The organism is Pseudofrankia inefficax (genome assembly GCF_000166135.1).
GTDB lineage: Bacteria > Actinomycetota > Actinomycetes > Frankiales > Frankiaceae > Pseudofrankia > Pseudofrankia inefficax.
On record NC_014666.1, the window covers coordinates 3,104,888 to 3,560,314 of the forward strand.

Here is a 455,427-nt window from a genome sequence, read left to right on the forward strand (position 1 = left end):
GGGTGACGGCCGCCGGCAGCGCCGCGGCCAGCCGCCGCCACTGCGCCAGGGGCAGCGCCCGCTGGTCGGCGGCGAGAACCTGCAGGCAGACGTGGTCCGCGCCGGCGGCCCGGTGCTCGGCCACCCGCCGCATGACCGCGTCCTCGTCGCCCCACGCGATCATCGCGTCGAACACGCGGTCGCTCACCGCCGCCACCTCGTCGGCCGGGAAACCGAGCCGCACCAGGCTGTTGGCGTAGTTGGGCAGCGACAGGTAGCCCCGCAGCCACGCTCCGCCGACCGCGTGCGCCTCGTCCTTGTCGGAGCAGAGGATCACGGCCTGCTCCGGCAGCACCAGGGGGCCGTCCCCGACCGCCTCACGGGCGATCCGGGTGTGTTCAGGGGTGACCAGGTAGGGGTGGACGCCCCGGGCCCGCCTCGCCGCGAGGTCGAGCATCTTCGGGCCGAGCGCCGCGAGAACCCGCCGGTCGGTGGGGACCGGCGGCTCGTCGGCGTCGAGTCCGTCGAGGAAGTCCGCCATCGCGGCGAGCGGCCGCCGGTAGCGGCCGGCCTCGACGGCCACCGCGTGGCTCACCCCGATGCCCAGCAGGAAACGGTCGCCGTATTGGGCGGACAGCCCGGCGTACCCGGCGGCCACCTCGGCCGGAACGTAGTTCCAGATGTTCAGCACGCCGGTCGCCACGACCACCCGGCTCGTCGCGGCGAGCAGGCGCTCGACGGCCTCGAACGACGGGCCGCCCATGTCGGGGATCCACAGCGCGCCGAAGCCCAGCTCCTCCAGCTCGGCCGCCGCCTCGGCCATCGCGGCCGGGTCGCCGTAGCGCAGCTGCTGGCTCCACACGCCCACACCAGAAAGATTCACGTCAGTCCCTGCCCGCGCCCGTGGCGCTCTTCGCGCGCGCGGTCCATCCGCCGCGCCGGTGGATCGCGACAGCGCCGCCGTCGACGACCAGGTCCGTCCCGGTGATGAACCTCGCCTGCTGGCCGAGCAGGAACGACACGGCGTCGGCGACGTCATCGGGTGTGCCGACCCGCTTCGCCGGTGCGCTGTCGACCTGCGCCCGCATCGCCGCGCCCCACGGCCCGGCGAGTTCCTGGCGGCCCATCGGCGTCGAGACGACGCCTGGGCTGACCGAGTTCACCCGGGCGTCGCGCCGGCCCCAGAGCTTCGCGGCCGCGCGGACCCGGATCAGGTTCCCGACCTTGGCCAGGCAGTAGGCCTGGGCCTGGTCCGTCACGAGGTCGGGGGCCAGGAACGGCAGGCGGGCCAGCTCGGCGGCGGGAGTCAGCGCCAGCGCCGCCTCCTGGTCGGGCGACAGCGTGGGCGCGAAGTGGCCGGCCGTGCTGGCGATGACGACCCCGGCGCCGCCGGGCGCCACGACGCCGGCGAACTCGTCCAGGAACAGCGCGACGCCGAGCAGGTCGACCCGCAGGATGTCGGCCGGCTTCGCCTGGACCGGCGAGAGCCCGGCGGTATGGGCCAGGTGCGTGACCGGCCCGAGGCCGCCCGCGGTGGCCGCGAGCGACGCCATGGAGTCCGGCTCGGCCACGTCCACCGCCTGGACGGCGACCTCGTGCCCCTCGGCCGCTAACGCGTCCCGCGCGGCTTTCAGCGTGCGTTCGTCCCGGTCGGCGAGCAGGAGCCCGCGCCCCGAGCCCAGCCGGCGCGCGATGGCCAGGCCCATCCCGCCCACCCCGATGATGACCGCCACGTCCCTGCTGACCATGTCGCCTCCGTCGTGCGGCCGAGCCCGGCCCTTGTCCGAGTGGGTCGTTCCTGCGTCTGGTCCCGACCGTGCCGGGGCCTCAGAAGACGATCGCCCCGCGCAGGATCCGGCCAGCCTCCAGATCGGCGTAGCCGTCGTTCACCTGGTCGAGGGTGTACGTCCTGGTCACCAGTTCGTCGATCTTGAGGATGCCGGCCTGGTAGAGGCCGAGCAGCTTCGGGATCGCGACGCGGGGGCTCTGCGAGCCGTACAGGCAGCCCCGGATCTGCTTGTTCGCCATCGCCAGCATGAACAGGTTGACGTCGGCCTGCGCCTGCTGGAAGGGCGCCACCGCGGTGACGACGCAGGTGCCGTCCTTCCCGGTCAGCCCGAGCGCCGGTTCCAGCAGCTCCGAGCGCATCACCGAGACCGCGCAGATGACCGACTCGCACATCGCGCCGTGGGTCAGCCGGCGGATCTCGTCGGCCGCCTCGTCGATGGACGCGAACGCGTGGGTGGCGCCGAGGCGCAGCGCCTGCTCCCGCTTGAACTCCACCGGGTCGACCGCGAAGATCCGCCGCGCGCCGGCGATTCGCGCGCCCTGCACGGCGCTGACCCCGATGCCGCCCAGGCCCAGGACGGCGACGCTGTCACCCGGCTTCACCTCGGCCCGGTTGACCGCCGAGCCGAACCCGGTCGCGACACCGCAGGACACCAGCGCGGCGACGGTCCACGGCACCGACGGGTCGACCTTCACGACCGACGTCTCGGCGAGCAGCTGGCGCTCGGCGAACGCGCCGAGCTGGGTGTACCGGGCCACCGGCGTGTCACCGATCCGGTGGGCGACCCGCCCGTCGGTCATCATGCCGAGGTCGAACAGCTTGCGGCCGTCGTCGCACAGGAACGCGCGGCCGCTGCGGCACAGCGCGCAGTTCCCGCAGGACGGCACGAACGACATCGCCACGTGGTCGCCCGGGCGGACCGAGGTGACGCCCGGCCCGACCTCGACGACCTCGCCGGCGCCCTCGTGGCCGCAGATCATCGGGTAGTGCGGCATCGGCATGTCACCGGTGCGGGCATGCTCGTCCGAGTGGCACAGGCCGCAGGCCCGCACGTCGATCAGGACCTCGCCCGCGCGGGGGGCGTCGATCTCGACCGTCTCGATCTTGAAGTCCTGGCCGGGGCCGTAGAGCAGTGCCGCCCGCGAACTCACCATCTGGGACCGACCTCTCGTCTTCCCGCGATCAGGGCGGGATGAACGCTAGGCCGATGTCGAGGTTGACGTCAAGTTCAGTGAGGTTGGGCTGGCCGGACGAGGGCGCGCACCACGTGCGTCTCGACGAAGGCGCGCTGCCGGCTCGGCGACCAGGTGGACCACGGCGGTGCCATGAGCAGCGAGCCGGCCGCGATCAGCCAGCGGGTCGTCTCCCGCAGGTCCAGGTCCGCGTACAGCTGGCCGTCGGCGAGCCAGCCGGTCAGCAGCGGGCCGAGGTGGCGGTGCACGGCGTCGACGATCGGCTCGGCCGTGAGCCCCGGCGACTCGCTGAACGGCCGGCTCCCGTCCGAGAAGATCGCCTCGCTGATGGCGTCGCCGTTGACCAGGCGCACGGACTTCAGGAACACGTCCGAGATGGACTGGGCGGCGTCGTCGGGCCGCGCCAGCGTGCTCAGCACGCCCGACATGGCGGAATCGACCCTGCTGAGCAGGACGGCGAGGATCAGGTCGTCGCGGGTCTTGAAGTACCGGTACACCGTCGAACGGGAGACGCCGGCCTCGGTGGCCACCTCCTCGACCCGGATGCGGCGGTCGCCACGGCGCAGCACGCACCGGACCGTCGCCGCGACGAGGCGGCGCCGCGCCTCCGTGTCGTCCAGCAGTGCGCTCTCGCTGCCCCACCAGCCGGCCGTGCGCTGCCCCCCGTCCTGCTCGCCCGCGGTCACAGCCATGGGGCAATGGTAAGGGCGGTCGATCGTCCACTTCGGGCCGTGAGCCCGCGGTGTGATGAGACGCTGACATCCAATCGACTCGACATGCGACATTGAGTAGGTTCTGTCTCGGACGGCGCCGCGGGCTGGCCGGCTGGCCGACGAGAGGAGCACCCGGATGCTTGGGACCAACGAGGTCTTCATCGGGGGGAAGTGGGTTCCGGCCTCCTCCGAGAGCTACCTCGACGTCCGGTCGCCCAGCACCGAGGAGGTGGTGGGACGGGTCCCGGACGCGGGAGCCGCCGACGTCGACGCCGCTGTCTCGGCGGCGCGCCTGGCATTCGACGAGGGCCCCTGGCCGCGACTGCCCCCGGCCGAGCGGGCCCGGACAATGGAGCTGTTCCTCGGTGAGCTGACCGCGCGGGCGGACGAGCTGGGTCGGACGATCACGCTGGAGAACGGCACGCCCGTCGCGGTCGTGCGCCCGGCGCAGGTCGACAACGGCCTGGACGTCGTGCGCTACTACGCCGAGTCCGCCGCGGCGCTGGAGCTGGAGTCACCGCGGGCCGGGCGCTACTCCCCGCTGATAGTCCGCCACGAGCCGGTCGGGACCGTCGCCGCGATCGTGCCGTGGAACGTCCCCTTCTTCCTGGGGATGATGAAGGTGGCGCCCGCGCTGGCCGCCGGCTGCACCGTCGTGCTCAAGTCCGCGCCGGAGACCCCGCTGCACGCGAACGTCGTCGCCGAGGCCGCCCTCGCCGCCGGCCTGCCGCCGGGCGTGCTGAACGTGCTCGCCGCCGGGCCGGCGTCGAGCGAGCTGCTCGTCACCCATCCGGGCATCGACAAGGTCGCCTTCACCGGGAGCACCGCCGTCGGCAAGCGCATCGCCGGCCTGGCGGGCGCCCAGCTCAAGCGGGTCACCCTGGAGCTCGGCGGCAAGTCGGCGGCGATCGTCCTGGACGACATCGACCTGGCGACGGCGATGGCCCGGCTCACCATGGTGAGCCTCTTCCTCAGCGGCCAGTTCTGCGTGGCGCAGTCGCGCGTCCTCGTCTCCCGCGAGCGCTACGACGAGGCGGTCGAGCTGTTCGCCGCCTCGGTGAGCGCGCTGCCGGTCGGCGACCCCGCCGACCGCGGCACCTTCCTCGGCCCGCTCATCTCGAAGAAGCAGCGCGACCGGGTGCTCGGCTACATCGAGATCGGGCGCGGCGAGGGCGCGACGGTCGTCACCGGCGGCGGCACGCCGGCCGGCCTCGACCGCGGCTGGTACGTCGAGCCGACCGTGTTCCGCGACGTCGACGCCGGCATGCGGATCGCGCAGGAGGAGATCTTCGGCCCGGTCGTCGCCTTCATCCCCTACGACGACGAGGCCGACGCCGTCGCGATCGCGAACGGCACGGACTTCGGCCTGCACGGCACCGTCTGGACCGGGGACGTCGAGCGCGGGCTGGAGATCGGGCGGCGCATTCGTACCGGCTCCTTCGGCGTCAACGGCCTCTCGCTGGACCCGGCCGCGCCCTTCGGCGGGATGAAGCAGTCGGGCCTCGGCCGGGAGCTGGGACCGGAGGGCCTGCACGCCTACCTCGACGCGAAGACCATGACGGTCCCCGCCGGGACGTCCCTGCCCGGTTCGCCGTGACCGCCGCCGCCCCGCGGGCGGGGACGGGCGGCGCCCACGGTGGTGGCCGCCGCACGGGGCGACGGCCACCACACAGGTCAGCGCCCCGGTCAGCGCCTGGCGGCCGGCTCCGCCCGGCCGAGCACCGCGTCGCGGCCGCCGAACCGGCGCTCGACCATCGACGAGTAGTCCGGCCCCCGGCGCAGGCCGAGCCCACCGTCGACGTTGATGACCTGGCCGGTGACCCGGCTGGCCCGCGACGACAGCAGGAAGCTGACGAGCTGGGCGATGTCGTCGACGTCGGAGGCACCGCCGAGCGGGGTGTTCTCGTCGTAGCTCTGGTAGACCGGCGTGCCGGGGGCGATGAAGCTGACGATCTCCGTCGACGTCAGCCCCGGGCGGACCGCGTTGAACCGGAGGCCCGCCTCGCCGTACTCGTCGGCCGCGTTGCGCACGAGCTCCTCGACGCCGGCCTTGGCCACAGGGTAGGCCCCGAAGTAGGGATGCGTCACGTCGCCCGCGATCGACGAGATGGCGACGAACGAGCCGGAACCGGACCGGGCGAACAGCGGCACCGCCGACTTCACCAGCAGCAGCGTGCCGATGATGTTCAGGGTCAGCACCCGCAGGTACTCCGTGACGTCCTGGGCGTGCATCGGCGCGAGCGCGCCGCCACCGCCCGCGTTCGCGACCACCCCGTCGAGCTGGCCGCGCCAGTCGGCGGCGAAGGCCACGACCCGCTGCACGTCCGGCTCACTGGTGACGTCGGCGACCTGGTACTGCACGGCCGCGCGACCGGCCTCCGCGTTGATCGCGTCAGCGGTGCTTCGCAGCGACGTTTCGGTACGGCCGCAGATGGTCACCCACGCGCCATCGCTCGCGAGCCTTCGCGCAATACCAGCGCCGATGCCCGTACCGCCGCCCGTGACAAGTACCGACAGGCCGTCGACTTCGCTCGTCATCTTCGCCATCTTCCTTCGGTCACGGCCACGGAATCGTGATTGTGGCGCCGCGATTGTTGACGTCCTGCCGCGTTCGACAGTACGCGCACGACGGTACTCGTCGGCCGGGGCTTCTCGCCACTATTCGAACCAGCCGACCGACCTGCGCCGGACAGCGGCTGGCCTCACCAAGTCGGGAGAGATATGTCATCGGTCCAGGACGTGACGGCGCGGGACTGGCCGGACGAGAACGACATCCTGCAGGGCTTCCGGCTCATTGACGACCGGCTGGTCGGCGATTCGGAATCGTTTGCCCTGCGCGCGCTGCGTGAACGCCTGGCCGGTGAGCTGTTCGGGGACGCCGAACGCGTCGAGCCGACGCTCGGATCGTCATTCAACCTCGTGACGCAGGCGGGTGACGCGACGACCACGACCGGTCGTGAGACCCTTCTCCAGGGATTTCGGCGTCAGGCCGCCGCGAAGGGCGGCGTCATGATGTGGATCCATTTCGAGGACCTCGTCGTGGAGGGCGATTCGATCGCCGGCCAGGGAACGCTGAACACGATGATGACCGGGTCCCTCGCCGCCCGGGCCGGCCGGTCGGACGTGGCGCCCGAGGACCTGTGCCTCACCACCGTGCCGGTCGCGTTCTTCATCCGGTCCGCCGCCGGCGTCATGACGTCCGAGGTGCTCTACATGAACGTCGAGGCGTCCTCGTCGTCGGTGCGCCGGAATGGCACCATGCCCGATCCGGCCCGCTTCCTGGCGCTCGTCGACCGCCGAGATTCCACCGTCTGACCGGGAGCCGAGAACATGAAGATCACAGAATCATGAAGATCGCGGAGTCGTCGGCGATCGTGACGGGCGGTGCCGGCGGGCTCGGCGCGGCGACGGTCCGCCACCTGGTCGGCCTCGGGGTCGGCGTCGCCGTGTTCGACCGGGACGAGGAGCGCACGACCGCGCTCGCGGCCGAGCTCGGGCCCACGGTGGCCGCGATACCCGGCGACGTCACCGACGACCGCGACGTCCAGACCGCGATCGACGCGGCCCAGGCCCTGGGAACCCTGGCGGTCGTGGTCAACGTCGCGGGCGGCGGCACCCGGCCGGCCCGCACCGTCGGGCGCGGCGGCGAGCCGCACGACATGGAGACGTTCGTCGCGACGATGGCGAAGAACGCCTTCGGCACCTTCAACGTGACCCGGCTGGCCGCCGCCGCGATGTCGGCGAACACTCCCGACGAGGACGGTCAGCGCGGGGTGGTGGTGAACACGGGGTCGCTCGCCGGGCTGGAGGGACAGGCCGGGCAGGTGGCGTACGCCGCGGCGAAGGCGGCCATCCTGGGCATGACGCTGCCGCTCGCCCGTGACCTCGCGCCGCTGGGAATCCGGGTGTGCGCGATCGCGCCGGGCACGATGGGCACAGAGCTGATGCTCAGCGCGTCCCAGCAGCTGAAGGACAAGCTGCTTTCCACCGTCGTCTTCCCGCACCGCATGGGCCACCCGGCGGAGTTCGCCCTGCTGGTCGAGATGATCGTAAGGAACTCCTATCTCAATGGGGAGAACATCCGCATCGACGGCGGGCAGCGATTCCCGGCGAAATAGCGCACAACTGGAGGCGACACACCGTGAGTGGAATCTCTGCCCAGTCGGACGAGCTGTACCGCGGGGCCTTTCTTCCCGACCTCCTCATCGCGGCGCTGCGGCGCGACCCCGGGAAGCCCGCCATTTACCTCGGTGACGGAGTCCTGACGGCCGCGGACCTCAGCGCGCAGATCAGTCGCTATGCGCAGGTATACGCGGCGAAGGGTGTCTCTCCGGGCAGTGGCGTCGCGACCCTGTCCAAGAACCGGCCCGAGGTCCTGTACTCGATGGGTGCCTACATGGTGACGGGCAGCCGCAACACCGCGCTGCACCCGCTCGGGTCACTCGACGACCACGCCTATGTTCTCGCGGATGCCCAGATCGAGACGCTCGTCTTTGACGAGTCCTTCGCGGAGCGGGCCGCCCTTCTCCAGGAGCGGGTATCGACCTTGAGGCGGCTTCTCTCCTTCGGCCCCTGCGACGTGGGTGAGGACCTCGTGGCGTTGGCGGCGGGTTTCGAGCCGAAACCGCTCGTCGGCCCCGACGTCCAGGCGGAGGACGTCGCGGCGGTCGCTTACACCGGTGGCACCACCGGGGAGCCAAAGGGCGTCATGACGGCGTACCGCGGCAGCGCCGCGATGACGCAGATCCTGCTCACGGAATGGCAGTGGCCCACCGATCTGCGTCATCTCGTCTGTACGCCGCTGAGCCATGCCGGCGCGTCGTTCATCGTTCCCGTGCTGCACCAGGGCGGCTCGGTCGTGGTCCTGCCCCGTTTCGAGGCCGGCGCGGTGCTGGAGGCCATCGAGGAACACCGCGTCACGTCGGTCTTCCTGGTGCCGTCGATGATCTACGCGATTCTCGACCACCCCAGGTTCGCCGAGACGGACCTGTCGAGCCTGGAGACCGTCTTCTACGGCGCCTCGGCCATGTCGCCGAGCCGGCTGCGCGAGGCGATCGAACGGATCGGCCCGGTCTTCTTCCAGTTCTACGGGCAGACCGAGGCGCCGCAGTCCGTGTTCGTGCTGCGCAAGGAGGAGCACGACCCGGACGACCTGGCCCGGCTGGCCTCGTGCGGGCGGCCGGTGCCGTGGGTCAAGGTCGCGTTGCTGGACGACGAGGGCCAGCGGGTCCCGCGGGGCGAACCGGGCGAGATCTGCGTGCGCGGCCCGCTGGTGATGAAGGGCTACTGGAACAAGCCGCAGCAGACTGCCGAGGCCTTCGCCGGCGGGTGGCTGCACACCGGCGACATCGCGCGCGAGGACGCCGACGGCTTCTACACGATCGTGGACCGCAAGAAGGACATGATCGTCAGCGGCGGCTTCAACGTCTTCCCCCGCGAGATCGAGGACGTGCTCTCGACCCATCCGGCGATCGCCGCCGCGGCCGTCATCGGCGTACCGGACGAGAAATGGGGCGAGGCCGTCAAGGCGGTCGTGGTCCTGCGGCCGGGCACGACCGTCGAGGCGGCGGAGCTCATGGCGCTGGTCAAGGAGCGCAAGGGCGCCCACCACGCGCCGAAGACCGTCGACGTGGTGGACGCGCTGCCGCTCACCGCGGTCGGCAAGCCCGACAAGAAGGCGCTGCGGGCGCGGTACTGGTCCCTCGCGGACCGCCAGGTCGGCTGACCCGGCGGCCGGCTCGCCGGGCGTCGTCCGGGCCTGGCGAGCCGGCCGGCTCCGGTCAGCTGGCCGCCGCCGCGAGCCGGTCGCGCACCTCGCGGTAGCGCTCCCGGCTGGCACGGACCGGCCCCGGATCGAGATCGTCCGCGACGCCCAGGTCCCGCAGCGCCGCCCGGGTGTAGTGCGGAATGGCGAGACCCATCTCGGCGAACCGCAGGTCGTCACTGGCGCCGGAGTCGAACATCATCGTCCCGACCAGCAGGATCACGCAGGTCTTGAAGGTCTGGAACGACCGGTACCAGTCCCGGTGGCGCACCGGGATGCCCGTCAGCCGCTCGTAGTAGGCGACGGCGTCCTCGAACGCCAGGGCGGCGGGCCGGCTGGTGAAGTGCACCGGGACGTTCCAGAACAGCTCCAGGTACCCGATGTCCGCGAGGGGGTCGCCGATCCCGGCCAGCTCCCAGTCGAAGACGCCCGTGACCTCGCCGCCCTCGAAGGCGAAGTTCCCGGGCTTCACGTCGCCGTGCACGAGGGTGATCCGCTCGGACGGGACCGGCCGGCGTTCGACCAGCGCCTCGTGCAGCCGCTCCAGCGCCGGGAGCCGGTCCTTCCGGACGCGGCGCAGCTCGGCCGACCAGTGCGCCAGCTGGTCGGCCAGATAGGTCCGTCCCTCGCCCTCGCCGGCCAGCCCGCGCTCTCCCGGGTCCACGGAATGGATGGCGGCGAGCTGCTCGATGATGCCCTGCGTCATCCGGTGGATGGTCGTCGGGCTCGCCTCCAGCTCGGCGGGGATGTGCTGCTCGTAGACCTGGCCGGGCACCTTGGCCATCACGTAGAACGGCCGGCCGAGCACGTCACCGGACTCGTCGAGCCACAGCACCGCCGGGCCCCGCACGGCGGTCGGCTCCAGCGCGCGCAGGATCGTGAACTGCCGGGCCATGTCGTACGGCTCCAGCAGCCCGGGGGAGGGCGGGCACAGCCGGAGCACGACGTCCCTGCGCCGTGCCGTGCCGCCCTCGGTCCAGGCCAGGGCCAGCGCGGTGATCTCGGCGGAATGCCCGAACGTGATGCGGTCCGCGTTCTCGATGCGCAGGCCCGACGCGGCCGGCATCCGTTCCGCCAACCAGCCGGTCAGCCGGTGCAGATCGTCGGTACCTCTCACCGGCCGGGCCCCACGGCGGCCGGCGCGAACCGGATCCGGATGGTGTCGTAGGCCCGGGTGAACGTCGCGGGCAGGATTCTGGGCTCGTCCGGGTCGACCAGCTCCCAGTCCGGGATCCGGCGCAGCAGCTCCTCGAACATGACGCGCAGCTCCAGCCGGGCCAGATGGGCGCCGAGGCAGACGTGCGTGCCGAAGCCGAAGGCGACATGGCGGGGCGCCGTCCTGGCCACGTCCAGCGTCTCCGGGTCGGTGAACACCCGCGGGTCGCGGTTCGCCGCCGGGTAGAGCAGCAGGAGCTGGTCGCCCTTCTTGATCTGCTGGCCCTGCAGCTCGTGGTCCTCGGTGGCCGTCCGGCGCATGTTCAGGACCGGCGAGACCCACCGGATGAACTCCTCGACCGCCTTGGACGTGAGGAGCTCGGGCTGCTCCTGGAGCACCCGCCGCTGCTCGGGATACACCGCGAGATCGCGGATCATCGTCCCGATGACCGTACGGGTCGTCTCCGCGCCGCCGTCGAGGACGAGCAGGGTCTCGTCGAGGACGCGCTTGGTGCTCCACCCGGGCCTGGTGGCCCACAGCGAGATGAGGTCGTCCCTGGGCTCGGCCCGGCGCTCCTTGATGATGCCGATCGTCGTCTCGATGAAGTCGGTGATGACCGGCCCGATCCCCGGGTGCGTCACGTGCGGCGGCCCGTCCGGCGAGGTCAGGCCGGACAGGAGCATGATCTGCTCGGACCAGTGCCGGACGCGCTGCCAGATCTCCCGCGGATAGCCGAGCAGGTCCCCGATCATGATCGCGGGCACCCGGGAGGCGATCGCCTCGATCGCCTCGCACTCGCCGAGGGCGACGACGTCGTCGAGGACCTCGGTGACCACCGCGCGCACGTGGTCCTCGTGCCGGCGCACCGCCCGCGGGGTGAACTGGGGCACGACCAGGTTGCGCTGGGCCTGATGCTCCGGGTCATCCATGTTGATCATGGACTCGTCATGGGTCAGGTCGATGTGCGGCCGCGACCCGTAGAACGACGAGTAGAGCGCCCCGTTCTTCTCCACGGCGACGACGTCGTGAAAACGCGAGATCACCCAGAGCTTCTGCCGGGCGTCCCAGAACACCGGAGCCTCGTCACGCAGCCAGCGGTACGCCTCCCACGGGTCCACGTAGAACTGCGGGTCGAGGACGTTGACCTGCGCCGCCGTCGTGGTGCTCATCAGAAGGCCACCTGGTGGTCGGACTCGGCGGTGAGGCCGAGCTCGGGCCACTCCCCGCTGATGATGCTCTCCATGATCCCGTAGCCCACGGCGTCACCCTCCCTGACTCGTACGGGGGTATCGCGCAGCTGCCCGAGCTGCGGCAGGTACTCGTCCGACCAGCAGTCCGCGATGTACTCGCCGTCCACGTACAGCGCGCCCTTCCACGTCCCGTGGATCTGGCCCTTCCACGGTCCGTACAGGCCGGTCTTGAGGAAGAAGCCGGACTCGCCCAGCGCCTCGAACTCGATGACCCGCTTCTCGCCCGACTCCATGACGAGCTGCAGCTCGCCGCCCTTCACGAACCGGGTCCGCGCGTCGTACTCGACCCGCGCGTCCGTCGTCCGGACCGGCAGCTGCCGGCCGTCCCCCTCGTTCAGGTAGGTCGACGCGTAGCCCCAGTTCGCGCCGGTGACGAAGACGGCCGACTCGTAGAACGACCCGTCCGGCCGGCCCAGGAACATGGGCGACCACTTCATGTGGCCCTTGATCGCGCCCTTGGGCCGGGCGCGGCCCTTGGCGAGATCGGGAGGCGGCGCCCCGACGCTCTGGCGGACACCCCAGGAATGGTCCCGGTAGCCGAACCACTCCCGCTGGCTGACCTCGTGCTTCTCACCCGCGACGGTGACGGTGCCGGACACCCAGCCGCCCTGGTGGTAGCGCACGACATTGACGTCGACGCGGCCGGTGTGCCGGTTGCGCACCAGGTTGCGGTCCTCGAAGAACGGCCTCGTCACCCCGGACAGCACGAGGTCGAACGAGACGGGCTGGACGTCGTTCTCCTCCAGCCGGAACCGCACCTGGTTCAACGGCTCGACGATCTCATAGCTGATCGGGCCGACGCCCATCAGCTCCGGGGCGCCGCGCAGCTCGCGGCTTCCCCGTACCGTCCACTGCTCACGGCCTCGGGAGACGCCGGCGAAGCCGTCGATGACGCCGCGGTTGTGGTACTTCCCGAGGCCGAAGTCGACCTGCAGGGAGCCGTCGGTGCTCGCGAGCGAGCCCCAGACCTTCTCGGTCCAGGCCAGATCGGATTCGGAGACGGTGGCGAACGTGTCCACGATCTGGTGGGTCATGGTCTCGTCCGCGCCGCGCAGTGCGCCGATGTCCTTGGGTGCCATCTGTCCTACCCCTCACGCACCGATGCAGGGCGACGATCCTGTCGTACGGCGAAACACTACTTCATGTTTGTCTCATCTCCCAGGCATGGCTGGGCGCACCCGCCAGGACGGTGGCGGGCGCGCCGGCGGCTACTCGACGGTGCGGGCCAGGATGCCGAGGGTGGCCCGCAGAGCGGCCTCGGGGATGACCGGGAAGATCCCCTTGCCGCGGTAGGTCTCCGGGATCTCGGACCAGTCGTAGTACGAGGTCACCCGGGTGCCGCCGTCGCTGGGCTCCAGCCGGTAGCCGTACAGGTGGCGCAGCGGCTCGCCCAGCAGCGCGCCGCCGATCGTCCACTCGATGAGGGCGTCCTGCTCGAACTTCGTGATGATCACCGTGACGTCGTACTTGCCCAGCGGATAGTCGTTGAGCGCCTCGCGGTCCATGTGCACGACGAACTCGTCGCCGACCGCGCTCACCGGCTCCCCGTCGGCAGACTGCAGCATGCCGGAACTGTCGATCTTCACGTGGCCCGCGGGGTCGCTCACCACCGCGAATACCGCCGACGGCGACGCCGCCACCTGCCGGGAGACCTCGAACCGCTCTGTTTCCGTCATGAAGGCCACCCTGCCATGGCGGCATATCGCACGCCACAAACGGACATCGCCCCAGCTCGCGGCCACCGCGCGGCCGGTCCGACGCGCGGTTCCGGCTGCCCCGCCCCGGGACGGTGGGTTGGGTGCCGGTCGTGTGGGGGAGCGGCGCACGAACTGTTTGCCCTGCGTCAGCCCGGCGGACGCGGGTCCGTTGCCGGGTCCTTTCCGGTCGTCCTTAGCGTCCGTGCGGCCTGGTGGTCCGGCCGGGCGGCTGACGAACGGTGGATGCGATGGGTGCGACACGCAGGCAGGTGCTGACCGCCGCGGGGCTGGGACTGCTCGGCGCTGGCCTCGCGCCGGGGCTCGACCAGGCGGCCTGGGCCGGGGCTCCGGCGAGTGGCGGTGCCCAGCCGAGCGGAGCCGTCGCCGGCCTCGGCCCGCTGGCCAAGGCCGGCCCGGAGCTGGCGCTGCCGCCGGGGTTCCGCTACACGTCGTTCGGCGCCGCCGGGACGCGGATGTCCGACGGCCTGGCCACGCCGATCGCGCACGACGGGCAGGCCCTGTTCGCCACCGGCCGGGACACCATCCGGATCCTGCGCAACCACGAGATCGACGCCGACATGCCTGGCGTGAAGCAGCGCAGCCTCGGCCCGCGGGCCGCGTACGACCGGGCGGCCCCGGCGGGGGTGACCTCGTCGTCGTACGACCTGGCGGCCGGCCGCCTGCGGGAGAGCTTCCTCGTGCTCAACGGGACGCTGGAGAACTGCAACGGCTCCCCGACGCCGTGGGGCAGCTGGCTGTCCTGCGAGGAGACGGTCGACGGGACCGGCGCCGGCTACGAGAAGCCGCACGGGTACGTCTTCGAGGTGCCCGCGAGCGCCCGAGGGCCGGTCGAGCCGGTTCCGCTGCGCGCGATGGGCCGGTTCGAGCACGAGTGCGCTCCGGTCGACCCGGCGACCGGGATCGTGTACCTGACCGAGGACAACGGCGACCCCGGCGACGGCCTGTACCGCTTCCTGCCGGACCGGCCGGGCCGGCTCGCCGCGGGCGGCCGGCTGCAGATGCTCGCCGTGCGCGGTGAGCCGACCTACGACACGGAGACCGGCCAGCGCGTCGGCGAGCGGCTGCCCGTCGGCTGGGTCGACATCGCCCACCCGGACCCGGCCGACGCCGAGACCTTCGCCGGCTCGGTGTACAGCCAGGGCCGGGCCCGCGGCGGCGCCCGGTTCCTCGGCCTGGAAGGCGCCGAGTGGGCGAACGGCTCACTGACGTTCGTCGCCTCGGAGGCCGGCGACGCCGGCGAGGGCCAGGTGTGGCGCTACCGGCCGACCGGACGCGACGGCGGCCTGCTGACCCTGCTGTACGAGTCGACCGACGGCAGGGTCCTCGACCAGCCGGACACGATCACGGTCGGCCCGCGCGGCGGCGTCCTGATGTGCGAGGACGGGGACGGCGAGGACGAGGACGGCGGTGACAACTACCTGCGGCTGCTCACCCCGGCCGGCCGGATCGTCGACCTGGCCAAGGTGATCGCTCCGCTCGACCTGCACTACTGGTCGCCGGACGACTTCCCCGCGCCCGGCCCGGTCGGGGCCAGCGAGCTCTCGGGTGTCCGGTTCACCGCCGACGGCCGTCACCTCGTCGTCAACGTGCAGTACCCGGGCCTGACCTGCGTCATCACCGGGCCCTGGCAGAGTCTGCCTAGCTGATCTCGGCGAGGCGCTGCTCGAGGTCGCGGACGGCGGGGACGGACGCGTGCCGGCGCAGCCGGACGCGGACGTCCTCGGCCCGGCGCGCGTTGCGCCGTGACCGGGTGGCCGCGAGCAGCGGCACCGCCTGGGTGGCGAGCGCGCAGCCGGCGTCGACGTCGCCCAGGTCGATCTGCACGCCCGCGCGGCGCAGCAGGTAGGTCGTGCGGTCGCGGGGCTTCTCGGTCGACTGGGCCGCCTGCGCCTGGCTGAGCCAGCCGTCGGCCGACAGCAGGTGCCCGAGGTCGATGTAGCAGCAGCCGACCTGGGCCTGGAACTCGGCGTCGTCGAAGTAGCCGGCCCAGTCCGGCTCGGGCGCGGTGGTCTGGTCGAACGCGGTCTCGGCGACGCCGATCTCGTGCAGGCAGGCGACCTGGTCGCCGAGCGCCGCGTGGGCCCGGGCCTTGCGAAGGTGCATCATCGCGCTGACCCGCCCGCCGGCGCCGTCCGCCGTGTGGACCGCCGCCTCGGCCAGCGCGATCGCCTCGACCGGCCGCGACACGTCCAGGCACTGCAGGGACAGGTTCTTCAGCACGTTCGCGCCGAGCAGGCGGTCGCCGGCGACGTGCGCCGCGTGCAGCGCGGCCAGCCAGTACCGCTGGGCCGCCGTCTGGTACCCGGCGTCGAAGGAGACCCAGCCGGCGAACCGGGCCAGCTCCGCGGCGACCAGGTGCAGCTCGCGACTGATCTGCTCGGTGTAGCGGCCGGCCGAGAGCAGCTCGGCCACCACACCGAGCTCCGCGTCGACGAGCCGGCGCACGCTCGCCCCGCCGAGTCGGTTGTCCATCACGCGCAGGCCGGGCAGGCTGTGCGCGATCCGCGTCACGATCTGCTCGTCGACCAGCCCGCCGTCCAGCGCGCCGGCGAGGTGGGCCGGCTCCAGGCCGAGCCACTGCTCGGCGAGCGCCGCGATCCCGGAGCTGCTGATGGTCAGGAAACCGCGGCGGTCGGCGACGGCGTCCTCGACGACGTCGGTCAGCGCGGTGAGGCTGCCGGCCTGGGTCCACGGGTAGTTGGTGCGGACGTTGTCCCCGGTGGGCAGCCAGGTGGGCCAGGGATGGGAGTCCAGCCGGTCGGTGGGCACGCCGAGCTCGGTCGCCAGCGCGAGCTGGGTCACCCGGTCAGGGACGACGCCACGGTGCTCCCATCGCCATACCTTCTGTCTTTCGGCGGCCATGTTGGCCTCGCCGAGGTCGCGGGCTCTCTTCGCGACGACTCGGGCGAGCTTCTGGTAGGACCAGCCCCGCTGGGCGCGGACGAACGTCAGTGGATGTGCGCAGGCCTGGGCGTTACCCGACATCGTTGACGATCCTCTCTGGTTGGGGGTACGGGTGCCTCATGGGTCTCGCTAATTCCAGCGAGTTGCGAGTGCGATGGGTGCACTGAACGCACGCCAAATCGGTGCTTTCCAGTGCGGAACGGTTGTCATTGCCGGCTGCCTCGGGAATGGAATGGGCTGAAAGAAGCGACAGGTGTGCGTGGCCTGGAACGGATGTCGGGCAGGTCCGTGGCATCGTGTCTTCATAAGATCCGAAACCTGGGAATCACCCGCGCGGAGTCGGCGGCCCCGGTGTTGGATTCAGCGGGATTCCGCGACCTGGGAAGGCTCTCCGCGGCTCGGTCCCGGCCGGCCGGGGAGAGCGTCAGGCGATGTCGGGAGGCAGCAGGAGGGACGCCACGGCACGGTGTGTCGAGGCGCAGGGGGTGTGCCGGGCGCGGCCGTCCTCCCAGCCGTGACCGCAGTCAGGGCAGCGGCGGGGGATGACGGTCAGGACGCGGGCCATATCGGAGGTGCGCCGGAGCCTGCGTGCGGTGATCGTCGCCCCGACGGCGGTCACGGTTGCCAGGACAAGGGCAGCCAGAGCGAGGGTGACGGCGGCCACCATGTATTGCCTCCTAAGACAGGGAAGGCGGGGGACTGGACTGCGTCCCCCCGCCTTCGCCCGGACCCGTCGCGCGCGCCGATTGCTTCGGCGGGCCTGATCACCACCTCGTTGTAGTGATCTGTCTGCGGACAGTACGCCCGTGCAGACGCCTTTGCATGCGCAATGCCACACCCGGCCCACTCGCCGCCCATGGGGATCCGGAAAGCAGGTGGGAGTTGGCTGACCAGTGGATTTCAAACTGATGCACAACTGGCAGGTAGGTGCTTCTGTCGATCGGCTTGATCTGCCTTTTCTCGCGCGGTTGCCATTCGATCTGTGCCCGACGTCACAGCCTGGCGGGGCGCGATCGATGAATGCGCGGCATCGATTCCTGCGCGGTAAACCTGATATGTCCCGAATTATCTCGGTGTCCCACGTCACAGCCGGGGCCGCCGCGGTGATCTACGACAGGCCATGAACCGCTGCCCCATCGACGTTTCGCGGGGCGTGGCCCAGGCCCGGCCGCGCCTGGGTGGCCGTCCCCTGGCGGGCTCGCGTGCCGGCGGCGTCGCTCAGCCCCGGGTGACGGTTCCCTGGGTGTCGGTGTACGTGGCCGAGCACTGCTTGTGGCCGGTGTCGGCCACATTCCAGATGCAGATGTGGACCGAGAGCTTGTAGTAGCCGAAATACAGGAAGCCGCCGGGGGCGGAGTTCTTCTCGGCGTAGTTCTCGGCGGTGAGCCTGACCGTCGAGTCGCCGAGGGTGTCGCTGGTCGTGATGACATCGGCGGCACAGGAGGCGGCACCGGCGGAAAGCGTTCCGTAGAGGATGTCGGAGAAGTCCAGCCAGCCGGCGCAGCCGGCGACGCTGACCGACGACCCGGCCTGATAGCTCGGGTCGGACCCGGGACCCGCGGGGCCGGCCTGGCCCGAGCTGGCGGTCGGTCGGATGGTGGGCGGCGCGGTCTGGGACGGGACGCTCGCGGGCCCCGCGCCAGCCGATGAGCTGACGGTCTGGGGTGTCACGGCCGACGTGGCGGTGCTCGGCGTGACAGCCGGTGTCGTGGCCGGCCCGGACGGCGGGGTCGCCGGGGCGGAGGTGGCCGTCGCCGTCGGAGGCCGCGCGCTGACCGAGACGTCGGTGGCGTTCTTCGCCGCCGCGTGGCTCCCGCCCGAGCGGATGCCGGCGTCGAGCAGGCCCACCGGCACGGCGACGGCGGCCACCACGAGGGCGCAGACGAAGGCCAGCCGCGCCAGCCTGCGCCGAGACCTGCCCGTCGCGTCCGGCGGCGCGCTCCCGTCGGCGACCTTCCCGGCGGCGACCTTGCCGTCGATGGAGGCGGGCGGCGGGTTTCCGCCGGCTGCCGGCGCGGCGCCAGCGGCGGCCGGGTCCTCATCGGCGGCCGGCCCGGCCGGGGCAACACCCGCACTGGCCACGGCGCCCGGACTGGCGACGGCTACGGCCGGCTCGGCCAGGGCGACAGCTGCGCCGGCTACCGCGACAGCCGGCGCGCGTTCGGCGGGAGCCAGCGCGGCTCCCAGGGCAGCCAGCTCGCCTCCGGCAAGTCCGGCCAGGGGCCGATCAGACTCGGTGGCTGTGGCTGTGGCGTCCGGGTCGGTGTCGGCCGGGTCGGCGGCGGCGCGGACGGCGTCGTCGACGTGCAGCGGGACCCCGGAACGGGCGGCCCAGCCGGCGCCGAAGGCCTGGGCGGCCGCTCCCGCGAGGTCCACCGCGAACGCCCGGGCGTCCTGGTGGCGCTCGGCGGGGTCCTTGGCCAGCGCGCGCCGCACGACGGCGGCCAGCCGCGGGTCCACCCCGGTCAGCGGCGCCGGCGTCACGGTCAGCTGCTGGTACAGCATCGCGTGCACGGGCTGCTTCGGGTCGAACATGGGGCGCCCGGCCAGCAGCCGGTAGAGCACGACGGCCAGGGCGTAGAGGTCGGTGCCGGGGCCGAGCCGCCCGCCCTGGATCTGCTCCGGCGCCATGTAGAGGGGAGTGCCGACCGTCCCGCTGGCGGTGGCCGCGGACCCCTCGAAGACCTTCGCGAGCCCGAAGTCGCTGACCTTCGGGGTTCCGTCCGTGCCGAACAGGATGTTGTCGGGCTTGATGTCCCGGTGCAGGACGCCCTCGCCGTGCGCGTGCTCCAGCGCCGCGGCGACCGCCAGCCCGACGGCGCAGGCCTGCTCGGGGCCGAGCTCGGCCAGCCGGTTGGTCAGCGTGCCCCCGGCCAGCAGCTCCATGACCACCAGGCAGAGGCCCTCGGCCTCGACGTAGTCGTGCACGCGGACCAGGTGCGGATGGTCCAGCCTGGCCAGCAGCCGGGCCTCGGAGATGAAGCCGGACGCGACGCCCGCGGAGCCGTCGGCGTCCATCACCTTGATCGCTACTGAGCGGCCCATCCGGCGGTGTTGGCCGCCCACCACCAGGCCGAACGCGCCGGCCCCGAGCCGGCCGGCGACCCGGTAGCCGGGCAGGGCCTTCTCCAGCCGCTCGCGATCGACGATCACCGAGCGCTCCGGCGGCCTCGCGGCTTGACCCACTGCCCCGTCATGGACACCGGAGTCTAGTCGCGAGGCCACATATCGCCGCAGAACGGCCACGCCGGGTGCAACCAGCGACCGGCCGGGTCAGGGCTCCATCTTCTGCAGGAAGGTCAGCAGGTCGTCCGCGTGCTCCTCCTCCTGCTCCAGAATCCCTTCGAACATCCGACGGGACGTCGGGTCCTTCTCGCCGAGCCACCCGATGATCTCGGTGTAGGAGGCGATCGCGATCCGCTCGGCGACCAGGTCCTCCCTGACCATCTCCAGGAGGCCGGGACTGGCGTCGTACTCGGCGTGCGAACGCATCGTCAACGTGTCGGGGTCGAAGTCCGGCGATCCACCCAGCTGCGTGATGCGGGCGGCGAGCAGGTCGGCGTGCGCCTGCTCCTCGGTCGCGTGCTGCGCGAACTCCGCCGCGACCTGGCCCGAGCCGAGGCCCTGCGCGGTGAAGAAATGCCGCTTGTAGCGCAGGACGCAGACCAGTTCGGTGGCGAGCGCCTCATTGCACACGTCGATGACCCGAGCCAGGTCGGCGCCGTACGCGTCCGTCACCGGACCGCGTTCGATCTGCTCGCGGGCCCGCGCCCGGAGGGTCTTCACATCCGTCAGGAAGTCCGTCATCGCTGCTCCTTCAGCCTGGGTCGTAGTCCCCTCCTGTCCACCGGCGGCGGGGCTCACACCATCGGCCGCTGAAACCTGGGCCACTCGCGGTTCACGTTCCCGGGGACGCGCTTTCACCGGTCAAGCGGGACAACTCTCCCGCCAGGGTTACTGGCGTGACCATGAGGTAACCGATCGTAGCGTCGTCCGGCTATAAAGAGGCGACCTCGCGATCATGGGAAACCGATGGCCCGTGACGGACACGACGGTCGCGAGGGAGGAGACCGGTGATTCGGCTCACCGACCGGGCGCGCGCGGCACTGCGCGACGGCGAGATGATCGTGTTCGACTGGGCCGCGCTCGGCGTCTGCTGCGGGTGTACCGGCCACCCGTGGCTGCGCACGGCCCCCCGCGCGGTCGCGCTGCGGTCGCGCCGCCTGCGCCCGGTGGCGGCGGATCCGGCCGGCAGCGTGCTGGCCCACCCGCGTGCCTACCCGGACCTGGTGGGCCGGGACGTCGTGGTCGACTGCCGGCACCGGTTCGGCTTCCGGCGCTTCAGCAGCGATCTGCCCCAGGGGCTCGACCTCACGGGTCGGCACGCGCGGCCCGTCTCCACCGCTGGCTCGGGCGGCCGGGTATGAGCGCGCCGCGCGAAGCGTTCGGTGCCGACCGCCCGTCCGGCGGCGGCACGGCCCAACGCCTGCGGTCGATCGCCGGCTGGGCCGCCGTGTCGGTGGCCGGCGCGATCGGCTGGGCCGTGCTCGCGCTCTCCCGGCACGAGTCGGTCTCCGCCGCCTGGATGCTGGTCGCGGGCCTCGGCTCGTTCGCGATCGCCTTCCGGTTCTACGCCCGGTTCCTCGCCACCAGGGTGCTGCGGGTGGATGACGGTCGGGCGACGCCGGCCGAGCGCCTCGACAACGGCGTCGACTACCAGCCGACCGACCGGCGGGTCCTGTTCGGGCACCACTTCGCCGCCATCGCCGGCGCCGGGCCGCTCGTCGGCCCCGTCCTCGCGGCGCAGATGGGCTACCTGCCCGGCACGATCTGGATCGTCGCCGGAGTGATCTTCGCGGGCGCGGTGCAGGACATGGTCACGCTGTTCTTCTCGATGCGGCGCGACGGTAAGAGCCTCGGCCAGCTGGCTCGCGACGAGATCGGCCCGGTCGGCGGCGCGGCGGCGCTGGTCGGCGTCTTCGCGATCATGATCATCCTGCTGGCGGTGCTCGCGCTCGTCGTGGTCGGGGCCCTCGCGCATTCCCCGTGGGGGACGTTCTCGATCGCGATGACGATCCCGATCGCGCTCTTCATGGGCGTCTACCTGCGGGTGCTGCGGCCGGGGCGGATCGCCGAGGCCACCGCGCTCGGCGTCGCGGCACTGCTCGCGGCGATCGTCGGTGGCCACTGGGTCCAGGAGTCCAGCCTCGCCGCCGCCTTCACGCTCAGCCCGAAGGCGCTGGTCGGCTGCCTGGTGGCGTACGGATTCGTCGCCTCGGTGCTGCCGGTGTGGGTGCTGCTCGCGCCCCGCGACTATCTGTCCACCTTCATGAAGGTGGGCACCATCGGATTGCTCGCCGTCGGGGTTCTCGTGGAGCTCCCGACGCTGCGCGCGGACGCGATCAGCCCCTTCGCCACCCGTGGCAACGGTCCGGTGTTCGCCGGCAGCCTGTTCCCGTTCCTTTTCATCACCATCGCGTGCGGGGCCCTGTCCGGGTTCCACGCGCTCGTCGCGTCCGGCACCACCCCGAAGCTGATCCAGAAGGAGTCGCAGATCCGGCTGGTCGGCTACGGCGCGATGCTGACCGAGTCCTTCGTCGCGTTGATGGCGCTGATCGCGGCGGCGGTGCTCAGCCCCGGTCTGTACTTCGCGATGAACGCGCCCGCCGGGGTCGTCGGCAGCACGGCGTCGTCGGCGTCGACCGCGGTCGCCCACCTGGGATTCAGCGTCACGCCGGACACGCTCGCCGCCGCGGCCCGGTCCGTCGGTGAATCGTCACTGGTCGCCCGCACCGGAGGCGCCCCGACGCTCGCCGTCGGCATGTCCCACATCCTTTCCGGTGCCTTCGGCAGCGGCGCGTTGAGCGCGTTCTGGTATCACTTCGCGATCATGTTCGAGGCGCTGTTCATTCTCACCACCATCGACGCCGGCACCCGCGTCGGCCGGTTCATGCTGCAGGACATGCTCGGAAACGTCTGGAAACCGATCGGGCGGGTGAGCTGGTGGCCGGGGGTCTGGCTGAGCAGCGCCCTGGTGGTCGGCGCCTGGGGCTATTTCCTCTGGGCCGGGGTGACCGACCCGCTCGGCGGCATCAACCAGCTTTTCCCGCTGTTCGGCCTGGCCAACCAGCTGCTCGCGGCCATCGCCCTGACGGTGGCGACCACCCTGTTCGTCAAGAGCGGGCGCGCGCGGTGGGCCTGGGTGACCGGGGTTCCGCTGGCCTGGGACGTCGCGGTCACCTTCACCGCCACCTGGCAGAAGGTGTTCTCCGAGGATCCCAAGCTCGGCTTCTTCGCGCAGCGGGACCGCTACGCCGGCGCGCTCGACGACGGGAAGCTGCTGGCGCCGGCCAAGAGCATCGGTGACATGCACAAGATCGTGCAGAACTCGACGGTGGACGGGGTCCTCGCGCTGACGTTCGGCCTGCTGGTCCTCGTCGTGCTCGCCGACGCGACCCGGGTCTGCCTGCGCGCGGTCCTCGCCCGGACACCGGCGCCGACCACGGAGACGGCCTACGTGGCCTCGCGGCTCGTCGTGCCCACCGGGCTCTTCGCGAGCGAGGCGGTCGCCCGGCCACGCGGGAGCCTGGACGACGCGACCGTTCCGCGGCAGCACGAGTCCGTCCTGCCACCGGTCCACTGACCCGGGCCAGGCGCTGACCCGGGCCTGGGGTCAGAAGGCGTGCCAGCCGTCCTCGCCGACACCGCCGGGGATGGGCGCGTCCGGCTGGTAGGGCGCCCGGGTGAAGACGAAGCTGCCGAGGTCCAGGTGGGTGCCGGCGGCGTCCGGCGCCCGCACCACCCGCAGCGTCTCGCCCGCGTAGTAGCCGTCCAGGCCGGTCCAGGTGCCGTCCACCTCGGCCCGGAACCGGGAGCCGCGGCCGGTCTGGCCGACCGGGGTGAGCTCCAGCCCCCGGTCGGCCAGCAGCCGCAGCAGATGCGGGGACGGGCCCCAGTACCAGGGCCCGGTGAGCGCCAGAAGCTCCGGGTCGGCCGTGGGCAGCGGGCGCCACGGCTCGGGAGGCCGCGGTTCGTGCTCGGCGACGATCTGCACCAGGTCGGCGGCGATGGACCCGACCGCCGGGCCAGAGGTCACGTTCGCCAGCACGACGGCGGCGACGTCCTCGCGTTCGCTCACCCACAGCGCGGCCAGGAATCCCGGCATCGAGCCGGTGTGCCCGAACAGGACCTGCCCGCCGTGGCGCCGCAGCTGCAGGCCGAGCCCGTACGCGGTGGCCCAGTCGTCGGTCTCGTCGGGCCCCGACGCGGGCCGGCGCATCTCGGTGATCGTGGCGCGGCCCAGGACGCCCTCGGCGCCGCCGGCGAGGAACGCCGCCCACCGGGCCAGGTCCGCGGCGGTCGACCAGAGCTGGCCCGCCGGCGCCATCACCCCGGTGTCCGTCAACGGCTCGGGCAGCATCACGTCCGCCCACGGATGCACCGCGAAGCCCCCGGCGTGCGGGGCCTGGGGCGACAGCGAGGTCCGGGTCATCCCGAGCGGGGCGAGCACGTCGTCGCGCAGCGCGTCGGCCCACGACGTCCCACGCAGCCGGCCGACCAGCGCGCCCAGCAGCGCGAACCCCGGGTTCGAGTAGTGGAAGCGGCGACCGGCCGGATGCCGCGTCGGCGGCTCGCCCAGCACGTCGGCCAGCCTCGGCCGCACGGTCCCGGGGGTGCGCTCCCACCAGGGCTCCGGCGTCTCCGCCGCGAGCCCGGAGGTGTGGCCCAGCAGTTGGGCGATCGTCAGCGGCCCGGCGGCGGTGCCGGGCAGGTGGCGCTCCAGCGGGTCGGCCAGGTCCAGCCGGCCCTCGTCCCGCAGGCGCATGACCTGCACGGCGACGAAGCTCTTCGTGATGGAACCGATCCGGTACTGGACGTCGGCGTCCGGGGCGTGGCCGTCGATCATGCTGCGGCCGCCGGACCAGACCAGCTGCCCGCCACGCACCACGGCACCCATCAGCGAGGGCGTGCGGCCGGCCGCCTGGCCGACGGCCAGCCGGTGGCGCAGCGCGCGCCTGGTGGCGACCAGCAGCTCCTCGGAAGGCAACGTCGTCCCCTCTCGCCCAGCCCTCTCACCCAGGGCTGTCCGTCCGACCGTACCGGGCACGTAGCCGGGGCACGCCATGGCGACCGCGTGGCCGAGGGGTAGGCCTCCCGGCGGCGGCCGGGCCGACGGCCCATGATCGCCGTCTTGGCCCTCGGATGGTCGTCGCCGAGCCTGTTTCATAGCCACCAGAGGGCGGAAACGGCGATCAAGATGATGGGCGGGCCGTCTACGGGCACCGGTGCGAGCGCCGGCGGCGCCGTCGGTCGCCCGCGGCGGACGCCCTTGATACGTTCTACATTATCCAATATGTCAGCCACGGCGTGCGGACAGAAGCCGACAGAAGGGGACCAGGATGGAATCCCGTAGGGACACCTTTCGTGGCGACGCGGAGCCGATCAAGATCGGCTGGCTTGGTTCGGCGCTCGACGGTCCCGGCGGCGGCTACGACAGGATCCACCGGATGGCCTTCGACGAGGCCATCGAGCAGGGTTTCCTGGACCGGCCGGTCGAGTTCGTCCTGCACGCCGAGAACGGGCTGCCCCGGGGCTCGGCCCGCAACGCCACGGACGGCTTCCGGTATCTCGTCGACCAGGGGTGCATCGGGGTCGCCGGCGCCTACAGCTCGGACAACGCGATCGCCGTGGCGCCGCTCGCGAACGAGCTGCAGGTCCCGTTGATCAGCTGGGCCGGCACCGAGCGGCTGGCGGGGGACTACTGCTTCCGGCTCGGCAACGGCGACTGCGGCGGGGACGCGGCCCTGTGCGCGGCCTGGCTCGCCCGCAACGGCCACAAGCGGGTGGCCGTCCTCAGCGAGGTCTCGCCCAACGGCGACGAGTACTTCCGCTACTTCCGCCAGGAGTGCCGGATCCAGGGCCTGAGCATCGTCGCGCTGGAGACCGTGGGGCAGAGCCCGACCCACCTCGCCGACAACCTCGCGAGCCTGCGGCAGTCCAACCCGGACGCGCTGTGCTACATGGGCTACGGCATGCTCGCGCTGCAGGGGCTGCTGCGCGCGGCGCTCGACGAGCTCGCCTGGGACCCGCCGCGGATCATGGGCACGGCGTTCATGTTCTACCTGATGGGCTTCGAGAAGTTCGAGGGCTGGGTCGGCATCGACCAGTTCGACCCGAGCAACGCGCTGGTCCACGGCTTCCACGACCGGTATGTGGCCCGCTACGGCGAGGCGCCGCCGCTGTGGCCGAACGCGATCCCGGTCCTGGCCTATGACACCGCCCGGGTGCTGGCCGCCGGCCTGTTCCGGGCGCCGACGCTGTCCGGCGTCGGTCTGAAGGAGGGCCTGGAGCGCATCCGCTTCATGCCCAGCACGACGGGCGGGCCGCGTACCCACATCGCGGGCTCGCCCCACGAGCACGGCATGTTCCGCGGCGACTGGCTGCTCTACGGCCGGGTCCGCAACGAGAAGCTGGAGTTCGAAGGCCTCTTCGAGCCGGGGAGCTGACGGGCGGGTCCCGCGCCACGCTCGTCCGCGCGCCGGGGGTCCACCGTTCGGTGGACGGCGCCGCCCACCTCGCGGTGGTTCCGCGCGGGTCCCGGGCGGCGAGATCATGGTGGCATGCCAGCGATTGAGATAGCCGCACTGCGCAAGGCCTACGGCGGGCGGCCCGTCGTGCGTGACCTCGACCTGACCGTCGAGGCCGGCGAGTGCTTCGCGCTGCTCGGCCCCAACGGGGCGGGCAAGACGACCACGGTCGAGATCCTGGAGGGCTTCCGCTCCCGCGACGGTGGCCGGGTCACCGTGCTCGGCCACGACCCCGCGGCGGCCACCAGGTCCTGGCGGGCCCGCACCGGCGTCGTCGCGCAGACCACCGGCGCGGCGCTCGACCTCACCGTCGCCGAGGCGGTCCGGCACTTCGCCGGATACCACGCCGCGCCGCGGCCGACGGACGAGCTGATCGACGCGGTCGGGCTCACCGAGCAGGCGGGCACCCGGATCGAGGCGCTCTCCGGCGGCCAGCGCCGCCGCCTCGACGTCGCGCTCGGCGTCCAGGGCCGCCCGGAGCTGCTGTTCCTCGACGAGCCCACCACCGGCCTGGACCCGCAGGGCCGCCGCCAGGTGTGGGAGCTGGTCGAGGCGCTGCGGGCCCAGGGCACGACGATCCTGCTCACGACGCACTACCTCGACGAGGCGGCCCAGCTCTGCGACCGGGTCGGCGTGATCACGCACGGGCAGCTGATCGAGACCGCGCCGACGGCCGAGTTCGGCGGCCGGCTGCGCGACAGCGCGACCGTGCGCTGGCGCGACGGCGGCCAGGTCCGTGAGGTCAGGACCCCGACGCCGACCGCGGTGGTCCGCGACCTGCTCGCGGCCACGCCGGACGGCGAGATCGAGGACCTCGAGATCCTCCGCCCGACCCTGGAGGAGATCTACCTGGCCCTGCTCGAAAAGGCCGACCGCGCCGCCGCCGGCCCCGTCTCCGACGATCCCGTCTCCGATGACCCCGTGTCCGGCGACCCTGCGCCGGACACGCGTTCCCTCCGCCGTGGGGCCGCCGCCGGCCCGTCCGACCTCGCCCAGCCGCGCGCGCCGCGCGCCGTCCTCCGGAGTGGATCATGAGCAGCGCCCAGACCGCCACCTCCACCCTGGCCGCGGCCGCCGCCCCGACCAGCCTGCCCGCGCCGCCCGGCGCGTGGCGGATCGCCCGGGCGCGGGCCGCGCTGGAGCTGCTGCTCTACGTGCGGGCCCGCGAGGCCCTGGTCTTCTCGTTCCTCTACCCGACCGTGATGCTGCTGATCTTCGGCTCCGTCCTCGGTGACCAGACGGTGCCGGGCGGCGTGACCTACGTCGACTACTTCACCGCCGGGATCGCGGCGACGGGCATCATCCTGAACACCTTCCAGCAGGTGGGGATCCGGATCGCGCACGAGCGCGAAGCCGGCGAGCTGGCCCGCCTCCAGGCACTCGGCACGCCGCCGATCTCCTACCTCGCCGGGAAGGGCATCCAGGTGCTGGTCACGACCTGCGCCCAGCTCGCGGTGCTGGTCGTGGTCGCGCGCCTCGTCTTCGACGTCCCGCTCCCCGCGGACACGGCCCACTGGCTGACGCTGGCGTGGGTGGCCGTCCTCGGCACCCTGGCCGGCACCGTGCTCGGCTTCGCGGTGTCGCTCGTGCCGCGGTCGGGGAAGAACGCCGACACGATCATCGCGCCGATGGCCCTCGTGCTGCAGTTCTTCTCCGGGGTCTTCTTCGTCTTCAGCGACCTGCCGGGCTGGATGCGGATCGTCGCCAGCGTCTTCCCGCTGAAGTGGCTGACCCAGGGGATGCGTTCGGTGTTCCTCCCGGAGGCCGCGGCACGCGCCGAGGTAGCCGGGAGCTGGGAGCACGGCCGCACCGCGCTGGTTCTCGGCGTGTGGGTCGTCGCCGGGCTCTACGTCTGCGCCCGCCGCTTCCGCTGGCGCCGCCCGGCCTGATCCCCGTCGGCCGGGGCTCGATCAGGATGTGACCACGACCGACACTGGTATCGAGGCGACTGGTACCGAGGCCATAGGTACCGAGGCCATTGGTACCGAGGCCATTGGTACCGAGGCCGGCGGCGAGGGGCGGGAGCCAACGTGACGAACCCGGGCGTGGCGGCGGGCCCCGAGGCCGGCCGGCGGGCCGAGCCACCGTCGGCCGAATTGCTGTCGGCCGAGCCGCGGCCGGCCGAGCCCGCCGTGACCGATCCACTGTCGGCCGAGCCGTGGGGTGCCCTGTCGGACCTGTCGGTGGAGGAAGGGATCGCCATCGGCGCGCGCCTCTGGCGCCGTATCGTGCTCGGGCTGCACCTCGCGTTCGTCGTCCTCGTCACGCTGGCCACGGTCACGGTGCTGACGGTGGACGAGCAGGCTGCCTGGGAACGCCCGGCGGGCCTCGCCTCGCTCGGCGCGATCACGGTGGCCTACGCCGTCGTGGCCCGGTTCGGGATGCCGGCCGCCGTGCGCACGCGCCGGCAGACCCGCGTGGTGACCGCGTACCTGGTCGTGCTGGTCCTCGGGATCGGCGTGCTGGCCCGGGTCGCGCCCGACGGGCTGTTCCTGCTGTTCATCGCGTACCCGCAGGTGTGGTCGCTCGAGGAGCGGCGGGCCCCAAGCGTGGTGTGGACGGTGCTGGTGTTCGTCGCCAGCCTGGCGGGGGTGCTGCTGCACCAGGAACAGGTACACCTCGGGCTCGTGGCCGCGATCGGCAACGAGCTGACCGGCGTCGCGTTCAGCCTGCTGATCGGCTTCTGGGTCCACCGGCTGTTCGACCGCAACCGGGACCAGGCGGGCCTGATCGCCGAGCTCGGGCGCACGAAGGCCGAGGTCGCCGCGCTGGAACGGGACCGCGGCGCCCAGGCCGAGCGGGAGCGGCTGGCCCGCGACGTCCACGACACGCTCGCGCAGGGGTACACCAGCATCCTCATGCTGGCCCGGACCGCGCTCGCCCAGCTGGGGACGGACCCGGCGGGCGCCCGCGAGCGCCTCCAGCTGGTCGAGGAGGTCGCCCAGGAGAACCTCGCACAGGCGCGCGCGCTGGTCGCGGCCCAGTCCCGGGTGGAGCTGGACGGCACCAGCCTGCGCGACGCGCTCACCCAGCTCGCCCGCCGCTTCACCCGGGAGACCGGCATCGACGTCGACGTGCGTGTCGCCGGCGAGCCCACCGACCCGCTCCCGGCTGGGCCGGTCCCGGCCGACCCCCTCCCGACCGGGCCGGGCGGGCCGGGGGCCGCGCCGCCCGGCGGGCTCGCCCTGCGGCCGGCGCAGGAGCTGGTGCTGCTGCGGGCCGCCCAGGAGGCGCTTACGAACGCCCGCCGGCACGCGTCCCCGAGCCGGGTGAGCCTCGTCCTGGCCCCCGGCGGCCCGGGGGAGGCGATCCTGCGGGTCGTCGACGACGGGGTCGGCTTCGCCGCCGGCACCGAGCCGGGAACGGGCCTGACCGGCCTGCGCCGCCGGGTCGAGGCGGCGGGCGGGGAGCTGCGGGTCACGTCGGCTCCGGGCACGGGCACCGAGGTCCTCGCCCGCCTGGTGAGCGAGCCGTGACCGCCAGCCGCCCGCGCCGGGGCCAGCCGGTCGCCGCGCCGGCCCCGGCCGAGACAGGAGCCGCGGCGCGGCCCGTGGCAGCGGCAGGCGAGCGGGCAGTGGCCGGTGCGCGGGCGGCGATCCAGGTGCTGGTGGTCGACGACCATCCGGTGGTGCGGTCGGGGCTGGTCGGCATGCTGGCCAGCCAGCCGGACCTGCGCGTCGTCGGGACGGCGGCCGACGGGTACGAGGCCGTCGCCAGAGCCGGCGAGCTACGGCCCGACGTCGTCCTGATGGACCTGCGGATGCCACGCCTCGACGGCGTCGCCGCGATCGAGCGGATCACCGCCGCGGGGCCGGACGTCGCCGTGCTCGTCCTGACCACCTACGACGGTGATGCCGACATCGTGCGGGCGGTCGCCGCCGGGGCCGCCGGCTACCTGCTCAAGGACGCCCCGCTGGAGACGCTGGCCGAGGCGGTCCGCGCGGTGGCGCGCGGCGAGACCGTGCTGGCCCCGCCGGTCGCCGCCCGGCTGGCGTCCCGGCTGCGCGCCCCCGACCCGGTCACGTTGACCCGCCGGGAGACCGAGGTGCTCGCCGCGGTCGCCCGTGGCCGCACCAACGCCGAGATCGGCCGGGAGCTGTTCATCGGCGAGGCCACCGTGAAGACCCACCTGCTGCGCGTCTTCGCCAAGCTCCAGGTCGACGACCGCACCCATGCCGTCACGGCCGCCCTCGAACGCGGCCTGCTGCCGCCGATCACCCCGGCCTGACCGCCGGCGCCGGGCCGGCGGTCAGCACCGCGGGGAGCGCGAGGACGGCTACTGGAGCGCCACCCCGCACCAGTACCCGTCGTGGTCGAGCGCGGCGGGGGGCTGCACGGGAGCGAACGTGTGGCCCGTCGCGTCGACGTTCATGAAGTTCTCGCACAGAATCGGCTGCTTGGGCTTCGTCAGGTCGATCGGCGGGATCATGCCGCTGGAGGTGAAGTTGGTGACCTTGCGCATCTTCTGGATGAAGGCCTGGCGGGTCGGGCAGACGCCGGCGAGCTGGATGCCCTGGATCATCTCGTCCGCGGCCACGTAGCCGGCGAGAGCGAGCTCGTCGGTCGGGTCCGTCAGTTCCGGGGCGTAGGTGGAGATCGCGTTCAGGTACGACTTCATCGCCGGCGAGTCCTGTGCGGCGACGCTCGACAGGATGGACATGCCGGCCATGTCGGCGCCCCGCTGGGCGAGCAGCCCCGGGCTGAATCCGGTGGCGTTCAGCGCCACCTTGATCCTGGCGCCGTTGGCCTTGGCCTGTGAGTAGATGTCGATGAACGGGTCGGACTGGGCGGCGCCGACGAGCGTGTCCGCGCCGGACTTCCGCAGCTGGTCGGCGACACGCGCCGGGTTGGTGACCCCGTTGGTGTAGGTGACGACGTCGACGATCTGAATCCCGCGGCTCTGCAGGCTCGGGACGAACTGCAACGCCAGGTTCTTCGACGCCGCGATGTTCGGGTCGACGACCACGAGCGCCTTCGTCCCGCCCTGTGCCTTGACGAAGTCGCCGAAGACCGAGGTGCCGCCGGTGTTGAACAGGTTGCCGGCGGAGAAGACGTTGGTGTAGTTGCTCCAGTTGGCGCTAGTGGCGGTTCCGGTGACCGGCACGTTCTGCTTCTGGAGCCAGTCGGCCGACTGGTCGAGAACAATCGACGTGGCGACGAGGCCGAAAACCTTCTGGTCGTCAATCATATTGTGCGCGACCTGTGAGAAGGTCTGGGCGTCGGACTGGTCGTCACCCCACACCAGGTCGATCCTGCGACCCTCGACGCCGCCGCGGTCGTTCTGCAGGCCGATGCGGGCCTCGACCCCGCTGCGGGACGCCTTGAACGCGGAGGCGATCTCGGCCGGGCCGCTGTCGGGATAGATCAGCCCAATCTTGACCGAGCTGCCGGTCACGCCCGGCTCGGCCGCGCACGAGTGGGCGCCGTTGGAGGCCGTGTTCGACGACGACTGGCAGGCGGTAATGGCAGCGGGTAACCCTACTATTACCGCCGCGATCGCCACGGTCGTGGCCCGCCCACGCGGGTGGCGAAGGATCATGGGGTTTCTTCTCCCATTCCAGGATCGGTCAGTCCAGGTTCGACCCATATTGCCAACACCCGGTACTTGCTGCGAGACAGGAGGCTAACGTGCCGACCGGGCGGACGTTCCGGGGGGAGCGGGCGGTGCTGGTCCGTGGTGTTCGGCCGCGACCGGCCGTTCACCGCCTATGTGACCGGGCCCACAGTGGTCCTGATCGTGCCGTTCATTTCGTCGCGCTCGCTGCCGAGGCCTGCGCGGCGGAATGGGTAACCCACAATGCCGTCCGCAAAGGGCCCCATTGCGGCGACCGGTTTCGCCGTGGCGGCCCGGCCCGTCGCCGTCGTGGCGCGGGTGGTCAGCCGTGGTCAGGGGTCAGGGTTCAGCGGGCCGGCCAGCCCGTGTAGCCCTCCGCGAGATAGGCCGAACCGGCCCGCGAGGACACGAGGCTGGTCAGCTCGCCCAGCTGGCGCTGCTCGTCGAACTCGCTCGCGCCGTCAGCCCGGTGCAGCATCGTGGTCAGCCAGTAGGAGAAGTGCTGGGCCCTCCAGACCCGTTCCAGCGCCCGCGCGGTGTAGCGCTCCAGCGCGGTGGCGTCGTTGCGGACCAGGGCCTGTTCGATGGTCTCGGCGAGCAGCCGGACGTCGGCGAGGGCCAGGTTCAGGCCCTTCGCGCCGGTGGGGGGCACGGTGTGGGCGGCGTCGCCGGCGAGCAGCAGCCGGCCGTGGCGCATCGGGGCCTGGACGAAGCTGCGGAACGGCAGCACGGTCCGTTCGAGGACCGGGCCCTCCTGGAGGCGGAACCCGTCCTGGCCGGCCAGCCGGCCCTGCAGCTCGGCCCAGATCCGGTCGTCGGACCAGTCGTCCGGGTTCTCGGCCGGGTCGCACTGGAAGTAGAGGCGCTGCACGGTGGCGGTGCGCTGGCTGACCAGGGCGAATCCCCGCGCGGCCCGGGTGTAGATCAGCTCCGGCGCGCTTCGGGGTGCCTGGACGAGGACGCCGAACCAGGCGAAGGGGTACTCGCGGAAGTACTGAGTGGCGGCGGTGACCAGGGCTCGGCAGCCGCTGCGGGAGCCGTCCGCGCCGACGACCAGCCGCGCGGCGATCTCGTGCCTCCGGCCGTCCGCGTCGGTGTACCGGACCCGGGGCGCGGTCAGGACGTCGGTGACCTCGGTGTCGCTGATGCCGTAGCGCAGGTCGCCACCGTCGGCGGTGCGGGCCCGGTGGAGGTCGACGAAGACGTCGGTCTGCGGGTAGAGCCAGCAGGCGCTGCCCGCCAGGGCCTCGAAGTCGATCCGGTGGCTGACCCCGCCGAACCGCAGGGCGATGCCCTCGTGGCGCTGTCCGTCGGTGAGCACCCGGTCGACCCCGGCGTCGACCAGGAGGCGCACGCTGTCGCGCTCCAGGATGCCGGCGCGGTGGGTGGTCTCGATCGTGCCGGCTGACCGGTTGTCGATCACGACGCTGTCGAGCCCGGCGAGGTGGAGCAGCCGGGAGAGCATCAGGCCGGCGGGCCCGCCGCCGACGATGGCGACCTGGGTGCGGGTGGTGCTGGCGACCGGGGTCATGACCGCTCCGTTCGGGTCGCGGGACGTCCTCGGCGCCGCGCGCCTCGGGCCGCCGTCGTCGTTGCCTGGTCGGTCGTCGTTGCCTGGTCGGTTGTCGTTGCCTGGTCGGTCGTCGTTACCTGGTCCGTCGTCGTTACCTGGTCCGTCGTCCTGGTCAGTCCGCCGGACTGGACACCGCCGGACCGGACAGGTGGGTGAGCAGGAGGTCCGCGACCCGCCGGGGCGCCTCGGCGGGGGCCAGGTGCGCGACGCCGTCGAGTACGGCGAGCCGCCCGTCCCGGACGCCGGCGGCGAGCCGCTTCAGGCTGGCCGGCGGCGTCACCGCGTCCCGGGCACCGGCGATCGCCAGCACGGGCGCGGCCACGCCCGCGAGCCGGTCGCGGACGTCGAAGCCGGCGAGCGCGTCGCAGGCCTGCGCGTAGCCCTCCCGGTCGACGTCGGCCAGGCCCCGGACCAGCTCGGCGGCGACGCCGGGCCGACGGTCCGCGAAGCCGGGGGCGAACCACCGCTCGGCCGCGCCACCGGCGAGGGCCGCGCAGCCGGACGCGCGCACGACCGCGGCCCGTTCGCGCCACGCGGGCGGCGTGCCGATCGTGGCCCCGGTGCACAGCAGGGCCGCCCGGCCGACCCGGCCCGGGGCGTCGAGCAGCAGCCGCAGGCCGACCGCACCGCCGAGCGAGACGCCCGCGTAGGCGAACCGGGCCGTGGCGTCGCCCCGGGCCGCGGCGATCCGCTCGACGTGGGCGAGCACCCCCGCGGCGAGCTCCCCGACCGTGAAGGGTGCCTGGACGGGCGTGCCGCCGTGGCCGGGCAGGTCCCAGCCGACGACGTCGAACGTGTCGCCGAGCAGGCCGGCCGCCGCCGACCACAGGGCCCTCGACGTGGTGCCCAGCGACGGCCCGACGACGAGCAGCGGCTGGTCCGGGCGCCCGGCGAGCCGTCCACCGGTGAGCGCGGGCACCGTCACCGGCCGGCCGCCAGGTAGGCGTCCGCGCGGGCGAGGGTGGCGGCGACGACGGTGTCCGCGACTCCGAGGTAGTCGTCCTCGGGCGTCTCGCCGCCGGGAAGGCCGGCGGAGGCGGCGAAGGCGGCCACCGACCCGCGCTCGGCGGTCAGGAGCGGCCAGGCGGCCCGGGCGGTGGCGCGCATGCGGGCGGTGTCGACCTCCAGACCGCGCAGGAGCTCGCTGGTGTGGCTGGCCGCGACGACGGCCCGGCGGGCCAGATCCCGCAGGGTGGGCCATTCGGTGTGCCAGGCGCCGTCGGGCCGCTCGTCCCCGGCCAGCGCGGCCGCGAGGTGCAGCGTCGAGGCCAGCGCCGGCGCGGTGAGGGCGGCCCGGCGGATCAGCACCGACAGCACCGGGTTGCGCTTGTGGGGCATGGTCGACGAGCCGCCGCGCCCGGGGACGGCCGGCTCCGCGAGCTCGCCGATCTCCGGGCGCGACAGCGTGGCCACGTCGGTGGCGATACGGCCCCAGGCGTCGGTCCCGGCCACCAGCGCGTCGCCGAGCGCGGTGAACGTCGTGCGGGTCGTGTGCCAGGGCCGCGCGGGCCGCAGGCCGAGCGCGGCCGTGGCGTCCGCGACGGCGCCGGACACGGCCGCGACGGGGTCGGCGTGACCGCGCCGGCGGGCCAGCTCGACCGCGGCCGACAGCGTCCCGGCCGCGCCGCCGAACTGCGCCGGCAGCGCCACCCGGTCGAGCGCCTCGGCCGCGTCGAGCACTCCCGTCAGCCAGCCGGCGGCCTTGAGCCCGAACGTCGTCGGCACGGCGTGCTGGGTGAGCGTCCGACCGGCGAGCAGCGTGCCGCGGTGGGTGTGAGCGAGCGCGGCGAGCGCGCCGACCTGGTCCCGCTGCTGCGCGCGAATCCGGTCGACGACGTCGCGCAGCAGCAGGACGAGACTGGTGTCGATCACGTCCTGGCTGGTCAGGCCGCGGTGCACCCAGGGCGCACCCGGGCCGACGGCGCGCTCCCGCCACAGCGCCACGAGCGCCGGCACCGGGTTGCCCGCGTCCTCGGCGGCGCGGGCGACGGCGGCCAGCTCCGCCGGCCCGACGAGGCCGGTCAGCTCGGCGCTGGCCGGGGCGACGCCCGCCCGGGCGAGCGCGTCCAGCCAGGCCTGTTCGACCCGGGCCATCGCCGTCAGCCAGGCCGCCCCGGTCACCAGCTCCCCGGCGCGCTCGTCGCCGGGCCAGAACAGGTCACTCATCCGCGCTCACCCTTCCCGGTAACGCAGGAAGACGGTCTCGTCCGGGCCCTGCAGCCGGAGGTCGAACACGAGCCCCCGCTCGTCGGGTGACGCGACCAGGGTCCTGCGCCGTTCGGCCGGCAGCGAGCGCAGCAGCGGGTCGGCGGCCAGCGCGGCGGCGTCGCCCGGCAGGTAGGCCCGAGTGAAGAGCCGGTCGAGCAGGCCCCGCGCGAACACGGTGACGGCGTAGAACGCGGCCCGGCCAGGCTCGGTCGGCCCCGGCACGAGCGTGCGGAACGAATAGTCCCCGTCCGGGCCGGTGGCCGATCGCCCGAAGCCGGTGAACGTCCGCCCGTCGCGGCACAGCGAGCCGGGCACCCGGGGGATCGTCCCGTCGGGGCGCGCCTGCCAGATCTCGACGAGCGCGTCCGGCACCGGGTCGCCCGCGCCGTCGAGCACCCTGCCGCGCAGGATCACCGCGCCTGGGCTGCCGGCCGGCACGAGGTCGCGGTCGCCGCCGTAGCGGAGGCTGTCATGGAAGAACGGCCCGACGGTCTGGCCCGGGGTCGCGATCAGGGTCATGCGGGAGGCTGTCATGCCGGCGGCTCGAACCAGGTCTGCCGGCCGCCGGTCAGGACGATGTCCCAGCGGTAGCCGGTGGCCCACTCGTGACTGGTCAGGTCATGGTCGTAGGCGGCGACCAGCCGGTCACGGGCCCGCTGGTCGGCGATCGACTGGAAGATCGGGTCGAGCGCGTGCAGCGGGTCTCCCGGGAAGTACAGCTGCGTGACGAGGCGCTGGGTGAACGCCGTGCCGAACACCGAGAAGTGGACGTGGGCCGGCCGCCACGCGTTGCGGTGGTTGCGCCACGGATAGGGCCCTGGCTTGATCGTCTGGAACCGGTACCGGCCGTCGTCGTCGGTCAGGCACCGCCCGGCGCCGGTGAAGTTCGGGTCGAGCGGGGCCGGATGCTGGTCTCGCTGGTGGACGTACCGGCCCGCCGCGTTGGCCTGCCAGATCTCCACCAGCTGCCCGCGGACCGGCCGGCCCGCGCCGTCGACGACGCGACCGGCCAGGACGACGCGCTCCCCGATCGGCTCGCCGGGGTGACCGGCCGTCAGGTCGGCCTCCAGCGGGTCGACCTCGCCGGCCCCGAAGCAGGGCGCCGATCGTTCGATCGTCTCGGGGTCGACGTCGCGCGGCTCGCGGGTGGGGTGGCGTGCCGCGGTACTCCGGTAGGGCGGATAGTCCAGCCGTGGCCGGGCCTCCCCGGCGCCGGCCGGCCGGTAGCCGGCCGCGAGGGCCGCGATCTCGGAGCTGATCACGGACTGCGGCTCCAGCTCGGGCGCCGGAAGCTCGGGCGCCGGGCCGGTGGCGGGGCTCATGCTGGGCAGCGTAGGAGCGCCCGGGGTGACCGCGACCGCGGGTGCTTCCGCTCAGTGGAAGAATCCCGGGCATGGCGGGCAACACCGGAACCCCGGGCGCGACCGTCACGGGCCGGATCATGGCGATCCTCGGGGCCTTCGACGACCACCACGCCCGGCTCGCGCTGACGGACCTCGCGCGGCGCGCGGGGCTGCCCGTGCCCACGGCCCATCGGCTGGTGGGGGAGCTGGTCCGGCACGGCGCCCTGGCTCGGTCCGGCGACGGCTACGTCGTCGGCCGGCGGCTGTGGGAGCTCGGGCTGCTCGCGCCGATCGAGTCGACCCTGCGGGAGACGGCGGCGCCGTTCCTGCACGACATCCACGCCGCCACCCGGGCCACGGTCCACCTGGCGGTGCGCGACGGCCGGGAGGCGCTGTACCTGGAACGGATGGCGGGCCGGGCCTCGGTGCCGGTCGTCAGCTCGGTCGGCTCGACGTTGCCCCTGCACGCCACCGGCGTCGGGAAGGTGCTGCTCGCGCACGCGCCCGAGGACGTCCGGCGCGCCGTTCTGGCCTCGCTCGCGCGGGTGACCCCGTACACGATCACCCAGCCGGGCCGGCTGAACGAGCAGCTGGGACAGATCCGGCGGGTCGGGTACGCCACGACGGTCGAGGAGATGTCGCTGGGCGCCTGTTCGGTCGCCACACCCGTCCATCGCCGCGGCCAGGTGGTCGCCGCGATCGGCGTCGTCGTGCCCACGCTGCGCCGGGACCGTGGCCGGCTCGCCGCCGCGCTGCAGGTCGCCGCGCAGGGGATCTCGCGCCAGCTCGCCGCGCTGCCTCCGGCCTGAGCCGGGCTCCCTGCCGCCCGGGCGGCAGCGCCCCCTACCGGCCGGGCAGCAGCGCGCGCCACATCTCGCGCAGGCTCGCCTGGACCTGGTCCACCTCGGCCGCGGTGAGCGCGCCGGTCATCCGCCGTTCCAGGTCCGCGACCGGCTCCGCGAACCGCGTGAGCAGGCGCCGGCCCGCCGCGGTGAGCTGGACCAGCGACTCCCGGCGGTTGCGCGGGTTGGTCTCGCGCCGGATGAGGCCGCGTTCCTCCAGCGTGCGCAGCATGTCCGCCATCGACTGCGGGGTGACGAACGAGTCGCGGGCGAGCCGAGCCGCCGAGACCGCGCCGGAGCGTTCCAGCACGGTCAGCGCGGTGTACTGCGGCGTGGTCACGCCGGACGCGCGCAGCACGTCGTCCAGACCGGCCCGGACGGCCAGCTCCAGGCGTTTCACCGTGTACAGCAGCGACGGGGGCGGGTGGTCCACGCGACCCCTCAACCCTCGGCCGGACCAGCGGCATTGACAGGGGACCTGACGATACTCGACACTTTCGATCATCAGGTTTCCTGTTGATTGGACGAGGCCACGTGTTCGACCCCGCCGCCCTGCCGCCCTCACTGAGGCTCGACCGTGCCGGGCAGGTCGCCGTCCTGAGCCTGAGCCGGGCCAGGAAGCGCAACGCCCTGGACGACGCCACCGTCCTCGGGCTGGGCGCGTTCTTCGCCGCGCCGCCCGGCTGGGCCCGCGCCGTCGTGCTGGCGGCGGACGGTGACCACTTCTCGGCCGGCCTCGACCTCGGTGAGCTGCGCGAACGCGACGCGGTCGCGGGCCTGCACCACTCCCGGATGTGGCACCGGGCCTTCGGGCAGATCGAGTCCTGCCCGGTGCCGGTGATCAGCGTGCTGAAGGGGGCGGTCGTCGGCGGCGGGCTGGAGCTCGCCTGCGCGACCCACCTGCGCGTCGCCGAGCGGTCGGCGTTCTTCGCGCTGCCCGAGGGGGAACGCGGCCTGTTCACCGGAGGTGGGGCGTCGGTGCGGGTCCCGCGCCTGATCGGCGTCGCCCGGATGACCGACCTCATGCTCACCGGGCGGGTGCTCGCCGCCGCCGAGGCCGAACGGTACGGCCTGGCCCAGTACCTGGTCGACGACGGGGCCGGCCTCGACACCGCGCTCGGCCTCGCGGCCCGGACGGCCGAGAACTCGCCCGTGACGACCTACGCGGTGCTGCACGCGCTGCCGCGGATCGCCCAGGCCGACCCCGAGGCCGGGCTGCTGCTGGAGTCGCTCATGGCGGCCGTCGCGCAGGACAGCGGCGAGGCCAAGCGCCGGATGCGCGCCTTCCTCGACGGCGCGGCCCCGAAGGTGGCCGACCCGCGGGAGGCAGGCCGATGACGGCGACAGCCGGTGGCCCTGAGCTGCTCTACCACCCAGGAGCGAAGGTCACCGACGGGGCCAGGGTCCAGGACTACCTCGGCTGGCTGGCGCGGGAGCGCGGCGTCTCGTTAGCCGGCTGGGCCGAGCTGCGAGCCTGGTCGGTCGAGTGCCTGGAGGACTTCTGGGAGTCGATCTGGCACTACTTCGGGGTCAGGGCACACGCCGGCTACGACCGGGTCCTCGCCGAGCGCGCGATGCCGGGCGCCCGGTGGTTCACCGGCGCCACCCTCAACTACGCCGAGCACTGCTTCGGCACGGCGGACCAGGCCGAGAGCCTGGCCGTGCTCGGCTACTCGCAGACGCGCCCACCGGTCGAGCTGACGTTCGCGGCGCTGCGCGAGCAGGTCCGCCGGGCCCGGGCCGGCCTGCGCCGGCTCGGCGTCGGGCCCGGCGACCGGGTCGTCGCCTACCTGCCGAACTGCCCGGAGACGCTGGTCGCCTTCCTCGCCGCCGCGAGCCTCGGCGCCGTCTGGGCCAGCTGCGCCCCCGAGTTCGGGGCGCCCAGCGTGGTTGACCGGTTCGCCCAGGTCGAGCCGAAGGTGCTGCTCGCCGTCGCCGGCTACACCTACGGCGACAAGGTCGTCGACCGGCGGGCCGAGGTCGCGGCGCTGCGGGCCGCGCTGCCGTCCGTCGAGCAGGTCGTCCATGTCCCGTACGGTCCGTTCGAGCTGGACGGCGCCGTCGCCTGGGCGTCGCTGCTCGCCCCGACCGACGAGCCGCTGGCGTTCGAGCCGGTGGCCTTCGACCACCCGCTCTACGTGCTGTTCTCCTCCGGCACGACCGGCCTGCCGAAGGCCATCGTCCACGGCCACGGCGGCATCCTGGTCGAGCACCTGAAATGCCTCGGCCTGCACTGGGACCTGCGGCCGGGCGACCGCCTGCTGTGGTTCACCACGACCGCCTGGATGATGTGGAACATCGGCGTCTCCAGCCTGGCCGTCGGCGCGTCGCTGGTGATGGTCGACGGCAACCCGCTGTATCCCGACCTGCGGGAGCAGTGGCGCCTGGTCGAGCGGACCGGCGCCACGCTCATGGGGGCGAGCCCCGGCTATCTCATGGCCTGCCGGCGCGAAGGCCTGCGGCCGGCCGCCGAGTTCGACCTGTCCCGGCTGCGCCAGCTCGGCGTCGCCGGCAGCCCGTTCCCGGCCGAGGGGTTCCGCTGGGTCCACGAGCAGCTGGGCGACCGGGTGCTGCTCAACGTCGGCAGCGGCGGCACCGACGTCTGTACCGGCCTGGTCCAGGCCGCGCCGCCGCAGCCGGTCTGGGCGGGCGAGATGTCCGGCGCGAGCCTGGGCGTGGCCGCGGCCGCGTTCGACCGGGACGGCCGCGTCGTCGTCGGGGAGCTCGGCGAGCTGGTCATCCTCGCGCCGATGCCCTCGATGCCGGTCGGGTTCTGGGGCGACGACGGGCGTCGGTACAGCGAGGCCTACTTCGCCGCGTTCCCGGGGGTCTTCCGGTTCGGCGACTGGATCCGGTTCTCCGCGGCCGGCACCTGCCTGATCACCGGCCGTTCGGACGCGACCCTCAACCGCGGCGGCGTGCGGCTGGGCACCGGAGAGTTCTACCGGGCGCTGCAGGACGTGGCCGAGGTGGGTGACAGCGTCGTGGTCCACCTGGAGGACGACGAGGGCGGGCCGGGGGAGCTCCTGCTGTTCGTCGTGCCGAGCGCGGGTCACCGGGTGGACGACGACCTGCGCGCCCGGCTGCGGGAGCGGATCCGTTCGACGCTGTCCCCGCGCCACGTTCCCGACGAGATCGTCGAGGTCGCCGCCGTGCCCTACAACCGCACCGGCAAGAAGCTGGAGATCCCGGTCAAGAGGATTCTGCTCGGCGCGTCCGTGGCCGCGGTCGCCTCGGCGGGGTCGCTGCTGGACCCGGCGTCCCTCGACGCGTTCGCCCGGTTCGCCGAGGCTCGTGGCGCCGACGACCGTCGGCCGAGGCTTTAATTCAGGTAGACAATTGTGCGGTTGATGGGTTCTTGGGAAGTCAGCGGACGCCGCGCGTGCCTCGCCGGGAAATCCGCCGCCGGCGCGGGCCCGAATCGACCGGGTCCGCGGGAGGGCCCAGGTCGTCCACCTCGTCGGGAACCGTCGAAATGACCAGCGGCGGCCCGTCGTCGGGGTGGCCCGGCCAGGAAAGGGCGCTGGTCGCGGTCGGCCGGGGCTGGTCGAAGGCGACCTGACCGTCCCGGTACAGAAGAACCATATCCACCATCACGGCGAAAAGGCCGCGCCCAAGCTCGAAGGCCAGGTCGCTCACCGTTCGCCGGCCGTTCACCCGCATCAGGATGCGCGCCCGGCCCTCATCGAGGGGCGGCGCCGCCGCGGTCGCGCGCGGATGGGCGCGCGCATGTACGCCCAGCTCGCGCCACCCGGCCGCGACTCCCAGCCGGCGCCGGGTCTCGCGAACCGCGCGGCCGACGTCCATCCCCGGATTGAGCGGAATGAGCGGGTCGGTGACGTCCGGGTCCGGGACGCAGGCGAAAACATCCTCCAGCGCCAGGGCGAACAGCGCGTCCAGCGCGGCCGTCTGGGTGACCACCTGTGCCGACGCGTCGCCGAGCAGGCCGCGCCCGACCAGCGCGCCCCGCAGCCCACCAGGCGGTATGGCCTCGGCGAGGGCGCCGGCCCAGTCCTGGCGCGCTATCCGCCCCGACCGCAGCAGGAGCGCCTCGACCCCCGGGGTGACCGGCGTCTCGGCGGCGACGAGCAGGCCCGAACTCAGGATGACCGTTCCCCCGACCCTCGCGCCTTCGGCCCGCAGCGTGCCGGAGAAACGTTCCTCGCCGAGTCTGGACAATACGTCGAGAAGAACATAACCATCCGCCGCGGTGCCAGCGCCCATCGCGTTCCACCCCCTCGTCCGTGACAGCGAACAAAGGGAAGGATATGGTGCGTTGCGGTCGAGTACTACCAGTCCCGTCGATCGTCCGGCAAATCACGTGGTAGATCGGTCGGGACAAAAGTCAACCCAGATAAAATGCCAAATTGTCCATTGGATCGGGGAAGGTTGTATGGACATCGAGACCGCGTTGAAGGAAGCGATGGCACTCGACGGAGCGCTCGGGGTCGCGCTCGTCGACTACGAGAGCGGAATGATGCTGGGCTCCGCCGGCGGTGGCCGGGCGCTCAACCTTGAGGTCGCGGCGGCGGGCAACACCGACGTGGTCCGCGCCAAGGCGAGGACGCTGGAGGCCCTCGGTATCCGCGAGGGGATCGAGGACATCCTCATCACCGTGGACCGGCAGTACCACATCATCCGCCTGCTCACCCGCGGCGGCAGCCGGCTGTTCCTCTACCTCGCGCTGGACCGGGCCCGGGCCAACCTCGCCCTGGCCCGCCACGGCCTGCGGAACATCGAACGCGAACTGAGCATGTGACGTCCCGGTGGCCGGCCAGGCCTCCGGTGTCCTTCCAGGTGCCTCGGGCGAACGACGCCGCCTGCTCGACCGCTGACCGGCGGTCGGCCAGGCGCGCCGGCTCCTGACCTACCCGAAGTCACTGACCTACCCGAAGGCGCTGACCTACCCGAAGGCGCTCACGTCGACGTGGCGTAGCCGGCCGGGGTCCGCGAACACGTCGATCTCCACGATCCGCCCGGCCCGGACCGTGAAGCCCAGTACCGCGACGACCGCCGCGCCCGGCGGCAGCACGACGATGCCGGGCCGGCCGTTGACCAGGGCCGCGCGCCCGTACGGGGACATCGGCGCGAACGTCGACGTCCGCTCGGCCACCGCCCGGGCGCCCCGGACCTCGCCGGACGCGCGGGGACCGGCGTCCGCGCGCAGCACGACGTCGGGGTCGAGCACCGCGAGCAGGCCCGCCAGGTCACCGTCGCGGGCCGCGGCCTGGAAGGCCTCGACCAGGCGGCGCTGCTGGGCCGGGTCGCCGCTCCCGTCCGGCTCCACTCCGCGCAGCCGGCGGCGGGCCCGGCTGGCCAGCTGGGTCGCCGCGGCCGTGGACCGTCCGACGACCGGGGCGATCTCGTCGAACGGCACCCCGAACAGGTCGTGCAGGACGAAGGCGAGCCGTTCGGCCGGGCTCAGCGTCTCCAGGACGACGAGCAGCGCGACGCCGACGGCGTCGGCGAGCAGGGCCTCCTGCTCCGGGTCGGCGCCGCCCACCGGAGCGACCACCGGCTCGGGCAGGTGGACCCCGGCCGGCTCCTCCCGGCGGGCCCGGCGCGCGCGCAGCTGGTCCAGACAGATCCGGGCGATGACGGTCGTCAGCCACCCCGGCAGGTTCACGACGTCCGCCCGGTCGGCGCGGCTCAGGCGCAGCCAGGTGTCCTGGACGGCGTCGTCGGCCTCGCTGAACGAGCCCAGCAGCCGGTAGGCGACCGCCCGCAGCCGCGGCCGCTGTGCCTCGAACACCTCGGTGAGCGTCTCGGTCATGGTGTGCCTCCCTGTTCCGTCATACCGAGTGACGAGCGGCGACTGGCCGACCTGACCGAACCGGGCCGGCCTGACGGCAAGGAGCACCCCCGATGAAGCTCACGATCTTCGCGGCGACCGGCGGCATCGGCCGGCTGCTGGTGGCACAGGCCCTGGACGCGGGCCACGAGGTGACCGCCGTGGCGCGGCGGCCGGAGGCGGTGGCGCCGTCGCCCGGCCGGGTCGTGGCCGCGGACCTGGCGACGGCCGACCCGGCGGCGCTCGTGCCGGCCGTCGCCGGCGCGGACGCCGTCCTGTCCGCGCTCGGCGGGCGCAGCCGGCGTGACACGGACGTCGCCACTCGCGGCACGGACGCGGTCGTCACGGCGATGCGGACCGCCGGCGTCCACCGGATCGTCGTGGTCAGCGCCGCCCCGATCGGCACGGTCGCCTCGCCCGCGCGGCCACACCCGCCGCGGCGCGACCCCGGTGACGGCCCACTCATGCGCTACGTGCTGGGCCCGGCGGTCAGGGCCGCGCTCGGCGGCCACTACGCGGACCTGGCCCGGATGGAGGACCTGCTGCGCGCGAGCACCCTCGACTGGACGATCGTGCGGCCACCGAGGCTCACCGACGGCCCGCTGACCGCCGCCTACCGCACGGCCTACGGCCGCAACCTGCGCCGTGGCGCCTCGGTCTCCCGGCCGGACGTGGCGCACTACATGCTGCGCTGCCTCGACGATCCGACCAGCGAGCGCCAGACCGTCGGGATCGCGCGGTAGGCCGGCTACCTGGCCGGCATCAGCAGCAGCACGGCGGCTCCGAGCCCGCAGAGCAGATAGCACTGGCCGACGAGCCCGGTGCTGCAGGAGCGCAGGGTCAGGCGGAGCTGGTCGCGGCGGGACGCGAAGCAGGCCGGGCGGGAGGCCCGCCGGCCGCCGAACACGAGCGGAACGCGCGCGCCGACCGGCACCGGCCTCAGCAGCGGAAGCCGGGTCCGGTGGGTCTGGCCGTCGTCCGTGACATAGCTGACGACCGCCCAGCACGGTGCGGCCACCGTCTGGACCAACCGCGAGGTGTGCACGCCCTCGACGACACCGACGCCCCGGACGCCCCGGTGCTGGCGACCGGCCCTGGACCACAGGTCGAGACCGGGCAGCAGCGCGAACAACGCGACGGCCGCCCACCAGACCGTCGCCGGGACGCCCTCGTGGTCGGTCAGCGCGGCCGCCGTCGCCATGAGGAGCACCGGCACGACGACGAGGATGACGAACACGCAGACCAGGCGCCGGTCCGCCCCCTGCCACCGGTCCGGCGCGTCGGCCGCGCGGACCGGGCGCCACCTGGCCCGGGAGTCCCTCGGGTCGTCGCTGGCGACGATGTCGGCGCCGGTCGAGGCCGCGTCCCCCCGCGGTGCCTGGTCCACCGTCGCCGCCTCCTCGGACCCTGGGCGCCGGGACGGCCGCCCGCGGCAGGGCCGCCCACTCTCCCAGGCGAATCAGCCGGCGGGCAACCGCTTGCCGGGCCTTCGCGCCTGGACCAGCTGAACGACATTGCCTTCCGGGTCGACGCAGTCACAGTGCAGCGCGTCGCGGAACTCCCAGGCCGTGGCGGCGGGGCTCACCTGGCCGCCGAGGGCGCCGGCGACCGGCCGGAGCGCCTCGATGTCGGCGACCTCGAAGGCGAGCTTGACCGGCGTGTTCGAGCGCCGGTCCGGCGGCGTGGCGGTGGGCACCGCGTCGCCCGACCGGACGAGGGTGAGCAGCCAGGCGTCGGATTCCAACCCGCGGTAACCGTCCGCGCCGTCGGCGGGGGTGAGCCCGAAGCAGCCTTCGTAAAAGGCGCGCATGCGTTCCAGGTCCCCGACGTAGATGACCGCTGCCGCCCGCATGAGCGAACCTTACCGGTCACGCCTGCGCTACCGTCGCCACGACGCAACGCCCTGCCAGAACGCGGATTCTTCTTGAGGGGCGCGCAGAGAGGGACCGACATGGCCGGCCTTCAGACCTTCCAACTCCCCGACTCGGTGGACGGCACCCCGCTCGACCTCCAGTTGGCCCAGGAACTGGTCCGCGCGTGGCGGACCGACGGAATCCTCCAGGTGGCGACCGACCCGGCGCAGAGCCGCAGGACACACGCGGCCCTGGAGTCGAGCAGGCGCTTCTTCAGCCAGCCCGCCGCGGTCAAGGCCAGCTGTATCAGCGATCTGACCTTCAGCGGATACATAGCCTCGGGAGAAGAGCGCACGGCGGGCGAGCCGGACTACTCCGAGATCTTCACCGTCTGCCCAGACGTACCGTTGGACGACCCCAGGGTCCGGGCGCAATGGCCCTGCCATGGCCCGGTTCCCTGGCCCGATGACGAGTACGAGCGCGCCATGACGGCCTTCATGGCGGGGCTGGGCGTCATCGGCGAGAAACTGCTGAGACTGGCGGCGCTGGGACTGGGCCTCGACCTCGACACATTGACGAGCCTGACGCGGGATGGCTGGCACCACCTGCGGGTGCTTCGCTTTCCGGCCCGGTCCGCGCGGACGAGCCGGGGAATCGGAGCTCACACCGACTACGGGCTCCTCGTGATCGCCGCGCAGGACGACGTCGGTGGCCTCTACATCCGCCCGCCGGTCGACGGCGAGCGGCGCACCAGGAACTGGCTGCCGACCGAAAGCATGGCCGGCAGGTACGAGGACGACGAGCCCTGGACGTTCGTGGAGCCGGTGCCCGGCGTCGTGACGGTCTTTCCCGGCGACATGCTCCAGCTCATCACCGACGGATTGCTGCTCTCCACCCCGCACAAGGTGCGGCTCAACACCCGCGCGCGATATGCCCTCGCGTACTTCCACGAGCCGCGCTTCCAGGCCCGTATCCGGTCGGTTTCCGGGGAAAATGACGGCGATTCCCTGCATTACGGAAGCCATTTCACCAGAATGTTCATGCGCTCCTACCCCGAGCGCGTCACGACCCGGCGGATCCTCGCCGAGGACCGGTTGTCGCGCCTCGTCCGGTAGGCACCACGTCGCGGAGCGGGACGACGTCGGCGCCTTCCGGGCTGCCTGGCGCGACACGCCGGGCCACGTAGGCGCGCCGTAGGGCACCAGCTTGCTGCCTATTGACAGATTTCGGGATGGTGGACCATCATGCGGGACCTTCAGGTTTCCTGCTGATCGGAGCCTGGTGCAGGCAACCATCCGTGTCCGCCGAGCGACCACCGAACAAACCTTTCGCCAGCCGGCCGGCATCGACCCAGCCGGTCCGCGCGGCGTTCCCGACGAGCCAGACACCGGCGCGCACCACAAAAGTCAGTCTCGTATTCAGCCGACGCCAACGGCAAAGGTGGAGAACATGTCGCACATTGGGAGACCGAACCGTCGACGGGCTGGAACCCGGCCATTCCGGTCCGCCACCGCCCGCCAGTTACCCACCCGCCCGGTCGGGTTACGCCTGGCCGGCGTCGCGGTCGTCGCCGCGAGCCTGGCCTTCGTCTCGGCCTGCGGCGGCTCCGGCGGCACGGGCGCGGCCCCCGCGCCGGCGAGCGGTTCCGCCGGCCAGGCCGACATCCTCGGACCGGTGGCCAAGGCCACGGGCGCGCCCATCACGATCGGCGTGATCACGGACGGCGCCAGCCCGGTCGCCGATCACACCAACGACAACAAGGTCGCCCAGGCCACCGCCAAGTGGCTCAACGACCGCAGGTCCGGCCTCGGCGGCCGGCCGCTCGACATCACGATCTGCGAGACCCTGGGCGACCCGGCCAAGGCGACCGACTGCGGCAACCAGATGGTCGAGAAGGGCGTCGCCGCCGTCGTCATCGGTACCTCCAGCGTCGTCGACAGCGCCTGGAAGCCCCTGAACGACGCCAAGATCCCCGTCATGATCTACGGGTCCGGTGACCCGAGCCTGCTGTCGAGCCCGACGACCTTCAGCCTCGGCAACCCGACCTTCCCGATCATCGACCTGCCGATCCAGGTCGCGAAGGACAAGGGCAACAAGAAGGTCGCCGCCATCGTGATCGACGTCCCGGCGGCCCTGCACTCCGCCCAGGACGTCGCGCCGCCGCTGTTCAAGAAGGCCGGCATCGGCTACGAGCTCGTCCGGGTGGCCCCGGGCACCGCCGACATGACGCCCCAGATGCAGAAGATCGCCTCGGACGGCTCCGACCAGGTCTTCATCATCGGCAACGACTCGTTCTGCATCAGCGCCATGAACGGCCTGAAGCAGGTGGGCTTCACCGGCACCATCAGCGCCATCTCCCAGTGCATCACCGACGCCACCCGCAAGGCGGTCTCCGCCAGCACCCTCAAGGGCATCGTCGTGAGCGCCACGGTGCCGATCGGCCCGGCCAGCCCGTCGATGGACCTGTTCACCAAGGTCGCCGAGACCTACGGCAGCGGCATCGACCTCAGCTACCAGGACGGCATGATCATGTTCTCGCTGGTGGCCGGCCTCCAGGCGGCGACCCAGGGCATCTCGGGTGACATCACCCCGGCGACCATCACCTCGACCATCAAGGCGATGAAGGAGACGGCGCTGCCCGGCGCGGCCGGGCTGAAGTTCCGCTGCAACGGCAAGGCCATCCCCGACCAGCCCGCCGTCTGCGTGCTCGGTGGCCTGACGACGACCCTGGACGACAAGGGCCAGCCCACCGCGTACAAGGTCCTCGGCAACACCCCGATCCCGGCCTGACCCCCGCCGGTGGGCCGAAGGGAAGGCGGACAGCCCGCCCTTCGGCCCACCCCGGCCCCGCCTTGATCGCTTTTTGGCCCTCTGGTGGCTGTGAACCAGGCCCGGCAACAACCACTGGAGGGCCGAAACGCCGATCATGGCGGCACCGGGCTACCTTGCCGGTGGCGGCCCCGGCTACTCAGTGCAGGAGATGATGTCCTCGAGCTCGTCGTCCGTCGGCGCGGCGGGCACGGCGGCCCCGGTCCGGTCGGACTCGCGCACCATGAACCCGTCCAGGATCGCCTCGACGTAGCGTCGCCAGAGGTCCGGCTGGGTGCGCGCGATGTGGCTGCTCAGGCCACCGGTGAGCATGAAGATCATCGGCAGGTCGGTGAGGGTGAAGTCGGCGCGCAGGCGGCCGGTGGACCGGGCCCGCTCGACGATCCGGGTGAGGACCGGCAGCAGCCGTTCCTTCGCGAGATCCCGGTGGCCCTCGGCGACCGAGAGCATGGCCTGCCACATGGCCCGGTCGGAGAACTGGTGCTCACAGGTGCGCAGCACCGCCGTGCGCAGTGCCTCGACGGGGTCGCCGATCTGCTCGGCGGCGAGCAGGATGTCGCGCGCGGCCTCGAACCGCTGCTCGATCAGCGCGCCCAGCAGCGCGTTCCGGTCGGCGAAGTGGCGGTAGACGGTGCCGACTCCCACGCCGGCCGCCTCGGCCAGCTCGTGGAAGGTGACGTCCAGGCCCCGGACGGCGATGAGCCGGTCGGCGGTGGCCAGGAGCAGCGCGCGGTTGCGGGCGACGTCCTTGCGCACGCGCGGGGCGGCGGTGCTGGACACCGCGGCTGTGGCGGGCATGGCTTCGGTTCCTCCGCGGCTCGTCGACGGTGGCGCGTCGGCCCGGCCCGGTAGCGGACCGGGCCCACGCGCCGGGGACGGACGTCGGTCAGGCGCCGAGCGCGATGACCTCCGCTTCATTCTCTCCGGCCTGCCGCACCCGCGACGGCAGAACGACGGCAGTGATCACGGCGCCCAGCATGAGGATGCCGGAGCTCCACCAGAAGGCCGTCGTGTAGCTGTGCAGGGTGGCGAGCACGGCGCGCTGCGGGCCGGGGGAGTGGGACTGGACGTAGCCGCTCATGGCCGAGGCGGCGATGGTGTTCAGCAGCGCGGTGCCGACCGACCCACCGACCTGCTGGGCGGTGTTGACCATCGCCGAGGCCACCCCGGCATCCTGCGGGGCGACGCCCGCGGTGGACAGGCTCATCGCCGAGGCGAAGACGAGGCCGAGGCCGACGCCGAAGACCATGGTGGCGGGAAGGACGTTCGCGGCGTAGGTCGAGCCGGCGTCGATGTGCGTGAGCATCCACAGGCCGACCCCGCCGATCGCCAGACCCGGGGCCATGATGAACCGCGGGCCGAACCGCGTGGTGAGCACGGTCGAGCCGATCTGCGAGGCGACCATCAGGGCGGCGGTCATCGGCAGGAAGGCGAGGCCCGACCGCACGGCGCTGAAGCCGAGGTTCTGCTGCAGGTAGTAGGTCAGGAACAGGAAGACCCCGAACATGCCGGCGCCGGACATCAGGATCGCCAGCAGCGACCCGCCGCGGTAGCGGTCGAGGATGACCCGCAGCGGCAGGACCGGGTGCGCCACCCGCTGCTGGACCAGGACGAACGCGACCAGCAGCACCCCGGCGGCGACCAGGAAACCGATCGTCACCGGGTCGGCCCAGCCACCGGTCTCGGCGTGCGAGAAACCGTAGACGACGGAGAACAGCCCGGCGGAGACGAGCACGATGCCCGGGAGGTCGAGCCGGGGACGTTCCTGCGCGGCCTGGTTGCGAAGCCACGCGACGCCGCCGGCGAACGCGAGCGCCGCGAAGATCAGGTTGACGTACATGCACCAGCGCCAGGACAGGTACTCGGTGAGCACGCCGCCGAGCAGCAGCCCGATGGCCGCGCCGCCGCCGGCGATCGCCCCGTAGATCCCGAACGCCTTCGAGCGCTCCTTGACGTCGGTGAACGTGGTCGTCAGCAGCGACAGCGCTGCCGGCGCGAGCAGCGCGCCGAACCCGCCCTGCACGGCGCGGGCGACGACGAGCATGCCGAAGCCGGTGGCCGCGCCGCCGAGCGCCGAGGCGATCGCGAACCCGACCAGGCCGATGAGGAACATCCGCTTGCGGCCGAACAGGTCGGCGAGGCGCCCGCCGAGCAGCAGCAGGCTACCGAACGCGAGGGCGTACCCCGTCACGATCCACTGCCGCTGGTCGTTGGTGAAGCCCAGCGCGCGCTGCGCCGACGGCAGCGCGATGTTCACCACCGTCGTGTCCAGCACGACCATCAGCTGCGCCAGGCCCAGCAGGCCCAGGATCCACCAGCGCATCCCGTGCATCCGGTCGGTCTCGCCGCCGGCCGGTGGAGCCGTGACGGCGGGCGAGGCCTGCGCGTCCTTCGTCTGTATGGCCATCCGCCATCTCCGTCCCGGTGAAAGTGGACATCATCGCTCCGTTTCCAGAACTCTATCCAGAAGCGGACGAGCTAAGTCCACTTCGACGGGTGAGCTTCCTTACGGGCCGAGCCTCGGTGATCTTGCTCGTAAGATGACGAAAGTGGCAATTCGTCGTGAAGGGGAGCAATGCGCCCCACGTCGCCGGGCCCTCACACCGGGCCCGGATCGGGGCTGGCGGCATGGGCGCGGTCTACCTGTCCTACACCCCGGGCGGGCGGCGAGTGGCGATCAAGGTCGCGCGGCCGGAGTTCGCCGACGACCCGGAGTTCCGCCGCCGGTTCACCGCCGAGGTGACGATCGCCCAGCGCGTGCGGGGCCTCTACACGGCACCCGTCATCGACTGCGATGGCACGCGGCCCGGCCCTGGCTCGCCACGGCCTACGTGCCGGCTCCCTCGCTGGCGGCGACGGTCGCCCGCCGGGGGGCGCTCGCGGCGGAGTCGGTCCTGCTCGTGATCGCGGGCGTCGCCGAGGCGCTGCAGGCGGTCCACGCCGCCGGAGTGATCCACCGCTCCGACCTCGCGAGACTCGCGCCGTGGAATGGTTCCGGAGCGCCGACGCCCGCCGAATGCGCACGGGTGCTGCGCACCCAGCGGGAGTCGTCGATCAGCAAACACACCGGCCTGCGGTTCTGCGTCGCCGGTTACGACACCGGCCACCTCGCGGCCGGCTATGTGCGGTCGTACAGCGGCGGAGTCAGCCAGATCCAGGTGACGTCTGGAGCGCCACCCTCGGCAGCTGAACGCCGCCGGGGGTGGCAGCAGCTCCCCTCAGGGGCGGGCGGGGTCCGTGGCGAGCAGCTGGTCGAGCTCGGCGAGGGCCTCGCGCAGCCGGTCGGCGAACGCGTGCATGCCGGCGGCCACCGGGCGCGGGGTGCTCAGGTAGATGTTCAGCCGGTCCGCCAGCAGCACGTAGGCGATGCCGATGCACTTCCCGCTGGTCGAGCCGAACCCGAAGTACTCGATGTTCTCCGACGGGGCGGAGCTGGTGCTCAGGTAGTCGTCGCGCATCACCAGCCAGCCCGGCGACTCGTACAGCGGAGACGCCGCCGGCACCCCGAGCTCGGCGCCGTGGCGGCGCTGGATGAAGGCGAGCTCCCACAGGTGCTGTTCGGGCGCGTCGCCGCGCTGGCAGTCGCCGGCCCGGCGGACGTGCGCCCCGGCCGCGGCGCGCAGCGCCTCGCGGCGGGTGGCCGGGTCCGCCGTCGGGTCGTTCATGGCCGCGACGAAGGCCAGCACCTCCGGCGTGACGACCCGCATCGCCTCCGTGCGCCCGTAGCGCCACTGGCGGGTGGCGATCGACTCGTAGGTCGCGCCGATCAGGCCCTTCGCCCGGTGGTGCGCGAGCTGGTAGGCCAGCTGCACCAGCGCGTCCGGTGAGATCCGCAGCGCCTTGGACCGGTCGGCGCCGTGCTCGGGGAAGGTCAGCGCCACCGACGCGGTGTCCGCGCCGAACTGGGTGAACGCCTGGGCCGCCGCCCGGATGTCGGCCCGCAGCGCCTCGTCCAGGACGAAGGTGACGGGCCGCACCGCCGGGCGGCCGTGCGCCCGGGCGCCGGAGCGGGCCGACAGCTCGGCGGCCGGCGCGGCGAGCAGCTCGTCGACGAAGCTCAGGATCGTGGTGCCGTCCAGCCCGCAGTGCTCGACGTTGATCCCGGCCTGGCCGTTCGGCAGGACGACGAACGAGACCGCCTTGTCGTACCAGCGGCCGGCGGCGCTGCCGTACAGCAGCTGGTCGCAGGTGGCGATCCGGTCCGGCGGGGTGACGTGGTCGAGGCAGACGCAGAACAGCGCCCGCTCGACGTCGTCGAGGGCGACCGCGTTCGCCGGGTCGAGGGCGAGCAGCGCCGCCCGGCTGCGGGCCCAGTCCGCGCGGGCCTTCGTGGTGAGGTGCCCGACGGCGGTGTCGTCCGGCGCGGGCGTCAGGTCGGCGGCGGCCAGCACGTCCACCAGGCCGGTGGCCAGCTCGGCGAGGGTGTGCGGGGTGCCGTCCGGGCCGAGCACCTCCAGCTGGAACATCTGCCCCCGGCGGAACACGAGGACGTGGCGGGCGTCCGACGGGCCCGGCCACGCGGCGCTGTAGGGCACCCGGACGGTGTCCTGCTCCAGGCCGGGGATCCGGGTGGTGGAGAACAGGAACCGGTTCTGCACCATCGACTGGGGCTGGCCGCGCCGCACCAGCGGCGGGATGCGCTCCGCGTCCAGCCGCAGCTTGTAGTCGAGCGCGGCGGCGATCAGGCCGGCGGCCCGCTCGACCTGCGGGCCGCCCGGCAGCGCCTCGGCCGTGGGCGCGGGCACGGCGTCGCGGAACAGGAAGAAGAAGTTGGCGTTCAGCGCGATCCGGTCGCGGCGGCCCAGGTAGCGGGCGGGCCAGAACTCGTCGAGCCAGCTGTGGACGCCCTCGCTCGCGTCGAACGCGGCGAGCTGCGCGTGCAGCGCGGGCCCCGGCCCGTCCGGCGCGAGGAACTCGGCGACGGCGGCCTCGGTCGCGGCCAGCTGCTCGGCGGTGAGCAGCGGGGCACACCAGTCCAGGAACCGGGCGCAGCTCTCCGCCAGGCCGGGCAGCGGGACGCGGGGCAGGCTGTCCTCGTTGTCGAAGGTGCCCGTGGCGGGCACCATCCCGCCCGTGGGCGCGGCGGTGGTGGCGGCCTCGCGGCCGGTCTGGACGGTCATCCTGGTCGTCTTCCTCATCGTGGTCGTGGCGGGATCGTGGTCGTGGCGGGCGGCCTGGGCGGGTCCCGACACTGGACGCGCGGCAGCCGACCGGCGCTCGGCTGGTCATGGCACGGGTGGACTCATCCTGGCGGTTGCCAGGCACCGCTGTGACGTATTCGCTGTGACGGATTCGCGCCGATCGGCTTCTCAGCGTGACTCGGGTGGGCGGGAGATGAACAACTGGGCGTAGAGCCAGCCGTCGGCCTCAAGCCCGCGCGGATCGACCCCGACCCCCGCCAGCGTCGCCAGCACCTGGTCCCGCTCCTGCGGCGAGGCGAACCGGCGCTGCTCGAACATCCGGTCGACGGCCACGGTCTGGTAGCCGAACCCGGCCAGCGTCTCGGCGATCGGGTCGAACGGGAACATGCGCAGCGTGAAGTGCGCCATCCACGGCAGGCCCGGACGGCCGCCCCCCGCCGTCTCCCCGGGCCCGGGGGCCGCGGACCCGCCGGTGGCGGCCGTGACGATCCGGGTCAGGGTCCGTCCGGTGACGTAGCCCAGGCAGCCGGTCGAGATGACCAGGTCCACGCCGGCGAGGCGGGCCCGCTCCGGCTCGGTCGGATCCCGGGACTCCAGGTCCGCGTGCAGCGCGTCGTCGAGGAACCCGGCGTCGAGGGCGTAGGACAGCGCGGGACCGGACGCGTCGAGCCCGACCACCTCGATGTCCGTCGCGCCATCGCGCGCCGTGGCCAGCGCCCGGTCGCGGGCCACCAGCGCCGCCCGGGTATTCGCGTCGACCGCCAGGCTGTCCTCTCCCGCGTAGCGGTCGTACAGGTCGTCCATGGCGACGTCGAACTTCAGCAGCGCCGCGTTGACGCCATAGGAGCAGCCGACGTCGAGCACGCGCAGCCGCTGGTCCGGGCGCGTTTCCTGGCATTCGTCGATGATTTTGGAGAAGTACGGTTTGGCCAGCTGGGGGAGCCGGTAGTCGAGCGTGCGCAGCGTGCGGAAGTACGCGCGCGGGTCGGGCTGGTTGTAGACGTGCTCCAGTGAAACCTTTCCGGTCGCGTCGAAATCCATGGTCGGTGCTCCTCTCGATCCGCCCGTCAACGGGCGGTCAGGGCGGGCATCGGTCCGGAATGCTCGGTCCGGAAATGGGCGGGCGGGAATGGGCGGGCGGGAATTCCCGCCGGCGGGGGATCTGCTCGCCGGTCAGTCGAGCAACGCGTCCACGCGAACGGGCTGTTCGGCCGCCCGCTCGTGCGCGGGAAGCACCCGGCCGAACAACTGCCTGGTCCTGGACAGGCTGCCGACGACGCCCGGCCGCGCGCTGTAGGCGAAGATCACGCTGTGTCGCTGCTCCGGGCCCGTCACCCGGCTGACCCGGTGCAGCGAGTACCGGCCGAGGAAGAGCTGGAGGTCGCCGGGCCGCAGCCGCAGCCGCCGGACGAACCGGTCGCCGTCGCCCGCGAGCACGGCCGCCACGTCCTCGACGTTCTCCTCGGCCGCGGACCGGATGCGCGGGCAGTACTCGAACACGCCGCCCCGTGCCTCCTGGGTCAGCAGGCTCACCGCGAACTCGTTGGTGTCGAAGTGCCAGGGGTGCTCCCGCCCGGGGGCGACCACGTTGACGCACAGGCCCGCCAGCGGGTCCGCCAGCTCGTGCACGGCGGGCAGCTCGAAACAGGCCGCCACGAAGCGCTGGAACGCGACGCTGGTGTAGAGCCGCTCGACGGGATGGTCGGCCGGGATGCGGTCCCGGGCGACGAACGCGTTGCCGCGCCGCATGCTGACCCGCCCCGGGTGCCCCGGCGGCAGCGGTGTCCCCGGCGCGATGTTGTACGCGTTGACGGTCTCGTCGCCGTAGTAGGCCAGCGGCGCGAGCCGCGCGCACTGGTCGCGCAGGCGTTCCAGCGCCGCGGGCCGGACGAATTCCGGAAGCACACAACAGCCGGACGCGGCCAGCTCGCGCCGGACACCCTCGATGAGTTTCCCCTGGTCGGCGCTCTCCTGGGGCGCGAACAAGGGGTAGGCCTCGGTGTTCACGACGGCCTCGACCGCCTGGGCCGTCGCGAGGTCGTCAGTGACGGTCTCGGGCCTGGTCACGGGAATCCCTCCATCGACCGTCCACGCCACGCGCCGTCCGGTAATTCGGGCGCCTTGAAGAACCCAGCACAGTTTTCCGGCAGGTATCCGCGCAACGTCCGGCAATGTGACCGGTAACACGATGGACATCTTTCGGCCGCTTACCGGTCCCGTTCCCGCTCGCGGCGGCAAACGAGCAGGTCGAAAGCACAGTCACGCGCGGGCGGGCGCGGCGACTGGCCGAGGGAAGGCGACCGGCCGAGGGAGGCGACCGGCCGGGCGAAGGCGACGGGCCGGGCGAAGGCGACCGGCCGGGCGAAACCGCGCCCGGCCGGGTCAGTCCCGGCCGGACAGGACGCAGAACTCGTTGCCGGACGGGTCGGCCAGCACGACCCAGGACTCCTCGCCGGTCTGGCCGACGTCGGCCCGGGTCGCGCCGAGCCCGATCAGGCGCTCCACCTCGGCCGCCTGCTCCTCGGGCGACGACGGCGACAGGTCCAGGTGCAGGCGGTTCTTGAGGGTCTTCGACTCGGGCACCGCGGTGAACAGCAGCTGGACCGAGCTGTCCGGGACCGCGACGGTCCAGTCGCCGTCGTCGTCCTGCTCGGGCTCCACGCCGAAGACGTCCGCCCAGAACCGGGCGAGCGGCACGGGCGCGACGGAGTCGACCACGAGCCATGTCCACCTGAGCGCCACGTCTGCCTCCCTCACCCGGACCTTGTGCCCGGAAATCCTCATGCCCGGAATCCTCTCGGCGGCCCGGACCAGGGCCCCAAGGTCAGGGCCCCATGGGCGCCGGTCAGGACCGGTCGTCGTCGCGGTCCCACTGCTCGTTGCGCTCGTCGAGGCGCTCCCGCCACGCGGCGGCGTCGGCCGCGCTCGCGTACGGGCCGAGCCGGCGGTGGCCGGGCATGTCCGGCGGGTTCTCCGGACGCTGGTGCTCCATGCACCACCACCAGCCGGACGGGTTCCAGGCCCGCCCGTCCGGCGCCTGGGATCGGGAGGCCTCGGACCGAGGCCGCCCACCCAGTCCAACGGCCGCGGCGGCGCGGCGCAGCAAGTTCGCCATGATCGGGTGCTTACCCCGGTCAGATCATGATCGATCCTCGCGGCGGGCATCGACCTCGGCCGGGCCGAGGCTGCGCCAGAGGAACTCGTAGGTCAGCGCCAGCTTGTGGGCGAGCTGCTCGTTGTCGGCGGCGCCGCCGTGGCCGCCCTCGATGTTCTCGTAGTAGCGGACGTCGTAGCCGAGCTCGGCCAGCCGCGCGACCATCTTGCGGGCGTGCCCGGGATGGACGCGGTCGTCCCGCGTCGACGTCGTGACCAGCGTCGGCGGGTAGGGCTGGCCCGGCCGGACGTTCTGGTAGGGCGAGTACTCGCGCAGGAACGCCCAGTCGGCCGGGTCGTCCGGGTCGCCGTACTCGGCCATCCACGAGGCTCCGGCCAGCAGTTCGTGGTAGCGGCGCATATCCAGCAGCGGCACCGAGCAGACGATCGCCCCGAACAGCCCCGGGTAGCGGGTCAGCATGACGCCCATCAGCAGCCCGCCGTTCGAGCCGCCCTCGATGCCGAGCTGGGCGGGCGTCGTCACCCCCCGCTCGACGAGGTCCCTGGCCACGGCGGCGAAGTCCTCGAAGACGCGCGGCCGGTTCTCCCGGACGGCCGACTGGTGCCAGTCCGGGCCGTACTCGCCGCCGCCGCGGATGTTCGCGACGACGTAGGTGCCGCCGCGCTCCAGCCAGCCGCGGCCGACGGTGCCGCTGTAGCCCGGGGTGAGTGAGACCTCGAAGCCGCCGTACCCGTGCAGCAGCGTCGGCCCGGGTTCTCCAGAGCCGACCACGAAGTAGGGGACACGGGTGCCGTCGTCGGACACCGCGAAATGCTGGCTGACGGTCAGGCCGTCGGCGGGGAAGAAGCCCGGCGCCTGCTTGACGATCTCGGGCCGCGCTCCGATGTCGCCGCGGTACAGCGTCGCCGGCTGGGTGTAGCCGCTGGCGTTGAGGTAGTACTCGTCGTCGACGTCGGAGCTCGTGTCGCAGATGGCCGCCGAGCCGGTGTCGGGGAGGTCCGCCAGCGGCGCCGAGGCCCAGCCGGCGGCGCCCGGCGTCAGCACGGTGAGCTGGCTGCGCACGTCCCGCAGCGTGGCGACGATCAGGTGGTCGCGGGTCCACGCGTGGTAGGCCAGCGAGGTGTGCGCGTCCGGCTCGAACAGGACGTCGAGCTCGCGCCGCCCGGCGAGGAAGGCGTCGAGGTCGGCGGCGAGCAGAGCGCCGGCCGGATGGACCCGCTCCCCGACGGCCCACGGCGACCGGGTGGTGATGAGCAGCCAGTCCCGGTGCACCGAGGTCTCCGCGTCGTCCGGGACGTCGAGGCGGACCAGCCCGGCCGGCGTGCGCAGGAACGTCTCGGTGCGGTAGAAGTCGACGTTCCGGTAGACGAAGTCGCGGGCGAAGCCCTCGGTCGGGTCGTGGTAGGCGCCGACCGAGACGTCGTCCGCCTCGCCCTCGAAGACGGTGACGGCGTCGTCGAGGGGCGTGCCGCGCCGCCATTCCCGGATGACCCGCGGGTAGCCGGAGGTGGTCAGCGAGCCGGGCCCGAAGTCGGTGCCGACGTAGATCCGGTCCGCGTCGATCCAGCTGGCCGAGCTCTTGGCCTCGGGCAGGACGAAGCCGTCGGTCACGAACGACTTCGTGACCAGGTCGAACTCCCGGACGACCGAGGCGTCCGCGCCACCGCGGGACAGCTCGACGAGGGCCAGCCGATGACCGGGCCGCAGCACCCGCGCGCCGTGCCAGACCCAGTTCTCGCCCTCGAGGTCGGCGAGCGCGTCGACGTCGAGCACGACCTCCCAGTCCGGGACGTCGTCGCGGTAGGACCCGGGCGAGGTGCGTCGCCACACGCCACGCGGCTGCGCCGCGTCGCGCCAGAAGTTGTAGAGGTACTCGTCCCTCCTGACCGGATAGGGAATCCGGTCGTCCGCGTCGAGGACCTCGCGCAGCCGCGCGCGCAGCTCGGCGAACCCGGCGGACGGGGTGAGCTCGGCGAACGTCTCGGCGTTGCGGTCTCGCACCCAGTCGAGCGCGGCCTCCCCGAGGACGTCCTCCAGCCAGCGGTATGGATCGTCCTGGGCCACTGGCCAATTCTGCCTGATCGCCCGGCATTTCCGACGTGTCCCGGAACGTTCACCCGCCCAGCAGCCTGGCGGCGAGCAGGCCCGCGCCGACCAGGGCCGAGCGGTCGCCGAGCGCGGAGCGCACCAGGGGCGGCGCGGGCCCCAACGTCACCCGGTCCGCGAGCGCGCCGCGCAGCGGCCGCAGCAGGAGGTCCCCGGCCAGGCTCAGGCCACCGCCGATCACCACCGCGGCCGGGTCCACGACGAGCTGGCAGATGGCCAGGGCCTCGGCGAGCGCGTCGACGGCGCGGGCCCACACGGCGGCCGCGTCGGCGTCGTCGGCGAGCCGGCCGGCGACGTCGGCGGCCGTGACCGTCCGGCCGGTCCGCGCCCGGTAGGCCAGGGCGATCCCGCGCGCCGACGCGACGGTCTCCAGACAGCCGACGGAGCCGCACGGGCACGCCAGGTCGGCGCCGGCGACGCGCAGGTGCCCGATCTCGGCCGCCCGCGCGTGCGCCCCGGTCAGCGGCACGCCGTCGAGGACGACGGCCCCGCCGACCCCGGTGCCGACGGCGAGGAAGGCGAAGCTGGCCGAGCCGCGGCCCGCGCCGAGCCGGGCCTCGGCGAGCGCCGCGGCCCGAAGGTCGTGGCCGAGCGCGACGGGGATCGCGAGCTCCCGCTCGACGATCGCGCGCAGCGGCACGTCCCGCCAGCCGATCCTGGCCGACCGGACCGCCAGGCCGGCGGCCTCGTCGACGAGGCCGAGCGCGGCGACGCCGATGGCCGCCGGCCGGGCGAGCCGCGCCTGCGCCAGCTCCACGACCTGGCGGGTGACCGCGAGCAGTGCCGCCACCACGGCGTCCGGTCCCGCGTCGGCCGGGGTCGGCTCCCGCACCTCGACGACCGGCCGCGCCGCGCCGTCGAACAGCGCGGTGTCATCGAACAGCGCCGCCTTGATCGTCGTTCCGCCGACGTCGACACCGACGAAGCAGGGGCCGCCGGGGCTCAGCGCGCCCACCGGGACCGCCGTCGCGGCGGTGGCACGGGTGCGCGCCGCTCGGGCTCCTGGGCGAGGCCGGGGACCATGCCCGCAGCGTCTCACGGGGCCTACCAGCGGTTTGGGCCGCTGAAATGACGCACAGTGTGGCCGCCCTCTCGCGCACCATTCATGATCGGGCGGACTCGATCGTCATTTGTGGCGTCTTGGGCGTCTTGTCGTTACTGTCTGATTCGTATTCGCCGCCGGTCCTGGGGAGGGGCCGGCCCGATCGCCTCGCGCGCTCGGGCGGGTGGTCGGCGCGCAGGTCAGATCGTCGCGACGGGTTCGCCCGGGCGCGACCGCACCTGGGCGGGGTCAGATGGGGCATTGGGAAGATTCGTCACGGGACGGGGAGAACTCCGCGGCCTTAGGCGGCGGCGCTCGCCACGGCGAGGCCGACACGGTCGAGATCCTGCGCGCCGAGGCTCCCACCGGACCGCGGTTCGACGCCGACCTGTACGACGTCGACCGCCCGGAGGTCCTGGACTACTGGGACGGCGAGGTCGAGGCCCGCGACGACGCGCTCGCGCCCCACCTGGCCAATGCCGCGGTCGTGATTCCCGCCGCGACCCGGTTCGGCGGCCGTCACGCCGACGCCTACCGTGACGACGACCCGGCGCACCGGCGGGCGATGCTCGTGTGGCGCTCGGCGGTCGCCACGAGCGCGGCGTTCGTGCTCGCGCTGATCATCGTCAGCGTGGTCACCACGGTCCACCACACCGGCGCCACGGCGGACGCCGGCGCTGCCCTGCCGGACAGCGTCGCCAGCTCGCCCGCCTCGGTCCCCGAGACCGCCCCGGCGGTGGCGCCCACCGACCAGCTGCCCGCGGGCGCGCTGCCGCCGGCCGCGGGGCCGACCCAGGCCGAGGTGTCGGCCCCACCCGCGGTCGCCGCGGCGGCCCCGGGCGGCGCGGGAACGGGCCCCGGCGGCGGCCCGGCCCCGGCCCAGACTCAGACCCAGACCAGACCGTCCGCGGGCCCGGTCAGCGCCGGGCCGACCGCCGCGCCGGCCGGGTCGGCGCCCCGCTGTGGCCCGGTCGCCACCGTGCTGTTCCTGTTCTGGACGCTGCTGGGCCTCGGTCCCTGCTGAGTCTCGGTCCCTGCTGAGTCGGTCCGCCGCCGCCGGCGGCGCCGCCGGCGCCGGCCCCGGCCGCTCAGGCGGTCGGCGGACCCGGGGCGGCCAGGGCGGCGTCGGCCGCGGCGGCGACCTGGGGGATCCGCCGGCCCGGCGTGCGGGTCAGGCCGGGAATCGAGCGGAAGTTCGCCTCGACCACCCCGTCGCCGACGAGGTACTCGACGTAGCCGATCTCGCCGAGGCCGCCGCGCCTCTCGTGTTCATCGGTGATCACGAACGCGGTCGACGGCGCCCAGACCTCGATGACCTGGCCGCGCCGTCGCTGGCGGTAGGTGTGCAGGTGGCCGGAGCCGACGGCGCGCAGCGCGACCGCGTCGAGCAGGGCCAGCAGCCGGTCCCGGGCCACCGGGTCGACGTCGAGCTGCTGCTCGGTCGGCTCGTCGAGCACCGGCCACAGCGGCTTGTGCAGGAACAGCAGGACCGGGGTGGCCGTGGGCAGCTCGGCGACGGTCCGTTCCAGCCAGGCCCACTGCCGCGCCTCGGCGGCGAGCCCGGAGCCGAGCAGCTCGCTGTTCACGCCGAGCAGGACGGCACCGACACCGTCCTCGCGCCAGTAGCTGGGCCCCCAGGTGGCCTCGAAGGCCGTGACCCGCTCGTCGGTCACCCGAAGGCCGGCCCAGGGGTGCTCGGCCGGCTCGCCGACGTCGTGGTTGCCCGGGACCGCGCGGAACGGGACGTCCAGCAGGCCGGCCAGCGACCGGGCGTACGCCCGGTCGTCGGCGTCGTCCGGGTGCATCACCTGGATGTCGCCGGTGATCACGACGACGTCCGGGCGCGCCACCTCGTTGAGGTACGCGATCAGGCACCGGAGGTTCGTCTCGGTCAGGCCGCCCCGGTGGGTCAGGTGCGTGTCCGAGATCTGCGCGATCTGCATGGGGCGAGATCTCCTCGTCGGCCGGCGTCCCTCGATTCACCGCAGGCGACGTGGCGGGCCGTGAACGTGGCCTCGACCCCGAGATGAATACTCGGCGAGCATCGGCGGAGCCGGTCAGGCCAGCAGCGCGAGAATCCTTTTCATGGCGTCGTCGCGGGCATCGCGATCGAAGGCGGGTGTGCCGGCCCAGAAGAACGCGTGTTGAACGCCCGGGTAGACGACGAGCTCGTGCTGGACCTCATTCGAGCGCAGGGCCGTGGAGATCCGCTCGAGCTGGTCGGCGTCGATCAGCGCGTCGTTCCCGCCGTACAGGCAGAGAACCTGGCCGCTGATTCCCGGGGTGAGCTCCAGGGTGGGCTCGGGACGGCTGAGCGGGATGTCGGTGGTCGGAAGCCAGCCGCCGTACAGTACGGCTGTCCGGGAGATGGGCAGGCTGGCCGCGGCCAGATAGGCGAGATGGCCCCCGGCGCTGAATCCCACCAGGGCGACCTCGCGAACCGCGTAACGGCTCGTCAGCGTCGTCATGGCTGCCCTTACGTCGGCGATCGCGCCGGCACGGCTCAGCTTGTGCAACAGAGCGAAACCCGCGCGCCGGCCGTCGTCGTCCCGGGCCAGGTACCGGCCCTGCTCGGCGTCCCGATGGTAGAACTCCGGCGCGATCACCAGATGACCGGCGGCGGCGATCTCGTCCACGATGGATCGGATATCCGGGTTCACCCCGAACAACTCATGCGCCACGATCACCCCGACCGGCGCTATCTCGCCGGCCGGGCGAGCGAGATAGCCGGCCATCGCGGTGCCATCCGGCACCGGAACCTCGATTCGCTCCCGAAGAATGTCCATGGAGCCCAGTCTGTGCATCGCACCGGGGGGTGACCACAGCATGTCTTTACTAGCATCGCCGTGACTATGCTCGCGGGCGTGGAGTCCAACGGAGACCCGGTCACGCTGGGTGAGCTCCTGCGGTCCCGGCGGGCCCGCCTCAGCCCCGCGGCCGTCGGGCTGCCGCCGGGAGAGCGGCGCCGTACACCCGGGCTGCGCCGCGAGGAGGTCGCCGCGCTGGCGAACCTGTCGCCGACCTACTACGCGTTCCTCGAACAGGGCCGCCAGGTAAGCCCCTCCGCGCAGGTGCTCGACGCCCTCGCGGCGGCGCTTCGGCTGAATCCGGCTGAGCGCCAGTACCTCGACGTTCTCGCGAACGGCCGGCCCGCGAGCGCGCAGCTGCGCCGCGAGACCGAGTGGCGGGCGCGGCCCCCGGCCGAGACGATCTCGCCCGACGTCGCGGACCTCGTCGAGCGCCTCGATCCCTATCCGACCTTCGTCAAGGGACGCTGCTGGGATGTCCTCGCGGCGAACCCGGCGGCACGTGAGCTTTTCACCGACTGGGAGACCCGGGCACCCGAGGACCGGAACCTGGTGCGGTGGATGTTCACCAGCGACGAGGCGACGCGGGTCTACCTCGACTGGGAGCAGGAGGCGCGCGCCATGCTCGGGCGCTTCCGGCTGGCCACCGCGGCCCACCTGAACGAGCCGAGCGTCGCGGCCCTCGTCGGCGAGCTCCAGCGCGACAGCGCGTACGTGCGGAAGTGGTGGCCGGAGCTCGACGTCGCCTCGATAGGCAATGGCGTGAAGAGGCTCCGCCATCCTCGCCTCGGCCCGCTGGAGTACGCGCACGTCGTGCTCCAGGTCGCCGACCGGCCGGAGCAGACACTGGTCACGTACACCGCGCGGCCTCCCGGGCTGACTGGCTGAAAGCGCCGGCGGATCGCCGCCCGCGCGTGTTCGTGCGCGAGGTAGACCGGACACGGATCACCGGGAGCCGGCGCATAGCATCGCTGGCATGCTCGACCCGGGTGCCCGCCTTCCGGCGTTCGCGTTGCCGGACCAGGACGGGACGCTGGTCTCCTCGACGTCGCTCGCGGGCCACTGGGCGCTGCTGTGGTGGTATCCCCGGGCCGGGTCGCCCGGCTGCACGATCGAGGGCCAGGAGCTTCGCGACCGCGCCGAGCAGTTCCGGGCGGCCGGCTGTCTCATCGTCGGCCTGTCGTTCGACACACCCGAGGAGAACCGGGCTTGGGCCGAGGAACAGGGCTTCGAGTTCCCGCTGCTGTCCGACGTCGACCACAGCGTGGGGCGCCTGTTCGGGGTCGAGCGGGCGCCGGACGACCAGTACGCCGCCTTCCCGTTGCGCGTCTCCTACCTGGTCGATCCCGCCGGCGTCGTGCGCCGGACCTACGCCGTCGCGGGCGTCCAGGACCACGCCGTCTCGGTGCTGTCCACCCTCACCGGGCTGCGCAGCCCGTGAGCGCCGCCCATGAGTGAGGACGCCGCGGCGACGGCCATCCCGGCCCCGGTCCCGGCCACCGGCCATCGCCCGTACCGGCCGCACCAGCCGGCCCGCCCGCTGCACACGACCTCCACCGGCGCGCCCGCCGACCCGGCGGCCGACGCCGCCGAGCTCGCCAGCCAGGTGGCCAAGGTCGCCCGGGGCGGCGCGCGGGCGGCCGTGCTCGGCATCAGCGACGGCCTCGTCACCAACATCTGCCTCATCCTGGGCCTGGCCGGCGCGCACGCCTCGCCCAGCGCGGTCCGCCTGGCGGGGTTCGCCAGCCTGCTCGCCGGCGCGCTGTCGATGGCCGCGGGGGAGTGGGTCTCCGTCCGCAGCCAGGCCGAGCTCTACGACGGCCTCCTGGCCCAGATCCGGCGGCTGGTCACGCACAACCCACGGCTGATGCTCGGCGAGCTGTCCTCGCGCCTGGAGGCCGCCGGGCTCGCCCGCGCGACCGCGCAGGCCGCGCCCTCGGAGCTCGCGCTCGACGAGGAGCGGTTCCTCGCCTTCACCGCCCAGATCGTGTTCGGCATCAGCCCCGCCGGGCTCGGCTCGCCGCTGACCGCCGCGACCACGTCGCTCGCCTACTTCGCCGCGGGAGCCCTCGTCCCGCTCGCGCCCTGGTGGTTCCTGCACGGCGTTCCCGCCGTCGTCGTGTCCATCGCGCTGACCGCGGCCGCGAGCGTCCTCGTCGGAGCCGTCGTCGCGCACTCCGGCGGCCGCCCGCTTCGCCGCGGGGCGCTGCGCCAGCTGGCGATCATCCTCGTGGCGGCGGCCGTCACCTACGGCATCGGGAAGCTGTTCGGCTCGACGGTCAGCTGACCGGCCGCCCCGAATCCACCCGTCGACCATCCAGAAGAGAAGACACGTCCATGAATCCAACGGTCGCGGTGGTGGGTCCCGGGGCGATCGGCACCACGGTCGCGGCGGCGCTGCACGAGGCCGGCCGCACCCCGCTGCTGTGTGGTCGCACCGGTCGTGAGCACCTGGAGCTGCGGGCCGCCGACGGCGTCGTCGTCGTGCCGGGACCCGTGCGGACCGATCCGGCGCGGACCGAGGAGGCGGTCGACCTCGTCTTCCTCGCGGTCAAGTCGACCCAGGTCGCCGCGGCGGCACCGTGGCTGGCGGCGTTGTGCCGGCCGGGGACGACCGTCTGCGTCCTGCAGAACGGCGTCGAGCAGGAGGCGACCGTCGCGCCCCACGTCCCCGGCTGCCCGGTCCTGCCCGCCGTCGTGTGGTTCCCGGCTGTGGCCCAGCCCGACGGTGCCGTGTGGCTGCGCGGCGCGGCCCGCCTGACCCTGCCGGACCTGCCCGCGGCCCAGGTGGTGCTCGCGGCGCTGGACGGCACACGGTGCTCGGTCGAGCTGGCCGTGGACTTCCCGTCCGTGGCGTGGCGCAAGCTGCTCCAGAACGCGGTCGCCGGGCTCATGGTGCTCAGCGGCCGCCGGTCCGGCATGTTCGGCCGCGAGGACGTCGCCCAGCTGTCCCTGGCCTACCTGCGGGAGTGCCTCGCGGTCGCCCGGGCCGAAGGCGCGGTCCTGGGCGACGAGGTGCCGCGGGAGATCCTCGAGAGTTTCCAGGCCAACCCGGCGGACCTGGGGACCTCCATCCTCGCCGACCGTGAGGCCGGCCGGCCGCTCGAATGGAACACCCGCAACGCCGTCATCGGGCGCCGCGGCCGGGCCCACGGCATCCCGACGCCGATCAGCGACGTGGTCGTGCCGCTGCTGGCGTCCGCGAGCGACGGGCCCGGCTGACCCGCGGACCGCCGACGCTCAGGCGTGGGCGGGTACCGGCAGGAACTCGTCCCGGTGCGCGGCGACGTAGGTCTCGACGGTCTGCGCCTGGGTGCCGGTGACCTGCTCGACCGTGTCGGTATGACGGTCGAAACGGTTCTCCCGGTGCATGCGCGCCAGCGTGACCAGGTGCTGGCCGACGTGCGCGGTCAGGCCGGCCGTGGGCAGAACGGACTCGGCCCACCAGCCGGGAGCCACGTCCACGTAGGGCACCGGCCGCCCGAGCGCCCGGGAGTACTCCGCGGCGATCGCCGTCAGGTCCTGGCTGACCGGACCGGTCAGCTCGTAGACGTGGCCCTCGTGGCGGTGCGGCTCGTCGAGCAGGGCCGCGACGACCCGGGCGACGTCGTGGGCGGCGACCGGCGAGGTGCGGCCCGAGCCGAGCGGAAGCGCGAGCGTCCCGTCCTGACGGATCGACGCGGCGGCCAGTCCTGTGAAGATCGGGTTCTCCAGGAACACCGTCGGGCGGACGTGCGCCACCGGCAGGCCGGACCAGTCGAGCACCTGTTCGGACAGCCAGTGCAGCCGCTGCTGGCTGGACTCGTCGACCCGCAGCGCGGTCATCCGGGACACCGTGAGCTGCGACATCGCGACCAGTCGGTCCAGACCGCCCAGGGCCCGGCAGACCGTGGCGACGGTCGTCGCCGCCTCCAGATACGTCGGCGAGACGCTCATGGCGAAGTACATCCGCCGGCAGCCGGTCAGCGCGCGGGCGAGGTCCTCCGGCCGGGTGAGGTCGCCGACGACGACCTCGGCGCCGAGGTCGCGCAGCGCCTGCGCCCGCTCGTCCTCCCGGTGGGTCATCGCCCGGACGGTGCTCGCCCGCCCGAGCAGCAGCTCCACCACCGTCCGGCCGACGCCACCGAGTCCGCCGGCCGCGCCCGTCACAAGGATCGGATCCGGGCCCGTCATCGTCGCCTCCCCCGCTCCCCGTCCCGCCTTCCGCGTGCCCGGCCCCACCCGGGTGAAACGGGGTCGCCCGTTGGCTACCCGGCGCCGACGCGCTGACGGGTGCCGTGGCCCTGCCTCGCCGCGATCGCGGGCCGGGCATTCGGGCCGTCGGGCCATCAGGTCAAATAGGCCGGTGTCCGAGGAAACGGTGGGGAAGCGTGTCTCCTGGGTCGAGCTGTACTTCGACCTGATCTTCGTGTTCGCCGTGGGCCAGACGACCCACATCATGGAGGTCGACCCACGCTGGAGCGGCTTCGGGCGCGCGCTCGGCCTGTTCGTCCCGCTGTGGTGGGCGTGGGTCGGTTTCGTCGTCCTCTACAACCGCCACGGCGAGGACCGCGCGGCCCAGCGGCTGTTCGTGCTGGCCGGCACGCTGCCGTGCGCGGTGGCCGCCGTCGAGACCCACGCGGCCGCGGGCGGGCACGGGACGGTGTTCGTGCTGGCCCTCGCCGGGGTGCGGCTCGTCCTCGCGCTGGCCTTCGCCCACACCGGCGGCCAGGCCCGATGGGTGGCCGGCGGGTACGGCCTTTCCACCGTGGCCTTCGCCGGGTCGGCGTTCGTGCCCGGTCCGGCGCGGATCACCCTGTGGGTCTTCGCCCTGCTCCAGGAGGCCGGTGTCCTGCTGCTGCGGGACGCCGGCCGGACGCGCCAACGAGCGGGCGAGCGCCCCCGCCGCGGCCGGGTCGAGGCGCTGCGGGCCATGCTCCGGCCGCCGGCCGACCCGGCCCGCCGGGTCGACGCCGCCCACCTGGCCGAGCGGTTCGGCCTCATGATGATCATCCTGTTGGGCGAGGTGGTGGTGGCCGTGGCCGGCTCGGCGGTCGACGCCGACGCCGGCCACGACGCGCGGTACTGGCTCGGGCTGCTGGCCGGCCTGGTGCTCGCGGCGGCCCTGTGGTGGATCTACTTCACCGCGTCCGCGCCGATCAACGAGTCCGTGCTGCGCGCGTCGGGCGGCAACCCGTCGCTGGCGTACGGCCTCTATGCCGGCGGTCACCTGAGCCCGGCCTTCGCCCTGCTCACGATGGCGGCCGGGGTGAGCCTGGTCCTGTCCGGCGAGGCGCCGACGGCCGCGGTCTGGTTCGTCACCGGCGGGCTCGCGGCCTACCTGCAGGGCACCCGGAGCCTGGTCACCAACCGGTCCCTGCGGGTCGGCCCGCCGCTGCGGGCGGCGGTCATCGCCGCGACGGTCTGCCTCGCCCTGCTGCGACCGCTGATCTCGACCACCGGCGTCGTGCTGGCCACCGCCGCCTGGGCGGTCGCCCTCGCCGGGTACGTCACCTGGCGCACGCCCGGCCGGCTCAGGGACGTCGCCGCCGACCCGCTCGCCTACTTCCGCTCGGCCGCCAGCTGAGCCGCCGGCGCGCTCGGCGGCGCCGTCAGCCGGCCGGCAGGGCGGTGTGCCAGCGTGGCCGGTGGTCCCGGCTCCACCCGTGGATCATCGCGGTGAGGGCCGGCGGGCGCAGCTCCAGGTCGGCCAGCTCGTCGAGCGCGACGGCGGTGAGGTGGAAGTCGGGCCGGTTGCTGATGATCTGGGCCCCCCACGGCAGCCGGGCGGCGAACACGGTGCTCAGCTCGTGCACCAGGACGCCGTCCGCGAGGTAGCTGTGCTCGGCGCAGCCGACGAGGTCGACCGCGTCGATGTCGAGCCCGGCCTCCTCGTCGGCCCGGCGCCGCAGCGCCGCCTCGACGGTCTCGCCGGGCCCGACCGGGCCCCCGGGCAGGAAGTACCAGGCCTGCCCGCGGCGACGGACGAGCAGGGCCCGGTCGCCGGTCAGGACGAGCAGCCGAGCGCTGATCTCGGTACGCGTGGGCGGGGGCAGGGGCATGAGGTCTCCAGAGTCAGGGTGATCCCCACCAGGATGCTCGGCGACCCGGCGCCCGGCGCGCAAGGTCTCGCCCGCGCGGCGCCGCGCCGACAGCACCGCGCGTGCCGCGCCGACAGCACCGCGCGTGCCGCCCCTACCGGGGCACCGCGGGGCCCGCGTCCGGCGGCCAGAGCGGGGCGGGCACCTCGAAGCCCAGCGGGCCGGTCCAGCTGTTGCGCGCCGCCACCTCGTGGACCGGGCGGCGGCCGGCGACACCCCAGCGCCCGGTCGGGTAGCCGAAGCTGACGCAGCAGGCGTTGATCCACCCCTCGTCGCGCGGAACCTCGAGGATCTCCAGCACCTCGTCCTTCGCGAAGACCCCGAGCACGCTGGTGAGCGAGCTCCCGATGCCCTCGGCCCTGGCGGCGAGCTGCGCGTTCCAGACGGCTGGGTAGATGGAGCCGCCCGTCGGGTCACGCTGCACGAACGCGAACAGGAACAGCGGCACCTCGGCGAAGTGGTCGGCCAGCCAGTCCGACGAGCGCTGGATCCGCAGCAGGGTGGCGCTGTCCTCGCTGTCGGGAGTGGCTCGGGCCGCGGCGAGGCGCTCGGCGTAGAAGGTCTCCCACAGGGTCGTCAGCGCCTTGCGGTAGAGCGGCGCCAGCCGGCCCTTGACCGCGGGGTCGTCGACGAGGAGGAACCGCCAGCCCTGCGTGTTGCCTCCGCTGGGCGCCCTGATGGCCGCGTCGAGGATGCGGGCCTGGGCGTCCGCCGGGATCGGGTCCGGCCGCACCCGGCGCATCGCCCGCGTCGTGTAAAGCGCCTCGTGCACTTCCATGTCGCTTCTCCGCTCTCTTCGAGGCCGCCACCAGCCTCCGACGTTCTTCCCGCCGGCGCCGGGGCAAGGCCGATCATCTCGGCTCGACGGCGGCCAGCCGGTCCGGGAACAGCTGCTGGGCGACCCGGCGGAAGCCGTCGCGCCAGCCGACCCGGCACGGGCCGGTGATGGAGGCTCGGCGGGTGTGGTCACCCACCGAGCCGACAGACGCGCCCGGGATCGGCTCGACCGCGACCTCGGCCGGGGCCCCGAGAAGCTCGCCGAAGTACGCCGCCCACTGCTGGACGCTCACCGCGTCGTCGCCGGCCCAGTTCACGATCGTCGCCGGCACGCTCGCGGCACCCAGCAGCGGTTCGACCTGCGCGCAGATGTCGTCGTCGTGGATCGGGCTGTACGGCATCGGGTCCCAGCGGGTCCGGACGGGCTCGCCGGCCGCGACCGCCGCCAGGTGCCAGATCGGGAGGCCGCCCTGGTCGCCGTAGGCGCAGCCCATCCGGGCGATCGTCACCGGCAGGCCGAACGACCGGGCGCAGTACCGGGCCACCGCCTCCTGGGCGATCTTGGACACCGAGTACGGGGCCGACGGCGGCGCCATCGAGTCCCCGAGCGGATCGCCCTCCGCGAAGGCGTGCCACGGGTCCGGATGCGGCTTGTACGTCGAGACCGTCGACATCACGAGCGCCGCCCGCGCCCGGCGGCAGTGCTCCAGCAGCCGGCCGGTCGCCTCGGCGTTCACCCGGATCGCCCGGTCGTAGTCGTCCGGGCTGAAGTCGGCCGCCAGGTGCAGCAGCACGGTGAAGTCGGTGGGCAGCGCGTCTAGCGGGCCGTCGGCGAGGTCCACGGCCCGGGTCGTCACGCCGAGCGCCTCGACCTTGGCGCGCGAGTCCGGGTCGCTGAACCGGGCGATGCCCCACACCTCGTTGTCAGCCGCCAGCGAGCGGGCCAGCCCGTACGCGATCCGGCCCGCCGGGCCCGTGATCAGGATCTTCTCGCCGGTCAGCACGGTAATCGCCCGTCGTGGCATCTCACGGACCGTGCAGCCTAGTTTGGGGCGCGGACGGCCGCCACCTCTTGAATATTTGATCCAAAAGGCCCCGGAGGTCCGGGCTCAGCCCGGCTCCGCCGGGAGGGCGGCCGGCTCGCCGCCGGTGACGAAGGCGTCGCGGGGGCGCTGCACGGCGGCGAGGGAGAGGATGTCGCGGCCGAACAGGGCCGCGGTGGCCCAGACCGCGAAGACCCGGACCTTGCGTTCCCAGGTGGGGATCGCCAGCACGTGGTAGCCGCGGTGCATGAGCCAGGCGGGCAGCCCGGTGATGACCAGGCGCCGGTACTGGAAGATACCCCGGCCGATGCCGAGGGTCGCGACGGTGCCCAGGCTGTGGTGGACGTACGCCTTCGGCTCCCGGCCGCGCAGCGTCGCGATGACGTTGCGGGCCAGCAGCTTCCCCTGCCGGTAGGCGTGCTGGGCGTTGGCGACCGTGTGCGCGCCCGCGACGGGGGAGGCGAGGTCGGGCACCGCGGCGTCGTCGCCGGCCGCCCACGCGTCGGGCACCGGGTCGCTCTCCGTGCCGACGCGCAGGTCCGGCCGGACGACGACCAGGCCGCGCTCGTCGACGGGCAGGTCGGTGTGCCTGCCGATGACGGGGTTCACCCCGTTGCCCGCCGTCCAGACGATCAGCTCGGCGTCGAACTCGTCTCCGGTGGAGAGCACGACGTGGCCGTCGACCGCGGACGTGACCTGGGTGTTCAGATGGACCCGCGCGCCCCGTCGTTCCAGCGAGCGCACCACCCACCGCCCCGGCCGGTCGGTGACCTCCGGCAGGATCCGGCCGAACGCCTCGACGAGGTGGAACCGCAGCTCGTCGCGGCGCAGCTCCGGGTAGCGCTTCAGCAGCGCCGTCGCCAGCGACAGCAGCTCACCGAAGGCCTCGACCCCGGAGAAACCGCCGCCCACGACGGCGACCGTCAGCAGGCGCTGGCGGCGGGGTCCCGGCGCGAGCGCGGCGGCCCGGTCGAACGCGGTGAGCAGCCGGTCCCGGATCGCGACGGCCTCCTCGACGTGCTTGAGGCCGATGGCCTGCTCCGCGATGCCCGGCACCGGGATCTTCCGGGTGACCGCGCCGGCGGTGACGACGATCAGGTCGTAGCCGAGGGCGCGGGTCTCGCCGTCGGGAAGCTGGACGGTGACCGACCGGTGGGCGTGGTCGACGGCGGTCACCGTCGCGGCGACGACGCGGGTGCGGCGCAGGTGGCGGCGCAGCGAGACGGCGGCGTGCCGCGCCTCGACCGAGCCGGCCATGACCTCGGGCAGGAACGGCTGGTAGGTCATGTAGGGGCGGGGGTCGACCAGGGTGACCTCGGCCTCGCCCGACCGCAGTTTCCGCTCCAGCCGCCAGGCGGCGTAGAAGCCGGCGTAGCCACCGCCGACGATGAGGATCTGGCGCACGGATGTCCTCTCCACTGGCCCGTCGGATCCACTGGCCCGTCGGTCCGGGCGGCGCCGCGGGTCCGCTCGCCGCGGCGCCGCGCGTCCCGGCGCGATGGTCGGGCTACCGCGACCGTAGCCAGTCGCGGTAGCGCGTGGTGGCCAGATGCGCGCCTTCGCCCGTCGTGAGGACGTCTCCCTTCACGGGGGCGAACAGCCCGGCCGTGTCGTCGGTGACGACCGTGCGGCCGTCGCCGGTCGCGGCCACGGTGATCCGGCCCAGCTCGTCGAGGGCGAAGACCTCGGGGCCGCCGAGGTCGCGGGTGCCCCGCAGCGGCGCGCCGGTGGCGACCTCGGCGACGGCGGCCGCGACCTCGGCGGCGGCGATCGGCTGGATCGGCGTGGCCGGGAGGCGCACCACGTCGCCGTCGGTCGTCAGGTCGAGCACCGTGGGGACGAACTCGTGGAACTGGGTGGCGCGCACGATCGAGTAGGGGACCGGCCCCGCCTTGATCAGGTCCTCCTGCAGCGTCTTGGCCCGGTAGTAGGGCAGGTCCGGCACCTGGTCGACGCCGACGATCGACAGGGCGACGACGTGGCTGGCGCCCGCCTTCGCCGCGGCAGCCAGCAGGTGCGTGACGGAGGAACGGAAGAACTCCAGCGACGCGTCGTCGAAGGTCGGCGAGTTGGTCACGTCCACGACCACCTCGGCGCCGTGGACGGCGTCGTCGAGCCCCGCGCCGGTCAGCAGGTCGACCCCGGTCGAGCGCGAGTGCGCGGCGACGTCGTGACCCGCCGCCGTGAGATCCCGCGCGACCTGTGCTCCGATGAGGCCGGTGCCGAGAACCGTGATCTTCATGCCTTACCCCTCCCAAACTCGGATGCATCGTGTCCGGGTCACGATACCCGGACACTTGTTGTCCGGGTCAAGGGTTTGTCGATACGCTGGCTTTGTGAGGTTGTCCGGCGGGGTCGAGACGGCGCTGCACTGCTGCGTCGTGCTGACCGCCGCGGCCGAGCCGGTGCCGGCGGCGCGCCTCGCCGAGCTGCACGGGGTCTCGGCGACCTACCTGGCCAAGCAGCTGCAGGCGCTGTCCCGGGCGCGGCTGGTCCAGTCGGTGCAGGGCAAGGCCGGCGGCTACGTGCTGACCCGCCCGCCGGAGGAGATCAAGGTTCTCGACGTCGTCGAGGCGGTCGACGGCGCGGCGCCGACGTTCGTGTGCACGGAGATCCGCCAGCGCGGCCCGCTGGCCGCGCCGCCGGAGGCCTGCGCCGCACCGTGCGCGATCAAGCGCACCATGATCGCGGCCGACCAGGCCTGGCGCGCCGTGCTGCGCGAGGTCTCGGTCGCCGACCTGGCGCGGATGGTCGGCCAGGGCTACGACACCGACGTGATGGGCTCGGTCGGCGCCTGGCTGGCGGCGGGCGCCTGACCCGAACCGGGTGGCGCTAGCTGACGATGTCCTTGCGCTGGAACCGCCACCAGGCGAGGGCGAAGAACGCGGCCGAGTAGACCAGGGCGACGCCGGTGCCGCGCATCATGTTGTCCCACTGGATGTCGGGTCCGAGGGCGTCGAGCCAGGCGTACTGGAAGTGGGTGGGCAGGAACCGGCGGTACGGGTCCAGCGCGGTGATCGAGTCGAGGATGGTCGACAGGACCATGACCATGGTCGCGCCGCCGACGGCGCCCAGCGGGGCGTCCGTGACCACCCCGAGCAGGAACGCGAGCGCCGCGACCAGCAGCGACTGCAGGCTCACGTAGGCCACGACGATCAGCAGCCTCGTCAGCCCTTCCCCGGTCGTGAAGGACCCGCCCGTGCCGGACTGCGCCCGCGCCCACCCGAAGAAGAGCCCACCGACGACCAGCGCCCAGCCGGGCAGCAGGACGTTCGTGCTGAGGCTCAGCGACAGGGCGACGATCAGCTTCTGCCGCAGTAGCCGCGGCCGGGGGACCGGGATCGCGAGCAGGTACCGCAGCGACGACCAGCTCGCCTCGCTGGCCACCGTGTCCCCGCAGAACAGGGCGACCAGCACGACGAGCAGGAACGAGGCCGAGGCGGACTCGGTGAACAGCGCGAAGTTGATCGCGCCCTTCGTCGCCAGGGTCACCAGCAGCTGCCCCTGGAAGTTGCCGCTGTCCTGCTGTGACGACGAGTCGGGCGAGCTGACCTGGAAGGCGAGCGCGATCGCCAGCGGCAGCAGCAGCAGGATGAGCCCGACGAAGAGGGTCCGCCGGCGCCGCAGCTGGCGGACGAACTCGACCCGGGCCCGCAGCGTGCGCTCGGGCCGGAAGCCGTTGTCGTGGGCCTCGGCGACGTCCATCAGCAGGTCGTGCGCGCCGCGCTGGGTCGGCGGCGGCCGAAAGCCGTCGAGCGCGTCCCTGGGTGGCAGCGAGTCCGTGGCTGGCGGCGCGTCCGTAGGTGGCGGCGCGTCCGTGGGTGGCACTGTCATTGATCCGCCCCGACCATCCTGAGGAACACTTCCTCCAACGAGCGCTGCGCCGGCGTGACCTGCGCGCTGACCCCCGCGGTGGCGAGGATCTGGCGCGCCTTCTCCGCGTCGTCGACGACGAGCCGCGGCGCCCCCGCGCCGACGATCTCCCGCACCGACCCGGCCGCGACCAGCTTCCCCTTGTGCATGACCACGACGTGGGTGCAGGTCTGTTCGACCTCGGCGAGCAGATGGCTGGAGATCACCACCGTGCGCCCCGTCGCGGCGTAGCGGCGCAGCACCTCGCGCATCTCGGCGATCTGCGGCGGGTCCAGGCCGTTGGTCGGCTCGTCGAGGACGAGCAGCTCGGGCAGCCCGAGCATGGCCTGCGCGATCGCCAGGCGCTGGCGCATGCCCTGGCTGTAGGTCTTGACCCGCCGTTCCACCGACGTGCCGAGCCCGGCGATCTCCAACGCTGCGTCGAACTGGGCGTCCCGCGCCGGCCGGCCGGTCGCGGCCCAGAACAGGCGCAGGTTGTCCCGCCCCGACAGGTGCGGCAGCAGGCCCGGGCCCTCGATGAACGGGCCGACCTTGGACAGCACCGGCGCGCCGGCCTCCACCCGCTCGCCGAACACGTGGACCGTGCCGGCCGTCGGCCTGATCAGCCCCATGAGGACGCGCAGCGCGGTGGTCTTCCCGGCCCCGTTCGGCCCCAGCAGCCCGACGACCTGGCCGCGCTCCACCCGGAAGCTCACCCCGTCGACCGCGCGGAACCCGTCGCCGTACTCCTTGACCAGGCCGTCGATCACGACCGGGACCGCCGCCAGCTCGTCCACCACGACGCGCCGCGCCCGGCGCCGCGCGCCCGACACGAGAACGCCGGCCAGCAGCAGCGCCATGGCCGCGACGCCGGCCAGCAGCCAGCCCCATGGCAGGCCGCCGGCCCGCGCGGTCCGCCCGTCGATCCCGGCGACCGTGAGGTCACCCTGCAGCGACGCGTTGTCCAGGGCGACGGTGTAGGCGCGGGGCGACGTCGGCAGCTGGTAGGCGGAGTCGGTGGTGCCGACGGTGACGACGAGGCGGTGGCCGGCCGGGACCGACGTGACGATGGCTGGCAGCGTCACGGTCACGGTCCGCGTGACGCCCGGTCGCAGCCCGGTGAGGTGGATCGGCGCCACCAGGCCGTTCGGCAGCCGCAGCCCCTCGTCCGGGTCCAGGTCGGCGAGCGACGCGAACAGGGTCGCGTCCGTCGCTCCCCGCGCGGCCACCTGGATGGTGATCGTCGAGGAGCCGGCGACGAGCATCGACCTGGGCAGTGGCGCGGACGCGAAGGCCGCCACCTGGCCGGGAATCGTGGCGAGGCCCGCCGACCCGGACAGCGGCGCCGTCGCCCCGCCGAGCGCGGTCACGGTCGACAGCAGCGCGCCCAGGCCCGGGACGGACGTGACGGCGGCCGGGCTGCCACCGGCGGGCGCGTAGACGGTCTGGGGCGGCCCCGCGACGGTGAGGTGGCTCGTCCGCCGGCTCGTCGTGGCGTCGTCGGCGCGCAGGGTGCGCGCGACGGCCTGCCCGGTGTCGGTCGAGATGGCGCTGCCGGGCACGGCGACCTCGAACGACGTGTCGGGCTGCCCGTGGCGCAGCAGGACCGGGCCGAACCAGTCCGCGACGTACCCGGCCAGCTCCTTGGCGGACGTCGTCCCGTCGTGGCCGCCGGAGCGCCAGATCTCCTTGACCGGTGTGCCGTGGGCGGCCAGGCCGCGGGCGTTCGCGTCGGCCTGGCCGAGCGGGAACAGCGAGTCCTGCTCGCCCTGGATCAGCACCGTCGGGGCGGTGATCCGGTCGAGCACGGTCGCGGGGCTGGACGCGCGCAGCAGCGAGAGCATCGCGCCGTCGCTCTGCCCGGTGGTGGCCGCGTGCTGGTAGGCGGCGCACAGGTCCGGCGCGAACCGGCCGCACGCGCCGGGCTGCTGGCCAGCCGCGGAGCTGAACAGCACGCCGGCCCACTGCTTCTTGAAGACGCCGGGGTCGGTGGCACCGGCGTTCGGGAACAGCGCGGTCGACAGGTCGTTCCAGGTGATGTCCGCGGCGACGGCGTCGACGCGCTTGTCCTGGGCGGCGGCCAGCAGCCCGAGCGCCCCGCCGTAGGACGAGCCGGCGACCCCGACCCGCGGGTCGCCGGGGGAGTCCTTGAGTACCTGGGGCAGCGTCGCCAGGTAGGTGACCAGCTTGCTAGCGTCGGCGACCTCGTAGGCCGGCGCGTCCAGGTGGACCAGCCCGCCCGACCGGCCGAAGCCCCGCGCGGTGTAGGCGAGGACGACGTACCCGTGGGTCGCCAGGGCGTGGGCCGCGGTGTCGAGGTCGTCCTTCGAGCCGCCGAACCCCTGGGCGAGCAGGATCGCCGGCGCCGGCGTCGAGCGCGGCAGGTAGAGCGTGGTGTCCAGCATCACCCGCCCGCCGTTCTCCGGGGTGCCGGTGACGAACCGGGACTGGGTGCGGATCGCGGCGTCGGGGCGGGACACGGCCACGGCGATCAGGGCGGCGAGCACGGCCAGGACCACCGCCGCGGCGATGGCGGCGGGCCGGCGCCGGCCCGTGAGGAACGCCCGCACCGCGGCCGGCCCGGATCCGGCGCGCCCCCGCCGTCGACCACCGATCGAGCCCACACGTGCCACCGAGAGGTCACTCCCTTCGCGCGATCGTGCGACTGGCTGTGTCGACCGTAACGGGCCGGGGCCTCCTGGCGTCCGTCGCGTCGGTGGGAAGCCTTCTGGGAGAGGCCCTTTGGGTCAGGCGCCGTCGAAGAGCCGGTGCAGGTGCTGGTCCAGGAGCGCGCGGGCCTGGTCGGGCGAGAGGTGGCCCAGCACGAGCGGGGCGCGCAGGCCCTCGACGAGGACCTGGGTCTCGTGCGCGGCCAGCTCGGGGTCGGTGCCGGGCGCGAGGCCGGCGGCGTCGTGCAGGGCGGTCAGCTGACGGCGGAAGAAGTCGAGTGCGCCCGCGTACCAGGTGTCGCGGACGATGGGCGCGAGAGCGGCGTCCTCGGCGGCCATCGCGAGGAACGCGAGGCCGCCGCGCGCCTCGACCCGGGTCTCGTCGTCGAGCGGGACCAGCTCGATCAGGACGGCGCGCAGCAGGTCGCGCGGCGTGGCCGGCGCGGGCAGCCGCGCCACCCGGGCCTGGAAACGCTCGGTCAGCCGGACGTTCACCTGCCCCAGCGTGAACGTCATCATCGCCTCCCTGCTGTGGAAGCAGCGCTGGACCGCGCCGACGGACACGCCGGCCTCGGCGGCGACCGCGCGGATGCTCGCCGCCGCGAGCCCGCGGCTGCCGACGAGGCGCATCACGGCCTCGGCGATGTCGCGCCGACGTGCCTCCTGGTCGACAGCTCTGGGCACACGCCCTCCTGACACGTAGGCGATACAAGCGTATCGACTCGCCGCGGGAACCGGGTTACGATACGATCGTATCGGTTCGGTCGATCGGAGGTCACCGGTGAGCGTCGCGTATGCCCACAACGGCTCGGTGGAGCTGGCGTACGAGCGGATCGGAGCGCCGGACGGTGAGCCGCTGCTGCTCGTGACCGGGCTCGGCGGCCAGCTGCTGGACTGGCCGGACGGGTTCTGCGCCGCGCTGGCCGCCGAGGGCTTCTCGGTGATCCGGTTCGACAACCGCGACTCGGGCCTGTCCACCCACTTCGACGACCGGGCGGCGCCGTCGCACTGGTCGTCGCTGGCCCGGGGCCGGTCGCGCCGGGCGCCGTACGAGGGCACCGCGTTCGCCGACGACGCGGTGGCCGTGATGGACGCGGCGGGCTGGCCGTCCGCGCACGTCGTCGGGATCTCGATGGGCGCGGCGATCGCCCAGCTGGCGGCGGTGCGCCACCCACGGCGGGTCCGCAGCATGAGCCTGATCGGCTGCCTGCCGCCGGTCGGCGTCCGCACGCTGTTCCACCTGCGCTACGGGGTGTTCGTCAGCATGGCCAGGAAACGCTTCCCCGAGACCCGGGAGGGCGCGGGGGAGCGGATGGTCGCGCTGGCGCGTGCCCTCGCCTCACCCGGGCATCCGTTCGACGAGGAGTGGGCGCGCGAGGTGGGGCTGCGCTGCCATGACCGCCGGCCGCACGACATGCGGGCGGAGCGCCGCCAGCTCGCCGCCGCCCGCGCGGCCCGCGGCTGGAAACCGGGCCGGATCAGCGTGCCGACGACCGTCCTCTACGGCGCGGACGACCCGATCATCCGCCCGGGCGGCGCCCGCGCCGTCGCCCGGGCCATCCCCGGCGCGCGGCTGCGGACCCACCCGGACATGGGCCACGAGATCCCCGAGAACCGGTGGCCCGACCTGGTCGCCGACATCGTGGCCACGACCGCCGAAGCCCCGGGCGTCGCCGCCGGCCTGGCGTGGGACCCGGTCACGTGACCCGGCCGGGTGTCTGCCCGGCCGGCGCGGCCACCGTCGTGGTGTTCCTCCTTTACCTGCTCGTCTACCTGCTCGTCCTGCTGGGAATGCTTCTGCTGGGCGGCTCGCTGTGGCCATCCCGGGCGGTGTCCTGGTGGCAGGCCGCTCTGGTCGGGGTGGGCGCGCTGCTGGGGTTCGCCGGTCCCGAGGGCCCGTCGGCGCGCGGTTCACCGTTCCGCTCGCCGTCGGGCTGGCTCTGGCCGCCCGCGGGCTCCCGCGGGCGGCGCACTGCTGAGGCCCGGACGAGCCGGTAGTCCCCGGCCGCGCGGCCCAGGACGACGGAGGCGCAGATGGGCACAGGAGCACACGGAGTCCTCAGTCAGGGAGGCCTGAGTGAGGCGACGGTCGTGGCCTACGAGGCCCGCCGGCTCACGATCGTCGCCTCACTCGGCTACGACGTGTTCGTGGCGCGGTTCGAGGCCGCCGTCCCCGTCCTCGAACTGGCCCGGTTCGAGGCTCTCGTGGACAGCGGCCGCGGTTGGGACGACGTGCTCGCGGCCGCCGACGAGAACGCGCCGCATGGCTTCATGCGGTTCTGGCAGGCCGACGTCACGGCGATGATGAGCCCGCTGGGCCTCCCCTGGCGGTGCGTCGAGTACCTGATGGGCAACCAGACCATCGCCGCGCGCATGTATCGCCACGACCCGGCCGTCATGCTGTACGCGCCGCTGCGCGTCACGATCCACACCGGGCTGGACGGCGCCGCCTGCTTCGGGATCGACCGGCCCGGCGCCCAGCTCGGGAGCTTCACCGACCCGCGGATCGCCTCGGTCGGCCTGGAGCTGGACCGGAAGGTGGCCCAGCTGCTCGACGCGATCGGCGTCCCGGCGCCGGGCGAGCTCACGGCCGATGACCTCCCGGCGTGACCCGTCCGGTGAGCCTCCCGAGCCCGACCCCGCCGCGCACGGTCGGAATCGTGCTGCACCCGCGGCGCGACTCCGCCGACGCCGTGGGTGCCATCCTCGACTGGGCCGCCGGCCGCGGCGTCCAGGTGCTGGGCGTCGACGAGGAGATCAGCCGGCTGCGGTGCGCCGCCCTGCCGGTGTCCGCCCCGGAGCTGGGCGCGCGCAGCGACCTGGTCGTGAGCCTTGGTGGCGACGGCACCATGCTGCGGGCGATGCGGCTGGCCGACGGCGGGCCGGCGCCCGTGCTCGGCGTCAACCTCGGCCGGCTGGGCTTCCTGCCCGAGGTCGACGTGCCCGACCTTCCCGCGGCCCTGCGCGCGATCGACCAGCGTCGGTACACGGCCGAGCCCCGCCTGGCGGTCGACGCCGAGCTGTGCGGCCGGACGGTCAGCGCGTTCAACGACGTCGCGGTCGTGCGGGTGCCCGGCCACGGCGGCAGCGCCGCGGTCTGCCTGCGCGTCGACGGCCGGCCGTTCGTCAGCTACGCCGCCGACGCGGTCGTCGTCGCCACCCCGACCGGATCGACGGCCTACAGCTTCTCCGCGGGCGGGCCGATCGTCAGCCCGTCGGTCGAGGCGCTTCTCGTCACCCCGGCGGCGCCGCACTCCGCGTTCAACCGCGGTCTCGTCCTGTCGGTCCGGGACGACCTGGCTCTCGAGGTCCTCCCGGCGAGTGGCCGGCTCGCCGTCGAGGTCGACGGCCACGTGTGCGGCTACGTGGAGCCCGGCGCGAGCATCAGCCTGCGGTCCCGGCCCGCCGCCGCGCACGTCGTGCGGCTCGGCCGGATGACCTTCTACGAACGCGCCCAGCGCAAGCTGCGGCTGATGGGCTCCGCCGAGGTCGAGGCGGCACCGTCCAGCGCCCCCGCCGGCCAGCCTGGCGAGCTGACCGGTCGGTCGGTCGTATCCGGTGGTGCGGAGGCGGCACCGCCCAGCGCCCCGGTCGGCCAGCCCGCCGAGTTGCCCGGTCGGTCGGTCAGGCCCGGTGGCGTCGACGCGCTGGGTGCTCGCGACCACCGGGTCTGACTCGCCCGGGTGAGCTGGACTCTGACCAATCGTTGTCCGCTTTCGGGCCTGTTCGGACCCGCTGTTGCTACTTTTCGAGAGTGACCGACCTGACCGAGGACGACGACCCGCGGGCCGCGAAGCTGCTGGACGCGCAGGCCAAGGCCGTCGAGCTGTTCGCCGCCGTCGAGCGGCGCGGTCTGCTCGCGCCCGGCGTGACCGAGGTACAGGCCAGCGACGCGATCCGCGACCTGGCAGCGCGGCTGTTCGGCGTGAGCCGGCACTGGCACAAGCGCATCGTGCGAGCCGGCCCGAACACGCTGCTCCCGTACGCCGAGAACCCGCCCGACCGCCCGATCGGCACCGACGACATCGTGTTCTGCGACCTCGGGCCGATCTTCGAGGAGTGGGAGGCCGACCTCGGGCGGACCTACGTCGTCGGCGACGACCCGGTCAAGAAGCGGCTGCTGGACGCGCTGCCCCAGGTCTGGAACGGTGGCCGGGAGTTCTTCGAGACCCACCCCGACGTCACGGGCGAGCAGCTGTTCGCCCAGCTCACCCTGCTCGCCGAGCAGGCGGGCTGGGAGTTCGGCGGCCCGATCGGCGGGCACCTGATCGGGCAGTTCCCGCACGACCGGATCCCGGGGAACAAGATCGAGCTGTATGTCACCCCCGGCTCCGACAAGCCGATGCGCCGCACGGACCAGGCCGGCCGCCCGTGCCACTGGATCCTCGAGGTCCACCTCGTCGACCGGGACCGCCAGATCGGTGGCTTCCACGAGGAGTTGCTGGACCTCGGCTAGGGGCTCGCCCCCGCTCGACGCTCGCCGCGGCCGGCCAGGCTGAGTCCGAGCCTGGCCGGCCGCGACCGGCCGGTCAGCCCGGAACCCGGGCCTCAGACGGTAGGGCTGGTCCCGCGCCGGGTAGCTTCGGGATTGATGTACGACGAACGGCGGGCCAGGACGGTGGCGGCCACGGTATGGCGAGCCGTCGCGGACGGTGGCGCACGCCCAGCCGGCGGATCGGGACCCGGCCGCTCGGCCGCCGCGAGCGCCCCCGGTGGCCTGGGCGTTGCCGATGGCGCGGGCGGCTCCGGCCCGATCGGGGCGGGAGCCGCCGGTCCGGGGCCAGCGGCGCACCGCGTGCTGCCGGACGGCTGCATGGACCTGATCTGGTCACGGGCCGGGCTCGGTGACATCGGCCAGATCATCGTCGCCGGTCCGGACACCGCCGCGACGGTGACGCTCTGGCGGCCGGGCGTGGTCCACCTCGGCCTGCGGTTCGACTCGGCGGTCGGCCCGGCACACATCGGTGTGCCGGCCAGCGAGGTCCGCGACCGCAGGGTGCCGCTCGCGGAGATCTGGGGCCGGGCCGAGGCGGCCCGCCTGGCCGAGCGGCTCGCCGCCGCCGACGCGTCGGCGGCCACGTTCGAGGCCGAGATCGTCCGCCGCGGCCGCCGCGACGGCCTGGCAGATCTGCTGGCGCCGTCGGCGCTCGCCAGCATCCGGGCAGGGGCACCGGTGGCCCAGGTCGCCAGGACCGCGGCGCTCAGCGAGCGCCAACTCCTGCGCCGCTGCCAGCTCGCCGTCGGCTACGGGCCTAAGACCCTCGCCCGGATCGTCCGCTTCCGCCGCGCCCTGGCGCTCGCCCGCGGTGGCACGCCCTTCGCCGCCGTGGCCGCCGAGGCCGGCTACGCGGACCAGGCTCACCTCGCCCGCGAGGTCCACTCCCTGGGCGGGGCGCCGCTCGGCGAGCTGATCGCTCCGACGGCCTGACGGCGCTGCCCGGGACATCGGGGCAGGCTCGCGAGCCGGCCCGGTGGCGGGTTCAGGCCTCGCGGAAGGCGAAGTACGCGGCGAGGCGGACGGGCTCGGTGAACCTGTGGTCCGAGGAGTGGCGGGTCAGCACCTCCGTCATCTCCTTCTCGAAGCTGGTGCGCCGGTCGCCCAGCAGGCGCCTGATCGGAACCGAAGTCGAGTACATGTAGCCGATGATCTGCTCGACAGTCCACTGCCGTTCGAACTCGTAGACAATCCGGTCGATGCGGCGGAACGCGGATCGCCTCAGGACGGTTTCCATGGATTCCGCTGGCGGCAGGAGGACGCCGTTGCCCGCGCGGCCCACGGTTCCGACGAACTTCTCCTGTATCGCCTCGACGGAGCGTTGCCAGTCGGTCTCGGGCCGGACCAGGCAGCTGTCATTGACGATGGCCAGTCCGCCCGCCGGAGCGACCATCTCGGCGAGTGACTCCAGGACCCGGTCCTGCCGCATCCAGTGGAACGACCGGCCCATCGTCACCAGCTGAAACACGCCGAGATCCGGGGCAAGGTCCTCCGCGTGTGCCTTTACCCATCGGACATTCTGGATGCCGGCCAGGTCCGTCTGTCGGGCCGCCTCCGCGAGCATGTCGGGTTCGGGGTCGACACCGATGACCTCGCCCACCTGGCCGGCGAGAGCGAGCGCCAGCGTGCCGGGCCCGCAACCAAGGTCTAGAAGCCGTCCCGCCCCTGAGAGGGAGAGTCGCTGGCCGATCTCGGCCAGGAACGCGGGCGGATAGCCTGGCCGGTGACGTGCGTAGTACTCGGCGGTTCCGGTGAACAGGTCGCCAGCCATCGCTCAGACCAATCAGATCGTCATGGTGCGCATGTAGGCGGAGGTGAGGCGGGGGGTGGGCCGCACGGTCCCGCTAGGTTGTGCGCGCCACCGCTCGCGCGGTGGGTCGTCAGGAACTCCGCCTCTCCGGTCCGGCTCGACGCGTCGGATCGATTGCACCACCGTGAGGACCAGCAAGACCGCCGTTCGCGGTAGCCCCGCCTCCAGGGTGGGCCGTTGTTGAGGCAGCCGGCCCGCGAAGGGCCTGTCAGGGCCGGCGCTGGGCGACCTTCCTGGGCGAAGCCTGCCGCGTCAAGCCCTACTCTGACTGGGCCCTGATGCTTGGCGAAGAGGCCAGACCTCAAGTGACCGCAGGGTAGGACGCTCTATCTAGAAAAGCGCGCTGGAGGCATTCGTCAGTTGAGAATTCCCGTGCGCGATGCGTGTTTACTGGATTGCTTCTTTAGTCTTCCTCGGCAAGTGATCTGACCGAGTTCCAGTGCAATCGGTGGATTGCGGGCGGCGCGGTTGTGGCCGGTTGCGCGTTTCCGGAAAGGCGCTATTGTGGGCGCATGTTCGATTCGCTGGACGGCCGTGATCCGCCGCCCGACAGTCCGTTGCCCGATGGCCAATTTCCCCGCAGCGGGCGTGCGGCTGATGCCCGATTCGCGGGGGCGCGGATAGGTGCTGAAGCGACGACCCGGCTTATCGGCGATGGCGTCGCCGATAGCCTGTCTACCGCCGGCCCGCCAACGTCTGACCGCGATCCCGCTGGTTCTCCGGTTGCCGGCGGTTTTTCGGTGCCCGCTGGCGAGGTGGTCGATGATCTTCTCGGGCGGTTGGGGTTGGTCGATGGGGTGTTCGATGAGGTGCTGGCTGGGCTGGGCTCGTGTGACGCGTCGGCGACGGTGGCGTTGGCGGGGCGGCTCGCGCGGTTGACGGCTCGGTTGGAGGGGGTGGCGATCCACGTCCAGGTGCAGCTGGCCCGTCAGCGCCCGGCGAACCCCGCTGTGGGGGACGGGGAGGGTGGTGACGCGTATTCGCCGTTCGTCGCCGATGAGTTGGCGGCGGCGCTGGGACAGTCGCCGCGCACGATGTCGGGCCGACTCGCGACGGCGTGGGAGATCGCCAACCGACTCCCCGCGGCGTTGGCCGACCTGACCGCGGGGATGCTTGATCACACCCGGCTGGCCGCGCTGCACCAGCTCACGACCTGCCTCACCGACGGGCAGCGCGCGGTCGTTGAGGCGGCGATGCTCGCTGGTAGCCGGTTGGCGTCCCCACCCCGGTGGCGTCGCAAGATCCACCGCCTCGTCGCCCGGCTCGACCCGGACGCCGCGGCGAAACGCCGCCGCCACGCCCACACCCAGCGCGGCATCGCCATCCAGTCCCTGCAGGACGGCACGGCCTGCCTGACCGCGATCCTCGCCGCCGAGGACGCCCAGGCGATCTACGACCGGATCAACCACATCGCCAGGACCGACGCCCACACCGACCTTCACACCGACGGAGGCGTCCGGCCGATCGACGCCCGCCGCGCCGACGTCCTGACCGCCCTGCTCCTGGGCAACCGCCGTGAGCACGTCAGCGTCGAGCTTCAGGTCATCGCCCCCGTCGGCACACTGGCCGGCCTGGACGACAACCCCGCCGAACTCGTCGGCTACGGCCCGATCCCCGCCGAGGTCGGCCGGGCACTGGCCGCCGACGCCCGCTGGCGACGCGTCCTGACCGACCCCGCGACCGGCACCGTCCTCGACCTCGGCCACCGCCGAACACCCACCCCAGCCCTCGCCCGCCTCGTCCGCCACCAACAAACCCGCTGCGTGTTCCCCGGCTGCGGCATGCCCGCCACCCACACCGACCTCGACCACACCACCGCCCACTCCCACGGCGGCCGCACCGCGCTGGACAATCTCGGGCTCCTCTGCAGACGGCATCACACCGCAAAACATCGCGGCGGTTGGAAGCTGCACCAACCACGGCCCGGCGTGTTCACCTGGACCGCCCCGACCGGCCGGACCTACACCACCGACACGACCACCAACCAGGAGGAAGCGAACAGTCAGACCGCCGCGTGCGCGACCGCCTGTGTCAATTCTCGACCGACTCCGCCCACCATCCCTAACCAGCGCGTTTCCTCGGGTACCCGATACCCATTCTGACTGCCAGCCAGAGGTGACGGGACAGGAAAGACGGTATCGGAGTGGTCCTGGGCTCCCTGGCATTCTTCGCGCAATCGTGGGTACATGATCGTTCAGAGAGAAGGTCGATCCGCTCAGCTGGGTCTGGTGGTTTGAGTGTTCTATTGGAGTTGAGATCTTCGGCTCTCGGACGATCGACCGGTGATGCCGTTGCTGTCGGCGAAGATGTTCGGCGCCTCGACATCCTTGCCCGCCGGGCCTGGTCGCGACAACGCAGGCACGGCTCGTCACGATCGATCCGCTGGCCTACCGGGGCGCTGCTCAGGGCCAAGGGCCAGCCTCAGGCGCCTGCGAGCGGGGCGTGCAGGTCGACGTGGTTGCCGTCGGGGTCGGCGACGGTGGCGTATCGCTGGCCCCAGAAGGCGTCCCACGGCGGACGTTCGCCGGTGTAGCCGGCGTCGGTCAGGTCGGCGTAGACCTTGTCGACCTCGGCCGGGTCGGCGCAGGCGAACGCGAGGGCGACCCGGGGCGAGCCGGTGCCCGCACGCCAGTCGGGGTCGAACGAGCGGATCGTCGCGTCGGTGTCGAAGGCGAGGCGTCCGTTCGGCGTCGTCACCTCGACGTGCGGCTCCGTGTCGGCCGCCGCCGGGATCTCCAGGCCGAGCCGGCGGTAGAACGCCAGGCCCCGCGCCATGTCGGACACCACGATTCCGGTCAGTGAGAACGTAGGCATGCGTAGACCGTAGGGGCACCGGTCCCGGGCTGGCTTGAACGAATCGGACGTCGCGCCGACGAGGTCCACGTGCGGGCGCCGTCCGCGAGCGGGATGGGCCGCGTCGTCCGCGAGGCCGATCGGCGACGTCGTCCCGCGGGGGGGGGATGGAATCCCGCCTTCGTGCCGACGTGGTGCGCCACCCGCGTGGTGGATGGGCGCGCGCCGTTCGGGTGGCGGTGAGCGGCACCACCCGATCGGCTCACTGGCGAACACCGCCAAGCGACGGTGGGCGGCACCGCCTGCGTGGTCGACGTGGTGCGCCGATCGCGTGGCCGACGCGCGGCACCGCCCGTCGGGCCGATTGGTGGCAACCGTTGGCGTGAGCGGTTCCCGGCCGCGGGGCCGCCGTCGGTACCATCCCCGCGTGCGTTACGGGATCTCTGTGCCGAATCTCGACGAGTTCGCGGATCCACGTCGGGTCGCCGAGCTGGCCCGCCGGGCCGAGGAAGCCGGATGGGACGGCTTCTTCGTCTGGGACCACGTGGTCTTCCCGTATGGGACACATGAGGTGGCCGACCCCTGGGTGGTGCTCACCGCGGTGGCTCTGGCCACCGAACGCATCAGGTTCGGCCCGCTGGTCACCGCCGTGGCCCGACGGCGGCCCGGCACTCTGGCCCGCCAGACGACGTCGCTGGACCGGCTCTCCAGCGGGCGGCTGGTGTTCGGTGCCGGGCTGGGGTTCACGCTGGCGGCGGAGTTCGGCACCTGGGGCGAGCCGGTGGCGCCCAAGGTCGTCGCGCGGCGGCTGGACGAGGGCCTGGAGGTGCTGGCCGGGCTGTGGTCCGGCCAGCGGGTGGACTTCCGCGGCGAGCAGATCACCGCCCTGGACGTGACGTTCCAGCCGACACCCGTGCAGCGGCCGCGGCCGCCGGTCTGGATCGGCTGCAACTGGCCGGCCCGCCGGCCGCTGCGGCGGGCAGCCCGGTGGGACGGCGTCGTGCCGATGGTGGTCGGCCCGGAGGACGGGTCCTGGAACCCGACCCCGGCCGTCGTCACCGAGATCGTCGCGGCGGTCCGGGAGCAGCGGACCAGCACCGGGGCCGGGATCGATTCCGGCCCCGGCATCGGCCCCGGCATCGGCCCCGACCACGGCCCCGGTCGCGGCCCCCGCGCCGGTTCCGGCATGGGCCCCGGCATTGATCCCAGCGCCGGCCCTGGGATCGTTCCCGGCACCGATCCCGGCACCGATCCCGGCCTCGACCCCAGCACCGATACCTTCGATGTGGTCATCACCGGCCGGACCAGGCCGGACCAGCCGGCCGAGGCACGCGAGACGGTCGAGTCGATCGGCGCGGCCGGGGCGACCTGGTGGCTGGAGGGGTTCCGGCCAGCGCCGGACGAGTACGCCGCGGCGCTACGACGGATCGAGGCCGGCCCGCTGCCCTGAGCCCCGGCCGGCCAGGCGCCCTGAACCCCGGCCAGCCGCCAGGCGCGGCGCCGGGACGCCGGGCTCCTCGAAGCGGACGGGGAGGCTGGCGAGGCCGCGTAGGACGAGGTTGCGGCGGTAGGCGAGGCGGTCGGTGAGCAGCGTCATCGTGAGGCCCCGCCGCAGCAGCTCCCGCAGCACGAGCTCCATCTCCAACCGGGCGAGCGGCGCGCCGAGGCAGTAGTGGATGCCGAGGCTGAAGGTGAGATGACGGCGCGCCGGCGACCGGCCCGCGTACCGGGTCACGTCGAACCGCTCCGGGTCCGGGAACGCCGCCGGGTCCCGGTTGGCCGAGCCGAAGAGCAGCGCGACCCCGTCACCGGCCTCGAACGTCCGCCCGGCGAGCTCGGTCCGCCGATGCGCGAGGCGGGTCGTCAGGTGCACCGGCGAGTCGTACCGCAGCATCTCCTCGACGGCCGGCACCACCAGCTCGGGGGACGAGCGCAGCAGGGCGTACTGGTCGGGGTGGCGGATCAGCGCCAGCAGCCCGTTGGCGACCAGGTTGACGCTCGTCTCGTGCCCGGCGACCAGCAGGGTGACACAGGTCGCGAGGACCTCGTCCTCGGTGAGGACGTCGCCTCGCTCCTCGACGGCGGCCAGCTCGCTGATCAGGTCGTCGGCCGGCTCGGCGCGCCGCCAGGCGATGAGGCCACGGAAGTAGGCGACGAACTCCCGCGCCGCCGCGGAACGCCCCTCCCGTTCCTCGGGCGTCAACAGTGGGTCGGGGTCGAAGCCGCGGGCGAGCGCCCGCGACCATCGCTGCAGGTCGGGGTGGTCGGCGGCGGGCGCGCCGATCAGCTCGGCGATCACCGTCAGCGGCAGCGGGTAGGCCAACGCGGTGATGGCGTCGGCCTCACCGGCGTCGCCAGTCTCGCCGGCCGCCAGGATCGCGTCGAACAGCTCCCGGACGAGCCGCTCGACGCGGGGGCGCAGCGCGGCCACCGTGCGCGGGGTGAACGCCTTGCTGACCAGCCCGCGCAGTCGGGTGTGGTCGGGCGGGTCCATCCAGAGGAACGACGCGGGCAGGTCCGTCGTGTCGACGCCGGGATGGAACAGCTGCGCCTCGTGCGCGTGGCTCCAGGTGTCGTCCTGCAGGATCGCGGCGCAGTCCTCGTAGCGGGTCACCAGGTGCACGCCCAGGGGAGTGGGGAACAGCGGCCGGGCCGCGCGAGCGACCGCGTAACGGGGATACGGATTGGGCCAGTGCTCGGAGTCGAACGCGTCGAAGACGACTTCGGGCGCGTAGGCGTGGGGCGCGTAGCCATGGGACGCGCCGCTCGGCTGGGCGATGGCGGGCTGGGCGATGGCTGGCCGGGTGGCCGCGGGCTGGGCGGCGGCTGGCCGGGCGATGGCCGGCTGGGTGGTGGCCGGCTGGGTGGTGGCGGCCTGCTCGGCGATGGCGGGCTGGGTGGCGGCTGGCTGGGCTGCGACGGCCGGGCCGGCCGCCGTTTCATGGGCGCTCATGGGTCTCCCTGGGAAGCCTGGTCCGGGCACCGGCGGGCGGTCAGTTCCGGAGGCGGACCGGAAGCGTGTCCAGCCCGTGGATGGCGACCGTGTCGCGCCAGACGGGCTCGCCGGCGAGCCGCAGCGCGGGGGAGCGGCGCAGCAGCGTGTCCACCGCCAGCTGCGTCTCCAGCCGGCCGAGGTGCGCGCCGAGGCAGTAGTGCAGGCCCTCGCTGAACGACAGGTGGCGGGGCGCGGGGCTGCGGCCGGCGAACCGGGTGATGTCGAGGCGCTCCGGGTCGGTGTACACGGCCGGGTCCCGGTTGGCGGCGGCGGTCAGGATGACGATGCCCTCGCCGCGGGCGAACGTGTGCCCGGCCACCTCGCGTTCGGCCAGCGCGACCCGGTGGGTGAACTGCACGGGCGGCTCGTAGCGGAGCAGCTCGTCGACGGCGGGCCCGGCCAGCTCGGGGTCGGCGAGCCAGAGCGCGATCTGGTCGGGGTTGCGCAGCAGCGCGACGACACCCTTGCCGATGACGTCGGAGACCGTCTCATACCCGCCGATCAGCAGCCCCGACGCGAGCCCGAGCGCCTCCCGGCCGGTCAGCTCACCGCGGTCCTCGGCCGCGGCCATCCCGGTCAGCATGTCCTCGCGAGGGTCCGCGCGCCGAAGCGCGAGGAGCCCGGCGAAGTACGCCTCGAACTCCAGCATCGCCTCGGACCGGCGGGCCAGGCACTCGGGCGACTGCAGGATGTCCGGGTCGGTGCCACGGACGATCTCCAGCGACCACTTCTGGACCTCGGGGTAGTCCGCGGGCGGGATGCCGAGCAGGTCGCCGATGATCGTCAGCGGCAGCGGCCGCGCGAACGCCTCCATCAGGTCGACCTCGCCGGCCTCGATCGCCGCGTCCAGCAGCGTGCCGACGAGGCCCTCGATCCGGCCGCGCAACCCCTCCGTGGTGCGCGGGACGAAGGCGCGTTTGACCAGCCCGCGAACCCGGGTGTGGGTCGGCGGGTCCATCCGCACCATCGAGCCCGGCACGTCGTCGGGCGCCACCCCCGGGCGGAACGGGTTGATGCCGTCCTCATAGCCGTGGCCCCACAGCGCGTCCGTGAAGACCGCTGAGCATTCCTCGTACCGGGTCGCCATGAGAATATCCGGCCTGATCGGGTACAGTGCGGCGAATTCACGGACGGCCGCGTACCGCGGATACGGATTCGACCGGTGCACGGGATGAAAAGCGTCGAAGACAACCTCTGGCGCAGTGGACACGTCCACGCCCCTCTCTCGGCACGGATGCCTTAGGGTAATTCCGTCAGAATGCCGCCGATGGCCGCCGTTCGGTCCGCCGGGCGGTCGGCGAGAAAAGGGGACGGCCGTGCCGGTCATCGACGCGTGGCTGCAGCACCCGACGCTGCGCCACGCCAACCATGAGATGTTCGAGCCCCTGCGCAGGTGGACCGGGCGCGAGGCGCCGATCGAGGCGCCGCCGGTCGAGGCGACGCTCGCCGAGCTGCGGGCGGCCGACGTGGAGATCGGGCTCACGACCGCCTGGTACGGGCCGCAGGGACCGCTGATCAGCAACGACGAGGTGGCCGGGTTCGTCGCCCAGTCCGGCGGACGCCTGCGCGGGGTGGCCGGCGTCGACCTCACCCGGCCGGTCGAGGCGGTGCGGGAGCTGCGCCGCGCCGTGCGGGAGCTCGGCTTCGTGGCGCTGCGGGTCCTGCCCTGGCTGTGGCAGCTCCCGCCGACCGACCGGCTCTACTACCCGCTGTACGCGGCCTGCGTCGACCTCGGCGTTCCCTTCTGCACCCAGGTCGGCCACACCGGCCCGCTGCGCCCGTCCGAGACCGGGCGGCCCATCCCGTACATCGACCAGGTCGCGCTCGACTTCCCCGAGCTGACCATCGTCTGCGGGCACATCGGCTACCCGTGGACCACCGAGATGATCGCCGTCGCCGACAAGCACGCCGGGGTCTACATCGACACCAGCGCCTACACCACCCGCCGCTACCCGGCGGAGCTGGTGGACTACCTGCGCGGTCGGGGGCGCCACAAGGTCCTCTTCGGCTCGAACTATCCGATGATCACGCCCGCCCGGGCGCTGGAGCACCTGGCGGATCTGGGGCTCGACGAGCAGGCCCGCGAGCTGTTCCTGGCCGGCAACGCCCGCCGCGTCTTCTCGCTGTGAGCACCCCGGTCCGGCGGGCGGCGCCCGTCCAGCGTGGGCGCTCCCGGACGATGGTTCCCGGCCGGACGGCGTTGACCGGCGCCTAGTACGGGAATTACCCGCGGATATTGTCCGCCGTTCACCTGGGAGATGGTTGCGGGTCAGGTCGCGCCGTTCTACCCCCATCGATTGGCGATGGATCCATCGATAGGCGCCGCCGCGGCTGGACGGCCACTATCCGGCGGCCATGATGAAGGGATGTCGGCGACGGCGTCCGAGATTCAGAGCCCGAGCACCGCGCCCGCGCATATCCAGCTGCCCGGGCGGGCGTTCTTACCCGTCGTGCTGGCCGGCACCGGAATGGTCGTGCTCGACATCTTCATCGTCAACGCGGCGATTCCCGCGATCGAGCGCGATTTCCACGCGGGGCCGAACAGCCTCGAGTGGCTGGTCACCGCGTACAACCTCGCGTTCGCGGCGGCGATGATCCTGGGAGGACGCCTCGGCGACTGCTTCGGGCGCCGCCGGGTGTTCGCCGCCGGGCTCGCGCTGTTCACCGGGATGTCGGTGCTGTGCGGCGTCGCCGACGGCACGGCGGCCCTGATCGCGGCCAGGGCCGGGCAGGGGCTGGCGGCGGCGGCGCTCGTGCCGCAGGTCTCGGCGATCCTCAACCTGGCCTATGACGGGCCCGCGCGGGCGCGCGCCTACACCTGCTACGCGCTGACCCTCGGCGGCGCGGCGGTCGCCGGCCAGATCGTCGGGGGTGGCCTGATCGCCGCGGACGTGGCCGGTCTCGGGTGGCGGGCCTGCTTCCTGGTGAACGTGCCGATCGGCGTCGCCGCGCTCGCCCTCACCCGCCGTCACGTGCCGGCCGGCCGGCCGACGGGCGTTCGGCCGCGGCTGGACCTGGTCGGGGCCGCGCTGGTGACCGCCGCGCTCGTCGCCGTCGTGCTGCCACTCGTCGAGGGGCCGGGCGCCGGCTGGCCCTGGTGGTCGTGGGGCTGCCTGGTCGTGGCGGCGGTGCTGTTCGCGGTCCTGGTCGCGGCGCAGCGGCGGATCGCGGCGCGCGGCGGCAGCCCGATCCTGCCGCCGGCCCTGTTCACCGGGCGGACCTTCGTCGTCGGCCTGGTCAACGTCGTCGTGTTCAACGCGTCCGTGGCCTCCTGGTTCTTCGTCCTGGCGCTGTACCTGCAGGACGGGCGGCACCTGAGCCCACTGCGCGCCGGGCTGGTGTTCAGCGCTCTCGGCGGTGGGTTCCTGGTGACGTCGCTGGCTGGCGGCCGGGTGGTCGCCCGGCTCGGGCGCCAGGGGCTCGCGCTCGGCTCCGGGCTGCGCGTCCTGGGCCTGCTGGCGCTGTGGGGGGTCGTCCGCGCGCACGGGACGGGCGGCGGCCTTCTCTGGGTCACGCTGCCCCTGGCGGTCGAGGGCGCGGGGCAGGGCCTCGTGACCGGCCCGCTGATCTCCCGGGTGCTGCTCGGCGTGCGGCCGGCGGTCGCCGGCGCCGGATCCGGCGTGTTGGCCTCCGCGCAGCAGGTGGGGAACTCGATCGGCGTCGCGGTGATCGGCGCGGTGTTCTTCGCGGCCCGGCACGCGGGCGGGTCGATCGCGGACGCGTTCGGCGCCGGTCTGCTCCTGCTCGCGGCGCTGAGCCTGGTCGTCGCGGCGCTGGTCCAACTGCTCCCGAATACACCGGCGCGGGGAGGATGACGCGGCTGGTCGTGAGACGAATACCACTGCGCGGGCAAGGCCGTCGCGTCAGGAAGCCAGCTTCTCTCCATGTCCGCTTCATCTGCGGTTGCACCGGCCTGCCTACAGTCGGGGCGGGAGGTGTGATGGAGACCAAGCTGGAACTCAGACACCTGGTGTATTTCCTGGCGGTCGCGGACGAGCGGCATTTCGGGCGGGCCGCCGCCAAGCTGTTCATCGGCCAACCCACGCTGAGTCAGCAGCTGCAGCGTCTCGAACGCCAGCTCGGCGTGGAACTGTTCGCCCGGACCTCGCACGACGTGCGGCTGACCCCGGCGGGGCACGCCTTTCGCGCCGAGGCCGAGCAGGTACTCGAACACGCGCGCCGCGCCGTGGAGACGGCTCGCGAGGCCGCCTCCGGCCGGGTCGGAAAGATCACGATTGGTTTCAACTTCGCCGCCGGCCAGCAGGTTCTGCGCCCGACCTTACGGCGCCTGTCCAGGGATTACCCGGGACTGTCGACCACTCTCTGGGAAGGCCTCAGCGGCCCCCAGCTCTCGGCCGTGTCCGAGGGCAGGATCGACGTGGCGCTCGTCTATTCCAGTCTCCCGCCCAAGCCCCTGCTGACCCGTCGGGTGTCGACCGCCTCGCTGTCCGCGATGGTGACCCGCCACCATCCCTGGGCCGGCCGGGAGGAGGTCGCCTTCCGCGAGCTCGCCGACCAGCCGATCGTGCTGCCCCGCCGGGAACGCAGCCCCGCCATGTACGACGCGGTGTTCGCCGCCGCGGAGCGGTGCGGGATCCCGCTGACGGTCGCGGCCGAGGTGGAGGACGCCGGGTCGACGGCGGTCATGGTGGAGGCGCTGCAGGCGGTCGCCTTCATCTCGGACGCGCGGCCGCGCCGGCCGACCGAGGACCTGGTCGCCATCAGAATCGTCAACCCGGTCCCGCGGGTCGGCGTCCGCGCGGTCTGGCGCCCGGACTCGCAGCCGGCCGTCGGCGCGTTCCTCACCAGCCTGGAGGCGGCGGCCCCGTTCCCGTCGCAGCTCGGGGAACGGACGGTCCGCGTCCCGGCCCAGGGCGGCGAGGTCGAGCGGGGCGCCGCCGGGCCTGGGGACGAGGACCGGGACGCGTAACGCCCGCGTATACCACCGGCGGGGCAGCGCCGCCCGACGCCGGTGTGACGCGCCGACGGACGAAAGGTAAACAAACCGAATTCGGATGTGCGATCGTCCCATCATGAAATCGCGATTGTAGACACGTACCCGCGCTGGGAGCATTTCCCCGGAGTCGACAGGCCAAGGTCGGCTGGCACCGGATCTAGAGAAATGTGAACAGTATGCGGTTAACCGTTTTGGGTTGTCGTCAGGGAATGCCCGCGGACGGCCAGGCCAGCTCTAGCTACATGGTCTCGACGGGGTCGGCCCGAGTTCTGCTCGACTGTGGTCCGGGGGCGGCCACGGCACTCAGCTCCATCGCGCACCCGAGTGATCTCGACGCCATAATAATCAGTCACCTGCACGCGGACCACTGCTATGACCTGCTGACCCTCGGCAAGACACTGCTGTCCGGCCGGCTCCGTGACCCGGAGCGTTTCCCGACCCTGCGGGACGCGGCACGGATGGAGTGGCCTCCGGTTCCTCTGTACGTCCCGAAGGGGGGCCGCGCGAGACTTGAAATCCTCGCCTCGGCCTTTCCTGTTCCGTCGTTCCCGATGTTGGATCGTTCGTTCGACGTCGCGTTCGAGCTTCATGAGTACGAGCCTGCGGACGTTTTCACCGTCGGTGACTGCAAGATGACCATGCACCAGACGAAGCACTCGCTGCCGAACTGCGGGACGCGTATCGAGAGCCCCGAAGGGTCGTTTGCCTTCACAGGGGACACGACGTACACCCCCGACCTCGTTCCGCTCGCCCAGGACGTCGACCTGTTCCTCACCGAGGCGACCCTCGAGGAGCCCGACACGACCTCGCACGGCCACCTCTGCGCGGCCGAGGCGGGCGAGGTCGCCGCCGCGGCCGACGTGGCGCAGCTCGTCCTGACCCATTTCATCACCGCCGACGAGACCTGGCTGAAGGCGCGCAAGGCCGACGCCGAGCGCTCCTACGGGGGCCCGGTGCACCTCGCCGCCCCCGGCCGATCCTTCGACATACGTCCCGCGGGAGGGACCCGTTGATGCACCGAGAGCGTCTGACTCGCCGTTTCGGGCGGGCACGGACCGCCACCGTCGCCCTGGTGGCCGCGTCCTCGCTGGCCGCCCTGGCCGCCTGTGGCGGCTCGACCACCGGCTCGACGACCGCGTCGTCCTCGACCGGCGCGGCGGCGACGAGCACGGCCGACCCGAAGGTCACGATCAGCTTCCTGTCCTACAACTACGGGACGCCGGACATCGGCGGCCAGGGCACCCAGGCCCTGATCGACGCGTTCGAGAAGGCGCACCCGAACATCACCATCAAGCCGCAGGGCGTCGCGGTCGCCGACGTGCTGACCCACCTGCAGACCGACACCGCGGCCGGCACGCCGCCGGACGTGGCCCAGATCGGCTGGAGCAAGATGGCGGCCGCCTACCAGCTGCTGCCGATCGTGCCGGTCCAGGACATCCCGACCAAGGCCGACTGGGACACCACGATGGCCGGGTTCTCGAAGAACCTGCTGTCCGCGGTGGCGGTGAACGGCAAGGTGAAGGCCGTCCCGTACACGATCTCGATCCCGGTCATCTTCTACAACGCTGACCTGTTCAAGAAGGCCGGTCTCGACCCCGAGAAGCCGCCGACGACGATCGACGAGCTCAAGACCGACGCGCTCGCCATCAAGAGCAAGGCGGGTGCCGAGGGCGCGTACTTCGCCGTCGTCGACTCGGGCAAGTCCGACTACCTGACCCAGTCCGTGATCGCCAGCAACGGCGGCCGGGAGATCGGCTCCGACGGCATGCCGGCCTTCGACTCGCCCGCCGCGGTGAGCGCCCTGGGCGCCATGCAGGACCTGACCACCTCCGGTGCGCAGCCGGCGATCACGGCCACCAGCGCCGTCGCCGCCTTCTCCGCCGGCAAGCTCGGCATGCTCGTCGGCAGCACCGCCGTCTCGGCCAGCCTGCTGAAGGCGTCGACCGGCAAGTTCGAGCTGCGCACGACCGGCTTCCCGAGCTTCGGGAGCAAGCCGGCGGCGCCGACCTACTCGGGCGCCGGCCTCGCCGTCCTGGCGAAGGACAAGACCCACCAGCAGGCCGCGTGGACGTTCATCAAGTTCCTGACCTCCGCCGAGGGTTTCACGATCATCACCTCGAAGATCGGCTACCTGCCGCTGCGGCCGGAGCTCGCGACCGACCCCAAGTACCTCCAGTCGTTCTTCGCCTCCAACAAGCTGCTGTCCCCGGCCCTGAAGCAGCTCGACAACGTCAGCCCCTACCAGTCGTTCGCCGGCAAGAACGCCAGCCAGGCCGTCGTCGCCCTGCAGGACGACGCGGTCGAGCCGATCGTGCTGCGCGGCGCCAACCCGGCGTCGACGCTGTCGTCGGTGGCCACCCAGGTGCGTGGCGTCCTGGGCCAGAAGTGACTGGGTCGGCAGTGACTCGGCGACTCGGCCAGAAGTGATCGGATGAGTTCTCCGTCTCTGACGGCGGCGGGGGAGCGTGGCGCGGGCCACGCTCCCCCGTTCGTCCGGCCGCGCGACCGCGCCCGCCCGTGGCTGTACCTGGCCCCGCTGATCGTCACGCTGCTCGTCTGGGTGTACGGGCCGCTGGTGTTCACCGGGGTCCTGAGCTTCATGAGCTGGAACCTGACCGCGCCCCATCCCTCCTGGCTGGGCACGGCGAACTACTCACGCCTGGCGCACGAGGCGAAGTTCCACCAGGCCGGCTGGAACACGCTGACCTACGCGCTGGAGATGCTGCCGTTCGCGACCGTCGTGCCGATGGCGCTGGCGATCGCCCTGTGGAAGCGGCCCGGCCGGGTCAGCAAGATCTACCGGACGCTGCTGTTCCTGCCGGTCGTGGTGGCGCCGGTGGCCACGGCCATCACCTGGCAGTTCCTGCTCGACCCGCTGTCCGGGCTGGTCAACGTCGTCGGCGGCTGGTTCGGGTTCGGCCCGCGCAACTGGCTCGGTGACCCGTCCAGCGCGCTCTACGTCATCGTGCTGATCACCGCCATGAAGGTCGTCGCGCTCAACGTGCTCCTGTTCGGCGCGGCGCTGGCGAACCTGGACCGCTCGGTGGTCGAGGCGGCGCGGCTCGACGGCGCGACCGAGTGGGAGATCACCCGGCACCTCGTGCTGCCGCACCTGCGGCGCACGGTCGTGCTGCTGGCGATGCTGTCGTTCGTCGTCGTCTGGCCGTGGATCTTCGCGAACGTCGCCGTGCTGACCCAGGGCGGCCCGGACGGCGCGACGGACAACCTCTACTACCGGCTGTTCACGTACGCCTTCACCTTCTTCGACGCGGGCACGGCCTCGGCCGCCGCCGTCGTCATCACCGGCGGGCTCGCCGTGGTGCTCGGGCTCGGGGCACTGGTCACCAGGCGGAGGCAGCATGCCATCGGTTAGTGCTGTGACTGTCACCCGGGACACGAAGCCGGCGCTGGCGCCTGCCTCGCTACGCTCGTCGGCCGCCCTGCGGGCCCGGCCGGTCGTCCGGGCCGTCGTTCATCACGGGTTCCTGCTGGTCGCGGTGGCCATCATGGTGCTGCCGGTGCTCTGGGCGCTGCTGGCGTCGTTCAAGACGCCGGGCGGGATCTTCGACCAGAACCCGCTGCCGCTGCCCCCGACCGTCGACAACTACCGGGTGGCGACCCAGGCCTTCCCGGTCTGGCGCCTGCTGCTCAACACCACGGTGATGGCGGCCGGGGTCACGCTGCTGCAGCTGCTGGTCGCCGTGCCCGCCGGGTACGCGCTGGTCCGGTTCCCGCCGCGGGCCCACCGGGTGCTGACCGCGCTCACCGCGGTGACGCTGCTGGTGCCGACCCAGTCGCTGGTCATCCCGCTGTTCCTGATGGTCTCGCACCTGGGCTGGCGCAACACCTTCCCGGGACTGATCCTCCCGCAGCTGTGCGGCACAGGCCTCGCGGTGATCCTGCTGCGCGACCACATCCGGGCGATCTCGCCGATGGTGCTGGGCGCGGCCGTCCTCGACGGCGCCCGGCCGGGGGAGGTGCTGCGGCTGGTGGCGCTGCCGATGCTGCGCCCGGCCCTGGGCGCGGTCTCGATCCTGCTGTTCATCAGCGCCTGGAACGAGTACCTGTGGCCGAGCCTGGCAGCCCCCGACGTCGACCACGCCACGATCCAGCCCGGCCTGGCGATCTTCCTGACCCAGGAGGGCCCGGAGTACGGGCCGCTGCTGGCCGGCTCGATGCTGGCGACGCTGCCGATCGTCGCCGTCTACTTCCTCGCCTCCCGCCGCGTCACCGACGCCTTCATGCATAGCGGACTGAGATGACGTACACAGCGACCACCAACCCGACTGGCAGCGCGGCTGAAAGCGTGCCTGACAGCCCGGATACGACCCAGGCTGACAGCGCGAGCGCCAGTCCGGCGCTGGCCCCCGTGCCCGACGGGATCACGCTGGCCGGGGTGGTGAAGCGCTACGGCGGCAGCCGGGCCGCGCTCGACGTGCCGCACCTCGGTATCCCGGCCGGCTCGTTCACGGTCGTGGTCGGGCCGTCCGGGTGCGGGAAGTCCACCGGGCTGCGGGTCATCGCCGGCCTGGAGACGGCCGACGCCGGTCGGGTGGTCATCGACGGCGCCGACGTCACGGGGCTGCCGGCCGGCGAGCGCGGCGTCGCGATGGTCTTCCAGGACTTCGCGCTGTACCCGCAGATGACCGTGGAGCGCAACATCTCGTTCGGCCTGCGGCTCGCCGCCCGGCACGACCGGCGCCACGGCCCGAGCCGCGACGAGATCGAGAGCCGGGTCGCCGAGGTCTGCGCCCGGCTCGGCCTGAGCGACCTGCGCCGCCGGCTGCCCCGGCAGCTGTCCGGCGGCGAGCGCCAGCGGGTCGGGCTGGCCCGGGCCATCGTGCGCCGCCCGGCCGTCCTGCTCCTGGACGAGCCGCTGTCCAGCCTCGACGCGCAGCTGCGCCAGCGGGCCCGCGCCGAGCTGGTCCGGCTGCACCGGGAGCTCGGCAACACGGTCGTGCTGGTCACCCACGACCAGCTCGAGGCGCTGTCGATGGGCACCAACCTCGTCGTCATGAACCGCGGCCGGGTGGTGCAGACGGGGCCGCCCGAGCAGGTCTACCGATATCCGGCGGACACCTTCGTCGCGACGTTCCTGGGCAGCCCCCCGATGAACCTGCACGCCGTGACTCCGAGTGACCCCGGGCCGGTACTGACCGGACCGGGGTTGGCCGCGAGGCTGCCTGAGGGGCCTCGGCCCGGGCCGGTGCTGCTGGGGTGGCGGCCGGCCGACGGGCTGGTCGAGCCGGCGGACGGGCTGACCGAGCCGGCGGACGGGCCGGCTGCCCCGGCTGATCATGGGGTCGTGCTGCGTGGTGTGGCGGACGTCGTCGAGTTCACCGGGGACGGCACCGTGGTGACCTGCGTGAGCCCTGGCGAGGACACCCCGTGGGCCGTGAGCCTCCCCGGCCGTGACCGGGTGCCCGCGGTCGGGGACCCGGTGCGGGTCCGCGTCCCGGCCGAGCGGGTGCACCTGTTCGACCCGGACAGCGGGCGGCGGCTGGACGAGCGGACCGCCGGGGCCGTCGAGCACTGAACCGCGGCCCGGGCGCCCCACCGGGGTGCCCGGGCCGCGAACATTCGCGCGCCAGAATTCGACCGGCTGGTTGCGTGATAGAAAACATTTGGTTGCCCCGCGGTGCCCGCCATCGACCGTCCGTATGCGCTGGAGCCCGCCGGTCTTCTTTTACCTCATCGTTACTTTTACCCGGCGGCGGCCGGGTGGCGTTGGTATGGCGATAGATCGATTGTATCGATCCGGCCGGCCTTGACTGCGCACCGGGCCGCGACAGAAACTCGACACAGGCCAGCGGATATCGGCCAGCACACGGATATCAACCAGCACCGGACAGCACTCCGTCACCCGGACAGCGTCACGCCACGCGTAAACCACGCCGTGACCAGTCGATCTCCGGCGGAATTTCGCCGACGCCGACCCCCATTTTCTGTCCGCCGCCCAGAGTCAGCCGGTCCGTTGTCAAAGCGACCGGAATCGGGCCCGCGTCAACGGTGTGAACCGTCCCCGAACAATGCGCTCGCGAAATGGATGACGAGCGGCCCGCGCATGAACGCCTGGCCTCAGCCGAACCCGCGCCACCGGCTGATCCGCACGAGAGGAAGCGCACGTGGAGCCCACCACAACGCAGACGATCGCGACGCCGACCGAGACCCCCGCCGCGACCGGCTCGCTCTCCGTCGAGGAGGCGATCCTGGCCTCGTTCGTCCCCGAGTCCCGGCACAACCCGTACCCCGCCTACGACGTGCTCCGGGAGACCGGCCCGTTCGTTCCCGGCCCGTTCAACCTGCAGATCGTCACGCGGTACGCCGAGGCCGACGCCGTCCTGCAGGACCACGCGTGGAGCCACGCCGCGGAGCCCGAGTTCCTGCACCCGGACAGCGACGGCTCGGACCTGCCCGCGTCCTTCCTCTGGATGGAGCCGCCGGACCACACCCGGCTGCGTCGCCTGGTGAGCAAGGCCTTCACGGCCCGCGGCCTGGAGAACATGCGCGGCCAGGTCGAGAAGGTCGCCGCCGAGGTCGTCGGCAACGCGATCGAGAAGGGCGAGATCGACGTCGTCGAGGACCTCGCCTACCCGCTGCCGCTCGCGATGATCGCCGAGCTGATCGGCGTGCCCCCGGAGGACCTGCCGTTCGTGCGGGCCAACTCCGCCGGCGTCGCCCGCGGCCTGGACCCCGACACCCTGCTGACCGCCGAGGAGCTGAAGGCCCGGGCCGACGGCGCGCAGAACTTCCGCGACTACTTCGAGAAGATGGTCGCCGAGCGGCGCGCCCGGCCGAAGGACGACCTCATCACCGCCCTGGCCCAGGTCGAGGCCGGCGGCGACCGGCTGACCACCGGCGAGATGATCGCCACGCTCACCGTGCTGCTGATCGCCGGCCACGAGACCACCGTGAACCTGCTGGCCAACGGCGTGCTGTCGCTGACGCGTAACCCCGACCAGTTCGAGGTGCTGCGCGACAATCCCGACCTCGCGCTGCCCGCCGTCGACGAGCTGATGCGTTATGACGGCCCGTCGCACGCGACCACCCGCAAGGCCGTCCAGGACATCGAGATCTCCGGCCACAGCTTCAAGGAAGGCACCGGCGTTCTCATCCTGCTCGCCGCCGCCAACCGCGACCCGCGCGCGTTCCCGAACCCGAACAAGCTCGACCTCACCCGTTACGCCCAGTCGACGGCCGTGCCTCGGCATCTCGGTTTTGGTGTCGGACATCACTACTGCATCGGCGCGCCGCTGGTTCGGCTGGAAATGGAATGCATGTTGCGGGAGCTGGCTCGCCGCGCCCCGGTCATGACGCTGCTGGCCGACCCGCCGCCCTATCGGCCGAACATCGTCGTGCGCGGCATCGCGGAACTGCCCGTGCGATTCGAGATCTAGGCACCTCAGGATCTGAGCACCGACCCGACAACGAGATCGGAGCGAAGGCTCGATGGTGAACGATGCCGTGGTCGAGAATGTCGTCGAGTTCGACGCCTTCGACCTCGAACACCGGGCCAACCCGTATCCCCGGTACCGGGTGCTGCGGGAGACGGCGCCGTTCTGCCCGGTCCGCCTCGGCGCGGCCCGGGTGACGGTGGCGACCACCTACGCGGGCTGCGCCGCGGTGCTGCAGGGCTCCGAGTGGGGCCGGGGCTACGCCGACGGGCTGAACCCGTTCCGGCCCGGCGTCGCCCCCGGCGAGGTTCCCGGCGGCTCGTTCCTCGGGATGGACCCGCCCGACCACACCCGGCTGCGGGCGCTGGTCAGCCGGGCCTTCACCCCACGGGCGAGCCTCGCCGAGACCCCGTTCGTCCGCCTGGTCGTCGACCGCCTCGTCGCGGCGGCGGTCGACGACGGCGGCCTGGACGTCGTCGCGGGCCTGGCCAGGCCGCTGTCGGTCGCCGTCATGTGCCGGCTGCTCGGCGTCCCGGTCGCCGACGCGCCGTCCTTCCTGGGCTGGATTCAGGGGATCGCCCGCGGCACCGACCCCGACTACCTGCTCTCCCCGGCGGACATCGTGGTCCGCACGGCCTGCGCCAGGGACCTCGGCCGGTACCTGTTCGAGCTGGTCACCGTCCGGCGCGTCGCCCCGCGAGACGACCTGGTCAGCCGGCTGGTCGCGATCCAGCGGGACCAGGACGTGCTGACCGAGGTGGAGATCGTCGAGCTCTGCGCGCTGCTGCTGGCGGCGGGGCTCGACACGACGGCGAACCTGGTCACGAACGGGGTGCTGGCGCTGCTGCGCCACCCCGACCAGCTGGAGCTGCTGCGCGAGCGGCCCGAGCTGATGCCCGCCGCCGTCGACGAGATGCTCCGCTACGACCCGCCGTCCCAGTTCGTCACCCGGGTGGCGCTGGCCGACACGACCGTCGGCGGGCAGAGCTTCCGCCGCGGCGACGGTGTGGTCGTGCTGAGCGCCGCCGGGCACCGCGACCCGGCCGCGTTCCCGGACCCGGACCGGTTCGACGTCACCCGGTACGCGGCGTCCCCGCCCGCGCGCCGCCACCTCGGCTTCGCGCTCGGGCTGCACTACTGCCTCGGTGCGCCGCTCGCCCGGATCCAGGCCGAGGCCGCGATCGGGACGCTGCTGAGCCGCGCTGGCGAGCTGCGGCTCGCGACCGAGGACGTCGAGTACCGGCCGAACGCGGCCCTGCGCGGGCCGGCGTCCCTGTTGGTGAACATCAAGGGAGACAGCGATGCTCACCGGTAGCGCCGGCAACCTCACCGACGCCCTGGCGGCGGTCGTCGCCGCCGATCCCACCTGCCCGGTGTCCTTTCCCTCCACCGGCCGGGACCTCACCGTCCGCGAGCTCGCCACGCTCTCCCAGGCCGTGGCCGGCGCGCTGGCCGGGCGCGGGGTCGAGGGCGGTGAGCGGCTCGGGGTGCTCAGCCGCAACAGCCCGGACTTCCTCGTCGCGCTGTTCGCCGCCGTGCGGGTGGGCGCCGCCGCCTGCCCGCTGCCGCTGCCGACCTCGGCCCGCGACCTGTCCGGCTACGCCAGCCGGCTGTCCGGGATCGTCGCGGCCGCCGGCATCCGGCGCATCCTCGTCGACGACAAGCTCGGCGGGGTCGCCAGTCGGCTCGCGGGGGTGCTCGCCGGGGTGGAGCTGATCCCGCTGGGCAGTCTCACCGCCGAGGGCAGCGGCGCCGCCGGCGCGCCGCGGCTGCCCGACGTCGAACCGGACGAGCTCGCGGTCGTCCAGTTCACCTCGGGCAGCACGGCGGCGCCGAAGGGGGTGCGGCTGACCCACCGCAACGTCCTCGCCGGGCTCGCCGCGATCGCCGAGGGCATCGACATCCGCCCGGGCGAGGACCACGGCGCCCTGTGGCTGCCGATGTTCCACGACATGGGCCTGTTCGGGACCCTGGCCGGCATGTTCGCCGGGATCCCGATGACGGTCTGGAACCCCGGCGCGTTCGTGAAGGACCCGGCCCGCTGGCTGCGCGAGTTCGCCGCCCGCGGCGGGACGATCTCGCCGGCCCCGAGCTTCGGGTACGAGACGCTGGTCGAGGCCGTGCCGCGCGACGAGGTCCCCAAGCTCGACCTCAGCCGCTGGCGGGTCGCGCTGAACGGGGCCGAGCCGATCCCGATGGCCGGCATCGAGAGCTTCCTGGAGCACTTCGCGCCGGCCGGCCTCGCGCCGACGGTGATGCTGCCGGTCTACGGGATGGCCGAGGCGACGCTCGCGGTCACCTTCCCGCCGCTGGGCCGGGTCCCGACCGCGCTGTGGGTGGACCGGGACCGGCTGGCCTCGGACGGCCGGGCGGTCTTTGTCGCGGCGGACGACCAGCGGGCTCGGGGGCTGCCCGCGCTCGGTGGTCCGGTCCGCGGGGTCCGGGTCCGGGTGGTCGGCGCGGATGGGCGGCCGGTCGCGGACCGCGAGATCGGCGAGGTCGAGATCGCCGGCGAGCCGGTCACCGCCGGCTACCTCACCGCGCCGGGTGCGCCCCCCGCGCCCGTGCCCGACGCCGACGGCTGGCTCGGCACCGGCGACCTCGGGTTCCAGCACGAGGGGGAGCTGTACGTGACCGGCCGGCGCAAGGAAATGATCATCGTGCGCGGCGTGAACTTCTACCCGGAGGACGCCGAGAGCGTGATCCGGGACGCGCCCGGCCTGCACCGGCGGCGCTGCGTCGCGTTCGCCGACACCGGCGACGGCGGCGGCGAGCTGATCACCATCGTCGGCGAGAGCGCGCTGGAGGACCCGGCCGACCGGGCCCGGCTCGCCGCCGACCTGCGGGCCGCCGTGTCGGGCGCGCTCGGCCTGCCGGACGTGGCCGTGCACCTCGTCGGCCCCGACGACCTGCCCCGCACCTCCAGCGGGAAGTTCCAGCGGCTCGCCGCCCGGGAGCTGACCCGGGAGGCGGCCCGCCTGGACGCCTGAGCCCCACCCGAGTCCCAGCCCGAACGCTGAAGGAGACCCAGGATGCACAGCTTCGACGTCTTCCACCACTACGAACGCAAGCACTGGCGCCTGGCGGACGTCCCGTGGCACGAGGTGCGCAAGGACCTCGTCCGGCCCGAGTACGTCACGATGGCCAAGAGCGCCGTCATGGGCGAGGCGAACTCGATCGCCGCGCAGCACGGCTTCCTCAACGAGTTCGACGACTACGACTTCTCGGCGTTCGTGGCGATCTGGGGCTACGAGGAGCTCCAGCACCACTTCGCGTTCCGGACCTGGCTGAACGCGGTCGGCGCCGAGGTCAAGCCCGCGGCGGTCGAGGCGATGCGCGAGCCGTACGACCCCGGCAGCACCCCGTGCGCCACGCTGGCGACGAACATCATCTCCGAGCTGACCGTGAACCACATCTACCGCGCGGTCGCGGCCTGGGTCGAGGAGCCGGTGCTGCGCGGGATCATGAGCAGCGCCAGCATCGACGAGGCCGGGCACGCCAGGGAGTTCCTGCACTTCGCGCGCAAGCGGCTGGAGGCGCACCCGGAGGAGCTCCCGTCGGTGCTGGAGACGCTGCACGTCTACACCGGCGAGCAGCGGATCAAGCACCCGGTCGGGGTGTTCAAGAGCGAGCTGGTCGCCCTGAAGGACCACGAGACGATCGACACCGCGTTCGAGATGTTCCTGGAGCAGGTCGCCACCACCGGCGAGCTGGAGAAGCTCCAGGACAACATCCGCCGCGCGTTCGCCTCGCTGACCGGGATGGACGTCAGCTCCAACGCCCGGGTCCGCCGGCGGCTCGCGGAAGCCCTCGCCGCATGACGGTCGAGGACCAGGTCACCCACGAGCACAGCACCCACGAGCACCTGACCCACGAGCACGCCGGCCATGACCGCGCCGGCGCCGGTCACGCCTCGGCGGATCACATCGAGCTGCCCTGGTACGTCCTGCCGGACTACCGGTGCTTCGGCTGCTCGCCGCACAACCCGAGCGGGGTCCAGCTGCGGTTCACCCACCACGGCGACGGGCTGCGGACCGTCTTCCGGCTGGGGCGGGCGCACGAGTCCTACCCCGGCGTGGTCCACGGCGGGCTGCTCGGCGTGATCGCCGACGAGATCATGGGCAACCTGATCGTCCTGCGGACCGGCCAGATCCCGTTCACCACCGGCATGCGGGTGCGCTACGTCCTGCCGGTGATCGTCGGCGGCGGCTACGAGTGCGTCGCGACGGTCCGGGCCGGCAAGGGACCGCTGCTCCATACCGAGGCGGAGATCCGCGAGGAGGGTGGCGACCTGGTCGCCACGGCCACGGCCAGCTACCAGACCGTCTCGCTCGACGAGGCCCGCGGCCGCATCTCGCTGGACGCCCCGGAGGTCGAGCGCCTGCGCCAGGCGCTGTCGGCCGCCGTCGCGGCCGCCACCACCAGCCACCCAGCCAGCCCCCACCCAGCCAGCACCAGCGTTCTCGCGGAGGAATCCCATGTCAGTGTCGACTGACGAGCTCATCACCGAGATCACCGGCATCGTGGCCGAGGAGCTCGGCGTCTCCACCGAGGCCGTCTCGCCGGACGCCGACCTGCGCGCCGTCGAGGGCGCCGACTCGGTCAAGGTCCTGCGGGTCATCGCCCGCATCGAGCGCGCCCACGACGTCGAGCTCGAGGACGAGGAGGTCTTCGGCGCGTCGACGGTCCGCGAGGTCGCCGAGGTCCTGCAGCGCGCGCTCGCGGAGACGGCCGCCGTATGACCGCCGTGACGGACCTGACCACAGGCACAGCCGCTGCCGCCGAGACCGCGCAGACCAACCAGCACTATGACCTCGACCCGCGGATCTTCGGGCTGTTCCTCGACCCGATGCGCAAGTACTCCTCGGGCTACTACCGCAAGCCCGACCTGACGCTGGCCGAGTCCCAGGTCGAGAAGCTGCACTTCGTGGCCGACCGCCTCGGCCTGCGCCAGGGCGACCGGCTGCTCGACGTGGGCTGCGGCTGGGGCTCGCTGATCCTGTTCATGGCCGAGCACTACAAGGCGCGGGTCGTCGGGATCAGCCCGGCGGGCAACCAGCACGCCTATATCGCGGGGCGGGCGGCTGAGCTGGGTGTCGCGGACCGGGTCCAGACGGTCCAGGGCCATTTCGAGCAGGCCGACCTGCCCGACGGCCCGTTCGACGCGGTGACGATGCTCGGCTCGATCGTGCACATGCCCGACCTCGTGCACGTGATGCGCCGGGCCCGCTCGATGCTGCGCAGGGGCGGCCGCTACTACGTCTCGGAGAGCTGCTTCCGCAACGCGGCCACCCGCGAGACGTTCGACCGCACGGTCGGGCTCGAGTTCGTCCGCAACTCGATCTTCGGCTGGGGCGACATGCGCCCGCTCTCGGACCTGGTTCGCGCGGCCGAGGACGCCGGGTTCTCCATCGTCAGCGTCGACGATCTGACCGACGACTACCGCCTCACGATCGACGAGTGGATCCGCAACGTCGACGCCAACGCGGACGCCATCGAGGAGATCTCCCCGGGGATGTCGGCGACGCTGCGCCGTTACCTGGAGGTCGCCAACGCCGGCTGGGGCTACACGACCAAGCACTACGCGCTCGTCTGCCAGAAGTCCCGGTAGGCCCGGGCCGTTCACCGGGCCCGCGGCCGAGGCGTCACCGCACCCGCGGGTCGCCGACAGGCCAGGCCCACCGCCGCTCCGGGAGGACGGACATGAGTTTGGACAGCAACCGCAGGGCCGCGGCGGAGCCGGTGGGCCAGGCCGCCGGGCCGCTGCTGCCCCCCGCCGACGTCGCCGACGCCGTCGGCACCTTCATGCGCTCGTCGCCGATCGAGCGGCGCTGGGACGTCGAGTCGGCCTTCGCCTGGGAGCGGGCCGACGCCGGCAGGCTCACCGAGGGCCAGCGCTCGGCGGTCCAGTTCATCACCTACATCGAGGACCACCTGCCGGGTTACTTCGGCCTCTACGCCCGGCGGTTCCCGCTCGACGAGTCGGTCGACGTCGACACCTTCACGCACAACCGCGAGCTGTACCACTTCACGGTCCGCTGGGCCGAGGAGGAGGACGTGCACGCCCGGGCGCTGTTCGCCTACCAGGTGGCGTCCGGCCTGTCCGAGCCGGCGAAGCTGCGGGCCGAGCTCGCCGTCGAGGGGCGCAAGCCCTTCACCTCGCCGCTGGAGCACGGCGTGTCCCTGTTCGCCTACGCGCTCGTCCAGGAGAAGGCGACCCAGATCTACTACCAGCAGCTGCGCGCCGTCGTCGGCGACCCCGTGCTGGTGGAGGTGCTCAACCGCCTCAGCCGCGACGAGGCCCGCCACTTCACCTTCTTCGCGGACCTGGTGGAGCGCACGCTGCGCCGGTACGGCGACCAGGTGGTCGACCCGATCCGGGACGTGATCGCCGGCTTCCGGATGCCGCTGGCGGACACGCTGCGCGGCTACTGGAGGTGGGCGCTGAAGATCGCCGACGCGGCGCACTACGACCACACGGACGCCTACGAGCACCTCATCCGGGTGGTGAACCGCGCGGTCGACGCCCGCACCGACCGGGTCGACGAGCTGACCCGGTTCGTCGCGGCGTGCCGCACGCCCTTGGCGAGCCAGGCCTAGCCGGATGGGGGAGCAGATGCGTGCGCAGGCCGGTCAGCCGGGTGTGCTCAAGGGACAGCCGGGTGTGCTCAGGAACAAGGTCGCCGTGATCACCGGTGCCACCAGCGGCATCGGGGCCGCGACGGCGGCGGTGTTCCTCGCCGAGGGTGCCAGCGTCGTCATCGGGGGGCGGCGCAAGGATGTGGGCGAGGCGCTCGCCGCCGAGCTCGGGCCGCGGGCCCGGTTCACCGCGGCCGACGTCCGGGTCGAGGCCGACGTCGAGGCGCTGATGGCCACGGCGGTCGACGAGTTCGGCGGCCTGGACGTGCTGGTCAACAACGCCGGGGTCGGCGTGGCGAAGCCGCTGCCGCTCCCGGAGGCGGACTACGCGGCGTTCCTCGACACGCTGGCCGTCCACGCGGGCGGGATGTTCCTCGGCATCAAGCACGCGGCCCGGATCATGGTCCCGCGCGGGTCGGGCAGCATCATCAACATGTCCAGCATCGGCGGGCACCGCGCGGGCTGGTCGGACATCAGCTACTCGACGGCCAAGGCCGGGGTGCACCAGCTGACCCGCTCGGCCGCGGTCGAGCTGGGGCTGCGCGGGATCCGGGTGAACAGCATCTCGCCCGGCCCGATCCCGACCGGGATCTTCGCCAAGAACGCCGGCGTCGACGCCGACCGGGCCGACCGGACGGCCGCGGCGCTGGAGCCGCTGTTCGTCGAGGCGCTGGCCAGCCACCAGTCGCTGCGGCGGGCGGGCCGGGTCGAGGACGTGGCCGCGGCGGCGCTGTGGCTCGCGTCCGACGCCTCGTCGTTCGTCACCGGCCAGGACCTCGGCGTCGACGGCGGCATCGCGGCCGGCCGGCCGATCTCGGTCGCGGTGACCGAGCGCCGCCTGCTGGCCGAGGCCTTCTCGTCCCTGCCGGACTGAGCTCGCACCCGGACCGGGGCGGCCACGCCCCCGGCGGCCCCGGTCCGGGCACGAGCACCGGACCGCTGACGGACTCGAGGAGCGCATCCCGTGACCACGATCGGAACGGTCGAGGAACTCCACGCCACCGCCCGCGAAATCACCGGGCTGTCCGACTTCGGCCCTTCGGACTACCTGGAGGGACTCAAGGTCGTCCTCGCCGCCTACGAGCGGGAGGCCGGCCTGACGCCGGACGGCGCCCGCCTGATCCGGGACGAGCTGTGCGGGATCCTGGTCGCCCGCCTGTTCAGCGAGGCCGGCTGGCGCCAGTACCCGGACTACGCCCAGAACCCGGTCGAGCGCCCGGTCTTCATCATCGGCCTGCCGCGCACGGGCACGACCACGCTGCACCGGCTGCTGACCGCCGACCCGGCCAACCAGGGCCTCGAACTGTGGCTCACCTACGCTCCCCAGCCCCGGCCCCCGCGCTCGACCTGGCCCGACAACCCGGTCTTCCGGGCGGTCGAGCAGGGCGTCGACGGCTTCTTCGCGCGGCAGCCCGACTACCGGGGGATTCACGACCGCACGGCCGACGGGGTCGAGGAGTGCTGGCTGCTGACCCGCCAGTCGATGCTCTCGGCGTACTTCGAGTTCACCGGCTACGTCCCGAGCTACTCCGACTGGCTGGCCGGCCAGGACTGGACCGAGGCGTACCTGCGGCACCGGCGCAACCTCCAGCTGATCGGGCTGCGTGACCCCGGCCGTCGGTGGGTGCTCAAGTCCTCCAGCCACCTGCCCTGCCTGGACGCGCTGGTCGCGGCCTACCCCGATGCGATGATCATCCAGACCCATCGCCGGCCCGCCGGCGCGGTGCTCGGATCGGCGTGCAGCATGGCGAGCAGGCTCGCCGGCGGCACGTCGTCGACCTTCCAGGGCGCCGCGATCGGCCCCGTCCTGCTCGACCTCGCCGAGCGCACGCTCGCGCGGTTCGCCGCCGACCGGGCCAGGCACGACCCCGCCAGGTTCCACGACGTCGAGTTCGCGGAGTTCACGGCCGACCCGCTGGCGGTCGTCGCCGGCATCTACCGCCACCTCGGCTGGGAGCTTCCCGACGACGTCCGCCCCGCGATGGCCGCCGTCCTGGCCCAGGACGCCAGCCTGCGTTCGCACCGCTACGACCTCGCCGACTTCGGCGTCAGCGCCCAGGAGGCCGACGCCCGGCTCGGAGCCCTGCTCTGACCAGGCACGACGCAGACCAGGCGCGACCTCTGACCAGGGACGACGTCTGACCAGGCACGACGGACGAGATGAGGAACGATCGTGACCACCAGGTCCGCGGATCCGGCCCTTGACCGCTGGGGATTCTCCGCATGGCTGGACGCCACCCGCCGCAGCGGTGACTTCGTGATGCCACCCGAGCTCGACGACGTGAACGACGCGGTCATCAGCGTCGACGGCCGCAAGATGATCAACTTTGCCGGCATCGGCATCCTGGGCTGGCAGCACGACCCGGAGGTGCGCAGGGTCTTCGCCGAGACGGCGGCGACGTACGGCCTGGTCGTCGGCGGCTCCCGGCTGGTCCAGGGGGTGTCCCGGCCGCACCTGGAGCTGGAGCGGCTGGTCGCCGAGATCAGCGGCAAGGAGAAGGCGCTGACCTTCGCCACCGGGCTGCTGGCCAACGTCGGCTTCGTCAACGCGATGAGCGCCGCCTTCTCGTTCGACGACCGGGTCGGCGTGGACAACGCGGACGCCGTGCTCGTGCTCGACCGGCGCAGCCACTGGAGCGTCTGGAAGGGCACCGAGGGCTTCGAGCGGGGGCGCAACCTGTTCGCCTTCCGCCACAACGACCCCGCCCATCTCAGGGAGCTGCTGGAGCAGCTGCGCGGCCGGCCGGTGATCGTGGGGTTCGAGACCGTGTACTCCGCGGACGGCTCGATCGCGCCGATCGGCGCGATCCTCGACCTGTGCGACGAGTTCGGCGCGGTCAGCTTCGCCGACGACGCCAACGGCTTCATGGTCTACGGCAACGGCGGCCACCGGTTCGCCGCCGAGTACGAGGCGCTGCGCCGGGTGACCTTCCTGATGGTCTCGTTCGGCAAGGGCGTCGGGCTCAGCGGCGGCGCCCTGGCCGGACCGGCCGACGCGATCGACGCCTTCCACTACCTGTCGGGCACGTCGATGTTCACCACCAACATCCAGCCGCCGACCGCCGGCGCCATCGTGCACGTGCTGCGCAGGATGCGCCAGGACCCGTCGGTGATGGAGCGCTACCTCGACCGGGTCGACGGGCTGCGTGCGCGGCTGCTCGAGATCGGCTGCGCCATCAACCCCACCCCGACCTACGTCACCTCGATCGCGATCGGCTCCCGGGACGTCGGGCTGCGGGTCCGCCAGGAGTTCCTGGACCGCGGATACCTGGTCCCGATGTTCGGCTACCCCGCGGTGAAGAAGGACGCGGCGGTGATCCGGCTGCTGATGAACGACCGGATCGCCGACAAGGACCTGAACGGCTTCGTCGACACCCTGGCCGAGCTCAGGCACCGGTACGAGTTCTGAGACCGGCCCGCTCGACCGCGACGCACGGAGGCTGACGATGGCCCCACTGTCCGGTGGCCCTGGGCTCGGCAGCCCTGGACCCAGCGGCCCTGAACCCAGCGGCCCTGGACCCAGCAGTCCTGGACCCGGCAGCGCTGGACCCGGTGACCCTGGACCCGGCGCCCCGGGGCTCGATGCGCGGAGCCGGCGCCGGGTCGCCGAGCTGTACGCGACCGACCAGCAGGTCCGCGACGCCAGGCCGCTCGCGGCGGTCACGGAGGCGCTCCGGGCGCCGGGGCTGTCGCTGGGACGCATCCTGGCGATCATCATGGCGGGCTACGCGGACCGGCCCGCGCTCGGCGAGCGCGCGCGGGAGCTGGTCGTCGACTCCGAGACCGGGGTGAGGACGCTTCGCCTGCTGCCGAGGTTCGACACGATCAGCTACCGCGAGCTGTGGTCCCGCGCCGGCGCCATCGCCGCCGAGTGGCTGCACCATCCAGGCGCCCCGCTGGGTGTCGGCGATCTTGTCGGCGTCCTCGGTTTCACCGGCGCCGACTACACCACGATCGAGCTGGCCTGCGTCCGCGGCGGGGCCGTCTCGGTGCCGTTGCAGTCCGGCGCGGCGGCGAGCCAGCTCGTGTCGATTCTGGCCGAGACCCAGCCGCGGATCCTCGCCGTCACGGTGGACCTGCTGGCGACCGCCGTCGAGGGCGCGCTGGCCAGCCCGTCGGTGCGCAGGCTGGTGGTCTTCGACGACCACGCCGAGGCCGACGCGCACCGGCAGGCGTGCGACGCCGCCCGCCGCCGCCTGGCCGACGCCGCCCGCCCGACCGAGTCCGGCCACCCGGCCGTGCTGGACTCGCTGGCCACCCTGGTGGCGCGGGGCGCGCGCCTGCCGGCGCCGCCGGTGCCGGAGGCCGCGCCGGACGACGCGCGGCTCGCCACCGTGATCTACACCTCCGGCAGCACGGGCACGCCGAAGGGCGCGATGTACCCCAACGGCCTGGTCAAGCTGGCCTGGCGGGCCGGGTTCTGGCCCAGGTCGGACGACCTGCCGGTCATCTCCTACAACTGCCTGCCGATGAGCCACGTGTCGGCGCGGGCCACGCTGGCCGGGACGCTGGCCGCCGGGGGGACCAGCCACTTCGCGGCGGCGAGCGACCTGTCGACGCTGTTCGAGGACATCGCGCTGGTCCGGCCGACGGCGCTGCGCCTGGTGCCCCGCCTCTGCGACCTGCTGTTCCAGCGCCACCGCGGCGAGCTGGACCGGCGGTCGGCCGGCGCGGGCGACCAGGCGGCCGTCGACGCGGAGGTGAAGAAGGAGCTGCGCGAGGACCTTCTCGGCGGCCGCCTGGCCTGGATCGGATCGGGGTCCGCCCCGTTGTCCGCCGAGATGGCCGCCTTCATCGAGTCGTGCACCCAGCTCCCGGCGCACGACGGCTACGGCTCGACCGAGACCGGGCGCGTGCTCGTCGACGGGAGGGTGTCCCGGCCCCCGGTGCGGGACTACCGGCTCGACGACGTCCCCGAGCTGGGCTACTCCCGCGCCGACTCGCCGTACCCCCGCGGCGAGCTGCTGGTCAGGACCGCGGCCCTCATCCCCGGGTACTACCGGCGCCCCGAGCTCACCGCGCGGCTCGTCGACGCCGACGGCTACTACCGGACCGGCGACATCATGGCCGAGATCGGACCGGACGAGCTGGCCTTCGTCGAGCGTCGCGCCCACGTGCTGAAACTGGCCCAGGGCGAGTTCGTCGCCGTCGCCCGGCTGGAGGCGCTGTTCGCCACCAGCCCGCTCGTCCACCAGGTCTTCGTCCACGGCGACAGCGAGCGTGCCTACCTGCTCGCGGTGGCGGTGCCCACGGCGGCGGCCCTCGACCGGGCCGGGGAGGACGGCCCGGCGCTCAGGTCGCTGATCCTTGAGTCCCTGCGGCGCACCGCGCGCGACGCCGGCCTGAGCCCGCATGAGATCCCCCGCGACGTCCTGATCGAGACCGAGCCGTTCAGCGTGGAGAACGGCCTGCTCTCGGGCGTCCGCAAGCCCCTGCGGCCCAGCCTCGAGCGCCGCTACGGCGAGGGTCTGGAGCGGCTGTACGCCGAGCTCACCGAACGGGAGGCCGACGAGCTGGGCGCGCTGCGCCGCGCGGGCCGCGACCAGCCGGTCCTCGACGCCGTGACGCGGGCGGCCCAGGCGCTGCTCGGGCGCGTGAACGGCGAGGCGCACCCCGAGGCGCACTTCCTCGACCTCGGCGGCGACTCGCTGTCCGCGCTGTCGTTCGCCACGCTGCTCGCCGAGATCTTCGCGGTCGACGTGCCGGTGGGCGTCATCACCAGCCCGGCCCACGACCTTCGGAAGGTGGCGAGCCACCTCGAAACGGCGCTGCGGTCAGGGCCGAGCGGGCCGACGTTCGCGACGGTGCACGGCGCCGACGCCACGCGGGTCAGGGCCACCGACCTCGCCCTGGACAGGTTCCTCGACGACCGGACGCTCGGCGCGCCGGCGCGGTCGAGCGGCCCGGCCCGCGTCGTGCTGCTGACCGGCGCCACCGGCTACCTCGGCCGCTTCCTGTGCCTGGAATGGCTGGAGCGGCTGGCGCCGACGGGCGGCCTGCTGATCTGCGTCGTGCGAGCCGCCGACCCCGGCGCCGCGCGTGCCCGGCTCGCCGGGGCGTTCGACTCGGGCGATCCCGACCTGGTCGCCCGGTTCCAGCGGCTGGCCGCCCGGCACCTGGAGGTCGTCGCGGGCGACGTCAGCGAACCCGGCCTCGGCCTGGACGAGGCGACCTGGCGGCGCCTGGCCGAGACCGTCGACCTCATCGTCCACTCGGCCGCCCTGGTCAACCACCTGCTGCCCTACGAGCAGCTGTTCGGCCCCAACGTCGTCGCCACGGCCGGGCTGATCCGCCTGGCGCTCACCGCGCGGACCAAGCGGTTCACCTACGTGTCCACCATCGGCGTGGTCGCCGCCCAGTCCGCCGCCCGCGCCGAGGACGCCGACATCCGCCTCGCGAGCCCCGTCCGCGCGCTCGACGGGCGATACGCCAGTGGCTACACGGCGAGCAAATGGGCCGGGGAGGTCCTGCTCAGGGCGGCGCACGAACGGTACGGCCTGCCGGTGGCCGTCCTGCGGCCGGACCTGATCCTCGCCCACAGCCGCTACGCGGGCCAGCTGAACCTCTCCGACGTCGTCACCAGGCTGCTGTTCAGCCTCGCCGCCACGGGCCTCGCGCCGCGGACCTTCGAGGCCGCCGACGCGGGCCGGGCGCGGGCGCGGGTCGGCGGCCTGCCGGTCGACGTCACAGCGGCCGCCGTCGCCACGCTGGGCGCGTGGCCGGACCAGGGCTACCAGACCTTCAACGTGCTCCAGCCGTCCGGCGACGGACCGTCCCTCGACACGCTCGTCGACGGGCTCGTCGAGGCCGGCTGCCGCCTGACGCGGATCGAGGACTACGCCCAGTGGCTGGCGCGGTTCGCGACCGCGGTGCGCGCGCTGCCCGAGCGGCGCCGGCGGTATTCGCTGCTTCCCCTGCTCACCGCGTTCGGGCAGCCCGGCGACCCCGTCGGACGCCTCGGATTCCCGACCGACCATTTCGCGACCGGCCCTGTCCCCGCCGACCGCTTCCTCGCCGCCGCGAGCAGGGCCGGGCTTGGCGCCGCGGTGGCCACACCCGGAATCTCGGCCGCGCTGCTGCGGAAGTACGTCAGCGACCTGCGCGGGCTGGACCTGCTCTGAGCCGGGCTGGACCTGCTCTGAGCAGGCTCTGGACCTGATCCGAGCGGGCTGGCGCGGGCGGACCGGCGGATCCCGGCGGGATTCTCAGGTCCCGGCGGCATTGTCAGGCGGCGGTCAGCAGGCAGGTGCAGCTGCCGTGCGCGACGAGCTTTCCGTCGGCGGCGGTGACGGTCGCCTCGGCGGTCGCCGTGCGGCGCCCGACGTGGACGGGCCGCGCCTCGCACGTCAGGATGTCCGCGGTCAGGCCGACCGGGCGGACGAAGTTCACCTTGAGTTCCAGGGTCGTGTAAAAGGTGTCGGCCGGCAGCCTCGTGTAGACGGCGCTGCCCATCGCGGTGTCCATCAGGGTGGCGATCACTCCGCCGTGCACGATGAACATGGCGTTCGCCGCCGCCGGCGAGGGCTGAAGGGTCCAGACGGAAAGACCGACCTCCAGGTCTTTCAGATGGATGCCGAGCGAGTGGCCGACGCCGATCTGGTCGGCCAGGCCCTGGTCCAGCAGAACCCGCAGGTCGGCGATCCGCTGGGCCACCTCCGGGGTCGGCTGGGCGCCGCCGCCGTCGCGGGCGGCCCCGTCGCGCTGGCGGATGACAGCCGGGACGCCGTTCTTCGCCGCGATGCCGTCCTGGTCCACGGGATCACCCTTTCTGTCGCTATTCCGCCACGATATCGGCCATTCGGCGGGAGGTTCAAGAAGCGCGCAATATGCCGAGGCTCAGGCGAACGGCTGGCGAACGGTCGGCTGCCGGCGGATTAAAGCCTGGCGCGGCTGGCGAATGTCGCGCCGAAATACCCCAGATGACGGGGTGCCGCCGTGACCGAAGTCGCTTTCTGGCTCCTTTTCTGGCAATCGGTCCATGGCGGATTGGCTGTTGCGCGCCGGGACCGCGATGGCCTCGGGCGGCCGGGCGAAAGGCTGTGACGCGGGTCACAGAGGGGTCGTTTCACGGTTCGGTGGGGCCGTCTCGTCCTCGGGGTGAGCGGCGCCCAGACGGGGCGCCACCCACCGAGGAGGACCTCATGACAGTGCGGAAGAACCCGGCCGCGAGCGGCGGAGGAACCCGGATCCTGGTCCTGGGCGGCGGCTACACCGGCCTGATGACGGCGGTCCGGGTGGCCAGGCGGACCCGGCGCCAGGGCGGCCAGGTGACCCTGCTGAACCCGTCGGACCGGTTCGTCGAGCGCCTGCGGCTGCACCAGCTCGCCACCGGCCAGGAGCTCGCCGACCTGCGCATCCCACGGCTGCTCGCCGGCACCGGCGTCACGTTCGTGCGGGGCGCGGCCGTCCGGATCGACCGGGCGGCCCACACCGTCGACGTCGAGGGCCCGGACGGGCCCGGTCAGCTCGGGTACGACCTCCTCGTCTACGCGCTCGGGAGCGCGGCCGACCTCGGCTCGGTGCCCGGCGCGGCCGACCACGCGTACACCCTCAACGGCCCGGCAGCGGCGGGCCGGCTGGCGGACCGGCTGGCCGAGCTCGCGCTGCCCGGCGAGGACGTGACTGTCGGCGCTGAGACGCCAGCCGGCGCTGAGACGCCACCCGGCCAGGCCACGTCAGCGGGGCGGGTCGCGATCGTCGGGGCCGGGCTCACCGGGATCGAGATGGCCGCCGAGATCGCCGAGACGTTTCCCGCCCTGCGGGTCGTCCTGCTCAGCCGGGACCAGCCGGGGCTCATGATGGGCGCCGCGGCCCGCGCCTATCTGTACCGGGCGCTCGACCGGCTCGGGATCGAGGTGCGCGCCGGCGTCGACGTCACGAAGGTGCTGCCGGGCGCGGTCGAGGTCGACGGCGACCTGGCGCCGATGGCGGCGGACGCCGTCGTGTGGACCACCGGCTTCCGCGCGCCGGCGCTGGCCGCCGAGGCCGGCCTCGCGGTGGACGGCCACGGCAGGGTCGTCGTCGACCAGGCGCTGCGGTCCGAGACGGACCCGGCGGTCTACGTGATCGGCGACGCCGCCGCGGTACGCCAGCCCTGGGGGACCCTGCACGGCAGCTGCCAGAGCGGGCTGCCGACCGCCGCGCACGCCGCCGACAGCATCGGGCGCCAGCTGCGCGGCCGGGCTCCGAGGCCGTTCCGGTTCGGCTACATCCACCAGCCGGTGAGCCTCGGGCGCCGCGACGCCGTCATCCAGTTCACCCACGGCGACGACAGCCCGCGGCGCTGGTACCTGAAGGGCCGGGCGGCCGTGACCTACAAGGAGCTGGTCAGCGGCAGCCCGCCCTGGACCTACCGGCTGTCGCGGTGGTTCAGCGCGCCGATGGCGATGCTGGCGCCGGGCACCGGGCCGCGCTGGGCCCGCCGTGGCCGGTGAGTGGAACCGGCGTGGGGCCGGCGCGCCGCCGTCGGCCTCCCGGGTACTCGGCTCTCGGATACCCGGCCTCCGGGCACTCGGGCCCCGGGCACTCGGGCCTAGCCCAGCGCGGTCAGCTTCTCGGGGTTGCTGACCAGGTGGACGGTCCGCACCAGGCCGTCCACCAGGTGCAGGGTGATCGCCACCACCGCGGTCGGGCCGGACCGGATCACGATGCCGGGGCCCGCGTTGAGCGTGACGAGCTCGACGCTCGGCTCCGGCGGCATCCGGCCCGCGAAGGTGGCCAGTGCCCGGGCCACCAGCTCGGCGCCGTGGATCGCCTTGCGCGGCGCCGGCGCGAGGCCACCGCCGTCGCTGACCAGCTCCACGTCGGGCGCGAGCACCGCCATCAGCGCGCCCAGGTCGCCCCCGGCGGCCGCGGCCAGGAACCGTTCGGTCGCGGCCGTGCGGGTGGCCAGGTCGGTGTCGTAGCGGGTGCGCCGGGCCTCGACGTGCGCGCGGGCGTGCCGGGCGGTCTGGCGGGCGGTCGCCTCGGTCCGCCCGACGATCTCGGCGATCTCGCCGTACGGGTAGCCGAACGCCTCCCGCAGCACGAACACCGCCCGCTCGATCGGGGACAGCGTCTCCAGCACGAGCAGCAGCGCGGTCGAGACCGAGTCCGCCAGGGCCACGTCCTCGGCCACGTCAGGGCTGGTGAGCATCGGCTCGGGCAGCCAGGGCCCGACGTAGGACTCATGGCGCGCCTGCGCGCTGCGCAGCCGGTCGATCGCCAGCCGGGTCGTCGTGCGCACCAGGTACGCCTCGGGGTCCGCGACCTGCCCGACGTCGGCCAGGCTCCAGCGCAGCCAGGCGTCCTGTACCACGTCCTCGGCGTCGCCGGTCCGCCCGAGCACCCGGTAGGCGACGGCCAGCAGCCGGCCGCGATGGCGCTCGAACTCCCGGACCGTGTCCGTCCCGGCCGTGCCGGCGATGTCCGCCCCGGCCGTGCCGGCGATGTCCGCGGCCTCGACCCCGTCGGCCATCGCGCCTCCTCGCCCGGTCAAGCTGCCACCACGATTCTCCGCCAGCATCCCCGCACAAGCCACGCCCAGCGCGTCCGAGTGGGCAGCCCGACCTCGGTCCTACGTCGTGGTTGCCGCATTGGTGGGTTCACGACCACCTCGTGGGACCGGTTTGGCGAGAGCGGGCACCCGGGATTTCTCCTCGCGAGGTGGGAATCGCGGGACTACATTTCCTGTGCTGGTCCGTGGGCTAAGGGGGCTCGTCGTGCGCGCGCGGTGGACGGTGGACAGCGGGGCGCCGCAGCTCTACCTCGGGTCGGGTTTCGCCGGTGTCGGCGCGTTCCAGCTGCTGGACGGCCTGCGCGGGGGAGAGGCCAGCACCGGCTGGCTGGGCTCCGCGGCCGGCGCACTCCTCTTTGGAGTCTTTCTTGTCGTCGACGGTTTGCCGCGCGCGTGGCGACGACGGCGATTCGAGACGGTCGCCACGGCACTGGTCGCGGGGAGGGTCGTGACGGCGCCTGGCCGGGTGGTGCTGAGCACGGTACTGGACCGGGTGATGGCGGGCGTGGGTTACGGTGCCGTGCTCGCCGGCGGCGCCTACCTCCTGCACGCCTTCTCGTTGTTCCCGGACCTCTGTGTAGCGGCGATCCCGGTGTTGCAGTACCTGACCTCCGGGGATCGGGTCGCGGAGCTGGCCCGCACCGCCGACCTCGCCGACGAGTAGACCCCTGGCGACTGGCGCGCGCCGGGGGCGCGTCGCGCGCCAGCCCGGTGGGTGGATACTTGCGCGGCGTCTCGTCGGCCAGTGCGCGGGGGCGGCGTGGCCGCGGGGCGGCGTGTCTCGGCGAAGCGGGGAGCCCCAGATGTTCATCGTGTCCACGGCGATTCTGCTCGCCGTGTATCTCGGCAGCCAGGTGTTACATGAAGCCGGCCACGCCCTCGCGGCACTGCTGGTCGGCTACCGGGTCCGTGGCTTCGTCCTCTTCGGGTCATCGGCGGAATTCGCCCGGCCCGGTCGGTTCATCAGGTTCGGCCGGAGTTTCGGTCGGGCAGCCACTATGGTCACCCCGCGCCGCGGCCGGATCCGCGGCTGGCGGGGGATCGTCGTCTACAGCGGCGGGGTGTTCGTGAACCTGGTGCTCGCGGTGCTCAGCGCGCCGCTGAGCGTAAGCGGGCTGCGGTGCATCTTTCGGTCTGGCTCCAGCAACGGTCCATGTGTGGCAAGCAGCCCGATGCTTCCGTCTCATCTGGAAGAGATCCTGCCGTCGCACCCGGCGCTCTGGCTTGCCGTCCAGATCCTCTTCTTCGTCAATCTGGTCGCGGTTTTCACGAATCTCGTGCCGCGGGTCATGCCCGGCAGCGTCTCCGACGGGAAGCACATCCTCGATCTGCTTCGCAACCCGTCCAACACCGAATGGGTCGTGATGGCCAAGGGTTCTGTCGTCATCGACCGTCCGCGTTCGGAGGTGTGGGATTTCCTGTACGAGCCCAGCAACGTGACGCAGTACGACGACACCATCGTGACCGCCTACCGGAAGCCCGGCTCCCCGCTGGGTGTCGGTGAGATCCACGTCAACCACCGTCGACCCGTGCCGCCGGCGACGGAAGGCCGGGTCGACGAGACGGAGATCTACGAGTTCGATCCGCCCTCGCTTTTCGTCTTCGGAGCGGCCGGGACCGGGGTGATCAGGACCGAGTTGCGGCTGCACGCGGTCGAACCGGGTGTCACCCGGCTCAGCCAGGTTGCCTGGTTTGGCAAATATCCGGCCCAGTCACCCCGCTACGAGGCTCGGGTGCTCGCCGCCCTCGAGGCGAGGCGGCCTCCGATCGCGGAGGAGCTGACCCGCAACCTCGAGGCAATCGGGCGCACGCTGACCACCGCTGGCTCCGGCCCCGAGGACGCCGTGATCGGGGCCTAGCCAGGCGGAGCCGTCCGGGCGGCCCGCTCCACGAGTGAGCTGGGCGGGGCCGGTCGGCGGGCGAGCCGGCCCGCGAGGAGTCTGGCGCCGACGGATGGGACGGCGGCCCCGACCGCGCCGACCAGGCCGAGCAGGGCGAAGGGCACGAGCCTCGACGCGAGCGACGCGTGGCCGTCGTAGCCGGCGATCATGAAGGTCACCGCCAGGGCGAAGCCGAAGAGGCCACCGGTCACGGCGGCCGAACGCCGTCCGCGCGCTGCCAGGCCGAGGGCCGCGGCTAGGAGCCCCCACGGGATGAGGATCAGGCCGGAGCCGACGAGAACGAGGCGGGCGCCCGCGAAGCCGGCGGCGACGCCGAGCGGCACTGCTACCGGTGGAATCCACGATCTGCGCATGTGTTCCCTTCCCCTGGGTCGCGACTACACCTAGACTATCTAGGTATGGGAGTTGATCGCGCCAAGGGGCATCTCGACACCTTGATCCTTTCCGTGCTCAGCGCGGGACCGGGCCACGGGTACGAGGTGATCGCGCAGTTGCGCAGGCGCAGCGACGGAGCGTTCGACATGCCGGAGGGCACGGTCTACCCGTCGCTGCACCGGCTGGAGAAGCAGGGCCTGCTGGAGAGCGACTGGGACACGCATGACGGCCGCCGCCGCCGGATCTACCGGCTGACGGCCCAGGGCGCGGCCGCGCTCGCCGCCGCCACCACCGAATGGCGGCGGTTCTCCGCCAGCGTCAACGCCGTACTGGGAGTCGCCGGATGACGATCGAGGAGTACCTGGACGAGCTGCTGGCCCGGTCGACCGGCCCCGCGGGCGAGGTCCGGCGCCTGCTGGTCGAGACCGAGGCGCACCTGCGCGACGCGGCCGACGCGGAGGTCGCGGCGGGACTCGACCCCGCCGCGGCACAGCAGCGGGCCATCGAGCGGTTCGGCAGCCCGCGCGCGGTGGCCAGGGCGGCACACCGCGCCCGCCGGCCCTTCGTGGTCGTGGCGCTGGCGGTCGCCGGCGTCCGGATGGCGGCGGTCGGCCTGGTCGCGGTCGGCCTGTCGGCCCTGCTGGCCCGGCTGCTCGCCGTGTTCGCCGGCACGGCGTTCGTCTACGGGCTGCCGGCCGGGGCGGCCGTGCCGGCGGGGAGCTGCGCGCACTGGCTGGTCGCGCAGCCCGCGGCCACGAGCTGCGCGCGGGCCGCGAGCCTCGAGAACGCCGACGACACGCTGCTGTTCCGCGTCGGCGGCGCGGTCCTCGGCCTGCTGGTGCTCGCCGTCGCGTGGGCGCTGCTGCGCCGCCGGCCGCGGGCGGCGACGCCGGACTACGTCCCCGCGATGGGCCTGACCCTCTTCGGCGTCGCCGGAGTGGTACTTCTGCTGGGGGCCTACTGGAACTTCTACGTCCCCGGCCTGTGGGGACGGGGCCTGTGGCTCGTCGCGGGCGCGGCCGCTCTCGCCGTGGCCGCCGGCTACGGCACGGCCCTCGCCCACCGGCTGCGCCCGGTCTGAGGCGCCCGGGTCCGAGGCGCCTGGATCTGAGGCGCCTGGATCTGAGGCGCCCGGGTCTGAGGCGCCCGGCCTGAGGTGCCGGCCCGCGTGTAACCACGGCCCCTATCTGAGGGGTGGCGGCGTCAGCGGGGACGATCGGTTTCGGACGGTGGTAGGTGGCAGCGGGTGGATGGGGTGCGCGGCGACGATCTCCGGACTCGGCGCGGCCGGCCGGGAACGGGCCGGCCGCGCCGGAGCCGGCCGCGGGCGTGTCGGACGACCGCGGGCCGGGTGGCGGTGACCGGTCGGGCGGGCGCGGGCCGGACGGCGGCCAGCCGCCCGACCGTCGTGGGGCCGGGACCGGGCCACACCTGCGGGTCGTGCCCGACGCCGGGTACGCGGGCTGGGACGAGATCTACCGCGACAACGTCGAACGGGTGTACCGGATCATGTTCGCGAAGGTCGGCAACCGCGCGGACGCCGAGGACCTCACGGCCGAGGTGTTCATGACGGCGCTGCGCCCGCTGCGGGTGTCGGCGAGCGTCGGCGAGGTCCGGGCGTACCTGCTCGCCACCGCGCGCACCGTGCTGGCCGGCTACTGGCGTCGCACCCTCGGGCTGCCGGTCACGACGCTGGACGAGGAACGGGTCGAGACGGCGTTCGCCGACCGGGACGACGACGCGGAGGCGATCGCCCGGGCGGAGGCGATCCTGCGCGCGTTGCCGCCGCGCCACGAGCGCATCCTGCGGCTGCGGTTCCTGCAGGCGTGCTCGGTACGGGACGCCGCCACCGAGCTCGGCGTCACGGTGTCGAACGCGAAGGTCCTGCAGCACCGGGCGTTGCGCCAGGCGGCCGAGGTGGCCAGGAGGATGGCGCTGTGAGGGGGCCGCGAGGCCGGGGCGGCCCGTGGCGCTTCGTCGACGATCTGATCCACCAGCGGCGGCCGAGGCCGTTCCGGGCCCGGCCGGGGGACGAAGAGCAGGTCCGGATGGGCATCCTGCTGGGGTCGGCCCGGCCCGGCGCCGGCGCCGTGCGGCCCGAGTTCGTCGAGCAGCTGCACCGACGGCTCGCGGCCGCCGGACTGGAGACGGGAGCCGCGACGGCCGGCCCCGGCGCCGAGGCCCAGGGCACGGCCGAGGCCCAGAGCACCGCCGAGGCCGCGGCCGGAGCGCGGGCTGGCGGGTCCGGCGGTCCCTTCCGGCCCGAGGGCCCTGCGCGGTCGACCCGCCGCAGGGTCGTCCAGGTCACCTCGCTCGCGGCCGGCTCCGCCGCGGTGGGTGCCGGCCTGGACCGGGTGCTGGCCGGCCGGCCAGGCGGGCCGGCGGCCACGGCGGATGAGGCGCCGCCGGTCGACCAGACGGCGGTGCTGACGCCGAACAGCGGGGTCTGGCGGACCGTCGCGACCAGCCGGGACCTGCCGGTGGGCGGGGTCCACCCGTTCGACGCCGGCACGGTCAGCGGCTTCGTGGAGCGCGGCGCCGACGGGCGGGTCCGCGGCGTCACCGGCACCTGTACCCATCAGGGCTGCCGGCTCGTGCTGGACCCGGCGGTCGCGCGGCTGAACTGCCCGTGCCACCGGACCGTCTTCGCGGTGACGGGTGAGGTGGTGCGCTCCCAGCTGCGGCCACAGCCCCGGCGCCTGCCGGAGCTGCGGGTCCGCGAGATCGACGGGCTCGTGCAGGTCTTCGTCCCGCCGAACTCGGTCTGAGCCGCCCGCTTTCCCGGAATACGCCAGGACATTCTTCGCCGCCGCCCGCCGTGTAACCCCGGCCGCTATCTAGAAGCGGACGCAAATGTGCGGGCCCGGCGTCTACGGGCCCCCGACACAAGGCCCCTGACAATGGGCCGGACGGGTCACGGCAATGCGAATTCCTATCGGGCGGGGACGGGCCGGACGGCTCGTCGCGGTGGTGGCGTTGGCGGCTGGGCTGCCGATGCTGGCCGCGTGCGGCGGCTCCTCGGGACCCGCGGCGCAGGCCGGTGCCAGCGTGTCCGCTCCGCCGGCGGCGACCAGCGCCGCAGGTGGGGGCGGTGACACGCCCAGCGCGACGATGCCGGGCATGACGATGCCGGGTATGACGATGCCGGCCGGAGCCGCCGGCAGCTCGGCGGCCGGCCCGGCGACGGCGACCAGCAAGGTCACCATCCAGAACTTCGCCTTCTCGCCGGAGGCGGTGACGGTAAAGGTCGGCACGACCGTGACCTGGACGAACACCGATTCCGACGCGCACACGGTCACAGCCAAGGACGGCAGCTTCCATTCACCGACCATGGACACCGGAGCGACCTACCAGTACACCTTCACTAAGCCGGGAACCTACCCGTACCTGTGTTCCATCCACCCGTTCATGCTCGCCACGGTGGTGGTGACGCCATGAGGCGCGAACGCACCGGCGGGACGCACGACGAGCCGGGGGTGCCCGGCGCCGGGGCGGGCATGACCCGCCGGCAGCTGGCCCGCCACGGCGCCTGGTTCGGGGCCGCGGTGGCCCTGACCGTCGCCGGCGGTGAGGTGATCAGCCAGGTCTCGGACGGCCGCGCCACCGGCCAGGCGGCCGCGGCCGACCAGGCGACGCTGCGCTTCGTCCAGGTCAGCGACAGCCACATCGGCTTCCACGGGACCGCCAACCCCGACGTCACCGGCTCGTTCGCCCGGGCCATCGCCCAGGTCAACGCGCTGCCCGACCGGCCGGACTTCGTCATGCACACCGGCGACCTCACCCACCTGTCCACGCCGGCCCAGTTCGACCAGGTCAGCCAGATGATGCGGGGCCTGCGGGCCGGCGCAGTGCACACCGTGCCGGGTGAGCACGACTCCGTCGACGACGGCGGGCGGGCCTACCGGGCGGCCTTCGGCGCCGGCTCCCGCGGCGACGGCTGGTACAGCTTCGACGTCAAGGGCGTCCATGTCCTCGCCCTGGTGAACACCCTGAGCCTGGAGAAGCTCGGCCACCTGGGCGCCGACCAGCTCGCCTTCATCCGCCAGGACGTGGCCGGCCTGTCCAGTGACACCCCGATCCTGGTCTTCAGCCACATCCCGCTGTTCGCGATGTACCCGACCTGGGGCTGGGGCACCGACGACGCCGTGCAGGCCCTGAGCTACCTGCGCCGGTTCTCCTCGGTGACCTGCCTCAACGGCCACGTCCACCAGCTGTTCAGCCGGACGGAGGGCAACGTGGTCTTCCGCAGCGCGACGACCACCGCCTACCCGCTGCCCAAGCCCGGCGACGGCCCGGCACCGACGCCCCAGACGCTGCCGGCCGGCCAGCTGGGGGCGGCCCTGGGGATCCGCGAGGTCAGCTACCTGCCCCGGGACCCGCGGCCGGCGATCACCGATCTGGAGCTGGCGTGACGCCCGGGGCCGCCCGCGGCTGGGCCGTTCGCGCCGTCGACGTGGCGGCGGCGGGGCTGCTGGTGGTCAGCGGCTACGTCCACCTCGACCTCTACCGGCACGGCTACCGGTCGATCCACGATGTCGGCGTCGCGTTCGCGGTGCAGGCGGCGGGCTCGTTCGCGGTCGCCGCGCTCCTGCTGGTCAGCCTTGCCGTGGCGGGGTCGCCCGTGTTGCGGCTCGGCGCCGCCGCGCTGGCGGCCGGCGCGCTGGTCGGGTTCGTGCTGTCCCGCACGGTCGGGGTGTTCGGGTTCGAGGAGCGCGGGCTGCAACCGTCCCCGCAGGCGCTGGTCAGCGTGCTCGCCGAGGGCGCGCTCCTGGTCCTGCTGGCCGGCCTGGCGTTGGCCTGGGTCAGACAGTCGGGTGGTCGCCGGTCTCGCTGAACTCGCGGGAGCGGCGTTCGGACTCGGCGTCGCCGCCGAACAGCCGGGCGTCGTCGCCGTCGCGCTGGCTCGCGGGACGACGGCCGGCGCCGGCCTGGCCGGGGACATGGCCGGCGCCGGCGGCCGGCCGGTCGCCGTTGGCGGGGCGGCTCGGGTCGTCGCCCATGGGCCAGGGGCCGGACCGGGCCGGCTTGGTGAGCAGGTCCGGGTAGGGCGCCTCGATCCGGGTCCGCGGCAGGGCCGTCGGACTGTGCTCCCGCAGCCAGCGCACCAGCGCCTCGCGGACCAGGCAGCGCAGGTCGAACACCGTCGGTCCGTCCTTCCCGCTGACCAGGACGCGGACCCGCACGTAGCCGGCGACCGCGTCGGTCACCTGCAGGACCGCGACCCGCCCGTCCCACAGGTCGGTGTCGGCCAGGATCGCGTGCAGTTCGGTGCGCAGGTCCTCGGTCGGCACCGACCAGTCGAGGTCGAGCTCGACGGCGCCGAGGACGGCGGACTCCTTGCGGGTCCAGTTCTGGAACGGGGTCGTCGTGAAGTACGTCGAGGGCAGGATCATCCGGCGGTCGTCCCAGATGTGGACGACGACGTAGGTGAGGGTGATCTCCTCGATGCGGCCCCACTCCTCCTCGACGACCACGACGTCGTCGACCCGGATCGCGTCGGTGAACGCGAGCTGCAGGCCGGCGAAGACGTTCGCCAGCGAGGTCTGCGCGGCGAGACCGGCGACGATGCCCACCACGCCGGCCGAGGCGAAGATGCTCGCCCCGGCGACGCGCACGCTCGGGAACGTCATCAGCATCGCCGCGACCGCGATGAGCGTGACGACCGCGGTGGTGATCCGGCGCAGCAGGGTGATCTGGGTGCGGACCCGGCGGGCGTGCCGGTTGTCGGCGATGTCGGTCCGGTAGCGGGCGAGCGCGAGGTCCTCCAGCACGAACGCGGCGACGGTCGCGAGCCAGGCGAAGCCCGCGATCAGCGCGAGCCCCAGGACGCGGATGAGCGCCGGGGTCCACTCCTGGCTCGGCGCCGCGTTCGCCGCGACGAGCAGGCCGAGCAGCACGGCGGTGATCCGCAGCGGCCGCCGGCCGCGCCGGGACACGTCCGCGGCGATCTGGGAGCGGTGCTCGGCCCGCCGCACGAGCCGGTCGGTCACAGAGGCCAGCAGGAAGCCGGCGGCCCCGGCCGTGGCGAGGACGACGAGCACCACCGGCGTCGAGTCGGCCGCGGGCAGGGACATGGCGGAAGAGCTGGGCACGAGTAGGGCTCCAGGGGTCGGGTGGCGGCCAGCATGGCGAGATCTACCCACGTGGGGGACCCCTCACCACTGCCCCCTTTGCTCCAGGTCAACAGGTGACGGCCTTCACAGGGAGCTGGCCCGGGTTCGGCCGGCCCGCGCAACCACTTCTGGTAGTCGACCAATCTCTTTCTGTATCGAATGATGGGCGCCACACACTCGTTTGTTTGAGCCGCGCGCTCGGTGGGGTAAAGCTCCCGATACACGACGGGTGATCGTCGAAAATGCTCTCCACACCAGGAGGAAATCGTGCTCTGGACTATCGTCGCCTGGATCGTGCTCGGTCTCATCGCCGGCGCCGTCGCGCGTGTTCTCGTGCCCGGACGTGACCCGATGAGCATTCCTGCCACCATTGTTCTCGGTGTCGTCGGCTCGTTCATCGGCGGATTCCTGGGTTACGTTCTCTTCGGTAAGGACCTCGGCGAGGGCGCGTTCCAGCCCTCCGGCATCATCGGGTCCATCATCGGCGCGATCGTCGCCCTGCTGATCTACCGGGCCGCCAGCCGGCGCCGCGTCCTGCGGTAACGGCGCACTGAGGATCGCGGGCCTCTCGGGGCCCTGGAAATCGACCGGCGACCGGGCGGCTTTTGTATCGGTGGCCGCCGCGGTATCCCCCGGACACGGGCGGCCGGCGCACCTTCAAGGTGTGCCGGCCGCCCGTCGCTATGCCCTCGCCGAGACGCCGCTTCTCCCGCCCGACGGGTCCGTCACAGGTCCGGGACGCCGCCCGCGGCGCCCGCGGAGGCGGGCCGGTAGCCGAGAATTCTGGCCCGCTCCTTCCGGTACCACTTGACGTCCTGGGCGAGGCCCGACCGTTCGAGCGTCCAGATCAGCCATTTCGTCGGATCAGGGCGCAGGCCCGAACCGTGGACGACGCACCCCGGGATCACGTGGTGCAGCCAGTGCCACCCCTCGCCCATGGTGGGCAGCACGGTCAGGGCGAAGTTGCGCGCCAGCCGGGCGCTGCGCACCGCCGACGGCTTCTCGCTGCCGCGGGTGCCCCAGACATGGCAGACCGAGTTGATCGACGCGGTGAAATGGAACAGCAGGAACACCCGTAGAAAGCCGGCGACGAGAAGCCCGTCGAGCTGCCAGCCGGTTGCCGCCCACGGAACCAGGAAGCTCAGCACGGCCGGCACCACGTAGTAGCGGCGCTGCAGCCCCACCAGCCGATCGACGTCGTCGCGCCGGTCGAAGGGGGCTGGAAGCTGCTGATGCACCAGCATCCAGCCCATGTGGGCGTGCCACAGCCCGCGCCAGAATCCGTCGTACTGGTTCGGGGTGTGCGGATCGAGATCCCGTACGTCGGTGTGTGCGTGATGGGCCAGGTGCGTTCTGCGCCAGCTTTCCAGCGTCCCCTCGATGGCCATCGCGCCGGTGAAGAGCAGGACGGCACGCAGGACCGGCGAGCAGCGGAAGCCCTCGTGCGTCAGGTAACGGTGGTATCCGACCGTGACGCCGAAACCGGTGACGACATAGCTGCCGACCGTCCAGGCCAGCACCGTCCCGCTGATGCCGTGATAAGCGATCCGGGCGACGGCGACGGCCGCCAACACGGTCAGCACGGTCAGCCAGACGACGTTCGTGGTGATGACGCCCGACCGCGGTGGCGCGTTCTCGCGCGACTCATCGGCGCACGGATTCATACTGCTCTCCTTCGGCACGCAGCTCCGCTACTTCATGCGCTACCGGGATCCAGAGCAGCCCGGCCAGCCTGCCACCCGCGAGGCTGGGCCGGAAGGGGAATCAAGGTGAAACCGATATGGCCGCTGGGTTCACCACGCCAGGACCTGAGGCCAGCGCCTCGTGTGTCAGGCCTCGTGTGTCAGGTCGTCCCGTGTGTCAGGTCGTCCCGTGCGTCAGGAGGACGACGGGTCGGTCTCGGCGAGCAGCCGCGTCACCTTCGCCTCGATCTCGGCCGGGTCGAGGCCGAGCGCGCGGCCGATGTGCTCGGTCCAGACCGCCGCGCGGACGTCCGCCTGGTAGTCCAGGTCGGACCGGACGTTCTGCCGGTGGGCGTCCCGGTTCTGCGAGATCAGCACGAAGGTCGACAGGAAGATGGCCTCCAGGCTCACCACCATCGTCAGCAGGCCGTAGGGGAACCGGTCGAAGACCAGGCCGCGGCCGAAGCAGCCCTCGTTCATCAGGATCCAGCCGGCGAACCAGACCGCGTGCACGTACACGAACGTCATCGAGCCGGCGAACTCGGTGATGACGTCGGAGAGCCGTTCCTGGCCGCTGCGGCCGAGCGCGACCAGGGCCCGCTCATTGAAGATCTTCGGCGGATGGTGCCTGGTGGCGTTCGGCGGGGAGCCGCTGTCCTGGCTCGGATGCTCCGGTGAGGTCGTCACGATCTCATGCTCCCAAAACCCCGCAACGGTGGGCGTTCGGTCCTGTTTCGCCGGCCGCCGCGCAAGACCACCAACGTTGCGGGAAAGGGGGAGCTGTGAACCCAGAGGCTCGCCGGTCTGATCCGCGCCGGCCGCGCGCCGTCAGCCGCCCTGGTGGTCGAGGGTGGCGAGGGCGGACCTGGCGACGCCGAGGATGCCGTCACGGGCGGCGGCCGGGTCGCGGGAGGCGAGGGTGACGGTCAGGTCGCCGACGCCGCCGTCGCGCAGCTCGACCGTCCAGACGGTCGCGTAGGTCAGGCCGTCGACGCTGGGCGCCGTGCCGTACTTCGCCGCGTCGCCCAGGCCGGGGACGTCGGTCGCGTCGGTCGCGCGGTACAGGCTGCCGGCGATCGAGCCGTCCAGCTCCTGCGCGGCGGTCTTGCCCGCGCCGGCCGGGCGGGAGTCGACCGTCAGCAGCCCGACGGGCAGGGCTCCGTCGGTGAAGGTGCAGGTCAGCAGGGCGCGGGTGGAACCGGGCGGCGCGACCTTGGCCCCGGTCAGGGAGACCGAGGCTCGGCCGGTGACCTGCTCGACGGTGGCTGCCTGGACGAGGTCACAGGCCGACGCCGGCAGCGCGAACGGCCCGGCGGGGCTGGCTGTCGAGGTCGTCGGCGCCGTCGGGCTCCCCGTACCGGAGTTCTCGGGGCCGGCACTGACCGCGTCGCATCCCGCGACGGCCAGCGTCACGCCCCACGCGACGATCGTCGCCCTCACCGCTCGTTTCATGCGCGCACCTGCCCCGGGTCGGCTGTCAGGCGAGCGATGACTCGCCCACTCCGCGCCGGTCTGCCCCCATTGACACCCATAACACCTGACACCCATAACACCGCGGACGCGGCGTCAGTCCGTCGACGCCAGTGGCCGCGGCACACGACCTTGCCTCGGGACCCGCGCACGGACGGCTGGCCGCCGGACGAGGTGGAAGGATCAGCGACGATGACCACGACCTTCGTACTCATCCCGGGCGCCGACGGCCGGGCCTGGACCTGGCAACGGCTGGTGCCGCGGCTGCGGGCGCTCGGCCACGCCGCCGTCGCCGTCGACTATCCGGCCGACCCGCGAGCCGGGCTGGCGGCCCACGCCGTCGCCGCCGTCGCCGCGTTGCGCGCCTCGGCGTCACCCGGCCCGGGCCGGGTGGTGGTGGTCGGGCTGTCGCTCGGTGGCTTCGTCGCGCCGCTGGTCTGCGAGCGGGTCCCGGTGGACCTGCTCGTCCTGCTCAACGCGATGGTGCCGGCGCCCGGTGAGTCGGTGGACGCGTGGTGGGGCGCCGTCGGCCACGGCGCGGCGCGGGCCACGGCCGCCGCCGAGGCGGGCCGGGTGGCGACCGGCGGCGACGCGTTCGACCTGCGGGACGAGTTCTTCCACGACGTCCCCGACGAGATCACCGACGAGGCACTGGCCGGCCCGCCGCCGGCCGGGCCGTCCGCGGTCATGTGCGCGCAGCCGTGGCCGCTGGCCGGCTGGCCCGACGTGCCGACCCGGTTCCTGCAGGGCAGCGACGACCGGTTCTTCCCGCCGTCGTTCCAGCGCCGGGTGGTGCGCGACCGGCTCGGCCCGGGCGTCGAGGTCGACGAGCTGCCGGGCGGCCACCTGCTGCCGCTCAGCCAGCCCGACCTGCTCGCCGGGCGCCTCGACGCCTATCTGCGCGCGTTGACACCCGCCGGCTGAGAACGCGGCGGTTCAGGAGCCGCCCGCTGGCGTCAGGAGCCGCCTGCGACCGAGCGCTGGACGACCTCGAACTCCAGCAGCGACGAGCCGGAGGCGACCGGGCGCGCGCGCTCCCCGGAGTGCGCCTCCATCGCCGGCCCGGTGAGCCACGCCTGGAACGACTCCTCGCTGTCCCAGTGCGTCACGACGAAGTACCGGTTGTCGCCCTTGACCGGCCGGAGCAGCTCGAACGAGACGAAGCCGGGCTGTCCGTCCACCGCGTGCAGGCGGTTGGCGAACCGCTTCTCCAGCTCGGGGCCGGCGCCCTCGGGAACCTCGATGGCATTGATCTTCACGACGGTCACGCCGTCCAGCGTATTGCCTACCCGGGTGCCGGCGGGTGGCCCACCGGCGGCACCCAGGCGTCGGGTGCGGGCGGGCGGGCGGGTCAGGCGGTCGGGGCGGTGGGTGGGTCAGGCGGTCGGGTGGTGGGCCGGTCGGGCGGTGGCGCGCCGAGCGGGTCGGCCCGCCACCGCTGGCCGTCCTAGCCGCCGATGCGCTGGGCCAGGGCGGGCAACAGCCGCCGGGCGTTCTCGCGGTTGATCTGGCGGCGGACGCCCGGGCTGAGCACCGGGTCGGTGTCGATCGCTCGCGCGTTCAGGCGCGCTCCGTCCGCGGTGGAGGCCGGGAAGTCCGAGCCGAACAACAGCTTCTCGGCTCCGACCGCGGCGAGCAGCGACGGGGTGGCGCCCGGCGAGATCGGCGCGGCCGAGTCATACCAGCACCGCCTGATGGCGCGGGTGGCCACGGCCTGGCTGACCCCGACCCCCAGGTAGGAGCCGAGCTGCAGGCGGCTGGCCAGCAGCGGGAAGAATCCGCCGCCGTGCGGAAGGATGAAGGAGATGTTGGGATAGCGGTCGAAAACCCCGGCCAGCAGCATCTTCACCGCCGCGCGTGTGGTGTCCGCCAGGAAGTCGACCAGGAAATCGGGGACGGGAGCGCCGGAGCATCCGGGCAGGTTGTACGGATGGGTGAACACCACCGCGTGCCGCCGGTCCAGCTCGGCGAGAATGGGGTCGAACGCCGGGTCGCCGAGATACTGGCCCCCCGCGTGCATGCTGAGGACGACGCCGTCGGCGTGCAACGTGTCCAGCGAGTACCCGATCTCGGTGAGGGCCACGTCGACGTTGGCCACCGGCGCGGCGGCGAAGAATCCGAAGCGGGTCGGATGGTCGCTGATCACCTGGCCGAGCGCGTCGTTTCCGACCCGGGTGCTCTCCGCGATCTGCGCCGGAGTGAGGCTGGTCAGGAACTCCGAGGGGGCCGGCCCGGACAGCACCGAGGCGGCCACCCCGGTCTCGTCCATGATCGCCAGAGAGCTCTCGGCGGTCCAGTTCGCCCAGGGCGGCCCGCCCACCGGGGGAAGCAGCCCGTGGTCGACCATCCACTGGTGCGCGGCCGGCGGGATGGCGTGGTGGTGTACGTCGATGCGGCCGTTCGCGTTGGCTGCGGGCGCGGGGCTGGGCGCGGCGGCGCTCGGGCTCGGGGCGGCGCTGGGAGTGGCGGCGGCGCTGGCCGTCGCCGCCGCGGAGGGCGCCAGGGCCGCCGCGCCCAGCGCGGCGGCGCCCCAGAGCAGGGAGCGCCGGTGGGGAGCAGGAGAATCCAGCCCCTGGAACGGTTGACTTTCGTCGAGGGTGTTCTCGTCGCGCACAAATACTCCTCTTCGAGTGCGGATCCGAGGCATTCACGTGCGGAGCGCCGTGGCGTTGCCTCGTGTTCGGACGAGCCGGGCTCTGGCGGGCAGGACGCCAGAGGGCAGACGGATGTTTGGCCATCAGCAAAACGCCGGCGACCGGGTCGGGCGGACCGTATCGACCCTTCGTGGGCCCCGCTGCCCGTTCGCCGCACGATGGCGGGGTCACGCCACTCATGGCGGACCCGCGCCGCCCGTCGATATGACGTCGACGGCCGAATCCCGGGTCGAGAAACGGTTTAGCGGCCGGTCGGTTTTCCCGGGGTGCACGGATAGCGCGGGCGGCGGGCGCCGGCGCCGGCCGCTCGTCCTGGCGAAAGGGGTGTGGTGCCCCCGTAGGGGCGGGTATGCCCTGCCCATGGCAGGTGGTACCCCGCTCCCCGCGGCCTCCGGCGCGCCCGGACCGCTCACCGTGGCTCTCGTCGACGACTACGACGTGGTGCTGGCCGGCGTCGCGCGCATCCTGACGCCCTACCAGGACCGCGTCCGCGTCGTCGAGATCGACACCAACCGGCCCGTCGCCCAGGACGTCGACATCGTGCTGTACGACTCGTTCGCCCAGCCGGAGGCCGGCGGCGAGGAGCTCGCGGACATCGTCGCGAACGAGCACACGGGCCGGGTCGTCATCTACACCTGGAACTTCCACGAGACGCTGGTCGAGAGCGCCCTGGCGCGGGGCGCGAGCGGCTACCTGTCGAAGACCCTGGCCGCCCGCGAACTCGTCGCGGCGCTGGAGGCCGTCCACGCGGGGGAGGTGGTGGTGAGCCCGCCGCCGCGCTCGCGCACCGTGGCCGGGCTGGACTGGCCGGGCCGCGGCGAGGGCCTCACCGAACGGGAGGCGGAGGTCCTCGCGCTGATCACGCAGGGGCGCAGCAACGCCGAGCTCGCCGAGATCACCTGCCTCAGCCCGAACACGGTGAAGTCGTACATCCGCACGCTGTATCGCAAGATCGGGGTCACCAGCCGGTCCCAGGCCGTGCTGTGGGGGGTGAACCACGGGTTCGCGCCCGACTTCCACCGCATCCAGTCCTGGCGCGTCAGGATGTGAACGCCACGGGCGCCCGGAGCACGCCCGAGAACCTTCGACGGGTGTGGGGCGTTGGACCTGACAGCGTCCGGTGACTGGAGATCCGCGGCCGGGCCGCGGAGCGACCTCGATACAGACCTCGATACAGAAAGAGAAGCACCATGCCGATCTGGGACCGTCTGCGCACCTCGACGCAGACCATGCAAGGCCAGCTCACGGCGAAGAAGAACGAGCTGAAGAGCGGTGCCTTCCGCGACGCCAGCATGGCCATCTGCGCGCTCGTCGCCGCGGCCGACGGCACCGTCGACCCGGCCGAGCGGCAGCGGGTCGCGGGGCTGATCGCCGCCAACGACGTCCTGGCGAACTTCCCGGCCGACGACCTGCAGCGCCGGTTCAACGACTACCTGGTCAAGCTGCAGCAGGACTTCGCGTTCGGCAAGGTCTCCGTCCTCCAGGACATCGGCAAGACGAAGAAGAAGCCGGCGGAGGCCCGCGCGGTCATCCAGATCGGCATCATCATCGGCGGCGCCGACGGCAACTTCGACAAGTCCGAGCAGGCCGTCGTCCGGGAGGCCTGCTTCGCCGTCGGCATCAGCCCGGACGAGTTCGACCTGTAGCCCGAGCGGGCCTCGCCCGGGCCGCGGGACACCGGTGAGCGACGACGTACGCCTGGCCGTCAGCCTCGGGCTGCTGCTGATCCTCGCCGTCGCCGCCCAGAGCTACGGCCGGCTGCGGCTGCGGGCGGCGGTGCTCACGGCCGCGCTGCGCGCCGTCGTGCAACTCGCCGCCGTCGGGCTGGTCATCCGGTCGGTCTTCGCCGCGCCGGCGGCCAGCTTCGCCGTCCTCGCCGTGATGGCGGCGGTCGCGACCCGGACCGCGGCGAGACGGCTGGCCGAGCTGCCCGGCGCCGGCAGGGCCGTGGTCATCGCGAGCCTGTCGGCGGCGGCGCTCACGCTGGGCGTCCTGTTCGCGGTGCCCGCCCTGCCGCGTTCCCCCCGCTACCTCGTGGCGCTCGGCGGGATCGTGCTGGGCGGGACGATGACCGCGTGCACGCTGGCCGGCCGTCGGCTCCTGGACGGCCTGCGCCGGCGCCGGGACGAGGTCGAGGCGTGGCTGGCGCTGGGCGCGACCCCGCGCCAGGCGGTCGCCGACATCGCCCGCACCGCGGCCAGCGAGGCGCTGCTGCCGGCGCTGGACCAGACCAGGACCGTCGGCCTGGTGACCCTGCCCGGCGCGTTCGTCGGCGCGCTGCTCGGCGGGGCGAGCCCGCTGGACGCCGCCCGGTTCCAGCTCGTCGTCCTCATCGCGCTGCTGGCCGCGGAGACCTACGCGGCGGTCGTGCTCGTCTGGCTGCTCGGCGCGCCCACCCAGCTGCCTGCCCTGGACTAGACGCGCCGGCTGGACCTGGCGGCCGCCGCATGCGCGGCGCCGGCCGGCGCCTGACTAGCTCAGGAGGGCTTCGGCCAGGCGGGCCTGCCAGGCGGCGGTCTCGCTGGCGGCGGCCTCGGCGGGCAGCCGCAGGCCCAGTACCACCTGGTCGGCACCGGCCGCGTGGAACTCGGCGACGCGGGCCACGATCGACTCCAGATCACCCCAGACCGTGATGCCGTCCACGAAGGCGTCGCGCAGCTCGGTGATGTCCGCGTCGGCGAAGCCCATCCGCGCGAAGTTGGCGCGATAGCCGGGAACCGTGGTGAAGAAGCCGGTCGAGGCGCGGGCGAGCTCCCGGGCCGCGCCCGGGTCCGCGAGGGGGATGACCGGCACCAGCACCGCCAGGGTCGGCCCGGCACCGAGCAGCGCGCGGGCGCCGGCGACGTAGTCCGGGGTCACCAGGTACGGGTAGGCGCCGGCCGCGCGGTCGCGGGCCAGGTTGAGCATCCGCGGGCCGAGCGCGGCGAGGATCCGCGCCGACGCGGGCACCACCGGGGCCTCGGTGTCCAGCGTGTCCAGGTAGGCGTTGAGCGCCGGGAACGGCTTCGGCCCGTGGGCGCCGCCGAGGCCGACGACGAACCGGCCGGGATGGTCCACCTCCAGCGCCGCGTAGGTCGCGGCGACCTCGGCGGCCGGCACCTGCAGGACCGGCACGATGCCGCTGGCCACCCGCAGGTCGGTGGTGGCGCGGACGATCCCGCTGATCTGGGCCAGGTTGTTGCCCTGGCCGCCGGGCAGCCAGAGCGTCTGGTAGCCCAGCTCCGCCAGTCTGGTGGCGGCGGCCGTCTGGGCGGCCGGTTCCGCCGTCGCGTCGAGGCCAAGGCCCGCGATACCGATCGGTCCCGCAATGGTCATGCCTTGCGGCAACAGGCCCGGCCGGCGCGCTGTTCCCAGCGCGCTGTTCCCGGCGCGTCGGCCTCGGGGCAGGCGCGCGGGCTCCCGCCGGCCTGTCGGCATGCCATTCCGGCTTCCGCCTCCAGGCTGGTGTTCGTCCCGTGGTCAGGGTCTGGCCAGCCGGACGGACTAGCCTGGGGCGATGATTACGGACGGGGCGGCGGCGGTGCTGGCGGCGTGCTGGCGGGACGAGTACTGCGTGCCCAACCCGGAGGTCTACCCGCACCTGTGGCTCTGGGACTCGTGCTTCCACGCCATCTCCTGGGCGGCGCTCGGCGACCGGCGAGCCTCGGTCGAGCTGGCGTCCTGCCTGGACGCGCAGCTGCCGAACGGCTTCGTGCCGCACATGCGCTACGCCTCGCCGTCCGAGGGCCGCGGCCCGCTGCCGGACCGCTCCTCGTTCACCCAGCCGCCGATCTACGCGCACGCCGCGCGGGTGCTGGCCGACCGCGGGCTGCCGGTCGCCGCCGACACGCTGGCCCGGATCGAACGGGCCCTCGACCATCTGTGGACCCACCGGATGGGCTCGGACGGCCTGCTCTACATCGTCCACCCGTGGGAGTCCGGGTCCGACGACTCACCCCGGTTCGACGACTGGGTCGGGCGCTCGACCTGGTCGCGCCTCGCGTTCACCATCGTCGACCACCAGCTGGTCGACTCGACCGAGTTCGACGAGCAGGGCGCGGCCCGCTGGTCGCGGGACTTCGTCGTCGCCCCGGCGGCCTTCAACGCGTTCGCCGCGCACGCCGCGGCGGAGCTCGCCGCGCTCACCGGGGACCCGGCCTGGCGGCGGCGCTCCGGCGAGCTGGCCGGCGCGATCGACGACGTGCTCTGGGACGCGGACCAGAACCACTGGGTGGACAAGCCGATCGTCGGTGGCGGACCGAGCGCGCTGATTCCGACGCTGGACGGGCTGACCCCGCTGCTGGTCACCGCGGACCCGGCGAAGGCGAGGGCGGCGCTGGTACTGGCCGCGGACCCGGCCGGCTACGCGGCCCCGTTCGGCCTGCGGTTCGTGCCGGCCGGCCACCCCCGCTACTCCCCGGAGCAGTACTGGCGCGGGCCGGCCTGGCCCCAGCTGAACTACATGCTGTACCAGGCGGCCCGCCGTTGGGAGGCCGCGCCACTCGCCGAGGCGATCGCCGACGCGAGCCGCCGCGCGGCCGTCGCCTCCGGCTTCGCCGAGTACTGGAACCCGGAGACCGGGGCTGGCCTCGGCGCCCGGCCGCAGGGCTGGGCGGCGCTGGCCGCCACCTACCCGCCGGTCCCGACCCAGGCCGCCCCGGTGGCCGCCAGCTGACGAGACGACCGTTGACCTCAAGCGCGCTTGAGGTCCTACGGTCGCGGCATGACTTTCACTGATGCCGAGCAGCGGTTCCTGGCCCGCCAGCCCCGCGGGCACCTGTCGACGATCGGCCCGGACGGCGTCCCGCAGGTGAAGCCGCTCGGCTTCACCGTCAACGCCGAGCTGGGGACGATCGACATCGCCGGGTTCGCGATGGCGAGCAGCGCCAAGTACCGCAACGTGCGGGCCAATCCGCTGGTGGCGTTCGTGGTCGACGAGGTGACCGAGCAGACCATGGAGGGCGCGCACTTCCTGGAGATCCGCGGCGTCGCCGAGACGGTGACGCGGCCGGCCGGCGACGGGCACCTCGCGCCCGAGATCATCCGGATCCATCCCCGCCGCGTCGTCGCCTACAACGTCGACCCCGACCGGCCGGGCCTGCACACCCGGGACGTCGCGGCCGAGGAGAGCGCGGCCGCGCGGGCCTGAACCCCACCCCGCCGGGGTCAGCGTAGCGGCATCACCCGCACGATCCGGACGGACGAGCCGGTGGCGCCCACGGCGGGGAAGGCGACGCTGCCGTCGGGGTAGTCTTTCGCCTCGACGTAGGTGTGGTCCGCCGCGGCGATGGTGAACGGGGCGCCCACCGCCGCGCCGGTGGTCGAGTCGTACACCTGGGCGGCGGTGGCGGACCCGGACCGCCAGGTCAGGAGCATCCGCGCGGGGCCGTAGGCGACCAGGTGCGAGTGCTCGGTCCTGTCGGCGGTGACGACCGTGTGGTCGGACGCGCCGGCGGCGAAGTGCTCCAGGCGGGCCTGGCCGCCGTTGCTCCAGGCGGTCCAGTAGCCCTGGGCGCCCGCGAGCACGAGGTCGCCACCGAACAGGGTCCCGTCACAGGCCCCGGAGGCCACGGTCTGCCCGGTGCCGGGGCGGGCGATGCGGCAGTTGTTGTCCGTGGCGCAGACCATGGCGAAGTGCCCGGTCCGGGAGTCCCAGGTGATGTGGGAGTCCCAGGCGTGGCTGCACCCCCAGGCGAAGCTGTCGTGCCCGGGGACCAGGGCGCCGGTGGTGGCGTTCACGACCTGCATCCGGTCGCCCTCGTGGATGTCGACGCAGCCGCCGTTGGCGACCGTGATCGCGGCCTCGAAGTAGGCGGCGTAGTTGGCGCCGTCGAAGGCCAGGGTGCCGTGGTGGTTGTACCACCAGACGAACAGGGCGCCGGGGTCGTAACCGCCCAGGCTGGCGCTGAGGTTGGTGACCTGCCGCTCCCAGACCTGCCGGCCCGCGTTGTCGAAGCGGACCATCCACATGGCCCTGGTCGGGCTGGACGTCCCGCCGCACAGGGTTCCGTTGCCCTGCGGGCCGGGGCGGGTCAGCAGGACCACCACCCCCTGCGCGTCGGCCCGGATGTCCTGCAGGTCGACCCCGGCCACGGTGGTGGTGGCGCCGACCAGGTGGTCGTCGCAGTCGAGCCTGCCGAGATGGACCTGGGAGTCCGGGCTCAGCCAGGCCAGCCACGAGCCCCCGCCAGGCGCAGCGGTGATCGCGGTCGGCAACGGGTCGGTGTCGCCCTGCGGCCCGAAGCTGACCACCTGGGAGCCCAGCGGGACGTCGGTGATCCGCGTCGTCGGCGCTGTGCCCGCGGCGCGCCCGCAGGCACCGGCCGCCGGCGCGGACGAGGTCGCGGTGCCCGGCGGTGTGGAGGTCACCGGCGCGGTGGCCGGCGCGGTGGCCGGCGTGGTGGCCCGCGGCGGTGTGGTGGCCGGCGGGAGCGACGGCGAGGCGGACGAGCGGACCGGCGGCGAGCTGGTGGGGGTGCCGACCGGGCCGGTACCGCCTCCGCCGGCGGGGAGGCCGCCGGGTGCACAGCCGGCGGCGGTGGCCACGGCGACCGCCAGCAGCGCCAGGGTGCGGGCGGTCCGTTTCAGCGTCACGGTCAGCTCCATCGGGTCGAGCCCCCCGATGGGACAGTCGTTCCGCGGCTGTGAATGGTTGCCGAATCACGGAGATTGCTCGGGTTTGGCAGATATTCGCGTTTTTCGGAGCCTTCAGGGCCCGCCCGAGTCCTACGCCGTGGTCGCCGGTCCGCCCAGTTCGGTGACCAGGGCGTAGGGCCGGGCGGACGGCCTCGTCGCGCTGTGCGGTGCGCCGCGGCCGGCCTGCGTGCGCCGCATTGGGTAGAACGACGTTCTCGTGTTTGAGATTCATGGAGTTCGCCTCCATGTAGAGCTTGACGTCCTCATTGAATGTTGCGAGCATGCGTCCACTCCCGGCGACGCGCGACGCCGGCAGCCCGCGAGGTGGCCCGGCTGGGCGCCCCGAACCCCGTGGCGAGCCCGCCAGCCGGTGCCCGCCGCTGCTTCCGCTGTTCCTTTTCACGACCGCCCGCGCGGCCCTTCTCCGGCCGCGCCGGGTCGGTTCCCCGACCGCCGTCTCCGGCCTGCTGACCGCGGGCCTGGCCATTCGTAGGCAAGCGAGGGCACGTGATGAACCTGAGGGTTACGAGAGTCTCGACGGACCGGCCGGCCCGGCGCACCCGCCACGGGCGCGCCCGGTTATCCGGCGCGGCCCGGTTATCCGGCGCGGCACCGTCGTTCAGCGCGGCACGGTTGTTCAGCGCGGCACCGTTGTTCGGCGCGGCACGGCTATCCGGGCTCACCCGGCGGTCGCGCGTCCCGCTCGTCGTGGTCCTCGCCGTGGGTGTGGGACTCGTCGCGGCCTGCGGCGGCAGCGGCGGGGGCACCGCCACGCCGGCCGCGTCCGCCGGCGCCGCGAGCGCCCTGCTCGGCCCGGTGGCGCGGGCCACGGGCACCCCCGTCAAGATCGGCATCATCACCGAGGGCAAGTCGGCGATCTCGGACATGTCCGCGCAGGACACCGTCGCCGACGCCACCGCCAAGTGGCTCAACGAACACCGCTCCGGGATCGCCGGCCACCCGATCGAGCTGGTGAAGTGCGACGCGCTCGGCGACCCGGGCAAGGCCGCCGACTGCGGCAATCGCCTCGTCGAGGCGAACGTCGCCGCCGCCGTGTTCGGCGAGACCGCCGTGATGGCCGCCGCCTGGAAGCCGCTGCACGACGCGCACGTCCCGGTGATGCTCTACGCCACCTCGGACGCCGGCCCGCTGCTCGACAAGGACTCGACGTTCGTGCTGTCCGACCCGACCGCCGGGACGATCGGCATGCCCATCTCCGTGGCCAAGTCGCTCGGCCTGAAGAAGCTCACCGCGATCGTCATCGACGTGCCCTCGGCGGTCGGGCTGGAGACGACCGTCGCGCCGGCGCAGGCCAAGGCCGCCGGCCTCGACTTCAACCTCGTCCGCATCCCGCCGGGCACCGCCGACATGACGCCGCAGCTGCAGCCGGTCGTCGCGGGCGACCCGGGCCTGGTCTTCGTGCTCGGGAACGACTCGTTCTGCATCAGCGCGTTCAACGGCCTGCGGTCGGCCGGGTTCACCGGCCACATCACCAGCATCGCGCAGTGCGTCACCGACGCCACCCGCAAGGCGGTGCCGGGCAGCCTGCTCAACGGCATGCAGATCAGCGCCAGCTCGCCGATCGGCCTGGACAACCCGTCCACCCGCCTCTACAAGGCCGTCGTCGCCACGTACTCCAAGGGCGTCGACACCAGCCAGCAGGGCGGCATGAGCATGTTCAGCGCGCTTGCCGGCTTCCAGACGTCGGTCGCGCGCCTCACCGGGGACATCACGCCGACCAGCGTCCTGTCGGCGATCAGGTCGATGCCGTCGACCGAACTGCCGGGCGCGGGCGGCCTGACCTTCCAGTGCGATGGCAAGGCCAGCACACTGGCGAGCTCCGTCTGCACCCGCGGCTCCCTGGTCGCGACCCTGGACGCCAAGGGCCAGCCGCGCAGCTACCAGGTCGTGGGCGCCTCGGCCGGCTGAGCCGGCGGGGCGCGCGAGGTCGGCGCCCTCGACGCCGGCCCGGCTCCGTCCGCGCGAGCAGCGCGGGCGGGCCGGGCCGGGCGGCGCGGGGGCGATTCTCGTGCCCCGGCGGCCGGCACGCGGGAACCTGGTGCCTGAACCGGAGCCTGCGCTGGATCTTGGAGGGACGTGCCGTGGAATCCGCCTTAGACACCGAGGCCAGCGACACCGCCACGAAGGCCGACACCGCCACGGAGGCCGACACCGAAGGCTTGGGCGGGCCCGACACCGGTCAGCCCGGCGCCGCCGCGGATGTCAGCCTCGGGCGCCGGATCCGGGAGCTGGCGGCGGAGGGCTCGGCCGATCCGGTGTACCGGCACATCGCGCTCGACGGCACCGAACCGGCGTTCAGCTGGCCGGAGCTGGACCGTCGGTCCAGCCAGCTCGCCGCCGCGCTGTCGGCCCGGGGCCTCGGCCACGGCGACCGGCTCGGCCTCGGGCTGCGTAACTCGCCGCGGTTCGTGTTCAGCGTGCTGGCGGCCTGGAAGCTCGGCGCGGTCCCCGTGCCGGTGCGCTGGGACGTGCCCGACTGGGAGCTCGACCGGCTGCGGGCCGTCATCGAGCCGCGGCTCTACCTGAGCCCGGCCGACCTCGACTGGATCGACGCGACCGCAGACGACGACCCGCCCGACCTGCCCGACGTCGTCGCCCCGCACGTGAACGGCATCTGCAGCAGCGGGTCGACCGGAACCCCGAAGATCATCGTCAGTGGCCGCCGCGGCGTCCACGACGAGCGCTTCGCCGGCCCGCTGATGGCGAACTGGCGGCCGGTGCCCCGGCCGCAGACGGTTCTCGTGCTCGCGCCGATGTACCACATCAACGCCTTCGCCACCCTGTTCAGCCTGCTGTCCGGCGACCGGCTCATCGTGATGGAGAAGTTCGACGCGGCCCGGGTCGCGGCCGTGATCGAGCGCCACCGCGTCACCACGTTCACCGCGACGCCCACGATGCTGCAGCGGATCGCGGATCTCCCGGGCGTCGAGCGGCGGGACTTCTCCAGCCTCGACTGGATCCTGCAGGGCGCGGCCCCGATGCCGCCGTCGCTGGTGCACCGCTGGGCCGGCCTGATCGGCGCGGACCGGATCGCCATGGCCTACGGGATGACGGAGGGCCTGGGCCTGACCGCCATCCGCGGCGACGAGTGGCTGACCCACGAGGGCAGCGTCGGGCGCGGCCTCGGCGGCACCGAGCTGCGCGTTCTCGACGTCGACGGCGCCGCGCGGCCCACCGGCGAGATCGGCGAGATCTTCCTGCGCTCCCCGGGCAACGACGGTTACCGCTATCTGGGCGACGCCCCGCGGCTGCGCACCACCGAGGACGGCTTCCAGACCGCCGGGGACATGGGCTACCTCGACGCCGACGGTTTCCTCTACCTCGTCGACCGCCGGGTGGACATGATTGTCACCGGCGGAGCCAACGTCTTTCCCGCCGAGGTCGAGAACGCGCTGATAGACCATCCCGGGATCGCCGACGTGGTCGTCGTCGGGCTGCGCGACCCCGAATGGGGCCGGCGGGTGCACGCCATCGTCGAGCCGGCCGACCCGGCCGACCCGCCGTCCGCGGCGGAGCTCATCGCCTACGCGAAGAACCGGCTCGCCCACTACAAGGCCCCGAAGACCGTCGAGTTCGTCGGCGCGATTCCGCGCAGCGAGGCGACAAAGGTCAACCGCGGCGCGCTCGTCGCCGCGCGGGGCGGCTGACGGAACGTCCCAGCGGCGAGGCGAAAAGGTCAACCGCGGCGCGCTCGTCGCGGCGCGGCCGACGCGACGTCGTCTCCGTCGCGATGTCCCATCCGTACACGGACAGGCCGCCCCGGCCGGATAGGCGGGGCGATCTGGCCGGACTGGTCGCCGTTTCGGCGGCGGCGAAAGGTAGCGTCAATGCCGTGTCCTGGGCCGAACGCGCCGCCGACCGATCGCCGTCGGTCCAGCGCTCCCGTCTTCGTACCATCCAGCAGGCGAAGCTGATCGTCCAGGCCGCCCGCCGGCTGGTGAACGAGAAGGGCGACCAGTTCACCACCCAGGAGCTCGCCCGCGAGGCCGGCGTCGCGCTGCAGACCTTCTACCGGCATTTCCCGGGCAAGGACCAGCTGATGGTCGCGGTCATCGAGGACCTGATCGCGGAGAGCGCCGAGGCCTACGCCGAGGCGGCCAAGGAGCTGCCCGACCCGGTCGCCCGGCTGCGCTACTACGTCCTCGCGATGCTCTCCGGCCTGGACGCGGCCAGGGGAGCCGGGGCCAGCTCGGGCGGCGCCGACGGCGCGGCCAACGAGGCCGGCCCGAGGTTCGTCACCGCGCAGCACTGGCGGCTGCACCAGCGTTTCCCCGAGGACATGGCGCACGCGATCCAGCCGATCACCGACCTGATCGCGACCGAGCTGCGCGCCGGCGAGGCGGCCGGCCTGCTGCACCCGACCGACGTCGACCGTGACGCCGCCCTGGTCACCAAGCTGCTCATGACCGTGTACCACCACCACGCCTTCGCCCCGTCCGAGCAGCCCATCGACGAGATCGCGGGCCATCTGTGGGCGTTCTGCCTGGCCGCCGTCGGGGGCGCCGCGCCGCCGCGCGAGCCGGCCGGGCCCGGCGCGTAGGAATTCCGCCCACGGCCGGCCGGCGCCGGCCGGCCGGGCCGGTTGGGTCAGCCGGCCTGGCCGGGCTGGAGCGGGAGCGTGACGAGCGACCGGATCGTGGTCGTGAAGGCCGGCTCGAAGCCGTCCGGCACCCGGTACTCGGGGATGCGCGCGTGCCACTCCCGCAGCGCGATGCGCAGCTCCAGGCGGGCCAGGTGCGAGCCCAGGCAGCGGTGCGGCCCCCGGCCGAAGGCGATGTGCCGGTTCGTCGCGCGGTCGAACCGGACGACGTCGGGCTCGGCGATCTCCTGCTCGTCGGTGTTCGCGGCGCCGAGCAGGCCCGTGACGACCATGCCCTTGCTGACCGGGCAGCCGGCGATCTCGGTGTCCTGGGTCGCGACGCGCGCCACCATCATCACCGGCGACTCCCAGCGCAGCAGCTCCTCGACGGCGTTCGGGATCAGGCCCGGGTCGTTCACCAGCGCGCGGCGCCGCTCGGGGTGCGTCGCGAGGTGCAGCATCATGCAGTCCAGCGAGGCCGAGACCGTGTCGAGGCCGGCGACGAAGAACAGGAAGCAGATGTCGACGATGTCCTCGTGGCTGAGGCGGGCGCCCTCGACCTCCGTCTCCAGGAACCGGCTGACGATGTCCTCGCCCGGATGGGCCCGCCGGTCGGCGATCACGGCGTCGAAGTACTCGTAGATCGAGTCGGAGGTCTTCGTCAGCAGGGCGATCGAGTCCTCGTGCCCGCGCGGCTGCCCGGTGATCGACTCGGGCCGGATGAACCCGTCCTTCATCGTCAGGAAGGTCGGCAGCTCGTCGAGCGGCAGGCCGAGCAGGGTGAGGAAGACCTGGGACGGGAACTGGGTCGAGAACCGCTGGACGAAGTCGACCTCGTCCTGCGCCGCGATCGTGTCGATGAGCCCGCGGGCGAGCTCGCTGATCGGCCCCTCCATCTCCTTCATCCGCTGCGGGGAGAAGAGCGGGTCGAGGATCTTGCGGTACTCGCGGTGCTTCGGCGGGTCGATCTGCAGCGGGATCAGCGGCCGCTTGGCGCCCGTCTCGGTCACGCCGACGCCCGAGGAGAAGACCTCGGGGTTCGTGAGCAGCGTCGCGATGTCGGCGTTGCGGGTGAGCAGCACCGCCCGGTCGCCCACCGCCACGGCGCCCCGGGCCCGCAGCGCCGGGAAGATCGCCTGCGGGGCCGCCAAGAACGCGGGGTTCTCCATCGGGTTGCCCGCCGCGGGCGCCGCACTCGAGGACGCGTTACCAACCGACACTGGAGCTCCCTGTCGCCGCCGGCCGAAGTAGTTGAACCGAGCCCAAATCTACGGCAACCCGGCGCTCGCGGCCAGACCGGGCGCGACCCTGCGGTGCCGGACCACGCCGTACGGGTGGCCGAGGCCCGGGCCGCGCATGGCCCGGCGACGGGGCGGGTAGGCCGGCCGCGCCAGGTAGCCGACGGTCCACGGAGGGATATCGTGCGCGGAGTCTCGAAGATCAAGTCGATCGCGCTCATCATGGGGGTCGGAGCTCCGCTGGCGGTGATTCCCGTGGCCGCCGCGCCGGCTGTCGCCGGAACGATCAACAATCCGTTGAAGGTGGCCGGTTCGGTCCGGTGCAAGCTTGGGTCGGCCGAGTCGCTGCTGATCACCGGCGGCGGGGAGTCGCACGGCACGACGGTGGGCCCCGGCGGCATGTTCTCGATCGTCTTCGGCAACCCGAATCTGCCCAGCACGGCGACCGCCCAGGTCAGGTGCGATATCGCGGGCCAGCGGACCTACCGTTCGACGAATTTCCTGCTGTATCGCCCGCAGGGCGGCCAGGTTCTCAACGTGAGCCTCGTCGCCTGAGAAATCCCGCGGGTCCGGTCGGCGGGAAATCCCGTGAAGGGAGATCCCGTGCACCGACCGGACCCGCGGAGCCTTACGTGTTCTCGCTTTTCCCGTCAGGCGGTTCTGGACGCGGTCTCGCCAGAAGGCGCCTGCTGGGCGACGAGGTTGCGCTCGACCTGGCGGAACTCGACGGCCAGCCCGAAGTCGCGGCGGTCCAAAGCGTCGTCCTTGGCCGCGCGGACCTGCTCGATCCGGGCGTCGAGGTTCCCCGCGATCCCGTCCAGCAGCGTCGGGCCCGGGTAGGGCAGCACGTCGAGGGCGACCAGGACCCGCCGGTGGGCCTCGTCCCGGTTGACCCGCAGCCGCTCGAACACCCGGAAGGCATGGCCGCCGTCCTCGCGCAGGAGGGCGAGCAGGATGTGCTCCGAGCCGACGCTCGTGTGGTCGATCGCCGCGGCCTCCCGGCGGGCGCGTTCCAGAATCCACTGGGCCCGCAGGCTGAGTGGCAGCGAGCGGGCCCGGCCGGCCCTGCCGCGCCCCCGCGCCATGCCCCGGCCGGAGCCGTGGCCGACGATCCGGACGATCTCGGTGTGGGCCCGGTCGTGCGTGACGCCCAGCGAGGCGAGCGCGGCGGCGCCGGACCCGATCCGCCGGTCCAGCGCCCCGAGCAGCAGGTGCTCGGTGGCGATCTCGTCGTGGCTCAGGCCGAGTGCCTCCCCCTGGGCCAGGACGAGCAGGCGTCGGGCATGGTCGTTGAGCAGGTCATGCATCGGTGCGCTCCCGGTGCGGTGTCCGACGCCCGATGGCGGCCGGTTCAGTTGTCCCTCTATTGTCCAAAACTGTGGACGTTCGCGCTCGCAATCTGGCCGAAACCCGGGCCGATCGCGGCAATGGCGTCCTCTCCGGTGTCCTACACCGTGTCCTTTTGCGGGGCGACAGGTGCCCGGCAACCTGGCCGTAGCGGTGGCTATCGGCTGCTCGGGGGCCGGTCGGTCTGATAGGCAGTGCTCGCGGACATCCACCACGGTGATCGCCGGCTCGTGGCGCGGGTCGGTGGGCGGAACGGAGCGGGCGTGGGCGTGCTGGCCGAGAAGGTCGCGATCATCAGCGGGGCCGCCCGTGGGCAGGGGCTCGCGGAGGCCGAGCGCTTCGTGGCCGAAGGCGCCCGCGTCGTGCTCGTCGACCGGCTGGCCGAGGCCGTCGAGGCTGCCGCCGGGCGGCTCGGGGACGCGGCCCGGTTCGTCGCCGGCGACGTCGCGGACGAGCGGGCCTGGACCGACGCCGTGGCGCTGGCGACCGACCAGTTCGGCGGCGTCGACATCCTCGTCAACAACGCCGGTGTCATGGTCAGCCGGTCGCTGGTCGACACCGACGAGGCGACCTTCCGCGACGTCCTCGACACGAACCTCGTCGGCGCCTACCTCGGCATCCGGGCGGTCGTGCCGGCGATGCGGGCCCGGGGTGGTGGCGCCATCGTCAACACCGCGTCGGCCGCGGGCCTCAAGGCGATCCCGATGGGCTCGGCCTACGTCGCGTCCAAGTTCGGCCTACGCGGCCTGTCCCGCGCGGCGGCGCTGGAGCTCGGCCGCCACCAGATCCGGGTCAACTGCGTCTGCCCGGGCCTGGTTCGCACCGAGATGGCGGCCGACCTGCTGCGCTACCACGAGAAGGAGGCGCTGGCGAACATCCCGCTGGGGATCGCCGCCGAGGCGACGGACGTCGCGGACCTCGTCCTGTTCCTGGTCAGCGACGCCGCTCGGGCGATCTCCGGGGGCGAGTACCTGATCGACGGCGCCTCGATCGCCTGACCGCGCCGCCCAGCCCAGCCCCTGGAGGACATTCCATGAGACCCGCCAGCGCGTGGAACACGTTGGACGTCTCCGTCGAGGGCCGGGTCGCCTGGGTGCGGTTCAACCGGCCCGAACGGCGCAACGGCGTGACGACGGAGATGGCCGTCGAGATGTACGGCGCCCTCACCGAGCTGGCGGGCCATGACGACGTCACGGTGCTGGTGCTGACCGGCGCCGGCGACACGTTCTGCCCCGGCGCCGATCTGCGCCCGGCCGAGGGCGCCTCCGCCGGCGCCCGGGCCCTGCCGGCGGCGGAGACGTACCACTCGGCCCGGCTGCTGCGCGAGCTGCCCGCCGTCACGATCGCGGCGGTCAACGGGGCCTGCGCGGGGGCGGGCTTCGCCTGGGCGGCGGCCTGCGACCTGCGGGTCGCCTCGGCGAGCGCCCGGTTCGCGACCGCGTTCGTCAACGTGGGCCTGCCCGGCGAGCTGGGCCTCGCCTGGACCCTGCCCCGGATCGTCGGCGCGAACCGGGCCCGGGAGCTGCTGTACCTCTCGCCGAAGCTCGACGCCGAGCAGGCCCGCGAGTACGGCTTCGTCAGCCGGGTCTGGTCGGCAGAGTCGTTCCAGGCGGAGCTCGGCGCCCTCGTCGACGCCCTGGCCGGCCGCCGGCCCGAGGCGCTGCGCGTCATGAAGCAGAGCCTGCTGGAGGGCGAGCACCTGACCCTGGGCGACTACCTGACCGTCGAGTCCGCCCGTTACCTGGCCATGCTCACCGGAGCGGGCGCCGGCGAGGTCGCCGGCCGTCTCGCCGACCAAGGCGCGGCCCTGCGCCCCGCGGGGGAGTAGCCACCGCTGCCCCCTCCGCGGCGGCCGCAAGGGCCGCCGGCAGGAGATCCACCTGCGCAGCGCGGAGATCCACCGCACCGCGGAGCGCGGAGATCATCCGCGCCGCGGAACGTGGAGATCCACCGCACCGAGACGCCACCCGCCGCCTCGCCTGCGCAGACGCCGATCATCCCGGCTGTCTGGCCAAACTGCTGCACCTTGATCAAGAACTGCGCGGGATTAAAAGGGACAAATTGGGGTGTCGAACGCCGCTTTGCCTGCGCAACGAGTGATCAAGGCGTCCCCCTGGGGTGCGAGACCTCCTTGATCACCGGATGCGCAGGGGAAAGTGGTGGGGGCCGGTTACCAGGTAGTGATCATGCCTCTGTCGACTCGGATGTCCGCGCCGGTCGCGTTCGCGGAGGAGTCGCTGGCCTACAGCAGGACGGCGGCGGTCTTTTCCGGCCAGGTGAACCGCGGGGGTGAGCATCGCCGGGGGGCACGGCCCAGGGCGGGTTTGGCCGGCACTGGCCGGGCGGGATTGGCCGGGACTGCCGGACGGTCCGTGCCTGGCCGTGGCTGACCCGGACGGCCGGACGGCCTGGCCTGACCGGGACTGGGATGTGCCGGCCGCCGTCAGCCGCCGGGGTAGCGGGCCGACCATTCGACGGTGACGCCGCCCCAGCGGTCGGCGACGTCGGCGCTGCCGGTGATCTCGCGGACCAGGTCGTCGGCGATCTCACGGACGACCTCGGCGCCCTCCAGCTCGGCGAGCCAGTCCTCGGGCAGCGCGTCGACGCCGACCGCGGCGCCGACGAGGTTGCCGCAGATGGCGCCGGTGGAGTCGCTGTCGCCGGAGTGGTTGACGGCGGCCAGCAGGGCGGCCGCCGGGTCGTCGGCGGCGACGACCGCGCAGAACACGGCTATCGCGAGCGCCTCCTCGGCGACCCAGCCCTCACCGAGGGCCTCCACCTGGCCGGCGATGGTCCTGGCGTCGATGCTCGTCCCGGTGGTCCCGGTGGTCCCGGTGGTCCCAGCGGTGATCTCGGCGGCGGCGCCGAGGGCGCGGCGCAGCGCCGTGGCCACCTCGGCGCCGGCCGGCTCGTCCTGCGCGTGGGCCAGGGCCGAGCGCGCGGCGTCCAGCACCGGGCTGCCGTCGATCACCAGTGCCATGATCCACGCGAGGGCTCCGGCGGCCAGGTAGCCGGACGGGTGCCCGTGGGTCAGCACCGCGCACTCGACGGCCAGCGCCCAGGAGTCCTCCGGGTCGCGGCGCAGCAGGCCGAACGGCGCCGAGCGCATCACCGTGCCGCAGCCCTTGCTGTCCGGGTTCGCCGGGTGCTCCAGCGTCCCCATCTTCGGCTGGGACAGGCCGGACAGGCAGGCGTTGCCCGGGGCGCGCCGGGCGTAGAGCACCGGCTGCGCGGCGAGCCAGCCGCTGACCTCCGCCGGCGGCTCGGTCATCCGCTGCGTGACCAGCCAGCGCTGGTAGGCCTGCCAGAGCACGGTCGGCGGATGGCAGATCCCCCGGGAGCGGCCCCGGACCGAGGCTCGGATCAGGCCCTCGGCGGTGAACAGCGTCATCTGGGTGTCGTCGGTGATCGGGGCGAGCACCCCGTACCCGCCGGTCATCCCGGTGACCCCGGCGGGCCCGAACCTGGCGCGGATCTCCTCCAGCGCGAGGAACTCGATCCCGGCGCCCAGCGCGTCTCCCAGCGCACCGCCCAGCAGGCAGCCCCGCACCCTGTCCCGGTAAGACAACACCGCGATTTCCCCTCCACCACCCGTGCCCGGCGACCGTTCCCGACGTCCACCCGGTGCTCATCGGGCCCGTCGTGGCAGACCGCAATGCCGTCAGCGACGGCGCCATGCGTGTGGACCGTCCCGCCGCGTGATCCAAGCCTAGGCAGCCTGCCCGCCAATCCCACGCCGCGTCGCCAGCAAGACCACACCGCGCGTCGCGAAAGGTCCCCTCCGGCCGTGGTGTCTGGGCTGGATGCCGGTTGGCGCGGGCCGCCCCGGGGGATTGCAGCTGGGTGGCCTCACGTCCGGGCTCGGGCGGGCATCGGAGCCGGTGAGGCGCCCAGCAGGTGGCCAGGAACGATGGCCCGACGCAGAGGCGGTGGCCAGATGGGATGGCGTGAGATCCTCGGCCTTCCGACGGACCGGCGTCCGGCCGGCCGGCGTGGCGACTCCGGCGGCGGCCCGCGGCGCGGGCCCGGGGACATGGGCGCTTCCGGCCACGGGACCGGCCGGGAGCGCGCCGGTGGCCCGGGGTTCCGGCCGGGTGACGTGGACGAGTCGCCGGACCTGGGTCCGACGAGCCACGGCGCACTCGACGAGCCCTCGGACCACGCCGAGCGCCCGGCCCGGTTCGCGGAGCCCGTCCAGACCGCCGCGCCGGCCGACGATTTCCAGAGGCCTGCCGGGCCGGTCCGTGCAACCGGGCCGGCTGACGGGTCTCGCGGGTCTGCGGGCGATCGGGGCTCCGCTGGCGGCGGCGAGCCGGCGCGGGGCCAGGTGCCAGCCAGGCCGGGTGACCCGTCGGCGGCCGAACGGCCGGGAGCCTCGTCCAGCGGTGGCCCGGCGAGTGGGCGTGAGCTGGCCTGGCGGTTCCCGCCGCAGCAGGTGGTGGCCTCCTACGACACCCACGGTCAGGCGGCCCGCGCCGTCGACCACCTGGCGGACCACCGGTTCCCGGTCGAACGGACCGCGATCGTCGGCCGCGGCCTGACGAGCGTCGAGTCGATCGGCCGGATGTCGTGGCGGGACTCGACGCTGCGCACCGTCGCCGGGTGGGCCGTCGCCGGGGCGGTGCTCGGCTGGCTCCTCGGCCTGCTCGACTGGGCCAGCCCACTGCGGGCGGCGTTCTCGCTGGCGCTGTGGGGCCTGCTGTTCGGCGGCGTTCTCGGCCTGTTCGGCGGCCTGCTCGTGCGTGCCTTCTACGGCGGCGGGCACCCGAGCCGGGTGACGCACAGCCAGACCTATCGGGCCGACAGCTACGACCTGCTGGTCGACACGGAGGTCGCCGAACGGGCCCGGAGCACGCTCGTCCTGGGCGGCTTCCCGGTGACCGGAGCGGTCCGCCAGGACGCGGCCGTCTCCGGCGGCCTGCGCGTCGGCGACCCGAGCGAGCCGGGTCGAGCCGGCGCGAGCCGCCGGTCCTGACCCGTCCCACCTGGTCGCTACCCGTCCCACCTGGTCGCCGCCGACCAGCCGCCGACCGTACCCGGCCTGACTGCCCTGACCGTCGGGCTCGTGGTACCCGACCTGTCGGTACAGGCCGTGCACGTCACCAAGCAGGCGATCCTCTGCGCGACCGACGCCGACGCGCGCAGCCGCCTGACCGGCACCTACATGATCTTCTGGGTCGGTCGGCGGTGCCGCGGGCTGGATCGCGTCAACCGCACCTATGCCTGCGCCGGCGCCGGCGCGGCGCGGTAATGATGACAGGAACTTTCCGTGGATCGCGTGAATATGCGATAAATCCGCACCCCGCTGCCGGTCACCACACGGGGAAGCTCGGGCCAAGTATGCTGTCTCCAGCTTTCCGCGGCTTTCATCAGGGGCGAAGCGGACAACTGTCCAGCATGATTCGGACAGACATCGCGACCGATCCTGGAAGGACGTTTATCATCATCGGTTCAAACCTGACGGAAACGACCGTCGGCGTGAGCGCACCGGGCCCCGCCGGTTGTTCGACAGGCAAGAGTCGGATATTCAGTAGCGCCACCGGTCGGGCGCGGGCGAGATCAGCCCTCGGCTGGATCGCGTTGATCGCGATCTGCTTTCTCCTCAGCGACCTGGGCGAGCATGTGGGAATCCCCGCCGCACAGCTCCTCGTGTCCATGCTCGTCGGCGCGGCGCTCGCGCTCGCGGGGGTCGTGCGTCGCCGCCTACCAGCCAGGGCGAACCGCGCTTCGCAGGTGGTCGTGGGCGTACTGATGGGCTCCTACCTGGCACCGTCGGCCCTGAGCGCGGCCACCGGGCGGGCGCTCCCGCTGATCGGGGTGACCCTGGCGTCCATCGCGATCTGCGTCGCGGTGGCCGGTGCACTCACCCGTCGCACCCGCGCGACAGGAGTGGACACCACCCTCGGGCTCATGCCGGGTGGCTCGGCCGCGATCGTCGCCTACGCGACCGAACTCGGCGCGGACTCCCGGTTCGTCGCGTTCGCACAGTATCTGCGGGTCGGCGTCGTCGCCGCGTCGACGCCCCTGATCGTCGCCGCCCTGGGCCGCAACCCGGGCTCCTCGCATTCCGGACGGTCCCTGTCGTTCAGCCACCTTGTCGCCTCCCCTCATCAGGTCGCGGGACTGGCGATGTTGACGGCGACTGGACTTCTCGGGGTCGGGTTGGCGAGACGGCTCAGGCTGCCCGCGCCGGCCCTCCTGGGACCGATGTTCCTCACCGCGGCGATCCTCTGGACGGACCTGACGGGCGGATTCAGCCCGGCCGGGTCGCTGCGCGACATCGCCTTCGTCCTGGTCGGGCTCGAGGTCGGCCTGCGCTTCGATCTCGCGTCCGTTCGCTACCTGGGACGCATGCTCGGCTACCTGCTTGGGGCCAGCGTCGCGGTCTGTCTCGCCTGCGCCGGCCTGGCATGGGCGCTGTCGGCGCTGGTCGGCATGTCCTTCACCGACTCCTACCTGGCCACCACCCCGGGCGGGATCAATGCCATCCTCGCGACGGCAGCCTCCGCCCACGCGGACCTGCCCGTCATCGCCGCGGTGCAGAGCGTCCGTCTGCTCCTGGTCATCGCCCTCACCGCCCCGATCATCCGGGCCGCCACCCGATGGCGTGCGTTCCGGTCCCAACGATCCGCCGCCCTCGGCTGACAAGGCCATCCCGGGGGTACGGCTCTCGCGGCGAACCCGACCGCTCGTCGACGTCCGCCAACGGCCCGCCCGGTTGGGCGCAGTTCCTGACCGGCGACCATGACGTAGGACCCGGTCGCCCTGCGTGCCCTCGGGCGGCGCGCCCACATCGTTGGTCGCTTGTTTTCTTCGCCGCTGCGGCGTTGCCGGGGAGACGTTCACGCTGCTGCCGTAGGTAGTTGTTCCGTGGGCATACCTACGCAGGCTCGCGGGCCGGGCCGCTGGAGGAGTCGCTTCAGGAGGACGGAGCCGGCGAGGACGGCGGGGTCGGCGTCGGACTCCTGGGAGCGCCATCGCGAGGAGCTGCCCTGGGGGCGGCCCGACCTTGAGCACCAGTGGCGTCTGCTGGACATGCCGGACGAGATGCTGCCGTGGTGCCACGAGGTCCGCGCGCTGCGCCGGGCCGACGCGCTGCTGCGCGCGGCGCACTTCCGCGGCGCAGACGGCGCCGACGGCGATCCGGTGGTCTTCGTCCCGGGCTGGTCGTCGACGCCCTACAGCTGGCGGCACGTGATCCCGGCGCTCGCGGCGACCAACCCGGTCTGGTACTTCGAGACCAGGGAGAAGGCGTCGTCGCGGCTGCGGCACGGCGACCGGCTCACGGTCGCGGACATGGCCGCCGACCTGCGCGACTTCGTCCGCCAGTCCGTGCCCGCCGGCCGCTACGGCATCGTCGCCGCGTCGGCCAGCGCGGTGTTGGTCCTGCAGACGTTCGCCGAGCTCGACCCGCCGCCGTCCTGGGTCGTGCTGGTGCAGCCGCACATCCACCTGCCCGTCCCGGCCGCGGTCCAGCTGCTGCGGCTGTGGCCGGCGCGGCGGCTGGAGATCTTCCGCCTGCTCATGCTGCCGGCGGCGCGGCGCGCGCACCAGCGCCGGGCCGGCGAGTCGCTGGGCGGCTTCTACAAGGTCCTGGGCAGCGCCGACATGGCGAAGCTGCGGCGCTCGCTGTTCACCTGGCGGGGCTACCCGGGCCTCGACCTGGACTCCCTGTCCGCCGTGACCTGCCCGAGCCTGGTGGTCGGCGTCTCCGGCGACCGGCTGCACTCGGACACGGCCGCCCGCCGGATCGCGCGCCGCCTGCCGGCCGGCGCCTACCTGGACGGCCCGACCTTCGCCTGGACGCACACCAGAACCATGGCCGAGACGATCCTGACCTGGGCCCGCACCGCGGTGGCCTGACTGGCCCGGGAGCTGACCCGCCTGGCGCTGGCCCCCGTCGGGAGCTGCCGTCAGGGCGTGTCGGCCGGTCCGTGGTCGGCGCCGGGGCTCTGGCCGTTGGGGGTGGTGAAGAGTGGTTCGTCGGTGATGTCGAAGTGGGCGTCGCGGAGTTGGAAGGCTTTCCTGGTGCCGTGTTGGGCGCGGGTCTTGACGAAGTTGAATTCGTCGTCTTCGAAGCGGAGGTTGGTGCCGTAGGCGTGGATGAGGTAGCTGGTGGTTTCTTCGCCTTGGTAGGCCTGGAGTTGTTCGACGAGGCGGAAGGCTTCTTTGGCGATGGTGATGCCGTCGGCGGGCATCTTCGCGGCTTTGCGGGCCCAGAAGTCGGCCCGCGCGCTCACCGCGTCGTCGGCGACGACCTCGGTGAACACGCCCAGCGCCGCCAGCTCGGCCGCCGGGATGATGTCGCCGGTGAGCAGCAGCCGGCGGGCCAGGACGGGGCCGAGCCGGTGGAAGAACATGTGCAGGGAGCCGAGCGCTGGGCCGAGGAAACGGGTCGCGGGCATGCCTACCCGGGTGCCTGAGCCGACGACCGCGATGTCGGCCATCAATGCCAGCTCGAAGCCGCCGCCGAGTGCGTAGCCGTTGACCTCGGCGACGGTGACCTTGGGGTAGCCGAGGAACTGGTGGTAGAAGTCGAAGGTCCGGCGGTCGACGGCGAGGCGGCGGCGTTGGCTGGGCCGCCGGGCCCGGCGGGCGTCGTCCGGCTTGGTGCCAGGTTGGGTTTTGGCGTCGTTGCCGTACCAGGCGTAGGCGTTGCCCATGTCGGCGCCGGTGGAGAAGACGCCGTCGCTGCCGCGCAGGATGACGACCTTGATGGTGTCGTCGTCGGCGAGGTCGTCGAGGTGGGTGGCGAGCTGGTCGCGCATCGCGGGGTCGTAGGCGTTGCGGCGGGCGGGGTTGTCGAGGGTGAGCCGGGCGATGCCGCGGGACTCGTCACGCTCCAGCAGCACGCGGCCCGTAGGCGCTGGATGTCCGCGGTCGTCGGCCATGGCTCGTCCCTCTCGCTGTGGCTGGGGCGCCGCGTCGCGCCTGGTCGGGCCGGCCCCGAGTCCGGGGGCGGCCGGGCGCCGTTCGGCGCCGGCGACCGGCGCCGGGTGGGCCGGAGTCATCGTATATCTCTAGATAATTTCGCGCTCAGGAGCTGGCGTCGGCCGGCGCGGGGATGACGGGGCGCGCCCCCGGTCCGAGGACGTGGCGGCCGTTGAGCAGCGGCAGGTCGAGGAAGGTGCGGATGCCCGCCGGGGCGGCGCAGACCGGGGCGATGGCGTGTACGGCGTGCATCGCGGTGCCGAGGCAGCCCTGGTCGTTCTCGTCCTCGCCGTGCACCGCGATCTTCGCCTCCAGCACCATCGACGGGCTGCCCTCGACGGTGACCTTCCAGCCCCGGCCGGTGGGCCAGTCGGGCGCCTGGCCCGACCCGACCCGGGTGATGTGCTCGACGGTCAGCGCCGGCCGGCCACCGATCACCGCGGTCGCCGAGAAGCGCTGCGCCGACACGGTCCCGGCCTCGATCCGACCGACCTTGATGTCGAACGCCTCGGCCGCGACGGCGACCTGACGGTCGTAGACGAAGTCGTCCACGGCCGCGCCGAGGCCGTCGGCGACGAGCATCAGCGGGGCGCGGAACGCCGAGCCGGCCAGCTCCGGGACCGACAGCGGCACCGGTGCGTCCGGGGCCTGGCCGAAGCCCATGATGTCGAACATCATCTCGACGCTGTCGTACGAGCTGTAGTCGAGCAGCTCCTGGACCAGCAGCGAGTCGATCCGCTCGAACAGCGTCGACATGGTCAGCGGCAGCACCTCGGCGGCCCAGCCGGGCTCGATCCCGGTCCCGTGGAACGACGTGCCGCCGGCCGCGCAGGCCGCCTCCAGCTGCTCGACGGCCGGCTGGCCGAGGCTCGCCGGGTAGATCAGCGCGGTCACGGCCGTCGAGATGACGTTCTTGCCGGACGCGAGCAGCCGGCAGATGTCGTCGAGCGCCCCGGCCGGGTCCAGCTCGCCCTGCGCGAGGTAGAGCACGCAGTCGGCGTCCAGCGCGACGACCTCGTCCTTGTCCCGGGTCGCCGCGACCCCGACCGGCCCGATGCCGGCGATCTCGCCGACGTCCCGGCCGGCCTTCGCCTCCGCGTAGACGAACGCCCCGACGAGCTCCAGGTCCGGATGGGCGGCGACGGCGCGCACCGCGTGCCTGCCGACGGTCCCGGTGGCCCACACGACTACGCGCAGCATGGCGTACCTCCGGCGTCACTGGCCGCGCCGTCTGCCCGGCTTGGCGTGTCCGTCAAAATATCTAGATGTAACGGGTGGCGCAACGGGCGTGGCGGCCCGCGCCCGCCGCGCCTGGGTCGCGGCGGGCGGGCGAGGTCACGCGGCGGCCCGCGGCGAGCCGAGCAGGTCGAGGCAGTTGTCACGCATGATCTTGCGGACGTCACCCTCGGAGAAGGCGCCGAGCTCCTTGCGGAAGTCCAGCGGCTGGGCGACGCCCTCGCCGTGCGGCCAGTCGGAGCCGAACAGGATCCGGTCGACGCCGATCAGCTCGGCCAGCGCCGAGAGGTCCTCCTCGAGGTACGGCGTGACCCACAGGTGGTTGCGCAGCGTGTCGAGCGGGTCCTCGGCGAACGCCCACGGCCGCTGGTTGGCCTGCTTGCGCAGCCGCTTGACCAGCAGCTCGATCCAGTCGGAGCCGTTCTCGATGCTCGCGACCCGCAGCGACGGATGACGCGTGAAGACGCCGTCGACGAGCAGCGACGCCACGGTGTCGTGGATGGCCCGGTCGGAGACCAGGACCCGGGTGAGGACGCTGATGTTGCCGTAGCCCTCGAACCGGGCGGTGCCGCCCCACGCGGTGGTCGACGCCTCGTAGCCCGAGTCGCCCAGGTGGAAGGCGACCGGCACCGAGGCCTCCGCGAGCCGAGCCCACACCGGGTCGTAGCGCTTGTCGCCGAGCGAGCGGGACGTGCCGTGCTCGGCCGGCACCGGAGCCGGGCGGACGTGCACCATCCGCGCCCCCTGCGCGAGCAGCCAGTCGACCTCGGCGACGGCGGCCACCGGGTCGGCGAGCGACAGCATCGGCACCCCGATCAGGCCGCGGTAGTCGAAGCCCCAGTCCTCGGCCAGCCAGCGGTTGAAGGCCGACAGGCTCGCCATCGTCGCGTCGATGTCGTCCTTGAGCCCCTGCTCGACGCCCACGCCCAGCGTCGGGAAGAGCAGCACCGAGTCCAGTCCCTGCGACGGAAGCAGGTCGGCACGCACCTCACGGTCGCGGTACTCGGGCCGCAGCGGCTCGACCTGCATCAGCGTCCGCGGGTCGACGCCCGCCGGGATCTGGCCGCGGAACAGCGGGTCCAGGCAGCCCGCGACCACGATCGGGTCGAAGGTCGGGTTCGGAATGAAGCGGTTCACCTCGCCGCCGACCAGCATCTTCACCCGGCGGCCCTGCTGGACCACCTGCACTCCGCGTTCGGTGAACTTCTTGGCCAGATGCCGGGTGAAGGCGTCCAGCGGCTCGTAGTAGTGGTTGTCGGCGTCGATGGAGCCGTAGTCGGCCATGAGATCCTCCTGCTGCCGGGCGGGCCGTGGGGCGGCCGGTGAGGTCAGGACGCGCGAGCGGCGCCGGAGGCGGCAGCCGTCGGCCGCGCCCGTCGGTCGGGCCGGCCCGGTGGACGACGCTACCCCATCGGTGCGGAGATATCTAGATATATTGCCCGAGCTGGGGGTGACCCGGCGACCGTGGCCGCGGGCGTCGCCTACCCGGCGTCGAAGGTGGCCGTCAATATGATCACGGTGGTCGCCGGCCCCACGGCCGGCTATTCGACGTCGCCGCCCGGTCCCGGTGTACCCAGGCCGGCTGGGCCGCCCACGGGGCGGCCGGCGGCGAACAATGATGGCCGACACATTTCGGCGGCGCCGCCGCGGTATTCCGGCGCGGCCTCATTTCGCGATATGGCGCGTGTTACTGTGCTCGTCGCGCCGCCGTCCAGCCGGTCGCCTTCCGGGAGCCTGGTGGCGGACCTGCGGCTCGGCCGCGACGAGCACCCGCGTAAGCGCGGCGCCGCGGTTCCGTAAGTCGTTTTCCCCCCAAAATGACTGATGGAACGGAACGGGTTGCTATGCCGATAGAGCTCCCGCGATGACGAACGTGGTCGCCAGCGTGGCGAATAGCGTCGTCGTCCTGACCTACCTGGCGATCTCGTTGACGATCGCGCGTGGGCTGTGGACCTCCGGCCAGTGGCGGACCAACAAGCTCGGCATGGCGACGTCGGCGATCTTCTTCACCTGCGCGCTCGGGCACGCGGCGCACGCGGTGGCCGCCATCGGGGCGCAGCTGCGCGGGCAGCCGGAGCACGACCATCTCGACGCGCCGGGGCTCGGCCCGGCGGGAGCGTTCTGGGACCTGGTCACCGCGGTCGTCGCCATCTGGTACTGGTCGCTGCGCAGCCGGTTCCCCGCCCTGGTCCGCGGCGCCGCGGTGTTCGAGGACCTGCGGCTGCGCCAGACCGCGGAGCGCCGGCTGCGGCTGTCCGAGCGCCGCTACCGCGGGATCGTCGAGACGACCAGCGAGGGCGTGGTGCTCATCGACGACGCCGGCCTCGTGGAGTACGCGAACGCGCAGTTCGCCGCGCTGGTCGGCTGCACCCCCCGGGAGGCCAGAGGGCGCGCCTTCACCGACCTGGTGGCGCCCCAGTACCGCGACCAGCTCGCCCAGGCGCTCGTCGGGGTCCGGGCACAGGGCACCCAGCGGCTGGAGGCCGAGCTGGTGCCCGGCGGCGCCCGCGCGGCGGACCGGTCCCCGGGCCAGCGGGTGCACGCGCAGATCGCGCTGACGGCCAGGGCCGAGTACGACGCGGCCTGGGCGGACGAGCCACCGCCCGGCGCCCACGCCGTCAGCGGCGGCGCGCTCGCGATGGTCGCGGACGTGACCGAGCGGCGCAACGCCGAGGCGCAGCTGCGCCAGTCGCAGCGCCTCGACGCGATCGGGCAGCTGGCCGGCGGCGTGGCCCACGACTTCAACAACCTGCTGACGGTGATCGACGGGTACGCGGCGATGCTGCTGGGCGAGGTCGAGGGACCGGCGCGCCGGGACGTCACAGCCATCCAGGAGGCGGCGGCGCGGGCGTCGGCGCTGACCCGCCAGTTGCTGGCGTTCGCGCGGACGCAGCCGGTCCGGCCGGAGCCGGTCGACGTGGACGAGCTGGTGACCGGCATCGAGGACATGCTGCGGCGGCTGATCCGGGAGGACATCCAGATCACCGTGCGGGCGGCGGCCCGGGCGACCGTGTGGGCCGACCGGGGCCAGCTGGAGCAGGTGCTGATGAACCTGGCCGTCAACAGCCGGGACGCGATGCCCGACGGCGGCCGGCTCACGATCAGCACCGCGCGCGCCCCGGCCGGGGGCGCCGACGGCGACCAGGTGACGATCACCGTCGCCGACACCGGCCACGGCATCCCCGAGGACATCCAGCCGATGATCTTCGAGCCGTTCTTCACGACGAAGGAGCCGGGGCAGGGGACCGGCCTCGGCCTGTCCACGGTCTACGGCATCGTGCGGCAGGCCGGCGGCGACGTCTCCGTCGACTCCACCCCGGACCTCGGCACCGAGATCCAGGTCCGGCTGCCGGCGACCGCGACCGCCGCGGCGCCGCGCCAGGCCGGCCGTCGGCTCGTCGCGGACCGGCTCGCCGGCGGCCGGGGCACGATCCTGCTCGTCGAGGACGACGCCGAGATCCGCCGGCTGTCCGAGCGGATCCTGCTCGCCGCGGGCTATGACGTGCTCACGGCCGCCGACGGGCGCAGCGCGCTCGACGTCGCGGCGTCCGCCCGCGCGCTCGACCTGCTGGTGACCGATGTGATCATGCCGCGGATGAACGGGCGCCAGCTCGCCGACTGGCTGCGCGCCAGCCGGCCCGACCTGCCGGTCCTGTACGTCTCGGCCTACCCGCGGGGCCTGGTCAGCTCGAACCGGCCGGCGGGGCCCGACGGCGCCTACCTGGAGAAGCCGTACACGCCGTCGCTGCTCACCGCGAAGGTCAGCCTGCTGCTCGCCGCCTCCCGGACCGCCGGGTCGCGGCCGGGGGGCGGGTCCCCGACGGGCACCCCCGTCGGGGGCTGACCCGCGTGGCCGGCCGGCCCGGAACGGACCGGCCGGCCACGGCGGGCTCAGTGCACCCGGCCCACGAAGGGCCTCAGTGCCCCCTGCCCACGAGGGGCCTCAGTGACCCTTGCCGGCCAGGGGCCTCAGTGACCCTTGCCGGCCAGGGCCGCCTGGTAGCGGCCGAGGGCCATGACCGGCCAGACCAGCCGGTATAGGTGGTAGTTGATGTAGAAGTAGCCGGCGAAGCCCGTCCCGGTGAAGTAGTCCTCGTCCCAGGTGCCCTCGGCCGTCTGGGTCTCGGCGAGCCAGGCGACGCCACGGGCCGCCGCCTCGCCCGTCACGCCGTCGCCGACCCGGCCGGCCGCGATGAGCGCGAGCAGCGCCCAGGCGGTCTGCGAGGCCGTCGAGACGCCGACACCCGCGGTCGACATCTCGTCGTAGGAGTAGCAGGACTCGCCCCAGCCGCCGTCCGGGTTCTGCTTGGCGACCAGCCAGTCCGCGGCCCGCTGGATCGCGGGGTGCGACGCGGGCAGGCCCGCGGCGCGCAGCGCCGGGACGACCCCGCCGGTGCCGTACAGGTGGTTGACCCCCCAGCGGCCGTACCAGGAGCCGTCGGCCTCCTGCGAGTGCAGCAGCCACTCGACGCCCCGCTTCGTGCGCGGGTCGTCGCCCAGGCCCAGCTCGCCGAGCAGCTCCACGACGTGCGCGGTGACGTCGGCCGACGGCGGGTCGGTGAGCATCCCGAAGTCCGCGAACGGGATCTTGTAGACGAGCTCGCCGGCGTTGTCGACGTCGAACGCGCCCCAGCCGCCGTCGGCGCACTGCATGCCGAAGACCCACTGCAGGCCGCGATAGGTGGCGGCGACGACCTTCTCGGGCCGCGGGTGGGCGACCCGCATGAGGGCGAGCATCACCTCGGCGGAGTCGTCGACGTCCGGGTAGGTGTCGTTGTCGAACTCGAACGACCAGCCGCCGGTCGGCACGTCCGGGATCGGCACCGACCAGTCACCGCGCCGCTCCCTGACCTCCTCGGCGAGCATCCAGTCGGCGGCCCTGACCAGGCTCGGGTCGTCGCGCGGGACGCCGGCGTCGGCGAGCGCGATCGTCGCCAGGCAGGTGTCCCAGACCGGGGACTGGCAGGCCTCCTGCATCCGGGCGCCGTCCGGCAGGGTCACGCTGTACTCGTCGAGGGAGCGCAGCGCGGCGGTCATCACCGGGTGGTCCATCGGGTAGCCGAGCACCCGCAGCGCCATGATCGAGTAGACGGTCGGCGGCTGGATGCCACCGAAGCAGCCGTCCGCCTCCTGGCGCACCACGATCCAGCGTTCCGCCAGGCCCAGCGCGAGGGAGCGCACCGGCCGGATCGGGTGCCGGTGGTAGACGTGCAGGAAGCGGTCGATCCCGCCGAACAGCAGGTTCCAGTTCACGTGGTCCAGGGCCGCCTGCCGCAGTGCGCGGCGGGTCCGGAAGCCCACCCGGGAGACCAGGCGCGCGGGCAGCGGCAGGCCGGGGCCGCCGCCGTCCTTGGCCCGGCCCATGACGTCGGGCGCCGCGGGCTGGCCCTTGCCCCTGCGGCCCTTGGCCGGGGCCGGCCTGGCGGGCCCGATGGCGAGGGCTGCCGGCTGCCGGAGGGTGTCGGTCCCGGGGGCCGGCTCGGTGAACATGTCGTCGATGGAGGAGTCGCGCCACGCGGTCGGCCCACCCGCGTGGCCCGCCTTCTTCTGCGCCTTCCGCTGCGCCGCGGCCTTCTTCTTGGTGGCCGGCGGGGGGAACAGCTCGGCGATCGGGAACGGCGGCGTCCCGGCCGGGCGGTGCGCCATCAGCACCATGATGGCCACGATGGTCTGCCGGCCCCAGGACGCGAACTTGTAGATCGACAGGGGCATCTTCGCCGGGACGAAGATCAGCTCCGGCGGCAGCACGGGAAGGTCCTCCCAGCGCCACCAGCCGAACAGCGCCAGCCAGATCCGGGTGAAGATCCGGGTCGCCGGCACGCCACCCCGGGCCCGGGCCCAGGCGGCCGCCGCGCGCATGTGCGGGTCCTGGGGGCTGTCGCCGACCATCCGCAGCGCGACGTAGGACTCCACGGTGGCGTTCAGGTCGCCCGGACCGGCGTGGTAGATCGGCCACGAGCCGTCGGCGTACTGCTTGGACCGGATGAAGCGCGCGGTGCGCTCGGCCTGCTCGGGGTTCCAGATGCCGAGCCAGTGGCGCAGCATCAGGTCCTCGGAGTCCATCGTCGTGTTGGTCTCGAGGTCGCCCTTCCACCAGCCGGCCTCGTCCTGCAGCGACTTCAGGTGGGCGACCGCCCGCGCGAGGGTGTCGTCGGAGGCCGGCGCCGGGCTCGGCGGGGCCTCGACCGCGACGGTGCGCGCGACGAGGTCGTCGGCGGCGCCGCGCGGCGCCGGGGCGAAGGCCGCTTTCGGAGTCCCGGCGGCGAGTGCCGTCTCGTCAGTGGTGGTCACGGGAATGCCCTTTCTCCGCGTGCGCGGCGTTGCGAACGGCGATGACGTGACATAGCGCGAAATAACGGGCGAGCAACGGCCGTCGAATACCACGGGCCGGGTCGGGACGGGGACCAGCCGGGCTGTCCGCGCTGGAACGGCGGGGCGGGACGACGGTCGCGGGGACGCGGCGCCGCGGGGACTGCCAGCCGCTGGGCTGACAGCGTGGAATCGGTCGGCGGCCACGGGCCCGGGGCGTGCGGGCCCCGGCCGGACCGGGCGGCTCAGCCGCCAGCGGGGAATGGTGGACCGGTGGGCTGGCCCGAGCGCGGTGCTGCGGGCGGCGGGCCCACCGTGCGGGCAGGTGCCGGGCTCGGTGCCGGGCCCGGCACGCCGGGAGGACTGTCGGCGGGGACAAGCTGGTCGACGCAGTACTCGACGATCGCGAGCATCTCGTCCAGATCGTGGTCGCCGCGGGCGAACCAGGCCCGGATGCCCACCTGCACCGCGGCGAGGAAGGCGGCGGCGGTCAGCTGCGGGCGCAGGTCGACGCCACCGGGCGTCGGCCCGCCGGGCGCCGGGAACCGGGGCCGGATGGCCGTGGCGAGCCGGTCGCCGAGGCGCATCATCCGGGCCAGCATCGCGGCGCTGACCGCGGGCGCCGCGTCCTGGCTCAACAGGTGCTCGACGTAGCCGCGGAACGCCGCCGGCCTGGGGGCCATGGCGACCCAGGCGTCGAGCGTGGCGGCGCGCAGCGCGGCGAGCGGTGGCTCGTCGCCCGGCCGGCGCCCGAGCGCGGCCAGCGCCAGCTCGCCGACCTCGTCGAGCGGGGCGAGCGCGACCTCCTCCTTCGTCGCGAAGTACCGGAAGAAGGTGCGCACCGACACGTCGGCGCCGGCGGCGATCGCCTCGATGGTGGTCGCGTCGTAGCCGTGCTCGGTGAACAGCGCGTGCGCCGTCTCGACGATCGTCTGCCGGGTGCGCAGCTTCTTGCGCTCCCGCAGCCCGCCGCCGGCGGCGTCGGACTCGTCGGTCGGGTCGCCGCCGTCGGGCGTGGTGGGACCGGGGTCGCCCGCGAGCTGGAGGCGCTCGGTCCCGCCGTGCCGGCCGAGCGGCCGCAGCACCGGCGCGCCGACCGCCGCGGTGGCGCTCAGGCCGGCCAGCAGGCGGCGCGCGGCCGTTCCCTTCGCCGTGCCGGTCGTCATGGTCCCTCCCCGGGCGCGGGCGGTCGGGCCGTCCACGCGATCCGAGGAGATCGTATGACAAGGAATGGCAGATGGCACTAGCTGCCACTTTTTTGACAGTCGTGGTGGGCCGGGCGAATCGGGCCACGACCTGTGGTAACACCCAGAGCCCGGGTGCGCCGGCCGGGCCGTCACGCGGGCGTGCCGATCCGGCATGTGCCTGCCGCGCAGGAGTCGGCCCCCTTCCGCGCCGGGGCGGAAGGGGGCCGCGAGGCATCGCCGGCTACTGAGGTGTGAGCTCGGTAACGCCGTCGGAGACCTTCTTCGAGACCTCGCCGCCCAACAGGTAGGCGTTGTTGCCCGTCGCCGCCGACGCGGCGTTCTCGACGCCCTCCGGCAGGTCGCCGGCGTCGCTGACGGTGTTGGTGGCCGGGTCGAACTTGTAGATCTTCGGCTGCGCCTGGCCGCCGGACTGCCCGCCGGCCAGGTAGGTGGTGCCGCCGATGGTGAAGGCCGACGCGTCCTTCAGGGCCGCCGGCAGCTTGCCGACCGTCTGGGTCTTGCCGGTGGCCGGGTCGAACTGCTGGATCGCGTCCGTCGGGCCGTCGGACGCCTCGCCGCCGAAGATGGTGACCTTCTGGTCGCTGCCGGTGCCGGTCGTGGCGACGGCCGGGTTGCGGACCGGCTTGTCGAGCTTGCCGGCGGTCTGGAAGGTCTTGCCGTCGTCGGTGGACCAGATGTCGCCCTGCGCGGACTTGCCATCGTCGCCGCCGACCAGGTACGTCTTGCCGTTCGCCGTGGTGGCGTTGAGGTTCTCCCGGGGGGCCGGCAGCTTGCCGACGTCCTGGCTGGTCCCGCCCGAGTAGGTCTGGACGGTGTCGGTCACGCCGCTGGTGTCGTCGGAGCCCTTGGTGTTGCCGCCGTAGACGGTCGCGGTGCCGTTGACGACCGAGCTCGCGGCGTTCGCGACCGGGGTGTGCAGGGTGCCCGCCGAGGTCGCCGTCTTCGCGATCGGGTCGATCGAGGTGACCTGGTTGGTGGCCTTGCCACCCGAGTCCTGACCGCCGAGGGCGAGCACCTTGCCGTTGTCGGCGACCGCCGTGGCGCCGGTCACGCCGCTCGGAAGCTTGTACGGCGCGGCGACGGCGGTCAGGTTCTTGCCGGCACCCGGGCTCGCGGACCCGGACGCGCTGCCCGTCGCGCTGGGCGAGCCGCTGCCCTCGGTGCCGGTCGCGGTCGAGCCCGGCGAAGCGGTGCCGCTCTCGGTCGCGAGTGTCGTCGTCGGGACGGTCGGGCCGGTCGTCAGGACCGTCTGGGCCGACGCGGGGGACTGGTCGCTGGAGCAGCCGGTCACCAGCGCGGCCGTCAGCAGGCAGCTGGCGGCGGCGGACGTCGCAAGGGCCGCCGGCCCGCGTCGGGGCCGCCGGGACGATGATCCATTGCGTCTGTTCACGTCCGCATACTCACTCAGCGTGACGACCGCGACGAGTCGACCATGGGATCGCCCGGCGTGGCGGCGTGACTCCGCGCCGCGAGGCGCCCGTACCCGGAGCGGCGTCCCCGGCCAGCCGCCCCGCGGCGTTGTCCACCGCGTTGACCAGCCGCGCGCGGGCCAGATGATCAACTGCCGCGTCCGGCAGGCGACACCGCTGGCGGCGGCGCCGTGAACCGGGACGATGATGGCGAAATCCCATTCGTTCGTGGGCGGTGTCGGCGCGAGCCCGCATCCTCGCCGCCCGGAGTGCTGTGGAGGCGCGGCCATGCGGCCATGGAGGCTGGCGGCACGGGCCGCCGTCGGGATGCTCGCCGGAGTGCTCGCGCTGGTCGTCGCCGGCTGCGGCCCGAACATCGAGAACGATCTGCCGCCCGCGACCGCCTCGCCGACCGGGACGCCCAGCCCAGGCCCCGTGACGCCGAGCGCGAGCCCGTCCTTACCGCCTGGTGACCGGGCCTACCTGGCGCAGCTGGCCGCCACCCTGCCCGGCCTGAGCGCCGACGACGACTGGAAGATCGAGCAGGCGAGCTGGACCTGCCTGGAGCTCGACGCGGGAATGACGCTGCGGGGCGCCGCGACCACGTCCGCGCTGGTGTCGGACGACAGGCTCACCGTCGCCTCGGCGACGACGCTGGCCCGCGCCGCGGTGCCCAACTACTGCCCGCGCCACACCGGCGAGCTGGCCTTCGACGGCGACGCCCCGCTCGACCGCACCCTCGACGCGAACGGCCAGGGCGCCTGCTTCTGGCTCGACTACGCCCAGGAGCTGTCCAGCGGCGGCAAGCGGGTCGGCGACATCGACCTCGCCTACGCGGTGTTCGCCGCGGGAGCGAGCGCCAAGAAGGCGTTGCCGCCGGACTTCCGGGACGCCTGGCTGGCCATGACCAGCGACATCAGCACCCCCCAGGGCATAGCCGACCGCGAGGCCCTCTGCGGGCAGCACGGCTGGCCGAGCGGGCTCGCCGGCACCGTCGGGGGCGGCGGCGGGAGCGGCGGCTCGGGCGGCGGGGGCACCGGCTCCACCGGCGGCGTCGGGCAGCCCGCCTGACGACGAGGCCCGCGCCCGGCCGGCCCGGGGGAACAGGGCCCAGGAAGGGGAGGTCCTCAGTCCAGCGGGGACGTCGAGAGGTCCTGCGACGTCGCCTGGAAGATCGGCGTCCCCACCGGGCCGCGCCGGCCGGTCGGCCCGGTGGCGATCGTCGCGTGGCCGGGGTCGAAGGTCGCGTACACCCGCGGCCAGCCGGCCGAGGTGAGCTCGATCAGCAGCCGCCGGGTCGCCGGCCGGTTCCACAGCGCCGCGATCCCGTCGCCGAGCTCGTCGAAGCTCTCACGCTGCCAGGTCGCCTCCAGCAGCACGGCGAACGACGAGTAGAGCATCGCCTGCCGGGTCTCGGCCGCGGCGATCTCGGGTGGCACGCCGTCATGGCCGCGGACGCCGCTGCTCGCCTCGGTCTGCTGGGCGTTGGCCGGGTCGAGCAGGGCGAGCCGGCGGGCCTCGTCGACGTAGGTCGGGACGGCGCCCAGCGACGTGCTCACCCAGCGGTAGCGCCCGATCGTCGCCCAGGTCAGCCCGCTGGTGAGGTCGTAGTCGGGCGACCGCGCCAGCCAGCCGCGGATCAGGTCCGCCCGGCGCGAGAACGAGCGGTTGAGGTTGTCGTGCTGGCTGTACTCGCGCAGCTGGCGGGTGACACCCAGGAGCTCGTGGAACAGGGCGGCATCCGTCGGCGCGGTCTCGGTGAGGTAGCGCAGCCGCCCCATCAGCGTCAGCAGCGTCTCGGCGTCGGCGCTGTCCGTCCCGCCGCGGCGGGCCTCCCGCCAGGCCTCGGTCACCCGGCGGTGCATCGCCTGGACGAGGCCGACGCTGGCGACCGGCGGCATGCCGGCCCGCAGCTCGCCGTCGCGGCGCCGCCAGGTGTCGAGGTCGATGCGGCCGTCGTACGCGGCGCGCTGCAGGCCGCCGATCTCGTCGAGCAGTGGGACGGGCCATCCGAACAAATAGGCCGGCGGGGCCTTGACGAGTTCGCGAATGTCGTCGTCCACGCGTCACAGGATGAACCTGACCTCCGGCAGGCGCGACGGGTGGTACCCGGCCGTAACAGCCTGCCAACACGAAGGTTCACCGCCGTCAGCGCGGCCCGGTCCTGATCCGGTTCGAGGCCGTTGCCGGCGACCGTTGGTGACGGTTGGTCGGGCCCCGCCGCAAGGCACATACATTCGTCGCGATAGCTGTTCCAGGAGGAGGTGGCGGGGCCGGCCGGCGCGGACCCGCGGCGGCCTCGACCTGACCTCGCGAAGGAGCTCACGTGCTTGCCCCCGCTCGCCGACCGCACTGTCCGATCAGCCCGCCATCGAGCCTTCCGCCTGGCCGCGGCGCCGGCGCGCCAGGACGGGCGGCATGACGCCGACCGTGGCCGCCCGGCCGCTCGACGGGCTGCGCGTCATCGAGTGCGCGAGCTTCGTCGCCGGGCCGACCGGTGGCATGACGCTCGCCCAGCTCGGCGCCGACGTCGTCCGGATCGACCCGGTCGGCGGCGGCAGCGACTACCGGCGCTGGCCGGTCGCCCCCACCGGTGAGAGCTACTACTGGCACTCGCTCAACAAGGGCAAGCGCTCGATCGCCGTCGACATGCGTTCGACCGAGGGCCGTGAGCTGATCACCGCCCTGATCGCCGCCCCGGGGGACGACCGCGGCATCCTCATCGACAACGTCGTCGGCCGCCGCTGGATGGCGAACGACGTCCTCACCTCGCGGCGGCCCGACCTGATCCACGTCCGGGTCCAGGGCTACCCGGACGGCAAGCCGGCCGTCGACTACACCGTGAACGCGGAGGTCGGCCTGCCGGGCATCACGGGCACCGAGGAGGGCGGCGCCCCGGTCAACCACGTGCTGCCCGCCTGGGACCTGGTGACCGGCCTGTCGGTGTCCACCGCCGTGCTCGCCGCGCTGCACGCCCGCGGCCGGACCGGCCGGGGCGCCTACATCGAGATGGCGCTGTCCGACGTGGCACTGGCCGGCGTCGCCAACATGGGCTGGCTGTCGGAGGCCGCCGCCAGCGGGCACGAGCGGCCCCGGCACGGCAACCACGTCTACGGCAGCTTCGGCGTCGACTTCGCGTGCCGCGACGGCCAGCGGGTCATGGTTGTCGCGCTGACCGAGGGCCAGTGGGCCGCGCTGTGCTCGGTCACCGGGACCGGCCCGGTCTTCGCCGCGCTGGAGACGGCGCTGGACGCCGACCTCACCCAGGAGGACGCGCGGTACCGGCTGCGCGAGACGATCGCCGCCGTGCTGCGGCCCTGGTTCGCCGCCCGCGACTCCAAGCAGGTCGCCGACGAGCTGGACGCGGCCCGGGTGCTGTGGGGCCGCTACCGGGGGATGACGGACGTCGTCGCCGCGCACGCCCGCGGGGTGCACCCGGTGCTCGCGCACGTCCTGGTCCCGGCCGACGACGCGCCGCGCCGCGAGGTCCCGTCGCAGGGCCTGCCGGCGATCACGGCCCGCTCCCCGCTGCGCTGGGACGGCGCGTACGGCCCGCCCGGCGAGGCGCCCCGCCTCGGCGCCGACACCGCCGCGGTCCTCTCCGAGGCCCTCGGCCTGTCCGACGCGGAGATCGGCCGACTGGCCGGCGCGGGTGTCATCGCCGCCACCGACGGTCCGGTCGCCTCTTCCGCTCCGTCCGCCTCGGCCACACCGTCTGCCCCGTCGGCTCCGGCCACTCCGTCCGGGCAGGCGACGCCGTGACGACCACCGAGGCCGAGGCTGTCGTCGCCGAGGGGCCGTACTTCGACGAGCTGACCGTGGGGCAGGTCTTCCGCTCCGCCCCGGGCCTGACGCTGACCGACGGGCTCGCCGACGCGCACCGCGCCATCGTCGGCGGGCGCCTCCCGCTGGCCCTCGACGCGGAGCTCGCCGCGCGGGTGACCGGCGCGGACCGGCCGGTCGCGGCGCCGAACGTCGTCTGGGACGTGGCGATCGGCCAGTCGACCGTGGTCACCCACCACGTGAAGGCCAACCTGTTCTACCGGGGGCTGGTGTTCCGCCGGGCCCCGCTGATCGGCGACACGCTGCGCACCGGCACCGAGGTCGTCGCGTTGCGGCAGAACAAGGCCCGGCCGGGCCGGCGGCCGACCGGCCTCGCCGTCCTGCGGATCACCACCGTCGACCAGCACGCCCGCCCGGTGCTCGACTTCTGGCGGTGCGCCATGCTGCCGCTGCGCGACCCGGACCGGGCCACCGGCCACGGCGACGACACCGACGCGGTCGGCGTGGCCCCGGCGCCGGCCCAGCTCGCCGCCGCGGTCGACGGCTGGGACCTGGCGCCTGTCGCCGACCTCGGAGCGGGACCCCGGTTCGCCGACCTGGCGGTCGGCCAGCGCTGGGTCGTCGGCGGCGGTGACGTCGTGTCCAGCGCCCCCGAGCTGGCCCGGCTGACGCTGAACGTCGCCCAGGTCCACCACGACGCGGCCGCGGCGGGCGGGCGGCGCCTCGTCTACGGCGGCCACACCATCGGGCTCGCGTTCGCCCAGGTGACCAGGGCCCTGCCGTCGCTGGTCACCGTCGCCGGCTGGGCGGGCTGCGATCACACCGGGCCCGTCCACGAGGGCGACACGCTGCGCGGCGAGATCACGGTCGAGCAGCTCTCGCCGCTGCCGGCCGGCGGTGGCCTCGCCCGGCTGCGCACGCTCGTGCGCGCCGACGCCGAGACACCCGGCGGACCGGCTCGCGACGTGCTCGACTGGCGCTTCTTCGCCGTCTTCCCCTGACCGGCGAGCCGCCGGCGGCCCTGGTCCGCCGCGTCAGCGGGTGGGGCCGGCCGTCTCGGTGAGGCCGGCGACGAGGCGGTGCAGGGCCGGCAGGGCTGCGCGGATGCGGCCCTGGTCGACGTCGGTGAGCCGGCCGAGGACGTCGACGACGGCGTCGTGCAGGCCGCGCTCGACGCCCTCGACCTCCTTGCGGGCCTCGTCGGACAGGTAGAGCCGGGCGATCCTGCGGTCGCGGGGGTCGCCGCGCCGCTCGACGAGACCGGCGCCGACGAGGTCGGTCAGCAGGGTGGACAGGTTGTGTGGGCGCATCGCGAGGGCCTCGGCGGCGACCCGCACCGAGATCCCCGGCTGGCTCGCCAGCAGCCGCAGCACCTGGATGTGACGCGGGCGCAGCTTCTCGAACGCCGCCGGGGTGGCCGCCGGCTGCTGGTCTCCGACGGCCTGCCACAGCAGCCGGGCGGCTTCGACGACCTCGTCGGCGAGGCGTTCGGTGCGCCCGCCGCGGGTGGAGACGACGGTGGCGAGGTCGTTCGCGAGCCGCTCCGGGAAGACCGCCGCCCCGGTCGCCTGGCGGCGGGTGCCCGGCGCCGTCGGCGCGGGCGCGGTCATCTCGCCGGCCCGGCCGGCTGGCTGCGGGCGATGGCTCTGATGGTGGCGACGGGCGGGGAGGTGGACCGCTCGCCCGGGAGAGGTTCCCTGAGGTGTCCGCACATCACACAGCCTGTTCTATCGGAGTTTCCTCCGCATTCGCCTGAGGTTTCCCGAACGTACCGGGAGTCAAGGCCCTCGCGCGCGGGGCGGACCGCGTGAGAAGGGTCTCCCGCCAGAGCTACTCTCGCTGGCGAGTAGCTTCCGGATTTGGCCCGCTAGATCCGGTTCGCGAGCGCTGGCCTGATTCGCGCCGGCCGCAGGGTGATGGACGCCGATGGCCTGCTTGCCGGCGGCGGGACGACGTCGGCTAATCTCAGGCGCCGTGACCAGGTACGGAACGCGCTCCGGCGCCTCGCTGCGTGAGTTCTCGGGCCCGCGCAGCCCAGCCAGCGCCGCCGCCGATGCCCCGGCGGTCCCTCTCACCAGCCCGGCTGTCGCCGCGTGAACTGGTTTCAGGGTGGTGCCCTCGGCCTGGTCCAGGGGCTGACCGAGTTCCTTCCCGTCTCCTCCAGCGCGCACCTGCGGATCGTGGCCGCGCTCGCCGGCTGGGACGACCCCGGCGCGGCGTTCACCGCCGTCAGCCAGATCGGCACCGAGACGGCGGTCCTGCTCTACTTCCGCAAGGACATCGCCCGGATCGTGGCGGCCTGGGCCCGGTCGTTGCGGGACCCGAAGATGCGCCAGACGTTGGACGCCCGGATGGGCTGGCTCATCATCATCGGGTCGATCCCGGTCTGCCTGCTCGGTGTGACGCTGAAGAACACCATCGAGGGGCCGTTCCGCGACCTTCGACTCATCGCGATGACGCTGATCGTGCTCGGCCTGATCCTCGGCGCCGCCGACCTCTACGCCTCCCAGGCTGGTCGGCGGGGCCGGCACGCCTTCCCGCGCCGCCGCAAGACGGTCGAGGATCTGACCGTCCGCGACGGGCTGATCTACGGCTTGTGCCAGTCGCTGGCGCTGGTCCCGGGGGTGTCCCGGTCGGGGGCGACCGTCAGCGGTGGCCTGTTCCTCGGCTACACCCGCGAGGCGGCCGCGCGGTACTCGTTCCTGCTCGCGATCCCGGCCGTGCTCGCCTCCGGCCTGTTCGAGCTGAAGGACGTCCCGGGCAGCAATGTCGCCTGGGGGCCCACGGTGCTCGCCACGGCGATCGCGTTCGTGGTCGGCTACTCGGCGATCGCCTGGTTCCTGCGTTACATCTCCACCAAGAGCTTCGCGCCGTTCGTCATCTACCGGGTCGCGCTCGGCATCCTGCTGCTGGTCCTGATCGCCAGCGGCCACCTCGACGCCCACGCCGCTGAGACACCACCGTCCTCGGCCGGCTAGCGCCGCGTCGCCGCCGACGGCCGGGTAGCTGTCGTCGCGTCTGCCAAGGTTCACCTCGTCCCAAGGCTGACAAGATCGCTGTTTTCGCCCTCGCAGGGCTGTAATCGCCCGCGGTTTGTAACCGCGTGAGGGCCGAAACAGCGATCAAGCCAGCGGGCGGACCCGGCCGGATACGTACCAGGTCGCGTCCTATTCGGAGAGGACGTCCTGGACGTTCGTCGCGGTGAGGGAGCGATGGAACCAGGTGTCGAGCTGGTCGAGCTCTCCACAGCCGAGGACCTTCTCGCGCAGCTCGTCCGGCACCTCGATGCCGCGGGCGGCGAGCACCGCCAGAAGCGCCTCCCGCTTGGCCTCGGCCTTGCCTTCGGCCTTGCCCGCCGCCATGCCTTCGGCCTTGCCTTCTCCAGGGCCGCCGCGTAGAACTTCCACACGGGCCACTTCTCTCGTAGCCAGCGGCGCTGTACCTCGACCACGATGGCGTAGAGCGGATTTCCGGTCCGGCTGAAGACCAGCGTGTTGTCCGCGTGGTAGGTCGTCGGCGGGTTCTTCGGGAACGCGGTCGGCCCACGGTGGGCGTCGTCGTGCTTCGGCAGGCCGATCTTGAAGATGCGGTCGAGCAGCTCAGCGAGCGTGCTCGGATGGTCCGCGAACCCCATGACCGGCGCCTCGTGCTCCAGGCTCGGCAAGACGCCTCCTGACTGTCGGCCCCCGGCTGCTGGCCCCACACCGTCAATGTCCGGAGAAATCCCTGACGTGATCTCAGATCGCACCCCGGGTGTCGGGTCCAGCACTGTCTGAGTCGACAGTGTACAGCAAGGCGATCAAAGCGGGCGAAGCGGTCAGGTGCATCTGCCGGCTCTCGGCCGAGCGGCGTCCCTGGCTGGCGCTCTGAGCGGCAGCGCTGGGTCGGGACCTCCTGGCGCCGCGTCAGGCCGTTGCGGTCAGGAGCGGTGGCGGCGCAGGTCGGGGAGTTTGCGCACCCAGGGACGGGCCCGGTCCGCCAGGTCGGCCAGGCGGGTGACGGTCGACCTCGGGTCCTGCGGCTGCTGAGCCTGAAGTGGGGGCTCGGGGGTTGCCCAGGGCGCCGGGGGCGTCAAAGGCGCCGGAGGTGAGGCTGGGGGCGGCGTTGGGGCTGGGGGTGGCGCTTGCCCTGCGGGCGGCGAAGGGGCCGGCCGCCGGCCGGCGCCGGGGGGCGCGAGCGGGAGGAGCGCGGCGGTGCCGATGGGGAGCTGCTGGGTCGCCTCGCCGTCCAGCTCGGCGGGCTCGGCGGTCGCGTCGGCCTCGGCGGCCACGTCCATGAGGCCGAGCAGCAGCTCGCGGGCCGGGGGACGGCGGGCGGGGTCCTTCGCGAACGCGCGGGCGACGACGGGGCGCAGCGCGGCGGGCAGGCCGGTCAGGTCGGGCGGGTCGTGCATCACCCGGCGCAGCAGCTCCATCAGGGACGGCTCGCCGAACGGGGGCCGGCCCGTGGCGGCGAAGGTGACGATGGCGCCCCAGGCGTGCACGTCGGTCGCGGTGGTCGCGGGCAGGTCGCGGGCCTGCTCGGGGGCCATGAAGACCGGCGTGCCGAGCCGGCCGACGGTGATGTTCGTGGCGTCGTCGAGCGGGCGGCAGATCCCGAAGTCGATCACCCGCCAGCCGGACCGCGAGAGCATGATGTTGCCGGGCTTCAGGTCCCGGTGGATGACGCCGGCCGCGTGGATGGCGGTCAGCGCCGAGGCGACCGAGACCGCGAGCCGCTCGAGCTCGGCTGGCGGCAGCGGCCCGCTCTGCTCGACGGCGGTGCCCAGGGTCGGGCCGTCGATGAACTCCGTCACCAGGTATGGCCGTGGCGCGGCGACGTCGACGTCGAGGACCTCGGCGGTGCAGAACCGGGCCACCCGCCGGGCCGCCCGCGCCTCCCGGCGGAACCGCTCCCGGAACGCCGGCAGCTGGGCCAGGTCCTCGTCGATCACCTTGACCGCGACCAGCGGCCCGGTCTCGGTGCGCCCGGGCCGGCTGGTGGCGTCCGGGTCGGTGTTCTCGGTGAGGCGGCGGGCGAGGTAGACCGAGCTCATCCCGCCTTTCCCGAGCAGCCCCAGCACCCGGTACGGGCCGATCCGGCGCGGGTCACCCGGCCCGAGGGGCATCACGTCCGGCAGCCCGACCACCCCGTCCCAGCGACGTGACGCCAGGCGTCGCCTCGCGCGCCGGCTCCTTGCACGGATCTTCCTCCCCGGAGGCTATCTCCCCGGTCCTCGGCGACGTAGGCCCGCCGGCCCCCGGACCGGTGACGGTTCTGCTCCTCGACCGGCCGATTGCGGCCAGCTTCTGGCCCCATTCGACGGCATGCTGGAGGCGTGCCGGACCCGGACCGCCCGCCTTCCGAGGAGACAGCCGTGCCTGACAAGCCCGTGGTGCCCAACGAGCCAGGCCGGCCCACCGAGCCGGGCCCGCCCAGGAAGCCGGTCGCGACCGAGAAGCGCGACGCCTTCGACGAGACCGGCGGTCCGGGCGAGGCGGACGACGCAACCGGTCACGCCGGGTCGCCGGGCACCTCGCCGAGCGCGCGGATGCTCCGGCTGCTGGCGCTGCTGCAGACCCACCGGTACTGGGCCGGGGCGGAGCTGGCCGACCGGCTGGCCGTGAGCGCCCGGACGCTGCGGCGCGACGTCGAGCGGCTGCGCGAGCTGGGCTACCCCGTGCGGGCCAGCCGGGGCGTGGCCGGCGGTTACCAGCTGAAGGCCGGCGCGGCCGTGCCGCCGCTGCTGCTGGACGACGACGAGGCAGTCGCGATCATCGTCGGGCTGCGCGCGGCGGTCACCGGCTCGGTGGCCGGGATCGAGGAGGCCTCGGTGCGGGCGCTGGCGAAGGTGATCCAGGTGATCCCGCGCCGGCTGCGGCACCGCGCCGACGCCCTCGGCGCCTACACGGTGCCGGTGGCGGTCGCCGGCCCGCCCGTCGACGCCGCGCTGCTGACGGCGCTGGCGCTCGCGGCGCGGGCCGACGAACAGGCGCGGTTCGACTACACCGACCGGGAGGGCAAGGCCAGCCGCCGCCGGGTCGAGCCGCACCGGCTGGTGTCGCTGGGCGGTCGCTGGTACCTCGTCGGATTCGACGTGGACCGGGACGACTGGCGGACGTTCCGGCTTGACCGGATCGCCGGGCCGCTGACGACCGGCCCGCGGTTTCGGCCCCGCGAGCTGCCGGGCGGCGACGCCGCCGCGTTCGTGCGCGCGGCCGTGCGGACCGGGCCGTCCCGGGAGAGCCACCAGGTCGAGGTGCTCGTCGACGCGCCGGTGGAGGCGGTCGCCCGGGTCGTCGGCCGCTGGGGGACCGCCGAGCCGGCTGGGGACCCGGGGCCGGCTGGGGACGTTGGGCCGGCCGGGGACGCGGGGTCGGGCCGGTGCCGGCTGCGGATGGCCGCCGACGACCTGGCCTGGCCCGCGCTCGTGCTCACCCGGGTCGGCGCGCCGTTCACGGTCGTCGGGCCGCCGGCCTTCGCCGAGCACGTCCGCGCCGTTGGGCGCCTGTTCGCCGCGGCGTCCCGGTCCGCGGCGTCGCTGTCCACGGCGTCGCTGTCCTCGGCGTCGCCGCCCACGGCGTCGCCGTCCACGGCCTCCCGGCCCTCGCCCGCCGAGGTCAGCGGCCCTGCGGGCGGTAGCAGGCCATGATCTGGGTGACCTGGGCCGGGTCGAGCGCCGAGGCCGGCAGCGGGCTCGGGGCGTCGCGGCTGGTCCGCAGGCCGTCGAGCATGATGGCCAGGAAGCGCCGCCAGGACTCGGGGGCCACGTCGCGGGTGAAGTCGGCGACGGCGGTCAGCATCAGCTGGACCAGCCCGAGGTCCGTGCCGGCGACGTCGGGCCGCAGCTGGCCGGCCCGCTGGGCCCGCTCGACCAGGGCGAAGAACAGCGGCCCGATCCGGTCCCGGTCGGCGGAGATCCGGGCCCGCCCGTGCGCCGTCGAGAAGACCAGCTCCTTGAGGCCGCGGTCGGCGACCTGGCGGGCGGTCGCCTGATCGAGGAAGGACACCAGCCCGCTCCACGGGTCCTCGTCGCGCAGGCATTCCTCGGCGAGCTCCACCAGCTTGCCGATCCGGTCCTCGAACAGGGCCTCGATCAGCAGCTCCTTGGTCGGGAACCGCCGGTAGAACGTGCCGATGCCCACCCCGGACCGCCGGGCGATCTCATCGGTCGTGACGTCGAGGCCCTGCTCGGCGAACGCCGCCGCCGCGCCCTCCAGAATTCGCCGGCGGTTACGTTCGGCGTCCCGCCGCAGCGGCCGGTGCGCCATGGCCGTCTGCTCCGTCACATCGCTGATCGTAGCCGCCGGCCTCGTCAGCCACCTTCGGTCGAGCGACCCGGCTAGGCGCGGACGGAGGCGTGCATCTCCCAGACCAGGATCTCGCTCGGCTCGGTCGCGGTGACGGTGTGGCCGCCGGTCGCGGTGAAGCGGACGGCGTCGCCCTGGCCCAGCGCGCCCGCGCCCTCCAGGGACACCGTGCCCTTCGGGACGAACAGGTGCAGGAACGGCGCGTCGGGCAGGGTCACGGACCGGCCCGGCTCCAGGCGGGCGGCGTGCAGGGCGGCGTACTTGTTCGAGATGCGGATGGCCGCCTGGTCGGCGTCCCGCTCCAGGCCGGACGCGACTGTCACCAGGCCGCCCGCGAGCAGCTCGCCGTCGATCTCCAGCTGCTCGTAGCCGGGCTCGACGCCGGCCGCGTCGGGGACGACCCACATCTGGACGAAGTGCACGGGCTCGGTGTGCTCGTCGGCGCCGGTCAGCCGCCAGGCGTCGTTCTTCTCGGAGTGCAGGATGCCGGTACCGGCGCTCATCCGCTGGGCCAGGCCCGGGTAGATGACGCCCGAGGTGCCGATCGAGTCCTGGTGGACGAGGGCGCCCGACAGCACCCAGGTGACGATCTCCATGTCCCGGTGCGGGTGCGTCTCGAAGCCGGTGCCCGGCGCGACGATGTCGTCGTTGTTGACCAGCAGCAGGCCGTGGTGGGTGTTGGCCGGGTCGTAGTGGTGCCCGAACGAGAACGAGTGCTTGGAGTCGAGCCAGCCGATCCGGGTCGCGGACCGGTCGTCCGCGCGCCGGATGTCGACGCTGGCCTCGCGGTTCGTGGTCGCAGCAGCCATGGTGGCTGTCCGTCCTCTCTGGTGCGGTGTTTCTGGTCCGGTGTTCATGTTCTGCCAGGTAGTTGCTGATGCAACTATCTAAACGGCCCCCTCGCCGCGGCATTCCCTGGTCGCCGCGGCCGCCTGCGGCGGCAGCCCGCGCGACGGCGGTCCGGGCGGCGGGCGCCGGCCACAAGATCGCGGTCTTGGCCTTCGAATGGTCGCTCCGGGGCGGGCGTTCAGGACCGTATGAGGGCCGAATCGGCGATCTTCGCGCTGTCGCCGATGGTGGCGGGCTGGTTGGGGGATGGCTGGGAACACTGTCGCCATGGTGAGGCAGACCGGGCGGGACAACGAGAGCGGACCCACCACTCGCGGCGCCGATGGCCAGGACACGGTCATCCGGATCGCTGTCGATGTCGACGGGATCGTGCAGGGGGTGGGTTTCCGCCCCTTTCGTCTACGCGCTGGCCAGCCGTGAGCATCTCGTCGGCGAGGTCGCCAACAGCCCCGCCGGCGTCCACATCGAGGCGTCTGGCAGCGCGGCGGCGCTCGACGCCTTTGTGATCGCGCTCCGCGACGAGGCACCACCGCTGGCCGTCGTCGAGGACGTCGTCGTCCGCCGCAGGCCCCCTCCCGATGGCCGGCGCGCCTCGGGCCCCGGTGGCGCGGACGGCGGCGGGACGCGCGCACCCCGGCCCGGTGCGCCCACGGCGGCCGGCTTCCGGATCACGGCGAGCGACCCGGCTGGCGAACGCAGCACCCTCGTGTCGGCGGACTGCGCCACCTGCGCGGACTGCCTCGCCGAGCTCGCCGACCCGGCCGATCGCCGGTACCGCTACCCGTTCATCAACTGCACGAACTGTGGCCCCCGGTTCACGATCATCCGGGACGTTCCCTACGACCGGCCGGCGACGACGATGGCCGGGTTCGCGATGTGCCCGGCCTGCGCGGCCGAGTACCACGACCCGGGCAACCGCCGCTTCCACGCCCAGCCGGTGTGCTGCCCCGAGTGCGGCCCGCGGCTGCGCCTGCTCGACCGAGCCGGCCGGCCGCTCGACGCGGACCCGATCGAGCGGTCCGCCGAGTTGCTGCGGGCGGGCGCCGTGCTCGCGATGAAGGGGCTCGGCGGCTACCACCTGGCCGTCGACGCGCGCTCCGACGCAGCGGCGGCCCGGCTGCGTGGCCGCAAGCACCGCGCGGACAAGCCGTTCGCCGTGATGGTCTCGGACGTGGCCGCCGCGCGGGAGCTGTGCGCCGTCGGGCCGGTGGCCGAACGGCTGCTCACCGGCCGGCGGCGACCGATCGTCCTGCTCGACCTGCTGCCCGGTGGCCCCGGCGTCGCCCGGTCGGTCGCGCCGGGCACCCGCCAGCTCGGCCTGATGACGCCGTACACGCCGGCGCACCACCTGCTGCTCGCCGCCTTCAGCGGGCCGCTCGTGCTGACCAGCGGGAACGTCTCCGACGAGCCGATCGTGTACCGCGACGACGAGGCCTTCGGTCGCCTGGGCCCGATCGCGGACTACTTCCTCGTCCACGACCGCCCCATCCACGTCCGCGCGGACGACTCGGTCGTCCGGGTTCTCCCGTCCTGGCCGGGCGAGCCGCGTCGGGAACGGCCCCCGGCGGGGGAGCCGTCCCGGCGGCCGACGAACAAGCCGGGCTCGCCCGCGGCGGGGGAACGGGAGCAACTGGTCCGCCGCGCCCGGGGGTATGCGCCGGAACCGCTCGCTATGGGCTGGGAGACGCCCCGCCCGGTCCTCGCCTGCGGAGCGGAGCTGAAGAGCACGTTCTGCCTGACGCGCGGCCGGTACGCGTTCGTCTCCCAGCACATCGGGGATCTGGAGAACTACGAGACCTTCCGCGCCTTCACCGCCGGCGTCGCCCACTACGAGCGGCTCTTCGACGTCCGACCCGAGGTCATCGCCCACGACCTGCATCCGGAGTACCTGTCGACGAAGTACGCGCTGGACCGCGCCGAGGACGACGGCCTGGGCGTGGTCGGGGTACAGCATCATCACGCGCATATCGCGTCCTGCCTCGCGGACAACCGGCATTCCGGCCCAGTGCTCGGTCTGGCCTTCGACGGTCTGGGATACGGCACCGACGGCACCCTGTGGGGCGGTGAGGTGCTGCTCGCCGACCTGACCCGCTTCACGCGACTCGCCCACCTGGACCCCGTCGCGATGCCCGGCGGCGCGGCGGCGATCCGGTCCCCGTGGCGCATGGCCGCGGCCTACCTGTCCGCGGCCGGGGTGGACACCGCCGGACTGGCCGTCCGCGAGCGCAACGCGGCCCACTGGGAATCCGTCGTCGCGATGGCCGACCGGGGCGTCGCCGCGCCGCTGACAAGCAGCGCCGGTCGGCTGTTCGACGCCGTGGCCGCGATCCTCGACGTGCGCGACACCGTGAACTACGAAGGCCAGGCGGCCATCGAGCTCGAGCAGCTCGCCGACCAGGCGGAACGGGAGTCCTACCCGCTACCGGGGATCGTTCGGCCGCCCCGACCTGCCGTGGATCCGGGGCGGATCCAGGGCACCGACCTGGTCGCCGCCGTCGTCGAGGACCTGCGTGCCGGCACGGACCGCGCCCGCGTCGCCGCCCGGTTTCACGCGACACTCGCCCGGACCATCGTCACCGTCTGTGAATGTCTCGCCGAACAGACCGGCGTCCGCGCGGCCGCCCTGTCCGGCGGCGTCTTCGCCAACCAGCGCCTGCTCAACGAGGTGGGTGCCGGGCTCCGCGCCGCCGGCCTGACAGTCCTGACGCACTCCCGCGTCCCGACCAACGACGGCGGCATCAGCCTTGGCCAGGCAGCGGTCGCCAGCGCCCAGCGCTGAGCAGGCTGGACGCCTCCTGCGAGGTGCCGGCACGGACCCTTCTGGTGCGCTACGTGCTGCTAAAGTCACCGCCAGTTCGAGGCGGATCCGGGGGGCCAGGTGGCGAAGGTCTTCGTGTCTCATCGGGGCGTCGACGCGGTCCCCGCCGAGCGGCTGGCCCGGGACCTCCAGGCCGCGGGCCACGAGGTCTGGCTGGACCTGTGGGAGATCGAGATCGGGGACTCGATCGTCGAGAAGATGAACGAGGGGCTCGCCGGAGCCCAGTACGTCGTGCTCTGCCTGTCGGCCGCCGGGGTGACCGCGCCCTGGATAACCCGGGAGTGGGCGCCGGCCGTGGCGCGGCAGCTGGAGAACAGCGGCACCCGGCTGCTGCCGGCCGTGCTGACCGGCCAGGAGGCGCCGGCGCTGCTCGCGGACATCAAGGCCGCCGATCTGACGGCCGACTGGCGGGCCGGTGTCGCCGCCCTGCTGCGGGCGATGGACCGGGCCCGGTGACCTGGACGGTCGTGCTCGCCACGGCGCCGGGCGAGGGAGCGCTGGCCGAGGCGGTCGCCGGGCCGCTGCGGGGTGCGGGCTACGCCGTCTGGCACGAGGGCGAGGTGCTGGTCGGCGAGAGCCTCGTGGAGGAGGCCGCCCGGGCACTCACGGCCGGCGGGCCGGTGGTGCTGTGCGGGACGGTCCGGGCGGTGGGTACCCGGTTCGCCCGCCGGCTGGTCCGCGCGGCCCAGGCGAGGAGCGACCGGGTCCGGGTCTTCCCACTGCTGATGGACTCCGAGGCGGACGTCGAGAGCCTCACGTTCGCCGAACGAGTCGCGGACTACTGGCGCGACCCGGCGGCCGCGATGGACGAGCTGCTCGCCGCGCTCGCCAGGCACTACCCCCAGGAGACGCCCCAGGAGGCGCGCCAGGACGGTGACGCCGACCTGTCGGCCGCGACGCGGGCGGCCTACCTGCGCGCGCTGGAGCGGCGCTACCGGCGTCTGGAGCTGGACGCGCTGACGCCCGAGGAGCAGGACGAGCACCTGCCGATCCTGCTGCGGAACGTCTTCGTGCCGCAGAACGTCCGGGCGGCCCCGCCGCCGCTGGAGCTGTCGAAGGAACTGGTCCGCCGGCTGGCCGAGGCCGGGGACATCCCGTCGCCGGAACTGCCGCACGGTTTCGACGCCGCGCGGCTCGCGCGTGCCTGGTCCGCCTACCGCGCCCTGCCGGCGGAGCCCGTCCTCGACGTCGTCCGCGCGCCGGAGTTCCGGCGGCTGGTCCTGCTGGGTGACCCGGGCAGTGGCAAGTCGACGTTGATCCGGTTCCTCGTCCTGGCGCTGAGCCGGGCGCCCAGCGGGGACACCCCGGCGCTGGCCGGCTGGGAGGGCTGGCTTCCGCTGGTGGTGGACCTGCGGGACTACGCGGACCAGCGCGAGGAGTGCCCGTCCTTCCTCGACTACTGGGACCGGCTCGCCGCCGCCGACGAGGGCCTCGGGCTGCGGCGCGCCGGCCTGGAGGCCTTCCTGCGGGACGACGGCCGGGCGCTCGTCCTCTTCGACGGGCTCGACGAGCTGTTCGACCCGAGAAGCCGGGAGGCGGTCGCCCGCCAGATCGCCGGGTTCGCCGCGCGCCATCCGAACAGCCGGGTGATCGTGACCTCCCGGATCGTCGGCTACCGGCGTTCCATCCTCGAGGGCGACGGATTCGCGCACTTCACGCTGCAGGACCTCGACCCTGCCCAGATCCAGGCCTTCGCCGGGCGCTGGTTCGACACCGCGGTGGGTGACCGCCCCGACGAGGCCCGGCTGCGGCTCGACCGGCTGAACCGCGCGATCGGCGACTCGGCGTCGATCCGGGAGCTGGCCGGCAACCCGCTGCTGCTCACGGTGCTCGTGATCATCGCCCGGCGCCGGGAGCTGCCCAGGGAACGCCGGAAGGTCTACGAGCACGCCGCGAACGTGCTGGTCGAACAGTGGGACCCCGGCCGGCACCTGCCGCCGGCCGCGTTGCCGGTGGACTACATCACCGCCGACGACCGCAGGGAGATGCTGCGCCGTGTAGCGCGCCGGCTGCAGACCGGCCGGCGCGGGCTCGCCGGCAACCACATCCGCGGCGCGGACCTCGTCGACGAGCTGGCCACCTACCTGGTGACCCGCTACCAGATCGACACGCCACGGGCCCACCAGTGCGCCGCGCTGATGGTGGACCAGTTCCGCTCGCGCAACTTCGTGCTCAGCCGGTTCGGAACCGACGTCTACGGCTTCGTGCACCGCGCCTTCCTCGAGTACTTCTGCGCGGACGACATCGTCCAGCGCTTCGAGAAGACCCGTGAGCTCGACGAGGTGCAGCTGCGGACCGAGGTCTTCGGCCGGCACTGGGACGACGACGCCTGGCGCGAGGTGCTCCTGCTCGTGATCGGCACCGTCGACGTGCGCGTCGCCGGGCCGATCGTCAGCTATCTGGCGGGGGACGTGAACCGGGCCTGGCAGCTGCGTTCGTCGCAGCTGCCCGCGCACCTCCTGTTCGCGGTGGACTGCCTGGCCGAGCTCGCGAACCCGGCGGCCGCCGTCGGCGCGGGAGCCGACGTCCTGAAGGCGATCATTCAGCTCGCCCGCATGACGCCGGTCGGCCTCGGGCGCGGCTCGTCGCTGTACCCGTTCCCGAACGGCCTGGTCGTCGCCCCGAGCGAAGGCGGGCTCGGGCCCGCGTGGCCGGGGCGTGAGGCGTACCGGTCCTGGTTCCTGTCGAGCGGGCGGTATGTCTCACGGCGCCTTGTCGCGGAGTTCGTGACCCGGACCGCGGCGATCCTCCTGTCCGACGACCCACGGATTCACTCGCTCATCCGCGCGCGGGCGTCGAAGCACCCGCTGGCGCGCCTGCGCGTGGCCGCGGTCGAGGCGATGGCGGCCGGCTGGCCGGACCGCCCCGACACGGCGGCGTTCGTGCGCCGGCGCGCCGTCGACGACCAGGACGACGAGGTCCGGCGGGCGGCGCTGGCGGCTGTCGCGGGCTGGCCCGACGACCCCGCCACCGGGCCTTTCCTGCGTGAGCGCGCCGTTCAGGACGAGGACAAGCGGGTCCGGGCCGCCGCGGTCGCGGCGCTCGGGGCCGCGCCCGGCGACCCCGCGACGCTGGAGTTCCTGCGCGACCGGGCCGTTCACGACGGCGCGGGTTCCGTGCGCGAGGCGGCGGTGCGCGCGGCCGCGGACGGGACGTGGGCGGCCGGCGGCGACGGTCTGGCGTGGCTGTGCGCGCTCAGCCGCTCGGACGGCGAGCCGGACGTGCGGCGGGCGGCCCTGGAGGGGATCGGGCGCCATGGGCGTGGCGTCGAGGACGCGCGTGTCGCACTGTGCCACAGCGCCGTCCAGGACGAGGACGACGGCGTCCGACAGACGGCGGTACGTGCCCTCGCCGAGGGCTTTCCTGACCATCCCGACACGTTGCCGCTGCTGTACGAGCGCGCGGTCGAGGACTCCGACACGTTCGTCCGAGGCGGCGCCGTGCACGCCCTCGCCACACACGGGCGCGACAGTCCGCGAGCCCGGGCCTTCCTGCTGGACCGGCTCGGCGCGGACCCGGACGGGTTCGTCAGGGTGATGGCTGTGTGGGCCATCGCCAGGGGCTGGCCCGACCATCCGGACACACGCCCGTGCCTGGTCACGCTCGTGCGCCAGGACGTCGACCCCTTCGTCCGGTCGGAGACGGTGAAGACGGTCGCGCGGAGTTGGACGGGCGATCCCGCCACCCTGGCCCTGGTGCGTGATCGGGCCGTCCACGACGACGACCCGGCCGCGCGGGCCGACTCGTTGGGCGTCCTCGCCGCGAGGTGGCCGGGCGTCTCCGGTCTCGCCGCACTGCTGCTGGACCGCGCGGCGCGCGACGAGGCCGCGGACGTCCGGGAGGCGGCGATCCGGGCGGTCACGGACGGCTGGTACGACGACCCAGCCACGCTGGCGCTCCTGCGCGACCGGGCCGTGCGGGACCCCCACTGGCAGGTCCGGCGGACGGCGCTGGAGGCGATCGTGACCGGCTGGCTCGACGACGCCGGCACGCTGGAACTCGTGCGTGATCGCGCTGCCCGCGACGACGGTCCCGAGGTGCGGGTGCGAGCGCTCCAGGCGATCGCCACGGACTGGCACACCCATCCGGAGACCCCGCCGCTGCTACGCGACCGGGCGGCCCGCGACCCCGACGGGCAGGTCCGGGCAGCGGCGGCGGAGGCGATCGCGGCCGGCTGGCCGGACGATGGCGAGGCCCACGGCCTCCACACCCCTGAGCCCTGAGCAAGCCCGTTTCAGCCGGAGCCCGCGCGGTTGGCGGCCGGAGCGTCAGGCGCGAGCTCGACGCCCAGCACCCGCAGCTGCTGGCCGTCCTGGACCATCAGGTCGGTGCCGCCGCAGCTCGGGCAGGTGGCGAGCGGGTCGGCGACGTCGACGGCATGTCCGCAGGTCCGGCAGGTCCCGTGGCCGGCCGGCTCGGTGACGTCGAGGCGGGCGCCCTCCAGGGGCGTCCCGGCGGCGGCGAGCTCGAAGCAGCCCCGCACGGACTCGGCCGTGTACCCGGACAGCCGCCCGATCTCCAGGCGGACCGCCGCGACCTTCGCTCCCGGCGGCGCCGCGCTGGCGAGCCGGTCGCTGACCCGTTCGACGATCTCCGTGGTCACACCCATCTCGTGCATCGACATGCCTCCTCGTCGGTGGGGCCGTCGCCGCGACGCGGCCGGTCGTCCTGGCCCCGGTTCAGGCGCCGGTCAGCAGATGCGGGGGAGTGGGTCGCCGACGAGCATGTCGACGATGCGGGTGCCGCCGAAGGCCGTGTTGAGCAGGACCAGGCCGGGCGGGTCGTCCACCACGCGGCCGATGACGGTCGCGCCGGCGCCCAGCGGGTCGGCCAGCAGGGCGGCCAGCGCGGCGTCGGCGGCCTCGGGAGCGACGACGGCGACGAGGCGGCCCTCGCAGGCGACGTAGAGCGGGTCGATCCCGAGCAGCTCCGCGGCGCCGCGGACGGCCTCGCGGACCGGCACGGCGTCCTCGTCGATGACGACTCCGACGCCGGCCGCCATCGCCAGCTCGTTCAGGACCGTCGCCACGCCGCCGCGGGTCGCGTCGCGCATGGCCCGGACCCCGCCGCCGTGCTCTGGGCCCGACGTGGCGGTCAGCAGCCGTTCGACCAGGCCGGACAGGGGCGCGGTGTCCGACCGCAGGTCCGCCTCCAGGTCGAGCTCGCCGCGGGCCAGCATGATCGTGATGCCGTGGTCGCCGATCGGGCCGGAGACCAGCACGACGTCGCCGGGGCGCGCGTGCGCCATCCCGAGGCGGTCGAGGCGGTCCGGCTCCGTGGGCCGGTGACCGGGCGGGGTGTAGCCGACGGGCCACGGGCCGACCGGGTCGTCGGCGGCGACCACTCCTTCCATCGGCGACTCGTCGTCGAGGGTGCTTCCGCCGGGGTGGAACAGGCCGAGGCCGGTCGTGTTGACGTAGCAGCCGTCGGCCCGGCCGCGGGGGACGACCTTGGTGTCGCCGGTGACCAGGGTGACGCCGGCCGTGCGCGCGGCCTCGGCCATCGCGGCGACGACCCGGCGCAGGTCGGCGACCGCGAAGCCCTCCTCCAGCACGAACCCGCAGGTCAGGTACAGCGGCTTGGCGCCGCAGACCGCCAGGTCGTTGACGGTGCCGTTGACGGCCAGGTCACCGATGCAGCCACCGGGGAAGAACAGCGGCGTCACGACGTAGGAGTCGGTGGTCAGGACGAGGCGTGCCCCGCCGGCGTCGACGTGGGCGCCGTCATCGAGCGCCTCCAGCGCCGGGTTGCGGAACGCCTCCAGGAACACGGCGTCGACGAGCGCGGCCGTCGCCTTCCCGCCGGCACCGTGCGCCATCGTGATGTGCTCGTCGCGCAGCTTCGGGCGCCGCCGCCGGGCCGTCTCGATCCGGTCCAGCACCCGGCGCTCCCGGGTCGCGTCGTCGACCTGCGTCGTCATGCCCCGGTCACCTCCAGGCCTGCGGCCGCGCGGACGCGGGCGCGGGTGAAGCGGCCGAAGTTGTAGTACGCGGCGCAGGCGCCCTCCGCGGAGACCATGCAGGTCCCGATCGGGGTCTCCGGGGTGCAGGCGGTGCCGAAGACCTTGCACTCCCAGGGCTTGATCACGCCCTTGAGGACCTCACCGCACTGGCAGGCCTTCGGGTCGGCGACCCGGATCCCCGGCACCTCGAAACGGCGCTCCGCGTCGAACGCGGCGTACTCGTCGCGCACCCGCATCGCCGAGGCCGGGATCGTCCCCAGGCCGCGCCACTCGAACGTCGGGCGGACCGTCATCACCTCGTCGATCGCGGCGATGGCCCGCGGGTTGCCGTACCAGGGGACGACCCGGGTGTACTGGTTCTCCACCTCGCACCGCCCGTCGGCCAGCTGGCGCAGCAGCAGGTGGATCGAGCGCAGGATGTCCAGCGGCTCGAAGCCCGACACGACGATCGGCCGGTGGTACTCCTCGGCGACGAACCGGTACGGCTCGCAGCCGATCACGCAGGAGACGTGGCCGGGGCCGATGAACCCGTCGAGGCGCTGGTCGGGGTCGTCGAGGATCGCCCTGATCGCCGGGTTCACCAGGACGTGGTTGCAGAACACCGAGAAGTTCTCGATCCCCTCGGCGGCGGCCCGCCGGACCGTCAGCGCTGTCGACGGGGCCGTCGTCTCGAAGCCGATCGCCATGAAGACGACCTGTCGGTCCGGGTTGGCCTTCGCGATCCGCAGCGAGTCCAGCGGCGAGTAGACCATCCGGATGTCGGTGCCCTCGGCGTTCGCGTCCAGGAACGAGCCGTGGCTGCCGGGGACCCGCATCAGGTCGCCGAACGTCGTCATGATCACGTCTGGCTGCCGGGCGATGTGCATCGCGTCGTCGACGCGGCCCATCGGGATCACGCACACCGGGCAGCCCGGGCCGTGGACCAGCGTCACCGTCTCCGGCAGGTAGTCCTCCAGACCATGCTTGTAGATCGTGTGTGTGTGGCCGCCGCATACCTCCATGACCCGGTACTGCCGGTCGGGCGCGACGCTGCCGGCGATCTCGCCCGCCAGTGCCCGCGCCGCGTCGGCGTCCCGGTACTCGTCCACGAACCGCACGGCCCGGCCCCCCTTCCTGGTCGCCCTGGCTTACGTTGTCCCGGCTGCCGTCGTCGTGCCGCGGCCAGCCGGCGCTCGTTGTCCAGGCGCTCGTCGTCTAGGCGATCGACGAGGCGCGCAGGGCGTCGAGCTCGTCGTCGTAGGCGCGTCCGATGCCCTCGAGGAACTCCATCGCGGCCGCGGCCTCCCGTTCGTCGATCTTCGAGAGCGCGAACCCGACGTGGATGAGGACCCAGTCGCCGGGGCATGGCGGGTCCTGCGCGAGCAGGCCGATGTTGACCGCCCGCCGGACCCCGCTGACCGCGACGGTCGCGATGTCCGGCCGGTCGGCCGACAGGCTGACGACCTCCCCGGGAATCCCGAGACACATGAGCGAACCCCCCTTTCACGTCACATCCGGCCACGTCACATCCGGCGCATCTCCAGGTAGCGGTGCAGGTCCGGGTACACGGACTTCGCGGTGACCGTGGCGCCGGCGGCCATCAGGCTCGCGACCAGCAGCTTGCGCATCACGTCGGGCTCCTTCCCTGCGCGGGCCGCCCCGGAGGCGCCTGCGCTCGTGGTCCGGTCTCGCCGGCGAGGACCGCGCGCACGAGGCGGGCCGCGGGCTCGACAGCGGCGACCACCGCCGGGCTCAGGCCCAGGCCCTCCTCGACCCGGGCCGGCACGCAGCCGACCAGCAGCACCCGCTCGGGCCCGCCACCGAGCAGCGCCAGCAGCCGCAGGACCGCGTCGGGCGTCATCGCGTGCCCGTCCCCGGGCGTGCTGGCGGGCGCGGTTTCGGTTTCGGTCTCGGCCTCCGAAGGCTCGGGGCCGTGGCCCGGGGTGGCGGTCCAGGCCGCCGCCGCCGGAGCGGGCAGCTCCAGCAGCCGTAGCTCCCCGGGCTGGGCCAGCTCGGGGCCCGCGCCGGACGGTCCGGTGGCGAGACCGTCCGGCGGGCCCACCGGCCAGGGCGGCACCGCGTCGATGAGCAGCAGCTCGTCGCAGCCGCCGGCCGCGTCGAACGCCAGGTGCGTCCCGGCGATCCCGTAGTCGGCCACGGTGACCCCGGTCGGCAGCGGCGGCCCGGCGGCGAGCCGGCCGGCGACCGCGACCCCGAAGCCATCGTCCCCGAGCAGCACGTTGCCCACACCGGCGACCAGGGTCCGTGTCCTGTCCGTGCGTGTCCTGTCCGTGCGGGTGCTGTCCGTGCGCGTCATGGCCGGGCCTCGCCATGCTCGGCGCCGCCCAGCGGGACGAGCTCGCCGGGGGCGAAGTAGCGGTACCGGCCGACGGCGGCGGCGAGGTCGGCGGCCGGGTCGTCGTCCAGCGTGACGGCGACGTGGGTCGCGCCGTCGAGGTCGCGCAGGACGGCGGCGACGGTGGCGACCCGGCCGGTGAGGAACATGTCCTGCGCGTCCGCCGACGTGGCGGCCGGGTTCAGCCGCACCTTGCTGCCCGCCGAGACCGCCACGCCGTCGATCAGGACCGGCTCGTCGGTGGCCGCGGCGCGGTCGTCGGCCCGCGGATCCCAGGACGGCAGGTCGGCGGCCCCGGCCGTCGGCTCGCCCGGCGTCCGCGGATCCGACCCCGGCCCGGCCGGGCGGACCTCACGGACGGCGCCGTGCAGGCGTTCGAGCAGCTCGGGCGCCAGGTGGTCGGCGCGGTCGAGCAGGTCTGCGGCGCGCGGGTCGGTCGAGCGGGCGAGGGCCTTCTCCTCGTCGGTCAGGGTCTGCGTTCGCAGCGTCAGCATCTCGTCGATCTCGGTGGCGTCGAAGAACGGCCCCACGCTCTCCTGGGCGACCCGCGGGTTGTCCGGCAGGATGATCGGCGCGGCCAGCACCGTGTCGGCGCAGCCCGTGCCCCCGCCCCCGCCGATGAGGACGGGCCAGGCCCGCTCGTTGCGGCAGTCCGCCGCGTAGGTGGCGGCCCACTCGGGCGGCTCGGTCAGCGACAGGAACCGCCAGCCCGGGGCGGAGAGGACCAGGTGCGCGGCGATCAGCGACCGGCCCAGCGCCGCGTCGCGGGCCGCCGCCCGGTCACCCCCCGGCTGCTCTGGCGAGGCCGGCGGGGGTGACCAGGATGAGACGTTGCGCAGCTCGGCGGTCAGCCGGGCCACCCGGTAGGGCCCGGGCAGCCAGCGGGCGGTCAGGCGCAGCTCGGCGTCGAGCCGGTGCCGGGCCCGGACGACCCGGCCCGTCGGCTCCCGCCCCGCCGCCGGCGGCGTGAAGACCCGTGGGCCGGCCGGGTCGGTATGGGCGTCGGCCGGCTCGACGTCCCGGCCGGCGGGCGCCGTCAGTGGGACGATCCAGGCCTCCGGTTCGGCGGGCGAGGCGGGCTCGGCGGGGGAGCGCCCCAGCAGGCCGGCGAGCGGGACGAGCGTGTCCTCCTCGCGGGGCGTCGCCTCCTGGTCGGCGCGCAGGTCACCGCGCGCCGTCGCGACCAGCTCCGCGGGGACGAAGGTGGCGCCCTGGCGGGCCCACACGGTCCGTTCGACGGCGTGCAGGAACCGGGTGCGCACGTGGACCGTGCCCAGCTCGGTCGCCCAGTGCGGCGAGCCCGGCTCACCGTGGCAGGCGAGGCCGGCTCCCGCGCTCGGCAGGTGCTCCAGCAGGCACTCGGTGCGGCACGTCGCGTGCTCGCCGTCGGCCGCCGCGACGGCCGGGGGCACCAGGACGCCGAACTGCCAGCGGACCTGGTTCTTCAGGGCGCCCGAGTGATACGGGTACAGCAGGTAGCCCTCGTAGAGCACCGCGTCCGCGACCTCGCGGGCGGCGTCGAAACCGGTGGGCGCGGTCATGAGGTGACCTCTCGGCGACTGCGGCCCTCTGCGTGGGCCGGGCTCGGATCCCCGGCACCGGCCGGGGCCGGGTCCGGGCCGGCACCGGCGAGCAGCGCGCTGATCGCGTCGTCCCAGGTCGGGATCGCGTGGGCGACCTTGTAGCGGGCGACGGCGTCGATGGTCTCGCGGCGCAGCCGGACCCAGGCCTCGCCGGGGAAGTAGGCGTCCATCAGCCGCTGCCAGACCGTGACCGGCAGCCGGTAGCTCGCCTCCAGGTGCCAGGGCACCGGCTCGACCTGCATCCGGTCGAGCGTCGCGCCGAAGACGGTGCCGCTGAACAGCAGCGACAGTGGGATCACCCCGGTCCGCAGGGCGTGGAAGTACTTGCCGGCCGCGACCTCCAGGTCGTAGCTGACCGGAATCCGCAGCTGGACCTCGGTGGAGCCGACGAACGACCCGACCAGCGCCGACACGGTCGCGAACGGGAACGCCCGCATCGTGCGGCCCCAGCGGGCCGGGTCGCCGAACAGGTAGCGCAGCAGCTCCCGCTCGTCGTCGCGGTAGCCGCGGGTCGCCGGCTCGATCCGGATCTGGCAGCGCAGCGCGATCGCCTGGACCGAGAAGCCGGTCGTCTCGGCGACCCGCAGCCGCGCCGCGAGCGTCGGGCTCGCCGCGTAGGGCTCCGGCTGGATGTCCAGGCAGTCGAACGCGAACTCGGCCACGTCAGCTCACCTCCTGCGGCACGCGGCCGTCCCGGGCCGTGTCGCCAGCCGCGACGGTCCGGCTGGCCGCGCCGGCGCGGCGGCGGGCCTCGGCCAGGAAGTCGGCGGTCGCGCCCGTCATCGCCGGGCCGCCGGCGAACCCGGTCCACGCGCGTCGGATCCGCCCGACCAGGGCGTAGCAGGCGTCCACCGGCAGGAGGAACGCCTCACAGCCGTCCGCCGGGCCGTCGTCCGGCCGGTAGAGCAGCACCGCCTCGACGTCGGGCGCGGGCGCGGGGAACCCGGGAGCGTCGGCGAGCGCGGCCCGCCAGGTCGCGGCGATCCGGTCGGGCGCCACGGTCGACTCGGTGGCGCCCGCCGGGCTCGGGTAGAACAGCGCGAGCCGCCCGGCGTGCGCGTCCTCGACGAGGAACGCGAGCTCGACCGGGATCTCCAACGCGGCCCAGCGCGGGCCGTCCAGCGGGAACCGCGCGTGGTAGGCCCGGCGGTCACCGACCGCGCGCAGCCGCCCGCCACCCGCGCCGGCCTGGGTGAACAGCAGCCGGCAGGCCTGGCAGGCGCACCGGATCGACCGGTCCACGACGTCGACGACGTGCCCGTGGCCTGTGCCGCCGGGCCCGGCGGCGCCAGCCTGCTCGGGCGGAAGGGCCTCGCCGCAGAACTCGCACCGGCCGCCGGCCGGACCGCCGTCGCCGGCTGGTTCGAGCAGCGCGCGCCGCAGCGACACCAGCCAGCGGTCGGGCTGGCCGGTCACCGCCCGGCTCCCGCCTGCGCGGCGGCCGGCGCGACGGTCAGCGGCAGCACCCGTCGCCCGTCCGGTTGCGGCGGCCCGGTCGAGGCATGGCCCTGGGTCTCCGGCGTGATCCCGTCGGGATGCAGGTCGTGCAGCGCGAGCAGGTCGCCGACGAGGTCGTCGTCGGCCAGGCGGCGCAGCGTCGCCGGGGGCACCAGCGCGGCCACCCGGCCGAGCCCGGCGCCGTAGAAGCGCATCAGCGTGCGCACCAGCTCGTGGGCGAGCGCGCGCAGCCGCGGGTCGGCGCAGGCGTCGACGTCGGCCAGCAGCGCGTCGAGGCGCGCGGCGGCCCGCTCGCCGGACTCGTCGGCTGGTTCCTCGGGGTCCTCAATGGCGGCCCGCACGGGACCGGCGGCCAGGTCGAACGCCATCGGCGACACCTCCTCGGGCCTGGCGCGGCTCACCCGGCCGGGGTGAACGCGTGCGGGGAGTGGGTGACGTCGACGGTGCGGCCGGCGCCGGTGTACATGTGGACGCCGCACGGCAGGCACGGGTCGAAGCTGCGGACCGCCCGCATGATGTCGATGCCCTTGAACCGCTCCGGTGGGTTCTCCTCGAAGATCGGGGTGCCCATCACGGCGTCCTCGTAGGGCCCGGCGGTGCCGTAGACGTCGCGCACGCTGCCGTTCCACGGGGTCGGCGGGTACGGGTGGTAGTTCGCGATCTTCCCGCCGCGGATGACCATGTGGTGCGACAGGACGCCGCGGACGGCCTCGGTGAAGCCGCAGCTGGCCGCCTCGTCGGGCACCTCGAACGGCTCCCAGGTCTTCGTGTTGCCGGCGCGCACCTCGGCGAGCGCCCGCTTGGCGAACGTCAGCGCCGCGGCCGCCGCGTAGGCCTGGAAGTAGGTCCTGGCCCGGTTGCGCTCCAGCGCGTTGCTCCAGCGCGGGATCGTCCACTCGAACGTGCGCTCGGGCTTCGTCGCCGTGCGCGGCAGGTTGATCAGCACGCTGTGGCCGGTGGCCCTGATGTGGTCGAGGTCGACGAGGCCCGACAGCGCCGTGCTCCACAGCCGGGCGATCGGGCCGCCGCCGGTGTCGAGCGGCAGGTGGTCGGTGCCGTCGAACCAGCGCGGCGACATCACCCAGGAGTAGCGCCTGTCGAAGTCCCGCTTCTCCGGCCGCGGAATGGTGTGCTGGTTCCACGGGTGCCTGCGGTCCACCGGGTTTCCCAGCGCGTCCTCGGTGACGAACATCGGCTGGTCTTCCCAGTCCTCGTAGAACGAGCTGCCGAGCAGGATGCGGATGCCGAGGTTGATGTCGACCAGGTTGTTGGTGAGCAGCTTCCCGTCGACGATGACGCCCGGGGTGACGAACATGCGCCGGCCCCAGTCGGCCATGTTCTCGTAGGTGAAGTCGCAGTGCGCGGGGTCGTTGAACGAGCCCCAGCAGCCGAGCAGCACCCGGCGGCGGCCGACCTCCTCGTAGCCCGGCATCGCCTGGTAGACGAAGTCGAAAAGGTCGTCGTGCATCGGCACGACCCGCTTGAGGAACTCGATGTAGCGCATCAGCCGGGACAGGTAGTCGGTGAACAGCTGCACGGACGCGACCGTCCCCACCCCGCCCGGGTACAGCGTCGACGGGTGGACGTGCCGGCCCTCCATCAGGCAGAACATCTCCCGGGTGGACCGGCTCTGCGCCAGCGCCTCCCGGTAGAACTCCCCGGAGATCGGGTTGAGGCCGCGCATGATGTCGCCGATCGTGCGGAAACCGTGCTCGGCCGCGTGCGGGCACTCGGTGGCGTTCGCGAGCGCCAGGACGCCGGGATTCGTCTCGGCGACCATCTTCTCGCAGTAGTCCACCCCGACCAGGTTCTCCTGGTAGATGTTGTGGTCGAACATGTACTCGGCGGCCTCGCCGAGGTTCACGATCCACTCGCCGAGCGGCGGCGGCCGGACCCCGTAGGCCATGTTCTGGCAGTAGCAGGAGCAGGTGGCGTGGTTGTCGCCGCAGATCCCGCAGATCCGGGACGTGATGAAATGCGCGTCGCGCGGGTCCTTGCCCTTCATGAAGATGCTGTAGCCGCGGAAGATCGACGACGTGCTGTGGCATTCCGCCACCCGCTTGGCCGCCCAGTCGATCTTCGTGTAGATGCCGAGGCTGCCGACGATCCGGGTGATCGGGTCGAAGTTCATCTCGATGAGGTTGCTCTGCTCGGCGCCGGTCTGCGGGCGCATCGCTGTCGTGGTCATCGCGCGCCCTCCCCGACGCGGCCGGCGGGCGTGCCGGCGCCTGTGCCGGCGGCTGTCGCGGCGGGGTCGCGGTAGCCGGTCAGCAGCTCGTCACCCGGCCGGCGCCACCTCGGCTCCCGGTCCGCGGTGTGCATGGTGATCTTGCGAAGGTTCAGGATGACCTTCCCGTAGACGGTGCTCAGGCCGCTGGAGACCTTCGCGCCCGGCGGGGTGTCCATGAACGGCATGAACCGGTCCGGGAAGCCGGGCATCGTGCAGGCGATGCAGATCCCGCCGACGTTCGGACAGCCACCCACCCCGTTCATCCAGCCGCGCTTGGGGACGTTGCACTTCACCACCGGCCCCCAGCAGCCAAGCTTGACCAGGCACTCGGGCTCGCCGTACGCGTGGGCGAACCGGCCCTCCTCGTAGAACCCGGCCCGGTCGCAGCCGTCGTGGACGGTCGTGCCGAACAGCCAGCGCGGCCGCAGCTGGTCGTCCAGCGGGATCATCGGCGCCTGCCCGGAGGCCTGGTAGAGCAGGTAGACGATCGTCTCGGACAGGTTGTCCGGCTGGATCGGGCAGCCCGGCACGCACACGATCGGGATGCCGGCCGACGACTTCCAGTCCCAGCCGAGGTAGTCGGGCACGCCCATCGCACCGGTCGGGTTGCCGGCCATCGCGTGGATGCCGCCGTAGGTCGCGCAGGTCCCGACGGCGAGCACCGCGAGCGCCTTGGGCGCGAGCCGGTCGAGCCACGCGTTGACGGTGATCGGCTGGCCCGTGGCCTGATCGGAGCCGAACCCGGTCCAGTAGCCGTCGCCGTTGATCCGCTCGTTCGGGATCGAGCCCTCGACGACCAGCACGAACGGGTCCAGTTCGCCGCGGTCGGCCTTGCGGAACCACTCGAGGAACGCGTCCGCGCCCTGTTCGGGGCCGGAGTCGAAGTCGATCAGCGGCCAGTGCACGGCGACCTTGGGCAGGCCGGGCAGCGCGCCCAGCGCGATCTCCTCGATGCTCGGCTGGGTCGCCGCCGTCAGCGCCACCGAGTCGCCGTCGCAGCTGAGCCCCGCGTTGATCCACAGCAGGTGGATTGGTGCCTGGTCCTCCCAGGCGGGGACTCGCTCGGGCGCTACCTGCTCGGCTGGCCGCTCCCGCGCGGCCGCCCCCACGCCCAGCTTTCCCAGTTGCTCGCCGTTGCCCGTCGGCGGCGCGCTCGCCGCGGCCGACGACGGGTCGGTCGTCGGGTCCAAGGTCGGTGTCGACACGCCTGCTCACCCCCACCTGCCGCGTGCGGGTGGTCGGCACCGTCTCGACGCGCCTCAGGCCGGCGGCCGTGCCAGCCTGGTCGAGGTTGTGATCTAGGGCCAGGAGTCGGCCGGTGGCCCGGGGAGGACGGCGATCGCCTCACCCGCGTGTACTAGGACCCAGTCCCCAGGCTGGGCCGCCACAAGCGCCATCCCGACCGTCAGCTCGCCATCGCCTGCGGCACAGCCGGATTCCAGCCGGACGACGGCCTCGTCGGCCGCGACCCGCAGGACCTGGCCCGCCAGCCCCTCGTCGGAGCAGGTCACGCAGTGCCCCGCCACCATTCGTGTCTGGTCCGTCATGTCCAGTAACGGTAGGGGGTTGGCGTCGGACCCACCACCGCGCTGCCCCCTTCGCCCTGGTCCGTGCGGTGGGGTCAGGGGTGGGGGGTGCCGTTCGGCGGGCGGACCAGCCTCCAGACGATCTCCATCAGCACCGCGGCCACGGCCGAGATCGCGAGGGCGGTCAGCGGGCCGCTGGTGCCGACCAGGGAGAGCTCGAAGAACGTCTGCAGGAACGGGACGACCAACACGAGCGCGAACAGGCCCGCCATGGCGGCGACCAGCAGGACGCGCCACCACGTGTACGGCCGGGCGATCATCGCGAGGGCCCACAGCGAGACGCAGAACAGCGTGAGCGTCGCCAGCGACGTCTCGGCGCGCAGGTTGTTGTCGTAGAAGACGTTGCGCGCCAGGAAGTAGACGAGCACGGTCGAGATCCCCGCCAGCGCGCCGGCCGGGACCGCGAAGCGCAGCACCCGGCCGACGAACCCGGGCCGGGCCCGGTCGTGGCTGGGCGCCAGCGCCAGGAAGAACGACGGGATGCCGATGGTCAGCGAGCTGATCAGGGTCAGGTGCCGCGGCAGGAACGGGTAGGGCACCTGGGCGGCGACCACCACGATCGCCAGCAGCACCGAGTAGACCGTCTTGGTCAGGAAGATGTTCGCGACCCGCTCGATGTTGCCGATCACCCGGCGGCCCTCGGCGACGACCGAGGGCAGCGCGGCGAAGCTGTTGTCCAGCAGGACGATCTGGGCGACGGCCCGGGTCGCCGGGCTGCCGGAGCCCATCGCGACACCGATGTCGGCGTCCTTGAGGGCGAGCACGTCGTTGACGCCGTCGCCGGTCATCGCGACCGTCTCGCCGCGGGCCTGCAGCGCCCCGACGATCTCCCGCTTCTGGTGCGGGGTCACCCTGCCGAAGATCGTGTGCGCCTCGAGCTGCTCGCCGAGCTCGGCGCGGTCCGCCGGCAGCGAGCGGGCGTCGACGGGGTCGTCGGCTCCGGACAGGCCCAGCTCGCGGGCGACCGCGCCGACCGACAGCGCGTTGTCCCCGGAGATGACCTTGGTGGCGATGCGCTGGTCGGCGAAGTAGCGCAGCGTGTCGGAGGCGTCGGCCCGCAGCCGCTGCGCGATCACGACGAGCGCGACCGGCTCGACCGCGCCGGCGAGGCCGCCGGCCGGAGCTGCCGGAGAACCGGTGCCGCCCCCGTTCGCGCTGCCGGGGGCGTCGTTCGCTCCGCCGTTCGCCGGGCCGGTCGCACTCGCGCTCGCACCCGCGCTCGCGGCCAGTGCGTCCGCCAGCGGGCGGTCTGAGCGGGCGAGCAGCAGCACGCGAAGGCCCCGCTCGCCGTACCCGTCGACCGCCGTGAGCGCCGGGTGGCCGGCGGCCAGCAGCACGTCCGGCGCGCCCAGCAGCCAGGTCGACTCGGCGCCGTCCGGCTCGATGAAGGCCGCGCCTGACCACTTGCGGGCCGACGAGAACGGCGCCGCGTCGACCGGTCGCCAGCCGTCCGGCGCCGGGTACGCGTCGATGATCGCCTGCAGGCTGGCGTTCGGGCGCCGGTCCGCCGCGCCGAGCGCCCCGAGCACCGCGGCCACCCTGCCGTCCGGCGTGGCCGGCTCGTCGTCGGTCGCCGGGCTCGTACCGGCCGCCGTGTCGTCGTCAGCGGCCCGGCCCAGCTCTCGGACCTCCAGGACGTCCATCGCCGGCTCGGTGAGGGTGCCGGTCTTGTCCAGGCAGACGACGCTGACCCGGGCCAGGCCCTCGATCGCCGGCAGCTCCTGGACCAGGCAGTTGCGCGCGCCGAGGCGCACCACCCCGGCCGCGAACGCCAGCGAGGTCAGCAGCACCAGACCCTCGGGCACCATGCTGACCAGCCCGGCGACCATCCGGCGGATCGCTTCCGGCAGGTCGTTCTGGTCGACCACCAGCTGGCTGATCACCAGCGCGATCCCGGCCGGGATGATCAGGTAGGTGACGATCCGCAGGATCTTGTTGACGCCGTTGCGCAGCTCGGAGTTGACCAGGGTGAACCGGGTCGCCTCCGCCGCGAGCCGGGCCGCGTAGGCGTCGGCGCCGACCTTTGTCGCGACGAACGCCCCGGAGCCGGCGACGACGAAGCTGCCGGACATGACCTCCTCGCCCGGCTGCTTGAGCACCGGGTCCGCCTCGCCGGTGAGCAGCGACTCGTCGACCTCCAGCCCGTCGGCCTCGGTGACCGTCCCGTCCACGACGATCTTCTCGCCGGGGCCGGTCTCGATGACGTCGTGCAGCACGATCTCGCCCGGGTGCACGGCCACGGCCACACCGTCCCGGCGCACGGTCGGCTCGGCCTCGCCGATGACGGCGAGCCGGTCCAGCGTCTGCTTGGCCCGCAACTCCTGGATGATGCCGATCACCGAGTTCGCCACGATCACCGCGCCGAACAGCCCGTCCTGGATCGGCCCGACCACGCAGATCAGCGCGAACAGCACCCCGATGATCAGGTTGATCCGGGTGAAGACGTTGGCCGCGAGGATCTCCCGGACCGTGCGGCTCGTCCGCGCCGGCACGTCGTTGACCTGGCCGGCCGCCACCCGGCTCGCCACCTCGGCCGCCGTCAGGCCCCGCGCGGGGTCCGCCGGCCAGCCGGGTCCACCGACGATCGTGAGGCTCACGCCGTCGCCGGCCTGGACGCTGGAGCGCTCGGGGCCGTCGGACGCCGTCGGGCCGGTGGACGGGTCAGGGTCGACCCGCTGCTCCATGTGTCCCCCTCGGGGCTCAGGCTTTCGCCGCGCGGTGCGGTCACGGTCCGTGACCCGTCCGCCTGCCCGCCGGCCGATCCGGGTGTTCTCCCGTGGCGGCCCGGGGAACCCGTCGTCACGCCGGCGCCGGTGCCGACGTCACCAACCGTATGCGAGCAGTTCGACCGTTTGGCAACGCGTGGCTGTCGGCTGCGCGCGGGATCACCATGCGAGCCCGTCTCGCGGCCTCGGTCGGCCCCGCCGGGAGGCACGATGGGTGCATGCACCCCGAGGCACCGGCGCTGACCTACCGCGTCAAGCCGTTCGGGCGCTCGGCGCCGCTGTCCCGGCCGCCGGACGTCGCGGTGGTCAGCGACCCGGCCGCCGGGGTCGCGGCGCTGCGCGCGGCCGCCGCCGGTGGCCGGGTGGCGGTCCTGACGGGCGCCGGGATCTCCACCGAGTCGGGCATCCCGGACTACCGGGGACCGAGCGGGGCCCCGCGGCGCAACCACACCCCGATGACCTACCAGCAGTTCACCGGAGACCCGGAGTTCCGCCGGCGCTACTGGGCCCGCAGTCACGCCGGCTGGCGGCACATCGCGGCCGCGCCGCCCAACGCCGGGCACCGCGCCGTCGCCGCGCTGGAACGGGCCGGGCTGCTCGCCGGGATCGTCACGCAGAACGTCGACGGCCTTCACCAGGCGGGCGGCGCGCGCGACGTCATCGAGCTGCACGGCAACCTCGCCAGGGTCCTGTGCTCCGACTGCGGCGACGTCAGCGCCCGCGCCGAGCTGGCCGCCCGGCTGGCGGCGGCGAACCCGACCTTCCGCGCGGACGTCGTCGACGCCGGTGTCTCGGGCGCGGAGGAGCCGGCCTCAGCCGGCGAGTCGGCGCCTGACGGCCGGGTCAACCCTGACGGCCGGGTCAACCCTGACGGCGGGGTCAATCCGGACGGCGACGCGGTGCTGGCCGAGGCGCAGATCAGCCGGTTCGTCATCGTCGGCTGCCGGCGTTGTGGTGGCCGGCTGGAGCCCGACGTCGTCTTCTTCGGCGCGACCGTGCCCCGTGGCCGGGTCGACGCGGCGATGGACGTCGTGGCGGGCTCCCGCCTGCTGCTCGTCCTCGGGTCCTCGCTGACCGTGATGTCGGGCTACCGGTTCGTGCTGCGCGCCGGGCAGCTCGGCGTCCCGGTCGCGATCGTCAACCAGGGCCCGACCCGGGCCGACGCCCGCGCCGGCCTGATCGTCGACGCGCCGCTCGGCGAGATCCTGCCGGCGCTGGCCGCCCACCTGGCCCCGCAAGCCTGACGGTCCCTAGCCCGCCCCCGCCCGGCGGCGCCGCCTCGGCCGGCCGGTGGCGCTCGGTCCGGCCGCCCGGCGGCGCTCTGCCAGGATGGGGGCCGTGGGCAGCCAGGAACCGGCGACGAAGCGGGCCGACGTGACCTTCCGCGCCGCGACCCTGGACGACATCCCGGAGCTGCTGGCCCTGGTGACGTCGGCTTACCGCGGCGAGTCGAGCCGGGCCGGGTGGACCACCGAGGCGGACCTGCTCGACGGCCAGCGCACCGACCCCGACGCGATCGCGGCCATCGTCACCGGCACGGACGGCCTCGTTCTGGTCGCCACGCGGCCCGGCGACGGCGCGACAGCCGGCCCCGCCGGGCCGACGGGCCGGATTCTCGCCTGCTGCCAGCTGGAACGGCACGGGACGGCCGGCTACTTCGGCATGTTCGCCGTGGTCCCCACGCTGCAGGCCGGCGGCCTGGGCTCGGCGGTGCTCGCCGAGGCCGAGCGGTACGCCCGGGAGGTGTGGGGCGCCGACCGGATGGAGATGCACGTCATCGCCCAGCGGGCCGACCTGATCGCCTGGTACGTCCGCCGCGGCTACCGGCCGACCGGGGACGCCAAGCCCTTCCCCTACGGCGACGAGCGTTTCGGCCTGCCCAGGCGGCCGGACCTCGCCTTCACCGTGCTGGCCAAGCCGCTGTAGCCCCAGGGGTGCGCGGACGGGCTACGATCTGTTTCTACGTGGCGTAGTAGGGCAGGGGCGGCATGGTCAGGATCCTTGCGATCGCGGTGGCGGTGGCGACGCTGCTGCTCGCCGCCTGGGTGTTCTTCCTCGCCTGGCGGAACCGGCCGATCGGGCGACGGGTGCTCTACGGCGTCGCCGTCGCGGAGGCGCTGCTGCTCGCGCAGGTGGTCGGGGCGATCGTCCTGGTCGCGCGCGGTGAGCACGCGGCCGAGCCGCTGACCTTCACGATGTACCTGATCGCGTCGACCGTGGCCTTGCCGGCCGGCACCTGGTGGGCGTTGGGGGAGCGGTCCCGGTCCGGAACCTCGGTGCTCGGGGTCGCGGCCGTGGTCGCGGCGGTGCTGGTGCAGCGCCTGCACCAGACCTGGTCGTGACACCCGCGGACGCCGGCGCGGCCCCGCGCGCCGAGCCGGCTGGGCCGTACACCGAGCCGGCTGGGCCGTACACCGAGCCGGCTGGGCCGGACATCGGGCTGGATGGACGTGACGACGAGCGGGCCGCCGGTGCGCGGGCCGGCGGAACCCCGGGAAGGACGAGCGCGATGACGACCGAGACGGCGCCGGCCGAGGCGACAGCCACGGCCGGGCCAGGCGATGCCGAGGCCCGGCCCACCGGGGACGCGCGGCTCGCCGACGACGCGGGGCCGGAGGGCGACGCGGGGCCGGCGGCCGTGGCCCAGCCCGTCGGCACGGCCGAGCCCGTCGGCGCGGCGCCTCGGGTCCGGGGACCTGGGCGGACGCTGGTCGCGGTCTACGCCGTGTTCGCGGTCGCGGCGACGTCGCGGGCGGTGGTGCAGATCATCACGAGGTTCCACGAGGCGCCGGTCGCCTACCTGCTGTCGGCGCTCGCGGGCGTGGTCTACATCCTGGCGACGGTCGGACTCAGCCGGCCGTCGGTGCTCGGCCGCCGGGTCGCCACGGGCGCCTGCGCGGCGGAGCTCACCGGCGTGCTCACCGTCGGCACGCTCAGCGTCGTCGACCGAGGCCTGTTCCCGGACGCGGCGGTCTGGTCCGGCTACGGTGAGGGCTACGTGTTCCTGCCGCTGGTCCTGCCGGTGCTGGGCCTGTGGTGGCTGCGCCGCTCGGCCACCGGGAGCGCCGCGCCGGACGCCTAGCGCCGCCTCCGACAACGTCCGCCCGCTCCGGCACCCGAACATGATCGCCGTTCTGGCCCTCGAATGGTCGCGAAAAGACCCGACTCACCCACTTCAGGGCCAAAACGGCGCTCACCCCACCGGGCCGACCGTCGCGGTCGCGGCACCGGTGGCCCCGCCGGCCGGACCGCATAGGCTCCTCGATCGGCGCCAGGACCGAGCGAACGAGCGAGGACTGAGAGGTCGCGATGCGGATCGTGGGGTTCAGGGACGGCAACCGGACGATCGTCGGCCCGCTGGTCGACGGGTCCGGTGGCGCGGCCGTGGTGCCGCTGGCGCCGGTCGAGGACTTCTACGCAGACCTGCCGGCCTGGCGGGCCCGGGCCGGGCAGGCGCTGGGCGACCGGACGGATGCCAGGCCGGTGGGCGCGCTGACGCTCGCGCCGCCGATCCCGCCGGCCGCGCGGGTGCTGTGCGTCGGGCTGAACTACCGGGCGCACGCCGCCGAGACCGGCCTCGAACCGCCCAGGTATCCGAACCTGTTCGGCCGGTGGACCGTGTCGCTCACGGTCGACGGCACCCCGGCGCCGGTGCCGGCGGGTGAGCGCGGGCTCGACTGGGAGGGTGAGCTCGGCGTGGTCGTCGGCGCGAACCTCGCCGACGTCGACGAGGTCGAGGCGCTGGCCGGGGTGTTCGGCTACGCCGCGTTCAACGACCTGTCCGCCCGGCGCTCCCAGGGCCGGTCCCCGCTGTGGACCGTCGGCAAGAACGCGGACTACTCGGGCCCGCTCGGCCCCGTCGTCACCGCCGACGAGGTCGGCGACCCGGCGGACGGCCTGCGGGTGCGGACCACGATCCGCACCCGCGCGGACGACGGCTCGACGGTCGAGGAGGTCGTCCAGGACGGCGACACCAGCGACATGATCTTCACGGTCGGCCAGGTGCTGGCCTACCTGAGCCGGACGCTCACGCTGCACCCCGGCGACCTGCTGGTGACCGGCACCCCGGCGGGGGTCGGCTACAGCCGCACGCCGCCGCGCTACCTGGTACCCGGCGACTGGGTGCGGGTCGACATCGACCGCGTGGGCAGCGTCGCCACCCCGATCGTCGACGCGGCCGGCCGCGGCTGACCGGTCGTGTCCCGGGCTCGTGGGCAGGTCACCGGCGGCGACGTTCGGTGACCAGGCGACGCTGGTCGGCCGCCGCGATCAGTCCGAGCATGGCGAGGCCGCCGATGAAGGCGGCGACCCCGACGTCGGACCCGATCCAGCCGGTCGCGCCGGAGCCGTCGGCCGGCCTGGTCGACGGGTCGAGCCTCGCGTCGGCCCCACCGGGTCCTGTCCCGGCCGTGCCCTCGGGGGCGGCTGCCGCCACGAGGGCAGCCCCGGTGCCGAGCGCGGCTCCACCGCCGCCGGCGTCGACCCCGCCCCGCGGCACCGGGGTCAGCCGGACACAGGCGGCCGGGTCCGTCGCCTCCTCGGGCAGGGCCGCGTCGAGGTCGCTGCGGGCGGCGCCGTCGTACCGACCGTCCTTGTTGTAGTCGACGCCGTGCAGTTCCAGCACGCCGTCGCCGGCCCGTAGCTCGTCGGCCACGTGCTGGCTGACGGTGACCGTCCGCTGGTAGCGGGCGTCGCCGACGGGGAACCGGTCCAGCGCCAGCTCGCTGGCCGGGCTGGTGTCACCGGAGGTGGTCAGCGCGACGGCCGCCGGCCCGTGATAGGGCAGCGCGTCGGTGGTGCGCAGGTGGCCGTCGACGCCTCGACCGGCCAGGCCGGCCGGTGGGCAGGCGAAGCGCCCGCCGATGTGCAGGTGGGCCGGGTGCGGAAGGCCGGGAGCGAGTCCGCGTGGCGTGATCGTGATGGCCAGCCGGGTACCGCGCAGCACGGCCCGGGCCGAGCCGGAGACGCCCGAGCCGTTCTGCGGGCCGAGCTCTCCGGTGAGCGTCACCTCTTCGACGGCCGCCGGGGTCGACGGCGTGGCGACGCGCGTCGTCGGGGTGCCGGCGGCCGGGCCCGAGGATGTGCCGGTCCGGGTGGCCGGGACGCGGGCCCCGGCGGCTGTGGCGGCCCCCGCGGTCGTCGCGGCCCCTCCGGCTGTCGCGGCCCCGGCTGCTGTGGCCGTGGTGGCCGTTGCCGTGGCGAGGCCGAGACCCAGCCCGAGGCCTGCCGCCAGGCCGACGCCGACGGTGCGGGTCGCTGTCGCCGGCCGCGAGCCGGCCCGTCGGCCACGGATGGGCGTCGGCGCGCGCATCGGTTCCCCTCTCCACTCCTGGTTCCGCGGCCGTATTCGCGTGGTCGCGGAAGGTAAGTAAGTAGCCGCATCGAACGGCTGGCGCCGGGGAGCGTCAACCGGGGGCCCGGTGCTCACCCCGGCGGGGTGGCGGGGCCCGGGCGGCGGACTGGCGCGTGCGGGAATGGGCAAAGCGGGGCTCCGCGCGAGGGCCGCCGGCGTCCAGCGGTGGCCGCGCCGCCAGCTCGGTGGCGAGGTGGCTCGGCGGTTCGGTGGCGCGGCCGTTCGCGTCGGGTGGCTTGGGCGACTGGGCGACTGGGCGACTGGGTGGCTGGGTGACCGGGTGGTCGGGCGGCTGGGTGGCTGGGTGGCTTGGGCGTCCCGCCCTGTTGTCCACGGTGTTGACGGCCCGGCGCTGGCACGGATGATCATTAGTGGTTCGGTGGCCTCGCGGCGGGGGAGGACATTGCAGCGGGCCGTGCACCGGCCGTCGGGCCACTGGCCTCAAAAGGCGGGCCCTTGTTCCCAAGAATGCTTGTCAAGCATCCGGAACGGCTGAAACCAGGAACCTGGAGACCGGTCTCCGGCCGAAGTCTTCAGAATTTTGGCCGGGTGAACATGGGCCGACATGTCGACCCGTCGGCGGGCCGGATTGCGCAGCGTTGACGGGTGTGTTGGGAAAATGGCCGCGGGGCTATTCGTTCCCTGATGTCCGGACGCTCCCTGATCCTTTTTTCGCTGAGCCACGCCGCGGGTTAGGCTGCGTCCCGCAGTCATTCCGAAGTCGTATTCCGCGCTGGTGGTCGAAGGTCTGTGGGGGAAGCCCGCACCGACCGGCGGGCATCGAGCGGATGAGGGGGATCGAATGAAGAAGTCGATGGGCCGCCGGGTCGCCGCTGTCGCCGTCACCGGAGCTATCGCCGTCGCGGTTGGCATCGGCCCGGCGGCAGCCGCGCAGGCCTGCGACTGGGGCTGGGGCGACAAGGGCGGCAAGGACAGCGGCTGGAACTGGGGTGACAAGCGCGGCAAGGACGGTTGGAACAAGGACGGTAAGGACGGCTGGGGTAAGGACGGTTGGGGCAAGGACGGTAAGGACGGCTGGGGCAAGGATGGCTGGGGCAAGGACGGTAAGGACGGCGGCTGGAACTGGTAGTCGACGCTTGACCTGAGGGGTTCGGCCCGTCCTCCAATCCAAAAAACGGGCCGGCCCGGACGGCTTAGGCCACCCCAACGGCCGGGGCGGCGCACCCATTTCAGGGCGCGCCGCCCTTTTGCGTGCCGGGCGCTCGTTTGCCGGGCCGACGGAAATCCGGCGGCTGCTCGCCGTGAACGGCTGATCGTCCTGAACGCCTATGCCGGCCTCGATGCGCCGGGCTCGGGAATTCACCCGGCGCCGGTCGTCCGGCGGGACTGGACGCGCGCCACACGGTCGGGGTGGCGGATTTCCGCCCGGAGGGTGCTCCGGTCTTGGCGCCCCGGTGCCACCCGGCATCTGGGTTCCTGAAGATTCACGTCGTCCCCGGTTCGCCTGGATCTCCCCTGACATTTCCGCCCGTTGACTCCCCGGCGGCCCCACCGCGGGCTCGGTGGCGACCGCGGGCTCGGTGGCGGGGCGGCGGGCACCACGGACGCGACCTGCGCCCGAAGCCGGGCTGGCCCGAACCGGTGATCGTCGACCTCCGCTCCGGGCCACAGTGCCCGCACGTCCGGTAGGTCCCGGACCGCGGCGGAACTACGCCCAGCCCGACCGCCACCTTCGTGCTGGTGATCCCCGTGTGGACCCTCCAGTGGTCGTGACCGGCACCGAATCGCGACCACGGGAGGGCCGAAACGGCGATCAGTGGTGGGGGCGAGCAGTGGTGGGTAGGCGACGCCCCGAGCGGCGGCGGCCGGCGGCGGCCGTCGGATGGACGGCCGGCGGTCGCGGCGGGCCTTGGCCGCTTCGCGCGTCGGCCTCCCCACCTGGCCGACGCCAGGCCCGCGGCGGCTTCGCGTGGCGGGGTGGCACCGGCCGCGCGGGGCGGGGCGGGGTCGCGTCGGCTTCGTGCGGCGGGTCGGCCTCGGCTTCGTGGGTCGGCCTCGGCTTCGCTCGGCCGGCACTGGCTTCGCTCGGCCGGCCCGCACAGGCCCTGCTCGGCGGGCCCGCGTCGGCCTCGCTCGGCGGGCCGGCGCCGGCTCCACTCGTGGGTCGGCGGCGGCTCCGTGTGGCGGTTTCGTGCGGCGGACCGGGGCGGGCGCGGCGTGGCCGTGCGGCTCGCGGAAGGGTCCCACTGTCCACCCCCTCCGGGCAATAACGTACCGCATCCAGTCAGATTCCCACCGTGGTGATCTGGCATACGATCCGGGCTGGATATCGATTGCCGAAAGGAAACCAAATAAGCTGGCTTGGAGGCTTCGGGCGAGCCTGTCCGGCCCGGCCGAATCGGAGGGAGAATGCGCCGCGTGGGCGCTGGAGATCTGTCTGACGACGAGTGCGGGGTACGGCTGCTGGGACCTGACGGGGTGATGCGGGAACATCCCCGTTTCGCCTCGCTGCTCAGCGCCGAGGACCTCCGGAGCTGCTATGGCGCGATGCTGCGCGCCCGTCATCTCGACGACCAGGCGACCGCCCTGCAACGGCAGGGGGAGCTCGCGCTGTGGATCCCGCTGCGGGGTCAGGAGGCGGCGCAGGTCGGCTCGGTGCGCGCCGCGCTGACCAGCGACTTCGTCTTCCCCAGCTACCGCGAGCACGCCGTGGCCTGGGACCGCGGACTGCCCGCGGTGGAGGTCCTGCGGCTGCTGCGGGGCAGCACCCACGGGGGCTGGAACCCGGCCGACCACAACCTGGCGAACTACGCGCTGGTGCTCGCCAGCCAGACGCTGCATGCCGTTGGTTATGCCCTCGGTCTTCAGCTTGATGCGCAGCGTGGCCACGCGGATGTGGCCACCGTCGTCCCGGAGGCTGCCGGAAATGCGATTGTCGGACGTCCGAGAATCTTGGGAGATGGTGCGCCGAATGCCGACGCGGAAGAACTCCTAGGACGTCCGACAATCGAGGGGGAAAGAAAGGCCTCGGGGAGTCCCGATGAATTGGTCGGACGTCCTACTAATATCCGTGAACGGGCAACCGTCGGACGTCCTACTAACGCGGAGCATGGTCCCGGCGCGGCCGTGCTCGTCTATCTCGGGGACGGCGCGATGAGCCAGGGCGACGCCAACGAGGCGTTCGTCTGGGCCGCCAGCTTCGCCGCCCCCGTGGTCTTCTTCTGCACCAACAACCAGTGGGCGATCTCGACACCGGCGTCCAGGCAGTCGCGGGTCCCGCTGGCCGACCGGGCGAACGGCTTCGGCTTCCCCGGCGTGCGGGTCGACGGCAACGACGTCGTCGCCGTGCACAGCGTCACCTCGTGGGCGCTGGAGCGGGCCCGCCGCGGCGACGGCCCGACCCTCATCGAGGCCTACACCTACCGGATGGGCCCGCACACCACGTCCGACGACCCGGCCCGTTACCGCCCGGCCGAGCAGGAGGCCGTCTGGCGCGCGCGCGACCCGATCGACCGGGTCGCCCGCCTGCTCGCGTCCGACCACGACGATGCCTGGTTCGCCGCCCAGCGCGCCGAGGCCGAGCAGGCCGCGGTCCGGCTGCGGGAGGCGGTCCTCGCGCTGCCGGAGCCGCGGCCGGACGCGTTCTTCGACGACGTCCTCGTTACCGAGACCGACGAGGCCCGCGCCGAGCGGGCCCGCTTCCGGGCCTACCAGGAGTCCTTTCAGGCATGAGCACGCGGACGCTGCCCTCCTCCGACCTTCCGGCCTCCGACCTTCCGGACTCGGCCCCGACGGCGCCCGCGCCGCGGCGGCCCGTGGTGCCGTCCCGGGGCGGCCCCGCCGATCCCATGACCCAGCCGCAGGACACCCAGCCGCAGGACGGCACCCAGGCCCGGGCGGGGAACCAGGCGGCGCAGGACGCCGAGCCGCGCAGCCTCCCGCTGGCCAGGGCGCTCGGCGCGGCGCTGCGGGACGCGATGGCGGCCGACGACCGGGTCGTCCTGCTCGGAGAGGACGTCGGCCGGCTCGGCGGCGTGTTCCGGATCACCGACGGCCTGCAGGACGCCTTCGGTGAGCACCGGGTGGTCGACACCCCGCTCGGCGAGGCCGGCATCGTCGGCGCCGCCGTCGGCCTGGCCATGCGCGGCTACCGGCCGGTCTGCGAGATCCAGTTCGACGGGTTCGTCTACCCGGCCTTCGACCAGATCGTCACCCAGCTCGCCCGCCTGCACCAGCGCTCCGGCGGCCACCTGCGGATGCCGGTGACCATCCGCATCCCATATGGCGGTGGGATCGGCGCCGTCGAGCACCACAGCGAGTCCCCGGAGGCGTACTTCGCGCACACCCCAGGGCTGCGGCTGTTGACGCCCTCGACCGCCGCGGACGGCTACCAGCTGTTGCGCGCGGCGGTCGCCTGCGACGACCCGGTGATCTTCTTCGAGCCCAAGCGGCGCTACTGGGAGCGAGGCCCGCTGGCCGCGGCCGAGGACCCGCCGCTGCCGCTGGACCGGGCCCGGGTCGCCCGCCCTGGCAGCGACGTCACGGTGATCGCCTACGGGCCGACGGTGCGCACCTGCCTGGACGCCGCGACCGCCGCCGAGGCCGACGGGCGCGCCGTCGAGGTCGTCGACCTGCGCTCGCTGGCGCCCGTCGACTGGCCGACGCTGACCGCCTCGGTACGCCGCACCGGCCGCGCCGTCGTCGTCCACGAGGCGACGGTCACCGGCGGGCTCGGCGCGGAGATCGCCGCCCGGCTCACCGAGGAGTGCTTCTACCACCTGGAGGCGCCGGTCGGCCGGGTCGGCGGCTACCACACCCCGTACCCGCCGGCCCGGCTGGAGAAGGACTACCTGCCGGACCTGGACCGGATCCTTGACGCCGTCGACCGGACGTTCTCCTACGGGACGACGTCATGACGGGGCGGGACTTCCTGCTGCCCGACCTGGGGGAGGGCCTCGCGGAGGCCGAGATCGTCCAGTGGCTGGTACGCCCCGGCGACCCGGTGGCGCTCAACCAGCCGCTCGTGGAGGTCGAGACCGCGAAGGCGGCCGTCGAGATCCCGTCGCCCTACGCCGGCGTGGTGGCGGCCCTGCACTGCGCGGAAGGTGAGCTCGTCCCCGTCGGGACGGCCCTGCTGACCGTCGCCGCCGAGTCGGTCGCCGACGCGGCGACCGGGGCCGAGGAGGCGCCGCCGGCCCCGGTCGTCGGCCGGGCCCCGGTCGAGCCGGCGCCCGGCGAGGTGCCGCGCCGCCGGCCCCGTCGGGCCGCCCACACGGGGCTCGTGGCCGCCGCGGCGGCAGCCCCGGTCCAGACCGCTGGCCCGGTCCTCGGGGCGGAGCGCCGCGCGCCGGTCGCCCGGGTCGCGCTCGCTCCCCAGCGCCCTGCGGCCCCGCTGGTTCCGGCGCCGAACGGTCTGCCGAGGGCCAAGGTGCTGGCCGCCCCGCCGGTGCGCAAGCTCGCCCGCGACCTCGGCGTCGACCTGGGTACGGTCCACCCGACCGGGCCGAACGGCACCATCGCCCGGGCCGACGTCACGGCGGCCGCCACACCGGTCCCGGACCCCGGGCCGCCGCGCCCGGCGCCGTCGGGCGTCCGGCCGGGCGAGCGCCTCCCGGTGCGCGGCGTCGCGCGCCAGATGGCGCTGGCGATGGAGCACAGCGCGTTCCAGGTGCCACAGGCCACGGTCCAGCGGACCGTCGACGTCACCGGCCTGCTGGACCTGCTCGCCCGCTGGCGGGCGGACCCGCCGGCCGGCCAGGTCACAGCCGGCCAGGCACCCGGCGGCGACCGGCCGGTCAGGATCACGTCGCTGGCCTTCATCAGCCGCGCCGTGGTCGCCGCGGTCGCGCGCCACCCGCTGGCGAACGCCCGCTGGCTGACGGCCGCCGACGGCTCCAACGAGATCGAGGTGTACCCGGCGGTCAACCTGGGCGTGGCGGTGGCCAGCGAGCGCGGGCTCGTCGTCCCGGTGATCCCCGCCGCCGACCGGCTCGGGCTGACCGCCCTGGCCGGCGAGCTGGCGAGCCTGGTCGAGGCCGCGCGCGCCGGGCGCACCCCACCGGCGCGGATGCGCGGCTCGACGATCACCGTGTCCAACGTCGGCGTCTTCGGGGTGGACTCGGCCGCCGGGCTGGTCCGCGAGGGCGAGGCGGCCCTGGTCGTGCTCGGCGCGATCCGGGACGCGGCCGCCGTCTGGCAGGGAGAGGTCCAGGTCCGCCGGGTGATGACGGTCTCCGTGTCCTTCGACCACCGGATCCTGCACGGCGAGGCCGCGTCGAGGTTCCTGGGCGAGATCGCCGCCGTGCTCGCCGACCCGGTCAGCCTGCTGCTGCACGGCTGAGCGCCGCCCGCCCGGCCCGGCCGACGGGGCGCCGGGCCGGCGCGGCCACCCGAAACGGTGATGAATCGCACGTCGGGACCACCGGCGGGCAACCTTCTCCCGCGTCGGGGCGTCGGACCTCCCGGCTGCGCGGGCGCAGACCCGTCCCTTGCTGGGCCGGGACGTGGATCCGGTATCGGGTGGGGAGTTCGGGACGCGGCCGCCGGGCGCGGCCGGGAGCGCGGTGGTGGGACCGGTCACGCCCAGGTGGGTTCGCAGTGGGTTGCCATGGTGAACCCGATGGATCTGCCCGGATTGGGCCCCCCTAGGATTTCCCCGGGCGACTTGTCCCGGGTCGCCCCGGCGGCGAGCTGCCCAGGGTCCGCCATCCGGGCCAGGGGCTGGCTGGATCGTCGGGCCGGTGCGCGGTCCCGGCCCGGCGCCCCCGGGTGGCCAGGCCCGCCGCGCCGCGCGCGGCCACGACATCCGAACAGACGGAGGACCACCCAGTGAGCGTGTTGCCGGACATCCTGCTCACCGTAGCGATCTCGCTGTCGGCGGGCGCTCTCGGCGCGCTGGCCATCCGGTTGTGGGAGCGCCCCGGCGGCGCGCCCATGTCGCGACCACGGCAGTCGACCCTGTTCAGCCTGGCCGCCGACGACGAGATCCTCATCGCCGTCGCCTCGCTCGCCCCGTCCGGGACGATCGCCCGTGACGACGTGCTCGCCGTCGCCGAGCTCGCCTCGATCATCTACAGCTCGGACGCCCGGCCACGGGTGACGCCCGGCGGGGCGGTGCAGGACAGCATCGGGCGGCGCACCGAGTTCTGCATCGGCGACCCGCGGTCCAACCCCCGGATGGCCGCGCACCTGTCCCGCTACCTGCCCGGCGTGACCTTCTCCCCGCCGTCTCCGCCCGCGCCGCCGTCGCCCGCCCGCAACTCCAACGCGCTCGCCGCCGTGGGCGCCGCGGCCGCGTCGTCGTCCGGCTCCGCCGCCGGATCGGCCGACAGCGACGGCGCGGGGTCCCCGGACGGCACCAGCGTGCAGTCGATCATCCCGCCCAGGCCGCCCCGGGAGAGCCGGGTGATCGCGGTCAGCCTGCCCGGCGGGCGCGAGGGCCGGCGGCTGCGCGGCGAGAAGGGCGACGGCGCCGACAAGGGAAACCGGGAGTTCGCCGGCCGCCCCGGCGAGCACGAGTTCGCGCTGCTGGCCCGGATCGCCGCCGGGCCCAACCGCCGGCCGCTGTTCATCCTCGCCGGGCAGACCGCGACCGCGAACCTCGCGGCGGCCTACTACCTGCGCAGCCGGGCCGAGGAGCTTGACCTCGAGTTCTCCAACAAGCCGTCGTTCTGCCTGATCCTGCGGGTGGAGGCCGCCACCGTCTACGGCCACGAGCTGGTCGAGCGCGAGGCCGACATCTCGGCCGCGGTCGTCCCGCCCTCCCACTAGGGCGATTCTCAGCGCCGTGTGCCGGCGCCAGGACTCCATGGCGTCCTGGCGCCGGCACGGCGGGCCAAGCGCCTAGCGCTGTCCCCACGAAGGTCAGCCCGGCGCGGTGATCGCCGTTTTCGCCCTCGGGTGGTCGTGAATCGGGCCCGGTCGCGACCGTTCTAGGGCCAAACTCGCGATCATGATCAAGCGCGGCGCGGGCCGACCTCGTCGGGAGCGGCGCTAGCGGGCGTCGGCGAGCTGCGCGGCCGCGCCGACCGCGGCGATGAGGGCCTCGCCGGTATAGGCGACGCCGCCGATGCCCCAGCCGCCGTCGGGGGCGTTGAGGATGTTGACCCAGGTGTCCTCGCGGTCGTGGCCCTCGACGGCGCAGGCGTCGACGATGTCGGTCGCCGCGGCGATGAACGCGGCGCGGCTCGCGGCGTCGGGCAGGCCGATGTTCGGCAGCTTGAGCTCCACCATCACGACCGGGCGGTTCACCCCGCCGGCGTAGACGGCCGACGGGTCCAGCACGTGGACGGTGCCGCCGACGATACGGGTGAAGAACGCGTTGCCGGTCGCGCCGCTGGCCGCGATCAGAGCCTCGGTGAGCGCCGGGAGGATCGTGCGCTCGCCGACCTCGGTCAGCTCGCCGCGCGGGGTGGTCACGGTGATGGGCATGGGTCCGTCCATTCGCTAGTACGTACGTCCTAGCGAGACCATGCAATAGGATGGCCGTACTAGTCAAGGCACCTGGAGGCACGCCGTGGCCGACACCCGAAGCCGCATGGTCGACGCGACGATCCACGCGTTGCAGCGCCGCGGGGTCGCCGGAATGTCGTTCACCGACGTGCTGCAGGACAGCGGCGCCGCCCGCGGCGCCATTTACCATCACTTCCCCGGAGGCAAGGCGCAGCTCGTCGCCGAGGCCGCCGCGCGCAACGGCGAGTACGTGCGCGCCAGCCTCGCGACCCTGCCGGCGGGCGACCCGCTCGTCGTGGTCGGGGCCTTCCTCGACGCCGTCCGGCCCGTGCTGGTCGCCTCGACGGCCGGGGGCGGCTGCGCGATCGCCGCGATCACGGTCACGGCCGGCGAGGAGGGCCGCGGCGACGCCGACCTCCAGCGCATCGCCGCCGCCATCTTCGCCTCGTGGGCCCAGATACTGGCCGAGCGCCTGGAACCGGCCGGCCTCCCGCCCGACGAGGCCCTCGGCCTGGCGACCACGCTGATCATGCTTCTCGAGGGCGCCCACGTCCTGTGCCGCGCCACCGGCACGCTCGAACCCTTCGAACAGGCCGCCCGCACCGCCATCGACCTCACCCGCGCCCGCTACCAGGCCACCCCGTCCTGACCGGCCGCTGGTCCTGGGGCCGGCGGTCGTATGATCGAGGCGGACGAGTCGGCCGGGCGGTCGCGTAGGGGCCGGCGCGAGCCGGTACCCGCCGAGGAAAGTCCGGACTCCGCACGGCAGGGTGGTGGGTAACGCCCACCCGGGGTGACCCGCGGGACAGTGCCACAGAGAACAGACCGCCGGTCCGAAGCCGCGAGGCGCCGGATCGGTAAGGGTGAAACGGTGCGGTAAGAGCGCACCAGCGCCCGGGGTGACCCGGGCGGCTCGGTAAACCCCACCCGGAGCAAGGTCAAAAGGCGTCCGGCCGCGAGGCCGGTCGCCGCGCGGGCGATCGAGGGCTGCCCGCCCGAGTCCGCGGGTAGACCGCACGAGGCCGTCGGCAACGGCGGCCCTAGAGAGATGACCGCCGCCGGTGGCCGCGAGGCCGCCGGGCACAGAATCCGGCTTACAGGCCGACTCGTCCCCCAAATGCCTGTGGCACAGGCACTTCTCGCCCGCAATCATGGCCCTGGGCCGTTTCTGGGCCGTTTTGTGTTGGATCATGGGGCCGTTTTGCATACAGTCCAGGCCTGGTCGGCAGGCTCGCGGTGACGGTACGTAGCTAGACCAGGGTGAGCCTCCTGTCCACGGATGCGGTCCGCTACCGGGGTGCACCTGATCGGCGTGGCGGCCTGCTGCGGCCACCTCCTGGCCCACGCCGCCGACCTCGACCGAGACGAAGCCCCTCGCGGACAGCACCCACACGATGCCTACCTCGCCGGCTCCTCGTGAGTCAGGACACGCTCGGGCGGTATATGGCCCGCGCAAGGTGCGATGACTTTCGCGGTCCTCGCGCGTCTCAACTGCGACAGGCTGTGCCAGGGCGTCCGTGGACGCGAGGGAAGGAACGCTCGATGGAGATCATAAATTTGGGTACGGCGGACGGGTTGCCGCCCGTGGACTGGGCCGCGACCGTCGCGAAGCTCGAGGCGGGGTCGACGCCCGGCCAGGACGCGATCAACTCTCGCACGACCTGGCTGTCCACCGTGAACGAGGACGGCAGCCCGCATGTGACCGCGGTCGGTGCCCTGTGGGTCGACGGTACGTTTTGGTTCCAGACGGGCGCGGGCACGCGGAAGGGGCGCAATGTCGAGCGCGATCCGCGGTGCTCGGTCGCCGTGTCGATCCACGGCGCGGACGTGGTCCTTGCGGGTGATGCGGTACGGGTGACCGAGCCGGGTGCTGTGGCGCGGATTGCGCGGGCATGGGCGGACCAGGGTTGGCCGGCCGAGCCCGACGAGAGCGGCTCGGGCATCACCGCCCCGTTCAACGCACCGGCGCAAGGGCCGCCGCCGTGGAACGTGTATCGCGTTGAGCCACGCTCGGCGATCGTGACCTTGACGGCGGAGCCTGGCGGCCTGGCTCGCGTTCGCTTCTGACGCAGGTCGGGAACCTTGGGCGACGAGAGCCTCGGGCCCGACGACCTCGTGACCACCCTCGAACCGCTCGCCAAACTGCTACTCGCCGACCAGGACTGGTAGACGGAAGTCCGCGGACGCGGTGACATGCGTCCTTGTCCTTGGGCTCGGTAGACGCGAAGGGTGTTGCGGGAACGGCCGGCGATGCCGCGTGCGGCGCGCGGATCCTCACTCTCGTCAAGCTCGGGGATTTGACGGACCGGAATCCGCGTTCTGGCACTGTACAGACGGCCAATCCTGGGGTCGCGCGCGCCGAACGTCAGAAGTCGGGGCGGGCCGGCATGCCCGACACTCCGGTAACGTGCGGGCGGACGGCGAGGATCTGGTGCAGCTGCGTGTGATTGCGTTCGAAACCGAGTCGCGAGCCGGCGAGATAGAGCGCCCATACTCGGGCGGTTCCCGGCCCGACCTCGGCCACCGCCTCGTCCCAGTGGGCGTCGAGGTTGGCGCACCAGGCAGCGAGGGTCCGGGCGTAGTGCTCGCGCAGATTCTCCTCGTGCCGCATTTCCAGGCCGGCTCGTTCCAACGCTGCTATCACGCGCCCTGGACCGAGCAGTTCCCCGTCGGGGAAGACGTATCGGTCCGTGAAACCGCGGCGAGCGAGCTTGGGGCTGTCCTCGTTCGGCCGGGTGATGCAGTGGTTGAGCAGGCGGGCGCCCGGGGAGAGTTTCGCCGTCAGGAACGCGGCATAGGCGTCGAGCTTCGCCTCGCCGATGTGCTCGGTGAGGCCGATGCTGCTGATCGCGTCGAACCCGGTCTCGGTGACGGAGCGGTAGTCCGCGTGACGTACCTCGACCAGCTTCGCGAGGCCCTGCTCCGCGATCTCCTTCTGTGCCCACTCGGCCTGCTGACGTGACAGGGTCACGCCGAGAGCGGTGACGCCGTAGTTCCTCGCCGCGTGCAGGACCAGGCCGCCCCACCCGCAGCCGACGTCGAGCAGCCGCATTCCTGGCTGTAGCGCCAGTTTCCGGCAGACGAGATCAATTTTCGCGGTCTGAGCTTCCTCCAGGCTGGTGGTCGGTGCGTCGAAAAGAGCGCAGGTGTAGACCATGGACGGGCCGAGCACCCATTCGTAGAACCGGTTGCTCACGTCGTAGTGGTGCTTGATGGCCAGCGCGTCGCGTCCGAGGCCATGCCGTAGCCCGGCGAGCCGGCGCCGGGCGCCCACCTCCTGGGGCGGGGGCTCCACCCAGCGCAGCGCGGCTGGGCCAAGGCTGGTCAGCAGCCTCCGCCGGTCGCTCCAGGACAGCGACCCGATGCGGTGCCCGGCGGCGAGGGCCACCATCGCGGTGTAGTGGTCCGGCGCCTCAAGATCCATCTCGCCCGACACGTAGGCACGCGCGAGGCCGAGCTCGCCGGGCGCGGACACCAGGTGGGCGACAGCCTTCGGGCTGTTCACGCGAATGTGCACCGTGGCGTCGTCGGGTCCCGCGGCCGAGCCGTCGTACGCGGTGAACCGGACCGGTGCCCGAACGGCGAGGGCCAGTGCGTCAGCGACCGGCTGCTTCACGTGCGCTCCCCGGCAGAGCCGCGACGGCGCCGACCCGTGCTGGTCACCGTCCCTCGACAGTCTTGGCGTAGAGGTCCAGCAGTCGCCCGTCCGGGTCGTAGGCCTTCTTCAACGCTGTGTACTCCGTTCCGCCATAGGTGGCCCAGAACTCCTCTTGGGAGTAATACGAGGTGCTGTACAACGACTTGCGGCCGCCGAGGTCCGCGACGAGGCGCTCGAGAAACCGGTTGTGCGCGTCGCGGGGTTCGCCGGGAGCGAGCGCGACCGACGACCAGATACCGACGTTCACGTACAGCTCGGCGGCGTCCATGCGGTACAGCGGCCAGACGGCCGCCGGTTCCCGCGCACGGAGCGGGCACAGCCATACCGGCGCTATCGGCACCTCCCGGGCGAGTACCTCGAGGAACTCGGTGAGACGTCCCACCGGTACCTCCACGTCCTGGATGACGTCCTCGCGGTCGGGCCTGCCACGCCGCAGATCGACGGCTCGTTTCACGCCATGGCGCTGCTCCCACATCATCAGCCGCCAGTAGACGTCCGAACGCAACCAGCGCCGCGGCACGAACCGACGCACCGCCGGCCGTTGCACCCCGAAGACCCGCGAACACCAGAACCAGTCGGCATCCCAGCGCCACAGGTAGTCCGCGACCGGGAGGACGTCCCGCCCCCGGCGCTGGATCGACCGGTAGTAGATCTCGTCCCTGACGTAGTCGGTGGTCTCGGCGGGTCCATCGTCGGTCCAGCGACCGAGCGTCAGATAACACTCCGTCGCCCCGAACCAGACCCCGTCGCAGAAGTCGACCGGCTCACCGTCGTAGGACCGCTCGGTGCATGCCGCGGCGGCCGCCTCCGCCCACCGGGCGGCGTCGGTGAAGCGTAGGTGTCGCAGCGCCACATACGGGCGGACCCGCTCGAGCTCGATCTTCACCCGCAGCGCGTAGCCAAGTGTGCCGAACGAGTTCGGAAACCCTCGCAGCAGGTCCGTGTGCTCACCCGACGGCGTCGCCACCACGAGTCGGCCGTCGCCAGTGATCACCTCCAGCTCGGTGACCGACTCGTGCACAAGCCCGTTGCGGAAACTCGTCGACTCGATCCCGAGGCCTGTCACGGCCCCACCGATCGTGATCGTCTTGAGCTGGGGCACCACCTGGGGCATGAGCCCATGCGGCAGCGTCGCGGCGACGAGGTCCTCGTACGTGGTCATACCCAGCACGTCGGCGGTCCGGCCAGGGGCGTCGACCTCCAGCACCCCGGAGAAGGCAGACACGTCCATCCCCGCGGCATCGTGTCGGGCGCGGGGCCGGAACAGGTTCGACGTCCGCTTCGCGAGCCGGACAGGGCTACCCGCCGGAATCGCGGCGTACTGCTCCACCAGGCGTTCCCGGTCCCGCTCGTACGCCGCTCGCCGCCCCGCTGTCGTCACCGAGCAGCCCCCTCTTCCCGACCCGTCTGCGCGGCCTCAGCACCGCCCAGCCAGTGCCGCGCGGCAGACCCTGTCTCACGTCATCTTGGCGGATAGCGACAGCGGGTTTGTGACCCTTCGGGATGCTAGACGAGCGCCACCTGCGGCGACTCTTAATCTGCCTGCCAGTCTCGTCACTGTCCGACCTGGTTGATCGTGTCGCCAGATCTCCCGCAGGCGGGAGTGCGCGGCGACCATGCCCGGCGATCAAGGACTGGCTTTCACCGGCCCCGCCACCAGGCCAGGCCCCGTAGCCCCGCCAGACCCGAATCCCATACGTAACCGGAGATCTTCGACCGCACCCAGCCAGCCGAACCCGCATGATCGCAAACTACGTATGGAAAAAAGCCGCAAACCAGGACAGGTTTCGTTGTCACCTGTATGGGGTGATTTTTAGGTCTTGGCCGCGGCCGGGCGCGGTGATCAGCTATCCGATGCCGATGTAGATGCCGACGTGGTGGATGGCCGCGAACGTGCCGTAGCAGACGAACTCGCCGATCTGGAGGGGCTGTCCGGTCGGGCCTCACACGTCGCTCGTCGACCACGTCATCGCGCGAGACGAGTGGATGTTCGCTGACACCGATGCCGCGATGTCAGTTCGCGACCGTTGATCAGGAATTCACAGCGGGTTCCGTCAACGAGAAACGATGCGGATGATCTCCGGTGTCGTTTCTTGGAGCGAGTCGGCGATGAAGCTCCGGGTGCGCAGCGTGTCGGGATGGTCGGCGCCGAGGACGCGGATCCGGTCGGCCAGAATGTCCCGCCAGTGCGACGCGTCGGCATGGCGTCCGGCGGCCTGGTAGGCCTCGGCGAGCAGGCTTCGGGACACCAGAGTCGTCGGGTGGTCGGTCGATGTGTCCGGCCGTCCTGAGTCTCCTGCCAGGGAGCTGCTGGATTGCAAGGTCGCCGGATCGTCAGGGCCGAGGAGTCGTTCCCGGTCCCGTCTCGAAGCTCGGTGTGGCCTCAACCGGGAGAGTGTCCGATGCGTGGTGTAACTGATCCGTGTCTATGGGTTGACTATCAGTTGGTGGCGGTCGGGGTCAGACGGCCCTCGAACGTGGTCGCCAGGGCGTTGAGAGCGGGCTTCCAGCGGATGACCCAGCGAGTTCTTCCCTTGCCCGTCGGGTCGAGGGAGCGGGTGACGAGGTAGAGGCATTTCAGGGCCGCGTCCTCGTGCGGGAAATGCCCGCGGGCGCGGACCGCGCGCCGGTAGCGTGCGTTCAGTGATTCGATGGCGTTGGTCGTGCAGATCACTTTCCGAATCTCGACGTCGTAGTCGAGGAACGGGATGAACTCCTCCCACGCACCCCGCCAGAGTTTCACGATCGCCGGGTAGCGTTTCCCCCATGCCTCGACGAACTCGTCGAACCGCAGGCCCGCGGCCTCGACGGTCGGCGCGGTGTAGACCGGCTTCAGATCCCGGGCGATCTTGTCTCGGTCCTGCCGGCCACAGTAGCGGAAAGAATTCCTGAGAAGGTGAATGACGCATGTCTGGATACGAGCGAGCGGCCACGCTCCGGTGATCGCTTCAGGGAGGCCTTTCAGGCCGTCGCACACGGCGATGCAGACGTCCTCGACGCCGCGGTTCTTGATCTCGGTGAAGACCTGCAGCCAGAAGCGGGCGCCCTCCCCGCCGTCGCCGGCCCACAGCCCCAGGACATCCCGCTCCCCGTGCACGGTCACACCGACGACCGCGTAGAACGGCCGGTTGACGACCTGCCCGTCACGCACCTTCACGACCAGCGCATCCACGAAGATCACCGGATAGACACGATCGAGTGGCCTCGCCCGCCATTCATTCATCTCACCCACGGCCGACTCGGTGATCCGCGAGACCGTGTCCTTCGACACCTGGGTGCCATACACCTCGGCGAAATGCGCGCCGATCTCTCCGGTCGTCAAACCCCGCGCCGACAACGGCAACACGATCTGACTGACACCCTCCAGCCTCCGCTGACCTTTCTTCACGATCACCGGGTCGAAACTACCATCGCGGTCACGCGGCACCTCGATCTCCACAGGCCCAATCTCGGTAAGGACCGTCTTCCCCCGCCTACCGTTCCGGGAATTCCCGCCGTTCCGGCCCTCCGGATCGTGCCTCTCATACCCCAGGTGCTCGGTCATCTCAGCGTCCAACGCGGTCTCCAACACCGACTTCGTCAGACCCGACAAAAGCCCGCCCGGCCCTACCAGGTCGATTCCCTCGGCCCGCGCCTTCTCCACAAGCTCCGCCGCCAGCTGCTGATGATCCATCCGAGTCCCCATGGGCTCGATCATCTCGGTCATGATCCATCCTCCCCGCCAGGCCACGCCCAGCGGAACGAGTCGGACCACTTACACCAGCGACCGGACACTCCCCGGGAAAGGTGTCGCTGAGCAAAGGGGGCACCTACACCGAGGGCGGGGAAGGGGTGGACGAGGGAAGCCTGGGGAACGCGCTCGGGAACATTTACGCCGAGCGGTATTACGAGCAGCAGAGAGAAAAGAACCAACCGAAGTCGACCCCGCACGGCGCCAGCACCGACGACCTGTGCATGACCAACGGCGAGTCCACCTGCTCGACGCCGCGCGGTGCGAGCACGGACGACCTATGCATGACGACGGGCGAGCCGTCCTGCCCGAAACAGAGCAGCGCGCCTCCGCAGCCCAGGCAGAAATCCTCACCGCGGAAGTCGACCGCGCCCGCACGGCAGCCAGCCCAGCAGACCTACCCCGACCCGAACGACGTCATCCACGGCACCCTGAACATCAACCCCGACTCGACGCACGGAGTCGGTAACAACGGCACGATCCCCAAGCCCACCGACGTCCCCCAGACCTACTCCAGCCCCCTCGACGCCAACCTCGGCCCCACCACCGACGAGACCGCCGGCCGGCAGTTCGAAGCCTCCGAATCCGACTGCGCCAACGCCGATCTCGAACACTGCATCGGCGACGACCCGGTCAACCCACCGACGGATGCGGGGGCGGGTGGCGAGGGTGGCAACCAGCCACCGAACAGCTCCGGTGGCGTCGCCGGCGATCCTGATGACCCAGATGTTACTGTTACCGCGTCCGATGATTCCTTTATGGTCGAGCATGCTGGGCCTCGACCCGTCATACACCGGGAGGGCCAGTATTGTCGGTGCGGATGCAATCCAGCGTGCGCTGTCACTTTGGGGGGAGCCGCTGGCCGGCGTCGAGGCGGATCGTCGAACCGTTGAGCATCGGGTTCTCGATGATGCCGACGGCCAGCAGGGCGTACTCGCCCGGCCGGCCCAGTCGCCTGGGGAACGCCGCGTCCTTCGTCAGCGCCTGCTGGTATTCCGCCGGCATGTCCACGGTCTGGCCGGTCCGGAACAGGCTCGGCGCGATGGCGTTCACGCGGATTCCGAGGCCGCCGAGATCCCGGGCCATCGAGAGGCTCATGGCGGCCACACCGCCTTTTGCCACGGAATACGCGACGTAGCCGACCTGACCCTCGAATGCGGCGATGGAAGCGGTATTGATAATCACGCCGCGCTCGCCGTCGCCGTTCGGCTTGTTCCTGCTCATGTGCCAGGCACAGAGGCGGGCCACATTGAACGTGCCGACGACGTTGAGGTCAATGACCTTCCGGAAGGCCGCGAGCGGCAGCGGGCCGTTCCTGCCCAACGTGCGGCCGAGAAGTGCGCCGCCGGCCGTGTTCACGACGACGTCGATCCCGTCCAGGGCAGCGACTGCCCCCTCAAGGACGGCCTCGGTCCCGTCGAAGTCAGTGACATCGCAGGCGTGAAAGGAGCCGCGGAGGCTGGCGGCGACCGTCGCCCCGTCGCTCGTGGCAAGGTCCAGAATCGCGATCCGGCCGCCGCGGGCGACGATGAGCTCCGCGGTCGCTCTGGCCATCCCGGACGCGCCGCCCACGACGACGGCCCGGAGCCCCCTCAGGTCCACGTCCTTGCTTCCTCTCTCATACGGGATCGCCTCCCGGGCCGGCGGGACGCTGCTTACCTCGCCGCGCGGGGCCTGGCCGCGGGTAGCTCGTCCGCCCGCGGCTGGAGGCCAGGCGCGCTGGTCACCCAGCGGCCGGCCGGCCGGGTCCTCGCGCATACGAGCCCGGCTGGCCGTAACCACGGTCGTTACCAGCGGACGGCGGCCCCGGTGTCCGCCAGCAGCGGGCGGGCATAGGAAAGGTCGCCGGCGTCCCAGGTGCCCTTCAGGAAGCCCTTGAACGCGCCGGAGTGCAGGAAGGACGCGTCGGCGGTGAACGCCCACTCGATCGTGCAGCGACGCAACGCGATCTTCCACACGCCTTCCCGGCGCTCCAACCGGTCGAGATAGCGGCCACCCATGCAGGCCAGGGTCTTGCCGTCACGGCCGACCATGGTGCCCATGACATAGCTCTCGGCGTGCGCGACGTCCCCTTCGATCTCACAGGTATGCGTCGTGATGTTGTGCAGATGATCCGCGAACACCATCGAGTGCTGCTCGTTCGCCCACGGACCATAGGCGGCCCCGATATTCGACACCGGGCCGTGCTCGTCGATCCCGTCTTCATGCAGCACACTCGTCATCAGCTCGACGTCATGCCGATCGTGCCCCCGCGACTGCTTGTTGACGCAGTCCAGAATGTCCTGGCGGTCCTTCAGGTAACGGACCTCGCGACGCAGTTCCTCAAGCTCACTGCCGGTACTCATCGTTCTCCCTGCATTCCTGGCTGGTCGTCAGATGGGCGGCGTCAGATACCAGCCGGGCCTGGGCCGCCGTGGACGTAGAGGGACTGGCCGGAGCAGTAGCTCGCGGCGTCGGAGGCGAAGAACAGGACGGCGTTGGCGATTTCGGCGGGTTCGCCGATCCGGCCGGAGCCGTTCGTCTGGGCGACGAGCGCCGGGTCGATGCCCTGGCGGGCGAGGTCGTCGGTCAGGCTCGCGGAGTTGGTCGCGCCGACGACGACGTTGTTCACCCGAAGCCCCTTGCGGGTCCAAGCTGCCGCCAGCGACGCCGTCAGGTTGTTCACCCCGGCCTTCGCCGCGCCGTAGGGCGCCGCCTGGGGCATACCCAGCAGGCTCGCCCCGGACGAGATGTTCACGATCGCGCCATGGCCCTGGGCCAGCATCGGTACAGAGGCGGCCCGCGAGAGGAACCACACCGAGTCGAGGTTGAGCGCCAGAACCTGGCGCCACTCCTCCTCGGTCCACTTCTTGATCGACTTGGTCTCGGCGCCGCCGGCGCAGTTGACCAGGATGTCGAGGCGGCCGAACTCCGCGAGCGTCGCATCGACGATGCGCTGGCACTCGGCTGGCTTCGTGACGTCGGCCGGCAGGGCCAGCGCCCGGCGGCCCAACGCCTCTACCTCCTTAGCTGTCGACTCCAACGGCTGTACCCGCCGCGCCGCGAGCACCACATCGGCGCCGTACTCGGCCAGCGCCAGCGCCGTGGCCTGCCCGATCCCGGTGCCACCACCAGTGATGACGGCGACCCGGCCGGCTACCGAAAACCTGTCACTCACAGAACCACTCCTCCATGCGAGACGATGACCGCTTCCCGTCCACTGAGGCCCGCTGAGAAGGCTCCGTGGGAAAGCGCTGGAAAGGGCGCAGAGCTTTAGCCCGCCCGCGGGCGCGGGACCCGGGCCATCGCCGGAAGCCTCGAGCAGCCCTGGTAGCGCGCTACGACTGGCGACCCGGCGGGCCGGGTCTCACGCGGGCTGCGGGTGTTTCGCCGCGTAGCGGCGGGCCCATTCGGCCCGGGGTACGACGGCCGTTTCGACGTCGGTGGCCTTCGCTCGCAGCGCGCCGACCGTCGCCTGCTCTCGGGGAATCACCGCGAACGGGTCCCAGCCGAAGAAGCGGCAGGCGTTCTGCCAGGTGATCTTGTCGATCTCGTTGTCGGGCACGCCGGCGCTGTTGAGCTCGGCGAGGACGAACTCGGGGGCGTCCGGCCAGATCGAGTCGGAGTGCGGGTAGTCGCACTCCCAGGCGATGGTGTCGATGCCGATCTCGTGGCGCCCCTTCAGCGCCGCCGGGTCGGTGACGTAGCAGGCCAGCGAGTGCTCCCGGAACACCTCGCTCGGCAGCCGTCCGCCGAAGTCGCGCCGCAGCCACTTCTGGTTGGTGTAGTGACGGTCGCAGCGGTCCAGGTAGAAGGGGATCCAGCCGATTCCCGCCTCCGAGAACGCGACCTTCAGGTCGGGGTAGGTACGGAACGCCGGCCCCCACAGCAGGTCCTGGGCGGCGAGCGCCGAGATCTGGGTCGCCAGGATGATCATGTTGTCGACCGGCGAGTCCGCCGCCAGCTTCAGGGCGCCGAAGCCGATCCCTATGTGCAGGCACATCACCAGGCCGGTCTCCGACAGCGCCTGGAACACCGGGCCCCAGAAGCCCAGGTCGTGGTAGCTCGGCAGCCCTTCGAGATGCGGCAGTTCGGGCATCGTGACCGCCTTGGCGCCCTTCGCCGCGACCCGGCGGATCTCGGCGACCATCAGCTTGGGGTCCCAGGTGGGAAGAAGGGCGAGCGGAAGGAACCGGCCGGGGTAGGTCCCCGCCCATTCGTCGACGTGCCAGTCGTTGTACGCCTGGACCATCACGACCGTGACGTCGTCCTTGACGTGGTTGAGATGGCCGGCGGAGAACCCGGCGAACGTCGGGAAGCACATCGACGCGAGGATCCCGTTGCGGTCCATGTCCCGCACCCGGTCATGAATGTCGTACGCACCCGGCCGCATCTCCGCGAAACCGGCCGGATCGAAACCCCACTCCTCCGCCGGCCACGACACCACGGCGTTCAGGCCGATGATGCCGGTCGCGCGGCCTCGGTAGACCCACTGCTCGACCCCGGCGTCGTCGGTGACGACCCGCGGCGCCTGGTCGGCCCACTTCGCAGGCACGTGGTTACGGAACATGTCCGGCGGCTCGACCACATGATCGTCGATGCTCACCAGGACCAGGTCGTCGATCTTCATGCTTCCTCCGGAGCTGGAGAGTCAGGGGCTGTGCGGGCGTGGACGAGTGGCCGCGAGGGCTTGGTGGAAGGTGCGGCATCGCCGGCACCGAGCAAACCGGCGGCCGGCGCGCGGCGGCTAGGCGACCACGCCGCGGACCTTCAGGTCCACGATCGCGTCCCAGCCGAGGCCGAGCTCGGCGAGGACCTCGTCGCCGTGCTCGTTGAACTCTGGTGCCCGGCTCGGGACGGCCGCCGAGCCGCCGAACCGCACCGGAGCGGCGACCAGTCTGAAGGGCGCTCCCGCGGCGGTCCTGCAGTCCTGGATGTAGCCGTTGGCGACCGCCTGTGGGTCGGCCGCGGCCTCGAGGGTGTCCTGGACGACGGACCACTGCCCGGCGAAGTCGGCGAGTCGCTCCCGCCACTCGGCGAGCGGCCGCGCGGCGAACACGGCCTTCAGTGCCTCGCCCGCCTCGACGCCGTTGGACATGAGCGCGGCGTGGTCGGCGAAGCGCACATCGGCGGCCAGGTCGGGCCGGTCGACGGCCGCGCACAGCAGCGGCCAGTAGTGGCCGGCCTGTAGGCAGCACAACGAGAGCCAGCGGCCGTCAGCGGTCTGGTACGTCGCGACCAGCGGGTTCGCCCGGGCCATCTCGATCGGCGGCGGTACCCAGGGCACGTTCAGCAGCAGCGAGAGCGCGAAGGCCTGGCCCATCGCCCACATCCCGGTGCCGAGCAGGGACACGTCGACCTCGGTGGCCTCGCCGGTCCGCTCGCGGTGGAACAGCGCCCCCATGATCCCGCCGGCGATCGTCATCCCGCCCAGCGAGTCGCCGAACCCTGGCGCCGGTGGCATCACCACCTGGCCGTACTCGGGCCGGGAGAGCCCGACGGCCGTGCCCGAACGCGCCCAGAACGCCAGCGCGTCGTACGAGCCGCGGTCCGCCTCCGGGCCCTCTTCGCCCTGGCCGGTCCCACTCGCATAGATGATGCGTGGGTTGTGGGCGCGGATGTCGGCCAGGTCGATCCGGAGCTTCCTGCGGACTCTCGGCAGCTTGTTGGTGAGGAAGACATCCGAGGTCTCGACCAGCCGATAGAGGATGTCCAGCCCCTCGTCGGTGGTCAGGTCGAGGCCTAGGCTGCGCTTCCCCCGGTTGGAGTGCTCGAGTAAGACGTGAACGTCGCCGGGGATGTCCACGACCCCGCTCGACGCGAGCCCTCGCATCGCGTCACCGCGTTCCACGTGCTCGATCTTGATGACCTCCGCGCCCCAGTCGGCCAGCAGGGCGCTCGCCGCGGGTACGAAGGTGTGCTCGGCCACCTCGAGGATGCGTACTCCCCGCATCACCGCTGTCATCGCCATCTCCAAGAGGGTTGCCACCGAGCCGGGGGGCGGGTTCCGCCACCTTGCCGCGATCGTTTTAGACAGTCGACCAACGACCGATTGGGCAAGTGTCTAACACCCTGCGCGTCCTGGGGTCAAGCAAGCCGGGACCGGCGCCGCGCGATCGGCCACACCCGTACTCGATCTTGTTGGATGGCCGGCCGACCGGTATGTTAGGCGAATGTCTAACCCACCGGTGATCCGCAGGTCAGGGGCGTGTCGGTAAGCCTCGAGGGGCCGGCCGACACCGCCGGCGGCACGACGGCCCCCGGCCGGTGGCGCCGCGGCCGGCCCGCGGCGTCGCGGGCCGGAGGATTCCAGGACGCGGACCGCACTGGTCGAGGCGGCCGAGCAACTCATGCTCGAAGAGGGCTACACCGCCGTCACGACCCGGCGGGTCGCGACCCGCGCCGAGACCCATCCCGGACTCATCCACGGGCCGTCGGCTTCAGCAACAGCCACGCGGAAATGACAGCCTTCCTGACGGCCGTGATCTACATGCGCCCGTCCGCACCAGGCCGCTGTCTGCGGCGCTGGCCGCGACCTTCACCGCGCCGGCCGAGCCGCGAGGCGTTCGGGCGGCCCGCCACCCACGACACCAGCGACCCGTGACCTTGTCAGACCTGGAGGACGAATGCGCATCGGACTGACCGGCGGCGCCTCGACGCCCGATAAGATCATCAATCAGGCGAAGAAGGCGGAGGCCGAGGGCTTCCACCATCTGTGGTTCGCCAGCGTCGTACAAGGCGACCCGCTGGTCTCCATGGCGCTCGCGGGCCGGGAGACCTCGACGATCGAGTTGGGCACGGCAGTGTTGCAGACCTACACCTCCCACCCGTTCCTCCTCGCGCAACGCGCCGCCTCCGTCACCGCCGCCATGGGCCGGCCCGGCTTCACCCTCGGCATCGGCCCGTCGCACGCGGGCCACATCCGCGACGAGTTCGGACTGTCCTACGACCGTCCGGGTCGAAACACCGAGGAATACGTCCGGCTCCTCACCAGCCTGCTGCGCGACGGCGGCGTGGACAGCACCGGCGAGGAGTGGAGTGCCCACATCCGTCCCGGAACCGTCCGGGCCACCGAGCCGGTACCCGTGCTGCTGGCCGCGCTCTCGCCTCGGCTGCTGCGGGTGGCGGGCGAGCACGCGGATGGCGCGGTGCTCTGGATGGCGCCGGCGAAGGCGATCGCCCAGCACGTCGAACCCCGCCTTACGGCGGCGGCGAAGGCAGCGGGGCGTCCGGCGCCCAGGATCGTCGCCGGCCTGCCGGTCGCGGTACACGACGACGAAACCGAGGCGCGAGCGGCGGTGAACGCGAATGCGGTGATGTACGCGAGCTCGCCCGCCTACCAACGCATCATGGCGATCGGTGGCGCGACTGGCCCCGGCGAAGCGGCGATCGTCGGCGACGAGGCGAAGGTCGAGCGGCAGTTGCAGGCGCTGCTGGACGCTGGCGCGACCGACATCTGGGCGCAGCCAGTTCCGTTGGGGGCCGACCCACGCGCCTCGCTGCGGCGTACCCGCGAGCTACTGGCCGGCCTCGCCGGATGAACGTCCTACGGGCGCGGACGGTCGGGTTCAACGGCGTCCTCGCCCTGCCCGGCCCCTGTCTGGAGCTCGCGCTGCGGTTACGCGAGGAGCTGTTCGACGGCTGGCCGCGCTGCACGCGGACATGATCGGCCGGCCCCACGGCGCTACGGCCTAGCGCGCCGCCGGGGCGGACCTCCTGACCGCATCCGCTACCTGCTCACCCTGGTACGGCTGGTCCGCCCGCCTACCCGGTCGACGAGGCTGTGTTGGACATTCGCCTAACCAAAGGACTGATCTCCACGAAAGGCTCAAACCCGAGGATCTCGACACTGGTGACAAGACTCCCGACGGTCGCGGTCGCATCGACCGCGGCCCGGTCCGAGACGCTGGCCGTCTCCTCCGCCGCGACGCTTGACCGCATCTCCATGCGTGCTGAACAATCGGTCAGCATGCGGCAAGTGGGGATGGTGCATCCCATTCCTGTGACCAATACCTCGGACGCACTCGACGGCAGGCGGCGCGCATGTCGGTGCACGGAAGGTGGGCAATGTTAGAAGTCGCGGGCGGTATCAAGGCCTTCGATGTCCGCGTGGAGGTCCCCGCCTCGCCGGTCGATGAGTCGGCCTGGGAGATCGCGGCTACCGTGTACGTCCCGGCGGGCGAACAATCCATCGCCGGCGCGCCCGTCCTCGTTCTCCTGCCCGGAGGCGGCTACGGGCGACGGTATTTCGACCTACCCGACAGCGGATACAGTCAGGCCGACCACCATGCCCGGCGCGGTACCGTCGTCGTCGCGCTCGATCACCTGGGATCCGGCGACAGCACCATCCCCGCCGCGGAAGTCACCACCCTTCCGGTGGTCGCCGCCGCGGATCACGCCGCGGTCACGACCGTTCTCGACCGGCTCCGGAAAGGGACTCTCGCTCCCGGCGAATTCCCCTCCATCAAGATCAAGGGCGTCGTCGCTGCCGGTCAGTCGATGGGCGGTCATATCGCCGTCGCCATGCAAGCCCGGTATCGCACCTTCGACGCCGTCGCTCTGATGGGAAGCAGCGTCATCAACACGACGATTCCGCGAAAGCAATCCACCGCTCCGCGGCTCGCCTCCGAGTGGACGCCACAGAACACTCAAGAGGTTGACGGTTTAGGCGACATCGACTGGCCGTGGGCATTCCATTGGGTGGAAGAACTGTCGCCACTCGCCGCAGACGACATCAAGGCTGGCATCCCCGTCAAGACCGAGACCCTCCCATGGTCGAGCGCTGCCGTACCCAGCCTCGCGGTGGCACTCCTCGAGCCGGGAGCTGTCGCCGCCGAGGTCGCCTCAATCGACGTGCCCGTCCTGCTCGCCGCAGGTGAGCGAGACGTCATCTACCCGCTACTCACCGAAGCTGCCGCGTTCACTGCGGCAAGAGACCTCGCGGTCTTCCGGCTCCGGCGGGCAGCGCACATGCACAACTTCGCACCCACCCGCCACCTGCTCTGGGAACGACTCGACGCCTTCATTGTCCACGCGGTTGGGCTCCGCGAAATGGCCAAGACCGTTCCAGCTTCGCTTTGACCAGCCCGCAGCGCCGTCGCGGACAGGCGGGGACGATGACCTCTCTTACCGTCGGCGAGGCGTCGATCGGGGTCGAGGGCAAGCGCTGACCGGTTGACTTAGTGCATTGTCGCGAAGCCCGAGCTTGGCCTGGACCTGGCTGAGCTCGGCGCACTCGACGAGACGTCTGTCGACGAGGATCGAGCGGGTGTCGAGGCCGTGGCGGTGGGCGGCCGTTTCTGCGTACCGCAGGAATGCGGAGTAGACCTCGGCGTAGCCGAGGGTGAGGGTCTCCCCGCCGACGCCCACGGGCCCGTCCTGCAGTTCCCTAGACCATAGAGATCTCGCGTCTCCGGCCGGTCAGCGTCGGCGCAGGATGACCAGGAACGCGACGACGGCCGCCGCGACCGCGAGCACGGGGGCGAGGCGTTTCAGGACGGGCGCGCCGGCGGCGCCGAGCAGGTCGACCGGCTCAGGCTCGGCCCCGTCGATGGTCCGTACCGCGCCCGGCGCCGTTGCCAGCACGGTTGGGCTGGCCGTGGAAGTGACTCCTCCTCTCGTGCCTTCAAGCATCTCGGTGACGGCGCCCGGCTCGGCCGGGGCTGGTGGGCGCGCCGCTGCCGAAGGCGCGGGCTGCTCGACTCGCGCGGCCGGCGCGGCGGGAATCTGGGCCTCGAAACGGGGCAGCTCTGCGTCACTCAGAATGCTCGACTCGAGTGACTCGACGAACTTGCCGATGAGGTTCGAGCTGACGTCGGCGATGACACCCCGGCCGAACTGGGCGACCTTGCCGGTGATGTGAAGGTCCGTCAGCACGGTCGCCCTGGTGCCGGTGCCGTCGGGGGACAGCGTCACCGTGACGGTCGCCGAGGCGTTGCCCTGGCCGCGGGTCTCGCGGCCGTCGGCCTTGAGTACCGCCTTGTGCGCGGTCTCGTCGAGGGACAGGAAGGTCGCGGTGCCCTTGTACTGCGCGACGACGGGGCCGACCTTCACCTTCACGGCGCCGCGATACTCGTCGCCGGCGACCTCCAACAGCTGGGCACCCGGCATGCAGGGGGCGATGCGTTCGAGATCGGTGAGGACCGCCCAGGTCGTCGCCGGGCTGGCCTCGACGCGGAACTCGTTGGTCAGCTCCATGGGGGCGTCCTTCTGCTAGGTGAGGCGAACCTGGTCGCGGCTGTCCCGCCAGGGCTTGGTGGCCCAGTAGAGGTCGTCGGGGTCCTCGATGAGTTCGAGGTAGACGCCGAGCTCGGTGTAGGTGTCGATGAAGGAGACCTTCACGGTGCCGAACCGCCCGGACATCGTCTCGGTGAAGCCGAAGTCCGCCGCCGCGGCGACGGACTCGGCGAGGTTCGTGACGAGGTAGCCGTAGTGGTGCGGCCCTGGCCCGCGTTCGGTGAGGAACTCGTGCTGGATGGTGGTGCCCGTGAGCGGCTGCATGAGCTCGACCTGCATGTTGCCCGTGCGGGCGTAGCCGAGGGCGAGCCCGCCGGCGACGCGTTCGCCGCGCAGGGTCCATTTCTGTTCCATGCGGAACTCGGCGAACTCGCCGCAGCCGAGCGTGTCCTGCATGGCCTTCTTGGCCGCGTCCAGGTCGGCCACCACCCACGCCGTCTGGAAGAAGCTGGGCCCGATGCGGCCCAACAGACCGCCGAGGTCCTTTGCCGCGCCAGGTGATTCTTGGCCCGCTGTCATCCCATGCTCCTTGCCGCGGCCTGGACCGCCTTGAGGATTCCCTGGTAGCCGGTGCAGCGGCAGAGGTTTCCGGACAGCCCGGCGCGAATCTCGTCGTCAGTCGGGTTGGGGTGCTCCCGCAGGAATGCCGTCACGGAGACGACGAATCCCGGCGTGCAGAAGCCGCACTGCAGACCGTGGTGGTCGCGGAACGCGGCCTGCACAGGCGAGAGGTCCTCGGTAGTCCCGAGTCCCTCGATGGTGGTGACCTCGCGCCCGTCGGCCTGCACGGCGAGCACGAGGCAGGCCCGGACCGCCTCGCCGTCGAGTAGCACCGTGCAGGCGCCGCACACGCCGTGCTCGCAGCCCAGATGGGTGCCGGTCAGCTGGAGGTGGTCCCGCAGGAAGTCCGCGAGCGTGACCCGCGGCTGCGCGCGCCCACGGCTCGGTCGGCCGTTGACACGCATCCGGAGGTCCACCTCGGCCATACCGGCGGCTTCCTCAGCGTCAGCCATCCGCGGGCCCCCGCAGTGCCTCCTCGGCCGCGCGTCTCCACGCGCGACTCACCATAGCCGCACCTACCCGCCGGCGGTAGGCCGCGGACCCGTGCAGGTCGACAGGCACGGAGTTGAGCGCCGCGACCGCTGTTCGCCCGACCTCGTCGGGATCGAGGTCGGAGAGCGTCTCTCCGACCACAGCACGCTCCGCCTCGACGCCTCGTTCAGGGGTCGAGCCGAGACCGATCAACCCGATGCCGCACCGTTGGATGCGGCCCGCGTCGGAGACCTGGATCGCCACTGTCGCTCCCGCGATCGCGAAGTCGCCGTGGCGACGGGCCAACTCCTCGATCGCGTAGCCGCATCGGCCGTCCCAGATCGGGAAGCTCACCGCGGTCAGCACCTCGTCCTCGGCCAGGTCGGTGGTCCAGGTGCCGGCGAAGAAGCCGGCCGCCGGGATGGTGCGGCTGCCCCGCCGCGAGCGCGCCTCGAACGTGGCGTCGAGCGTCAGCGCGACCGCCGGTGACTCGGCCGCCGGGTCGGCGTGGGCCAGCGCGCCGCCGATGGTGCCGCGGTTGCGGATCTGGAAATGGCCGATGAGTGGTGTGGCCCGAGCCAGCAGGGGTACGGCGTCCGCGACCTCGGTCGATCTCTCGATCGTTGCCTGCGTGGTGCCGGCGCCGATCCGCAGCGTGCCGTCGCGGCGTTCGATGCTGCGTAGCTCAGGGATACGACCGAGGTCGACGAGATGGTCGAAGATGGCCAAGCGCAGGGCAAGCATCGGCAGGAGGCTCTGTCCACCGGCGAGGACCTTCGCGGTGTCGCCGTGTTCGGCGAGTAACGCCAGGGCCTCCTCGACGCTTGCCGGCGCGTGGTGGGCGAACGGCGCCGCCTTCACCCGATGGTCCGGCCGCCGAGATCCCAGCCGGCGACCGCCGCGCCCTCGGCGGCCAGCCGACTGCTGCCGGCCGCGCCGATGCCACGGCCACCGCCGGTCACGATCGCGGTTCTGGGCTCGGCCCACGCCGGAAACGAACTCATGCTGAACGACCGTACAGAAGACGGGATGGGGCGGCAAGGGAACGGACGATCAGCCGGTGTCCGGTTTCCTGGCACGCTTAACGCCCGCTCAGCATGCTTGGTACGGTACCGCCGTCGAGGATGCGGAGGCCTGCGCGAGATGACCGGTTCCGTCCACACTGCCACCGCTGTGAGCGCCGCCGCCCGGTACGCCGGTGCCCGGGTCCGCCGAGTGGAGGATCCTCGGCTGCTGACCGGCCAGGGCACATTCGTCGATGACGTCGTGCGGCCGCGGATGGTGCACGCCTGCTTCGTGCGCAGCCCGTTCCCGAGGGCGCGCATTCTCGGCATCGACGCCTCCGCGGCGCTCGCGCTCGACGGCGTGCACGCGGTGTTCGTCGCCGCCGACCTGAACCCGGACGTCCATGAGGCGTGGTACGGGATTCTCGGCAAGAACGTTCCGGACACGCCGCGTCCGCCGCTCGCCGAGGATGAGGTCCGTTTCGTCGGTGACCCGGTGGCACTGGTGATCGCCGAGAACCGGTACGTCGCCGAGGACGCCGTCGACCTGGTCGAGGTGGACTACGACCCGCTGCCGGCCGTCGCCGACTACGCGGGCGCCCAGGAGACGGACGAGCTGGTCCACGAGGCGTATCCGAACAATCTGGCCGGCGGCTTCCGGGGCTCGCCGGTGGACGCGGTGGACGCGGCCTGCGCATCGGCGGCGCACGTCGTGGCGGAGACGTTCTTCCAGCAGGCGTACGCGCCGGTGCCGATGGAGACGCGCGGGATCGTCGTCGAATGGGCCGGTGGCGAGCTCACGATCTGGGTCGCCTCGCAGGCACCGCACGAGGTGCGGGCGTTCGCCGCCCGGCTGCTCGGCCTGCCGGAGAACCGGGTGCGTGCCATCATGCGCGACACCGGTGGCGGTTTCGGTCAGAAGGTCAACCCGATGCGCGAGGACATGTGCATCATGCTCGCCGCGCGCAAGGTCCCCGGGGCCATCAAATGGATCGAGGACCGCCGCGAGAACCTGATGGCCGCCAATCAGGCCCGCCACGCGCACGGCTACACCCGGTTCGCGTTCGACGAGGACGCCCGGATCGTCGCGGCGCAGATCGAGTACACCCAGGATGTCGGTGCCTACCCGACGCCGTGGCCGGTCGGGACGTCCGCGGCCGTCGGCATGCTGTTCCCCGGTCCCTACCGGATCCCGACCGCCACGTGGTCGACCTGGTCGGTCTTCTCGAACACCGTGGGGCTCTCCGCGTACCGGGGGCCGTGGCAGTTCGAGTCGGTCGCCCGTGAGGTGCTGCTGGACATCGCGGCGCGTCGCCTCGGTCTCGACCCGGCGGATCTACGCCGGCGAAACTTTCTCGCCAACGCGGACATGCCGTACCAGAACCCGGCGGGATTCCTCTACAACCATCTCTCGCCCCGGGAGGTCTTCGAGGCGGGGCTGGCGAAGCTCGACTACGACGCGTTCCGCCGCGAGCAGGCCGCGGCCCGGGAACAGGGCCGTTACCTCGGCGTGGGCACGGCGAGCTACGTGGAGCCGACCGCCTCGGCCATGGGCTTCTACGCGACCGAGGGCGCGACGATCCGGATCGAGCCGTCCGGGAAGGTCAACGTCTATCTCGCCGGTGGGTCGACGGGTAACAGCCTGGAGACGACCGCGGTCCAGCTCACCGCGGACGCGCTCGGGGTCGACCTCGCCGACGTCAACACGATCCAGGGCGACACGGCGGTCACCCCGTTCGGCGGCGGCACCGGTGGCAGCCGCAGTGGATCGATGATCGCCGGCGCCGTCCAGGAGACGGGCGCGCAGCTGCGTGAGCGCATCATCGCCATCGCCGCGCACCTGCTGGAGGCACCCGCCGAGAACATCGAGCTCGCGCGGGGGCGGGCGACCGTGCAGGGTGATCCGTCGCCAGGGCTGTCCGTCGCCGAGATCGCGGCGGTCGCGTACTTCGAGCCCGACAAGCTGCCGAAGGAGGTGCCGCCGGGGCTCGAGGCCAGCGGGCGGTACCAGGCGAAGGACATGATGCAGTGGGCCAACGCCACCCACGTGTGCACCTGCGAGGTCGACATCGTGACCGGCGTCGTCACCCTGCTGCGCTACATCGTCAGCGAGGACGTCGGCCCGATGATCAACCCGAACATCGTCGAGGGCCAGGTGGCCGGCGGGACGGTCCAGGGGATCGGCGGGGCCCTCTACGAGAACCTCGTCTACGACGCCGACGGTAACCCGCTGGCGACCACGTTCCTCGACTACCTGGTGCCGACCATGGCCGAGGTGCCGCTCATCGAGATCGTCCACCTGGAAACGCCCGGGTCGGGCCCGGGCGGCTACAAAGGCGCGGGGGAGGGCGGCGCGATCGGCGCCCCACCCGCGATCATCAACGCGGTCGCGGACGCGCTCGCACCCTTCGGCGTCACGATCACCCGGCTGCCCGTCACGCCGGCCTCGATCGTCGACCTTCTCGTGTCCGCTCGGGCGCAGTCCGCATAAGTCCGCCGGTTCAGAAGGCGAATCAGACCTGGCCGTTCGCGTGGTGCCGTGGACGACGGGCGGCCGCGCGACCACACCATCGCCAACACCGGCAACGAGATCGCCTATGACATTGCCACCCCGGTCGTCGCGGACAACCAGGCGTAACGCCATCGGCACAGCGCCGGGGGTCACAGAGACATCCAGGTGATCGCCTTCTGTTTGCGCGTACCCAGGTCAGTCTCGGTCCAACGGGCGCGACGAAAGGTTGAGGAAAGATGAGAGCGGTCGGTTGTCGTCCTCGGTGCGCAGTTCTCCGAGATCCGTCTCGATTTCCAGACGATGTTCGTCCGCGAGGCGCGGCTCGTGCCATCGCTCGGCTACTGCTCACACGAGGACGGCAGTGACCTGGCGGACGCGGCGGCGATGCTAGCCGTGGAACCGATGATCGCCGCGACGCTGATCACGCACCGGTTCCCGATCGAGGACGCCGCGGAGGCGTTACGCGTCGCGGGCGACAGATCGCTCGGTGTCATCCGGGTGGTTCTTGAGCCCTGACGGCCCCGCTCGAGGAAGGGCTCGACCAGAAGGAAGGTGCGCAGTGGACAGACCGCTCGAAGGAAAGGTCGCCGTCGTCACCGGTTCCGGGATGGGCGCGGCCAAGGGAATCGCGGTCGGCCTGGCGGCGAGGGCGCTCGGGTCGTTACCAACAATCGCAAGCCCGGTTCGGTCGGTCTGTCGTCGTGGGCGAACAGCGACGACACCGAGAGTCTGCTGACCGACGACGACAGGCGGCTGATCGAGTCGCTGAGTGGTGACGCCCGGACGACCGCGGACCAGATCGTGGCCGAAGGTGGTGAGGCGGTCCCGTTCTTCGGTGATCCGGGCGATGTGAACGTGGCCGGTGCGCTCGTCCAGACGGCGGTGGAGGCGTGGGGGAGGGTCGACATCCCGCAGACTCACGCGAAGCTCACCGGGACCTACAACACGATGCACCATGCCCTGCCGCTCATGAGGCGTCAGGGTTTTGGCCGGGTGCTGAACGCGTCCTCGGACGCCTGGGTCGGCCTGCCGATGCTCGCGGCCTACAGCGCCGCGAACGCCGGCGTGGTCGGCCTGACCAGGGCGGTTGCCCAGGAGGTGCGGGGGAGCGGCATCACCTGCAACGTGTTCTGTCCCCGGTCGATCTCCCGCAACCACGTCAACTGGCGGGCCTCGATGCGCCGGCAGTTGGCGAAGGGCGGCCCCGAGATGGAGGCCCTCCGGCACCGTCTCGAAAGAGAGGACAGGGACCACCAGGCGCCGGAGAACCTCGGCCCGTTTCTCGCGTATCTCGCCTCCGACGCGGCCGCCGGGATCAACGGCGAGGTCTTCTCGGTGACGGCGGGTGGCCGTGTCGCCCAGTACGACGGATTCACGATCGTCTCCGAGATCGAGAAACGCGAAGCGCCCTGGACCGTGGACGAGCTGGAAACGATAGTCCCGGAGGTGCTCCTGAAAGCCGCGGCCCGAGGTCGGCCCGAGACGGCAGAAGCGGCATCCACCGCCCGGTTGTCTGGCCGACTGATGCCGTCTTGCTCTTGGTAGACGCGACGTCGCCGTCGATCTGACGGGTATACGGCCGCCTAAGCAAAGATCCCTTGACGGCCGTCGACACATGTTGATCACATGTTTACATCCGTGTATCCCGGTGGTCGAGCGGGCCCAGGCCGGGCCACAACGGAATCAGCCACGTCAAGATCTTGCCGATCAACTCCTTGCCCTGCCTGGTCGACGGCGTGGACTTCCAGATGTCGACCCCGCGGACCTCGCGGGGACGGTGCGCCTCGTCGAGAAGACCGGCCGGCCGATTCACGCCGCACAGGCCGCCGTCCGTGACCACGACACGCTGAAGGCCGTCGTCGGCGAGGGCGTCGCTGAGTTCGGCTACCCCGCTGAGCACCGGCGTCTCCCACCTGCCAGGGGCGCGACACATGCGCAGACGCTTCGAGCCGTCCCACCGTGGACCGCTCCAAGATCTGGCACCTACAGGCGGCGATGCAGGCCGGCCCAAGCCCCATTGAACTCCCGACCTCCATCGTGAGAGCCCCGCCGTACCTCAGCAGCATCAGGTGTTCCTTGCCGGCGACGACGTTGCTGCAGCGACGCTGCGGGTGCAGGTGGTGATCGAGATTGAGGCCGTCGTCCGCGGTTCCACGCCCGTGCCCTCAGTTGCGGGGCAGGGGCGAGGTCGGGACCGCCGGGAGCACCTCCTTGACCCCCCGACCGCAGCATGTTAGACATTCGCCTAATCGGTCGGCGGGCGCACCACATGATCGCCAAAGCGGCGCGGCTTACGCCTCGATCGGCTCGCCAGAGGTGCTATCCCGATCATGGCTCTGGCTCGTCCGACGACAGCCCGACGGGATCGGGCATCGCTTTGCGGGACGGGAGTCGGCAGATGGGCAAGGCGGAGGGTCAGATTGTTCTCATCACCGGGGTCGCGTGGAGGCAGGCGGCAGGCTGGCGGTCGGTTGGTGGCGTGGGCGCCCCCATCATCGCGGCTGACACCTGCGCACCGATTGGCAACGGGCGCCATCCGTTGGCAACTCCCGTCGACCTCGCTTCGGTGGTCAAGGAGGTCTCAGGGCACGCGCTCGGTGCGTCGAGGCCGCAGCGGATGCGCGATGCGCGATGAGCTTCTAGTCCTTGCCCCGAAACAGGCTTGTGAATTTTCAAACGGGTGACCGGAGGGAATTTCGGTGAAGGGGCTAACTGGTAAGCGATTACTTGTGGCGGGTGGCGCTCGGGGCATCGGTGCCGCTACGGCGCGACAGCTCGCTCTCGAGGGTGCGCATGTCTATGTCGCTGACCTTGATGCCGATGGCGCGACCGCAGTCGCGCGTGAGATCCAGCTCGCCGGCGGGGCCGCAGAAAGTGGTCGCTATGACCTGTACGCCGAATATTCCATCGGCGACCTGATTTCCGACGTCGCGCGGATCCTGGGCGGCCTCGATGGTGTCGCGAATGTCGCGGCCGACACGTCAGCTGCCCTCCAGGGCCGTGACCTGGACCTGTTGCGGATGGATGTCGGTGTCTGGGAGGAGACCCTGCGTGCCAACCTGATCGGAACGGGCCTCGTCATCCGATATGCCCTGCCGCACCTCTTCGAGGCCGGTGGTGGAGTGATCGTCAACGTGACGTCCGATGGCTCACTCGCTGGAGAGAAGGTCCGCGTCGCCTATGGCGCGTCCAAGGCTGCGCTCAACTCCCTCACCCGGCACGTCGCACGCACCTACGGTGACCGGAATGTGCGCGCCAACGCGGTCAGCCCTGGCGCGATCATGTCCGAGACGGCGCTTGCGACTTTTGATGAGAAATGGCAGGCACTCCTGCTGGGGCTCATGCCTCTACGGCGCCCCGGGAACCCGCACGGCCAGCCAGCTGACATCGCGCAGGTCATCTCCTTTCTGATGTCGGACGACGCGAATTGGATCACCGGCCAGGTGTGGAGTGTCAACGGCGGCTCAATGATGCGCGAGTGAAGGTCGCCCCGGCTCGGGAGCGGTGTAAACGGGGGTGAAGGTCGGCGACCCGGCCGATGCTTGACTGCCCGTCGACGTTTGCGCCCATTCTGCCGGCGTCTTGCGTGAAATGTTGGCCACCACGTCGAGTCGCGCGGTCGCAAGCCCTACTGGCGCCACGTTCTCGGAGCCGAAAACTCACGACTGGAGTTTACCCGCAATGACTAGCGATCTTGAGGTAACCAGCTTAGGGGTGTCCACCGGAGACCTCGAAATGTCGGTGCTCTTCTATACTGAGGGCCTCGGTTTCGAACGTGTCGGAGCGGCGGAATTCGGTGACGTGTTCGCCGCGCTCTGCGAGGTTGAGCCTCCGATGCGGGCACGGTCACAGATAGTCGCAAAGGGCGCCGTTCGACTGCAGTTCCTGGAGTGGACCAAGCCCGGACCGTCTCCGCGCGCGCCGTTGCCCAGGAACGTCGTCGGTCTGACCCACTTGTCGTGCGCGGTGAGAGATCTGGGCACGATCGTCGCTCGGCTCGTCGCTCTGGGCGGCACGGTGCTCGAGGACACTCGCACTCGGATTCCTCTGGGCCGCGGCACCGTGGAAATTGTGTGTGTCGCCGATCCGAACGGGGTGCGGATCGAACTCGCCGAGTACCCGGAGCGGCCATGAAGGTCGGACTGAACATTGTCGGCGTGCGGCCCGAGGCGATCGTTGACTACGCGCAGGCCGCTGAGGAGCTTGGTTTCGAGTCACTCTGGTCAGGCGAGCACGTGGCCCTTCCGAAGCATGATGGCTGGTGGGCGTCGCATCCGGGAACCGCGATGTTCGGTGACAAGTTCACTGAGGAGATGGTCGGCTTTACACCCGACTCACCGTTTCTCGAGCCACTCGTTGCGCTCTCTCATCTCGCTGCTGTCACCAGCACGATCCGGCTCGGGGTCGGCGTGTATATGCTGGCGCTGCGCAACCCGGTGCACGCAGCACGGGCGATCGCGTCTGTCGATGTGCTGTCGGGAGGTCGCCTCGACCTCGCTGTGGGGCTCGGTTGGTGCGAACAGGAGTACACGAACACCGGCAGCGAGTGGCGGACCCGGGGACGCCGCACCGAGGAAGCGATCGCGTGCCTGCGGGTATTGTTCGAACAGGACACTCCTGAGCACCATGGCGAGTTCTACGATTTTGGGCCGATCGGTTTCGGTCCTAAGCCGGTACAACGCCCCCGCCTGCCGATCCACGTCGGAGGGCACAGCCGGGCGGCCGTCGAGCGCGCTGCTCGCGTCGCCGACGGATGGTACGGCAGTACTGACCTAACCCATGTCGATCTCGTCCGTGAGGCGGTCGAGGCGGCCGGACGTGGCGACGACCCGTTCGAATTCTCGATCATCACCATGGAAGGGCCTGTCGACGAGAAGCGTGCCGGCCAGTTCGCCGCCCGAGGGGTCGAGCGGGTCGTGGTCACGCCATGGCCCGCAGCGCATGCAGGCTCCGTCGGTATCGCGGGTCTGGCCGACGTCGAGCAATGTGCCGAGGCAGCCGGCCTCGGCAGCTCCTCCTAGGGCTGCCGTAAGCGGTGCTAGCGGTCGTGATCTTCCCGTCTGAGTGTTCCACCCGACGAACTCGGAGTGATAAATGCATTTCGGCCTGGACGCGAAAATCCTGGCGGTGCAGCCTCGCGACGCACCGATGAACCCGACCGACGAGGGGGTCGACCTGCATGTTCCGCGCGGCCTAAGCTGCCTTCTGCCCGCCCCGGGAGCCGACTCGTGAAGGCCGCTCGGGCAATCGGCGGTCGCGTCGTCCTCAGCGACGTCGACGAACCGCCAGGAGAGGGCGAGTTGCTCACCATGCAGGCAGTGGGCATATGCGCCAGCGACCTCGGCGCCATGGCTGCGGCAACGGGACGGATCCTGGGCCACGAACTCGTCGGCACACGGGTCGATGGCACGCGGGTGATCGTCGAGGCACTCTACGGTTGTGGGGAGTGCGAGTTCTGCAGTGACGGGCGAATCAACCTTTGTCCGACGACCCTGACGCGATCGCTCGGCGTCCGAATGGACGGCGGTATGGTCGAGCGGTTCCGGGTACCCGGTGCCAGACTGGTCGAGTTGCCCGACGGCCTGCACGCTGGGTCAGCGACGCTGGTGGAGCCGGCGGCGGTCTCGTGGCACGGAGCCCGGATCGCCGGCACGAATCCGAACACCCGGGTACTCGTGGTCGGCGCTGGATCGGTCGGGCTGTTGGCCGTGGCCGCGGCACAAGCCCAGGGAGCTCCCGAGGTGAGCGTAGCCGCCCGACACCCACACCAGAAGGCGATCGGCGAGCGGCTCGGGGCCACCGAGCCAACCGACACCTACGACATCGTCCTCGAGACGGCGGGCACAGCAAGTGCGCTTCAATACGGGGTACAACGGCTGAGGCCAGGCGGCACGCTGGCCATCCTCTCGGTGCACTATGGCAATCTCGACCTGCCGTACCCGTTCCTGATGGTCAAGGAAGCCCGGATCGTCGCATCACTGGGATACGGCTCGCACCCCGGCGGCCGTGAAATCCTGCAGGCTGCGGACATGCTTGTAGGCCGCCCGGAGATCGCCGAGGCCCTCGTGACGCATCGCTTCCCCTTGAAGGACGTCGAGGAAGCGTTCCGCGTCGCCGGCGACCGCCGGTCGGGCGCCATCAAGGTCGTCGTCGAACTTTGCTGAGCTCGACCCTGCCTGAGAGCGCCACCTCATCGAAGGATTCGGGTGCTGTCACGACCTGACAGCGCCACTCTCACAGAGTCTCTCGCGGTCATGTTGAAGCGGTCTGCCAGGCGGAGTCCTGCGAAGGCCGACGGGTAGTTTGCGTCATCGCGTCGAAGTTCCCCAAAGCCCGAACCAGGTCGACCGGACGTCCGCCCAAAATTATTCCATCTGAGTGATGGCCGAACAGTAGTCCCTGCCGATTTGGTCGTCCCGCCGAGGCGGATCGCCTACCTGGCGAAGGGGCACACCCGCAGCGTTTTCGGAAACAGGCGTCGTTCCGGGCGCGCGGTCCTTCATCTACTGGCCGTCGGCGTTGCCGGTCCTCGTCCCGATCGGTCGCGCGACTCCTCAATACCGTCCTACTCGCAAATAGACCCACGAAAGATCAGCGCTGAAGCGGAGAGAAAATGATTAGAGTGCGGAATCGTACGGATACTCGGAGAAGGTCACTGGCAGTTGGGGTTGCAACCGCTGTCATCGCAACCCTGACCATTGGCGGGTGCGGCACGTCATCTGGCAATCACAGTGGAACGGATTCCACCAGAACATACACAGTCGGAATCTTAACCGACGAGACCGGCCCGGCCGCATCGGGCAACAAGCTGAGCGTTGACGGTGTCAAGGCGGGTACCTTCTACGCCAGTCGTGAGGGCATCACGATCAAGTATGTGGTGGCCGACACGGCGACAAATCCAACCACAGCACTTACGGCCGCGCGGAAGCTGGTAACCCGGGACCACGTGTTCGCCGTGATCGCGAACTCGGCCATGACGTTCGCCGCGGCGCAGTATCTGACGGCGAACAACGTTCCGGTGATTGGTTACGCCGAGGACGGTCGTGAATGGTTCACCTCTCCGAACATGTTCTCGGTGACCGGACCGATGATTGACAAAGAGGTTACTACGACTATTGGAAGCTTCTTCAAGAAGGAGGGAGTGACCAGCCTCGCGTCGATCGGTTACTCGATCGCGCCTCAATCGCAGGCGTCGGCGCTCGCGTACGCCGAATCAGGACAGCTACAGGGAATCAAGGTCGGCTACCTCAACGCGCAGTTCCCGTTCGGCAGCACCGACGTCGGACCCGCGGTGCTGGCGATGAAGGCCGCCGGCGTCGACGGGTTCTATGCGAGCGTCGACCCGAACACCGCCTTCGCTTTCATCACCGCGCTGCAACAACAGGGCGTGCACATCAAGGCCGCGCTGCTACCCGTCGGGTACGGCGGCGACCTCATCCAGGCCGGTCCTGGGGCGCGGCAGGCCGCGCAGGGTGTCTACTTCCTGCTGGGCTACCAGCCGATCGAGATGCAGACAGCCGCCACCAAGGCGTTCGAAAGCGATCTGAAGGCCGCGGGCGTCAGCGGACTGCCGGGGCTCGCCCACTACAACGGGTACCTGGCTACGGGACTGTTCGTCCGGGCCGTCAAGGCGGCCGGAACAAACCCGACACCCGCGTCGCTCATCACCGCACTGAACAGCATCCATGACTGGAACGGCCTTGGCCTGTTCGGGGACCAGAAGTTCGACCTTGCACAGCACAAGATCACATCCGGGGAGTGCGTGTTCGTCAGCCAGCTCGAAGGCGACAAATTCGCTCCCGTCCGAGGCGCCCTCCCAATCTGCGGCCAGCTGACCGACAAGACGGTGAGCCTCAAGTCCTGAAAGACGGCTGCCAGCCCTCTTGCCACGCGATCGCGACCGGTCGCAACTCCAGCGCCGACGATGTCGATTGCCCGCCGCCGCACCTACGATCTTCTGCTTGATGCGCCTTCCAGAGATCGGGTGGCGTTCGAGGCCCTACCGAAGGGGAATATCATTCATGGCTATACGTGTCGCGCAGTGGACGACGGGGGAAGTGGGAAGGCCCGCAGTTCGTGCGGTGTTGGCGACCCCCGGTCTCGAGCTCGTGGGTTGCTTCGCCTGGAGTAAGGACAAGGTCGGAAAGGACGTCGGTGAGCTGTGCAAGCTGCCGCCGCTCGGGATCACGTCGACCGGCGACCTCGACGAGTTCATCGCACTGCGGCCCGACGTCGTGCTCTACATGCCGCTGGTCTGGAGTGTCGACGAAATGGTGCGGCTACTCGAGGCCGGGATCAACGTGATCTCGACGGCCAACTTCATCACCGGTCATTCCTACGGCGAGGAGGAGATGCGACGGCTGGACCAGGCAGCGAAGAACGGAGGCGTCTCGCTGTACGGTTCAGGTGTCAACCCGGGCCAGGCGAGCGCGGTGGGCCTTACTGTGGCGGCCGTGTGCCGGGAGGTAGAGCGGCTGTCCATCTTCGAAGCGGCCGACTGCACCCCCTACCCGTCCGCCGAGACGTGGCGCTCGGTGGGGTTCGGATCGCCTCCTGACACCCCTGGACTGGCCGAGACCGCACGTAAGCGCCAGCTCGTCTTCCAAGACGCCGTCGAAGTCACGGCCAAGGCACTCGGTGTCGAGCTGGACGACGTCCGATACGCGCCCGAATTCGGCGTCGCGACGAAGGACCTAGACCTCGGGTACATGCAGATCGCAAAGGGCATGGTGTGTGGGATCAAGGGAGTGTGGCAGGGGATCGTCAACGGTAAGCCGTTCGTGGAGCTGGGCCTGCTCTGGAGGCTCGGCGACGCCATGGAGCCAGACTGGCCGATCGCGGAGGGCTATGTCATCGAGGTGCGTGGAGTACCCAACGTCCGCGTACGTTACGAATTGGACCCCCCGGCCGTTGGCGATGACTTTAGCGCCAGCACCGCGAATCCGGCGGTCAACGCCATACCCGCGGTCGTCGCCGCGCATCCAGGACTCGTCACCATCGACGAGCTGCCCCTGATCACGGCACGATCGGTGTCCATCGCTTCCTGACGCCGAAACGCACGAAACCGCCGGCCATGCCGGCCACCTGCTGCCGGTCGTGCCGTCCTCACTAGTGAGGACGGCACGACCGGCCGGTAGTCGCTATCGCGAGGTTAGCCCGGCTCGGCCGGAAGAGGGTGCTCTGCCCGCTGAGCCTCGGCCCGCCGCAGCCGGTCCTCGATGTAGGCCCACATGTCCGCGTGGCTGGTAGTGCAGCCGACGGCGCTCTCCATGACCAGGAAGCGGCCGATACTGGCCATGAGCAGCGCTACCACGCTCGGCGGAACTCCACCGAGGTCGACCTGCTCATCCTCGACGAGCCTGGACAGCACGTCCCGCTCGGTCTCGTGGAACCGGGTGGAGTAGTTGGCGATCTCCGTACGTATGGCCTTGCGGTGGTTGGCGAGGGCCATGAACTCCACGAGCAACGCTGTGCCGCGGCTGTCGCTCGCGAGCTCCCACATCGCGCGTAGCGGCTCCGGGGAGTTCACCGCGCGCGACTGGCGCGCCAGGATCTGGTCGGCCCCGCGCCGGAACACCGCCAACAGCAGATTGTCCAGAGGGCCGAAGTAGTAGTACACGAGTCCGGGGTTGATCCCCGCGAGCGTGGCGACCCGACGGGTCGTCACGGCGGCATAGCCCTCCTCGAGCATGAGCTGCTCGGCCGCGTCGACCAGCATGGCCCGGGTCGCCGAGTCTTCCGGGCCACGTCGGTGCGAGCCGGCGGGGGCGCCGTCCGGAGGGGACTCGGGACGGTTGCCGGCCTCCACGTTGTCGCTATTCACCGCCGCGCCCTGGAGCTACGGGTCACCACAGTCTCGGCCATGTGCCCATCGTACCGCTGGTCAGCAAGGTGACAGCATTGCCTCCGGTCAGAGTGATTCGTCTACCGGTGGCAGATCGCCGGTCTGGTCGCGACAAAGATGTCGGCGACGCGGGGCCTCGAATCCGATCGACCGCCCACGATCCCGCCGACTACGGGCATACGCCATCCATGACCGATACGTGGAACAAGACTCAAGGATACCCGGCGGCGATAGTCCTTGTCTGACAATGAGGCCTGCAGCTCTAAGGTGGCGCGGCCGAAAACGCCAAGACTGTGGAAACGCCTTTGCCTCGGTTGCTACACCGATGAACCGACCGTAGGCGCGACTGGCAATTAGCCGGGTCGAGGGCTCGCGCGGATCTCGCTGCACAGCCTGATCGACACTCGCCCAGCAGGCGGTCTACTCCGAGGTGCGGCGGCGCGGTGGTTCGCGCCCGGATGGCGCGGGCGCGGTCTGTTACCGCGGTCGGTCTCGGGCGTTGTCGCCGGAATGGTTCTCGGCCGCTCCACCGGCTGCGGTCTCGCCTGGTGGAACCGCACCCGGTCGGGCCGTGCGAGGAGGGCCGGCTACAGGACCGCTCCTCCATTCGCCGCGATGATCTGGCCGGTGACGTAACCCGCCGCCTCCGAGCACAGGAAGGCGGCCGTGGCACCGATGTCGTCGGGTGTGCCGATCCGGCCGGCAGGGATCATCCGGGAGATAGTCTCGGTCCTCGGGATGTTCCGGTCGCTCTGAGCGCCACGCATTAGCGGGGTGTCCACCGCAAAAGGCGGAATCGTGTTCGCCGTGATGCCGCGGCCAGCGTACTCGAGCGCGACGGCCTTGGTCAGGCCGATCACGCCAGCCTTCGCGGCCGAGTAATGCCCCTGCCGAGCGGTGCCGGTCTGCCCGGCCGCGGACGAGATCGTCACGATACGACCCCAGCCGGCCGCGACCATGTCGGGTACGACCGATTGGATGCAGTGGAAGGTACCGGTCAGGTTGACCGCGAGATACCTCTCCCACAGTTCGAGGCTGATCTCCTCGAACGCCACGAACCCGGAGATCCCGGCGCTGGTGACGAGAATATCGACGGGCCCAAGCTCTGCGCGGACACGGTCCAGCGCGGCATCCACCGCCGCCCGATCCGAGACATCGGCCTCGGTGGACATCGCCTGGGCGCCCTCGGCCCGTAGGCGTTCTGCGACGTCTTTCGCGGCGGCACCGTCACGGTCGAGCACGGCTACCCGCCGTCCTGCTCGCGCCAGGTGGCCGCAGACGGCACTTCCTAGGCCCGACGCACCGCCGGTTACTAAGGCCACACGCGTCATGTTGCTCTGGTCCCTTCTCAGTCACGTCCGGCCAGCCGACATACCCGCGTAGACCGCAGACAGGCGATCCGGTGGCTGCTGTCGTCGCGCGGGGCCTGTGGTCCGTCGGACGCTCAAACGATCAATCGCCCTCCACGCCGTCAGGCGGATGGGCGCCAGCAGTGCCGCGATCGTGTCCGCGTTCCTCCGGATAACGCCGAGAATCAGCTGCCAGGAACGCTGCCGACGACCTCGTCAGGCGACTGGCCAATGTCGTTAGGCAGATGTCTAACATCAGGCTCGGGCTGCGGTCAAGCGGCGCGAGGTCTCGAGGTCGGCCGAGCACCGGCGGTGTCCATCAAGACGCGCGACCAGCCCAGACACATACTCGGCCACCCGCCGCGGCGGCTCGGCCCGCCCGAACCGCGCCCCGACTCGACCACACAGGCCTTCCAGTGCCGCCGGCCACGCGTCCACCACTACGGCGTCAATCATCCATATTGATCATCAACTGTGAGTTCGGCGACCCTGACCTGCGCGGTTAGACCGAGTTGGCGTAGGCGAACGGCGGCGAGCCGGCTAGTCCCGCCTGAAGGGCCGCGCTGGCGGCACTGCGGCGTCTGCCGCCGCGTTCCCCGGCGGCACCACGACCGGCTCCAGTTACACCGTCGGCGCCGAGACCGCCGTCGGTCGAGGAACAGAACCCGCGGGCCTGCTCGCCTCGACGACCGACGCCCGCGGGAAGGTCACGGCCTACCGCGGAACGAGCGCTTCTACAAGACGTTCCGCCCCGACCTGGAGAACCCGACCCGCGAGGACGCGGAGCTGGCGTTCCCGGTGCTGCAGGCGATGCCGATCCCCAGTCCCGACACGACTGATCGCTCCGCTTCCCGGTCCGCGGAGAAGGTCCACGTGGATGCTCTTCCGTCCAGCGCACACAGCTCGTCGGCGGTGAGCCGGGTGATCCCCTGGAAGTCGGACCGGGACACTCCGCCGGGTTCGTCGGGAATGTGACGGTCCAACCGATATGCCTGCGCCGTGTGTCACCGTGGCCGGGTGATCTATGCACGGAATGCCGGTGCGCGGTCGGTCGCCTCGGCCGTGTATGCCGCTGTCCTGGCCGTGGTGCTTACCGGTGCGGCGGCGTGCTCGCACGCCAGGCATCTCGTTCCCGCGGGGCCACGCCCGGCGGACATCGTGATCGACGCGGACGCCGCCCGGGTGCTGGAGTTTGGCTCCATCGGTGACTTCCACATGCTCGTCGGTGGGCAGGGCACTCCGGTCGACCCGGCGACCGCCCGGGTGGTCGGGCCGAAGTTCTCCGTCGACCTGGACGCGACGGCGGTAGTCACGTCCATCAACGATGCCGTGCTTTTCGAAAGCCTCGAAAACCAGCTCGCCCCGGACGACGTGAGCGGGCTGCTCCGTCATCCCCATCGGGTCACCGCCGGCTACGAGCTGCTGTTCGCCCACGTACCGGATGGCGGCCGGCTGCCGGAGCCGCTGCGCGGCTATCCCACGATCGCCTCCGACCCGGGCTGGCAGGTCCTGGTGGGCGGTCAGCGCCGGCCGCTCACCGAAGCGAGTGACACCTTCTCGCTCCAGCCGGGGTCCATCGTGGTCGTGAGCGTTCCCGTCGGCCTGGACGCCTACCTGCTCGCCGCCAACGACGACTGGACCGAGATGATCAGCCTGCGTACCGGTCGCGTCGTCCCCGCCTGACGGCTCCGGCCCCGAGGCCCGTGAGAAATCGCGACAGGGCCGCCGTCCGGACAAGACGGCCATGAACGGACCCACGGAACAGGGAAACGCCGTGACACATGGCTGTCGTCGCCGCGGCCATCAGCGGAGGCGGCAGCCAGCGCTCGTCGGCTCAGCTGGGTCTCCTGGGAGATCAGCTGGTCGCAACGTGCCGACCAATCATTGGCGCCGACTGAGCAGGGGAGCATGCCGCTCCCCGCAGGCGGCGAGGGCGCATCACTCACCGCCGCCACCGTCCCCACCGCCGTCGCCACCGTCGGCGTCGGCCGCCGCACCGTCATCCGCCGCGACGGCCGCGTCCGGAGGTTCAGCGGGCGCCTTCGGCTCGGACTCAGGCTCGGGTTGAGGTTGGGGCTGCGGCTGGTTCGACCGCTGTGCCGATCAGGGCGACCCGGGCGGAGCCGCGGGCGGTGGCGAGAACCCGGATCACGCGGTTCGGTCAGTGCCCGGCGGATGTCGCGGGCGAGGGCGAGTCGGGTCCCGGGATCGCGAGGGTCACGGCGACGCCGGCCCGTTCCGCGGTGTCGATGCAGGCCCGGAGTTCGCGGGCGAGAGGGGTCGGGACGTCGTCGCTCTCGGCGAACAGCCGGCGGATGCGGGCGGCCTCGACCGCGCGCGGCCCGGATCACCGGATCGGCTGGATCCGCTGAACGCCTGACGCCGTCAATGCCCATTTCAGCGCCCTCGCGGACCGGGCACAGCGCTTCACCAGTCCTGACGAGCTGGCAGGTTGACGTCTGGTCTGCCGGTGGATCATCAGCGGGCGAGTGGTCGCAGCAGCGCGAGGGCGGTGGTGAGGTCGGCGGGCCGTTCGATGGTGGGAGGCAGGTCCGGCCAGCCGGGGCCGGCGGCGGCGAGCAGGGGCTGGTGCCGGCCGAGCAGGCAGGCCTGGAGTTGATGGGGGTCGCCGGTCGCCTGCGTGTGTGACCAGATGAGGACGGCGGTGGGGCGGGTTCGGTGGATGGTGGCGGTGAGCGCCGTCGACGGGACTCTGGGGGCGAGCACGCGGCTGGTGGCGCCGTGTTCGGCCAGTGCGGCGGCGAGCGCTTCGAGGGGCAGGGTGTGCTGTTCCTCGGCGGCGCAGGCGAGCAACAGCCGAGGTTGCCGGGCGGGGTCGTCGGGCCGGGGTACCGCGGTGAGCGCTTCGGAGACGCAGCGGGAAAGCAGATGCTCGACCTCGATGAGCCGTCCGGTCGCGGCGTGGCGTTTCCCTAGGCCGACCAGCACGGGGCATAGGAGATCGTTCCAGGTGTCGGCGACTCCGTGGTCTCGTATCGCTGTGGTGATGAGGCCGCTGATCGTCGCGGTGTCGAGCCGCATCGCGGCTCGCGCGAGGCCGCGGGCGGCAGGGCCGGCGGCTGGGCCGACCGCGATCGTGTGGCCGCCGCCGTCGTGGCCGCCGCCGTTGCGGCTGCTGCCGTCGTGTCCGGCGCTGTCGTGTCCGGCGGTGGGTGGGGCGGCCGGGACGGGTGGGCGGGTGAGGACGGTGCGGGCCGCTTCGGCGGCGGGAAGGCCGCGGGCGGTGAGCTGGGCCATGAGGTCGAGCCGGGCGATGTCGGCCTCGGTGTAGCGGCGGTGTCGCCCGGGGGAGTGCTGGCTGGGTCCCAGGCCGTAGCGTTGATGCCAGGTTCGCAGGGTGGTGACGGCTATGCCGAGCCGGCGGGCGACGTCTCCCGCGCTGGCGCTGTCCGGCTCGTTCACTGGCCTTGTCTACCGCGGATGGGTGACAGAGCGGGGAATCGCCGCGGTGAGGCGAGGGTGACGGAGCCCGGCGGCGACCACCTGCGTGTCACGAGGATCGCTGGCTGGCCGCGGTGGCGAGGCGGCAGAGCGCCTCACGGGTCTGCGGGTCGAGTGGACCATCGTTGACCGCGGCGAATGCGTGGGCGACTCGTTCGGCGATCATCCGGTTGAGCTGGGTGACCGCGCCCGTCCGCGTGATCAGCGCGGCCAGGCGCGGCAGATCCTCCGGCGAGCGGCGAGCCAGCAGTGCGCGCAGTTCGGCGGCCTCAGTGCCGGTCGCGCTCGAGCGGGCGAGTTCGACGAGCACGGTCGATCTGCCGCGCAGGAGGTCCTCACCCACCGGTTTGCCGGTGACGTGCGGGTCGCCGTAGACGCCGAGCAGGTCGTCGCGCAGTTGGAATGCTTCGCCGACCGCCAGGCCGTAGCGGGTGTACACCCGCGCCAGCGTCCCGTCGCCGGTGGCGCCACCGAGCATGGCTCCATAGACGAGTGGCCTCACGACCGTGTAGCTGGCCGTCTTGAGCCGGGCGACGCGCAGGGCGTGCTCGACGGGTGACGGGTCGCGGGCGGCGTTGCCGAGCAGGTCCAGGAACTGCCCGGCGATCGCCTCCAGGCGCATCCGGTCATACCCCTCACGGGCGGTGAGCAGCGTCGCCGCCGGCAGCTCGGCGTTGCCGGCGAGCCGGTCGGCCCACACCATGCACAGGTCGCCGATGAGGATCGCGGCGTGGTGCCCGAACTCGTCCGGGTCTCCAGGCCAACCGAGGGCGACGTGGCGGGCGGCTACCGCTCGGTGCGCGGTCGGCAGGCCCCGCCGGGTGGCGGAGTCGTCCATGACGTCGTCGTGGACGAGCGCGCACGCGTGCAGCAGCTCCAGCGCGCCCAACGCGGGCAGCACCGGCGCCACCGGCCGGTCCGGTCCGGCGGCGCCGCGCCACCCCCAGAAGGCGAACACGGACCGCAGGCGCTTTCCGCCACCGAGGACCATCTGCCGAGCCACGGCGACCAGCACCTCGAGGCTGGGATCCAGATCCGTCAACGACGCGGCCTCCGCGTCCAGGAACGCCGTCAGCAGGCGATGAACAGCGTCGGCGACGTCCACGGAAGGCGACGACAGAGCGTCCGCCACCCTCGCGGTGACCCCCGCGCCAGCGTGCTCTACCACACCGGCAGCGTACCTCCGCGGTCAAGTTGCGTCGATTGGTGCGTCGAAATCTGGTCCCCGGGGCCGGGTCGCGGTCCTTGACGTCCACAGGCCGACCTGCCTAGAGTAAGCATTCTGCATTATATTTACTCTCGGCGGTGCCAACCTGCCCCTGGCGCCAGGGGGTACGTGACGAAATAGCGGCCTGGTAGGGGAGAAGGAACAACCGGTGCTAGGAACTGGCAGTAGCGGTCGGCGATTACGGATCCAGGTCGGGCTGAGTCTTTTCGCTGCCGTCGCGGTCGCGCTGGCCGCCTGCGGCGGATCGTCGGGAACAGTCAGTGGTAGGGCCAGCTCCAGTAATTCGCCGACCGTCACCCTCAAGATTGGCGTACTGGCCGACATCACCGGGCCGCTCTCCACGATCGGTAACGCCGCGCTCAACGGCATCAAGGCGGGTATCGAGGACGTAAAGTCGCAGGGTTACGACGTCCAATACACTCTTGCCGACACGAACTCGACGCCAGCGGGCGCTGTCATCGCCGCTCGGCGGCTGGTCGACCAGCAGCATGTCACCGCGGTTCTCACGGGTTCCGCGATGACCTTCGCCTCTGCTCCGTACCTGCAGCAGCACCAGATTCCCGTGATCGGGCCGGCGCTGGACGGGCCCCACTGGATCGATGACACCAACATGTTCCCGACCTACGGCTATCTCAAGCCGACCCAGGTGGCCACGACCATCGGGAAGCTGCTGAAGCAGCAGGGCGTGTCGAACGTCGCGAGCGTGGGTTACTCGCTGAAGTCCGCCGCTCAGGCCGCCAGCGGCTATGCCGCGTCGGCGGAGGTGGCCGGTCTGCGGGTCGGCTATCTCAACACGACCGTGCCCGTGGGTAGCACCGATGTCGGGCCGCTTGTCCTTGCCATGAGGAACGCGAAGATCGACGGATTCGTGGGGCCGCTGGCCTCCGCGACCGCGATCGCGGTGCTGACCGGGCTGCGGCAGCAGGGCGTCGAGGTCAAGTTCGCCGCCGTGCAGTCTGGCTACGGCAACGACCTTCTCAAGGCAGGCCCCGCCACAGCGCGTAACGCGACTGGAGCGTATTTCCTGACGTCCTACCAGCCAGTCGAGATGAACACGCCGGCTACCCAGCGCTTCCAGCGTGCGCTGCGCGCGGTCGGCGCGCCGGCGGAGCCGTCGGCCGCGACCTACGACGGGTTCACCGCGGTCGAGCTCCTCGTCCGCGGCGCGAAGGCGACCAGCGGCACCGCGACATCGAGTGGTCTGATCAAGACGCTCGGTTCGATCACCGACTGGGATGGGGCCGGTCTGTTCGGCAGCGTGCGGGTCGACTTCGCTGATCGGACCAGGACCAGTTCCGTCGGCGTGAACGACTGCCTGTTCGTCAGCAGGTGGGACGGCACGGCCTTCCAGCCCGTCACGGGCGCGACACCGGTCTGCGGTGCGGCCGTTCCAGGGAGGACCGTGTCATGACCGACGCGGCGGCAGTGGAAGCCTCCGGCGGCGCGAACCCGCTGATCGACGAGGTGACCGCGCAGCGCCCGGCCTCGCCGACCTATCGCGAGGGCGCGTCGATGTGGGTGTGGGACGACCGCGGTCGCTTCGCCTTCCCGCGGATCGGGGTCGAGGCGGTCGGAGCCACCTGGGAGACGTCCTTCACCTCCGCGTTGTGCATGGCTTTTCCAGGCGGTCGCCTGCTGCTGGTCAACGACGATTACCCCCCGCATCCGGCCGCCGACGACGTGGGCAGGCCGCGGATCTTCGGCGCGGGCCCGTTGCTGTTCGAATGCGTCGAGCCGTTCGCCCAGTGGCGCCTGCGTTTCGCTGGAAACGCGAAATCGACGGACGTGAGCCGGTTCCTCGATGGTGGGAAACACCGGCTCGGGCCCGGCGACGCCGTCGAGGTGCCGCTGGCCGTGGAGCTGACCGCGCGGTCCGTCGCCCCACCGTGGTTTCAGAACACCTACGAACCGTTGGGGCATCATGTCGCCGGAGAGCAGCGTTTCGAGCAGCTGTGCGCGGTCACGGGGACGGTCACGTTCGAGGGTGGCACGACCGAGTTCACGGGCGGTGCCCTGCGCATTCACCGGAAGGGCGGGAACCGCAACGGCTACGGTGAGTTTCATGGCCACCTGTGGGCGTCGACGAGTTTCCCGAGCGGGCGCGCGTTCGGCCTGATTCACTACCGCCCCGGCCCGGATGGCGCGGTGAAATACCACGAGGCCTGGGTCCGCGACGGCGGTGAACTGCTCCCGGCGCGCATTGTCGATACGCCCTGGCTGGCCGGTACCGTGCCCGCGGGAGAAGACGTGTCGTTCACCCTGCGGACGCGCCGCGGGGACATCCGGATCACGGCCCGGACCTTCGTCTCGTCCTTCCGGCCCCCTCGACCGATCGGTGACGGCACCACGTTCCCGCTGCTGCAGTCCGCGATCGCGAGTTTCCGCTGGGGCGACGAGGAGGCCTACGGGATGATCGAGCGCTCGGCGCGGCTCTAGCGCCGTGTCCGGCCAGGTCCGCCCGCTGGCTTGATCGCCGTTTCGGCCCTCGCCTGGTCACAAAATCGCCGCGGTCACGGCCATGCGAGGGCGAAAACGGCGATCTTGCTTGCCCCGGGACGAGGCGAACCCGGTCAGACGCGGCTCCGGCGCACCGCAGATCTTCGTGCGATGGATCGATCGGTGGCCGGCCGAGGCCAGGTCGGACGTCGGCAGGCGCCCAGGTCAGGGCGGCGTCATCGCGGGTACGGGTCGACAGGCGGCGGGACGATCGTCGGGGCACCCCTCGCGCGGTCCGGGCCGGGCGTCCGGCGACCGGCGCGTCAGCTGCCACGCCCACGCCGCCGGTCTGCGTCGTGGTCGCACTCCTTGGGCGCGAGCGCTGGAGATCCGCTCGGTGGCGCTGACCCGGGAAGCAAGATGTTAAGACATCAAGCTTAACTAGTGGTTATGCTGTGAGGCGTGAACGATGACGTCGGGGAGGTCGGGGAGTCCGCCACCCTGGTCTGCCGGGTCGAGGCCGCCGTGCCGAGCGCCATGGCGGTCCCCGGCGAGCATGTCTGCCGCATTCAGACGGAAGTCGGCGCCCATCGCGACCTTCCGTGGTCGGAGGTGCGATACCAGTGAACCCAGTGCAGGCCTTTGCGCAGGCCACTCCCCGGGCACTCGACGAGGAGACCATCGAGGCCGTCCGGCGTCGCGTCGGGATTCCCGTCCGGCGCTCCCGGCGCCCGCACAACGAGGTGTGCTCCAGCGACTCGTTCCGCCACTTCGCCCAGGGGTACGGCGACGACAACCCGCTGTACAGCGAGCCCGGGTATGCCGGCGGCTCGTCGTGGGGCTCGTCGATCGCTCCGCCGCTGTACCCGACCTCGGCCGGCATCCTGCGGCCGGTCGCGTGGTCGGCCGACGAGGAGGCGGAGATGGCGGGCGGCGACCCGCTGGCGGGGATAGGCCAGTACATGTGCGGCGAGCGCTGGGTCTTCGTCAGGCCGGTCCGGGCCGGCGACCTGCTGCTGCGCTCCCAGTGGCTCTTCTCGGCCGATCTGAAGACGAGCGTGTTCGGCGGCGGCACCGGAGCGCTGCTGTCCCATCGGATCGCCTGGGAGGACGACGCGGGGTCGCCGTACGCGTTCCGGTTCCTGGACTTCTGGCACGCGGACCGCGACGGGACGCGCAAGACGGCGAAGAGCCGCCAGATCGAGCGGGCGCCCTTCAGCGACGAGGACATCGAGCGCATCGACGCCTGCTACGAGGCGGAGACGGTGCGCGGATCGACCCCGCGGCTCATCGACGAGGTGCAGGTCGGCGACGAGCTCGGCCCGATCGTGAAGGGCCCGCTCACGGTGACCGATGTGATCGGCTGGCACGTCGGGACCGGGATGGGCGACTACGGGGTCGGCCCGTTGCGGATCGGCTACCGCAACCGTCGGCGCGTCCCGAAGTTCTACCTGAGGAACGAGCTCGGTGTCTGGGATGCCGCCCAGCGCTGCCACTGGGACCAGGGCTGGGCGGAGCGCCTGGGGCATCCGGCGCCCTACGACTACGGGATCATGCGGACCACCTGGATGGTCCACCTCCTGACCAACTGGATGGGCGACGACGCCTGGATCTGGACGCTGACCAGCTCGGTGCGCAAGTTCAACTACCTCGGCGACGTCCATTTCGTCTCCGGCACCGTGCGCGAGGTCGACCGGGCGGCCCGCACGGTGACCATCGACCTCGTCGGCGTGAACCAGCGCGGACAGACCACCTGTGACGGGCGGGCGGTCGTCATCCTCCCGCCTCCCGGCGGCGGATCGGCGGCACTGCCCGCGTTCCGACCGGAGGACGTGCCCGCGGCGACCGCGCCATGACCGGCGCGCAGGGGCCGGAGGCATCCTCGGCCGGTCCGGCGGGCTTCCTGGCGGGGCTCACGATCCTCGAGCTCGGCGACGGCATCGCCGGCTCGGCCGCGACCAGTCTGTTAGCGGGTCTCGGCGCCGAGGTGACCACCGTGATCGATCCGGCCAGCCCGCACCGCCAGGCCCGGCCCAGGACCTCGACCAACGCGGGCCCGGTGAGTCTCCTGCCGGTGATCCTCGACCGCGGCAAGCGGATCGTCCGCGGGAACGACCTCGACGTTGCCGGGATCAGGGCGCTGCTCGCTCGCGGCGGCGACAGCCGCGGGCCGTTCGACCTCGTCATCGTCGATCGCGTCGAGGGCGTGCGAGGCCCGCTGGCATCGCTGCGGGACATCCCGACGTACACGTCGTTCGTGGCGGGCGCCAACCGTGGCGCCTGGCTGTCGATCAGCGCGTTCGGCCTGTCCGGTGCGCGCCGTGACGACATCGCGACGGAGATCACGCTCGCGGCGGCCAGCGGCATGCTCGCGACCGTGCGGGACGCGAGCTGGGGCAACCCGCTCAAGCTGGCGGGCTACCAGTCGCTGCTCAACTGCGCCCAGGCGGCGGCGCTCGCGTCCTGCCACGCCGTCGACCTCGCCCGGGACGGCGAGCCGGCGCACCTCGACCTGTCGGCCGTGGAAGCCACCATCGCGATGGGGCCGACGCTCGAGATCGCGACGGTGCTGCTCAACACCGGTGGCCCCGCCGGGGCGAAGCGCTACGGCGCGCCCGCCAGCTTCTACCGCTGCCAGGACGGCCAGGTCCGTATCTCGGCCATGGAGGACCATCAGTGGCGCGGCGTGGTCGCCGCCATGGATTCACCCGACTGGGCCGAGCGCTTCGCCACGACCGCGGCGCGGATCGAGTACCCGGAGGAGATCGACCGGCGGATCGGCGAGTGGACCCGCACCCTCACCAAGACACGGGCCGAGACTCTGCTCCAGTCACACGGGGTGCCGGCGACGGCCATGTACTCGCCGGCCGAGACCCTGGAATCGCCCCAGCTTCGCCACCGGGGTTCCTTCGAGTCCGTGCGCCTTCCAGACGGGCAGGAGGCGACGGTCGTCGGTGCCCAGTACCGGCCGATCGAGGTGGAGCGGACGGGCGACGTCGCGGCCGAGGGGACTGGTCCTGTCACGGGGCGCCGCGGCCGGTCGCTACGCGGCCTGCACGTGGTCGAGGCGAGCCACGTGCTGGCGGCCCCGCTCGCCGGTGCCCTCCTGGGCGCGATGGGCGCGCAGGTCACGAAGCTGGAGGATCTGCGGCGCCTGGACATGTACCGCCGGCGCGGGCCGTACATCGACCAGGTCGCGGGGGGCGAGCGTTCCGCCTACTTCGCGCTGGTCAACCATTCCAAGCGCAGCGTGGCCTTCGACCTCGAGGAGTCCCGCGAGCGCCTCGACGCCCTGCTGGCGGGCGCGGACGTGGTCATCGAGAACCTCGGGGGCAGGCGGGCCACCGCGCTCGGCCTGGCGGCGGGCGAGCTGGTGAAGCGTCGTCCGGACGTTCTGGCGGTCAGTTCGTCCGGCTTCGGCCAGGACGGGCCGTCCGCCTCCTACCGCGCCTATGCCTACAACCTGCAGGCGTCCTGCTGCCTCGGGTACCTGACCCGCAACGAGCAGGGCGAGCAGGCCGAGATCGATCTGCCCTGGGCCGATCTGGTCAGCGGGTTCGCGCTGGCCACGATCGTGGCGGCCTGGGCCGTCGGGCCGCGGGGCAACGACGGCGCGGGCGTCGACTTCGCGATGGCGGACCTCATCGTCGCCCACTTCAACGAGTTCGTCGCCGCGGCCAGTCTCAGCGCCGACAGCGACGCGCACGTCGACCGTGCCAACGAGATGTTCCCGTACGCGCCGAACGGGGTGTACGCGACCGAGGACGGCTGGATCGCGCTCTCCGTCGCGGACGACCAGCAGTTCGCCCAGCTCGTCAAGATCCTCGGCAGCGAACCGCTCGGCAGTCCGGAGTTCGCCGACGCACACGCCCGGTTCGAGCGGCGACGCGTCCTCGACGCCCTCCTGGCGGACGCGGCGGCCACCTGGAACGCCGGGACCCTCGCGCGCGACCTGCGCACGGTGGGAGTCGCCGCCGAGCAGGTCGTCGGCCCTCGGCAGCTTCCCGAATCGGACGCGCTCGGGTCCAGGGATTTCTTCACGTCCGTCGAACACCCCGAGTGGGGCCGCCGGCGGCTGATCGGCATCCCGTGGCGCCCGTTCGGCCAGCCCGCGATCGCGCTGGGCGCCCCGCCATGCCTCGCGGCCGAGGCACCGGAATGCTGAGGGTCGATCTCGACGAGCTGCGAGCGGCGTTGACGCTGACGCAGGTCGGCGAGGACAGCTACCAGGCGGCGAACCTCCAACTGGGTGGCGCCATCGTGTTCGGCGGCCAGATTCTGGCGCAGTCCGCGGTAGCAGCCCTGATCGGCCAGGCGGGGAAGTCGGTCAAGACCATGCACACGGTGTTCGCTCGGCCGGGGGCGTCCGCCAAGCCCTTGGACGTCAGCATCGAGCGGGTCCAGGCGGGCCGAGCGTTCGCCAGCGGCACGGTGACCTTCAGCCAGGAGGACGCGGTATGCGCCCGGTCGATGGTGCTGCTGTCAGCTGACGAACCGGACCTGATCCGGCACGGTGACGAGTGCGCACCCGGCCCGCCACCGGCCCCGGGCGGCGACGAGGGCGGCGCCTGGCGGACGGTCGTCGCCGGTGGAGTGGATGTCCGCGACCCCGACCAGGTCGGGCCGCCGGATCTCGACGTGTGGTCGCGGTGGATCGGCGTTCCCGACGACCTCGGGACAAGCCAGGCACTCCTCGCGCTGTCGACCGAAGGCTTTCTGATCGGGACCGCGATGCGTCCGCACCAGGGGGTCGGGCAGTCACAGGCGCACCGGACCCTGTCGACCGGGGTGATCAGCCACACGATCACCTTTCACCGGCCGTGCGACGCGGATGCCTGGGTGCTGCTGCGCCAGCACAGCCCGTTCGCGGGCGGCGGCCGGGCGTACGGGCGCGGCGACATCTTCACCGCGGGCGGCCAGCTCGTCGGGTCGTTCGCCCAGGACAGCATGATCCGCCCGATGCGACCGGCGCGCTCCGGGCGCCTCTGACAGATCTGCGCGGTCTCTTGCGGAATCAAGTGAGGAGCTGATGTGGCAGCGCGCCAAGCAGTGATCGTCTCGACCGCGCGAACCGCGATCGGGACGGCGTACAAGGGCTCTCTGGTGGATGTCGACGCCCTTGAGCTGGGGACTCAGGCCGTCCGCGAGGCGGTGTCCCGCGCCGGGATCGAGCCGGGGGCCGTCGACGACGTCGTGCTGGGGGAGGGCCTCTACGGCGGTGGGGACATCGCCAGGTACGCGGCCATCGAGGCCGGTCTGACCAACGCCCCGGGTGTCGCGCAGAACCGGCACTGCGCGGCCAGCCTGGCGGCGGTGCAGATGGCGGCCGGGTCGATCCTCGCAGGCATGGACAAGGTCGTCGTCGCCGGCGGGACCAACTCGGCGTCGACCTCGCCACGGACCACCCGGCGCGTTCCCGGTACCGACGACTGGGAGGAGTGGAACTCACCGACCCACCAGCCGACTCCGTGGGCGCCGAACCGCGACATGTCGATCACCGTTGGCTGGAACGCGGCGCGCAGCGCGGGGATCTCCCGCGCAGACCTCGACGCCTGGGCGCTGCGTTCCCACCAGCGGGCCGTGGCCGGCATCGACGCGGGCAGCTTCGCCGACGAGATCTTCCCCGTCGAGGTGACCCGGCGCGACGGCACCACCTTCGCCTTCGCGACGGACGAGCATCCGCGCCGCGCCACCAGCGCCGAGAAGCTCGCCGCTCTCAAGCCGCTGCACCCGGAGATCGAGGGCTTCAGCATCACGGCGGGCAATGCGGCCGGCATCAACGACGGCGCGGCCGCGATGGTGATCGCCGACAGCGACTACGCGAGCAAGACGGCCCTTGAGCCGCTCGCGGTCATTCGTGCCTGGGCCTCGGCCGGGGTCGAGCCGGCCGACACAGGGCTCGCGCCGACCGAAGCGATTCCCAAGGTGCTCGCCCGCGCGGGCCTGACGATCGACGACATCGCGCTCTGGGAGATCAACGAGGCCTTCGCCTCCGTACCCATCGCCGCGTGCCGGCTCCTGGGCATCGACGAGAACCTCGTCAACGTCCTGGGCAGCGGCTGCAGCCTCGGCCACCCGGTCGCGATGACCGGTGCCCGCCAGATCATCACGCTCGTCCACGAGCTGCGTCGGCGCGGCGGCGGGATCGCCGTGTCCGCGATGTGCGCGGGGGGTGGCATGGCGTCGGCCGTCGTGCTGGAGGTACCTCGTGAGACCACGGAGCGCGGATGATTCCGAGCCTGACAGCCGACCAGGAACTGTTCGTCGACACGACGCGGAAGTTCCTGCGGGACAGCCTTCCCGGTGAGGTTCGCCGGACGTTGCACCAGCGCCCGCAGGGGTACGAACCGGCCTACTGGAAGACCGGAGCCGAGCTCGGCTGGACGTCGCTGCTGGTCTCGGAGGACCACGGTGGCGGCAGCGTCAGCGGCGACGGCCTGCGGGATCTGGCCCTGGTCGCGCACGAGTTCGGCCGCCACGCGGCGCCGGGGCCGTTGCTGGCCGCGAACATCGCCGCGCTGGCCCTGTCGCGAGCCGGCGGCGAGGCCGCCCTCGAGGCGCTGGACCGGGCGGGCACCGGGGAGGCGCTCATCGTCTGGTGCCCGGGTGAACCGGCCCCCGGCGACGGGCTTGGCCAGGTGGCGGCGCGCGCGGTCGCGTCGGGGACCGACTGGGTGCTGTCCGGGGCGAAGGGGCCCGTCGAGCACGGCGCGCAGGCCGATCAGTACGTCGTCCCCGCCCGCACCGACGAAGGCCTGATCCAACTGCTGGTGCCCGCCGACTCCGCGGGTGTCTCCGTCCGGCCGTTGCGGACGGTGGACGTGTCCCGACGTTTCGCGCGGGTCGGGTTCGACGGTGTCCGCGTGCCGGCCAGCCACGTGCTCGCCGGCCCGGCGTCAGGCGCGGCCGAGGCGGAGCGGCTGCTTCACACGGCACTCGCGATCCAGACGGCGGAGACGGTCGGCGCGATGGACCGGGCGTTCGAGATGACGGTCGCCTGGGCCGCGGACAGGTACTCGTTCGGCCGGCCGCTGGCCTCCTACCAGGCACTCAAACACCGGTTCGCCGACCTGAAGATGTGGCTGGAGGCGAGCCACGCGGTCGCCGACGCCGCCGTCGAGGCCGTGGGCGGCGGCGATCCCCGGGCCGGCGAGCTGGTCAGCGTCGCGAAGGCGTACATCGGGCAGTTCGGCCCCGAGCTCTGCCAGGACTGTGTGCAGCTGCACGGGGGAATCGGGCTGACCTTCGAGCACGACCTGCATCTGTACCTGCGCAGGGTCACCGTGAACAGCATGCTGCTCGGCACGGTCCGGGAACATCGGCTGCGACTGGCGTCCCTGCTCGGCGGCGTGGGAGAGGCGACGGCATGAGCGCGGACAGGACCGAGCCGGTCGAGGAGTTCCGGCTGCGCGCGCGGGACTGGCTGGCGCGGAACATGCCGCCGGCCGAGGCCGAGGGCTTCGCCGGACGTCGAGCGTCCCGCGGCGATGAGGAGCAGCTCGCGGAGGTCGCCGAGGAGCGACGCCTGCAGCGGCTGCTCTGGGACGGTGGGCTCGCGGGCATCTGTTTCCCGCGTGAGTACGGCGGCCTCGGGCTGACCCCCGCGCATGCCGCCGCGTTCAACGAGGAGATCGTCGGCTACCGCTACCCGCGCCGGCTCCAGGTGCCGACGACCACGCCGTGCGCCGCGGTCATCCTGGAGTTCGGTACCCACGAGCAGCGGCTCGCGCATCTCCCGGCGATCCTCAAGGGCGAGGAACTGTGGATGCAGTTCCTGTCCGAGCCCGGATCGGGGTCGGACGTCGCCGGGGCGCAGACGAGCGCGGTGCGCGACGGTGACGACTGGGTCCTCAACGGTTCGAAGATCTGGACCACGGGTGCCTGGTGGTCGGACTGGGGCCTGTGCCTGGCCCGCACCAACTGGGATGTTCCGAAGCATCGCGGGCTCACGGTCTTCATGCTGCCGATCCACCAGGCCGGCATCGAGATCTCCCGCATCGAGATGCTCGACGGCAGTCAGGAGTTCTGCCAGGAGTTCCTGACCGACGTCCGGGTGCCGGACAGCGCCCGCGTCGGCGAGGTCGACCAGGGCTGGACCGTCGTGACGCGCTGGCTGTTCCACGAGCGCAGCTTCACGTCGTCGCCGCTGACGATCCGCCCGGTGCGGGGCGCCGAGATGGCGCAGGGCGAGTCCGGTGCCAGTCTTCATCAGCTGGCGCGGCGGGCTGGCCGGCTCGGCGAACCGGGCGTCGCGGAACTGCTCGGTGAGGGGCATGCCCTCCGGGTCGCGATGGCCGAGCTCGACCGGCGGCTGCAGGCGACCATCGCGGGTGGGACGGCGTCGGATCAGCTCGCCTCGGTCGGGCGCCTCATGCACGGGGTGGTCGAGCCCCGGCTCCTGACGATCGCCTTCGAGCTCGCCGGCCCGCGTGCCGTGGCGTGGGACGACGAGGAGGAGCTGTTCGGCAACCGGGGCACCGGTTATCTGTTGCGCCAGATCTACAGCATCGGTGGGGGCACGACCGAAATGGCAAGAAACGTGGTCAGCGAGCGAGTCCTCGGAATGCCCCGAGAGCGCACGCTTGACCGGGACGTGCCGTTCCGCGACGTACGGCACTCGCCGTCTGCCCGCCAGCGGCCGGCCGGCTGAGCCGGGCCGCGTCGGGTTTTGGCGCGGAAGCGCGTTGCGGAGGCGAGGTGTAACCCGGATCGCGATATCCGCCTATATCGAGCGACATCGGCGTAAATTCTTGTCGTCGCCTTCCGTCCGTGACCAGATCTCATGGACTGTCTCTGAAATGCGCCGGGTACATTCAAAAGTATCCGTAGTCGCGGGACGGCTTCGCCGCAACGGGTTGATCGACATGGCTGCCCGAGACGCTCTCGCGGTGGAGGGGGCGCATGTTTGGCGTGGCCGGAACGTCGAGACCGGATGGCTGCGACCTGGACACGGTCGCCGCCTCCCCTCGGCGACTGCGGATCGCGGTCTGCTGTGCCGTGCCCCTCGTCGCGCTGGTGACGCTGGCCGCTGGGCTGTCCGGCGGGCGTGCGCAGACGTACGTCATCGGGACGAGCCAGACTGTCGCGCTGACGTTCACCGCGACCGTCGCGGCCTGGTTCGGCAGCCGGGCGCACGGCGCGGGACGCCGATGGCGCCTGTGCCTCGCCACGGGAGCCCTCATCACGGCGGTGTACAGCGGCCTCGTCTTCTACCGCATTGCCGCAGGCGCCGACATCGCCGCCTCCGGGCTCTCCGCGGGCATCATGTCCATGGTGGCCTCCGTCTTCTTCGTGGGCGCCCTGGTGACTCTTCCGACCGAGCGCTCGGATGCGATCTCCGCGCGGCTGTACGGCGTCGGTCGACCATCGCACCTGGTGCTGGTGCTCGACGGGCTGCTGATCTCGGGGTCCATCTTTCTGCTGCTCTGGTCGACGACGTTGCGGGCGGCGCTGTCCGCGCAGGGCTCGCACCGGGCTGAGGCCGCCAGCTCGATCCTGGAGACGGTCTGCGGTCTGGTCATGCTGTCGGTCGTGTTGATGATCGCCGAATTTCGACGCCCGGTTAACCACCGGGCACTGGCGTTGGCCTTCCTCGCCCTGATCGCGTATCAGGTCTCCGATGCCGCACTCATCTACCGCGCGCTCACCGGTGAGGTCGCCTACACGACGCTGGTTACCTTCACCACGATCACAGGATCGCTGCTGCTGGCTCTCGCGGTGTGCGTCCCGCCCGGCCCCAGCGCGGGTCGCGGGCGCTTCGGGCGGCGCGAGCGGGCCAGGATGTGGGCCCAGATCCTGCTGCCGTACGTGCCGTTGACCGCGGTGACGGTGTTGACGGCGGTGCGCGTCATCGAGCAGGACCCGTTCGGATTCATCGAGATAGGAGTCGGCGTCGGACTGGTGTTCCTCGTGACCGCTCGTCAGCTGGTCACGATCGTGCAGAACGTCCGGCTACTGACGGCTTTCGACGAGCGCGGGCGGCTGCTGCACCATCAGGCGAACCATGACGCACTGACGGGCTTGGCCAACCGGAAACTCTTCCTTGAGCGACTCGCGGTCGCCGGCCAGCGACACGGCGAACGGATGGCGTTGCTGTTCTGCGATCTCGACGGATTCAAGCGGGTGAACGATGTCTACGGTCACAAGGCAGGCGACGCGGTTCTGCGGGTGACCTCGGCCCGGCTGCTCGGCTGCATCCGCGAGCAGGACCTCGCGGCCCGGCTCGGTGGGGACGAGTTCGCGGTGCTGCTCGATGGCGCCGGCCGTGAGGAGGCTGGCCAGGCGGCCGGGCGGATCGTGGGCGCCATGCGCCGTCCCGTCCATGTCGAGTCGAGGGACTATCTCATCGGGATCAGCGTAGGAGCGGCGGTCGTGGACCCTGCCGGGCCGACCGACGTCGAGGCCTTGGTCCACCGGGCGGATGCCGCGATGTACAGGGCGAAGCGCGCGGGCAAGAGCTGCTTCGCCATCGCCGGCGCGGACGTCGCCTGCGCGATCCCGTCCTGACCGGACCCCGCCGTGGCCTCACCGGTCTGGCCAGCACGCGGCGCCGTGCCGCATGCTGATCGTCGTCGGCGCCAACCATCTTGACCGATCTCGCGCGAGCATCGTAAAGTAAGTCTCACGCCTTATAACGATGATTGGTGCGACCCGGCCGCGACGCGGCGTTCGTCGTCGTCGGGCCGCGGGTCTGACGGGCCGCAGGCCAGGCCCGCTCGCGGTCGGAGGCCCGGGCGGCTGTGGGAGGGATCGGGACAGGCATGAAGGCAGGCAGTCGTCTCCGCGCGTCGAACTCGGCGTGCGAGGTCGTTGTGGTCAGGGCCCCGGCGAGGGCGGAGGGCCTCCTGTGCGCCGGCGTGGAGATGGTGTCCGACGGCGTCGTGCCCGCCGGAGCTCCGGTGAGCGCCGGCCCGCGCATCGAGCTGGGAAAACGGTACGTCGACAGGTCCGCGGCGCTTGAGGTGCTGTGCACGAAGCCGGGCTTCGGCCCCCTGGTCTTCGGCGGCGAGGAGCTGACCTTGAAGTCGGCGAAGCCGCTCCCGGCGTCCGACTGACACGCAATTGAGCTTGTAAGCTTATTTTTTGCTCTGTCAGGCACTTCTGCCTGGACACATCGCTCGCTCGGCTCGAAGCCCGCCCGGCATTCGAAAGCCTTCATGCCGCTGGCTTCGGGCCGGCCGTCCGCGAGCGGATCGTCCGCGCGAACAGCGGCTTCATGCCGCGTGGATTCTCCGCCTTCCCGCTGATGGGGATTCCCGCGGCTCACGCGTGGCGGCCGTCACGTCATCGCGAGCCGCGGGACATCGAGCGACCTCACTCGACCGAGCCGCGTTTACGACTGTCGCGCTTAAATCGTAGCGTTCCCGTCACGCCGGGTGGAGGCCGTTGGGCGGTGCCTCGAGACCCGCGGTGAGGAAACGGACGAGGTCCTCGATCAGATCGGGCAGGGGACCGGGCAGCGAGCCTGCCTGCATGGCGCTCTGATACCTGGCCAGCGTGTGTACCGCGCTGGTCATCATGACCACCCAGCGTTCCTGGATGATGTCGTCGGGATAGTCGGGGAGCAGGCGGCGGAGCATCGCGGTGAAGGTGAAAGTCGTGCCGCCGACCGACAGGCCCTCAAAACCCACGTAGCCGCCGCGCTCAATGACATACCGCGACAGAAAGGCCAGGTAGTAGTTGTCTCGCTCCAAGTGGCAGGCGAACGAGCGGACGAACGCCTTGACCAGGTCGTAGACCCGCGGTGGGCGCCCGCCGGCCATCAGCTCCGCCAGGAGCTCGGCCCGCATATGCTCGCTGGCCTGGGCGCGGTAGGCCGTGATCTCGCGGAGCAGGTTCTCCCGGTCCTGGAAGTGATACTGGACGGCGACGTTGTTCTTCTGGCCGGCCGCGACGCCGATGTCGCGTAGCGCCACCGCCGAGATCCCGCGCTCGGCGAACAGCTGCTCCGCCGTCATCAAGATCCGCAGCCGGGTAGCGTCGCCCCGGGAGTTGGGCCGGTCACGACCAGTCGATCTTGGCGATTGCTCTGTCGGTCGCCTGCCGGATGTCACCGCCACGTTCTATAGAGTACCGATCGCCGATTGCGATGGTGAGTACCGCCCCTCACATCGCGCGTCCCGAACCGTTCCGGATTCGCGGGCGCGAGAAATCTACAGTCCCCCGACGCCAGGCGTCGGGGAGATGGATTGTGGCGTGGCGGGCTCGGGTCCTGGAGAGTTAGGCAGCCGTCGCGACTGTGTTGCCGAGTTAGTGGCGGAGCGCCTCGTCGTGGGCCTCGCGGGCTGGTCCGCGGGACGAGCTCAGCGGCCCCGCGCAATCCAGGCCTGCAGGTGGGGTGCCTCGGCGTCGATCGTGGTGTCCGGGCCGTGGCCGGTATGCACGGCGGTGCCGGGTGGCAGGGTGAGAAGCTTCTTCTCGATCGACGTGATGATGGTCGGGAAGTCGGAGAAGGACCGGCCGGTGGCGCCGGGGCCACCGGCGAAGAGCGTGTCGCCGCTGAACAGCACGCCCAGCTCGGCGCTGTGGAAGCAGCAGGCGCCGGGCGCGTGGCCGGGGGTGTGCAGAACCCGCAGGCTGGTCCCGGCGACGTCGAGCTGCTGGCCGTCCCGCAGCGGCCCGTCCGGCCGGCGGTCGGGGTGCGTCAGCTCCCAGACCGGCAGGTCGTCGGGATGCAGCAGTACCGGCGCCTGGGTGGCGGCGGCCAGCCGTGGCGCGACCCGGACGTGATCGTCGTGGGCGTGCGTGGCCAGGATCGCGACCACCTCGCGGCCGCCGACCAGGTCGAGGATGGCCTGGACGTCGTGAGGGGCGTCGATGATGACGACCTCGTGGTCGTCACCGAGAACCCAGACGTTGTTGTCGACCTGGAAGGTCTCGCCGTCGAGGGAGAACGTGCCAGAGGTGACCGTGCACTCGACGCGGGTGTGTGCGGGACGGCTCACAGGATGACCACGGATCGCAGGACGTCGCCCGCGTGCATCCTGCCGAAGGCGGCCTCGACGTCGTCGAGCGGGATCTGCTCGGAGACGAAGGCGTCGAGGTCGAGCCGCCCCTGCAGGTAGAGGTCGATGAGCAGCGGGAAGTCGCGGGACGGAAGGCAGTCGCCGTACCAGGACGACGTGAGCGCCCCGCCGCGGCCGAAGACGTCCAGCAGCGGCAGTTCCAGGGTCATCTCCGGGGTGGGGACGCCGACCAGGACGACGGTGCCGGCCAGGTCCCGGGCATAGAACGCCTGCCGGTAGGTCTCGGGACGCCCGACCGCGTCGATGACGACATCCGCGCCGAACCCGCCGGTGAGCTCCCGGATGGCCTCGACCGGATCGGTCTCCCCGGCGTTGACCGTGTGGGTGGCGCCGAGGCCTCGGGCCCACTCCAGCTTGCGGGGGTCGGTGTCGACCGCGATGATCCGCGCCGCGCCGGCGAGCCGGGCTCCGGCGACGGCGCCGTCCCCGACGCCGCCGCAGCCGATCACCGCCACGGAGTCGCCGCGGCCCACGTGCCCGGTGTTCACCGCGGCCCCGATGCCGGCCATCACGCCGCAGCCGAGCAGGCCGGCCACCGCGGGGCGCGCGGCCGGGTCGACCTTGGTGCACTGGCCCGCGTGCACCAGCGTCTTGTCGGCGAACGCGCCGATGCCCAGCGCGGGCGTCAGCGGGGTTCCGTCGGCCAGGGTCATCGCCTGGGCGGCGTTGTGGGTGTTGAAGCAGTACCAGGGCCGGCCGCGCAGACAGGCCCGGCAGGCACCGCACACAGCTCGCCAGTTCAGCACCACGAAGTCGCCGGGCGCCACGTCGGTGACGCCGGATCCGACCGACTCCACGACGCCGGCCGCCTCGTGCCCGAGCAGGAACGGGAAGTCGTCGGAGATGCCGCCCTCGCGGTAGTGGAGGTCCGTGTGGCAGACCCCGCAGGCCCGCACGCTGACCACCGCCTCACCCGGCCCCGGGTCCGGCACCAGCACGGACGTCACCTCGACGGGCGCGCCCTTTCCGCGCGCGACCACTCCGCGGACCTCCTGCACGTCTGTCCTCCTTCGGCTTCCCTCGACGATGGGCGCCACCGGCCGGCGCCTCAAGGCGCCGATTAAGGCGATGTCCGCAATAGTTGTCCAGCGACACCGCGCTGTCCACCCCGGCGCCCAGGTCGGTCCGCATCCCCTCGGGTGGGCCGCCGTCGGCATCCCGCGGTCGGTCGAGGCCTGCGCCGGGGCCTACGGCCCTCCTGCCAGGCCTGATACCGCAGGAGGAAGTCAGTGGTCGCCGCCGCGTCCGATCTTGAGGGCCAGCGAGGTCGACCTCGCTGGGCGGCGGGCCCCTGGGGCCTGCCTGCCCCACCGGGCCCCGGTAGCCGTCGCTTTTTGAGGCAAGATACTGAATACTGGTGACCTGGCGCTCGGATGGGCGAGGGGATGCCGCTCGGGCCTCGATGCCGAGGGGGTGGCTGTGCCGGCGTCGGTCGGTGGCGGCGGCCTGGGCCTTCCGGCATCTGATCGCCGTGCCGGGCCTGGCGCTGCCGGTCGGCGGCAGAGGTGGCTGGATAGTTAAGACATACGGATTAGTATGACCGTGGCTGGCCTGCCGACGACTCGTCGCAGATCGGTCGAAGGGCGGCTCATCCGGTCATGATCGAGTGGTCGACTGATCCATTTGGTGGATCTCAACGAATAATGCATCTAGCTCAAATATAGTAAGAGATGCAGGTCAGAGTGTTGACAGAATAGTCGATTTATGATACGAATGACTTATTGTGTAGAGGCTTGGGTGTGCCTCGGTTGGCGGTTTCGGAGATCACCCATTACCCGCACGTGGCAGGCAGGACGGAGACCCGATGGACTACAACGACTACATCCTGGTCAGCGTGGATGATCACATCGTTGAGCCGGCTGACATGTGGGATGGCAGGCTGCCGAAGAAGTACCAGGACAAGGCGCCGAAGTTCACGAACCGTGCCGACGGCGCGGCGATCTGGATGTACGAGGGTCACGAGGTCGAGACCTGGGCCGTGAACGCGGTCGTCGGCCGGCCGCAGCACGAGTGGGGCTTCGAGCCGCAGTCGCTCGACGAGATGCGTCCCGGTTGTTACGACGTTCACGCGCGCGTCAAGGACATGAGCGCGAACGGCGAGTGGGCGGCGATGAACTTCTCGACGTTCGTCCAGTTCCCGGGCACCCTGTTCGCCGTCTTCGCGCACCGCGACCCCGAGCAGGCGACGGAGATGATCCGGGCCTACAACGACTGGCACATCGAGAGCTGGTGCGCGGCCTACCCCGACCGCTTCATCCCGCTCGCGCTGACGCCGGTGCACGACCCGGACGCGATGGTCAAGGAGATCAAGCGGGTGGCGGACCTGGGCTGCCACACGGTCTCCTTCATGGGTGACCCGTATCCGTTCCCGTCGCTGTTCACCGATCACTGGGACAAGGTGTGGTCGGTCTGCCAGGACCTGGGCACCGTCGTCTCCATGCATCTGGGCGCCGGCGCGAGCGTGCACAACATGGTCGGCGAGGTCGAGGACGCGCCCCCGCTGCCCGCGCCCGACCCGCCCCGTCGTGGCCTCGGCAACGTGAGCATCTCGGTCGAGCGGGGCATGCCGGGCGCGGTCGCGGCCGACCTGCTCAACTCGCACCTGTTCGAGCGTTTCCCCCGGTTGAGGATCGCGCTGTCCGAAGGCGGGATCGGCTGGATTCCGTACTTCCTGGAGCAGGCCGACCACCGGTACACACACCACGGACCGTGGACCGGAATGTCGTTTGGTGGCCGGCTGCCGAGCGAGATCTTCAAGGAGCACGTGTTCGGTTGCTTCATCGAGGACCGGGCGGGGATGGAGGCGCGCTCCCTGCTGAACATCGACATGATCGGGTGGGAGAGCGACTACCCGCACTCCGACGGCATCTGGCCGGATGCTCCCGAGCGGCTGGTGCCGGTGTTCGCGGGTGTGCCCGACGACGTCGTCAACAAGGTGACCTACCAGAACGCCTGCAAGTTCTTCCAGTTCGACCCGTTCACGCGGCGCAGGCCCGAGCAGTGCACCGTGGGGGCCCTACGGGCCGAGGTCGCCGACTGGGACGTGACGATCCAGTCCGGGTTCACCCACCGGCAGTCCGACGCGCTGGTGGCCAAGTACATGCACAACCGGATCTCGTCGATGGCGACCGCCGAGTAACCACCGGCGCTCATGGCCGGCCGGGGCGCAGGTCCCCGCCGCCGACTCGTTCCGGGTTGGCGGCGGGCACCTCGGTCTGTCGAGGACCGACGCCGGCGCGGGCTCCAGTGAGACGGGCTTCGAAGCGGTTCGGGACCGAAGGGCGGCACGCGGAACGATGAGTGGGGACAAGGGCTTCCGGAACGACAAAGGCTTCCGGAACGACAAAGGCTTCCGGAACAAGGTGGCGATCGTCGGCGCGGCGACCGTGAAGTCCGTCCGTCACGCGGACAGCCCGGTGGGAAGCCTGGCTGTCCAGACCGCGGACCTGGCGATCAAGGACGCCGGGCTCACCCGTGGCGACATCGACGGCGTCGCCTGCGGCGTGAGCCTGCCGTCGTACGCGACCAAGGACAGGGTCACCAAACCGGGGTTCGACTTCGTCGACAGCGAGTTCCTCATCGAGCAGATGGATCTGGACCCCGTGTGGTCCCTGGACGACGGCTCGTTCCCCCCGGCGCTCGCGCACGCCGTGTTCGCTGTGGCCTCGGGGGCCGCGTCCTGCGTGCTGGTGAACCGGACGCTGCACAACCCGGTCGGTCGCTACAACACGATGCTGTCGCAGCAGGCCAGAGGCTGGGACCAGTTCACGGCTCCGTACGGATTCGTGGCCCCGTCGTCCGGTATCGCGATGCCGTTCATGGAGTACCAGCAGCGCTATGGCGCCACCCGCGAGCACATGGCGACCCTCGTCCTGCAGCAGCGCAAGAACGTCCAGCGCATTCCGGACGCCTACTGGCACGGCCGCGAGCTGACCTTTGACGACTACATGTCCAGCCGCATGATCAGCGAGCCGATGTGCCTGTACGACAACGACATCCCGGTCGACGGCGGCGGATCGTTCGTGGTGACGACGGCCGAGCGGGCGCGGGACCTGCCGCACAAGCCGGTCTACGTCACCTCCTGGGCGAAGATCCGCAATCCACCGACGTTCCTGCCGGGGACGCTGGGGCCGCTGGACGACTTCTACGACCGCGGGTTCGACCTGGCGGGCCGGCTGTGGGCCAACAGCGGCTGGCGAGCGTCGGACGTCGACGTCGTCCAGCTCTATGACGGGTTCACGCCGTTGGTGTGGTTCTGGCTGGAGGTCATGGGTTTCTGCCCGCAGGGGCAGGCGTGGAGCTTCATCCAGGACGGCCGGATCGACGCGGACGGGCCCTTCCCGCTCAACTCCGGCGGCGGCAACCAGGGCTGGGGCCGGGTCCACGGCGTACCGCACGTGCTGGAGTGCTACCTGCAGCTGTCCGGCCGCGCGGGTGAGCGTCAGTCGGCCCGGGCCGAGACCGCGCTGTCGACGTACGCGACGCCCGCGCACGCGATCGGCGAGGCGTTGCTGTACAGCGCGGATCCCACCTCGTAGCGGCCTCTGTCGCTTCTGCCCGCGGGTGAGAAGGAGTCGGACACGGATGACGGCCACCATTGCCGGCGGTCGCGGGGCGCCCGCCGGAGTCCGGACGAGGTGCTCGCGTTGAGGCTGCGGTTGGGGATTGGTCTTCCGCATTCCCGCGGCCTGCCAGCCGCGGTCGCGGCGGCGGTGGCCGCCGATCAGCTGGGCTACCACAGCGTCTGGGTGCCGGAGGCGTACGGCTCTGACGCGGTGACGGTGCTGGCCTACCTCGCGGCGCGGACCTCGACGATCGGCCTGGCGTCCGCCGTCCTGCAGATGCCGGCCCGGACGCCCGCGAACACGGCGATGACCGCGATGACGCTGGACGAGCTCTCGGGCGGCCGGGCGATCCTCGGCCTGGGCGTCTCCGGCCCACGCGTCGTCGAGGGCTGGCATGGCGTGCCCTACCGCAAGCCGCTCGCGATGACGCGTGAGTACGTCGAGATCGTCCGGCGGGCGATCCGGCGCACGGAACCGCTGACCTTCGACGGCGACCTGTTCCGGATCCCCGCCGACGAGCGATCCGAGCCGTTGATGTCGGCGATGCGCCCGCATCGACCCGAGGTACCGATCTATCTGGCCGCCAACGGGCCCCGCAACATCGGGCTCGCCGCCGAGATCGCGGACGGCTGGCTGCCGACGCTGTACGCGCCGGAGTACGACGAGACGGTGGCGCCGGCGGTCGAGTCCGGCCTGGCCCGGCGAGATCCGGCCCGGTCCGCGCTGATGGTCGCCTGCGGGGTGCCGACGTTCATCGGTCCCGATGTCCAGCGTTGCCGCGATCTCGCCCGGCCCTACCTCGCGCTCTACATCGGCGGCATGGGCTCCCGCGAGCAGAACTTCTACAAGGACGTCGTCACCCGGTACGGCTACGGCGAGGCGGCCGCGCGGATTCAGGACCTCTACCTGTCGGGACGGGCCGTGGACGCCGCCGCCGCGGTGCCTGACGACCTCGTCGACGTGCTCGCGCTGGTCGGACCAGCGGAGACCATCCGTGAGCGGCTGGCGATCTGGGACAGGTCCAGGGTGGACGTGCTGATCATCCGCAGCGTCGACGTGCGGGTGCTGGAGACGGTCCGGGAGCTGGCCGAACAGCTGTGACGGCGGGCGGGCCGAGTGACCGGTGGTCCCGCCAGAGCCGTTCTGGCTGACTCGGCAGGTGACGGAATCGCACCGGTCGCCCGGCCCGCGTGGCAGTGCTTCCTCCCCGGCGAGCGTGTGGCGGCCGTGGGGGAGCGAGGGTCGCGGTCCTAGCTGATGTACCGCGACCCGCCGTCGAGCATGATCGTCGCGCCCGTCACGAACTTCATGTCGTCGCCGACCAGAGCGGCGATGGCCGCGCCGATGTCGTCCTCGGTGTCGCCGATCCGGCGCAGCGGGATGGCGGCGATGGCCTGGTCCATGACGGCGCGGTTGGCCTCGACCATCTCGCGGAGCCGGTCGGTGAGCGCGGACGGCAGGACGACGTTGACCCGGATGTTGTCGGGTCCCCATTCGGTGGCGGCGGCCCTGGTCAGCCCGCGGATGGCCTCCTTGGTGATGCTGTAGGACGCGAATCCCGACATGCCCGCGATGGCCGTGGTGGAGCCGAAGTTGACGATCGAGCCGCCGCCGCGGGCCTTGAGATGCGGGTAGCAGGCCTGCATGCAGTGCAGCGTGCCGAGCAGGCCGCTGCGGAAGGGGATCGCGAGGTTCTCCTCGGTGACGTCCAGCACGGACTCGTTGAAGTCGAGCGTCACCTGCGCCTGAGCGTTGTTGACGAGGATGTCGATGCCACCGAACGCGTCGACGGCGGTGCTGACGGCCTTGTCGACGTCGGCGCGGGTGCCGACATCGCCGGGCACGATCTCGATCTCGGCCCCGGCGGCGCGCAACTCGTCGCCTAAGACGTCGAGCTTCGAGGGTGTACGCCCGGTGACGACCAGCTTGACGCCGCGCCGGGCGAGGACCCGGGCGATCGACAGGCCGACTCCCTGTCCGGCGCCGGTGACGATCGCGACCTTTCCCGTCAGGCTGCTGGGCGCCGCGTCGGTCATGAGTGCCTCCGTCTGATGTGTGACCCGGGTCTAGACTAGATAAGTCGTAAGCATTAGCTTTTCACGTGAGGTGGCTTGGATGCAGCCAATTCGGTGGCGGATTCCTCAAGATTGTCGCTTCCTGGGTTGAGCTGATCGGCTCAGATCATGGATGAGCCGGGTGGCGTGCCGCAGGCCGCGCCCGGTCGGTGTCGGTGGAAGGCAGGAGGCGGGCGACCATGCCGGACCAGGTAGCGATCGTCACTGGAGGAGCCGGGGACGTCGGGCGGGGTGTCTGTCGGGCGCTGTCGGCCGCCGGTGTCGCGGTGGCGGCGCTTGATCTCGACGTCTCGAAGGCGGACGGGGCTGAGCTGGCCCTGGAGTGCGACGTGACGGATCACCACGCGTGCGCCCAGGCGGTCGACGCGGTCGCCAGCAAGCTGGGTGGCGTGAGCACCCTGGTGAACATGGCGCAGGCGATGCTCGCGGGCACGCCCTTACTGGACCTCTCCGCGCGGGACATGCGGACCGAGTTCGAGTCAGGGCCCAACGCGACGCTGCGGATGATGCAGCTGTGCTATCCGCACCTGAAGGCTCGCGGCGGCGGCGCGATCATCAACTTCGCCTCGGGGGCGGGCACCTACGGCCTGCCGGGCCTGGGGGCCTACGCGGCGGCCAAGGAGGCGATCCGGGGCCTGACCAAGGTGGCGGCCATGGAATGGGGCCGCGACAACATCCGGGTCAACGCGATCTGCCCGGTGGCCACCAGCGATCACTCGGCGGACTGGGTCTCCCAGGCCGTCGCGGTCAGCCCGATGGGCCGGGTCGGGGATCCCGAGACCGACATCGGCGCGGTCGTGGTGTTCCTCGCCGGCCCCGGTGCCTTCATCAACGGGCGCACGCTTCAGGTGGACGGCGGGTCCGGCGCCTGGCGCTGATGCTGCGATTCCCGGAGACCACCAGGTCGACCGGAGGGCGAGCGCGGCCGGCGAGTGCCTTCACCGCTCAGCGCAGGTACTCGCCGCCGAACACGTCGAGGAACCCGAGGGTCGCCTCGGCGGAGCCGCGCGGCGTGGAGACGAACAGCGAGGTGACGCCGATCCTCTCCAGCTCCGCGATCGCCGCGTGATGGCGGTCGGCCTCGACGCCCGGGTCCGTCCCGAGGCTCGGGTCCGGATACATCCAGGCGATCTCGACCGGGCCGCGGCCCTGGGTGGCGGCCCGGTCCTGGACCTCGGTGATCAGCCGGGCGAGCATGGCGGCACCCGCGATCCCGGCGGTGCGGGCCGTCGTGCTCAGCTCCGGGCCACCGGGCATCGGCATCCAGCCCTGCGCGTGGTCGGCGGCCCGCAGGCGGCTGCGCCGCGCGTTCCCGCCGATCCAGATCGGGATCGGGTTCTGGGTGGGCCGCGGCCGCGCTATCACGTCGCGCGCGTCGAAATGCCGGCCGTGGAAGCTGAACGGCTCGCCCCGCCAGTGCAGCGGCAGGACCGCGAGCAGCTCGTCGAACAGTGCGTTGCGCTCGTCGAAGTCGACACCGAGCGCGTAGAACTCCGACTTCTGGTAGCCGGCGCCCAGGCCGAGCACGAAACGGCCGCCGGACAGCCTGTCCACGGTGGCCGCCGCCTTGGCCAGGAGGAACGGATTCCGGTAGGGACCGACAGAAAGGTGCGTGAGCAGCAGCAAGCGGGTGGTGGCCGCCGCCGCGAACCCGAGCGCCACGAACGGGTCCAGCGTCTGGTGGCCGCCACCCGCGAGCCACCGGGCCCCGGGAATCGGGTGCTCCGTGAACGACATGCCGTCGAAGCCCGCCCGCTCGGCCGCTCGGGCGACCTCGTCCACCGCGCCGGACTCCAACAGGTCGCCGTCGAGGCCGGCGGTCTCCGGATACGCGAAGAAGAACCTCATCCCGCCCCTCCCGAGTCGGTCGTGATCAGTGGATCTGGTTGCGCGCGGCGTTCGCCCGCGTCCGTCGTCACCACCCCGTCCGCGCCGAGAGCCGGCGCGGGAAGGCGCGCCGGATCGGTCGGGGTCCGGGAGAGCTGGAAGGGCAGGGCCAGCGCGTCGTAGGTCGGTCCGCCCGGAAGGTGCGCCAGTGTGGCGACGGATCCCCGCTCACGGACGAGCGGCGAGGCGAGCGCCTCGTCCAGGCCGGCGACCACCGTCAGGCAGCAGTCGTGGGCGGCGGCGAAGTCCGCCCACTCGGCCTTCGAACGTCCCTCGACAATCGCCAGCATCTCGCTGTGGGTGGCTGAACCGGGACCGTCATACCGATGATCGAGCAGATCGGGACGCCCGACCCCATGACACCAGGAGGCCCAGAACTTCTCCTCCAGCGCGCCGAGCGCGATCCAGCCGTCTCGGCACCGATAGACCTGGTAGCAGACCGCGCCGCCGCTCCACACCCCCGCGCCGCGAGGCGTCGCGGTTCCCGTCGCGAGGACCCCCGCCACCGTCATCGCCGCGAACGACAGCGCGCTGTGGGCGATCGAGACGTCGACATACTGGCCCCGCCCGGACCGGGCCCGCTCCTGCAGGGCGGCGAGAATCGCGACGGCGCCGAAGAGCCCCGAGGCGGAGTCGGCCACCTGCAGGGGCGGATGGTCGGGCCGCTCGCCCGGTCCGCCGGTGAACGACAGCAGGCCCATCGCCGCGAGGTAGTTCAGGTCGTGGCCAGCCGCCTGGGACAGCGGGCCGTGCTGTCCCCACCCGGAGATCGAGCAGACGACGATGCCCGGGTTCACCTCGGCCAGAGCCGTATAGCCGATGCCCAGTCGGTCGATCACGCCAGGCCGAAACGACTCGACGACCACGTCCGACTCCGCCACGAGCTGCAGGAATGTCCCGTGGTCGGCGGCCGACTTGAGGTCGAGCACGATCGAACGCTTGTTGCGGTTGAGCCCGCGGAAACTCGCCGACGACGTGGTCGGCTCCGCGTCGGGAAAATGCGGCGCTCGACCGCGTGCGTAGTCCCCGCCGGGAGGCGCCTCGACCTTGAGGACGTCGGCACCCAGGTCGGCGAGCACCAGCGTGCACAGCCCGCCGGGCAGCAGCCTGGTCAGGTCGAGGACGCGGATGCCGGACAGGGCCGAATCACTGCTCATGGCGTCCATCCGTTTCGGTGAGGCCGGCGCCGAGGTGGCGGCCGCCTACGAGCCGCGCGGGTCCCGCGGCCGGAGCCCGTCGAGGAGCAGGTCGACGTAGCGGTCCGCGATCTGCTCCGGCGGCAGCGGGCCGTCCGGCCGCAGCCACCGGGCGGCGGAGTTGAACGTGCCGAGAATGCCGCGCACATCGACGCCGTCGACGGGCCGCCACAAGCCGCGGGCGGCCCCTTCGTCGAGCACGTCGCGCCAGATCTGCTCGAACTCGTCGCGGGCGGCGATGACCTCTTTGCGGTGCTCGTCGGAGAGGAAACGCGCTTCGTGGATGGCGACCGACCAGCCGTCGCCGTGGGTCAGGTGATGGCGCAGCAGCGCCCGCGCCAGCGCGCGGAGCTTGGCGTCGGGCGGGCCGTCGTCGGCCACGACCGGCTCGGTGATCTCCGTCGCCTGCCGCAGCAGCGTCATGCTGATCTCGAACAGCAGGAGTTCCTTGCTGCCGATGTGGTGATACAGACCGCCGCGTTTGAGGCCCACCGCGTCCGAGATCTCCTGGATGCCGACGCCGTGGTAGCCCTTCTCGACGAAGAGCCTGGTCACCTCGTCGAGGATCCGCTGCCTGAGCGCGGCTCCGCTACGCGGCACGTCGGCCTCCTCTCACGTTCCGGACTGTTCCGGCCTCTGGCGCCCCGGGCGCCGCTGAGCTACCGTACCGCACCATACCGACCGATCGGTACGGTTCAGCGGCAGACTGGGTTAAGCGGCAGAGTGGAGGAACGTGGTGCGCGACGCGGTCATCGTCGAGGCGGTACGCAGCCCCCACGGCAAGCGCAACGGCACGCTCGCCGGAGTTCACCCGGTCGACCTGATGGCCGATGTGCTGTCCGCGCTGCTCACGCGGACGGGCCTGGAGCCCGAGATGGTCGACGACGTGGTCCTCGGCTGCGTGACGCAGCTCGGGGACCAGTCGAGCAATATCGCCCGGTTCGCGGTGCTGGCCGCGGGCTGGCCGGAGCGGATTCCCGGCGTCACGGTCAACCGCGCGTGCGGGTCGAGCCAGCAGGCGCTCGACTACGCCGCCTGCGCCGTGCTGGCGGGCCAGGCGGAGATCGTCGTGGCCGGCGGTGTCGAGACGATGAGCCGGGTCCCGCTGGGCGCGGCCCGCGAGATGGGCATGCCCTACGGCCCTCGCGTGCTCGAACGCTACGACGACTTCTCGTTCAACCAGGGCATCAGCGCGGAGATGATCGCGCAGCGGTGGGGATTCGACCGCCGGCAGCTCGACGAGTATTCGGTCGCCTCCCACGAGAAGGCCGCCGCTGCCACCGACGCCGGTGCCTTCACCGGCCAGATCGTCTCGATCGACGTCGGCGGTTCGCGGTTCGGCGTCGACGAAGGCATCCGGCGCAACACCTCCGTCGACGCCATGGCCAGTCTCAAGCCGTCCTTCAGCGCGGACGGCCGCATCCACGCGGGCAACTCCTCGCAGATCTCCGACGGCGCCGCGGCCCTGCTGGTGATGACCTCCGAGCGGGCGAAGGAACTCGGCCTGACCCCGATCGCGCGCTACCGCCATGGCGTCGCCGTCGGCGCCGACCCGACGCTGATGCTCACCGGGCCCATCCCCGCCACCCAGCGGCTGCTCCAGCGCGCCGGGATCGCGCTGTCCGAGGTCGGCGTCTACGAGGTCAACGAGGCGTTCGCGCCGGTGCCGCTGGCCTGGCTGCACGACCTCGACGCCGATCCGAAGCGGCTCAACCCGCTGGGCGGCGCGATCGCGCTGGGCCATCCGCTGGGCGCGTCCGGGGCGAGCCTGATGACGCGGATGGTCCACCACATGCGTGAGCACGGCATCCGCTACGGCCTGCAGACCATGTGCGAGGGCGGCGGCACCGCCAACGCGACGCTCGTCGAGCTGGTCGGATGAACCGGCGCGGCGCCACGACGGGAGGACCCCGGTGAACCGGACGATCTTTCGGCCCGAGCACGAGGCGTTCCGGGAGATGGTCCGGGCCTTCGTCGCGAAGGACGTCGTGCCGGTCTACCCGGAGTGGGAGGCGGCCGGCGTCCCGCCGAAGGAGGTGTTCCGCCGGCTGGGCGAGCTCGGGATCATGGGCATGAACATGCCCGAGGAGTGGGGTGGCGGCGGCCAGGGGGACTACGTCTACAACGTGGTGCTCCAGGAGGAGACCGCGCGGGCCGGGGTGACGATCGGTCCCCTGCGGACCCATCTCGACGTGATCCTTCCCTACTTCCGCCGGTACTGCGACGCGGCGCAGCGGGACCGCTGGTTCCCGGGGATCTCGTCCGGTGAGCTGATGACGGCGATCGCGCTGACCGAGCCGGACACCGGATCGGACCTCGCCGCGGTGCGCACCGCCGCGAGGCGCGAGGGCGACCACTATGTGCTGAACGGCGCGAAGACCTACATCACCGGGGGATCGCTCGCCGACCTCGTCATCGTGCTGTGCAGAACGTCGACCGACCCGGCCAACCGGCGCGACGGCCTCACGCTGCTCGTGGTCGAGGACGGCATGCCGGGGTTCGTGAAGGGCCGCAAGCTCGAGAAGATCGGGCTCAAGGCCCAGGACACCGTGGAACTGTCGTTCACCGACGTCGTGGTGCCGGTGGCCAACCGGCTCGGCGAGGCGGACCAGGCGTTCGGCTATCTCGGCGCCAACCTCCCGCAGGAGCGGCTCGCCATCGCGGTCGGCTCCGTCGCGCAGGCCAGGGCGGCGCTCGACCTGACGGTCGAGTACGTGATGAGCCGGCACATCTTCGGCCGGCCGGTCAGCGGCTTCCAGAACACGAAGTTCGAGCTGGCGGCCATGTCGACGGAGATCGAGGCCGGCCAGGCGTTCCTCGACCGCGGGATCGAACAGCTCGTCGCGGGCTCCCTCTCGCCCGCCGACGCCGCGCGGGTGAAGCTCTTCTGCACCGAACTGCAGGGCCGCGTGGTCGACCGCTGCCTCCAGCTGTTCGGCGGGTTCGGCTACATCACCGAGTCGCCCATCGCCCGGCTGTACGCGGACGCGCGGGTGACGCGGATCTACGGCGGTACCAGCGAGGTCATGAAATCCATCATCAGCAAATCCCTCGGTCTCTCCTGACACGAGCCGGCAGAAAAGCGAGCAGGTATGCGGATCGACGGCCTTTCGGCTCTGGTGACCGGCGGGGCCTCGGGCCTCGGGCTGGCCACGGCGAAACACCTGCTGGAGCGGGGCGCCTTCGTGACCCTCGTCGACCTGCCGACGAGTGATGGCGAGGCGGTGGCGAAGGATCTCGGCGCACGAGCGCGGTTCGCGCCGGCGGACGTCACCGCCGAGGAGGAGATCTCGGCGGCGATCGCGCTCGCGCAGGAGCCAGGGCCGCTTCGAGCACTGGTCCACTGCGCAGGGCGTGGCGGCGACCGCACCCGCATCCTCGACAAGGAGCACCGGCCCGGGGCGCTGGAGAGTTTCGAGCAGGTGATCAGGGTGAACCTGGTCGGAACCTACAACGTGCTGCGCCTGGCGGCCGCGGCCATGAGCCACAACGAGGTCGTCGACGGTGACCGCGGCGCCTGCGTCCTGACCGCGTCGGTCGCCGCGTTCGACGGGCAGATCGGCCAGACGTCGTACACGGCGTCGAAGGCCGCGGTCCACGGACTGACGCTCGTCGCGGCGCGTGACCTGGCGAGCTGGCAGATCCGGGTCAACACCATCGCGCCCGGCACCTTTGACACGCCGATGCTGGCCCGGCTGCGTGACGACATCCGCGACGGCCTCGCCGCGTCGGTCCCGCATCCCAAGCGGCTCGGGCTGCCGGCCGACTACGCCCACCTGGCGGTGAGCCTGCTCGAGAACTCCTACCTCAACGGCGAGACCGTGCGTCTCGACGGAGCGATCCGGATGGCGCCCCGGTGACCGTGCCAGCCGAACCCGAGGTCCGGGTCGAGCGCGCCGACCGGGTGCTGGTCATGACGATCAACCGGCCGGCCCAGAAGAACGCGATGACGCGGGCCGCCGGCGAGATCATCGCGGCCGCGCTCGACGAGCTGGACACGGACTCCTCGCTGTCGGTCGGCATCCTCACCGGCGCCGGCGGCACGTTCTGCGCCGGGATGGACCTCAAACGCTTCGCGGCCGGGGAGCTTCCGGCGGTGCCGGGCCGCGGGTTCGGCGGACTGACCGAACGCCCACCGGTGAAGCCGCTGATCGCGGCGGTGGAGGGCCACGCGGTGGCCGGCGGCTTCGAGCTGGTACTCGCCTGCGACCTCGTGGTCGCGGCGCGAGGCGCGCGCTTCGGGCTGCCGGAGGTCAAGCGCGGACTCGTTGCCCGTGGTGGCGGCCTCTTCCGGCTGCCCCGGCGCGTTCCGAAGGCACTGGCGGCCGAGCTCATCTTCACCGGCGACGTCCTCACGGCCGAACGAGCGGCCGCTCTCGGCCTGGTCAACCGGCTCGTCGACGACACGCGGGCCCTCCCGGAGGCCCTCGCGTTCGCCCGCCAGGTGGCGGCAGGCGCCCCGCTCGCCCTCGCCGCCTCCAAGCGGATCCTCGCCGAGTCGGCCGACTGGCCCGAGGGGGAGGCGTTCGCGCGGCAGGCGTCGATCACGGACCCGGTGTTCGCGTCCGAGGACGCCCGTGAGGGAGCGCTGGCCTTCGCCGAGAAGAGGGCCCCGGTGTGGCGGGGCCGTTGACGGCCCGGCGGCGGGAGCATTCGGCAGCGGCGGGGGCGTAGAGAAGGCAGGTCACCCATGTACGCACTGAGGTTCGACATGCGCGCGCCCGCGGGCTTCACGCCGGCGCCGGCGCTGTACCGCGCCGCGCTGGAGATGGCCGAATGGGCCGACAGCCACGGCGGCTTGGCCATCACTATCTGTGAGCACCATGCCTCGCCTGACGGCTACCTGCCCGCGCCGCTCCTGATGGCTGCCGCGGTGGCCGCGCGGACGAAGCGCATCCCGATCCGGGTGGGCGCCGTCATCGCCTCGCTGCGCCAACCGGTGCAGCTCGCGGAGGAGATGGCTGTCCTCGACATTCTGAGCGAGAGACGGGCCTCGTTCGTGTTGGCGCTCGGGTACCGGCAGGTCGAGTTCGACCTCTACGGCATCCCGTTCGCCGAGCGGGTCCGCCGGTTCGAGGCAGCCATCGAGACCATCCAGGCCGCGTTCCGGGGAGACGCGCTACCCGGGCTCGATCCGTCCGTGCGTGTGACGCCGGCCCCCGAGACCCCGGGAGGCCCGCTCGTCACCCTGGGCGGTAGTACCCCGGCGGCGGTCCGACGCGCGGCGCGTTACGGGCTGGGCATGATCACCGAGAAGCCGGGGCTGGAGGACGCCTACCGCGCCGCCTGCGCGGAGCGCGGCATCGAGCCCGGTCCGTTCTTCGAGGCGCCGCGGCACGCCGTGACGGTCGCCTTCGTCGACCGGGACCCGGACGCGGCGTGGGAACGTCTGGGCCCGCACCTGCTGCACGACGCCCAGACCTACGCCCGGTGGAACGCCGACGCCGGCAAGACCGGCCTCGACGCGATCATCGCGGCGGACGACGCCGACGGTCTCCGGAAGGCGGGGCATCCGTATCGCGTCTTCACCCCCGACGAGGCGGTCGAGCACATCCGAACGGTGGGCCCCCTCTCGCTGGCGCCGCTGTGCGGGGGAGCGCCGCCGGAGCTCGGCTGGTCGACGCTGCACGCGATCGTCGAGGACGTCGTGCCCCGAGTGCGAGCAGAGGCGACGGAGCCGGCATGAGAATCGACGGTGTGGCCGCGCTGGTGACCGGCGCGGCCTCGGCGGCCGAGCGGTCAGCTTCCGACGACTCCGGTGAACGGGCCTGACTCGGCTGTCTCCCGCGGCGGCGACGCGTGCTCCGCTGGCGCTGGCGTGCCCCTGCTGGTCCGCAGCGGAACCTCCTTGAGGAAGAGCGCGAGGAGCAGCGCGACCACACCCATCGGGACGACGGCCCAGAAGACGGGGTGCAGGGCGTCGTCGAAGGCATGGACGAAGTGCTCGTAGACCGACGGCGACGTCGCCCTGAGCCGTCCGAGCTGGGCCGGGGTCACATGCGCCGCGTCGATGCCCCGCGGGCTGTCGCCACCGCCGAGCGTCGCGCCGAGGCGGTGGGCGAAGATCCCGCCGAAGATGGCGACGCCGACGGCCCCGCCCATGGAACGGAAGAAGGCCATGCTGGCGGTCGCGGCCCCGATGTCGCCGTGGGGGACGGAGTTCTGGACCGTGAGGACGTACACCACGGTGGCGAGGCCGACTCCGGCCCCGAACAGCACCATGCCGATCGCGGTATGCCAGTAGGGCGCGTCGAGGCGGGTGCCGAAGAGCGCGACCGCGCCTGAGCCCGCGATGAGCAGCACGGCGCCGACGATGGGGTAGGAGCGGTAGCGGCCCGTGCGGGCCACCCGACGTCCAGCCCAGATCGTGCACACCAGCATGGTGGTCACGATGGGCGCCGTCTCGAATCCGGACAGCGTGGGCGATATCCGCTGCACGGTCTGCAGGAACAGCGGGATGAACGTGATCAGGCCGAGCATCGCCATCGTGATCGCCGCGGTGCCCAGAATGGAGATGTCGAAGACGCTGCTGCGGAACAGGCGCAGCGGAAGCACCGGCTCGGGCACTCGCGTCTCGACCGCCACGAAGGCGGCCGCGAGCACGACCGTCGCCGCCATGAGGCCGGCGACCACCGGTGAGGTCCAGGCGTACTGGCTGCCACCCCAGGTGAGCAGGAGGATGAGCGAGGCCGCCGCCGCGCCCAGCAGCGCGGTTCCCGCCCAGTCGACGCGTTGTCGTCTCCGCGGGGTGGAGGCCGGCAGGACGAGGGCGATGACGATGACGGTGAAGACGCCAACCGGCAGATTGATGTAGAAGACCCAGCGCCAGCTGAGCCGGTCGGTGAACAGACCGCCTACCAAGGGGCCGAGCACCGAGGCGAGCGCGTAGACGGACCCCATCAGCCCGCTGTAACGGCCCCGTTCCGCGGGCGGGATGATGTCGGCGACGATGGCCTGCGGGCCGACCGCGAGCCCACCCGCACCCAATCCCTGCAGGGCACGGAAAAGGATGAGTTCGGGCATGTTCTGGGCGGCGCCGCACAGCAGCGAGCCGACGATGAAAATCCCGATGGCCGCGTGGAACAGCGTCTTGCGGCCGTAGAGATCACCTAATTTCCCGTAGAGCGGCGCCGAAACCGTCGAGGCCAGAAGATAGGCGGTCACGATCCAGGACAGGTGGTTCAGCCCGCCCACGTCGCCGACGATCGTCGGGAGCGCGGTCGTGACGACGGTCTGGTCGAGTGAGGCCAGCAGAACGCTCAGCATCAGCCCAACGAAGATCAACCGAAGCTGGCGCGGGCTCACCGAGATCTGGCTGGGCGCGGTGGACACAGGTCTCAGCTCTCAGTTCAGGCGACGGCCGCAGACCAGGCTCGGCTTCAGCGGTACGAAGCTGCGGCCGTCGTCGGCCGTGCGCACGAAGTCGAAGCAGGTGTTGAGCTGGCCGAGGTTCGTCGTGAAGTCGACCGGGCCGGGCAGCAGCCCACCGCCGTCGTAGTCATGCACGGCGCGCAGGTTCTGGATGAACGCGGCGCGGGTCGGACAGGTCCCCGCCAGCTGGAGGCCGCGGATGAACATGTCCGCCGCCAGCCAGCCGTTGACCGCGCTCTGCTGGGCCGGCGGTTGGATCTGCGGCGAGTAACGGTTCATGGCGGCGAGGAAGGTCCGGTGCGCCGGGGTGTCCAGCTCGAACGGTACGAAGTCCACGAAGGTCGTCATCCCGGCGAGCAGCGGGCCCAGTCGGGCGAGCAGGATCGGGTCGTAGCTGCCGGGCGCGAGGACGACCTTCAGCGGAACATCGGCGGCCCGCAGCGCCGGAAGCAGCTTCGCCAGGATGTCCGGGGTCACGCCGCCGGTGATGGTGTCGACGTGGGCGTTCTTGATCTGCCCGACGAGCCGGGTGAAGTCGGTGATGGTGGGGGTCACCTGCGCGCGCAGGACGACCGTGACGCCGGCGGACTGGAGGCTGTCGGACATCTGCCTGCTGAAGATCGGAGCGGTCTCGCTGTACGCGGTGTCGACGAGCGCGGCGCGGGTCCCACCCTCGCGGTGGACGAAGTCGCCCCAGGTGCTGACCGACGGGCCGTCCGCCAGGTAGTAGGACGTGGCGAACATGTTCCGGTGCTGGCCCCAGGAGGGGTCGGCGCCCACGCCGGTGACCGGGATACCCGCGGTCGCCAGATAGTCGGCCGATCCGGCGCCGTCGACGGCGCCCTCCATGACACCGAACACCTTCTGTTGCTCGACGAGCCGGTGAGCCGCGGCGCCGTTGAGGTTGGGGTCGGAATCGTCGTCCTCGTAGGAATACGTGATTTGCCTGCCGTTCACGCCGCCCGTGTCGTTGGCCATTTCGAGGCGAGCATCGACACCCGCGCGGAAGGCCGGGAACGAGGTCGCGAAGGCTCCCGTCTCCGTCAGTAACAGACCGGCGTGGATCTGCCTGCCGGATATGCCGATGGTGGTGCAGGCGCCGGCGGAGGATGCCCCTGGATGACCACACGCGGTGAGTGGGCCCAGGAGAATTCCGATCGCCGCGGCCGAACTGGCGGTGCGCGCTAATCGATGTCTTGCGGTGCTGGTCATCGGTTCCAGTCCTGGTCAGGTGTGGTACTAGCTGCTGGTGGACTCCGGCTGCTCCCACGCGAACTGGACAGAATGGGCGAACATGCCGCCGTCGACCCGGATCTCCTGGCCCTGCAGATAGCGGGCGTCGTCGCTGAACAGATAGGCGACGAGGGAGCCGATCGAGTCGGCGTCGCCGAACTCGGGAGTCAGCACGTTGGCGCGGATGATCTTCTTGAAGTCCTCGCCCATTCTGGTGACGCGGTGGTGCATGATCAGGCCGGGCAGGATCGTGTTGGCCCGGATTCCCTGCTTGCCGAACTGGGTGGCCACCGTCCGCATCAGCTGGCCGACGCTGGCCTTGGTGATGCCGTAGGCCGTCTTGTTCGTGTCGGCATGCGTCGCGGCGGCCGAGGACGTCCCGACGATGGAGCCGCCACCTGTCTCGATCATCGCGGGAATCGCGTGCTTGCAGCACAACCAGGTGCCGACGACGTTGACCTGGAAGGCCTCCTCCAGGTCGGCGCGGGACAGCTCGGTCAGCAGGCCGTCCCGGGCGACGAGGTGGGTGGCCGCCGCGTTGGCGTGCAGGCCGTCCAGGCGCCCGAAGGCGTCGAGCGCCGCGCGCACCATGCCCTCGACCTGCGCCTCGTCACTGATGTCCACCTCGACGGCGATCGCTCGCTGGCCGGCCTGGGTGAGCTCCTCGGCCAGTGCGGACGGCTTCGCCTGGGGGATGTCCGCCACGACGACCGCGGCGCCCTCGCGCGCCAGCAACCGGCAGGTGCCGGTCCCGATGCCGCCCGCGCCGCCGGTGACGATCGCGACCTTCCCCTCTAACTTCCCCATCGACCTCTCCATCGTCCGTCGCCCGCCGTCCGTCGCCCGCTTCGGTCCGTGTGACGAGCGACGCTAGCGCCACGGTCATAACTTGTACATGATGACTTAACTTGTGGGGCGCCAGTGGGGCCTGCTGGTGGGGGGTGCGCGGCCAACCGGGGTGGCGGCCTGCTGCTCGCTGGCAAGCACGGTAAGGCGGCCGCGGCCAGACGAGGCCCGACTGCCGGTGAGGTTCCGCCGACTGAACTCAAGTCTATGTCCTTAACATGTGCGGGTGCGCGTGCCAGACTGCCGCCCGGGGCGGTGGTCGCGGCTGCCCGTCGTGTCCGTCGAGAGAGACGTCGAGGAGGGCCTGATGCCAGGGGACTTCATCAGCTACGAAACGCTCGAGGAAGGCCGCGTCGCGCGGATCATGCTCAACCGGCCCGAGGCTCGCAACGCCCAGAACCGCGGGCTGCTCGTCGAGCTGCACGAGGCGTTCCTGCGGGCCGAGGCCGACGACGAGGTCCGGGTGGTGATCCTCGGCGGCGTCGGGAAGATGTTCTCCTCCGGCCACGACATGGGTTCGCCGGTCGCCCGTCAGGAGCGTGCGCCGGGCCCGGGGCAGCACCCGACCCGGCGGATCAACGGTGGAACCCGCAAGGGCGCGGAGTCGCTGATGCTCCAGGAGTGGCACTACTTCTTCGAGAACACCCGCCGCTGGCGCAATCTTCGTAAGATCACGATCGCGCAGGTGCATGGCACGGTGTACGCGGCCGGGCTCATGCTGATGTGGGCGTGCGACCTGATCGTCGCGGCCGAGGGCACCGAGTTCGCCGACGTGGTCGGTACCCGCCTGGGCATGTGCGGCGTCGAGTACTTCGCCCACCCGTGGGAGTTCGGCCCGCGCCGGGCCAAGGAGCTGCTGCTCACCGGCGACTCGCTGTCCGTCGACGAGGCGCACCAGATCGGCATGGTCAGCAAGGTGTTCCCGGCCGACGAGCTCGGCGGGCGCACGCTGGCCTACGCGCGTCGCATCGCCGAGCGGCCGACCGTCACGTCGCTGCTGATCAAGGAGTCCGTCAACCAGTCCGTGGACAACATGGGCTTCTACAACGCGCTCAACGCCTGCTTCACCCTGCACGAGCTGAACCACTCCCACTGGGCCTGGGTCACGGAGGGGGAGTGGGCGGTCGGCACGCCCGAGCACGGCGTCCCGGCCTGGAAGGACGCGCCGCCCGTGCGTCCGCGGGAGAAGAACGCCTCCGGGGGCGAGCCGCCCCGGGCCGTCTGAAGATCGTTTCTTGACACCTAAAGGCGGGAAGCTTAATCTAAGCTAACAAGCTTACTTTAGAACGGGCGGCTCCCCCTGATTGACGTGGGGCGCGCGACTCACAGGAGGTCTACCGTGACCGTGCTCATCACAGGTGGTGGGCTGGTGGGCTGTCAGATAGCCCGGTTGGAGCAGGAGGCCGGACGCGCGCCCGTCATTTTCGACTTCTCGCCTCGGACCGAGGCTCTCGGGGAATTCGTCGATCTTGAGCGGTGCACTGTCGTGCGCGGTGACGTGACGAATCCGCTCGAGCTCGTGGCCACCGTGACGGGCTATGGCATTACCCGGATCATTCACACCGCCGCGTTCGGTGGACTGACCGCCGGCAGCAATACCGCTCCGCTCGCGAGCACGCTGGTCAACACGATGGGAACCGCGTATGTCCTCGAGGTCGCGCGAGTCCTCGGGCTGGAACGGGTCGTGCTGTGCAGCTCGTCCACCCTCTATATGAGCATGGAGGGCGGCGCGGACGAGGGCCGGTACGGCCTCGAGGAGGCCTATCCGCGCCCCAACAATGTGTACGCCGCGAACAAGCAGGCCGCGGAGGACCTCGGCAGGGCGTACCGGAAGACCTACGGCCTCGATGTCGTGGCCGTCCGGTTCGCGGCCGTCTTCGGGCCCTGGGGGCCGGGCGGCGGCGGTGGGGCCACGACGGCGATGGAGCGCTGGCTGCGTTCGTCGATGGCGGGTGAGCCGGCCGAGGTGAACATCTCCGGGGCCGACTGGATCTACTCGAAGGACGCCGCGCAGGGGACCTTCAAGGCCTGCTGGGCCGAGGGGCTCGAAGCCGAGCTGTTCAATCTCGGCATGGGCCAGCCGTACAGCGCCCGGGAGATCGCCGACGGGATCAACGCGGTCATCCCCGGTGAGTGCGCCAAGGAGTCGGCCAGGGCCATCGACCCGCGGCGGCCCGCGATGAACATCGAGCGTGCGCGCCAGCAGCTCGGCTACGAGGTCGAGTACCCCATGGCGGCCGCGGTCCGCGACTACCACGAGTGGATCACCCGGCGATAGGTGCCGCGGGCGGCCCTGACAGCGAATCCCTCCCTGGAGTGTGGACATGAGCGAGACCAGTGACCTCGCCGCGAAACTGACCGCGTTAGCCGCCACCGTCGCAGATCTGACGGCCCGGGTTCGGGAACTGGAGGACGATCGGGCGATCCGTGATCTCCTGGCCCACTACGGCTATACCGCCGACACCTGCAAGGACGAGGAATTCGTCGAGCTGTACACCGAGGACGGCCGTATCAAGGTCGCGGCCAGCGCGAAGGCCCGCGCCGCGTTCGGCTCCGGGGAATGGGTCCTCTACGAGACCAAGGACGGGGTCCGGGACTTCATCACCCACCCGAAGGGCCACCACAGCCCCGCGCTCTACGGCAAGTCCATGCATCTGCAGGGCAACAACCTGGTGACCGAGATCCAGGGCGACGAGGCGGTGGCCAGGGGCTACCAGGTCGCCATCGTCGCCGACGACCAGGGCACCCGTGTTCTGAGCGCCGGCAACAACCAGTGGCAGCTGCGCAAGGTCGACGGCCGCTGGCTCATCAGGGAACGGCGCGGCGCCTATCTGGGTGACGACCATTTCACCAGCAACCTCGACGCGCCGGCCGACGGCGACAGCTAGTCCGCGACCGGAACGCTGTTCTCCTGCCCCGGCGCCGCGAGTCGGCGGAACTGGAAGTAATCCCTCGAAACGGGCGGGGGCGACGATGAACGGACGGGAGCGCCCATGAACCTCGACGACCTTATCCTGGTGAGTGTTGACGATCATGTCATCGAGCCGCCCAATCTGTTCGAGGGCCGTCTGTCCGCGAAGTACCAGGACAAAGCGCCACGCCTGATCGAGCGCGCCGACGGGGCGATGGCGTGGGTGTACGAGGGGATCGAGATCCCCAACGTCGCGCTGAACGCGGTCGCGGGGCGTCCCCGTGAGGAGCTCGGCTTCGAGCCGGCGAGCCTGGCCCAGCTGCGGCCCGGCTGCTACGACGTGCACTCCCGGGTCAGGGACATGGACGCGAACGGCGTGCTGGGCTCGATGTCCTTCCCGTCCTTCGTCCGGTTCTGCGGGCAGCTGTTCATGAACACGCCGGACCGCGAGCAGGCCGCGGCGATGGTCCGGGCGTACAACGACTGGCACATCGACGACTGGGCCGGCTCGTATCCGGGGCGCTTCATCCCGCTGGCGCTGCCGATGCTGTGGGACGCCGAGGCGACGGCGGCCGAGGTCCGCCGGGTGGCGGCGAAGGGGTGCCACGCCCTCACGTTCTCCTCGAACCCCTTCGCGCTGGGTCTGCCGAGCATCCACACCGACTACTGGGACCCGGTCTGGAAGGCGTGCGTCGAGACCGGAACGGTGGTCTGCATGCACCTCGGCTCGTCGTCGCAGTCGCCCACGACGTCGCCGGACGCGCCGATCGAGGTGCTCTACTCGCTGTCGCCGATCAACCTGTTCGAGGCGGCCGCGGACGTGCTGTGGAGCCCGATGTTCCGGAAGTTCCCCGAGCTGCGGGTCGCCCTGTCGGAGGGGGGTACCGGCTGGGTGCCGTACTTCCTGGAGCGGGTCGACTACATCTACAACCACACCCGCCCCTGGACGAAGACCGACCTCGGCGGCCGGCTGCCCTCGGAGATCTTCAACGAGCACGTGATCTCGTGCTTCATCGACGACGCGGTCGGGATCGAGACCCGGGCGCACCTGAACATCGACAACGTCATGTGGGAGTGCGACTACCCCCATTCCGACACGACCTGGCCGCACTCGCCCGAGCTGGTGGACAAGCGGCTGGCCGGCGTGCCCGACGCGGACATCAACAAGATCACCCATCTGAACGCGATCCGCCATTTCCAGTACGACCCCTTCGCGCACATCCCGCGGGAGCTCGCGACGGTCGGCGCCCTGCGCAGGCGCGCCGAGGGCTGGGACATCAGCCCGAAGCCCGCCGCGCAGCGGGCCGCCGAGTCGGCGGGCACCTGGCGGTCGCTGCTCAGCCGCGGGTGACGAGAAGGAGCGAGGGAGCAGCGAGGGAGTTCGGTATGGCGGGTGTGCTGGACGGCGTGCGCGTCGTGGAAGTGTCGATGTGGGCAATGGTTCCCGCCGCGGGCGCGGTGCTCGCCGAGTGGGGCGCCGACGTCGTCAAGATCGAGAGCCCGGACGGCGACCCGGTGCGCGCCCTGGTGACGGCGGGAATCACGCCCGACGGGCCTCGCTACACCTGGGAGATGTGGAACCGGGGAAAGCGCGCCATGGCGCTCGACCTGCGGCATCCCGACGCCCAGCGCATCGTCCACCAGCTGGTGGCCGAAGCGGACGTCTTCCTGACCAGCATCCTGCCGGCACAGCGGTCCGGACTCGGCATCGACGTCGCGTCGATCCGCGCCGCCAACCCGGCGATCATCTACGCCGCCGGTACGGGCCAGGGCTCACGTGGCCCGGACGCCGACAAGGGCGGCTACGACGGGATCACCTTCTGGGCCCGCAGCGGAGCCGCGGCCGCGACGACGACGCCCGGGACGGACCCGGTGACCCTGCCGGCGGGCGCGTTCGGTGACGCGACCAGCGGGCTCGTGCTGGCCGGCGGCGTCGCGGCGGCGCTGGCGAAGAAGGCCCGCACGGGCGAGGGCTCCATCGTCGAGGGCTCGCTGCTCGCGACCGCGATGTGGGCGATGCAGATGTCGATCACCGGGGCGGCGGCGGCCGGTCTGGACGAGATGCCGCGGACGTCACGGAACCGTCCCTTCAACGTGCTGGTCAACTCGTATCCCACCGCGGACGGCCGCTGGGTCTCCCTGTGCATGCTGCAGGCCGACCGTTTCTGGCCCGGTTTCTGCGCCGCGATCGGCCGGGACGACCTGGCAGCCGACCCGCGGTTCGCCGACGCCAAGGCCCGGGCGGCGAACGCCGAGGCCTGCGTGGCGGAGCTGGACGCGACGTTCCTGGCCGAGCCGCTCGCGGTGTGGCGCGACCGGCTGGCGACGCAGGACGGCCAGTGGGACGTGCTGAACACCGTCTCCGAGGTGCTCCGGGACCCGCAGGTCCAGGCGAACCAGTTCGTGCACCGGGTGCGCTACGACGGCGGGCACGAGCTGTCCATCGTCGGCTCCCCGGTGCAGTTCGACGGGACCCCGCCGACGCTGCGCCCGGCGCCCGAGTTCGGGGCCGACACCGACGCGGTCCTGGAGTCGCTCGGGTGGGACACCGACGCCATTCTCGAAGCGAAGATCAAAGGGGCGGTCGTGTGAGCGAGGAATCCCGGCCCGTTCCCGAGCCCGACGAGGTCTCGCGTTTCTACTGGGAGGGCGCGAGCGCCGGCCGGCTGCTGTTACAGCGGTGCGCGGGGTGCGCGCGGTTCCAGTTCCCGCCGGACATCGTCTGCGTGCACTGCCAGTGCGAGGACCTGGCGCCGACGGCGGTCAGCGGACGTGGCTCGCTGTATTCCTACACGGTCGTCGAACGAGGCTTTCACCAGCGTTTCGTCGACCACCTGCCTTACGTCGTCGGCCTCGTCGAGCTTGCGGAACAGGCCGGTCTGCGGATTCTCACCAACGTCGTCGGCGCGGACCTCGCGAAGCTGGCGGTGGGCATGCCGGTCGAGGTGACGTTCGAGCGGCGGGGCGACGTGGCGTTGCCGCAGTTCCGTCCCGCCGGGGAGGGCGGATGAGCGCGCTGTCCCGCGACGTCGCCATCGTCGGCGTCGGGTACTCGCCGCTGAGCCGGGACGGCGTGCCTCTTCCCCGCCGGCTCGCCCATGCGGCGGTCAGCGAGGCGCTCGCGGACGCCGGGCTCACCGGAGCGGCCGTCGACGGCATCTTCGAGTACAAGTTCGGGCCGGAGTCGCCCGGAGCCCAGGATGTCGCCCGGATGATCGGCGCGCCGAACCTCACGGCGTTCGCCGACATCATGCCGACGAATCCGTCCGGCCTGGCCGGTCCGCTCGCCGGCGTGATGGCCGTGGCGTCGGGTGTGTGCGAGACGGTGCTGGCGTTCCGCTGCCTCACCCGGGCCGCCGGCCACACCGGTGGCGTCCGCACCGGCCCGGACCGGATCGGGGGCGCCGACCAGTTCCTCACGCCGTACGGCTATCTCGGCGGCATTCTGATGAACATGGCGCTGGTCAAGCAGCGCTGGATGGCGCAGTACGGCCGCGGCGAGGAGGATTTCGGCCGTATCGCGGTCAACGCCCGCCGCTGGTCGGCGCTCAACCCCCGCGCCGTGCTGCGTGACCCGATCTCGATGGACGACTACCTCGGGTCGCGGATGATCGCCGACCCGCTGCGGCTGCTCGACTGCGACTACCCGGTCAACGGGGCCGTCGCGACCGTCATCACCACCGCGGAGCGAGCCCGTGACCTGCGCCAACGGCCGGTGCTGATCGACTCGATGGCGTACGGCACCGGCCCCGAGGTGGACTGGATCTTCGGCGCGGACTACCTCTACGGCGGGACCATTCCGTGTGCGCGCCGCCTCTGGGAACGTTCCGCGTTCTGTCCGGCCGACATCGACGTGGCGCAGATCTACGACGGCTTCACCTCCGTCACGCTGCACTGGCTGGAGGCGCTCGGCTTCTGCGGTCTCGGTGAGTCCGGCGACTGGCTCGGGAACGGCGACCGGATCGGGCCCGGTGGCGAGCTGCCGATGAACACCGCGGGCGGGCAGCTGGCCGAGGGCCGGCTGCACGGCGTCAGCTTCCTGAACGAGGCGGTGCTTCAGCTGCGGGGGCAGTGCGACGCCCGGCAGGTGCCCGACGCCCGCGTCGCCCTCGTCGCCTCCGGCCTCTATCCGCAATGCGGCGCCATGGTGCTGACGGCCGAGTCGTGAGGAATCGCCGCACCGTCCGACGCCGTGCTGCCCAACACCGTCAGAGGAGACGTTCGTGAGCTGGGAATTCGAGACCGACGCCGAGTTTCAGGCAAAGCTCGACTGGATCGAGACCTTCGTCCGCGAGGAGGTCGAGCCGCTGGATGTGCTCCACCCGCGTGACGTCTACAAACGGCCGATGGACCCCGACGTCGCCAAGGTCGTGCGCTCGCTGCAGCAGCGGGTCCGTGACCAGGACCTGTGGGCCTGCCACCTCGGCCCCGACCTCGGCGGCCAGGGCTACGGGCAGCTGAAGCTCGCCCTGATGAACGAGATCCTCGGCCGGTCGCACTGGGCTGCGCTGGTCTTCGGGACGCAGGCGCCCGACACCGGGAACGCCGAGGTGCTCGCGCACTACGGCACCGCGGAGCAGAAGGAACGGTACCTGCGGCCGCTGCTGGACGGCGAGATCGTCTCCTGCTATTCGATGACCGAGCCGCAGGGTGGCTCGGACCCGGGCCAGTTCACCTGCGGCGCGGTGCGGGACGGCGACGACTGGGTCATCAACGGCTGGAAGTTCTTCTCCTCGCACGCGCGGTGGGCGGAGTTCCTGGTCGTCATGGTCCGCACCGATCCCGAGGCCAGCGTCCACAACGCCTTCTCGATGTTCCTGGTGCCGAGCGCGACGCCGGGTGTCCGGATCGAGCGGAACATCGGGCTGTACGGCGAGACCGAGGACGAGGGCGGTCACTCGCTCGTCCACTACGACAACGTGCGGGTGCCGGCGGAGAACCTCCTCGGCGAGCCGGGCCAGGGTTTCGCGGTGGCGCAGACCCGGCTGGGCGGCGGCCGGGTGCATCACGCCATGCGGGCGGTCGGCGTGTGCCAGCGGGCGCTGGACATGATGTGCGAGCGGGTCCTCAGCCGCACGACCCGCGGCAGCCTGCTCGCCGACAAGCAGTACGTCCAGGGGTACGTCGCCGACTCGTGGGCGGAGCTCGCGCAGTTCCGGCTGCTGGTCCTGCGGACCGCCTGGAAGATCGACCGCTACAACGACTACTCCCGGGTCCGGGAGGACATCGCGGCCGTCAAGATCCTGGCGCCGAGGCTGATCCAGGACATCGTCGGCCGGGCGATCCAGGTCCACGGGGCGCTGGGCATCACCACCGAGCTGGATCTCGTCAGGATGTTCCTGATCCAGTTCGTCACCGGCTTCTCGGACGGCCCCTCGGAGATCCACAAGGCCACCCTGAGCCGCCGGGTGCTCAAGCAGTACAAGCCGGCGCCTGGCCTGTGGCCGACCCAGCACATCCCGACCCGGCGGGCCGAGGCGGCGGCTCACTTCGCGGAGCGGCTCAAGGAAGTCGACGGCTGAGACCGGGCGTGGGCGAGAACGGGTCAACGTGCGCAGCCGCCTCGACCTGACCGGCCGGCCCACCCTGGTGGTCGGCGGTGGCGGAGCCGGGATCGGTTCCGCCGTCGCGGCCGCCGCGGCCGGCGCCGGCGCACCCGTCGCGGTGATCACGCACAACGCCGACCACGCCGAGGCGCTGCTCCGGCTGGTCAGGGCCGCTGGGGTCGCCGTCGCGGCGGCGGTGGCCGACGTCCTGGACGAGGGATCGCTGGTCGCCGCCATCGCCCGGCTCCAGGACGAGCTGGGCCCGATCAGGAACCTGGTCAACGTCGTGGGCGGCGCGGCGGGCGAGTACCACCGGCCCAGCGCGCAGCCGATCGACTCCTTCGACCGGGTGATGGAGCGCAACCTGCGGTACGTGCCGGTCTCCTGCCGGGAGGTCGGCGCGGCGCTGCTGGCCGCGGGGGAGACCGGCAGCATCGTCAACATCTCGTCCGGGGCCGCCCGCGGCGCCCCGCTGCTCGGCGCCTACGCGGCGGCGAAGGCCGGCCTGGAGGCGCTGACCCGGTCGATGGCGCTCGCCTGGGGCCCGCACGGCATCCGCGTCAACGCCGTCTCGCCCGGGACGACCCGTACCGGCGACCAGGAACGTGGCGAGGTCGCTCCTGGGATTCCGCTGCGCCGGCGTGGCGAGGCGAGCGAGGTCGCGGCCGCGGTGCTGTTTCTGCTCTCGGACCTTTCCAGCTACACCACTGGCCACATCCTCCCGGTGGACGGCGGCGCCGCGCTGGGTCATCCGGGCGGCGAGCAGCTGTCCGCCTTCGCCGGCCGCGACCGCCCCGCCGGACGGTAACGGCGCCGGTTCTCGGCGCGCCCCCACCGTTTTCAGGGCGCGCCGAGAAGAAGCGCGAAGCCTTAGCGGTACATTCCGGCACCGCCGTCGATGAACAGTGTGCGGCCGGTGATGAACGAACCGCTGGGCCCGGCGAGGAAGACGACCGTCCCGCCGACGTCGGTCTCCGGGTCGCCCAGCCGGCCGAGCGGGATCCGGTCGATCACGGTCGGCGGCCAGCGGTTCGGGTCACTCGTGGCGACCGGGCACAGCACGTTGACCCGGATGTTGTCCGGCCCCCACTCGACGGAGGCGTGCTTGGTGATGCCGCGGATGGCCTCCTTGGCGCCGGCGTACACGCCCTCGCCGCGCACACCGCCCTGGGTCCCGGACGCGGACGCGCAGTTGATGACCGCGCCGCCGCCGCGCGCCTTCATGTACGGGTGGCACAGCTGCATCATCCGCAGCGACGCCATCGGGCCCGACTCGAAGACCAGGCGCATCTCGGCGTCGGAGACCTCCAGCAGCGGCATCTTGTTCCAGCCCTGGGCGAGGTTGACCAGCGTGCTCACACCGCCGAAGTCGCGGACGACCTCCTCGACCGCGGCGGCGCAGGCGGCCGGGTCCATGACGTCGCAGCGCAGGGCGCGTTCCACCCCGTCCGCGCGGGACGGGTCGAGGTCGAGCGCGACCACCGTCGCCCCGGCCTTCGTGAGAGCCCGGCAGACTCCGCGCCCGAGGTCGCCTGCCCCACCCGTGACGATCGCGACGTCCGTGTCCATCTCCTGCGGCGCTCCTTCGTTCGACGGCGCGGCCACCGCGGTTTCCGTGCGGTAAGCCACGGCCTGGAAACCTCACAATTTAATGCAAATAGCTTATACTTCTGAGACGGTCGAAGGAAGTGGGGAAGCATGAACGCGATCGAGCAGCTGCTGGCCCGGGACCAGATCCGCCAGCTCGCGGAGCGCTACGCCCTCGCGGTCGACGGCAAGGACCTGGACTCCCTTGCCGCGCTCTTCGCCGACGACGTGAGCAACGGCCGCTACGGCCCGGGCCGCGCCGGAGTGCGGACCTTCTACGACAACCGCCTGCGGCTGTTCCACTGCTCGATGCACCTGGTCGGCAATCACGTGATCGATTTCGACGACGACGAGCACGCCCACGGCGTCGTGTACTGCCGGGCGCACCACCACGTCACCGAGCCCGAGCACTGGTTCGACCTGGCACTCGCGTACTGGGACACCTACGAGCGGTCCGGCGACGGCTGGGTGTTCCGCCGGCGGCGGGTGAAGTCGTGGTACCGGCAGGAGTTCGGGCATCCGGAGCACGGCACCGGGCGGGTGCTCGCCGCCGAGGGGCAGGCCGGCCCGATGCGGGGGAGCAGGATGCCGGAGGGCTGGCCCACCTTCGACGACTACTGGGCCCGGCCCCCGGCGCCGCTGCCCGGCGAGTGAGCGGCCCGCCGGCGCGGGTCACGTGCCGCGGACGAGCCCGAACGTCCCGCCGTCCGCGTAGGACGGAAGGTGCGCGAGCACCCCGCCGTCGGCGACCACGTCCGCGCCGGTCAGGAACGAGGCCGCGGGGGACGCCAGGAAGGCGACCAGATTGGCCGCGTCCGCGGGCAGCCCGACCCGGGGGACGAGCTGGTGGCGCAGCTTGTTCCGCCTCGCCTGCTCCGACATCGACGGGTACGGGATCGTGCCCAGGGTGACCGCGTTGCACCGCACGCCCGCCCGGCCGTACTGGGTCGCGAGGACGCGGGTGAGGCCGAGCAGCGCCGCCTTCGCGACCGGGTAGGCGCTCAGGTCGGGATCACCGGCGTGGGCGTGGATCGAGGCGACGTTGATGATCGAGCCACCGCCGCGCGCCACCAGGTGCGGGAGGCACCGCCGGGCGCAGAGCAGCGCGCCGCGCACGATCACGTCCTGCAGGGCGTCCCAGGTCGCGAGCGGCACGTCGAGAACCTGGGCGTCCGTCGCGATCAGCCGTGACGGCGCGGCGTTGTTGACGAGCACGTCGAGGCCGCCGAAGCGGTCGACGACCTGGTCGACGGCCTGGCCGACGGACTCCTCGGAGGCGACGTCGACCCGGACGGCGAGGCTGTCGAACCCCGCCGCGGCGAGTCTGCCGGCGTGCTCCCGCGCCCGGTCGACGTCGAGGTCGGCGACCGCGACCCTGGCCCCCTGCTCGGCCATGGTCGTGGTCATGGCCGAGCCGAGGTGCCCGGCGCCGCCCGTCACGACCGCGACGAGCCCGGCCAGTGGCTGGGACGTCACGTCAGATCACGACGAGCGGCTTGTGCACGTCGCCCCGTGGGAACAGGTCGCCGTCCGGCGGCGTGAGCAGAAGGTCGAGCGAGGGGCCGAAGCGGTCGGCGAGCGCCCGCAGGCGGTCGTGGTCGAAACCCCAGCGCGCGATCGCGTTGCCGCCCAGCAGCAGCCTCGCCTCGTCGGCGGGAACGCCCGCCGCGCCGAGGGTGGCGCGCAGGTACTCCGTCGTCCCGCCGGCGGCGAAGGTGCCCTCGTGGTGGGGATAGTCCATCCCCAGGCACATCGCGTCGAGCCCGATCTGGTGGCGCGCCTCGACCTCGGCCCGGGAGAAGATCGACGAACCGAGCCAGCACTGGCGCCGGAAGTACTCCGACGGCTCGCGGCGGACCACGTCGCGCACGGCCCGGCGCTGGTAGCTGCCCTGGTAGGAGTAGTCCATCGAGGCGAGGGCCGTGATGACCCAGGCCGAGCCCTGCTCGGTGAAGGCCACCCGCAGCCCCGGGTGCCGCTCCAGGATCCCGCTCCAGACGAGGTGGGTGAGCACCTCGTGGCAGCGGAAGACCATCTCCTTCGAGCACAGCGGCAGGGCGACGACGGGGTCGGGGATGCCCTGGTAGGCCGTGCGCGGTAACGAGGACGAGATCGCCACGTGCGAGTTCAGTGGCATCTCGAGCTCCTCGAGGAGGCTCCAGATCGGCTCGTGGCGCTCGTGGAAGATCGGCTGGTCCGCGCTGAACGTGGGCAGCAGCACCCCCCTGAGCCCCGACTCCCTCGCCCAGCGGATCTCGGCCAGCGCGGCCTCGACGTCGTCGAACGACACGACCGCCATGCCGAGGAAGCGGTCAGGGGCGGCGGAGCAGAAGTCGACCAGCCAGCGGTTGTGGGCCCGGTTGCCCGCGTCGATCTCCTCCCTCGTCCGGGCCGGCCACCGCGGTGCCTGCCGGCTGGCGCCCTGGCGCATGGTCTGGGACGGCGGGCCGAACGCCTCGAACGGCATCCCGAAGTCCGGGAACAGCACCTCGGCCACGATGCCCTCGCGCTCCAGCTCGGCCAGCCGGCGGACCGGGTCGGAGCAGCCCTCCAGCCGCCCCGGCTCGAAGACGTCGCGCACCCACTGCTCGACGACGTCGGGGTCCAGGCGGCCCCGCAGGTGCGCGGGATCCATCGGGGGTACGCCGTTGTCGTCGTAGAAGTCGCAGAAGGCGTCGAAGCGCTCGTGCAGCGCGGCGGTCAGGTACGGCCGGTACTGGCGCATCTTCGGCATGGCGTGGCCGTCGGACGAGACGACCAACGCACGCTCACTCGTGGTCACCATGAGTCACCCGCTTGATCGGAGACCGGTAATTAAGCCACTTTAATCAAGTTGCCTGGAGAGTGTCGAGCCTCGCTCCGCGATCACGGGCCGCTGCTGGGGCTGGCGAACGGGTCCGCTCGACACAAGAACTTGCGGACGTTGACTTAATTTGCAAGTATTGCCCGCATCGCCGCGTCGTCCCGACGCGCGTCGGTAGGGAGGGCCCGGGACAGTGCCGTTGATCCTTGAAGGAATCCGTGTTCTCGAAGTCGCGGAGTACGGCATGGTGCCGTCCGCGGGCGCCGTGCTCGGTGAGTGGGGCGCGGACGTCATCAAGATCGAGCATGCGCACCGGGGCGACCCGATCCGGGGCCTGTCGACCGCCGGCGTGGCGCCCGGTACCAACGGCTTCACCCCGATGCACGAGCCCGTCAACCGCAACAAGCGGTCCGTGGGTGTCGACATCGGCGTGCCCGAGGGCCGGGAGATCATCCTGGACCTCGCGCGGCAGGCGGACGTGTTCCTGACGAGCTTCCTGCCCTCGGCCCGAAGGAAGCTTGGCCTCGAGGTCGAGGACCTCCGGGCCGTGAACCCAAAGATCATTTACGGTCGGGGCAGCGCCCACGGCCAGCTCGGCGACGAGGCCGAGGCGGGTGGCTTCGACGGCCTGACCTACTGGCTGCGGTGCGGCATCGCCATGGGCACCATCCCGACCGGCTGCACGGACCTGACGATGCAGCCCGGGCCGGGCTTCGGCGACGTCCAGACCGGCATGACCCTCGCGGGCGGCATCGCCGGGGCGCTCTTTCACCGGGAGCGGACGGGGGAGGCTCTGGAGGTCGACACCTCGCTGCTGGCCCAGGGGTGCTGGGCGATGATGGGCTCCGTCGTGGCGGTCAACCTGGCCGGCCTCGACGAGATGCCGCGCGACCACCGTGACCGCAAGAACGCGCCGAACCCGCTGATGAACACCTACCGGACGAGCGACAACCGCTGGTTCATCCTCGGGATGCTGCAGCCGGACCGCTACTGGGCCGATCTCTGCCGGGCCATCGGCCACGAGGAGCTGATCGAGGACCCGCGGTTCGCCGACATCACGGTCCGCACCCAGCACAAGGACGCGTGCATCGAGACCCTGGACAAGATCTTCGGCTCGGCTCCGCTCGCCCATTGGGAGGAGCGGCTCGCGACACAGGGCGGCCCCTGGTCCTCGGCCCAGCGGGTCGGCGACCTGGGGCGGGACAAGCAGGCCTGGGCCAACGGCTACTTCCAGACCGTCGACTACGGCGACGGCCGGTCGATCACGCTCGGATCCGCGCCGGTGCAGTTCAACAAGGAGGCGGGAGTCCTCAGCCGCGCGCCCGAGCACGGCGAGAGCACCGAGGAGGTGCTGCTGGAACTCGGGCACAGCTGGGAGGACATCAGCCGCTTCCGGGAGGTCGGCGCCATCTGACCGAGGCGCCGGGCCGGCAACGCGAAGAGGTGGCACCCCGTCCGCGGGATGCCACCTCTTCTGCGTCAGCCAGCGGGTGTGAGGCGCCGCTACGCCGTCGGGTCGACGCTGTAGAGCAGCGCCGTGCCGATCGTGTGCGCCGGGTCGCCATACGTGGAGAGTCCGGTCTCGGTCCGCGCGAGCTGGCGCTCGCCCGCCCGTCGGGCCAGTTGGAGGTAGCACTCGAGGACCTGGGGCACGCCGTGCAGCCGTCCCCAGCCCGAGTTGCCGCCGCCGGAGTTGAGCGGGAACGGGCCGTCCGCGGCGATGCGGCCGTCCTGGACGAAGCTCCACGCCTCGCCCTGCGGGCAGAAACCGAGCACCTCCAGCCAGTACCAGGTCTCCATCGCGAACCCGTCGTACAGCTGGACGACGTCGACGTCCCGCGGGCTCCAGCCGCTGTTCGCCCACAGCCGCCGGGCGAGGTCGAAGCCGGGCTCGTAGTAGTCGTCGAGCGCGCCGAGCGTTCCGGGGACCATCCAGGCGCTTGGCCGCTGGCCTCGGATTCTTGCCCAGGACGTGATGTAGACCGGCTTGTGGGGGAGATCCCTGGCCCGTTCCTCGGTCGTCACGATGAAGGAGGCGCCGCCGTCGACCGGGATGTCGTTGTCGAACAGGCAGAGCGGTTCGCTGATCATCCGGCTGGCCATGTACTCGTCGAAGGTCAGCTCACGGCCGAACCAGTAGGCCTCGGGGATCCGGAGCGCGTTCTTGCGGTTCTGGAGCACCTGGGTGGCCATGTGCTCGCGGCGCGCGCCGTACCGTCGCTGGTATTCGAGGTAGGACATCGCCATTCCCGAGATCCAGCCGACGAAGCCGTAGGGGGCGGTCCACTGCTGGCGGCCGGTGGCCGCCGTTCCGGCGAAGTTGTGGTAACGGCCCGCGGGATTGTGCACGGTGCGGTTCACCAGGACGGTGCTCGCGGCCCCGGCGGCGACCGCCTGGACGGCGCGGGCGAGCGCCGGCGGGAAGGAGCCGTCGTCGCGGGACCAGACCGGCTCCAGTCCCATGGTCTCGGTCAGGAAGTCGCTGTTGACGAAGTCGTAGCCGGGCCGCAGCACGCGGGCGGCCCCGTCGGCCGGCAGGCTGGTGCCGCAGGAGATGCCGTCGATGTCGCTTCTGGTCAGGCCGGCGTCGGCGATGGCGGCGTCCGACATGCCGACGGCCATGCTCCCGATCGGGACGTCCGAGTGCCGGACGCTCCTGCTCACCCCGACGCCGACGATCGCGACCGCGTGGCGTCCCGCACTGTCAGCTGCCATCTCTGCGTCTCCTCGCATCATGCGTCCGCGACGACCGCGCGCGGCATCCGTCGCCGGCCTGGGTGAGCGGGACGTCGAACCGGCCACCGAGCTTTTCTCGACCGGCGGCCGCCCCGCGCTCGTGGTCATCGTCTCGGCGAACGGATCGGGCCGCGCTGGTCTGCCTCAGTGCCGCCCTGCCGGCGGAACGGGTATGGGCCCCGGGGCAGGCGGCGGCGGCCGGCCGGCGGGTGGCACGCACCACAGTTCCGCCACCCTAGCATGTAGTTAAGGTCTGTCGATTACACAATGACGGAGATCGTCGGGTACGTCCCCCCGGGCGAACGGCGGGTTGACGACCTTGCTGTCCCCGCCTCACCAGGCGCCGTTGAGGATCGGACCCGGTGGTGGGACGAGGTGGCCCGGGTGTGCAAGCGGGTCCGGTGAGGGGCGTGGTGTGCGGTGCGCGCCGTTTGTTCACCTTGACTCCCACATGCGGCGGCTCCTAGAATAAGCTCGCCGACTTAGACATGGCCCCTCCGGTTGGCCACGTTGTGGGCGACGCCCGCGAACCTCCACACCACAATCATGATGGGGAGATCAATGACCACGACCTCTACGGTGGCGCCCGCGGCCCAAGGCGTGCCTGAGCAGACTGGTCTCTTCGACGCCGACGGCCATGTGATGGAGGACGTCCCGGCCATCGTCTCCAAGCTCCCCGACAAATGGCGGGCCCCCCGTGAGCGGCTGCTGAAGAACGACCTCTCGCGCCTGCACGGCATGTCCATCTTCCCGCCGCTGGGCTACCTGTCGACCATCCCGACGCCCGGTCGGTCCGCGCTCGGCAGGGGGCCCAAGGAGACGGGGATCGACCCGGCCTCCTGGGAGTTCTTCCTGGGCGAGGTGGGGATCGAGCGCACGGTGCTCTATCCGACACTGGGCCTGACGGTGGGCCGGCTGCGTGACGCGGAGTACGCCGTGGCGATCACGAGGGCGTACAACGACTGGATGGCGGAGACGTACATCCAGCACCCGTCCGGCAAGTTCCAGGCCGCCGCGCTCCTGCCGCTACAGAAGCCCGACGAGGCCGTCAGGGAACTGCGGCGGGTGGTCGAGGACCTGGGTTTCCGCGCCGCCGTGCTGCCCGCTCACGGCCTGCACAACCACCTCGGCAGCGAGATGTTCTTCCCGGTCTACGAGGCGGCGCAGGACCTCGACGTCGGCCTTTCCGTGCACGGCGGCATTCACGACGGCTTCGGCTTCGACGACTTCAACGTCTTCGCGGCCGTCCACGCGCTGGGCTTCCCGTTCGGTCTGCTGATCTCGCTCGGCGGCATGCTGTTCAACAATGTCTTCGAGCGTTTCCCGGGGCTGCGCGTGGCCTTCCTCGAGGGTGGCGCGGCGTGGATTCTCATGGCCGCCGAGCGTTTCTCCGAGTCGTTCGGTGCCACCCCGTCGCTGAACAGCGAGGCGTTGCACCTGCCCGAGGGCACCTCGGTGCGTGACTACCTCAGCGAGCTCATGAAGTCCGACCGCATCGTGATCGGCTGCGAGGGCGGCGAGCACCACCTGGTGACCGCGATGGAGTACTTCGGCACCGCGCCGTTCATGTACTCCTCGGACTTCCCGCACGAGGTCAACGTGAAGTCCTGCCTGCACGAGCTCGAAGAACTCGACGAGCTCCCGGTCGACGCCGCGTCCCGGGCGCTGCTGAGAGGCGGTACGGCTCGCAAGTTCTACAAGCTGTGACCCTCGGATGGCATTGGGAGTAGCGCCATGTCTGTGACGACGTCCGAACAGCCCGCCACCCAGAGCCCGACGACGCCCCTGATCGTCGTGTCGGCCGACACGCACATCGGCCCTCGGCTCGAACAGGAGCTGCGCCCGTACTGCCCGGCGCCGCTGCTCGACGAGTTCGACGAGTTCGCCGGCGCGCTGGCCCGCAAGCGGGAGGCGTCGAACAACCAGCTCGGCTTCGGCGGCATGACGCGTGGCGCGGACTGGAAGGTGAGCCGCCGCAACCTCGAGACCGAGGGCCACTTCAACATCGAGGCGCGGCTGCGGGACCTCGACGACGACGGCGTCGCGGGCCAGGTCATCTTCCACGACAGCCAGAACGGCCAGCCGCTCCCGTTCGACCGCTCGTCGGTGTTCAACCGGGACGACATCGACTTCGACCGGCTGAAGGTCGGCCAGCACATCTACAACCAGTGGCTGGCCGACCAGGTCCGCGTGCAGCCCGAGCGCCACGTCGGGCTGGCCTACGTCCCGATGTGGGACATCGACGCCGCCGTCAAGGAACTGCGGTGGGCGTCGTCGGTCGGCCTGCGCGGGGTCAACTTCCCGTATCCGCGGCCGTGGATGAAGTCGTACAACTTCCCCGACTGGGAGCCGTTCTTCAGCGCGTGCGAGGAACTCGGCATGTCGCTGTGCCACCACGGCGGCGGCGCGCCGACGGCCACCGGCGGCCCGGGCATGATGTCGATCGTCAAGCTCGAGGTCTCCAACATGAGCCGGATCTCGCCGCTGTCCCACCTCGTCTTCGGCGGCGTGTTCGAGCGTCACCCGAACCTGCGCCTCGTCCTGACCGAGTCGGTCGGGCCGTGGTGGCCGGCGGTGATGAAGGAGCTCGACAGCGTCTACATCCACGACGTCGCCGAGTACCCGGACATGAAGGACCGGGTGAAGAAGCTGCCGAGCGAGTACGCCGCGCGGCAGGTCTTCGTCGGCGCCAGCTTCCTGGCCCGTTTCGAGGTCGAGGACGCGATGGCGAACGGCTACCTCGGCAACATCATCTGGGGCTCGGACTACCCGCACTTCGAGGGGACGTTCCAGCACGGGATCGTCTCGCCCGAGGGCGACACCGCGACGCGTTCCGCGATGCGGTTCACCTTCGCCGGCCTCCCGGAACACGAGGTGGCCCAGTGCCTGGGTGAGAACGCCGTCCGCGCCTATGGCCTCGACGGTGCGGCACTGCGCAAGGTCGCCGCCCGGATCGACGCCCCGACCTACGCGAAGCTCAGCGTGCCGCTGTCCACGCTGCCGGACGAGCACGACCGGGGGCATCACGCCTACCGGACCTACGGGTTCTGGGCCTGAGGTGACGCCGTCCCCGCACGTTGGACGCGAGATCTTAGGGACGGGCCGGCGACGATGACGACACCGGGACGGCGGCCGTCGGTCGGTGTCCATCCGACGGCCACCGACCTGTCGATGCCCGTGCTGGAGCTGGCCCGCGCGACCGAGGCGCGCGGGCTGGAGTCGATCTACTTCCCCGAGCACACCCATGTGCCGCTGGACAGCCTCGACATCACCGCCAACTGGCGGATGTCGGAGCGTTACCAGCGCTCGCTCGACCCGTTCGTCTGCTCGTCCTTCGTGGCGGCGACGACCTCACTCGAGGTGGGCTCGGCGATCTCCCTGGTCGCCCAGCACGACGCGATCGCGTTGGCGAAGGAGATCGCCACGATCGACCACCTCTGCGGCGGCCGGGTCGTGGTGGGTGTCGGGTTCGGCTACAACCGGCAGGAGGCGGCCAACCACGGGGTGTCGTTCGGCGACCGGGCCGCGGTGGTGGAGGAGACCGTGCGGCTCATGCGGTCGCTGTGGACCGAGGACGAGGCGTCGTTCGACGGCCGTTTCCGGCGCCTCACCCCGTCGTGGTCGTGGCCGAAGCCCGTCCGGCCCGGCGGACCGCCGGTTCTGCTCGGCGGCCGTGCCACGGAACGGACCTTCGAACGCGTCGCGAGCTGGGCCGACGGCTGGATTCCGATGGGCCAGACGCCGGCCCGCGATCCAGGGCTCGGCCCCCACCTCGACGGCCTGCGTGGCGCCTGGGACAAGGCGGGCCGCGCGGCCGAGCCGCAGGTGCTGTGTTTCTTCCCCCCCGGGTCGGCCGACGAGATGACCCGGGAGCTGGAGCTCGGCGCGCGGCTGGGCATCCAGCGGATGCAGGTGCTGCTGGAGGACCGCACCACCGACGAGGTGCTGCCCGTGCTGGATGACCTGGCGACGGCGGTCGGACGTCTCGGCTCGTGAGGCTCGAACAGGTGGCGGCGACCGGCCGCCGGAACGGATGGAGGCGGCCAGGTGCCGGTAGTTCCGATTGACGAGCAGGACCTTCAGCGGCGCGCGTCGGCCGCGGTCGCCGCCGCGGTGCCGGGCGGCGTGCTCGGCCCGCTCACCCGGCTGCAGGGCGGGACGTCGAGCATCACCTACTGGGCGGAGCTCTCGGTCGGATCCGCGCCGGCCTCGAAGGTCGTGGCCAAGGTGGCGCCGGCGGGCCTCGCCCCGACGAAGAACCGCGACGTCCTGCGCCAGGCGCGGCTGCAGCAGGCCCTGCGGGACACGGGCGTGCCGTGCCCCGCGGTGGTCGCCGAGCACGAGGGCACCCCACCGGAGATCCCGCCGTTCTACGTCATGAGCTTCGAGGACGGCGACTGCGTCGAGCCGAACTCGCTGCCCGAGGACGAGTCGTTGCCGCCCGGCGAGGTCCGCGCCCGCGAGCTGGACGCCGCCCGGGTCCTCGGCCTGCTGCACGCGCTCGACCCGGTCGCGGTGGGCCTGGGCGACGAGCCGACGGTCACGCCGGAACAGGAGCTGACCCGGTGGACCAGTTCCCTGGCCGCGTGCGACGAGGACTTCCGCCCGGGCTACGAGGAGGTGCGTGACCGGCTGGAGGCGGCGATCCCGGCCCGGAGCGAGTCCAGCCTGATCCACGGCGACTTCCGGCTCGGGAACACGCTGTCGAAGGGCACCGGGGTCGTGTCCGTCATCGACTGGGAGATCTGGGCCCGCTCGGACCCCAGGGTCGACCTGGCCTGGTTCCTGATGATGTGCAACCCGGACCCCGAGCTCGGGCGCCGGACCAGCGCCGGCATGCCGAGCGACAAGGAGCTGCTCGACGTCTACCAGGAGTCACGCGGCGCCACGGTCGAGCACATGCACTGGTTCGACGCCCTCGTCCGCTACAAGCAGGCGGCGATCTCGGCGCTGATCAACCGTAACGCCCGCCGGCGCGGCGCCCCGCCGCCGTTCACCGGAACCCCCGCCCTCCTGCGGTCGGCGAGCAAGCTGCTGAGCGGGTGACGGGCATGGACCTTCGTGGCAAGGTCGCGATCGTGACCGGCGCGAGTCGCGGCGTCGGGGCGGCACTCGCCGTGGCGCTCGCGCGGGAGGGCTGCTCGGTGGTCTGCGCGGCGCGATCGACGGCCGGAGCGCCGCAACGGACCCCGGGGACGCTCGACGACACGGTCGACCGGGCGAACGAGGCCGGGCGCGGCGCGGGCGCGGTGGCGGTCGCGGTGCCGACGAACCTGGCGGTCCAGGACGAGGTCGTCGCCATGGTCGCGACCACCGTCGAACGGTTCGGCGGCGTGGACATCCTGGTCAACAACGCTGCCATCACCTTCGCCGGTGACCTGAACCAGCCGCTGAACCGGCACGACCTGACCATGGAGATCAACTATCGGGCGCCGTACCTCGCGATCCGGGAGGCCCGGGTGTCGATGGCGGCGCGCGGCGGCGGCTCGATCATCAACGTCTCCTCGTTCGCGGCGCTCCAGCCGCTGCCGAACATGCTCGCCTACGGCACGTCGAAGATCGCCCTTGAGCACCTGACGATGGACGCGGCGCGCGAGCTCTACCCGCAGGGCATCGCGGTCAACTGCTTCCGGATCGACGTGCCGGTGGCCTCGGAGGGGTTCGTCGCGAACACCCCGGGCGCGGACCGGACCGGCTGGAAGGGCTCGGACGTGCCGGTCGAGGGCATGCTGTGGATGTTGCGGCAGCCGGTCGCCTACACGGGCCGGCGGGAGAGCATGTACCACCTGGGTCTGCGCGAGGGCCTCATGGGCATGGACGGCTATCAGCTGCCCAGCGGGACGGTGCCCCGGACGGAGCTGTTCGACGGGCTGTGGGAGTCCTCGGCGCCCCCGGTCGTGCGCGAGCCGGCCCAGGCGCACGGGTGACGGCTCGACGTCTCCGCTGACCTGCTGATCGGGAGGAATCGCGTGCGGCTGGGCCTGTACGTCGACATGAGGAACCCGCCGCGCTGGGAGCGGTCGTGGGACCGGCACTACGGCCGGTGGCTGGAGCGGCTGGAGGAGGCCGAGCGTCTCGGCGCGCCGTCGGTCTGGTTGACCGAGCATCACTTCTTCGATGACGGCTACCTGCCGCAGTGCTGGATCTACGCGGCGGCGATCGCGGCCCGCACCTCGCGGCTGCGGATCGGCTCGGCGGTGTCGTTGCTGCCGTTGCACAGCCCGCTGGAGTTCGCCGAGCAGATCGCGCTGGCGGACGTCATCAGCGGTGGCCGGATCGAGCCGGGCTTCGGCGTCGGCTACCGCAAGCCCGAGTACGTCGCGTTCGGCGGCGACTTCAAGCGGCGCTACCTGGAGTTCGAGGACCGGATCGGCGCGCTGCGGGCGCTGTGGGGCGAGGTCCCCGGCGCCGAGCGGACCGTCACCCCGGCGCCGATCCAGCGCCCGGTGCCGATGTGGGGCGGGTTCGGCGGCCCGCGCGGGGCCGGGCTCGCCGGCCGTCTCGGCCTCGGGCTGCAGTCGCTGGACCGGGCGCTGCTGGAGCCGTACCTGGCCGGGCTTCGCGCGGGTGGGCATGACGAGTCGTCCGCGCGGATGGGCCACACCGTGCAGTTCTTCCTGTCGGACGACCCGGAGAAGGCCTGGTCGCGGATCAGCGACCACGTGTCCTATCGCTGGCTGTCGTACAACCGCTACATGTACGAGGGCACCCGGCGGGAGGCGGCCCCGCCCGCCTACTTCGACCCGGACAGCATCCGGGACGAGGTGCTGATCGGGACGCCCGACCAGGTCGCCGCCGCGATCCGGGCCCGGGTCGCCGGGCTGCCGGTGACCGACGTCTTCTTCTGGGCCGACTTCCCCGGCCTGCCCGACGAGCTCATCGACCGCCACATCGAGCTCAGCCTCACCGAACTCGCGCCGCGTCTGGCCGCCGACGACGGCTCGTCTGCCTGACGCCCGGATAAGCCAGGCGGCCCCGCGCCAGCCGGTGGTGCGTGAGCTGCCCGACGCACCACCGGCTGGCGAGAAGGCCGGTATTCCGCTACCGCGGTTCGCTGTGGGTGGTGACGGCCTCGACGGTCGGAAGGCGGCTGTCGTCGGCCGAGGTCGGGACCAGCCGCCGGATGGCCTCCGGCATCGGGCCTACGGTGAAGACGCCTAGCCGCGAGCCGACGGCGACGGTCGCGAACGAGGCCTCGGCCGGGACGCGTGCCGGGAGGCGCAGGTCGTGGGTTCCGGCGGCCAGGGTGGCGTCGAAGACCAGCTCGGACGCGCTTGTCGGCTCGGGGGGTGTGAACGTGACGATCCACAGGGCCTCGACGACGACGCGCGTCGCCTCGCCGAGCGTCACCCGGATGGTTCGCGTGATGGCTTCGTAGCTGATCTCGTCGCCGTCCGGGGCGGGTGCCCGGGTGGCCGCCACGACCTGGGCGGCGATGACCCCGGCGACGCCGGCGAGGCCCTGGACGAAGGTCACCCCGGGGTTGCGCCGGGAGATCTCGTCGCGCAGCTGCTCCTTGCGGTCGGGGGGAACCATGCCGCCGAAGACCAGCACGTCGAGGTCAGTGACGTCGTAGTCGTCGAGGACGCGGCCGTACTGGTTGGTCGCGTCCGCGCGGTAGCCCCTGGCGTTCAGCATGGTGACGGCGGCCGTCAGCACGCCTGGGCTGCGCCCGACGATGAGGACCCGGGTGGACGTCGTGGTCATCGTGCGACCTCCGTGGTGGGCAGGGGGCTGGCCGCGAGCGGCGGGTGGCCGGCGTCGGTTTCGCCCGTGCCGTGGGCCGGGTCCTGCTCGCGGGTGTTCCTGGTCGCCAGCGCGAGGAGTGCCGCGGCCGCGGCGAAGGCCGCTCCGGTCGCCAGGGCGTGCCGCAGGCCGGAGGTGGTGGCCTCCGGGATCGGCGCGCCGGCCGAGCGCAGGTGGTGGGTGCGGGCCGCTCCGACGGCCGAGAAGATGGCGAGCCCGAGGGCGCCGCCGACCTGCTGGGAGGCGTTGAGCAGGGCGGCGGCGAGTCCCGCCCGGCTCGGGCCGACACCCGCGTTCGCGGCGGCGGTCACGCCGACGAACACCGCGCCGATGCCGAGGGCCGTGACGAGCAGGCCCGGCAGCACGTGCGCCAGGTAGCCGCCGTCGACCGGGATCCGGCTGAGCAGGAACAGCCCGCCGGCCGCCAGGAGGGAACCGGCGCAGATGACCGCCCGGCTGCCGACCCTGGCCAGCAGCTTGGAGCCGATGCCGGCCGAGACTCCGACGGCGAAGGTGAGCGGAAGGTAGGCCGCCCCGGCGACGATCGGCGAATAGCCGAGGACGTTCTGCATGTAGAGGGTCAGGAAGTAGAACATCGAGAGCATCCCCGCGAAGCCCACCAGCCCCGTCAGGTTCGCGGCGGCCAGGCCACGGACCCGGAAGATACCCAGCGGCAGGATCGGATCCCGCGCGGTCCGTTCGATCAGGATGAAGGCCGCCAGCAGGACTCCCGCGCCGCCCAGCTTCAGCCACGTGGCCGCGGCGCCCCAGCCGTGGTCGGGTGCCTCGACGAGGGCGTCGACCAGCAGCAGCACCGCGCCGGTGATGACCACGCTGCCGAACAGGTCGAACCGGCTGGCGCGGTCGGCCGGCAGGTCTCTCGGCAGCAGCCTGATGACGGCCGGGATCACGAACACGCAGGCGATCGGGTTGACGAACATGACCCACCGCCACCCGAGGCCCTCCGTGAGGACGCCACCGAGCAGGATTCCGGCCGCGGACGCGAGGCCCGCCACGGCGCCCCACACCCCGAGCGCGGACTCGCGGTCCCGGGTGGCCGTGAACGTGGTCGTCAGCGTCGAGAGCGCCGCGGGAAGCATCAGCGCCGCGCCGACCCCCTGGGCGAGGCGGGCGGCGATGAACACGCCCTCGTCCTGGGCGAAGCCGCCGGCCAGCGAGGAGAGTCCCACCAGCGCCGTGCCGGCGAGCAGGACGTTCCGGCGGCCGAGCAGGTCGGCGAGCCGGCCGCCGAGCAGCATGAAGCCGCCGTAGGTCAGCAGGTACGCCGACGGCACCCACTGGAGGCTCTGGGTCGAGAAGTGCAGCGAACGCAGGATGTGGGGGAGCGCCACGTTCGTGATGGAGGCGTCGACGAAGTCGAGGAACGCCACCGCGCACAGCAGAAGCAGGATGCGTCTGCCGTGCCAGCTGTCGAGCGAGGATGCGGCCGACACGCGACCTCCTATGTTGGTCGTGCCAATATTGGCAGCGCCAACATACATAATGTTGGTCGAACCAACAACTGGTAGCCTCGGCGCATGCCCGTGCACCATGAGCAGTCCGGTCGCATCCCGGACCGGGTCAGGGACCGCCCGACCTGGCTCATCAGCCGTGCCTTCGCGCGCTCGACGTCGCTGCTGTTCGCCGGCTTCGAGACGCACGGCGACGGGCTGCGCGGCTATCACTACCGGCTGCTCGCCGCCCTCGAACAGTGGGGGCCCGCGAGTCAGGCCGACCTCGGCCGCGACACCGGCATCGACCGCAGCGACGTCACCGGCGCGCTCACCGAACTTGAGGCCCGCGGCCTCGTCGAGCGCAGGCCCGACCCCGACCACGGGCGTCGAAAGATCGTCACGATTACCTCGCGGGGCCTCGAAGCCCTGAAACGGCTCGACGGCGTCCTCGACGGGATCCAGGAGGCGGTGCTCGCTCCCCTGACACCGGAGCAGCGCCGTCAGTTCCTTGATCTGATCTCTCGCCTCGGGGATGCGGCCGTGGGTGGCGAAGGCCGTCCCGAGGGCGGCAGCCAGGGCTGACGCGCGGATCCTGCTGCCGCCGTGCGGGCCCAGCTAAACCTCACCTGAACGGAGCATCCGTCAGGACAGGGCCGCGCGCATGGCGCCGTGACCGCGTGGCGGCGTCGCGATGATTGGCCTCAACGGGCAGGCTGAAAAATAAGTTGCATGACTCATTGTGAAGAGGCTGAAACGGGGTTCCGCCCGGCTGTAAGTGATTCGAGTATGTGGCCTGAGGCTTCTCAGCGCGTGGCGCCGCTCGCCCACCACTGCCGCATGGACGGTTCCAGGGCGCGGCTCACGAGTTCGGTCCGTTGCCGTCCGGGTGCGCCACAGTAGGCCCACATCATCGACCCGTCCGGGAACAGGCCGCTGACGTCGAGCGTCATTCCGCTGGCAGTCAGGGTGGCGACGTCGCCCACGACGTCGTCGGTCCAGTAGCCGACGTGGTGGACGCCGGAGTCGGCCGGCTCCCACAGGGTCCCGGGGATCGACTGGATGATCTCGATGCGCGGCTCTTCCACCGAGTACGTCATCCGCATCTGGACTGTCTGCTCGCCGGCCGGGGTGACGATCGGGTTGGCCACGTCGACCGGCTCGGCCCACCGGTAGCCGAACACCTTGCTGTACCAGGCGAGTGTCTCGTCGAAGTCGTCGACGATGATCCCGACGTGGTACTTGTCCTCGGGCTTCATTCGCTCTCCGTTCAGTGATCTGAGGTCGGGTCTGGCCTGGCTCGTCGAGGCAAGAACGCGGCCGATCGCAGGCACGCGCAGGACTCTCGTGTTAAGTTTCGCGCCTGAAACTAGTCGAGGTCGGCGGCAGCGTGAAGAGGTGACGTGGTGACCGAACTTCAGGATCTGGTGAACGCCGGGGAGAGCGCGCAGTCGGCGACCGACCTCGGAAACGGGATCTTCGGCTCGATCGGGGTGGCGAACGCCTACCGAGTCGTGACGCCCGACGGGGATGTACAGATCAACACCGGTCTCGCGACCGAGGCGCCGGAGATCAAGCGGCGGTTCGCCGAGATCAGCGACAATCCGCTGCGCGTCATCACCTTCACGCAGGGCCACCCGGATCATGTCGGTGGCTGGTCGCAGTTCACCGGTCCCGGGGTCGAGACGATCGCGCAGGCCAACCACCCGGACGTGCGGGAGTACTGGCGGACGCTGCGGCCGTTCTACAGCGCCCGCATCGCCCGGCTGTGGGGACGGTTCCGCACCGGCACCGCCGAGGACCGCGACGCGCGAGAGGCCGAGCTCACGACGGCGTTCGTCGACGAGCACTCCTTCACCCTGGGTGGGCGCAGGTTCGAGCTGTACGCCACGCCGGGTGGGGAGACCCTGGACGCGCTCGTCGTGTGGCTCCCGGCTGACCGGACGGTGTTCATCGGCAATCTGCTCGGGCCGATGTTCGGTCACCTGCCCAACCTCTACACGATCCGCGGCGACAAGATCCGAAGCGCGATGTCCTGCCTGCGCGGCATCGAACGCGTCCTCTCCCTGGAACCCGAGGTCCTGATCAACGGGCATCACAAGTTCGAGGGCGCCGAGAACATCCGCGGTGTCCTCCAGAAGGTCCACGACGCGGTTGCCCACCTGCGCGAACGCACGATCGAGGGCATGAACGCCGGGCAGAGCATGTGGACGCTGATGGACACGGTCACGCTGCCGCCCGCGCTCACCCTCCCGCAACTGCACGGCAAGGTGCCGTGGGTCGTGCGCGCGATCCACGAGGAGCACGTCGGCTGGTTCCGCTACGAGTCGACGACCGAGCTGTACTCGGTGCCGCCGTCCGCGGTCTGGGGGGACGTCGTCGAGTCGGCCGGGTCCGACGCACTCGCGGACCGAGCCCGTGCCCATGCCGATGCTGGGCGGCCGCTGGAGGCCCTGCACCTGACGGACATGGTGCTCTCGCATGAGCCGGCGCACCGGGCCGCGCTCACCGCCAGACGTGACGCGCTGGCCGCGCTGCTCGTGGCGAGCGGGCGGGAGAACTTCAGCGAGGTCAGCTGGCTCGAGGACGAGATCGCCGACGCCGAGCGACGGCTCGGCTGACAACTTGCCGGCCGTGCCCCGATGGAGAGGACGAAGATGAGCGCTGGTGTCGATGACGTCGTTGACGGTCTGGTCGGCCAGGCACGCGAGCGAACCGGACTGACCGACTTAGGTTCCGACTCCTGGCGTGACGGCCTGACCCGGCTCGTCACGTCGGTCGAGGCGTATCCGAACACCCAGGCCACCGGCCGGGCGCAGGTGTACGGGCAGTACGTCGACGCGCTCGCCGTTCGGCTGCGGGTGCTGGACTACCTGGCGGGCCATCCGGAGGTGATGTCGGAGCGGGTCGAGCGGCCGTTGGTGGTGCTCGGCCTGCCCCGGACCGGGACGACGATGGCCAGCCATCTGCTCGACCAGGACCCGGCGCGCCGCTCGCTGCTGAAGTGGCAGGCCGACGAACCTGTCCCGCCCGCGACCACGGAGAACCTGCGGACCGACCCGCGGTGCCTGGCCCGCAAGGCCACGCTCGCCGAGCGGCTGGCCGAACTCCGCGGCCTGGGTGCCGCGATCCCGCACTGGGACGATGCCGACGACCCGACCGAGGACTGTTTCCTGCAGGCCCACGACTTCAAGTCATTCCTGTGGGAATCGTCGATGCCGACCGCCGACTACTCCGACTGGTACCTCGGCGCCGACGTGACGAGCGCCTACGAGTACCAGCGATCCATTCTTCAGATTCTGCAGTCGACGGCCCCGGGGATCTGGGCGCTGAAGCTCCCCTCGCACGCCGTGCACATCGACACCCTGCTCGAGGTCTTTCCCGACGCGCGGATCGTCTGGGCCCATCGCGACCCGTTCCGTGCCACGGCCTCCTTCCTGAGCATCAACAAGCTTTCCCGGCCGCCGGTGGCGGGCCCGGACTTCGATCCGGCCAGCGTCACACCCTGGGTCCTGCGGCAGTTGGCAGCGCACGTCGAGCGGCCTCTGCTGGCCCGCGAACGGGTCGGAGCCGGCCGCTTCTTCGACCTGCATTACGACGCCGTGATGCGCGATCCGATCGGGCAGATGCGCGACCTCTACGACTGGGCGGGCGACACCTTGACCTCGGAGACCGAGGACGCCATGCGCAAGTGGCTGGTCGACCACCCGCAGAATCGCTTCGGCCCGCGGCCTTACTCACTGGACGACTTCGGGGTGACCCGGACAGATCTGGAACCGCTGTTCGACGAGTACATCTCCGCGGTCGACGTCGAGCTGGAAGACGTTTCTGCCTAGCCTGAGCGGATCGGGAACAGGAGGCCCCATGGGGCTGGAGTATCACCTCACCGGCCGGCGGATACTGGTCGCCGGTGCCTCCAGCGGCATCGGTTCCGAGGTTTGTCGAGCCGCGGTCGCGGCCGGCGCGTCGGTAGCCATGCTGGCCCGGCGCAAGGAGCTGCTCGACGCGCTCGCCGCCGAGCTGGGCGAGCGGTCCATCCCGGTGTGCGCCGACGTCACCGACCTCGACAGGCTCGAGGCGGGAGTCGCGGCCGCGGCGCGCGGGCTCGGCGGGCTGGACGGCGTGGTCGCGGTCGCCGGGCAGAACATCACCGGCTCGATCGCCGGCGGCACGCCCAAACTGTGGCGCCAGATCATGGACGTCAACCTGATCGGCCCGCTGGCCAGCGTCCGCTACGCCCTCGACCACCTCGACGACGCCGCCGAGCGCCGCGACGTCCTGGTCACCGGCTCGGCCGCCGCGCTGATGGCCGTGCCCGGGCTGGGCATCTACGGCGCCTCGAAACGAGGGCTGGAGGCAGCGGTCCAGACGTTGCGCCTGGAACTGGCACCCCGTGGGATCAACGTCAGCCTCGTTGTACCCGGAATGTTCGCGACGCCCGGCCTGGTCGGTGACAAGAACCACCGCGACGGCGACCGCCTCGACCTCGACATTCCGGTGTTCCTGCCCGGCACCGGCCCGGCGCAGGCGGCCATCCTCGCCCGGGCGATGGTCTACGCGATGAGCCTGCCCCCTGACGTCGCCCTCAACGAGATCATCGCCCGGCCCACCGGCAACGTACGGCCATGAGGAGTCACTCTTGGCGACGGTCGATGTCGTTCTCGGCAACCCGTCATGGGGGCGGACAGGAGACCTACAGAATGCTCGGGACGTCGACCGCACGTGTCCTGATCGAGGCGCCGTCATGACCGCTCAGAGGGATGGTATGGCGGCGAAGATGCTCTCCAGCAGTGCGCATCTGTCGCATTTGCGGCGTCTGGAGGCGGAGAGTATCCAGATCTTTCGGGAGGCTGTGGCGGAGTCTGAGCGGGCGGTGATGTTGTATTCGGTCGGTAAGGACAGTGCGGTGATGTTGCATCTGGCGGTGAAGGCGTTCTTTCCGTCGAAGCCGCCGTTTCCGTTGTTGCATGTGGACACGACGTGGAAGTTCCAGGCGATGTATGCCTTCCGGGACCGGCATGTCGCGAACCTGGGTCTGGATCTGTTGGTGCATCAGAATCCGGATGCGGTGCAGCGGGGGATCAATCCGTTTGATCACGGGTCGGCGATGCACACCGACATCTGGAAGACCGAGGGCCTGAAGCAGGCGTTGGACAAGTACGGGTTTGATGTGGCGTTCGGTGGGGCGCGTCGGGATGAGGAGAAGTCGCGGGCGAAGGAGCGGGTGTTCTCGATCCGGTCGGCGGCGCATCGGTGGGATCCGAAGGACCAGCGTCCGGAGCTGTGGCGGTTGTACAACGCGCGTAAGGCGCCGGGGCAGTCGATTCGGGTGTTCCCGTTGTCGAACTGGACCGAGCTGGATATCTGGCTCTACATCCACCGGGAGAACATCCCGATCGTCCCGTTGTACTTCGCGGCGCCGCGGCCGGTCGTGGAACGCGACGGCACGCTGATCATGGTCGATGACGAGCGGATGCCGCTGGCGGCGGGGGAGATCCCCGAGCAGCGCTCGATCCGGTTTAGGACGCTCGGCTGCTACCCGTTGACCGGGGCGGTCGAGTCCGAGGCGTCGACCCTGCTGGAGATCGTCCAGGAGATGTTGTTGACGACGTCGTCGGAGCGCCAGGGCCGGGTCATCGACCACGACTCGTCGGGGTCGATGGAGAAGAAGAAGCACGAGGGATACTTCTGATGGCGCATGCGACGGATGAGCTGCTCGCGACGGACGTCGAGGCGTATCTGCGCCGGCATGAGGACAAGTCGATGCTGCGGTTCATCACCTGCGGCAGCGTGGATGACGGCAAGTCGACGCTGATCGGCCGGTTGTTGTACGACGCGAAGCTGGTGTTCTCCGACCAGTTGGCCGCGTTGGAGTCGGACTCGAAGAAGGTCGGCACCCAGGGCGGCGAACTCGACTTCGCGCTGCTCGTCGACGGCCTCGCGGCCGAGCGGGAGCAGGGCATCACGATCGATGTGGCCTACCGGTTCTTCTCCACCGAGAAACGCAAGTTCATCGTCGCCGACACCCCCGGCCATGAGCAGTACACCCGCAACATGGTCACCGGCGCCTCCACCGCCGATCTCGCCGTCATCCTGATCGACGCCCGCAAGGGCGTCCTGACCCAGACCCGGCGCCACAGCTACCTCGTCTCGCTGCTCGGGATCCGCCACGTCGTGCTCGCGATCAACAAGCTCGACCTCGTCGACTACTCCCAGCAGACCTTCGACGAGATCGAGGCCGACTACCGGACGTTCGCCGCCCAGATCGGCCTCGAAGGTGACGCCATCCGCGCCATCCCGCTGTCGGCGCTGCGCGGCGACAACATCACCGAACTGTCCACGAGTACGCCGTGGTACACCGGACCCACGTTGGTCGGCTACCTGGAATCCGTCCAGATCGCCGACACCGCGGGCGACGGGCCGTTCCGGCTACCGGTCCAGTGGGTCAACCGGCCGAACCTGGACTTCCGCGGCTTCTGCGGCCAGGTCGCCGGCGGGATGATCCGCCCCGGGCAGAAGATCCGAGCGCTGCCGTCGGGCCAGGAGTCCGTCGTCACCCGGATCGTCACCGCCGACGGCGACCTCGAGGCGGCTTACGCGGGCCAGTCGGTCACCCTCACGCTGGCCGACGAGATCGACGTCTCCCGCGGCGACATCCTCGCCGCCGCCGACGCCCCGGCCGAGGTCGCCGACCAGTTCGCATGCCATTTGGTCTGGATGGGCGGCGAGCCGATGCTCCCGGGCCGGCCCTACCTGCTCAAACTCGGCACCCGCACCGTCAACGCGACCCTCGCCCCACCCAAATACAAGGTCAACGTCAACACGCTGGAACAGACCGCGGCGAAGACCCTGGAACTCAACGAGATCGGCGTCGCGAACCTCACCCTCGACCGGCCCGTCCCGTTCGACCCCTACACCGTCAACCGCGACACCGGCGGCTTCATCCTCATCGACAAATACACCCACGCCACCGTCGCCGCCGGCCTCCTACACTTCGCGCTCCGCCGGTCGCACAACATCCACTGGCAGGCCGTCGAAGTCAACAAAACCGCCCGCGCCGCCACCAAGGGCCAACGCCCCGCGGTCATCTGGTTCACCGGACTGTCCGGCGCCGGGAAATCCACCATCGCCAATTTGGTCGAGAAGAAGCTGCACGACGAGGGCTTCCACACCTACCTCCTCGACGGCGACAACGTCCGCCACGGCCTCAACAAAGATTTGGGCTTCACCGAAGCCGACCGCGTCGAGAACATCCGCCGCATCGCCGAAGTCGCCAAACTGATGGCCGACGCCGGCCTCATCGTCCTCACCAGCTTCATCTCCCCCTTCCGCGCCGAACGCCAACTCGCCCGCGACCTCCTCGACAACGGCGAATTCATCGAAGTCCACGTCGACACCCCCCTACACGTCGCCGAAGCCCGCGACCGCAAAGGCCTCTACGCCAAAGCCCGCCGCGGCGAACTAGCCAACTTCACCGGCATCGACTCCCCCTACGAAGCCCCCCACAACCCCGAAATCCACCTCGACGCCTCCGGCACCACCACCCCGGCAGCCTCGGCCGAAACGGTCGTCGCCTACCTCCGAGAGGCGGGCCTGCTCACTTCGGCGGCGGGTGAATGACCGCGCTCGACGATCACTCCGTCGACGCCGCCCCGCGAGGTCTGGGCCGTGCATGTCGCCCTCGCGGTCCACGGGCGGCCGTCGTCGGCGCGGTCGGGCTGCCCGCTAGCGGAAGCAGTGCGAGGCGAACCGCTCCAGGTACGGCGCGAACGCGTCGGTGACGCCCGCGGCGGTCAGGCCGTATTCCTCCAGCGAATAGCGGTGCGCCGGACGGGCGCCCTGACTGTTGGCCTCGGCCCACCGGCGCATGCTGAGGCGCACCTCGTCATCGAGCGTCAGCCCGGTGAACTCGTAGATCCGCTCGGCCGTCCCGACAGGATCGGATTCGATCTCGTGCTGCCCGACGTCGAGGAACCGCTCCGGCCCGATGGCCTCCCGCGCGGCCATCGCCTGCTGGACACCCACCGACCAGTGTTCGAGCAGCGAAGGGCCGAACGCGGCGTCGGGCGACCAGCTGGGAGTCCGCTGACGGCGGGCGGCGGCCACCGTGCTGCAGGTCGACGCGAGGGCGGCCACCGGATCGCGATGGGTGAAGACGAACCGCGCGTCCGGATAGTGCGCCGCGGCCTCTGGGAGCAGGAAGACATAGGCCGGCGTCTTGAGCAGCCAGCGGTGCGGCGGCCGGTGCGCGTGAAGAAGGCGCAGCACCCGCTCCTGGTACGGGAAGAGATCCGGATGCGCCGTGCCGCGCCACCAGGTGGCGTGCGAGGGCACAGGCAGCGTCAGCTCGGCGTGGTCGAAGGCCAGCGCGTGGATCGGCCAGTCCTCGGCCGGGCCGTCGACCGCCACGATGTGACGCGGGTTCGCCGCGGGCGGCACCCGGGGCCGGCGTGGGTCGTCGTGCTCCCGGCCGAGGACGGGCGGGGGCACCGGATTGTTGACCTCCCAGGGGCGCAGATAGCGGAACCCCGGATCATTGGCCAGCAGGAAATGCAGCGCGGTCGTGGCCGTGCGCGGCAGCCCGACGATCATCAGGGGACCGTCGATCGGATCGGCCGCCTCCCGCGCGTGTTCGGAGTACCACTCCTCGATGCGCATCCGGGTCACCAGCCGTTGGACCAGGAGCGCCTCGATCCTCTCGACGGCCTCGGGATCGTCACTCGCGTCGCGCTCGGTCGCGGAGACCAGATTGTCGAGCCCGCCGCGCCATCCACCGGGTCCGAGATCGGTGAGCCCGCAGGACTCGTGCGCCCGAGCGACAAGACTTTCGGCTGAGGAGACCACGAGGGAACTATAGAGAACTTAAGCTTCTTGACTCAAGACGGTGGCTCGGCGGGTGGATCGAGGATCCAGCCGCGGCGGCGGTAGTCGCGGACGCGCGGGTCGTCGTCGTCCCACCGGGTCTGGGTGGCCCGCGCGCTGGCGAAGATCTCCAGGACGGTCGCGCCCACCGGGCCCGGGGTTAGCGGGCCGTAGGCGACATCCGGCGCCACGACGACCAGCTGGCCCGCCGTCAGCGTGACGCCCTCGACGATGAGCGATCCCTCGAGGACGATCGACGCCGTCCAGTCGGCGTGCGCGTGCCAAAGCCGTGGTCCGCTGCCTGGTGCCATCCGGGCGTGGGTGAAGCGCGCGGCGTCGGGATCGGCGCGGTCGCCCAGGATGAGCGAGAACAGGGTCGCGATCACGTCGCCGGGCTGTCCCTGCGGGTGCCTGCCCTCGTTCCAGTCGACGATCCGCACCCCGGGCCGCTCGCGCAACGGGATGGTCTCGGGAGTGGCCGGTGTCCGGGTGGGTGTCTCGGTCACGCCGGCTTCCCCTCTCGCTCTGCTTGCCCGGAAGGCTCCGTGAAACTAAGGTAACGTACTCAAAGACGATAAGGCGCGTGGACGGGATATTGACAGTCGAAGTGAATGGTGATACCGACGCCGATCGCCGTTCGTCGAGTGTGACCGGGTCGGCTGGGCGATCGCCCGTAGCCGGATTGTGTCCGGCATGACCGGCCGGATCGCATACGTCACCCGCACGAGAGGGAGTCGAGCACGGATGACGACCACCAGCGAATACGGCCGCCCGATCCCGGTTCCGGACGAGTCGTCCGCCGGCTTCTGGGAGGCCGTCCGCCGGCACGAGCTGGCGTTCCAACGGTGCCAGCACTGCGGGCGGTTCGCGCATCTCCCGGTGGCCTTCTGCCGTGGCTGCCACAACCTCGACAACCCGTCCTTCGCGTTCGAGCGGGTGGGCGGCCGCGGTCACGTGGTCAACTGGACGGTGATCCACGACCACATGGTCGCCGGCTTCCAGGGGAGCGAGCCGTTGGTCCATGTGCTGGTCCGGCTGGACGAGCAGGAGGATCTGCTCTTCCCGGCGACCCTCATCGGGGACACCGAGAAGCTGGAGCTCCTCGCGCCGGTCGAGATCGTCTTCCGGGACGTCGCCGACGGGGTGACCCTCCCGTACTTCCAGCTGCTTTGAGTCACGCGCCGAGCACGCCGATGACGCCGAGCATGCCGATGACGCGGCCGCGCCCAGCGACCCTCCTGCACACGGCGGACGTGCACCTGGGCAACGGCGACGGCGGCCCGCAGGGCCGGGAGGCCCGCGCGTTCTCCCGCGCGGTCGACCTCGCGATCGAGCGCGACGTCGACGCGCTGTTGATCGTGGGAGACCTGTTCGACCACGGCCGGCTCCCGGAGGACCTGCTGGCCTGGACCGCGAAGGAGCTCAACCGCGCCGAGCGCCCGGTCGTCCTGCTGACCGGCAACCACGACAACCTGAACGACGCGTCCATCTACCACCGTTTCCGGGTCACCGAGCGGTGCCCGCACGTGCTCCTGCTCGACGACCCGCGGGGATCGGTCGTCGAGGTGCCGGGAACCGACGTCGTCGTCTGGGGCCGGGCGCTCGTCGAGCACGAGCCGCGCTACCGCCCGCTGGCCGGCGTTCCGGACAAGCCGGCCGGCCGGTGGGGGGTCGTGGCCGGTCACGGGCTGGTGCTGCGCCAAGACCGGCGCAGCCATCACTCCTCGCCCATCCTGCCGTCCGAGATCACCGCGATCGACTGGGACTACGTCGCGCTCGGCCATCACCATGCGCACGTGGTGTTCCGCGACCCACCGCGCCCCGCGCTCTACCCCGGCGCGACCGCCTACTCCCTGCGGGGGCGGGCGGGCGTCGTCGTCGTGAGCTTCGAGCCCGGGACGGGCGTCAGCTTCACCTGGGTCGCCCTCGGCGACGACTGATGTCCACCGGTGCCCGGTGCTCGGGAGCCCGTGGGCTCGGCACAAGGGCCTATCCCGCAGCCAGCTGCGGCCGCAACAGGGAGTCCAGATGCTTACGAGGGACAAGCTTTTCATCGATGGCCGGTGGGTCGCGCCGGCCACGACCGAGACGCTGAACGTCATCAACCCGGCTACGGAGGAGGTCTTCGGGTCGATCCCGGCGGCGGGCGCGGCGGACGTCGACCGCGCGGTCGCGGCGGCGCGCCAGGCGTTCGAGGGGCCGTGGCGCAGGCTCGACCCGACCGAGCGCGGGGCGATGCTGCTGCGCTTCCTGGACGAGCTGCGCAAGCGCTGGGACGACCTCGCCCCGATCTACACGGGCGAGGCGGGCTTCACGATCACCACGTCCCACAAGATCGAGGGCATCGTCAGCCAGCTGGTCAACTTCTACGTCGACCAGGCCGCGGTGTACCCGTGGATGGAGCGCCGTCCGTGCCATGACGTCGAGCAGGGACACCTCGACGTCATCGTCCAGCAGTACCCGGTCGGCGTGGTCGGGGCGATCGTGCCGTGGAACGGCCCGCAGCTCATCACGATGATGAAGCTGGCGCCCGCGCTGCTGGCCGGCTGCACGGCCGTCCTGAAGACGGCGCCCGAGGCCAGCCTCAACATGGCGTACTACGGCGACGCGTGGGAGGCGGCCGGCCTGCCCGCCGGCGTCCTGAACATCCTGACCGGCGGCGCGGCCACCGGGGCCCTGCTCGCCGAGCACCCCGGTGTCGACCGGGTGTCGTTCACCGGCAGCCCGTCGAACGGCCGTAGCGTCGCCCTCGCCTCGGCCAGGCAGTTGAAGGGCGTCACGCTCGAGCTCGGCGGCAAGTCGCCGGCGATCCTCCTCGACGACGCCGACATCGAGGCAGCGGCGTTGAACTGCGCCTACACCTTCCTTCCCGGCGCGGGGCAGCAGTGCATCGCCAACGCTCGGGTTCTCGCGCCGCGGGCCCGCTATGACGAGGTCGTCGACGCCTTCGCCGCGGTGTACGACAAGTTCCCCATCGGCGACCCGATGGACCCGAACACCCGGGTCGGGCCCGTCATCTCGGCCCACTCACGCGACCGGGTGCTCGGAATGATCGAGGCGGCCAAGGCCGAGGGCGCCAAGGTCGTCAAGGGTGGCGGCCGGCCCGCCGGCCTCGACCGCGGCTTCTACGTCGACAAGACACTGTTCCGCGACGTCGACAACTCGATGAGCATCGCGCAGAACGAGGTCTTCGGGCCGGTGTGCGTCATCATCCCGCACGACGGCGACGAGGACGCCCTCCGGCTCGCGAACGACTCGATGTACGGCCTCGGCGGCAGCGTCTGGTCTGCCGACCAGCAGCGCGCCTTCGACGTGGCCAAGGAGGTCCGCTCCGGCGCGCTCGGGATCAACGGCTTCACCCTCGACCCCGCCGGCCCACTCGGCGGCTTCCGCGACTCGGGAATCGGCTGCGAGCGCGGCGTCGAGGCCTTCCGCGACTTCCTGCAGCCGAAGGGCATCCTGGTTCCTCGCGACGGCTCGATCGTCATCTGAGACGCCTGTCGACGTCCTGCCGCACGGCAGGACGTCGACATGATCGCCGTTCTCGCCCTCAGGTGGTCGTGAATCGGGCCTGGTCGCAGCCGTTTGAGGGCCAAACTCGCGATCATTCCGGTCGGCTGGCCGGTGACGGACGCCCGCGGCGAGGTGCCGCCGCGGGCGCCGGTGAACGTCAGCCCTGGGCCGGCACTCCGGGCGGCGGGAGCAGGTCCTGGCGGGGGGCGTACTCGGGTGGGCGTCGCTCCTTGCGGGCGTGCAGGGCCTCCTTGGAGTCCGGATGGCCGCTCATCAGGGCGGTCAGGCGCTGCTCGTAGGTGTAGCCGCTCTTGATGTCCGCGTGCTCGATCGCGTTCAGGCCTCGCTTCGCGACCCGCATCGCCGTCGGGCTGTGCGCGGCGATCAGCCGGGCCTCGGCGTAGACCTCGTCGAGCAGCTGGTCGGGTGGAACGACGGCCTGGATCGCGCCGAGGCTGTAGAGCTCGGCCGCGGTCAGCGGCTTGCCGGTGAAGAAGGCCCGGCGGACCGTCGGCTGCGTGACCCAGCGCCCGAGGTGGCGCGCCCCGCCCATCACACCGACGGTGATCTCGGGGAGACCGATGACCGCGTCCGCCGCGGCGATGAGGTAGTCGCAGGAGGCGGCGAGCGCGAGCCCCGTGCCGACCGCCGTGCCGTGGATCGCGCCGATGACCGGGACCGGGCAGTCCTGGATGGCGAAGAACGCCTCGCGGACGTGCCACATCCGCTCGCTCGCGTTGTCGGGGGTCATCGTGGCGAACTCGCCGAGGTCGTTGCCGCCGCAGAAATGCGCGCCCCGCCCGGCGAGCACCATCACCCGGACGTCGTCGGCGAACGCGTCGGGATTCGCGAAGACTCGCTGGATCTCGTCGTAGAGCGCGATGTTCACCGCGTTGACCGGCGGTCGGTTCAGCCACACGGTCGCGACCGTGCCGTCGATCTCGACGTCGAGATACTGAAGATCCATGGTCCCTGGCTTTCTTGATCAGTGGCGTGAACGAGAACGGGTCGGATCAGGCCGTGACCTGGTCGGACAGAAGCCTCCGCGCCAGCGCGACCAGTGCGCGACGGTCGACCTTCTGGCTGACGAGCCATGGAACCTGCCCGTCGGTGATCGGCAGGATGTGCTGGGGGATCTTGTAACTCGACAGCCGGCCGCGCAGCCGCCCGCGCAACGACTCGCCCAGCGCCGCTCCGTCACGCGCGAGCCCGGACGGTTCGGCCGAGCCGAGGCGGTTCACGGGAGCGACGCCACCGGAAGGCACGACGAGGGCGATCACCCGTTCGCCTCGGATCTCGTCCGGGACGCCGACGACGAACGCGAGCTTCACCTCGTCGTCCGCCAGCAGCAGGCTCTCGACCTCGGCCGGCGCGACGTTGGAGCCGCCGGTCTTGATCAGGTCGTTCTGCCGGCCGGTGAAGAAGAACCAGCCGTCGCGGAAGTAGCCCCGGTCGCCGGTGTGGTACCAGCCGTCGGCGTCGAAGACGGTGGCCCGGTCCCGCTTGTGCAGGCCCAGCAGGAGGCTGTAGCCGCGGACGAGGACCTCGCCCTCCGCTCCCTCGGGAAGGTCGTGCCCGGTCTCCGGATCGACGATGCGGTGCTCGATGCCGGGGACGGGCCGTCCGAACGTGCCCCGGTACGCCTCGGGTGCGCCGGCGGCCTCCTCGGCGGCGGTCTTGAAGGTGTGCGGCCCGCAGGTCTCCGACATGCCGAGCGAGCCGATCGCCAGGCCGGGGTCGGGTGGGCGCCGGTCAGGCGCGACCGCCTCGTACAGGCCGGCGCGCAGTGCCCGCAGGTCGGTGCTGGGGAAGTCGGCATGCTCCAGCAGGGCCTTCGTGACGCCGGGCCAGGCCGCCACGTCGGTGACCCGCTCGTCGGCCAGCAGCCGCAGGGCGGTGCCGGCGTCGAACGTCTCCTGGGTGACGAAACAGGCGCCCCTGGTCAGGGCGCGCAGCAGGCCGAAGACGAAACCGCCGACCCAGCACAGCGGCATCGGCGTCCAGATCCGGCAGGTCTCGCCGATGCCCCCCAACGCGCCCAGGTTGAAGGCGTGCGTCAGGAGCGGGCCGTGACCGTGGACGACGCCTTTCGGCTCTCCGGTGGAGCCGGAGGTGTAGGTGACGAGCAGCGGGTCGGCCGGCGTCACGTCCTCGCCCATCGCGGTGACCACCGCGTCGAGTCCGCCGTCGACCCGCGGGGGCGCGGGCGTGACCGAAAGCCGGCTCGCCCAGACCGGCAGCGCCGACCCGGTCAGCGAGATCCGGCGCAACTGGGGGAGTGAACCGAGCAGGAGCGGCCCGCCGTACCGATAGGCGGCCAACTCCGGCGCCACCGCCTCCAGCCGGGCGACATAGTCGTGGTGCAGGAAGGCTGACACGCCAAGCAGCACCTGCAGATCGCTGTGCCGCAGGAACCGGGCCAGCTCGGTGGCCTGGTAGAAGGTGTTCACGGGCACGGTGACGGCACCGAGCCGCGCCGCGGCGGCCCAGGCGATCACCCAGTCGACGCCGTTCGGGAACAGCAGGCCGACCCGGCTGCCCTTGCCGATGCCCTGGGTGGCCAGTTCGGCGGCGAGCCGGGCCGAGCGGTCGTCGAGCTGGGCGAACGTCATCCGCTCGGTCGGGGTGACCACGCAGTCGCGCGGCCCCCACCGCTCGGCGGCGGTGCGCAGGAGCTCGGGCACGGTGGGCCGGAAGTCCGGCGAGGGTGGCAGGTCCACGGCAGTCGAGCGCCGGCTCAGTTGTGCGGGACCTGGTTGAACGGGATGTTCCGGTCGAGGCTCGGCTCGCGGGGAAGGCCGAGGACCTTCTCGCTGACGTTGTTGCGCAGGATTTCCGCCGAGCCGCCGGCGATGGGCGCGCTGCGGCTGGTCAGGTAGCCCTCGACCCACCCGCCGGCGCCGGCGTCGCCCGGTTCCCAGGTCACCGCCGCGGCGCCGCCGATGGCCAGCGCGGCCTCGGCGCCGCGCTGCGACAGGGCGTCGTTGCCCATCTTGAGCAGGCTGCCGTAGCCGTGGTCGAGCCGGCCGGTCTCGATGCCGTGCGAGACCCGGGCCGCGACGAGCTTCTGGACCTGGAGCATCACGTGCAGCCCGGTGACCGTGCGCCGCGCGCCGTCGTCACCCGCGAGGCCCCGGCTTCTCACCAGGGCCACCAGGTCGGAGACGTCCGCGCGGAAGTCGACCCGTTTGGCCCCGCCTCGCCCGACCCAGGCGTGCTCGATCTCCAACAGGCCCCGGATCACCCGCCAGCCCTGGTCCTGCTCGCCGACGAGGTTCGCGGCCGGCACCTCTACGTCGGTGAAGAACTCCTCGCAGAAGTGCTCCTCGCCGTTGATCTGGCGGATCGGGCGGATCTCCAGGCCCGGCGCCCGCAGATCGACGATCAGCAGCGAGATCCCGCGGTGCTTGGGCACGTCCCAGTTGGTGCGCACCGGGCACAGCGCGAAATCGGCGAAGTGCGCGCCGGTGCTCCACGTCTTCTGCCCGTTGACGAGGAACGTGTCGTCGCGCCGGTCGGCCCGCGTGAGCAGGCCGGCGAGGTCCGAGCCTCCGCCGGGCTCGGACAGCAGCTGCAGCCAGATCTCCTCGCCGGACAGGATCCGGCGCAGGTGGCGTTCCTTCTGCGCGTGCGTCCCATAGGCGGCCAGTGTCGCGCCCAGGATGTTGATCGAGACCCCGAAGAACCGGGTGGGGACGTCGTAGCCGGCCGCCTCCTGGAGGAACACCCGTTCGTGGTCCAACGTCAGGCCCTGGCCGCCGTGCTCGACGGGGAAGGTGAAGCCCGCGTACCCGGCCGCGTGAAGCAGGGCCTGAATCCGCTTCGCCTCCGCGACGCGCTCGGGGGACGGGTCGCCGACGAGGTCTGGATCGGCCCCTTCGACGCGGTTCAGGTTCGCGGCCAGCCATTCTCGGGCTCGGACGCGGTAATCGTGCAGCTGCGCCGGCTCGGTCCGGTCGGTCGTGCTGGCTGTGCTCATCGGCGCGCCTCCTCAGAATCCGACCGCGGTGGCCAACCGGTCCAAGTGGTAGTCCACACCCCCGAAGATCACGGCGTTGGTCTCGGTCCGGCGCAGGAACAGGTGCAGGTCGTGCTCCCAGGTGAAGCCGATCCCGCCGTGCATCTGCAGGCAGTCCCGCACGACCGCGGGGCACCGGTCTGCGACGTAGGCCTTGGCGAGGGACGCCGCCTCGGGGGCGCCCTGCTCGGACTGCGCCGCGGCGAGTGCCGCGCTCGTCGCGGCCTTGGCCGACTCCAGCCACAGCAGCATCTCCGCCAGCCGGTGCTTGAGCGCCTGGTAGGACCCGATCGGGCGGCCGAAGGCCTTGCGGTCCTTCACGTACTGAAGCGTCATCCCGTAGAGCCGATCGGTCGCTCCGACCGTCTCGGCGCACTGCAGCGCGAGGGTCAGCGCGAACTGCAGGTCCACCTGGGCGCCGGCCGCGCCTGGTTCACCGACCACGTGGGACGGCGGGACCTCGACGCCGTCGAAGCGGACCCGGCTGTAGCGACGGGTCAGATCGAGCCCTTCCAGCGGGGTCACCGTGACACCGGGCGTGTGCGCGTCGACGAGCAGCTGGGTCGCGCCCGCGCCGGCCGTCCGGACGGTCACCAGCAGGTGATCGACGGCGTCGGCGTCCTGCACCGGAGTCTTCACGCCGTCCAGCCGGAAGCCGGTGCCGGTCCGCGTCGCGCTCACCGTCGCGTCCTCGGCGCACCAGCGTTCGGCCGGCTCGCAGATCGCCCACGTCGCCGTCTCCTGCCCGGTCACGAGCAGGGGCAGGAGCTCCTTGGCGAGGTGCTCGGCCCCGGCGCGGGCCAGCGCGTAGGCGACGACGTTCGTGGGCAGCACCGGTCCGGACAGGAGCGCGCCGCCCAGCTCCTCGGCGACGATGCCGAGATCGCGGACACCCTCGCCCGACAGCGTGCCGCCACCCAGGTCCTCGGGCACCAGCATCGACGTCCAGCCGAGCTCGGCGCCGCCGGTCAGCAGGTCGCCGTCGACGCCGCGACCGATCCGCTCCCGGACGACGGGCATCGGCGCGCGTGCCGCGAGGAACTTCCGGGTCGTGGCCTGGAAGAGCCTCTGGTCGTCGGACAGGTCGAGGTCCACGTCGCGGTTCCCTCCCTCGCTTGGGTTCGCTGGAGTCTCTCACATAGTTAAGGCGTCACGCTCAATTTCTTCTATAGTGGTCCGGTGACCGAAGCGACGCCCGAGCCGTCCAGCCTGGCCGAGATCGCGCTGCTGCGGGTGCGCCGCAGCGACTCGGCTCCCTTCCTCATGACGATCGACGAACGCCAGCCCCACGAGGTGCGCGCCCGTTCGTACGGCGAGATCGCCGAGCGGGCGGCCGCGCTGGCCGGCGTCCTCGCGGCGGCGGGAGTCTCGCCGGGCGAGCGGGTCGGCTGCTATCTGTCTAATGCGCCCTGCTGGGTCGTCGGCGCGCTGGGAACCTGGTGGGCCGGCGGGGTGGTCGCCGCCGTCGGCACCCTCGTGCCGGGACCCGAGGCGGCCCGGCTGTTCGAGCTCGCGGGCGTCTCGACCGTCGTCGCGGTTGCCGGGGCACCCGAGTTGCCGGCGACGTTCAGGGTCGTCACGATCGACCAGGAGGGCGACGGCGTGGCCGCCCCGGCTCGTCCCGCCGGCGGTCCCGGACCCCTCGACTTCCGCCTGCCCGACCCGGACGAGCTGGGGGCGATCTTCTTCACCTCGGGGACGACGGGCGCGCCCAAGGGCATCACCTACACCCATGGCGACTTCGTGACGGGGGCGAAGCGGGTCGCCGGCGGCTACGCCCGCAAGGCGACCTACCGTCCGGACCCGGCGCCCGCGCACCTGGCGCCCGGAGTCGTGTTCAACCCGTTCGGGCACACGGCCGGATTCCTGCGGCTGGCGTTCCGGATGTGGATCGGCCGGCCCACGCTGCTGATCCCGAAGTTCACCGTGCCGGCCGTGCGGGCGTACTTCGCCCGGTTCAGCGCCGACTCGCTCCAGCTGACGCCGACCATGATCCACATGTTGGCGACGAGTGGCGAGCCGATCGAGCTGCGCGGGGTCCAGTACGTCACCTCGGGCACCGCCCCGCTCTCCGTCGCGACCCGCGACCGGTTCGAGCAGCGGTTCGGCGTGCCCGTGCTCGACGCCTACGGCATGACCGAGGTGGGCGTGGTGAGCCAGGAGCGGCTGGAGGACGTCCGCGCGGGCCTGCGGCGGCCGGGATCGGTGGGGCGCCCGGCGACCGGAGTGGACATCCGGATCCGGCCGCTCGACGACGAGGAAAGGCCCGCCGGAGAGGGCGAGATCCTCGTACGTACCAAGGACATGCCGGCCGAGTTCGTCGGCGGCGCGAAGGTCCCCGTCGACGCGGAGGGATGGTTCGCGACCGGCGACGTCGGGCGCCTGGAGGACGGTCTGCTCTACGTCACCGGCCGGGCCCAGGAGAAGATCATCGTGGGTGGCTTCAACGTCTACCCCGCCGAGGTCGAGGACGCCGCGCGCCGGTCGCCCCTCGTCACCGACCTCGTCGTCGTCGGCCTGCCCGACGACCGGCTGGGCGAGCGGCCGGTCGCCGGCGTCGTCTGGGCGGGGGCGCCCGACGAGGAGGCCCTGCTGCGGGAGCTGCGGACCGGGCTGGCGCACTACAAGGTCCCGCGCGGGACCTTCGCGCTCGACGCCGTGCCGCTGACGCCACGGGACAAGGTCGACCGCCGCCGGGCCAGGGAGCTGGCCCGCGCCGCGCTCGACCAGGTGACGGCGGACGGGGGCGTTGCGCGATGACCGACGAGCTCAACGTGGAGCGCCGTGGCCGCGTACTCGTGGTCACGCTGGACCGCCAGCAGCGGATGAACGCGCTGAGCCAGCGGATCCAGACGACGCTGCGCGAGACCTGGACGTCGCTGCGGACCGACCGGACCATTCGCGCCATCGTCATCACCGCCGCCGGCCGCCGGGCGTTCTGCACCGGCATGGACCTCCAGGACTTCGCCGAGCGCGGCGGCCCGCGCGAGATCAACCCGGACGTCCACGCGGAGCTGCGCCAGACGCCGCTGGAGTGCGACGTGTGGCTCCCGACGATCGTCGCCGTGAACGGCGTCTGCACGGGGGCGGGCTTCCACTTCGTCGCCGACGCCGACGTGGTGGTCGCCTCGACGGACGCCTGGTTCGTCGACACCCACGTCAGCGTCGGCCAGGTCACCGCGATCGAGCCGATCACGTTGCTGCCTCGGATCGGGCTGGGCAACGCGCTGCGTCTCGCCGTCCTCGGTCGCAAGGGCCGCCTCGACGCGGCCGAGGCGCTGCGGATCTCGCTCGTCGACGAGGTGGTCGAGCCGGACCGGCTGCTGGACCGGGCCCTCGAACTGGCCGACATCGCGGCGTCGGGATCCCCGGCCGCGATCGAGGCGTCGAAGCGCGCCATCCGGTCCGCCCTGGAGCGGCCGATGGCACAGGCCATGCAGTACGGGTGGGACCTGCTGATCGAGCATCGGGCCCATCCGGACTGCAACGAGGGCCCGCTGGCCTTCGTCGAGCGTCGGGAGGCGAGATGGCAGTGAGCGGGAGCATCGGCTCCGAGGACGTCGAGCGGGACGTGCAGGAGTTTCTCCGCGCACACCTGCCGGCGGAGTGGGTCGCGGCGATCGGCCGCGGCGACACCGGTGCGGTGGGTGCGTTCAGAGACCAGCTCGACCTCTCGGCGTGGTGGGTGAGCCTCGCCGACGCGGGGTACGTGACGCCGACCTGGCCGGCCGAGTACGGCGGCCTCGGCGCGAGCCGGGCGGTGGGCGGCGCGATCGGACGCGTGCTCAGCGGCTACCGGGTGCCGCGCTTCACCAACCCGGTCGGCGTCGACCTGGTCGGGCCGGCCCTGCTGCGGTGGGGCACGGACGGGCAGAAACGGCGGTTCCTGCGCCCCATCGCGCGGCACCAGGAGATCTGGTGCCAGCTGTTCTCCGAGCCCGGCGCGGGCTCGGACCTGGCGGGCCTGTCGACGAAGGCGGTCCGGGACGGCGACCGGTGGCTGGTCAGCGGCCAGAAGGTGTGGACGAGCCTCGCCCACCTGGCGTCCCACGGCCTGCTGCTGGCCAGGACGGATCCCGACGTGCCGAAGCACAAGGGGATCACCGCGTTCCTGCTGCCGATGGACCAGCCGGGCGTGACCGTCCGCCCGCTGCGCCACATGGCCGGTGACATCGAGTTCAACGAGGTCTTCCTGGACGACGTGCCGGTCGCGGACGAGCTGCGGCTGGGCGAGGTGGGCCAGGGCTGGCAGGTCGCCGTCTCGGTCCTGCTCAACGAGCGGCAGGCGACCTCGGGGTCCGGCGGAGCGCTGCCCGGGACCGTGACCGGGCGGTCCGTCGAGGCGCTGATCCGCCGGCACGCGCCCGTCGACGACGTCGGCCTGCGGGAGCGTCTCGTGCAGGCCTTCATCGAGGACAAGCTGCTCTCCCTGACCGGCCGCCGCGCCGCCGCCCGGCGCCGCGCCGGGGGTGGCGTCGGCCCGGAGGGGTCGGTCCTCAAGCTCCTCTACGGCGAGCACGCCCGGCGCCTGCAGGAGCTCGCGTGCGACCTGGAGGGCGCCGGCGGCCAGGCCTGGGTCGAGGGCGACCGGTGGCGCCAGAACACGGCCTGGTCGTTCCTGCGGGTGCAGTCCAAGACCATCGCGGGCGGCACGTCCGAGATCCAGCGCAACATCATCGGCGAACGCGTCCTGGGCCTGCCCAAGGAGCCGGACGTCGACCGAGACCTCCCCTGGTCCCAGGTCCGCCACTCCTGAGGGAGGACTTCTCGCGTAGGACGGCCTCGATCTGTGAGCGGGCCGGCAGCAGCCGTCAGAAGGTCAGATCGTCCCAGTAGATGGTCATCGGGATGGGGTTGGTGATCTCTGGCGCCCCGGTCTCCCTTTGTCCGTCGCCTCCATTGGTGACTGACCCGGCAGTCTGTCTGACCCATCAGGTATGGTCGCTCGTATGCCGACAAACGAACACGAGACGCCACTGGACCTGGTCCGTCTCGATCCGTCCCTGCCTGGCTGGGTGCAGGCCGCGGTGCTCGGCGACGCGACCCCGGCGTTCGACCATGCGGAGCTGTTCGACCCGAACATCCGCCCGAGCACCTACCAGGGCGACGCGCTGGTGGTGTTCCGCGACAAGAACAAACAGGCGGTCCACGCGATCGTCTTCGAGATCCAGCGTGACCGGTCGCTCGCCAAGCTCGCGTCATGGAAGCTCTACATCGGTCATTTGGAGGCGCGGTTCGGAGTCCAGGCCGCGCTGGTGGTGCTCGTGCCTGACCGGGCGACCGCCGATTGGTACGACAGGCAGATCGCGGCGCAGACCGGCAGCGGAGCGCTGCTGCGACCACGGTTCTTCATCCCCGCTGATGTGCCGCGCATCCTCGACGAGCGGGACGCCGCGGCCCATCCGGCACGCGCCCTGTTCGCCGACCTGTGCAACCTCGATGAGGATGATCTCAACTGTGATGTGGACGCCGAGGACGTTGATGAGATGTTCCCGGCCATGGTGGCGGCGCTCGGTCAGCTGGACCCGTCCACGTGGGCTTTCTACGATGATGAGATTCGGGGCCGGCTGCCGGCGGCAGCGCAGGCGCGTTGGGAGGCGTTCGTCATGACCACCGCTATGGGTCCGAGGTATCGAACCGAGCTCTACAACCAGATCGACGCCACGGCCGAGGCGCGTGGCCGGGCCGAGGGCCGCGCTGAGGGAAGGGCTGAGGGAAGGGCTCAGGCGGCGCGGCTGCTGCTGACGTTGCTGGAGAAACGCGGTGTGGCGGTACCGGCCGAGACCCGGCAACTGATCATGTCGTGTACCGACAGCGACCGGCTTGATCTCTGGTTCGACCGAGCCTTCACGGCGACGACCGCCGAGGACATTGTCCGGGCCGAGTAACAGAGCCCTGGCCGGCGCCCCCTCGCGGGTGGAGCCAAGGCTGGCCACCGGTCGACGTCGAGATCCTCACCTGTTCGGACGACTACTCCCGGTTCGCCCTACGCGTCACCGCACACCTGAAGATCACCGGGAAGATCCCGGGGTCTCGGTACAGCGGAAGACTGACAGCGCGGTCTGCACCAGTGACGAATGCGCCGGATCAGCCTGACCTGTGAGTGCCCTGGTTCGCTGTCGTGGTCATCGCAGCTTCCGACCCGTCCAGACTCCTGCCCGGTCTGGATCACGTCACCCTGCTGGAGCACGCCAACATCGACGTGCGCATTGTGAGCGACGATCGCTGCGCCCATGCGGGCTACGTCGCGTCGGCCGCGGCTGGGCTGTTGACGACGAGGGGCCGCAGGTAGGAGGTGTCGGTGCGGTCCTCGGAGATGACGTTGACCAGCGGCACCGCGCCGCCGAGATCCGGGTGGAAGACGGTCGTCTCGGCGCGCCACTCCGGCAGGCAGACCCTGCCCGCGATCGCCCAGCGCCCGTCCCGGCGCTCGAAGCGGTCGACGTAACGGCCGCCGTAGACCTTCAGCGGCTCGTCCGGGTCGCGTTCGGTGGCCACGAACAGGTAGTACGTCTCGACGTGCGCCTCGTCGCCGGCCAGCTCGATGTGGTGGTTCGTGACGTAGTGCTGGTGGCGGAACTGCTGGCGGTGGTACGCGAACGACCAGTCGAGGAACGCGTCGACCGGCCCGACGAAGCCGGCATGATCGTCGATCGCGTCGTCGTGGTACGCGGAGCGGGCCAGGTCACGGTCCAGCCGGTCCATCCCGCGGGCGTACCGGGCCAGGCAGTCGATGATGTCCGCCCGGTCGGCCAGGCGCAGGAGCCGCTGCTGGGTCGCGTCGTCCATGGGACCGCCATCCGGATCGGGGTGTGTGGCCGGCATGGGCCGCTACCTGCCGGTGACCAGGCCGTGGCGGTCGAAGGTCTCCAGGACCCCCTTCGTCCAGCCGAGGACGTTCTCGTTCTTGACCTTGTCGGCCAGGCCGGCCAGGTCGACCTTGTAGAGGCGGGCGGCGTTGCCCGCCACGATCTTGCGCTTGGCCTTCGCGGTGAGCTTGGGGTAGCCGTACCGCTCGCACATCGCGTCCGGGATCTGGAACTTCCGGAAGGCGTCCAGCACCGGCTGGGTCGGCCCGTACCAGATCGCGTCGGTGCCCCAGACGATGTTGTCCTCGCCGAGGTGAAGCAGGAGCTTGCCGAGGACGTGGGCTGCCTCGACCGGGCGGCTGACGAGGCAGAACCAGGTGGTCCCGAGCTCCGCGTACACATTGGCGCCCGGTCCGAGACCGGCGCCGCGGACGGACTCGATCAGCCGGTTGACGCCGATGTCGGCCGCCTCCGCGGTGAACGGGACCTCGCCGAGGCCGGGCTCGTAGCCCGAGTGGTAGACGACGAAGTTGATGTCCGGGAAGTCCCGCGCGGCCGGGCCGACGTCGCTCGGTGAGCCGGACGCCACCAGCCCGCTGACGCCCTTGTGGGCGCAGACGAGGTTGACGCCGGTCGCCCGGACCTGCTCCAGGAACGGCCGGCCGGTCTGGTCGTCGTCGAGCCGCCAGGCGAAGTCCTGGTCGTAGCCGACGTACTGGTCGCTCATCTGGCCGAGCGTGTAGACCTTCCAGCCCGACGGCCGGTAGGCGGCGGTCCAGTCGTGCATCCGGTCGATCTCGCCCATGTTGGGCCGCACGACGGTGTGGTTCAGCAGGCGGCCGGAGCCGGCCATCCGGTCGAACAGCTCGCGCATGCCGGCCATCTCGCGGTTGGTCAGCAGCATCTCGCCCTCGGTGGTGCCGGGGGTCGAGCTGATGACCGCGAGGGCGGTCTCGCTCTCCACGAACACGCAGCGCAGGTACTCCGCCATCGTGAAGGCGGTGACCCCCTCGAGCCCGGTCCACCAGTCGGGCCCCAGGTGCCGGTAGCTCCCGAGGACGTGGTCCTGGAAGGTACGCAGGCTCGGGCGGCTCGCGACCCAGTGCGTCTGCACGTCGATGACCGGGCCGTCGGAGACGAAGGCCTCCTCGGCCGCCGCGTCGTCCAGCGCCGCCTCCGCCGGGACCTCGTAGAAGGCGTCGCCCGCGGCCTCGTTCAGCGCCAGCAGTCCGGCGGCCGTTCCCCGGCGGCCGGCCCAGTAACGCTGGATCGGCGCCTGCGTGCGTTCGGCGGCGTCGGCACCTGTCTCGGCGGCCGTCGCGCTCGCGTGCAGCTGGGTCGCGGTCCGCGGGGGAGGGACGTACTCGTCCGTGCCCAGCGGCGTGAGGAACGCGGGTCCTAAGCTGTCCTCGCCTGTTGCCATGATCTCCGTCCTCCTGGGTCAGGGCGCGCGCTGGGGGATCAGGTCCCGGCGATCGAGATGCGGCGGCCGTCGCGGTTGTCGCCGAGGTAGGCGAAGGCGGGGTCGTCGGGGACCTCGTCCGGCCGCAGCGGCGTCGCGACCTCGTCCACGGTCGGGCCGACCCGGTCGGCGACGCCCTGCAGGAGGTCGAGGTCGGCGCCGTACAGCTCGGCGGCGTTCCCCGCGAGCAGCGTGCGGATCTCGTCCTCGGGCACGCCCGGCAGCAGCCCGCGCAGCACCTTGCGGGTGTGGGGGGCGGTGCCCTCGTGGTGCGGGAAGTCGGCGCCCCACATCAGCCGGTCCATGCCGATGTCGGCGCGCCGCTGGACGTCGCCGCCGATCAGCAGCGAGCTGACCCAGACGTTGCGGCGGCAGTACTCGCTCGGCAGCAGCTTCAGCCTGGAGATCGCCTCGCCGGCGAACATCTCGGGAATCGTGCCGGGCACCCGTGCGCCGCGGGCGAAGCCGTCGAGCACGGGCATCTGGTCGAGGACCCAGCTGCCGGTGCCCAGCTCGGTGAAGGTGAACCTCAGGTCGGGGAACCGGTCGAAGACACCCGAGAAGACGAGCTGGAACAGCGTGCGCTGCCCGAAGTAGAGGGTCTCGTAGACCCCGCAGGCGTGCGCCACGTCGACCGAGTCGCGCTCCTCGTCCGAGCCGACGATCGAGCCGTGCCGGCCGACCGGCATGCCCAGTTCCTGGCACAGCGCCCAGATCGGGTCGTACTTGGCGTAGTACAGGTTGTGCAGCTTCAGGTGGTGGTCGGAGGGCAGCAGCACGCCGCGCATCCCCGACTCCTTGGCCCACCGGATCTCGGCGAGGGCGTCATCGATGTCGTCGATGAGCAGCTGGGCGAGCCCGAACCGGCGGCCGGGGGCCTGGTCGCAGAAGTCCTTGAGCCACCGGTTGTGGGCCCGGATCCCGGCCCAGCGGCGCTCGTACTCGGCCTGGTTGCGCGGGCCAGGCGCGGCCAGCGCGCCGTTGGGGAAGAACGGCGGCACCGTGTTCGGGAAGATCACCTCGGCGGCGATCCCCTCGGTCTCCAGCGCTTCCAGGCGCTTGCCCGAATCCCAGTTGAGCGGCGACATGTACGACGACACGCCGGCCTTCCACTCCGACTCGGTGTCGATGTCACCCCAGAGATCGAAGTAGTTGTCGGCCCAGTGGTCGAACTCCTCGTGCCACCGCGGCTCCAGGTACTGCTTGTAGTCGCGGAGATCCGCGCCAGCATGGCAGTCCGTCGAGATGAGCACGTAGCGACGGCCAGTGGAGTGGCTCTGCATCTGGGACTCCAATGGGTGAAGTGACGGCGGCGTCGGGGCCTGCGAACGCCACGCGCCGGAGATAATACGCCTGGCTTAACGATGGAACAACGGCCCTTGGCGGCGCAAGCGACGCTCGCCGGTCGGCTGGTGCACGGTGTCAGGCGCTCGACGAGCGAGCGTAGTCGACGCCGGGGTCGGGTTGCCAGGGGCTGTTGCGTCGCGCCGGGCCGGCGTGGTGGACTGTATAAGCTCAGGAACTTAAATAAGGGGAAGCCGTGACGGATGGTTCAGTTGACTGCCCGATCAACGACGCCGACAACCACATGTACGAGACGCAGGACGCGTTCACCAGGCACCTGCCGGCGCGGTACTCGGGCCTGATCAAGTACGTGCAGGTGAACGGCCGGACGAAGATCGCGGTGAAGAACGCGATCTCCGACTACATCCCGAACCCGACGTTCGAGGTGGTCGCCCGGCCCGGCGCCCAGCAGGACTATTTCAAGAACGGCAACCCCGAGGGCCGGTCCCGCCGGGAGATCCTCGGCGAGCCGATGCGCGCGGTGGACGCCTACTTCGCCCCCGAGCCACGCCTGAAGCTGATGGACGAGCTGGGCATCAACCGGGCGATCATGTGGCCCACCCTGGCGAGCCTGCTGGAGGAGCGCCTGGCCGACGACCCGCGGGCGATGCACGCCGTCGTCCACGCGTTCAACGAGTGGATGTACGAGCAGTGGACCTTCAACTACCGGGACCGCATCTTCCCGACCCCGGTCATCACCCTGCCGATCGTCGAGAAGGCGATCGAGGAGCTTGAGCTCGTGGTCAGCCGGGGGGCCCGGATCGTGCTCATCCGGCCCGCTCCCGTGCCGGGTCTGGAGGGCACCCGCTCCTTCGCGCTGCCCGAGTTCGACCCGTTCTGGGCCAAGGTCGTGGAGGCGGACATCGCCGTCGGGATGCACGCCTCCGACGACGGGTCGACCCGTTACCTCAACGTGTGGGAGGGCGGCGGCGGCGGGGAGTTCCTGCCGTTCAAGTCGCAGAGCGCGTTCGAGGAGGTCTTCCGCCACCAGCACCGGGGCATCCTCGACGCGATGCTCTCGGCGGTGTGCCACGGCCTGTTCACCCGGTTCCCGTCGCTGCGGGTCATGCCGGTCGAGAACGGCTCGGTGTGGGTGGGGCCGCTGCTCGACGTCCTCGACCACACCTATGGCCGCAACCCGCACCTGTTCGACGAGGACCCGGTCGCGGCCTTCCGGCGCAACGTGTGGGTGCACCCGTTCCACGAGGACGACCCGCTCGACGTCGTCCGGCTCCTCGGCGCCGGCCGCGTCCTGTTCGGCTCGGACTACCCGCACCCCGAGGGCCTGGCCGCACCGGCCGACTACTTCAAGCGCCTCGACGGGCTGCCGCGGGCCGACATCGCGCGGATCATGGGCGGCAACCTCGCCGACGTCATGAAGTTCGCGGCCTGAGGGACCGGCCGACCTCATGGTGAACATGACCTGGGCCAGCCCACCGGACCTGGATCCGGAAGCGAAGATCAGATGTAGCGAGTGGTCGCGGGCGGCGGCTCTTTCCCCCGTCGCGACCAGCGGTACGTACCCCGGCTTCCTCCTCCTGGAGCTCCCGCTGCCGTGGCCGGGCGACATCGGCGAGTCCCCCGAAGCGGCGGCGGTCGCGCCTCTTCTGAGCCCGGCCGGCTATCGGGTCCAGGCCGTCGTCCCGTCGAACCCGGACGCGAGTCCGGAGGAACGGCGCGTCGTCCTGTACGCGCGGTCGCCGGGCGGCGGCCCGTTCACCGGCTACCGGCGGTTCGAGCGCGCGGTCGGCCCGTCGCTGCCCGCCGCCGTCGCCGACCTGCTCGCGGGCGCCGCGAACCCTGAGTCCTGCGACCTGGAGGCCGGCGGGGCCGACGTCCTGGTCTGCGGCCACGGCCAGCGGGACAGCTGCTGTGGGCGGCTGGGCGCGGGGCTCGCCACCAGGCTGGCGGCGGCCGGGGCGCCCGAGGGCGTCACCTACCGGCGGACCAGCCACCTGGGCGGCCACCGCTTCGCCGCGACCTTCCTGGTCCTGCCGGAGGGCACGGCCTGGGCCTACGGCGATGAGGACCTCGTCGAGACGGTGCTGCGCCGCAAGGGCGACGTCGCCGACGTCGCCGGGAACTACCGCGGCTGCTGCGGCCTGGGCGGCCCGCAGGTGCAGGCGCTCGAGCTGGAGGTCCTGCGCCGGGTCGGCTGGAGCCTGCTGGACTCCCCGCGCTCCGGCTCGTTCGACGGCTCGCGCGCCGAGCTGGCCTGCGTGGACGACGCCGGCGCGACCGTCACGTGGTCGGCCGACGTCGCGCGTGGCCGGGCCGTGCCGACACCCGACTGCCAGCGCCCGCCCTCGTCGGCCACCAAGAGCCAGATCGAGTGGGCCGTCTCGGCGGTAACTCGCGACTAGCCCCGCCCTCACCGGACGGGCGCCCGGCGCGACCGCGAACCCGCGGCCGCCGTCACTTCGGTGCACAGCCAGTTCGGTGCACAGCCAGTTCGGTGTACAGCCAGTTCGGTTCACAGCGACAAGAAGTGAGGAGACGCGGTGGCCGCGCTCGAGAAGTTCCACATGACGATCGACAACGAGGACTGCGAGTCGGAGTCGGGGGAGACGCTGCGCTGCCTCGCCCCCTACGAGCAGCAGGACTGGGCGGAGATCCCGGCCGGCACGGCCGCGGACGTCGACCGGGCCGTCCGCTCCGCGCACAAGGCGTTCACCGAGGGCTGGTGGCGCCACGACGCGCGGCGCCGCGCGCAGGCGATGGACCGGTTCGCCGACGCCCTGGAGGCCGCCGGCCCGGCGCTGGCCCGGCTGGAGATGCGCGACTGCGGCAAGCCGATCCGGGAGGCGCTCGGAGTCACCGGCCAGATCGCGAACTTCTTCCGCTACGGCGCCGGCCTGTGCATGTCCGCGACGGTCGGCGAGATCCAGCAGGGTCCCTCGCCCGCGCTGATGTGCCACACCGTGCGCCAGCCGTACGGCGTCATCGCCGTGCAGGTGCCGTGGAACAACCCGCTCGGCGTCATGGTCCAGGAGGCGGCGCTGGCCCTCGCCGCGGGCAACGCCATCGTGGTGAAGCCGTCGGAGTTCGCCCCGTGCTCGATCCTGGCGCTGGGTGAGGTCGCCCGCCAGGCCGACATCCCGCCCGGCATCATCAACATCGTCTCCGGGCTCGGCCCGGTCACCGGTGCCGCGCTCTGCGACCACCCACTCGTCCGTAAGATCATTTTCACCGGTGGCGGCGCGGCGGCCCAGCTCATCGCCGAGGCGGCGGCGAAGCGTTTCGTGCCGATGGTGCTGGAGCTCGGCGGGAAGTCGCCGAGCGTCATCTTCGAGGACGCCAACCTCGACAACGCCGTGCGGTCGATCTCCGGCGGGTTCACCGGCAGCACCGGGCAGTCCTGCACGGCCGCGTCCCGGGTGCTCGTGCAGGCCTCCATCTACGGCGAGTTCGTCGAGCGCCTGGTCGCCGCGGTGAAGGCCTTCCCGCTGGGCGACCCGTCCGACCCGCGGACCGCGATCGGTCCGCTGACCTCGCGGCAGCAGGTCGAACGGGTCAGCCGGATGGTCCAGATGGGCCTCGACGAGGGCGCGACGGCGGCGTGCGGCGGTGGCCGGCCGACCAGCCCGGAGTTGGCCGACCATCCGTACTTCTTCGAGCCGACCGTCTTCACGAACGTCGACCCGTCCATGCGGATCTTCCGCGAGGAGGTGTTCGGGCCGGTGACGTGCGTGGTGCCGTTCGCCGACGAGAAGGAGGCGCTCGCGCTGGCCAACGACACCGACTACGGCCTCGGTGCCAGCGTGTGGACGAAGGACATCCACCGGGCGCAGCGGATGACCCGCGAGCTCTACGCCGGGACGGTCTGGGTCAACACCTACCGGGTGGGCGACCCGTCGTTCCCGTTCGGCGGCGTCAAGGAGAGCGGCTACGGCCGGGAGTGCGGTCTTGCCGGCTTCCACGAGATGAGCTATCTCAAGAGCGTCCGGATCGCCTACGAGCTCTGACCGGCCGAACTCGGACCGACACAGCTCGGACCAACACAACTCTGACCGACAGATGGGGACCCCGATGCGCGAGCTTGTCCAGACCGAGCGGCGCGGGCGGGTGCTCGTCATCTCGATGCGCCGGGAGGAGAAACGCAACGCGGTGGACCGCGCGCTGGCCGACGCGATCGACGGCGCGCTGAACCGGCTCGACGACGAGACCGGCCTCTGGGCCGGCGTGCTCACCGGAACGACCTCGGTCTTCAGCGCCGGCAGCGACCTGCGGTCGAGGGGGGACTACGTCACCGAGCGAGGCGGTGAGTACGGCATCATCCGCCGCGACCGCCGCAAGCCGCTCATCGCCGCCGTCGAGGGCCCGGCGCTCGGCGGCGGCCTGGAGATCGTGCTGGCCTGCGACCTCGTCGTGGCGTCGACGACCGCGCGTTTCGGCCTGCCCGAGGTCGCCATCGGCGTCGTTCCCACCTGTGCCGGGCTGTTCCGGGCGCCGCGGAGCCTTCCCCTGAACCTGGCCCGGGAGCTCATCCTGACCGGCGCCCCGCTGCACGCCGAGCGCGGCTACGCGGCCGGATTCGTCAACGTGCTCACAGAACCCGGCCAGGCCCTCGAAGCGGCGGTCGAGCTCGCGGAGCGCATCTGCGCGAACGCCCCCGTCTCGGTCCAGGCGTCCCTGGCCGCGGTGAACGAGGCGGCCCGGGCCGCCGACGACGAGGGCTGGGCGGCCACCGCCAGGGCGATGGCGCACCTCGCCGAGTCGGCGGACGGGCAGGAAGGGATCCAGGCGTTCCTGGAGAAGCGCCGCCCGGTCTGGACCGGCCGCTGACGGACGCCCGCTGACCGGGCGCCCGCTGACGGGCGCCCGCTGACGGGTGCCCGCTGACGGGTGCCCGCTGACCTGGCGCACCTGCCGGGACAGGACGGCTGTGCGCGGCGCCGTGCCGTCACGGCGCCGCGCACGCGGGTGGCGCTGTCCTACTTCAGCAGCGGGTCGCGGGGCAGGCCCAGGATGCGCTCGCCGATCTGGTTGCGCTTGATCTCGGAGGTGCCGCCCCCGATCGACCAGATGCGGTGTGTCAGGTTCAGCAGCGCGGGCCGCAGCCCGTCGCCGTCGACGAAGACAAGGTCCGGCGCTCCGGCGACCGCCAGGATCGCCGCGACCTCGTGCGCCAGCTCGGACATCACGAGCTTCGTGATCGCTCCCTCCGGCCCCGGCCCGGCGCCGGCCAGCGCCCGGCTGGCCCGCCGCAGGTTCAGCAGCCGCAGCACCTGCAGCCCCGCGACGTAGTAGCCGATCCGGACGGCCCCGCCTGGCATCCGCTCCGGGTGCGCGTCGTAGGCGTCGAGAAGCGTCGTCGCCGGCGTGGACATGTTCGAGTCGTCGCGCCCGACGCTGATGCTCTCGTTGCCGAGGTTCGCGCGGGCGACGTTCCACCCGTCGTCGATGGCCCCGACGACGTCGGCATCGGGCACGAACACGTCGGTCAGGAAGACCTCGTTGAAGTGGGCGCTGCCGTCGGGCTGGCGCAGTGGCCTGATCTCGATGCCGGGCGCCGACATTTCGACGACCATCGTCGTGATGCCCTTGTGCTTCGGTGCGTCGGCGTTCGTCCGCGCCGTGACGAGGCCTTTCGCGGCGAACTGTGCTCCGCTGGTCCAGACCTTCTGGCCGTTGAGCAGCCAACCGCCCTCGGCGCGGGTGGCGCGGGTCCTGACGCCGGCCGCGTCGGAACCGGCCTCGGGCTCGCTGAACAGCTGGCACCAGATGGTCTCCTGCGCGAGCGCCGGCGGCACCCAGCGGGCGACCTGCTCGGCGGTGGCGTGCTGGATGAGGGTGACCATCTGGTAGCCGGTGATCGGGTCCATCCTGCGGTCGATGCCGGCCGCCATCAGCTCCTGCTCGATGACGACCTGCTCGACCGCGCCCGCCTCCCGTCCCCACGGCCTGGGCCAGTGCGGCATGAGGTAGCCCGTGTCGATCAGTCGTCGTCGCCGCGCGGCCTTCTCCAGCCCGGCCAGCTCGCCGGTGAAGGCACGGATCTCGGCGCGGAACGCCTCGGCCTCGGGCGGCAGCTCGATGGTCTTGTCCCGGCTGACCCCCCGGCGGGAGAGCTCCACCAGGTCGGCCGCCGCCGTCTCCGGCGCGAGCAGCGCCTGCAGGACGGTGGCTCGCCGCAGGTACAGGTGGGCGTCGTGCTCCCAGGTGAAGCCGATGCCGCCGTGTACCTGGGTGTTGAGGTTCGCGCACAGGTACGCGGCCGGGCCGGCGAGCGCGGCCGCCGCCGCGGCGGCGTAGGTCAGCTGGTCGCCGCCGCTGGCCACTGCCCGGGCCGCGTCCCACGCCGCCGCCGTCGCCTTCTCACTCGCGACGCACATGTTGGCGCAGTGATGCTTGACGGCCTGGAACATGCCGATCGGGCGGCCGAACTGGACCCGGATCCTGGCGTACTCGGCGGCGGCGTCCGTGCAGGCTCCCGCGACGCCGACCGCCTCCGCGGCCAGGATCGTCCGGGCCAGGTCGACCAGCAGCCGGCGGCCGCCGGGGATGACGGTGGCCACCGCGCCGTCGAGCGCGACCCGGCCACTGCGACGGGTCGGGTCCAGGTTCGGCGGCGACTCGACCGTGACGCCGTCGCCCGTCTCGACGACGGCGACGTCCTCGCCGACGGGCAGGACGAGGACCGTCGCCAGCGCCGCTCCGAGCACGGGACCGGCCTCGCCGGTGACCCTCCCGTCGGACACGGTGACGTCGCTGGTCAACGCCACACCGCCGGTTCGGTCGCCGCTCGCCAGGCCGGGCAGGAGGCGGGCCCGGGTCGCCTCGTCGGCTCCGGCGGCGACGACCGCGCTTACGATCACCGTCGGGACGAACGGGCCGGGCGCCACGGCTCGGCCCAGCTGCTCGACCACGATCACGAGCTCCTCGATCCCGAAGCCCGATCCGCCGTACCGCTCGGGCAGGTGCAGGCCGAGCCAGCCCAGGTCGGCGGTCTCGCGCCAGAAGGCCGGTAACGACTCGTCCGGCGCCTCCAGCAGGGCCCGGGCCGCCAAGCGCGCGTCGCGCTTGGTCAGCAGGTCTGACGCGGCATCGGCCAGGGCCCGGTGGTCTTCGGAGATGGCGATCGGCACGACACACTTCCTTCGCTGGGACCGTGCGCGGAGTCTCGACCCGTGCTTGACGCACGGATGACAGTTCCTTGTGCGGCGGGCGCCGAGGCCCCGCCACCGACCTATTGATAAGTCTCGGTCCTTAAGATAGCGTCGCCGAGCGATGGAGGCGCGCCCTTGGAGCGGGATCATTCGCCGGCACCCGCCGCCGCGAGACAAGGGTGCTCGGCGGCCCGCGCGTGCCGGCCGGTGGTAGTGATGACGAGGGCGGGACGCCGCGCGGGCGTCGGCCCGGCTGGGCTGCGTGTTCCGAGCCCGGCCGTGGCTCACCTGCCCGGCTCGTACGCGGCCTGAGGAGGCGTAGTGACGAAGAAGAAGATAGGGCTGCCGCCCTGGAAATATGAGGAGCGCATTCCGACCGATGACTTCGAGGAGATCATTTATGAAAAGGACGGGCCGATCGGCCGCCTTATCCTGAATGGTCCCGAGAAGCGGAACCCGCTCAGCTACGCCAGGATCTGCGAGCTGGCCATGGGCCTGCACGAGATGGACATGGACCCGGACATCCGGGTGGTCATCATCAAGGGCGCGGGCTCGGCCTTCTGCTCCGGGTACGACCTCACGCCGGGCAAGGCGCAGGCCAACAACCCCAACCCCGACGACTACCGGAAGTCGATCGCGTGGGCGGACGTCGGCGACCCGCCCGGCGGCGTCTACTACGACCCGAAGAAGGACCACCCGACCTTCGCGAAGTACGAGTTCTTCGCCAGGGAGCTCTACTTCCGGATCTTCGACCTGCACAAGCCGGTCATCGCGCAGGTCCACGGCTACTGCCTGGCCGGCGGCACCCACCTGGCCGGCTTCTGCGACCTGCGGATCGTCGCCGAGGACGCTCAGATCGGCTTCCCCACGATCCGGCAGCTCACGATCGAGGGCTACCAGTACGAGGTCTGGTTGATGGGCGCGAGCCGGGCCAAGCACTTCCTGTTCACGGGCGACCCGATGGACGGCAGGAAGGCCTACGACTGGGGCTGGGCCTCGGACGTGCACCCGGCGGACCGGCTGGACGAGGAGACGGACAAGCTGGCGCGGAGCATCGCGAAGACCGATCCCGTCCTGCTCATGTCGACCAAGGCCGCGGTCAACCGCCAGCTGGAGCTGCAGGGCTTCCGGACCGGCATGCGCTGGAGCATGGACGTCCACTCGGCGGGTGTGCGCGGCAGCTACGGCTCGAACGCCGACGAGTTCTGGAAGCGTTCCGCGGAAGGCGGCCTCCGGTCCGCGGTGGACTGGCGCGACGACCACTTCGGGATCGAGTACCCCGCGGGCGACGCCACGCAGTAGGCCCGGCCACCGGATGCTCGACAACCGGATGTTCGAGAAACGGTCGCACGCCTCGCCCGTGGGCGGTCCCGCGCGGTGGGCCGGGCCGGTACCCCGATGACCGGGTACCGGATCGGCCTGCTCGCGGACACCCACATCCCCGAGGCGGGCGACGACCTGCCGGCCGCGGCCTACGCGGCGCTGGCCGGCTGCGACCAGATCCTGCACTGCGGCGACCTGCACACGATCGAGGTCGTCGACCGGCTGGAGCGGCTGGCTCCGACGCTGGCCAGCCGTGGCAACGGCGACCCGTACCGGCCGCGGCGCCGCCGGCCCGGCGTCGCCCCGGACCCGCGTGTCCGCGACGTCGTCGTCCTCGACGCTGGTGGCCTGCGGATCGGCATGACCCACGACCTGGGCCACACCGAGGGGCGCCCCGACGAGGCCGTCCGGGAGATCCTGGCCCGGACTTTCGGCGGGCCGGTCGACCTCGCGGTGTCGGGCCACTCCCACGTGCCGACGGTGTGGGCCCTGGACGACGGGACCGCCCTGGTGAACCCCGGCAGCCCGACCATGCCGTACGGCTACCTCGGCCTGGTCGGCACGGTCGGAATCCTCGATATCGGCGCCGGGGGATTCGAGGTCGCGATTCACGACCTGCGCACCGGCCGGGAACAGCTGCGGCTGACCGGGCCCGGCGCGCACCCGTTCCAGCGGGGACCGCGGCCCGTCGGCGGCCGGTGACCCGCGTTTCGGCCGGTCCCGCCGGCGGCTACCCGAGGAGGAAGTAAGCAGTGAGGCTCAAGGGGCGCCCGGTTCTGGTCATCGGTGGCGGATCCGGCATCGGCCGGGCCTGCGCGCGAGCGTGCGCGGCCGAAGGCGCGTCGGTGATGGTCGCCGACCTGGAGGAGGCCGCCGCCCGTGACGCCGTGACGGAGTTCCAGGGGGCTGGCGGTACCGCCTCGTCGGTCGTCACCGACGTGACCGACGAGCGGTCCGTCGCCCGCGCGGTCGCGGCCACGGTCGAGGAGTTCGGCGGCCTGGACACTCTCATCACCAGCGCCGGGGGCCGGGTGAGCGACTGGAAGAAGTCCGTCGAGCTCTACCTGACCGGCACCTACTACGCCTGCAAACACGCGATTCCGGAGCTGGAACGCGCCGGTCGCGGCGTGATCATCAACATCTCGTCCGTCGCCGGCGTCACCGGCTCGCTCATCGGCGGGATCGAGCAGACCGGCTACCCCAGCGCGAAGCACGGCGTCATCGGGATGACCAAGACCCTCGCACTCGCCCACGCGAAGCAGGGCATCCGGGTGAACGCGATCTGCCCGGGCTACGTCCGGACCAGGGTGACGGAGTCGATGCACGGCGCCGAGGACGGTGGCGCGGCGCTGCTCGAGCAACTGCGGGTCCCGATGGGCCGGTGGGGTGAGCCGGACGAGATCGGCCGGGTGGCGGCCTTCCTCGCCTCCGACGACGCCTCGTTCATCACCGGCCAGGCGATCGTGGTCGACGGCGGGCTGACCGCCCGCTGATTGCGGGCCAGCCGGCGGGCGGCCCACCCTCGCCACCCCGGCTGACGGGCGTCCTTCTTCACGGCGCGCCCAGGCGTCCACATTGACTAAATAAGTCGATGTGCTTAGAGTTTGCTCCGCGCCGGTGCCAGCCGAGTCTCGTCCGGAGCGCCGCTCGACGGGCGCTCTCGCCTGGGCCGTCGATCTGGCGCCGTTCTGGCGCCGTTCCCGCCGCCCGGAGGTCAACGTGGCAGAACCCTTTCCGATGGTCGTCGAGCTCGGCAAGATCCGGGAATTCGCGCGAGCCACCGGCTCATCGCATCCCGACTACCTGGAAACCGAGCAGGACGCCGTGGCGCCGGTGACGTTCCTGATGTCGTCGGCCTTCTGGCAGGTGCCGGGCTCCAACCCGTACGACGAGCGCCGACCGCTGGACATGAGCCGGATGCTGCACGGTGCGCAGGACTTCTCCTTCCCGGACGGTCCGCCCGTGGCGGGCACGCGGCTCGTGGGTCAGTCGCGGTTCGGCCGGACCTACACCAAGCGAGGTCGCCGGGGCGGTGAGATGACGTTCACCGAGGTGGTGACCGAGTACCGGGACGAGTCCGGCCGGGTCGTCGCCGAGGTCACCGGTACCTCGATCGCGACCTCACGGGCGACCGGCGACGGCGTATGAGCGCGCTCGCCGGCGGCACCACGGTGACCTGGGACGAGCTGCGGATCGGTGCGCAGCCTCCTCCCAGGGTGGACCAACCGCTGACGGTGACCGACTTCGTTCGCTACCAGGGCGCCTCGGGCGACATGAACCCGATCCACCACGACGCGGCGTTCGCCACCGCGGCCGGCTATCCGGGCCCCTTCGCCGTCGGCATGCGCCAGGCCGGTGTGCTCGCGACGTACGTGACGGACTGGCTCGGGCCACGGAACGTCCGCGCCTTCGGCGTGCGTTTCGCCCGCCAGGCCTGGCCGGGCGACGTGCTGACGTACTCGGCCGAGGTGGTGGCGCGCCGCGAGGTGGACGGTCAGCGCCTCGTCGACGTCGCGCTGCGCTGCGTGCGCCAGAACGGTGAGGAGCACCTGACCGGCACCGCGACGTTCGTCGTCCCCCGGTAGCGCCGGGGCGCTCGCGCACCGGCCGCGGACGCGGGCAGTCGGTGATCGGGAAGCAGTGAAGTGGCCGAGAAGTCGAGGACGAGAAGACGGGTGAGGAGTTCCTGTGGGAGCGCTTGAGGGCCGGGTCGCCGTGATCACCGGAGCCGGCCGCGGGCTGGGCCGGGAGCACGCACTGCTGTTCGCCCGCGAGGGGGCCTCGGTCGTCGTGAACGACGTCGGCGGCGCGCGCGATGGTTCGGGTACGGACGCGACGCCGGCCGCGGAGGTCGTACGGGAGATCGAGGCGCTCGGCGGCCGGGCCGTCGTGAACGGTGACGACGTCAGTGACGCGGCCGGCGCGCAGCGACTGGTCCGCCAGGCGATCGACGAGTTCGGCGCCCTGCACATCCTGGTCAACAACGCCGGAATCCTGCGGGACCGCATGATCGTGAATATGGGCGATGACGAATGGGATGACGTGATCCGCGTACATCTTCGCGGTCACTTCCTCCCGACTCGCGCCGCCGCCCAGTATTGGCGCGAGCAGCACAAGGCAGGACAGGTCCTCAATCCAGCCGTGATCAACACGACCTCGACATCCGGGCTGTTCAACCACGCCGGGCAGGGCAACTACGGGGCCGCGAAGACGGCGATCGCCTGCCTGACGATGATCAGCCAGTCGGAGTTCGGGCGCTATGGCGTACGGGTGAACGCGATCGCGCCGTCCGCGCTGACCCGGATGACCGCGCCCGCGGACGACGCGACGCTGGCGGACGAGGTCGTGGCGCGGCTGGACCCGGCGAACGTGTCGCCCTTCGTCGCCTACCTGGCCACCGAGACCTGCCCGATCGAGGGGCGGATCTTCTTCGTGTCCGGCGGGAAGGTGCTCCTGTTCCAGCCCTTCGCCATCGTCGACGGGATCGAGACCGAGGGCCGGTGGACTGTGGAGGCGCTGCAGGCGGCGGCGCCGCGCCTGGCCGAGGTCCCCTTCACTCTCAACCGGCCGTACTGATCGGCCCGCCGGGAGGTCGGCCGAGGCGCGGCCTCCTGCCGGGCGCCGGCGGCGAGAGGTTCCTGCCGCCGCACCCTTGCACCTCATATGTAATCCAGATAACTTAAACATCAGGGTCCAGTGGTCGATCAATGGACTGATCGGCCGTCCCCGCCGTTCGGCGGGCGGGCATCGAGGCGAGGAGGCGCTCGTGGGGCGAGCTGTGGGACCACGTCGAGATCCTCGCCCATTCAGAACCCACACCGTCGCGCCGCGGCGCACCAGGCTGGGGGAGTTATCGTGAGCCTCACCGTAAGCACGCCCGCGGCCGACGCCGTCATCGGTGACACGGATCGTTATCTGATCGTCTCCAGCGACTCGCACGCCGGCCCGGCGCTGGAGAAGGACCTCCGGCCGTATTGCCCACCGAGGTATCTCGCCGACTTCGACAGCTACGCCGACCGTTATCGCCGGGCGCTGTCGACGATGCCGGACCCGATGATCGAGGACGCGACCCAGCCGGCCCTCGACGCCTACGCGGCGCTGCTCGCCTGCGACGGCCTCCACGATCCGCACGCGTTCCTTCGTGACATGGACGCCGAGGGAATCGCCACGCAGGTCATCTTCGCCGGCGGCGGGAACAAGGAACCGCTGCCCTGGTCGGACGGTTTCAACGCGGGCGACCCGAACACCGACCCGGCGCTGCGCGCCGCGGGCGGCCACATCTGGAACCAGTGGCTGGCGGACTTCGCGTCCGTGGGCCCGGAGCGCCTCCTGGGCGTCATGCAGATCCCGATCTGGGACATCCCGGCAGCCGTCGACGAGATCCACTGGGGCAAGGAGCACGGGCTGCGGGCGATCAACTTCCCGGCGCCCAGGCCGGACTACCCCGCGTACAACGACCCGGTCTACGAGCCGTTCTGGTCGGCGGTCGAGGAGATCGACCTCCCGCTGGTCTGTCACGTCGCGAGTGGCATGCGTCCGACGATCTCCGGGCGCGGCGCCTTGATGATCTTCGCGACCGAGCTGCAGTTCTACAGCCGGCGAGCCTTCGGGCAGATGGCCTTCGGGGGCGTCTTCGACCGGCACCCCCGGCTGCGGCTCGGGTTCGTGGAGCAGCGCGCGGGCTGGGTGGCCGAGCACATCAAGGAGCTCGACTCCTGCTACGTGGACCCGCGCCGTGACTACAGCGACAAGCCGGACAGGTCGCCGGGGGAGTACTGGCGCGAGAACTGCTTCGTCGGGTGCAGCTTCATGGCCCGCTACGAGGCCGAGCTGCGCCACGACATCGGGCTGAACACCCTGCTGTGGGGCTCGGACTATCCGCACGTCGAAGGCACCTGGCGGCGCACCCCGCAGGCTCTTCGCAAGACGTTCGCGGGGCTGCCCCGGGCCGACGTCCGGGCCATCCTCGGCGACAACGCCCTGCGGGTGTACGGGCTCGATGAAAGCGTCCTGCGGCCGGTCGCGGACCGCATCGGGCCCACCGCGGCGGAACTCGACCGACCGCTGCCGCCCGACGAGCATCCCGCTCATCTGGGGCTGGCCTTCCGGGAGTTCGGGCCGTTCGCCTAGGCCAGCCGACCGATCGTCGTGCACCCGGCAGCCGCGGGCATGGCTGCCGGGGTCGGCCCGGCCTCCCGAACTGGCCGGCACCGCAACGCGTCCGCCCTGGTCAGCGGACCCGTACAGTGCCCGGCGGTGCGTGTCACCGGCGGGCGGATCAGGACTCAAGGAGAGCATCGTGACAGGCCGGCTTGAAGGCAAGGTTGCATTCATCACGGGCGCCGCGCGAGGCCAGGGGCGGGCGCACGCCCTCCGGATGGCGCAGGAGGGCGCCGACATCATCGCGGTCGACATCTGCCGGGACATCGCGTCGAACCCGTACCCGATGTCCCGGCCCGAGGACCTCGCGGAGACCGAGCGCCTCGTGAAGGAGACGGGCCGGCGGATCGTGGCCCGCCAGGGCGACGTGCGCGAGCGGCCCGAGCTGCGGTCGGCGCTGGACGACGGCCTGCGCGAGTTCGGCCGGCTGGACATCCTGGTGGCCCAGGCCGGCATCCTGCCGATGCACCCCGAGAAGCCGAACCCGATGGACTTCGTCGACGCCGTCGACGTCGACCTCCTCGGCGTGATGAACGCCGTCGCGGTGAGCCTGCCGCACCTCGGCGACTGGTCCTCGATCATCATCACCGGCTCGACCGCGGCCCAGATGGAGCACACGGTCCAGGGCGACCCGGGTGGCTCCGGCTACGGCTACGCCAAGACGATGCTGATGGAGTACACCCGCCAGATGGCCACGCACCTCATGGCGCAGCCGGTCCGGGTCAACTGCATTCACCCGACGAACGTCAACACGGGCCTGCTCCACAACGAGCTCATCTACAAGCTGCACCGTCCGGACCTCGAGAACCCCACCCGCGAGGACGTCGAGCCGGTCTTCCAGGCGACGCAGGGCATGCCCATTCCGTACATCCAGCCGCTGGACGTCGCCAACCTCGCCCTTTTCCTCGCGTCGGACGAGGCCCGGTACATCACCGGCCAGAACATCTGCGTGGACGCCGGGTCGCTGCTCAAGACGCCGGTGCACAGCGGCGGTTACTGATCGTCTGAGGTGGGCGCAGGAAAGTCGGTGAACGCCGCCGTGGAAATCCCAAACCGGGTACCGGACCGAAGCAGACAAGGAAACCGAACGTGATCACACAGGAAGTCGACATAAATTTCGATCTCCCAGAGATCGTCACCGATCCGGTCCCCACCTATGACCTGATTCGTTCCGCCGGCCGCGTCGTGCTCAACAAGCGGTTAGGCGTGTGGATGGTGCCCGGGTACGAGGACGTGCTCACGGTGCTGCACACCCCGGCGATCTTCTCGAACGCCGCGTACGGCATGGGCGAGCTGCCGCCGATTCTTGACGGTGCCGAGATCATGATCAACGCGGATCCGCCGAAGCACCAGCCGCTGCGCAAGGTGGCGCTGAACGCGTTCGTCCGGCGCAGCCTCCGCAAGATGGAGGACACGATCCAGCAGGTCGTCACGGATCTGCTCGACGACCCCGCGCTGGCCGACCCGCTGGCGGGCGGCGGCGAGGCCGAACTGGTGAACGCCTACTGCCGTCCGCTGCCCGCCCAGGTCATCGCGCGCCTGCTCGGCGTGCCGCTGAGCGACCTGCCGGACTTCGTCCGCTGGTCGGACGACCTCTCCGCGCTCATGGACTCGGGACAGCGGGGGACACCAGAACACCAGCTCCGCTGGCAGCGCGGCGCCGACTCCGGCGTGGAGATGAAGGCCTACCTGACCGACCAGATCAATCGGCACCGCCGCGAGGAGCACGACGACCTCATCAACGACCTGCTGGTCGCCAACGAGAACGGCATCCTGGACGACAAGGAGCTGCTCGCCACCTGCGTCCTGCTGATGATCGCGGGAAACGAGACCACCACCAAGCTCATCGGCACGTCGCTGCGGCTGCTGGGCAGCAATCCCGACGTCCGGCGCTCCCTCGTCGAGGACCCGAGCCTCATGGCGAACGCCGTCGAGGAGATCCTGCGGTACGAGGGTGTCACCACCATCGTTCCCCGCAACCTCACCCAGGACACGACCCTGGCCGGCGTGGACCTGCCGGCTGGGTCGATCGTGATGGCGCTGCTCGGCGCGGCCAACCGCGACCCAGAGGCCTTCGAGGACCCGAACAGGTTCGACATCTCCCGGCACACCTCGAACAGGCACGTGGCGTTCGGGCACGGTATCCACCTCTGCCTGGGCAACCAGCTCGCCCGGATGGAGGCTCGGCTGGCGCTGTCGGCCTTCCTGAACCGGTACCCCGACTACGACCTGGGGGACTGGCAGTACCGGGGCGTGTTCCTCACCCGGGGGCTCGAGTATCTGAAGATCTCGGTCGGCCGGTGACGACCATCAAGGGGCAGCAGTGACTTTCTTCGGCGTGCACGCCGGTCCGCAGATGTGCACCATGGACGAGCTGCGCCAGGTGTGGCGGGCCTCCGAGGACCTGGGCTTCGACTGGGTCAGCATCTGGGACCACTTCTACGCGAACCCGCGGGCCTTCGACGAGTCCTGCTTCGAGGCGGTGGCCAGCCAGGCCGCGCTCGCGGCGACGACCTCGCGGGTCCGGGTCGGCTCGCTGGTCTACTCGGCGGGGTACCGGCATCCGGCCGTCCTGGCCAACGCGGCCGTGACGATCGACCACATCTCGAACGGGCGCCTCGAACTCGGCGTCGGGGCCGGCTGGCACAAGCCCGAATATGAGGGCTACGGCATTCCGTTCGAAACGCCCGGCGTGCGGCTGCGCCGGCTCGCCGAGTCCATTGAGATCATCAGAGCGCTCTGGACGACGGACGTGGTCGACTACGACGGCGAGTTCTACACGCTGCGTGGTGCTCGTTGCGTTCCCAAGCCGGTCCAGCCGTCGGCGCGGATCTGGGTGGGCGGTACCCAGCCCAAGGCGCTCGCCCTGGCCAGCCGGCTCGGAGACGCCTGGAACGTCGCCGCGGTGTCGCCGAAGGAGTTCGAGCAGAAGTACGAGATCGTGCGCCAGAACGCGCCCGACCCCGACCGGCTCGCCACCGGCGTGAACCTCGTCTACGTCGGCGTCGGGGAGAACGGCCTCGAGGCGGAGCTGCGCAAGCGGCTGTACGACCCGACCCAGTCCCAGCTGACGGACAACATGCTTGTCGCCGACGACATGTCCCGCGTGGCCGACCGGGTCAAGGAATACGTCGACGCCGGCGTGCAGTGGATCATCCTCAACATTCGTGCCCCGTTCGACCTCGACCCCCTGCGCCGATTCGCCGAAGAGGTCATACCCCTGTTCCGCTCGTAGGAGGGAGTGAAGCAATGACGCAGCCCCGAGACACCGTGTTGGCACTGCGGCACCCGGACAAGTTCTTCATCGGCGGGGCGTGGGTCGAGCCTTCCAGTGAGGCGCGCTTCGGGGTCGTCGACTCGCATACCGAGGAAGTCTTCCTCACGGTCGCCGAGGCGCAGGAGGCGGACGTCAGGCGTGCGGTCGACGCCGCGTACGAGGCGTTCCACCACGGTCCGTGGCCCAGGCTCTCGCACGCCGAGCGGGCCGAGTACCTGCGAGCGGTCGCCAAGGGGATCAGGGACCGGGCCGAGGACTTCGGCCTCGCTCTTCCCCGCGAGAGCGGAATGATTCACGCGATCGCGCGGGGTGCTCCGCACATGGAGGCGGGCTTCTACGAGCTCTTCGCCGGAATGGCGGACACCTTCCCGTTCGAGGAGCCGGCGAAGGCCAGCTACGGCGGCTTCGGCCTGATCGTGCGGGAGCCCGTCGGCGTCGTGGGCGCGATCGTCCCCTGGAACGGGCCGCTGTCGACCATCGTCCAGAAGACCGCGCCGGCGCTGTTGGCCGGCTGCACGGTGATCGTGAAGTCCGCGCCCGAGTCTCCGGTCGAGGGGCTCCTGCTCGCCGAGATCATGGAGTCGGTCGGGCTGCCGCCAGGCGTCATCAACTTCGTGACCGCGGACCGGCAGGCGTCCGAGGCTCTGGTCAGAGACCCCCGGGTCGACAAGATCACGTTCACGGGCTCCACGGCTGCCGGTCGGCGTATCGCCTCGATCTGTGGCGAGCGGATCGCCCGCTGCACGCTGGAGCTCGGCGGCAAGTCGGCGGCCGTCGTCCTCGACGACTTCGACATCGCCGAGGCGGCCGCGACGCTGACCTTCTTCGAGTGCATCAACACGGGGCAGGTCTGCTCGTCGCTCACGAGGATCGTGGTCACCGGGGACCGGCACGACGCGATGGTCGAGGCGCTCGCGGACCTGTTCTCGCGGGTGAAGGTCGGAGATCCGTTCGAGGCGGACACCGGGATGGGCCCGCTCGTGTCGCGGCGGCAGCGCGACCGGGTCGAGGGCTACATCGCCAAGGGCATCTCGGACGGCGCGAAGCTCGCCGCGGGTGGTGGCCGCCCGCGGGACCTCGACCGTGGCTGGTACGTCGAGCCGACGGTTTTCGGGGACGTCGACAACGGTTCGACGATCGCCCAGGAGGAGATTTTCGGGCCTGTCCTCAGCGTCATCCGAGCCGAAAACGAGGAAGACGCGGTACGGATCGCGAACGAGTCGAATTTCGGCCTGAACGCTTCGGTCTTCACCAACGACCTAGAGCGGGCTCAGGCCGTAGCCGGACAGCTGAGGTCGGGCACGGTCGGGCACAACACGATGGCGACCGACTTCGGCATCGCGTTCGGTGGCTTCAAGCAGTCCGGCATCGGACGGGAAGGCGGCACCGAAGGCCTTCTCCCGTTCCTCGAGACGAAGACGGTCATTCTGAAAAATACCCCGGACAGGTACCGTCTGTAGGAATCGGCGCGCCGGGTGGGCGGGGGCCATCCGGCGGATCTGGTGCCGTCCATCCGGCCACGCACCGCACCTGGTGCATACTAAAACTGTGTCTTCCTCGACGCGCGGACAAGCGCCGGAACCGACCCCGAAGACGGGCGGTCGAGACCGGTCGAACTCGCGCGGCGAGGCGACCCGTCTTCTGTTGCTGGAGAAGGCGGAGGAGCTCTTCGCGCATCGAGGAATCTCGGCGGTGCCATTGCGCGACATCGGCACGGCCGCGGGTCAGAAGAACAACGTCGTGGTCCAGTACCACTTCGGTGATCGTGAGCGCCTGATCCGGGAGATTGCCGCGTACCGGGGCCGGCTGAGCGAGCAGGTGCGGGTGGAACTGCTCGCGGACCTGTTCGCGACGGGACGTTCACCGCGGGTCGCCGACCTGGTTCGAGCCTGGATCAGGGCACTGTCGTGTCATCTGGAAGCGGACAACTTCTACCTGGCGTTCCTGTCGCGCTACGTCATTGAACGCGGCGGCTACGTGGGCCTCGAAGGCATGGAGATCAGCAACACGATCTACACGTTCACCTCGATGCTGCGCCGGCTCCTGCCGACCCATCCGGGGACGCTTCTCGACGAGCGCTGGATGGTCATGATGACCAGCGCGGTCCATACGCTCGCCCGCTATCAGACGTCCCTGCGGGCGGGTGGCCTGCCGGCGCCGCTCCCTCGTCTGGTCGCCGATCTCGTGGTTCTCTTCGCGGCGGCGCTCGAAGCGCCACCCGCTGGGATCGACGTGGGCGTCGAGGCGGGCTGACCCTCTGGGCCGTACGGTCCGGATCGCGGGGCCGGCTCCCCGCGCTTGGTCACCAGGCCTGGTCGGTGGCCAAAGGCTTCGTCTCGCGTCTCGGCCGTCCGCGCGTCGTGTCCGCGCACGGATCGCCGGACGCGCCGGGCCTGCGCCGGCGGCCGGTGGCGCACGCTGCTCGGCCCGGCATGCGCCGCGAGCAGGGCAGACTCACCTCTTCGACCCCTCGAAGCCATGGACGTTTCAACCTTCGTAAATTAAGCTCCTTAGCTGAGTCTTCATGAACGCCTCAGTCGTCGCCGTGCGGCGCCGCGACGCTCGTTCCGCTGTCGACCGATAGCTCACCCGACCAAGGAGGAACCAGTGTTTCGTCGAGCATGCGGTGTAGTGGCGGCGATCGCGGCCACCACACTCGTCGTGGCTGCCTGTGGCAGTAGTGGAAGTGGCGGCGGCGGAGGCGCTTTATCGTCGTCGACGGCGGGCAGCAGGATCTCGATCAAGGTGGGAATTCTGACGGACGCGACCGGTCCGGGTAACGCCACCGCCGCGGCCGTCGACGGGATCAAGGCGGGCATCTACAACGCCAAGAAAGACGGCATCGACATCCAGTACGTCGTGGCCGACACGGGTACGAACCCGGCGACGGCCGTGACCGCCGCGACGCGCCTGGTCCAGCAGGACCACGTCACGGTGGTCATGGCGTACTCCTCCGTGCTGTTCGCCGCCGCGCCCTACCTGGCTGCGCACAACGTTCCGGTCGTCGGTGTCGCCCAGGACGGCCCCGAATGGATCTCGGACCACAACATGTTCTCGGTGTTCGGCCCGGCTCACCAGGAGCTGGTGTCGACGACCTTCGCGAAGTTCTTCAAGCAGCAGGGCGCCACGATCCTCGGCTCGCTCGGCTACGGCATCGCGCCGAACTCGGCGCTGGCCGCCAAGGCGCTGGGCGTCTCCGGTCCCGCCGAGGGCCTGACGGTCGGCTACATGAACCCGAACTTCGCGTTCGGTGGCACCGACGTCGGTCCGGTCGCGCTGGCGGTGAAGAACGCCCACGTCGACGGCTTCCAGACCACGACGGCCATCTCGGCCAACTTCACCCTGCTCAAGGCGATGCGGGACATCAACGGCCTGCCCAAGACGGTCGTGCTCTTCACGGGCTACGGCGCCGAGCTGATCAATGCCGGTGCGGCCGCCCAGCGGGACGCCCAGGGCGTGTACTTCCCGATCTCCTACGAGCCGGTCGAGCTGAACACCCCGGCGACGCAGCGGTTCCAGGCGGCGCGCAAGGCTGTCGGGCTGACCGGCATCCCCAGCTACGCCGAGTACTTCGGCTACGCGGGCGTGGACCTGCTGGAGGCGGGGCTGAAGGGGTCGGGCCCGACGCCGAGCGCGGCCAAGATTATCAGCACGTTGAGCACCGTCCACGACTTCACCGCCTATGGGCTGACCGGGGACCACAGCTTCGACGTCAACGACCGGACCCACGTCGTGAACGGCCCGGCGAACTGCATGTGGTTCACCCAGTTCGAGAACGGCAAGTTCGTGCCGGTCAAGGGCGCCTCACCGCTGTGTGGGGAACTGCTGGAGGGCAAGACGGTGTCGCTCACCCAGTAGCTCGGTGATGGCTGAAACGTCCGCCGAATCCGGTGGGTGAAGGCAGGATGCCCCGGCTCCGGACCATCAGGTCCGGAGCCGGGGTGGCGTTCGATCCAACGGCCAAGAGACTTCTTGATAAGCGCAAAGACTTAAGCTAGCTTGACCTCGCGGCGGGCATCGACCAGCCCTCTGACACGGGAGACACCGGCGTGGACTTCGCGTTCAGTACCGAGCAGGACGAGCTGCGGGCCGTGGTCCGCGGCTTCCTCGCGGACCGATCTCCGGAGCCCGACGTCCGTCGCCTCATGGAGACCTCGGATGGCTTCGACCCGACGGTCTGGAAGGAGATGGGCGAGGACCTCGGGATACTGGGCCTCGCGATCCCCGAGGAGTACGGCGGCGCCGGTTGCGGCATCGCGGAGGTCGGCGTCGTCCTGGAGGAGGCCGGCAGAGCACTGCTGTGCGCGCCGTACTTCTCCAGCGTCCTGCTCGCCTCGTACGCCCTCCTGCACAGCGGCGACGAGGCGGCCAAGGCGGACTATCTGCCGGGCCTCGCGTCGGGTCAGCTCCGAGGAACGCTCGCGCTCACCGAGGACGACGGCCGGTGGGATGAAGGCGGCATCGCGCTGCGCGCCCACCGCTCGGCGGCCGGCTGGACGCTCGACGGCCACAAGAGCTTCGTCATCGACGGCGGTACCGCCGATGTCCTCGTGGTCGCCGCGCGCACCTCCGGCGGCGTGAGCCTGTTCGTGGTCGACGGCGCGGCGCCAGGTCTCGCCACGACGGCGATGGCGACCATGGATCTCACCCGGAAACAGGCCCGGCTGGAGTTCTCCGGTGTCCGCGCCCGGCTGATCGGCGTCGAGGACGGCGGCTGGCCGGTTCTGTCCCGGGTACTCGATCTCGCCGCGGTCGGACTGGCGGCCGAACAGGTCGGGGGAGCGGCGCGGGTCATGGAGATGGCCGTCGACTACGTCAAGGTCCGGCACCAGTTCGGCCGGGCCATCGGCTCGTTCCAGGCCGTCAAGCACAGCTGCGCGAACATGCTCGTCGACGTCGAGTGCGCGAGGTCGGCGGCGTACTACGGACTCTGGACCGCCGCCGCGGACAGCGACGAGCAGCAGGTGGCGGCCAGTCTCGCCAAGGCCTACTGCTCCGAGGCCTACGTACGCTGCGCCGGGGTGAACATCCAGCTGCACGGTGGGATCGGATTCACCTGGGAACATCCCGCGCACCTCTATCTCCGGCGCGCCAAGAGCTCGCAGCTGCTGTTCGGCGACTCGGCGTTTCACCGCGACCTGCTGGCCCAACGGGTCGGGATCTGAGAGCGAGTCACCGATCATGGCAGGTCTCCGGGAGCGCAAACGCACCGAGACCCGGCAGCGCATCTCCGCCGGCGCGACGCGGCTGTTCGAGCAACACGGCTTCGAGAACGTGAGGCTGGTCGAGATCGCTGCCGCGGCCGACGTGTCCGTCAATACGGTCCTGAACTACTTCAGGGCCAAGGAGGACATGTTCTTCGACGCCGAGCCGGCCAGCTGTGACGAACTGGTGACGGCCCTCTCGGAGCGCGGTCCTGCCTCGTCCGCCGCGGCGCTTCGACCGCTGCTCGTCGACAGCCCGATACTGGCGGGCTCGTTACCCTGGGCGTCGGTTGACGACAGCTGGTGGAACGCGCTGCGCGAACGGGCCGCCTGCGAACGGCGGTCGCCGGCGCTGACCGCGCGGCGGGCGTCGATCCTGTTGTCCTGGATGGCGCCGCTGGCCGAGGTGACCGGCTCCGCGGCGTGCGCGGCGATGGTGACCGGCATACTGGCCCTCCGGCAGACCGTCATGCAGGACGGGCTGATCGACGGGCAGAGACCGAGCATTGTGGGGCCTCGGGTCCGGACCATCATGAACAACGCACTGGACGCGCTCGAGCGGGCTTTCCCGGCGGAGCACCTCGGCCCGGTGGCGCCGGTTCCCCTCCAGGAAGCTCGGCAATGCTAAGGCGACGAGAGGCCTGCGATGTTATCTGCCGCTGAATCTTTCCAGGCTGTGTCGAACGAGGAACTGGCGTTCCTCGGCACCGGACCGGTGCCGACGGCTCCGTACTACGACCGTGAGTACCACGAACTGGAGCGGGAGGCCGTCTTCAGGCGCAGCTGGCTGCATGTCGGGCGGGTGAGCGAGCTGACGGGAACCGACCCGTTCCTCGTCCGCCGGATCGGCGTCGCCCGAGCATCCGTGCTGATAACCCGGTCGCCGGACGGCGTACTGCGCGCGTTCCACAACGTGTGCCCGCACCGCGGCAACGAGCTGGTCGCCGAGGATGCCGGCGAGGCCCGATCGTTCAGCTGCCGGTACCACATGTGGAACTTCGGCACCGACGGCACGCTGCGGGCCGTACCTGACGAGAAGCGTTTCTACGATCTCGACCGGTCCGCCTGCGGGCTGCGACCGATCGCCGTCGACACCTGCGCCGGCTTCCTGTTCGTCCATCTCGACGCCGCGCCGGCGCAGTCGCTCCAGGAGTCGCTGGGTCCGTTCGGCGACGACCTCGAACGGATCGGCTTCGCCCGCTTCACCGACTTCGAGCAGTACTCCTGCGACGTGGCGGCCAACTGGAAGACGGCCGCGCACAACTTCCAGGAGAACTATCACGTGCGCTGGGTGCATCGGCCGTCATCGGGCGGGCGGGCGACCTCCCGCGAGAACCCCTTCGGCTACAACTCGAGTTTCCGTTTCCACGGTCGCCACGGCGGCGGGACGCACTGGATCCCGCCCGGAGCGGCGCTGTCCGACGTCCGGGCCACGGCGATGCGGGCGGCGCCACCGGCCGACGACGCGCCGTGCCGCGGCAACTTCGACTTCTTTCACCTGTTCCCGAACCTCTACATCGAGCCGCTGGGAGGCTTCAACACGTTCACCATGCAGTTCTGGCCTCTCGACACCGAGCGCACCCGGCTGGTGGTCCGGGTCTACCGGGCCGGCGACGACACCTCGGCCTCGGCTCGGTTCAGCCGCGAGTACACCGCGTCGTCTCTCATGGACGTGCACGTCGAGGACGTCGAGGTGATCGAGGCGAACCAGCGTGGACTGCGGTCGGGCGCGCTCGAGCACATCCACTTCGGGGCGCAGGAAGCGTTGTGCCGTCAACTCCATGAGAACGTGGCCGAGATGGTCCGCACCTACCTGACGGGGCGTTCCACCGTGCCGGCCCGCACCGACGTCCGATGAGCCAGGGCCAGCTCCCGCCCGGGTTCGAGGCGTTGGAGCCATTCACCGGCCACTGGGTGGCGGATACCCGCGGGCAGCGGGTTGGGCTGCGAGTGCGGAGCCGTCTGCCGGAACTGGAGGCGTTCTACGACGTGGCCAAGGAGTTGCTCGCGCCGGCCCTGGGCTATCTCGACGCTCGGCCGCTCGCCGATCTCGGTGAAGCCGACGCGCGGCTGCTCGGCCTCGTGCTGGCCCTCCCGCAGGTGGCGCTGGCCGTCGAGCAGCAACGTGACGCGGAGGCGGCGCACGCTCGGGTGCAGGCGAGGTTCGTCGTCGACCGCACCAGCGCCGATTTCGGCCAGTCCGCATCGCCGAGTGCCACCTGCTGACGACCGGCAGGTCGGCGGACCGACGCGGTATCGGTGGCGCCCTGATCCGGTCGAGGCCACGTTGTGACATGAGCCGACCGCCGCGTGGGATGGAGTGACACTGGTGTGATCGACGCCGATGCCCTCGCCGAGGACGCGATCGGCCCGTTTCCGGGGTGCCTGAGCGCCGACCTCATCCGCCGTTACGCCAGCGCCACCGGTGAGCGGTCGGAGCGGCCCCGGGCCGGCCTGGCGGTGCCTGCGGTCGCGGTGGTGACCCAGATCTGGGCGGCGCAGGAGGCTGGCCGCTCGGCGCTGGTCAGCGAGGACCTGCTGGCGGCCGCCTCGGGCGGGGTGCACGGCGAGCACGATGTCGTGCTGCACCGGCCGCTGGTTCCCGACGAGCCACTGCGGACCTGGGTACACCGCTTCGCGGCTCGCCCGGCGGGCCGGAACGCTCTGGTCACCTTGCGCTATTCGACGGTGGACGAGCGCGACGAGGTCGTCGCCGAGCAGCTGTGGACGACCGTCTATCTGAACGCCGGCTGCGCGGCGGCCGGGGCGCCCCTGCCCGACCACGCCTTTCCCGCCGGCGCACGCCGGCGCCCGGTGGGGGAGTACACGACGACGGTCGATGCCGATATGCCGCGCCGCTACGCGGAGGTGTCGGGAGACTGGTCGGACCACCATTTCGACGCGGCCGCCGCCCGCCGCAGCGGATTCGACCGGCCGTTCCTGCACGGGCTGTGCACGATGGCGCTGGGCGCGCGGGCGGTCGTCGACGCGGTGGCCGGCGGCGATCCGGATCGGGTGCGGCGAGTCGCGGTGCGGTTCGCCGCGCCGGCCTTCGTCGGCGCGGACCTACGGGTCGGCGTCTACGAGGCTGGCGGACGCAGCTATGCCTTCGAGGCGATCTCGGATGGACGCGCGGTCCTCACGCACGGCCGGGTGGAGCTGCGCGGCGAGTAGACAGGGCCCGGTCGGGGGTCTCACGTGCGCGTTCCCCGCGGATGAGCACCAGCGGACTGGACGGGCAGGCCGGCCCGGCGGGCGGCGCCGTTTCGGCGGCGCCGCCCGCGAGCTCGGTTGGCTAGTGCGCGCCTCCTGACTCGCCGGTGCTGGGCCGGGCCAGGACCGGGTCGTCGGGCAGCGCGGCTCGCTGTGCGACGTTCGCCACCGGGCTAGCGCCCCTGGCGGCCGGTCGGGTGCGGGTGAGTGGCCGGCCGAGGGTCCGGTCGAGCCACCCGGGCCACCACCAGTTGGCCTGGTCGAACAGGCTTACCAGCGCCGGGGCCAGCAGCGACCGCACGATGGTGGCGTCCAGCACGACGCCGATCGCCAGGCCGCTCGCGATGATCTTCACGACGGGGTCCGACGCCGATGCCAGGGCGACGAGCGTGGCGAACAGGATCAGCGCGGCGCAGGTGACCAGGCGGCCGGTCCGCGCGAGGCCCTCCACGACGGCTTCGTCGGTCGAGGCTCCGTCGTCGTGGGCTTCCTGGATGCGGCTGAGGATGAACACCTCGTAGTCCATGGACAGGCCGAACAGGAAGCCGAACAGCAGGACGGGTGCGAGGCCGTTGACCGCGCCGCTGCTGTTCAGCCCGAACAGGGCGTGCAGACCGTGGCCCCACTGCCACAGGATGACCACGCAGCCGTAGGTCGCGGCCACCGAGAGCAGGTTCAGCAGGACCGCCTTGAGGGGCAGCACGACCGACCGCAGCGCGCGGGCGAGGAACAGGAACGTGATGGCGGCGACCAGGATCAGGGCGTAGGGGAACGCGTGGTAGACCGCATGTGAGTTGTCGTGCTGCAGGATCTCGTTGCCCCCGACGGCGTCCGCGCTCGGTGCCGCGGCCCGGATGCCCGCGAGGACAGAGCCCTGGCCCGCCTCCCCGATCTGCCGGGCCGGCATCGCGAACACGACGGAGGTGCCGTCGGCGGCCCGCCACTGCGCGTCGGTGGGCCGCAGGACTCCGACGACCCCCTTGGCCGTGGCGAGCCGGTCGCCGACGGCTGCGGGGTCGAGGCCGGGACGGACCAGGACCGGAAGGGTCGTGAGCGTCCCGTCGGGGAAGCCGTCCGCGGTGAGCTGGGTGAGGCCGGTGCGGGCCGGGCCGCCCGAGGACAGGGAACGCAGCGAGGGCAGCGCGATGTTGATCGCGGTCGTCATCACGGCGAGCAGGATGAGGACGGCGGCGCCCACCGCGGCCGCGGCCCAGCGCCGGCGCACGACGCCCCGTGCCCAGCCCCGCCACAGCCGGTCGCCATCCCGGCGCCGCCACCGGAACCTGTCGAGCGCGGGCCCGAAGGCGCGCAGCAGGGCCGGGAGCAGGCTCACCGAGACGAGCGCGGCGATCGACGGGATGAACAGGCCGGCGACGGCCACCCCGCGCACGAACGACACAGGGATCACGACGAGCCCGACCAGGCCGACGCTCGCGGTCAGCCCGCTGACGAGGACCGCGTGACCGGCCCGGACCGTCGCGGCCCGAACCGCCTGGTCGTTGTCGAGGCCGGCCGCGCGGCTCTCCCGCCACCGGGTGACGACGAGCAGCGCGTAGTCGATCGACATGCCGAGGCCGAGGATCGCCACGATCGCCTCGATCGACGGGTTGAACCTCGTGCCGGGGAACACGTAGGTCAGGCCGAGGACCGCCAGCAGCATCGTCACGATCGACACGAGCCCTGTCAGCAGCGGCAGCACGGCCAGGAAGGACCCGAAGACCCAGGCGAGGATGACCAGAGCCAGTGCCGCCCCGATGACGACCTCGACGAGGACGCTGGTGCCGCCGGAGCCGCCGCCGGCGGCCAGCTGCTCGACGCCGGTGACGTCCGTCCGGGTGCCGGGCAGCGCCGTCGTGGCGGCGTGCGCCAGCCGGTCCATGACCGCCGTGTCGACGGTGTCGGTCTGCGCGTCCGCGGGGTAGAGCAGCACCACCGTCGACTGGTGGCCGGCGCCCAGCAGCGCGGGCGCGTGCGTCGTCAGGTAGGAGACCGAGCGGATTCCCTGGTCATGGGGGATGGTCGCCTCGACGGCGCGCAGTGCCGCGGTCGCGCCGGGCGCGTCGGCGGTGGTCCCTTTCGGAAAGGTCAGCAGCAGGACGCTGGGATTGATCCCGGCGCCGCCGAACTGGCGGGCGAGGTTCTCGTTCGCGGTGAAGCCGGGGCTCGACAGCGCGAGGCCACTGCGCAGCCGGCCTGACACGGTCGGGGCCAGCACGAGGCCGACCACGAAGACGGCGAGCCAACCAAACAGCACCAACCGTCGATGCTTCATGATCCATTCAGAGATGCGGTGCACGTGGCCCTCGTTTCCGGCCGGCTGGTCCGGCTCGGCGACGACGCTAGGAAGGCACCCTCGCGCGCACATCGGCCGTGAGCAGGTATTCGGCGGTCCGGCTCCCGTGCTGCTCCTCCTCCCGGCGGACGGCGTGCTCCTCCCCACGGCGGAGGACAGGTGGGTGAGAGGTGCCTACTCTCGGTCCATGCAGCTGGGAGCCTCGCGGGACCGTCTGGCCGACGCGCTGATCGGCGTGGCGGCGGCGGCCGGCCTGCTCGTCGACCATGCGCTGAGCCGGCCTGGCGACGCGACGACGCCCTGGCAGGTGCTGATCGCCGTCGTCACCGGCCTCGCGCTCGCCGGCCGGCGCCGTCTGCCGGTGACGTCGTTCGCGGTCACCGTGACCCTCGTCCTTCTCGGTCTGCCGATGCTGCACGCGACCCGCGCCGCCGTCACGACGACGATGGTGGCCGCCGCGACCATCGCCCATCAGGGGCCGCGGAAGATCTCCGTCGTCGTCGGCCTCGCCCTGGTGCCGTGCGTCGGCCTCGGCGTCGTCCTCTCCAGGACCGACGACGCCGGATGGGCGACGTTCGTGGCCTACACCGTGGTCGTGCTCGCCGCGGTCGCGGCCGGGGACGCCTGGCGGTGGCGGCAGGAGACGACCCGCGCCCGGGCCGCCGCCCTCCAGGCCCGCCAGGCCGCGGACGCGCAGGCGCGCTACGACGCGAACAGGTTGCGGCTCGCCAGGGACCTGCACGACAGCGTCGGGCACGCGCTCGTGGCGATCAACACCCAGGCCGGGGTCGCCGCGCACCTGCACAGCCGGGACGCCGACCCGGGGCTGGTGGACGCGCTGCGTGAGATCAAGCTGGCCTCCGCGGTGGCGCTGGACGAGCTGCGGGCGACGGTCCGCGCGCTGCGCACCGACGTTCGGGGCACGACGAGCGGCTCCCCGCTCGCCATGGAGGCTGGTTCCGCCCTCACCGCGGAGGGCATCGAGGCACTCAGCCGGCCGCTTCGGGCACAGGGGCTCGTCGTGGAGATCGTCGGGTCGCCGGCGACCGCCGCGATTCCGGCCGGTGTCGCCGAGGCGGGCTACCGCATCGTGCAGGAGAGCCTGACCAACGTGCTGCGCCACGCCAGCGCCACCCGGGTCCGGGTCGAGCTCGACCACGGGCCCGACGCGGTGGGCATCGTCGTGCACGACGACGGCCTCGGGCGCTCGACCCCGGTCACGCCGAAGGCTGGGCACGGCCTCGTCGGGATGACCGAACGGGCCGAGGCGCTCGGCGGCACCCTGACGGCCGGGCCAGGCGCCGGCGGCTGGCTGGTCCGCGCGCGGCTGCCCGCGGTCCCGCCGGCCGGCGTGAACCCCCCAGCCATCAGCGTGCTGTGACCGCTGGCCTCCGGGTCGTCGTCGCCGACGACCAGACCCTCGTGCGCAGCGGCTTCGCGGCCCTCCTGGCTGCCGAACCCGACATCGACGTCGTCGGGCAGGCCGGTACCGGAGCCGACGCGGTCGCGGAGGTCACCAGGACGCGGCCCGACGTGGTGCTCATGGACATCCGCATGCCGGTGCTCGACGGCATCGAAGCGACCCGCCGAATCCGCGCGGACCCGGCGCTGGCGGGCGTACAGGTCCTCATCCTGACCACGTTCGACCTCGACGACTACGTGTATGGGGCGCTTCGGGCCGGCGCCAGCGGCTTCCTGCTGAAGGGCATGGAGCCCACGGCGCTTGTCCACGCCGTCCATCTGGTCCGCGACGGTGGGGCGCTGCTCGCGCCCTCGGCCACCCGGCTGCTCATCGACGCCCAGGCGCACGCGCCCGCGCGACGGCAGGAGACCTCGATGGCCCTGGCCGGCAACGTCACGGAGCGCGAACGGGAGGTGCTCGTCCTCGTCGCCGAGGGCCTCGCGAACGCCGACATCGCGGACCGGCTGTCCATCAGCCCGTTGACCGTCAAGTCGCACCTGTCGAGCCTGCTCGCGAAGCACAACCTGGCGACCCGGGTCCAGCTCGTGGTCCTCGCCTACGAAAGCGGGCTCGTGATTCCCGGTGGGCCCTGATCGTTCCCGGCCGAGACGCCCGTCGGCTCGGCGCAGCGCCACGCCGGTCGGCCTGACGAGAGCCCGAGACCTCGCCGGCCGTGGGAGTCACAGGCCCGGCTGGTAGACGACCAGACTGCCCGCGTGTTCGCGCTTCGCCGCGTACATCGCCAGGTCGGCCTGGTGAAGCAGGGCATCCGGGCTGGTTTGTCGCGCGGTCGGGTCCAGGGCGACAACGCCAAGACTGGCGTGCGGGACATAGGTCTGGCCGGCTAGTTCGCAGGGTGCCTGTAACGCGGCGGTGAGCCGTTCAGCGACGCGGACTGGCCTGTCTGGGCCGGCGCTGTCGAGGATGACCGCGAACTCGTCACCGCCCAGGCGGGCGACGGTGTCGGTCGTGCGGGTTCCGGCGCGCAGCCGGGCCGCGCTGATCTTGAGGAGTTCGTCGCCGGCGGCGTGCCCGAACGCGTCGTTGACCCGCTTGAAGTGGTCCAGGTCCACGAACAGAACGGCGACCTGTCGGTCGACGGCCGCGCTGTCGCGGCCTGGGCCGGGGACGGCTGCCATTGCCTGCCGCAGGCGCCGGCTGAACAGCGCCCGGTTCGCCAGGCCGGTCAGGGGGTCATGAAACGCCTGATAACGCAGCTGGCCCTCACGTTCCCGTATCTCAGCGAGCAGTTGGGTGTTCTCGGCCATAGTGATCATCTGCCTGACGAGTGCCAGGACCAGGAGTGACACCGCGCCATACGCCTGGACACGGTCAAGCGGTCCCCCCGCCGCCAGCTTGATGAGGATAAGCAGGCCGATGACGGTAAGCGCGGCGTACGGAAGCGCTGCATGCATCCACATCGCCCGCGAACCGGGCACGGTTCGATCGTCCGGGCCCGCTGGGATCGAAGGCGCAAGTGCGGCGAGAGTGATCAGCAGCATGGAAACGACGCACGGGAACAGAGCCCACGCGGAAATGTCGTAGCTGCCATGGGCCGTGCGGTAGACGAAGATGCTGCCCATGAGGGCGAAGGCCAGCAGGCCGCTCCCTAGCAGCGTGAGCGTCGTGGGGGACCGCGGCCGGCGGAATGTTGCGATCATGAGCACGGTCGCTACCAGAATCAGCGCCGTCACCTGCTGTACGAGCGCGAGGAGGAGCAGCCCGAGGGCGGGTGCGCGCGCCCGGACGACTGCCTCCAATGACGTTCCCCATTCCAGCAGGAACACCGAACCGACGATCAATGCGCTGTCCAGCACGATGATCGCGTGCCAACGGCTCGGGCCCACCCGCTCGCGCGTGGCCCGGCCATCGATGGGGCGGGTGGGCAGGCACAGCAACCCGGCCAGAGCCAACCCGTAGAACGCGACCAGTGTCAGGGACTCCGGCGGTGCGAGGGACGTGGCCGAGTCGCCCTTCAGGAGGCTCACCACGGTGGCGAGGGTGGCCCCCGCGAGCGCGGCCGCGAACGTGCCGATGAGGACCCGCCAGCGCCGGTCCCCGGCGGCGGCGCGCCGGGTGCTCCCAAAACAGGCCACCGCGGCAGCGACCTCCGCGACGAAGTTGAGGATCGTCATGGCAATCTTGGCGGGCTCCGGCTCCAGCAGAACCGCGAGCGCGGTCGCGAGCCCGACGAGCAGGGTGGCACCCACCGCGGCTCGCCAGTACAACCACGGCCCCCAGGGCGAACCGGCCGAGCGTCGACGGCCTGGCACAGCGCCCCCGGCCATGCGGAGCCCCACCACCACGCCCCCCGATCTCCCACCGTGACTTACGTGATGCCTAGCGCGACTGTCGGAGGCGCACCATGTCCCGCTGGTGCGCGTTCCGCCCATCGGTTGGATGTGCCCGGCTCCCATCCGGCGAACCGGGCCACGTCCGAGGCCGGGGTCGATGTTGATCCAGACGGGGGCCCGCGGGCGACCGCGAGTCACCCGCGATCGCCCACGGGCGGTGTCGTCGGGCTCGGTCAGGACACGGCGAGAGCGGCGGCTCCCTCGCGCGCCTTGCGCTGGTGCTCCTCGATCCACTCCCTGCGCGCCAGGTTCGGTGGGTACTCCTTGTCGGCGGTCGTGCTGAACGTGAAGAACGTGCCGTCGTCGAGCTCGAACTCCGACGCGGAGGTGTCGTTCCTGGCGAACACCTCGACCGTCATGCAGCCTTCGGGGCCGGCGACCTTCGGGCCGTAGACCTCGCCCGGGTGGGCCAGCATGATGGTTCCCACCCGCAGCTCGTCGTCGCCGGAGTACAGCGACCCCTGGACGATGACCTCGAAGCGTTCGCAGCCGTGGGCGTGGCGGGGGATGACGAAACCGGGCTTCATGTCCATGACGACGACGCGGGGGGAGCCCGGGTCCTCACCGAGCAGACGATGGCTCGTGCGCATGTCCTCGAACTGGATGAAGCTCTCGGGCTCGACCCAGTACTCGGCCTGGTCCATCGAATAGATCGCCACTGACCCTCCTCGAAACAGGTCGCGTCGGGTGCGCGGGGGTGCCGCGCAGGTTGACCGGCCTCGCCGCGACTGCCATCCTGCAGATGAGATATCGTATCTGATATCGAAGATGCTGGCGACGGGGTCGCCGCGAAGGAGGTCGCGTGGACACAGGTCGCGTGGACAAGGGCCCCGCGGCGGAGGACCTCGCGTTCTACGCCGAGCACTTCGACTACCTGGACCCGCGGGAGCCCGCGTTGCGCGAGTCGCTGCTCGACGAGTTACCGGCCCGTTGCCCGGTCACGCGCAGCGACGCGTGGGGCGGGTTCTGGGTCGTCAACAACTACGCCGACGCGGCGGCGATCTGCCTGGACCCAGAGACGTTCTCGTCGGTCCCGCCGAAGCGCATCACGCCGCTGACGGGCCGCCCGATGCCGCCCATCGACGTCGACCCGCCCGCGCTGCAGGACTATCGGCGCATTCTGAACCCGTTACTCACCCCGCGGCGTCTCATGGCGCTCGCGCCCGAGATCCGCGCGTTCGTCACCGAGCTGATCGACGACTTCGTCGAGGACGGCCACTGCGACCTGTCCGGCCAGTTCGCCAAGCCGTTCCCCGCGCGCTTCCTCTACCGCTTCCTGTTCGGGACCGACGACGCCGACGCGGGGACCGTCCAGAAGTGGACCGAGCAGATCCTGTGTCACCCGCGTGACGAGACGACGCCCGCGATCAAGGAGCGGTGGCACGCCTGGATCTGCGACCTGCTCGAGCGGCGCCGGGGCGCGCCGCGGCAGGAGGACCTGATCGACGCGCTGCTGCACGGCACGGTCGAGGGGGAGCCGGTCGGCGACGAGGAGATCGTCGGCTGTATCGAGAACCTGACCTTCGGCGGGTTCTCGACCACCGGCGACACCATCGACAACGCGATGTTCCGGATGGCGCAGCGCCCGGACCTGCAGCGGCGTCTGCGCGCCGACCCGGGCCTGATACCGACGGCGATCGACGAGTTCCTGCGTTTCGACTCGCCAGTGGGCGGGGTCGCCCGCCTGTGCACCCGGGACACCGTCATCGGCGGCCGGCAGGTCAGGGCCGGCGAGCGCGTCTTCATGTTCCTCGGCGCGGCCAACCGCGACGAGGCCGAGTTCGACAGACCCGACGTCCTCGACATCGACCGCGAGCGCAACCGTCACATCGCGTTCGGCCTCGGCCATCACCGGTGCGTCGGGTCGAACGTCGGGCGGCTGAACGTGACGATCGCGCTCGAGGAGCTGCTCTCGCGCCTGGGCGAGTTCCGCGTCACCCCGGGGGACGAGGTTCGGCGCGTGCCGAGTCCCGCCTGGGGCATCGACTACCTGCCGCTGACGTTCGAGCCCGGCGCGCGCCGCGCGCCGCGGGCGAGCTGACCGGGGCGGAAGGACGGGACACCATGAAGGTCACGGTCGACGCGCAGCGCTGCCAGGGCCACGCGCGCTGCGCGCTCATCGCCCCGGACGTCTTCGACATCGACGACGAGGGCTACGCGACGGTGCTGTGTGCCGTCGTTCCGGCCGAGCTCGAGGACAGGGCTCGCCGCGCGGTCACCAACTGCCCGGAAGGCGCGATCACCGTCGATTGAGCGGCCGTCACATGCCGGTGGCGGTCGTCGCGATCCCGCCGTCGACGGGCAGGACCGCGCCGGTCACGTAGGACGCGGCCCGGCTGACGAGGAACACCACCGAGCCCGCCATGTCGTCGGCGCGCCCGATTCGGCCGAGTGGGGAGGCGGCGGCGAACGCGCCGCCGTGCTCCTCGAGCGTGACCGCCATCATCCGCGACGGGAACGGCCCCGGCGCGACGGCGTTGACGGTGATGTTGTCCGGTCCGAGATCGCGGGCGAGATGGCGGGTCAGCTGGTGGACCGCTGCCTTGCTGGCGCTGTAGGAGTACGTCGGAAAGACCGGCGTGCGGATCGCGTCCATGCTCCCGACGTTGACGACACGGGCCGGATCCTCGGCGCTGGCCGCCGCGCGCAGCCCGGGAAGCAGCGCCTGCAGCAGCCAGAACGGCGCCATCACGTTGAGCGTCAGCACCTTGTCCCAGGCCGACGCCGGGAAGCTGGCGAGGGGAGCGCCCCAGGTCGCGCCGGCGTTGTTGACGAGGATGTGCAGGGCCGGCTCCGCGCCGAGCACCTCCTCGGCGAGCCGGTCGCACTCCTCGACCCGCGCGAGGTCGGCCGGGACGGCGCTCACCGGGCCGAACGCCGACAGCGCCTCGACGGCCTCGTCGCACGCCCGCGGCTTGCGTGAGGTGACGACGACCCGCGCGCCCGCCTGGAGCAGCCCGCGCGCGATCATCAGCCCGATGCCGCTCGTGCCGCCGGTCACGAGAGCGCGCTTGCCGTCGAGTCCGAACAGGTGGCGCAGCGGGTCGACCGCCGCCGGGGCCGTCATGACCTGGCCCGCCGTCGCGCGGCGAACGCGGTGACCGCCGCCCGTCCCTCGTCGGTGCGGAGATCGGCGAAGATCGCCTTGGTGTCCGCGCGGGGCAGCAGGTCGTTGACGTACTTCTTGTAGTTGCGCCGCGCGCCGCCGCCGGTCTGCTGGATCGCGCGGACCAGCGCGTCGACCGCGGGCTCGAACGCCGGGGGATCGGTCACGGTGGCGATGAACCCGAGCCGCCAGCCGTCGTCCGCCGACATCTGCTCGCCGGTGAGCAGCAGGTACTTCAGGTACGCGGTCGGCAGCTTGGTGAACAGGCAGGCTGGGCCGAACGGGTCGGAGAACCCGAGCCTTCCCTCCGGCATGCCGAATCGGGCGTCATGCGTCGCGACGACGAGGTCGCAGAGCGCGGCGATGACGAACCCGGCGCCGAGGCACAGGCCCTGGACGGCGGCGACGACGACCTTCTCGCAGTCGCGGATCGTCTCGAAGGGCATGCTGTCCGGGAACTCGTACACCGCCAGCGGGTCACTGTCGGCCAGCAGGCGCCCGAGCGCCTCGATGTCGGCGCCCGTCCCGAACGCGCGCGGCCAGCCGCCGATGACGATCACCTCGACGTCCGGGTCGCTCTCGCCCCGGCGGATCGCGTCGCGCAGGGCCCGGTACATCTCGGGCGTGAACGCGTTGAGCTTGTCCGGGCGGTTGATCGTGACGCGCAGCGATCCGTCCCCTGGAGCTCGTACCTCGATGGCTGCCACGCCGCGTTCCGCCTCTCGTCCGTGATCTGACGGTCTCGTCCTCGGCTCGACCAGCGGAAGGCCCGGCAGCCGATCTCATATGGGTAATTGTCTGGCATGAATATTACCGGTACAGTCCGGCCATGCAAGCACACCTGGCCGCCCCCCTCGCGTCCTCGACGAACGCCGCCGCCGAGAGCTTCCAGGCGAATCGCGCGGCGATGCTGGAGCAGATCGCCCAGATCGACGAGCTGCTCGAGGAGGTCGTCGCCGGCGGCGGCCCGGAGGCGGTCGCGCGGATGCGGTCGCGCGGCAAGATGCCGATCCGCGAGCGGATCGCCACCGTCCTCGACCCGGACAGCCCGTTCCTCGAGATCAGCCCGCTCGCCGCCTTCGGTACCGACTACACGATCGGCGGCGGCATGGTCGTCGGCATCGGCGTCATCGCCGGCGTCGAATGCGTGATCATGGGCAACGACCCGTCGGTCAACGCCGGCGCGCTCACGCCGTACGCGCAGAAGAAGTGGGCGCGGGCCATCCAGATCGCGCGCGAGAACCGCATGCCGTACGTGAGCTTCGTGGAGTCGGCCGGCGGGGACCTGCGCATGGACCGGCGGGCCGCGCAGAGCAGGAACAGCCTGTCGCACTTCGCCGAGACCGGGCGGCAGTTCTACGAGCTGATCGAGCTGTCGAAGCTCGGCATCCCCACGATCAGCGTGGTCTTCGGATCCTCGACGGCCGGCGGCGCCTACCAGCCAGGCCTGTCCGACTACGTCATCCTCGTCGCGGAACAGTCGAAGATCTTCCTCGCCGGGCCGCCGCTCGTGCGGATGGCGACCGGCGAGATCAGCGACGACGAGACGCTCGGCGGGTCGAGGCTGCACGCCGAGCGGTCCGGGCTGGGGGAGTACTTAGCCCTCGACGAGGTCGACGCGTTGCGGATCTGCCGCGAGGTCGTCTCCCACCTGAACTGGCGCAAGGCCGGCCCGCCCGCGGCCACCACCACACCGGACGAGCCGCTCCAGGACGCCGAGGAACTGCTCGGCCTGGTGAGCCGTGACCTGCGGCAGCCACTCGACGTGCGCGAGGTCATCGCCCGCGTCGTCGACGGCTCCCGGTTCGAGGAGTTCAAGAGCCGGTTCGGGCCGACCCTCGTCTGTGGGTGGGCCCAGATCCACGGCCGCCCGGTCGGCATCCTCGGCAACAACGGCGTGCTCTACCCGGACTCGGCCCAGAAGGGCGCGCACTTCATCCAGCTGTGCAACCAGGTGGACGTCCCCCTGGTCTTCCTGCAGAACATCACCGGCTTCATGGTCGGCCGCGAGTACGAGGCCGACGGCGTCGTGAAGAAGGGATCGCAGCTGATCAACGCGGTCGCCAGCTCGACCGTGCCGCACCTGACGGTGGTCCTCGGCTCGTCCTACGGTGCCGGCACCTACGGCATGTCCGGGCGCGCGTTCGGCAACCGGTTCACCTTCCTCTGGCCGACGGCGAAGATCGCCGTGATGGGGCCCAGGCAGATCGCCGGCGTCATGTCGCTGGTGCGCCGCGGCCGGGCCGAACGCAGGGGTGAGCCGTTCGACGAGGCCGCGGACGCGGCGATGACCGCGCAGGTCGAACAGGCGCAGGAGAGCGGCTCGCTCGCCCTGGTCGCGACGAGCGCGATCAGTGACGACGGCATCATCGACCCGCGGGACACCCGCACGGTCCTCGGGCTGTGCCTGTCCGCCGTCGCGAACAACAAGATCTCCGGCTCGCGCGAATACGGGGTGTTCCGGCTGTGATCCGTTCCCTGCTCGTCGCGAACCGAGGCGAGATCGCCCGGCGCGTCTTCCGGTCCGCCCGCGCGGCCGGCCTCCGCTGCGTCGCCGTGTACGCCGACGCCGACGCCGACGCCCCGTTCGTGGCCGACGCCGACGACGCGTGCCGCCTGGCGACCGGCTACCTGGACGGCGCGGCCATCGTCGCCGCCGCGTTCGCGACCGGTGCCGATGCCATCCACCCGGGCTACGGGTTCCTGTCGGAGAACGCCGCGTTCGCCCAGCAGGTGATCGACGCCGGGCTCACCTGGGTCGGCCCCACTCCCGAGGTCATCTCCGCGATGGGCGACAAGCTCGCCGCGAAGCGGGCCGCGATCGCCGCGGGCGTGCCCACGTTGCCGTCGTCGGACGACCCGGCGGACGCGGCCGGCGTCGGCTACCCGCTGCTGGTCAAGGCCGCCGCCGGCGGGGGTGGCAAGGGCATGCGGATCGTGGAGCGGGCGCAGGACCTGCCCGAGGCGGTCGCCGCGGCGCAACGCGAGGCCCTGGGCGCGTTCGGCGACGGGCGCGTGTTCCTCGAGCGCTACGTCGCGCGCTCGCGGCACGTCGAGATCCAGATCGTCGGGGACGCGCACGGCAACCTGTTCCACCTCGGCGAACGCGAATGCTCGATCCAACGCAGGCACCAGAAGATCGTCGAGGAGTCCCCGTCGCCGGTCGTCACCCCGCGGCTGCGGGCCCGGATGGGCGAGGCGGCGCTGACACTCGCGCGGACACTGGGCTACCGGTCGACGGGCACCGTCGAGTTCCTCCTCGACGACGAGACCCGCGACTTCTACTTCCTGGAGGTGAACACCCGGCTGCAGGTCGAGCACCCGGTGACCGAGGAGGTCACCGGCGTGGACCTCGTCGACCTCCAGCTGCAGGTGGCCGACGGCGGTGTGCTGGCGCTCCAGCAGCGGCCGCCGGCTGGCCACGCCATCGAGGCGCGGCTCTACGCGGAGGACGTCGCCGCCGGGTTCCTGCCCGCGACCGGCACGCTCGCCGCGTTCGAGCCCGCCGCGGACGACGGTGTCCGCTGGGACTCCGGTGTCGTGACCGGCTCGGTGGTCGGCGTCGACTTCGACCCGATGCTGGCCAAGGTGGTCGCGCACGCCGCGACCCGCCGGGGCGCGGCGCGGAAGCTCGCCACGGCGCTGGAGCGGCTGCACCTCGGCGGCGTGACCACGAACCGCGACTTCCTCGTCGCCACGCTGCGCGACGAGGCGTTCCTCGCCGGCGACACGACCACCGACTACATCGCGCGGGTCCGCCCGACGCCGCCGCCCCCGGACCTCGCGCGCGCCACCGCGGTCGGCGCGCTCTGGCTGCACGGCCGACGCCGCGGCGAGGCCGGCGTGCTCGCCTCGCTCCCGTCGGGCTGGCGCAACACCCCGATGCCCGCGCAGGCCGTCGCGTTCGTCGGCCCGGATGACGAGGGCGTGGCCCTCGGCTACCGCCGTCGCCGCGACGGGTCCTTCGCGTTCGACGACGGCCAGACCGCGCGGGTGCACCGCTGGTCATGGCAGGACATCGACGTCGAGGTCGCGGGGCGGCGCGCGACGCACCGGGTCACGGCCGCCGCCGGGCACGTCTACGTCCAGCTGCCCACGGGCACCGTCGCGCTCGCCGTCACGCCCAGGTTCGCGCCCCCGTCCGAGCAGGCCGCGCCGGGGGCGCTCGTCGCGCCGATGCCGGGCGCCGTCACCGACGTCCGCTGCGAGAAGGGCGACCGCGTCGAGGCCGCGCAGACCCTGGTCGTCCTCGAGGCGATGAAGATGGAGCACCACATCAGCGCCCCCGCGACAGGGGTGATCACCGAGGTCCACGTCGCGGTCGGGGCGCAGGTCGCCAGTGGCGCCCTGCTGCTCGTCCTCGACCTCGACGGCTCCGGAGGAGGTGACCGCACCGATGGCTGAACCGATCAGGATCGCGAACTGCTCCGGCTTCTTCGGGGACCGTTCGACGGCCGCCCGCGAGATGGTCGAGGGCGGCCCGATCGATGTCCTCACCGGCGACTGGCTCGCCGAGTTGACCATGCTGATCCTGTCCCGCACCCGGCAGCGCCGGCCCGACGGCGGGTACGCCCGCACGTTCGTCCAGCAGCTGGAGCAGGTCATGGGCACCTGCCTGGACCGTGGCATCAAGGTCGTGGCGAACGCGGGCGGCCTCGACCCCGCCGGCTGCGCGCAGGCGGTCCAGGAGGTGGCCGAGCGTCTCGGCCTGCACCCGAAGATCGCCTATGTCACGGGCGACGACCTCATGCCGCGCCTCAAGGACCTCGCCGACGAGGGCGTGACCTTCGACAACCTCGACACCGGCGCACCGGTCGCCGACCTGTCCCGGATCGTCACCGCGAACGCCTACCTCGGCTGCTGGGGGATCGTCGAGGCGCTCGGCGCGGGCGCCGACATCGTCGTCACCGGGCGGACCACCGATGCCGCGATCGTGTGCGGCCCGGCGGCCTGGCGGCACGGCTGGCGCCATGACGACTGGGACGCGCTGGCCGGAGCGGTCGCGGCGGGACACGTCATCGAGTGCGGCACGCAGGCCACCGGCGGCAACTACTCGTTCTTCCAGACGGTGCCGGGGCTGACCCGGGTCGGCTTCCCGTGGGCCGAGATCGCGAGCGACGGGTCGGCGGTCATCGGCAAGCACGACGGGACCGGCGGTCTGGTCTCGGTCGGCACCGTCGTCTCGCAGCTGCTCTACGAGATCGGCGCACCGGCCTACCTCGGCCCCGACGTGACCACCCGCTTCGACACCATCGAGGTCGAGCAGGCCGGGCCGGACCGGGTGCGGCTGTCGGGTACCAGGGGCGAGCCGCCGCCGCGGACCCTGAAGGTCGCGATGAACGAGCACGGCGGCTTCCGCAACGAGGTCAACATCGCCCTGGTCGGCCTCGACATCGAGGAGAAGGCGGCGGTCCTCGAGGAGGCGTTCTGGCGCGCGCTGCCCTACGAGCCGGCTGACTACGCCAGCGTCGTCAGCCGCGTCGTGCGGTCCGACCACCCCAACGCCCGCAGCAACGAGGAGGCGACCGCCGTCTGGCGTCTCACCGTGAAGGACCCCGACGAGGCCAAGGTGGGCCGCTGCATCGGCAACGCCGTCGTCGAGCTGGGACTGTCGACGATCCCCGGCTTCTTCACCCTGGACGGCGGCCCCAAGCCCGGCAAGGCCTACGGCGTCTACCGTCCGGCGCTCATCCCCGCCGCGCTGGTCCCCCAGGAGGCGGTCATGCTGGGCGGGCCGACCACCGTGATCGAACCGATCGCCCCCAGGACACCGGCGCGCGTCGTCACCCCGCCCGAACCAACGGCCGGCGTGCCTGCCGGCCCGACGCGCCCGGAAGCGCTCGGACGCGTCGCCGGTGCCCGGTCCGGCGACAAGGGCGGCAACGCGAACCTCGGGGTCTTCGTCCGCTCCGATGCCGCCTGGGCCTGGCTCGACGCGTTCCTCACCACCGAGCGCCTCCGCGCGCTGCTGCCCGAGCTCGCGGCGTTCACCATCGACCGCTACCGCCTGCCGAACCTGCGCAGCCTGAACTTCGTCGCCCGCGGCCTGCTGGAGGAAGGCGTCGCCGCGTCGACCCGGCAGGACGGGCAGGCCAAGAGCCTCGGGGAGTGGCTGCGCGGCCGCGTCGTCGACATCCCCGAGTCCCTGCTCGCCGAGGCGGGCTGACCATGCGGCGCGCGACCGGCATGGTGTGTCGATGACCGTTGACGCCGACCAGACCGGGATCACCCGACGCCTGCGGTCGATCCCGCGGCCGAAGCCCGTGCTCTCCCGCGATCGTGAGCGCGCCCTGAGCCGGCGCCAGCGTGACCTGCTCGACCAGCTCGAGCACCTGCTGTTCGCCGAGGGGTTCGCCGAGCTCACCATGGCCAACCTCGCCGCCAGGCTCAACTGCTCGCTGCGTACCTTGTACGCGGTGGCACCGAGCCGCGACGAGCTGGTGCTCATCGTGGTCGACCGCAACCTGTGGCGGGTCGGCCACGCCGCGCGGGCCGCCGTCACGCCGGACATGGCCCCGATGGCGGCCCTGCGCGAGTACCTGCGGGCCGCCAGCGACGCGGTGAGCGAGCGCACGGAGCCGTTCGCCCGCGACCTGGGCGCCGTGCCGTCGGCGCACGCGCTCGCCGAGGGGCATCGGCGCTACCTGTTCGAGGTCATCCAGGCCCTGCTCGACGAGGCCGCCGAGCGCGGCGACATCGCGCCCGTCGACACCGCGGCGGTCGCCCGGATCCTGGCCGGCCTCGCGAGCGTCCTGTCGAGCCCGGAGGTGATCCCGACGCTGCGGTCCTCACCCAAGGACGCGATGGACGAGGTCGCCGACCTGATCCTGCGCGGCCTGAGGAGCGAGCCATGACCGATCTCGACCGGATCAGGACCGCGCTGCTCGCCGAGCAGACCGCGCTCGACGAGGTCGTGTCGGGGCTGTCGCCCGACCGGCTCGCACTCGGGACCCCGAGCCCGGGCTGGAGCATCCTCGACCAGGTCGCGCACCTCGCCTACTTCGACGACACGGCCGCGCTCGCGATCGAGGACGTCGAGGCGTTCCGCGCCGCCGAGAAGGTGATGCGCTCGTTCCCGACCGTCGACGAGGCGACGCTGCGCCGCGACGAGTCGCCCGACGCCCGCCTCGCCGCGTGGCGCGCGAACCGGGTCCGGCTCGCGCGGGCGTGCGCCACCCTCGCCGACACCGACCGGGTCGTCTGGTACGGGCCGCCCATGGGCGCGCGGTCGTTCGTCTCCGCGCGGCTGATGGAGTGCTGGGCCCACGGCGAGGACGTGCGCGACACCGTCGGCGCCCCGCCCTCCGACACCGACCGGCTGCGCGAGATCGCGACGATCGGCGTCAACACCCGCAAGTGGTCGTACGCCAACCGCGGTCTCGTCATGCCCGACCGGGCGGTCCGGGTCGAGCTGACGGCGCGCTCGGGGGACCGGTGGGCCTTCGGGCCCCAGGGCGCGGCCGACGTGGTCGCCGGCACGGCGCTCGACTTCTGCCACGTCGTCACGCAGCGGCGGCACCTCGGCGACACCGCACTCGTCGTCACCGGCGCCGCCGCCCGCGGCTGGATGGAGATCGCGCAGGCCTTCGCGGGTGCACCCACCATGAGGCCCCGAGCGGGAGGAACGCCATGAGCTTCGTCGAGACCAGCACCCGAGACGGCGTCATGACCATCACGCTCGCGGACGAGGAACGGCGCAACGCGCTGAGCCCCGACGTCATGACCGACCTGTTCGCGGCCTGCGACGCGGCGGACGCCGACGCGGCGGTGCGGGTCGTCGTGATCACCAATCGCGGCTCGACGTTCTGCGCCGGGGCGAACCTCGGCCAGCGGCTGGCGGGGGAGCGGCCGGCCACCCCGGCGCCGACCGGGCCGCGGCTGTTCGGGCGCTTCGCGCACTCGCCGAAGCCCTACGTCGGGCGCATCGCGGGTCACGCGGTCGCCGGCGGGATGGGCCTGGTCGCCGCGCTCGACATCACGGTCGCGGCCGAGGACGCGAAGTTCGGGTTCACCGAGGTGCGCGTCGGGGTCGCGCCGGCCGTCATCTCCGTCGTGTGCCTGCCGAAGCTGCGCGCCGCGGACGCGCGGTCGCTGTTCCTGCGCGGCAACCGGGTCAGCGCGCACGAGGCCGCGCGGGTCGGCCTCGTCAACGCGGCGGTCCCGCGCGACCGGCTTGACGCCGAGGTGGAGGACGTCGTCAACGACCTGCTCGCCGGCGGGAGCGAGGCGATCGCCGCCACCAAGAGGCTGCTGCGCGAGGTGCCGGGCGCCCCGGTCGAGGACGCGTTCGCCTGGACGGCCGCCCTGTCGAGCGAGCTGTTCGCCGGAGCCCAGGCGAAGGAAGGCATGGCCGCCTTCAAGGAGAAGCGGCCCGCCGGCTGGATCCCGGCGAACCGCTGGTCCTACGTCTAGAGCCTGGCGTGGCGCCCGGGCGTCGCGCTCAGCCGGTGACGGCGGTGAACGGGCGCCCGCGCACCAGCCGGCCCGGCAGCTCACCGGTCGGCTCGCCGTCCCGGTAGGTCTCGACCCCGGCGACGAACGTGTGCCGGTAGCCGTCCGCGCCCTGCAGGAACCGCCGGCCTCCCGCCGGCAGGTCGTGCACCACCCGCGGGCGGTGCGGGCGCAGCGTGCTCATGTCGACGACGTTGATGTCCGCCCGCAGGCCGACCTCGAGGCGGCCACGGTCGTCAAGCCCGACCAGCCCCGCTGTCTCGGACGTCTGCTTGCGCACGAGCCGCTCCAGCGGGATGGTCCCGTCCGCGCGATCCCGCCCCCAGTAGCCGAGCAGCGTGGTCGGGAAGCTCCCGTCGACGATGAGGCCGACGTGGGCGCCCGCGTCCGAGAGCCCGACGACCGTGTTCGGGTCCTGGAGCATCTCGCCGACGACGTCGAGCCGCCCGGGCACCGCGTTGGTGATGGCCGCGTAGAGCAGCGTCGACCCGTCCCCGCGGGTGAGCAGGCGGTACATCAGCTCCGCCGGGTTGACCCGCTCGCGTGCCGCCCGTGCTCCGATGCTGTTCTCCGGTCCCGGCTCGTAGTCCGGCGGGTCGCCGAGCTCGAAGATGCGGTCGTAGTCGTAGAGGAGCCGGCCCTCGGTCCGCCCCGTCTCGTGCAACCGTCGGTCCGCTTCCAGCAGCCGCGGCAGGAAACCGGGCTCGCGCATCGCGGCGAGCTTCTCCGCGAGCGGCAGCTGGTCGATCTCCAGGTAGGCGCTGTTGCGCGAGTACGGGTTGAGCGACGAGTCGAGCCCCATGACCAGGCCGACGCCCCGGGCCGGCACCTGCGCGCGCATCGGGACGCCCGCCCGGACGGCGTCGGCGAGCAGGTCGAGCAGCAGCCGGTAGCGGTCCGGCGTGCCCGGCTCCTGGACCAGGGAGAACGACAGCGGGCGCCCGGACTCGACCGACAGGCGGCGCATCATCGCGAACTCCGCCTCGGGATCGTTGAAGTCCGTGGTCAGCTGGATGATGCCGCGACCGGTCTCGCCCATCGACCGCGCGATCGCGAGCAGCTCGGAGCTCGCCGCCGACAGCGTCGGGATGTGCTCGCCGGCGACCGTGCGGTGGTTGATCGTGCGGGAGGTGGAGAAGCCCATCGCCCCGTCCAGCACGGCCTCCCGCACGAGCGACGCCATCGCGGCGATCTCGGCCCCGGTCGCCTCGACGCCCGAGCGCGCCCGCTCACCCATCACGTAGATGCGCAGCGGGCAGTGCGGGAGGTAGACGCCCAGGTCGGCGTCGTGCGGGACCGAGTCCAGCGTGGCGAGGAAGTCCGAGAACGTCTCCCACTCCCACGAGATGCCCTCGTGCAGCGCGGTGCCCGGGATGTCCTCGACGCCCTCCATGAAGTCGATCAGACGGTCGTGGCCGTCGACGTGCGCGGGCGCGAAGCCGACGCCGCAGTTGCCGGCGATCACCGTGGTGACGCCGTGCTCGGACGACGGCAGCAGCCGGTTGTCCCAGGTCGCCTGGCCGTCGAAGTGCGTGTGGACGTCGACGAAACCGGGGATGACGGTGAGGCCGTCGGCGTCGTAGACCCGCTTCGCGGGGCCCGGGTCCGGCCCGACGTGGCTGATGCGGCCGTCGGTGACCGCGACGTCCGCCTGGAACGACGGCCGACCGGTCCCGTCGATCACGGTGCCGCCCTTGATCACGAAGTCGTGTGTGTCGCCGGCCATCTGCCCACATACTCCTCTGGTCGCGCCGAGCACGGGACGACGTCGCGATGTCGGGCCCGTGGGTGCTCGGATCGGGGAGCTGCGAATCGCCCCCTCGCCCATGACACTACGATACGATATCTGATATCAAATGCCGACGCACTACTCCTGCGGTCGGCGGTGGGCACGGCGGTGAGGCAGGACGCCAGGCCGCCCACGGGGCAGGCGAGTCACCATCTGACGAGGGACACCGATGATCGAGCCGCACGACATCCCGCGCATCATCTCCGTCGACGACCACGTCCTCGAGCCACCGACGCTCTGGACCGATCGCCTGCCGTCCACGCTCCACGACGTCGGGCCACGCGTCGAGCGCCAGCGCATCCAGGTCAGTGAGAAGCAGGTCGGCGGCCAGATGAAGTTCGTCTGGGAGGCCGACGACGCCGCCGACTGGGTCGACGTCTGGCGTTACGAGGACCTCGCCACTCCGCTCATGCTCCCGAACGCGGCGGTCGGGTTCGACGAGCTCGCCTTCCGCGGCGTCACCTTCGACCAGGTCGCGCCCGGCGCCTGGCAGCGCGCGGCGCGGCTGGCCGACATGGACGCCAACCACGTCGAGGCCTCGCTGTGCTTCCCCAACACGCTGCCGCGCTTCTGCGGGCAGGCGTTCCTGGAGGCCAAGGACCGCGAGCTCGCGATGCTCTGCGTCCGCGCGTACAACGACTGGCTGATCGAGGACTGGTGCGCGGGCGCCGCCGTCGGGCGGATCCTGCCCGTGGTCATCCTGCCGCTCTGGTCCATCGAGGAGTGCGTCAAGGAGATCCGGCGCAACGTCGAACGGGGCGCCAACGCGATCACCTTCCCCGAGAACCCCTACCCACTCGGGCTGCCGTCGCTGCACAGCGACCACTGGAACCCGGTCTTCGAGACCTGCCAGGAGCTCGGCGTCGTGGTCTGCATGCACATCGGCTCGTCGTCGAAGATGCCGACGACGACGCCGGACGCGCCGTGGATCGTGTCGTCGACGCTGACCTTCCAGAACGGCCTGAACTCGCTGGTCGACTTCATCTTCTCGGGCATCCTGGAGCGCTACCCACGGCTGCGGATCGCCTATTCGGAGGCCCAGGTCGGCTGGATGCCGTACGTGCTGGAGCGGGCCGACAAGCTGTGGGCCGAGCGTTCGGACAACTCGTTCGGCCATGCCCTGCCGCGCAAGCCGTCGGAGTACATCGCCGGCCGCGTGTACGGCTGCATCTTCGACGACGAGACAGGCCTGCGTAACCGCGACGTGATCGGCGTCGACCAGATCTGCTTCGAGACCGACTACCCGCACGCCGACTCCACGTTCCCGCACTCGCGCGCGGTCCTCGCCGGGATCGCCCAGCAGGCCGAGCTCACGCCGGAGGAGCTCTACAAGCTCGCGCGCGGCAACGCGATCCAGCTGTTCGACCTCGGCCGTCACGGTCTGGCATGAGTGCCATCGAGGCCAGCCCGCCCGCCTCACCCACCCGCGCCGAGCGATCCGAGGTCATCCATGCTGCGCAGTGACGCGGACCTGCTCGGCGACTTACGCGTCGTCGAGCTCGACGGCGGCATCCCGACGGCCTACGCCGGGCGCCTGCTGCGCGACGCCGGCGCTCAGGTGACCCGGCGCACCGCCGGGGGAGACAGCTCGCTGCGCGACCGTGGACGGGCGGCCGACGCGCGGTGGCCGGTGACTCCCGGCGCGCTGTTCGACGCGCTGAACGCCGAGAAGACCGCCGAGCCGGCGCCCGCCACGTGGGACGGGCCCGAGCTCGCCGAGATCGCGCGGCGGGCCGACATCGTCCTGGCCGGCCGCGACGTCCTCGACGCAGGCGACGTGTCCGCGCTGCGGACGGCGAACCCGCGGCTCGTCGTCGCGGTGTGCGGCGTCAGCGCGGCCGCCCCACCCGGCCAGCGCTGGCTGCATCTGCACGCCACCGCGCGCAGCGGAGTGTCGGCGCTGATCGGTCAGCCCGACCGCGAGCCGCTCCCGCCGCCGTTCGAGCTCGCGCTGTACCCGGTCGCCGCGAACCTGGCCTCGGCCGCGCTCGCCGCGCACGTCGGCTCGCTGCGGTCCGGCCAGGGCCAGCTGGTCGAGGTCGACGCCGAGGCCACGATGTTCTCGTTCATGTGGACCGCCGCCCGCATCCGCACGGTGTCCGCCGGCACGTTCACCCGCAACGGTCGCCGCTTCCCGGGTTCGGGCGGCGCGTACCCCTTCGGGCTCTTCCCGTGCGCGGACGGCTACGTCGCCTGCATCGGGCGCTCGGCGAAGGACTGGCGCGCGTTCGTCGGGATCCTGGGTGACCCCGAGTGGAGCAGGGACCCGCGGTTCGCGGACCCGGTCGAGATCGCCCGTTCGAGCGCGGACGAGGCGGACGCGCTCGTCATCCCGGAGCTGCGCAGGCACACCCGCGCGGAGCTGTTCGCCCGGGCGCAGCAGGTGGGCTTCCCGCTCGCGCCGGTCAACTCCGCCCTCGAGGTGCTCGACGTCGAGCAGTTCAACCGGCGCGAGTCCTTCGGGCCCGAGCTGGAGGTCGCCGGGCAGAAGGTCCGCCTGCTGCGGCGCTCGTCCCACTTCGAACGGCCGGCCGAGGCTCCCCGGGTGGCCGCCCGCCCCGCCGCCGCCCGCCCCGGCACCGCCGCGCCCGCCGCGGCGGGCGAACGGTCACGTTCGCTCCTGGCCGGGCTGCGGGTGCTCGACCTGAGCTGGGTGTGGTCGGGGCCGATGGCGGGCGCCGCGCTGGCCGACCTCGGAGCCGACGTCCTCAAGCTGGAGAACCCCGGCCGGCTCGACAACGCCCGCCTGCGCGGCCGCCCGATCAGGGACGGCAGGCCGGTCGAGGGACCGATCGTCGAGCTGTCCACGTACTTCCACCAGAACAACCGCGGCAAGCGCAGCGTCTTCCTCGACTTCAAGGACCCGGCCGGCGCGGAGATCTTCCGGCGCCTCGTGCGCGTCAGCGACGTGGTCCTGGAGAACCTGACGCCCGGCGTCTTCGACCGGGCCGGCCTCGGCTACTCCGACGTCGTCGCGGAGAACCCCAGGATCATCTGGGTCGCCGCCTCGGCCGTCGGGCGCACCGGCCCGCTGGTCGGGCTGCGGGCGTACGCGCCGATCATGACGTCGTACGGCGGCCTGGAGAGCCTCGCCGGCTACGACGACGACCCGGTCGTCGGGATGCTCGGCTGCGGCATGGGTGACGCGAACGCCGGGTCCCACGTCCTGTTCGCGCTCACCGCCGCCCTCGCCGCCCGCGAGCGGGACGGCCGCGGGCGTTTCGTCGATCTGTCCCAGATCGAGACGAGCGCCGCGATCATGGTCGAGCCGCTCGTCGAGGCGCAGCTGCGCGGTCAGGCGCTGGGCGGCACCGGTGACGCGCATCCGGACGTCGCGCCGCACGGCCACTTCGCGTGCGCCGGGGACGACGTCTGGGTCGCGATCGCCGCGGTCGACGACGAGATGTGGCGCCGGCTCGCGCGGGTGGTCGGCGGGGACGAGCTCGCTCACGACGGCCGGTTCGCGACGGCGGCCGCCCGCGCCGACGCGGCCGCCGTCCTGACCCCGGTGATCGCGCGCTGGACCGCCGCCCGCCCGCGGGACGCGGTGCTGCGGGACCTTCAGGCCCATCAGGTCTCCGTCGCGCCGGTCCTCGACGTCATGGAGGCACGCGGGTTCTTCACCGACTACCTCCAGGAGATCGAGCATCCCGTGACCGGCCCGGACGAGCTGGTCCGCGTGCCGTGGCAGCTGTCCGACACCCCGGCCCGGATCGCCGGCTCCGCGCCCCTGGTCGGCGAGCACACCGACGAGGTCCTGCGCGACGTGCTCGGTCTGGACAGCGCGCAGCGCACCGCTTACCTCGACAGGTTCCGGCCCCATGACTGAGGGCGGCGGGCCGGAGCTGGACCCCGGCCGGTTGCGCGCACTGCTCGACAGGCAGGAGATCCAGGACGTGCTCACCCGGTACTGCCGGGCCGCCGACCGCTGCGACGCCGAGCTGATGCGGTCCTGCTACCACGACGACGCGGTCGACAACCACGGCATGTTCGACGGCGCGGCGTCGGCGTTCGTCCCGTACGCGCAGGAGTCCCTGCGCACGATGATCTGCACGCAGCACTTCCTGACCAACGTCGCCATCGAGGTGCGCGGTGACGCGGCGGTGAGCGACGCGTACTGTCTCGCGTTCCATCGGATGCCTTCTCGCGGGGGCGGGCTTGCCGACCACTGGGTCGGGCTGCGCTTCGTCGACCGGATGGAGCGCCGCGACGGCCGGTGGAAGATCGCCAGGCGCACGATCGCCTACGAGTGGAGCCGCGTCGACCCGGTCGCCCGCGAGTGGTCCCTGGCCGGCTACGTCCGTGGCGCCCGGTCTGGCGACGACATCAGCTACGAGCTGCTGCGCGAGCTGGGGGCCGGCCGATGAGGTTCGGCCTCTTCCTCACCCCGCTGCGGATGGAGCAGATGCGGGAGGTGACCGTCGAGGCGGAGCGGGCCGGCTTCGACTCGGTGTGGCTCGGCGAGCACCTGGTCGCCCCGGTCGACATCGCGAGCGACTACCCGTACCAGCAGCCCTGGGCCACCCGCGAGACGCATTTCCACGCCGGCATCCCGCTGTTCGACCCGTACGCGGTCTTCGGCCATCTCGCCGCGCTCACCAAGACCATCCGGTTCGGCATCGGGGTCTCGGTCGTGCCGCTGCACGACCCGTTCCGGCTCGCCCGCTCGATCGTGACGCTCGACCACATCGCGCCGGCCCGCTTCATGCTCGGTGTCGGCACCGGCTGGATCCGCGAGGAGTTCGCGATCGTCGGGCGGGAGTTCCAGGCCAGAGGCGCCCGCCTGGACGAGATGCTCGACGTGATGGAACGACTGTGGCGCGACGACGTCGCCTCCTACGAGGGGGCGGTCTTCCGGCTGCCGCCGGCGCGCTTCGAGCCCAAGCCGGTGTCGGTCCCGCAGCTCGTGTTCGGCGGTCACTCCACGGTCGCGCTGCGCCGCGCCGCCGCCCGCGGCACCGGTTGGCTCGGGGTCGACCTCGCACCGGAGGCACTCGGCCCGGTCGTCGAGCGGCTGCGCACGCTGCGCCGCGAGCAGGGCATCCCGTCCGACCTCGAGATCTCGGTGCTCGTCGGCCTGGCCGAGCCGAACAGCGGACCCGACGGCACCGGCGTCCTCGACCGTCTGACCGGTGAGCTCGTCGAGCGGTACGCCGAGGCGGGCGCCGACCGCCTCGTCATCCGCCCGTGGACCAGGGGCAGCTTCGCGGTGCGGAACCTCCTGCGGGCAGCCGAGGTGCTGGCCCTGCGACCAGCAGATCAGATATGATATTTAATATGACGAACGAGATGGAATGTCGCTGATGACCACTCCTCCGTCGCCCACCGCGACCGACTTCGAGGCGATCGTCATCGGGGCCGGAGTCGCGGGGATCTACCAGCTGCACGCGGCGCGCTCGCTCGGGCTGCGCTGCCTGCTCGTCGACGCCGGCCCGGATCTGGGCGGAACCTGGTACAACAACCGCTACCCCGGCTGCCGCTTCGACTCCGAGAGCTACAGCTACGGCTATTCGTTCTCCGCGGACCTGCTGCGCGAGTGGCACTGGGTCGAGCGGTTCTCGCCGCAGCCGGAGAACCTGCGCTACCTCAACTTCGTCGCCGACCGGCTGGAGCTGCGGCCGTATATGCGCTTTGGCTTCCGGGTCGAGCGCGCGTCGTGGGACGAGGCGGCGCTGCGCTGGCGCATCCGCTCCGAGGACGGCCAGGAGCTCACCGCGCGGTTCCTGCTCCCGGCGCTCGGGCAGTTGTCGATCCCGACCTCCCCGCGCTTCGAGGGCGCCGGGTCCTTCCAGGGCCGAGCGTTCCACACGTTCGACTGGCCGCACGACGGCATCGACCTGCGCGGCAGGCGGGTCGGCGTGGTCGGCACGGGTGCCACCGGCATCCAGGTCATCAGCTCGGTCGCCGGCGAGGTCTCCGAGCTCTACGTGTTCCAGCGGCGCCCGAACTGGTCGGCACCGTTGAACAACTCGCCGATCTCCGCGCGGGAGATGGCCGACATCCGCCGCCGCTACGCGGAGATCTTCGAGGCGTGCGCCGCCACCCCCGGAGGCTTCATCCACGGCCCCGACCAGCGCGCGTTCGACGAGGTGCCGCGTGAGGAGCGCCTCGCGCTGTGGGAGAAGCTCTACGACGAGCCGGGCTTCGGTATCTGGCTCGCCAACTTCAAGGACATCTTCGTCGAGGGCCAGGCGAACCGCGAGATCTCCGACTTCATCGCCGAGAAGATCCGCGAACGGGTGGCGGACCCGGCCGTCGCGGCGAAGCTCATCCCGACCGACCACGGCTTCGGATCACGCCGGCTGCCGCTGGAGACGAGGTACTTCGAGGTCTACAACCAGCCGAACGTGACGCTCGTCGACCTCCAGGAGACGCCCGTCGAGCGGCTCACCGCGAAGGGCATCCGGACCACCGCGCGCGAGTACGAGCTCGACGTGATCGTCTACGCGACCGGCTTCGACGCGATCACCGGCGCCTACGACCGCATCGACATCCGCGGCGTCGACGGCCAGCTGCTGCGCGACAAGTGGGACGACGGGCCGGTGACCCACCACGGCCTCGCCTCCCGCGGGTTCCCGAACCTGCTCATGGTCGCGGGCCCGCAGAGCGCCTCGGCGTCGACGAACTACCCCCGCGGCATCGAGACGAGCGTCGAGTGGATCACTGGCCTGCTCCGGCACCTGCGGGAGCACGGCTACCACCGGGTCGAGGCGACCGCCCAGGCCGAGCAGGACTGGGTCGAGGAGGCCGTGCGGGCCTACGACAAGACCCTGATCCCGGCGGGCAAGGGGTGGGTCACCGGCGCCAACTCGAACATCCCCGGCCGGGAACAGCCGCGCGGCCGGCCGCTCATCTACACGGCCGGCGCGCCGCGGTACCGCAAGACCATCACCCGGCTCGCCGAGGCGGGCTACGAGGGGTTCGAGCTCTCCTGACCGGCGCCGCGCCGCCCGGCGTTGAAGACCGGCGGGCGGCGCTCCAGGAACGCCCGCACGCCCTCCGCCGAGTCGGGGCTGTGGCCGGCCAGCGCCGCCGCTGCCGCCTCGGCCACGAGCGCGTCGTCCAGCCAGGCCTCGCGGCCCCGCACCAGCTGCTTGGTGAGCCGGACCGCGTCCGCGGGAAGCGTGGCGATCCTGGTGGCCTGCGCGACGCCGCTCTCCCGGGCGTGACCCGGATCGACGACGCGGCTGGCGAGGCCCAGCGCGAGCGCGTCGTCCGCGGGCAGGCGCTCGCCGTCGAGAAGGAGGTCCATCGTGCGGACCCGGCCCACCCGGGCCGCGACGAGGGCGGCGAAGCCGCCGTCCGGCACCGCCGCGCGACGCAGGAACGGTGCCTGGAAGAACGCGTCGCGGGCCACCGTGACGAGGTCGCAGGCAAGGACGACAGCCCAGCCGGCGCCGATCGCGTACCCCTCGACCGCCGCGAGAGTCGGCTGCGGCAGGCGGTGCAGCGTGCGCAGGGTCTCCTGCGCGATGAGCAGCCGGTGGGCCGGGGCGAAGACCCCGGCCCCCACCCGGCCCATCGTCTTGATGTCGCCGCCGGCCGAGAAGCTGGTGCCGGCGCCGGTGACCACGACGGCGCGTACGCCCGGATCGGAGGCCAGCTCGTGCAGCCGGTCGCGCAGCTCGACCCAGGTCTGCTCGGTGAACGCGTTGCGCGCACCGGGCCGGTTGATCTCGAGGACGGCGACGCCGTCGGCCGGTGACGTCCGCACGATGTGCTCGCCCATCGCGGCCCCGCTCACCTGGCGCTCGCCGCCTGCGCGACGCCGTGGCGCACCAGACGGCGCGCGGCGGCCTCGACGTTGCCGTGCAGGCTGCCGGCGAGCAGGGTCCGCCGGTAGTGCTGGTGCAGGCCCTGCTCCCAGGTGAAGCCCATACCGCCGAAGCACTGGATCGCCTCGGCCGCCGCGCGGCGCGCCGCGTCCCCGGCACACACGCGGCTCGCGTCGACGTCCTCCCACGGCGGGGCGGTCGGGGAGGCGGCGAAGCGGGTGCTCGCGAGCCACGCCATCGACCGTGCGACCTCGGTCACCCGCACCATCTCCGCGATCCGGTGCTTGACCGCCTGGAACGATCCGATCGCCTGCCCGAACTGCCGGCGGTCGGTGACGTACGCGACGGTCCGGCGAACCAGCTCGGCGGCCGAGCCGATGGCCTGCGCGTCGAGGACGAGCGAGTAGCAGGCGCGCGCGAGGTCGAGCTCCGCGTCGGTGACCGTGAGCGGCACCGCCGCGGCGCCGCTGAGGATGAGCGAGCCGGTGCTCGTCGTGGGGTCGATGCTGTGGGCGTGCACGGTGTCCGTGCCGGCACTCGCGAGTCTGACGCAGGCCAGTACCGGCGCCCCGTCGGGCCGGGCCGCCCGTACGAGGACCTCGTCGGCGTCGCGAAGCCACGGCACGAGATCGCACCGGCCGGTGAGCAGGAACCGCCCGTCGGCGGGGGTAGCCACGATCTCGCCGGGCGGCGCCTCGACGGCACTGACCTCGGTGGCGGCGGTGAAGATCCGGCCGTCGCCGAGCGCCGCCCGCGGCGCGGCACTGCCGGACGCCGCCAGCAGGGGTGCGGCGAGCCCGATCGAGAGGGCGACCGGGCCGGGAACCACCTGGTGGCCCAGGACCTCGAGCAGGGGCAGGAACCCCGGGATGGCCTGCGGGACGGACAGGTCGGTGTCGACAAGGAGCTCCAGCCAGCCGGCGCGCGCCAGCTCGCTCCAGCGGGCCGGGTCGAGCGCGGCCCCGTCGTCGCACGCGAGGGCGGCCCGCAGCGCGTCGGCGGCGACGCGGTCGGTCGCGGTGGGCAGCAGGGAGTCGGTCATCGGCGTGAGCCCGGCAGTCCGGCGGAGCGCGCGATCAGGTTGCGCTGGATCTCCGAGGTGCCCGCGTAGATCGTCTCGGCCCGTGAGTGCAGGAGCGCCAGCGCCCACCGCAGGTCCCGCTCGTCGGTGAAGTGCTCGGGGCCGCGCGCGTCGGCGACCAGCTCCAGCAGGCGCTGGTGCGTCTCGCTCCACTGCAGCTTGGCGACGGAGGACAGCGCACCGGGGGACTGCTTGGCGGCGAGCATCGCGAGGTTGCGGCGCACGACCGCCTCGGTGGCCCGGACAGCCGCGTGCGTGCGGCCCAGGTCGCGTTCGACCCGCGCGGCGCCCTCGGGGCCGAGGAGGTCGTACGCCGCGGTGAGCTCGCCCGACATACGCAGCGCCCGCTGACCGAGCAGCGAGGCACGCTCCTGCTCGAGCGCGAACGTCGCCAGGCCCCAGCCCTGGCCGGGCTCGCCGACGAGCTCGTCGGCGCGTGCCGTCGCGTCGTCCAAGAAGACCTCACAGAACTCGCGGGTGTCGACGATGGTGCGCAGCGGCCGGACCTCGACCCCCGGCTGGTGCATGTCGACGAGGAACAGGCTGATGCCGCGGTGCGCGTCGGCCTCGGGGTCGGTCCGGGCCAGGACGTAGCAGCGGTCGGCGTGCACGGCGTTCGTCGTCCACACCTTCTGCCCGGTGATGCGCCAGCCGTCGTCGGCGCGTACGGCGCGGGTGCGCAGGTGGGCCAGGTCCGACCCGGCGTCGGGCTCGGAGAAGCCCTGGCACCACAGGACGTCGTGGGCCAGCATCGAGGGGAGGTGGCGGGCGCACTGCTCCGGCGTGGCGAACGCCTCCAGGACCGGCGCGAGGATGCCGATCGCGTTCGAGTTCGCCGGCTCGGGAGCCCCCGCGAGGGCGAGCTCCTCCAGGTAGACGAGCAGGGCGGAACCGGACAGGGCGAGCCCGCCGTTGGCCTCGCCCAGGGTCGGGGCCACCCAGCCACCAGCGTGCAGGCGTCGCCCCCACTCGCGCCGGATCTCGGCGACCGCGTCGTCGTCGCGCGCGCCGTGCCCGGTGCCGCGCCACTCGGGCGGCAGGTTCTCCTCGACGAAGCGCCGAACGCGCTCGCGCAGGTCCGTCTCGTTCCCTGTCTCGGTGGCCATCAGTGGCTGCTCCGCCACGACGGCCCGTGCGGAGCCTCCCCGTCGGCGATGCGCGCGCCGACGTAGTTCTTCAGTACCTCGACGGTCCCGCCGCCGAAGGAGAGGCCGCGCACGTCGCGGTAGGCGCGTTCGACGGGGAACTCGCGCGAGTACCCGTAGCCGCCGTGCAGCTGCATGGCCTCGTCGCAGACCATGCGAGCGACCATGTTGGCCTTGCCCTTTGCCATCGCGGTCTCCAGCGCGGGCGGGGACTCGTGCGGGCCGGCGAGGTGGGCGGCCCGGTAGACCAGCAGCCGCGCCGCTTCGAGCTCGGTCGCCATCTCGGCCACCTTCCACTGAAGACCCTGCAGGTCGGCCAGGCGCCGCGAGCCAGCAGGGCGCTCGCGCAGGTAGCGGGTCGCGTGCTCGAGGGCTCCCTGCGCGGCTCCCAGGCACATCGCGGCGTTGCCGAGGCGTTCGTGGTTGAGGTGCCCGAGCAGTGTCCGGAAGCTCCCGGGCGAGCCGTCGAGCAGCACCTCGTCGGGCTCGATGCGCACGTTGTCGAAGGTCAGCTCGGCCTCGGTGCTGCCGTGCAGGCCCATGTTCCGGTGCGTGCCCGCGACGCCGACGCCCTCGGAGGTCATGTCGACGACGACCGCGCCGATCTCGCCGTTCGGGAAGCGCGCCCAGCACAGGCACGCGTCCGCCCTGTGTCCCTGGGTCGAGTAGTTCTTGTACGCGTTCAGCCGGTAGCCGTCACCGTCCGGCTCGACCTTCGCGCGCATCCTCTGTACCGCGCTCCCGGCCTCCGCCTCGGTGATCCCGAGGCAGAACACAGCCTCCCCGGAGGCGGCGCGCGGTAGCCAGCGCTCCCGCATCGCCGGGGTGCCGAGGTGCCCGAGGACGCGGGGTGGGCCGTTCAGCGTGAGCTGCGCCGTCACCGCGCTGTTGACGCACGCACGAGCTAGTTCCTCGAGCACGATGGTGACCTCGACCTGGCCGAGGCCCGCGCCGCCGTGCTCCTCGGGGACGGCGATCCCGTAGAGCCCGGCCTGTGCGATCGCGGCCTGGGACTTCGCCGGCCACTCGCCGGTCTCGTCCCAGTGCGCCGCCAGGGGCGCGAGCTCGCGCTCGGCCACCTGTCGAGCGAGCGCCCGCAGCGCGGCCTGGTCGTCGTCCTCGTGGAGGAGATCCCGCCCCGTCAGCAGCATCCTGTCTCCGATCTGCGATATTAGATACAAGCTATTAGATATCAGATCGAAGAGGCGCGCGCGAGGTGTGCGGAGGGGAGGGGTCCTTCGCGAGTGTGGCCGGCGCAGGGCAGCGCTCCGGCCGGGAGGGTTCGGACCGGCCGTGTCATGGCCGCGGCGTTGGACGGCGCCAACCGGGCACGGTCCCAGGAGCGCGGCCGGGGCGGCCCGGCCGTGGGGAGCCGCTCCGGCCGCTTTCGGTGGATCAGGCCCTGTCGGCCGGGATCCGCGAGAACTTCCCTAGCGCTGCTCGGACTCCTCGTCCCAGTAGCCGTGCTCGTCGAGGTACTTGATGACCAGCGTGCCGGTTGTCTCGGCGTGGCTGGTCCAGAGCTCGCGCGCCAGGGAGGGGCGCTTGTTCCTGATGGCCTCGATGAGGGGCGGATGCTCGGCCTTCGAGGCGGCGCCGGCGCCGTCCAGCAGCCAGTAGATGTGCTTCGGGATCTGCACGACGACGCTGCGCAGCGTCGCCAGGATCTTCGGCGAGTCCGCCGCATGGTTGACGGCGCGGTGGAACTGCCAGTTGTAGTACTCGACGGAGTCCATGTCGTTGGCGTCGAGCGCCGCCTCGAACCGCTGCTGGATCGACTCCAACTGCTCGACGAGCGCCGGCGTGGCCAGCGTGGTCGCGCGTTCGGCGAGCTTGCCGGCGAGCAGGCCGTGCGTCCAGTAGATGTCCTCGACGTCGCGACGGCTCATCCGCGCGACCCGGAACGTGTAGTTCGCCTTGGCTCCGATCATGCCCTCGTGCGCGAGCGCGAGCAGCGCCTCCCGCACCGGCATGGTGCTGACGCCGAACTGCTGGGCGACCGCGCTCTGGGTCACCGGGTCGCCCTGGCGGCGGCGGCCGAAAAGGATGTCCTCGCGCAGGGCGTCGGCGATCTCCTCGCTCAGCGACCGTGCGCGGATCCGCCTCTGTGGCAGGGGCTCTCGTGACGTCATGGCGGCGTTCACTATACCGCTGCCCCGTCGTGCGCCCGGCCCGGCAATCGACGACGTGCGCACCGTCTGCCGGCGCGGCGTCCGGGCATTGGACGCGGCGCGGTCCGGTTCAGCTCTGTCAGTCACCTCGGCGCTTCCGTCCGCTCGTTCGATCGACTGCGCTTGCTCTTCTCACTAGATGTGATATCACATATCGAACCTCGGTGGCGGAGCTTGGTTCGTCACCGTGCAGAGAGAGGCACTGAGCGCGATGGAGAAGCTCACCGACTCGACGGACGACGACGCCGCCTGGCGGGGCATGACCTTCTATTCCGCCGTGACCGCGAAGGACCTGTGGGCGGCCGGTGCCCTCACCCCGCAGCAGGTCTCGGACGAGACCGCGGCCGCGACGGCGCGCCTGGCTGAGGCCGGCTGGCCGCACACCGGCGCCATGACCAAGGTGCTCGTCAGCCAGACCGCCGAGGAGGGCGGCTTCCAGCTGCACTACGTCTGGTTCAAACCGAACTGGGTCCTGCGGCGCCACCACCATCCCGCGGACTGTCTGTACTACGTGGTGTCCGGCACCGCCCACATGGGCAGGCGGGTGCTGAAGGCGGGTGACTCCTTCTTCGTGCCGAGCGGCGTGCAGTACCAGTACAGCGCCGGTCCCGAGGGCTGCGAGGTGCTGGAGATCCGGCGCGGATCGAAGATCGTCGACACCGTCGTCGCCGAGCACTCGCCCGCCCAGTGGGACCGGATGGTCGAGACCATGAGGGACAACCGCGAGGCGTGGGAGCAGCTGCGGCTCAGCCCGACGTTCGCGAACCGCAACGACGACGTGCCGGTGACGCATGCCGTCTTAGGCCCCGACGATGCTCGCTGACGGAACCTTCGTCGTCGACGCCGACTCGCACTGGTCGGAGCCGGCCGACCTGTTCACGAGCCTCGCTCCGCCGCGGTACCGCGACCGGGTCCCGCGGGTCGAGCGGGTGGACGGCGAGCTGATGTGGGTCTTCGGTGGCGTGCCCGTCGGTCGCTTCAGCGCCGGCGGTGTCGTCGGCCGTGACGGCACGAAGGGCGACTCGCACCAGGCGCTGCGGACGTGGACCATCGACCAGATCCACGTCGGCGCCCACGACCCCCAGGTGCGTCTCGAGGTCCTTGACGAGTGCGGCATCGACGCACAGATCGTGTTCCCGAGCACCATCGGTCTCGGTGGTCAGGGCCTTGGCGCGTCGACCGACGAGAAGATGCGCCAGCTGTCCGTCGAGCTCTACAACGACCGGATGGCCCAGATCCAGGAGGGTTCGGGCAACCGGCTGCTGCCGATGCCGCTGATGCCCGCCTGGAGCGTCGACGCCTCGGTGCGCGAGGTGAGGCGGTGCGCGGCGATGGGGCTGCGCGGGGTCAACATGACGTCCGATCCGGACGACCTCGGCGCCCCTGACCTCGCGAGCCGGCAGTGGGACCCGTTCTGGCAGGCCTGCGTCGAGCACCAGCTGCCCGTGCACTTCCACATCGGAGCGAGCGTCACGGGCATGACGTTCCACGGTCGATACCCGTGGGCGTCGCACACGGACCACACCAAGCTCGCGATCGGCGGGACGCTGCTGTTCATCGGCAATGCCCGCGTCGTCGTCAACGTCATCGCCTCCGGCGTCTTCGACCGCCACCCGGACCTCCGGATGGTGTCTGTCGAGAGCGGCGTCGGCTGGATCCCGTTCATCCTCGAGGCACTCGACTACGAGATGGCCGAGAACGCTCCCGACGATCTCGCCGCGTTGCGCAAGTCGCCGGCCGAGTACTTCCGGAGCAACCTCTACGCGACGTTCTGGTTCGAGAACAACCGCAACAGGCTGCCGGAGCTCGTCGACGCGGTCGGCGAGGACAACATCCTGTTCGAGACCGACTTCCCGCACCCCACGTGCATGTACCCGGCTCCGCTCGCGACGGTGGCCGCCAAGATGGCGGTCCTGCCGGAGCCGGCGCGGCGCAAGATCTACGGCGAGAACGCGCGGAAGCTCTACCGGATCTGACCCCTGTCCCCGCTGACACCAGGTCGCGAGCGCGGCCCGACGTGTGACCGTTGACACATAGATATGATATCTAATATGCTTTTTCCACGGTATCGCGTGTAGCCATTGCTTGACCTGACCACTGCAAGAGGGGCGCTCGCGCCACGCGACACGCCGGGTCCCCGGCTCGACCGGTGGTGCGCATCCGGCGCCACACCGAAGCCGGTAGTCATGGCCCTATTGGAAGGACACGACGATTACCAAGATCACGTCACGCCGGAAGTTCGCGCTCGCATCCCTGGGGGTGGCGGCGCTGCTCGCCCTCGTGAGCGCCTGCGGCTCGAGCTCGGGCGGCGCCACCGCGTCGTCCGGAGGCCCGAGCGCGGCCCCAGCGGCGTCATCCTTAGCTGGGTCGGGAAGCTCGGCGATCGCCGGCGTCCCGACTCTCGACGAGCTGTTCAAGGGGCTCACCAGCCCGCCCCCGACCACCGGCCCGGCGCCCACCAAGGGCAAGAACGTGTGGCTGGTGTCCTGCGGTCAGGCGATCCCGGGCTGCTCGAAGCTCGCCGCCGCCGTGCAGCAGGCCGCTGCGGACCTGGGCTGGAACTTCCACATCGCCGACGGCATGCTCGGCGCGAATGACGGCTTCAACGTCGCGATGCGCACGGCCATCGCCGCCAAGCCGGACGCCATCATCGACGAGTCGATCGACTGCGCGCTCATCGAGCAGTCGCTCAAGGAGGCCAAGGCCGCGGGTATTCCCGTGATCGCCGGGCAGGCGAACGACTGCGCCGATGCCCCGCTGTTCGCCGGGCCGTCCAAGTTCTCGACCTCCGCGCCCGCCGTGAAGGACTTCTTCGGCTCGTGGGGCGAGGCCGGAGCGGCGTACATCATCAACAAGACCGGCGGCAAGGCCAAGATCATCATGTCCTACGTCGGCAACGTCGTGGGCAAGGACATCAACGAGGGCTTCCAGACGACCATCTCGAAGTGCTCGGGCTGCCAGGTCGTGGGCAACTTCACCATCCAGGCGACCGAGACGACCCCGGGCGGGCCGTTCGGCCAGCAGCTCCAGGCGATGCTGACCAAGTACCCGGACGCCAACGTCGTCTATCTGCCCTACGACTCGCAGCTCACCAACGGCGGCGGCGCGCAGATCGTCAAGCAGTCCGGTCGCGACATCCTCCTCGTCGGCGGGCAGGGGACGGCGCCGGCCATCGCCGACCTCGTCCGCAGCGGTCAGCTCTCCGCGATGACCTCGGTCGTGTCGCAGCTCTGGCTCGGCTACGCCACCGCCGACAACGTCAACCGGGTCCTGAGCGGCCAGCCGACAGTCGCCGAGGGCGTCGGCGTCGTGACGGTCGACAAGGACCACGGGCTGCCGGCGGACGGCGTGCCGGCGGCGACCTCGTTCGACGTCAAGGCGACCTACAACAAGCTCTGGGGCGTCGGCTGAGTCGGCGGGACTGACGGCGCGCGCCCAGCGCCCATTCCTACCGGTGCTGGCGGTCGGCTCCAGCTGGAGCCGACCGCCAGCACCGCCTCTTCTTCCGGCGATCGGAGCGTGCCCAGCAGGTGAGAAGCATGGAAATGGCCGACCCGGCCCCGGCCCCGTCGAACGGCGTCGCGGAGTGCCTGCGGGTCAGCGGTCTCAGCAAGGCGTTCCCGGGAGTGCGGGCGCTGCGGGACGTCGATCTGACCGTGGCACGCGGCGAGATCCACGCGCTGGCCGGCGGCAACGGGTCCGGCAAGTCGACGCTCATCAAGATCGTCGCCGGGGTCGAGCACGGTGACGCCGGCACGATTCGCTACCCGTCCAGCGCCGAGGTCGACGCGTCGGGAAGCACGCCCGAGGTGGCGCGCGGCGGCGGCGTCTACGTGGTCCACCAGGACCTCGGCCTGTTTCCTGACCTGACCGTGGCCGAGAACTTCGCGCTCGGCTTCGGCTTTCCCCAGGGCAGGAGCGGACGAGTTCGATGGAAGGCGCTGCGCCGCCGCGCCGCCGCGCTCATCGAGAGGTTCGAGATCCCGACGACGCCGGACACCGTCCTGCGAGACACCTCCCGCGCCGTGCAGGCACAGATCGCGATCGCCCGCGCGCTACAGGTCGAGGACGAAGGAGGCGCGCAGGGCCTGCTCGTCCTCGACGAACCGACGGCCGCCCTGCCCGCGCACGAGGTGGCGCTGCTGTTCGCCTCGTTGCGGCGCTACGTCGCCCACGGCCGGGCCGCGCTGTTCGTCAGCCACCGGCTGGACGAGGTCCTCGATCTCGCCGACCGGGTCACGGTCTTTCGCGACGGACAGGGCATCGGTACCTACAGCACGTCCTCGCTCACGGAAGCGCAGCTGGCCGAGCTGATCGCGGGCCGGCCGATCTCGCGGCTGTCCTCGCGATCGGGTCAGCGCGCGCCAGGGGAGACGCTGCTCGAGCTGACCGAGGTCCAGGCGGATCCGCTCGACGGGATCAACCTCACCGTACGGTCCGGTGAGGTCGTGGGAGTCGCGGGCCTGCTCGGGTCCGGCCGGACCGAGCTGCTGCGGTGCATCTACGGTGACCTGCCCATCCAGTCCGGGACCGTGCGGATGAAGGACAAGGTCGTTCACTTCACGCATCCACGAGACGCGATCAAGGCCGGAATCGGGCTCGTGCCCGAGAGCCGATCGGAGTCGGTGTTCTACGACCTCGCGGTCTACGTCAACCTGGCCATCTGCAAGCTCAGCGAGTACTCGACCCGTCGCTGGCTCTCCGACCGCCTGATGCGGGCCGGCGCGCGCGAACGCATCGCGACGTTCGGTGTCCGCGCCGCGAGCGAGAGCGTCGTCGCCAACGTGTTGTCCGGCGGGAACCAGCAGAAGGTCGTCCTGGGCCGCTGGCTGAGCCAGAGCCCGACTGTGCTGCTGCTCGACGAACCGACGCACGGGGTCGACGTGGGTGCGCGACAGGAGATCTATCAGCTCGTGCGCCAGGCGACCGATGCCGGAATGGGCGTCCTGCTGGTCGCCTCCGATTTCGAGGAGATCGCGCTCAACTGCGACCGCGCGATCGTGCTGAGCGGGGGTCGCGTCGTCGCCGAGGTTGGTGCCGACGAACTGACGGCGCACGCACTGATCGAAGCCGCATACACCGGAACGAAGCGACAGAGGGCAGGCTGAGGTGGCCACGACGGCAAGCCGCAAGGGAAACACCGCGCAACTCGTCCTCGGATCGGCCGAGCGGCTCGGACTCCCGATCCTGTTCGTGGCGCTGATCCTCATCTTTGCCATCCATCCGGACAGCCGCGACGCCTTCCTCTCGAAGGCGAACATCGACAACATCCTCGCTGGCCAGTCGGTCACGGGCATCGTCGCGCTCGGCATGGTCATCCCGCTGACGGCGGGATACTTCGACGTGTCGATCCCGGCGATCGCTGGTGTGGCGAACATGGCCTGCACGGCGGCGATCGTCCGGCACGGTCAGCCGGTCTGGGTGGGAATGCTGGTGGCGCTGCTCATCGGCGTGCTGCTCGGCGTCGTGAACGGTGTGCTCGTCGCCCGTCTGAAGCTGAACGCGCTGATCGTCACTCTCGGCGGCTTCACGGTGCTGCAGGGCCTTCTCAACCAGTACTCCGACGGTGCGACGATCACCGGAGTGCCGGACTCGCTCGGCAACTGGGGCTCGTTGAAGTGGCTGGGCATCCCACGGCCGCTGTGGCTGCTCTTCGTCGTCGGCCTCATCCTCTGGTACTGCCTCATGCACACGCCGTTCGGTCGGCAGTACGAGGCCGTGGGCTCCAGCGAGGGGGCCGCGCGGCTGGTGGGCATCCGGGTCGAGCGGCTGGTGTTCCTCAGCTTCGTCCTGTCAGGCCTGACCGCGGCGGTGGCAGGAATCCTGCTGACCTCGCGGTCGGGCGGTGCCGACCCGACGGCGGGACCGTCCTACCTGTTCCCGGGGCTCGCGGCGGTCTTCCTCGGCGCGACCACGATCCGGCCAGGCACGTACAACGTCTGGGGCACGATCCTCGGCATCTTCTTCGTCGCCGTCGGCATCAACGGTTTCACGCTCATCGGCGCGAAACCGTGGGTCAATCCGGTCTTCGACGGCGCGGCGCTCATCGCGGCCGTCCTTGTCTCGACGGTCATCGGCCGGCGCCGCACGAGCCACGCCATCGTCGTCGAACCCGCCCAGCCAGATGTCAGCCCGATGTCGATCGGCAGGACGAGCGACAGCCCGACCGACCGGCCGGCTGACGAACCCAGCGAGGCGCGCCCAGCCAAACCGGCGCCGACCGCGACCAGGAGCCAGTGAGATGCCGGCACAGTCCATCGCCTATTCGACGACCGACAAGATCGTTGTTCGCGGCAAGGATCTCGTCGACGAGCTGATCGGTCACGTCGATTTCACCAGCATGATCTGCCTTCATCTGCGCGGTGAGATGCCGACACCGGGCCAGCGCGCGGTCGTCGACTCGGTGCTCGTGGCGCTGATGGAGCACGGTCTGACGCCCAGCTCGCTGACGGCGCGGCTGATCTACAGCTCAGCTCCGGAGGCGGTGCAGGGCGCCGTCGCGGCGGGCCTGCTCGGTGCGGGCGGCCACTTCCTCGGCTCGACCGAGAACGCGGGCAGGCTCCTGCGCGAAGGAGCGGTCGCGCTCGACCAGGGGACAGCGGTGGAGGACTTCGCCACCGCCGCGGTGGCCCGCCACCTTGCCGCCCGGCTGCCGTTCCCCGGCTTCGGCCATCACATCCACCGCCCTGACGACCCGCGGGCGCCGCGCCTGCTCACGGTCGCCCGCGAGAACGGCGTCGCGGCCGTGCACGTCGAGGTGCTCGAGGCGATCGGCGTCGCGATGGACAAGGCGAAGGGCCGTCATGTGACGGTCAACGCGACCGGTGCCGTCGCCGCCGTGCTGCTCGACGCGGGCTTCCCGTGGAACTCGCTGCGGGGCTTCTCCCTCATAGCGCGGGCGGCGGGCCTGGTCGGCCACGTGCTCGAAGAGGCCGAACGCCCTGTCGACCGCGCGATCTGGGACGCCGCTGAGGAACGCATCCCCTACGACGGTCCGCGAACCGCGGGATAGCGGCGGCGAGCCCACGGCGACTCGGCCGTCTGCCGATGCTCCAGCTTCGTCGTGCTACGCCCGCCGCAAACGCCCGAGCCGACCGTTTGTAGTAGAATGTAGTACTTATGGCGGAAGGCGGTCGTCCACCCGCGCTGGGCGAGTGCTGATGGCGCTCACCGGGTGGCCGTTCATGCTGCTGCTCGGCGTGGTCGGGCTGCTGTGCGCGGTGGGCGCCTATCTGGGGTGGCCGCGTTGGCCCGGTCGGTGGGCGCTGCCGGGACGGGCCGCCAGCCTGTTGCTGGTCATGATGCTGGGCGGAGTCCTCGCGCTGGCGCAGGTCAACCGTTCGTACGGCTTCTACACCTCGGTCTCGGATCTGCTCGGCCGCCCGACCAGCGCGCGTAGCCTCGCCATGCCGGCTTACCCCGGAGGCGGACCCCAGGTGACCGTGCTGACGTCGGACTGGGCCGCGCTCGGTCTCCGGGCCGGGCGCCACGGTCACGGGCTCCTGCTCGACGTCCTCTATCCGGGGACGCGCAGCGGACTGACCCACCACGGGCTGCTCTACCTTCCCGCGGCCTATTTCACGGGCAACCTGCAGCGCCGGTTCGCCGCGGTGGAGCTGTTCCACGGCTATCCCGGCGCGCCCGAGACCTTCCCCCGGATCATGAACATCCAGGCCCGGTTGGAGACCGAGATCGCGGCCGGCCGGGTTCCACCCGTTGTCCTGGTGATCCCGCAGGTCTACGCCGGCGGCCACAGTTCCGAGTGCGTCAACGCCGTCCACGGAGAGCAGTGGGAGACGTACCTGTCCGTCGACGTCCTCGACGACGTCACCAGGACCTTCCGCGTGTACGCGTCTCGTTCCTGGGCCACGCTGGGTATCTCCACCGGCGGGTTCTGTGCCGCGAACGTCGCGTTGCACCACCCCGAGCGCTACGCGGCGGCGGCCAGCATCTCGGGCTACTTCACCGCCGGCCAGGACCCGGGAACGCCAGGCCTTTACCAGGGGTCGAGGTTCGCCAGCCGGGAGAACTCGCCGATCTGGTGGGTCCGCTACCGCGCCCCGGTCGCGCCGGCGCTCTTCCTCTCCGCGTCCGGCGGCGACATCCTCGCGATGAACGAGGCGCGCGCGATGACGGCGACCCTGCGGCACTATGCCCCGTCTCTCCCGACGACGACCATGCTCACCGCGTCCGGTGGGCACAACTGGGGCGTGTTCTCCGCGGCCTTCGGACCGGCCATCGACTGGGCCGCAGAGTTTCTGCCCGGCCCGCTCGTCGTGCCGCCCGTGAACCCCAGCTGAGCCGACCGTCAGAGCTGAGCCGACCGTCAGAGCTGAGCCGACCGTCAGAGCTGAGCCGACCGTCAGAGCAGTACCCGGGCGGCGAAGGTGGCTACCACCTCACGCGCGGGCTCGTTGCTCCGCACGCAGAGTGGCGAAAATGTCGTCGAGAGGCGCGCCGTCGGGCGTGCGTCCGACTTCCCGGTACCACTCGGTGCCGAGTACCCGGCCTCGGATCGGCCTCGGAAGGCGCAGCAACAGGGCGAGCGTGCGGATGGTGTCACCGCCTTCGGCCTGGGAGGCGTGTGCCCTGAGCGCGCGGATCTTCGCGGGGAGCTGGGCTCGCACGTCGACACGGTGGGTCAGTTCCCCGCGCGGCGTGAAGGCCGCGCTCAGGTCGGGCAGGGTGGGCAGGGGCATGACTCGCGCGGCTCGGCGCAGCAGTCGAACGGCCCTGGTCAGGGCGTCGCGGTCCAGGGTCGCCTCGAGTACGACAGGCGTCCGGGCCAGCCGCGCCGCGAGCAGGCCGGCGCGGTGGACCTGCACGTGGTCGGGATGCCCGTACCCACCGGACCCGTCGTAGATCGTGAGCACGTCGGCGTCCTCCTCGACCAGGATGTCGACGAGCCGTGCGGCAGCCCGCTCGGGAGGGACGCTGGCAAAGCTGTCCGCCCGCGGGTGACTGGCTCCCGACGAGGCGGCCGGCGGGTCGTAGCCGCTGTCCCGGTAGCCGAGGAAGTGCACGCGGGTGGCGCCGATAGCCTCGCAGGAGGCACGTAGCTCCGCGCGGCGGGCGTCGGCCAGGTGACTTCCTCGAAGGTCGTCACGGGAGAGCCCTGCCTCGCCGTCGGTCGCGACGACGATCACGACCCGGTGACCGTCGGCCGCGGCGCGCGCGAGCGTTCCGGCGGTGAGCAGCGCCTCGTCGTCCGGATGGGCATGGAAGGAGACCACGGTGAAAGTGGGCTTGTCCTCGCTCACCGGTCCGCCACGAGCACCTGGGATCGGCGGGTCGGAACCGCTAGGCAGCGGGATCCTCCCCGGGCTCCCGCGAGGGCGTAGGCGTCGTGGTTCGAGCGCAGGGCGGCCGACCAGCTGAGGTCGGGCGGGACGGCGCGGTTGTGGTCGATGATCTCCCGCCGAAGGTCCACGTTCCGCACCAGCTCGAGGGTGTGGCGGGCCAGGGCGCGGTCGCTGTCGGCCAGCAGGCCCTCTCGGCGATCACAGATGAAGGACGCGACGCCGGACGCCGCCCGTGCGACGACGGGGAGACCGGCGGTGCGAGCTTCCAGTGCCGCGATCCCGAACGACTCTCGGTGGGCCGGTGCGACGAAGATCGCTGCCGTGGCCATAGCCGCACGCACCCGATTCCTGTCCAACGCGCCGACGAGCCGCACCCGCTCGGCGAGGCCGTGCCGCCGAAGGTAACGCTCGAGAGCCGCACGCTTCGGCCCGTCACCCACGATGACCGCTCGTATGTCGGTCTCGTCGGAGACCCGGTGGAGCACCCGGGCCAGCGGAATGGTCCGTTTGACCGTCGTCAGCCTCATGACACTGAGGATTGTGGGCGGGTGGTTTCCTGCGGCCAGCCGTGGCTGGTCGCTGGCAGGTCGGCCGCGCCAGAACCCGACGTCGACCGCGTTCGGGAGGACGCCGACGTCCCGCGCGACGACGCGTTCGACGTACGCGGCCGCCTGTCGGCTCACCGCGGTCCACACGACGGGCCATCGGTGTGCACCCATGGTCGAGCGCACCAGCGGCGCGACACGGGCGAGGTCGCTCCACAGCGAGTGGACCGTGACGACGGTGGGAATCCCGAGCTCCGCGGCGCGACGGGCGGCAGCAAGGGCGAAGGGCGACACCACGGACAGATGGACGTGGACGACGTCAGGCGCGAGCCATTCGAGCCGATCCTTGCCCAGGGTGCGCAGGCGCAGGACGTGCGGCTCATCCCAGTCGCCAGACTCGGTGGGCCACAGGGCCTCGGTGGGCTGCTGGGTCCGGGTGGCGACAGTGACCTGGTGGCCGTCGCTTCGTTGCCGCTGGGCCAGGTCCCGGACGTGGAGCTCGATCCCGCCCAGCCTCGGCAGGTAGCAGTCGGTGGCGTGGACGATTCTCAACCGCCCGCTCCGATCGCGACTGGCATATCGTTCGCCGGACGGCCGCGGGCGCCGCGCCAGAGCCAGACCGCCAACAGCGCTCCTCCGACGGGGATCTCGACGGCGAAGGTCAGCAGGCGGTACAGCAGCACGGCCGCCGCGACGCCTGCCCCGGAGGCGGTCGGCGCCAGCATGAGCAAGGCGGCCAGTCCGACCTCGACGAACCCGATCGCCCCAGGGGTCACGCCGACGAGGGTGAGCAGGCGCTCGCCGCAGAAGGCCAGTAGCGCGTAGGTGAGCGGGACGTTCGCCTTGCTGGCCCACAGGCACACCAGGAGCAGGGCGAACAGCAGGCCGGTGTAGAGCGCCATCCCGGTCGTGAGCCGCTTCCAGCAATGGACGGCCACTCGGGCACTCTGGACGCGGACCCTCTCGCAGGCCGCCAGTCCGAGGCAGGTCCGCGCCCGCCAGCGGCTCCTCGACGAACCGTGCTCGAGCCAGTCGGACACGCGGCGCAGCGCCGGGCTGAACAGCAGCAGTGCCGCCGCCAGGCCCACCGTCGTCACGATCAGGGCCGAGCCGAGGATGACCCGGCCGGCGTGGTGGCCCAGATTCCCGCCGCCCAGAACCAGCGGTACGAGCAGAAGCGGGAGGAGCATCTTGGCGAGGACGTCCCACACGTTGGTGACCACGGTGTAGGAGGCGAAGCCCGCCCGAGAGAAGCCCCACCGCCGCGTCATGTGGTCGTTGAGCGCGATGCCCGCCGCGCCGCCGAGAGGCAGGACGTTCGCCACCGCGCTGCCCGTGAGGCTCAGCAGCAGCGCACGACGGTGGCTCAGTCCCGGGAGTGCCGCGGTCAGGGTGATCGTGTGCGCGGCGAGCCCGATCGCCCAGGTGAACACGAGGAGGGCGACCACCGAGGCCGGGACCCTGGCCGCGGCCGTGACGATCTCCGGCCAGCTCGCGCCGATGAGCCTCGGGAAGGCCGTGGCGACGACCGCGATCGCACCCAGCGCCGCGACGACGCGCAGCGCACCCCGGATCCGCGCCGCATCCGGCCGGCCGGCCGTGTCCATCCGTCGGTAACCGTCATCGGGCGGGAACGCGTGATTCGCTCCGTCCGGCCCGGGCAGCGCATCCTGGTTCACGCGGCGAATCTGGCGCGGCTCGCCTGCAACTGTCCTGAACAAACCACGTCTCGCACACGCGGCGGGAGTCGACGGCCGCCCGGACCTCGGTCTCGGACTGGCCGAATGCACACGGTTTTCGATCGGTCTCAGTATGTGACAGGTGCGGCGAGGCCCGATACTGACCGTCAGGCTGCTTGCAGGTTCCGTTTGTCACCATGTCGGCCGGACGCGAGGGCTCCCGCGACACGGGCGGAGGACGCAATGCTCACGGTCGGAGTCTGCGAGGACGAGGACACCATCCGGACCGTCCTGGTTCGGGGGCTGCGGCAGGCCGGGCACGAGGTCGTCGTCGCGCACGACGGCCGGGAGGCGCTCCGTCAGTTCAGTCCGGACAGGGACATCAGCGTCATCATCGTGGACATCGGCCTGCCCGACGCCGATGGTCGCGATGTCGTCCAGGCGCTGAAGTCCGCGGGTCAGCACGCGCCGGTCCTGTTCCTGACCGCGCTCGACGCGACCCATGACCACCTGGCCGGCTTCGCGGCGGGGGCGGACGACTACGTCACCAAGCCGTACGACCTCAGGGTCCTGCTGGCGCGTCTCGAGGTCCTAGCCCGCCGCGGCCCGGTCGGCGCCACGGCGGCGAATGGTCTGGTTCTCGACCCGATCACGCACTCCGCCCGGACCGCCGCCGGACAGGTGCGGCTGAGCCCGACGGAGTTCCGCATGCTGGCCGCGATGACCGGCCGGCCCAACGAGGTGGTGCGCCGGCGAAGCGTGATCGCCGCCGCGTGGCCCGACGGCGCGATCGTCAACGACAACACCGTCGACTCCTTCATCCGCCGCCTGCGAAGCAAACTCGACTCGATCGACTCGCCGACCCTGATCGAGACGGTGCGGGGGGTCGGGTTCACGATGACGCGGAAGGACGGCTAGGCGAGCAGTGGTGAGCAGAGCGTCCCGCCTCGCCACGTCGTGGCGGGACGAGCTGAGCCTGCGCGCGCAGCTCGTGGCGATCATCGCCGTCCTGGCGAGCGTCGTCGCCGCGGGCCTGGTGATCGTCGTCCAGCTCTCGTTGGCCAAGGTCGCGAACAGCACGACGGAGCGGGTCCTGAACGATCGCGCGGACGCCCTGGTGACCGGCATCGGCGCTGCCTCGACCCACGGCGTCCTCACGGTGCCGCGGGCGCAGCTCGACCCGGGCGTCGCGGTCTACGACAGGTCAGGGGCGCGGGTGGCGGGAACGGTACCGCCGTCGATGCAGGAGGACTTCGCCGACCTGTCGACCGCGACGAGGCAGCGAACGATCGAGGGCGGGGAACACTTCGCGATCATGGCGCTGCCGTTCACGACCCCGTCGAGGCTGCGAGGCGTGGCCGTCATCACCGAGCCGCTGGCCCCGTACGAGCGCAACGAGCGGGCGGCGATGGTGGTCTCCATCGTCGCCGGCGCGCTGCTGGTGCTCACGGCCGCGGGATCGGCGGCGTGGATCAGCAGGCGAGTGCTGAACCCGGTCGAGCAGATGGCCCGAACAGCCGATGAGTGGAGCGAGCACGATCTGGAACGCCGGTTCTCGCTCGGCGCCCCGACGAACGAGATCCGTGCCCTCGGCAGCACGCTGGACGGCCTGCTCGACAAGGTCGCATCGGCGATCCGCGCCGAGCAGCGCCTGACCTCGGAGCTCGCCCACGAGCTTCGAACACCGTTGACGTCCATCCACGGCATGGCGGATCTGCTCGCGCTGCGGACCGACCTGGACGACCAGGCGCGTGAGGACGTCGCTCTCATCAAGAACTCCACCGCGGCGATGTCGAACACGATCAACGTGCTGCTGGACGTCGCCCGGCGCGGCGGCCAGGACCCACGCACCGATCGCACGCGGCTCGGCGACCTCGCGGGCGAACTGAAGCACCTGCCCCTGCCCGGAGGTCAGCTGGACGTCGACCTGTCCCCGGCGCTGGTCATCGACGTTCCCGAGACCCTCGCGATCCGCGCGCTCGCGCCGGTCCTCAACAACGCGCTCGAGGCCTCGGACCAGGTCTGGGTCACCGCGCGCGTCGAGGGCCGAAGCGTCGCCCTGCTCGTGGCCGACAGCGGCCCGGGAGTGCCGGACCAGTGGCTGGACACGCTGTTCGACCCCGGTTGGAGCGGGAACGGCGGCAGTGGCCTCGGGCTCCCGCTCGCGCGGCGGGTGGCCCGCAGCGGCGGCGGTGACGTCTCGCTCGTCGAGCAGCACAACCGGCACGGCGGTGCCACCTTCGCCGTCTCGTTCCCGGGCGGACACCCCACCCGGGCCCAGCGCTGACTTGCGGAGCCGTCTGGCCTAGAGCGATGCCGCTGGTGCGCGCACCAGCGGCATGACCTCGTTGACGGCCAGGATGTACTCCCGCAGCCGGGCGATCCTGGCCGGGCGGCGCCCGACGCCCCACAGCGCGCTGTCCCCGGTCCCGATGGCGGTCTGGCGGCTGACCGGGCACGTGGCCCAGGTCTTCGGGCTCGGCGACCGCGGCCTCATCAGGCCCGGGTACGCCGCCGACCTCGTCGCCTTCGACCCGGACACCGTCGGTGACGCGGACCCGGTCCGCGTGTGGGATCTCCCGGCGGGCGGCGACCGGCTCATCGCGGGCGCCGAGGGCATCGTCGCCGTGTGGGTGAACGGCGCGGCGATCGTCCGTGACAGCCAGCCGGTCGAGGACGCCTATCCCGGGGCATTGGTCCGGCCGTCGTCCTGACGTGACGGGCTGACGGTTCCGTCGCGCCTGAGGGCACGGACCGAGCTCGTCGTGCCGAGCGCCTCGGCGACAGCGTCGCCACGGGCGTCCGGGCCCCCGCGGGCGGGGCCGTCGCCGTCGGCTGTCCGGTGGCGGGCTGGTAGAAATAGTCCAGATCTTGCCGCGCGGCCGTGGCGGCGAGTCGCGCCGCGGAGGGGGACGGGGCCGTGAGCCTGGCGGATGGTGAGCACGAGGTGGTCGAGCCCTCTCTGGTGGGCGGGCGGGACGCCACGGTCATCCCGCGACGGTCCCGACCGACCGAGCTGCACACCGACCGGCCCCACTCGGCGCGGATGTACGACTACTACCTGGGCGGCAAGACGAACTATCCGGCCGACCGCGAGGCCGCCGAGCAGGTCCTGGCGACGTTCCCGAGCGCGGGGATCACCGCCCGGCAGAACCGGGCCTTTCTGAGCCGCGCGACCCGCCATCTGGCGCAGGCCGGCGTCGAACAGTTCCTCGACGTCGGGGCCGGTATCCCCACCTCGCCGAACCTGCATGAGGTCGCCCAGTCGGTCACGCCGCGCGCCCGTGTCGTCTACGCCGACAACGACCCGATCGTGCTCGCGCACGCCCGTGCCCTGCTCGCGAGCTCGCCGGAAGGCGCCACGGCCTATGTCGAGGCGGACCTTCGCCGGCCCGTGGACATCCTGGCCAGCCAGGAGCTCGCCGACACCCTGGACCTGTCCCGGCCGGTGGGCCTGTCCCTGCTCGCGGTGCTGCATTTCGTCCCGGACGCCGACGACCCGACCGCGATCGTGCGTGAGCTCGTCGACGCGTTGCCGGCGGGTAGCTACCTCATGCTCAGCCATGCGACCGCGGACTTCGTGCCGGCGGAGACCACCCACCGCAACACCGAGGTCTACCAGGGGCGTGGCATCCCGTTCCAGGCGCGCGGCCGGGCACAGGTCGCTGCTCTGGTCCCGGACGCGATGGAGATCATCGACCCGGGCGTGACACCGGTCCACCGCTGGCGTCCGGACACGCAGACGGCCGACTACTCCGACGCCGAGATCAGCACCTACGGACTGGTCGCCCGCAAACGTTGACAGCTCGGGCGTGTCCGGGGCGGCTTCAGGCCTCTGCGTCGGTGTGCGGGGAGATTGATGCGCTGGTTTGCCAGGCTGGAGGGCATCGTCCGTCCTCAGGCCCGCCGCGGGCGGCAGCTGAGCGTCGCCGAGGTCAGCGCCGCGTATTGGCGGGGTTCGAGCCTGCGTCACGAGGGGCACGTGCGCCGTGCGGTGCCTCATCTGCGGCGGGCCGCAGAGGCAGGCCATGTCCCGGCGGCCTTCGAGCTGAGCCTGGTGTTCGCCCTGCGGGGGCGGGAGCAGGAGCGTCTGGCCTGGCTTGGGCGGGCCGCGGAGTCCGCCCGCGAACAGGGGTATTCGGCGTCCCGGGTGGCGACCTATCTTGGCCTGGCCAAACGGTCTGAGCAGGCCGAGGATGTGCTGCGCCAGGCGGCCGAGAACGGCGACCGCGACGCCGCCTACGACCTGGGCAGGCTGCTGGAGGCGGGTCGGCGGGGCGCCGCGGCGCGCCCGGCCGAGGCCGAGCGCTACTACCTGATCGCCTGCGAGCTGGGGCACGTCGAGGCGCCCCTGAGCCTGGGCTCGATGCTCATGGACGCGGACCGGCCGCAGGAGGGCGAGCGCTACTGCCGGCTGGCCGCCGAACGGGGCAACCGCGCGGCCGCCCGCCGGCTCGGGAATGCCGCCTGGACGGTGGGACGCGACCAGGACGCCGAGCGCTACCTGCGGATGGCCGCGCAGGAGGACGACGTCGGCCGCGACGCCGACGACGTGCTGCGGCTCGCCGAGTTCCTGGCCAGCAAGGGCCGCGTCCAGGAGGCCCTCCCCCTCCTGCGCGACATCGGCGATCGCGCCGAGCCGGCCCGCCTGCGGGCGATCAGCACGCTCCTGCGCCGCGCCGGACTGGACGAGGAAGCCCAGGATTACCACGACCGCGCCGACAGGTGGGAGGAGCTCGACGCGCTGGACGGCCCGTTCGACTGACCCGCCGGCCGCGCCCTGGCCGCCGAGCCGCCAAGGACTCGTCCCGCTGGGGGCGCGCGTTCGGTGCGCCGACCTGTTGCTGGATCGAACGAGTGTCCCGTGGACCTGGCGGTCCCGGTACCTCGGGTCGCCTCACGGGTGTCCCTCGCCGGCGACGAACGCTGTGCGATGGTCACGCGCCCAGGCGCGGAACGTGCGGGCTGGGCGGCCGAGGATGCGTTCGACGTCGTCGGTGACGACCGTGTTTCCGCCGTCGCGGATGAGCTGGTAGCCGTCGACGGCGGAGTCCGCGACGGAGGGATCGAATCCGGCGCTGACCAGCTGCCGGCGGACCGCGGGTGCGGGCACATCCACCGTCGTGATGGCTCGCCTGAGCTCGGTGGCGAGCTGGGCGACCTGGTCGGGAACGCTGAGGAGCTCGGGGCCGGTCAGGGTGTGGGCCGCTCCGTCGTGCTCGTCGGTCAGCAGGGCCTCGACGGCGACCGCCGCCACGTCGCGCGGATCGATGACACCCTGGGCACCCTCCCCGGTCAGGTTGGGAACCGGCTCGCCGGCTCGAATCGCCGCGGCCCAGGACAGCGTGTTCGAGGCGAACGCGCTGGGCCGCAGCGCGGACCAGGTCAGCCCACTGGCGGCCAGCGCCTGTTCGCCGGCGCGGTGCCTGGGCGAGGGTAGATCGTCGGCGTCATCGGCGTTCCCGCCGATGGCGGAGAGCTTGACGACCTTGCGGACACCGCCCGCGCGGGCCGCCCCGATCATGGCCCGGTCGCGCTCGGCGACCGAGCCGCCGGGGCCCGGCATGGTCAGGAGGAAGACGCTGTCCACGCCGGCGATCGCGCGGTGCAGCGAGTCGACGTGGTCGAAATCGGCCCGCACGCCCTCGATCGGGGCGCCCTCGGACAGACGCAGCCGGGCCGGCTCCCGCGTCATCGCCCGGACCCGAGCGCCCCGGGCGGACAGGAGACGCAGAACCTCGCCGCCGACGGTGCCGGTCGCACCAGTAACCAAGATCATGGGACCATCGTGGCGGCGACGGGCCGTGGTCTCTAGGAGATTCCGGCACGGAGCCGGCCGCGAGGCCCCGGCCCCGCCGACTAGCCTGGGGCTGTGGTCAGGGTCGACAGGCCGCTGCCCTTGTCCGGGGCCGCCGAGCCGTGGATCGAGCGGGTGAGCGTCGCGGCCTACGCCAGCGACCTCGACCCACGCCCGTGGATCCACGTTCCGGACCCGGCGACCGCCCTGGTGTGGCGGCGGGCCGAGGACGGCCACGGCGCCCTGCGAGTCGTCGGGCCCCGTACCCGGGCCGCCTACCACCCGAGCAAGGACATCCCCCTGTGCGTTCAGGTGCGGCTCACCGTCGGTTTCGCGCCGACGGTGCTCGGGATCGCGGCGCGCGACCTCGTCGACCGAGTCCTGCCGCTCCACGAGCTGTGGGGCAGGTCAGCCGGCCAGCTCGCGGACCGGCTGGCGGAGGCCGGCGACGATCCGGCGCGCGCCGCGGCGGTCCTGGTGGCGACGCTGGACTCGCGGGCCAGACAGGCGGGCCCGGACGGGCGGGCGCGAGCCACCCTGGTTCGGGCCGCGGCCGTCGAGCTCTCGACCAGCGACGGCCGTGCGCCGCTGTCGGTCAGCGCGGCAGCCCGCCAGGTCGGCGTCAGCGAGAGACAGCTGCGCAACCTGTTCGCGGCGACCGTCGGACTTCCGCCCAAGCAGCTCGTCCGCCTCAACCGGATTCGCGCGGTCCTCGACCGCCTCGGTGGCCAGCCGCAGGCCCGCCTGGCCAGCGACACCGGCTACTACGACCAGTCCCATCTGGCCGCGGACTTCCGCCAGATCATGCGAGTGACACCAGGCCAGTTCGCCGCTGGGAAGCTCCCTGTCGTTCCGTGCTGAAGACAGCTCGGCCTCCGGTCCTGCCTGGCCGGGAGCGGTCCGCTCGACTCCAATACATCTAAATCTTAAGGTGGGAGGACGTCCAGGACGCCCACCCGCGGGCAGCGGCTGTGCCTGGTGGAGCCCAGGAAGGCGGGTGCCCGATGGTCAGCACGCGAGCGGCGCTGCTACACGGTCCAGGCCAGGACTACAAGATCGACACGGTGGAGCTCGACGACCCGGGCGCGGGGGAGGTCCTCGTCGCGGTCCGAGCCTGCGGCCTGTGCCATTCGGATGAGCACGCCCGCACCGGCGACCTGCCGATGCCGCACTATCCGATGATCTGCGGCCATGAGGGCGCGGGCGAGGTCGTCGAGGTCGGGCCGGGCGTCACCTCCGTCCGCCCGGGCGACCACGTGGCGATGTCGTTCATCCCGTCCTGCGGTCACTGCCAGCCGTGCCGGTCGGGCCGGGCCTTCCTGTGCGACCTCGGCGCCCGGCTGTTCGACCTCGGCATGATCAGCGACGGGCGGGTCGCCCACCACCTCGGCGACCAGGCGGTCGCCCGCTACTCCCAGATCGGCGCGTTCTCCGAGTACCAGCTGCTCAACGAGGCCTCGGTCGTCAAGATCGACCAGGACATTCCGTGGGCCGCCGCCGCGCTGGTGTCCTGCGGCGTCGCGACCGGGTTCGGATCGGCCGTCAACCGGGCCGAGGTGAGGCCGGGCGACACGGTCGCGGTCCTGGGAATCGGCGGCCTCGGCGCCAGCGCCGTGCAGGGCGCGCGCATCGCCGGCGCGCGGCAGATCTTCGCCGTCGACCCGGTCGAGTTCAAGCGCGAGCAGGCGCTCCGGTTCGGGGCGACCCACGCCTTCGCCTCACTCGACGAGGCCATCGGCCAGATCCGCCGGCTGACGGGCGGTGTCATGTGCGACTCGGTGATCTGCACGTTCTCGGTCATGCGCTCCGAGCTGCTCGAACCGGCGCTGACGCTGACCCGCAAGGACGGGATCTGCGTCGTCACGTCCGTCGCGCCGCTCAGCCAGAGCCAGGCCGACATCAACCTGACGATGCTGGCGATGATGAACAAGCAGATCCGCGGCTGCATCTACGGCTCGCAGAGCCCCCGGGTGGCGATCCCCAGGCTGCTCGACCTCTACCGCGCCGGCATCCTGCGGATCGACGAGCTCGTCACCGAGACCTACTCGCTCGACCAGGTGAACCAGGGCTACGCCGATCTCGAGGCCGGGCGGATCCTGCGCGGCGTCCTCATTCCCTAACCAGGCCCCGCCCGCCCGCGCTACCGCGTGGCCGGGCTCGACCCGTCCGGCCGGCCGGCGGCGATCTCGCTGGCGATGCCGTCGAGGAAGCGGCTCATGCCGTAGGAGAAGACCTCGTCGGCCGGCATGGACACGTACGCGTCGCCCGCCGTGCGCAGGGCGGCGAACTGGTCGGCGGGCAGCCCGGCGACGAGCTGGCCGAAGCCGTCGGCGCCGACCGCTCCGTGCGCGCCGCGGCCGGCTGCGCTGCGCTCGATCTCGACGACCCCGGCCACGTACTGGATCACCGTGCTGGCCGCGAAGGCCGCCTGCCTGGGCGCGAGCCCCGCGTCCAGGAACCTGCCGAGGGCGGCGTCGACGAGACGCAGCGCGTTCGGCCCGTACCCCGACTGGTTTCGGCCCGTCGACGCGGGCAGCGGCTGGGTGAGCAGGACCCGGCGCAGCTCCCGCATGAGCCCTTCGACGTCGTGGCGCCAGCCCCGCCCGGTCCGGACCAGCCGGATGTCCCCGAGGACGTGGTCGGCGATCAGCGCGATCAGCTCGTCCCGGCTCGCGATGTGGCGGTACAGCGACCCGCTGCTGGTGCCGAGGTGATCCGCGACGGCCCGCACGGTCAGCGTGTCGACGCCACCCGAGCGCATGACCTCCAGCGCGGCCGCCACGACACGTTCGGTGGACAGGCCGCCGACGCGGGGGCGCCGCCTGCGGGCCGCCGCGACGCGTTCGGCCCACCAGCGGGCGGAGCCGGGGGCGGCGGGCTCGGCCGCGTCCTGGCCGGGGCCGGCCGGCCTGGTCGCGCCGGACACCACGAGTGATCGCTGCTGCACCTCACCATCGAACACCACCTTGACAGTATGCGAACGGTGCTCGCATACTTCGACCCGAAAGGCGAGCAACGTTTGCATATGGCGGCGGGAGTAGCGCCAAGGCAGGAGGTGCCCATGACCGCGGTGATGCGTGGCGTCCTGGTGCTGGAGGTCGCCGAGCACACCTTCGTCCCCGCGGCCTCCGCGCTGCTGGCCGACTGGGGTGCCGACGTCGTCAAGATCGAACATGTCGAGCGCGGCGACGCGATGCGCGGCCTCGCGTCGTCCGGCATCGCGGTGGTGCCCGACGACGTGCACGTCCTGTTCGAGCACTCCAACCGGGGCAAGCGCAGCCTCGGCCTCGACCTGACCTCGGAGGCTGGACAGGAGATCCTCTACCGGCTCGCCGCGAAGGCCGACGTCTTCCTGACCAACAAGCTGCCCAGCGTCCGCGCCAAGCTGAGGATCGACGTCGAGGACATCCGGGCGCACAACCCGCGGATCATCTACGTCCGTGGCACGGGCCAGGGCGAGCGCGGGCCCGAGGCCGACCGCGGCGCCTACGACGCGCTGGCGTTCTGGTCGCGCGCCGGGGTGGCCGCCGGGGTCATGCGCCCCGAGTACGGCCATGTCCCGGTGCCGCCGGCTCCCGGCTTCGGTGACTCGATCGGGGCCATGACCATCGCCGGCGGGATCACGAGCGCGCTGTTCCACCGGGAGCGCACCGGCGAGGCGACCACGGTCGACGTCTCGCTGCTCGGCACCGCGATGTGGTCGATGGGCCAGGCACTCGCGCTGTCGCTGCAGCTTGACGTCCCCTGGACCCCGCCGCCGCTCGACAAGCAGGGCTCCAACCCGCTCAGCCGCAACTACCAGACCAGGGACGGCCGCTGGCTGTCGTTCACCTGCCTGCAGGCGGGCCGCTACTGGCCGTCCGCCTGCGCGGCGGTCGGCCGGCCCGAGCTGGCCACCGACCCGCGCTTCGCCGACCACGCCGCCCTGCTCGCGCACAGCGGCGAGGCCATCGCCCTGCTGCGGGAGGTGTTCGCGCGGCGCCCGCTCGCCGAGTGGCGCGAGCTGCTGGCGGACTTCACCGGCCAGTGGTCCGTCGTCCAGGACACCCTGGAGGCCGCGGTGGACCCGCAGACGGTGGCCAACGGCTACGTGCAGGACTGCCGGACCGCCGACGGCGTGCCGTTCCGGCTCGCCGCCGCCCCGGTGCAGTTCGACGGGCAGCCGGCGCCGCCGCGGCGCGCGCCGGCGTTCAACGAGCACGGCGACGACGTGCTCGGCGAGCTGGGCCTGGACGTCGAGGCGATCATCGATCTCAAGCTCCGCGGCGTCGTCGCCTGACCGCCGGCGGGCCCGACCTCCGACCTCCGAAAGGAACCCGCACGCGATGAAAGAACAGCGCCGAGGCCGCAAGATAGCCATGACCCAGCCCGAGGTCGATGCCTTCCTGGCGGAGGAACGCACCTGCCGGGTCGCCACCTCGGGCGGGAACGGGCCGCATCTGACGCCCCTGTGGTTCGCCTGGGACGGCACGTCGCTGTGGCTCAACTCGATCGTGAAGAGCCAGCGCTGGACCGACATCGCCCGCGACCCGCGCGTCTCCGTCCTCGTCGACAGCGGCCACGCCTTCAACGAGCTGCACGGGGTGGAGCTGCGGGGCCGGCTGGAGACCGTCGGCGACGCGCCCCGGACGAACACCCCGAACCCCGAGCTGGAGGTCCCCGAGCGCCTGTTCGCCCAGAAGTACACCGGCCGGGACGAGATGCACTACGACGGGCGGCACGCCTGGCTGCGCCTGACCCCGGAGAAGATCGTCAGCTGGGATTTTCGAAAGATGTAGCCGTCCTCCCGAGCAGGTTCCGCCTCCCGAGCAGGTTCCGTCCGTCCAGGTTCCGTCCGTCCAGGTTCCGCCATCCCGAGAGGAGCGACCCGATGCGCATGGAGGACATGATCCTCGTCAGCATCGACGACCACATGATCGAGCCGCCGGACATGTACCGCAACCACGTCCCGGCGAAGTGGCTCGACGAGGCGCCCCGCGTGGAGCGCAACGAGCAGGGCCTGGACCAGTGGGTCTTCCAGGGCGAGAAGACCACGACGCACTTCGGCCTGTCCGCGACCGTCGGCTGGCCCCAGACGGAGTGGGGCTACAACGCCGGCACCTACAGCGAGCTGCGGCCCGGCTGCTTCGACGTGCACCAGCGGGTCCGGGACATGGACGCCAACGGCGTGCTGGCCTCGATGTGCTTCCCGACGATGGCCGGCTGGAACGCCAGGACCTTCACCGAGTCGCGGGACAAGGACGTCGCGCTCGTGATGCTCCAGGCCTACAACGACTGGGCGATCGACGAGTGGTGCGGCACCTACCCCGGGCGCTTCATCCCGCTCGCGATCGTCCCGATGTGGGACGTCGAGCTCGCCGTCAAGGAGGTCCACCGCGTCGCGCGGAAGGGCTGCCGGTCGATCAGCTTCCTGGAGACGCCGCACGTCCAGGGCTTCCCGAGCTTCCTGTCCGGCCACTGGGACCCGATGCTCCAGGCGCTGTGCGACGAGAACATGGTCCTGTCGCTGCACATCGGCGCCGGCTTCGACGTGATCAAGAAGCCGGCCGAGGCCCCCATCGACCACCTGATGGTGCTCGCCTGCCAGATCAGCGCCATCACCGCCCAGGACCTGCTGTTCGGCCCGACCCTGCGCAGGTTCCCGGACCTCAAGGTCGCGCTCTCCGAGGGCGGGATCGGGTGGATCCCCTTCTACTTCGACCGGGTCGACCGCCACGTCGAGAACCAGGCCTGGCTGCACGACGGCGACGACTTCGGCGGCAAGCTGCCCTCCGAGGTGTTCCGCGACCACATCCTGGCCTGCTACATCACCGACCCCTCGGGCCTGCGGCTGCGTGACCGGATCGGCGTCGACATCATCGCGTGGGAATGCGACTACCCGCACACCGACACCACCTGGCCGCGGTCACCGGAGTTCGCCTGGGACGAGCTCCAGCAGGCCGGGTGCGCGGACGACGAGATCCACAAGATCACCTGGCGGAACGCCACCCGGTTCTTCGGCTGGGACCCCTTCAAGCACACCCCGCGGGAGCAGGCCACCGTCGGCGCGCTGCGCTCGCTCGCCACCGACGTCGACACCACCCGGATGACCCGCCAGGAATGGCGCGAGCGCAACGAGGCCGCCGGCATCGGCGTTTTCTGACCGGGCGCGGCCCAGGGCAGGAGACCCCGCCCGTCGCCAGGAGCGCGGGCGGGGACGAACCGGTGGTGATCTCCTGCGATCCGCTGCGCCGCTATAGGTTGGCGGCGGAACGGGTGCAGGCTCGACGCGCGAGGGACCAGGCCATGGCGAGGCGGCGAGGCTGGGCGGGCTCGCCGCCCGCGGACGAGCACGAGGCGCGCAGCCGGATCATCGAGGCGGCGATGCGGTGCGTCGACCGCAACGGCGCCGCCGCGTTCACGCTGCACGACGTCGCCACCGAGCTCGGCGTCATCCGCCAGACCGTGTACCGCTACTACCCCAGCACCGACGAGCTGTTCGCCGCCGTCGGCCAGGCGGCCGTCGGGTCGTTCGTCGACGACCTCATCCGCCACCTGCGCGCCGTCACCCGGCCGGTGGACTGGGTCGTCGAGGCCCTCGCGACGGCGATCGACTGGCTGCCCGGCAACCCGCACCTCACCCTGCTGCTCGCGGCCGGCCGCCCCGGTGTGTTCACCCGTGGCGTCACCTCGACCGTGGCGATGGAGTTCGGAAAGGAGCTGTTCCGGCGCTCGACGGTCGACTGGGCGGCGGCGGGCTACGACGACCACCGGCTCGACGAGCTGATCGAGCTCATGCTGCGCCTGCTCCAGTCGATGACCATCGACCCGCCGGACCCGCCCCGCACCGGTCAGGAGCTGCGCGACTACCTGGAACGCTGGATCGGGCCCGCGGTGGCCCTGGCGGGCGGGCCGGTCAGGCCGAGCTCGCCTGCGGCGCCGGTTCGGTGATCTCCGCCCCCGACGGCCGGCGGGCCCAGGCCGGCGACGACGCCGTCGCCACCCCGGCCAGTACGACGGCCGCCGCCACCAGGCACCCGATGGCGTAGGGCAGGCTCCCGATCGGGGTGCCGTCGGAGGTGACCCCGCCGGTGGCCGACCGGTAGGCGGGCAGCGCGGTCGCCCACAGCACCACGAAGACCACCAGGAACAGGCTGCCGTAGCCGACGGCGAACCACGGGCGCTCGGCGGCCTGGGTCGCGGCGGACCGGTCGGCTCGGGTGGCCCGCCACTGCTGGTAGAGGACGGGCACGGCGACCACCGCGAAGGCCGCGACGCACAGCCACATCACGACGGCCTGGGCGCCGTTGTTGTCGTCGCCGACGACCGAGGACGGCAGGCTGCCGACGGCGATCAGCGGCGGGACGAGCACGCCCGACGCGAGCGTGCGCCAGGTGAGGCTCCAGCCGCCGACGGGCTCGCCCCGGTCGGCCCGGCGTCCCACGAACAGCCGGACGAGCAGGGTGAGGGCGGCGGGGCCGAGCGCGGCGAAGATGAACACGCTGGTCATCGGCACCGAGGCGAGTCTCGGCTGGTTGAGGGACAGGTCGTAGTTCCAGATCCACCAGCGCAGCTGGGGCCCGAGCTGGTCGAAGATCTCGTAGAACAGATGGTGGACGAACCCGACGCAGATCGCGCCGAGGACCACGTTGCGGCGGAAGCCACCGAGTGACCGGACGATCTCGTAGGCCAGCGACGTCAGCGCCGCGTACAGCGCGACGATGTAGAGGGGAATGCGGTCGTCCACCAGCTGGACGGTGAAGACGTTGTGGGCGAACAGGTCGTGCATGGTGTCGGGCAGGCCGAGTGACCGGGAGAAGAACAGGGTCGGTTCGGTGACGGCGAGGTAGACGATCGCCCCGAACCAGACCGCCAGGTTCGACGGGTCGCCGTGGCGGCGCCAGCGCCGGATGGCGTGGACCAGCGCGAGGACCGCGCCGGCGATCAGCAGGGCCTCGACGACGGGAAGGGTCCAGTTGGCCAGGCCGAACGGGTCGCGTACGTGGACGACGGGTTCGACCGAGGCGCAGGAGAAGCTCCCGATCCTCCTGGCCAGCTGTTCGAAGGCCGGGCTGCAGTCGGCGGCCATCCGCTGTCCTCAGTCCGTTTTGGTGGCCGTTTTGGTGGCCGTTTTGGTGACGGAGTACCAGCTGGCTACGGGGGCGCCGTCCTCATAGCGGCCCAGCCAGGTGTCGACGAAGACCGGCAGCGGCTGGTGCTCGGGGTCGTGCCCCGGCAGCTGGGCGCGCAGCACGCGGCGAGCGGCGGCGCGGCGTTCGGCCTTGGGGATGAAATCGAGTCCACCGCCCGAGCTCGGGACGGGGTTCCCGCGTCGGCGGGACGGCAGCTTCGCGCGCACCCCCTCGGCCGGCACCAGCACGCGCGCGTCGACCTTCCGGTCCTCGAACGGGACGTGCTCGTTGATCCCCGCCGCGATGACCTTGAGCAGCCGGTTGATGTGCAGCAGCACTGAGGGCAGGGCGCGCAGCCGGTAGGCCTCGCCACCGAACTCCCGGTAGATCCGCAGGCCAGAGCTGCGGTGTTCGACCTCTTCGGTGAAGTGCCACAGGAACAGCGACGCGACCCGGTCGTCGCCGGGCGCGAACAGCCGGTCCTCGTGGTCGAGGAACAGCTTGAACGTCGGGGTGAAGGCCGACTCCAGGTCGGCGATGTACGCGAGGTGGAACTTCAGCGGCTTCGACGCGAGCAGCTCGTCGTAGAGCGCCATCGCGGCGTCGACGGTGTCCTGGAGCCCCGGGTAGGTCCGGGTCAGCGCCCGCATGTGCTGGCGGTGGGCCCGGGCGTGCTGCGCCTCCTGGCGCAGGAACGCGTCCGCCTCGGCGGCGACGCCGGCGTCGGTGAGCAGCGGGATCGCCTCCTTCACCGCGGCGACGATGTACTTCTCGAACGCGATCGCGATGATGCCCGTCGCGTTGGCGCTCATCGAGAACTCGGGGTTCTCCGGGTTCCACAGGAACGGGACGTCACCGTCGAAGTCGAAGGGCACCCGCCGCACCTGCAAGGTCGTCATCGGATCTCCCGCGGTGATCGACGAAATAACATACAAGATCGCAAAATGTGTATGTATGCGGCCAGTCGTAGGATGCTCGGCCGGTCCGGCTGGGTCAAGAGATGGCCCGCCGGCGCGCGCGGCCGCGCCGGCCTGGGCCGCAATTCAGTACCCGTCGGTATCAGATACCCGTCGGTATCGTAGGGTGGCGGCGTGGGTGATCCAGGAACGGACCCGGCCGGGTCAGGGGGAGCCGCGTCGGTTGGGCCGGCTCCGGTGGTCGACCCGGCGGGGCCGATGCCTCGCCTACCGCGGGCCGAGGTTCGGCGGCGCCTGCTCGCGGCGGCGGCGAGCGTGTTCGCCGAGCGGGGCTACGGCGAAAGCCGGCTCGACGACGTCGCGCGTGCGGCCGGTTTCACCAAAGGGGCCGTCTACTCGAACTTCGGGTCGAAACAGCAGCTGTTCGCGGAGCTCGTCGGCGCGCACATGGCTGAGCAGGCGGCGGCCGTGCACGGCGGCGTCACCTCGGCGACCGACCCCGGCGACCCCGACGACCCCGACGGCGCCGACCGGGACCGGGTGCAGGCCCGTGGCATCGAGCTCATGGGCGACTACCTGGTCAGCGACGACCGAGGCCAGCGCCTGATGGTCGAGTTCGCCGCGCAGGCCAGCCGCGATCCCCGGATCCAGGCGGCCTGGGCGCCCCATCGGCGCGCGCACCAGGAGGCTGTCGTCGCCCTGCTGGACGAGCGGATTCAGGCTCTCGGCGCGTCAGCCGTCGTCGATCTCGACACGCTCGCGCTCATCATGATCGCCCTGCGCAACGGTCTGGCGCTCGAGCGGGCGGCCGCGCCGGACCAGGTGGACCGGCCGGCCATCGAGCGCGCCGTCGCCGCCGTGCTGACCAGCCTCATCCCGCCGACCGACACTCGGCCGACCGACACTCGGCCGACCGACATCCCGCCGACCACCGTGACCACGACGAGCGCGGTTCCGCGACCGGGAGGCAAGCCGTGACCATCGACCGGGCCTACGACCTGAATCCGGACACGTTCCAGGCGATGGCGCAACATGACGTGTTCGCTCGGCTGCGCGCCCAGGACCCGGTGCACTGGACCGTCGACGCGGACGGCAAGGGGTTCTGGTCGCTGACCAGGCACGCGGACGTGCAGCTGGCCAACCGTGACGTCGACACCTTCACCGTGACCCGCGGCTTCACGCTCATCGACGTCGACGCCGACCCGTTCCAGGGCGCGATGATGCTCGAGATGCTCCCCGGCCTCGGCCCCGAGCGGCATGCCCGGCACCGCCGCATCGTCAGCCGCGGCTTCACCCCGCGGGTCCTGGGCCTGCTGGAGGATCACCTGAGGCTCAAGGCACGGCTGATCGTGGACAACGTGATCGCGCGGGGCCGGGCCGACTTCGTCGACGACATCGCCGCCGAGCTGCCACTCCAGGCCATCTGCGAGCTCGTCGGCGTGCCCGAGCAGGACCGGCGCAGGATGTTCGCCTGGGGAAACGCCATGACCGGCATCGACGACCCCAACGTCGGTGACCGGGACGCGGGGATGCGGGCGGCCGCCGGGCTCATCGGCTACGGGCAGGCCCTGCGCGCGGATCGGCTGCGCCACCCCGCGGACGACATCGTCACCCGGCTGACCCAGGCCGCCACCGCGCGGGACGGCCTGACCGACGCCGAGTTCGGGATGTTCTTCATCCTGCTGATCGTCGCGGGCAACGAGACGACCCGCAACGCGACCGCGCACGGGATGCGCGCACTGCTGGAGAACCCCGAGCAGCTCGCGAAGCTGCGCGCGGACCACAGCAGGGAACGCATGGCGAGCGCCGTCGAGGAGATCCTGCGGTGGTCCAGCCCGATCCAGTACTTCCGCCGGACGGCGACCCGGGACGTCGAGCTACGCGGCCGGACGATCCGCGCCGGCGACTGGGTCGTGCTGTGGTACCCCTCGGCCAACCGCGACGAGGAGGTCTTCCCCGATCCGCACACGTTCGACGTCGACCGCATCCCCAACGACCACGTGACGTTCGGCGGTGGCGGCCCGCACTTCTGCCTCGGCGCGAACCTGGCCCGCCTCGAGCTGCGGCTGATCCTCACCGAGATCATCACCAGGATGCCGCACCTGCGCCTCGACGGGCCGGTCGAGCTGCTCCGGTCGAACTTCGTCAGCGGTGTCACCCACATGCCCGTCCGGTGGGACGAGCCCCGACCGGGCACCGGCACCTGACGACGGCGGGTCGCCGGTCACCCTCGCGTGAAGGGCCGCCCGCCGGCGGAGCAGACTTGTCCGACCAGGCACCCGGCGCGCTGAGCGGGTCTTTTGGTGCGCTGTAGATCTAGACTGTGTAACGCAGCATGTGCCACGTCGCAGGGGGAGTGGGTCAGGTATGACCGCGCCAGGGCAGCCCGCCGGTAGCTACGGATACGTCAACCCCACGCCGGGGCAGATCCCGGCGCCGACCGCGCCGAGCGGGCCGACGCAGGCCGGCCCGCCCGGCCAGCCGCCGCGCAGCCAGCCGCCCGGCAAGCAGCGCCGCGGCCAGGGCGGGGTCAGCTGGGTGGTCTACGCGGCCACCGTCCTGATCCTGATCGTGGCGATCCTCGTGGTGCTGTTCGTCGCGAAGAACGGCCAGACCGTCCCGATCTGGCTGTTCGGGAGCCGCAAGTACATGTCGGTCGCCGCGGCGCTGACGATCGCGTCCGGCGCCGGCCTCGTCGTCGGGCTCCTGATCGGCGTCATCGCCCAGATCCCGTTGCGGCGCAGGCTGAGGTCCGCCAAGCGTCGGCTCGAGGGCTGACGGCCCGGCCGGCCTGGCTCGGCCCCGGCAGGCGCCGGCCCGGCCGGACGCGCCGGGTGAGACGTTGGCCGCGCTGCGTCTCGCGGCGCCGGTCGCTTGGATATCGTCCGGCGGGTGACGGCCTATCGCACCGAGATCCCGCCTGACGCGGTCGCGCCGACCCGCCACCCGGACGCGCCGGCGCCCGGCTTCGTGCTCCCGACGCACTACGCGAACTGTTTCGGCTGCGGGCCGGGCCAGCCGCACGGCCTGCACATGCGGATCGTCGTCGGCGAGGGCTGCGACCTCACCGCGACGTTCGACGTCACCGAGGACCACCAGGGCGCGCCCGGTCTCGCGCACGGCGGGCTGCTGGCGTCCGCGCTCGACGAGATCCTCGGGATGCTCGGCCACCTGACCCGGATGAGCTGCGTCACCGCCCGGCTGGAGACCGACTTCCGCCGGCCGGTGCCCGTCGGCACCCGGCTGTACCTGACCTCCCGGGCCGACGCGGTCGCCGGCCGCAAGCTGTACGCCAGCGGGCAGGGGCATCTGGACGCGCCGGACGGGCCGGTCGCCGTGCGGGCCCGGGCGCTGTTCGTCCAGGTCGGCCTGGAGCACTTCACCGAGAACGGGCGCGCCGCCGAGATCGACGCGATCGGCCGCGACCCGAGCCTGATCACCCACATCGGCGACTACACCGTCAACCCCTGAGCCGCCCGCGGCATCCGCGACCGGCGCCGCGCGGGGCTCAGTCACCGCTGGCTCACGGACCGGCGGGTTCGCTGACCGGCGGGTTCACTGACCGGCGGGTTCACTGACCGGCCGGTTCAGTGGCCGCGGGCCACCCAGGCGTCGTAGTCGCGGGCCTCGGCGCCGATCCAGGTGTCGTCGCCGTGGCCGGGGTGCACGATCGTGTCGGCGGGCAGGGTGAACAGCCGCTCGCGGATCGACGTCAGGATCGTCGGGAAGTCCGAGTACGACCAGCCGGTGCCACCCGGCCCGCCGCGCATCAGGGTGTCGCCGCTGAACAGCGTCGGCCCGGTGGCGAACAGCCCGAACAGGCACACGCCGCCGGGGGAGTGCCCCGGAGTGTGGAGCACATGCAGCGTCCCGCCGGGTACCGGGATCGGCGCGCCGTCGACGAGGGCCCGGTCCGGCCGCCGGGCCGGGTAGACCGACTCCCAGAGCTGATGGTCGGCCCGGTGCAGCGCGATCGGCGCGTCGACGAGGTCCGCGAGCTCGACGGCGGCGTTGATGTGGTCGTTGTGCCCGTGGGTCGCGACGATGCCGTTGACCCGCCGGCCGTCGACCGCGGCGACGATCACCGCCGGGTCGTGCGCCGCGTCGATGACCAGCACCTCGGCGTCGTCGCCCAGCAGCCACACGTTGTTGTCGACCTTGACGGTCTGCCCGTCCAGGCTGAAGTCCCCGCGGGTGAGCACGCGCTCCACCCGCGGAATGACCGGACTGCTCACAGGCGATCCTCTCGGCCTCGGCCGGCGCGGCCACGCGGCCGCCGGCGCGTGGTCAGGGCGACGGCGAGAGTCACCCCCCAGGCGCTTTGGACACGCATGATCGCACCTGCACCCCCCACCGCGCTCGCCTGGTGACCCACCGCACCCACCCCAATTTTGGCGACCGCCCTGCCACCCACCCCCAGGGCCACCCCGAACAGCGCATTGAGCGAATCCCGACCCCGCTCCCTACCCAGATTGGCGCTGTCCCGGTTTCGACGTTGGCAGCCCAAAGGGCGCCTCCGGCGCGCTGCGAGCGGAACGAGACGCGGCTACCGACCCTGGATAGGCGCACGCCTCGAATTTCGGCGTCAGCTTCGGTTCCAGGTTGGGGAGGGCGCCCCGGCGCCCGACCACGCGGTAGCCCGAAGGGCGCCTCCGGCGCCCTTCGGGCTACCGCGACACGCCGTGACGGCCCCACCCATCGCCGCTTACGGCCCACCTTGTCGGTACGCTCCAGACGCGCCCCGGGTCTGCTGCTGCCCCCGCGGTCTGTGCCTACGCAGGCCGTGTCACCCGGAAAGACGAATGGCAGGTTCAGTCGTGGCTGGTTTCTCCGACGCGCCGTCGGTGGGCGGTACCTCACGGGTGCCCTACGGCGAGGTCAACATCGACAAGCCGCGGATCCCCGCTGAGGGCCGGCTGGAGATGGCGCAGGACGATGAGAAGGTGGGCCAGGTCGGGCCGACCGGGCGGCCGATGCCGTTGTTCCCGGTGCCCGACCAGCTCTCGTCGCACGGCCCCGCCTGGATTCTCGCCATGTGCAACCAGAAGGGCGGCGTCGGCAAGACGACCAGCACCATCAACCTGGGTGCCGCGCTCGCCGAGTACGGCCGCCGGGTGCTGCTCGTCGACTTCGACCCGCAGGGCGCGCTGTCGGTCGGCCTCGGCATCAACCCGAACCAGTTCGAGCTGACGGTGCACGACCTGCTGCTCGGCGGCGGGGACACCCACGTCAACGACGTCATCATCGAGACCCAGGTCGAGGGCCTCGACCTGCTGCCGAGCAACATCGACCTGTCGGCCGGTGAGGTGCTGCTGGTCAGCGAGGTCGGCCGGGAGCACAGCCTGGCCCGCGCGCTGACGCCCGTCCACGACGAGTACGACGTGATCCTCGTCGACTGCCAGCCGTCGCTCGGCCTGCTCACCGTGAACGCGCTGACGGCGGCCCACGCGGTGATCATCCCGCTGGAGTGCGAGTACTTCGCGCTGCGCGGGGTGGCCCTGCTGCTGCAGACGATCGACAAGGTCCGCGAGCGGCTCAACTCCCGGCTCGACTTGGCCGGCATCCTCGCGACCATGTACGACGCGCGCACGCTGCACGCCCGAGAGGTGCTCGCCCGGGTGGTCGAGCGCTTCCCGGAAGAGGTCTTCCACACCGTCATCAACCGGACGGTCCGCTTCCCGGAGACCACGGTCGCCGGCGAGCCCATCACGACCTACGCCCCCACCTCGGTCGGCGCCGCCGGTTACCGCCGCCTCGCCCGCGAGCTGATGACCCGCCACGCCCGGCCCCCCCTGGTCGGCTAGCCCCGTCCCCAGCTCCCGCCGCCGGCACCCCCGGCGTGCTCTCGCGTGATCGTGATCGCGGTTCTGGCCCTCGGGTGGTCGCGCCGAGGCTGTCTCCACGACCGCGCCAGGGCCAAGGCGCCGATCATGGCCGGCGCGGTGCCATCGGAGGCGGTGACGGCCGGGCGGTGCGGCCCGCGTGGGAGAATCAGCGCGACCCGGGGCGTTAGACGGGTGACGGAGACGGACTGGCGGGTCGAGACCGGTCCGCTGCCCTACAGAAGACGGACGAGTTGTCGTGCTGTTTCACCTGGCCGAGCCTTCGGCGCTGCTCGGGATCGTCGTCGCCCTGCTCATCGGGGTGTACGCGCATGACACCGCCCAGATCTACGCGGCGAAGCTGCTCGGTGACCCGTCTGCGCGCCGCTCGGGGCGGCTGACGGCCCGGCCGTTGCCCACCCGGGTCAGCCCGTTCAGCGCGGTGTCGATGGTGCTGGTCGGCAACGGCTGGACCGAGCCGATCCGGATGAACGAGGTCTGGCGCAAGCGGCGGTTCCACATCTGCGCGGCGCTGCTGACCGGCCCGCTCGCCTACCTGCTGCTCGCGTTCGGGTCGATCGGGGCACTGGCGGCGGTCACCGACCCGGGCCACATCGCCGACGGCGACCGGGTGATCGAGGTGGGCCGCGTCGGCGGGTTCGGCGCGCACCTGCTCCTCTGGATGGCGATCACCTTCGCGTCGATGTTCATCCTCAGCCTGATCCCGATCCCGCCGACCGACGGCGGCCGGATCCTCTTCCTCCTGGCCCCGACCTCGCAGGGCTGGAAGAACGCCAACTACAAGCTCACCGAGTCCCACCTCGGCGTCATCCTGTTGCTGGTGATCCTGCTGATCCCGGTCCTGCTGCCGAGCCTCCCGAACGTCGTCGGCCAGCTCGTCCCGCCCTTGCTACGCGGACTGGGCGACATCGTCGGCATCAGCCTGTAGGGCCGCGGTCCCGGTCCTGGCGGGCCGTCGGCCCCGTCGAGGCGTCCTTCCTGAGCCGGCGAATCCGGCCCGCGCGTGCCGCGTCGGCGGAGGGCTGCCGCCAGCCCGTCCTTCAACATCCGTGGCCGGGTCGTCACGCTATCGTGGGTTGTGCCACCGGCCATACCTCCCGGCGGCATTCCGGGACGGGGCCGGGACGGGTGAGCGTGTGCACGGCAGACGGGCGACGCCGGGCGGCCGGCGCATGAGGGACGCGTCGCGGTCCTGGACGCCCAACAGCCACCCGGCCCAGGCCGGGCCGACGCGACTCGCGCGCTGGACGGTGCGTTGACCGGACCAGACGCGGTCGTCGAACGCCGCAGGGCACCCCTCGAGCGAGCCGTCGTGGACCTGCTGAGCGGCTGTCTCGTGCTGCGCTCGGAGCAGAGCCGCCACCTGCTGCTCGACCGGCTCTCCCAGCTGTCCGCCGTCCAGTTCACGCTGCCCGGCTTCACGACCGACCGGCAGTGGTTCCTCGGGCTGGTCACGACGTGCGGGAAGTCCGCCGAGGGCCTGGCCCAGCTGCCCTGGGCCGCGCGTGACCTGGGCGTACCCGAGGCGGCCTTCGACGCGCTGTGCCGGCTGGTCGACGGGTGGGAGGCCTGCGCCGTCCTGGCCGACCTGCCCGACGAGCTGCTGGGGCGCCTGGGCGACGAGCTCGCCCGCCTTCCCGCGGGCGAGGCCGGCCACGCGTATCGGCAGGCGGCCGGTGACCTGCCCGTCAGCCCGCCGCCGCACTGCGACTCGGCCTGGGCGGTGCTGCTGCACCTGACCCGGATGAACTCCGCCGTCGGCGGGCTGCCGCCCTATCTGCCCTTCGTGGACGCCCTGGGAGACCGGCTGCGCCCCGACACCGCACGGCAGGTCGAGCGCTGGATCCGGCGGCGCGCGGACGCCGACGGGCTGGCCGGCGAGCTGGACGCGGCCCGCGGGCGGCGCACCCTCCCGGCCGGCGCGGTCCGCCTGATCGTCCAGCTGGAGCGCAACCGGCTCGACGACGACCGGCTCGAGCTGACCTGGTGGCGCCAGTGGCCCGGCATCGAGGGGTTCGAGCCGTGCGGCACCCGCCTCGTGCCCCGTGACGAGCGTGAGCTGGAGCGGGTGACCGAGGACCTGGTCCTGGACCTGGAGGACCTGCTCGCCGACGGGGAGAACACCGTCGAGCTGGAGTTCATCCTCCCGCTGGAGCTGCTGCACCTGCCGGTCGACCAGTGGCGCAAGGAGATCGACTCGGCGCTGCCGCGCTCGATCGGCCTCCAGTACCCGGTCGTGCTGCGCAGCCTGGAACGGCAGCGGACCCGGCCCTGGCACCGGGTGTGGCGGCTGCGCTGGCGGCAGCTGACCGACGGCCTCGCCGACACCGTCCACTGCGACCCCGTCCTCGACGCGCCCGACCTCGACCAGCTCCAGGCGAAGATCCTCACCGAGGAGAGCCTGGTGGCGCTGGTGCTGAGCGGCCCGCCGCAGGGCGGCCCGGCCGCGCTGGAGCTCCGGCTCGCGCTGAGCTGCGGTCTGCCGGTGGTCGCCTGGCACCGCGCCGAGCAGACCCGCGACGAGGTGGCCGACGCGCTGCGGGCCTTCCTGACGGCCGCCGACGGGGTCGGCCTGACCGACCTGCGCGACCGGCTGCGCCGACTGCGTGTGCAGGCGCACCTGGCGCCGGCGGACTGGCCGGACCTCGGCCGCAACCTTGCCGTGATCTGGGACGACCCGGAGCGGCAGCCGGAGCAGGGGCCGTGGATAGCCGCCCCGGTGGAACGGAGACGCGCGCGATGACCGAACGGCCCACGCCACCCGACGAGCCGCGGCGACCGTCCTGGTGGATCTTCCGGGGGACCGGGCGACCGATGCCGCCGGACGAGCGGGACCGGCGCTGGCCCCCGCCGCCACCGTGGCGGACCTTCGACGGCGGGCCCGACCTGCCGCCGCCGCCCAGCGACGGGCAGGAGGCCCAGCGCCGCCTCGGCTCCGGCGCGACCAAGCAGCTGACCACCGAGCACCTCAGCGTCATCAACGCGGCGCTCCATCTGCGCCGGCCACTGCTGGTCACCGGTGGCCCCGGCTCGGGGAAGTCCACCCTCGCCTACCTGATCGCCCGGGAGCTCGGGCTCGGCCGGGTGCTGCGCTGGCCGATCACGAGCCGCACCACCATGCGCTCCGGCCTCTACGAGTACGACGCGATCGGCCGGGCCCAGGCCGTCGTGGAGTCGGGTGCCGGCGCCGCCGCGGACCGGTCCGTGCCGCCGATCGGTGACTTCGTCCACCTGGGCCCGCTCGGGACGGCGCTGCTGCCGAGAGCCCATCCGCGCGTGCTGCTGGTCGACGAGCTCGACAAGAGCGACTACGACCTCCCGAACGACCTGCTGACCATCCTGGAGGACGGCGAGTTCGACCTGCCCGAACTCGTCCGCGTCCGCAACCACGAGCCCGAGACGATGGTCTACACGGCCGACCGGGGCGACATGGCACCCATCCGCGACGGCATCGTCCGGGTGCACGAGTTCCCGATCATCGTGGTGACCAGCAACGGCGAGCGGGAGTTCCCGGCGGCGTTCCTGCGCCGGTGCGTGCGCCTCGACGTCCCCGAACCGGACACGGACGCGCTCGTGGACCTGGTCGCCGCGCACTTCCCCGAGGGGGACGGCCAGCATCGGCGCATCGTGGAGCAGTTCGTCGCCCGACGCCAACAGGGGATGCTCGCCGCCGACCAGCTTCTCAACGCCGCCCATCTGCTGACCTCGGGGGCCCTGGACGGCGGCGGTCAGGACCAGGCCGACCTGCTGGCCACGATCTGGCGCCGGCTGGATCCGACGGCGAACCTGGGATGACTCCCGCCGGGGTCCCCGCACGCGGGCAGCCGGTCGACCCGCGCGACCTCGCGGACGCACTGTGGCTCGCCGCGGTCGCCGCAGACCTGCCGCCTCCCGCGCCGCGGGCCGCGCGCGGGGACGACGAGACCGAGCGGTCCGGCCCGGATCCGGCCAGCTCCCGCCTTACCGGCCGGCCTGGGCGGGAGGCCGACCGGGCCAGTCCGCGCGACGGCTCGCCGGGGTCGCCCGCCGGGTCCGCGCCGGCCGTGGACGAGCGGGCCGGCGACCAGTCTTCGGAGAGCTCCACGCGTGACCGAGGCACCTCGACGCGCCCACGCTCCGCCGGCTGGGCCAGCGCGCGCCGGCGGCGCGGCGGCTGGAGCGAGCCGGCGCCCCCGACGCTGGAATCGCTGGTGACCCAGTGGCGCGAGGTCCACCAGGCGCTGAACGTGGCGCGCCAGTGGGTGCCCTCGTCCCGGGACGTCGTCCTGGATGACGAGGCGACCGCGCGTCACCTCGCCGACGGGCACTGGCGCCCGGTCTACCGGCCGGTGCCCGAGCGGCGGTGGTCACTGACCCTCGTCGTCGACGACAACTGGACCATGTCCGTGTGGCAGAGCCTGGTACCTCGCCTGGTCGCCATGCTGGAACGGCTTGGCGTCTTCGAGGACGTGCGGCTGTGCTTCCTGGACACCGACGTCGACGATGCCCGCGACCTGCGCCTGCGCGGCAGCAGGCGGGCGCCGAACGGGTTCTCGCCATCCCGGCTGCTCGAACCGCCGGGCCGGCGGGTCATCTGGGTGCTCACCGACGGGATGGGCACGGCCTGGCGCCGGGGGCTGGCGGGGCGCGCGGTGTGGACCTGGGCGCGGCGCCTCCCGGTCGCGCTGCTCGGCGCCGTGCCACGGTCGACGCTGCGCTACACCGGCCTGGAGGAGAACCAGGGCCTGCGACCCGTGACCGACGGCCAGGCCATCGCGGTACCGCTCCTGGAGCCGCATCCGACGTCGCTCGCCCGCTGGGCCGCGCGGCTGACCCAGGACGGCGCGGGCGGGGGAGAGCTGCCCACCGTCCTGGTCTCGCCGGCGCCGCCCGAGCCGGGCCCGCCCACGGGCGACGGCGGCGACCCGGCCCGGGGCCCGGCGCTGCCCCGCCGCCAGGTCGACGCCTTCCGCTCCGCCGCGAGCCCCGTGGCGTTCGACCTGGCGACCCACCTGGCGGCGGCCCCGATCACCCGCTCGACGCTGCGGCCGCTGCTCCGCATGGTGGAGGGGCCGCCGGGGCGCACCACCGCGGCCCTGAGCGAGCTGTTCGCGCACGGGCTGCTGTACCCGGTCGCCGGCTCGTCGGCGGACGAGACGGACATCGCCTACGAGTTCGCCCCGGGCCTGCGGGAGCGCCTGCTGCCCTACTGCAGCCGCGCCGAGACGGCTCGCGTGCTGCGGACCGTGAGCGCCGACCTGGGCCCGAAGGTCACGGCCGTCCGCCACCTCGCCGCCGCCCTGCTGGACCCGGACGGCGTCCCCATCCCGGCGGTCACCCCCGAGACGGAGGACTTCGTCGCTGTCGAGGCGGTCGCCTTCGCCGCCCTGTCCGGCCCCTACCTGCCCCGCGCCCGCCGCCTCCAGGCCGCGCTCGCCCAGCCGACGCCAGCCCCGATCGGACGCGTGCCCGCGGTCTGGGGACGTGTCCCGCCGCGGAACCCACGGTTCACCGGCAGGGAAGAGCTGCTGGAGGAGGTGCGGGTGAACCTGCGGCAACGAAGCGCGGCGCCAGATGTCCCGGCGGCGATCACCGGCATGGTCGGGGTAGGCAAGACTCAGGTCGCCACCGAGTATACGTACCGGTTCTCGTCCGACTACGACATTGTCTGGTGGATATCGGCTGAGCATTCCACATTGATTGCGGCCTCGCTCATGGATCTTGGTCGAGAATTGAACATGGACGTCGGCACCGAGGCTGACTCGGCGGTGCGGAGGGTCGTCGATGCTCTGCGCGCAGGGCAGCCGTACTCGAGATGGCTGCTGGTGTTCGACAATGCTAACGAGATAGAAATGGTTCGAAACTATTTTCCGACCGGCACTGCGGGCGACATATTGATCGTCGCGCGGAACACGGCTTGGCTGCGCCTTGCCCGTTGCGTCGAGGTCGGCCCTTTCACCCGGTCAGAGAGTATTGAGATGCTCCGGCTCGACGACCGGCTCGACGAGGGAATTGATCTACCGGTGGCGGATGCCGACCGGCTTGCGGCGGCCCTTGGGGACCTACCGCTGGCGGTGGATCAGGCGAGCATCTGGTGCCGTGAGACTGGTATGCCGGTGGGTGAGTACCTACGTCTGTTCGAGGATAGGAACGTCAACCTGGCTGGGAGCCTGCCTGCTTACGATATTTCGATAGATGTGGCATGGAGCCTCGCGCTCGACCGGATCGAGCAGAGTTCGCCGTCCGCCTGCCGGATTGCGCAGCTGGTCGCCTTTCTGGCGCCGTTGCCGATTCGCAGGAAGTTCCTCTTCGACGGCCTCGCCGCGTTGAGCATGCCAGAATTCGACGCGGTGCCACTGAGACCAGTCGAAATGGCCAGGGCGGTAGGGGATCTCAACCGGTACGGTCTGACGCGCGTCGGCCCCGGCGATGACACGATACTGATGCAGACTCTCGTCCAACCGGTCGTCGTCAATCGCATGCCGCCGGGCGAGCGTGACCTTGTGCGTGGCGCCGCACGGGCACTGCTGGCGGTCGGCGACCCGGGCACGCCGGACGACCCCGCCGCCTGGCCTCTCTACGCGGAGCTGTACCCACACCTTCTCGCCACCGACGCGGCGGACAGCGGGGACCCGCGCGTGCGCGAGACGCTCGTGAACGAGGTCATCTACCTCTTCCGGTGGGGTGACCACGAGCGCAGCCTGGAGCTCGCGACGCAGGTCCACGAGACCTGGGAACAGACCATCGGCGAGGAGGCGCCCGAGATGGTGCGTCTCGCAGGCTGGCTTGGCCGGCTTCATCACGCGAACGGCCACTACGACGAGGCCGCGCGGATCAACTCCCGCGCGCTGGAGCTGTGCGCGCGGGTCCACGGCGACGCCCACCCCGAGACGCTGCTCGCGATGGGCAACCGGGTCGCGGACCTCGTCGCCGCCGGCGACTTCCACGGCTGTCTGGAGCTCGCCGACGAGCGATCGCGCCGCGCCACCGAGGCCCTTGGCCCGCGGGATCCGGCCACGCTCGTCGCGGCGCATGACGTCGGCGCCGCCCTTCGGCTGGTCGGCCGGTACGACGAGGCCCGGCGCGCCGACCAGGAGACGTGGAGCCTGCGCGCCGCGGTGCTGGGCGAGAACAACCTCGACACCCTGCGTACGGTGCTGGGCCTGACGATCGGCCAGCGGGAGACGGGCGACTACGTGGGCGCCCCGCGCCGCCAGGAACGGATCGTCGAGCGGCTCGTCGAGGCGGTCGGCGGCCGGCGGGACCACATCGACGTCCTGACGGCACAGAACCAGCTCGCCGTGGCCCTGCGCAAGGCGGGCCTGCACGCCGAGGCGCTCCGCGTGGCCAGGGACGTCCGGACGCAGCTTGACCGGCGCTACGGGCGGGACCACCCCCGGACGATCGCCGCGTCGCTGGCGCTGTCGGCGGCGCTGTCCGCCGACCTGCGCAACACCGGGAACCTCTCGGAGGCGCGGGAACTGGCCGAGGAGGCGCTGGGACGCTGCGAGCGGGCCTTCGGCCCGCCGCATCCCCACACCCGCGCCGCCGCGGTCAGCCTGGCGCTCGCCGTCCGGCACTGCGGGGACGTCGCGCGCGCCGTCGAGCTGGACACCGTGTCGCTCGACGTGCTTGCCGATCGGCTTGGCCCTGACCACCCCTACACGCTGGCCGCGGCCGCCAACCTGGCCAGTGACCTGTTCGCGGCCGGGGAGTTCGAACGGGCGCTGGAACGTGACCAGGACACGATCGTCCGATGCCGCCGAACACTGGGCGGCGACCACCCCGAGACGCTGCTGATCACCATCAACCTGGCCCAGGATCTGCGGGCTCTCGATCGCGCCGAGGAGGGTGTCCGCCTGAACGGGGCGACAGTCGAGCGCCTCACCCGCGTCCTCGGTGCCCAGCATCAGGCCGTGAAGAACGCGACGGCGTGGATGCGGTCGGACTTCGACATCGACCCCGAGCAGCTGTAGGCCAGGGTGACCGTGACGAGCCGCGGCGGGGACGGGAGGACGTGATGCCGGTCGGTCCATCGGAGCTGGCGGTACGGCGGTGCCGCGCGCCGGTCGAGCGTCAGATCGTGGATCTTCTCGTGGGCTGCCTGGTGCTGCATGGCCCGCAGAGCCGCTATCTGTTCCTCGGGCGGCTCGCCGGCTGGTCGGGGACCAGCATCGACGTGCCCGACCTGCCGATCGGCCGCCAGTGGCTGCTCGCCCTGGTCGACCTCTACGGGCGGTCGGCGGCCGGGCTGGCGCACCTGCCCGACGCGGCCCGTGACCTGGGCGTCGACGAGGAGACGGCGACCGCGCTGGCCGCGCTCGTCGCGCGCTGGGAGGCCTGCGCGGCGGCCCCGCACCAGCAGGCCCCGCACCAGCAGGCCCCGCACCAGCAGGGCCCACACCAGCAGGCGACGGCTGCCTGGGTCCCCGCCGACCACGCCGCTCGCAGCGGCCCGTGGCCAGCGGCGACCGCCGCCGCGCGTCCGCGAGTCGCGGCCGAGGGACCGCTGACGGAGGAGGAGGTCGCCGCGCTCACGTCGGCGTTCGCGGATCAGACAGCGGCCGGCCAGCTGCTCTCCGACGCCGGTCTGCGCGCCGAGCGGCAGCCGTCCTGGCGGGTGAACACCGCCGAGGAGTTCTGGGTCGAGGTCGCGGCCCTCGTGCGCGACGGAATTCTCCCCGACGGCCGGGCGAGGATCCTCACGGCGGCGGCCAGCCGTCTCCCGGATCATCCGGTCCTGGCCCGTGACCCCGGGGACCGGGCGGCCCGGTCCGCGGACTGATCGCGGCCACCGGCGTGACCTGGCTGCCGCGGAAGTGATCGGCTGTAGCGTGTCGCCATGGCCCTGTCGCGCACCGCCTCGTCCAGGACGGCCGCGCTGCGCGCCGTGCCTGGCGGCGCCGACGCCGAGACCGGCACGGACGATGCCGTGACCGATTCCCCGACCACGCCGGGCCCTGAACCGGCCGAGTCCGAGGCCGGGCCTCCGGACACCCCCGACAGCGGCGAGCGACCGGTTGACGAGGCCGCCATCTCGGCCGGGCCGGCGTCCGGCGGCGCCGGCGCGCTGCCCGCCGACGCCCTGCCGCTGACCGCGCGCAGCGGCCGGTCGGAGGCGTTCCTCGTCGAGCTGGACAACTTCTCCGGCCCGTTCGACCTGCTGCTGTCCCTGATCGCCAAGCACAAGATGGACGTCACCGAGGTGGCGCTGGCCAAGGTGACCGACGAGTTCGTGGCGCACCTGCGCCGGCTCGGCGAGCGGTTCGACCTCGGGCAGGCGACCGAGTTCCTCGTGATCGCCGCGACCCTGCTCGACCTGAAGGCCGCCCGCCTGCTGCCCACCTCCGGCGGCGACGGCGAGGACGAGGACCTCGCGCTGCTGGAGGCCCGCGACCTGCTGTTCGCCCGGCTGCTGCAGTACAAGGCGTACAAGGAAGCCGCGGCGATCTTCCAGACGCTGATGACGTTGGAGTCCCGGTTCACCCCGCGCGGCGTCGCGCTGGAGCCGCGCTACGCCGCCGCGCTGCCCGAGGTGCAGATCACCGTCGGGCCCTCCGAGCTCGCCGCGATGGCGGCCCGGCTGCGCGAGCCGGTGCTGCCCCCGGTCGTCGCGGTCGACCACGTGCACGCCCCGCGGGTCAGCGTCCGGGAGCACATGCTCGTGCTGATCCAGCGGCTGCGGGAGCTGGGCGCGGCATCGTTCCGATCGCTGTGCGTCGGCTGCCGGGAGACCATCGAGGTCGTCGCCCGGTTCCTGGCGCTGCTGGAGCTGTTCCGCGAGGGCCGGATCTCCTTCGAACAGGACACCCCGCTCGGCGAGCTGATCGTGCGCTGGAGCGAGGAGCAGCCGGAGGGCACCGACATCGGCGGCGGCCTCACCCCCGTCGCCGACCTGCCCGCCCGCAGCGACTTCGACGACGACCTGAGTTCTGACGATGACGCGGACGCGGACGAGGAGGCCGGGCGTTGACCGAGGACCCCGCCGGAGAGCACCCCCAGGACATCCCCGCCCCGCGCCTCGCCCCCGAGCCGCCGGAGCCAGCCGAGGCCTCGCAGACCGTTGAGCCCGATGGCCCGGAGGCCATCGCGGAGCGCGTTGAGCCCGAGCCCGAGGCCGTCGTGGGGGATGCCCACGACGCCGAGCCGGAGGCGGAGGCCGAGCCCCTGCCGGAGCCGGAGAACCGTCCGCCGCTGGTGGCGCTTGTCGAGGCCGTGCTGATGGTCGCGGAGAAGCCGGTCGGCGTGGCGGAGCTGGCCACCGGGCTGGCCGCGCACGCGCTCGACGTCGAGCGGGTGCTCGCCGAGCTCGCTGCGCAGTACCGGGCCGACGGCCGTGGCTTCGACCTGCGCCACGTCGGCGGTGGCTGGCGGTTCTACACCGCGGAGGAGTGCGCTCCCTGGGTCGAGCGGTTCGTGCTCGCCGGGCAGATGTCGAAGCTGTCCCAGGCGGCGCTGGAGACCCTGGCCGTCGTCGCGTACCAGCAGCCGGTCAGCCGCGGCCGGATCTCCGCGGTCCGGGGGGTCTCGGCGGATGGCGTGATCCGCACGCTCACCGCCCGAGGCCTGGTCGAGGAGGCCACCACCGACCCGGAGACGGGCGCCATCCTCTACCGCACCACCGACTACTTCCTGGAGCGGCTCGGTCTGCGCGGCCTGGACGAGCTTCCCCCGCTCGCCCCGCTGCTGCCCGGGTTCGACGACATCGAGGACCTCATCGCCCCCTGACACGCGGCGCCGTCCAGGCGGCTCGGCCGGCGCGCGCGACGGGCTCGGGCGCGCGGTCCGTACGCTGGACATGAACATCCCCGGAACGCGGCGACGAGGCCGCGGCGGGGTGGCGGACGTGGCGGAAGTGGTGCGCAGGTGAGCGGGACGGCAGAGCGTGGGCCAGCCGGGCATGACGTTGGCGGGCGCGGCGTCGGCGGGCGTGACGCTCGCGGGCGTGACGGTGGCGGGCGTGACGGTGGCGGGCGCGGCGAGACGGCGAGCCAGGAGGGCATCCGGCTCCAGAAGGTGCTGGCGTCGGCCGGGGTCGGGTCGCGCCGGCACAACGAGGAGCTGATCGACGCCGGCCGCGTGCGGGTCGACGGGAAGGTCGTGCGCGAGCAGGGCCGCCGGGTCGACCCGGAGACCGCCGTCATCGAGGTCGACGGCGAGCGCGTCGTCACCCGGACCGGGCTGGTGCACCTGGCGCTGAACAAGCCGCGCGGGGTCGTGTCGACCATGTCCGACCCGGAGGACCGGCCGACGATCAGCGACCTGCTCACCGAGTTCGGCGCGAGCGCCGGCCTGTTCCACGTCGGCCGGCTCGACGTCGACAGCGAGGGCCTGCTGCTGGTGACGAACAACGGCGACCTGGCCCACCGGCTGACCCACCCGTCCTACCAGGTGCCCAAGACCTACCAGGTCCAGATCAACGGCCCGCTGCGCAAGGAGACGATGCGCAGGCTGCACACCAGGGTCGAGCTCTCCGACGGCCCGGTCCGCGTCGACAGCGCCCGCATCATCGACCAGGTCGGCTCGCAGATCCTGCTGGAGATCGTCCTGCACGAGGGCCGCAACCGGATCGTGCGCCGGATGATGGAGGAGGTCGGCCACCCGGTGGTGCGCCTGCTGCGCACCGAGTTCGGCGCCGTGCACCTGGGCACGCTGCGTTCCGGCCGGGCCCGCCACCTCACCCTGCACGAGGTCGGCGCGCTGCACTCGATGGTCGGCCTCTGAGCCGCCGGCTCGGCCGCCGGGCGGCCTGAGCTCGGGAGCGGGCGGCTGACCGGGTGCCGGTCTCGCTGGCGGGCAGCCGTCCGCGCGGCCGGCGTGGGGAAGGTCGCCTCCGCCAAATCCGGCCACGGGCCGTAACGTGGGCGGACGTGACACCTGTGCCCGTGCCGTCGCCGGACCTGCCCCGCCGGGTCGGCATCGTCGGATCCGGTCTGATCGGCACGAGCATCGGCCTGGCGCTGCGCCGCGCCGGTGTCGAGGTGCTGCTGCGCGACACCGACCCCGAGCAGGTCAAGCTCGCCGAGGCGCTGGGCGCCGGCTCGCTGTGGCAGGGCGAGCGGGTCGAGCACGCCGTCGTAGCGGTGCCGCCGCACGCGGTCGCCGCCGAGCTGCGCGCGCTCCAGCAGGCGGGGATCACCGACTCGGCCAGCGACGTCGCCAGCGTGAAGAGCCGCCCGATCGCCGAGGCCGTCGTCGCCGGCTGCGACCTGACCACCTGGTGCCCCGCGCACCCGATCGCCGGCCGGGAACGCGGCGGCGCGGCCTCGGCGCAGGCCGACCTGTTCGCGGAGCGGACCTGGGTGCTGTGCCCGACCGTCCACACCACCTCGGCCGCCGTCGCGGCGACCGAGGCGCTCGCCCTCGCCTGCGGGGCGTTGCCGGTGCGCACCACCCCCGACCGGCACGACGAGGCGATGGCCGCGCTGTCCCATCTGCCGCAGGTCGTCTCCAGCCTGCTGGCGGCCGCCACCCCGCACCTGCGGCCCGGTGAGCTGGCGCTGGCCGGGCAGGGCTTCCGGGACTCGACCCGGCTCGCGGACTCCGACCCGGCGCTGTGGTCCTCGATCCTGGAGGGCAACCGCGGGCCGGTCGCCGCGCAGGCCCGCCGGGTCGCGGCCGAGCTGGGCGCGCTCGCCGACGCCCTCGACCACGCGTCGGAGGCCTCGGTCGGCAAGGTCGTCACGGACCTCATGGACCGCGGCCGCGCCGGCCGGACCCTGCTGCCGAGCAAGCCCGGCCCGGCCGCGGCCCGGCCCTGGGGCTGGGTCGGCGTCGTCCTCGACGACCGGCCGGGGCAGCTCGCCGCGCTGCTGACGACGATGGGCGACTGGCGGGTCAACCTGGAGGACATCGGGCCCTTCGAGCACAGCCTCCAGGCGCCCGCCGGCGTGATCGAGCTCGCCGTCGCCCCGGACGTCGCCGCCGACCTGGTCGACCGCCTGAACGCCGCCGGCTGGTGCGCCTATCGCCGCTCCTAGGCACCAGGCCCGGCCGGCGGGGCCGGGACGCGCGGAGGGCCGAGCCGGCGGTCGGTGACGAGGTGGGCCGAGTAGCCTGATCCCGGCCGTCCCGCCGGTTCCCGAGGGACGGCCGGACGTCACTATCGGTTCGAGACGAGTGGCAGCGTCTGATGCTGTCCGGACGGAGGACGCGGGTGGAGCACGACCACGGTTCCGGCGAGAAGTCGGGCGGCGGCCGGGGCGGCCCCGGTCTGGTGGTCGCGGTCGACGGGCCTGGTGGCTCCGGGAAGTCCACCGCGGCCAAGGCGATCGCCCGCCGGCTCGGCCTGCGCTACCTCGACACCGGCGCGATGTACCGCGCGGTCACCCAGCTCGCCCTCGAGCAGCGCATCGACATCGAGGACGCGGCGGCGGTCGCCGAGCTCGCCGAGCGGGCCGTGCTGACCTCCGGCACCGACCCGGACGCCCCGACGATCGCGGTCAACCAGGTCCGGGTCGACGCGGAGATCCGGACCCGCGCGGTCACCAACGCGGTCAGCGCCGTCAGCGCCGTGGCCGTGGTCCGCAGCCGGCTCGTCAGCCAGCAGCAGCAGATCATCACCGAGGCCGTCGACACCGCCGGCGGGATCGTCGTCGAGGGCCGCGACATCGGCTCCGTCGTCGCCCCGGACGCCCCGGTCAAGGTCTTCCTGACCGCTTCGACCGAGGTGCGCGCGCTGCGCCGCTCCCGGGAGCTGGGGGAGAAGGGCGTCGACGACGTCGCGAGGACCCTGGCCGAGCTCGGCCGCCGCGACGAGCTGGACAGCACCCGCAAGGTCGACCCGCTCCAGGCGGCCCCCGACGCGATCGTGGTCGACTCCAGCGGCATGACGGTCGACGAGGTCGTCGACGAGGTCCTGCGGCACATCGCCGCGGCCGGTTTCGCGGCGGCCATCCCAGGTTCGGCCCCATGACCGGCCCCGACCCCGAGCCGACGTCGGCTGTCGTCGACCCGGCGCCCGCGCCCGTCGAGGCGGCATCCGCTCCGGTCGAGCCGGCGCCCGCCCCCGTCGAGCCGGCACCCGCTGCCGTCGAGCCGGCTCCCGCGTCGCTGCCGGCGGAGACCACCGCGAAGCAGCCGCTGCACCGCGGCGCGGAGTCGAAGCCGTACAACGACATCCTGCACCGGACGCTCAAGCCGCCGGTGCGGGTGCTGCTCAACCGGCTGGTGATGCGGATCCGGCTGGAGGGCGTCGAGAACATCCCACGCGACGAGCCGCTGATCTTCGCCGGGAACCACTCGAGCTGGCTGGACGGCCCGCTGGTCGTCATCGAGGCGCCGCGCACGGTCCGCTGCCTGACCAAGGTCGAGATGTACAAGGGCGTCCTCGGCTGGCTGCTGCGCCTCGTCGGGCAGATCCCGATCGACCGCGGCAAGGCGGACCGGGTCGCCCTGCACACCGCGCTGGACGAGCTCGGCCGGGGCAAGGCGATCGGCGTGTTCCCCGAGGGCACCCGGGGCAGCGGGGAGATGGCGGCCGTCCAGCACGGCATCGCCTATCTGGCGGTCCACGGTCGCTGCCGGGTGCTGCCGGTCGCGTGCCTGGACACGGGCGACGCGTTGCCGAAGGGCGCCCGCTGGCCGAAGCGGTCGGTCCAGGTCCGGGTCGTGTTCGGCGCGCCGTTCGCCGTCGAGATCCCGGCCAACCCCCGCTCGCGCAAGGCGCTGGCTGCCGTCGCCGAGGACATCCGGGTGCACCTGGCCGACCACCTGGCGACCGCCCGCGCCAGCGAGACCGTCTAAGCCCGACGCCGAGTCCTACGTTCGGTCCCGGCAGCGGCGGGTTCGGTGACCACCCCGTAGGAATCGCCTGTCCCCACCGGGGTCCGCCGCCTGGCGGGGGCCGGTCTGGCGCGCGCGCCCGGATACCCTCGGAAGCACCAGAACCACCCACGCGAGACCTACCAGGAAGTCGGCACCACGGTGAGCCCACGAGACGACGACAGAGCCAGCAAGGACAGCGGTGCCAGCCAGGACAGCCCGGACCCGACGACGGGCACCGTGGCCGGAGGCCAGCCCGTGCTCGCCGTCGTCGGCCGGCCCAACGTCGGCAAGTCGACGCTGGTCAACCGCATCCTCGGCCGCCGCGCCGCGGTCGTGGAGGACGTCCCCGGGGTGACCCGCGACCGGGTCGCCTACGACGCGAACTGGTCAGGACGCCGGTTCACGCTGGTCGACACGGGCGGCTGGGAGCCGGACGCCAGGGGCCTCGCCGGCCGGGTCTCCGCGCAGGCCCAGCGGGCCCTGGCGACCGCCGACGCGGTGCTCTTCGTCGTCGACGCCACCGTCGGCGCGACCGACGCCGACGAGGCCGTCGCCCGGGTGCTGCACCGGTCCGGGCGGCCCGTCGTGCTGGCCGCGAACAAGGTCGACGACCAGCGCCTGGAGTCCGACACGGCGGCGCTGTGGGGCCTCGGGCTCGGTGAGCCCTACCCGGTGTCGGCGCTGCACGGCCGGGGCAGCGGTGACCTGCTCGACGCGGTGCTCGCCGCGCTGCCGGAGGCCCCGCCGGAGCGTTTCGACGAGGAGGACGGCCCACGCCGGGTCGCCCTGGTCGGCCGGCCGAACGTCGGCAAGTCGTCGATGCTCAACCGGCTCGCCGGCGAGGAGCGGGCACTCGTCCACGACGTCGCCGGGACCACCCGCGACCCGGTCGACGAGCTGGTCACCGTCGGCGGCGAGCAGTGGCTGTTCATCGACACGGCCGGCCTGCGCCGCCGGGTCGGCCAGTCCAGCGGCGCCGAGTACTACTCGTCGCTGCGCACCGCCGCCGCGATCGAGGCGGCCGAGGTCGCGATCGTGCTGCTCGACGCGGGGGAGACCCTGACCGAGCAGGACCAGCGGGTCGTCCAGATGGTCGTCGACGCGGGCCGGGCCCTGGTGCTGGCGTTCAACAAGTGGGACCTGCTCGACGAGGACCGCCGGCTCACCCTGGAGAAGGAGATCTCCCGCGACCTCGCCCGGGTGGCCTGGGCGCCGCGGGTGAACGTCTCCGCGCTGACCGGCCGGGCCACCGACCGGCTCGCCCCCGCGCTGCACACCTCGCTGGACAGCTGGGGCACCCGGATTCCGACCGGCCGGCTCAACCAGTGGCTCGGCGAGGTCGTCGCCGCGACCCCGCCGCCCCCGCGCGGCGGCAAGATTCCCAAGGTCCTGTTCGCCACCCAGGCGGGCGTGCGCCCGCCCCGTTTCGTCGTCTTCGCCACCGCCTTCCTGGAGCCCGGCTACCGCCGCTTCCTGGAGCGCCGCCTGCGGGAGGACTTCGGCTTCGTCGGCACCCCGCTGGAGATCTCCATCCGCGTCCGCGAGCGCGAGGACCGCAGAGGCCGCCACTAGCGATCGCCGCCGGGCGCCGGGCGCCGCCGGTCCGACACCCGCCCTGGCACCGCCCGGCGTCAGCGTCCGGCGTTCCCGTGATCGCCGTTTCGGCCCTCCGACGGTCGTAACCAGGCCTGTTTCGCGACCACCCGAGGGCGAAGACGGCGATCAAGGCGACGAACAGCCGTTGATCGCCAGGGCGGTCGCGGCCGCCGTCGGGCGGCGCCTGGCGTCAGGGGCCGGCGGGACGGGGCTGATTGGTGAGGGCGACCAGGAGGTTGGCGTAGCCGAGCGCGTCGTCGAGGGCGCGGTGGGTGTGCGGTACGTCGCCGTACCAGCTCGACGGGAGGGTCGCGCCGCCCACCGACGCGACGGGGAGCCCGGTGACGGCGGCGGCGTAGCTGCGCAGGCACAGGCCGGGGCCGGTGAACAGCCAGTCAGTCTCATAGGGCCCGTGGATCAGGCCGTACCTGGTGAAGCGGCGCAGGTAGTAGTCGAGCCAGCAGCCGTCGAACGCCAGCGGGGACGCGGCGAACATCCGCCGGGCCGGCAGCGCCTGGACCCAGGCGACGTACTCGGCCATCACGGCGGGGACGGGCCGCTGGCCGGTCGTCGCCGCCGCCCACGCTTCCGGCTGCGCCTGGAACCAGGCGAGCGTGTGCGGGTTCGGCGCGGCGCCCGGAAGCTGCTCCAGCACGGCCTCGAACTGGCCGTGCCGCGTGCCGTCGACCGACACGGCCACCGAAGCGAACGACCGCATCGAGTTGGGACCGGGCCAGGGACCGTCCGTCTCGATGTCGGTCACGACATACACCCAGTCATCGGGCGCGCGGTCACCGGCCATGAGGGGATCCTGCCGGACCGCGCCCCGGCCGGAGGCCACTTGTCCAAGCCGCCGACGCGGGCGCTGGCTGGCCGCTCGACGGCGGTCACGAACGTGAAAGGCCGCTGACCAGGCTAATGCCTTGATCAGCGGCCTCTTGCTGCCCGTCGGGACGACAGGATTTGAACCTGCGACCCCCAGACCCCCAGTCTGGTGCGCTACCAAGCTGCGCCACGTCCCGGAACGAGCCCCTGTGATCGGGACCGCCCTGCGTTGCTCCGGCCGGCGAGGTCCTTCGACCACCCGGGCCAGCCCGCTGGTCACCCGGCGGGATCGCCGTCCCCTGGCTCTACAGGAACGCTGTGGGCTTGCCCTGTAGGCCCCGGCGACGATGTCACCTTACCTGATCTGGGGGGTGTGGTGATGACTGGGGTACGGCGGCAGTGGGCGCCACGAGCGGAGTCGCGGCACCCACTGCCGCCGGCCGCCGCGGGCCCGGATGGGGCCCGCGGCTGACCGACAGCCGTGGGGCTGGGCCCGGGGTCCCCGCAGATCCGCCGCGCGGATCTGCGGGGAGGCGCCAGGCCAGACCGGCCCGGGGCGGGTGAGCCGCCTCGGCGCCGGTGGCCGGACCTCGATGCGGGGTCCGACCGGTCAGGCCCACGGGTCAGTTGGCGCCTTGCTGACGACGACGGCTGGCGACACCGACGGTCAGCAGGACCGCACCGAGGCCGGCACCGGCCAGCGGGAGGGCGGTGCTGGGGTCGGACATGCCGCCGCCACCCGCCGCGACGCCACCGCCGGCGCCACCGCCGCCGACACCCACACCGACGACACCGACGCCCACGCCGCCGACGACGCAGTTGTCCTTGTTCTTGTCGTTCAGGATCCCGTTCGGGAAGAGGCCGCCGTCCTTGCCGTCCTTCCCGTCCTTGCCGTCCTTGTTGCAGTTGTTCTTGTCGTTCAGGATCCCGTTCGGGAACAGGCCGCCGTCGTCCTTGCCGTTCTTGTCGTCGAGAATTCCGTTGCCCGACTTGTCGCCGGACGCCGTGTCAGCGTGCGCGGCGCCGACGCCGACGCCGAACGTGAGAACCATGCCGGCGACGCCGGACAGTCCCACCAGGGCGGCACTCCGTCCCAGTCCCTTCATCAGGTCCCCTCTCCCAGAGTTAGTGACTGCGTGATTGCTGCGAGCGACAACATAGCCACTCGACGGCGGAATCCAGCGCAGCCCGCGACGGCCTCGGACCTGCGGTGACGGCGCGGGCGGGCACACGCCCCGGTCAGCCGCTGCTGGTGGCAAATGCCCGTGCCGGCGGGATGTCCGCCCGTTCTCTGTGCTTCGGCGGCGGCCGTTTTCCGGACTCCTTCTCCGTATTTCCGGAAACCAGGACCACGGAGTTGGCCCGGTACGCCGCCCGTGGGCTCGGTGACCGTTTTTCCCGGCCCGTCCAAACCGCGCCCGGATACGGCGGCGACAGGCCGGGAAACGGCGTCGGCGGCCGTAGCATCCGGGCGTCGGGGGCAGGGGGAGGGAGCGGTTTTCGTGGGCCTGGAACCGAGGCGACGCGATCCGGCGCGCGGTGAGCGTCGCGGGCCGGCGGGAACGGACCGGGCCCGGCGGCAGCCGCCGCGGGCCAGGCCCGCCGCCCGCGGACCCGCGCCGGTCCGGCCCGCGGCCGCCAGGCGATCGCTCGCCGTGGCCGCGAGGGCCGGCCTGTCAGGCCTCGCGACCGCCGCCGCCGGCTTGCGCGGGACGGCCGCGGCGTGGCGCGCCAGCCGGAAGGCCGGGACCGAGGGCCGACACGTGGCGGGAGCCGGTGGGCGCGGGCGGCTGGGTGGGTGGATTGGTGGCCGGCTGGGTGGGTGGATTGGTGGCCGGCTGGGCGGGTGGATCGGTGGCCGGCTGGGCGGGCGACTGGGTGGCCTGTCGCGCCTGTCGTGGCCGCTGGCGCTGGTCGGTGTGGCGCTCGTGGTGGCCAGTGGATTCCAGCTCGCGGCGCCGATGATCCGGTCTGCCGAGGCGCCATCCGGCCGGGCTCTGCCGCCGCCGGCACCCGTGCCGACGAGCCCGTCCGGTCCGCCGTCGGCCACCCCCAGCGCGCTGCCCCCGCCGCCGGTGGTGACCGACCCGGTCCGGCTGAGGATCCCGGCGATCGCGCTGGACGCACCGGTCATCGGCCTGGGCCTGGACCCGCAGGGCGCGATCGACGTGCCGACCCAGTGGGGCGATGTCGGCTGGTACAAGCCGGGCGTCGCCCCGGGGGCGGTCGGCCCGGCGGTCCTCGTCGGCCACTACGACTCGAAGACGGGGCCGGCGGTCTTCTACCGGCTCGGCTCGGTGCTGCCCGGCGACCAGTTGGTCGTGGTCGGCGCGTCCGGGGCGAGCGTCACCTTCGTCGTGGACCGCCTGCAGGAGGTCTCGAAGGCGACGTTCCCGACGCAGGAGGTCTACGGACCGGTCACCCGGCCCGAGATCCGGGTCATCACCTGCGACGGCGCCTTCGACGAGCACACCCACCACTACGTCGACAACCTGGTGGTCTACGGCCACGCCATCAGCGTGCCGGCCTCGGTGGCGCCGGCGCCCGCCGCCGCGGCACCGTCCGCCGCCGTGGCCGCCCCCCGGCCGGCGGCCGCGACCGCCGCCGTGCGCACGGGCGCCCCGGCGGCCGGGTCGCCAGCGGCACCGCCGGTCGCCGTGCCACCGGTCGCCCTGTCGCCCGCCACGCCGTCGCCCTCCACCCCGCGCGCGGCGCCGCCTGCCGCGGCCGTCGTGTCCGGCGCGCCTCCGACGCCGCGGCTCACGGTGACGCCGAGCCAATAACCGCGCGAACCGCGCGCCGTTCGGGGCATGTGACGGGCGTCGCAATCCGGGTCCGGAGCATCTACGGCCGAGTAGCTTGCCGCCGGTTTCGTTGTTGGGACTTTGGGCCCTAAAAATGATCGGGACTAAAGTCCTCACAACCTTGTGCCCATCGTCCTAGGGCGCTGTGAGTCAACTCTTCTGGAACACAACGGGAAGCCAAGCGGACGGTGTCGGCGGCTTCCGGGCGCCCGCTGGCGGTGCGGCCCGGGACCGGCTACAGCGCTGCGGGGAACGTCAGGGGAACTAGTCAGACACCTGCAGGTAACCCCCGGAAAGTGTCCGACTGTTGTGTTTACGGTGGTTGGAGTACCCCCGTGGACATCCACTAAGGTCGTCAATGCAACATTCTTCACCTAAGGCACCAATGCGTCGGGCTGAAACGCCGAGTCCTGCCCCCGGTCTGACGCTCCCTCCGACATGCCGGGGCAGGAGCGGGGGACCCATGGTTCCGCCGGGCAAGGCCGGTTGACCGGCCGAGCCCTTGGGGTGAAGTCGCCGTCCCGAGGCGACCGGGCTACGTGAACCCAGCCCGAACCCGACAGCTGACCTCGCAGGCGTCAGGGAAGGACGAGCGTTGTCCCGTCGTGGCATGGCCTGGCTCCCGGATGACTGGGACGAGCTGGTCCGCGGCCGGCATCGCACGGGGGGCGCTCCTGAGGAGGCCCGTCGGCGGTCCGGTCCAGGATCTCGTCGGGCAGGCACCATCGCCGCCTTCACGACCGGAACGCTCGCCGTCTCCACCGCCGCCTTCGCCGCGACGGTCCCGTCGGCTCCCGAGCAGCCGACCACGATCGACCCGAGTTCCCAGAGCCAGAGCACGCCCTTCGCGTCGAACGCGCTGGCGGCCGCGCTGGGTGGTGGCGACACCGTCATCCCGACCAGCCACGGCTCCAGCGGCCTCGCCGGCGCTCTCGCCAACTCTGACCCGGCCTTCACCAACCTGACGCTGTCCGCGGACAAGACCACGGTCGCGCCGAACTCGCCGGTCGTCCTCACGGTCAAGGCCACCGAGGCGATGAGCGGCGCGCCGCTGGCGAACGAGCAGGTCCAGATCGTCGTGGTCGACGGGCCGAAGTGGCAGACCACCGCCGCGCTGACCACCGACGGCAACGGCACCGCGAGCATCTCCGCCCGGCTGCTGTCCACCACCACGATCACGGCGGTGTTCGACGGCGGCAGCACGCTGCGCCCCTCGGTCGCCGGCGCCACGACGATCACGATCTCGTCCGGCCGGGCCGCGAGCAGCTACCTGAACAACGCGATCCCCAGCGTCATCCCGGGCAGCACGATCGGGGAGAAGGCCGTCTACCTGGCCTCCCTGCAGAAGGGCAAGCCGTACGTCTACGGCGCCACCGGCCCGTACTCGTTCGACTGCTCCGGCCTGGTCCAGTACGTCTTCCGCCAGCTCGGCCGCAGCCTGCCGCGCACCGCCGAGGCCCAGTACGAGGCCTCGGTGCACGTCGCCCAGTCGGCCAAGCAGCCCGGCGACCTGATCTTCTTCGGCACCCCCGGCAGCATCTACCACGTCGGCATCTACGCGGGGAACGGCTACATGTGGGCCGCCCCGGAGACCGGCGGCGTCGTGTCGCTGCGCCCGATCTACAGCTCGACCTACCACGTCGGGCGGATCATGTAACCAGGCGGGCATCGCCCGCCCGGGCCCGCGCCAGGCGGCCAGGCCCGTCGTCCTCCGCGCAGGACCGCTCCTGGCCGCGAGTCTCGACCGGCTCCGACCGCATTGTCGCGCGCACCCTGCCCCAGGTGGCGACAAACGGCTCCACAGGGCCAGTTTGAAACCCGGCTGCGTGGTCCGCGGCGGCCTGGCGGCATTCACCCCAGTGGTCATCGGCTAGCGTCATGCCGAGGCGAGAGACGCGCCGTCCTTGCCCGCCCGTGCCGATGCGCCCGCGCACCGACGCGGGCAGGACATTTTCGCGTCTCCTTCTGCCCGTAGTGTTTCGGGGACACAGCTGTTTCGGGGACAGAGCACTGACGAGTGAGGAGATGGGCATGACGAGCGCCCCCGTCCCGTCAGGCGACGGGCCCGGTGGCGCGTCCGCGCCGCCGGGCGGCCGGTCCCCGGGCGGACAGCCGGTGGCGTCCGACCGGATCCTCACGATCCCGAACCTGCTGTCCACGCTGCGGCTGGTCGGGGTGCCGGTCTTCCTGTGGGTGGCGCTCGGCCCGCGGGCCGACTGGGTGGCGCTGGGCATCCTCATGTTCGCCGGCGTCAGCGACTACCTGGACGGCCGGCTCGCCCGCGCGCTGAACCAGACCAGCCGGCTCGGCGCGCTGCTCGACCCGCTGGCCGACCGGCTCTACATCCTCGCCACGATCGTCGCGCTGACCGTCCGGGGCAACATCCCCTGGTGGCTCACCGCGATCATCATCGGCCGCGACGTCTTCCTCACCCTGCTGCTCGTCCCGATGCGCCGGCTGGGCCTCGGCACCGCGCTGCCGGTCCACTACCTGGGCAAGGCCGCCACCTTCAACCTGCTGTACGCGTTCCCGCTGCTGCTGCTCGCGGACGGCCACGGCTGGCTGTCGACCGTGGCCCGCCCGCTCGGCTGGGCGTTCGCGATCTGGGGCACCGCGATGTACTGGTGGGCCGGCCTGCTCTACGCCTTCCAGGTCGCCGGCATCGCCCGGGACCGGCACCGCGGCGCCAGCGGAGGCCGGCCGGCCCCGGCGGGAGGGTCGCCGTGAGAGCGGTCGTCATGGCCGGCGGCGAGGGCACCCGGCTGCGGCCACTGACCGCGAACGCCCCCAAGCCGCTGCTCCCGGTCGTCAACCGGCCGATCATGGAGCACGTGCTGCGGCTGCTCAAGCGGCATGGCTTCGACGAGACCGTCGTGACGGTCCAGTTCCTCGCCGCCATGGTGCGCACCTACTTCGGCGACGGCGACGAGCTCGGCATGCACCTGTCCTACGCCACCGAGTCCACCCCGCTCGGCACGGCCGGCAGCGTGAAGAACGCCGAGGCGGCCCTGCGGGACGAGCAGTTCCTCGTCATCAGCGGCGACGCGCTGACCGACATCGACCTGACCGCCCTGGTCGCCGAGCACCGCAAGAACGGCGCGCTCGTCACGGTCGCGCTGAAGTCGGTGCCCGACCCGCTGGAGTTCGGGATCGTCATCGCCGGCGAGGACGGCCGGATCTCCCGTTTCCTGGAGAAGCCGACCTGGGGCCAGGTCTTCTCCGACACGGTCAACACCGGCATCTACGTCATGGAGCCGGAGGTGTTCGACCACGTCCCCGCCGGCGAGCCGGTCGACTGGTCCGCCGACGTCTTCCCCCGGCTCGTCGCGGCCGGCGCCCCCGTCTTCGGCCACGTCGTCTCGGGCTACTGGGAGGACGTCGGCACGATCGCGAGCTTCCAGCGGGTCCAGGCCGACGTGCTCAACCAGCAGGTCGACGTCGAGATCGGCGGCTTCGAGGTGTCGCCCGGGGTCTGGATCGGCCAGGACACCGACGTGCACCCGGACGCGATCCTCAAGGGCCCGCTCGTCGTCGGCGACTACTCCAAGGTCGAGGCCGGCGCGGAGCTGCGCGAGTTCACCGTCGTCGGCAGCAACGTCGTCATCAAGAAGGGCGCGTTCCTGCACCGGGCCCTCGTCGGCGACAACGCGCTGATCGGCCCGCGGACGAACCTGCGCGGCTGCGTGATCGGCAAGGGCACCGACGTGCGCCGCGCCGCCCGGGTGGAGGAGGGCGCCGTCGTCGCGGAGGCCTGCGTCGTGGAGGAGGAGGCGTTCATCTCCCACGACGTGCGGATCTACCCGTACAAGACGATCGAGGCCGGCGCGGTCGTCAACACGTCGGTGATCTGGGAGTCGCGTGGGCAGCGCTCGCTGTTCGGCCCGCGCGGCGTCTCCGGCCTGGTCAACGCCGAGATCACCCCGGAGCTGGCCGTCCGGCTCGCCGCGGCCTACGCGACCACCCTGCCGAAGGGCGCGACCGTCACCACCGCCCGTGACGGCACCCGTGCCGCCCGGGCCCTGAAACGCGCGGTGATCAGCGCGCTGACCACGAGCGCGATCGACGTCCGCGACCTGGAGGTCGCGGCGATGCCGGTGACCCGGTTCGATGTGCGCACGTCCGACGCCGCCGGCGGCATCATGATCCACAACACCGAGGGCGACCCCGAGCGGATCGACATCGTCATCCTGGACGCCGACGGCGACGACCTGTCGCCGGCCGCGCAGCGCAAGCTCGACCGGGTCTTCTCCCGCCAGGAGTTCCGCCGCGCGTTCCCCGGCGAGATCGGCGACCTGCGGCTGCCGGCCCGGACCGCCGACCGCTACACCCAGGACCTGCTCGACCGGATCGACATGTCCGGCGTCGCCGAGGCGGCGCTCAAGGTCGTCATCGACCCGTCCGGCGGCGCGGCGTCGCTGGTGCTGCCGACGCTGCTCGGCCGTCTCGGCGTCGACGTCCTCACCGTCAACGGCCGCCTCGACGACACCGCGATCACCCACACCGAGGCCCAGCGCGTCGAGGCCGTCCGCCGCCTCGGGGACCTGGTCGCCAGCTCCCGGGCCGCGTTCGGCGTCCGGTTCGACCAGGTGGGCGAGCGGATCACCATCGTCGACGAGCGGGGCGACCTGATCGACGACGACCGGGCCCTGCTGGTGTTCCTGGACCTGGTCGCCGCGGAGAACCGGGGCGCGACCGTCGCCGTTCCGGTCACCACGACGCTCGTCGCCGAGCAGATCACCCGGTTCCACGGGCTGTCCGTCCGGCGCACCTCACTGTCCGCCGCCGACCTGCCGCGGGTGGCCCGCGACCCGCTGGTGGTGTTCGCCGCGGACGGCCGGGGCGGCTTCGTGGTGCCCGAGTTCGGCGCGGCCATCGACGGGTTCGCCGCGTTCGTCCGGCTGCTGGCCCTGGTCGCGCGGACCCGGCTCACGCTGTCCGCGATCGACGCCCGGATTCCGCCGGTGGCGGTGGTCCGCCGCTCGGTGCCGACCCCTTGGGCGGCGAAGGGGACGGTGATGCGCCGCATCGTCGAGTCCGTCGACGTCGCGGCCGGGCACGTCATCGACACCACCGACGGCGTCCGGGTCGTGCGGCCGGACGGCGCCTGGGCGCTGGTGCTGCCCGACCCGGCCGAGGCCGTCACCCACCTGTGGGCCGAGGCGGGCAGCCGGGACGAGGCGTGCGCGCTGCTGGCCGACTGGGCCGCGATCGTCGAGGCCGACCACCGGGACACCCCCGCGCGCTGAGGCGCCGGCCGCGATCGGCGGTGCGTGGGCCGGGCGTCGGGCTCCGGTGGCTTTCGCGGCGGTTCGACACCGTCGCGACACGTCGTCGCGGGTGGCCGGGCGCGCCTCTGTGTACGGGCGCGGCAGTCGGTGAGAATGCCCGATGTGCCTTCGCCCGGATCCGCCCCGCGCGTGTCCGGACGGCTTCCAGGACCGCTGGCCGCGGTCGCCGCGCAGGCCCTCGACCCCGCCTACCCGCGGGCCCGGGTGGCCGGGCCCCGATCGGGCGGGCAGCGGCCTGGACCCGCGGGCGGGCGGCCGCCGGGAGCCGCGGGCCGGCGGGGCCGGACGGGCGTGACGGGCGCGGGCCCGCTCGGTCGCCGGGCGCCTGAGCGTTCCCCGGCGCGGCTCGCGGCCGTCGCGGTCGCGGTCGGGCTGCTGCTGGCCGTCGCCGGCGTCACCCAGCGGGCCGGCGCCCCCGGCCGGGCCCGGCTCGACGCGGCGCTGGCCGCCGAGCGGGACCGTGGCGAGGCGGCGGTCGCGGTGAAGACCGCCGAGGCCCGGGGGCTGCGGTCCACCGTGGCGGCCGCCCGCTCGGCCCTCGCCCGCGACACCGCCACCCAGCGGGCCACCGCCGACGCGCTCGGTGTCCTGGAGCCCGCCGCCGGCGCGACCGTGGCCACCGGCCCGGGGCTTCGCGTCCAGATCGCCGACGCGGCCGGCGGAGACGCGGACGCCGGCCCGCGGGGGAGCGGGCAGCGCGGCGCCGGCGGGGTCACCGACCAGGACCTCGCCGCCATCGTCAACGCGCTGTGGGCCGCGCACGCGACGGCGATCGCCATCGACGGCGTCCGGCTGTCGGGCACCAGCCCGATCAGGACCGCCGGCGGCGCGATCCTCGTCGACTTCCAGCCCGTGGTGTCGCCGTACCGCCTGGACGCGATCGGTGTCCCGGCCGCCCTGCTCGCGGCCTTCTTCGGCTCCGGCCCGGGCCGCCTGCTCGCCGACGGCGACCTGGCGGGCGCACGACTGGTCGCCGCCACCACGGCGCGGGTCGTCACCGTGCCCGCCGCGCCGGTGACGACGCCCCGACTCGCGAGGAGGCTCGGCCAGTGATCGCGCCATGACCCGCCCCGACGACGCCGCCGGCCCGACCCCCGGCGGTCCCGTTCCGGCGGGTCCGGCCGCCGGCCCCACCAGCCCGCCGCCCGACCCGCCGCGGCCCGGGTCGGCGGCAGCCGTGCCGGGTGGGCCGGGGCTCACGTGGTGGCGCCGGGCCGGCGCGTCGTCCTGGCTGGTACCGGTGCTCGCGCTCGTCGCCGGCCTCGTCGCCGGCCTCCTGGTGAGGCCGACGGCGCCCGGCTGGCTCGCCCCCTACCTCCCCGTCGCCGTCGTCGCCGCGCTGGACGCGCTCGCCGGCGGGCTGCGCGCCGCGCTGGAACGGGTCTTCGACGACCTGGTGTTCGTGGTGTCGTTCCTGACGAACGCGGGCGTCGCGGTGGCGTTGGTGGCCGTGGGCGAGCAGCTCGGCGTCGGCGGCGCGCTGACGACCGGGGTCGTCGTCGTGTTCGGCATCAGGATCTTCACCAACGCGACGGCCCTGCGCCGCCACCTGTTCGGGGTCTGAGGAGCACGGCGTGGACCGCACCGACCCGGCCGGGCCGACCGACGCCCCGGATGAGCGCGGGCTGCCGGCCGGCGTCGAGATCCCGGGGCCCCGGGCCGCGGCGGGCGGTGCCGCGCGAGCCAGGGCGCGGCCGGCGGCGCGGGCGGCGGTCGCCGTGCTGCTGGCCGCCAGCGGCTTCGCGATCCCGGTGGCGATCTCCGCGGCGGGCCGCACGGCGCCCGCCGGGACCACGACGGCCGGCCTGGTCGACCAGCTCGCCACCGCCGGCGCCGAGGACCGGCGGCTGTCCGGCCAGCTCGACCAGCTACAGGGCGAACGTGCCACCCTGGCCGCCGCCGCGCCCGACCCGTCGGTGCTCGCCACGGCCACGGCCCGCGCGAGCACCCTCGCCGTGCTCGCCGGTACCGTGCCGGTCGTCGGGCCCGGCATCACGATGACCGTCACCGATCCGCGGGGCAACGTCGGCGCGGACGTCTTCGTCGACGCGCTCCAGGAGCTGCGGGACGCGGGCGCCGAGGCGATCGAGCTGGCCGGCGTGCGGCTGGTCGCCGAGAGCTACGTCGTGGACAGGCCCGGTGGCGGTCTGCTCGTCGACGGCGTCGCCGCGCGGGCGCCCTATCAGCTGGCGGTGGTGGGCGACCCGCACACGTTGGCGGAGGCGATGCGCTTCCCCGGCGGCGTGCTCGATACGGTGGCAGCCCGAGACGGCGCCGAGGCGCGGGTCACCGAGACCGACCGGGTCGAGATCCGCGCGGTGCGCGGGACGCCGAGCCCGGCCAGCCGGCCGGCTGGCTGATCCGGTGGCCGTGGCGGGGCGCCGGCCCGCCCGTCGTGGGCGGAACGGTGAGAAGGCGGTGGCCCGAGTGGGCCGGGCCGCGGGACAGGCTGGAGGCGGTTGCGCGTATGGGAGGGGACACGATGGCCGGTGACGCGGTGTACCCGGAGGACCTGAAGTACTCGCGTGAGCACGAATGGGTCCGGCTGACGGGGGAGACGCTGCGGGTCGGCATCACCTCGTACGCGCAGGAGGCGCTCGGCGACATCGTGTACGTGTCGCTGCCGGAGGTCGGCGCCCAGGTCCGTGCCGGTGAGCCGTTCGGCGAGGTCGAGTCGACCAAGAGCGTCTCGGACGTGTACGCGCCGGCCTCGGGCGAGGTCGTCGCCCGCAACGAGGCGCTCGACGGCTCGCCCGAGCTGGTCAACTCGGACCCGTACGGCGAGGGCTGGCTGATCGAGGTCACGGTGGCGGACAAGTCCGCCCTCGACGAGCTGCTGGACGCCGCCGGCTACCAGGCGCACGTCCAGAGCACCTGAGCGATCCAGCCCAGCCGGGCGGCCGGGACCAACCCAGGGCCGCCCGGCGACGGCCTGGCCCGGCGGGTCGGCGCCAGGCCAGGCCCGAATGTCGGATACGCGACATTCGGGCCCGCGGTTCGTCGACAGCGGCTGAGCCGGGGCCGGGTCCGCCCACCCGGCGTGGCTCGGCGTGCCGGTGGATGATCACGCTGCGTGATCACCCCTGGCGGCCAGGGTCGCGCCGAGGCCGCCGGGGAGGGGAAGATCTCGGCGCCACGCCGAGATCTGATGTCGCACCCTTTTCACGAGCCTGCCCCTGATGCACTAGCCTCGGTGTGCATCAGTAGGCGGTGCGGCGCTCTCCGGTGACCTGGCTGTGCAGTGCGAACACTGCCGGCGGTGGGTCCGGTACGGCGGCCGCGCTCAACAACCTGTGTGGGGGGTGGGCGGCATGGCGCGGCGACCCCCTCGGATTGGGAAGACGACGTTCTCGCCACCTGGCCGGTGGCACGAGCGGCCGGTGGCCCGCGCCCGCGGGCGCCGGCAGGAGGCGGACGCGACCGTGTTCTGCACGAAGTGCGGACAGCACAACCCACCCGACGCGCTGTACTGCGCGCGGTGCGGGTCCCCTCTGGTACGCCCCGGCGAGCCGGTCGCGCCCGAGCGGCCCCTGGAACCACAGACGTCGACCCTGAACCTGGCGACCGCGGCGTTGCACCGCCTCGACCCGGACCAGGCCGAGGAAGCCGGCGAGCGCGAGGCGGTCGCGGCCGTCGACGCGCTGCCGCCCGGCTCGGCGCTGCTCGTCGTCAAGCGCGGCCCGAACGCGGGCAGCAGGTTCCTGCTCGACGCGGACCTGACCACCGCCGGCCGGCATCCGGAGAGCGACATCTTCCTGGACGACGTGACCGTCTCCCGCCGGCACGCCGAGTTCCTGCGCTCGCCCTACACCAAGGGCTTCACGGTGCGCGACGTCGGCAGCCTGAACGGCACCTACCTGAACCGGGAGCGCATCGACGCGGCCGATCTCTCCAGCGGAGACGAGGTGCAGATCGGCAAGTTCCGGCTGGTGTTCCTGACGGGGTCCCCCTACCCGGGGGGAGGTCCGTTGTGAGGCGAGGGGGCCAGCGGTGAGTTCCCGGCTGTCCGCCGCCGCGGCGGTCGCGGCGCCGCCTCTCGGGTCCGCCGGCGGTCCGTCGAGGGCGGTCCGGTCCGGTCGGGTTGGCGCGCGCCCGGTTCCGGACGCCGAGGCGGACGCCCGGATGGCCGCCAAGGTCCTGAACATCGGCGAGGTGCTCGACCGGCTGCGGGTGGACTATGCGGACATCACGCTGTCCAAGATCCGCTACCTGGAGGCCGAAGGCCTCGTCGAGCCGGCCAGGACCAGCGCGAACTACCGCAAGTACTCGGCCGGTGACGTGGCCCGGCTGGCCTACGTCCTGCACGCCCAGCGGGAGCGCTACCTGCCGCTGCGGGTGATCAAGGACGAGCTGGCGGCGATGGACCGGGGCGAGGCCCCGCCGGCGGCTCCGACCGGCCCGCGCGCGGTGCCCTCCACGCCGCCGGCCACCGGCCTGGACGTGCTGCTCGGGGCCGAGCGGGTCCGGCTGTCGCGCCGGGAGCTGCTGGCCGCCAGCGGCCTGGACGAGGAGGCGCTCGCCGAGCTCGAGCGCCACGGCCTGTTGCGGGCCGTCTCCGGCGGCGGCTACTACGACGCCGACGCGCTCGTCGTCGCGCGGACCGTCGGCCTGCTGGCGGCGCACGGCGTCCAGGCGCGGCATCTGCGCGCCGCCCGCGCCGCCGCCGACCGGGAGGCGGGCCTGATCGAGGCCGCGGTCGCCCCGCTGCGCGCCCCGCGCAGCGCCGGCGCGACCGCCGGTGACGACGACCTGCCGCGCGACTCCGTCGACGAGCTCGCGCTGCTGCTGGTCCGGCTGCACGCGGCGCTCCTGCGAGCCCGGCTGGGCTCGGGGCCGCGCTGACGGCTGGCGCCGGCGCCCACCGAGCCCGGCATGGCCGCCGCGCGCCGGCCGGCAGAACGGGCGGGCCGGCCCCGCGTGGGCCGCGCTGTCCGTGGTGTGCTTGGCTGGCCGAACTGGCGGGCGCGCTGACGGGTGGGTCGCGGCGGAGATACTGTCTCCAGAGTGGGGTTTTGGTCCCACGCACCGGGGGTCCGGGGGCCGTCCTCCGGATCGGGGAAGCAGTCGGGGGGCCGGGGGCCCGTCCCCCAGATCCAAACCAGCCGGGGCCGTTGCCCGGATGGGAACCAACCGGGTCCCTGGGCGTCTCCTCGACCGGCGGTACCGGAGCTTCGGACCGCCTCCGGAGCAGGCGAGGGGCCCGGCGCTGGGGTAGCCGTCCGGGTTGATGCGGGTGTCGGCGGGGGTGGCTCCCCGGGCACCCGCGCGAGGAGGTAGATCGGTGCATCGGCTGGACATCGTCGGAGTGCGAGTCGAGCTTCCCTCGAAGCAGCCGATCGTCCTGCTCAAGGAGGTCGGCGGCGAGCGGTACCTGCCCATCTGGATCGGCGCCGTGGAGGCCACGGCGATCGCGTTCGCCCAAGAGGGCATCACCACCGCGCGCCCGATGACGCATGACCTCATGCGGGACGTGCTGCGCGCCCTGCAGACCGAGCTCGCCCAGGTCACGATCACCGACCTGCAGGACGGCGTGTTCTTCGCCACGCTCCGGTTCGCCAACGGCGTCGAGGTCTCGGCCCGCCCCTCGGACGCGATCGCGCTCGCGATGCGGATGGGGGCGCCGGTCTACGGCGTCGAGGCCGTGCTCGCCGAGGCCGGGATCACCGTGCCCGAGGAGCAGGAACAGGAGCAGGAGAGCGAGCTCGAGAAGTTCCGCGAGTTCCTCGACACGATCTCGCCCGAGGATTTCAACACCCCGGGTTCGTGACCGCCGGGCCCGCGGCCTCGGGCGCCGCGGGGCCGTCGCCCGCCGCGCCGCGTCCGTGGTCCGCGCCGTCGGCTGGCGGTGGGACCGGTTGGCATTGTGCCGTTCTGCGCG

The 455,427-nt window shown here is 72.2% G+C and carries 410 protein-coding genes, 1 tRNA gene, 1 other RNA gene, 3 pseudogenes and 1 riboswitch (2 of these 416 only partly in view); of the genes and pseudogenes, 255 read left to right on the forward strand and 160 right to left on the reverse strand.

The window, feature by feature from the left end:
- Positions 1–6 carry the end of a nuclear transport factor 2 family protein gene (locus FRAEUI1C_RS12615; protein WP_013423684.1) on the forward strand. It extends 414 nt beyond the left edge of the window, so 6 of the gene's 420 nt are visible here — the last part of the coding sequence; its start codon lies off the left edge, out of view; it ends in the stop codon at positions 4–6.
- On the opposite strand, the gene FRAEUI1C_RS12620 is transcribed toward FRAEUI1C_RS12615, so the two are convergent.
- The 4 genes from FRAEUI1C_RS12620 to FRAEUI1C_RS12635 all read right to left on the reverse strand — a co-directional run.
- Positions 1–862, reverse strand: the 5' portion of a protein-coding gene (locus tag FRAEUI1C_RS12620; protein ID WP_013423685.1) for an LLM class F420-dependent oxidoreductase. The gene continues 17 nt to the left of window position 1, outside the view; the window shows 862 of its 879 coding nt (coding positions 1–862); it begins with the start codon at positions 860–862; its stop codon lies beyond the left edge, outside the window. The genes FRAEUI1C_RS12615 and FRAEUI1C_RS12620 overlap by 23 nt on opposite strands.
- A 1-nt stretch (position 863) precedes the next feature.
- Positions 864–1,727: an SDR family oxidoreductase gene (locus tag FRAEUI1C_RS12625; protein ID WP_013423686.1), complete on the reverse strand. Its 864-nt coding sequence runs from the start codon at positions 1,725–1,727 to the stop codon at positions 864–866.
- Between the two features lie 79 nt (positions 1,728–1,806).
- Positions 1,807–2,922 carry an NDMA-dependent alcohol dehydrogenase gene (locus FRAEUI1C_RS12630; RefSeq protein WP_013423687.1) on the reverse strand — a complete coding sequence of 372 codons (1,116 nt, stop codon included), beginning with the start codon at positions 2,920–2,922 and terminating at the stop codon, positions 1,807–1,809.
- Between the two features lie 74 nt (positions 2,923–2,996).
- Positions 2,997–3,653, reverse strand: a complete 657-nt coding sequence (locus FRAEUI1C_RS12635; RefSeq protein ID WP_013423688.1) for a TetR/AcrR family transcriptional regulator — start codon at positions 3,651–3,653, stop codon at positions 2,997–2,999.
- Positions 3,654–3,810: 157 nt separating this feature from the next.
- Here FRAEUI1C_RS12635 and FRAEUI1C_RS12640 point away from each other — a divergent pair, with 157 nt between their 5' ends.
- Entirely contained in the window at positions 3,811–5,271 is a 1,461-nt protein-coding gene (locus FRAEUI1C_RS12640; protein ID WP_013423689.1) for an aldehyde dehydrogenase, read from the forward strand.
- Between the two features lie 89 nt (positions 5,272–5,360).
- Here the strand turns inward: FRAEUI1C_RS12640 and FRAEUI1C_RS12645 are convergent, their stop codons facing one another.
- The gene (locus tag FRAEUI1C_RS12645; protein WP_013423690.1) at positions 5,361–6,212 is read right to left on the reverse strand and encodes an SDR family oxidoreductase; all 852 of its coding nucleotides are present in this window, start codon (positions 6,210–6,212) and stop codon (positions 5,361–5,363) included.
- Between the two features lie 183 nt (positions 6,213–6,395).
- On the opposite strand from FRAEUI1C_RS12645, the gene FRAEUI1C_RS12650 reads away from it, so the two are divergent.
- The 3 genes from FRAEUI1C_RS12650 to FRAEUI1C_RS12660 are packed head-to-tail and all read left to right on the forward strand — an operon-like array spanning position 6,396 to position 9,399.
- Positions 6,396–6,989, forward strand: a complete 594-nt coding sequence (locus FRAEUI1C_RS12650; protein ID WP_013423691.1) for a hypothetical protein — start codon at positions 6,396–6,398, stop codon at positions 6,987–6,989.
- Positions 6,990–7,021: 32 nt separating this feature from the next.
- The gene (locus tag FRAEUI1C_RS12655) at positions 7,022–7,792 is read left to right on the forward strand and encodes an SDR family NAD(P)-dependent oxidoreductase (protein WP_013423692.1); all 771 of its coding nucleotides are present in this window, start codon (positions 7,022–7,024) and stop codon (positions 7,790–7,792) included.
- Positions 7,793–7,815: 23 nt separating this feature from the next.
- Complete coding sequence (locus tag FRAEUI1C_RS12660) at positions 7,816–9,399, forward strand: AMP-binding protein (RefSeq protein WP_013423693.1); 1,584 nt, start codon at positions 7,816–7,818, stop codon at positions 9,397–9,399.
- A gap of 55 nt (positions 9,400–9,454) precedes the next feature.
- Here FRAEUI1C_RS12660 and FRAEUI1C_RS12665 read toward each other — a convergent pair whose 3' ends face one another.
- The 4 genes from FRAEUI1C_RS12665 to FRAEUI1C_RS12680 form a co-directional block, all read right to left on the reverse strand.
- Positions 9,455–10,555, reverse strand: a complete 1,101-nt coding sequence (locus FRAEUI1C_RS12665; protein WP_013423694.1) for a phosphotransferase family protein — start codon at positions 10,553–10,555, stop codon at positions 9,455–9,457.
- Positions 10,552–11,763, reverse strand: coding sequence for a cytochrome P450 (locus tag FRAEUI1C_RS12670; protein WP_013423695.1), 1,212 nt, complete (start codon positions 11,761–11,763; stop codon positions 10,552–10,554). The genes FRAEUI1C_RS12665 and FRAEUI1C_RS12670 overlap by 4 nt, the downstream gene beginning before the upstream one ends.
- On the reverse strand, positions 11,763–12,923 hold the full coding sequence (locus tag FRAEUI1C_RS12675) for an Rv3169 family protein (protein ID WP_013423696.1): 1,161 nt from the start codon (positions 12,921–12,923) through the stop codon (positions 11,763–11,765). Before FRAEUI1C_RS12675 ends, FRAEUI1C_RS12670 begins: the two co-directional genes overlap by 1 nt.
- 129 nt (positions 12,924–13,052) lie before the next feature.
- Entirely contained in the window at positions 13,053–13,520 is a 468-nt protein-coding gene (locus FRAEUI1C_RS12680; protein ID WP_013423697.1) for an SRPBCC family protein, read from the reverse strand.
- 269 nt (positions 13,521–13,789) lie between these two features.
- Here FRAEUI1C_RS12680 and FRAEUI1C_RS12685 point away from each other — a divergent pair, with 269 nt between their 5' ends.
- A complete protein-coding gene (locus FRAEUI1C_RS12685) occupies positions 13,790–15,208 on the forward strand; it encodes an alkaline phosphatase PhoX (RefSeq protein WP_013423698.1) in 1,419 nt (472 codons plus the stop codon).
- Here the strand turns inward: FRAEUI1C_RS12685 and FRAEUI1C_RS12690 are convergent.
- The gene (locus tag FRAEUI1C_RS12690; protein ID WP_013423699.1) at positions 15,201–16,547 is read right to left on the reverse strand and encodes an NsdA family TPR-like regulatory protein; all 1,347 of its coding nucleotides are present in this window, start codon (positions 16,545–16,547) and stop codon (positions 15,201–15,203) included. The genes FRAEUI1C_RS12685 and FRAEUI1C_RS12690 overlap by 8 nt on opposite strands.
- Before the next feature lie 812 nt (positions 16,548–17,359).
- On the opposite strand from FRAEUI1C_RS12690, the gene FRAEUI1C_RS39485 reads away from it, so the two are divergent.
- Entirely contained in the window at positions 17,360–17,590 is a 231-nt protein-coding gene (locus FRAEUI1C_RS39485; RefSeq protein WP_157734916.1) for a hypothetical protein, read from the forward strand.
- 94 nt (positions 17,591–17,684) lie between these two features.
- Here the strand turns inward: FRAEUI1C_RS39485 and FRAEUI1C_RS12700 are convergent, their stop codons facing one another.
- Together FRAEUI1C_RS12700 and FRAEUI1C_RS12705 are read right to left on the reverse strand one after the other, a co-directional pair.
- Complete coding sequence (locus FRAEUI1C_RS12700) at positions 17,685–19,619, reverse strand: serine/threonine-protein kinase (protein WP_013423701.1); 1,935 nt, start codon at positions 19,617–19,619, stop codon at positions 17,685–17,687.
- A gap of 120 nt (positions 19,620–19,739) precedes the next feature.
- A complete protein-coding gene (locus tag FRAEUI1C_RS12705; protein WP_013423702.1) occupies positions 19,740–20,273 on the reverse strand; it encodes a ferritin-like domain-containing protein in 534 nt (177 codons plus the stop codon).
- Between the two features lie 266 nt (positions 20,274–20,539).
- Between FRAEUI1C_RS12705 and FRAEUI1C_RS12710 the strand changes: the two genes are divergently transcribed.
- Positions 20,540–20,893 carry a hypothetical protein gene (locus FRAEUI1C_RS12710; protein ID WP_013423703.1) on the forward strand — a complete coding sequence of 118 codons (354 nt, stop codon included), beginning with the start codon at positions 20,540–20,542 and terminating at the stop codon, positions 20,891–20,893.
- Entirely contained in the window at positions 20,890–23,109 is a 2,220-nt protein-coding gene (locus FRAEUI1C_RS12715) for a carbon starvation CstA family protein (protein WP_013423704.1), read from the forward strand. Before FRAEUI1C_RS12710 ends, FRAEUI1C_RS12715 begins: the two co-directional genes overlap by 4 nt.
- 30 nt (positions 23,110–23,139) lie before the next feature.
- On the opposite strand, the gene FRAEUI1C_RS12720 is transcribed toward FRAEUI1C_RS12715, so the two are convergent.
- Positions 23,140–24,513 carry a serine hydrolase domain-containing protein gene (locus FRAEUI1C_RS12720; protein WP_013423705.1) on the reverse strand — a complete coding sequence of 458 codons (1,374 nt, stop codon included), beginning with the start codon at positions 24,511–24,513 and terminating at the stop codon, positions 23,140–23,142.
- A gap of 352 nt (positions 24,514–24,865) precedes the next feature.
- Between FRAEUI1C_RS12720 and FRAEUI1C_RS12725 the strand changes: the two genes are divergently transcribed.
- The 5 genes from FRAEUI1C_RS12725 to FRAEUI1C_RS12745 all read left to right on the forward strand — a co-directional run bounded on the left by FRAEUI1C_RS12725 (position 24,866) and on the right by FRAEUI1C_RS12745 (position 30,281).
- The gene (locus FRAEUI1C_RS12725) at positions 24,866–25,972 is read left to right on the forward strand and encodes an ABC transporter substrate-binding protein (RefSeq protein ID WP_013423706.1); all 1,107 of its coding nucleotides are present in this window, start codon (positions 24,866–24,868) and stop codon (positions 25,970–25,972) included.
- Positions 25,973–26,086: 114 nt separating this feature from the next.
- Positions 26,087–27,088: an ABC transporter ATP-binding protein gene (locus tag FRAEUI1C_RS12730; RefSeq protein WP_013423707.1), complete on the forward strand. Its 1,002-nt coding sequence runs from the start codon at positions 26,087–26,089 to the stop codon at positions 27,086–27,088.
- Positions 27,085–27,942: an ABC transporter permease gene (locus FRAEUI1C_RS12735; protein WP_013423708.1), complete on the forward strand. Its 858-nt coding sequence runs from the start codon at positions 27,085–27,087 to the stop codon at positions 27,940–27,942. The genes FRAEUI1C_RS12730 and FRAEUI1C_RS12735 overlap by 4 nt, the downstream gene beginning before the upstream one ends.
- Positions 27,943–28,083: 141 nt before the next feature.
- Positions 28,084–29,529: a sensor histidine kinase gene (locus tag FRAEUI1C_RS12740; protein WP_013423709.1), complete on the forward strand. Its 1,446-nt coding sequence runs from the start codon at positions 28,084–28,086 to the stop codon at positions 29,527–29,529.
- A 74-nt stretch (positions 29,530–29,603) separates the two neighbouring features.
- A complete protein-coding gene (locus FRAEUI1C_RS12745) occupies positions 29,604–30,281 on the forward strand; it encodes a response regulator (protein ID WP_269724401.1) in 678 nt (225 codons plus the stop codon).
- 48 nt (positions 30,282–30,329) lie between these two features.
- Here FRAEUI1C_RS12745 and FRAEUI1C_RS12750 read toward each other — a convergent pair whose 3' ends face one another.
- The 6 genes from FRAEUI1C_RS12750 to pcaH all read right to left on the reverse strand — a co-directional run bounded on the left by FRAEUI1C_RS12750 (position 30,330) and on the right by pcaH (position 36,710).
- Positions 30,330–31,592, reverse strand: coding sequence for an ABC transporter substrate-binding protein (locus FRAEUI1C_RS12750; RefSeq protein ID WP_013423711.1), 1,263 nt, complete (start codon positions 31,590–31,592; stop codon positions 30,330–30,332).
- Positions 31,593–31,953: 361 nt separating this feature from the next.
- Positions 31,954–33,138, reverse strand: a complete 1,185-nt coding sequence (locus FRAEUI1C_RS12755; RefSeq protein ID WP_013423712.1) for a 4-hydroxybenzoate 3-monooxygenase — start codon at positions 33,136–33,138, stop codon at positions 31,954–31,956.
- 154 nt (positions 33,139–33,292) lie between these two features.
- Positions 33,293–34,105, reverse strand: coding sequence for an alpha/beta fold hydrolase (locus FRAEUI1C_RS12760; protein WP_013423713.1), 813 nt, complete (start codon positions 34,103–34,105; stop codon positions 33,293–33,295).
- Positions 34,102–35,346 carry a lyase family protein gene (locus tag FRAEUI1C_RS12765; RefSeq protein ID WP_013423714.1) on the reverse strand — a complete coding sequence of 415 codons (1,245 nt, stop codon included), beginning with the start codon at positions 35,344–35,346 and terminating at the stop codon, positions 34,102–34,104. The genes FRAEUI1C_RS12760 and FRAEUI1C_RS12765 overlap by 4 nt, the downstream gene beginning before the upstream one ends.
- A gap of 6 nt (positions 35,347–35,352) precedes the next feature.
- Positions 35,353–35,907 (reverse strand): protocatechuate 3,4-dioxygenase subunit alpha, encoded by a 555-nt coding sequence (gene pcaG / locus FRAEUI1C_RS12770; protein ID WP_041259243.1) that lies wholly within the window; start codon positions 35,905–35,907, stop codon positions 35,353–35,355.
- A gap of 11 nt (positions 35,908–35,918) precedes the next feature.
- Positions 35,919–36,710 carry a protocatechuate 3,4-dioxygenase subunit beta gene (gene pcaH / locus FRAEUI1C_RS12775; protein WP_013423716.1) on the reverse strand — a complete coding sequence of 264 codons (792 nt, stop codon included), beginning with the start codon at positions 36,708–36,710 and terminating at the stop codon, positions 35,919–35,921.
- Between the two features lie 71 nt (positions 36,711–36,781).
- On the opposite strand from pcaH, the gene FRAEUI1C_RS12780 reads away from it, so the two are divergent.
- On the forward strand, positions 36,782–37,540 hold the full coding sequence (locus tag FRAEUI1C_RS12780) for an IclR family transcriptional regulator (RefSeq protein ID WP_013423717.1): 759 nt from the start codon (positions 36,782–36,784) through the stop codon (positions 37,538–37,540).
- A gap of 34 nt (positions 37,541–37,574) precedes the next feature.
- Here FRAEUI1C_RS12780 and FRAEUI1C_RS12785 read toward each other — a convergent pair whose 3' ends face one another.
- A complete protein-coding gene (locus tag FRAEUI1C_RS12785) occupies positions 37,575–38,006 on the reverse strand; it encodes a MarR family winged helix-turn-helix transcriptional regulator (protein ID WP_232425404.1) in 432 nt (143 codons plus the stop codon).
- 101 nt (positions 38,007–38,107) lie between these two features.
- Between FRAEUI1C_RS12785 and FRAEUI1C_RS12790 the strand changes: the two genes are divergently transcribed.
- Together FRAEUI1C_RS12790 and FRAEUI1C_RS12795 are read left to right on the forward strand one after the other, a co-directional pair.
- Positions 38,108–38,911 (forward strand): crotonase/enoyl-CoA hydratase family protein, encoded by an 804-nt coding sequence (locus FRAEUI1C_RS12790; protein WP_013423719.1) that lies wholly within the window; start codon positions 38,108–38,110, stop codon positions 38,909–38,911.
- Positions 38,908–40,899: an acetoacetate--CoA ligase gene (locus FRAEUI1C_RS12795; protein ID WP_013423720.1), complete on the forward strand. Its 1,992-nt coding sequence runs from the start codon at positions 38,908–38,910 to the stop codon at positions 40,897–40,899. The genes FRAEUI1C_RS12790 and FRAEUI1C_RS12795 overlap by 4 nt, the downstream gene beginning before the upstream one ends.
- 40 nt (positions 40,900–40,939) lie before the next feature.
- Here the strand turns inward: FRAEUI1C_RS12795 and FRAEUI1C_RS12800 are convergent, their stop codons facing one another.
- Positions 40,940–41,797 carry a hypothetical protein gene (locus FRAEUI1C_RS12800; RefSeq protein ID WP_013423721.1) on the reverse strand — a complete coding sequence of 286 codons (858 nt, stop codon included), beginning with the start codon at positions 41,795–41,797 and terminating at the stop codon, positions 40,940–40,942.
- Positions 41,798–41,966: 169 nt separating this feature from the next.
- Here FRAEUI1C_RS12800 and FRAEUI1C_RS12805 point away from each other — a divergent pair, with 169 nt between their 5' ends.
- Positions 41,967–42,332, forward strand: a complete 366-nt coding sequence (locus FRAEUI1C_RS12805) for a hypothetical protein (protein WP_013423722.1) — start codon at positions 41,967–41,969, stop codon at positions 42,330–42,332.
- Positions 42,333–42,476: 144 nt separating this feature from the next.
- On the opposite strand, the gene FRAEUI1C_RS12810 is transcribed toward FRAEUI1C_RS12805, so the two are convergent.
- Positions 42,477–43,346, reverse strand: coding sequence for a sigma-70 family RNA polymerase sigma factor (locus FRAEUI1C_RS12810; protein WP_013423723.1), 870 nt, complete (start codon positions 43,344–43,346; stop codon positions 42,477–42,479).
- Between the two features lie 92 nt (positions 43,347–43,438).
- On the opposite strand from FRAEUI1C_RS12810, the gene FRAEUI1C_RS12815 reads away from it, so the two are divergent.
- Entirely contained in the window at positions 43,439–44,107 is a 669-nt protein-coding gene (locus FRAEUI1C_RS12815; protein WP_013423724.1) for an NAD(P)-dependent oxidoreductase, read from the forward strand.
- A gap of 5 nt (positions 44,108–44,112) precedes the next feature.
- Here the strand turns inward: FRAEUI1C_RS12815 and FRAEUI1C_RS12820 are convergent, their stop codons facing one another.
- Together FRAEUI1C_RS12820 and FRAEUI1C_RS36205 are read right to left on the reverse strand one after the other, a co-directional pair.
- Positions 44,113–44,751: a hypothetical protein gene (locus tag FRAEUI1C_RS12820; protein WP_013423725.1), complete on the reverse strand. Its 639-nt coding sequence runs from the start codon at positions 44,749–44,751 to the stop codon at positions 44,113–44,115.
- Positions 44,752–44,823: 72 nt separating this feature from the next.
- Entirely contained in the window at positions 44,824–45,216 is a 393-nt protein-coding gene (locus FRAEUI1C_RS36205; protein WP_013423726.1) for a VOC family protein, read from the reverse strand.
- Between the two features lie 99 nt (positions 45,217–45,315).
- On the opposite strand from FRAEUI1C_RS36205, the gene FRAEUI1C_RS12830 reads away from it, so the two are divergent.
- Together FRAEUI1C_RS12830 and FRAEUI1C_RS12835 are read left to right on the forward strand one after the other, a co-directional pair.
- Complete coding sequence (locus tag FRAEUI1C_RS12830; RefSeq protein WP_013423727.1) at positions 45,316–46,332, forward strand: 2-oxoglutarate and iron-dependent oxygenase domain-containing protein; 1,017 nt, start codon at positions 45,316–45,318, stop codon at positions 46,330–46,332.
- A 334-nt stretch (positions 46,333–46,666) separates the two neighbouring features.
- Entirely contained in the window at positions 46,667–48,007 is a 1,341-nt protein-coding gene (locus tag FRAEUI1C_RS12835) for an ABC transporter substrate-binding protein (protein WP_013423728.1), read from the forward strand.
- A gap of 174 nt (positions 48,008–48,181) precedes the next feature.
- On the opposite strand, the gene FRAEUI1C_RS12840 is transcribed toward FRAEUI1C_RS12835, so the two are convergent.
- Both FRAEUI1C_RS12840 and FRAEUI1C_RS12845 read right to left on the reverse strand, forming a co-directional pair.
- The gene (locus tag FRAEUI1C_RS12840; protein ID WP_013423729.1) at positions 48,182–48,844 is read right to left on the reverse strand and encodes a TetR/AcrR family transcriptional regulator; all 663 of its coding nucleotides are present in this window, start codon (positions 48,842–48,844) and stop codon (positions 48,182–48,184) included.
- Between the two features lie 88 nt (positions 48,845–48,932).
- Positions 48,933–50,453: an MFS transporter gene (locus FRAEUI1C_RS12845; RefSeq protein WP_013423730.1), complete on the reverse strand. Its 1,521-nt coding sequence runs from the start codon at positions 50,451–50,453 to the stop codon at positions 48,933–48,935.
- 221 nt (positions 50,454–50,674) lie between these two features.
- Between FRAEUI1C_RS12845 and FRAEUI1C_RS40980 the strand changes: the two are divergent.
- Positions 50,675–51,006, forward strand: a pseudogene (locus FRAEUI1C_RS40980) (protein kinase family protein); the annotation flags it as partial.
- Between the two features lie 258 nt (positions 51,007–51,264).
- On the opposite strand, the gene FRAEUI1C_RS12855 reads toward FRAEUI1C_RS40980, so the two are convergent.
- From FRAEUI1C_RS12855 to FRAEUI1C_RS12885, 8 genes and pseudogenes are all read right to left on the reverse strand, one after another.
- Entirely contained in the window at positions 51,265–53,166 is a 1,902-nt protein-coding gene (locus FRAEUI1C_RS12855) for a choline/carnitine O-acyltransferase (protein ID WP_013423731.1), read from the reverse strand.
- 189 nt (positions 53,167–53,355) lie between these two features.
- Positions 53,356–54,228, reverse strand: a complete 873-nt coding sequence (locus tag FRAEUI1C_RS12860) for a methyltransferase type 12 (RefSeq protein ID WP_013423732.1) — start codon at positions 54,226–54,228, stop codon at positions 53,356–53,358.
- A gap of 132 nt (positions 54,229–54,360) precedes the next feature.
- Positions 54,361–55,254: a HalD/BesD family halogenase gene (locus tag FRAEUI1C_RS12865; protein WP_013423733.1), complete on the reverse strand. Its 894-nt coding sequence runs from the start codon at positions 55,252–55,254 to the stop codon at positions 54,361–54,363.
- Positions 55,255–55,569: 315 nt separating this feature from the next.
- Positions 55,570–55,905, reverse strand: coding sequence for a VOC family protein (locus tag FRAEUI1C_RS12870; protein WP_232425405.1), 336 nt, complete (start codon positions 55,903–55,905; stop codon positions 55,570–55,572).
- 127 nt (positions 55,906–56,032) lie between these two features.
- Positions 56,033–56,179 carry a hypothetical protein gene (locus FRAEUI1C_RS40985; protein ID WP_232425406.1) on the reverse strand — a complete coding sequence of 49 codons (147 nt, stop codon included), beginning with the start codon at positions 56,177–56,179 and terminating at the stop codon, positions 56,033–56,035.
- Between the two features lie 147 nt (positions 56,180–56,326).
- Complete coding sequence (locus tag FRAEUI1C_RS42300; RefSeq protein WP_497006521.1) at positions 56,327–57,106, reverse strand: prolyl oligopeptidase family serine peptidase; 780 nt, start codon at positions 57,104–57,106, stop codon at positions 56,327–56,329.
- Positions 57,107–57,196: 90 nt separating this feature from the next.
- Positions 57,197–58,393 (reverse strand): annotated as a pseudogene (locus tag FRAEUI1C_RS42305) (prolyl oligopeptidase family protein); the annotation flags it as partial.
- 22 nt (positions 58,394–58,415) lie between these two features.
- Positions 58,416–59,363 (reverse strand): ROK family protein, encoded by a 948-nt coding sequence (locus FRAEUI1C_RS12885; RefSeq protein ID WP_013423737.1) that lies wholly within the window; start codon positions 59,361–59,363, stop codon positions 58,416–58,418.
- 340 nt (positions 59,364–59,703) lie between these two features.
- Between FRAEUI1C_RS12885 and FRAEUI1C_RS12890 the strand changes: the two genes are divergently transcribed.
- Complete coding sequence (locus FRAEUI1C_RS12890; protein WP_013423738.1) at positions 59,704–60,474, forward strand: hypothetical protein; 771 nt, start codon at positions 59,704–59,706, stop codon at positions 60,472–60,474.
- A 64-nt stretch (positions 60,475–60,538) separates the two neighbouring features.
- On the opposite strand, the gene FRAEUI1C_RS12895 is transcribed toward FRAEUI1C_RS12890, so the two are convergent.
- Together FRAEUI1C_RS12895 and FRAEUI1C_RS12900 are read right to left on the reverse strand one after the other, a co-directional pair.
- On the reverse strand, positions 60,539–61,393 hold the full coding sequence (locus tag FRAEUI1C_RS12895) for a metallophosphoesterase family protein (RefSeq protein WP_013423739.1): 855 nt from the start codon (positions 61,391–61,393) through the stop codon (positions 60,539–60,541).
- 114 nt (positions 61,394–61,507) lie between these two features.
- Positions 61,508–62,236, reverse strand: coding sequence for a dienelactone hydrolase family protein (locus FRAEUI1C_RS12900; protein ID WP_157734917.1), 729 nt, complete (start codon positions 62,234–62,236; stop codon positions 61,508–61,510).
- A gap of 78 nt (positions 62,237–62,314) precedes the next feature.
- Between FRAEUI1C_RS12900 and FRAEUI1C_RS12905 the strand changes: the two genes are divergently transcribed.
- The 4 genes from FRAEUI1C_RS12905 to FRAEUI1C_RS12920 all read left to right on the forward strand — a co-directional run bounded on the left by FRAEUI1C_RS12905 (position 62,315) and on the right by FRAEUI1C_RS12920 (position 65,479).
- Complete coding sequence (locus FRAEUI1C_RS12905) at positions 62,315–63,145, forward strand: MmyB family transcriptional regulator (RefSeq protein ID WP_157734918.1); 831 nt, start codon at positions 62,315–62,317, stop codon at positions 63,143–63,145.
- Between the two features lie 88 nt (positions 63,146–63,233).
- Entirely contained in the window at positions 63,234–63,698 is a 465-nt protein-coding gene (locus FRAEUI1C_RS36210) for a peroxiredoxin (RefSeq protein ID WP_013423742.1), read from the forward strand.
- Between the two features lie 9 nt (positions 63,699–63,707).
- Positions 63,708–64,544 (forward strand): VIT1/CCC1 transporter family protein, encoded by an 837-nt coding sequence (locus FRAEUI1C_RS12915; RefSeq protein ID WP_013423743.1) that lies wholly within the window; start codon positions 63,708–63,710, stop codon positions 64,542–64,544.
- A 50-nt stretch (positions 64,545–64,594) separates the two neighbouring features.
- Positions 64,595–65,479, forward strand: a complete 885-nt coding sequence (locus tag FRAEUI1C_RS12920; protein WP_013423744.1) for an oxidoreductase — start codon at positions 64,595–64,597, stop codon at positions 65,477–65,479.
- Positions 65,480–65,497: 18 nt separating this feature from the next.
- Here the strand turns inward: FRAEUI1C_RS12920 and FRAEUI1C_RS12925 are convergent, their stop codons facing one another.
- Positions 65,498–66,430 (reverse strand): NAD(P)H-binding protein, encoded by a 933-nt coding sequence (locus FRAEUI1C_RS12925; RefSeq protein WP_013423745.1) that lies wholly within the window; start codon positions 66,428–66,430, stop codon positions 65,498–65,500.
- Positions 66,431–66,602: 172 nt separating this feature from the next.
- Here FRAEUI1C_RS12925 and FRAEUI1C_RS12930 point away from each other — a divergent pair, with 172 nt between their 5' ends.
- Complete coding sequence (locus tag FRAEUI1C_RS12930; RefSeq protein WP_041259254.1) at positions 66,603–67,823, forward strand: low temperature requirement protein A; 1,221 nt, start codon at positions 66,603–66,605, stop codon at positions 67,821–67,823.
- Between the two features lie 25 nt (positions 67,824–67,848).
- Here the strand turns inward: FRAEUI1C_RS12930 and FRAEUI1C_RS12935 are convergent, their stop codons facing one another.
- From FRAEUI1C_RS12935 to FRAEUI1C_RS12955, 5 genes are all read right to left on the reverse strand, one after another.
- On the reverse strand, positions 67,849–68,298 hold the full coding sequence (locus FRAEUI1C_RS12935; RefSeq protein ID WP_013423747.1) for an NUDIX domain-containing protein: 450 nt from the start codon (positions 68,296–68,298) through the stop codon (positions 67,849–67,851).
- Positions 68,299–68,431: 133 nt separating this feature from the next.
- The gene (locus FRAEUI1C_RS12940) at positions 68,432–69,115 is read right to left on the reverse strand and encodes a nitroreductase family protein (protein WP_013423748.1); all 684 of its coding nucleotides are present in this window, start codon (positions 69,113–69,115) and stop codon (positions 68,432–68,434) included.
- Positions 69,116–69,188: 73 nt separating this feature from the next.
- Positions 69,189–70,139 (reverse strand): NAD-dependent epimerase/dehydratase family protein, encoded by a 951-nt coding sequence (locus tag FRAEUI1C_RS12945; protein WP_013423749.1) that lies wholly within the window; start codon positions 70,137–70,139, stop codon positions 69,189–69,191.
- 84 nt (positions 70,140–70,223) lie between these two features.
- Positions 70,224–71,561, reverse strand: a complete 1,338-nt coding sequence (locus tag FRAEUI1C_RS12950) for an NAD(P)/FAD-dependent oxidoreductase (protein WP_013423750.1) — start codon at positions 71,559–71,561, stop codon at positions 70,224–70,226.
- A gap of 103 nt (positions 71,562–71,664) precedes the next feature.
- Positions 71,665–72,399: an SDR family oxidoreductase gene (locus tag FRAEUI1C_RS12955; protein ID WP_013423751.1), complete on the reverse strand. Its 735-nt coding sequence runs from the start codon at positions 72,397–72,399 to the stop codon at positions 71,665–71,667.
- 94 nt (positions 72,400–72,493) lie between these two features.
- Between FRAEUI1C_RS12955 and FRAEUI1C_RS12960 the strand changes: the two genes are divergently transcribed.
- The gene (locus FRAEUI1C_RS12960) at positions 72,494–72,973 is read left to right on the forward strand and encodes an RrF2 family transcriptional regulator (protein WP_013423752.1); all 480 of its coding nucleotides are present in this window, start codon (positions 72,494–72,496) and stop codon (positions 72,971–72,973) included.
- A gap of 16 nt (positions 72,974–72,989) precedes the next feature.
- Here FRAEUI1C_RS12960 and FRAEUI1C_RS12965 read toward each other — a convergent pair whose 3' ends face one another.
- From FRAEUI1C_RS12965 to FRAEUI1C_RS12975, 3 genes are all read right to left on the reverse strand, one after another.
- The gene (locus FRAEUI1C_RS12965) at positions 72,990–73,991 is read right to left on the reverse strand and encodes a DUF2705 family protein (protein WP_013423753.1); all 1,002 of its coding nucleotides are present in this window, start codon (positions 73,989–73,991) and stop codon (positions 72,990–72,992) included.
- Complete coding sequence (locus FRAEUI1C_RS12970; RefSeq protein WP_013423754.1) at positions 73,988–76,642, reverse strand: alpha/beta fold hydrolase; 2,655 nt, start codon at positions 76,640–76,642, stop codon at positions 73,988–73,990. Before FRAEUI1C_RS12970 ends, FRAEUI1C_RS12965 begins: the two co-directional genes overlap by 4 nt.
- Positions 76,643–76,756: 114 nt before the next feature.
- Positions 76,757–77,362, reverse strand: a complete 606-nt coding sequence (locus tag FRAEUI1C_RS12975; protein ID WP_013423755.1) for a TetR/AcrR family transcriptional regulator — start codon at positions 77,360–77,362, stop codon at positions 76,757–76,759.
- Positions 77,363–77,459: 97 nt separating this feature from the next.
- Here FRAEUI1C_RS12975 and FRAEUI1C_RS12980 point away from each other — a divergent pair, with 97 nt between their 5' ends.
- The 6 genes from FRAEUI1C_RS12980 to FRAEUI1C_RS13005 all read left to right on the forward strand — a co-directional run bounded on the left by FRAEUI1C_RS12980 (position 77,460) and on the right by FRAEUI1C_RS13005 (position 82,106).
- Entirely contained in the window at positions 77,460–78,383 is a 924-nt protein-coding gene (locus tag FRAEUI1C_RS12980; RefSeq protein WP_013423756.1) for an alpha/beta fold hydrolase, read from the forward strand.
- A complete protein-coding gene (locus FRAEUI1C_RS12985; RefSeq protein ID WP_013423757.1) occupies positions 78,380–78,676 on the forward strand; it encodes a hypothetical protein in 297 nt (98 codons plus the stop codon). The genes FRAEUI1C_RS12980 and FRAEUI1C_RS12985 overlap by 4 nt, the downstream gene beginning before the upstream one ends.
- Positions 78,677–78,712: 36 nt before the next feature.
- Positions 78,713–79,288, forward strand: a complete 576-nt coding sequence (locus FRAEUI1C_RS12990) for a DUF302 domain-containing protein (RefSeq protein WP_013423758.1) — start codon at positions 78,713–78,715, stop codon at positions 79,286–79,288.
- Positions 79,285–80,352, forward strand: a complete 1,068-nt coding sequence (locus FRAEUI1C_RS12995) for an NAD(+)/NADH kinase (protein ID WP_013423759.1) — start codon at positions 79,285–79,287, stop codon at positions 80,350–80,352. Before FRAEUI1C_RS12990 ends, FRAEUI1C_RS12995 begins: the two co-directional genes overlap by 4 nt.
- An 80-nt stretch (positions 80,353–80,432) precedes the next feature.
- On the forward strand, positions 80,433–81,134 hold the full coding sequence (locus FRAEUI1C_RS13000) for a M24 family metallopeptidase (protein WP_013423760.1): 702 nt from the start codon (positions 80,433–80,435) through the stop codon (positions 81,132–81,134).
- 135 nt (positions 81,135–81,269) lie between these two features.
- Positions 81,270–82,106 carry a helix-turn-helix domain-containing protein gene (locus tag FRAEUI1C_RS13005; RefSeq protein ID WP_013423761.1) on the forward strand — a complete coding sequence of 279 codons (837 nt, stop codon included), beginning with the start codon at positions 81,270–81,272 and terminating at the stop codon, positions 82,104–82,106.
- 52 nt (positions 82,107–82,158) lie between these two features.
- Here FRAEUI1C_RS13005 and FRAEUI1C_RS13010 read toward each other — a convergent pair whose 3' ends face one another.
- Positions 82,159–82,944, reverse strand: a complete 786-nt coding sequence (locus FRAEUI1C_RS13010) for a class I SAM-dependent methyltransferase (protein ID WP_013423762.1) — start codon at positions 82,942–82,944, stop codon at positions 82,159–82,161.
- Between the two features lie 824 nt (positions 82,945–83,768).
- Here FRAEUI1C_RS13010 and FRAEUI1C_RS13015 point away from each other — a divergent pair.
- The gene (locus FRAEUI1C_RS13015) at positions 83,769–85,085 is read left to right on the forward strand and encodes an HNH endonuclease signature motif containing protein (RefSeq protein WP_041259261.1); all 1,317 of its coding nucleotides are present in this window, start codon (positions 83,769–83,771) and stop codon (positions 85,083–85,085) included.
- Positions 85,086–85,404: 319 nt separating this feature from the next.
- On the opposite strand, the gene FRAEUI1C_RS13020 is transcribed toward FRAEUI1C_RS13015, so the two are convergent.
- Positions 85,405–85,797 (reverse strand): VOC family protein, encoded by a 393-nt coding sequence (locus tag FRAEUI1C_RS13020; RefSeq protein WP_041260714.1) that lies wholly within the window; start codon positions 85,795–85,797, stop codon positions 85,405–85,407.
- A 406-nt stretch (positions 85,798–86,203) separates the two neighbouring features.
- Between FRAEUI1C_RS13020 and FRAEUI1C_RS41630 the strand changes: the two genes are divergently transcribed.
- On the forward strand, positions 86,204–87,226 hold the full coding sequence (locus FRAEUI1C_RS41630; RefSeq protein WP_041259268.1) for an LLM class flavin-dependent oxidoreductase: 1,023 nt from the start codon (positions 86,204–86,206) through the stop codon (positions 87,224–87,226).
- On the opposite strand, the gene FRAEUI1C_RS13030 is transcribed toward FRAEUI1C_RS41630, so the two are convergent.
- Together FRAEUI1C_RS13030 and FRAEUI1C_RS13035 are read right to left on the reverse strand one after the other, a co-directional pair.
- Positions 87,194–88,729, reverse strand: a complete 1,536-nt coding sequence (locus FRAEUI1C_RS13030) for a cytochrome P450 (protein WP_013423766.1) — start codon at positions 88,727–88,729, stop codon at positions 87,194–87,196. The genes FRAEUI1C_RS41630 and FRAEUI1C_RS13030 overlap by 33 nt on opposite strands.
- 40 nt (positions 88,730–88,769) lie before the next feature.
- A complete protein-coding gene (locus FRAEUI1C_RS13035; protein ID WP_232425408.1) occupies positions 88,770–89,858 on the reverse strand; it encodes a cytochrome P450 in 1,089 nt (362 codons plus the stop codon).
- Positions 89,859–90,087: 229 nt separating this feature from the next.
- Between FRAEUI1C_RS13035 and FRAEUI1C_RS13040 the strand changes: the two genes are divergently transcribed.
- The 20 genes from FRAEUI1C_RS13040 to car all read left to right on the forward strand — a co-directional run bounded on the left by FRAEUI1C_RS13040 (position 90,088) and on the right by car (position 114,882).
- The gene (locus FRAEUI1C_RS13040; RefSeq protein ID WP_013423768.1) at positions 90,088–90,900 is read left to right on the forward strand and encodes an amidohydrolase family protein; all 813 of its coding nucleotides are present in this window, start codon (positions 90,088–90,090) and stop codon (positions 90,898–90,900) included.
- 237 nt (positions 90,901–91,137) lie between these two features.
- Positions 91,138–92,586, forward strand: coding sequence for an MFS transporter (locus tag FRAEUI1C_RS13045; protein ID WP_013423769.1), 1,449 nt, complete (start codon positions 91,138–91,140; stop codon positions 92,584–92,586).
- Between the two features lie 125 nt (positions 92,587–92,711).
- Positions 92,712–93,701 carry a LysR family transcriptional regulator gene (locus tag FRAEUI1C_RS13050; protein WP_013423770.1) on the forward strand — a complete coding sequence of 330 codons (990 nt, stop codon included), beginning with the start codon at positions 92,712–92,714 and terminating at the stop codon, positions 93,699–93,701.
- Between the two features lie 203 nt (positions 93,702–93,904).
- Positions 93,905–94,741, forward strand: a complete 837-nt coding sequence (locus FRAEUI1C_RS13055; protein WP_013423771.1) for an MBL fold metallo-hydrolase — start codon at positions 93,905–93,907, stop codon at positions 94,739–94,741.
- Positions 94,741–96,117, forward strand: coding sequence for an ABC transporter substrate-binding protein (locus FRAEUI1C_RS13060; RefSeq protein WP_013423772.1), 1,377 nt, complete (start codon positions 94,741–94,743; stop codon positions 96,115–96,117). The genes FRAEUI1C_RS13055 and FRAEUI1C_RS13060 overlap by 1 nt, the downstream gene beginning before the upstream one ends.
- Positions 96,118–96,159: 42 nt before the next feature.
- Complete coding sequence (locus FRAEUI1C_RS13065) at positions 96,160–97,101, forward strand: carbohydrate ABC transporter permease (protein ID WP_013423773.1); 942 nt, start codon at positions 96,160–96,162, stop codon at positions 97,099–97,101.
- 4 nt (positions 97,102–97,105) lie between these two features.
- The gene (locus tag FRAEUI1C_RS13070; RefSeq protein WP_232425410.1) at positions 97,106–97,990 is read left to right on the forward strand and encodes a carbohydrate ABC transporter permease; all 885 of its coding nucleotides are present in this window, start codon (positions 97,106–97,108) and stop codon (positions 97,988–97,990) included.
- Positions 97,987–99,264 carry an ABC transporter ATP-binding protein gene (locus FRAEUI1C_RS13075; RefSeq protein ID WP_013423775.1) on the forward strand — a complete coding sequence of 426 codons (1,278 nt, stop codon included), beginning with the start codon at positions 97,987–97,989 and terminating at the stop codon, positions 99,262–99,264. Before FRAEUI1C_RS13070 ends, FRAEUI1C_RS13075 begins: the two co-directional genes overlap by 4 nt.
- Before the next feature lie 589 nt (positions 99,265–99,853).
- Positions 99,854–101,125 (forward strand): cytochrome P450, encoded by a 1,272-nt coding sequence (locus tag FRAEUI1C_RS13080; RefSeq protein ID WP_013423776.1) that lies wholly within the window; start codon positions 99,854–99,856, stop codon positions 101,123–101,125.
- A 52-nt stretch (positions 101,126–101,177) separates the two neighbouring features.
- The gene (locus FRAEUI1C_RS13085; protein WP_013423777.1) at positions 101,178–102,437 is read left to right on the forward strand and encodes a cytochrome P450; all 1,260 of its coding nucleotides are present in this window, start codon (positions 101,178–101,180) and stop codon (positions 102,435–102,437) included.
- Positions 102,424–104,112, forward strand: coding sequence for an AMP-binding protein (locus FRAEUI1C_RS13090; RefSeq protein ID WP_013423778.1), 1,689 nt, complete (start codon positions 102,424–102,426; stop codon positions 104,110–104,112). Before FRAEUI1C_RS13085 ends, FRAEUI1C_RS13090 begins: the two co-directional genes overlap by 14 nt.
- Before the next feature lie 42 nt (positions 104,113–104,154).
- The gene (locus tag FRAEUI1C_RS13095; RefSeq protein ID WP_013423779.1) at positions 104,155–104,943 is read left to right on the forward strand and encodes a ferritin-like domain-containing protein; all 789 of its coding nucleotides are present in this window, start codon (positions 104,155–104,157) and stop codon (positions 104,941–104,943) included.
- A complete protein-coding gene (locus FRAEUI1C_RS13100; RefSeq protein WP_013423780.1) occupies positions 104,940–105,617 on the forward strand; it encodes a PaaI family thioesterase in 678 nt (225 codons plus the stop codon). Before FRAEUI1C_RS13095 ends, FRAEUI1C_RS13100 begins: the two co-directional genes overlap by 4 nt.
- Positions 105,601–105,864, forward strand: a complete 264-nt coding sequence (locus tag FRAEUI1C_RS13105) for an acyl carrier protein (protein ID WP_013423781.1) — start codon at positions 105,601–105,603, stop codon at positions 105,862–105,864. Before FRAEUI1C_RS13100 ends, FRAEUI1C_RS13105 begins: the two co-directional genes overlap by 17 nt.
- The gene (locus FRAEUI1C_RS13110) at positions 105,861–106,733 is read left to right on the forward strand and encodes an SAM-dependent methyltransferase (protein WP_013423782.1); all 873 of its coding nucleotides are present in this window, start codon (positions 105,861–105,863) and stop codon (positions 106,731–106,733) included. Before FRAEUI1C_RS13105 ends, FRAEUI1C_RS13110 begins: the two co-directional genes overlap by 4 nt.
- Positions 106,734–106,825: 92 nt before the next feature.
- Positions 106,826–107,722: an acyl-ACP desaturase gene (locus FRAEUI1C_RS13115; protein WP_013423783.1), complete on the forward strand. Its 897-nt coding sequence runs from the start codon at positions 106,826–106,828 to the stop codon at positions 107,720–107,722.
- A 4-nt stretch (positions 107,723–107,726) separates the two neighbouring features.
- Positions 107,727–108,635, forward strand: coding sequence for an SDR family NAD(P)-dependent oxidoreductase (locus tag FRAEUI1C_RS13120; protein ID WP_013423784.1), 909 nt, complete (start codon positions 107,727–107,729; stop codon positions 108,633–108,635).
- A gap of 90 nt (positions 108,636–108,725) precedes the next feature.
- A complete protein-coding gene (locus FRAEUI1C_RS13125) occupies positions 108,726–109,853 on the forward strand; it encodes a sulfotransferase family protein (RefSeq protein ID WP_013423785.1) in 1,128 nt (375 codons plus the stop codon).
- 81 nt (positions 109,854–109,934) lie between these two features.
- Entirely contained in the window at positions 109,935–111,170 is a 1,236-nt protein-coding gene (locus FRAEUI1C_RS13130; RefSeq protein WP_013423786.1) for an aminotransferase class I/II-fold pyridoxal phosphate-dependent enzyme, read from the forward strand.
- A gap of 37 nt (positions 111,171–111,207) precedes the next feature.
- Entirely contained in the window at positions 111,208–114,882 is a 3,675-nt protein-coding gene (car, locus tag FRAEUI1C_RS13135; RefSeq protein WP_013423787.1) for a carboxylic acid reductase, read from the forward strand.
- Positions 114,883–114,985: 103 nt separating this feature from the next.
- On the opposite strand, the gene FRAEUI1C_RS13140 is transcribed toward car, so the two are convergent.
- Complete coding sequence (locus tag FRAEUI1C_RS13140) at positions 114,986–115,516, reverse strand: PaaI family thioesterase (protein ID WP_013423788.1); 531 nt, start codon at positions 115,514–115,516, stop codon at positions 114,986–114,988.
- A gap of 386 nt (positions 115,517–115,902) precedes the next feature.
- Here FRAEUI1C_RS13140 and FRAEUI1C_RS13145 point away from each other — a divergent pair, with 386 nt between their 5' ends.
- On the forward strand, positions 115,903–117,195 hold the full coding sequence (locus FRAEUI1C_RS13145; protein WP_013423789.1) for an NAD(P)/FAD-dependent oxidoreductase: 1,293 nt from the start codon (positions 115,903–115,905) through the stop codon (positions 117,193–117,195).
- A 98-nt stretch (positions 117,196–117,293) separates the two neighbouring features.
- Here FRAEUI1C_RS13145 and sigJ read toward each other — a convergent pair whose 3' ends face one another.
- A complete protein-coding gene (gene sigJ / locus FRAEUI1C_RS13150) occupies positions 117,294–118,217 on the reverse strand; it encodes an RNA polymerase sigma factor SigJ (RefSeq protein ID WP_013423790.1) in 924 nt (307 codons plus the stop codon).
- Positions 118,218–118,461: 244 nt separating this feature from the next.
- On the opposite strand from sigJ, the gene FRAEUI1C_RS13155 reads away from it, so the two are divergent.
- Together FRAEUI1C_RS13155 and FRAEUI1C_RS13160 are read left to right on the forward strand one after the other, a co-directional pair.
- A complete protein-coding gene (locus tag FRAEUI1C_RS13155) occupies positions 118,462–118,920 on the forward strand; it encodes a hypothetical protein (protein ID WP_013423791.1) in 459 nt (152 codons plus the stop codon).
- Positions 118,921–119,059: 139 nt separating this feature from the next.
- Positions 119,060–120,115, forward strand: a complete 1,056-nt coding sequence (locus FRAEUI1C_RS13160) for an SRPBCC family protein (RefSeq protein ID WP_013423792.1) — start codon at positions 119,060–119,062, stop codon at positions 120,113–120,115.
- Here FRAEUI1C_RS13160 and FRAEUI1C_RS13165 read toward each other — a convergent pair.
- On the reverse strand, positions 120,112–120,510 hold the full coding sequence (locus FRAEUI1C_RS13165; RefSeq protein ID WP_013423793.1) for a hypothetical protein: 399 nt from the start codon (positions 120,508–120,510) through the stop codon (positions 120,112–120,114). The two genes, FRAEUI1C_RS13160 and FRAEUI1C_RS13165, sit on opposite strands and share 4 nt — an antisense overlap.
- Before the next feature lie 45 nt (positions 120,511–120,555).
- Between FRAEUI1C_RS13165 and FRAEUI1C_RS13170 the strand changes: the two genes are divergently transcribed.
- The 7 genes from FRAEUI1C_RS13170 (at position 120,556) to FRAEUI1C_RS13200 (ending at position 125,366) form a co-directional block, all read left to right on the forward strand.
- Positions 120,556–120,879 carry a PadR family transcriptional regulator gene (locus tag FRAEUI1C_RS13170; RefSeq protein ID WP_013423794.1) on the forward strand — a complete coding sequence of 108 codons (324 nt, stop codon included), beginning with the start codon at positions 120,556–120,558 and terminating at the stop codon, positions 120,877–120,879.
- Positions 120,876–121,613, forward strand: a complete 738-nt coding sequence (locus FRAEUI1C_RS13175) for a permease prefix domain 1-containing protein (RefSeq protein WP_013423795.1) — start codon at positions 120,876–120,878, stop codon at positions 121,611–121,613. The genes FRAEUI1C_RS13170 and FRAEUI1C_RS13175 overlap by 4 nt, the downstream gene beginning before the upstream one ends.
- A gap of 248 nt (positions 121,614–121,861) precedes the next feature.
- Complete coding sequence (locus tag FRAEUI1C_RS13180) at positions 121,862–122,473, forward strand: RNA polymerase sigma factor (protein ID WP_013423796.1); 612 nt, start codon at positions 121,862–121,864, stop codon at positions 122,471–122,473.
- Positions 122,470–123,300, forward strand: coding sequence for a QcrA and Rieske domain-containing protein (locus tag FRAEUI1C_RS13185; protein ID WP_013423797.1), 831 nt, complete (start codon positions 122,470–122,472; stop codon positions 123,298–123,300). Before FRAEUI1C_RS13180 ends, FRAEUI1C_RS13185 begins: the two co-directional genes overlap by 4 nt.
- Positions 123,301–123,454: 154 nt before the next feature.
- On the forward strand, positions 123,455–123,970 hold the full coding sequence (locus tag FRAEUI1C_RS40205; RefSeq protein ID WP_013423798.1) for a cupredoxin domain-containing protein: 516 nt from the start codon (positions 123,455–123,457) through the stop codon (positions 123,968–123,970).
- On the forward strand, positions 123,967–124,944 hold the full coding sequence (locus FRAEUI1C_RS13195) for a metallophosphoesterase family protein (protein ID WP_013423799.1): 978 nt from the start codon (positions 123,967–123,969) through the stop codon (positions 124,942–124,944). The genes FRAEUI1C_RS40205 and FRAEUI1C_RS13195 overlap by 4 nt, the downstream gene beginning before the upstream one ends.
- Positions 124,941–125,366, forward strand: coding sequence for a hypothetical protein (locus FRAEUI1C_RS13200; RefSeq protein ID WP_013423800.1), 426 nt, complete (start codon positions 124,941–124,943; stop codon positions 125,364–125,366). The genes FRAEUI1C_RS13195 and FRAEUI1C_RS13200 overlap by 4 nt, the downstream gene beginning before the upstream one ends.
- Here FRAEUI1C_RS13200 and FRAEUI1C_RS13205 read toward each other — a convergent pair.
- Positions 125,335–126,624: a mechanosensitive ion channel family protein gene (locus tag FRAEUI1C_RS13205; RefSeq protein WP_013423801.1), complete on the reverse strand. Its 1,290-nt coding sequence runs from the start codon at positions 126,622–126,624 to the stop codon at positions 125,335–125,337. The genes FRAEUI1C_RS13200 and FRAEUI1C_RS13205 overlap by 32 nt on opposite strands.
- Before the next feature lie 288 nt (positions 126,625–126,912).
- Here FRAEUI1C_RS13205 and FRAEUI1C_RS13210 point away from each other — a divergent pair, with 288 nt between their 5' ends.
- Positions 126,913–127,188, forward strand: coding sequence for a GlsB/YeaQ/YmgE family stress response membrane protein (locus FRAEUI1C_RS13210; RefSeq protein ID WP_013423802.1), 276 nt, complete (start codon positions 126,913–126,915; stop codon positions 127,186–127,188).
- 182 nt (positions 127,189–127,370) lie between these two features.
- Here the strand turns inward: FRAEUI1C_RS13210 and FRAEUI1C_RS13215 are convergent, their stop codons facing one another.
- The 3 genes from FRAEUI1C_RS13215 to FRAEUI1C_RS13225 form a co-directional block, all read right to left on the reverse strand.
- Positions 127,371–128,309 (reverse strand): acyl-CoA desaturase, encoded by a 939-nt coding sequence (locus FRAEUI1C_RS13215; RefSeq protein WP_013423803.1) that lies wholly within the window; start codon positions 128,307–128,309, stop codon positions 127,371–127,373.
- Between the two features lie 213 nt (positions 128,310–128,522).
- Positions 128,523–129,014, reverse strand: coding sequence for a DUF1003 domain-containing protein (locus FRAEUI1C_RS13220; protein ID WP_013423804.1), 492 nt, complete (start codon positions 129,012–129,014; stop codon positions 128,523–128,525).
- A 141-nt stretch (positions 129,015–129,155) separates the two neighbouring features.
- Positions 129,156–129,779 (reverse strand): hypothetical protein, encoded by a 624-nt coding sequence (locus FRAEUI1C_RS13225; protein WP_013423805.1) that lies wholly within the window; start codon positions 129,777–129,779, stop codon positions 129,156–129,158.
- A gap of 210 nt (positions 129,780–129,989) precedes the next feature.
- On the opposite strand from FRAEUI1C_RS13225, the gene FRAEUI1C_RS13230 reads away from it, so the two are divergent.
- On the forward strand, positions 129,990–130,721 hold the full coding sequence (locus FRAEUI1C_RS13230; RefSeq protein ID WP_013423806.1) for an alpha/beta fold hydrolase: 732 nt from the start codon (positions 129,990–129,992) through the stop codon (positions 130,719–130,721).
- 32 nt (positions 130,722–130,753) lie between these two features.
- On the opposite strand, the gene FRAEUI1C_RS13235 is transcribed toward FRAEUI1C_RS13230, so the two are convergent.
- Both FRAEUI1C_RS13235 and FRAEUI1C_RS13240 read right to left on the reverse strand, forming a co-directional pair.
- Positions 130,754–131,065, reverse strand: a complete 312-nt coding sequence (locus FRAEUI1C_RS13235; protein ID WP_013423807.1) for an antibiotic biosynthesis monooxygenase family protein — start codon at positions 131,063–131,065, stop codon at positions 130,754–130,756.
- A 179-nt stretch (positions 131,066–131,244) separates the two neighbouring features.
- The gene (locus tag FRAEUI1C_RS13240; protein ID WP_013423808.1) at positions 131,245–132,411 is read right to left on the reverse strand and encodes an amidohydrolase family protein; all 1,167 of its coding nucleotides are present in this window, start codon (positions 132,409–132,411) and stop codon (positions 131,245–131,247) included.
- A gap of 400 nt (positions 132,412–132,811) precedes the next feature.
- Between FRAEUI1C_RS13240 and FRAEUI1C_RS13245 the strand changes: the two genes are divergently transcribed.
- The 3 genes from FRAEUI1C_RS13245 (at position 132,812) to FRAEUI1C_RS13255 (ending at position 134,869) form a co-directional block, all read left to right on the forward strand.
- Complete coding sequence (locus FRAEUI1C_RS13245; protein WP_013423809.1) at positions 132,812–133,501, forward strand: LuxR C-terminal-related transcriptional regulator; 690 nt, start codon at positions 132,812–132,814, stop codon at positions 133,499–133,501.
- A 140-nt stretch (positions 133,502–133,641) separates the two neighbouring features.
- A complete protein-coding gene (locus FRAEUI1C_RS13250) occupies positions 133,642–134,097 on the forward strand; it encodes a tellurite resistance TerB family protein (protein ID WP_013423810.1) in 456 nt (151 codons plus the stop codon).
- 34 nt (positions 134,098–134,131) lie between these two features.
- Positions 134,132–134,869, forward strand: coding sequence for an ABC transporter permease (locus FRAEUI1C_RS13255; protein WP_013423811.1), 738 nt, complete (start codon positions 134,132–134,134; stop codon positions 134,867–134,869).
- 54 nt (positions 134,870–134,923) lie between these two features.
- Here FRAEUI1C_RS13255 and FRAEUI1C_RS13260 read toward each other — a convergent pair whose 3' ends face one another.
- Entirely contained in the window at positions 134,924–135,766 is an 843-nt protein-coding gene (locus FRAEUI1C_RS13260) for a TIGR03620 family F420-dependent LLM class oxidoreductase (protein ID WP_041259275.1), read from the reverse strand.
- A 181-nt stretch (positions 135,767–135,947) separates the two neighbouring features.
- Here FRAEUI1C_RS13260 and FRAEUI1C_RS13265 point away from each other — a divergent pair, with 181 nt between their 5' ends.
- Together FRAEUI1C_RS13265 and FRAEUI1C_RS13270 are read left to right on the forward strand one after the other, a co-directional pair.
- Positions 135,948–137,105, forward strand: coding sequence for an MGH1-like glycoside hydrolase domain-containing protein (locus FRAEUI1C_RS13265; RefSeq protein ID WP_013423813.1), 1,158 nt, complete (start codon positions 135,948–135,950; stop codon positions 137,103–137,105).
- A 48-nt stretch (positions 137,106–137,153) separates the two neighbouring features.
- Complete coding sequence (locus tag FRAEUI1C_RS13270; protein WP_013423814.1) at positions 137,154–137,579, forward strand: PPOX class F420-dependent oxidoreductase; 426 nt, start codon at positions 137,154–137,156, stop codon at positions 137,577–137,579.
- 17 nt (positions 137,580–137,596) lie between these two features.
- Here the strand turns inward: FRAEUI1C_RS13270 and FRAEUI1C_RS13275 are convergent, their stop codons facing one another.
- A complete protein-coding gene (locus FRAEUI1C_RS13275; protein WP_157734921.1) occupies positions 137,597–139,024 on the reverse strand; it encodes a hypothetical protein in 1,428 nt (475 codons plus the stop codon).
- 552 nt (positions 139,025–139,576) lie between these two features.
- Between FRAEUI1C_RS13275 and FRAEUI1C_RS13280 the strand changes: the two genes are divergently transcribed.
- The 3 genes from FRAEUI1C_RS13280 to FRAEUI1C_RS13290 all read left to right on the forward strand — a co-directional run bounded on the left by FRAEUI1C_RS13280 (position 139,577) and on the right by FRAEUI1C_RS13290 (position 143,627).
- Positions 139,577–140,995 (forward strand): ABC transporter substrate-binding protein, encoded by a 1,419-nt coding sequence (locus FRAEUI1C_RS13280; protein WP_013423816.1) that lies wholly within the window; start codon positions 139,577–139,579, stop codon positions 140,993–140,995.
- A gap of 251 nt (positions 140,996–141,246) precedes the next feature.
- The gene (locus FRAEUI1C_RS13285; protein ID WP_049807170.1) at positions 141,247–142,734 is read left to right on the forward strand and encodes a class I adenylate-forming enzyme family protein; all 1,488 of its coding nucleotides are present in this window, start codon (positions 141,247–141,249) and stop codon (positions 142,732–142,734) included.
- A 185-nt stretch (positions 142,735–142,919) separates the two neighbouring features.
- A complete protein-coding gene (locus FRAEUI1C_RS13290; RefSeq protein ID WP_041259277.1) occupies positions 142,920–143,627 on the forward strand; it encodes a TetR/AcrR family transcriptional regulator in 708 nt (235 codons plus the stop codon).
- A 47-nt stretch (positions 143,628–143,674) separates the two neighbouring features.
- Here the strand turns inward: FRAEUI1C_RS13290 and FRAEUI1C_RS13295 are convergent, their stop codons facing one another.
- Complete coding sequence (locus tag FRAEUI1C_RS13295) at positions 143,675–144,886, reverse strand: cytochrome P450 (RefSeq protein WP_232425412.1); 1,212 nt, start codon at positions 144,884–144,886, stop codon at positions 143,675–143,677.
- A gap of 114 nt (positions 144,887–145,000) precedes the next feature.
- Here FRAEUI1C_RS13295 and FRAEUI1C_RS13300 point away from each other — a divergent pair, with 114 nt between their 5' ends.
- Positions 145,001–145,459, forward strand: coding sequence for a hypothetical protein (locus tag FRAEUI1C_RS13300; protein ID WP_232425413.1), 459 nt, complete (start codon positions 145,001–145,003; stop codon positions 145,457–145,459).
- A 95-nt stretch (positions 145,460–145,554) separates the two neighbouring features.
- Here FRAEUI1C_RS13300 and FRAEUI1C_RS13305 read toward each other — a convergent pair whose 3' ends face one another.
- Positions 145,555–146,211: a Clp protease N-terminal domain-containing protein gene (locus FRAEUI1C_RS13305; protein ID WP_013423821.1), complete on the reverse strand. Its 657-nt coding sequence runs from the start codon at positions 146,209–146,211 to the stop codon at positions 145,555–145,557.
- A gap of 303 nt (positions 146,212–146,514) precedes the next feature.
- Here FRAEUI1C_RS13305 and FRAEUI1C_RS13310 point away from each other — a divergent pair, with 303 nt between their 5' ends.
- Entirely contained in the window at positions 146,515–147,249 is a 735-nt protein-coding gene (locus tag FRAEUI1C_RS13310) for an SDR family NAD(P)-dependent oxidoreductase (RefSeq protein WP_013423822.1), read from the forward strand.
- A gap of 35 nt (positions 147,250–147,284) precedes the next feature.
- The gene (locus FRAEUI1C_RS13315) at positions 147,285–148,079 is read left to right on the forward strand and encodes an enoyl-CoA hydratase/isomerase family protein (protein WP_013423823.1); all 795 of its coding nucleotides are present in this window, start codon (positions 147,285–147,287) and stop codon (positions 148,077–148,079) included.
- A gap of 615 nt (positions 148,080–148,694) precedes the next feature.
- Here the strand turns inward: FRAEUI1C_RS13315 and FRAEUI1C_RS13320 are convergent.
- Entirely contained in the window at positions 148,695–149,822 is a 1,128-nt protein-coding gene (locus FRAEUI1C_RS13320; protein WP_013423824.1) for an ADP-ribosylglycohydrolase family protein, read from the reverse strand.
- A gap of 756 nt (positions 149,823–150,578) precedes the next feature.
- On the opposite strand from FRAEUI1C_RS13320, the gene FRAEUI1C_RS39505 reads away from it, so the two are divergent.
- The 4 genes from FRAEUI1C_RS39505 (at position 150,579) to FRAEUI1C_RS13340 (ending at position 154,114) form a co-directional block, all read left to right on the forward strand.
- Complete coding sequence (locus FRAEUI1C_RS39505) at positions 150,579–151,226, forward strand: general stress protein (RefSeq protein WP_157734922.1); 648 nt, start codon at positions 150,579–150,581, stop codon at positions 151,224–151,226.
- A 90-nt stretch (positions 151,227–151,316) separates the two neighbouring features.
- A complete protein-coding gene (locus FRAEUI1C_RS13330) occupies positions 151,317–151,502 on the forward strand; it encodes a hypothetical protein (protein WP_041259279.1) in 186 nt (61 codons plus the stop codon).
- A 146-nt stretch (positions 151,503–151,648) separates the two neighbouring features.
- On the forward strand, positions 151,649–152,896 hold the full coding sequence (locus FRAEUI1C_RS13335) for an AbrB family transcriptional regulator (RefSeq protein WP_013423826.1): 1,248 nt from the start codon (positions 151,649–151,651) through the stop codon (positions 152,894–152,896).
- Positions 152,897–153,286: 390 nt separating this feature from the next.
- Complete coding sequence (locus FRAEUI1C_RS13340; protein ID WP_157734923.1) at positions 153,287–154,114, forward strand: alpha/beta fold hydrolase; 828 nt, start codon at positions 153,287–153,289, stop codon at positions 154,112–154,114.
- Positions 154,115–154,164: 50 nt separating this feature from the next.
- Here FRAEUI1C_RS13340 and FRAEUI1C_RS13345 read toward each other — a convergent pair whose 3' ends face one another.
- From FRAEUI1C_RS13345 to FRAEUI1C_RS13355, 3 genes are all read right to left on the reverse strand, one after another.
- Positions 154,165–155,142 (reverse strand): enoyl-CoA hydratase/isomerase family protein, encoded by a 978-nt coding sequence (locus FRAEUI1C_RS13345; RefSeq protein ID WP_013423828.1) that lies wholly within the window; start codon positions 155,140–155,142, stop codon positions 154,165–154,167.
- A 145-nt stretch (positions 155,143–155,287) separates the two neighbouring features.
- A complete protein-coding gene (locus FRAEUI1C_RS13350; protein ID WP_013423829.1) occupies positions 155,288–156,382 on the reverse strand; it encodes an NAD(P)H-dependent amine dehydrogenase family protein in 1,095 nt (364 codons plus the stop codon).
- Between the two features lie 135 nt (positions 156,383–156,517).
- A complete protein-coding gene (locus tag FRAEUI1C_RS13355; protein WP_013423830.1) occupies positions 156,518–157,702 on the reverse strand; it encodes an amidohydrolase family protein in 1,185 nt (394 codons plus the stop codon).
- Between the two features lie 580 nt (positions 157,703–158,282).
- Here FRAEUI1C_RS13355 and FRAEUI1C_RS13360 point away from each other — a divergent pair.
- Positions 158,283–160,262: an ATP-binding protein gene (locus tag FRAEUI1C_RS13360; RefSeq protein WP_013423831.1), complete on the forward strand. Its 1,980-nt coding sequence runs from the start codon at positions 158,283–158,285 to the stop codon at positions 160,260–160,262.
- Between the two features lie 125 nt (positions 160,263–160,387).
- Here the strand turns inward: FRAEUI1C_RS13360 and shc are convergent, their stop codons facing one another.
- The 3 genes from shc to FRAEUI1C_RS13380 form a co-directional block, all read right to left on the reverse strand.
- Positions 160,388–162,709 (reverse strand): squalene--hopene cyclase, encoded by a 2,322-nt coding sequence (shc, locus tag FRAEUI1C_RS39000; RefSeq protein ID WP_013423832.1) that lies wholly within the window; start codon positions 162,707–162,709, stop codon positions 160,388–160,390.
- Positions 162,710–162,972: 263 nt separating this feature from the next.
- Positions 162,973–163,893, reverse strand: a complete 921-nt coding sequence (locus FRAEUI1C_RS13375) for a TetR/AcrR family transcriptional regulator (protein ID WP_013423833.1) — start codon at positions 163,891–163,893, stop codon at positions 162,973–162,975.
- A 262-nt stretch (positions 163,894–164,155) separates the two neighbouring features.
- A complete protein-coding gene (locus FRAEUI1C_RS13380) occupies positions 164,156–165,325 on the reverse strand; it encodes a Kelch repeat-containing protein (RefSeq protein WP_013423834.1) in 1,170 nt (389 codons plus the stop codon).
- 307 nt (positions 165,326–165,632) lie between these two features.
- On the opposite strand from FRAEUI1C_RS13380, the gene FRAEUI1C_RS13385 reads away from it, so the two are divergent.
- Positions 165,633–166,415 carry a DUF732 domain-containing protein gene (locus FRAEUI1C_RS13385; RefSeq protein ID WP_013423835.1) on the forward strand — a complete coding sequence of 261 codons (783 nt, stop codon included), beginning with the start codon at positions 165,633–165,635 and terminating at the stop codon, positions 166,413–166,415.
- A gap of 56 nt (positions 166,416–166,471) precedes the next feature.
- Here FRAEUI1C_RS13385 and FRAEUI1C_RS13390 read toward each other — a convergent pair whose 3' ends face one another.
- Complete coding sequence (locus tag FRAEUI1C_RS13390; protein ID WP_013423836.1) at positions 166,472–167,407, reverse strand: hypothetical protein; 936 nt, start codon at positions 167,405–167,407, stop codon at positions 166,472–166,474.
- Positions 167,408–167,762: 355 nt separating this feature from the next.
- Here FRAEUI1C_RS13390 and FRAEUI1C_RS13395 point away from each other — a divergent pair, with 355 nt between their 5' ends.
- Both FRAEUI1C_RS13395 and FRAEUI1C_RS13400 read left to right on the forward strand, forming a co-directional pair.
- Positions 167,763–169,106: a CoA transferase gene (locus FRAEUI1C_RS13395; protein WP_013423837.1), complete on the forward strand. Its 1,344-nt coding sequence runs from the start codon at positions 167,763–167,765 to the stop codon at positions 169,104–169,106.
- Positions 169,103–170,128 carry a MaoC family dehydratase gene (locus FRAEUI1C_RS13400; protein ID WP_013423838.1) on the forward strand — a complete coding sequence of 342 codons (1,026 nt, stop codon included), beginning with the start codon at positions 169,103–169,105 and terminating at the stop codon, positions 170,126–170,128. Before FRAEUI1C_RS13395 ends, FRAEUI1C_RS13400 begins: the two co-directional genes overlap by 4 nt.
- Before the next feature lie 33 nt (positions 170,129–170,161).
- Here the strand turns inward: FRAEUI1C_RS13400 and FRAEUI1C_RS36225 are convergent, their stop codons facing one another.
- Complete coding sequence (locus FRAEUI1C_RS36225) at positions 170,162–170,737, reverse strand: MarR family winged helix-turn-helix transcriptional regulator (RefSeq protein ID WP_013423839.1); 576 nt, start codon at positions 170,735–170,737, stop codon at positions 170,162–170,164.
- A gap of 483 nt (positions 170,738–171,220) precedes the next feature.
- Between FRAEUI1C_RS36225 and FRAEUI1C_RS13410 the strand changes: the two genes are divergently transcribed.
- A complete protein-coding gene (locus FRAEUI1C_RS13410) occupies positions 171,221–172,105 on the forward strand; it encodes an undecaprenyl-diphosphate phosphatase (RefSeq protein WP_013423840.1) in 885 nt (294 codons plus the stop codon).
- Positions 172,106–172,294: 189 nt separating this feature from the next.
- Here the strand turns inward: FRAEUI1C_RS13410 and FRAEUI1C_RS13415 are convergent, their stop codons facing one another.
- Positions 172,295–172,534, reverse strand: coding sequence for a hypothetical protein (locus FRAEUI1C_RS13415; RefSeq protein ID WP_157734924.1), 240 nt, complete (start codon positions 172,532–172,534; stop codon positions 172,295–172,297).
- A 512-nt stretch (positions 172,535–173,046) separates the two neighbouring features.
- Positions 173,047–174,255 (reverse strand): serine/threonine-protein kinase, encoded by a 1,209-nt coding sequence (locus FRAEUI1C_RS13420; RefSeq protein WP_013423841.1) that lies wholly within the window; start codon positions 174,253–174,255, stop codon positions 173,047–173,049.
- 402 nt (positions 174,256–174,657) lie between these two features.
- Here FRAEUI1C_RS13420 and FRAEUI1C_RS13425 point away from each other — a divergent pair, with 402 nt between their 5' ends.
- Positions 174,658–175,758: a helix-turn-helix transcriptional regulator gene (locus tag FRAEUI1C_RS13425; RefSeq protein WP_041260744.1), complete on the forward strand. Its 1,101-nt coding sequence runs from the start codon at positions 174,658–174,660 to the stop codon at positions 175,756–175,758.
- Here the strand turns inward: FRAEUI1C_RS13425 and FRAEUI1C_RS13430 are convergent.
- Both FRAEUI1C_RS13430 and FRAEUI1C_RS13435 read right to left on the reverse strand, forming a co-directional pair.
- Entirely contained in the window at positions 175,727–176,395 is a 669-nt protein-coding gene (locus tag FRAEUI1C_RS13430) for a TetR/AcrR family transcriptional regulator (RefSeq protein WP_232425414.1), read from the reverse strand. The genes FRAEUI1C_RS13425 and FRAEUI1C_RS13430 overlap by 32 nt on opposite strands.
- A 53-nt stretch (positions 176,396–176,448) precedes the next feature.
- Complete coding sequence (locus FRAEUI1C_RS13435; protein WP_013423844.1) at positions 176,449–177,225, reverse strand: pirin family protein; 777 nt, start codon at positions 177,223–177,225, stop codon at positions 176,449–176,451.
- Between the two features lie 395 nt (positions 177,226–177,620).
- Here FRAEUI1C_RS13435 and FRAEUI1C_RS13440 point away from each other — a divergent pair, with 395 nt between their 5' ends.
- The 3 genes from FRAEUI1C_RS13440 to FRAEUI1C_RS36230 all read left to right on the forward strand — a co-directional run bounded on the left by FRAEUI1C_RS13440 (position 177,621) and on the right by FRAEUI1C_RS36230 (position 184,306).
- On the forward strand, positions 177,621–180,044 hold the full coding sequence (locus tag FRAEUI1C_RS13440; RefSeq protein WP_013423845.1) for a carbamoyltransferase HypF: 2,424 nt from the start codon (positions 177,621–177,623) through the stop codon (positions 180,042–180,044).
- Positions 180,045–180,158: 114 nt separating this feature from the next.
- Positions 180,159–180,539, forward strand: a complete 381-nt coding sequence (locus FRAEUI1C_RS13445; RefSeq protein WP_232425415.1) for a toll/interleukin-1 receptor domain-containing protein — start codon at positions 180,159–180,161, stop codon at positions 180,537–180,539.
- Positions 180,536–184,306, forward strand: a complete 3,771-nt coding sequence (locus tag FRAEUI1C_RS36230) for a HEAT repeat domain-containing protein (RefSeq protein WP_013423847.1) — start codon at positions 180,536–180,538, stop codon at positions 184,304–184,306. Before FRAEUI1C_RS13445 ends, FRAEUI1C_RS36230 begins: the two co-directional genes overlap by 4 nt.
- 11 nt (positions 184,307–184,317) lie before the next feature.
- Here the strand turns inward: FRAEUI1C_RS36230 and FRAEUI1C_RS13455 are convergent, their stop codons facing one another.
- The 14 genes from FRAEUI1C_RS13455 to FRAEUI1C_RS13515 all read right to left on the reverse strand — a co-directional run bounded on the left by FRAEUI1C_RS13455 (position 184,318) and on the right by FRAEUI1C_RS13515 (position 197,921).
- Positions 184,318–184,701: a hydrogenase maturation nickel metallochaperone HypA/HybF gene (locus FRAEUI1C_RS13455; protein WP_013423848.1), complete on the reverse strand. Its 384-nt coding sequence runs from the start codon at positions 184,699–184,701 to the stop codon at positions 184,318–184,320.
- A 72-nt stretch (positions 184,702–184,773) separates the two neighbouring features.
- Positions 184,774–186,003 (reverse strand): HypE family hydrogenase expression/formation protein, encoded by a 1,230-nt coding sequence (locus tag FRAEUI1C_RS13460; RefSeq protein WP_013423849.1) that lies wholly within the window; start codon positions 186,001–186,003, stop codon positions 184,774–184,776.
- Complete coding sequence (hypD, locus tag FRAEUI1C_RS13465) at positions 186,000–187,142, reverse strand: hydrogenase formation protein HypD (RefSeq protein ID WP_013423850.1); 1,143 nt, start codon at positions 187,140–187,142, stop codon at positions 186,000–186,002. Before hypD ends, FRAEUI1C_RS13460 begins: the two co-directional genes overlap by 4 nt.
- Before the next feature lie 97 nt (positions 187,143–187,239).
- Positions 187,240–187,512, reverse strand: a complete 273-nt coding sequence (locus tag FRAEUI1C_RS13470) for a HypC/HybG/HupF family hydrogenase formation chaperone (RefSeq protein ID WP_013423851.1) — start codon at positions 187,510–187,512, stop codon at positions 187,240–187,242.
- 35 nt (positions 187,513–187,547) lie between these two features.
- Positions 187,548–187,652, reverse strand: coding sequence for a DUF6893 family small protein (locus tag FRAEUI1C_RS42160; protein WP_013423852.1), 105 nt, complete (start codon positions 187,650–187,652; stop codon positions 187,548–187,550).
- Positions 187,652–188,341 (reverse strand): hydrogenase maturation protease, encoded by a 690-nt coding sequence (locus FRAEUI1C_RS41000; protein WP_013423853.1) that lies wholly within the window; start codon positions 188,339–188,341, stop codon positions 187,652–187,654. Before FRAEUI1C_RS41000 ends, FRAEUI1C_RS42160 begins: the two co-directional genes overlap by 1 nt.
- Positions 188,338–189,921, reverse strand: coding sequence for a hypothetical protein (locus FRAEUI1C_RS13480; protein ID WP_013423854.1), 1,584 nt, complete (start codon positions 189,919–189,921; stop codon positions 188,338–188,340). The genes FRAEUI1C_RS41000 and FRAEUI1C_RS13480 overlap by 4 nt, the downstream gene beginning before the upstream one ends.
- Positions 189,918–190,625: a DUF6084 family protein gene (locus FRAEUI1C_RS13485; protein ID WP_013423855.1), complete on the reverse strand. Its 708-nt coding sequence runs from the start codon at positions 190,623–190,625 to the stop codon at positions 189,918–189,920. The genes FRAEUI1C_RS13480 and FRAEUI1C_RS13485 overlap by 4 nt, the downstream gene beginning before the upstream one ends.
- A 1-nt stretch (position 190,626) precedes the next feature.
- Positions 190,627–191,379, reverse strand: coding sequence for a DUF5947 family protein (locus FRAEUI1C_RS13490; protein WP_013423856.1), 753 nt, complete (start codon positions 191,377–191,379; stop codon positions 190,627–190,629).
- On the reverse strand, positions 191,376–191,789 hold the full coding sequence (locus tag FRAEUI1C_RS36235; protein WP_013423857.1) for a NifU-related iron-sulfur-binding protein: 414 nt from the start codon (positions 191,787–191,789) through the stop codon (positions 191,376–191,378). Before FRAEUI1C_RS36235 ends, FRAEUI1C_RS13490 begins: the two co-directional genes overlap by 4 nt.
- Before the next feature lie 29 nt (positions 191,790–191,818).
- Positions 191,819–193,609, reverse strand: a complete 1,791-nt coding sequence (locus FRAEUI1C_RS13500; RefSeq protein WP_013423858.1) for a nickel-dependent hydrogenase large subunit — start codon at positions 193,607–193,609, stop codon at positions 191,819–191,821.
- Entirely contained in the window at positions 193,606–194,682 is a 1,077-nt protein-coding gene (locus FRAEUI1C_RS13505) for an NADH-quinone oxidoreductase subunit B family protein (protein ID WP_232425509.1), read from the reverse strand. Before FRAEUI1C_RS13505 ends, FRAEUI1C_RS13500 begins: the two co-directional genes overlap by 4 nt.
- Positions 194,683–194,949: 267 nt before the next feature.
- Positions 194,950–195,198 carry a HypC/HybG/HupF family hydrogenase formation chaperone gene (locus FRAEUI1C_RS13510; protein WP_041259282.1) on the reverse strand — a complete coding sequence of 83 codons (249 nt, stop codon included), beginning with the start codon at positions 195,196–195,198 and terminating at the stop codon, positions 194,950–194,952.
- A 74-nt stretch (positions 195,199–195,272) separates the two neighbouring features.
- A complete protein-coding gene (locus FRAEUI1C_RS13515) occupies positions 195,273–197,921 on the reverse strand; it encodes a cation-translocating P-type ATPase (RefSeq protein WP_013423861.1) in 2,649 nt (882 codons plus the stop codon).
- 260 nt (positions 197,922–198,181) lie between these two features.
- On the opposite strand from FRAEUI1C_RS13515, the gene FRAEUI1C_RS13520 reads away from it, so the two are divergent.
- The 5 genes from FRAEUI1C_RS13520 to FRAEUI1C_RS13540 all read left to right on the forward strand — a co-directional run bounded on the left by FRAEUI1C_RS13520 (position 198,182) and on the right by FRAEUI1C_RS13540 (position 202,154).
- Positions 198,182–199,207, forward strand: a complete 1,026-nt coding sequence (locus FRAEUI1C_RS13520) for a Sir2 family NAD-dependent protein deacetylase (protein ID WP_013423862.1) — start codon at positions 198,182–198,184, stop codon at positions 199,205–199,207.
- A gap of 85 nt (positions 199,208–199,292) precedes the next feature.
- Entirely contained in the window at positions 199,293–199,889 is a 597-nt protein-coding gene (locus FRAEUI1C_RS13525) for a GNAT family N-acetyltransferase (protein WP_041259284.1), read from the forward strand.
- Positions 199,890–199,951: 62 nt separating this feature from the next.
- Positions 199,952–200,305, forward strand: coding sequence for a hypothetical protein (locus FRAEUI1C_RS13530; RefSeq protein ID WP_013423864.1), 354 nt, complete (start codon positions 199,952–199,954; stop codon positions 200,303–200,305).
- Positions 200,302–201,045 carry a hypothetical protein gene (locus FRAEUI1C_RS42165; protein ID WP_232425416.1) on the forward strand — a complete coding sequence of 248 codons (744 nt, stop codon included), beginning with the start codon at positions 200,302–200,304 and terminating at the stop codon, positions 201,043–201,045. The genes FRAEUI1C_RS13530 and FRAEUI1C_RS42165 overlap by 4 nt, the downstream gene beginning before the upstream one ends.
- A gap of 227 nt (positions 201,046–201,272) precedes the next feature.
- Positions 201,273–202,154: a fumarylacetoacetate hydrolase family protein gene (locus tag FRAEUI1C_RS13540; protein ID WP_013423866.1), complete on the forward strand. Its 882-nt coding sequence runs from the start codon at positions 201,273–201,275 to the stop codon at positions 202,152–202,154.
- Positions 202,155–202,182: 28 nt separating this feature from the next.
- On the opposite strand, the gene FRAEUI1C_RS36240 is transcribed toward FRAEUI1C_RS13540, so the two are convergent.
- Complete coding sequence (locus tag FRAEUI1C_RS36240; protein ID WP_013423867.1) at positions 202,183–203,274, reverse strand: hypothetical protein; 1,092 nt, start codon at positions 203,272–203,274, stop codon at positions 202,183–202,185.
- A gap of 844 nt (positions 203,275–204,118) precedes the next feature.
- Here FRAEUI1C_RS36240 and FRAEUI1C_RS13550 point away from each other — a divergent pair.
- From FRAEUI1C_RS13550 to FRAEUI1C_RS13570, 5 genes are all read left to right on the forward strand, one after another.
- Positions 204,119–204,406: a hypothetical protein gene (locus FRAEUI1C_RS13550; RefSeq protein WP_013423868.1), complete on the forward strand. Its 288-nt coding sequence runs from the start codon at positions 204,119–204,121 to the stop codon at positions 204,404–204,406.
- Between the two features lie 1,280 nt (positions 204,407–205,686).
- Positions 205,687–207,009, forward strand: coding sequence for a thiamine pyrophosphate-dependent enzyme (locus FRAEUI1C_RS41010; RefSeq protein WP_013423870.1), 1,323 nt, complete (start codon positions 205,687–205,689; stop codon positions 207,007–207,009).
- Positions 207,006–208,193 (forward strand): alpha-ketoacid dehydrogenase subunit beta, encoded by a 1,188-nt coding sequence (locus tag FRAEUI1C_RS13560; RefSeq protein WP_013423871.1) that lies wholly within the window; start codon positions 207,006–207,008, stop codon positions 208,191–208,193. Before FRAEUI1C_RS41010 ends, FRAEUI1C_RS13560 begins: the two co-directional genes overlap by 4 nt.
- The gene (locus tag FRAEUI1C_RS13565; RefSeq protein WP_013423872.1) at positions 208,190–209,617 is read left to right on the forward strand and encodes a dihydrolipoamide acetyltransferase family protein; all 1,428 of its coding nucleotides are present in this window, start codon (positions 208,190–208,192) and stop codon (positions 209,615–209,617) included. Before FRAEUI1C_RS13560 ends, FRAEUI1C_RS13565 begins: the two co-directional genes overlap by 4 nt.
- Before the next feature lie 488 nt (positions 209,618–210,105).
- A complete protein-coding gene (locus FRAEUI1C_RS13570; RefSeq protein WP_013423873.1) occupies positions 210,106–211,047 on the forward strand; it encodes a hypothetical protein in 942 nt (313 codons plus the stop codon).
- Positions 211,048–211,269: 222 nt separating this feature from the next.
- On the opposite strand, the gene FRAEUI1C_RS13575 is transcribed toward FRAEUI1C_RS13570, so the two are convergent.
- Positions 211,270–211,707 (reverse strand): hypothetical protein, encoded by a 438-nt coding sequence (locus FRAEUI1C_RS13575; RefSeq protein WP_013423874.1) that lies wholly within the window; start codon positions 211,705–211,707, stop codon positions 211,270–211,272.
- Between the two features lie 85 nt (positions 211,708–211,792).
- On the opposite strand from FRAEUI1C_RS13575, the gene FRAEUI1C_RS13580 reads away from it, so the two are divergent.
- The 3 genes from FRAEUI1C_RS13580 to FRAEUI1C_RS13585 all read left to right on the forward strand — a co-directional run bounded on the left by FRAEUI1C_RS13580 (position 211,793) and on the right by FRAEUI1C_RS13585 (position 213,795).
- On the forward strand, positions 211,793–212,377 hold the full coding sequence (locus FRAEUI1C_RS13580; protein ID WP_013423875.1) for a TetR/AcrR family transcriptional regulator: 585 nt from the start codon (positions 211,793–211,795) through the stop codon (positions 212,375–212,377).
- A 44-nt stretch (positions 212,378–212,421) separates the two neighbouring features.
- Positions 212,422–212,841: RNase P RNA component class A (gene rnpB, locus FRAEUI1C_RS37070), an RNA gene on the forward strand.
- Between the two features lie 429 nt (positions 212,842–213,270).
- Positions 213,271–213,795 (forward strand): pyridoxamine 5'-phosphate oxidase family protein, encoded by a 525-nt coding sequence (locus FRAEUI1C_RS13585; RefSeq protein ID WP_013423876.1) that lies wholly within the window; start codon positions 213,271–213,273, stop codon positions 213,793–213,795.
- 298 nt (positions 213,796–214,093) lie between these two features.
- Here FRAEUI1C_RS13585 and FRAEUI1C_RS13590 read toward each other — a convergent pair whose 3' ends face one another.
- The 4 genes from FRAEUI1C_RS13590 to FRAEUI1C_RS13605 form a co-directional block, all read right to left on the reverse strand.
- Positions 214,094–215,344 (reverse strand): SAM-dependent methyltransferase, encoded by a 1,251-nt coding sequence (locus tag FRAEUI1C_RS13590; RefSeq protein ID WP_013423877.1) that lies wholly within the window; start codon positions 215,342–215,344, stop codon positions 214,094–214,096.
- Between the two features lie 43 nt (positions 215,345–215,387).
- Positions 215,388–216,767 (reverse strand): FAD-binding oxidoreductase, encoded by a 1,380-nt coding sequence (locus FRAEUI1C_RS13595; RefSeq protein WP_013423878.1) that lies wholly within the window; start codon positions 216,765–216,767, stop codon positions 215,388–215,390.
- Positions 216,768–217,440: 673 nt separating this feature from the next.
- Positions 217,441–217,635 (reverse strand): tetratricopeptide repeat protein, encoded by a 195-nt coding sequence (locus tag FRAEUI1C_RS39520; protein WP_013423879.1) that lies wholly within the window; start codon positions 217,633–217,635, stop codon positions 217,441–217,443.
- 191 nt (positions 217,636–217,826) lie between these two features.
- Positions 217,827–219,092: an IS256 family transposase gene (locus tag FRAEUI1C_RS13605; protein ID WP_013423880.1), complete on the reverse strand. Its 1,266-nt coding sequence runs from the start codon at positions 219,090–219,092 to the stop codon at positions 217,827–217,829.
- A gap of 80 nt (positions 219,093–219,172) precedes the next feature.
- Here FRAEUI1C_RS13605 and FRAEUI1C_RS39525 point away from each other — a divergent pair, with 80 nt between their 5' ends.
- Positions 219,173–220,009 (forward strand): hypothetical protein, encoded by an 837-nt coding sequence (locus FRAEUI1C_RS39525; RefSeq protein ID WP_013423881.1) that lies wholly within the window; start codon positions 219,173–219,175, stop codon positions 220,007–220,009.
- Here the strand turns inward: FRAEUI1C_RS39525 and FRAEUI1C_RS13610 are convergent.
- The 5 genes from FRAEUI1C_RS13610 to FRAEUI1C_RS13630 form a co-directional block, all read right to left on the reverse strand.
- Positions 219,957–220,718, reverse strand: coding sequence for an SDR family NAD(P)-dependent oxidoreductase (locus tag FRAEUI1C_RS13610; protein WP_013423882.1), 762 nt, complete (start codon positions 220,716–220,718; stop codon positions 219,957–219,959). The two genes, FRAEUI1C_RS39525 and FRAEUI1C_RS13610, sit on opposite strands and share 53 nt — an antisense overlap.
- A gap of 185 nt (positions 220,719–220,903) precedes the next feature.
- Complete coding sequence (locus tag FRAEUI1C_RS13615; protein WP_013423883.1) at positions 220,904–221,461, reverse strand: nuclear transport factor 2 family protein; 558 nt, start codon at positions 221,459–221,461, stop codon at positions 220,904–220,906.
- Between the two features lie 41 nt (positions 221,462–221,502).
- On the reverse strand, positions 221,503–222,273 hold the full coding sequence (locus FRAEUI1C_RS13620) for an SDR family NAD(P)-dependent oxidoreductase (protein WP_013423884.1): 771 nt from the start codon (positions 222,271–222,273) through the stop codon (positions 221,503–221,505).
- 189 nt (positions 222,274–222,462) lie between these two features.
- Positions 222,463–223,725: an amidohydrolase family protein gene (locus tag FRAEUI1C_RS13625; RefSeq protein ID WP_013423885.1), complete on the reverse strand. Its 1,263-nt coding sequence runs from the start codon at positions 223,723–223,725 to the stop codon at positions 222,463–222,465.
- Positions 223,726–223,842: 117 nt separating this feature from the next.
- Positions 223,843–225,060: a CaiB/BaiF CoA transferase family protein gene (locus FRAEUI1C_RS13630; protein ID WP_013423886.1), complete on the reverse strand. Its 1,218-nt coding sequence runs from the start codon at positions 225,058–225,060 to the stop codon at positions 223,843–223,845.
- A 361-nt stretch (positions 225,061–225,421) separates the two neighbouring features.
- On the opposite strand from FRAEUI1C_RS13630, the gene FRAEUI1C_RS38215 reads away from it, so the two are divergent.
- From FRAEUI1C_RS38215 to FRAEUI1C_RS13645, 4 genes are all read left to right on the forward strand, one after another.
- Positions 225,422–225,559 carry a TetR family transcriptional regulator gene (locus tag FRAEUI1C_RS38215; protein WP_083819534.1) on the forward strand — a complete coding sequence of 46 codons (138 nt, stop codon included), beginning with the start codon at positions 225,422–225,424 and terminating at the stop codon, positions 225,557–225,559.
- Positions 225,560–225,721: 162 nt separating this feature from the next.
- On the forward strand, positions 225,722–226,636 hold the full coding sequence (locus FRAEUI1C_RS13635; RefSeq protein WP_013423887.1) for a TIGR03564 family F420-dependent LLM class oxidoreductase: 915 nt from the start codon (positions 225,722–225,724) through the stop codon (positions 226,634–226,636).
- Complete coding sequence (locus tag FRAEUI1C_RS41635) at positions 226,633–226,761, forward strand: hypothetical protein (RefSeq protein ID WP_013423888.1); 129 nt, start codon at positions 226,633–226,635, stop codon at positions 226,759–226,761. Before FRAEUI1C_RS13635 ends, FRAEUI1C_RS41635 begins: the two co-directional genes overlap by 4 nt.
- Before the next feature lie 401 nt (positions 226,762–227,162).
- Entirely contained in the window at positions 227,163–228,176 is a 1,014-nt protein-coding gene (locus FRAEUI1C_RS13645) for an alpha/beta hydrolase (RefSeq protein ID WP_041259287.1), read from the forward strand.
- Positions 228,177–228,221: 45 nt separating this feature from the next.
- On the opposite strand, the gene FRAEUI1C_RS38220 is transcribed toward FRAEUI1C_RS13645, so the two are convergent.
- The 6 genes from FRAEUI1C_RS38220 to FRAEUI1C_RS39010 are packed head-to-tail and all read right to left on the reverse strand — an operon-like array spanning position 228,222 to position 231,367.
- A complete protein-coding gene (locus FRAEUI1C_RS38220) occupies positions 228,222–228,464 on the reverse strand; it encodes a 4-hydroxy-2-oxovalerate aldolase family protein (protein WP_041259289.1) in 243 nt (80 codons plus the stop codon).
- Positions 228,465–228,515: 51 nt separating this feature from the next.
- Complete coding sequence (locus FRAEUI1C_RS13655) at positions 228,516–229,292, reverse strand: SRPBCC family protein (RefSeq protein ID WP_013423891.1); 777 nt, start codon at positions 229,290–229,292, stop codon at positions 228,516–228,518.
- Positions 229,293–229,307: 15 nt separating this feature from the next.
- Positions 229,308–229,850, reverse strand: coding sequence for a VOC family protein (locus FRAEUI1C_RS13660; RefSeq protein WP_013423892.1), 543 nt, complete (start codon positions 229,848–229,850; stop codon positions 229,308–229,310).
- Positions 229,847–230,317 carry a (2Fe-2S)-binding protein gene (locus FRAEUI1C_RS13665; protein WP_013423893.1) on the reverse strand — a complete coding sequence of 157 codons (471 nt, stop codon included), beginning with the start codon at positions 230,315–230,317 and terminating at the stop codon, positions 229,847–229,849. Before FRAEUI1C_RS13665 ends, FRAEUI1C_RS13660 begins: the two co-directional genes overlap by 4 nt.
- A 19-nt stretch (positions 230,318–230,336) precedes the next feature.
- Positions 230,337–231,224, reverse strand: a complete 888-nt coding sequence (locus FRAEUI1C_RS13670; RefSeq protein ID WP_013423894.1) for an FAD binding domain-containing protein — start codon at positions 231,222–231,224, stop codon at positions 230,337–230,339.
- A complete protein-coding gene (locus FRAEUI1C_RS39010; protein WP_368411189.1) occupies positions 231,221–231,367 on the reverse strand; it encodes a hypothetical protein in 147 nt (48 codons plus the stop codon). The genes FRAEUI1C_RS13670 and FRAEUI1C_RS39010 overlap by 4 nt, the downstream gene beginning before the upstream one ends.
- Before the next feature lie 139 nt (positions 231,368–231,506).
- Here FRAEUI1C_RS39010 and FRAEUI1C_RS13675 point away from each other — a divergent pair, with 139 nt between their 5' ends.
- The 3 genes from FRAEUI1C_RS13675 to FRAEUI1C_RS13685 all read left to right on the forward strand — a co-directional run bounded on the left by FRAEUI1C_RS13675 (position 231,507) and on the right by FRAEUI1C_RS13685 (position 235,424).
- Entirely contained in the window at positions 231,507–233,858 is a 2,352-nt protein-coding gene (locus FRAEUI1C_RS13675; protein WP_013423895.1) for a xanthine dehydrogenase family protein molybdopterin-binding subunit, read from the forward strand.
- Between the two features lie 321 nt (positions 233,859–234,179).
- Positions 234,180–234,395, forward strand: coding sequence for a hypothetical protein (locus FRAEUI1C_RS13680; protein WP_041259291.1), 216 nt, complete (start codon positions 234,180–234,182; stop codon positions 234,393–234,395).
- Positions 234,396–234,431: 36 nt separating this feature from the next.
- The gene (locus FRAEUI1C_RS13685; RefSeq protein ID WP_232425420.1) at positions 234,432–235,424 is read left to right on the forward strand and encodes an SDR family NAD(P)-dependent oxidoreductase; all 993 of its coding nucleotides are present in this window, start codon (positions 234,432–234,434) and stop codon (positions 235,422–235,424) included.
- Between the two features lie 85 nt (positions 235,425–235,509).
- Here FRAEUI1C_RS13685 and FRAEUI1C_RS39530 read toward each other — a convergent pair whose 3' ends face one another.
- A complete protein-coding gene (locus FRAEUI1C_RS39530; protein ID WP_013423896.1) occupies positions 235,510–235,779 on the reverse strand; it encodes a hypothetical protein in 270 nt (89 codons plus the stop codon).
- 799 nt (positions 235,780–236,578) lie between these two features.
- On the opposite strand from FRAEUI1C_RS39530, the gene FRAEUI1C_RS13695 reads away from it, so the two are divergent.
- The 6 genes from FRAEUI1C_RS13695 (at position 236,579) to FRAEUI1C_RS13720 (ending at position 242,926) form a co-directional block, all read left to right on the forward strand.
- Positions 236,579–237,361: an SDR family NAD(P)-dependent oxidoreductase gene (locus FRAEUI1C_RS13695; protein WP_013423898.1), complete on the forward strand. Its 783-nt coding sequence runs from the start codon at positions 236,579–236,581 to the stop codon at positions 237,359–237,361.
- Between the two features lie 199 nt (positions 237,362–237,560).
- On the forward strand, positions 237,561–238,013 hold the full coding sequence (locus tag FRAEUI1C_RS13700; RefSeq protein WP_013423899.1) for a VOC family protein: 453 nt from the start codon (positions 237,561–237,563) through the stop codon (positions 238,011–238,013).
- Positions 238,010–238,900, forward strand: a complete 891-nt coding sequence (locus tag FRAEUI1C_RS13705) for a TIGR03619 family F420-dependent LLM class oxidoreductase (RefSeq protein ID WP_013423900.1) — start codon at positions 238,010–238,012, stop codon at positions 238,898–238,900. Before FRAEUI1C_RS13700 ends, FRAEUI1C_RS13705 begins: the two co-directional genes overlap by 4 nt.
- Positions 238,901–239,107: 207 nt before the next feature.
- On the forward strand, positions 239,108–240,043 hold the full coding sequence (locus tag FRAEUI1C_RS13710) for a zinc-dependent alcohol dehydrogenase (RefSeq protein ID WP_013423902.1): 936 nt from the start codon (positions 239,108–239,110) through the stop codon (positions 240,041–240,043).
- Between the two features lie 449 nt (positions 240,044–240,492).
- On the forward strand, positions 240,493–241,743 hold the full coding sequence (locus FRAEUI1C_RS13715; protein ID WP_013423903.1) for an ABC transporter substrate-binding protein: 1,251 nt from the start codon (positions 240,493–240,495) through the stop codon (positions 241,741–241,743).
- A gap of 157 nt (positions 241,744–241,900) precedes the next feature.
- Positions 241,901–242,926 (forward strand): NAD(P)H-dependent amine dehydrogenase family protein, encoded by a 1,026-nt coding sequence (locus FRAEUI1C_RS13720; RefSeq protein WP_013423904.1) that lies wholly within the window; start codon positions 241,901–241,903, stop codon positions 242,924–242,926.
- Positions 242,927–243,030: 104 nt separating this feature from the next.
- On the opposite strand, the gene FRAEUI1C_RS13725 is transcribed toward FRAEUI1C_RS13720, so the two are convergent.
- A complete protein-coding gene (locus FRAEUI1C_RS13725; protein WP_013423905.1) occupies positions 243,031–243,702 on the reverse strand; it encodes a TetR/AcrR family transcriptional regulator in 672 nt (223 codons plus the stop codon).
- A 608-nt stretch (positions 243,703–244,310) separates the two neighbouring features.
- Complete coding sequence (locus FRAEUI1C_RS13730) at positions 244,311–245,054, reverse strand: SDR family NAD(P)-dependent oxidoreductase (protein ID WP_013423906.1); 744 nt, start codon at positions 245,052–245,054, stop codon at positions 244,311–244,313.
- A 732-nt stretch (positions 245,055–245,786) separates the two neighbouring features.
- On the opposite strand from FRAEUI1C_RS13730, the pseudogene FRAEUI1C_RS42170 reads away from it, so the two are divergent.
- Positions 245,787–245,921: pseudogene (locus FRAEUI1C_RS42170) on the forward strand (SDR family mycofactocin-dependent oxidoreductase); the annotation flags it as partial.
- 168 nt (positions 245,922–246,089) lie between these two features.
- Positions 246,090–246,755 (forward strand): hypothetical protein, encoded by a 666-nt coding sequence (locus FRAEUI1C_RS13740; RefSeq protein ID WP_232425422.1) that lies wholly within the window; start codon positions 246,090–246,092, stop codon positions 246,753–246,755.
- A gap of 795 nt (positions 246,756–247,550) precedes the next feature.
- Here FRAEUI1C_RS13740 and FRAEUI1C_RS13750 read toward each other — a convergent pair.
- A complete protein-coding gene (locus tag FRAEUI1C_RS13750) occupies positions 247,551–248,495 on the reverse strand; it encodes a MerR family transcriptional regulator (RefSeq protein ID WP_013423909.1) in 945 nt (314 codons plus the stop codon).
- 88 nt (positions 248,496–248,583) lie between these two features.
- Positions 248,584–249,639 (reverse strand): polyprenyl synthetase family protein, encoded by a 1,056-nt coding sequence (locus FRAEUI1C_RS13755; RefSeq protein ID WP_232425423.1) that lies wholly within the window; start codon positions 249,637–249,639, stop codon positions 248,584–248,586.
- A gap of 271 nt (positions 249,640–249,910) precedes the next feature.
- Between FRAEUI1C_RS13755 and FRAEUI1C_RS13760 the strand changes: the two genes are divergently transcribed.
- The 11 genes from FRAEUI1C_RS13760 (at position 249,911) to FRAEUI1C_RS40220 (ending at position 263,252) form a co-directional block, all read left to right on the forward strand.
- A complete protein-coding gene (locus FRAEUI1C_RS13760) occupies positions 249,911–251,173 on the forward strand; it encodes an ABC transporter substrate-binding protein (RefSeq protein ID WP_013423911.1) in 1,263 nt (420 codons plus the stop codon).
- Positions 251,170–252,198: a DUF7064 domain-containing protein gene (locus FRAEUI1C_RS13765; protein WP_013423912.1), complete on the forward strand. Its 1,029-nt coding sequence runs from the start codon at positions 251,170–251,172 to the stop codon at positions 252,196–252,198. The genes FRAEUI1C_RS13760 and FRAEUI1C_RS13765 overlap by 4 nt, the downstream gene beginning before the upstream one ends.
- Before the next feature lie 462 nt (positions 252,199–252,660).
- On the forward strand, positions 252,661–252,825 hold the full coding sequence (locus tag FRAEUI1C_RS39540; RefSeq protein ID WP_157734926.1) for a hypothetical protein: 165 nt from the start codon (positions 252,661–252,663) through the stop codon (positions 252,823–252,825).
- Positions 252,822–254,054, forward strand: a complete 1,233-nt coding sequence (locus FRAEUI1C_RS13770) for an FAS1-like dehydratase domain-containing protein (protein ID WP_013423914.1) — start codon at positions 252,822–252,824, stop codon at positions 254,052–254,054. The genes FRAEUI1C_RS39540 and FRAEUI1C_RS13770 overlap by 4 nt, the downstream gene beginning before the upstream one ends.
- Complete coding sequence (locus FRAEUI1C_RS13775) at positions 254,051–256,363, forward strand: CoA transferase (protein ID WP_013423915.1); 2,313 nt, start codon at positions 254,051–254,053, stop codon at positions 256,361–256,363. The genes FRAEUI1C_RS13770 and FRAEUI1C_RS13775 overlap by 4 nt, the downstream gene beginning before the upstream one ends.
- Positions 256,357–257,187 (forward strand): acyl-CoA thioesterase, encoded by an 831-nt coding sequence (locus FRAEUI1C_RS13780; protein WP_013423916.1) that lies wholly within the window; start codon positions 256,357–256,359, stop codon positions 257,185–257,187. Before FRAEUI1C_RS13775 ends, FRAEUI1C_RS13780 begins: the two co-directional genes overlap by 7 nt.
- A 42-nt stretch (positions 257,188–257,229) precedes the next feature.
- Positions 257,230–258,429 (forward strand): thiolase family protein, encoded by a 1,200-nt coding sequence (locus FRAEUI1C_RS13785; RefSeq protein ID WP_013423917.1) that lies wholly within the window; start codon positions 257,230–257,232, stop codon positions 258,427–258,429.
- Complete coding sequence (locus tag FRAEUI1C_RS13790) at positions 258,426–259,568, forward strand: acyl-CoA dehydrogenase family protein (RefSeq protein WP_013423918.1); 1,143 nt, start codon at positions 258,426–258,428, stop codon at positions 259,566–259,568. Before FRAEUI1C_RS13785 ends, FRAEUI1C_RS13790 begins: the two co-directional genes overlap by 4 nt.
- Positions 259,565–260,848: an acyl-CoA dehydrogenase family protein gene (locus tag FRAEUI1C_RS13795; RefSeq protein ID WP_013423919.1), complete on the forward strand. Its 1,284-nt coding sequence runs from the start codon at positions 259,565–259,567 to the stop codon at positions 260,846–260,848. Before FRAEUI1C_RS13790 ends, FRAEUI1C_RS13795 begins: the two co-directional genes overlap by 4 nt.
- Positions 260,849–261,099: 251 nt before the next feature.
- Positions 261,100–262,704: a GGDEF domain-containing protein gene (locus tag FRAEUI1C_RS13800; protein ID WP_013423920.1), complete on the forward strand. Its 1,605-nt coding sequence runs from the start codon at positions 261,100–261,102 to the stop codon at positions 262,702–262,704.
- A gap of 350 nt (positions 262,705–263,054) precedes the next feature.
- Complete coding sequence (locus tag FRAEUI1C_RS40220) at positions 263,055–263,252, forward strand: hypothetical protein (protein ID WP_198318748.1); 198 nt, start codon at positions 263,055–263,057, stop codon at positions 263,250–263,252.
- A gap of 312 nt (positions 263,253–263,564) precedes the next feature.
- Here the strand turns inward: FRAEUI1C_RS40220 and FRAEUI1C_RS13810 are convergent, their stop codons facing one another.
- The 3 genes from FRAEUI1C_RS13810 to FRAEUI1C_RS13820 all read right to left on the reverse strand — a co-directional run bounded on the left by FRAEUI1C_RS13810 (position 263,565) and on the right by FRAEUI1C_RS13820 (position 266,221).
- Entirely contained in the window at positions 263,565–264,155 is a 591-nt protein-coding gene (locus tag FRAEUI1C_RS13810; protein ID WP_157734927.1) for a TetR/AcrR family transcriptional regulator, read from the reverse strand.
- A gap of 345 nt (positions 264,156–264,500) precedes the next feature.
- Positions 264,501–265,142: an MBL fold metallo-hydrolase gene (locus FRAEUI1C_RS13815; protein WP_013423923.1), complete on the reverse strand. Its 642-nt coding sequence runs from the start codon at positions 265,140–265,142 to the stop codon at positions 264,501–264,503.
- Positions 265,139–266,221 carry an S-(hydroxymethyl)mycothiol dehydrogenase gene (locus FRAEUI1C_RS13820; protein ID WP_013423924.1) on the reverse strand — a complete coding sequence of 361 codons (1,083 nt, stop codon included), beginning with the start codon at positions 266,219–266,221 and terminating at the stop codon, positions 265,139–265,141. The genes FRAEUI1C_RS13815 and FRAEUI1C_RS13820 overlap by 4 nt, the downstream gene beginning before the upstream one ends.
- Before the next feature lie 806 nt (positions 266,222–267,027).
- Here FRAEUI1C_RS13820 and FRAEUI1C_RS13825 point away from each other — a divergent pair.
- The 3 genes from FRAEUI1C_RS13825 (at position 267,028) to FRAEUI1C_RS13835 (ending at position 270,889) form a co-directional block, all read left to right on the forward strand.
- Positions 267,028–268,362: an amidohydrolase family protein gene (locus FRAEUI1C_RS13825; protein WP_013423925.1), complete on the forward strand. Its 1,335-nt coding sequence runs from the start codon at positions 267,028–267,030 to the stop codon at positions 268,360–268,362.
- A gap of 157 nt (positions 268,363–268,519) precedes the next feature.
- Positions 268,520–269,761, forward strand: coding sequence for a thiolase family protein (locus tag FRAEUI1C_RS13830; RefSeq protein WP_013423926.1), 1,242 nt, complete (start codon positions 268,520–268,522; stop codon positions 269,759–269,761).
- A 108-nt stretch (positions 269,762–269,869) separates the two neighbouring features.
- Complete coding sequence (locus FRAEUI1C_RS13835) at positions 269,870–270,889, forward strand: LLM class F420-dependent oxidoreductase (protein ID WP_049807173.1); 1,020 nt, start codon at positions 269,870–269,872, stop codon at positions 270,887–270,889.
- Between the two features lie 149 nt (positions 270,890–271,038).
- On the opposite strand, the gene FRAEUI1C_RS13840 is transcribed toward FRAEUI1C_RS13835, so the two are convergent.
- The gene (locus tag FRAEUI1C_RS13840; RefSeq protein WP_013423928.1) at positions 271,039–271,824 is read right to left on the reverse strand and encodes an SDR family NAD(P)-dependent oxidoreductase; all 786 of its coding nucleotides are present in this window, start codon (positions 271,822–271,824) and stop codon (positions 271,039–271,041) included.
- Positions 271,825–272,042: 218 nt separating this feature from the next.
- Between FRAEUI1C_RS13840 and FRAEUI1C_RS13845 the strand changes: the two genes are divergently transcribed.
- The gene (locus FRAEUI1C_RS13845; protein WP_013423929.1) at positions 272,043–272,741 is read left to right on the forward strand and encodes an SDR family NAD(P)-dependent oxidoreductase; all 699 of its coding nucleotides are present in this window, start codon (positions 272,043–272,045) and stop codon (positions 272,739–272,741) included.
- 67 nt (positions 272,742–272,808) lie between these two features.
- Here the strand turns inward: FRAEUI1C_RS13845 and FRAEUI1C_RS13850 are convergent, their stop codons facing one another.
- Genes FRAEUI1C_RS13850 through FRAEUI1C_RS13860 form a run of 3 tightly spaced genes read right to left on the reverse strand, consistent with a single transcriptional unit; the run spans position 272,809 to position 275,546 of the window.
- The gene (locus tag FRAEUI1C_RS13850) at positions 272,809–273,711 is read right to left on the reverse strand and encodes an LLM class F420-dependent oxidoreductase (protein ID WP_013423930.1); all 903 of its coding nucleotides are present in this window, start codon (positions 273,709–273,711) and stop codon (positions 272,809–272,811) included.
- A complete protein-coding gene (locus tag FRAEUI1C_RS13855; protein WP_013423931.1) occupies positions 273,708–274,907 on the reverse strand; it encodes a CaiB/BaiF CoA transferase family protein in 1,200 nt (399 codons plus the stop codon). Before FRAEUI1C_RS13855 ends, FRAEUI1C_RS13850 begins: the two co-directional genes overlap by 4 nt.
- A 45-nt stretch (positions 274,908–274,952) precedes the next feature.
- Positions 274,953–275,546, reverse strand: coding sequence for a TetR/AcrR family transcriptional regulator (locus tag FRAEUI1C_RS13860; RefSeq protein ID WP_013423932.1), 594 nt, complete (start codon positions 275,544–275,546; stop codon positions 274,953–274,955).
- Between the two features lie 136 nt (positions 275,547–275,682).
- Between FRAEUI1C_RS13860 and FRAEUI1C_RS13865 the strand changes: the two genes are divergently transcribed.
- The 5 genes from FRAEUI1C_RS13865 to FRAEUI1C_RS13885 are packed head-to-tail and all read left to right on the forward strand — an operon-like array spanning position 275,683 to position 280,632.
- Positions 275,683–276,828, forward strand: coding sequence for a thiolase family protein (locus tag FRAEUI1C_RS13865; protein ID WP_013423933.1), 1,146 nt, complete (start codon positions 275,683–275,685; stop codon positions 276,826–276,828).
- A gap of 31 nt (positions 276,829–276,859) precedes the next feature.
- Complete coding sequence (locus tag FRAEUI1C_RS13870; RefSeq protein ID WP_013423934.1) at positions 276,860–278,011, forward strand: acyl-CoA dehydrogenase family protein; 1,152 nt, start codon at positions 276,860–276,862, stop codon at positions 278,009–278,011.
- 27 nt (positions 278,012–278,038) lie between these two features.
- Complete coding sequence (locus tag FRAEUI1C_RS13875; protein WP_013423935.1) at positions 278,039–278,806, forward strand: SDR family NAD(P)-dependent oxidoreductase; 768 nt, start codon at positions 278,039–278,041, stop codon at positions 278,804–278,806.
- Positions 278,803–279,579, forward strand: coding sequence for a crotonase/enoyl-CoA hydratase family protein (locus tag FRAEUI1C_RS13880; RefSeq protein ID WP_013423936.1), 777 nt, complete (start codon positions 278,803–278,805; stop codon positions 279,577–279,579). The genes FRAEUI1C_RS13875 and FRAEUI1C_RS13880 overlap by 4 nt, the downstream gene beginning before the upstream one ends.
- 57 nt (positions 279,580–279,636) lie before the next feature.
- Complete coding sequence (locus tag FRAEUI1C_RS13885; protein ID WP_013423937.1) at positions 279,637–280,632, forward strand: LLM class flavin-dependent oxidoreductase; 996 nt, start codon at positions 279,637–279,639, stop codon at positions 280,630–280,632.
- A 53-nt stretch (positions 280,633–280,685) separates the two neighbouring features.
- On the opposite strand, the gene FRAEUI1C_RS13890 is transcribed toward FRAEUI1C_RS13885, so the two are convergent.
- From FRAEUI1C_RS13890 to FRAEUI1C_RS13900, 3 genes are read right to left on the reverse strand one after another with little or no spacing between them, the layout of a single operon-like run.
- On the reverse strand, positions 280,686–282,278 hold the full coding sequence (locus tag FRAEUI1C_RS13890; RefSeq protein WP_013423938.1) for an MDR family MFS transporter: 1,593 nt from the start codon (positions 282,276–282,278) through the stop codon (positions 280,686–280,688).
- Positions 282,279–282,290: 12 nt separating this feature from the next.
- The gene (locus FRAEUI1C_RS13895; protein WP_013423939.1) at positions 282,291–283,529 is read right to left on the reverse strand and encodes an ABC transporter substrate-binding protein; all 1,239 of its coding nucleotides are present in this window, start codon (positions 283,527–283,529) and stop codon (positions 282,291–282,293) included.
- A gap of 27 nt (positions 283,530–283,556) precedes the next feature.
- On the reverse strand, positions 283,557–284,357 hold the full coding sequence (locus FRAEUI1C_RS13900) for an SDR family NAD(P)-dependent oxidoreductase (RefSeq protein WP_013423940.1): 801 nt from the start codon (positions 284,355–284,357) through the stop codon (positions 283,557–283,559).
- Between the two features lie 346 nt (positions 284,358–284,703).
- On the opposite strand from FRAEUI1C_RS13900, the gene FRAEUI1C_RS13905 reads away from it, so the two are divergent.
- From FRAEUI1C_RS13905 to FRAEUI1C_RS13945, 9 genes are all read left to right on the forward strand, one after another.
- On the forward strand, positions 284,704–285,621 hold the full coding sequence (locus tag FRAEUI1C_RS13905) for an enoyl-CoA hydratase (protein WP_013423941.1): 918 nt from the start codon (positions 284,704–284,706) through the stop codon (positions 285,619–285,621).
- A 114-nt stretch (positions 285,622–285,735) separates the two neighbouring features.
- A complete protein-coding gene (locus FRAEUI1C_RS36245) occupies positions 285,736–286,674 on the forward strand; it encodes an NAD-dependent epimerase/dehydratase family protein (protein WP_013423942.1) in 939 nt (312 codons plus the stop codon).
- 46 nt (positions 286,675–286,720) lie between these two features.
- On the forward strand, positions 286,721–287,284 hold the full coding sequence (locus tag FRAEUI1C_RS36250; RefSeq protein ID WP_013423943.1) for a nuclear transport factor 2 family protein: 564 nt from the start codon (positions 286,721–286,723) through the stop codon (positions 287,282–287,284).
- Positions 287,285–287,413: 129 nt separating this feature from the next.
- The gene (locus tag FRAEUI1C_RS13920; RefSeq protein ID WP_232425424.1) at positions 287,414–288,658 is read left to right on the forward strand and encodes an amidohydrolase family protein; all 1,245 of its coding nucleotides are present in this window, start codon (positions 287,414–287,416) and stop codon (positions 288,656–288,658) included.
- Between the two features lie 35 nt (positions 288,659–288,693).
- A complete protein-coding gene (locus tag FRAEUI1C_RS13925) occupies positions 288,694–289,899 on the forward strand; it encodes a CaiB/BaiF CoA transferase family protein (protein WP_013423945.1) in 1,206 nt (401 codons plus the stop codon).
- Positions 289,896–290,318: a Zn-ribbon domain-containing OB-fold protein gene (locus FRAEUI1C_RS13930; protein WP_013423946.1), complete on the forward strand. Its 423-nt coding sequence runs from the start codon at positions 289,896–289,898 to the stop codon at positions 290,316–290,318. The genes FRAEUI1C_RS13925 and FRAEUI1C_RS13930 overlap by 4 nt, the downstream gene beginning before the upstream one ends.
- The gene (locus FRAEUI1C_RS13935; protein ID WP_013423947.1) at positions 290,315–291,475 is read left to right on the forward strand and encodes a thiolase C-terminal domain-containing protein; all 1,161 of its coding nucleotides are present in this window, start codon (positions 290,315–290,317) and stop codon (positions 291,473–291,475) included. Before FRAEUI1C_RS13930 ends, FRAEUI1C_RS13935 begins: the two co-directional genes overlap by 4 nt.
- A gap of 55 nt (positions 291,476–291,530) precedes the next feature.
- Positions 291,531–292,829 carry an acyl-CoA dehydrogenase family protein gene (locus tag FRAEUI1C_RS13940; RefSeq protein WP_013423948.1) on the forward strand — a complete coding sequence of 433 codons (1,299 nt, stop codon included), beginning with the start codon at positions 291,531–291,533 and terminating at the stop codon, positions 292,827–292,829.
- 28 nt (positions 292,830–292,857) lie between these two features.
- A complete protein-coding gene (locus FRAEUI1C_RS13945; protein WP_013423949.1) occupies positions 292,858–293,661 on the forward strand; it encodes an SDR family oxidoreductase in 804 nt (267 codons plus the stop codon).
- A 62-nt stretch (positions 293,662–293,723) separates the two neighbouring features.
- Here FRAEUI1C_RS13945 and FRAEUI1C_RS13950 read toward each other — a convergent pair whose 3' ends face one another.
- Positions 293,724–294,422 carry an SDR family NAD(P)-dependent oxidoreductase gene (locus FRAEUI1C_RS13950; RefSeq protein ID WP_041260769.1) on the reverse strand — a complete coding sequence of 233 codons (699 nt, stop codon included), beginning with the start codon at positions 294,420–294,422 and terminating at the stop codon, positions 293,724–293,726.
- A 129-nt stretch (positions 294,423–294,551) separates the two neighbouring features.
- Here FRAEUI1C_RS13950 and FRAEUI1C_RS13955 point away from each other — a divergent pair, with 129 nt between their 5' ends.
- A complete protein-coding gene (locus tag FRAEUI1C_RS13955; RefSeq protein WP_013423951.1) occupies positions 294,552–295,094 on the forward strand; it encodes a nuclear transport factor 2 family protein in 543 nt (180 codons plus the stop codon).
- Positions 295,095–295,112: 18 nt separating this feature from the next.
- On the opposite strand, the gene FRAEUI1C_RS13960 is transcribed toward FRAEUI1C_RS13955, so the two are convergent.
- Positions 295,113–295,916: an SDR family NAD(P)-dependent oxidoreductase gene (locus FRAEUI1C_RS13960; protein WP_013423952.1), complete on the reverse strand. Its 804-nt coding sequence runs from the start codon at positions 295,914–295,916 to the stop codon at positions 295,113–295,115.
- Position 295,917: 1 nt separating this feature from the next.
- Positions 295,918–297,225 carry an amidohydrolase family protein gene (locus FRAEUI1C_RS13965; protein ID WP_013423953.1) on the reverse strand — a complete coding sequence of 436 codons (1,308 nt, stop codon included), beginning with the start codon at positions 297,223–297,225 and terminating at the stop codon, positions 295,918–295,920.
- 211 nt (positions 297,226–297,436) lie between these two features.
- Between FRAEUI1C_RS13965 and FRAEUI1C_RS13970 the strand changes: the two genes are divergently transcribed.
- Entirely contained in the window at positions 297,437–298,657 is a 1,221-nt protein-coding gene (locus tag FRAEUI1C_RS13970) for a CaiB/BaiF CoA transferase family protein (RefSeq protein ID WP_013423954.1), read from the forward strand.
- 89 nt (positions 298,658–298,746) lie between these two features.
- Here the strand turns inward: FRAEUI1C_RS13970 and FRAEUI1C_RS13975 are convergent, their stop codons facing one another.
- A complete protein-coding gene (locus tag FRAEUI1C_RS13975; RefSeq protein ID WP_013423955.1) occupies positions 298,747–299,958 on the reverse strand; it encodes a thiolase family protein in 1,212 nt (403 codons plus the stop codon).
- Between the two features lie 582 nt (positions 299,959–300,540).
- Here FRAEUI1C_RS13975 and FRAEUI1C_RS13980 point away from each other — a divergent pair.
- The 6 genes from FRAEUI1C_RS13980 to FRAEUI1C_RS14005 are packed head-to-tail and all read left to right on the forward strand — an operon-like array spanning position 300,541 to position 306,932.
- A complete protein-coding gene (locus FRAEUI1C_RS13980; RefSeq protein WP_013423956.1) occupies positions 300,541–301,686 on the forward strand; it encodes an amidohydrolase family protein in 1,146 nt (381 codons plus the stop codon).
- 27 nt (positions 301,687–301,713) lie between these two features.
- Positions 301,714–303,036 (forward strand): amidohydrolase family protein, encoded by a 1,323-nt coding sequence (locus FRAEUI1C_RS13985; protein ID WP_013423957.1) that lies wholly within the window; start codon positions 301,714–301,716, stop codon positions 303,034–303,036.
- A gap of 54 nt (positions 303,037–303,090) precedes the next feature.
- Positions 303,091–303,975 carry a TIGR03619 family F420-dependent LLM class oxidoreductase gene (locus FRAEUI1C_RS13990; RefSeq protein ID WP_013423958.1) on the forward strand — a complete coding sequence of 295 codons (885 nt, stop codon included), beginning with the start codon at positions 303,091–303,093 and terminating at the stop codon, positions 303,973–303,975.
- Positions 303,976–304,026: 51 nt separating this feature from the next.
- On the forward strand, positions 304,027–305,025 hold the full coding sequence (locus tag FRAEUI1C_RS13995) for a phosphotransferase family protein (protein WP_013423959.1): 999 nt from the start codon (positions 304,027–304,029) through the stop codon (positions 305,023–305,025).
- Between the two features lie 5 nt (positions 305,026–305,030).
- Entirely contained in the window at positions 305,031–305,906 is an 876-nt protein-coding gene (locus FRAEUI1C_RS36255; RefSeq protein ID WP_013423960.1) for an SDR family NAD(P)-dependent oxidoreductase, read from the forward strand.
- Positions 305,907–305,948: 42 nt separating this feature from the next.
- On the forward strand, positions 305,949–306,932 hold the full coding sequence (locus FRAEUI1C_RS14005; RefSeq protein ID WP_013423961.1) for an LLM class flavin-dependent oxidoreductase: 984 nt from the start codon (positions 305,949–305,951) through the stop codon (positions 306,930–306,932).
- Positions 306,933–307,020: 88 nt separating this feature from the next.
- Here the strand turns inward: FRAEUI1C_RS14005 and FRAEUI1C_RS14010 are convergent, their stop codons facing one another.
- The gene (locus FRAEUI1C_RS14010) at positions 307,021–307,686 is read right to left on the reverse strand and encodes a hypothetical protein (RefSeq protein ID WP_013423962.1); all 666 of its coding nucleotides are present in this window, start codon (positions 307,684–307,686) and stop codon (positions 307,021–307,023) included.
- Complete coding sequence (locus tag FRAEUI1C_RS14015) at positions 307,683–309,179, reverse strand: MFS transporter (RefSeq protein ID WP_013423963.1); 1,497 nt, start codon at positions 309,177–309,179, stop codon at positions 307,683–307,685. The genes FRAEUI1C_RS14010 and FRAEUI1C_RS14015 overlap by 4 nt, the downstream gene beginning before the upstream one ends.
- 84 nt (positions 309,180–309,263) lie before the next feature.
- On the opposite strand from FRAEUI1C_RS14015, the gene FRAEUI1C_RS14020 reads away from it, so the two are divergent.
- On the forward strand, positions 309,264–309,761 hold the full coding sequence (locus tag FRAEUI1C_RS14020) for a MarR family winged helix-turn-helix transcriptional regulator (protein ID WP_013423964.1): 498 nt from the start codon (positions 309,264–309,266) through the stop codon (positions 309,759–309,761).
- A 221-nt stretch (positions 309,762–309,982) separates the two neighbouring features.
- Here FRAEUI1C_RS14020 and FRAEUI1C_RS14025 read toward each other — a convergent pair whose 3' ends face one another.
- Positions 309,983–310,435, reverse strand: coding sequence for a VOC family protein (locus tag FRAEUI1C_RS14025; protein ID WP_013423965.1), 453 nt, complete (start codon positions 310,433–310,435; stop codon positions 309,983–309,985).
- A gap of 147 nt (positions 310,436–310,582) precedes the next feature.
- Between FRAEUI1C_RS14025 and FRAEUI1C_RS14030 the strand changes: the two genes are divergently transcribed.
- From FRAEUI1C_RS14030 to cysN, 5 genes are all read left to right on the forward strand, one after another.
- A complete protein-coding gene (locus tag FRAEUI1C_RS14030; RefSeq protein ID WP_013423966.1) occupies positions 310,583–311,797 on the forward strand; it encodes an alkyl sulfatase dimerization domain-containing protein in 1,215 nt (404 codons plus the stop codon).
- A gap of 36 nt (positions 311,798–311,833) precedes the next feature.
- On the forward strand, positions 311,834–313,012 hold the full coding sequence (locus FRAEUI1C_RS14035; protein ID WP_013423967.1) for a sulfotransferase family protein: 1,179 nt from the start codon (positions 311,834–311,836) through the stop codon (positions 313,010–313,012).
- Between the two features lie 28 nt (positions 313,013–313,040).
- Complete coding sequence (locus tag FRAEUI1C_RS14040) at positions 313,041–313,805, forward strand: SDR family oxidoreductase (protein ID WP_013423968.1); 765 nt, start codon at positions 313,041–313,043, stop codon at positions 313,803–313,805.
- A gap of 115 nt (positions 313,806–313,920) precedes the next feature.
- Complete coding sequence (gene cysD, locus FRAEUI1C_RS14045) at positions 313,921–314,868, forward strand: sulfate adenylyltransferase subunit CysD (protein ID WP_013423969.1); 948 nt, start codon at positions 313,921–313,923, stop codon at positions 314,866–314,868.
- On the forward strand, positions 314,868–316,796 hold the full coding sequence (gene cysN / locus FRAEUI1C_RS14050; protein WP_013423970.1) for a sulfate adenylyltransferase subunit CysN: 1,929 nt from the start codon (positions 314,868–314,870) through the stop codon (positions 316,794–316,796). The genes cysD and cysN overlap by 1 nt, the downstream gene beginning before the upstream one ends.
- Before the next feature lie 105 nt (positions 316,797–316,901).
- Here the strand turns inward: cysN and FRAEUI1C_RS14055 are convergent, their stop codons facing one another.
- Complete coding sequence (locus tag FRAEUI1C_RS14055) at positions 316,902–318,020, reverse strand: sulfotransferase family protein (protein WP_013423971.1); 1,119 nt, start codon at positions 318,018–318,020, stop codon at positions 316,902–316,904.
- 32 nt (positions 318,021–318,052) lie between these two features.
- The gene (locus FRAEUI1C_RS14060) at positions 318,053–318,544 is read right to left on the reverse strand and encodes a cupin domain-containing protein (protein ID WP_013423972.1); all 492 of its coding nucleotides are present in this window, start codon (positions 318,542–318,544) and stop codon (positions 318,053–318,055) included.
- 238 nt (positions 318,545–318,782) lie between these two features.
- Here FRAEUI1C_RS14060 and FRAEUI1C_RS14065 point away from each other — a divergent pair, with 238 nt between their 5' ends.
- The 3 genes from FRAEUI1C_RS14065 to FRAEUI1C_RS14075 all read left to right on the forward strand — a co-directional run bounded on the left by FRAEUI1C_RS14065 (position 318,783) and on the right by FRAEUI1C_RS14075 (position 321,530).
- A complete protein-coding gene (locus tag FRAEUI1C_RS14065; protein WP_013423973.1) occupies positions 318,783–319,211 on the forward strand; it encodes a Zn-ribbon domain-containing OB-fold protein in 429 nt (142 codons plus the stop codon).
- A gap of 32 nt (positions 319,212–319,243) precedes the next feature.
- Positions 319,244–319,978, forward strand: a complete 735-nt coding sequence (locus FRAEUI1C_RS14070) for a metallophosphoesterase family protein (protein ID WP_157734932.1) — start codon at positions 319,244–319,246, stop codon at positions 319,976–319,978.
- Positions 319,979–320,066: 88 nt separating this feature from the next.
- Positions 320,067–321,530, forward strand: coding sequence for an aldehyde dehydrogenase family protein (locus FRAEUI1C_RS14075; protein WP_013423975.1), 1,464 nt, complete (start codon positions 320,067–320,069; stop codon positions 321,528–321,530).
- A gap of 178 nt (positions 321,531–321,708) precedes the next feature.
- On the opposite strand, the gene FRAEUI1C_RS14080 is transcribed toward FRAEUI1C_RS14075, so the two are convergent.
- The 4 genes from FRAEUI1C_RS14080 to FRAEUI1C_RS14095 are packed head-to-tail and all read right to left on the reverse strand — an operon-like array spanning position 321,709 to position 326,664.
- Positions 321,709–322,518, reverse strand: a complete 810-nt coding sequence (locus FRAEUI1C_RS14080; RefSeq protein WP_013423976.1) for an enoyl-CoA hydratase-related protein — start codon at positions 322,516–322,518, stop codon at positions 321,709–321,711.
- A gap of 46 nt (positions 322,519–322,564) precedes the next feature.
- A complete protein-coding gene (locus FRAEUI1C_RS14085) occupies positions 322,565–324,271 on the reverse strand; it encodes a class I adenylate-forming enzyme family protein (protein WP_013423977.1) in 1,707 nt (568 codons plus the stop codon).
- Positions 324,272–324,288: 17 nt separating this feature from the next.
- Complete coding sequence (locus FRAEUI1C_RS14090; RefSeq protein ID WP_013423978.1) at positions 324,289–325,530, reverse strand: acyl-CoA dehydrogenase family protein; 1,242 nt, start codon at positions 325,528–325,530, stop codon at positions 324,289–324,291.
- 12 nt (positions 325,531–325,542) lie between these two features.
- Entirely contained in the window at positions 325,543–326,664 is a 1,122-nt protein-coding gene (locus tag FRAEUI1C_RS14095) for an acyl-CoA dehydrogenase family protein (protein WP_013423979.1), read from the reverse strand.
- A gap of 84 nt (positions 326,665–326,748) precedes the next feature.
- Between FRAEUI1C_RS14095 and FRAEUI1C_RS36260 the strand changes: the two genes are divergently transcribed.
- The 4 genes from FRAEUI1C_RS36260 to FRAEUI1C_RS14115 all read left to right on the forward strand — a co-directional run bounded on the left by FRAEUI1C_RS36260 (position 326,749) and on the right by FRAEUI1C_RS14115 (position 331,457).
- Positions 326,749–328,329, forward strand: a complete 1,581-nt coding sequence (locus tag FRAEUI1C_RS36260; protein ID WP_013423980.1) for a class I adenylate-forming enzyme family protein — start codon at positions 326,749–326,751, stop codon at positions 328,327–328,329.
- A complete protein-coding gene (locus FRAEUI1C_RS14105) occupies positions 328,326–329,105 on the forward strand; it encodes an enoyl-CoA hydratase/isomerase family protein (protein WP_013423981.1) in 780 nt (259 codons plus the stop codon). Before FRAEUI1C_RS36260 ends, FRAEUI1C_RS14105 begins: the two co-directional genes overlap by 4 nt.
- Entirely contained in the window at positions 329,096–330,325 is a 1,230-nt protein-coding gene (locus FRAEUI1C_RS14110) for an acyl-CoA dehydrogenase family protein (RefSeq protein ID WP_013423982.1), read from the forward strand. The genes FRAEUI1C_RS14105 and FRAEUI1C_RS14110 overlap by 10 nt, the downstream gene beginning before the upstream one ends.
- Positions 330,326–330,596: 271 nt before the next feature.
- Positions 330,597–331,457: an RpnC/YadD family protein gene (locus tag FRAEUI1C_RS14115; protein WP_232425425.1), complete on the forward strand. Its 861-nt coding sequence runs from the start codon at positions 330,597–330,599 to the stop codon at positions 331,455–331,457.
- Positions 331,458–331,809: 352 nt separating this feature from the next.
- Here FRAEUI1C_RS14115 and FRAEUI1C_RS14120 read toward each other — a convergent pair whose 3' ends face one another.
- The 3 genes from FRAEUI1C_RS14120 to FRAEUI1C_RS14130 are packed head-to-tail and all read right to left on the reverse strand — an operon-like array spanning position 331,810 to position 335,123.
- Positions 331,810–332,358, reverse strand: coding sequence for a nuclear transport factor 2 family protein (locus FRAEUI1C_RS14120; RefSeq protein WP_013423984.1), 549 nt, complete (start codon positions 332,356–332,358; stop codon positions 331,810–331,812).
- 42 nt (positions 332,359–332,400) lie between these two features.
- Positions 332,401–333,801, reverse strand: coding sequence for an amidohydrolase family protein (locus FRAEUI1C_RS14125; protein WP_013423985.1), 1,401 nt, complete (start codon positions 333,799–333,801; stop codon positions 332,401–332,403).
- A 38-nt stretch (positions 333,802–333,839) separates the two neighbouring features.
- Entirely contained in the window at positions 333,840–335,123 is a 1,284-nt protein-coding gene (locus FRAEUI1C_RS14130) for an amidohydrolase family protein (RefSeq protein WP_013423986.1), read from the reverse strand.
- Positions 335,124–335,380: 257 nt separating this feature from the next.
- On the opposite strand from FRAEUI1C_RS14130, the gene FRAEUI1C_RS14135 reads away from it, so the two are divergent.
- The 4 genes from FRAEUI1C_RS14135 to FRAEUI1C_RS14150 all read left to right on the forward strand — a co-directional run bounded on the left by FRAEUI1C_RS14135 (position 335,381) and on the right by FRAEUI1C_RS14150 (position 339,969).
- Positions 335,381–336,577: an amidohydrolase family protein gene (locus FRAEUI1C_RS14135; protein ID WP_013423987.1), complete on the forward strand. Its 1,197-nt coding sequence runs from the start codon at positions 335,381–335,383 to the stop codon at positions 336,575–336,577.
- A 25-nt stretch (positions 336,578–336,602) separates the two neighbouring features.
- Complete coding sequence (locus tag FRAEUI1C_RS14140; protein WP_232425426.1) at positions 336,603–337,547, forward strand: sucrase ferredoxin; 945 nt, start codon at positions 336,603–336,605, stop codon at positions 337,545–337,547.
- 138 nt (positions 337,548–337,685) lie between these two features.
- Positions 337,686–339,149, forward strand: coding sequence for an aldehyde dehydrogenase family protein (locus FRAEUI1C_RS14145; RefSeq protein WP_013423989.1), 1,464 nt, complete (start codon positions 337,686–337,688; stop codon positions 339,147–339,149).
- A gap of 64 nt (positions 339,150–339,213) precedes the next feature.
- Positions 339,214–339,969, forward strand: coding sequence for an enoyl-CoA hydratase-related protein (locus FRAEUI1C_RS14150; RefSeq protein ID WP_013423990.1), 756 nt, complete (start codon positions 339,214–339,216; stop codon positions 339,967–339,969).
- Positions 339,970–340,118: 149 nt separating this feature from the next.
- Here FRAEUI1C_RS14150 and FRAEUI1C_RS14155 read toward each other — a convergent pair whose 3' ends face one another.
- Positions 340,119–342,272 (reverse strand): acyl-CoA dehydrogenase family protein, encoded by a 2,154-nt coding sequence (locus tag FRAEUI1C_RS14155; protein ID WP_013423991.1) that lies wholly within the window; start codon positions 342,270–342,272, stop codon positions 340,119–340,121.
- Positions 342,273–342,614: 342 nt separating this feature from the next.
- Between FRAEUI1C_RS14155 and FRAEUI1C_RS14160 the strand changes: the two genes are divergently transcribed.
- The 18 genes from FRAEUI1C_RS14160 to FRAEUI1C_RS14245 all read left to right on the forward strand — a co-directional run bounded on the left by FRAEUI1C_RS14160 (position 342,615) and on the right by FRAEUI1C_RS14245 (position 360,431).
- The gene (locus tag FRAEUI1C_RS14160; RefSeq protein WP_013423992.1) at positions 342,615–343,595 is read left to right on the forward strand and encodes an enoyl-CoA hydratase-related protein; all 981 of its coding nucleotides are present in this window, start codon (positions 342,615–342,617) and stop codon (positions 343,593–343,595) included.
- Between the two features lie 96 nt (positions 343,596–343,691).
- Positions 343,692–344,318 (forward strand): metallophosphoesterase family protein, encoded by a 627-nt coding sequence (locus FRAEUI1C_RS14165; RefSeq protein WP_157734933.1) that lies wholly within the window; start codon positions 343,692–343,694, stop codon positions 344,316–344,318.
- 50 nt (positions 344,319–344,368) lie between these two features.
- Positions 344,369–345,109 carry an SDR family NAD(P)-dependent oxidoreductase gene (locus FRAEUI1C_RS14170; RefSeq protein ID WP_013423994.1) on the forward strand — a complete coding sequence of 247 codons (741 nt, stop codon included), beginning with the start codon at positions 344,369–344,371 and terminating at the stop codon, positions 345,107–345,109.
- Between the two features lie 226 nt (positions 345,110–345,335).
- Positions 345,336–345,764 (forward strand): FAS1-like dehydratase domain-containing protein, encoded by a 429-nt coding sequence (locus tag FRAEUI1C_RS14175; protein ID WP_013423995.1) that lies wholly within the window; start codon positions 345,336–345,338, stop codon positions 345,762–345,764.
- Positions 345,761–346,201 carry a MaoC family dehydratase gene (locus FRAEUI1C_RS14180; protein ID WP_013423996.1) on the forward strand — a complete coding sequence of 147 codons (441 nt, stop codon included), beginning with the start codon at positions 345,761–345,763 and terminating at the stop codon, positions 346,199–346,201. Before FRAEUI1C_RS14175 ends, FRAEUI1C_RS14180 begins: the two co-directional genes overlap by 4 nt.
- Positions 346,202–346,304: 103 nt before the next feature.
- Complete coding sequence (locus tag FRAEUI1C_RS14185) at positions 346,305–347,192, forward strand: SDR family oxidoreductase (RefSeq protein WP_013423997.1); 888 nt, start codon at positions 346,305–346,307, stop codon at positions 347,190–347,192.
- Between the two features lie 279 nt (positions 347,193–347,471).
- A complete protein-coding gene (locus FRAEUI1C_RS41020) occupies positions 347,472–348,746 on the forward strand; it encodes an amidohydrolase family protein (protein ID WP_013423998.1) in 1,275 nt (424 codons plus the stop codon).
- Positions 348,747–348,915: 169 nt separating this feature from the next.
- The gene (locus tag FRAEUI1C_RS14195; protein WP_013423999.1) at positions 348,916–349,776 is read left to right on the forward strand and encodes a mycofactocin-coupled SDR family oxidoreductase; all 861 of its coding nucleotides are present in this window, start codon (positions 348,916–348,918) and stop codon (positions 349,774–349,776) included.
- 89 nt (positions 349,777–349,865) lie between these two features.
- The gene (locus FRAEUI1C_RS14200; RefSeq protein WP_013424000.1) at positions 349,866–351,080 is read left to right on the forward strand and encodes a cytochrome P450; all 1,215 of its coding nucleotides are present in this window, start codon (positions 349,866–349,868) and stop codon (positions 351,078–351,080) included.
- A 19-nt stretch (positions 351,081–351,099) separates the two neighbouring features.
- Entirely contained in the window at positions 351,100–352,011 is a 912-nt protein-coding gene (locus FRAEUI1C_RS14205; protein WP_013424001.1) for an LLM class flavin-dependent oxidoreductase, read from the forward strand.
- A gap of 14 nt (positions 352,012–352,025) precedes the next feature.
- A complete protein-coding gene (locus FRAEUI1C_RS14210) occupies positions 352,026–353,513 on the forward strand; it encodes an aldehyde dehydrogenase (protein WP_013424002.1) in 1,488 nt (495 codons plus the stop codon).
- A gap of 88 nt (positions 353,514–353,601) precedes the next feature.
- Positions 353,602–354,306 carry a TetR family transcriptional regulator gene (locus FRAEUI1C_RS14215; protein WP_013424003.1) on the forward strand — a complete coding sequence of 235 codons (705 nt, stop codon included), beginning with the start codon at positions 353,602–353,604 and terminating at the stop codon, positions 354,304–354,306.
- Between the two features lie 492 nt (positions 354,307–354,798).
- Entirely contained in the window at positions 354,799–355,911 is a 1,113-nt protein-coding gene (locus FRAEUI1C_RS14220) for an ABC transporter substrate-binding protein (RefSeq protein WP_049806900.1), read from the forward strand.
- A 191-nt stretch (positions 355,912–356,102) separates the two neighbouring features.
- The gene (locus FRAEUI1C_RS14225; protein ID WP_013424005.1) at positions 356,103–357,218 is read left to right on the forward strand and encodes an acyl-CoA dehydrogenase family protein; all 1,116 of its coding nucleotides are present in this window, start codon (positions 356,103–356,105) and stop codon (positions 357,216–357,218) included.
- A 16-nt stretch (positions 357,219–357,234) separates the two neighbouring features.
- Positions 357,235–357,885: a TetR/AcrR family transcriptional regulator gene (locus tag FRAEUI1C_RS14230; RefSeq protein WP_013424006.1), complete on the forward strand. Its 651-nt coding sequence runs from the start codon at positions 357,235–357,237 to the stop codon at positions 357,883–357,885.
- A gap of 48 nt (positions 357,886–357,933) precedes the next feature.
- A complete protein-coding gene (locus tag FRAEUI1C_RS14235) occupies positions 357,934–359,115 on the forward strand; it encodes an aromatic ring-hydroxylating oxygenase subunit alpha (protein WP_198318753.1) in 1,182 nt (393 codons plus the stop codon).
- Complete coding sequence (locus FRAEUI1C_RS14240) at positions 359,112–359,483, forward strand: hypothetical protein (RefSeq protein ID WP_013424008.1); 372 nt, start codon at positions 359,112–359,114, stop codon at positions 359,481–359,483. The genes FRAEUI1C_RS14235 and FRAEUI1C_RS14240 overlap by 4 nt, the downstream gene beginning before the upstream one ends.
- 105 nt (positions 359,484–359,588) lie before the next feature.
- Positions 359,589–360,431 carry a MaoC/PaaZ C-terminal domain-containing protein gene (locus tag FRAEUI1C_RS14245; protein ID WP_013424009.1) on the forward strand — a complete coding sequence of 281 codons (843 nt, stop codon included), beginning with the start codon at positions 359,589–359,591 and terminating at the stop codon, positions 360,429–360,431.
- 121 nt (positions 360,432–360,552) lie between these two features.
- On the opposite strand, the gene FRAEUI1C_RS14250 is transcribed toward FRAEUI1C_RS14245, so the two are convergent.
- On the reverse strand, positions 360,553–362,724 hold the full coding sequence (locus FRAEUI1C_RS14250; RefSeq protein WP_049806901.1) for an MMPL family transporter: 2,172 nt from the start codon (positions 362,722–362,724) through the stop codon (positions 360,553–360,555).
- Positions 362,725–362,950: 226 nt separating this feature from the next.
- Between FRAEUI1C_RS14250 and FRAEUI1C_RS14255 the strand changes: the two genes are divergently transcribed.
- Both FRAEUI1C_RS14255 and FRAEUI1C_RS14260 read left to right on the forward strand, forming a co-directional pair.
- On the forward strand, positions 362,951–364,144 hold the full coding sequence (locus tag FRAEUI1C_RS14255) for a sensor histidine kinase (protein ID WP_041259308.1): 1,194 nt from the start codon (positions 362,951–362,953) through the stop codon (positions 364,142–364,144).
- A complete protein-coding gene (locus FRAEUI1C_RS14260; RefSeq protein WP_013424012.1) occupies positions 364,141–364,818 on the forward strand; it encodes a response regulator transcription factor in 678 nt (225 codons plus the stop codon). Before FRAEUI1C_RS14255 ends, FRAEUI1C_RS14260 begins: the two co-directional genes overlap by 4 nt.
- Positions 364,819–364,905: 87 nt before the next feature.
- Here FRAEUI1C_RS14260 and FRAEUI1C_RS14265 read toward each other — a convergent pair whose 3' ends face one another.
- Together FRAEUI1C_RS14265 and FRAEUI1C_RS14270 are read right to left on the reverse strand one after the other, a co-directional pair.
- Positions 364,906–366,513, reverse strand: coding sequence for a diguanylate cyclase domain-containing protein (locus FRAEUI1C_RS14265; RefSeq protein ID WP_041260792.1), 1,608 nt, complete (start codon positions 366,511–366,513; stop codon positions 364,906–364,908).
- A 239-nt stretch (positions 366,514–366,752) separates the two neighbouring features.
- On the reverse strand, positions 366,753–367,238 hold the full coding sequence (locus FRAEUI1C_RS14270; RefSeq protein ID WP_013424014.1) for a cupin domain-containing protein: 486 nt from the start codon (positions 367,236–367,238) through the stop codon (positions 366,753–366,755).
- A 143-nt stretch (positions 367,239–367,381) separates the two neighbouring features.
- Here FRAEUI1C_RS14270 and FRAEUI1C_RS14275 point away from each other — a divergent pair, with 143 nt between their 5' ends.
- Entirely contained in the window at positions 367,382–368,620 is a 1,239-nt protein-coding gene (locus tag FRAEUI1C_RS14275; protein WP_013424015.1) for a cytochrome P450, read from the forward strand.
- 23 nt (positions 368,621–368,643) lie between these two features.
- The gene (locus tag FRAEUI1C_RS14280; protein ID WP_013424016.1) at positions 368,644–368,832 is read left to right on the forward strand and encodes a ferredoxin; all 189 of its coding nucleotides are present in this window, start codon (positions 368,644–368,646) and stop codon (positions 368,830–368,832) included.
- 7 nt (positions 368,833–368,839) lie between these two features.
- On the opposite strand, the gene FRAEUI1C_RS14285 is transcribed toward FRAEUI1C_RS14280, so the two are convergent.
- Together FRAEUI1C_RS14285 and FRAEUI1C_RS36265 are read right to left on the reverse strand one after the other, a co-directional pair.
- Positions 368,840–369,646, reverse strand: coding sequence for an SDR family oxidoreductase (locus tag FRAEUI1C_RS14285; protein WP_013424017.1), 807 nt, complete (start codon positions 369,644–369,646; stop codon positions 368,840–368,842).
- A complete protein-coding gene (locus FRAEUI1C_RS36265; RefSeq protein ID WP_013424018.1) occupies positions 369,643–370,392 on the reverse strand; it encodes an enoyl-CoA hydratase/isomerase family protein in 750 nt (249 codons plus the stop codon). The genes FRAEUI1C_RS14285 and FRAEUI1C_RS36265 overlap by 4 nt, the downstream gene beginning before the upstream one ends.
- Before the next feature lie 122 nt (positions 370,393–370,514).
- Here FRAEUI1C_RS36265 and FRAEUI1C_RS14295 point away from each other — a divergent pair, with 122 nt between their 5' ends.
- The 6 genes from FRAEUI1C_RS14295 to FRAEUI1C_RS14320 are packed head-to-tail and all read left to right on the forward strand — an operon-like array spanning position 370,515 to position 378,097.
- Positions 370,515–372,155 carry an acyl-CoA carboxylase subunit beta gene (locus FRAEUI1C_RS14295; protein ID WP_013424019.1) on the forward strand — a complete coding sequence of 547 codons (1,641 nt, stop codon included), beginning with the start codon at positions 370,515–370,517 and terminating at the stop codon, positions 372,153–372,155.
- A complete protein-coding gene (locus FRAEUI1C_RS14300) occupies positions 372,152–374,089 on the forward strand; it encodes an ATP-binding protein (protein ID WP_013424020.1) in 1,938 nt (645 codons plus the stop codon). Before FRAEUI1C_RS14295 ends, FRAEUI1C_RS14300 begins: the two co-directional genes overlap by 4 nt.
- Positions 374,082–375,851 (forward strand): acyclic terpene utilization AtuA family protein, encoded by a 1,770-nt coding sequence (locus FRAEUI1C_RS14305; RefSeq protein WP_013424021.1) that lies wholly within the window; start codon positions 374,082–374,084, stop codon positions 375,849–375,851. The genes FRAEUI1C_RS14300 and FRAEUI1C_RS14305 overlap by 8 nt, the downstream gene beginning before the upstream one ends.
- 31 nt (positions 375,852–375,882) lie before the next feature.
- Complete coding sequence (locus FRAEUI1C_RS36270) at positions 375,883–376,539, forward strand: TetR/AcrR family transcriptional regulator (RefSeq protein ID WP_013424022.1); 657 nt, start codon at positions 375,883–375,885, stop codon at positions 376,537–376,539.
- Entirely contained in the window at positions 376,536–377,318 is a 783-nt protein-coding gene (locus FRAEUI1C_RS14315) for a TIGR03084 family metal-binding protein (protein WP_013424023.1), read from the forward strand. Before FRAEUI1C_RS36270 ends, FRAEUI1C_RS14315 begins: the two co-directional genes overlap by 4 nt.
- Complete coding sequence (locus FRAEUI1C_RS14320; protein ID WP_013424024.1) at positions 377,315–378,097, forward strand: enoyl-CoA hydratase/isomerase family protein; 783 nt, start codon at positions 377,315–377,317, stop codon at positions 378,095–378,097. The genes FRAEUI1C_RS14315 and FRAEUI1C_RS14320 overlap by 4 nt, the downstream gene beginning before the upstream one ends.
- A 28-nt stretch (positions 378,098–378,125) precedes the next feature.
- Here FRAEUI1C_RS14320 and FRAEUI1C_RS14325 read toward each other — a convergent pair whose 3' ends face one another.
- Positions 378,126–379,862: an N-acyl-D-amino-acid deacylase family protein gene (locus tag FRAEUI1C_RS14325; protein WP_013424025.1), complete on the reverse strand. Its 1,737-nt coding sequence runs from the start codon at positions 379,860–379,862 to the stop codon at positions 378,126–378,128.
- Between the two features lie 232 nt (positions 379,863–380,094).
- On the opposite strand from FRAEUI1C_RS14325, the gene FRAEUI1C_RS14330 reads away from it, so the two are divergent.
- The 5 genes from FRAEUI1C_RS14330 to FRAEUI1C_RS14350 are packed head-to-tail and all read left to right on the forward strand — an operon-like array spanning position 380,095 to position 386,860.
- A complete protein-coding gene (locus tag FRAEUI1C_RS14330) occupies positions 380,095–381,315 on the forward strand; it encodes an amidohydrolase family protein (RefSeq protein WP_013424026.1) in 1,221 nt (406 codons plus the stop codon).
- A 60-nt stretch (positions 381,316–381,375) separates the two neighbouring features.
- Positions 381,376–383,754 carry a CaiB/BaiF CoA-transferase family protein gene (locus FRAEUI1C_RS14335; protein ID WP_013424027.1) on the forward strand — a complete coding sequence of 793 codons (2,379 nt, stop codon included), beginning with the start codon at positions 381,376–381,378 and terminating at the stop codon, positions 383,752–383,754.
- Entirely contained in the window at positions 383,747–384,292 is a 546-nt protein-coding gene (locus tag FRAEUI1C_RS14340; RefSeq protein WP_013424028.1) for a nuclear transport factor 2 family protein, read from the forward strand. Before FRAEUI1C_RS14335 ends, FRAEUI1C_RS14340 begins: the two co-directional genes overlap by 8 nt.
- Positions 384,289–385,194 carry a TIGR03619 family F420-dependent LLM class oxidoreductase gene (locus FRAEUI1C_RS36275; protein WP_013424029.1) on the forward strand — a complete coding sequence of 302 codons (906 nt, stop codon included), beginning with the start codon at positions 384,289–384,291 and terminating at the stop codon, positions 385,192–385,194. The genes FRAEUI1C_RS14340 and FRAEUI1C_RS36275 overlap by 4 nt, the downstream gene beginning before the upstream one ends.
- A gap of 34 nt (positions 385,195–385,228) precedes the next feature.
- Entirely contained in the window at positions 385,229–386,860 is a 1,632-nt protein-coding gene (locus tag FRAEUI1C_RS14350; protein WP_041260799.1) for a flavin-containing monooxygenase, read from the forward strand.
- Here FRAEUI1C_RS14350 and FRAEUI1C_RS14355 read toward each other — a convergent pair.
- The 5 genes from FRAEUI1C_RS14355 to FRAEUI1C_RS14375 all read right to left on the reverse strand — a co-directional run bounded on the left by FRAEUI1C_RS14355 (position 386,836) and on the right by FRAEUI1C_RS14375 (position 392,058).
- Positions 386,836–387,669 carry an enoyl-CoA hydratase/isomerase family protein gene (locus tag FRAEUI1C_RS14355; RefSeq protein WP_157734934.1) on the reverse strand — a complete coding sequence of 278 codons (834 nt, stop codon included), beginning with the start codon at positions 387,667–387,669 and terminating at the stop codon, positions 386,836–386,838. The two genes, FRAEUI1C_RS14350 and FRAEUI1C_RS14355, sit on opposite strands and share 25 nt — an antisense overlap.
- On the reverse strand, positions 387,666–388,742 hold the full coding sequence (locus FRAEUI1C_RS36280; RefSeq protein WP_013424032.1) for an acyl-CoA dehydrogenase family protein: 1,077 nt from the start codon (positions 388,740–388,742) through the stop codon (positions 387,666–387,668). Before FRAEUI1C_RS36280 ends, FRAEUI1C_RS14355 begins: the two co-directional genes overlap by 4 nt.
- Complete coding sequence (locus FRAEUI1C_RS14365) at positions 388,739–389,887, reverse strand: acyl-CoA dehydrogenase family protein (RefSeq protein ID WP_013424033.1); 1,149 nt, start codon at positions 389,885–389,887, stop codon at positions 388,739–388,741. The genes FRAEUI1C_RS36280 and FRAEUI1C_RS14365 overlap by 4 nt, the downstream gene beginning before the upstream one ends.
- The gene (locus FRAEUI1C_RS14370) at positions 389,887–391,077 is read right to left on the reverse strand and encodes an acyl-CoA dehydrogenase family protein (protein WP_013424034.1); all 1,191 of its coding nucleotides are present in this window, start codon (positions 391,075–391,077) and stop codon (positions 389,887–389,889) included. The genes FRAEUI1C_RS14365 and FRAEUI1C_RS14370 overlap by 1 nt, the downstream gene beginning before the upstream one ends.
- A 279-nt stretch (positions 391,078–391,356) precedes the next feature.
- A complete protein-coding gene (locus FRAEUI1C_RS14375; RefSeq protein ID WP_013424035.1) occupies positions 391,357–392,058 on the reverse strand; it encodes a GntR family transcriptional regulator in 702 nt (233 codons plus the stop codon).
- A 226-nt stretch (positions 392,059–392,284) separates the two neighbouring features.
- Here FRAEUI1C_RS14375 and FRAEUI1C_RS36285 point away from each other — a divergent pair, with 226 nt between their 5' ends.
- From FRAEUI1C_RS36285 to FRAEUI1C_RS36290, 7 genes are all read left to right on the forward strand, one after another.
- Positions 392,285–392,920, forward strand: a complete 636-nt coding sequence (locus FRAEUI1C_RS36285) for a cupin domain-containing protein (RefSeq protein ID WP_157734935.1) — start codon at positions 392,285–392,287, stop codon at positions 392,918–392,920.
- Positions 392,910–394,073: an amidohydrolase family protein gene (locus FRAEUI1C_RS14385; protein WP_013424037.1), complete on the forward strand. Its 1,164-nt coding sequence runs from the start codon at positions 392,910–392,912 to the stop codon at positions 394,071–394,073. Before FRAEUI1C_RS36285 ends, FRAEUI1C_RS14385 begins: the two co-directional genes overlap by 11 nt.
- 283 nt (positions 394,074–394,356) lie before the next feature.
- Positions 394,357–395,508, forward strand: coding sequence for a sugar ABC transporter substrate-binding protein (locus FRAEUI1C_RS14395; RefSeq protein WP_013424038.1), 1,152 nt, complete (start codon positions 394,357–394,359; stop codon positions 395,506–395,508).
- Positions 395,509–395,636: 128 nt separating this feature from the next.
- Entirely contained in the window at positions 395,637–397,205 is a 1,569-nt protein-coding gene (locus tag FRAEUI1C_RS14400; RefSeq protein ID WP_013424039.1) for a sugar ABC transporter ATP-binding protein, read from the forward strand.
- 1 nt (position 397,206) lies between these two features.
- Positions 397,207–398,337: an ABC transporter permease gene (locus tag FRAEUI1C_RS14405; protein WP_013424040.1), complete on the forward strand. Its 1,131-nt coding sequence runs from the start codon at positions 397,207–397,209 to the stop codon at positions 398,335–398,337.
- Positions 398,222–399,109, forward strand: coding sequence for a citryl-CoA lyase (locus FRAEUI1C_RS14410; protein ID WP_438270020.1), 888 nt, complete (start codon positions 398,222–398,224; stop codon positions 399,107–399,109). Before FRAEUI1C_RS14405 ends, FRAEUI1C_RS14410 begins: the two co-directional genes overlap by 116 nt.
- A gap of 148 nt (positions 399,110–399,257) precedes the next feature.
- Positions 399,258–400,397, forward strand: coding sequence for an alpha/beta hydrolase (locus FRAEUI1C_RS36290; protein ID WP_013424042.1), 1,140 nt, complete (start codon positions 399,258–399,260; stop codon positions 400,395–400,397).
- A 99-nt stretch (positions 400,398–400,496) separates the two neighbouring features.
- Here the strand turns inward: FRAEUI1C_RS36290 and FRAEUI1C_RS14420 are convergent, their stop codons facing one another.
- The 3 genes from FRAEUI1C_RS14420 to FRAEUI1C_RS14430 are packed head-to-tail and all read right to left on the reverse strand — an operon-like array spanning position 400,497 to position 403,623.
- Positions 400,497–401,357, reverse strand: coding sequence for a PIG-L deacetylase family protein (locus FRAEUI1C_RS14420; RefSeq protein WP_013424043.1), 861 nt, complete (start codon positions 401,355–401,357; stop codon positions 400,497–400,499).
- Entirely contained in the window at positions 401,354–402,496 is a 1,143-nt protein-coding gene (locus FRAEUI1C_RS14425; RefSeq protein WP_013424044.1) for a glycosyltransferase family 4 protein, read from the reverse strand. The genes FRAEUI1C_RS14420 and FRAEUI1C_RS14425 overlap by 4 nt, the downstream gene beginning before the upstream one ends.
- Positions 402,493–403,623 (reverse strand): lysylphosphatidylglycerol synthase domain-containing protein, encoded by a 1,131-nt coding sequence (locus FRAEUI1C_RS14430; RefSeq protein ID WP_013424045.1) that lies wholly within the window; start codon positions 403,621–403,623, stop codon positions 402,493–402,495. Before FRAEUI1C_RS14430 ends, FRAEUI1C_RS14425 begins: the two co-directional genes overlap by 4 nt.
- 243 nt (positions 403,624–403,866) lie before the next feature.
- Here FRAEUI1C_RS14430 and FRAEUI1C_RS14435 point away from each other — a divergent pair, with 243 nt between their 5' ends.
- The 5 genes from FRAEUI1C_RS14435 to FRAEUI1C_RS14455 all read left to right on the forward strand — a co-directional run bounded on the left by FRAEUI1C_RS14435 (position 403,867) and on the right by FRAEUI1C_RS14455 (position 408,388).
- The gene (locus tag FRAEUI1C_RS14435) at positions 403,867–404,541 is read left to right on the forward strand and encodes a response regulator transcription factor (RefSeq protein WP_013424046.1); all 675 of its coding nucleotides are present in this window, start codon (positions 403,867–403,869) and stop codon (positions 404,539–404,541) included.
- A 10-nt stretch (positions 404,542–404,551) separates the two neighbouring features.
- On the forward strand, positions 404,552–405,910 hold the full coding sequence (locus FRAEUI1C_RS14440; RefSeq protein ID WP_232425427.1) for a sensor histidine kinase: 1,359 nt from the start codon (positions 404,552–404,554) through the stop codon (positions 405,908–405,910).
- Positions 405,911–405,962: 52 nt separating this feature from the next.
- The gene (locus tag FRAEUI1C_RS14445; protein ID WP_157734937.1) at positions 405,963–406,337 is read left to right on the forward strand and encodes an amidohydrolase family protein; all 375 of its coding nucleotides are present in this window, start codon (positions 405,963–405,965) and stop codon (positions 406,335–406,337) included.
- A 206-nt stretch (positions 406,338–406,543) separates the two neighbouring features.
- Positions 406,544–407,425 (forward strand): SAM-dependent methyltransferase, encoded by an 882-nt coding sequence (locus FRAEUI1C_RS14450; RefSeq protein ID WP_013424048.1) that lies wholly within the window; start codon positions 406,544–406,546, stop codon positions 407,423–407,425.
- Positions 407,426–407,482: 57 nt separating this feature from the next.
- Complete coding sequence (locus FRAEUI1C_RS14455) at positions 407,483–408,388, forward strand: SEL1-like repeat protein (RefSeq protein ID WP_013424049.1); 906 nt, start codon at positions 407,483–407,485, stop codon at positions 408,386–408,388.
- A 132-nt stretch (positions 408,389–408,520) separates the two neighbouring features.
- On the opposite strand, the gene FRAEUI1C_RS14460 is transcribed toward FRAEUI1C_RS14455, so the two are convergent.
- Positions 408,521–409,402 (reverse strand): NAD(P)H-binding protein, encoded by an 882-nt coding sequence (locus FRAEUI1C_RS14460; RefSeq protein WP_013424050.1) that lies wholly within the window; start codon positions 409,400–409,402, stop codon positions 408,521–408,523.
- 93 nt (positions 409,403–409,495) lie between these two features.
- On the opposite strand from FRAEUI1C_RS14460, the gene FRAEUI1C_RS14465 reads away from it, so the two are divergent.
- Both FRAEUI1C_RS14465 and FRAEUI1C_RS14470 read left to right on the forward strand, forming a co-directional pair.
- Entirely contained in the window at positions 409,496–410,281 is a 786-nt protein-coding gene (locus tag FRAEUI1C_RS14465; protein WP_013424051.1) for a helix-turn-helix domain-containing protein, read from the forward strand.
- Positions 410,282–410,424: 143 nt separating this feature from the next.
- Positions 410,425–411,540: an NDMA-dependent alcohol dehydrogenase gene (locus FRAEUI1C_RS14470; RefSeq protein ID WP_013424052.1), complete on the forward strand. Its 1,116-nt coding sequence runs from the start codon at positions 410,425–410,427 to the stop codon at positions 411,538–411,540.
- A gap of 20 nt (positions 411,541–411,560) precedes the next feature.
- On the opposite strand, the gene FRAEUI1C_RS14475 is transcribed toward FRAEUI1C_RS14470, so the two are convergent.
- Entirely contained in the window at positions 411,561–412,385 is an 825-nt protein-coding gene (locus tag FRAEUI1C_RS14475; protein WP_041259324.1) for a TetR/AcrR family transcriptional regulator, read from the reverse strand.
- 96 nt (positions 412,386–412,481) lie between these two features.
- Here FRAEUI1C_RS14475 and FRAEUI1C_RS14480 point away from each other — a divergent pair, with 96 nt between their 5' ends.
- The 4 genes from FRAEUI1C_RS14480 to FRAEUI1C_RS14495 all read left to right on the forward strand — a co-directional run bounded on the left by FRAEUI1C_RS14480 (position 412,482) and on the right by FRAEUI1C_RS14495 (position 416,350).
- The gene (locus FRAEUI1C_RS14480) at positions 412,482–413,699 is read left to right on the forward strand and encodes a CaiB/BaiF CoA transferase family protein (RefSeq protein ID WP_013424054.1); all 1,218 of its coding nucleotides are present in this window, start codon (positions 412,482–412,484) and stop codon (positions 413,697–413,699) included.
- A 46-nt stretch (positions 413,700–413,745) separates the two neighbouring features.
- Complete coding sequence (locus FRAEUI1C_RS14485) at positions 413,746–414,198, forward strand: pyridoxamine 5'-phosphate oxidase family protein (protein ID WP_013424055.1); 453 nt, start codon at positions 413,746–413,748, stop codon at positions 414,196–414,198.
- 92 nt (positions 414,199–414,290) lie between these two features.
- Positions 414,291–415,562, forward strand: coding sequence for an amidohydrolase family protein (locus tag FRAEUI1C_RS14490; protein WP_013424056.1), 1,272 nt, complete (start codon positions 414,291–414,293; stop codon positions 415,560–415,562).
- Positions 415,563–415,705: 143 nt separating this feature from the next.
- Positions 415,706–416,350, forward strand: a complete 645-nt coding sequence (locus FRAEUI1C_RS14495) for a TetR/AcrR family transcriptional regulator (protein WP_013424057.1) — start codon at positions 415,706–415,708, stop codon at positions 416,348–416,350.
- Here the strand turns inward: FRAEUI1C_RS14495 and FRAEUI1C_RS14500 are convergent.
- Both FRAEUI1C_RS14500 and FRAEUI1C_RS14505 read right to left on the reverse strand, forming a co-directional pair.
- Entirely contained in the window at positions 416,316–417,488 is a 1,173-nt protein-coding gene (locus FRAEUI1C_RS14500; RefSeq protein WP_013424058.1) for a DUF7802 domain-containing protein, read from the reverse strand. The genes FRAEUI1C_RS14495 and FRAEUI1C_RS14500 overlap by 35 nt on opposite strands.
- A 9-nt stretch (positions 417,489–417,497) precedes the next feature.
- Complete coding sequence (locus tag FRAEUI1C_RS14505; protein WP_013424059.1) at positions 417,498–418,430, reverse strand: metal-dependent hydrolase; 933 nt, start codon at positions 418,428–418,430, stop codon at positions 417,498–417,500.
- A 192-nt stretch (positions 418,431–418,622) separates the two neighbouring features.
- On the opposite strand from FRAEUI1C_RS14505, the gene FRAEUI1C_RS14510 reads away from it, so the two are divergent.
- The 4 genes from FRAEUI1C_RS14510 to FRAEUI1C_RS14525 all read left to right on the forward strand — a co-directional run bounded on the left by FRAEUI1C_RS14510 (position 418,623) and on the right by FRAEUI1C_RS14525 (position 421,919).
- Positions 418,623–419,426 (forward strand): TetR/AcrR family transcriptional regulator, encoded by an 804-nt coding sequence (locus FRAEUI1C_RS14510; RefSeq protein ID WP_157734938.1) that lies wholly within the window; start codon positions 418,623–418,625, stop codon positions 419,424–419,426.
- Entirely contained in the window at positions 419,423–420,655 is a 1,233-nt protein-coding gene (locus FRAEUI1C_RS14515; protein ID WP_013424061.1) for a cytochrome P450, read from the forward strand. Before FRAEUI1C_RS14510 ends, FRAEUI1C_RS14515 begins: the two co-directional genes overlap by 4 nt.
- A gap of 160 nt (positions 420,656–420,815) precedes the next feature.
- Positions 420,816–421,226 carry a lipopolysaccharide assembly protein LapA domain-containing protein gene (locus FRAEUI1C_RS14520; RefSeq protein ID WP_013424062.1) on the forward strand — a complete coding sequence of 137 codons (411 nt, stop codon included), beginning with the start codon at positions 420,816–420,818 and terminating at the stop codon, positions 421,224–421,226.
- A 114-nt stretch (positions 421,227–421,340) separates the two neighbouring features.
- Entirely contained in the window at positions 421,341–421,919 is a 579-nt protein-coding gene (locus FRAEUI1C_RS14525; protein ID WP_013424063.1) for a PaaI family thioesterase, read from the forward strand.
- A gap of 116 nt (positions 421,920–422,035) precedes the next feature.
- Here FRAEUI1C_RS14525 and FRAEUI1C_RS14530 read toward each other — a convergent pair whose 3' ends face one another.
- Entirely contained in the window at positions 422,036–422,683 is a 648-nt protein-coding gene (locus FRAEUI1C_RS14530) for an MBL fold metallo-hydrolase (RefSeq protein WP_013424064.1), read from the reverse strand.
- 567 nt (positions 422,684–423,250) lie between these two features.
- On the opposite strand from FRAEUI1C_RS14530, the gene FRAEUI1C_RS14535 reads away from it, so the two are divergent.
- The 13 genes from FRAEUI1C_RS14535 to der all read left to right on the forward strand — a co-directional run bounded on the left by FRAEUI1C_RS14535 (position 423,251) and on the right by der (position 440,608).
- Entirely contained in the window at positions 423,251–424,252 is a 1,002-nt protein-coding gene (locus FRAEUI1C_RS14535; RefSeq protein ID WP_013424065.1) for a ParA family protein, read from the forward strand.
- Between the two features lie 277 nt (positions 424,253–424,529).
- Complete coding sequence (locus FRAEUI1C_RS14540; RefSeq protein ID WP_013424066.1) at positions 424,530–425,219, forward strand: zinc metalloprotease; 690 nt, start codon at positions 424,530–424,532, stop codon at positions 425,217–425,219.
- Between the two features lie 327 nt (positions 425,220–425,546).
- The gene (locus FRAEUI1C_RS14545) at positions 425,547–427,034 is read left to right on the forward strand and encodes a VMAP-C domain-containing protein (RefSeq protein ID WP_157734939.1); all 1,488 of its coding nucleotides are present in this window, start codon (positions 425,547–425,549) and stop codon (positions 427,032–427,034) included.
- A complete protein-coding gene (locus FRAEUI1C_RS14550; RefSeq protein WP_013424068.1) occupies positions 427,031–428,086 on the forward strand; it encodes an AAA family ATPase in 1,056 nt (351 codons plus the stop codon). The genes FRAEUI1C_RS14545 and FRAEUI1C_RS14550 overlap by 4 nt, the downstream gene beginning before the upstream one ends.
- Entirely contained in the window at positions 428,083–432,246 is a 4,164-nt protein-coding gene (gene fxsT / locus FRAEUI1C_RS14555; protein WP_013424069.1) for an FxSxx-COOH system tetratricopeptide repeat protein, read from the forward strand. Before FRAEUI1C_RS14550 ends, fxsT begins: the two co-directional genes overlap by 4 nt.
- A 107-nt stretch (positions 432,247–432,353) precedes the next feature.
- A complete protein-coding gene (locus FRAEUI1C_RS14560; RefSeq protein WP_157734940.1) occupies positions 432,354–433,055 on the forward strand; it encodes an effector-associated domain EAD1-containing protein in 702 nt (233 codons plus the stop codon).
- Between the two features lie 57 nt (positions 433,056–433,112).
- Positions 433,113–434,243, forward strand: coding sequence for a segregation and condensation protein A (locus FRAEUI1C_RS14565; RefSeq protein WP_013424071.1), 1,131 nt, complete (start codon positions 433,113–433,115; stop codon positions 434,241–434,243).
- The gene (gene scpB / locus FRAEUI1C_RS14570; RefSeq protein WP_013424072.1) at positions 434,240–434,998 is read left to right on the forward strand and encodes an SMC-Scp complex subunit ScpB; all 759 of its coding nucleotides are present in this window, start codon (positions 434,240–434,242) and stop codon (positions 434,996–434,998) included. Before FRAEUI1C_RS14565 ends, scpB begins: the two co-directional genes overlap by 4 nt.
- A 273-nt stretch (positions 434,999–435,271) precedes the next feature.
- On the forward strand, positions 435,272–435,994 hold the full coding sequence (locus FRAEUI1C_RS14575) for a pseudouridine synthase (protein ID WP_049807180.1): 723 nt from the start codon (positions 435,272–435,274) through the stop codon (positions 435,992–435,994).
- Positions 435,995–436,149: 155 nt separating this feature from the next.
- Positions 436,150–437,250, forward strand: coding sequence for a prephenate dehydrogenase (locus FRAEUI1C_RS14580; RefSeq protein WP_013424074.1), 1,101 nt, complete (start codon positions 436,150–436,152; stop codon positions 437,248–437,250).
- A gap of 176 nt (positions 437,251–437,426) precedes the next feature.
- The gene (cmk, locus tag FRAEUI1C_RS14585) at positions 437,427–438,185 is read left to right on the forward strand and encodes a (d)CMP kinase (protein WP_013424075.1); all 759 of its coding nucleotides are present in this window, start codon (positions 437,427–437,429) and stop codon (positions 438,183–438,185) included.
- Positions 438,182–439,015, forward strand: a complete 834-nt coding sequence (locus tag FRAEUI1C_RS14590; RefSeq protein ID WP_013424076.1) for a lysophospholipid acyltransferase family protein — start codon at positions 438,182–438,184, stop codon at positions 439,013–439,015. The genes cmk and FRAEUI1C_RS14590 overlap by 4 nt, the downstream gene beginning before the upstream one ends.
- Positions 439,016–439,195: 180 nt before the next feature.
- Positions 439,196–440,608: a ribosome biogenesis GTPase Der gene (gene der / locus FRAEUI1C_RS14595; protein ID WP_071587947.1), complete on the forward strand. Its 1,413-nt coding sequence runs from the start codon at positions 439,196–439,198 to the stop codon at positions 440,606–440,608.
- Between the two features lie 214 nt (positions 440,609–440,822).
- On the opposite strand, the gene FRAEUI1C_RS14600 is transcribed toward der, so the two are convergent.
- The 3 genes from FRAEUI1C_RS14600 to FRAEUI1C_RS14610 form a co-directional block, all read right to left on the reverse strand.
- Positions 440,823–441,434, reverse strand: coding sequence for a 3'-5' exonuclease family protein (locus FRAEUI1C_RS14600; protein WP_013424078.1), 612 nt, complete (start codon positions 441,432–441,434; stop codon positions 440,823–440,825).
- Positions 441,435–441,580: 146 nt separating this feature from the next.
- Positions 441,581–441,654, reverse strand: a tRNA-Pro gene (locus tag FRAEUI1C_RS14605).
- Between the two features lie 426 nt (positions 441,655–442,080).
- Entirely contained in the window at positions 442,081–442,563 is a 483-nt protein-coding gene (locus tag FRAEUI1C_RS14610; protein ID WP_013424079.1) for a hypothetical protein, read from the reverse strand.
- Between the two features lie 813 nt (positions 442,564–443,376).
- Here FRAEUI1C_RS14610 and FRAEUI1C_RS14620 point away from each other — a divergent pair.
- The 11 genes from FRAEUI1C_RS14620 to FRAEUI1C_RS14670 all read left to right on the forward strand — a co-directional run bounded on the left by FRAEUI1C_RS14620 (position 443,377) and on the right by FRAEUI1C_RS14670 (position 455,316).
- Positions 443,377–444,240 (forward strand): class F sortase, encoded by an 864-nt coding sequence (locus FRAEUI1C_RS14620; protein WP_232425429.1) that lies wholly within the window; start codon positions 443,377–443,379, stop codon positions 444,238–444,240.
- Between the two features lie 436 nt (positions 444,241–444,676).
- Positions 444,677–444,853: riboswitch (cyclic di-AMP (ydaO/yuaA leader) on the forward strand.
- Positions 444,854–444,871: 18 nt separating this feature from the next.
- Positions 444,872–445,918, forward strand: a complete 1,047-nt coding sequence (locus FRAEUI1C_RS14625) for a C40 family peptidase (protein ID WP_013424081.1) — start codon at positions 444,872–444,874, stop codon at positions 445,916–445,918.
- A gap of 374 nt (positions 445,919–446,292) precedes the next feature.
- On the forward strand, positions 446,293–446,988 hold the full coding sequence (clsA, locus tag FRAEUI1C_RS14630) for a cardiolipin synthase ClsA (RefSeq protein ID WP_013424082.1): 696 nt from the start codon (positions 446,293–446,295) through the stop codon (positions 446,986–446,988).
- Between the two features lie 11 nt (positions 446,989–446,999).
- Complete coding sequence (locus tag FRAEUI1C_RS14635; RefSeq protein ID WP_041260815.1) at positions 447,000–449,507, forward strand: mannose-1-phosphate guanyltransferase; 2,508 nt, start codon at positions 447,000–447,002, stop codon at positions 449,505–449,507.
- Between the two features lie 171 nt (positions 449,508–449,678).
- A complete protein-coding gene (locus FRAEUI1C_RS14640) occupies positions 449,679–450,602 on the forward strand; it encodes a DUF881 domain-containing protein (protein ID WP_232425430.1) in 924 nt (307 codons plus the stop codon).
- 7 nt (positions 450,603–450,609) lie between these two features.
- Positions 450,610–451,113: a small basic family protein gene (locus tag FRAEUI1C_RS14645; RefSeq protein ID WP_013424085.1), complete on the forward strand. Its 504-nt coding sequence runs from the start codon at positions 450,610–450,612 to the stop codon at positions 451,111–451,113.
- A gap of 10 nt (positions 451,114–451,123) precedes the next feature.
- Positions 451,124–451,909 carry a DUF881 domain-containing protein gene (locus tag FRAEUI1C_RS14650; RefSeq protein WP_013424086.1) on the forward strand — a complete coding sequence of 262 codons (786 nt, stop codon included), beginning with the start codon at positions 451,124–451,126 and terminating at the stop codon, positions 451,907–451,909.
- A gap of 122 nt (positions 451,910–452,031) precedes the next feature.
- Positions 452,032–452,427 (forward strand): glycine cleavage system protein GcvH, encoded by a 396-nt coding sequence (gcvH, locus tag FRAEUI1C_RS14655; protein ID WP_013424087.1) that lies wholly within the window; start codon positions 452,032–452,034, stop codon positions 452,425–452,427.
- A gap of 544 nt (positions 452,428–452,971) precedes the next feature.
- Positions 452,972–453,523, forward strand: coding sequence for an FHA domain-containing protein (locus FRAEUI1C_RS14660; protein WP_041260817.1), 552 nt, complete (start codon positions 452,972–452,974; stop codon positions 453,521–453,523).
- Positions 453,524–453,539: 16 nt separating this feature from the next.
- Positions 453,540–454,391, forward strand: a complete 852-nt coding sequence (gene ftsR, locus FRAEUI1C_RS14665; protein WP_013424089.1) for a transcriptional regulator FtsR — start codon at positions 453,540–453,542, stop codon at positions 454,389–454,391.
- 439 nt (positions 454,392–454,830) lie between these two features.
- Positions 454,831–455,316: a bifunctional nuclease family protein gene (locus FRAEUI1C_RS14670; RefSeq protein WP_013424090.1), complete on the forward strand. Its 486-nt coding sequence runs from the start codon at positions 454,831–454,833 to the stop codon at positions 455,314–455,316.
- The last annotated feature ends 111 nt before the right edge of the window (positions 455,317–455,427 follow it).

Excerpts from the sequence above, each read along its gene's own strand:
- FRAEUI1C_RS13050 (WP_013423770.1), top strand. The coding sequence starts at position 92,712 with ATGGAGACCAAGCTGGAACTCAGACACCTGGTGTATTTCCTGGCGGTC.
- FRAEUI1C_RS13335 (WP_013423826.1), top strand. The coding sequence starts at position 151,649 with ATGATTCGGACAGACATCGCGACCGATCCTGGAAGGACGTTTATCATC.
- FRAEUI1C_RS12840 (WP_013423729.1), bottom strand. The coding sequence starts at position 48,844 with ATGCCCGCCACAGCCGCGGTGTCCAGCACCGCCGCCCCGCGCGTGCGC.
- FRAEUI1C_RS13115 (WP_013423783.1), top strand. The coding sequence starts at position 106,826 with ATGAGTTTGGACAGCAACCGCAGGGCCGCGGCGGAGCCGGTGGGCCAG.
- FRAEUI1C_RS14485 (WP_013424055.1), top strand. The coding sequence starts at position 413,746 with ATGAAAGAACAGCGCCGAGGCCGCAAGATAGCCATGACCCAGCCCGAG.
- FRAEUI1C_RS12945 (WP_013423749.1), bottom strand. The coding sequence starts at position 70,139 with ATGCCACGACGGGCGATTACCGTGCTGACCGGCGAGAAGATCCTGATC.
- FRAEUI1C_RS13800 (WP_013423920.1), top strand. The coding sequence starts at position 261,100 with ATGTTTGGCGTGGCCGGAACGTCGAGACCGGATGGCTGCGACCTGGAC.
- FRAEUI1C_RS13655 (WP_013423891.1), bottom strand. The coding sequence starts at position 229,292 with ATGGAGCTGACCAACGAGTTCCGCGTCGAGGCCAGCCCGGCGACGACC.
- FRAEUI1C_RS13850 (WP_013423930.1), bottom strand. The coding sequence starts at position 273,711 with ATGAGGTTCTTCTTCGCGTATCCGGAGACCGCCGGCCTCGACGGCGAC.
- FRAEUI1C_RS13355 (WP_013423830.1), bottom strand. The coding sequence starts at position 157,702 with ATGGCCGACTACGGCTCCATCGACGCCGACAACCACTACTACGAGCCG.
- FRAEUI1C_RS14130 (WP_013423986.1), bottom strand. The coding sequence starts at position 335,123 with ATGCAGAGCCACTCCACTGGCCGTCGCTACGTGCTCATCTCGACGGAC.
- FRAEUI1C_RS14320 (WP_013424024.1), top strand. The coding sequence starts at position 377,315 with ATGAGCTTCGTCGAGACCAGCACCCGAGACGGCGTCATGACCATCACG.
- FRAEUI1C_RS14500 (WP_013424058.1), bottom strand. The coding sequence starts at position 417,488 with ATGGCCGCCGACTGCAGCCCGGCCTTCGAACAGCTGGCCAGGAGGATC.
- FRAEUI1C_RS12655 (WP_013423692.1), top strand. The coding sequence starts at position 7,022 with ATGAAGATCGCGGAGTCGTCGGCGATCGTGACGGGCGGTGCCGGCGGG.
- FRAEUI1C_RS14150 (WP_013423990.1), top strand. The coding sequence starts at position 339,214 with ATGCGCGAGCTTGTCCAGACCGAGCGGCGCGGGCGGGTGCTCGTCATC.
- FRAEUI1C_RS13680 (WP_041259291.1), top strand. The coding sequence starts at position 234,180 with ATGTTCGTCCGCGAGGCGCGGCTCGTGCCATCGCTCGGCTACTGCTCA.
- FRAEUI1C_RS14375 (WP_013424035.1), bottom strand. The coding sequence starts at position 392,058 with ATGACGTCACGAGAGCCCCTGCCACAGAGGCGGATCCGCGCACGGTCG.
- FRAEUI1C_RS13065 (WP_013423773.1), top strand. The coding sequence starts at position 96,160 with ATGAGTTCTCCGTCTCTGACGGCGGCGGGGGAGCGTGGCGCGGGCCAC.
- FRAEUI1C_RS13280 (WP_013423816.1), top strand. The coding sequence starts at position 139,577 with ATGAACCTGAGGGTTACGAGAGTCTCGACGGACCGGCCGGCCCGGCGC.
- FRAEUI1C_RS40985 (WP_232425406.1), bottom strand. The coding sequence starts at position 56,179 with ATGGAGCACCAGCGTCCGGAGAACCCGCCGGACATGCCCGGCCACCGC.
- FRAEUI1C_RS13035 (WP_232425408.1), bottom strand. The coding sequence starts at position 89,858 with ATGGCGACCCGGTACGAGGAATGCTCAGCGGTCTTCACGGACGCGCTG.
- FRAEUI1C_RS14125 (WP_013423985.1), bottom strand. The coding sequence starts at position 333,801 with ATGGCAACAGGCGAGGACAGCTTAGGACCCGCGTTCCTCACGCCGCTG.
- FRAEUI1C_RS13460 (WP_013423849.1), bottom strand. The coding sequence starts at position 186,003 with ATGACGACGCAGGTCGACGACGCGACCCGGGAGCGCCGGGTGCTGGAC.
- FRAEUI1C_RS14550 (WP_013424068.1), top strand. The coding sequence starts at position 427,031 with ATGACCGAACGGCCCACGCCACCCGACGAGCCGCGGCGACCGTCCTGG.
- FRAEUI1C_RS12780 (WP_013423717.1), top strand. The coding sequence starts at position 36,782 with ATGGCGGGCAACACCGGAACCCCGGGCGCGACCGTCACGGGCCGGATC.
- FRAEUI1C_RS14280 (WP_013424016.1), top strand. The coding sequence starts at position 368,644 with ATGAAGGTCACGGTCGACGCGCAGCGCTGCCAGGGCCACGCGCGCTGC.
- FRAEUI1C_RS14325 (WP_013424025.1), bottom strand. The coding sequence starts at position 379,862 with ATGGCCGGCGACACACACGACTTCGTGATCAAGGGCGGCACCGTGATC.
- FRAEUI1C_RS36235 (WP_013423857.1), bottom strand. The coding sequence starts at position 191,789 with ATGGCGTTCGACCTGGCCGCCGGTCCCGTGCGGGCCGCCATTGAGGAC.
- FRAEUI1C_RS14120 (WP_013423984.1), bottom strand. The coding sequence starts at position 332,358 with ATGGACGACGCGACCCAGCAGCGGCTCCTGCGCCTGGCCGACCGGGCG.
- FRAEUI1C_RS14535 (WP_013424065.1), top strand. The coding sequence starts at position 423,251 with ATGGCAGGTTCAGTCGTGGCTGGTTTCTCCGACGCGCCGTCGGTGGGC.
- FRAEUI1C_RS13625 (WP_013423885.1), bottom strand. The coding sequence starts at position 223,725 with ATGAAGATCGACGACCTGGTCCTGGTGAGCATCGACGATCATGTGGTC.
- FRAEUI1C_RS13895 (WP_013423939.1), bottom strand. The coding sequence starts at position 283,529 with ATGACCAGCACCGCAAGACATCGATTAGCGCGCACCGCCAGTTCGGCC.
- FRAEUI1C_RS40205 (WP_013423798.1), top strand. The coding sequence starts at position 123,455 with ATGCGAATTCCTATCGGGCGGGGACGGGCCGGACGGCTCGTCGCGGTG.
- FRAEUI1C_RS13435 (WP_013423844.1), bottom strand. The coding sequence starts at position 177,225 with ATGGCTGCTGCGACCACGAACCGCGAGGCCAGCGTCGACATCCGGCGC.
- FRAEUI1C_RS12860 (WP_013423732.1), bottom strand. The coding sequence starts at position 54,228 with ATGGATTTCGACGCGACCGGAAAGGTTTCACTGGAGCACGTCTACAAC.
- FRAEUI1C_RS14565 (WP_013424071.1), top strand. The coding sequence starts at position 433,113 with ATGGCCCTGTCGCGCACCGCCTCGTCCAGGACGGCCGCGCTGCGCGCC.
- FRAEUI1C_RS36225 (WP_013423839.1), bottom strand. The coding sequence starts at position 170,737 with ATGACCGCGCCCGCGCCGACGGCGCCGGGCACCCGCCGCCAGGCGACC.
- FRAEUI1C_RS39010 (WP_368411189.1), bottom strand. The coding sequence starts at position 231,367 with ATGAGTTCGTTTCCGGCGTGGGCCGAGCCCAGAACCGCGATCGTGACC.
- FRAEUI1C_RS36255 (WP_013423960.1), top strand. The coding sequence starts at position 305,031 with ATGGACCTTCGTGGCAAGGTCGCGATCGTGACCGGCGCGAGTCGCGGC.
- FRAEUI1C_RS13565 (WP_013423872.1), top strand. The coding sequence starts at position 208,190 with ATGACGGGGCGGGACTTCCTGCTGCCCGACCTGGGGGAGGGCCTCGCG.
- FRAEUI1C_RS14180 (WP_013423996.1), top strand. The coding sequence starts at position 345,761 with ATGAGCGCGCTCGCCGGCGGCACCACGGTGACCTGGGACGAGCTGCGG.
- FRAEUI1C_RS13470 (WP_013423851.1), bottom strand. The coding sequence starts at position 187,512 with ATGTGTCTCGGGATTCCCGGGGAGGTCGTCAGCCTGTCGGCCGACCGG.
- FRAEUI1C_RS14520 (WP_013424062.1), top strand. The coding sequence starts at position 420,816 with ATGACCGCGCCAGGGCAGCCCGCCGGTAGCTACGGATACGTCAACCCC.
- FRAEUI1C_RS14330 (WP_013424026.1), top strand. The coding sequence starts at position 380,095 with ATGATCGAGCCGCACGACATCCCGCGCATCATCTCCGTCGACGACCAC.
- FRAEUI1C_RS12940 (WP_013423748.1), bottom strand. The coding sequence starts at position 69,115 with ATGGAAGTGCACGAGGCGCTTTACACGACGCGGGCGATGCGCCGGGTG.
- FRAEUI1C_RS12915 (WP_013423743.1), top strand. The coding sequence starts at position 63,708 with ATGAGTGAGGACGCCGCGGCGACGGCCATCCCGGCCCCGGTCCCGGCC.
- FRAEUI1C_RS13480 (WP_013423854.1), bottom strand. The coding sequence starts at position 189,921 with ATGACCGCGCCCACCGGTTTCGACGCCGCCCGCGAGGTCGCGGACGCG.
- FRAEUI1C_RS41635 (WP_013423888.1), top strand. The coding sequence starts at position 226,633 with ATGAACGTCCTACGGGCGCGGACGGTCGGGTTCAACGGCGTCCTCGCC.
- FRAEUI1C_RS12715 (WP_013423704.1), top strand. The coding sequence starts at position 20,890 with ATGAGCGCGCCGCGCGAAGCGTTCGGTGCCGACCGCCCGTCCGGCGGC.
- FRAEUI1C_RS12900 (WP_157734917.1), bottom strand. The coding sequence starts at position 62,236 with ATGGACATTCTTCGGGAGCGAATCGAGGTTCCGGTGCCGGATGGCACC.
- FRAEUI1C_RS13005 (WP_013423761.1), top strand. The coding sequence starts at position 81,270 with ATGTACGACGAACGGCGGGCCAGGACGGTGGCGGCCACGGTATGGCGA.
- FRAEUI1C_RS12965 (WP_013423753.1), bottom strand. The coding sequence starts at position 73,991 with ATGACAGTGCCACCCACGGACGCGCCGCCACCTACGGACGCGCCGCCA.
- FRAEUI1C_RS13720 (WP_013423904.1), top strand. The coding sequence starts at position 241,901 with ATGGCTATACGTGTCGCGCAGTGGACGACGGGGGAAGTGGGAAGGCCC.
- FRAEUI1C_RS13975 (WP_013423955.1), bottom strand. The coding sequence starts at position 299,958 with ATGGCAGCTGACAGTGCGGGACGCCACGCGGTCGCGATCGTCGGCGTC.
- FRAEUI1C_RS14365 (WP_013424033.1), bottom strand. The coding sequence starts at position 389,887 with ATGGCCACCGAGACAGGGAACGAGACGGACCTGCGCGAGCGCGTTCGG.
- FRAEUI1C_RS14490 (WP_013424056.1), top strand. The coding sequence starts at position 414,291 with ATGCGCATGGAGGACATGATCCTCGTCAGCATCGACGACCACATGATC.
- FRAEUI1C_RS14600 (WP_013424078.1), bottom strand. The coding sequence starts at position 441,434 with ATGGCCGGTGACCGCGCGCCCGATGACTGGGTGTATGTCGTGACCGAC.
- pcaH (WP_013423716.1), bottom strand. The coding sequence starts at position 36,710 with ATGAGCCCCGCCACCGGCCCGGCGCCCGAGCTTCCGGCGCCCGAGCTG.
- FRAEUI1C_RS13955 (WP_013423951.1), top strand. The coding sequence starts at position 294,552 with ATGAACGCGATCGAGCAGCTGCTGGCCCGGGACCAGATCCGCCAGCTC.
- FRAEUI1C_RS36210 (WP_013423742.1), top strand. The coding sequence starts at position 63,234 with ATGCTCGACCCGGGTGCCCGCCTTCCGGCGTTCGCGTTGCCGGACCAG.
- FRAEUI1C_RS14040 (WP_013423968.1), top strand. The coding sequence starts at position 313,041 with ATGGGGCTGGAGTATCACCTCACCGGCCGGCGGATACTGGTCGCCGGT.
- FRAEUI1C_RS12795 (WP_013423720.1), top strand. The coding sequence starts at position 38,908 with ATGACGGCGACAGCCGGTGGCCCTGAGCTGCTCTACCACCCAGGAGCG.
- FRAEUI1C_RS14645 (WP_013424085.1), top strand. The coding sequence starts at position 450,610 with ATGACCCGCCCCGACGACGCCGCCGGCCCGACCCCCGGCGGTCCCGTT.
- FRAEUI1C_RS13840 (WP_013423928.1), bottom strand. The coding sequence starts at position 271,824 with ATGACCGACGCGGCGCCCAGCAGCCTGACGGGAAAGGTCGCGATCGTC.
- FRAEUI1C_RS41000 (WP_013423853.1), bottom strand. The coding sequence starts at position 188,341 with ATGACGCGCACGGACAGCACCCGCACGGACAGGACACGCACGGACAGG.
- FRAEUI1C_RS13705 (WP_013423900.1), top strand. The coding sequence starts at position 238,010 with ATGAAGGTCGGACTGAACATTGTCGGCGTGCGGCCCGAGGCGATCGTT.
- FRAEUI1C_RS13395 (WP_013423837.1), top strand. The coding sequence starts at position 167,763 with ATGACGCCGACCGTGGCCGCCCGGCCGCTCGACGGGCTGCGCGTCATC.
- FRAEUI1C_RS13560 (WP_013423871.1), top strand. The coding sequence starts at position 207,006 with ATGAGCACGCGGACGCTGCCCTCCTCCGACCTTCCGGCCTCCGACCTT.
- FRAEUI1C_RS36290 (WP_013424042.1), top strand. The coding sequence starts at position 399,258 with ATGGCGCTCACCGGGTGGCCGTTCATGCTGCTGCTCGGCGTGGTCGGG.
- FRAEUI1C_RS13905 (WP_013423941.1), top strand. The coding sequence starts at position 284,704 with ATGCCAGGGGACTTCATCAGCTACGAAACGCTCGAGGAAGGCCGCGTC.
- FRAEUI1C_RS12730 (WP_013423707.1), top strand. The coding sequence starts at position 26,087 with ATGCCAGCGATTGAGATAGCCGCACTGCGCAAGGCCTACGGCGGGCGG.
- FRAEUI1C_RS13925 (WP_013423945.1), top strand. The coding sequence starts at position 288,694 with ATGGCGGGTGTGCTGGACGGCGTGCGCGTCGTGGAAGTGTCGATGTGG.
- FRAEUI1C_RS12895 (WP_013423739.1), bottom strand. The coding sequence starts at position 61,393 with ATGCAGATCGCGCAGATCTCGGACACGCACCTGACCCACCGGGGCGGC.
- FRAEUI1C_RS13500 (WP_013423858.1), bottom strand. The coding sequence starts at position 193,609 with ATGACCACGACAGCGATGCGCCCGCAGACCGGCGCCGAGCAGAGCAAC.
- FRAEUI1C_RS14240 (WP_013424008.1), top strand. The coding sequence starts at position 359,112 with ATGAGCCAGGGCCAGCTCCCGCCCGGGTTCGAGGCGTTGGAGCCATTC.
- FRAEUI1C_RS12935 (WP_013423747.1), bottom strand. The coding sequence starts at position 68,298 with ATGCCCCTGCCCCCGCCCACGCGTACCGAGATCAGCGCTCGGCTGCTC.
- FRAEUI1C_RS13630 (WP_013423886.1), bottom strand. The coding sequence starts at position 225,060 with ATGACAGCGGTGATGCGGGGAGTACGCATCCTCGAGGTGGCCGAGCAC.
- FRAEUI1C_RS13215 (WP_013423803.1), bottom strand. The coding sequence starts at position 128,309 with ATGAATCCGTGCGCCGATGAGTCGCGCGAGAACGCGCCACCGCGGTCG.
- FRAEUI1C_RS13440 (WP_013423845.1), top strand. The coding sequence starts at position 177,621 with ATGTCGACGGGATCGTGCAGGGGGTGGGTTTCCGCCCCTTTCGTCTAC.
- FRAEUI1C_RS13360 (WP_013423831.1), top strand. The coding sequence starts at position 158,283 with ATGACGAACGTGGTCGCCAGCGTGGCGAATAGCGTCGTCGTCCTGACC.
- FRAEUI1C_RS13350 (WP_013423829.1), bottom strand. The coding sequence starts at position 156,382 with ATGCTGCGCGTAGTCGTGTGGGCCACCGGGACCGTCGGCAGGCACGCG.
- FRAEUI1C_RS14625 (WP_013424081.1), top strand. The coding sequence starts at position 444,872 with ATGGCCTGGCTCCCGGATGACTGGGACGAGCTGGTCCGCGGCCGGCAT.
- FRAEUI1C_RS13810 (WP_157734927.1), bottom strand. The coding sequence starts at position 264,155 with ATGACGGCGGAGCAGCTGTTCGCCGAGCGCGGGATCTCGGCGGTGGCG.
- FRAEUI1C_RS12755 (WP_013423712.1), bottom strand. The coding sequence starts at position 33,138 with ATGACCCCGGTCGCCAGCACCACCCGCACCCAGGTCGCCATCGTCGGC.
- FRAEUI1C_RS12705 (WP_013423702.1), bottom strand. The coding sequence starts at position 20,273 with ATGACGGACTTCCTGACGGATGTGAAGACCCTCCGGGCGCGGGCCCGC.
- FRAEUI1C_RS14230 (WP_013424006.1), top strand. The coding sequence starts at position 357,235 with ATGGCAGGTCTCCGGGAGCGCAAACGCACCGAGACCCGGCAGCGCATC.
- FRAEUI1C_RS13225 (WP_013423805.1), bottom strand. The coding sequence starts at position 129,779 with ATGAAACGAGCGGTGAGGGCGACGATCGTCGCGTGGGGCGTGACGCTG.
- FRAEUI1C_RS14470 (WP_013424052.1), top strand. The coding sequence starts at position 410,425 with ATGGTCAGCACGCGAGCGGCGCTGCTACACGGTCCAGGCCAGGACTAC.
- FRAEUI1C_RS12630 (WP_013423687.1), bottom strand. The coding sequence starts at position 2,922 with ATGGTGAGTTCGCGGGCGGCACTGCTCTACGGCCCCGGCCAGGACTTC.
- FRAEUI1C_RS14110 (WP_013423982.1), top strand. The coding sequence starts at position 329,096 with ATGGCAGTGAGCGGGAGCATCGGCTCCGAGGACGTCGAGCGGGACGTG.
- FRAEUI1C_RS13900 (WP_013423940.1), bottom strand. The coding sequence starts at position 284,357 with ATGGGGAAGTTAGAGGGGAAGGTCGCGATCGTCACCGGCGGCGCGGGC.
- FRAEUI1C_RS12650 (WP_013423691.1), top strand. The coding sequence starts at position 6,396 with ATGTCATCGGTCCAGGACGTGACGGCGCGGGACTGGCCGGACGAGAAC.
- FRAEUI1C_RS13765 (WP_013423912.1), top strand. The coding sequence starts at position 251,170 with ATGACCGACGCGGCGGCAGTGGAAGCCTCCGGCGGCGCGAACCCGCTG.
- FRAEUI1C_RS14305 (WP_013424021.1), top strand. The coding sequence starts at position 374,082 with ATGGCTGAACCGATCAGGATCGCGAACTGCTCCGGCTTCTTCGGGGAC.
- FRAEUI1C_RS12925 (WP_013423745.1), bottom strand. The coding sequence starts at position 66,430 with ATGACGGGCCCGGATCCGATCCTTGTGACGGGCGCGGCCGGCGGACTC.
- FRAEUI1C_RS12685 (WP_013423698.1), top strand. The coding sequence starts at position 13,790 with ATGGGTGCGACACGCAGGCAGGTGCTGACCGCCGCGGGGCTGGGACTG.
- FRAEUI1C_RS12750 (WP_013423711.1), bottom strand. The coding sequence starts at position 31,592 with ATGATCCTTCGCCACCCGCGTGGGCGGGCCACGACCGTGGCGATCGCG.
- car (WP_013423787.1), top strand. The coding sequence starts at position 111,208 with ATGGCCCCACTGTCCGGTGGCCCTGGGCTCGGCAGCCCTGGACCCAGC.
- FRAEUI1C_RS13160 (WP_013423792.1), top strand. The coding sequence starts at position 119,060 with ATGTTCATCGTGTCCACGGCGATTCTGCTCGCCGTGTATCTCGGCAGC.
- FRAEUI1C_RS14480 (WP_013424054.1), top strand. The coding sequence starts at position 412,482 with ATGACCGCGGTGATGCGTGGCGTCCTGGTGCTGGAGGTCGCCGAGCAC.
- FRAEUI1C_RS36270 (WP_013424022.1), top strand. The coding sequence starts at position 375,883 with ATGACCGTTGACGCCGACCAGACCGGGATCACCCGACGCCTGCGGTCG.
- FRAEUI1C_RS13085 (WP_013423777.1), top strand. The coding sequence starts at position 101,178 with ATGGTGAACGATGCCGTGGTCGAGAATGTCGTCGAGTTCGACGCCTTC.
- FRAEUI1C_RS13165 (WP_013423793.1), bottom strand. The coding sequence starts at position 120,510 with ATGCGCAGATCGTGGATTCCACCGGTAGCAGTGCCGCTCGGCGTCGCC.
- FRAEUI1C_RS13885 (WP_013423937.1), top strand. The coding sequence starts at position 279,637 with ATGTACGCACTGAGGTTCGACATGCGCGCGCCCGCGGGCTTCACGCCG.
- FRAEUI1C_RS13700 (WP_013423899.1), top strand. The coding sequence starts at position 237,561 with ATGACTAGCGATCTTGAGGTAACCAGCTTAGGGGTGTCCACCGGAGAC.
- FRAEUI1C_RS14035 (WP_013423967.1), top strand. The coding sequence starts at position 311,834 with ATGAGCGCTGGTGTCGATGACGTCGTTGACGGTCTGGTCGGCCAGGCA.
- FRAEUI1C_RS13965 (WP_013423953.1), bottom strand. The coding sequence starts at position 297,225 with ATGGTGACCACGAGTGAGCGTGCGTTGGTCGTCTCGTCCGACGGCCAC.
- FRAEUI1C_RS12635 (WP_013423688.1), bottom strand. The coding sequence starts at position 3,653 with ATGGCTGTGACCGCGGGCGAGCAGGACGGGGGGCAGCGCACGGCCGGC.
- FRAEUI1C_RS13525 (WP_041259284.1), top strand. The coding sequence starts at position 199,293 with ATGGGGGCCGTGGGCAGCCAGGAACCGGCGACGAAGCGGGCCGACGTG.
- FRAEUI1C_RS13615 (WP_013423883.1), bottom strand. The coding sequence starts at position 221,461 with ATGAGTACCGGCAGTGAGCTTGAGGAACTGCGTCGCGAGGTCCGTTAC.
- FRAEUI1C_RS14335 (WP_013424027.1), top strand. The coding sequence starts at position 381,376 with ATGCTGCGCAGTGACGCGGACCTGCTCGGCGACTTACGCGTCGTCGAG.
- FRAEUI1C_RS14495 (WP_013424057.1), top strand. The coding sequence starts at position 415,706 with ATGGCGAGGCGGCGAGGCTGGGCGGGCTCGCCGCCCGCGGACGAGCAC.
- FRAEUI1C_RS36240 (WP_013423867.1), bottom strand. The coding sequence starts at position 203,274 with ATGCGCGCGCCGACGCCCATCCGTGGCCGACGGGCCGGCTCGCGGCCG.
- FRAEUI1C_RS12725 (WP_013423706.1), top strand. The coding sequence starts at position 24,866 with ATGGAATCCCGTAGGGACACCTTTCGTGGCGACGCGGAGCCGATCAAG.
- FRAEUI1C_RS13935 (WP_013423947.1), top strand. The coding sequence starts at position 290,315 with ATGAGCGCGCTGTCCCGCGACGTCGCCATCGTCGGCGTCGGGTACTCG.
- FRAEUI1C_RS14140 (WP_232425426.1), top strand. The coding sequence starts at position 336,603 with ATGACCTGGGCCAGCCCACCGGACCTGGATCCGGAAGCGAAGATCAGA.
- FRAEUI1C_RS13780 (WP_013423916.1), top strand. The coding sequence starts at position 256,357 with ATGCTGAGGGTCGATCTCGACGAGCTGCGAGCGGCGTTGACGCTGACG.
- FRAEUI1C_RS14505 (WP_013424059.1), bottom strand. The coding sequence starts at position 418,430 with ATGACGACCTTGCAGGTGCGGCGGGTGCCCTTCGACTTCGACGGTGAC.
- FRAEUI1C_RS14635 (WP_041260815.1), top strand. The coding sequence starts at position 447,000 with ATGGCCGGCGGCGAGGGCACCCGGCTGCGGCCACTGACCGCGAACGCC.
- FRAEUI1C_RS13120 (WP_013423784.1), top strand. The coding sequence starts at position 107,727 with ATGGGGGAGCAGATGCGTGCGCAGGCCGGTCAGCCGGGTGTGCTCAAG.
- FRAEUI1C_RS13990 (WP_013423958.1), top strand. The coding sequence starts at position 303,091 with ATGACGACACCGGGACGGCGGCCGTCGGTCGGTGTCCATCCGACGGCC.
- FRAEUI1C_RS13230 (WP_013423806.1), top strand. The coding sequence starts at position 129,990 with ATGACCACGACCTTCGTACTCATCCCGGGCGCCGACGGCCGGGCCTGG.
- FRAEUI1C_RS12645 (WP_013423690.1), bottom strand. The coding sequence starts at position 6,212 with ATGACGAGCGAAGTCGACGGCCTGTCGGTACTTGTCACGGGCGGCGGT.
- FRAEUI1C_RS14210 (WP_013424002.1), top strand. The coding sequence starts at position 352,026 with ATGACGCAGCCCCGAGACACCGTGTTGGCACTGCGGCACCCGGACAAG.
- fxsT (WP_013424069.1), top strand. The coding sequence starts at position 428,083 with ATGACTCCCGCCGGGGTCCCCGCACGCGGGCAGCCGGTCGACCCGCGC.
- FRAEUI1C_RS13145 (WP_013423789.1), top strand. The coding sequence starts at position 115,903 with ATGACAGTGCGGAAGAACCCGGCCGCGAGCGGCGGAGGAACCCGGATC.
- FRAEUI1C_RS14025 (WP_013423965.1), bottom strand. The coding sequence starts at position 310,435 with ATGAAGCCCGAGGACAAGTACCACGTCGGGATCATCGTCGACGACTTC.
- FRAEUI1C_RS12955 (WP_013423751.1), bottom strand. The coding sequence starts at position 72,399 with ATGAAGATCACGGTTCTCGGCACCGGCCTCATCGGAGCACAGGTCGCG.
- FRAEUI1C_RS13090 (WP_013423778.1), top strand. The coding sequence starts at position 102,424 with ATGCTCACCGGTAGCGCCGGCAACCTCACCGACGCCCTGGCGGCGGTC.
- FRAEUI1C_RS13550 (WP_013423868.1), top strand. The coding sequence starts at position 204,119 with ATGAAGAAGTCGATGGGCCGCCGGGTCGCCGCTGTCGCCGTCACCGGA.
- FRAEUI1C_RS13950 (WP_041260769.1), bottom strand. The coding sequence starts at position 294,422 with ATGGACACGGACGTCGCGATCGTCACGGGTGGGGCAGGCGACCTCGGG.
- FRAEUI1C_RS13170 (WP_013423794.1), top strand. The coding sequence starts at position 120,556 with ATGGGAGTTGATCGCGCCAAGGGGCATCTCGACACCTTGATCCTTTCC.
- FRAEUI1C_RS13375 (WP_013423833.1), bottom strand. The coding sequence starts at position 163,893 with ATGACGACCGGCACGGCGAAGGGAACGGCCGCGCGCCGCCTGCTGGCC.
- FRAEUI1C_RS13575 (WP_013423874.1), bottom strand. The coding sequence starts at position 211,707 with ATGCCCATCACCGTGACCACCCCGCGCGGCGAGCTGACCGAGGTCGGC.
- FRAEUI1C_RS13830 (WP_013423926.1), top strand. The coding sequence starts at position 268,520 with ATGAGTGGGGACAAGGGCTTCCGGAACGACAAAGGCTTCCGGAACGAC.
- FRAEUI1C_RS12765 (WP_013423714.1), bottom strand. The coding sequence starts at position 35,346 with ATGAGTGACCTGTTCTGGCCCGGCGACGAGCGCGCCGGGGAGCTGGTG.
- FRAEUI1C_RS12680 (WP_013423697.1), bottom strand. The coding sequence starts at position 13,520 with ATGACGGAAACAGAGCGGTTCGAGGTCTCCCGGCAGGTGGCGGCGTCG.
- FRAEUI1C_RS13845 (WP_013423929.1), top strand. The coding sequence starts at position 272,043 with ATGCCGGACCAGGTAGCGATCGTCACTGGAGGAGCCGGGGACGTCGGG.
- FRAEUI1C_RS13385 (WP_013423835.1), top strand. The coding sequence starts at position 165,633 with ATGCGGCCATGGAGGCTGGCGGCACGGGCCGCCGTCGGGATGCTCGCC.
- FRAEUI1C_RS13245 (WP_013423809.1), top strand. The coding sequence starts at position 132,812 with ATGGCAGGTGGTACCCCGCTCCCCGCGGCCTCCGGCGCGCCCGGACCG.
- FRAEUI1C_RS14010 (WP_013423962.1), bottom strand. The coding sequence starts at position 307,686 with ATGACCACGACGTCCACCCGGGTCCTCATCGTCGGGCGCAGCCCAGGC.
- FRAEUI1C_RS36280 (WP_013424032.1), bottom strand. The coding sequence starts at position 388,742 with ATGACCGACTCCCTGCTGCCCACCGCGACCGACCGCGTCGCCGCCGAC.
- FRAEUI1C_RS12640 (WP_013423689.1), top strand. The coding sequence starts at position 3,811 with ATGCTTGGGACCAACGAGGTCTTCATCGGGGGGAAGTGGGTTCCGGCC.
- FRAEUI1C_RS14285 (WP_013424017.1), bottom strand. The coding sequence starts at position 369,646 with ATGACGGCCCCGGCGGCGGTCGACCCGCTGCGCCACCTGTTCGGACTC.
- FRAEUI1C_RS13060 (WP_013423772.1), top strand. The coding sequence starts at position 94,741 with ATGCACCGAGAGCGTCTGACTCGCCGTTTCGGGCGGGCACGGACCGCC.
- FRAEUI1C_RS12625 (WP_013423686.1), bottom strand. The coding sequence starts at position 1,727 with ATGGTCAGCAGGGACGTGGCGGTCATCATCGGGGTGGGCGGGATGGGC.
- pcaG (WP_041259243.1), bottom strand. The coding sequence starts at position 35,907 with ATGACCCTGATCGCGACCCCGGGCCAGACCGTCGGGCCGTTCTTCCAT.
- FRAEUI1C_RS12815 (WP_013423724.1), top strand. The coding sequence starts at position 43,439 with ATGAAGCTCACGATCTTCGCGGCGACCGGCGGCATCGGCCGGCTGCTG.
- FRAEUI1C_RS13665 (WP_013423893.1), bottom strand. The coding sequence starts at position 230,317 with ATGGCCGAGGTGGACCTCCGGATGCGTGTCAACGGCCGACCGAGCCGT.
- FRAEUI1C_RS12690 (WP_013423699.1), bottom strand. The coding sequence starts at position 16,547 with ATGTCGGGTAACGCCCAGGCCTGCGCACATCCACTGACGTTCGTCCGC.
- FRAEUI1C_RS13100 (WP_013423780.1), top strand. The coding sequence starts at position 104,940 with ATGACGGTCGAGGACCAGGTCACCCACGAGCACAGCACCCACGAGCAC.
- FRAEUI1C_RS13790 (WP_013423918.1), top strand. The coding sequence starts at position 258,426 with ATGATTCCGAGCCTGACAGCCGACCAGGAACTGTTCGTCGACACGACG.
- FRAEUI1C_RS14090 (WP_013423978.1), bottom strand. The coding sequence starts at position 325,530 with ATGAGCACAGCCAGCACGACCGACCGGACCGAGCCGGCGCAGCTGCAC.
- FRAEUI1C_RS13305 (WP_013423821.1), bottom strand. The coding sequence starts at position 146,211 with ATGCATGACCTGCTCAACGACCATGCCCGACGCCTGCTCGTCCTGGCC.
- FRAEUI1C_RS12845 (WP_013423730.1), bottom strand. The coding sequence starts at position 50,453 with ATGGCCATACAGACGAAGGACGCGCAGGCCTCGCCCGCCGTCACGGCT.
- FRAEUI1C_RS13530 (WP_013423864.1), top strand. The coding sequence starts at position 199,952 with ATGGTCAGGATCCTTGCGATCGCGGTGGCGGTGGCGACGCTGCTGCTC.
- FRAEUI1C_RS13515 (WP_013423861.1), bottom strand. The coding sequence starts at position 197,921 with ATGGAGCAGCGGGTCGACCCTGACCCGTCCACCGGCCCGACGGCGTCC.
- FRAEUI1C_RS13825 (WP_013423925.1), top strand. The coding sequence starts at position 267,028 with ATGGACTACAACGACTACATCCTGGTCAGCGTGGATGATCACATCGTT.
- FRAEUI1C_RS13585 (WP_013423876.1), top strand. The coding sequence starts at position 213,271 with ATGGAGATCATAAATTTGGGTACGGCGGACGGGTTGCCGCCCGTGGAC.
- FRAEUI1C_RS14445 (WP_157734937.1), top strand. The coding sequence starts at position 405,963 with ATGACCTCGTTGACGGCCAGGATGTACTCCCGCAGCCGGGCGATCCTG.
- FRAEUI1C_RS13010 (WP_013423762.1), bottom strand. The coding sequence starts at position 82,944 with ATGGCTGGCGACCTGTTCACCGGAACCGCCGAGTACTACGCACGTCAC.
- cysN (WP_013423970.1), top strand. The coding sequence starts at position 314,868 with ATGGCGCATGCGACGGATGAGCTGCTCGCGACGGACGTCGAGGCGTAT.
- cysD (WP_013423969.1), top strand. The coding sequence starts at position 313,921 with ATGACCGCTCAGAGGGATGGTATGGCGGCGAAGATGCTCTCCAGCAGT.
- FRAEUI1C_RS13875 (WP_013423935.1), top strand. The coding sequence starts at position 278,039 with ATGCGGATCGACGGCCTTTCGGCTCTGGTGACCGGCGGGGCCTCGGGC.
- FRAEUI1C_RS14435 (WP_013424046.1), top strand. The coding sequence starts at position 403,867 with ATGCTCACGGTCGGAGTCTGCGAGGACGAGGACACCATCCGGACCGTC.
- FRAEUI1C_RS12675 (WP_013423696.1), bottom strand. The coding sequence starts at position 12,923 with ATGGCACCCAAGGACATCGGCGCACTGCGCGGCGCGGACGAGACCATG.
- FRAEUI1C_RS12990 (WP_013423758.1), top strand. The coding sequence starts at position 78,713 with ATGGGCACAGGAGCACACGGAGTCCTCAGTCAGGGAGGCCTGAGTGAG.
- FRAEUI1C_RS13425 (WP_041260744.1), top strand. The coding sequence starts at position 174,658 with ATGCTCCGGCTGCTGGCGCTGCTGCAGACCCACCGGTACTGGGCCGGG.
- FRAEUI1C_RS42160 (WP_013423852.1), bottom strand. The coding sequence starts at position 187,652 with ATGCGCAAGCTGCTGGTCGCGAGCCTGATGGCCGCCGGCGCCACGGTC.
- clsA (WP_013424082.1), top strand. The coding sequence starts at position 446,293 with ATGACGAGCGCCCCCGTCCCGTCAGGCGACGGGCCCGGTGGCGCGTCC.
- gcvH (WP_013424087.1), top strand. The coding sequence starts at position 452,032 with ATGGCCGGTGACGCGGTGTACCCGGAGGACCTGAAGTACTCGCGTGAG.
- FRAEUI1C_RS13855 (WP_013423931.1), bottom strand. The coding sequence starts at position 274,907 with ATGAGCAGTGATTCGGCCCTGTCCGGCATCCGCGTCCTCGACCTGACC.
- FRAEUI1C_RS13045 (WP_013423769.1), top strand. The coding sequence starts at position 91,138 with ATGTCGGCGACGGCGTCCGAGATTCAGAGCCCGAGCACCGCGCCCGCG.
- FRAEUI1C_RS12890 (WP_013423738.1), top strand. The coding sequence starts at position 59,704 with ATGGGGCATTGGGAAGATTCGTCACGGGACGGGGAGAACTCCGCGGCC.
- FRAEUI1C_RS12810 (WP_013423723.1), bottom strand. The coding sequence starts at position 43,346 with ATGACCGAGACGCTCACCGAGGTGTTCGAGGCACAGCGGCCGCGGCTG.
- FRAEUI1C_RS13250 (WP_013423810.1), top strand. The coding sequence starts at position 133,642 with ATGCCGATCTGGGACCGTCTGCGCACCTCGACGCAGACCATGCAAGGC.
- FRAEUI1C_RS14400 (WP_013424039.1), top strand. The coding sequence starts at position 395,637 with ATGGAAATGGCCGACCCGGCCCCGGCCCCGTCGAACGGCGTCGCGGAG.
- FRAEUI1C_RS12830 (WP_013423727.1), top strand. The coding sequence starts at position 45,316 with ATGGCCGGCCTTCAGACCTTCCAACTCCCCGACTCGGTGGACGGCACC.
- FRAEUI1C_RS13605 (WP_013423880.1), bottom strand. The coding sequence starts at position 219,092 with ATGACCGAGATGATCGAGCCCATGGGGACTCGGATGGATCATCAGCAG.
- FRAEUI1C_RS14385 (WP_013424037.1), top strand. The coding sequence starts at position 392,910 with ATGCTCGCTGACGGAACCTTCGTCGTCGACGCCGACTCGCACTGGTCG.
- FRAEUI1C_RS13195 (WP_013423799.1), top strand. The coding sequence starts at position 123,967 with ATGAGGCGCGAACGCACCGGCGGGACGCACGACGAGCCGGGGGTGCCC.
- FRAEUI1C_RS13345 (WP_013423828.1), bottom strand. The coding sequence starts at position 155,142 with ATGGCCGACGACCGCGGACATCCAGCGCCTACGGGCCGCGTGCTGCTG.
- FRAEUI1C_RS14265 (WP_041260792.1), bottom strand. The coding sequence starts at position 366,513 with ATGGCCGGGGGCGCTGTGCCAGGCCGTCGACGCTCGGCCGGTTCGCCC.
- FRAEUI1C_RS14455 (WP_013424049.1), top strand. The coding sequence starts at position 407,483 with ATGCGCTGGTTTGCCAGGCTGGAGGGCATCGTCCGTCCTCAGGCCCGC.
- FRAEUI1C_RS13660 (WP_013423892.1), bottom strand. The coding sequence starts at position 229,850 with ATGACAGCGGGCCAAGAATCACCTGGCGCGGCAAAGGACCTCGGCGGT.
- FRAEUI1C_RS14610 (WP_013424079.1), bottom strand. The coding sequence starts at position 442,563 with ATGAAGGGACTGGGACGGAGTGCCGCCCTGGTGGGACTGTCCGGCGTC.
- FRAEUI1C_RS14590 (WP_013424076.1), top strand. The coding sequence starts at position 438,182 with ATGACCGGCCCCGACCCCGAGCCGACGTCGGCTGTCGTCGACCCGGCG.
- FRAEUI1C_RS14460 (WP_013424050.1), bottom strand. The coding sequence starts at position 409,402 with ATGATCTTGGTTACTGGTGCGACCGGCACCGTCGGCGGCGAGGTTCTG.
- FRAEUI1C_RS12920 (WP_013423744.1), top strand. The coding sequence starts at position 64,595 with ATGAATCCAACGGTCGCGGTGGTGGGTCCCGGGGCGATCGGCACCACG.
- FRAEUI1C_RS14075 (WP_013423975.1), top strand. The coding sequence starts at position 320,067 with ATGCTTACGAGGGACAAGCTTTTCATCGATGGCCGGTGGGTCGCGCCG.
- FRAEUI1C_RS12670 (WP_013423695.1), bottom strand. The coding sequence starts at position 11,763 with ATGAGCACCACGACGGCGGCGCAGGTCAACGTCCTCGACCCGCAGTTC.
- FRAEUI1C_RS14020 (WP_013423964.1), top strand. The coding sequence starts at position 309,264 with ATGCCCGTGCACCATGAGCAGTCCGGTCGCATCCCGGACCGGGTCAGG.
- FRAEUI1C_RS13730 (WP_013423906.1), bottom strand. The coding sequence starts at position 245,054 with ATGACGCGTGTGGCCTTAGTAACCGGCGGTGCGTCGGGCCTAGGAAGT.
- FRAEUI1C_RS13980 (WP_013423956.1), top strand. The coding sequence starts at position 300,541 with ATGACCACGACCTCTACGGTGGCGCCCGCGGCCCAAGGCGTGCCTGAG.
- FRAEUI1C_RS14340 (WP_013424028.1), top strand. The coding sequence starts at position 383,747 with ATGACTGAGGGCGGCGGGCCGGAGCTGGACCCCGGCCGGTTGCGCGCA.
- FRAEUI1C_RS13635 (WP_013423887.1), top strand. The coding sequence starts at position 225,722 with ATGCGCATCGGACTGACCGGCGGCGCCTCGACGCCCGATAAGATCATC.
- FRAEUI1C_RS41010 (WP_013423870.1), top strand. The coding sequence starts at position 205,687 with ATGCGCCGCGTGGGCGCTGGAGATCTGTCTGACGACGAGTGCGGGGTA.
- FRAEUI1C_RS13455 (WP_013423848.1), bottom strand. The coding sequence starts at position 184,701 with ATGCACGAGATGGGTGTGACCACGGAGATCGTCGAACGGGTCAGCGAC.
- FRAEUI1C_RS14350 (WP_041260799.1), top strand. The coding sequence starts at position 385,229 with ATGACCACTCCTCCGTCGCCCACCGCGACCGACTTCGAGGCGATCGTC.
- FRAEUI1C_RS13520 (WP_013423862.1), top strand. The coding sequence starts at position 198,182 with ATGCACCCCGAGGCACCGGCGCTGACCTACCGCGTCAAGCCGTTCGGG.
- FRAEUI1C_RS12855 (WP_013423731.1), bottom strand. The coding sequence starts at position 53,166 with ATGACCGTCCAGACCGGCCGCGAGGCCGCCACCACCGCCGCGCCCACG.
- FRAEUI1C_RS13020 (WP_041260714.1), bottom strand. The coding sequence starts at position 85,797 with ATGCCTACGTTCTCACTGACCGGAATCGTGGTGTCCGACATGGCGCGG.
- FRAEUI1C_RS13540 (WP_013423866.1), top strand. The coding sequence starts at position 201,273 with ATGCGGATCGTGGGGTTCAGGGACGGCAACCGGACGATCGTCGGCCCG.
- FRAEUI1C_RS14410 (WP_438270020.1), top strand. The coding sequence starts at position 398,222 with ATGTCAGCCCGATGTCGATCGGCAGGACGAGCGACAGCCCGACCGACC.
- FRAEUI1C_RS13510 (WP_041259282.1), bottom strand. The coding sequence starts at position 195,198 with ATGACGGACCAGACACGAATGGTGGCGGGGCACTGCGTGACCTGCTCC.
- FRAEUI1C_RS14255 (WP_041259308.1), top strand. The coding sequence starts at position 362,951 with ATGCAGCTGGGAGCCTCGCGGGACCGTCTGGCCGACGCGCTGATCGGC.
- FRAEUI1C_RS13265 (WP_013423813.1), top strand. The coding sequence starts at position 135,948 with ATGATTACGGACGGGGCGGCGGCGGTGCTGGCGGCGTGCTGGCGGGAC.
- FRAEUI1C_RS12735 (WP_013423708.1), top strand. The coding sequence starts at position 27,085 with ATGAGCAGCGCCCAGACCGCCACCTCCACCCTGGCCGCGGCCGCCGCC.
- FRAEUI1C_RS13270 (WP_013423814.1), top strand. The coding sequence starts at position 137,154 with ATGACTTTCACTGATGCCGAGCAGCGGTTCCTGGCCCGCCAGCCCCGC.
- FRAEUI1C_RS13110 (WP_013423782.1), top strand. The coding sequence starts at position 105,861 with ATGACCGCCGTGACGGACCTGACCACAGGCACAGCCGCTGCCGCCGAG.
- FRAEUI1C_RS14070 (WP_157734932.1), top strand. The coding sequence starts at position 319,244 with ATGCCGATGACGCGGCCGCGCCCAGCGACCCTCCTGCACACGGCGGAC.
- FRAEUI1C_RS13105 (WP_013423781.1), top strand. The coding sequence starts at position 105,601 with ATGTCAGTGTCGACTGACGAGCTCATCACCGAGATCACCGGCATCGTG.
- FRAEUI1C_RS36250 (WP_013423943.1), top strand. The coding sequence starts at position 286,721 with ATGAGCGAGACCAGTGACCTCGCCGCGAAACTGACCGCGTTAGCCGCC.
- FRAEUI1C_RS13795 (WP_013423919.1), top strand. The coding sequence starts at position 259,565 with ATGAGCGCGGACAGGACCGAGCCGGTCGAGGAGTTCCGGCTGCGCGCG.
- FRAEUI1C_RS14315 (WP_013424023.1), top strand. The coding sequence starts at position 376,536 with ATGACCGATCTCGACCGGATCAGGACCGCGCTGCTCGCCGAGCAGACC.
- FRAEUI1C_RS12835 (WP_013423728.1), top strand. The coding sequence starts at position 46,667 with ATGTCGCACATTGGGAGACCGAACCGTCGACGGGCTGGAACCCGGCCA.
- FRAEUI1C_RS13340 (WP_157734923.1), top strand. The coding sequence starts at position 153,287 with ATGCCGGACGAGATGCTGCCGTGGTGCCACGAGGTCCGCGCGCTGCGC.
- FRAEUI1C_RS13315 (WP_013423823.1), top strand. The coding sequence starts at position 147,285 with ATGAGACCCGCCAGCGCGTGGAACACGTTGGACGTCTCCGTCGAGGGC.
- FRAEUI1C_RS12805 (WP_013423722.1), top strand. The coding sequence starts at position 41,967 with ATGGACATCGAGACCGCGTTGAAGGAAGCGATGGCACTCGACGGAGCG.
- FRAEUI1C_RS13775 (WP_013423915.1), top strand. The coding sequence starts at position 254,051 with ATGACCGGCGCGCAGGGGCCGGAGGCATCCTCGGCCGGTCCGGCGGGC.
- FRAEUI1C_RS14065 (WP_013423973.1), top strand. The coding sequence starts at position 318,783 with ATGACGACCACCAGCGAATACGGCCGCCCGATCCCGGTTCCGGACGAG.
- FRAEUI1C_RS14080 (WP_013423976.1), bottom strand. The coding sequence starts at position 322,518 with ATGGATCTTCAGTATCTCGACGTCGAGATCGACGGCACGGTCGCGACC.
- FRAEUI1C_RS14165 (WP_157734933.1), top strand. The coding sequence starts at position 343,692 with ATGACCGGGTACCGGATCGGCCTGCTCGCGGACACCCACATCCCCGAG.
- FRAEUI1C_RS13030 (WP_013423766.1), bottom strand. The coding sequence starts at position 88,729 with ATGAGCGCCCATGAAACGGCGGCCGGCCCGGCCGTCGCAGCCCAGCCA.
- sigJ (WP_013423790.1), bottom strand. The coding sequence starts at position 118,217 with ATGGCCGACGGGGTCGAGGCCGCGGACATCGCCGGCACGGCCGGGGCG.
- FRAEUI1C_RS36275 (WP_013424029.1), top strand. The coding sequence starts at position 384,289 with ATGAGGTTCGGCCTCTTCCTCACCCCGCTGCGGATGGAGCAGATGCGG.
- FRAEUI1C_RS13715 (WP_013423903.1), top strand. The coding sequence starts at position 240,493 with ATGATTAGAGTGCGGAATCGTACGGATACTCGGAGAAGGTCACTGGCA.
- FRAEUI1C_RS14295 (WP_013424019.1), top strand. The coding sequence starts at position 370,515 with ATGCAAGCACACCTGGCCGCCCCCCTCGCGTCCTCGACGAACGCCGCC.
- FRAEUI1C_RS13675 (WP_013423895.1), top strand. The coding sequence starts at position 231,507 with ATGACCGGTTCCGTCCACACTGCCACCGCTGTGAGCGCCGCCGCCCGG.
- FRAEUI1C_RS36205 (WP_013423726.1), bottom strand. The coding sequence starts at position 45,216 with ATGCGGGCGGCAGCGGTCATCTACGTCGGGGACCTGGAACGCATGCGC.
- FRAEUI1C_RS13260 (WP_041259275.1), bottom strand. The coding sequence starts at position 135,766 with ATGACCATTGCGGGACCGATCGGTATCGCGGGCCTTGGCCTCGACGCG.
- FRAEUI1C_RS14105 (WP_013423981.1), top strand. The coding sequence starts at position 328,326 with ATGACCGACGAGCTCAACGTGGAGCGCCGTGGCCGCGTACTCGTGGTC.
- FRAEUI1C_RS13055 (WP_013423771.1), top strand. The coding sequence starts at position 93,905 with ATGCGGTTAACCGTTTTGGGTTGTCGTCAGGGAATGCCCGCGGACGGC.
- FRAEUI1C_RS13645 (WP_041259287.1), top strand. The coding sequence starts at position 227,163 with ATGTTAGAAGTCGCGGGCGGTATCAAGGCCTTCGATGTCCGCGTGGAG.
- FRAEUI1C_RS13985 (WP_013423957.1), top strand. The coding sequence starts at position 301,714 with ATGTCTGTGACGACGTCCGAACAGCCCGCCACCCAGAGCCCGACGACG.
- FRAEUI1C_RS13075 (WP_013423775.1), top strand. The coding sequence starts at position 97,987 with ATGACGTACACAGCGACCACCAACCCGACTGGCAGCGCGGCTGAAAGC.
- FRAEUI1C_RS12800 (WP_013423721.1), bottom strand. The coding sequence starts at position 41,797 with ATGGGCGCTGGCACCGCGGCGGATGGTTATGTTCTTCTCGACGTATTG.
- FRAEUI1C_RS13175 (WP_013423795.1), top strand. The coding sequence starts at position 120,876 with ATGACGATCGAGGAGTACCTGGACGAGCTGCTGGCCCGGTCGACCGGC.
- FRAEUI1C_RS14370 (WP_013424034.1), bottom strand. The coding sequence starts at position 391,077 with ATGCTGCTGACGGGGCGGGATCTCCTCCACGAGGACGACGACCAGGCC.
- FRAEUI1C_RS13095 (WP_013423779.1), top strand. The coding sequence starts at position 104,155 with ATGCACAGCTTCGACGTCTTCCACCACTACGAACGCAAGCACTGGCGC.